Source organism: Bradyrhizobium paxllaeri, assembly GCF_001693515.2.
In the GTDB taxonomy this organism is placed as follows: Bacteria; Pseudomonadota; Alphaproteobacteria; order Rhizobiales; family Xanthobacteraceae; genus Bradyrhizobium; species Bradyrhizobium paxllaeri.
Genome location: NZ_CP042968.1, coordinates 6,530,150 through 6,976,559, shown reverse-complemented (window position 1 = coordinate 6,976,559; position 446,410 = coordinate 6,530,150). Strand labels below are relative to the sequence as shown.

At 63.5% G+C, this 446,410-nt stretch carries 444 protein-coding genes, 1 tRNA gene, 3 pseudogenes and 2 riboswitches (1 of these 450 only partly in view); of the genes and pseudogenes, 238 read left to right on the top strand and 210 right to left on the bottom strand.

What is annotated here, in order from left to right; all coding sequences use genetic code 11:
• The 4 genes from iaaH to LMTR21_RS33345 all read right to left on the bottom strand — a co-directional run.
• Positions 1-1,183 carry the 5' portion of an indoleacetamide hydrolase gene (gene iaaH, locus LMTR21_RS33360; protein WP_065753619.1) on the bottom strand. 245 nt of this gene lie to the left of the window's left edge, so only the first 1,183 of its 1,428 coding nucleotides appear in the window; it begins with the start codon at positions 1,181-1,183; its stop codon lies off the left edge, out of view.
• Between the two features lie 299 nt (positions 1,184-1,482).
• Entirely contained in the window at positions 1,483-2,268 is a 786-nt protein-coding gene (locus tag LMTR21_RS33355) for a fumarylacetoacetate hydrolase family protein (RefSeq protein ID WP_065753549.1), read from the bottom strand.
• 14 nt (positions 2,269-2,282) lie between these two features.
• Positions 2,283-3,650 (bottom strand): LLM class flavin-dependent oxidoreductase, encoded by a 1,368-nt coding sequence (locus LMTR21_RS33350; RefSeq protein WP_065753618.1) that lies wholly within the window; start codon positions 3,648-3,650, stop codon positions 2,283-2,285.
• A gap of 31 nt (positions 3,651-3,681) precedes the next feature.
• Positions 3,682-4,734, bottom strand: a complete 1,053-nt coding sequence (locus LMTR21_RS33345; RefSeq protein ID WP_065753548.1) for an Ldh family oxidoreductase — start codon at positions 4,732-4,734, stop codon at positions 3,682-3,684.
• A 351-nt stretch (positions 4,735-5,085) separates the two neighbouring features.
• Between LMTR21_RS33345 and LMTR21_RS33340 the strand changes: the two genes are divergently transcribed.
• Positions 5,086-9,174 (top strand): bifunctional diguanylate cyclase/phosphodiesterase, encoded by a 4,089-nt coding sequence (locus tag LMTR21_RS33340; protein ID WP_065753617.1) that lies wholly within the window; start codon positions 5,086-5,088, stop codon positions 9,172-9,174.
• On the opposite strand, the gene LMTR21_RS33335 is transcribed toward LMTR21_RS33340, so the two are convergent.
• The 3 genes from LMTR21_RS33335 to LMTR21_RS33325 all read right to left on the bottom strand — a co-directional run bounded on the left by LMTR21_RS33335 (position 9,148) and on the right by LMTR21_RS33325 (position 10,322).
• Positions 9,148-9,492, bottom strand: a complete 345-nt coding sequence (locus tag LMTR21_RS33335; protein ID WP_065753547.1) for a hypothetical protein — start codon at positions 9,490-9,492, stop codon at positions 9,148-9,150. The two genes, LMTR21_RS33340 and LMTR21_RS33335, sit on opposite strands and share 27 nt — an antisense overlap.
• A gap of 61 nt (positions 9,493-9,553) precedes the next feature.
• Positions 9,554-9,793 (bottom strand): DUF2171 domain-containing protein, encoded by a 240-nt coding sequence (locus LMTR21_RS33330; RefSeq protein WP_057838047.1) that lies wholly within the window; start codon positions 9,791-9,793, stop codon positions 9,554-9,556.
• 61 nt (positions 9,794-9,854) lie between these two features.
• Entirely contained in the window at positions 9,855-10,322 is a 468-nt protein-coding gene (locus tag LMTR21_RS33325) for a cupin domain-containing protein (RefSeq protein WP_065753546.1), read from the bottom strand.
• A gap of 207 nt (positions 10,323-10,529) precedes the next feature.
• Here LMTR21_RS33325 and LMTR21_RS33320 point away from each other — a divergent pair, with 207 nt between their 5' ends.
• On the top strand, positions 10,530-11,132 hold the full coding sequence (locus tag LMTR21_RS33320; RefSeq protein ID WP_065753545.1) for a 3-keto-disaccharide hydrolase: 603 nt from the start codon (positions 10,530-10,532) through the stop codon (positions 11,130-11,132).
• Positions 11,133-11,293: 161 nt separating this feature from the next.
• Here the strand turns inward: LMTR21_RS33320 and galE are convergent, their stop codons facing one another.
• From galE to LMTR21_RS33285, 7 genes are all read right to left on the bottom strand, one after another.
• Positions 11,294-12,292: a UDP-glucose 4-epimerase GalE gene (galE, locus tag LMTR21_RS33315; protein ID WP_065753544.1), complete on the bottom strand. Its 999-nt coding sequence runs from the start codon at positions 12,290-12,292 to the stop codon at positions 11,294-11,296.
• Positions 12,289-13,113 carry a WecB/TagA/CpsF family glycosyltransferase gene (locus tag LMTR21_RS33310; protein WP_065753543.1) on the bottom strand — a complete coding sequence of 275 codons (825 nt, stop codon included), beginning with the start codon at positions 13,111-13,113 and terminating at the stop codon, positions 12,289-12,291. Before LMTR21_RS33310 ends, galE begins: the two co-directional genes overlap by 4 nt.
• Positions 13,106-15,391 carry a GumC family protein gene (locus tag LMTR21_RS33305; protein ID WP_065753542.1) on the bottom strand — a complete coding sequence of 762 codons (2,286 nt, stop codon included), beginning with the start codon at positions 15,389-15,391 and terminating at the stop codon, positions 13,106-13,108. The genes LMTR21_RS33310 and LMTR21_RS33305 overlap by 8 nt, the downstream gene beginning before the upstream one ends.
• A gap of 156 nt (positions 15,392-15,547) precedes the next feature.
• Positions 15,548-16,291: a polysaccharide deacetylase family protein gene (locus tag LMTR21_RS33300; RefSeq protein WP_065753541.1), complete on the bottom strand. Its 744-nt coding sequence runs from the start codon at positions 16,289-16,291 to the stop codon at positions 15,548-15,550.
• Between the two features lie 13 nt (positions 16,292-16,304).
• Entirely contained in the window at positions 16,305-17,102 is a 798-nt protein-coding gene (locus LMTR21_RS33295; protein ID WP_065753616.1) for a class I SAM-dependent methyltransferase, read from the bottom strand.
• 40 nt (positions 17,103-17,142) lie between these two features.
• Positions 17,143-18,351, bottom strand: coding sequence for a hypothetical protein (locus LMTR21_RS33290; protein ID WP_148636036.1), 1,209 nt, complete (start codon positions 18,349-18,351; stop codon positions 17,143-17,145).
• Positions 18,351-19,868, bottom strand: a complete 1,518-nt coding sequence (locus LMTR21_RS33285; protein WP_065753539.1) for an oligosaccharide flippase family protein — start codon at positions 19,866-19,868, stop codon at positions 18,351-18,353. The genes LMTR21_RS33290 and LMTR21_RS33285 overlap by 1 nt, the downstream gene beginning before the upstream one ends.
• A 278-nt stretch (positions 19,869-20,146) precedes the next feature.
• On the opposite strand from LMTR21_RS33285, the gene LMTR21_RS33280 reads away from it, so the two are divergent.
• From LMTR21_RS33280 to LMTR21_RS33265, 4 genes are all read left to right on the top strand, one after another.
• The gene (locus LMTR21_RS33280; RefSeq protein WP_065753538.1) at positions 20,147-20,386 is read left to right on the top strand and encodes a hypothetical protein; all 240 of its coding nucleotides are present in this window, start codon (positions 20,147-20,149) and stop codon (positions 20,384-20,386) included.
• A 26-nt stretch (positions 20,387-20,412) separates the two neighbouring features.
• Positions 20,413-21,399: a glycoside hydrolase family 26 protein gene (locus tag LMTR21_RS33275; protein ID WP_065753537.1), complete on the top strand. Its 987-nt coding sequence runs from the start codon at positions 20,413-20,415 to the stop codon at positions 21,397-21,399.
• A 261-nt stretch (positions 21,400-21,660) separates the two neighbouring features.
• The gene (locus LMTR21_RS33270) at positions 21,661-22,662 is read left to right on the top strand and encodes a glycosyltransferase family 2 protein (RefSeq protein WP_246175944.1); all 1,002 of its coding nucleotides are present in this window, start codon (positions 21,661-21,663) and stop codon (positions 22,660-22,662) included.
• Positions 22,659-23,972, top strand: a complete 1,314-nt coding sequence (locus LMTR21_RS33265) for an O-antigen ligase family protein (RefSeq protein WP_065753536.1) — start codon at positions 22,659-22,661, stop codon at positions 23,970-23,972. The genes LMTR21_RS33270 and LMTR21_RS33265 overlap by 4 nt, the downstream gene beginning before the upstream one ends.
• On the opposite strand, the gene LMTR21_RS33260 is transcribed toward LMTR21_RS33265, so the two are convergent.
• Complete coding sequence (locus tag LMTR21_RS33260) at positions 23,911-25,140, bottom strand: glycosyltransferase family protein (protein WP_141688351.1); 1,230 nt, start codon at positions 25,138-25,140, stop codon at positions 23,911-23,913. The two genes, LMTR21_RS33265 and LMTR21_RS33260, sit on opposite strands and share 62 nt — an antisense overlap.
• Positions 25,141-25,373: 233 nt before the next feature.
• On the opposite strand from LMTR21_RS33260, the gene LMTR21_RS33255 reads away from it, so the two are divergent.
• The 3 genes from LMTR21_RS33255 to LMTR21_RS33245 all read left to right on the top strand — a co-directional run bounded on the left by LMTR21_RS33255 (position 25,374) and on the right by LMTR21_RS33245 (position 27,878).
• Positions 25,374-26,306 carry a cupin-like domain-containing protein gene (locus tag LMTR21_RS33255; protein ID WP_065753534.1) on the top strand — a complete coding sequence of 311 codons (933 nt, stop codon included), beginning with the start codon at positions 25,374-25,376 and terminating at the stop codon, positions 26,304-26,306.
• An 11-nt stretch (positions 26,307-26,317) separates the two neighbouring features.
• Positions 26,318-27,505: a GNAT family N-acetyltransferase gene (locus LMTR21_RS33250; protein WP_065753533.1), complete on the top strand. Its 1,188-nt coding sequence runs from the start codon at positions 26,318-26,320 to the stop codon at positions 27,503-27,505.
• 178 nt (positions 27,506-27,683) lie between these two features.
• Positions 27,684-27,878, top strand: a complete 195-nt coding sequence (locus tag LMTR21_RS33245; protein WP_065753532.1) for a hypothetical protein — start codon at positions 27,684-27,686, stop codon at positions 27,876-27,878.
• Positions 27,879-27,977: 99 nt separating this feature from the next.
• Here LMTR21_RS33245 and LMTR21_RS33240 read toward each other — a convergent pair whose 3' ends face one another.
• The 5 genes from LMTR21_RS33240 to LMTR21_RS33225 all read right to left on the bottom strand — a co-directional run bounded on the left by LMTR21_RS33240 (position 27,978) and on the right by LMTR21_RS33225 (position 31,477).
• Positions 27,978-28,925: a DUF5996 family protein gene (locus LMTR21_RS33240; protein ID WP_065753531.1), complete on the bottom strand. Its 948-nt coding sequence runs from the start codon at positions 28,923-28,925 to the stop codon at positions 27,978-27,980.
• 73 nt (positions 28,926-28,998) lie between these two features.
• The gene (locus LMTR21_RS41540; protein WP_283807275.1) at positions 28,999-29,130 is read right to left on the bottom strand and encodes a hypothetical protein; all 132 of its coding nucleotides are present in this window, start codon (positions 29,128-29,130) and stop codon (positions 28,999-29,001) included.
• Positions 29,131-29,198: 68 nt separating this feature from the next.
• On the bottom strand, positions 29,199-29,798 hold the full coding sequence (gene wrbA, locus LMTR21_RS33235; RefSeq protein ID WP_065753530.1) for an NAD(P)H:quinone oxidoreductase: 600 nt from the start codon (positions 29,796-29,798) through the stop codon (positions 29,199-29,201).
• A gap of 153 nt (positions 29,799-29,951) precedes the next feature.
• Positions 29,952-30,650 (bottom strand): pirin family protein, encoded by a 699-nt coding sequence (locus tag LMTR21_RS33230; RefSeq protein WP_065753529.1) that lies wholly within the window; start codon positions 30,648-30,650, stop codon positions 29,952-29,954.
• A 74-nt stretch (positions 30,651-30,724) separates the two neighbouring features.
• Positions 30,725-31,477: an SDR family NAD(P)-dependent oxidoreductase gene (locus tag LMTR21_RS33225; protein ID WP_065753528.1), complete on the bottom strand. Its 753-nt coding sequence runs from the start codon at positions 31,475-31,477 to the stop codon at positions 30,725-30,727.
• A gap of 116 nt (positions 31,478-31,593) precedes the next feature.
• Here LMTR21_RS33225 and LMTR21_RS33220 point away from each other — a divergent pair, with 116 nt between their 5' ends.
• The 3 genes from LMTR21_RS33220 to LMTR21_RS33210 all read left to right on the top strand — a co-directional run bounded on the left by LMTR21_RS33220 (position 31,594) and on the right by LMTR21_RS33210 (position 34,158).
• Complete coding sequence (locus LMTR21_RS33220; protein ID WP_065753614.1) at positions 31,594-32,505, top strand: LysR family transcriptional regulator; 912 nt, start codon at positions 31,594-31,596, stop codon at positions 32,503-32,505.
• Positions 32,506-32,682: 177 nt separating this feature from the next.
• Complete coding sequence (locus tag LMTR21_RS33215) at positions 32,683-33,672, top strand: tripartite tricarboxylate transporter substrate binding protein (RefSeq protein WP_065753527.1); 990 nt, start codon at positions 32,683-32,685, stop codon at positions 33,670-33,672.
• Between the two features lie 126 nt (positions 33,673-33,798).
• On the top strand, positions 33,799-34,158 hold the full coding sequence (locus LMTR21_RS33210; RefSeq protein ID WP_065753526.1) for a hypothetical protein: 360 nt from the start codon (positions 33,799-33,801) through the stop codon (positions 34,156-34,158).
• On the opposite strand, the gene LMTR21_RS33205 is transcribed toward LMTR21_RS33210, so the two are convergent.
• The 4 genes from LMTR21_RS33205 to LMTR21_RS33190 form a co-directional block, all read right to left on the bottom strand.
• Complete coding sequence (locus LMTR21_RS33205; protein WP_065753525.1) at positions 34,155-34,640, bottom strand: YbaK/EbsC family protein; 486 nt, start codon at positions 34,638-34,640, stop codon at positions 34,155-34,157. The two genes, LMTR21_RS33210 and LMTR21_RS33205, sit on opposite strands and share 4 nt — an antisense overlap.
• A 1-nt stretch (position 34,641) precedes the next feature.
• A complete protein-coding gene (locus LMTR21_RS33200) occupies positions 34,642-35,388 on the bottom strand; it encodes a haloacid dehalogenase type II (protein ID WP_065753524.1) in 747 nt (248 codons plus the stop codon).
• On the bottom strand, positions 35,385-35,888 hold the full coding sequence (locus LMTR21_RS41375; protein WP_246174633.1) for a dienelactone hydrolase family protein: 504 nt from the start codon (positions 35,886-35,888) through the stop codon (positions 35,385-35,387). Before LMTR21_RS41375 ends, LMTR21_RS33200 begins: the two co-directional genes overlap by 4 nt.
• A gap of 358 nt (positions 35,889-36,246) precedes the next feature.
• Positions 36,247-37,131, bottom strand: coding sequence for an amidohydrolase family protein (locus tag LMTR21_RS33190; protein ID WP_057838072.1), 885 nt, complete (start codon positions 37,129-37,131; stop codon positions 36,247-36,249).
• 107 nt (positions 37,132-37,238) lie between these two features.
• On the opposite strand from LMTR21_RS33190, the gene LMTR21_RS33185 reads away from it, so the two are divergent.
• The 5 genes from LMTR21_RS33185 (at position 37,239) to LMTR21_RS33165 (ending at position 39,670) form a co-directional block, all read left to right on the top strand.
• Entirely contained in the window at positions 37,239-37,715 is a 477-nt protein-coding gene (locus tag LMTR21_RS33185; RefSeq protein WP_065753523.1) for a MaoC family dehydratase, read from the top strand.
• A 13-nt stretch (positions 37,716-37,728) separates the two neighbouring features.
• Entirely contained in the window at positions 37,729-38,178 is a 450-nt protein-coding gene (locus tag LMTR21_RS33180; protein WP_065753522.1) for a MaoC family dehydratase, read from the top strand.
• A 225-nt stretch (positions 38,179-38,403) separates the two neighbouring features.
• Positions 38,404-38,529 carry a type B 50S ribosomal protein L36 gene (gene ykgO, locus LMTR21_RS33175; protein ID WP_002718645.1) on the top strand — a complete coding sequence of 42 codons (126 nt, stop codon included), beginning with the start codon at positions 38,404-38,406 and terminating at the stop codon, positions 38,527-38,529.
• Between the two features lie 159 nt (positions 38,530-38,688).
• Positions 38,689-39,288, top strand: a complete 600-nt coding sequence (locus LMTR21_RS33170; protein ID WP_246175940.1) for a tetratricopeptide repeat protein — start codon at positions 38,689-38,691, stop codon at positions 39,286-39,288.
• 100 nt (positions 39,289-39,388) lie between these two features.
• Positions 39,389-39,670 (top strand): hypothetical protein, encoded by a 282-nt coding sequence (locus LMTR21_RS33165; protein ID WP_065753520.1) that lies wholly within the window; start codon positions 39,389-39,391, stop codon positions 39,668-39,670.
• Positions 39,671-39,716: 46 nt separating this feature from the next.
• Here LMTR21_RS33165 and LMTR21_RS33160 read toward each other — a convergent pair whose 3' ends face one another.
• Complete coding sequence (locus LMTR21_RS33160) at positions 39,717-39,896, bottom strand: hypothetical protein (RefSeq protein WP_065753519.1); 180 nt, start codon at positions 39,894-39,896, stop codon at positions 39,717-39,719.
• 255 nt (positions 39,897-40,151) lie between these two features.
• On the opposite strand from LMTR21_RS33160, the gene LMTR21_RS33155 reads away from it, so the two are divergent.
• Both LMTR21_RS33155 and LMTR21_RS33150 read left to right on the top strand, forming a co-directional pair.
• Positions 40,152-41,114, top strand: coding sequence for an alpha/beta fold hydrolase (locus tag LMTR21_RS33155; RefSeq protein ID WP_065753518.1), 963 nt, complete (start codon positions 40,152-40,154; stop codon positions 41,112-41,114).
• A 297-nt stretch (positions 41,115-41,411) separates the two neighbouring features.
• Complete coding sequence (locus tag LMTR21_RS33150; RefSeq protein WP_065753517.1) at positions 41,412-41,705, top strand: antibiotic biosynthesis monooxygenase; 294 nt, start codon at positions 41,412-41,414, stop codon at positions 41,703-41,705.
• A gap of 187 nt (positions 41,706-41,892) precedes the next feature.
• Here the strand turns inward: LMTR21_RS33150 and cycA are convergent, their stop codons facing one another.
• Positions 41,893-42,285: a cytochrome c-550 CycA gene (gene cycA / locus LMTR21_RS33145; RefSeq protein ID WP_065753516.1), complete on the bottom strand. Its 393-nt coding sequence runs from the start codon at positions 42,283-42,285 to the stop codon at positions 41,893-41,895.
• A 228-nt stretch (positions 42,286-42,513) separates the two neighbouring features.
• Between cycA and LMTR21_RS33140 the strand changes: the two genes are divergently transcribed.
• The 3 genes from LMTR21_RS33140 to glcF all read left to right on the top strand — a co-directional run bounded on the left by LMTR21_RS33140 (position 42,514) and on the right by glcF (position 46,733).
• The gene (locus LMTR21_RS33140) at positions 42,514-44,007 is read left to right on the top strand and encodes an FAD-linked oxidase C-terminal domain-containing protein (protein WP_065753515.1); all 1,494 of its coding nucleotides are present in this window, start codon (positions 42,514-42,516) and stop codon (positions 44,005-44,007) included.
• Positions 44,008-44,172: 165 nt separating this feature from the next.
• Complete coding sequence (locus tag LMTR21_RS33135) at positions 44,173-45,411, top strand: FAD-binding protein (RefSeq protein ID WP_065753613.1); 1,239 nt, start codon at positions 44,173-44,175, stop codon at positions 45,409-45,411.
• The gene (gene glcF / locus LMTR21_RS33130; RefSeq protein ID WP_065753514.1) at positions 45,408-46,733 is read left to right on the top strand and encodes a glycolate oxidase subunit GlcF; all 1,326 of its coding nucleotides are present in this window, start codon (positions 45,408-45,410) and stop codon (positions 46,731-46,733) included. Before LMTR21_RS33135 ends, glcF begins: the two co-directional genes overlap by 4 nt.
• Before the next feature lie 235 nt (positions 46,734-46,968).
• On the opposite strand, the gene LMTR21_RS40430 is transcribed toward glcF, so the two are convergent.
• Complete coding sequence (locus LMTR21_RS40430) at positions 46,969-47,325, bottom strand: hypothetical protein (protein WP_065753513.1); 357 nt, start codon at positions 47,323-47,325, stop codon at positions 46,969-46,971.
• A gap of 422 nt (positions 47,326-47,747) precedes the next feature.
• On the opposite strand from LMTR21_RS40430, the gene LMTR21_RS33120 reads away from it, so the two are divergent.
• Both LMTR21_RS33120 and LMTR21_RS33115 read left to right on the top strand, forming a co-directional pair.
• On the top strand, positions 47,748-48,764 hold the full coding sequence (locus LMTR21_RS33120; RefSeq protein WP_065753512.1) for a TorF family putative porin: 1,017 nt from the start codon (positions 47,748-47,750) through the stop codon (positions 48,762-48,764).
• Positions 48,765-48,830: 66 nt separating this feature from the next.
• Positions 48,831-49,343 (top strand): HPP family protein, encoded by a 513-nt coding sequence (locus LMTR21_RS33115; protein WP_084030654.1) that lies wholly within the window; start codon positions 48,831-48,833, stop codon positions 49,341-49,343.
• Between the two features lie 11 nt (positions 49,344-49,354).
• Here the strand turns inward: LMTR21_RS33115 and LMTR21_RS33110 are convergent, their stop codons facing one another.
• Positions 49,355-51,097 carry an ABC transporter ATP-binding protein/permease gene (locus tag LMTR21_RS33110; protein WP_065753511.1) on the bottom strand — a complete coding sequence of 581 codons (1,743 nt, stop codon included), beginning with the start codon at positions 51,095-51,097 and terminating at the stop codon, positions 49,355-49,357.
• Positions 51,098-51,402: 305 nt separating this feature from the next.
• On the opposite strand from LMTR21_RS33110, the gene LMTR21_RS33105 reads away from it, so the two are divergent.
• Entirely contained in the window at positions 51,403-53,067 is a 1,665-nt protein-coding gene (locus LMTR21_RS33105; protein WP_065753510.1) for an L-lactate permease, read from the top strand.
• A gap of 163 nt (positions 53,068-53,230) precedes the next feature.
• Here the strand turns inward: LMTR21_RS33105 and LMTR21_RS33100 are convergent, their stop codons facing one another.
• A complete protein-coding gene (locus LMTR21_RS33100) occupies positions 53,231-54,685 on the bottom strand; it encodes an acetamidase/formamidase family protein (RefSeq protein WP_065753509.1) in 1,455 nt (484 codons plus the stop codon).
• 137 nt (positions 54,686-54,822) lie between these two features.
• Complete coding sequence (locus LMTR21_RS41370; RefSeq protein WP_141688350.1) at positions 54,823-55,200, bottom strand: hypothetical protein; 378 nt, start codon at positions 55,198-55,200, stop codon at positions 54,823-54,825.
• 94 nt (positions 55,201-55,294) lie between these two features.
• Here LMTR21_RS41370 and LMTR21_RS33090 point away from each other — a divergent pair, with 94 nt between their 5' ends.
• Positions 55,295-55,711: an META domain-containing protein gene (locus tag LMTR21_RS33090; protein WP_065753508.1), complete on the top strand. Its 417-nt coding sequence runs from the start codon at positions 55,295-55,297 to the stop codon at positions 55,709-55,711.
• A 90-nt stretch (positions 55,712-55,801) separates the two neighbouring features.
• Here the strand turns inward: LMTR21_RS33090 and LMTR21_RS33085 are convergent, their stop codons facing one another.
• Positions 55,802-56,440: a hypothetical protein gene (locus tag LMTR21_RS33085; protein ID WP_141688349.1), complete on the bottom strand. Its 639-nt coding sequence runs from the start codon at positions 56,438-56,440 to the stop codon at positions 55,802-55,804.
• Between the two features lie 508 nt (positions 56,441-56,948).
• Here LMTR21_RS33085 and LMTR21_RS33080 point away from each other — a divergent pair.
• Positions 56,949-57,419, top strand: coding sequence for an SgcJ/EcaC family oxidoreductase (locus LMTR21_RS33080; RefSeq protein WP_187399255.1), 471 nt, complete (start codon positions 56,949-56,951; stop codon positions 57,417-57,419).
• A 119-nt stretch (positions 57,420-57,538) separates the two neighbouring features.
• Here the strand turns inward: LMTR21_RS33080 and LMTR21_RS33075 are convergent, their stop codons facing one another.
• The 3 genes from LMTR21_RS33075 to LMTR21_RS33065 all read right to left on the bottom strand — a co-directional run bounded on the left by LMTR21_RS33075 (position 57,539) and on the right by LMTR21_RS33065 (position 61,046).
• The gene (locus tag LMTR21_RS33075; protein ID WP_065753506.1) at positions 57,539-58,738 is read right to left on the bottom strand and encodes a hypothetical protein; all 1,200 of its coding nucleotides are present in this window, start codon (positions 58,736-58,738) and stop codon (positions 57,539-57,541) included.
• 219 nt (positions 58,739-58,957) lie between these two features.
• Positions 58,958-60,604 carry a chaperonin GroEL gene (gene groL, locus LMTR21_RS33070; RefSeq protein ID WP_065753505.1) on the bottom strand — a complete coding sequence of 549 codons (1,647 nt, stop codon included), beginning with the start codon at positions 60,602-60,604 and terminating at the stop codon, positions 58,958-58,960.
• 145 nt (positions 60,605-60,749) lie between these two features.
• On the bottom strand, positions 60,750-61,046 hold the full coding sequence (locus LMTR21_RS33065; protein ID WP_065753504.1) for a co-chaperone GroES: 297 nt from the start codon (positions 61,044-61,046) through the stop codon (positions 60,750-60,752).
• Positions 61,047-61,381: 335 nt separating this feature from the next.
• On the opposite strand from LMTR21_RS33065, the gene LMTR21_RS33060 reads away from it, so the two are divergent.
• Positions 61,382-61,897 (top strand): hypothetical protein, encoded by a 516-nt coding sequence (locus LMTR21_RS33060; RefSeq protein ID WP_065753503.1) that lies wholly within the window; start codon positions 61,382-61,384, stop codon positions 61,895-61,897.
• Positions 61,898-62,066: 169 nt separating this feature from the next.
• Here the strand turns inward: LMTR21_RS33060 and LMTR21_RS33055 are convergent, their stop codons facing one another.
• On the bottom strand, positions 62,067-62,840 hold the full coding sequence (locus LMTR21_RS33055) for a protein phosphatase CheZ (protein ID WP_065753502.1): 774 nt from the start codon (positions 62,838-62,840) through the stop codon (positions 62,067-62,069).
• A 298-nt stretch (positions 62,841-63,138) separates the two neighbouring features.
• On the opposite strand from LMTR21_RS33055, the gene LMTR21_RS33050 reads away from it, so the two are divergent.
• Positions 63,139-63,927 carry a L,D-transpeptidase gene (locus LMTR21_RS33050; protein ID WP_065753501.1) on the top strand — a complete coding sequence of 263 codons (789 nt, stop codon included), beginning with the start codon at positions 63,139-63,141 and terminating at the stop codon, positions 63,925-63,927.
• A 153-nt stretch (positions 63,928-64,080) separates the two neighbouring features.
• On the opposite strand, the gene LMTR21_RS33045 is transcribed toward LMTR21_RS33050, so the two are convergent.
• From LMTR21_RS33045 to LMTR21_RS33025, 5 genes are all read right to left on the bottom strand, one after another.
• Positions 64,081-64,929 carry a DUF2076 domain-containing protein gene (locus LMTR21_RS33045; RefSeq protein WP_065753500.1) on the bottom strand — a complete coding sequence of 283 codons (849 nt, stop codon included), beginning with the start codon at positions 64,927-64,929 and terminating at the stop codon, positions 64,081-64,083.
• 133 nt (positions 64,930-65,062) lie between these two features.
• Entirely contained in the window at positions 65,063-65,908 is an 846-nt protein-coding gene (locus tag LMTR21_RS33040; RefSeq protein ID WP_065753499.1) for a ChbG/HpnK family deacetylase, read from the bottom strand.
• A complete protein-coding gene (locus LMTR21_RS33035) occupies positions 65,905-66,951 on the bottom strand; it encodes a glycosyltransferase family 2 protein (protein WP_065753498.1) in 1,047 nt (348 codons plus the stop codon). The genes LMTR21_RS33040 and LMTR21_RS33035 overlap by 4 nt, the downstream gene beginning before the upstream one ends.
• An 81-nt stretch (positions 66,952-67,032) precedes the next feature.
• Positions 67,033-68,010: an ATP phosphoribosyltransferase gene (gene hisG, locus LMTR21_RS33030; protein WP_065753497.1), complete on the bottom strand. Its 978-nt coding sequence runs from the start codon at positions 68,008-68,010 to the stop codon at positions 67,033-67,035.
• A complete protein-coding gene (locus tag LMTR21_RS33025; protein ID WP_065753496.1) occupies positions 68,007-69,173 on the bottom strand; it encodes an ATP phosphoribosyltransferase regulatory subunit in 1,167 nt (388 codons plus the stop codon). Before LMTR21_RS33025 ends, hisG begins: the two co-directional genes overlap by 4 nt.
• A gap of 242 nt (positions 69,174-69,415) precedes the next feature.
• Here LMTR21_RS33025 and LMTR21_RS33020 point away from each other — a divergent pair, with 242 nt between their 5' ends.
• Together LMTR21_RS33020 and LMTR21_RS33015 are read left to right on the top strand one after the other, a co-directional pair.
• Entirely contained in the window at positions 69,416-69,532 is a 117-nt protein-coding gene (locus LMTR21_RS33020) for a type II toxin-antitoxin system ParD family antitoxin (RefSeq protein ID WP_187399254.1), read from the top strand.
• Positions 69,533-69,668: 136 nt separating this feature from the next.
• Positions 69,669-69,872, top strand: a complete 204-nt coding sequence (locus tag LMTR21_RS33015) for a type II toxin-antitoxin system RelE/ParE family toxin (RefSeq protein ID WP_246174603.1) — start codon at positions 69,669-69,671, stop codon at positions 69,870-69,872.
• A gap of 110 nt (positions 69,873-69,982) precedes the next feature.
• Here the strand turns inward: LMTR21_RS33015 and LMTR21_RS33010 are convergent, their stop codons facing one another.
• Positions 69,983-70,735: a 16S rRNA (uracil(1498)-N(3))-methyltransferase gene (locus LMTR21_RS33010; RefSeq protein WP_065753495.1), complete on the bottom strand. Its 753-nt coding sequence runs from the start codon at positions 70,733-70,735 to the stop codon at positions 69,983-69,985.
• A 208-nt stretch (positions 70,736-70,943) separates the two neighbouring features.
• On the opposite strand from LMTR21_RS33010, the gene LMTR21_RS33005 reads away from it, so the two are divergent.
• Positions 70,944-71,597: a hypothetical protein gene (locus tag LMTR21_RS33005; protein WP_065753494.1), complete on the top strand. Its 654-nt coding sequence runs from the start codon at positions 70,944-70,946 to the stop codon at positions 71,595-71,597.
• 10 nt (positions 71,598-71,607) lie between these two features.
• Positions 71,608-72,537, top strand: a complete 930-nt coding sequence (gene ubiA / locus LMTR21_RS33000; protein WP_065753493.1) for a 4-hydroxybenzoate octaprenyltransferase — start codon at positions 71,608-71,610, stop codon at positions 72,535-72,537.
• 394 nt (positions 72,538-72,931) lie between these two features.
• Here ubiA and LMTR21_RS32995 read toward each other — a convergent pair whose 3' ends face one another.
• Positions 72,932-73,459 carry a DUF6101 family protein gene (locus tag LMTR21_RS32995; protein ID WP_065753609.1) on the bottom strand — a complete coding sequence of 176 codons (528 nt, stop codon included), beginning with the start codon at positions 73,457-73,459 and terminating at the stop codon, positions 72,932-72,934.
• Positions 73,460-73,745: 286 nt separating this feature from the next.
• Between LMTR21_RS32995 and LMTR21_RS32990 the strand changes: the two genes are divergently transcribed.
• The 6 genes from LMTR21_RS32990 (at position 73,746) to lpxK (ending at position 79,303) form a co-directional block, all read left to right on the top strand.
• Positions 73,746-75,146 (top strand): TldD/PmbA family protein, encoded by a 1,401-nt coding sequence (locus tag LMTR21_RS32990; RefSeq protein WP_065753608.1) that lies wholly within the window; start codon positions 73,746-73,748, stop codon positions 75,144-75,146.
• Positions 75,133-75,942: an inositol monophosphatase family protein gene (locus tag LMTR21_RS32985; RefSeq protein WP_065753492.1), complete on the top strand. Its 810-nt coding sequence runs from the start codon at positions 75,133-75,135 to the stop codon at positions 75,940-75,942. The genes LMTR21_RS32990 and LMTR21_RS32985 overlap by 14 nt, the downstream gene beginning before the upstream one ends.
• 93 nt (positions 75,943-76,035) lie before the next feature.
• Entirely contained in the window at positions 76,036-76,275 is a 240-nt protein-coding gene (locus tag LMTR21_RS32980; RefSeq protein WP_057835606.1) for a DUF4170 domain-containing protein, read from the top strand.
• Between the two features lie 5 nt (positions 76,276-76,280).
• Entirely contained in the window at positions 76,281-76,994 is a 714-nt protein-coding gene (locus tag LMTR21_RS32975; protein WP_065753491.1) for a lysophospholipid acyltransferase family protein, read from the top strand.
• A gap of 10 nt (positions 76,995-77,004) precedes the next feature.
• The gene (locus LMTR21_RS32970; RefSeq protein ID WP_065753490.1) at positions 77,005-78,291 is read left to right on the top strand and encodes a 3-deoxy-D-manno-octulosonic acid transferase; all 1,287 of its coding nucleotides are present in this window, start codon (positions 77,005-77,007) and stop codon (positions 78,289-78,291) included.
• Complete coding sequence (lpxK, locus tag LMTR21_RS32965) at positions 78,284-79,303, top strand: tetraacyldisaccharide 4'-kinase (protein WP_065753489.1); 1,020 nt, start codon at positions 78,284-78,286, stop codon at positions 79,301-79,303. The genes LMTR21_RS32970 and lpxK overlap by 8 nt, the downstream gene beginning before the upstream one ends.
• 85 nt (positions 79,304-79,388) lie before the next feature.
• Here lpxK and LMTR21_RS32960 read toward each other — a convergent pair whose 3' ends face one another.
• Entirely contained in the window at positions 79,389-79,616 is a 228-nt protein-coding gene (locus LMTR21_RS32960; RefSeq protein ID WP_057861041.1) for a DUF2093 domain-containing protein, read from the bottom strand.
• 191 nt (positions 79,617-79,807) lie between these two features.
• On the opposite strand from LMTR21_RS32960, the gene LMTR21_RS32955 reads away from it, so the two are divergent.
• Positions 79,808-80,644 (top strand): dienelactone hydrolase family protein, encoded by an 837-nt coding sequence (locus tag LMTR21_RS32955; RefSeq protein WP_065753488.1) that lies wholly within the window; start codon positions 79,808-79,810, stop codon positions 80,642-80,644.
• On the opposite strand, the gene xseA is transcribed toward LMTR21_RS32955, so the two are convergent.
• Positions 80,641-82,260, bottom strand: coding sequence for an exodeoxyribonuclease VII large subunit (xseA, locus tag LMTR21_RS32950; RefSeq protein WP_065753487.1), 1,620 nt, complete (start codon positions 82,258-82,260; stop codon positions 80,641-80,643). The genes LMTR21_RS32955 and xseA overlap by 4 nt on opposite strands.
• Positions 82,261-82,424: 164 nt before the next feature.
• On the opposite strand from xseA, the gene purD reads away from it, so the two are divergent.
• Entirely contained in the window at positions 82,425-83,702 is a 1,278-nt protein-coding gene (gene purD, locus LMTR21_RS32945) for a phosphoribosylamine--glycine ligase (RefSeq protein WP_065753486.1), read from the top strand.
• 125 nt (positions 83,703-83,827) lie between these two features.
• Here the strand turns inward: purD and LMTR21_RS32940 are convergent, their stop codons facing one another.
• Positions 83,828-85,060, bottom strand: coding sequence for an acyl-CoA dehydrogenase family protein (locus tag LMTR21_RS32940; RefSeq protein WP_057835894.1), 1,233 nt, complete (start codon positions 85,058-85,060; stop codon positions 83,828-83,830).
• A 124-nt stretch (positions 85,061-85,184) separates the two neighbouring features.
• Between LMTR21_RS32940 and LMTR21_RS32935 the strand changes: the two genes are divergently transcribed.
• On the top strand, positions 85,185-86,090 hold the full coding sequence (locus LMTR21_RS32935) for an alpha/beta fold hydrolase (RefSeq protein WP_065753607.1): 906 nt from the start codon (positions 85,185-85,187) through the stop codon (positions 86,088-86,090).
• Between the two features lie 90 nt (positions 86,091-86,180).
• Here the strand turns inward: LMTR21_RS32935 and LMTR21_RS32930 are convergent, their stop codons facing one another.
• Complete coding sequence (locus LMTR21_RS32930; RefSeq protein WP_246174588.1) at positions 86,181-86,627, bottom strand: nucleoside deaminase; 447 nt, start codon at positions 86,625-86,627, stop codon at positions 86,181-86,183.
• 165 nt (positions 86,628-86,792) lie between these two features.
• Here LMTR21_RS32930 and LMTR21_RS32925 point away from each other — a divergent pair, with 165 nt between their 5' ends.
• Positions 86,793-88,877: a pseudouridine synthase gene (locus LMTR21_RS32925; protein ID WP_065753484.1), complete on the top strand. Its 2,085-nt coding sequence runs from the start codon at positions 86,793-86,795 to the stop codon at positions 88,875-88,877.
• 7 nt (positions 88,878-88,884) lie between these two features.
• Positions 88,885-89,439 carry a 16S rRNA (guanine(966)-N(2))-methyltransferase RsmD gene (gene rsmD / locus LMTR21_RS32920; protein ID WP_065753483.1) on the top strand — a complete coding sequence of 185 codons (555 nt, stop codon included), beginning with the start codon at positions 88,885-88,887 and terminating at the stop codon, positions 89,437-89,439.
• 144 nt (positions 89,440-89,583) lie between these two features.
• Here the strand turns inward: rsmD and mutL are convergent, their stop codons facing one another.
• Positions 89,584-91,395, bottom strand: a complete 1,812-nt coding sequence (gene mutL / locus LMTR21_RS32915; protein WP_065753482.1) for a DNA mismatch repair endonuclease MutL — start codon at positions 91,393-91,395, stop codon at positions 89,584-89,586.
• A 243-nt stretch (positions 91,396-91,638) separates the two neighbouring features.
• Between mutL and LMTR21_RS32910 the strand changes: the two genes are divergently transcribed.
• Positions 91,639-91,956 (top strand): ribbon-helix-helix domain-containing protein, encoded by a 318-nt coding sequence (locus tag LMTR21_RS32910; protein WP_065753481.1) that lies wholly within the window; start codon positions 91,639-91,641, stop codon positions 91,954-91,956.
• A gap of 151 nt (positions 91,957-92,107) precedes the next feature.
• On the opposite strand, the gene LMTR21_RS32905 is transcribed toward LMTR21_RS32910, so the two are convergent.
• The 6 genes from LMTR21_RS32905 to LMTR21_RS32880 all read right to left on the bottom strand — a co-directional run bounded on the left by LMTR21_RS32905 (position 92,108) and on the right by LMTR21_RS32880 (position 98,488).
• On the bottom strand, positions 92,108-93,790 hold the full coding sequence (locus LMTR21_RS32905) for a flavin-containing monooxygenase (RefSeq protein ID WP_065753480.1): 1,683 nt from the start codon (positions 93,788-93,790) through the stop codon (positions 92,108-92,110).
• Between the two features lie 190 nt (positions 93,791-93,980).
• Positions 93,981-95,180, bottom strand: a complete 1,200-nt coding sequence (gene acmB / locus LMTR21_RS32900) for a methyl acetate hydrolase AcmB (protein ID WP_065753479.1) — start codon at positions 95,178-95,180, stop codon at positions 93,981-93,983.
• A 402-nt stretch (positions 95,181-95,582) separates the two neighbouring features.
• Positions 95,583-97,151 (bottom strand): GMC family oxidoreductase, encoded by a 1,569-nt coding sequence (locus tag LMTR21_RS32895; RefSeq protein WP_065753477.1) that lies wholly within the window; start codon positions 97,149-97,151, stop codon positions 95,583-95,585.
• Positions 97,152-97,189: 38 nt separating this feature from the next.
• Positions 97,190-97,738 carry a Twin-arginine translocation pathway signal gene (locus tag LMTR21_RS32890; protein ID WP_065753476.1) on the bottom strand — a complete coding sequence of 183 codons (549 nt, stop codon included), beginning with the start codon at positions 97,736-97,738 and terminating at the stop codon, positions 97,190-97,192.
• 33 nt (positions 97,739-97,771) lie between these two features.
• Positions 97,772-98,167 (bottom strand): VOC family protein, encoded by a 396-nt coding sequence (locus tag LMTR21_RS32885; protein ID WP_065753475.1) that lies wholly within the window; start codon positions 98,165-98,167, stop codon positions 97,772-97,774.
• On the bottom strand, positions 98,168-98,488 hold the full coding sequence (locus LMTR21_RS32880; RefSeq protein WP_065753606.1) for a c-type cytochrome: 321 nt from the start codon (positions 98,486-98,488) through the stop codon (positions 98,168-98,170).
• Positions 98,489-98,950: 462 nt separating this feature from the next.
• Between LMTR21_RS32880 and LMTR21_RS32875 the strand changes: the two genes are divergently transcribed.
• The 3 genes from LMTR21_RS32875 (at position 98,951) to LMTR21_RS32865 (ending at position 100,149) form a co-directional block, all read left to right on the top strand.
• Positions 98,951-99,241 carry a hypothetical protein gene (locus LMTR21_RS32875; protein ID WP_065753474.1) on the top strand — a complete coding sequence of 97 codons (291 nt, stop codon included), beginning with the start codon at positions 98,951-98,953 and terminating at the stop codon, positions 99,239-99,241.
• Positions 99,242-99,451: 210 nt separating this feature from the next.
• Positions 99,452-99,619, top strand: coding sequence for a YgaP-like transmembrane domain (locus LMTR21_RS32870; protein ID WP_246174586.1), 168 nt, complete (start codon positions 99,452-99,454; stop codon positions 99,617-99,619).
• On the top strand, positions 99,616-100,149 hold the full coding sequence (locus tag LMTR21_RS32865; protein ID WP_065753472.1) for an RNA polymerase sigma factor: 534 nt from the start codon (positions 99,616-99,618) through the stop codon (positions 100,147-100,149). Before LMTR21_RS32870 ends, LMTR21_RS32865 begins: the two co-directional genes overlap by 4 nt.
• A gap of 18 nt (positions 100,150-100,167) precedes the next feature.
• Here LMTR21_RS32865 and arfB read toward each other — a convergent pair whose 3' ends face one another.
• Both arfB and LMTR21_RS32855 read right to left on the bottom strand, forming a co-directional pair.
• Entirely contained in the window at positions 100,168-100,587 is a 420-nt protein-coding gene (gene arfB / locus LMTR21_RS32860) for an alternative ribosome rescue aminoacyl-tRNA hydrolase ArfB (RefSeq protein ID WP_057862026.1), read from the bottom strand.
• 125 nt (positions 100,588-100,712) lie between these two features.
• Positions 100,713-101,183 (bottom strand): MarR family winged helix-turn-helix transcriptional regulator, encoded by a 471-nt coding sequence (locus tag LMTR21_RS32855; protein ID WP_246174583.1) that lies wholly within the window; start codon positions 101,181-101,183, stop codon positions 100,713-100,715.
• A 158-nt stretch (positions 101,184-101,341) separates the two neighbouring features.
• On the opposite strand from LMTR21_RS32855, the gene LMTR21_RS32850 reads away from it, so the two are divergent.
• Positions 101,342-102,298, top strand: coding sequence for an alpha/beta fold hydrolase (locus LMTR21_RS32850; RefSeq protein ID WP_065753471.1), 957 nt, complete (start codon positions 101,342-101,344; stop codon positions 102,296-102,298).
• Positions 102,299-102,338: 40 nt separating this feature from the next.
• On the top strand, positions 102,339-103,553 hold the full coding sequence (locus LMTR21_RS32845; RefSeq protein WP_065753470.1) for an ABC transporter substrate-binding protein: 1,215 nt from the start codon (positions 102,339-102,341) through the stop codon (positions 103,551-103,553).
• Positions 103,554-103,569: 16 nt separating this feature from the next.
• Here the strand turns inward: LMTR21_RS32845 and LMTR21_RS32840 are convergent, their stop codons facing one another.
• Both LMTR21_RS32840 and LMTR21_RS32835 read right to left on the bottom strand, forming a co-directional pair.
• Positions 103,570-104,937, bottom strand: a complete 1,368-nt coding sequence (locus LMTR21_RS32840) for a M16 family metallopeptidase (RefSeq protein WP_430642493.1) — start codon at positions 104,935-104,937, stop codon at positions 103,570-103,572.
• Positions 104,934-106,325: a M16 family metallopeptidase gene (locus tag LMTR21_RS32835; protein WP_430642492.1), complete on the bottom strand. Its 1,392-nt coding sequence runs from the start codon at positions 106,323-106,325 to the stop codon at positions 104,934-104,936. The genes LMTR21_RS32840 and LMTR21_RS32835 overlap by 4 nt, the downstream gene beginning before the upstream one ends.
• Here LMTR21_RS32835 and LMTR21_RS40420 point away from each other — a divergent pair.
• Positions 106,324-106,488 carry a hypothetical protein gene (locus LMTR21_RS40420; protein ID WP_187399253.1) on the top strand — a complete coding sequence of 55 codons (165 nt, stop codon included), beginning with the start codon at positions 106,324-106,326 and terminating at the stop codon, positions 106,486-106,488. The genes LMTR21_RS32835 and LMTR21_RS40420 overlap by 2 nt on opposite strands.
• A 17-nt stretch (positions 106,489-106,505) precedes the next feature.
• Here LMTR21_RS40420 and LMTR21_RS32830 read toward each other — a convergent pair whose 3' ends face one another.
• The 5 genes and pseudogenes from LMTR21_RS32830 to LMTR21_RS32810 form a co-directional block, all read right to left on the bottom strand.
• Positions 106,506-107,219: a hypothetical protein gene (locus tag LMTR21_RS32830; protein ID WP_065753469.1), complete on the bottom strand. Its 714-nt coding sequence runs from the start codon at positions 107,217-107,219 to the stop codon at positions 106,506-106,508.
• 90 nt (positions 107,220-107,309) lie between these two features.
• Positions 107,310-107,828, bottom strand: a complete 519-nt coding sequence (lspA, locus tag LMTR21_RS32825) for a signal peptidase II (protein ID WP_065753468.1) — start codon at positions 107,826-107,828, stop codon at positions 107,310-107,312.
• Positions 107,829-108,347: 519 nt separating this feature from the next.
• Positions 108,348-111,344, bottom strand: a pseudogene (ileS, locus tag LMTR21_RS32820) (isoleucine--tRNA ligase); the annotation flags it as partial.
• A gap of 194 nt (positions 111,345-111,538) precedes the next feature.
• A complete protein-coding gene (locus LMTR21_RS32815; protein ID WP_065753467.1) occupies positions 111,539-112,093 on the bottom strand; it encodes a sugar O-acetyltransferase in 555 nt (184 codons plus the stop codon).
• A complete protein-coding gene (locus tag LMTR21_RS32810) occupies positions 112,090-113,058 on the bottom strand; it encodes a bifunctional riboflavin kinase/FAD synthetase (protein ID WP_065753466.1) in 969 nt (322 codons plus the stop codon). Before LMTR21_RS32810 ends, LMTR21_RS32815 begins: the two co-directional genes overlap by 4 nt.
• A 216-nt stretch (positions 113,059-113,274) precedes the next feature.
• Between LMTR21_RS32810 and LMTR21_RS32805 the strand changes: the two genes are divergently transcribed.
• A complete protein-coding gene (locus tag LMTR21_RS32805; protein ID WP_057835874.1) occupies positions 113,275-113,670 on the top strand; it encodes a response regulator in 396 nt (131 codons plus the stop codon).
• A 342-nt stretch (positions 113,671-114,012) separates the two neighbouring features.
• Here LMTR21_RS32805 and LMTR21_RS32800 read toward each other — a convergent pair whose 3' ends face one another.
• The 8 genes from LMTR21_RS32800 to uvrC all read right to left on the bottom strand — a co-directional run bounded on the left by LMTR21_RS32800 (position 114,013) and on the right by uvrC (position 122,561).
• Positions 114,013-114,867: a TIGR01459 family HAD-type hydrolase gene (locus LMTR21_RS32800; protein WP_065753465.1), complete on the bottom strand. Its 855-nt coding sequence runs from the start codon at positions 114,865-114,867 to the stop codon at positions 114,013-114,015.
• Positions 114,868-114,882: 15 nt separating this feature from the next.
• On the bottom strand, positions 114,883-116,337 hold the full coding sequence (locus LMTR21_RS32795; RefSeq protein WP_148636035.1) for an EAL domain-containing protein: 1,455 nt from the start codon (positions 116,335-116,337) through the stop codon (positions 114,883-114,885).
• 289 nt (positions 116,338-116,626) lie between these two features.
• The gene (gene aptA / locus LMTR21_RS32790) at positions 116,627-117,973 is read right to left on the bottom strand and encodes an omega-aminotransferase AptA (RefSeq protein ID WP_065753463.1); all 1,347 of its coding nucleotides are present in this window, start codon (positions 117,971-117,973) and stop codon (positions 116,627-116,629) included.
• 107 nt (positions 117,974-118,080) lie between these two features.
• Entirely contained in the window at positions 118,081-119,046 is a 966-nt protein-coding gene (gene prmB, locus LMTR21_RS32785) for a 50S ribosomal protein L3 N(5)-glutamine methyltransferase (RefSeq protein WP_065753462.1), read from the bottom strand.
• Positions 119,046-119,513 (bottom strand): molybdenum cofactor biosynthesis protein MoaE, encoded by a 468-nt coding sequence (locus LMTR21_RS32780; protein WP_065753461.1) that lies wholly within the window; start codon positions 119,511-119,513, stop codon positions 119,046-119,048. The genes prmB and LMTR21_RS32780 overlap by 1 nt, the downstream gene beginning before the upstream one ends.
• Before the next feature lie 9 nt (positions 119,514-119,522).
• Entirely contained in the window at positions 119,523-119,774 is a 252-nt protein-coding gene (gene moaD / locus LMTR21_RS32775) for a molybdopterin converting factor subunit 1 (RefSeq protein WP_065753460.1), read from the bottom strand.
• Positions 119,771-120,385 carry a CDP-diacylglycerol--glycerol-3-phosphate 3-phosphatidyltransferase gene (gene pgsA / locus LMTR21_RS32770; protein ID WP_057856576.1) on the bottom strand — a complete coding sequence of 205 codons (615 nt, stop codon included), beginning with the start codon at positions 120,383-120,385 and terminating at the stop codon, positions 119,771-119,773. Before pgsA ends, moaD begins: the two co-directional genes overlap by 4 nt.
• A 103-nt stretch (positions 120,386-120,488) precedes the next feature.
• Complete coding sequence (gene uvrC / locus LMTR21_RS32765) at positions 120,489-122,561, bottom strand: excinuclease ABC subunit UvrC (RefSeq protein ID WP_065753459.1); 2,073 nt, start codon at positions 122,559-122,561, stop codon at positions 120,489-120,491.
• A 222-nt stretch (positions 122,562-122,783) separates the two neighbouring features.
• Here uvrC and LMTR21_RS32760 point away from each other — a divergent pair, with 222 nt between their 5' ends.
• Positions 122,784-123,401, top strand: a complete 618-nt coding sequence (locus tag LMTR21_RS32760; RefSeq protein ID WP_065753458.1) for an outer membrane protein — start codon at positions 122,784-122,786, stop codon at positions 123,399-123,401.
• 171 nt (positions 123,402-123,572) lie between these two features.
• Here the strand turns inward: LMTR21_RS32760 and LMTR21_RS32755 are convergent, their stop codons facing one another.
• Together LMTR21_RS32755 and LMTR21_RS32750 are read right to left on the bottom strand one after the other, a co-directional pair.
• Positions 123,573-123,788 carry a cold-shock protein gene (locus LMTR21_RS32755; RefSeq protein WP_028350729.1) on the bottom strand — a complete coding sequence of 72 codons (216 nt, stop codon included), beginning with the start codon at positions 123,786-123,788 and terminating at the stop codon, positions 123,573-123,575.
• A 277-nt stretch (positions 123,789-124,065) separates the two neighbouring features.
• A complete protein-coding gene (locus tag LMTR21_RS32750) occupies positions 124,066-124,926 on the bottom strand; it encodes a 23S rRNA (adenine(2030)-N(6))-methyltransferase RlmJ (RefSeq protein WP_065753457.1) in 861 nt (286 codons plus the stop codon).
• A 92-nt stretch (positions 124,927-125,018) separates the two neighbouring features.
• Between LMTR21_RS32750 and LMTR21_RS32745 the strand changes: the two genes are divergently transcribed.
• Positions 125,019-125,243, top strand: a complete 225-nt coding sequence (locus LMTR21_RS32745) for a hypothetical protein (protein WP_065753456.1) — start codon at positions 125,019-125,021, stop codon at positions 125,241-125,243.
• Positions 125,244-125,331: 88 nt separating this feature from the next.
• Here LMTR21_RS32745 and LMTR21_RS32740 read toward each other — a convergent pair whose 3' ends face one another.
• Together LMTR21_RS32740 and LMTR21_RS32735 are read right to left on the bottom strand one after the other, a co-directional pair.
• Positions 125,332-126,012: a ribonuclease T2 family protein gene (locus tag LMTR21_RS32740; RefSeq protein WP_065753455.1), complete on the bottom strand. Its 681-nt coding sequence runs from the start codon at positions 126,010-126,012 to the stop codon at positions 125,332-125,334.
• A 113-nt stretch (positions 126,013-126,125) separates the two neighbouring features.
• Positions 126,126-126,587 carry a hypothetical protein gene (locus LMTR21_RS32735; protein ID WP_065753454.1) on the bottom strand — a complete coding sequence of 154 codons (462 nt, stop codon included), beginning with the start codon at positions 126,585-126,587 and terminating at the stop codon, positions 126,126-126,128.
• A 167-nt stretch (positions 126,588-126,754) separates the two neighbouring features.
• Here LMTR21_RS32735 and LMTR21_RS32730 point away from each other — a divergent pair, with 167 nt between their 5' ends.
• Entirely contained in the window at positions 126,755-127,075 is a 321-nt protein-coding gene (locus tag LMTR21_RS32730; RefSeq protein WP_065753602.1) for a hypothetical protein, read from the top strand.
• 104 nt (positions 127,076-127,179) lie between these two features.
• Positions 127,180-127,713, top strand: coding sequence for a DUF3617 domain-containing protein (locus LMTR21_RS32725; RefSeq protein WP_065753453.1), 534 nt, complete (start codon positions 127,180-127,182; stop codon positions 127,711-127,713).
• 141 nt (positions 127,714-127,854) lie between these two features.
• On the opposite strand, the gene LMTR21_RS32720 is transcribed toward LMTR21_RS32725, so the two are convergent.
• Genes LMTR21_RS32720 through LMTR21_RS32710 form a run of 3 tightly spaced genes read right to left on the bottom strand, consistent with a single transcriptional unit; the run spans position 127,855 to position 130,533 of the window.
• Complete coding sequence (locus LMTR21_RS32720) at positions 127,855-129,240, bottom strand: ATP-binding protein (protein WP_065753452.1); 1,386 nt, start codon at positions 129,238-129,240, stop codon at positions 127,855-127,857.
• A gap of 7 nt (positions 129,241-129,247) precedes the next feature.
• Complete coding sequence (locus tag LMTR21_RS32715) at positions 129,248-129,964, bottom strand: response regulator (RefSeq protein ID WP_065753601.1); 717 nt, start codon at positions 129,962-129,964, stop codon at positions 129,248-129,250.
• A 20-nt stretch (positions 129,965-129,984) separates the two neighbouring features.
• Entirely contained in the window at positions 129,985-130,533 is a 549-nt protein-coding gene (locus LMTR21_RS32710) for a MarR family winged helix-turn-helix transcriptional regulator (protein WP_065753451.1), read from the bottom strand.
• Positions 130,534-130,856: 323 nt separating this feature from the next.
• Here LMTR21_RS32710 and LMTR21_RS32705 point away from each other — a divergent pair, with 323 nt between their 5' ends.
• Positions 130,857-131,933 (top strand): branched-chain amino acid aminotransferase, encoded by a 1,077-nt coding sequence (locus tag LMTR21_RS32705; protein ID WP_065753450.1) that lies wholly within the window; start codon positions 130,857-130,859, stop codon positions 131,931-131,933.
• Between the two features lie 126 nt (positions 131,934-132,059).
• Positions 132,060-132,950, top strand: a complete 891-nt coding sequence (locus tag LMTR21_RS32700) for a branched-chain amino acid aminotransferase (RefSeq protein ID WP_065753449.1) — start codon at positions 132,060-132,062, stop codon at positions 132,948-132,950.
• Positions 132,951-132,989: 39 nt separating this feature from the next.
• On the opposite strand, the gene LMTR21_RS32695 is transcribed toward LMTR21_RS32700, so the two are convergent.
• A complete protein-coding gene (locus LMTR21_RS32695) occupies positions 132,990-133,208 on the bottom strand; it encodes a hypothetical protein (RefSeq protein ID WP_065753448.1) in 219 nt (72 codons plus the stop codon).
• Positions 133,209-133,354: 146 nt separating this feature from the next.
• Between LMTR21_RS32695 and LMTR21_RS32690 the strand changes: the two genes are divergently transcribed.
• From LMTR21_RS32690 to LMTR21_RS32675, 4 genes are all read left to right on the top strand, one after another.
• Positions 133,355-133,885: a YegJ family protein gene (locus tag LMTR21_RS32690; protein WP_065753447.1), complete on the top strand. Its 531-nt coding sequence runs from the start codon at positions 133,355-133,357 to the stop codon at positions 133,883-133,885.
• 81 nt (positions 133,886-133,966) lie between these two features.
• A complete protein-coding gene (gene hisS / locus LMTR21_RS32685) occupies positions 133,967-135,511 on the top strand; it encodes a histidine--tRNA ligase (RefSeq protein ID WP_065753446.1) in 1,545 nt (514 codons plus the stop codon).
• Between the two features lie 122 nt (positions 135,512-135,633).
• On the top strand, positions 135,634-135,846 hold the full coding sequence (locus LMTR21_RS32680; RefSeq protein ID WP_028350741.1) for a tautomerase family protein: 213 nt from the start codon (positions 135,634-135,636) through the stop codon (positions 135,844-135,846).
• Between the two features lie 102 nt (positions 135,847-135,948).
• Positions 135,949-136,344, top strand: coding sequence for a thioesterase family protein (locus LMTR21_RS32675; RefSeq protein WP_065753445.1), 396 nt, complete (start codon positions 135,949-135,951; stop codon positions 136,342-136,344).
• A 111-nt stretch (positions 136,345-136,455) separates the two neighbouring features.
• Here the strand turns inward: LMTR21_RS32675 and proC are convergent, their stop codons facing one another.
• The 4 genes from proC to LMTR21_RS32655 all read right to left on the bottom strand — a co-directional run bounded on the left by proC (position 136,456) and on the right by LMTR21_RS32655 (position 141,194).
• The gene (proC, locus tag LMTR21_RS32670) at positions 136,456-137,289 is read right to left on the bottom strand and encodes a pyrroline-5-carboxylate reductase (RefSeq protein ID WP_065753444.1); all 834 of its coding nucleotides are present in this window, start codon (positions 137,287-137,289) and stop codon (positions 136,456-136,458) included.
• A gap of 190 nt (positions 137,290-137,479) precedes the next feature.
• Entirely contained in the window at positions 137,480-137,980 is a 501-nt protein-coding gene (locus LMTR21_RS32665) for a type III secretion system chaperone family protein (protein ID WP_057835851.1), read from the bottom strand.
• A 439-nt stretch (positions 137,981-138,419) separates the two neighbouring features.
• Positions 138,420-140,039 (bottom strand): glycosyltransferase 87 family protein, encoded by a 1,620-nt coding sequence (locus tag LMTR21_RS32660; protein WP_084030642.1) that lies wholly within the window; start codon positions 140,037-140,039, stop codon positions 138,420-138,422.
• 177 nt (positions 140,040-140,216) lie between these two features.
• Positions 140,217-141,194, bottom strand: a complete 978-nt coding sequence (locus LMTR21_RS32655) for a Bug family tripartite tricarboxylate transporter substrate binding protein (RefSeq protein ID WP_148636034.1) — start codon at positions 141,192-141,194, stop codon at positions 140,217-140,219.
• A 188-nt stretch (positions 141,195-141,382) separates the two neighbouring features.
• Positions 141,383-141,535: riboswitch (FMN riboswitch) on the top strand.
• A 78-nt stretch (positions 141,536-141,613) separates the two neighbouring features.
• Between LMTR21_RS32655 and LMTR21_RS32650 the strand changes: the two genes are divergently transcribed.
• From LMTR21_RS32650 to LMTR21_RS32605, 10 genes are all read left to right on the top strand, one after another.
• Positions 141,614-142,195, top strand: coding sequence for a 6,7-dimethyl-8-ribityllumazine synthase (locus LMTR21_RS32650; protein WP_057856553.1), 582 nt, complete (start codon positions 141,614-141,616; stop codon positions 142,193-142,195).
• Positions 142,196-142,376: 181 nt separating this feature from the next.
• Positions 142,377-143,621 (top strand): MHYT domain-containing protein, encoded by a 1,245-nt coding sequence (locus tag LMTR21_RS32645; RefSeq protein ID WP_065753442.1) that lies wholly within the window; start codon positions 142,377-142,379, stop codon positions 143,619-143,621.
• Positions 143,622-143,791: 170 nt separating this feature from the next.
• On the top strand, positions 143,792-144,655 hold the full coding sequence (locus LMTR21_RS32640) for an FAD binding domain-containing protein (protein WP_065753441.1): 864 nt from the start codon (positions 143,792-143,794) through the stop codon (positions 144,653-144,655).
• Between the two features lie 14 nt (positions 144,656-144,669).
• Positions 144,670-145,170, top strand: coding sequence for a (2Fe-2S)-binding protein (locus tag LMTR21_RS32635; RefSeq protein WP_065753440.1), 501 nt, complete (start codon positions 144,670-144,672; stop codon positions 145,168-145,170).
• On the top strand, positions 145,167-147,587 hold the full coding sequence (locus tag LMTR21_RS32630) for an aerobic carbon-monoxide dehydrogenase large subunit (protein ID WP_065753439.1): 2,421 nt from the start codon (positions 145,167-145,169) through the stop codon (positions 147,585-147,587). Before LMTR21_RS32635 ends, LMTR21_RS32630 begins: the two co-directional genes overlap by 4 nt.
• 10 nt (positions 147,588-147,597) lie before the next feature.
• Positions 147,598-148,470, top strand: a complete 873-nt coding sequence (locus LMTR21_RS32625) for an AAA family ATPase (protein ID WP_065753438.1) — start codon at positions 147,598-147,600, stop codon at positions 148,468-148,470.
• Positions 148,467-149,678, top strand: a complete 1,212-nt coding sequence (locus LMTR21_RS32620) for a vWA domain-containing protein (protein ID WP_065753437.1) — start codon at positions 148,467-148,469, stop codon at positions 149,676-149,678. The genes LMTR21_RS32625 and LMTR21_RS32620 overlap by 4 nt, the downstream gene beginning before the upstream one ends.
• A gap of 13 nt (positions 149,679-149,691) precedes the next feature.
• Positions 149,692-150,531, top strand: coding sequence for an XdhC family protein (locus tag LMTR21_RS32615; RefSeq protein WP_065753436.1), 840 nt, complete (start codon positions 149,692-149,694; stop codon positions 150,529-150,531).
• A gap of 2 nt (positions 150,532-150,533) precedes the next feature.
• On the top strand, positions 150,534-150,995 hold the full coding sequence (locus tag LMTR21_RS32610) for an SRPBCC family protein (protein ID WP_065753435.1): 462 nt from the start codon (positions 150,534-150,536) through the stop codon (positions 150,993-150,995).
• Positions 150,996-151,077: 82 nt separating this feature from the next.
• Entirely contained in the window at positions 151,078-151,887 is an 810-nt protein-coding gene (locus tag LMTR21_RS32605; protein ID WP_065753434.1) for an SDR family NAD(P)-dependent oxidoreductase, read from the top strand.
• A gap of 109 nt (positions 151,888-151,996) precedes the next feature.
• Here the strand turns inward: LMTR21_RS32605 and LMTR21_RS32600 are convergent, their stop codons facing one another.
• From LMTR21_RS32600 to LMTR21_RS32575, 6 genes are all read right to left on the bottom strand, one after another.
• Entirely contained in the window at positions 151,997-152,950 is a 954-nt protein-coding gene (locus LMTR21_RS32600; protein ID WP_065753599.1) for a ribose-phosphate pyrophosphokinase, read from the bottom strand.
• A gap of 168 nt (positions 152,951-153,118) precedes the next feature.
• Positions 153,119-153,745, bottom strand: a complete 627-nt coding sequence (locus LMTR21_RS32595; RefSeq protein WP_065753433.1) for a hypothetical protein — start codon at positions 153,743-153,745, stop codon at positions 153,119-153,121.
• Positions 153,746-153,984: 239 nt separating this feature from the next.
• Positions 153,985-154,752 (bottom strand): peptidoglycan editing factor PgeF, encoded by a 768-nt coding sequence (pgeF, locus tag LMTR21_RS32590; protein WP_065753432.1) that lies wholly within the window; start codon positions 154,750-154,752, stop codon positions 153,985-153,987.
• Positions 154,749-155,876, bottom strand: a complete 1,128-nt coding sequence (locus LMTR21_RS32585) for a class I SAM-dependent methyltransferase (protein ID WP_065753431.1) — start codon at positions 155,874-155,876, stop codon at positions 154,749-154,751. Before LMTR21_RS32585 ends, pgeF begins: the two co-directional genes overlap by 4 nt.
• A gap of 8 nt (positions 155,877-155,884) precedes the next feature.
• Entirely contained in the window at positions 155,885-156,727 is an 843-nt protein-coding gene (gene lgt / locus LMTR21_RS32580; protein WP_065753430.1) for a prolipoprotein diacylglyceryl transferase, read from the bottom strand.
• Positions 156,728-156,739: 12 nt separating this feature from the next.
• The gene (locus LMTR21_RS32575; RefSeq protein ID WP_065753429.1) at positions 156,740-157,474 is read right to left on the bottom strand and encodes a dienelactone hydrolase family protein; all 735 of its coding nucleotides are present in this window, start codon (positions 157,472-157,474) and stop codon (positions 156,740-156,742) included.
• Between the two features lie 187 nt (positions 157,475-157,661).
• Between LMTR21_RS32575 and LMTR21_RS32570 the strand changes: the two genes are divergently transcribed.
• From LMTR21_RS32570 to ychF, 4 genes are all read left to right on the top strand, one after another.
• Positions 157,662-157,955, top strand: coding sequence for an accessory factor UbiK family protein (locus LMTR21_RS32570; protein ID WP_065753428.1), 294 nt, complete (start codon positions 157,662-157,664; stop codon positions 157,953-157,955).
• Between the two features lie 288 nt (positions 157,956-158,243).
• Complete coding sequence (locus LMTR21_RS32560) at positions 158,244-158,966, top strand: 50S ribosomal protein L25/general stress protein Ctc (protein ID WP_065753427.1); 723 nt, start codon at positions 158,244-158,246, stop codon at positions 158,964-158,966.
• 22 nt (positions 158,967-158,988) lie between these two features.
• Positions 158,989-159,597 (top strand): aminoacyl-tRNA hydrolase, encoded by a 609-nt coding sequence (pth, locus tag LMTR21_RS32555; protein ID WP_065753426.1) that lies wholly within the window; start codon positions 158,989-158,991, stop codon positions 159,595-159,597.
• Between the two features lie 159 nt (positions 159,598-159,756).
• Positions 159,757-160,854, top strand: coding sequence for a redox-regulated ATPase YchF (ychF, locus tag LMTR21_RS32545; RefSeq protein ID WP_065753425.1), 1,098 nt, complete (start codon positions 159,757-159,759; stop codon positions 160,852-160,854).
• 122 nt (positions 160,855-160,976) lie between these two features.
• On the opposite strand, the gene LMTR21_RS32540 is transcribed toward ychF, so the two are convergent.
• The gene (locus tag LMTR21_RS32540) at positions 160,977-161,270 is read right to left on the bottom strand and encodes a DUF4282 domain-containing protein (RefSeq protein ID WP_065753424.1); all 294 of its coding nucleotides are present in this window, start codon (positions 161,268-161,270) and stop codon (positions 160,977-160,979) included.
• Between the two features lie 203 nt (positions 161,271-161,473).
• Here LMTR21_RS32540 and LMTR21_RS32535 point away from each other — a divergent pair, with 203 nt between their 5' ends.
• The 3 genes from LMTR21_RS32535 to LMTR21_RS40415 all read left to right on the top strand — a co-directional run bounded on the left by LMTR21_RS32535 (position 161,474) and on the right by LMTR21_RS40415 (position 162,700).
• Positions 161,474-161,935, top strand: a complete 462-nt coding sequence (locus LMTR21_RS32535) for a MaoC family dehydratase (protein WP_065753423.1) — start codon at positions 161,474-161,476, stop codon at positions 161,933-161,935.
• A 2-nt stretch (positions 161,936-161,937) separates the two neighbouring features.
• A complete protein-coding gene (locus LMTR21_RS32530) occupies positions 161,938-162,417 on the top strand; it encodes a MaoC family dehydratase (RefSeq protein ID WP_065753422.1) in 480 nt (159 codons plus the stop codon).
• A 139-nt stretch (positions 162,418-162,556) separates the two neighbouring features.
• Positions 162,557-162,700 carry a hypothetical protein gene (locus LMTR21_RS40415; protein ID WP_187399252.1) on the top strand — a complete coding sequence of 48 codons (144 nt, stop codon included), beginning with the start codon at positions 162,557-162,559 and terminating at the stop codon, positions 162,698-162,700.
• A 35-nt stretch (positions 162,701-162,735) separates the two neighbouring features.
• Here LMTR21_RS40415 and LMTR21_RS40410 read toward each other — a convergent pair whose 3' ends face one another.
• The 7 genes from LMTR21_RS40410 to LMTR21_RS32500 all read right to left on the bottom strand — a co-directional run bounded on the left by LMTR21_RS40410 (position 162,736) and on the right by LMTR21_RS32500 (position 167,308).
• Positions 162,736-162,873, bottom strand: coding sequence for a hypothetical protein (locus tag LMTR21_RS40410; protein WP_187399251.1), 138 nt, complete (start codon positions 162,871-162,873; stop codon positions 162,736-162,738).
• A 156-nt stretch (positions 162,874-163,029) separates the two neighbouring features.
• Positions 163,030-163,446 carry a hypothetical protein gene (locus LMTR21_RS32525; protein WP_065753421.1) on the bottom strand — a complete coding sequence of 139 codons (417 nt, stop codon included), beginning with the start codon at positions 163,444-163,446 and terminating at the stop codon, positions 163,030-163,032.
• 185 nt (positions 163,447-163,631) lie between these two features.
• A complete protein-coding gene (locus LMTR21_RS32520) occupies positions 163,632-164,534 on the bottom strand; it encodes a hypothetical protein (protein ID WP_246174580.1) in 903 nt (300 codons plus the stop codon).
• A gap of 205 nt (positions 164,535-164,739) precedes the next feature.
• Positions 164,740-165,174 carry a nuclear transport factor 2 family protein gene (locus tag LMTR21_RS32515; RefSeq protein WP_065753419.1) on the bottom strand — a complete coding sequence of 145 codons (435 nt, stop codon included), beginning with the start codon at positions 165,172-165,174 and terminating at the stop codon, positions 164,740-164,742.
• A 173-nt stretch (positions 165,175-165,347) separates the two neighbouring features.
• A complete protein-coding gene (locus LMTR21_RS32510) occupies positions 165,348-165,614 on the bottom strand; it encodes a hypothetical protein (protein ID WP_065753418.1) in 267 nt (88 codons plus the stop codon).
• Positions 165,615-165,782: 168 nt separating this feature from the next.
• Positions 165,783-166,232, bottom strand: coding sequence for a nuclear transport factor 2 family protein (locus tag LMTR21_RS32505; RefSeq protein WP_065753417.1), 450 nt, complete (start codon positions 166,230-166,232; stop codon positions 165,783-165,785).
• Positions 166,233-166,486: 254 nt separating this feature from the next.
• On the bottom strand, positions 166,487-167,308 hold the full coding sequence (locus tag LMTR21_RS32500) for a hypothetical protein (RefSeq protein WP_141688340.1): 822 nt from the start codon (positions 167,306-167,308) through the stop codon (positions 166,487-166,489).
• A gap of 1,421 nt (positions 167,309-168,729) precedes the next feature.
• Here LMTR21_RS32500 and LMTR21_RS42110 point away from each other — a divergent pair.
• From LMTR21_RS42110 to LMTR21_RS41365, 5 genes are all read left to right on the top strand, one after another.
• Positions 168,730-168,975: an SEC-C metal-binding domain-containing protein gene (locus LMTR21_RS42110; protein WP_430642491.1), complete on the top strand. Its 246-nt coding sequence runs from the start codon at positions 168,730-168,732 to the stop codon at positions 168,973-168,975.
• Positions 168,976-169,707: 732 nt separating this feature from the next.
• A complete protein-coding gene (locus tag LMTR21_RS32475) occupies positions 169,708-169,890 on the top strand; it encodes a hypothetical protein (RefSeq protein WP_065753413.1) in 183 nt (60 codons plus the stop codon).
• An 11-nt stretch (positions 169,891-169,901) separates the two neighbouring features.
• Positions 169,902-170,201: a hypothetical protein gene (locus tag LMTR21_RS32470; RefSeq protein ID WP_141688339.1), complete on the top strand. Its 300-nt coding sequence runs from the start codon at positions 169,902-169,904 to the stop codon at positions 170,199-170,201.
• 250 nt (positions 170,202-170,451) lie between these two features.
• Entirely contained in the window at positions 170,452-170,880 is a 429-nt protein-coding gene (locus tag LMTR21_RS32465) for a hypothetical protein (protein WP_065753411.1), read from the top strand.
• A 364-nt stretch (positions 170,881-171,244) separates the two neighbouring features.
• Positions 171,245-173,026: an MASE1 domain-containing protein gene (locus tag LMTR21_RS41365; RefSeq protein WP_065753410.1), complete on the top strand. Its 1,782-nt coding sequence runs from the start codon at positions 171,245-171,247 to the stop codon at positions 173,024-173,026.
• Between the two features lie 63 nt (positions 173,027-173,089).
• Here the strand turns inward: LMTR21_RS41365 and uvrB are convergent, their stop codons facing one another.
• The 4 genes from uvrB to LMTR21_RS32435 form a co-directional block, all read right to left on the bottom strand.
• The gene (uvrB, locus tag LMTR21_RS32455; protein WP_084030640.1) at positions 173,090-176,026 is read right to left on the bottom strand and encodes an excinuclease ABC subunit UvrB; all 2,937 of its coding nucleotides are present in this window, start codon (positions 176,024-176,026) and stop codon (positions 173,090-173,092) included.
• A 108-nt stretch (positions 176,027-176,134) separates the two neighbouring features.
• Entirely contained in the window at positions 176,135-176,551 is a 417-nt protein-coding gene (locus tag LMTR21_RS42105; RefSeq protein ID WP_430642490.1) for a hypothetical protein, read from the bottom strand.
• Between the two features lie 171 nt (positions 176,552-176,722).
• Positions 176,723-177,940, bottom strand: a complete 1,218-nt coding sequence (locus tag LMTR21_RS32440) for an NAD(P)-binding domain-containing protein (RefSeq protein ID WP_065753596.1) — start codon at positions 177,938-177,940, stop codon at positions 176,723-176,725.
• Positions 177,930-178,835, bottom strand: a complete 906-nt coding sequence (locus tag LMTR21_RS32435) for a LysR substrate-binding domain-containing protein (protein ID WP_065753408.1) — start codon at positions 178,833-178,835, stop codon at positions 177,930-177,932. The genes LMTR21_RS32440 and LMTR21_RS32435 overlap by 11 nt, the downstream gene beginning before the upstream one ends.
• 200 nt (positions 178,836-179,035) lie before the next feature.
• Here LMTR21_RS32435 and LMTR21_RS32430 point away from each other — a divergent pair, with 200 nt between their 5' ends.
• The 6 genes from LMTR21_RS32430 (at position 179,036) to LMTR21_RS32405 (ending at position 185,087) form a co-directional block, all read left to right on the top strand.
• The gene (locus tag LMTR21_RS32430) at positions 179,036-179,797 is read left to right on the top strand and encodes a sulfite exporter TauE/SafE family protein (RefSeq protein ID WP_065753407.1); all 762 of its coding nucleotides are present in this window, start codon (positions 179,036-179,038) and stop codon (positions 179,795-179,797) included.
• Positions 179,798-179,825: 28 nt separating this feature from the next.
• A complete protein-coding gene (locus tag LMTR21_RS32425) occupies positions 179,826-180,062 on the top strand; it encodes a hypothetical protein (protein WP_148636033.1) in 237 nt (78 codons plus the stop codon).
• Between the two features lie 177 nt (positions 180,063-180,239).
• A complete protein-coding gene (locus LMTR21_RS32420) occupies positions 180,240-181,955 on the top strand; it encodes a hypothetical protein (RefSeq protein ID WP_065753405.1) in 1,716 nt (571 codons plus the stop codon).
• Between the two features lie 203 nt (positions 181,956-182,158).
• Positions 182,159-182,866 carry a glutathione binding-like protein gene (locus LMTR21_RS32415; protein WP_065753595.1) on the top strand — a complete coding sequence of 236 codons (708 nt, stop codon included), beginning with the start codon at positions 182,159-182,161 and terminating at the stop codon, positions 182,864-182,866.
• Between the two features lie 210 nt (positions 182,867-183,076).
• Entirely contained in the window at positions 183,077-183,355 is a 279-nt protein-coding gene (locus LMTR21_RS32410) for a hypothetical protein (RefSeq protein ID WP_065753404.1), read from the top strand.
• A gap of 187 nt (positions 183,356-183,542) precedes the next feature.
• Positions 183,543-185,087 (top strand): peroxidase family protein, encoded by a 1,545-nt coding sequence (locus LMTR21_RS32405; protein WP_065753403.1) that lies wholly within the window; start codon positions 183,543-183,545, stop codon positions 185,085-185,087.
• Between the two features lie 92 nt (positions 185,088-185,179).
• Here the strand turns inward: LMTR21_RS32405 and LMTR21_RS32400 are convergent, their stop codons facing one another.
• On the bottom strand, positions 185,180-185,971 hold the full coding sequence (locus tag LMTR21_RS32400; RefSeq protein ID WP_065753402.1) for a crotonase/enoyl-CoA hydratase family protein: 792 nt from the start codon (positions 185,969-185,971) through the stop codon (positions 185,180-185,182).
• 89 nt (positions 185,972-186,060) lie between these two features.
• Between LMTR21_RS32400 and LMTR21_RS32395 the strand changes: the two genes are divergently transcribed.
• The gene (locus tag LMTR21_RS32395) at positions 186,061-186,654 is read left to right on the top strand and encodes a TetR/AcrR family transcriptional regulator (RefSeq protein ID WP_065753401.1); all 594 of its coding nucleotides are present in this window, start codon (positions 186,061-186,063) and stop codon (positions 186,652-186,654) included.
• 25 nt (positions 186,655-186,679) lie between these two features.
• Positions 186,680-187,099 carry a VOC family protein gene (locus LMTR21_RS32390; RefSeq protein ID WP_065753400.1) on the top strand — a complete coding sequence of 140 codons (420 nt, stop codon included), beginning with the start codon at positions 186,680-186,682 and terminating at the stop codon, positions 187,097-187,099.
• Positions 187,100-187,183: 84 nt separating this feature from the next.
• Here LMTR21_RS32390 and LMTR21_RS32385 read toward each other — a convergent pair whose 3' ends face one another.
• Both LMTR21_RS32385 and LMTR21_RS32380 read right to left on the bottom strand, forming a co-directional pair.
• Complete coding sequence (locus LMTR21_RS32385) at positions 187,184-187,870, bottom strand: HAD family hydrolase (protein WP_065753399.1); 687 nt, start codon at positions 187,868-187,870, stop codon at positions 187,184-187,186.
• Positions 187,867-188,073 carry a cysteine-rich CWC family protein gene (locus tag LMTR21_RS32380; protein WP_065753398.1) on the bottom strand — a complete coding sequence of 69 codons (207 nt, stop codon included), beginning with the start codon at positions 188,071-188,073 and terminating at the stop codon, positions 187,867-187,869. The genes LMTR21_RS32385 and LMTR21_RS32380 overlap by 4 nt, the downstream gene beginning before the upstream one ends.
• Positions 188,074-188,172: 99 nt before the next feature.
• Here LMTR21_RS32380 and LMTR21_RS32375 point away from each other — a divergent pair, with 99 nt between their 5' ends.
• A complete protein-coding gene (locus LMTR21_RS32375; protein ID WP_065753397.1) occupies positions 188,173-189,741 on the top strand; it encodes a DUF1800 domain-containing protein in 1,569 nt (522 codons plus the stop codon).
• Complete coding sequence (locus tag LMTR21_RS32370; protein ID WP_084030650.1) at positions 189,741-190,982, top strand: DUF1501 domain-containing protein; 1,242 nt, start codon at positions 189,741-189,743, stop codon at positions 190,980-190,982. The genes LMTR21_RS32375 and LMTR21_RS32370 overlap by 1 nt, the downstream gene beginning before the upstream one ends.
• 152 nt (positions 190,983-191,134) lie before the next feature.
• On the opposite strand, the gene LMTR21_RS32365 is transcribed toward LMTR21_RS32370, so the two are convergent.
• The 3 genes from LMTR21_RS32365 to LMTR21_RS32355 all read right to left on the bottom strand — a co-directional run bounded on the left by LMTR21_RS32365 (position 191,135) and on the right by LMTR21_RS32355 (position 193,719).
• Positions 191,135-192,076, bottom strand: coding sequence for an aldo/keto reductase (locus LMTR21_RS32365; protein ID WP_065753396.1), 942 nt, complete (start codon positions 192,074-192,076; stop codon positions 191,135-191,137).
• A gap of 263 nt (positions 192,077-192,339) precedes the next feature.
• Positions 192,340-192,801 (bottom strand): GNAT family N-acetyltransferase, encoded by a 462-nt coding sequence (locus tag LMTR21_RS32360; RefSeq protein ID WP_065753395.1) that lies wholly within the window; start codon positions 192,799-192,801, stop codon positions 192,340-192,342.
• A 105-nt stretch (positions 192,802-192,906) separates the two neighbouring features.
• Positions 192,907-193,719, bottom strand: a complete 813-nt coding sequence (locus LMTR21_RS32355; RefSeq protein WP_065753394.1) for a PAS-domain containing protein — start codon at positions 193,717-193,719, stop codon at positions 192,907-192,909.
• A 201-nt stretch (positions 193,720-193,920) separates the two neighbouring features.
• Here LMTR21_RS32355 and LMTR21_RS32350 point away from each other — a divergent pair, with 201 nt between their 5' ends.
• Positions 193,921-194,274, top strand: coding sequence for a DMT family protein (locus LMTR21_RS32350; protein WP_057839829.1), 354 nt, complete (start codon positions 193,921-193,923; stop codon positions 194,272-194,274).
• A gap of 119 nt (positions 194,275-194,393) precedes the next feature.
• The gene (locus tag LMTR21_RS32345; RefSeq protein ID WP_065753593.1) at positions 194,394-195,680 is read left to right on the top strand and encodes a M20/M25/M40 family metallo-hydrolase; all 1,287 of its coding nucleotides are present in this window, start codon (positions 194,394-194,396) and stop codon (positions 195,678-195,680) included.
• Between the two features lie 49 nt (positions 195,681-195,729).
• Here LMTR21_RS32345 and LMTR21_RS32340 read toward each other — a convergent pair whose 3' ends face one another.
• From LMTR21_RS32340 to LMTR21_RS32330, 4 genes are all read right to left on the bottom strand, one after another.
• Positions 195,730-196,890, bottom strand: a complete 1,161-nt coding sequence (locus tag LMTR21_RS32340; protein WP_065753393.1) for a PQQ-dependent sugar dehydrogenase — start codon at positions 196,888-196,890, stop codon at positions 195,730-195,732.
• 86 nt (positions 196,891-196,976) lie between these two features.
• On the bottom strand, positions 196,977-197,150 hold the full coding sequence (locus LMTR21_RS40405) for a hypothetical protein (RefSeq protein ID WP_187399250.1): 174 nt from the start codon (positions 197,148-197,150) through the stop codon (positions 196,977-196,979).
• Between the two features lie 196 nt (positions 197,151-197,346).
• Positions 197,347-198,000 carry a glutathione S-transferase family protein gene (locus LMTR21_RS32335; RefSeq protein ID WP_065753392.1) on the bottom strand — a complete coding sequence of 218 codons (654 nt, stop codon included), beginning with the start codon at positions 197,998-198,000 and terminating at the stop codon, positions 197,347-197,349.
• A 198-nt stretch (positions 198,001-198,198) separates the two neighbouring features.
• Positions 198,199-199,461 carry a glycosyltransferase family 87 protein gene (locus LMTR21_RS32330; protein WP_065753391.1) on the bottom strand — a complete coding sequence of 421 codons (1,263 nt, stop codon included), beginning with the start codon at positions 199,459-199,461 and terminating at the stop codon, positions 198,199-198,201.
• Between the two features lie 190 nt (positions 199,462-199,651).
• Here LMTR21_RS32330 and LMTR21_RS32325 point away from each other — a divergent pair, with 190 nt between their 5' ends.
• Together LMTR21_RS32325 and LMTR21_RS32320 are read left to right on the top strand one after the other, a co-directional pair.
• Positions 199,652-200,854, top strand: a complete 1,203-nt coding sequence (locus LMTR21_RS32325; RefSeq protein ID WP_065753592.1) for a pyridoxal phosphate-dependent aminotransferase — start codon at positions 199,652-199,654, stop codon at positions 200,852-200,854.
• Between the two features lie 225 nt (positions 200,855-201,079).
• Complete coding sequence (locus LMTR21_RS32320) at positions 201,080-201,595, top strand: DUF992 domain-containing protein (protein ID WP_065753390.1); 516 nt, start codon at positions 201,080-201,082, stop codon at positions 201,593-201,595.
• A gap of 73 nt (positions 201,596-201,668) precedes the next feature.
• Here the strand turns inward: LMTR21_RS32320 and LMTR21_RS32315 are convergent, their stop codons facing one another.
• Together LMTR21_RS32315 and LMTR21_RS42100 are read right to left on the bottom strand one after the other, a co-directional pair.
• Positions 201,669-202,013, bottom strand: coding sequence for a helix-turn-helix domain-containing protein (locus LMTR21_RS32315; RefSeq protein ID WP_084030639.1), 345 nt, complete (start codon positions 202,011-202,013; stop codon positions 201,669-201,671).
• Complete coding sequence (locus LMTR21_RS42100) at positions 202,010-202,213, bottom strand: type II toxin-antitoxin system RelE/ParE family toxin (RefSeq protein WP_430642489.1); 204 nt, start codon at positions 202,211-202,213, stop codon at positions 202,010-202,012. Before LMTR21_RS42100 ends, LMTR21_RS32315 begins: the two co-directional genes overlap by 4 nt.
• A 404-nt stretch (positions 202,214-202,617) precedes the next feature.
• Between LMTR21_RS42100 and LMTR21_RS32305 the strand changes: the two genes are divergently transcribed.
• From LMTR21_RS32305 to LMTR21_RS32280, 6 genes are all read left to right on the top strand, one after another.
• Positions 202,618-203,100: a DUF992 domain-containing protein gene (locus tag LMTR21_RS32305; protein WP_065753389.1), complete on the top strand. Its 483-nt coding sequence runs from the start codon at positions 202,618-202,620 to the stop codon at positions 203,098-203,100.
• A 135-nt stretch (positions 203,101-203,235) separates the two neighbouring features.
• The gene (locus LMTR21_RS32300; protein WP_065753388.1) at positions 203,236-204,069 is read left to right on the top strand and encodes an alpha/beta fold hydrolase; all 834 of its coding nucleotides are present in this window, start codon (positions 203,236-203,238) and stop codon (positions 204,067-204,069) included.
• 277 nt (positions 204,070-204,346) lie between these two features.
• Positions 204,347-206,395, top strand: coding sequence for an elongation factor G (locus tag LMTR21_RS32295; RefSeq protein ID WP_065753387.1), 2,049 nt, complete (start codon positions 204,347-204,349; stop codon positions 206,393-206,395).
• Positions 206,396-206,528: 133 nt separating this feature from the next.
• A complete protein-coding gene (locus LMTR21_RS32290) occupies positions 206,529-207,362 on the top strand; it encodes a shikimate dehydrogenase (RefSeq protein WP_065753590.1) in 834 nt (277 codons plus the stop codon).
• 134 nt (positions 207,363-207,496) lie between these two features.
• Entirely contained in the window at positions 207,497-208,075 is a 579-nt protein-coding gene (locus LMTR21_RS32285; protein WP_430642606.1) for a hypothetical protein, read from the top strand.
• A 160-nt stretch (positions 208,076-208,235) separates the two neighbouring features.
• Entirely contained in the window at positions 208,236-208,862 is a 627-nt protein-coding gene (locus LMTR21_RS32280) for a hypothetical protein (RefSeq protein ID WP_065753386.1), read from the top strand.
• A gap of 337 nt (positions 208,863-209,199) precedes the next feature.
• Here the strand turns inward: LMTR21_RS32280 and LMTR21_RS32275 are convergent, their stop codons facing one another.
• Positions 209,200-210,336 (bottom strand): alpha-hydroxy acid oxidase, encoded by a 1,137-nt coding sequence (locus LMTR21_RS32275; RefSeq protein WP_065753385.1) that lies wholly within the window; start codon positions 210,334-210,336, stop codon positions 209,200-209,202.
• 110 nt (positions 210,337-210,446) lie between these two features.
• Between LMTR21_RS32275 and LMTR21_RS32270 the strand changes: the two genes are divergently transcribed.
• The 11 genes from LMTR21_RS32270 (at position 210,447) to LMTR21_RS32220 (ending at position 222,288) form a co-directional block, all read left to right on the top strand.
• Positions 210,447-210,650, top strand: a complete 204-nt coding sequence (locus LMTR21_RS32270; protein WP_065753384.1) for a hypothetical protein — start codon at positions 210,447-210,449, stop codon at positions 210,648-210,650.
• Positions 210,651-210,861: 211 nt separating this feature from the next.
• A complete protein-coding gene (gene glmM, locus LMTR21_RS32265; protein WP_065753383.1) occupies positions 210,862-212,208 on the top strand; it encodes a phosphoglucosamine mutase in 1,347 nt (448 codons plus the stop codon).
• 145 nt (positions 212,209-212,353) lie between these two features.
• Positions 212,354-213,613, top strand: a complete 1,260-nt coding sequence (locus LMTR21_RS32260; protein WP_065753382.1) for an MFS transporter — start codon at positions 212,354-212,356, stop codon at positions 213,611-213,613.
• Between the two features lie 342 nt (positions 213,614-213,955).
• The gene (locus tag LMTR21_RS32255; protein WP_065753381.1) at positions 213,956-214,783 is read left to right on the top strand and encodes an outer membrane protein; all 828 of its coding nucleotides are present in this window, start codon (positions 213,956-213,958) and stop codon (positions 214,781-214,783) included.
• A gap of 204 nt (positions 214,784-214,987) precedes the next feature.
• Positions 214,988-215,809 (top strand): outer membrane protein, encoded by an 822-nt coding sequence (locus LMTR21_RS32250; protein WP_065753588.1) that lies wholly within the window; start codon positions 214,988-214,990, stop codon positions 215,807-215,809.
• An 82-nt stretch (positions 215,810-215,891) separates the two neighbouring features.
• On the top strand, positions 215,892-216,482 hold the full coding sequence (locus LMTR21_RS32245) for a glutathione S-transferase family protein (RefSeq protein WP_065753380.1): 591 nt from the start codon (positions 215,892-215,894) through the stop codon (positions 216,480-216,482).
• A 17-nt stretch (positions 216,483-216,499) separates the two neighbouring features.
• Entirely contained in the window at positions 216,500-216,970 is a 471-nt protein-coding gene (locus LMTR21_RS32240; protein WP_065753379.1) for a GNAT family N-acetyltransferase, read from the top strand.
• 236 nt (positions 216,971-217,206) lie between these two features.
• Positions 217,207-217,401 carry a hypothetical protein gene (locus LMTR21_RS32235; protein ID WP_065753378.1) on the top strand — a complete coding sequence of 65 codons (195 nt, stop codon included), beginning with the start codon at positions 217,207-217,209 and terminating at the stop codon, positions 217,399-217,401.
• Positions 217,402-217,480: 79 nt separating this feature from the next.
• Positions 217,481-218,653, top strand: coding sequence for a phosphoserine transaminase (locus LMTR21_RS32230; protein ID WP_065753377.1), 1,173 nt, complete (start codon positions 217,481-217,483; stop codon positions 218,651-218,653).
• Positions 218,654-218,836: 183 nt separating this feature from the next.
• Positions 218,837-220,426, top strand: coding sequence for a phosphoglycerate dehydrogenase (serA, locus tag LMTR21_RS32225; RefSeq protein ID WP_065753376.1), 1,590 nt, complete (start codon positions 218,837-218,839; stop codon positions 220,424-220,426).
• 185 nt (positions 220,427-220,611) lie between these two features.
• Positions 220,612-222,288, top strand: a complete 1,677-nt coding sequence (locus LMTR21_RS32220; RefSeq protein WP_065753375.1) for a mucoidy inhibitor MuiA family protein — start codon at positions 220,612-220,614, stop codon at positions 222,286-222,288.
• Between the two features lie 123 nt (positions 222,289-222,411).
• Here the strand turns inward: LMTR21_RS32220 and LMTR21_RS32215 are convergent, their stop codons facing one another.
• The 5 genes from LMTR21_RS32215 to LMTR21_RS32195 all read right to left on the bottom strand — a co-directional run bounded on the left by LMTR21_RS32215 (position 222,412) and on the right by LMTR21_RS32195 (position 226,957).
• A complete protein-coding gene (locus LMTR21_RS32215; protein WP_065753374.1) occupies positions 222,412-223,764 on the bottom strand; it encodes an esterase-like activity of phytase family protein in 1,353 nt (450 codons plus the stop codon).
• A gap of 128 nt (positions 223,765-223,892) precedes the next feature.
• On the bottom strand, positions 223,893-224,693 hold the full coding sequence (locus tag LMTR21_RS32210; protein WP_065753373.1) for a heme ABC transporter ATP-binding protein: 801 nt from the start codon (positions 224,691-224,693) through the stop codon (positions 223,893-223,895).
• Positions 224,690-225,781, bottom strand: coding sequence for a FecCD family ABC transporter permease (locus LMTR21_RS32205; RefSeq protein WP_065753372.1), 1,092 nt, complete (start codon positions 225,779-225,781; stop codon positions 224,690-224,692). The genes LMTR21_RS32210 and LMTR21_RS32205 overlap by 4 nt, the downstream gene beginning before the upstream one ends.
• Positions 225,778-226,731, bottom strand: coding sequence for a heme/hemin ABC transporter substrate-binding protein (locus tag LMTR21_RS32200; protein ID WP_065753371.1), 954 nt, complete (start codon positions 226,729-226,731; stop codon positions 225,778-225,780). Before LMTR21_RS32200 ends, LMTR21_RS32205 begins: the two co-directional genes overlap by 4 nt.
• A gap of 19 nt (positions 226,732-226,750) precedes the next feature.
• Positions 226,751-226,957: a hemin uptake protein HemP gene (locus tag LMTR21_RS32195; protein WP_065753370.1), complete on the bottom strand. Its 207-nt coding sequence runs from the start codon at positions 226,955-226,957 to the stop codon at positions 226,751-226,753.
• A 325-nt stretch (positions 226,958-227,282) separates the two neighbouring features.
• On the opposite strand from LMTR21_RS32195, the gene LMTR21_RS32190 reads away from it, so the two are divergent.
• The 6 genes from LMTR21_RS32190 (at position 227,283) to LMTR21_RS32165 (ending at position 232,680) form a co-directional block, all read left to right on the top strand.
• Positions 227,283-229,571, top strand: coding sequence for a TonB-dependent hemoglobin/transferrin/lactoferrin family receptor (locus LMTR21_RS32190; protein WP_430642488.1), 2,289 nt, complete (start codon positions 227,283-227,285; stop codon positions 229,569-229,571).
• 138 nt (positions 229,572-229,709) lie between these two features.
• Entirely contained in the window at positions 229,710-230,045 is a 336-nt protein-coding gene (gene hmuQ, locus LMTR21_RS32185; RefSeq protein WP_065753368.1) for a heme-degrading protein HmuQ, read from the top strand.
• A 12-nt stretch (positions 230,046-230,057) separates the two neighbouring features.
• The gene (gene hutX, locus LMTR21_RS32180; protein WP_065753367.1) at positions 230,058-230,573 is read left to right on the top strand and encodes a heme utilization cystosolic carrier protein HutX; all 516 of its coding nucleotides are present in this window, start codon (positions 230,058-230,060) and stop codon (positions 230,571-230,573) included.
• 57 nt (positions 230,574-230,630) lie between these two features.
• Positions 230,631-231,392, top strand: coding sequence for a tonB-system energizer ExbB (gene exbB, locus LMTR21_RS32175; RefSeq protein WP_065753366.1), 762 nt, complete (start codon positions 230,631-230,633; stop codon positions 231,390-231,392).
• Between the two features lie 17 nt (positions 231,393-231,409).
• Positions 231,410-231,850, top strand: coding sequence for a TonB system transport protein ExbD (exbD, locus tag LMTR21_RS32170; protein ID WP_065753365.1), 441 nt, complete (start codon positions 231,410-231,412; stop codon positions 231,848-231,850).
• 5 nt (positions 231,851-231,855) lie between these two features.
• Positions 231,856-232,680, top strand: a complete 825-nt coding sequence (locus LMTR21_RS32165; protein WP_065753364.1) for an energy transducer TonB family protein — start codon at positions 231,856-231,858, stop codon at positions 232,678-232,680.
• A 29-nt stretch (positions 232,681-232,709) separates the two neighbouring features.
• Here the strand turns inward: LMTR21_RS32165 and LMTR21_RS32160 are convergent, their stop codons facing one another.
• The 4 genes from LMTR21_RS32160 to LMTR21_RS32145 form a co-directional block, all read right to left on the bottom strand.
• Entirely contained in the window at positions 232,710-233,552 is an 843-nt protein-coding gene (locus LMTR21_RS32160; RefSeq protein ID WP_371419443.1) for a carbohydrate ABC transporter permease, read from the bottom strand.
• Between the two features lie 52 nt (positions 233,553-233,604).
• Positions 233,605-234,561: a carbohydrate ABC transporter permease gene (locus LMTR21_RS32155; protein ID WP_065753587.1), complete on the bottom strand. Its 957-nt coding sequence runs from the start codon at positions 234,559-234,561 to the stop codon at positions 233,605-233,607.
• Positions 234,562-234,693: 132 nt separating this feature from the next.
• Complete coding sequence (locus LMTR21_RS32150; RefSeq protein ID WP_065753363.1) at positions 234,694-236,040, bottom strand: ABC transporter substrate-binding protein; 1,347 nt, start codon at positions 236,038-236,040, stop codon at positions 234,694-234,696.
• Between the two features lie 72 nt (positions 236,041-236,112).
• Positions 236,113-237,156 (bottom strand): C-terminal binding protein, encoded by a 1,044-nt coding sequence (locus LMTR21_RS32145; protein ID WP_065753362.1) that lies wholly within the window; start codon positions 237,154-237,156, stop codon positions 236,113-236,115.
• 264 nt (positions 237,157-237,420) lie between these two features.
• Between LMTR21_RS32145 and LMTR21_RS32140 the strand changes: the two genes are divergently transcribed.
• Entirely contained in the window at positions 237,421-239,106 is a 1,686-nt protein-coding gene (locus LMTR21_RS32140; protein WP_065753586.1) for a methyl-accepting chemotaxis protein, read from the top strand.
• 969 nt (positions 239,107-240,075) lie between these two features.
• Here LMTR21_RS32140 and LMTR21_RS32135 read toward each other — a convergent pair.
• Together LMTR21_RS32135 and LMTR21_RS32130 are read right to left on the bottom strand one after the other, a co-directional pair.
• Complete coding sequence (locus LMTR21_RS32135) at positions 240,076-241,053, bottom strand: Bug family tripartite tricarboxylate transporter substrate binding protein (protein WP_065753360.1); 978 nt, start codon at positions 241,051-241,053, stop codon at positions 240,076-240,078.
• A 99-nt stretch (positions 241,054-241,152) separates the two neighbouring features.
• On the bottom strand, positions 241,153-242,091 hold the full coding sequence (locus LMTR21_RS32130; RefSeq protein WP_065753359.1) for a DMT family transporter: 939 nt from the start codon (positions 242,089-242,091) through the stop codon (positions 241,153-241,155).
• Between the two features lie 101 nt (positions 242,092-242,192).
• Between LMTR21_RS32130 and LMTR21_RS32125 the strand changes: the two genes are divergently transcribed.
• A complete protein-coding gene (locus tag LMTR21_RS32125) occupies positions 242,193-242,594 on the top strand; it encodes a DUF1330 domain-containing protein (protein WP_065753358.1) in 402 nt (133 codons plus the stop codon).
• Positions 242,595-242,941: 347 nt separating this feature from the next.
• Positions 242,942-243,745, top strand: a complete 804-nt coding sequence (locus LMTR21_RS32120) for a hypothetical protein (RefSeq protein ID WP_187399249.1) — start codon at positions 242,942-242,944, stop codon at positions 243,743-243,745.
• A gap of 4 nt (positions 243,746-243,749) precedes the next feature.
• Here LMTR21_RS32120 and LMTR21_RS32115 read toward each other — a convergent pair whose 3' ends face one another.
• Together LMTR21_RS32115 and LMTR21_RS32110 are read right to left on the bottom strand one after the other, a co-directional pair.
• Positions 243,750-244,904 carry an alpha-hydroxy acid oxidase gene (locus LMTR21_RS32115; RefSeq protein ID WP_084030649.1) on the bottom strand — a complete coding sequence of 385 codons (1,155 nt, stop codon included), beginning with the start codon at positions 244,902-244,904 and terminating at the stop codon, positions 243,750-243,752.
• Positions 244,905-245,001: 97 nt separating this feature from the next.
• Entirely contained in the window at positions 245,002-245,820 is an 819-nt protein-coding gene (locus LMTR21_RS32110; RefSeq protein ID WP_065753585.1) for an MlaD family protein, read from the bottom strand.
• A 358-nt stretch (positions 245,821-246,178) separates the two neighbouring features.
• Here LMTR21_RS32110 and LMTR21_RS32105 point away from each other — a divergent pair, with 358 nt between their 5' ends.
• Entirely contained in the window at positions 246,179-246,589 is a 411-nt protein-coding gene (locus LMTR21_RS32105) for a hypothetical protein (protein WP_141688334.1), read from the top strand.
• A gap of 78 nt (positions 246,590-246,667) precedes the next feature.
• Here LMTR21_RS32105 and LMTR21_RS32100 read toward each other — a convergent pair whose 3' ends face one another.
• Positions 246,668-247,597 carry a DMT family transporter gene (locus LMTR21_RS32100; RefSeq protein ID WP_065753354.1) on the bottom strand — a complete coding sequence of 310 codons (930 nt, stop codon included), beginning with the start codon at positions 247,595-247,597 and terminating at the stop codon, positions 246,668-246,670.
• Between the two features lie 371 nt (positions 247,598-247,968).
• On the opposite strand from LMTR21_RS32100, the gene LMTR21_RS40400 reads away from it, so the two are divergent.
• On the top strand, positions 247,969-248,145 hold the full coding sequence (locus LMTR21_RS40400; protein ID WP_210250541.1) for a hypothetical protein: 177 nt from the start codon (positions 247,969-247,971) through the stop codon (positions 248,143-248,145).
• Positions 248,146-248,177: 32 nt separating this feature from the next.
• On the opposite strand, the gene ybaK is transcribed toward LMTR21_RS40400, so the two are convergent.
• Positions 248,178-248,651, bottom strand: a complete 474-nt coding sequence (gene ybaK, locus LMTR21_RS32095; RefSeq protein WP_065753584.1) for a Cys-tRNA(Pro) deacylase — start codon at positions 248,649-248,651, stop codon at positions 248,178-248,180.
• 328 nt (positions 248,652-248,979) lie between these two features.
• On the opposite strand from ybaK, the gene LMTR21_RS32090 reads away from it, so the two are divergent.
• Entirely contained in the window at positions 248,980-250,272 is a 1,293-nt protein-coding gene (locus LMTR21_RS32090) for an adenylosuccinate synthase (protein WP_065753352.1), read from the top strand.
• Between the two features lie 37 nt (positions 250,273-250,309).
• On the top strand, positions 250,310-251,938 hold the full coding sequence (locus LMTR21_RS32085) for a hypothetical protein (RefSeq protein WP_148636032.1): 1,629 nt from the start codon (positions 250,310-250,312) through the stop codon (positions 251,936-251,938).
• A 142-nt stretch (positions 251,939-252,080) separates the two neighbouring features.
• Here LMTR21_RS32085 and LMTR21_RS32080 read toward each other — a convergent pair whose 3' ends face one another.
• Complete coding sequence (locus LMTR21_RS32080; protein WP_065753350.1) at positions 252,081-252,350, bottom strand: hypothetical protein; 270 nt, start codon at positions 252,348-252,350, stop codon at positions 252,081-252,083.
• A gap of 800 nt (positions 252,351-253,150) precedes the next feature.
• Here LMTR21_RS32080 and LMTR21_RS32075 point away from each other — a divergent pair.
• The 4 genes from LMTR21_RS32075 (at position 253,151) to LMTR21_RS32060 (ending at position 257,811) form a co-directional block, all read left to right on the top strand.
• On the top strand, positions 253,151-254,200 hold the full coding sequence (locus tag LMTR21_RS32075; RefSeq protein ID WP_246174564.1) for a DUF2336 domain-containing protein: 1,050 nt from the start codon (positions 253,151-253,153) through the stop codon (positions 254,198-254,200).
• 276 nt (positions 254,201-254,476) lie between these two features.
• Positions 254,477-254,899: a DUF5413 family protein gene (locus tag LMTR21_RS32070; RefSeq protein ID WP_065753349.1), complete on the top strand. Its 423-nt coding sequence runs from the start codon at positions 254,477-254,479 to the stop codon at positions 254,897-254,899.
• 183 nt (positions 254,900-255,082) lie between these two features.
• Positions 255,083-257,161, top strand: a complete 2,079-nt coding sequence (locus tag LMTR21_RS32065; RefSeq protein WP_084030636.1) for a sensor histidine kinase — start codon at positions 255,083-255,085, stop codon at positions 257,159-257,161.
• On the top strand, positions 257,158-257,811 hold the full coding sequence (locus LMTR21_RS32060) for a response regulator (protein WP_065753348.1): 654 nt from the start codon (positions 257,158-257,160) through the stop codon (positions 257,809-257,811). Before LMTR21_RS32065 ends, LMTR21_RS32060 begins: the two co-directional genes overlap by 4 nt.
• A 458-nt stretch (positions 257,812-258,269) precedes the next feature.
• Here LMTR21_RS32060 and LMTR21_RS32055 read toward each other — a convergent pair whose 3' ends face one another.
• The 3 genes from LMTR21_RS32055 to LMTR21_RS32045 form a co-directional block, all read right to left on the bottom strand.
• A complete protein-coding gene (locus LMTR21_RS32055) occupies positions 258,270-258,674 on the bottom strand; it encodes a hypothetical protein (RefSeq protein WP_141688333.1) in 405 nt (134 codons plus the stop codon).
• Between the two features lie 71 nt (positions 258,675-258,745).
• Positions 258,746-258,985, bottom strand: coding sequence for a hypothetical protein (locus LMTR21_RS32050; RefSeq protein ID WP_065753346.1), 240 nt, complete (start codon positions 258,983-258,985; stop codon positions 258,746-258,748).
• Between the two features lie 365 nt (positions 258,986-259,350).
• Complete coding sequence (locus LMTR21_RS32045; protein WP_141688332.1) at positions 259,351-259,548, bottom strand: hypothetical protein; 198 nt, start codon at positions 259,546-259,548, stop codon at positions 259,351-259,353.
• A gap of 683 nt (positions 259,549-260,231) precedes the next feature.
• On the opposite strand from LMTR21_RS32045, the gene LMTR21_RS32040 reads away from it, so the two are divergent.
• Positions 260,232-260,771: a DUF4112 domain-containing protein gene (locus tag LMTR21_RS32040; protein ID WP_141688331.1), complete on the top strand. Its 540-nt coding sequence runs from the start codon at positions 260,232-260,234 to the stop codon at positions 260,769-260,771.
• A gap of 53 nt (positions 260,772-260,824) precedes the next feature.
• Here the strand turns inward: LMTR21_RS32040 and LMTR21_RS32035 are convergent, their stop codons facing one another.
• From LMTR21_RS32035 to msrA, 5 genes are all read right to left on the bottom strand, one after another.
• Positions 260,825-261,106: a hypothetical protein gene (locus LMTR21_RS32035; RefSeq protein ID WP_057836034.1), complete on the bottom strand. Its 282-nt coding sequence runs from the start codon at positions 261,104-261,106 to the stop codon at positions 260,825-260,827.
• 225 nt (positions 261,107-261,331) lie between these two features.
• Positions 261,332-261,496 (bottom strand): DUF3309 family protein, encoded by a 165-nt coding sequence (locus LMTR21_RS32030; protein WP_065753344.1) that lies wholly within the window; start codon positions 261,494-261,496, stop codon positions 261,332-261,334.
• A gap of 206 nt (positions 261,497-261,702) precedes the next feature.
• Complete coding sequence (locus tag LMTR21_RS32025) at positions 261,703-262,077, bottom strand: hypothetical protein (protein ID WP_065753343.1); 375 nt, start codon at positions 262,075-262,077, stop codon at positions 261,703-261,705.
• A 118-nt stretch (positions 262,078-262,195) separates the two neighbouring features.
• A complete protein-coding gene (msrB, locus tag LMTR21_RS32020) occupies positions 262,196-262,606 on the bottom strand; it encodes a peptide-methionine (R)-S-oxide reductase MsrB (protein ID WP_065753342.1) in 411 nt (136 codons plus the stop codon).
• 9 nt (positions 262,607-262,615) lie between these two features.
• On the bottom strand, positions 262,616-263,335 hold the full coding sequence (msrA, locus tag LMTR21_RS32015; protein WP_065753580.1) for a peptide-methionine (S)-S-oxide reductase MsrA: 720 nt from the start codon (positions 263,333-263,335) through the stop codon (positions 262,616-262,618).
• Positions 263,336-263,602: 267 nt separating this feature from the next.
• Between msrA and LMTR21_RS32010 the strand changes: the two genes are divergently transcribed.
• A complete protein-coding gene (locus tag LMTR21_RS32010) occupies positions 263,603-265,312 on the top strand; it encodes a caspase family protein (protein WP_065753341.1) in 1,710 nt (569 codons plus the stop codon).
• 105 nt (positions 265,313-265,417) lie between these two features.
• Here the strand turns inward: LMTR21_RS32010 and LMTR21_RS32005 are convergent, their stop codons facing one another.
• On the bottom strand, positions 265,418-266,533 hold the full coding sequence (locus tag LMTR21_RS32005) for an ATP-dependent DNA helicase (RefSeq protein WP_065753340.1): 1,116 nt from the start codon (positions 266,531-266,533) through the stop codon (positions 265,418-265,420).
• Positions 266,534-266,721: 188 nt separating this feature from the next.
• On the opposite strand from LMTR21_RS32005, the gene LMTR21_RS32000 reads away from it, so the two are divergent.
• The gene (locus LMTR21_RS32000; protein ID WP_065753339.1) at positions 266,722-267,930 is read left to right on the top strand and encodes an LLM class flavin-dependent oxidoreductase; all 1,209 of its coding nucleotides are present in this window, start codon (positions 266,722-266,724) and stop codon (positions 267,928-267,930) included.
• A gap of 51 nt (positions 267,931-267,981) precedes the next feature.
• Here LMTR21_RS32000 and LMTR21_RS31995 read toward each other — a convergent pair whose 3' ends face one another.
• On the bottom strand, positions 267,982-268,893 hold the full coding sequence (locus LMTR21_RS31995) for an ABC transporter substrate-binding protein (RefSeq protein WP_246175934.1): 912 nt from the start codon (positions 268,891-268,893) through the stop codon (positions 267,982-267,984).
• A gap of 601 nt (positions 268,894-269,494) precedes the next feature.
• Between LMTR21_RS31995 and LMTR21_RS31990 the strand changes: the two genes are divergently transcribed.
• The 7 genes and pseudogenes from LMTR21_RS31990 to LMTR21_RS31960 all read left to right on the top strand — a co-directional run bounded on the left by LMTR21_RS31990 (position 269,495) and on the right by LMTR21_RS31960 (position 275,090).
• A complete protein-coding gene (locus LMTR21_RS31990) occupies positions 269,495-270,445 on the top strand; it encodes a sulfonate ABC transporter substrate-binding protein (RefSeq protein WP_065753337.1) in 951 nt (316 codons plus the stop codon).
• 25 nt (positions 270,446-270,470) lie between these two features.
• Positions 270,471-271,424 carry a sulfonate ABC transporter substrate-binding protein gene (locus tag LMTR21_RS31985; protein ID WP_065753336.1) on the top strand — a complete coding sequence of 318 codons (954 nt, stop codon included), beginning with the start codon at positions 270,471-270,473 and terminating at the stop codon, positions 271,422-271,424.
• The gene (gene ssuD, locus LMTR21_RS31980) at positions 271,418-272,587 is read left to right on the top strand and encodes an FMNH2-dependent alkanesulfonate monooxygenase (protein WP_430642605.1); all 1,170 of its coding nucleotides are present in this window, start codon (positions 271,418-271,420) and stop codon (positions 272,585-272,587) included. The genes LMTR21_RS31985 and ssuD overlap by 7 nt, the downstream gene beginning before the upstream one ends.
• Complete coding sequence (ssuC, locus tag LMTR21_RS31975; protein WP_065753334.1) at positions 272,584-273,390, top strand: aliphatic sulfonate ABC transporter permease SsuC; 807 nt, start codon at positions 272,584-272,586, stop codon at positions 273,388-273,390. The genes ssuD and ssuC overlap by 4 nt, the downstream gene beginning before the upstream one ends.
• Before the next feature lie 208 nt (positions 273,391-273,598).
• A pseudogene (locus tag LMTR21_RS31970) lies at positions 273,599-274,243 on the top strand (ATP-binding cassette domain-containing protein); the annotation flags it as partial.
• Positions 274,244-274,250: 7 nt separating this feature from the next.
• Positions 274,251-274,841 carry a flavin reductase family protein gene (locus tag LMTR21_RS31965; protein WP_065753333.1) on the top strand — a complete coding sequence of 197 codons (591 nt, stop codon included), beginning with the start codon at positions 274,251-274,253 and terminating at the stop codon, positions 274,839-274,841.
• 69 nt (positions 274,842-274,910) lie between these two features.
• Positions 274,911-275,090: a hypothetical protein gene (locus LMTR21_RS31960; RefSeq protein WP_065753332.1), complete on the top strand. Its 180-nt coding sequence runs from the start codon at positions 274,911-274,913 to the stop codon at positions 275,088-275,090.
• Between the two features lie 75 nt (positions 275,091-275,165).
• On the opposite strand, the gene flbD is transcribed toward LMTR21_RS31960, so the two are convergent.
• The 8 genes from flbD to LMTR21_RS31920 form a co-directional block, all read right to left on the bottom strand.
• On the bottom strand, positions 275,166-276,545 hold the full coding sequence (flbD, locus tag LMTR21_RS31955) for a sigma-54-dependent transcriptional regulator FlbD (RefSeq protein ID WP_065753331.1): 1,380 nt from the start codon (positions 276,543-276,545) through the stop codon (positions 275,166-275,168).
• A 53-nt stretch (positions 276,546-276,598) separates the two neighbouring features.
• Entirely contained in the window at positions 276,599-276,949 is a 351-nt protein-coding gene (gene fliN, locus LMTR21_RS31950) for a flagellar motor switch protein FliN (protein WP_057836022.1), read from the bottom strand.
• A 19-nt stretch (positions 276,950-276,968) separates the two neighbouring features.
• Positions 276,969-277,595 carry a FliH/SctL family protein gene (locus LMTR21_RS31945; protein WP_065753330.1) on the bottom strand — a complete coding sequence of 209 codons (627 nt, stop codon included), beginning with the start codon at positions 277,593-277,595 and terminating at the stop codon, positions 276,969-276,971.
• The gene (gene fliG / locus LMTR21_RS31940) at positions 277,595-278,680 is read right to left on the bottom strand and encodes a flagellar motor switch protein FliG (protein WP_065753329.1); all 1,086 of its coding nucleotides are present in this window, start codon (positions 278,678-278,680) and stop codon (positions 277,595-277,597) included. The genes LMTR21_RS31945 and fliG overlap by 1 nt, the downstream gene beginning before the upstream one ends.
• Position 278,681: 1 nt before the next feature.
• Positions 278,682-280,310, bottom strand: coding sequence for a flagellar basal-body MS-ring/collar protein FliF (gene fliF, locus LMTR21_RS31935; protein WP_065753578.1), 1,629 nt, complete (start codon positions 280,308-280,310; stop codon positions 278,682-278,684).
• A gap of 189 nt (positions 280,311-280,499) precedes the next feature.
• Positions 280,500-280,775: a CtrA inhibitor SciP gene (sciP, locus tag LMTR21_RS31930; protein ID WP_002714638.1), complete on the bottom strand. Its 276-nt coding sequence runs from the start codon at positions 280,773-280,775 to the stop codon at positions 280,500-280,502.
• 193 nt (positions 280,776-280,968) lie between these two features.
• On the bottom strand, positions 280,969-281,667 hold the full coding sequence (locus tag LMTR21_RS31925) for a flagellar hook assembly protein FlgD (protein ID WP_065753328.1): 699 nt from the start codon (positions 281,665-281,667) through the stop codon (positions 280,969-280,971).
• 11 nt (positions 281,668-281,678) lie between these two features.
• On the bottom strand, positions 281,679-283,367 hold the full coding sequence (locus tag LMTR21_RS31920) for a flagellar hook-length control protein FliK (protein WP_065753327.1): 1,689 nt from the start codon (positions 283,365-283,367) through the stop codon (positions 281,679-281,681).
• Between the two features lie 346 nt (positions 283,368-283,713).
• Between LMTR21_RS31920 and mnmA the strand changes: the two genes are divergently transcribed.
• From mnmA to LMTR21_RS31900, 4 genes are all read left to right on the top strand, one after another.
• Positions 283,714-284,910, top strand: coding sequence for a tRNA 2-thiouridine(34) synthase MnmA (mnmA, locus tag LMTR21_RS31915; protein ID WP_065753326.1), 1,197 nt, complete (start codon positions 283,714-283,716; stop codon positions 284,908-284,910).
• A 22-nt stretch (positions 284,911-284,932) separates the two neighbouring features.
• The gene (locus LMTR21_RS31910; protein ID WP_057863005.1) at positions 284,933-285,571 is read left to right on the top strand and encodes a class I SAM-dependent methyltransferase; all 639 of its coding nucleotides are present in this window, start codon (positions 284,933-284,935) and stop codon (positions 285,569-285,571) included.
• A 54-nt stretch (positions 285,572-285,625) separates the two neighbouring features.
• Entirely contained in the window at positions 285,626-285,991 is a 366-nt protein-coding gene (locus LMTR21_RS31905) for a hypothetical protein (protein ID WP_065753325.1), read from the top strand.
• Between the two features lie 115 nt (positions 285,992-286,106).
• A tRNA-Met gene (locus LMTR21_RS31900) sits at positions 286,107-286,183 on the top strand.
• A 123-nt stretch (positions 286,184-286,306) separates the two neighbouring features.
• Here LMTR21_RS31900 and LMTR21_RS31895 read toward each other — a convergent pair.
• Positions 286,307-287,317 carry a LysR family transcriptional regulator gene (locus tag LMTR21_RS31895; RefSeq protein WP_065753324.1) on the bottom strand — a complete coding sequence of 337 codons (1,011 nt, stop codon included), beginning with the start codon at positions 287,315-287,317 and terminating at the stop codon, positions 286,307-286,309.
• Between the two features lie 334 nt (positions 287,318-287,651).
• Here LMTR21_RS31895 and LMTR21_RS31890 point away from each other — a divergent pair, with 334 nt between their 5' ends.
• The 9 genes and pseudogenes from LMTR21_RS31890 (at position 287,652) to LMTR21_RS31855 (ending at position 297,371) form a co-directional block, all read left to right on the top strand.
• Complete coding sequence (locus LMTR21_RS31890) at positions 287,652-288,626, top strand: tripartite tricarboxylate transporter substrate binding protein (protein WP_065753323.1); 975 nt, start codon at positions 287,652-287,654, stop codon at positions 288,624-288,626.
• Between the two features lie 25 nt (positions 288,627-288,651).
• Positions 288,652-289,176 (top strand): GlcG/HbpS family heme-binding protein, encoded by a 525-nt coding sequence (locus tag LMTR21_RS31885; protein WP_065753322.1) that lies wholly within the window; start codon positions 288,652-288,654, stop codon positions 289,174-289,176.
• 17 nt (positions 289,177-289,193) lie between these two features.
• On the top strand, positions 289,194-290,012 hold the full coding sequence (gene mhpD, locus LMTR21_RS31880; RefSeq protein ID WP_065753577.1) for a 2-keto-4-pentenoate hydratase: 819 nt from the start codon (positions 289,194-289,196) through the stop codon (positions 290,010-290,012).
• An 83-nt stretch (positions 290,013-290,095) separates the two neighbouring features.
• Positions 290,096-290,776 carry a 2-keto-4-pentenoate hydratase gene (locus LMTR21_RS31875; RefSeq protein ID WP_246174553.1) on the top strand — a complete coding sequence of 227 codons (681 nt, stop codon included), beginning with the start codon at positions 290,096-290,098 and terminating at the stop codon, positions 290,774-290,776.
• 3 nt (positions 290,777-290,779) lie between these two features.
• Positions 290,780-291,322: pseudogene (locus tag LMTR21_RS42095) on the top strand (acetylating acetaldehyde dehydrogenase); the annotation flags it as partial.
• A complete protein-coding gene (locus LMTR21_RS42090) occupies positions 291,300-291,785 on the top strand; it encodes a hypothetical protein (RefSeq protein WP_430642604.1) in 486 nt (161 codons plus the stop codon). The pseudogene LMTR21_RS42095 and the gene LMTR21_RS42090, both read left to right, overlap by 23 nt.
• On the top strand, positions 291,782-292,810 hold the full coding sequence (dmpG, locus tag LMTR21_RS31865; RefSeq protein WP_065753320.1) for a 4-hydroxy-2-oxovalerate aldolase: 1,029 nt from the start codon (positions 291,782-291,784) through the stop codon (positions 292,808-292,810). The genes LMTR21_RS42090 and dmpG overlap by 4 nt, the downstream gene beginning before the upstream one ends.
• A gap of 73 nt (positions 292,811-292,883) precedes the next feature.
• Entirely contained in the window at positions 292,884-293,939 is a 1,056-nt protein-coding gene (locus LMTR21_RS31860; RefSeq protein ID WP_065753319.1) for an alpha/beta fold hydrolase, read from the top strand.
• Between the two features lie 168 nt (positions 293,940-294,107).
• Positions 294,108-297,371, top strand: a complete 3,264-nt coding sequence (locus LMTR21_RS31855) for a CHAT domain-containing protein (protein WP_065753318.1) — start codon at positions 294,108-294,110, stop codon at positions 297,369-297,371.
• A 91-nt stretch (positions 297,372-297,462) separates the two neighbouring features.
• On the opposite strand, the gene LMTR21_RS31850 is transcribed toward LMTR21_RS31855, so the two are convergent.
• The 3 genes from LMTR21_RS31850 to mdcA all read right to left on the bottom strand — a co-directional run bounded on the left by LMTR21_RS31850 (position 297,463) and on the right by mdcA (position 301,264).
• Positions 297,463-298,239 (bottom strand): alpha/beta fold hydrolase, encoded by a 777-nt coding sequence (locus tag LMTR21_RS31850; RefSeq protein ID WP_065753317.1) that lies wholly within the window; start codon positions 298,237-298,239, stop codon positions 297,463-297,465.
• 68 nt (positions 298,240-298,307) lie between these two features.
• Positions 298,308-299,606, bottom strand: a complete 1,299-nt coding sequence (locus LMTR21_RS31845) for a malonyl-CoA decarboxylase (RefSeq protein ID WP_210250540.1) — start codon at positions 299,604-299,606, stop codon at positions 298,308-298,310.
• 11 nt (positions 299,607-299,617) lie between these two features.
• The gene (gene mdcA, locus LMTR21_RS31840) at positions 299,618-301,264 is read right to left on the bottom strand and encodes a malonate decarboxylase subunit alpha (protein WP_065753316.1); all 1,647 of its coding nucleotides are present in this window, start codon (positions 301,262-301,264) and stop codon (positions 299,618-299,620) included.
• Between the two features lie 107 nt (positions 301,265-301,371).
• On the opposite strand from mdcA, the gene LMTR21_RS31835 reads away from it, so the two are divergent.
• Positions 301,372-302,232: a LysR substrate-binding domain-containing protein gene (locus LMTR21_RS31835; protein WP_065753315.1), complete on the top strand. Its 861-nt coding sequence runs from the start codon at positions 301,372-301,374 to the stop codon at positions 302,230-302,232.
• A 55-nt stretch (positions 302,233-302,287) separates the two neighbouring features.
• Here the strand turns inward: LMTR21_RS31835 and LMTR21_RS31830 are convergent, their stop codons facing one another.
• Positions 302,288-302,785 (bottom strand): GntR family transcriptional regulator, encoded by a 498-nt coding sequence (locus LMTR21_RS31830; protein ID WP_084030633.1) that lies wholly within the window; start codon positions 302,783-302,785, stop codon positions 302,288-302,290.
• Between the two features lie 36 nt (positions 302,786-302,821).
• Here LMTR21_RS31830 and LMTR21_RS31825 point away from each other — a divergent pair, with 36 nt between their 5' ends.
• Complete coding sequence (locus tag LMTR21_RS31825) at positions 302,822-303,214, top strand: VOC family protein (protein WP_065753314.1); 393 nt, start codon at positions 302,822-302,824, stop codon at positions 303,212-303,214.
• Between the two features lie 110 nt (positions 303,215-303,324).
• Here the strand turns inward: LMTR21_RS31825 and LMTR21_RS31820 are convergent, their stop codons facing one another.
• Positions 303,325-305,370 carry a peroxidase family protein gene (locus tag LMTR21_RS31820; RefSeq protein WP_084030632.1) on the bottom strand — a complete coding sequence of 682 codons (2,046 nt, stop codon included), beginning with the start codon at positions 305,368-305,370 and terminating at the stop codon, positions 303,325-303,327.
• A gap of 490 nt (positions 305,371-305,860) precedes the next feature.
• On the opposite strand from LMTR21_RS31820, the gene LMTR21_RS31815 reads away from it, so the two are divergent.
• Positions 305,861-307,297, top strand: a complete 1,437-nt coding sequence (locus LMTR21_RS31815; protein WP_065753312.1) for an NAD-dependent succinate-semialdehyde dehydrogenase — start codon at positions 305,861-305,863, stop codon at positions 307,295-307,297.
• A 72-nt stretch (positions 307,298-307,369) separates the two neighbouring features.
• Here LMTR21_RS31815 and LMTR21_RS31810 read toward each other — a convergent pair whose 3' ends face one another.
• Together LMTR21_RS31810 and LMTR21_RS31805 are read right to left on the bottom strand one after the other, a co-directional pair.
• Positions 307,370-309,082: a bifunctional protein-serine/threonine kinase/phosphatase gene (locus LMTR21_RS31810; RefSeq protein WP_065753311.1), complete on the bottom strand. Its 1,713-nt coding sequence runs from the start codon at positions 309,080-309,082 to the stop codon at positions 307,370-307,372.
• Between the two features lie 92 nt (positions 309,083-309,174).
• A complete protein-coding gene (locus LMTR21_RS31805) occupies positions 309,175-310,434 on the bottom strand; it encodes a nitrate/nitrite transporter (protein WP_065753310.1) in 1,260 nt (419 codons plus the stop codon).
• A 648-nt stretch (positions 310,435-311,082) separates the two neighbouring features.
• Here LMTR21_RS31805 and nirB point away from each other — a divergent pair.
• The 3 genes from nirB to LMTR21_RS31790 are packed head-to-tail and all read left to right on the top strand — an operon-like array spanning position 311,083 to position 316,544.
• Entirely contained in the window at positions 311,083-313,542 is a 2,460-nt protein-coding gene (gene nirB, locus LMTR21_RS31800; RefSeq protein ID WP_065753309.1) for a nitrite reductase large subunit NirB, read from the top strand.
• Complete coding sequence (nirD, locus tag LMTR21_RS31795) at positions 313,539-313,874, top strand: nitrite reductase small subunit NirD (protein ID WP_057836001.1); 336 nt, start codon at positions 313,539-313,541, stop codon at positions 313,872-313,874. Before nirB ends, nirD begins: the two co-directional genes overlap by 4 nt.
• Positions 313,875-313,886: 12 nt before the next feature.
• A complete protein-coding gene (locus LMTR21_RS31790; RefSeq protein ID WP_065753308.1) occupies positions 313,887-316,544 on the top strand; it encodes a nitrate reductase in 2,658 nt (885 codons plus the stop codon).
• A 19-nt stretch (positions 316,545-316,563) separates the two neighbouring features.
• Here the strand turns inward: LMTR21_RS31790 and LMTR21_RS31785 are convergent, their stop codons facing one another.
• Both LMTR21_RS31785 and LMTR21_RS31780 read right to left on the bottom strand, forming a co-directional pair.
• On the bottom strand, positions 316,564-317,424 hold the full coding sequence (locus LMTR21_RS31785; protein WP_187399247.1) for a hypothetical protein: 861 nt from the start codon (positions 317,422-317,424) through the stop codon (positions 316,564-316,566).
• Between the two features lie 357 nt (positions 317,425-317,781).
• Entirely contained in the window at positions 317,782-318,420 is a 639-nt protein-coding gene (locus LMTR21_RS31780) for a TetR/AcrR family transcriptional regulator (protein WP_065753307.1), read from the bottom strand.
• Positions 318,421-318,569: 149 nt separating this feature from the next.
• On the opposite strand from LMTR21_RS31780, the gene LMTR21_RS31775 reads away from it, so the two are divergent.
• Positions 318,570-318,779 carry a ferredoxin gene (locus tag LMTR21_RS31775; RefSeq protein ID WP_065753306.1) on the top strand — a complete coding sequence of 70 codons (210 nt, stop codon included), beginning with the start codon at positions 318,570-318,572 and terminating at the stop codon, positions 318,777-318,779.
• Positions 318,780-318,840: 61 nt separating this feature from the next.
• Positions 318,841-320,061: a cytochrome P450 gene (locus tag LMTR21_RS31770; RefSeq protein WP_065753305.1), complete on the top strand. Its 1,221-nt coding sequence runs from the start codon at positions 318,841-318,843 to the stop codon at positions 320,059-320,061.
• Positions 320,062-320,122: 61 nt separating this feature from the next.
• Here the strand turns inward: LMTR21_RS31770 and LMTR21_RS31765 are convergent, their stop codons facing one another.
• A complete protein-coding gene (locus LMTR21_RS31765) occupies positions 320,123-321,091 on the bottom strand; it encodes a Bug family tripartite tricarboxylate transporter substrate binding protein (protein ID WP_065753304.1) in 969 nt (322 codons plus the stop codon).
• Between the two features lie 78 nt (positions 321,092-321,169).
• Positions 321,170-322,234 carry a LacI family DNA-binding transcriptional regulator gene (locus tag LMTR21_RS31760; RefSeq protein WP_065753303.1) on the bottom strand — a complete coding sequence of 355 codons (1,065 nt, stop codon included), beginning with the start codon at positions 322,232-322,234 and terminating at the stop codon, positions 321,170-321,172.
• A 225-nt stretch (positions 322,235-322,459) separates the two neighbouring features.
• Here LMTR21_RS31760 and LMTR21_RS31755 point away from each other — a divergent pair, with 225 nt between their 5' ends.
• The 9 genes from LMTR21_RS31755 (at position 322,460) to LMTR21_RS31715 (ending at position 328,371) form a co-directional block, all read left to right on the top strand.
• Entirely contained in the window at positions 322,460-323,257 is a 798-nt protein-coding gene (locus tag LMTR21_RS31755) for an SDR family NAD(P)-dependent oxidoreductase (protein ID WP_065753302.1), read from the top strand.
• A gap of 65 nt (positions 323,258-323,322) precedes the next feature.
• A complete protein-coding gene (locus LMTR21_RS31750; RefSeq protein WP_065753301.1) occupies positions 323,323-323,856 on the top strand; it encodes a VOC family protein in 534 nt (177 codons plus the stop codon).
• A 3-nt stretch (positions 323,857-323,859) separates the two neighbouring features.
• A complete protein-coding gene (locus LMTR21_RS31745) occupies positions 323,860-324,831 on the top strand; it encodes a zinc-binding dehydrogenase (protein ID WP_065753300.1) in 972 nt (323 codons plus the stop codon).
• Positions 324,832-324,876: 45 nt separating this feature from the next.
• Positions 324,877-325,437 (top strand): carboxymuconolactone decarboxylase family protein, encoded by a 561-nt coding sequence (locus LMTR21_RS31740; protein ID WP_065753299.1) that lies wholly within the window; start codon positions 324,877-324,879, stop codon positions 325,435-325,437.
• Between the two features lie 77 nt (positions 325,438-325,514).
• Entirely contained in the window at positions 325,515-325,940 is a 426-nt protein-coding gene (locus LMTR21_RS31735; protein ID WP_065753298.1) for a DOPA 4,5-dioxygenase family protein, read from the top strand.
• Between the two features lie 191 nt (positions 325,941-326,131).
• Entirely contained in the window at positions 326,132-327,124 is a 993-nt protein-coding gene (locus LMTR21_RS31730) for a DUF2778 domain-containing protein (protein ID WP_084030631.1), read from the top strand.
• Positions 327,121-327,390 carry a hypothetical protein gene (locus LMTR21_RS31725; RefSeq protein ID WP_065753297.1) on the top strand — a complete coding sequence of 90 codons (270 nt, stop codon included), beginning with the start codon at positions 327,121-327,123 and terminating at the stop codon, positions 327,388-327,390. Before LMTR21_RS31730 ends, LMTR21_RS31725 begins: the two co-directional genes overlap by 4 nt.
• A 60-nt stretch (positions 327,391-327,450) precedes the next feature.
• The gene (locus LMTR21_RS31720; protein WP_065753296.1) at positions 327,451-328,059 is read left to right on the top strand and encodes a nuclear transport factor 2 family protein; all 609 of its coding nucleotides are present in this window, start codon (positions 327,451-327,453) and stop codon (positions 328,057-328,059) included.
• Positions 328,060-328,161: 102 nt separating this feature from the next.
• A complete protein-coding gene (locus LMTR21_RS31715) occupies positions 328,162-328,371 on the top strand; it encodes a hypothetical protein (protein ID WP_141688329.1) in 210 nt (69 codons plus the stop codon).
• Here LMTR21_RS31715 and LMTR21_RS31710 read toward each other — a convergent pair.
• Genes LMTR21_RS31710 through LMTR21_RS31675 form a run of 8 tightly spaced genes read right to left on the bottom strand, consistent with a single transcriptional unit; the run spans position 328,364 to position 335,081 of the window.
• Positions 328,364-329,404 (bottom strand): uroporphyrinogen decarboxylase family protein, encoded by a 1,041-nt coding sequence (locus LMTR21_RS31710; protein WP_187399246.1) that lies wholly within the window; start codon positions 329,402-329,404, stop codon positions 328,364-328,366. The two genes, LMTR21_RS31715 and LMTR21_RS31710, sit on opposite strands and share 8 nt — an antisense overlap.
• 37 nt (positions 329,405-329,441) lie before the next feature.
• Positions 329,442-330,311: a fumarylacetoacetate hydrolase family protein gene (locus LMTR21_RS31705; protein WP_065753294.1), complete on the bottom strand. Its 870-nt coding sequence runs from the start codon at positions 330,309-330,311 to the stop codon at positions 329,442-329,444.
• Positions 330,308-330,973 carry a polysaccharide deacetylase family protein gene (locus LMTR21_RS31700; protein ID WP_065753293.1) on the bottom strand — a complete coding sequence of 222 codons (666 nt, stop codon included), beginning with the start codon at positions 330,971-330,973 and terminating at the stop codon, positions 330,308-330,310. Before LMTR21_RS31700 ends, LMTR21_RS31705 begins: the two co-directional genes overlap by 4 nt.
• 12 nt (positions 330,974-330,985) lie before the next feature.
• Positions 330,986-331,786, bottom strand: a complete 801-nt coding sequence (locus LMTR21_RS31695; RefSeq protein WP_065753292.1) for an ABC transporter permease — start codon at positions 331,784-331,786, stop codon at positions 330,986-330,988.
• A 7-nt stretch (positions 331,787-331,793) separates the two neighbouring features.
• Positions 331,794-332,591: an ABC transporter ATP-binding protein gene (locus tag LMTR21_RS31690; RefSeq protein ID WP_246174552.1), complete on the bottom strand. Its 798-nt coding sequence runs from the start codon at positions 332,589-332,591 to the stop codon at positions 331,794-331,796.
• Positions 332,570-333,325 (bottom strand): ABC transporter permease, encoded by a 756-nt coding sequence (locus tag LMTR21_RS31685; protein WP_065753290.1) that lies wholly within the window; start codon positions 333,323-333,325, stop codon positions 332,570-332,572. Before LMTR21_RS31685 ends, LMTR21_RS31690 begins: the two co-directional genes overlap by 22 nt.
• A gap of 10 nt (positions 333,326-333,335) precedes the next feature.
• The gene (locus tag LMTR21_RS31680) at positions 333,336-334,307 is read right to left on the bottom strand and encodes an ABC transporter substrate-binding protein (protein WP_065753289.1); all 972 of its coding nucleotides are present in this window, start codon (positions 334,305-334,307) and stop codon (positions 333,336-333,338) included.
• A 45-nt stretch (positions 334,308-334,352) separates the two neighbouring features.
• Positions 334,353-335,081 (bottom strand): GntR family transcriptional regulator, encoded by a 729-nt coding sequence (locus LMTR21_RS31675; RefSeq protein ID WP_065753288.1) that lies wholly within the window; start codon positions 335,079-335,081, stop codon positions 334,353-334,355.
• 198 nt (positions 335,082-335,279) lie between these two features.
• Between LMTR21_RS31675 and LMTR21_RS31670 the strand changes: the two genes are divergently transcribed.
• The 3 genes from LMTR21_RS31670 to LMTR21_RS31660 all read left to right on the top strand — a co-directional run bounded on the left by LMTR21_RS31670 (position 335,280) and on the right by LMTR21_RS31660 (position 338,318).
• Positions 335,280-335,720 carry a MarR family winged helix-turn-helix transcriptional regulator gene (locus LMTR21_RS31670; protein ID WP_065753287.1) on the top strand — a complete coding sequence of 147 codons (441 nt, stop codon included), beginning with the start codon at positions 335,280-335,282 and terminating at the stop codon, positions 335,718-335,720.
• Positions 335,717-336,493, top strand: coding sequence for an enoyl-CoA hydratase (locus LMTR21_RS31665; RefSeq protein ID WP_065753286.1), 777 nt, complete (start codon positions 335,717-335,719; stop codon positions 336,491-336,493). The genes LMTR21_RS31670 and LMTR21_RS31665 overlap by 4 nt, the downstream gene beginning before the upstream one ends.
• A 211-nt stretch (positions 336,494-336,704) precedes the next feature.
• Positions 336,705-338,318: a GMC family oxidoreductase gene (locus LMTR21_RS31660; RefSeq protein ID WP_065753285.1), complete on the top strand. Its 1,614-nt coding sequence runs from the start codon at positions 336,705-336,707 to the stop codon at positions 338,316-338,318.
• A 166-nt stretch (positions 338,319-338,484) separates the two neighbouring features.
• On the opposite strand, the gene hemE is transcribed toward LMTR21_RS31660, so the two are convergent.
• Positions 338,485-339,609, bottom strand: coding sequence for a uroporphyrinogen decarboxylase (hemE, locus tag LMTR21_RS31655; protein WP_084030630.1), 1,125 nt, complete (start codon positions 339,607-339,609; stop codon positions 338,485-338,487).
• 57 nt (positions 339,610-339,666) lie between these two features.
• Between hemE and LMTR21_RS31650 the strand changes: the two genes are divergently transcribed.
• On the top strand, positions 339,667-339,888 hold the full coding sequence (locus tag LMTR21_RS31650) for a hypothetical protein (RefSeq protein WP_057863048.1): 222 nt from the start codon (positions 339,667-339,669) through the stop codon (positions 339,886-339,888).
• Positions 339,889-339,973: 85 nt separating this feature from the next.
• On the opposite strand, the gene LMTR21_RS31645 is transcribed toward LMTR21_RS31650, so the two are convergent.
• Together LMTR21_RS31645 and trhO are read right to left on the bottom strand one after the other, a co-directional pair.
• Positions 339,974-340,210, bottom strand: coding sequence for a SlyX family protein (locus LMTR21_RS31645; RefSeq protein ID WP_430642487.1), 237 nt, complete (start codon positions 340,208-340,210; stop codon positions 339,974-339,976).
• Complete coding sequence (gene trhO / locus LMTR21_RS31640; protein WP_065753571.1) at positions 340,203-340,949, bottom strand: oxygen-dependent tRNA uridine(34) hydroxylase TrhO; 747 nt, start codon at positions 340,947-340,949, stop codon at positions 340,203-340,205. Before trhO ends, LMTR21_RS31645 begins: the two co-directional genes overlap by 8 nt.
• A gap of 263 nt (positions 340,950-341,212) precedes the next feature.
• On the opposite strand from trhO, the gene ggt reads away from it, so the two are divergent.
• The 6 genes from ggt (at position 341,213) to LMTR21_RS31610 (ending at position 346,359) form a co-directional block, all read left to right on the top strand.
• Positions 341,213-342,799 (top strand): gamma-glutamyltransferase, encoded by a 1,587-nt coding sequence (gene ggt / locus LMTR21_RS31635; RefSeq protein WP_065753283.1) that lies wholly within the window; start codon positions 341,213-341,215, stop codon positions 342,797-342,799.
• Positions 342,800-342,840: 41 nt separating this feature from the next.
• Positions 342,841-343,299, top strand: coding sequence for an FKBP-type peptidyl-prolyl cis-trans isomerase (locus LMTR21_RS31630; protein WP_246174547.1), 459 nt, complete (start codon positions 342,841-342,843; stop codon positions 343,297-343,299).
• 23 nt (positions 343,300-343,322) lie between these two features.
• Positions 343,323-344,312 carry a D-2-hydroxyacid dehydrogenase family protein gene (locus LMTR21_RS31625; protein WP_065753282.1) on the top strand — a complete coding sequence of 330 codons (990 nt, stop codon included), beginning with the start codon at positions 343,323-343,325 and terminating at the stop codon, positions 344,310-344,312.
• A gap of 187 nt (positions 344,313-344,499) precedes the next feature.
• Positions 344,500-345,024 (top strand): cupin domain-containing protein, encoded by a 525-nt coding sequence (locus LMTR21_RS31620; protein WP_065753281.1) that lies wholly within the window; start codon positions 344,500-344,502, stop codon positions 345,022-345,024.
• Positions 345,025-345,068: 44 nt separating this feature from the next.
• Positions 345,069-345,806 (top strand): enoyl-CoA hydratase/isomerase family protein, encoded by a 738-nt coding sequence (locus tag LMTR21_RS31615; protein ID WP_065753280.1) that lies wholly within the window; start codon positions 345,069-345,071, stop codon positions 345,804-345,806.
• 127 nt (positions 345,807-345,933) lie between these two features.
• A complete protein-coding gene (locus LMTR21_RS31610; protein ID WP_065753570.1) occupies positions 345,934-346,359 on the top strand; it encodes a VOC family protein in 426 nt (141 codons plus the stop codon).
• 114 nt (positions 346,360-346,473) lie between these two features.
• Here the strand turns inward: LMTR21_RS31610 and LMTR21_RS31605 are convergent, their stop codons facing one another.
• Together LMTR21_RS31605 and LMTR21_RS31600 are read right to left on the bottom strand one after the other, a co-directional pair.
• Positions 346,474-347,625, bottom strand: coding sequence for a hypothetical protein (locus LMTR21_RS31605; RefSeq protein ID WP_065753279.1), 1,152 nt, complete (start codon positions 347,623-347,625; stop codon positions 346,474-346,476).
• Positions 347,613-348,275, bottom strand: a complete 663-nt coding sequence (locus LMTR21_RS31600) for a FecR family protein (RefSeq protein WP_246174530.1) — start codon at positions 348,273-348,275, stop codon at positions 347,613-347,615. The genes LMTR21_RS31605 and LMTR21_RS31600 overlap by 13 nt, the downstream gene beginning before the upstream one ends.
• Before the next feature lie 311 nt (positions 348,276-348,586).
• Here LMTR21_RS31600 and LMTR21_RS31595 point away from each other — a divergent pair, with 311 nt between their 5' ends.
• From LMTR21_RS31595 to LMTR21_RS31580, 4 genes are all read left to right on the top strand, one after another.
• Entirely contained in the window at positions 348,587-349,846 is a 1,260-nt protein-coding gene (locus LMTR21_RS31595) for a phospholipid carrier-dependent glycosyltransferase (protein ID WP_430642486.1), read from the top strand.
• A gap of 127 nt (positions 349,847-349,973) precedes the next feature.
• Positions 349,974-350,960, top strand: a complete 987-nt coding sequence (locus tag LMTR21_RS41360; protein WP_246174523.1) for a hybrid sensor histidine kinase/response regulator — start codon at positions 349,974-349,976, stop codon at positions 350,958-350,960.
• Between the two features lie 5 nt (positions 350,961-350,965).
• On the top strand, positions 350,966-351,592 hold the full coding sequence (locus LMTR21_RS41355) for a response regulator (RefSeq protein WP_246174522.1): 627 nt from the start codon (positions 350,966-350,968) through the stop codon (positions 351,590-351,592).
• A gap of 234 nt (positions 351,593-351,826) precedes the next feature.
• The gene (locus LMTR21_RS31580) at positions 351,827-353,014 is read left to right on the top strand and encodes an IS481 family transposase (RefSeq protein WP_065750742.1); all 1,188 of its coding nucleotides are present in this window, start codon (positions 351,827-351,829) and stop codon (positions 353,012-353,014) included.
• A gap of 160 nt (positions 353,015-353,174) precedes the next feature.
• Here LMTR21_RS31580 and LMTR21_RS31575 read toward each other — a convergent pair whose 3' ends face one another.
• Positions 353,175-353,807 carry an OmpA family protein gene (locus LMTR21_RS31575; RefSeq protein WP_065755346.1) on the bottom strand — a complete coding sequence of 211 codons (633 nt, stop codon included), beginning with the start codon at positions 353,805-353,807 and terminating at the stop codon, positions 353,175-353,177.
• Positions 353,808-354,508: 701 nt separating this feature from the next.
• Between LMTR21_RS31575 and LMTR21_RS31570 the strand changes: the two genes are divergently transcribed.
• The 9 genes from LMTR21_RS31570 (at position 354,509) to LMTR21_RS31525 (ending at position 364,137) form a co-directional block, all read left to right on the top strand.
• Entirely contained in the window at positions 354,509-354,739 is a 231-nt protein-coding gene (locus LMTR21_RS31570) for a hypothetical protein (protein WP_065755345.1), read from the top strand.
• A 77-nt stretch (positions 354,740-354,816) separates the two neighbouring features.
• The gene (locus tag LMTR21_RS31565) at positions 354,817-355,989 is read left to right on the top strand and encodes a winged helix-turn-helix domain-containing protein (RefSeq protein ID WP_065755344.1); all 1,173 of its coding nucleotides are present in this window, start codon (positions 354,817-354,819) and stop codon (positions 355,987-355,989) included.
• Positions 355,990-356,058: 69 nt separating this feature from the next.
• Positions 356,059-356,394 carry a hypothetical protein gene (locus tag LMTR21_RS31560; RefSeq protein ID WP_065755343.1) on the top strand — a complete coding sequence of 112 codons (336 nt, stop codon included), beginning with the start codon at positions 356,059-356,061 and terminating at the stop codon, positions 356,392-356,394.
• Between the two features lie 93 nt (positions 356,395-356,487).
• Positions 356,488-357,594, top strand: coding sequence for an efflux RND transporter periplasmic adaptor subunit (locus LMTR21_RS31555; protein ID WP_065755352.1), 1,107 nt, complete (start codon positions 356,488-356,490; stop codon positions 357,592-357,594).
• 39 nt (positions 357,595-357,633) lie between these two features.
• Positions 357,634-360,786, top strand: coding sequence for an efflux RND transporter permease subunit (locus LMTR21_RS31550; RefSeq protein ID WP_065755342.1), 3,153 nt, complete (start codon positions 357,634-357,636; stop codon positions 360,784-360,786).
• 19 nt (positions 360,787-360,805) lie between these two features.
• On the top strand, positions 360,806-361,411 hold the full coding sequence (locus LMTR21_RS31545; RefSeq protein WP_057863067.1) for a TetR/AcrR family transcriptional regulator: 606 nt from the start codon (positions 360,806-360,808) through the stop codon (positions 361,409-361,411).
• 121 nt (positions 361,412-361,532) lie between these two features.
• A complete protein-coding gene (locus LMTR21_RS31535) occupies positions 361,533-362,156 on the top strand; it encodes a flavin reductase family protein (RefSeq protein ID WP_065755341.1) in 624 nt (207 codons plus the stop codon).
• Between the two features lie 151 nt (positions 362,157-362,307).
• Positions 362,308-363,300: a L,D-transpeptidase family protein gene (locus LMTR21_RS31530; protein ID WP_065755340.1), complete on the top strand. Its 993-nt coding sequence runs from the start codon at positions 362,308-362,310 to the stop codon at positions 363,298-363,300.
• Positions 363,301-363,360: 60 nt separating this feature from the next.
• Entirely contained in the window at positions 363,361-364,137 is a 777-nt protein-coding gene (locus tag LMTR21_RS31525; protein WP_065755339.1) for a potassium channel family protein, read from the top strand.
• 13 nt (positions 364,138-364,150) lie between these two features.
• On the opposite strand, the gene LMTR21_RS31520 is transcribed toward LMTR21_RS31525, so the two are convergent.
• The gene (locus LMTR21_RS31520; protein WP_084030871.1) at positions 364,151-365,461 is read right to left on the bottom strand and encodes a serine hydrolase domain-containing protein; all 1,311 of its coding nucleotides are present in this window, start codon (positions 365,459-365,461) and stop codon (positions 364,151-364,153) included.
• A gap of 271 nt (positions 365,462-365,732) precedes the next feature.
• On the opposite strand from LMTR21_RS31520, the gene LMTR21_RS31515 reads away from it, so the two are divergent.
• The gene (locus tag LMTR21_RS31515; protein ID WP_065755338.1) at positions 365,733-366,956 is read left to right on the top strand and encodes an SMP-30/gluconolactonase/LRE family protein; all 1,224 of its coding nucleotides are present in this window, start codon (positions 365,733-365,735) and stop codon (positions 366,954-366,956) included.
• Positions 366,957-367,023: 67 nt separating this feature from the next.
• Here LMTR21_RS31515 and LMTR21_RS31510 read toward each other — a convergent pair whose 3' ends face one another.
• Positions 367,024-368,085, bottom strand: coding sequence for a class I SAM-dependent methyltransferase (locus LMTR21_RS31510; protein WP_065755337.1), 1,062 nt, complete (start codon positions 368,083-368,085; stop codon positions 367,024-367,026).
• 303 nt (positions 368,086-368,388) lie between these two features.
• Between LMTR21_RS31510 and LMTR21_RS31505 the strand changes: the two genes are divergently transcribed.
• The 5 genes from LMTR21_RS31505 to LMTR21_RS31485 all read left to right on the top strand — a co-directional run bounded on the left by LMTR21_RS31505 (position 368,389) and on the right by LMTR21_RS31485 (position 374,977).
• On the top strand, positions 368,389-368,655 hold the full coding sequence (locus LMTR21_RS31505) for a hypothetical protein (protein WP_065755336.1): 267 nt from the start codon (positions 368,389-368,391) through the stop codon (positions 368,653-368,655).
• A gap of 247 nt (positions 368,656-368,902) precedes the next feature.
• A complete protein-coding gene (locus LMTR21_RS31500) occupies positions 368,903-371,170 on the top strand; it encodes an acyl-CoA dehydrogenase (RefSeq protein WP_065755350.1) in 2,268 nt (755 codons plus the stop codon).
• Positions 371,170-372,453, top strand: a complete 1,284-nt coding sequence (locus tag LMTR21_RS31495; protein ID WP_065755335.1) for an acetyl-CoA C-acetyltransferase — start codon at positions 371,170-371,172, stop codon at positions 372,451-372,453. Before LMTR21_RS31500 ends, LMTR21_RS31495 begins: the two co-directional genes overlap by 1 nt.
• 2 nt (positions 372,454-372,455) lie before the next feature.
• The gene (locus tag LMTR21_RS31490; RefSeq protein ID WP_065755334.1) at positions 372,456-374,549 is read left to right on the top strand and encodes a 3-hydroxyacyl-CoA dehydrogenase NAD-binding domain-containing protein; all 2,094 of its coding nucleotides are present in this window, start codon (positions 372,456-372,458) and stop codon (positions 374,547-374,549) included.
• Positions 374,546-374,977 (top strand): acyl-CoA thioesterase, encoded by a 432-nt coding sequence (locus LMTR21_RS31485; RefSeq protein WP_065755333.1) that lies wholly within the window; start codon positions 374,546-374,548, stop codon positions 374,975-374,977. The genes LMTR21_RS31490 and LMTR21_RS31485 overlap by 4 nt, the downstream gene beginning before the upstream one ends.
• A 3-nt stretch (positions 374,978-374,980) precedes the next feature.
• On the opposite strand, the gene LMTR21_RS31480 is transcribed toward LMTR21_RS31485, so the two are convergent.
• Positions 374,981-375,415 (bottom strand): YMGG-like glycine zipper-containing protein, encoded by a 435-nt coding sequence (locus tag LMTR21_RS31480; RefSeq protein WP_065755332.1) that lies wholly within the window; start codon positions 375,413-375,415, stop codon positions 374,981-374,983.
• A 143-nt stretch (positions 375,416-375,558) separates the two neighbouring features.
• On the opposite strand from LMTR21_RS31480, the gene LMTR21_RS31475 reads away from it, so the two are divergent.
• A complete protein-coding gene (locus LMTR21_RS31475; protein WP_065755331.1) occupies positions 375,559-375,747 on the top strand; it encodes a hypothetical protein in 189 nt (62 codons plus the stop codon).
• 26 nt (positions 375,748-375,773) lie between these two features.
• Here the strand turns inward: LMTR21_RS31475 and LMTR21_RS31470 are convergent, their stop codons facing one another.
• On the bottom strand, positions 375,774-376,229 hold the full coding sequence (locus LMTR21_RS31470) for a nuclear transport factor 2 family protein (RefSeq protein WP_065755349.1): 456 nt from the start codon (positions 376,227-376,229) through the stop codon (positions 375,774-375,776).
• A 225-nt stretch (positions 376,230-376,454) separates the two neighbouring features.
• Here LMTR21_RS31470 and LMTR21_RS31465 point away from each other — a divergent pair, with 225 nt between their 5' ends.
• Complete coding sequence (locus LMTR21_RS31465; protein WP_065755330.1) at positions 376,455-377,288, top strand: DeoR/GlpR family DNA-binding transcription regulator; 834 nt, start codon at positions 376,455-376,457, stop codon at positions 377,286-377,288.
• A gap of 10 nt (positions 377,289-377,298) precedes the next feature.
• Here LMTR21_RS31465 and LMTR21_RS31460 read toward each other — a convergent pair whose 3' ends face one another.
• The gene (locus LMTR21_RS31460) at positions 377,299-377,844 is read right to left on the bottom strand and encodes a CGNR zinc finger domain-containing protein (protein ID WP_187399245.1); all 546 of its coding nucleotides are present in this window, start codon (positions 377,842-377,844) and stop codon (positions 377,299-377,301) included.
• A gap of 126 nt (positions 377,845-377,970) precedes the next feature.
• On the opposite strand from LMTR21_RS31460, the gene LMTR21_RS31455 reads away from it, so the two are divergent.
• From LMTR21_RS31455 to LMTR21_RS31415, 9 genes are all read left to right on the top strand, one after another.
• Complete coding sequence (locus LMTR21_RS31455; protein WP_187399244.1) at positions 377,971-378,489, top strand: DMT family transporter; 519 nt, start codon at positions 377,971-377,973, stop codon at positions 378,487-378,489.
• Positions 378,490-378,507: 18 nt separating this feature from the next.
• Complete coding sequence (locus LMTR21_RS31450; protein ID WP_084030869.1) at positions 378,508-378,885, top strand: EamA family transporter; 378 nt, start codon at positions 378,508-378,510, stop codon at positions 378,883-378,885.
• A gap of 133 nt (positions 378,886-379,018) precedes the next feature.
• On the top strand, positions 379,019-380,563 hold the full coding sequence (gene glpD, locus LMTR21_RS31445) for a glycerol-3-phosphate dehydrogenase (RefSeq protein WP_065755328.1): 1,545 nt from the start codon (positions 379,019-379,021) through the stop codon (positions 380,561-380,563).
• Complete coding sequence (locus LMTR21_RS31440) at positions 380,560-381,699, top strand: ABC transporter ATP-binding protein (RefSeq protein ID WP_065755327.1); 1,140 nt, start codon at positions 380,560-380,562, stop codon at positions 381,697-381,699. Before glpD ends, LMTR21_RS31440 begins: the two co-directional genes overlap by 4 nt.
• Before the next feature lie 12 nt (positions 381,700-381,711).
• Positions 381,712-382,797 (top strand): ABC transporter ATP-binding protein, encoded by a 1,086-nt coding sequence (locus LMTR21_RS31435; RefSeq protein WP_065755326.1) that lies wholly within the window; start codon positions 381,712-381,714, stop codon positions 382,795-382,797.
• Positions 382,797-383,699, top strand: coding sequence for a carbohydrate ABC transporter permease (locus LMTR21_RS31430; protein WP_065755325.1), 903 nt, complete (start codon positions 382,797-382,799; stop codon positions 383,697-383,699). Before LMTR21_RS31435 ends, LMTR21_RS31430 begins: the two co-directional genes overlap by 1 nt.
• Positions 383,699-384,505, top strand: coding sequence for a carbohydrate ABC transporter permease (locus LMTR21_RS31425; RefSeq protein ID WP_065755324.1), 807 nt, complete (start codon positions 383,699-383,701; stop codon positions 384,503-384,505). Before LMTR21_RS31430 ends, LMTR21_RS31425 begins: the two co-directional genes overlap by 1 nt.
• 2 nt (positions 384,506-384,507) lie before the next feature.
• Complete coding sequence (locus tag LMTR21_RS31420) at positions 384,508-384,834, top strand: DUF2160 domain-containing protein (RefSeq protein ID WP_065755323.1); 327 nt, start codon at positions 384,508-384,510, stop codon at positions 384,832-384,834.
• Positions 384,835-384,908: 74 nt separating this feature from the next.
• Positions 384,909-386,705, top strand: a complete 1,797-nt coding sequence (locus LMTR21_RS31415) for an ABC transporter substrate-binding protein (RefSeq protein WP_084030868.1) — start codon at positions 384,909-384,911, stop codon at positions 386,703-386,705.
• Between the two features lie 235 nt (positions 386,706-386,940).
• On the opposite strand, the gene LMTR21_RS31410 is transcribed toward LMTR21_RS31415, so the two are convergent.
• Positions 386,941-387,648 carry a TetR/AcrR family transcriptional regulator gene (locus LMTR21_RS31410; protein ID WP_084030867.1) on the bottom strand — a complete coding sequence of 236 codons (708 nt, stop codon included), beginning with the start codon at positions 387,646-387,648 and terminating at the stop codon, positions 386,941-386,943.
• A 155-nt stretch (positions 387,649-387,803) separates the two neighbouring features.
• Between LMTR21_RS31410 and LMTR21_RS31405 the strand changes: the two genes are divergently transcribed.
• Entirely contained in the window at positions 387,804-389,006 is a 1,203-nt protein-coding gene (locus LMTR21_RS31405; protein ID WP_065755322.1) for an ABC transporter substrate-binding protein, read from the top strand.
• A gap of 18 nt (positions 389,007-389,024) precedes the next feature.
• Positions 389,025-390,068, top strand: a complete 1,044-nt coding sequence (locus tag LMTR21_RS31400) for an aromatic ring-hydroxylating dioxygenase subunit alpha (RefSeq protein WP_065755321.1) — start codon at positions 389,025-389,027, stop codon at positions 390,066-390,068.
• Positions 390,069-390,124: 56 nt separating this feature from the next.
• Here the strand turns inward: LMTR21_RS31400 and LMTR21_RS31395 are convergent, their stop codons facing one another.
• Both LMTR21_RS31395 and LMTR21_RS31390 read right to left on the bottom strand, forming a co-directional pair.
• The gene (locus LMTR21_RS31395; RefSeq protein WP_065755320.1) at positions 390,125-391,225 is read right to left on the bottom strand and encodes an alkene reductase; all 1,101 of its coding nucleotides are present in this window, start codon (positions 391,223-391,225) and stop codon (positions 390,125-390,127) included.
• A gap of 282 nt (positions 391,226-391,507) precedes the next feature.
• On the bottom strand, positions 391,508-392,053 hold the full coding sequence (locus LMTR21_RS31390; protein ID WP_187399243.1) for an SPFH domain-containing protein: 546 nt from the start codon (positions 392,051-392,053) through the stop codon (positions 391,508-391,510).
• A gap of 843 nt (positions 392,054-392,896) precedes the next feature.
• Between LMTR21_RS31390 and LMTR21_RS31385 the strand changes: the two genes are divergently transcribed.
• Positions 392,897-393,895 (top strand): IS110 family RNA-guided transposase, encoded by a 999-nt coding sequence (locus LMTR21_RS31385; RefSeq protein ID WP_084030388.1) that lies wholly within the window; start codon positions 392,897-392,899, stop codon positions 393,893-393,895.
• Positions 393,896-394,486: 591 nt separating this feature from the next.
• Here the strand turns inward: LMTR21_RS31385 and LMTR21_RS31380 are convergent.
• The 11 genes from LMTR21_RS31380 to LMTR21_RS31330 form a co-directional block, all read right to left on the bottom strand.
• Positions 394,487-394,768 carry a helix-turn-helix domain-containing protein gene (locus tag LMTR21_RS31380; protein ID WP_084031028.1) on the bottom strand — a complete coding sequence of 94 codons (282 nt, stop codon included), beginning with the start codon at positions 394,766-394,768 and terminating at the stop codon, positions 394,487-394,489.
• Positions 394,769-395,560: 792 nt separating this feature from the next.
• Positions 395,561-396,112 (bottom strand): DUF2846 domain-containing protein, encoded by a 552-nt coding sequence (locus tag LMTR21_RS31375; RefSeq protein WP_187399242.1) that lies wholly within the window; start codon positions 396,110-396,112, stop codon positions 395,561-395,563.
• A gap of 118 nt (positions 396,113-396,230) precedes the next feature.
• The gene (locus tag LMTR21_RS31370) at positions 396,231-396,623 is read right to left on the bottom strand and encodes a nuclear transport factor 2 family protein (protein ID WP_065756749.1); all 393 of its coding nucleotides are present in this window, start codon (positions 396,621-396,623) and stop codon (positions 396,231-396,233) included.
• A 112-nt stretch (positions 396,624-396,735) separates the two neighbouring features.
• Complete coding sequence (locus LMTR21_RS31365) at positions 396,736-397,134, bottom strand: hypothetical protein (RefSeq protein ID WP_065756748.1); 399 nt, start codon at positions 397,132-397,134, stop codon at positions 396,736-396,738.
• Between the two features lie 25 nt (positions 397,135-397,159).
• Entirely contained in the window at positions 397,160-399,058 is a 1,899-nt protein-coding gene (thiC, locus tag LMTR21_RS31360; protein WP_065756747.1) for a phosphomethylpyrimidine synthase ThiC, read from the bottom strand.
• Positions 399,055-399,327, bottom strand: a complete 273-nt coding sequence (locus LMTR21_RS31355) for a hypothetical protein (RefSeq protein WP_065756746.1) — start codon at positions 399,325-399,327, stop codon at positions 399,055-399,057. Before LMTR21_RS31355 ends, thiC begins: the two co-directional genes overlap by 4 nt.
• Complete coding sequence (locus LMTR21_RS31350; protein ID WP_065756745.1) at positions 399,327-399,935, bottom strand: thiamine phosphate synthase; 609 nt, start codon at positions 399,933-399,935, stop codon at positions 399,327-399,329. The genes LMTR21_RS31355 and LMTR21_RS31350 overlap by 1 nt, the downstream gene beginning before the upstream one ends.
• The gene (locus tag LMTR21_RS31345) at positions 399,922-400,704 is read right to left on the bottom strand and encodes a thiazole synthase (RefSeq protein WP_065756744.1); all 783 of its coding nucleotides are present in this window, start codon (positions 400,702-400,704) and stop codon (positions 399,922-399,924) included. Before LMTR21_RS31345 ends, LMTR21_RS31350 begins: the two co-directional genes overlap by 14 nt.
• 144 nt (positions 400,705-400,848) lie before the next feature.
• Positions 400,849-401,046, bottom strand: coding sequence for a sulfur carrier protein ThiS (gene thiS, locus LMTR21_RS31340; protein ID WP_065756743.1), 198 nt, complete (start codon positions 401,044-401,046; stop codon positions 400,849-400,851).
• On the bottom strand, positions 401,037-402,050 hold the full coding sequence (locus LMTR21_RS31335) for an FAD-dependent oxidoreductase (RefSeq protein WP_065756742.1): 1,014 nt from the start codon (positions 402,048-402,050) through the stop codon (positions 401,037-401,039). Before LMTR21_RS31335 ends, thiS begins: the two co-directional genes overlap by 10 nt.
• Positions 402,038-402,182: riboswitch (TPP riboswitch) on the bottom strand. It overlaps the preceding gene by 13 nt.
• Before the next feature lie 133 nt (positions 402,183-402,315).
• On the bottom strand, positions 402,316-402,846 hold the full coding sequence (locus LMTR21_RS31330; RefSeq protein WP_065756741.1) for a lytic transglycosylase domain-containing protein: 531 nt from the start codon (positions 402,844-402,846) through the stop codon (positions 402,316-402,318).
• Positions 402,847-403,224: 378 nt separating this feature from the next.
• Here LMTR21_RS31330 and LMTR21_RS31325 point away from each other — a divergent pair, with 378 nt between their 5' ends.
• A complete protein-coding gene (locus LMTR21_RS31325) occupies positions 403,225-403,419 on the top strand; it encodes a hypothetical protein (protein WP_065756740.1) in 195 nt (64 codons plus the stop codon).
• Positions 403,420-403,428: 9 nt separating this feature from the next.
• On the opposite strand, the gene LMTR21_RS31320 is transcribed toward LMTR21_RS31325, so the two are convergent.
• Together LMTR21_RS31320 and LMTR21_RS31315 are read right to left on the bottom strand one after the other, a co-directional pair.
• Complete coding sequence (locus tag LMTR21_RS31320; RefSeq protein ID WP_065756739.1) at positions 403,429-404,760, bottom strand: ATP-binding protein; 1,332 nt, start codon at positions 404,758-404,760, stop codon at positions 403,429-403,431.
• A gap of 2 nt (positions 404,761-404,762) precedes the next feature.
• Entirely contained in the window at positions 404,763-405,500 is a 738-nt protein-coding gene (locus LMTR21_RS31315; RefSeq protein WP_065756738.1) for a response regulator, read from the bottom strand.
• A gap of 198 nt (positions 405,501-405,698) precedes the next feature.
• Between LMTR21_RS31315 and LMTR21_RS31310 the strand changes: the two genes are divergently transcribed.
• The 5 genes from LMTR21_RS31310 (at position 405,699) to LMTR21_RS31290 (ending at position 409,049) form a co-directional block, all read left to right on the top strand.
• On the top strand, positions 405,699-406,271 hold the full coding sequence (locus LMTR21_RS31310) for a hypothetical protein (RefSeq protein ID WP_065756737.1): 573 nt from the start codon (positions 405,699-405,701) through the stop codon (positions 406,269-406,271).
• Between the two features lie 124 nt (positions 406,272-406,395).
• The gene (locus tag LMTR21_RS31305) at positions 406,396-406,773 is read left to right on the top strand and encodes a PRC-barrel domain-containing protein (protein ID WP_065756736.1); all 378 of its coding nucleotides are present in this window, start codon (positions 406,396-406,398) and stop codon (positions 406,771-406,773) included.
• A gap of 96 nt (positions 406,774-406,869) precedes the next feature.
• Positions 406,870-407,406: a PRC-barrel domain-containing protein gene (locus LMTR21_RS31300; protein WP_065756735.1), complete on the top strand. Its 537-nt coding sequence runs from the start codon at positions 406,870-406,872 to the stop codon at positions 407,404-407,406.
• Between the two features lie 182 nt (positions 407,407-407,588).
• Positions 407,589-407,801 carry a dodecin family protein gene (locus LMTR21_RS31295; RefSeq protein WP_065756734.1) on the top strand — a complete coding sequence of 71 codons (213 nt, stop codon included), beginning with the start codon at positions 407,589-407,591 and terminating at the stop codon, positions 407,799-407,801.
• Between the two features lie 87 nt (positions 407,802-407,888).
• Positions 407,889-409,049: an IS110 family RNA-guided transposase gene (locus LMTR21_RS31290; protein ID WP_148635921.1), complete on the top strand. Its 1,161-nt coding sequence runs from the start codon at positions 407,889-407,891 to the stop codon at positions 409,047-409,049.
• A 437-nt stretch (positions 409,050-409,486) separates the two neighbouring features.
• Here the strand turns inward: LMTR21_RS31290 and LMTR21_RS31280 are convergent, their stop codons facing one another.
• The gene (locus tag LMTR21_RS31280; protein ID WP_065756403.1) at positions 409,487-411,055 is read right to left on the bottom strand and encodes a DUF4403 family protein; all 1,569 of its coding nucleotides are present in this window, start codon (positions 411,053-411,055) and stop codon (positions 409,487-409,489) included.
• A 255-nt stretch (positions 411,056-411,310) separates the two neighbouring features.
• Here LMTR21_RS31280 and LMTR21_RS31275 point away from each other — a divergent pair, with 255 nt between their 5' ends.
• The 3 genes from LMTR21_RS31275 to LMTR21_RS31265 all read left to right on the top strand — a co-directional run bounded on the left by LMTR21_RS31275 (position 411,311) and on the right by LMTR21_RS31265 (position 412,813).
• On the top strand, positions 411,311-411,751 hold the full coding sequence (locus LMTR21_RS31275) for a hypothetical protein (protein WP_141688641.1): 441 nt from the start codon (positions 411,311-411,313) through the stop codon (positions 411,749-411,751).
• 24 nt (positions 411,752-411,775) lie between these two features.
• Complete coding sequence (locus tag LMTR21_RS31270; RefSeq protein WP_065756401.1) at positions 411,776-412,456, top strand: winged helix-turn-helix transcriptional regulator; 681 nt, start codon at positions 411,776-411,778, stop codon at positions 412,454-412,456.
• A gap of 69 nt (positions 412,457-412,525) precedes the next feature.
• On the top strand, positions 412,526-412,813 hold the full coding sequence (locus tag LMTR21_RS31265; protein ID WP_065756400.1) for a YciI family protein: 288 nt from the start codon (positions 412,526-412,528) through the stop codon (positions 412,811-412,813).
• Between the two features lie 106 nt (positions 412,814-412,919).
• Here LMTR21_RS31265 and LMTR21_RS31260 read toward each other — a convergent pair whose 3' ends face one another.
• Positions 412,920-413,603 (bottom strand): L,D-transpeptidase, encoded by a 684-nt coding sequence (locus LMTR21_RS31260; protein ID WP_065756399.1) that lies wholly within the window; start codon positions 413,601-413,603, stop codon positions 412,920-412,922.
• 255 nt (positions 413,604-413,858) lie between these two features.
• Here LMTR21_RS31260 and LMTR21_RS31255 point away from each other — a divergent pair, with 255 nt between their 5' ends.
• Positions 413,859-414,092 (top strand): hypothetical protein, encoded by a 234-nt coding sequence (locus tag LMTR21_RS31255; protein ID WP_141688640.1) that lies wholly within the window; start codon positions 413,859-413,861, stop codon positions 414,090-414,092.
• Between the two features lie 24 nt (positions 414,093-414,116).
• Here the strand turns inward: LMTR21_RS31255 and LMTR21_RS31250 are convergent, their stop codons facing one another.
• Positions 414,117-414,875, bottom strand: coding sequence for a sulfite exporter TauE/SafE family protein (locus LMTR21_RS31250; protein ID WP_084030992.1), 759 nt, complete (start codon positions 414,873-414,875; stop codon positions 414,117-414,119).
• A gap of 662 nt (positions 414,876-415,537) precedes the next feature.
• On the bottom strand, positions 415,538-416,932 hold the full coding sequence (locus tag LMTR21_RS31245) for a TAXI family TRAP transporter solute-binding subunit (RefSeq protein ID WP_065756405.1): 1,395 nt from the start codon (positions 416,930-416,932) through the stop codon (positions 415,538-415,540).
• A gap of 131 nt (positions 416,933-417,063) precedes the next feature.
• On the opposite strand from LMTR21_RS31245, the gene LMTR21_RS31240 reads away from it, so the two are divergent.
• The 3 genes from LMTR21_RS31240 (at position 417,064) to LMTR21_RS31230 (ending at position 419,607) form a co-directional block, all read left to right on the top strand.
• The gene (locus tag LMTR21_RS31240) at positions 417,064-418,119 is read left to right on the top strand and encodes a glycosyltransferase family 4 protein (RefSeq protein WP_065756397.1); all 1,056 of its coding nucleotides are present in this window, start codon (positions 417,064-417,066) and stop codon (positions 418,117-418,119) included.
• A 60-nt stretch (positions 418,120-418,179) separates the two neighbouring features.
• Complete coding sequence (locus tag LMTR21_RS31235) at positions 418,180-418,869, top strand: class I SAM-dependent methyltransferase (protein ID WP_057859489.1); 690 nt, start codon at positions 418,180-418,182, stop codon at positions 418,867-418,869.
• A gap of 120 nt (positions 418,870-418,989) precedes the next feature.
• The gene (locus LMTR21_RS31230) at positions 418,990-419,607 is read left to right on the top strand and encodes a hypothetical protein (protein WP_065756396.1); all 618 of its coding nucleotides are present in this window, start codon (positions 418,990-418,992) and stop codon (positions 419,605-419,607) included.
• 231 nt (positions 419,608-419,838) lie between these two features.
• On the opposite strand, the gene LMTR21_RS31225 is transcribed toward LMTR21_RS31230, so the two are convergent.
• Complete coding sequence (locus LMTR21_RS31225; protein ID WP_065756395.1) at positions 419,839-421,503, bottom strand: aminotransferase class III-fold pyridoxal phosphate-dependent enzyme; 1,665 nt, start codon at positions 421,501-421,503, stop codon at positions 419,839-419,841.
• A gap of 34 nt (positions 421,504-421,537) precedes the next feature.
• Here LMTR21_RS31225 and asd point away from each other — a divergent pair, with 34 nt between their 5' ends.
• Positions 421,538-422,401 (top strand): archaetidylserine decarboxylase, encoded by an 864-nt coding sequence (gene asd, locus LMTR21_RS31220; protein ID WP_065756394.1) that lies wholly within the window; start codon positions 421,538-421,540, stop codon positions 422,399-422,401.
• Positions 422,402-422,450: 49 nt separating this feature from the next.
• Positions 422,451-422,963, top strand: a complete 513-nt coding sequence (locus LMTR21_RS31215) for an NUDIX hydrolase (RefSeq protein ID WP_065756393.1) — start codon at positions 422,451-422,453, stop codon at positions 422,961-422,963.
• Positions 422,964-422,992: 29 nt separating this feature from the next.
• Here the strand turns inward: LMTR21_RS31215 and LMTR21_RS31210 are convergent, their stop codons facing one another.
• From LMTR21_RS31210 to LMTR21_RS31200, 3 genes are all read right to left on the bottom strand, one after another.
• Positions 422,993-424,480: a FecR family protein gene (locus tag LMTR21_RS31210; RefSeq protein ID WP_065756392.1), complete on the bottom strand. Its 1,488-nt coding sequence runs from the start codon at positions 424,478-424,480 to the stop codon at positions 422,993-422,995.
• A gap of 165 nt (positions 424,481-424,645) precedes the next feature.
• On the bottom strand, positions 424,646-424,969 hold the full coding sequence (locus tag LMTR21_RS40395) for a hypothetical protein (RefSeq protein ID WP_065756391.1): 324 nt from the start codon (positions 424,967-424,969) through the stop codon (positions 424,646-424,648).
• A 299-nt stretch (positions 424,970-425,268) separates the two neighbouring features.
• Entirely contained in the window at positions 425,269-425,994 is a 726-nt protein-coding gene (locus tag LMTR21_RS31200; RefSeq protein ID WP_065756390.1) for a DUF2147 domain-containing protein, read from the bottom strand.
• A 191-nt stretch (positions 425,995-426,185) separates the two neighbouring features.
• Between LMTR21_RS31200 and LMTR21_RS31195 the strand changes: the two genes are divergently transcribed.
• Positions 426,186-427,019: a DUF2147 domain-containing protein gene (locus tag LMTR21_RS31195; protein ID WP_065756389.1), complete on the top strand. Its 834-nt coding sequence runs from the start codon at positions 426,186-426,188 to the stop codon at positions 427,017-427,019.
• 416 nt (positions 427,020-427,435) lie between these two features.
• Positions 427,436-428,650, top strand: a complete 1,215-nt coding sequence (locus tag LMTR21_RS31190; RefSeq protein WP_065756404.1) for an extensin-like domain-containing protein — start codon at positions 427,436-427,438, stop codon at positions 428,648-428,650.
• 97 nt (positions 428,651-428,747) lie between these two features.
• Here the strand turns inward: LMTR21_RS31190 and LMTR21_RS31185 are convergent, their stop codons facing one another.
• From LMTR21_RS31185 to LMTR21_RS40390, 6 genes are all read right to left on the bottom strand, one after another.
• Entirely contained in the window at positions 428,748-429,227 is a 480-nt protein-coding gene (locus tag LMTR21_RS31185; RefSeq protein WP_065756388.1) for a hypothetical protein, read from the bottom strand.
• Between the two features lie 351 nt (positions 429,228-429,578).
• A complete protein-coding gene (locus LMTR21_RS31180; protein ID WP_148636029.1) occupies positions 429,579-430,853 on the bottom strand; it encodes an IS701 family transposase in 1,275 nt (424 codons plus the stop codon).
• A gap of 104 nt (positions 430,854-430,957) precedes the next feature.
• Positions 430,958-431,878 carry an FAD binding domain-containing protein gene (locus LMTR21_RS31175; RefSeq protein ID WP_065752736.1) on the bottom strand — a complete coding sequence of 307 codons (921 nt, stop codon included), beginning with the start codon at positions 431,876-431,878 and terminating at the stop codon, positions 430,958-430,960.
• Positions 431,875-434,565: a molybdopterin-dependent oxidoreductase gene (locus tag LMTR21_RS31170; RefSeq protein ID WP_065752735.1), complete on the bottom strand. Its 2,691-nt coding sequence runs from the start codon at positions 434,563-434,565 to the stop codon at positions 431,875-431,877. The genes LMTR21_RS31175 and LMTR21_RS31170 overlap by 4 nt, the downstream gene beginning before the upstream one ends.
• Positions 434,562-435,218: a TetR/AcrR family transcriptional regulator gene (locus tag LMTR21_RS31165; protein WP_065752734.1), complete on the bottom strand. Its 657-nt coding sequence runs from the start codon at positions 435,216-435,218 to the stop codon at positions 434,562-434,564. The genes LMTR21_RS31170 and LMTR21_RS31165 overlap by 4 nt, the downstream gene beginning before the upstream one ends.
• A 59-nt stretch (positions 435,219-435,277) precedes the next feature.
• Positions 435,278-435,628, bottom strand: coding sequence for a KTSC domain-containing protein (locus tag LMTR21_RS40390; RefSeq protein ID WP_187399241.1), 351 nt, complete (start codon positions 435,626-435,628; stop codon positions 435,278-435,280).
• Between the two features lie 208 nt (positions 435,629-435,836).
• Between LMTR21_RS40390 and LMTR21_RS31155 the strand changes: the two genes are divergently transcribed.
• Positions 435,837-436,970 (top strand): mandelate racemase/muconate lactonizing enzyme family protein, encoded by a 1,134-nt coding sequence (locus LMTR21_RS31155; RefSeq protein ID WP_065752732.1) that lies wholly within the window; start codon positions 435,837-435,839, stop codon positions 436,968-436,970.
• Between the two features lie 435 nt (positions 436,971-437,405).
• A complete protein-coding gene (locus tag LMTR21_RS31150) occupies positions 437,406-439,064 on the top strand; it encodes a TonB-dependent siderophore receptor (protein WP_246174512.1) in 1,659 nt (552 codons plus the stop codon).
• 24 nt (positions 439,065-439,088) lie between these two features.
• On the opposite strand, the gene LMTR21_RS31145 is transcribed toward LMTR21_RS31150, so the two are convergent.
• Entirely contained in the window at positions 439,089-439,730 is a 642-nt protein-coding gene (locus LMTR21_RS31145; RefSeq protein WP_065752731.1) for a TetR/AcrR family transcriptional regulator, read from the bottom strand.
• 179 nt (positions 439,731-439,909) lie between these two features.
• On the opposite strand from LMTR21_RS31145, the gene LMTR21_RS31140 reads away from it, so the two are divergent.
• The 4 genes from LMTR21_RS31140 (at position 439,910) to LMTR21_RS31125 (ending at position 445,424) form a co-directional block, all read left to right on the top strand.
• The gene (locus LMTR21_RS31140; protein WP_065752730.1) at positions 439,910-441,199 is read left to right on the top strand and encodes an HlyD family secretion protein; all 1,290 of its coding nucleotides are present in this window, start codon (positions 439,910-439,912) and stop codon (positions 441,197-441,199) included.
• A 46-nt stretch (positions 441,200-441,245) separates the two neighbouring features.
• Complete coding sequence (locus LMTR21_RS31135) at positions 441,246-442,829, top strand: DHA2 family efflux MFS transporter permease subunit (protein ID WP_065752729.1); 1,584 nt, start codon at positions 441,246-441,248, stop codon at positions 442,827-442,829.
• A gap of 333 nt (positions 442,830-443,162) precedes the next feature.
• A complete protein-coding gene (locus tag LMTR21_RS31130) occupies positions 443,163-444,965 on the top strand; it encodes an ABC transporter ATP-binding protein (RefSeq protein WP_065752728.1) in 1,803 nt (600 codons plus the stop codon).
• A 63-nt stretch (positions 444,966-445,028) separates the two neighbouring features.
• Complete coding sequence (locus LMTR21_RS31125) at positions 445,029-445,424, top strand: hypothetical protein (RefSeq protein WP_065752727.1); 396 nt, start codon at positions 445,029-445,031, stop codon at positions 445,422-445,424.
• Here the strand turns inward: LMTR21_RS31125 and LMTR21_RS31120 are convergent.
• Positions 445,406-446,338, bottom strand: a complete 933-nt coding sequence (locus LMTR21_RS31120; protein ID WP_065752726.1) for a DMT family transporter — start codon at positions 446,336-446,338, stop codon at positions 445,406-445,408. The genes LMTR21_RS31125 and LMTR21_RS31120 overlap by 19 nt on opposite strands.
• Positions 446,339-446,410 lie beyond the last annotated feature (72 nt).

Below are 446,410 nucleotides of genomic sequence, written 5' to 3'. Positions count from 1 at the left end.
TCGGTACGGTCGGAAAGGCGATGGCGTCGAGCTTGTTCTTCGCAAACGTATCGCGATAGAGCGCCTGCAGCGCCGGCCGGGCAATCTTCATCGCGGCGTCATAGGCGGGTTTGGCATCGGCGACCGTGTTGTTCGGTCCCGGCAGCTTGCGCGGAATCACCAACCCGTCATAGGTGCCTTTCACGTCGGGGCTGGCGATCTCCTTGGTGAGGTTCTCGATACTGACGCCGCTGCCGCTCTTCTTCAGATATGCGACCATGTCGTCGTACGCCTCGTAAAGCGCGAGCGGAAATCCGACCTGGCCGTTGAGTTCGGCAAGCTTCGGCATCTCGATATCGACCACCGTCACACCACTCGCCTTGAGTTTTTCCAGCGCAGCCTTGAATGCGGCCTCGGTATCGCCATCCAGATTGGTCAGCATCGATTTGTCGATGCCGATGCGCACCTGCTTCAGCTCGGCGGGCGCGATTGCGCCGCCGCCGGCGATGACGCGGTCGAGGATCGCCACGTCGGCCATCGTCGACGCCATCGGGCCGGCGGTGTCGCGGGTGTGGGAAATCGGCGCGATGCCGGCTTGCGGATAGCGGCCGACTGTCGGACGCAGCGCGGCGCAGCCGTTCAGCGCGCAGGGGACCCTGACCGATCCGCCGGTGTCGGTACCGAGGCCCGCGGTAACGATCCGCGCGCCGACCGCAGCGCCCGTCCCGGATGACGAGCCGCCGGCAATCTTTGTCGCGTCGTAGGCATTGCGCACGCCGGGCTCCGTGCCAGTCTTGAAGCCTCCATTATAGCCGGAGATGCCGAAGGCGAGTTCATGCATGTTGGTCTTGCCGATGATGACGGCGCCTGCCGCGCGCAGTTTTGCGGCCACTGGCGCATCTTTCTTCGGCACGAACTTTTTCAGCGCCGGCGTCCCGGCCGTACTGGGGAGGCCGGCCACCTCGATATTGTCTTTGATCACGATGGGGACGCCGCCGAGCGGCTTGCAGGAGCCCTTCTTGCGGCCGGCGTCAAAAGCCTCGGCGGTCTTCATCGCGCCCGCCTCGTCCAGCGTGATGAAGGCGTTGAGATCGGTCTTCGCCTTGGCCCGCGCCAGAGCCGCGGCGGTCAGCGCCTTGCTGGTGATCTTGCCGGCGCAGAGATCAGCAGCGGCTTGCGTTGCGGTGAGCTGGTCCAGATCGATTGCCGGTTGGGCCGCCGCTGGAGATGCCGCGGCAAGGGCGAGGCCGGCAAGGGCCGAGCCGAGCAGGATGGAGCTGCGAGCCATGATGATCCTCCGTGGAATTGATGCTCGTTCGGACGAATCTTAGCCGGTGCTGCTTCTGGCGCCTGTCCTCATTTCTGAGGACTCGGTCTCCCCGTCATTGCGAGCGAAGCGAAGCAATCCACGTCTCGGCCCGGGGATAGATGGATTGCTTCGCTGCGCTCGCAATGACGGGTGGACATAGCTTCACAGTCTCTCGGGATGGTGGTCGAAGCGCCTCAAACCTTCTCCTTCACAAACCTGTTTCGCAACGTGCCGATCCCGGTGATGTCGATCTCGACCAGATCGCCGGCTTTCAAATCGGGCGAGGCACCGTCGGTGCCCATCCAGATCACGTCGCCCGGCGACAGCGTGAAATATTTGGACAGTTCGACCAGGAACGGCACGATCCCAAAAATCATGTCGTTGGTGCGGAAGCGGCCGGTCTCCCTGCCATTGACGCGGATCGCCGTTTCCATCTTGTCGAGGTCGACATCGGTCTCGATCCACGGGCCCATCGGCTTGAAGGTGTCGGCGTTCTTGGAGCGCCACAGGCTGCGGTCGGCCTTCTGCCAGGTGCGCTCGCTGACATCGTTGCCGATGGTGTAGCCGAACACGCAATCCATCGCATTGGACTCGGTGAGGTGTTTTGCCTTCTTGCCGATGACGACGACGAGCTCGCCCTCATAGTGAATCTTCTCGGTCGCGCTTGCCGGGATCACCACGTCCTCGTCATGGGCGATCAGTGCGTTCTGCGCGCGATAGCCGATCTCGGGGCGCTCGGGCACGTTGGGCACCGTGCCGGCCTTGTCGGCGGCTTCCTTGAGATGCTTGAGATAGTTCAAGCCGACGCAATAGAAGGTGCACGGGATCAGCGGCAGCTCGATCTTCACGTCTTTCAGTGCATGCGATTGCGCGCCCCGCTGCCATTCGGCGAAGGGATCGCCGCTGACGGCGATTACCTTGTCGCCCTCGACGATACCCCAGGATGTCTTGCCGGCGGCGGTGAATTTCAACCAACGCATGATTCTTCCTTTTCTTATTCCGCCGCGGCCCGCGAACTGGTTTTCCAGGCGCCAGAAGCAGGGCGCTTCAGCCCGAGATTCTCGCGCAAGGTCTTGCCGGCGTAATCCCTGTGAAACAGCCCGCGGCGCTGCAGTTCCGGTACGACATGCCTGACGAAATCAGCATAGGAGCCCGGCACGATGGTGGCCGCGATGACAAAGCCGTCGCAGCCGCGCTCGACGAACATCTCCTCCAGCCTGTCCGCGATCTCCTTCGGGCCGCCGACGATGGCGTCCTGCACCTGGCCGCGGCCGGAGAAGGTGACGAAGTCGCGCGCGCTGGGATTGGTCTTGCCTGAGTTCTTGAGCACGCCGTCGCGGATGCCCAAAATACCCTGCATGCTCTTGAGCTCCTCCGTGGTCAGCGGCTCGTCGAGCGGTTTGGACGCAAAATCGTAGTTCAGCGCTTCCGCGAGCAGCGACAGCGCATCGATTTCCAGCGGCAGCTTGTTGATGACCGCCATCTTGTCCTCGGCCTCGGCCTTGGTCGCGCCGCAGACGGGCGTGGTGAGATTGCAGAGGAACATCTGGTCGGGATCGCGGCCGGCCTTCGCGGCTTCGTTGCGGACCGCTGCATAGCCCTCCTTGGCGGCAGTGACGTTGCGTGCTGCCGTGAAGATCACCTCGCCCCATCGCCCCGCAAAGCGCTGGCCGCGACCGGATGCGCCGGCCTGGATGATGACCGGGTGGCCCTGCGCCGAGCGCGGCACGGTGAACGGACCGCGTGACTTGAAGAACTGTCCGTTGTGATCGAGCCGCTTCACCTTGGCCGGATCGGCAAAGCGGCCGCTCTTTTTGTCCATGATCAAGGAGCCGTCTTCCCAGCTGTCCCAATGGCCGAGCACGACTTCCATGAATTCGTCGGCGCGGTCGTAGCGGAAGTCATGTTCGAGATGGGCATCCTTGCCCATGTTCTGCGCCTCGCCGTCATTGAGGGAGGTGACGACGTTCCAGCCCGCGCGTCCGCCCGACATCAGGTCGAGGGTGGCGAAGCGGCGCGCGACGTCGAACGGCTCGTAATAGGTGGTCGAGCAGGTCGATCCCAGCCCGAGCTTCTCGGTGACCATGCCCATGGTGGTCAGCACGATCAGCGGGTCCATCTTCACGCAGCGGATGCCGTATTCGACGGTGTGGGCATGGTCGTTGCCGTAGCGGTCCGGCATGGCGAGGCGGTCATCGAAGAACGCCATATGGAATTTGCCGGCTTCGAGAATCCGGGCGATCTCCTGATAGTAGTCCGCCGACATCGAATCGTCGCGCGATTCCGGATGCCGCCACGAACTCGGCAGGTTGGTGCAGTTCTGCGCCTGCAGGAATCCCACCAGCGCCATTTGCCGTGTCATGCCGTTCTCCTTGCGCACGCGGGATTGGATTTCATTTCAGGTCGAGTTCGGCGGCGAGCTTGTAGTCTGTGGCCAGCGCCTTCAGCCTGTCCCAGGTCGCGTCCTCGACCTCGATGCCGTCGCGCCTGCGCTGCTGCTCACGGATGTGTTCGATCTCGCCGGGGTAGAACACGCCGGGCGAGCCCTCCGACGGCGGGGTCGATTTGAGATAGCGCGCGAATTCGCCGACCTCTTTCTCGAAATCCTTCAGGGGGCGGAAGGCTGCGACGTTGAACACCGCCATGAAACATCCGTCGTTATGCCGGCCGGTCGGCTCGACGCCAAAGCCCAGGCCGGTGAGCAGGCCGCACAGCACTTCCACCATCGCTGCCAGCCCGCTTCCCTTGTAGCCCTCGCTGCCGCCGAGCGGCAGCAGCGCGCCACCCTTGCGATATTGCGAGGGATCGGTGGTGTGCCGTCCCTCAGCGTCGATGATCCAGCCTTGCGGGATTTGTTCGCCGCGCGCGAGCGACAGCGCGATCTTGCCGGCCGCGACCGCTGACGTCGCCATGTCCAGATAGAACGGCGCCTCGAGATCGGACGGCACCGCAATCGAGATCGGGTTGGTGCCGAGCCTTGCCTCACGGCCGCCGAACGGCGCGACGTGTTTTGGCGAGCGGCCGGAATCGGCGGCGGCTATACCGATCATGCCGGCCCGCATCGCCATCAGCGGATAGGCGGCGAGTCGCCCGACGTGGCTCTGGCGGAACACGGTGCACGCAGCGACATTGGCGGTCTTCGCTTTCTCGATCGTCAGCGCCATCGCCTTGGCGTTGACGTGAAAGCCGAAGCCCCAATGGCCGTCGATCACGGTCGTGGTCGGCGATTCCTGCACGATGGTCCATTTGGCGCCGGGGACGATGTGGCCCGCCTTGATGCGGTCGATATAGGTCGGGATCGCGATCACGCCGTGCGAGTCGTGGCCGGCGAGGTTGGCGTTGACGCAGCCGACAGAAACCGCGTCGGCTTCCTCCTGCGACGCGCCGGCAGCCCTGAGCAGCGCCGCGCCGATACGCGTGAGACGGTCGGCCTGGACCAGCGGCATGGCAATTTCCTTACCCTTTAACGCCCGCGCGGATGGCGGGTCTTGTTTGGTGCTGGCATGCTCTCAAAGCGGCGGCGGCAGGGCAAGCGTGGAAATATCCTGTTAGCCATGCTGCGGACACGGCTCTCGCGTGCCGGGGATTTCCATTCCAGGAAATTCGGCCCATGCCGGCCGGCGGTATGGCTTACAAATAGTGAAAGTACCGTAGTTCTCCCGAGCGGCGTCAATTGCCGTTGGTCTGACATTTACTCTGATTGGCAACGGCATGCCGCCAATAACGAGCACTTAGGCCTGTTACACGCATAAAATCCGCGGGGGCAGCCCGGCGCTGCCGGCAGGAGCTTGGGGACGGTGAATACCGATATCGCGCGTACGCTCGCGGCGTTGAATGCAACCAACGAAGCGATTCTGTATGCCAAATCGCCCGAAGAACTGTATGCGAAGGTCTGCGAAGCCGCGTTCTCGGTCGGCGACTTCCTGGCCGTTGCAATTTTCCTGCTGGAACAAGAAACCAATCTTCTGCGCTTCGCCTCCGGCTGCGGCGATGACGTTCCCCGCCTGCGCAGCATTGACATTTCCGTCGTGGCCGGTACGCCCCAGGGTTCCGGGGTTTCCGGGCACGCCTTCCGCAACCGGTGCGTATGCGTCAGCAATGATTTCCTGAACGACCAGCGCTCACTGGCCTGGCGCGAGGGCGCCAAGGCCAATCAGGTCGGCGCGGCCGCCGCGCTGCCGCTGCTTTGCAATGGCGAGAGCGTGGGCGTGCTGCTGGTTTCGCGGCGCGAGGCGCACTCGATCGACGACCAGCTCGTCGCAATGCTGGAGCGCGTGTCGGCCAACATTTCGTTCGCGCTCGACAATTTCGACCATGAGGCAGCGCGCAAAAACGGCGAACGCACCACGCGCCGCCTGAACCGGATGTTCGGCGCCATCAGCGCGACCAACGAAGCCATTCTTCGCGCCAAGACCGAACAGGACCTCTACCAGCGCGTTTGCGATGCCGCGGTTCACAGCGGAAAGTCCGCCGCCACGGTGGTCCTGCTGGCACAGCCCGACTCGATCTGGCTGAAGCCGGTCGCTGGCACGGGTGCCATTGTCGAACAGATCATGCGCGCGCCGTTCTCGATCGACGCGGGCAACCCGTATGGAACCGGCGTCTGCGGCAAGGCCTTCCGGACGCAGCAGCCATCGGTCAACAACGATATCCTTAAGTCGACGCAGGGACAGCCCTGGCACCAGGCCGCGCGCGAAACCGGCGTCACCGCCTGCGTCGCCGTTCCCCTGATCAAGGCCGACGAGAGCATCGGCGTTTTGCTGTTCTTTGTCGGAAAGTTGTGGGCGGAGGACGAAGAGATCGTCGCGCTGATGGCGCGGATCGCGGAAAACGTCTCGTTCGCGCTGGATAATCTCGAGCGGACCAACGCAAAGGCGTGGGCCGACGTGCAAAAGGAGCGGCTGGCGCGCATGCTGGCGGCGCTCAGCGCCACCAACGAAGCGATCGTTCGCGCAACGTCGCGGACGGAGCTGTTCGAGCTGGTATGCGAGGCTGCCGCGAAAGGCGGCCGGTTCAACTCGACCAGCATTCTTCTCGCCCGTTCGGACAGCGACTATACCGACATGGTTGCCGTGGCGGGGCCGACCGCCGCCAACATGCGCCGGGTGAGGGTTTCGACCAACGCGGATCATCCGGAAGGGCGTGGCCTGTGCGGCAACGCCTTCCGTTCCCGCCAGGCCTGCATCGCCAACGATTTGCGTGCCGATCCGCGCGGCTCGGCCTTTCACCAGTTCATTCACAGCGACGGCGCGATGTCGGGTGCGGCGTTCCCGCTGATGGTTTCCGGCCAGCCGGTCGGCGTGATGTTTTTCATTTCCTCCGAGAAGAATACGTTCACGCCCGAGTTTGCCGAACTGTTGCAACGGCTCACGGAGAATGTGTCGTTCGCGCTGGAGAATTTCGACCGTGCCGACGAGAAGGCGAGGACCGAAAGCCAGAAAGAGCGCCTGACGCGGATGTTTGCCTCGCTGAGTGCAACCAACGAAGCGATCATGCGGGCCAAATCCCGCGAGGAGCTGTTCGATCTGGTGTGCGAAGCCGCGGCGGGCGGCGGCAGGTTTACCTCGACCACCATTGCACTGGCCGAACCCGGCAGCGACCTTCTCAGAATCGTCGCTGCCTCGGGCCCGGCGGCCGAGACGACACGGCAAGTCAGGTTGTCGATCGATGAAAACCGTCCCGAGGGCCGTGGGCTCAGCGGAACGGCGTTCCGAACCCGGAGGCCATGCATCACCAATGATTATGTGACCGATCAGCGTGTCGCCGCCTTTCAGGCCATTGTCGGTACCTATGGCGCCCAGTCAGGCGCCGCCTTTCCCCTGCTGGTTCGCGGCGAGCCGGTCGGTGTCATGATTTACATGTCGCTGGACAAGGACACTTTCAGCCCCGAATTCGCCGAACTGCTGCAGCGACTGGCCGACAATGTGTCGTTCGCGCTGGAGAATTTCGACCGCGCCGACGACAAGGCGAGGACCGAAGTCCAGAAAGAGCGCCTGACGCGCATGCTGGCGGCACTGAGCGCAACCAACGAGGCGATCGTTCGCGCCTCGTCGCGGCCGGAACTGTTCGAACTGGTATGCGAAGCGGCGGCGAAGGGCGGCAAATTTACCTTGACCTCCATCGCGATGATAAAGCCCGCCAGCGAGTTTCTCGACGTCGTGGCTGCCGCCGGTCCGACCGCTTCCAGCGCGCGCCAGGCTTCGATATCGACCAGCGAGGCGCGCCCGGAGGGGCGCGGGCTCTGTGGTTCCGCGATACGTTCACGCCGGGCCTGCATTATCAACGACTACCTTGCTGACGCGCGCGCCGCGGCGTTTCACGGCACCGCGCGCAATGACGGCACGAATTCCGGCGCTTCATTCCCGCTGCTGGTGCAGGGGCAGGTCGTCGGCGTGATGTCCTTCATGTCGATGGAGAAGGATACGTTCACGCCTGAGTTTGCGGAGCTATTGCAGCGGCTCACCGACAATGTGTCATTCGCGCTGGAGAATTTCGACCGCGCAGATGAAAAGACCCGCGCCGACGAGCGGATCGAATATCTGGCCTCGCATGACAGCCTGACCAAACTGCCGAACCGGGAAATGTTCAACGGCACGCTCCGCCGCGCGATCGATGCGGCTTCGCGTTACCAGCGGCAGTTTGCGCTGCTGTTCATCGACCTCGACAGGTTCAAGGTCATCAACGATTCGCTGGGTCACGACGCCGGCGACATGCTGCTGGTGGAGATCGGTGGCCGGCTGCGCCGTGCGCTGCGTTCGAGCGATGTGGTAGCGCGGCTCGGCGGCGACGAGTTCGTGGTTATTCTGGAGGAGGCGGCCGAGCGAGACGAGGTGGAGCGCATTGCCGGCGAATTGCTTGCCGTGCTCAGCCAGCCGCTGCAGCTCAGCGGCCATGAATGCCATACCACCGCCTCGATCGGAATCGCGATGTTCCCGTCCGACGGCACCGACATCCAGACGCTGACCAAGAATGCCGACATGGCGATGTACCTTGCCAAGGAGGACGGCAAGAACGGCTTCCGCTTCTTCACCAAGGAGATCAAGACGCAGTCGATCGAGCGGCTGACGCTGGAAAGCGCGCTGCGCCGCGCGCTGGAGCGCGACCAGTTTTCGCTGCACTATCAGCCGAAGATCGACATGGCGAGCGGCCAGATCACCGGCGTCGAGGCGCTGTTGCGCTGGGTACATCCCGAGTTCGGCGCCGTCTCGCCGGGACAATTCATCCCGCTGGCCGAGGAAACCGGGCTGATCGTCCCGATCGGCCGCTGGGTGCTCGAGGAAGCCTGCGCGCAGAACATGGCCTGGCAGCGCCGCGGCCTGCGGCCGGTGACGATGGCCGTCAACCTGTCGCCGCGCCAGTTCGCCGATTCGAATCTGCTGCACGACGTCGACGAGGCGCTGCTCGCAAGCGGCATGTCGCCGGTGCTGCTGCAGCTCGAAGTCACCGAAAGCATGGTGATGCGGAACGTCTCGCGCGCCATCAAGATACTCGACGCGATCCAGAGCCGCGGCATTCGCTTGGCCATCGACGATTTCGGCACCGGCTATTCGTCGATGTCGCTGATGAAGCAGTTCCCGATCGATACGATCAAGATCGACCGCTCCTTTGTGCGCGACCTGCCGGTCGATTCCGAAGACCAGGCCATTACGCAGGCGATCATCAGCATGGGCAAGGCGCTCGGCATGACCGTCATTGCCGAGGGCGTCGAGACCGTGGAGCAGGAGACTTTCCTGCGCAATCACGCCTGTGACGAAATGCAGGGTTTTCTGTTCTCCAGACCGCTGCCCGCACAGCAGATGGCCGATCTGCTTCGCTCGGAGCCACGGCTCGCCTCGCCGCCGCTGCAGCCGGAAGCCGGCTCAGGGCTGGAAGGCGCTGTCGTCTGACGGCTGCGGGTGCAGCTCGCGTACGACCTTTGCGTCGGCAACTTCGGTCTTGCGGGGGAAGTCGTACGGCGAGGGCAGGGAGCTCTGTCCCGCGAACGCCCTTAGGAAGACTTCCGCCGCCGCAGCATACGTTGCCTGATCGGGCAAGCCGAGTTCGGCACACCATTCGGCCGGCAACGGCTGCTGAGCATTACGCAGCTCGATCGCGGGCCCCCACCACCACGCCGGGGCGGGCGACCGCTCCGCTTCGGGAACAGCCCGCCACCGTGCGTATTCGCCGATCATGCGTTCGAATTGCAGTCGCGGTGCCGGATGCATCCTGTCTCCTGACGCCGGATGATAGCCGTATCCTTACGTCGCGCAAATGCGTGTCAGCCGGTCACTGCCGGCCATGCTGCCAGTGCGAGGTCACGTCCGCACCCGACTTGTTGAGGTGGACGTGCTGATCAACATGGTCGACCCATGACACCGGAATGAAGTGGTGGTGCTGTCCGTCGGGTGAACTCTGCTTGGTCAGCTTGATCTTGTCGGTTCCTTCCATGTGGTCGACCTTGCCGACCGTCTTCTTGTCCGACGAGATGACGTCCATGTGTTCCTTGATCTGTTCGGTAACAGCCATGTTCATATCCGTAAGATGGTTGGGAGTATGAAACGCGCCGTCGTCCAAATGGTTGCTGCGGTTATTTCTCCTCCGCCGCCGTCGAGGTCGCCGGACCTTCGCCCATGATCAGCAGCACGGCGTCCTCATCCTTGGCGCCGTCCCAGTGCACCTGCTTGCCGAAATGCGTCACGAAACTGCCGGCCGGCATCGGCGTCGAGTTGGCCGGATCGAATTTCGGCCCCGAGCCGACCCACCACGTTCCCTGCAGCACCACGATGTATCGGTCGTTGGGATGGAAGTGCGGGCGGCTGAAATGATTGCCCTTGGTCCATTTGTTGTAGACCATGTAGAAGCCGGGCTTTGAGGGATCGCCGACCACGACGGCGCTCTGCGCGCCGGCCGGATTGACTGGACCCCAGGGAATTTGCTCCGGCAGCTTGTAGATGACGGCGGCCGGATTGAGTTCCGCAGCGGCGCCGATGCTCGTCATCGCGGTCAGCATCAGCAGTGTCGTGAGGTATCGCCAGCGCCACCTTGCCAGCTTCATGGATTCCTCCCTCGATCGACTCGATCAAAGCTGCCTCCCACGCTAGCCGGTCCTGCTCTTCGGACAAGGCGCGCATCTGCATGCGTGACCGGCGGTTGCGAAACGCGACGCGTATGACGCAACTGCAGCATGAAAAACGGATTTACGCCCGACATTGTGATGCTAGGTTGCCGCCCAACTAAAAGCAGCCAAGGGAGGGTTACGTTCATGAAGCGTTTGTCGATACTTGCGGCTGGTCTGCTGATGGGAGCAGCCGCCGTTCAATTTTCCAGCGTGGCGTCCGGCCAGAGCGGTGGCTGGGTGACACTCGTCGACGGCACCAAGATGGGTGACTGGACCGAGGTCGGTAAAGCCAATTGGGCGATGAAGGATGGCGCGCTGGTTGCGGACAAGATCACCGAGGGCAAGGATCCGTCCTACCTCGTCAGCAAGAACTCGTACAAGGACTTCGAGATGAAGGTCGAGTTCTGGGCCGACGACGACGCCAACAGCGGCATCTTCATTCGCTGCGACCAGTCGGGGAAGATCGACGCCAAGATCTGCTACGAGGTCAACATCTTCGATAAGCGACCGGATCCGACCTACGGAACCGGCGCCATCGTCGATGTCGCCAAGGTCGATCCGATGCCGAAGGCGGGCGGCAAATGGAACACCTACGAGATCACAGCCAAGGGACCACATCTCGTTGTCGTGTTCAACGGCCAGAAGACCGTCGATGTCCAGGACTCAAAACACGCCGGCGGCCCGTTCGCCCTGCAATACGGTTCCGGCGTGATCAAGTTCCGGAAGGTGCAGATCAAGTCGTTGTAAGGCCGCCGCTCGATCGCTTGCGCAACGCGAGTTTCCGCGTCGTCATGGCCGGGACAAGCCCGGGCATGACGAGTCTGTGGAAGCACATTGCGTTTGCCGCGGAGCGCCGGAAATGCCGCCGTCGGAATCGCTCGACATACGGCTTGGAAGGTGGCCTCGCCTCAAGCACCCGTCTTCAACGGATGCGCCTTCCTGTGCCATGTCCAGGCGGTGCGAATGATCGTCGCAAGATCCGAATGGACGGGATTGAAGTTCAGCGTCGTGCGTGCGGCGGAGGGATCGGCGACCAGATAGGTCGGGTCGCCGGCGCGGCGCGGTTTGACGACGTGCGGGACTTCGCGGCCGGTCTCCGCCGCAATCGCCGCGAGGATCTCGCGCACCGAGAATCCGTTGCCGGTGCCGAGATTGAAGGCGCCGCCGGAATGGCCTTCCAAGAGCAGCTTCAGCGCCAGCACATGGGCGGCCGCCAGATCGGTCACGTGGATGTAGTCGCGGATCGCCGTTCCGTCCGGCGTGTCGTAATCGTCGCCGAACACGGCGAAGTCAGGCACGTGGCCCTGCAGCGCCATCATGGCGCGGGGGATCAGATGTGTCTCCACGTCGCGCAACTCGCCGATCCCGCCGGCAGAATCGGCGCCCGCGGCGTTGAAGTAGCGCAGCGCGAACGAGCCGAGGCCATAGGCTGCGCGATAATCCGCCAGCACGCGCTCGATCATCCATTTCGAGGCGCCATAGGGGTTGATCGGCGCGCAGGGAAAATCCTCGCGCAGCGCCTTGCTGTCGGCATTGCCATAGACCGCGCCGGTCGATGAAAACACCAGACGATGGCAGCCGGCCTCGCGCATGGCCGCAAGCAGCGACAGCGTGCCGGCGAGGTTGTTGACGTAGTATTTCTGCGGATCGGCAACGGACTCGCCGACCAGGCTCGACGCGGCAAAATGCATGACGGCCACGATGTCATGCTCGGCAAAGGTCCTCGCCAGCGTGGCCTTGTCGGCGATGTCGCCGACGACGAGCGTGCCCGCGGCGAAGCTGCGATGGCCGGTCGAAAGATTGTCGTAGGTGACGGGCAGGTAGCCCGCCGCATCCAATGCCCTGCAGCAATGCGAGCCGATATAGCCGGCACCGCCGGTGACGAGAATGGCTGGACGGCTGCTCATCGGTTATGTGTTCCGTCGATGTCCGCCGATCGGCTCCTGTTCAGCAACAGGTAGAGCGCGCGCGGGTTGGTGGTCAGATAACGCCAGAAAAGGCGGCGCGGCTCAAGCCAGATCCGCCAGACCCATTCCAGGCCGGCATTCTGCATCCATAGCGGCGCGCGGACGCGGCTGCCCGACAGGAAATTGAACAACCCGCCCGACGTCTTGATGACGCCGACATTGGAGAGGGCCGACGTGAACTCCTCGACGAAGGCCTGTTCATAGGGAACACCGAGCGAAACCCAGAGATAGTCCGGCGCCAGTGCATTGATCTCGGCGACCTTGGCACGCAGCGCTTCGCCGCGAAGATAGCCGTGGCAGCGGCCGACGATCTTGAGATCGGGATATTGTTTGCGGACGCAGGCGACGGCGGCGGCATTCTCCGCCTCGTCCGCGCCGAGCAGGTAGAAGGTCAGGCCGGCCGCCTGCGCTTTGTGGGCGACGACGTGGAACAGGTCGGTGGTCGCGACGCGCTCGGGCAGCGGTGTCCTCGATTTGAACCGCGATATTGTCACCAGCGGTTGGCCGTCGGCATTGATCAGATCGGCGGCCCGGAATAGCTGGTCGGTCATCGGTTCGGTCGAACAGCGCGCCAGCACCTCGCCATTGGCCGAGGTCAGGTACAGCGGACGATTCGCGCGGCGCTGCGGGAACACCATGTCGATCATGAAGTTCGCGGTCTGCTCGAGATCCAGCACGGCAAGCCGCAGCCCGCCCAGCGTGATGCGGGGTATGCCGGCCGTGGCCGCCCGCCCGACGGGATTTATGCGGCGCTCAAGCATATTGCTTGTCTCGCTGCTGGCTGGCCGCCGGGTTGACCTCGCTGAGGACGACACCGACGAGCTTGCGCTCGGTCCCGCCGAGGGCCGCGATGATGTCTTCCATGCAATCGTTGATATCGAGCTGCACCGGCAGGATCGCGACCAGGCCCTCGGCCATGTCGAGCAGTTTGCGGTCGGCCGGGCTCCACGGCATCGCCGGGCCGTCGAGGATCACGAGGTCATGGCTACCGGCGGAGCGGGCCTGCACAATCGCCTTGCGAATAGCGTCGCCCGCTTTGGCGTCGGTGGCCTTGATGGCCGGCAGGATCGAAATTCCGTTGGCGGTCGCGATCGCACGGGGGGGCTTGGTGCCGATGTTAAGCCAGCCGAAGCGGCTGGGCTCGGCCTTGTCCAGATGGCTCACCTTGTTCGACAGCGCGTGTTCCCTGAGGTCGGCATCGATCAACAGAACCTTGGCGCCGTCGCGCGCGGCGGCGAGCGCGATGTTCAGCGAGGCGATGCTACGGGCCTGATCCGGGTTGGCGCCGATCACGGCCATGACGGGCGTTTTCCCGGCGCGTCTGGCCAGTGCCGCACGCATCTCGCGCAAGGCAGTGAGGACGGTCATTTGCGGAAAGCCCGCGCGCAGCGTCGGCCAGCCCAGGCGCGTGACATCAGTCGTGCCGCCGGTCGCCAGGATACCGCCGAGCGTGCGCATCACGTCGACTTCCTGCAGCCGCGCGATCGGCGGCTTTTCGATCAGGCTCACCGCAGGCTGCGGCGGGAGGTCGGCGGCGGGCGGCTCGCTCGCGACTTCGGCAGCAGCCGGCTCCTCCGAAGCTTCCGGCGGCGCTTTCTCCCGGGGCTGAAACGCGGTCGTGCCTGGCATCAACTGGTTGACGGCGACGATCCAGCCGGCGGCTGCGAGCCCGCCAAGGACGAAGCCGATCATCGCCAGCAGGCTCATCGCCGGCGGGAAGGTGCGCCGCTGCGGCACGGTGGCTTCGCCGATGATGCGGGCGTTCGAGGTGTTGAGGCTCTCCTGCTCCTCGGTCTCGCGCGAGCGCTTCAGGAACGACTGATAGACGTCGCGGCTGGCCTCGACGTCGCGTTCGAGCTCGCGCAGGCGAACCGAGGCCTGGCTCATCTGGACGCTCTGGCGCTTCTGGGTTTCCAGCGCCTTGTTGAGCGAGGCTTCATAGTCGCGGGCGCGGACCAGATCGTTCCTGGCGGCCTGTGCGAAGCGTTCGACTTCCTCGTTGATGGTGCGGCGGAGATCCTGCACTTGCTGCTCCACCTGGCGCAGCGCCGGGTGCCGCGGCCCGAGTTCGGCCTGCAATTCGGCCTGGCGCTTGCGCGCTTCGGCCTGTTGCGCGCGCAGATTGGCGATCGTGGGCGACTGCAGCACCTCCGGAATGGCGCCGACATCGGAGGATGCCTTGCGGCTGGCCTGGATCTGATCGAACTTGGCCTGCGCATCGAGCGTCAGCGCGCGCGCCGCGGCGAGCCGCTGGTTGCTGGCGGAAAGCTGCTGGTCGCTGATCAGCGTGTCCTGGGTGCCGACGAAATTGTTCTGCGCCTTGTAGACCGCGAGCGTGTTCTCGGCATTGCGAAGCCGCTCCTGCAACTCCTTCAGGCGGCCGGAGAGATCGCTGGTCGCGCGCCGCGCGGCGGCAGCCTGCGACTGCTTGGATTCGGCGAGATAGGCTTTCGAGATCGCGTTGGCGAGCATCGCCGCCTTGGCCGGCTCGTACGACCAGACGTCGATATCGACGATGAAGGTGCGGTCGGTCTTTTTGACGTTGATGTGGCGGTTGAGCGCTTCCAGCGCGCTCATCTCAATCTGCTTCTGCTGCTCGGCGGTCGGCCGCAGCTCGATCCCGACCAGACCGAGCAACGATCCAAGGAGACCCTTGGCGTCGCCGCCGCCGAACTCCGGATCCTTTTCCAGGTTGGTGTCGCGGATCACCTGCAGCAGCACGTTGTTCGAAGTGATGACGCGCGCTTGGCTTTCCACCACCATCGCAAGGCCGGAGAGGTCCTGGGCGCGGGGCGTCAATTCGCGATCGACGAGCTGCAGTTCGCGGGGATCGACGTAGAGCTGGGCGGAGGCGGTGTATTTCGGCGTCAGGCTCTTGCCGACTGTTATCGCGACGCAGGCCGAGATCAGCGCCGCCGATGCGATCGCGACCTTCCGCTGCCACAGGAGCTGGGCCAGATCGAGCACGCTGAAGCCGGCCGGCGCGGTTACCGCGGCGGGCCTGGCGTCAGGCTTTATCGGCTGGTCATAGATAAACATCGACCCCAGCTTTCATTCGAACTGCCGCACGCATCGGCTGAGGGGTTACTCTTCGGGCTACGCCGGGTGCGCTGGAAAAAGGCGCTGAACAAACGCAACAGGGAAAATTAACCATACTCACCAAGGGACTATTCACTGAATTGGCAAACAAAGCGTTTAACCGCGGGCGCATCGCATCGCCTCCGCCATGGTCAGGGCCGGAATGTTCCGCCGGGATGCCGCGTCAAGCGCATGCTCGAGCAAGGCGGGCGAGCAGCCATAGGGGCTCGGCCGTTCCGTGACGTCGTGGCCGTAGAAAATTAACCATCCGTTATTGCTTTGCGCTTCGTCGAATGCGCGCTCGATCCCGTCGCGATCCATCTCGCGATCGATCAGCGGCATGGCGCGCAGGAACTGCAGGTCGACGCCGCCGGAGTTGACGCCCTGGATGATGCTGCGGCAGGTCTGGAATGCTTTCCTGAGCTGATGCTTGCGGGAGTAGGAGCCGTAACCGAACGGATAGGCAAAGCTGCCGATCCGTATCGAGGGATCGAGCGCGTGAAGGTAATCGCGGTTGCGTGCGATCTCCTGCTGCATCCCGGCTTCGTCGAGGTCGCAGGCGCGCTGATGCGAGAAGGTGTGGCAGCCGATCTCGTGGCCCCGCCGGTGCAGCGAAACCACGTCGTCGGCGTCACCCGCGACCCAGCCCGGCCCGTCGGCGCTGACCAGGCTGCCGGAGACATAGAATGTCCCGCGCGCGCCGTGGGCTTCGAGCATCGCCGCGCCGGTCGTCACCGCGCTTTTTGGCAGATCGTCAAAGGTGAAGCTGACCATCGGCGTGCTGTTGCGCAAGCGGAACAGATCGACGCGCAGATGCATCGCCAGCCGGTGGCCGACTTTTGCCCTTGCTTCTGACAGCATTGCGTTCATCGTCTCAGCGCTTCCGCAGGATCACGTGGTAGTCGCCGTGCCGCACGTCGGTGCGGCCGGGCAGGAAGAAGTTCATCACGCGCGCGGCACCATCGACCAGGGCCGCGAAAGCGGGCATGCGCAGCCGCATCTCCGGATAGCGCGGGCTTTCATACTGCTTGCGATAGATCATCTGCAGCCCGTGTTGCTCGGCGAACGCTTCCAAATTGGGAAGCGTGACCAGCGGGTGAAATAGCGTCGGGAACGGTGCGTGGCCGGGCAGCCCGGCTTTCTTGTCGCCGCGGACATGGCGGTAGAACCAGACGTGGAACCAGTGCGGCGAGTATTTGGTGACGACGCCGGACAGCGAGCGCGGATTGGGCGCGCCGATCAGGATCATGCCGCTCGGCTTCAGCGCTTCGCAGAAGTTCAGCAGCGCCGCTTCGACGTCGGGCACGTGCTCGATCACGTTGTAGCAGATCACGAGATCGAAGCTGTTGGGCCTGAAGCGATAGGTCTGGATGTCGCCCAGGATCGCCTTGTGCGCATAGTCGTTGTTGCGGATCTGGTCCTCATCGATATCCACCACGGTGACGTGGGCGCGATGCAGCACCTTGAGCGGCAGGAAGCTGGTCGAGCCGCCGCCGGCTTCGTAGATCGCGAGTTCGCCTTCAGGCAGCGTCGCTTCGAGAATGCGGTGAACGGTCAACAGACTCTGCCGCGCCTCGCCATGCGCCAGCTCGAGCAGCGCCTGTGGATGCTGCACGGCTTCCGGATTGGCGGTCGCCGCCTGCGTGTGTCCGATCGTGACCGCTTCGTTCATCGACTTCGTCCATTCTGACGTGGAGGTTGCCTTGTTCATTTCAGTTTTCCCAATCGACGCGCTTGAACGCGTCCATCAATGCCTGGTCCGCCCTGTGAATCAACGGGTCGAACGGCACGCGGTTGGTGCGCTGATACTTCCAGTTACTGCCGATTTCGCGGAAGTGGCGGAACGAAAAATCCCCGGTGCAGAAATACGAAGCCCACCAGGAGAAGATCGAATGCACATGCCATTGCGCATGGGTGGGGCATCGGGCGGGAACCACTGTCCACTTCGGCAGGCACGCGTTGGCGTCGCGCCGGATCACGAACCTTGAACGTTCGTATTGCGGTGGCATGAAGATCGAGAAGTCGGTATGGCGCTGCGGAGTGCGCGCCTCGTCGTGGACGCCGTCGTCGATGCCGATGATCCATCGCCCGCGGTATCGGACGAGGCCGGTCCATGACTGTTCGGCGGCTTCGAACACCGATTGACCCGTCTCCGACAGCACCAGCTCGTCGATGTCGGAGTTCATGGCGCTTCGGGCATGCTGCAGGAAGCGCCATCTGGCGTGCTCCCAGGCGCCCAGCTGGCAGAAATCGGAATCCCAGTGATCCCAGCTATTGGCGCCCTGGGGGCCGTATTTGAAGGGCCACTCCATCACGACCGAGCAGCGGATGCCCGGCACCGATCGGAGCGCCGCGCTCAAGGTCGCGCTGTCGTAGGCGCTGGAGCCGTTATCGTAGATGAGAACGGCATCGGCACCGTGAATGTCGCGATTGAACCTCACCCAATCGAGAATCCATTCGATCGGGTTGTCCTTGGACATCGTGAAGATGACGCGCCGATCCCTGAATATCTCCGAACAGTTCGGCGACGCAGAGAACGCAAAACTCCCCAGGTCACCCAATGCCTGGATCGGACCGGTATTCTCAGGGATGTCCAGCCACAATTGGGCGTGGCGGTCGAGATGCCTGGTCCGCGCCTTGCGGGTCCCGGCGCCGCTGATGAAGGTCGTCGTCGCGACGTCGCGCGCCAGATTGAAGAACGGCGGCGCGAACAGGGTGATCTGCGATTTGCTCACTTGCACTGCGTCGTAGAACAGCGTGTTGCTGTCGAAGTCGCGGTCGAAATTCTCGCCCCGACACGTAAGCGGGCGCGTCGCCTCGCGGCGCTTGTCGGTGAAGTCCGACAGTGAGACCGAATTGGTCCGACAGATCAGATGTCGATTGTCGGCTGCAACGGCCGCATTTTTGTTGGCGAGCCGCATCATGGTTCTCTTGCCGACATGCTGGATCGTCCCGCGGACGGGACGGTGGCGGACGCGGCCGGGAGGACGTGTCGTTCGTGGCTTGACCGGCCGGCGGGGGGCCAGAGATTGCGTTGCGCGCCGTAGGCGAGCACGGCCTTGCGCAGGCCGGCGATGTCGAACACGAAAGCGGCGAGGGCGTATACGATGCAGCCGGTGGCGGCCAGCACGGCAAACGAGATCACGCCGATCGGGAGCAGCGGTTTCAGGAGTGTCAGCACCAGCGCCATGATCGCGGTCGCTGCGGCGATGCGCATGATGTGGGGCGCGTTAAAGGGCAGCGGAAACGCCCTCCGCGTCAGATACCAGCCGAAGGCTGCGCCGAAGGCTTCCACGATGACGAGGCTCGCCGCGGCGCCGACCAGGCCAAACCGGGCAAGCAGGACCGGCATGACGGCGAGGTTCGCGATCAGCATCGCGATGCTCTGCGTCGTCATCATGAACGGCGTCTTGGCGAGATGGAAGCTCGCGTGAATGTAGGACTGCGAGAATGACTGGAACAGCCAGGCAAAGGCCAGGATCGGCATGATCTGCGCTGCGGTGTCGCGGAATTCGCTGCCAAGGATTACGCCTGCGATATAGCTGCTGGTCAGCGCCACGCCGACGACCGCCGGGAGCACGGCGGCCAGCAGAATTTCGAGGCTGAATTCCAGATGCGGTCGCGCTTCGCGGTCGCCACCGTTGGCGTAGGCGCGCACCGCCAGCGGGATCGTGGCGGATGCGATGCTGACTGCCGGAATCAGGATGATCTGCCGGACGAGATCGGCGGAAGCGCCGTACTGGCCGGCCGCATGATCGCCCATGAAATGAAACACCAGCATCCGGTCGAGCGCGGCATGGATCGCGAAGACGATGCCGGACAGCGTGATCGGAATGCCAAAGGACGCAAACGTCCGCAGGTCCGAAATCTTCGGCCCGGCGACTGGCGATCGCAGGATCGTGCTGGCAAACAGCATCGTCGTGACGAAATAGGTCATGCCCACCATCGCGAGCTGGCACAGTCCGCCGCCGCCGAGCAGTGCCGCGGCCAGGCACAGCGTGAACGCCAGGCAGGCGCGGATGATTGACGCGGTCATGAAGGCAAGCGATTGCAGCCGCGCCTTCAACAGTTCCTGCCCGAGTTCGAACAGGCCAAGCCCGAGCGCGAAGAAGATGGCGGCGATGTTTCGCTCCAGCGATACCGACGTCGTCAGCGTGGCAACAAGGAGCGCGATCGGCGCGGCGAGCGCGGAGATGAGATAAGCGAGGAAAATCGTCTTCCTGACGTCGACGGCGCCGCCTTCCGACTGAAAACGCAGCGCGGCGACGCGAACCCAGGTGAACAGCAGCGCCGAGACGATCCCAGCGGTGCTGAGGCCTACGACATAAACGCCATATTCGTCCGGCGAGAGCAGGCGCGTGAATACGACCGCGCTCAGCAAGCCGATGGCGGCTGATACGATGCTTGCGACCGAGTAATGGAACGTCTGACTGAGCATTACTTCGGCAATGGGTCCAAGGTTAACAACACGTCACATCTCGACAAATCTGCGGGAGGCTCGCCTCTGTCAGGCGCAAACCTCCCGCGCTGCCCATTGGAGCAAGATCGGTGCCGAACCCGCGCTGAACGCTCTGCGGCGCGTCAGCGTGGTTAATCGATGAGTTTTCCGCCGTCTGCTGCGGATAGGCGACGAGACCGGGAACTTTCGGCACATCCGGTCTTCCCACGATGTCCGCATTTGCGACATGCGGGTACCGCTGCCGTTCCGCAGTAACCATGGCGGCGGTGCTGTTCGTGCGTCTGGTCCGCGCTGGACCGGATATTGCAAAGCTGGTTGCCGAGATCGCCGGCCTTGTCGGCAAATGGATTGCCGATGAGCTTTTGGTTGGATTTTTTTCGAGAATCTCTTTCTGCAAGCAGGGGTCGCGAGGCAGCTGTCCTTTTTGGGACAGCCGCCTTGTCCGGCCTGTCTCCTTTTGCGACGGCGCGGACTGCTCATCGCGCAAGGTGCGTTAACGCTGCGCGCAACGCGAGGGCAGCCGATGTTTCGCACTGATCCCAGGCGGCGCAAGGGGCATGGCCTGAGGCGGCTGCTGCTGTTGCTGGCGGTCTTCATTCTGACCGTGCTGCTGCTGGCCCGTGTCGACAGCAATGCCGCCTCGCGCAGCGTTTCCAACCCGGCGAAGTTCGCCGGCGCCTTCGTCAATTGGGGACCGGTCGGGCGCGAGCATACGCTGCAGGCGTGGGAAAAATGGCTGAGGCAAAAGCCGTCCTCGGTGCTCGGCGTCGACTTCTACGGCCAGATGACGTGGGAGGATTTCTCCAAGTTGAACTGGGTTCCCGGCGTCTGGAAGAAGCTCAATCCGGCGCGCAACGTGGTGTGGTCGATCCCGCTGACCATGAAAGGCACGCCGCTCGCCGACGTTGCCGAAGGGCTCTACGATGCCGAATTCGAAGCGGCGGCCCGGGCGATTTCGGAAGCGCATCCCAAAGCGATCATCCGGCTCGGTTGGGAAATGAACCTGGCTGAAATGGCGTGGTTCGCGAACGGGCATGAAGCCGATTACATCAAGGCGTTTCGCCGCGTCGTGGCAATATTCCGCCGCCACTCCGCAGGCTTCAAGTTTGACTGGTGCCCGGGATGGGGGCCGCAGGACATGCCGGCGGACGCGAGCTATCCCGGCGACGATGTGGTCGACTACATCGGCCTCGACGTCTACGACTTCAAGCATGAAGGCACGCCTGAGGAGCGCTGGAACAACTTCTACGTCAAGGCGCCGTTCGGCCTGGAATGGCACCGCGAGTTTGCGCGTCTGCACGGCAAGCGCATGAGTTACCCCGAGTGGGGCGTCGGCAATGCCGGCGACAACCCGTTCTTCATTCAGCAGATGCACGACTGGTTCATGAAGAACGAAGACCGAATTGCCTACGCTGCCTATTTCGATGTCGACGGGGCGTGGCCGACACAGATCGATAACGGCGCGTTTCCGAAGTCGCAGCTTCTGTTCCGAAAGCTGTTCAGCCGCTGATCGGCGGTCGGCGCTGTTGAGCGTGAATTAACTCCGTCCATTAACCGTCCCCGGAGTTCGGCACGTCGCACGGTGCCGGCGGATCGAAATTTGCAATATCGCCGGCGTTACGTTCGCAAGCACCGGATCATCCCGGAACGAACGGCCTTATCGAGACGGAAGTGTCCCGGAATTTAAGCCGGCGATCCCGTTTCGAGACGATGAGACATATTCGTGAACGACCTGAGTGTCATGACAGGGATATCGACCAGCGATCTCCGGATGGACGGACCCGATCCGTCGGCCAGGGCGCTGCGCGCGCTGGTGGCACTTTCGCCGCGCCTCGATCCCACGATCGAAACTGTCGTCTGCATTCCCTGTTTCCGCCGGCCGGATTACCTGCGACGCACGCTGGAATCGCTCGTCGGTCAGCGCACCCGCCGCCGCTTTGCCGTCGTCATGGTCGAGAACGATGTGTCGAAGAGCGAGAGCGTGCCGGTGGCCGCCGAGTTCCTTGCGTCGGGGAAATTGTCAGGCCTCTGCGTGATCGAGCCGCGGCAAGGCAATTGCCATGCGATCAATGCTGCCTTCGAGACCGCGTTGCGGATGTTCCCGAACGCCGCCAGCTTCCTGATGATTGACGACGACGAAATCGCTTCGCCGGACTGGCTGGAGCTGATGCTCAGGACCGCGGACGCGACCGGCGCCGAGATTATCGGCGGACCGGTATTTCCTGAATTCGATGACGAGCGGAAGCGTGGACTGCGGCGCCATCCGGCTTTTGCGCCGGCATATGAAGTCTCGGGTCCGGTGCCCGTGATCTATGGCTGCGGCAACTGCCTGATCCGGCGCTCGGTGTTCGACCGACTGGGCACGCCGGCGTTTGATCTCCGTTTCAATTTTCTCGGCGGCGGGGACACCGATTTCTTCTACCGGTGCAAAAGGCTCGGCATGCGCTTTCACTGGGTGGCCGAAGCCGCGATCAGCGAAACCGTGCCGCAAAGCCGGACCAGCCTGAAGTGGCTGGTGACGCGCGGCCTGCGGATCGGCGCGATCAACTATCACGTCCAGCGCAAGGCGACGCCGACGGCCTGGCTGCGGGCGAAGCTGACCATCAAGCTGCTCGCCGCCTTGCCGTTGTCGCTGGTCTATGCCGCCTACGCCATCCTGACCGAGCGTAAGGGCACCATTGCCATGCATCCGGTCACGGTAGCGATCGGCAGCGCGCTGGCCGCGTTCGGGCTCGAGCCGCAGCCCTACAAGGCGTCGAAGATCGCCTCATGAGCCAGCTCGTCGACGCATCCGAAATTCGCATCGTGGCCGCCGGCGTCGAGCGGCAGCAGGTGATGGATATCGTTCGCGGCGCGACCTTTGTCGGAACGCTGCTACTGGGGTGGATATCGCTGCATCCGTTTGAAAGCCTAGGCGATCTTCAGATCGGCGACGTCGGCACCGGCAACGAGCTGGCGACCTACGCGTTGTTCGGCGCCCTGAGCGTGCTGACCATCGCGCTGGCCATGCGAAATGGCGCGCGTGGATTGGCGACGTTGTTGACGCCGGCATTTGTCCTGTTCGGCACCTGGGTGCTGGTAACGGTCGTGCTGTCGTTCGATCCGGGCACGTCGGTCAAGCGTCTTTCGCTGACGGTCTGCGTCGTCGCGGTGACGGCGGCGCTGATGCTGCTGCCGAAATCGCAGCAGGAATTGATGCACTGGTTCACCATCGCGGCGCTCGCTCTGCTGGCCGTCTGCTATCTCGGAATATTGCTGGCCCCGGATCTTTCGATCCACCTGGCGAGCGATCCGCAGGAGCCGGGGCTCGCCGGCAACTGGCGCGGCGCATTCGGTCACAAGAATCAGGCCGCGGCCGTCATGGTGATGGTGCTGTTTCTCGGCGTTTACAGCGTTCGTTCCGGCCTCTGGCTTTCCGGCGCTGCCGTCGTCGCGCTCGCCTCGCTGTTCCTGTTCTATTCGGCGGGCAAGAGCTCGCTGACGCTGTGCTTTGCGGTGCTGCTGCTGACGTCGGTCACGTCCTTCATCCGCGCGTTCTGGCTTCGCACGATCATCCTGCTCACGCCGCTGCTGTTGCTGAATGTTTTGAGCATCGGCACGGTGATGCTGGAGAGCCTCGCCGGAGTTTCAAAACTGCTGCCGTTCGACTCGACGTTCACCGGCCGCACCGACATCTGGGCATTTGCGCTGCAGTCGCTGCATGCGCGAATGCTGACCGGCTATGGCTTTGCGTCTTTCTGGGGCTCCAGCGCCATCCAAAATCTTCCCGAAGGCAAGGAGTGGGCGGGCTTCGCCGCGCACAGCCACAATGGCTATCTCGACACCGCGCTGGGCATGGGCGTGCCCGGACTTGCGCTGCTCATCCTGGTGCTGGTGATCCTGCCGTTGCGGAATTTTCAGCGTGCCGACGAGGGCGGGAACAATGGTCCGCTGGCGATGGTGCTGCTGCGGATCTGGCTGTTCGGGCTCTATCTGTCGGCGATGGAAAGCTTCTTCCTCGACCGCTCGGATCCGCTGTGGTTCACGTTCCTGCTGGCGGTGTTCGGGCTGCACTATCTCGCCCGGTTTCGGGCGGCAAAATAGCATTCGTCATTCCGGGATGGTCCGAAGGACCAGACCCGGAATCTCGAGATTCCGGGTTCAATGCTTCGCATCGCCCCGGAATGACAGCCCGCACGGCGTCAGCCACATCCTTCCACCAGCCGTCGAAATCGAACGGCAGCGGTATCGGCGGCCGCTTGACCGCCGCGGCGATCCGGTCGGCAAAGGCTTCGTTGTCCGAACCGCGCGCGACCAGCACGATGGCGCCGCGGCTGATCAGTTCCTTGAAGCGCGGGTGATGGTCGAATTCGTCCGGCAGCACGGGACCCGCGACGATCAGCGGACGGCCTGACTGCACGCAGGTCAGAATGCTGGAGCGCCGTGCGGTCAGCCCTTCATCGAGCGGATAGCAGAAGACGTCGATCTCGCTGAACAGGCCGAACACCTCGTGATCGGAGGCGACGAAGCCGGAGACGATCACGTCCTCGGCGATATCGAGTTCTCTGGCGCGGGCATGGAACTCCTCCTCGACCTTGTCGACGCCGCGAATGAAGGAGCCGACATAGACGATCAGCGGCTTGAGCCCGCGTTGCTTCAGGATGGCGCCGATCTCGAGCAGCGCATTGGGCTGCTTGCCCGGATAGATCGATCCGAAATGACCGATCAGGAGTCGTCCGTCGCCCTTCGCGGCGATCAGGCGATGCCGCAATTTCGAATCCTCAATTCCTGCCGGCGCCTCGATGTTCGGCGGCAGCGGTGCCAGCACGCTCTTTTTCGTGGTCCAGCCGAGCAGGGGATCGTCTGCCAGTTCGCTTCGCACGAGCGGCGAGAACATGACGATGACATCGGCAAGGATCAGCGCGGGCATGTAGGTGATGCGGCGCAACCAGTGCAGCCCGCGCCACTCATGCTGAATCAGGACGACCTTGCGCCGGCGCAACCGCGCGATCGCCATCGCCGCGAGCGGCGCGAACATCACACGCTTCCAGGCCACGATCGGAAAGTTGCCGACCACGCTTTGCGCCGAACCGACCGCGCGCCAGATTTCGGCTAACGTGCCTTCCTTGCGCGTCAGGGTTAACGTCGCGCTGGTCCCAGGTTCGAGCTTTTCGATTGTCTCCTGCAGCAGCCGGGTGAACTGGCCGACGCCGCAATGCATCTGCGGTCCCGCGCCGAGAAACAGCGCCCGATATCGGGTTTCTCCAGTCATCGTGCGGCGGCGGGGGTTCCAGGAACGGTCGGCGTTAGCCATACAGCGCAGACATTAGCTTCAGGTAAGCGCGAGTGTCTGCCCGGCACCGTTCTTGCCAATCCAACCATGAAAATCGTCCGGCCGTCTCATAACGGGACATCGGGCGGCTACGGCAATGGCGGCAGGCGGCGATTTCGGGACACCCGGAATGGCGGCCACTGAGACAATGGAAGTCAGCAGGAGCGGCGGCGATGACGGGCAGGATCTTCAGCACATGGGATGAGACGCATTCCGAGCTTTGGAGCCATCAGCCGATCCGGCTGCAGCACGAGATGCACAAATCGCCGGCGTTCTCGATGGACGAACTCGCGCAACTGATCGAGAGCTATCCGCGCGAGCACTACAGCCTGGTCAAGACCGGCGCCAAGGGCTCCAGCCGCGTCTGGCGCGAAGGCGATATCGGTAACCTCTCGGGACGGCAGGTGATCGAAGCGATTTCGCGCGGTGGGCTCTGGCTCAACATGCGCGACGTCGGCGCGGTCGACAGTCGCTTTCGCAAGCTGATCGACCGGATGTTCGAGGAGATCGCCGCCAAGGTTCCTGGCTTCGTGGTACCGAACCATCAGGCCGGCATTCTGGTGTCTTCGCCAGACGCGCAGGTTTATTATCATGCCGATCTGCCGGGGCAGGGCCTGATCCAGATCGCCGGCCGCAAGCGGGTCTACGTCTATCCAAACACCGCGCCGTTCATCAAGGCGCAACACCTCGAGGACATCGCGCTGTTCGATGTCGAGGTCGATCTGCCTTACGCCCCCTGGTATGACGGGCATGCGCAGGTGTTCGACCTCGAACCCGGACAGATGCTGAACTGGCCGCTGAACGCGCCGCACCGCGTCGAGAATCTCGGCACCGTCAACATCTCCATGACGGTCTCCTACGGCAATGACGATATCCGCCGCGCCCAGATCGTCCACCTCGCCAACGGCCTGCTGCGTCATCGTTTCGGCTACACGCCGAAAACCAGCAATCTGCGCGGGCCATCGTTCTTCGGCAAGAAGGTGCTGCAGAAGCTCGTGCGCGACAGCAAGTGGGTCAAGCGCGAGCGGAAGGCTCGCCGCGCCATCGATTTCCGCCTCGATGCGAACGAGCCCGGCAAAATCGTCGATCTGCCGAAGGCGGCGTAATCGCAACGCCGATGACGGTGCTGACGACCAGTGCGGGGCAACCGGCGGCGCGCTCTACAAGCCGCGCGGCGCAGTTCCGCGTCGAATTGCTGCGTGACTGGCAGCAGGCCGTCGCGCGCTGGCACGACATCAGCCCGTCGACGCCGTTCCAGCATCCGCAATGGTATGACGCCTGGTACCGCGCTTTCGCCGGTGCGGAGGACGTGGCGCCGCTGATCGCTGTTGCTACGGATGCGTCGATTGGCGAACCGGCGATGCTGCTGCCGCTGATCCGCCGCCAGCAAGGCAGAATCGCAACGATCGAATTCGCCGATCTCAATCTGACCGACTACAACGCGCCGATCCTCGGAAGTGCCGCGCCGCGCGATGCCAGGGCGGCGCGCGTGTTGTGGCGTAGTCTGTTATCGGCGCTGCGCCGGATGCAAGATCCGGCCGATCTCGTCCGCCTCCGCAAGGTGCCCGTCGATCTCGATGGCAAACCCAACCCGCTCGTCTTGCTCGGCGATGGCGGCGCCTGCGCGCTCAACGGCAATCTCGTCACGACAGGCGAGGATTACGACGCCTGGCGGTACACGCTGGCAAAGGTCGTGCGCACGGAACTGCAGCGGAGTTGGCGCGTATTCACCCGCGATCCGGCAGCCTCCTTTGCGATCGTCACCGATGTTGATGAAGCGTTGCGGATTCTCTCCACCACCGAGGTCCAGCAGGACGCGCGGATGCGGAGCCTCGGGGTGAACTACTTTCTCAATGACGCGACTTGCGCAGCGTTCTACCGCAACCTGGTTCGCGATGGCGTCGGCAGCGGCTACGCGGTGGTCTCGGCGCTCACGGTCGGCGACGAGATCGTGGCGACGCTGGTCGGGATCAGGGCCGGCTCGCGCTATGTGATGGTCCGCATCAGCAATGCCGGCAAGAAATGGTCGAACTGTTCGCCGGGCCGGTTGATCATTGAGCGCACCATGGCCGCGCTGCACAGGGACGGCGTGCGCGAGTTCGATTTCTCCGTCGGCAATTACGCCTACAAGCGCCGCTTCGGCGTAAGGCAGTTGCCGCTGATCAATATCAGCGCCGCCTTGAGCTGGCGCGGATGGCCGCTTGCCTTGCGCGATCGCGCGGTGGGTATGCTGCGAAACCATCCGCAACTCGATGCGAGGCTGCGACGCGCGTTCGGTATGTCGTTGTCACACGAAGAGAAATGACGCGCGGGCTCGAGTTCCAATTGCGGTGCAAATCTGTCACACATGCCGGGATTGTGGGGATGTTCTCCCTGTGTTCGCGAGAGTTTAGGATCGCCTGCACGTCAGAGGCGTATGCTGCGCTGCGGGTCAGGGATCACTGGTAAATGCTTTCTTGGGCGTTTTCTTGGGGAGAGCCGACATGCCAGCCTATATCCATCAGCACGACGAATTCGAGCCGGGCTTCGTTATCTGCCCGAGTTGTGTGGGGCTCGAAATGTATGTGCGCGACGTCGAACCGCATTGGAGCATGGCGAAGATCGATTTCACCTATGAATGCGCCGATTGCGGCGCCGAGGTTCGCCAGACCATCGTGAAGCCGGAATTGCGGCATTAGCTTGGGGAATCGTAGGGGGCAAAGGGCGCGCCGTGCCTATCCTCCCATCATACTGTAGACGGGGATGGTGGGCACGCGCTGCCCACCCTGCAAAGTACTTCAAAGCTGACGCACCACACCGGGTTGGCCAGGATCGCACTCAAGTGCGGCGCGATCCCATTTCGCTGAAATCGCTGCGGCCTCATAGGTGCTTTGCAGGAAATCGAGCAGCGCCTTGTCGGGGTCAGCAGCTGTACGTACGGCGTCGTAAGGCAGGATGAATTCGCCAAGGGCTTCGCTGAAGAAGGCAGCATCCGGTCGCACCTTCGCTGCGCGGAAACCCGGCGGCTCGGGATAGGCATAGGAATAGAACGCAGGGTAATCGATCGCGCCGCCGCCTGGCCAGAAGCCGGCGCTGCTGACCTCATGTGAATAGGCTTCATGTGCGACTGCGTCGGGCAGATGCGGCACACCGCCGGGATGACGCGGCGCGCGGCGGCCGGAGAAACGCGTCACCGCAAGATCGAAACTGCCCCAGAAAAAATGCACCGGGCTCGCCTTGCCGAGAAAGCCGGTGCGGAATTGCTTGAAGACGCGATCGCTATTGACGAGGATTTGCAGGAAGCGTCTGACGGCGTCGGGATCGTAGGAAGCGTGCGCGGTATCCTCGGAGAATCTTGTCGGATCGGGCAGTTCGTTCGGCATCTCGTCGATGGCAACGGCAATGCCGAGTTCACCGAGTGCGGCAAGCGTGGCGGTGTAGAGGCTTGCGACGGAATGACCCGACAGCGCAAAGTCCCGGTGCGCGCCGTCACTGGTCGAGATCCGCAAGCAATGATCGATGAGATCGAAATCGATCTGGAACGTTCGCGCACCGTCGGGCACTGGTGATGTCGTCAATCCGCGCGGCGTGACATACAGCGCCACATGCCAGGAATGATTGAGCCACGGCGACTTGGTCAGGCGAATTTTGCCGACGATCTGGGTCCAGAGCTGCAGGGTCGCACAGGTTTCACGCCACGCCGTGGTCGGCAATTCCGGCCACGGGACTTGCGAATTGCTGCTCATGCCAGAACCTCCAGCGTGCCGACCGGGAGGTCGAACGCTATCAAGAATTCATCGGGCGTTTAGAAGCCGTGCGTCACGATTTCGTGCACTCCGGGCAGCGGCGTTGCCCGCGCGAAGCGCGGTAGAGGCTCCTGCACCACCAGCGCCGCACGACCGCCTGCAGCGGCCGCTGCGCCAGTTGAGCAATAAAGAGAATTTCGATCATGCCAAATCCATCGCCCCGATGGACCAGATAAGGCGGCACTCTCGAATGAGAATGCCGCCCTTGTCCCATCAGCCATGCAGTTTGCTGGCGGTCTCCGCGATCACGCGTCCCTGATAGCGCGCGCCGGCGAGCTCGTTCTCGCTCGGCTGACGGCTGCCGTCGCCGCCGGTGATGGTGGTCGCGCCATAGGGCGCACCGCCCGTGACTTCGTCGAGCTTCATCTGTCCGGCAAAGCCATAGTTCAGGCCGACCACCGTCATGCCGAAATGCAAGAGGTTGGTGATGATGGAGAACAGCGTGGTTTCCTGTCCGCCATGCTGGGTCGCCGTTGACGTAAAGGCGCCGCCGACCTTGCCGTGCAGCGCGCCCTTGGCCCAGAGGCCGCCGGCCTGATCGAGGAAGTTCGCCATCTGCGACGCCATCCGGCCAAAGCGCGTGCCGGTGCCGATGACGATCGCATCGTAATTGGCGAGGTCTGCGATCTCAGCGATCGGCGCGGCTTGATCGAGCTTGTAATGCGAGGCTTTTGCGACGGCTTCGGGCACCAGCTCCGGCACACGCTTGATATCGACGATGGCGCCGGCCTTGCGGGCGCCTTCGGCGACGGCATTCGCCATCGCCTCGATGTGACCGTAGGCGGAATAATAGAGCACGAGTACTTTGGCCATGGTGGCTCTCCTGTTGAGTTTGGATTGAGGTGTTTGAGACAAAGGGCGGCCGTCATGCCCGGGCTTGTCCCGGGCATCCACGTCTTGCTTTGCTGCCAAGGCGTGGATGGCCGGGACGACGCCCGGCCATGACGGGAGGAGTTGTGTTCGCAGCTACGCCGCGTCGACCAGCACCAGTTCGCTATCTTCCAGCGCGGTAATCGTCAGCTTCGCCTCGTCGCGGATCGCGGCGCCATCGCGGGCATTGACGCGCACGCCGTTGACTTCGACGCTGCCGGCCGCCGGCACGAGATAGAGGTGCCGCGCCTTCTCCGCCGAGTATTCCGCGCTCTCGCCGGCCTTCAGCGTGGTGGCGAGCACCCGCGCATCGGCGCGGATCGGCAGCGCGTCCTTGTCGCCTTCGATGCCGCTGGCGATGGTGACGAGCTTGCCGGGGCGATCCGACTTCGGAAACGGTTTGGCGCCCCAGGTCGGCTGGCCGCCGGTCGTCGTCGGCTCGATCCAGATCTGGAAGATCTTGGTCTTCGACGGCTCCAGATTGTACTCGGAGTGACGAATGCCGGAACCTGCGCTCATCACCTGCACGTCGCCCGCTTCAGTGCGGCCCTTGTTGCCGAGCGAGTCCTGATGCGTGATCGCGCCTTCGCGAACATAGGTGATGATTTCCATGTTGGCGTGGGGATGGGCGGGAAAGCCGGTGTTCGGCGCGATCTCGTCATCGTTCCACACCCGCAAGGACCCGTGGCCCATGTTGGCGGGATCATAGTGGCTGCCGAACGAGAAGTGATGCTTGGCCTTCAGCCAGCCGTGATCGGCGCTGCCGAGTTTTGCAAAGGGTCTGAGTTCGATCATTGGGATATTCCTTCGTTGAAAGTTTTTTGAATGAGGCGGCCGGGCGGCATGCGCCCGGCCGCGCTGGATTTGCATTACGCGCCGAAGCCGCCGTCGACGTTGAGCACCGTGCCGGTCACGAACGACGCTTCGGGGCTGGCGAGGAAAACGACGCCGGCGGCGATCTCTTCCGGCTTGCCGAAGCGCTGCAGCGCGTGCTGCTTGCGCTGCAGGTCGGCAAAATCGCGGTCGTCGTCCGGGTTCATGTCGGTGTCGATCGAGCCCGGCTGCAGCACGTTGACGGTGATGCCGCGCGGTCCGAGGTCGCGCGCCGCGCCCTTGGTGTAGCCGACGACGGCAGCCTTGGTGGCGGCGTAGTCGGCAAGGCCGGGGAACGAGGCGCGGGTCGCGATATCGGAGCCGATCGTGACGATGCGGCCGCCTTCGCCCATCAGCTTCGCCGCCGCGCGGATCGCGGTAATGACGCCGTCGACGTTCACCGCACTCTGCCGGGCCAAGGCCGCGGTATCGGCATTGGGATCATCGACTGCGCTGCCGACGGCAACGCCGGCATTGTTGACGAGGATGTCGAGCCGGCCGAAATCCTTGGCGACGTTCTTCACCAACTGATCGACGTCGACGGAGGAGGCCTGGTCAGCCTTGTAGGCGCGGGCGTTGACGCCCCTGGCCTTCAGCTCAGTGACGACGGCCTCCGCCTTGTCGGGAGAGGCGACGTAGCTGATGGCGACATTGGCGCCTTGTTCCGCAAGGGCGCGAGCGCTGGCTGCGCCGATGCCGCGCGAACCGCCGGTGACGAGGGCTACCTTGCCTGAGAGCTTCTTGGTCATTGGATTTCTCCATTGCTTGCATTCCGATGGCCATTGGATATGCCGTCCGCCGTGGTATATAAATAGAAACTATTGAAACTCATTGTTTCCAAAAATGAGTCTTGGAGGCGGTCGGCATGTCAAAACTCCCGGATTTCGAGGCGCTCGCGATTTTCGCCAAAGTCGTGGAATTGCGGTCATTTGCATCGGCAGCGACCGAGCTGGCGCTGTCCAAGGCCACGGTCTCCAAGGCGGTCAGCCGGCTGGAGCAGCGGCTCGGCGCGCGGCTGTTCAACCGCACCTCGCGCCGGCTGGCGCTGACCGATGCCGGGCAAAGGCTGTCCGAGCGCGCGGCGCGCCTCCTGGCCGACGGCGAGGACGCCGAGAACGAGGCTCTGTCGCAATCAATGGCGCCGCGCGGGCTGGTGCGGCTCGCCGTGCCGATGACGTTCGGGGTGAAGGCGGTAGCGCCGATGTTGCCGGAATTTCTCGCGGCCTATCCGGAGGTCTCGATCGATCTTCACCTGAGCGATGCAACCGTCGACCTGATCGGCGAAGGCTTTGACGCCGGCCTGCGCATCGCGCGGCTGCCGGATTCTTCGCTGATCGCGCGGCGGCTCTGCGCGATGCCGCGCTACACCGTGGCGGCGCCTTCCTACCTGAAGCGCCACGGCCGCCCGACGCATCCGATGCACCTGGCCCAGCACAGATGCTTCGGCTACGCCTATCTCTCGACCGCAAACGTCTGGCACTACACCAATGCTTCAGGCGAGGAGGCTAGCGTGCGCCCGGCAGGCCAGCTCCGCGTCAACAATGGCGAGGCACTGTTGCCGAGCGTCATCGCCGGCCTCGGCATCGCCGATCTTCCGGACTTCATCATCGGCGATGCCGTTGCCTCCGGCGAAGTCGAAGTGATCCTGAAAGGCTGGCACCAGCCCGAAGGCGCCGTGCATCTGGTAACGCCGCCCGGTGGCCCGAGGCCTGCGCGGGTGGAGGTGCTGGCGGATTTTCTCGCGAAGCATTTTGCGAAAGCGAAGAAGCGGAAGTGACGCGTAGGGTGGGCAAAGCGAAGCGTGCCCACCATTTCGCGCACTGCATGACGTCGGCTGGACATATGCGGCGTGCTCATCCACCGCAGGGTGGTGGGCACGCTTCGCTTTGCCCACCCTACGATTCGAGGCTAGGCTGCCTGCAACGAAAACAAAATCACCGGGGAGAAACTCACCATGAACCGCCGCGAACTTCTCAAGGCCGCCGCCGCGCTGCCGCTGGCATCAACCACGCTCACCAGCACCGCGTCAGCACAAACCCCATACCCCTCGCGCAACGTTACCATGATCGTGCCGTTTCCGCCCGGCGGCCAGGCCGATCTCGCCGCGCGGCCGGTGGCGCAGGCGCTGGAACGGATTCTCGGCAAGCCCGTGATCGTCGACAACCGCGCCGGCGGCGGCGGCGGATCGGTCGGCAATGCGGCGGCGGCACGCGCCGAGCCAGACGGGCATACGCTGTTGATGACGCTGTCCTCGCTCGCGGTGCTCCCCGAGGCCGACCGGCTGTTCGATCGCCCGGTAGCGTATGAAGTCTCGCAATTCGCGCCGATCGCGCGCGTGCTGGCGGACCCGACGCTGCTCGCTGTGCCGGCTTCCGCGCCGTGGAAGACGCTGCAGGAATTCGTCGACGACGCCAAGAAGCGTCCCGGGCAAATTCCCTATGGCTCGTCCGGGCCCTACGGCACCCTGCATGTGGCGATGGAAATGTTTGCGGCGAGCGCCGGCATCAAATTGCTGCACGTGCCGTTCCGCGGCGCAGGGCCAGCGCTGACCGCGCTCTTGAGCGGCACCATTCAGGCGGTGGCGTCGGCGCCGGGTACGCTGAAGCAGCAGGTCGATGACGGCAAGATGCGCGTGCTCGCCAATTGGGGCGCCGAGCGCATCAAGAGTTTTCCCGATCTGCCGACCTTCAAGGAACTCGGCTACAAGGACGTCGAGTTCTACATCTGGGCGGGACTGTTTGCGCAAAGCGCGTTGCCGGCGCCGATCATGACGCGGCTGCGCGAAGCGATGGCGGAAGCCGTGAAGGCGCCCGAGGTGGTCAAGACATACGAGACCGCCGGCAGCCCGGTCGCCTATCTCGATGCGCCGGAGTTTGCAAAGTTCGTCGCGGAAGACAGCGCGCGGCTGGTCGCGGCGGTGAAGAAAATCGGCAAGGTCGAGTAGGGGAACCCGCTTCACATTTTTTTGTTTGCACCAACGTCGCGTGGCCGCATTCATCCAGCAGGCTTGATGCCATCGCCGCGCGGGAACGTCCGCGCCTAAGTGAAAACACAAAGAAAGGACCCGTGCATGCGAACGCAGCGGATCGTCCTCGGTCTTGCCATTGCGATCGGCGGCATCGCACCAGCATTCTCGCAGGAATATCGCGGAACCTGGGAACAGCAGATGGCCTGCACACCCGATGTGTGGCGGCTCTGCGGCGACCAGATCCCGGATGTCAACCGGATCGTGGCTTGCTTGCGGCAGAACACGCCGCAGCTCTCCAGCGGTTGCCGTGCGGTGTTCGAAACGAGCGCCGAGCAGCAGCAGGCCAATCGCGCGCCAGGGCAGCGCGGTTCGCGAGAGATGCCGCGCGGCCGCCCGCCGCAGTACATGCAGCCGCGAGAAGCGCCGCCACCGCCGAGGCCGTACTTCGAGGAGTACGATTAGGCCGACGCAGCCTCAACTGGCCTGATCTCGCAGACGTCGACCCATTCGGCCGCCGTCAGGCCCGCCATGCGCTCCGGCGTGATCTTCACCGCGCTGTGGGTCGAGCCCGCGGCCGGCACCACGATGTCGAACGCCTTCAGCGACACATCGCAATAGATCGGCAGCGGTGTCTTCAGTCCGAACGGGCAGACGCCGCCGACCTCATGCCCGGTGATCTCGGCGACCTCGTCGAGCCCCAGCATCTTCGGCTTTCCGCCGAACAGCGCCTTCACCTTCTTGTTGTCCATCCGCGACGTGCCTGCCGCCACGATCAGGATCACGCGCTCGCCGATCCGCAAGGACAGTGTCTTGGCGATCCGTGCCGGCTCGACGCCGTAGGCCTCGGCGGCCAGCGTGACGGTCGCCGAACTCACCTCTGATTCGATCACGGCAATATCGGGCGCCTTCTCGGCGAAGAAGGCGCGAACGGATTCAAGACTCATTTCAGGACCTTTGGGCAGACACCAGGGCAGGCAGTTCGGAGAGGCTGCGGATGCGATGGTTGGGCATCACGCCGAGCTCGTCCATCTGGGTGCGCAGGATCTTGAACATTGTCAATGGCGGCAGCGTCTCGCTTTCGAGGCAGGCCAGCGCCATCGCCTCCGGCGTCACCCGCTCGATCCAGGCGACATTGAGCCCGAACGCCTTGGCGCCGCAGACGTCCCAGGGATTGGAGGAGATGAACAGCACTTCGGCAGGCCTCACGTGCAGCACTTCCTCGATCAATGCGTAAGCCTCGGGTGAGGGCTTGAAGATCTTCTTCGCGTCGACGCTGATGGTCGCATCGAGCACGCGGTCGAGCCCGCTGTTGCGCACCAGCGCGCCCAGCATATCGGGGCTGCCGTTGGACAGGATCGCGAGCTTGCAATCCTTCATCGCCGACAGCGCCGCAAGCGCATCCGGATAGAGATCGAGATGCAGATACTTCTCGACAATGCGTGCGAACGTATCGTCGTCATATTCCAGCCCGAGGCTGCGCAGCGTGTAGGCCAGCGAGTCGCGGGTGGCGACCGAGAAATCCTGGTAGCGCCGCATCAGCGAGCGCAGCCAGGTGTATTCGAGCTGCTTGATGCGCCAGACCTGGGTGATGATCTCGCCATAGCCCGGAAACGCGTCCTCGGTGACGTCGGCCACCGACTGGACGTCGTAGAGCGTGCCATAGGCATCGAAGACAACGGCTTTGATGGTCACGGTTGTTTCTCTTTTCCGCCGATGGTCGCATACAGGAATTTCCGCAAGGCGTCGACGGATTGATCCCGGGCTGCCTCGTTGAACTCGAGGTGATGACCGAGCACCTTCACGGGCGTAGCGAAATTCGGTACGTCGAAGCCATGATAGGCGTCAGGATAGACGATGATCTCGATCGGAAACCCTTTGTTCTTCTCGCGCGAGATGCCCCAATCGTCGCGGCCTTCGGCGAGATTGCGGCACTCCGTGGCTGGCGTCCAGTCGTCGAGTTCGCCGATCAGGATCAGGCTCGGCACCGTCATCTCGCCCTTGATGCCGCGGCACGGTGGATAGAAGCCGACCGCGGCACGGAATTTTTCCTTGGCGCTACGTTCGATCTCGCCGCGCTCGACCGAAAGCAGCGCCAGCATGGCGCCTTGCGAAAATCCCACGACGGCAACGCGGTTCGGGTCGACTGATGATTGTCCGACGAGGAAATTCAGCGCGCGATAGGCGTCCAGCAAGGTTGCTGGCAGTGCAAGCGCTCGTGATGCCGCGCGCTCCGAACCGGTCGATGGTCAGCGTGACATAGCCCCAATCCGCCAGCCGCTTGCCCCAACGCGCGTCGATGCCCCGCCAGGCACCGCCGCAGCCATGCAGCAGCACGACCGCGGGCGAGGGGCCCGCGCCATCGGGCAATCGCAGGTAACCCTGCAGCGCCTGCGGGCCCGCCAGCGGACTTTCAAATTCGACGAGGCGTGGCGGCCGCTCGGCCGCCAGCACAGCGCTGGCGCTTCCGAACAGGAATGCGGCAAGGAGAGCGGCAATTCTGGCGAAGTTCATCAGGGGGCACCTCGCAAGCTTGCCGCCAATGATACTCCTTTAGATGCCCAAAATCTTCCGCGCGTTGGCCTTCATCACCTTCGGCCGGATTTCCTCGCGGATCTCGAGTTTTGCGAAATCCGCCAGCCAGCGGTCCGGCGTGATCACCGGCCAGTCCGAGCCGAACAGCATCTTGTCCTGCAAAATCGAGTTGATGTAGCGCACCAGGATCGGCGGGAAATATTTCGGCGACCAGCCGGAGAGATCGATATAGACGTTCGGCTTGTGGGTCGCGACCGACAGCGCCTCTTCCTGCCAGGGGAAGGAGGGATGTGCAAGAATGATCTTCAGATCGGGGAAATCCGCGGCGACGTCGTCCATGTACATCGGGTTGGAATATTTCAGCCGCATGCCCATGCCGCCGGGCATGCCCGAGCCGACGCCGGTCTGCCCCGTGTGAAACAGCGCGATTGCGCCGCCGTCATTAATCGCTTCATAAAGCGGATAGGCCATGCGGTCGTTGGCGTAGAAGCCCTGCATGGTCGGATGGAATTTGAAACCGCGGACGCCGTATTCCTCGATCAGCTTGCGCGCCTCGCGCACGCCGAGCTTGCCCTTGTGCGGATCGATCGAGACGAAGGGGATCAGGACGTCGAGATGGTCGGAGGCGACCTCGAGCATCTCGTAATTGTTGTAGCGGCGGAAACCGGTCTCGCGCTCGGCATCGACCGGGAAGATCACGGCCGCGATGTTCTTCGAGCGGTAATAGGCCGCGGTCTCCGGCACGGTCGGCGGATGCTTGTGCGGCGATTTGAAGTATTCGGCCATGCGCTCCTGGAAGTCGTCATAGCCGTCGTCACCATGCAGGCCGCACGGTTCTTCCGCATGGGTATGGATGTCGATTGCGACAACCTTCTCGATATCGGGCAGCTTGAGCTTGGGCATATGGGTTTCCCGCCGGCTTGATTTTTGGGTCTGGAAAATTGATTATACTATATAACGAATTCCGCAAGACGGCAGAAATAAAAGACGGAAAATAAGGGGAGTGCGGCATGGCCGAAGCGCAGACTTTCGAGACGGATTTCTGGAAAGACGCCAATCTGCGCAAGGTCTGGGACGACATCGTTCCCGGCGAGCCGCGCAAGACCATTCCCTACACGCTGACCAAGGAAGCGATCGAGCTGTACTGCAAATCGGTCGGCGAAGATCATCCGATCTATTTCGACGAGGCCTATGCCACGACCACCCGCTATGGCGGACTGATCGCGCCGCCCTCGATCCACATCCTCCTGATGTTTTCCTGCACGCCGGCAGACGACTGGATGCGCTCGCCCGGAACCGTCAATGCCGGCCAGTCCTGGAGCTACAACATTCCGGCGCGCCCCAACGACGTGATTACGCTGCAGGCTCGCGCGCTCGACAAGTTCATCAAGCGCGAACGGCTGTTCGTGGTCCACGACAACGTCTTCTTCAACCAGCGTGGCGAGGTAATCTGCTCCGGCCGCGGCTGGACGATTCGGCCGATGTGAGAGGGAGCGATCAATGACTGCCACGTTCGACAATCTCTCCGCCGGCGACGTCATCGACGGCCCGAAATTAGCGGTCTCGCGCGAATCCATCCGCCTGTTCTGCGATGCCTCGCTCGACTACAACCCGCTGCATCTCGACGACGACTACATGAAGGGCAGTTTCGGCAAGACCAATTTCGGCGGCATCATCATGCACGGCATGAACAATTTCGGCCTGATCTCGCGGATGCTGACTGACTGGGCCTATCCCGCGGGCGCTATCCACCGCCGGCTGGAGACGCGCTGGGTCAAGCCGGTCCGGCCCGGCGACACCATCCAGCCCTCTGGAATCATCAAGGCCAAGCAGACCTCCGAAAAATCCCGCTGGGTATTGATCGACGTGGTGGTGAAGAACCAGGCGGGCGAGAAAGTCGCGACCGGCGAGGCCCTGGTCGAGTTCCCGCGCGATCTGTTTTGCCAGTGATTCCGGAGAGTTCTCCCGGGTCCCTAGCTGTCCGCCGTTAGGTCCGGAACGGGACGGACGGACCCGAAAACGGGCCCATTCGGATTGACATCCGGTGCCGCCTTCCTTAGAAACCGCCCCATCCCGGGCGGCGGGCCGCTTTTCGGGATAAATCCCATTTTGCCACTTTCGGGTAGCTCAGGTTCGGGCCTCCAGCACGGCCTTTCAAAGCATCAGGATTGTCCCATGAAGGTCCGTAACTCCTTGAAATCGCTGCGCGGCCGTCACCGCAACAACCGTCTGGTCCGCCGCAAGGGCCGGGTGTACGTGATCAACAAGGTGCAGCGCCGCTTCAAGGCCCGCCAAGGCTAAGCCCCCCTAAAAGGGCTAAGCCGCCTAGATGTTCGTCCGCTTCACAGGTCTTTGACGAAAACGCTGCTTTGCGGCGCGATTTTACGCGTCTAGACTTGCCTCATGGTTTTGAGATTCCCGGACGCCCGCAACTGCCGGATCGTCATCCTCGCCGCTGTCATGGCGGCCGTGCCCGCGGCCGCTTTTGCCCAGAGCAACACCCAGGTCGTTCCCCCGCCGAAAGCCCAGAAGAAGTTGCCGGAAGCGCCGAGCAAGCTTCCCAAGGTCGGCGCCGATCGCACCCGCGGGCTGGATTTCCTGTTCGGCGCGCTGAAGGCCGCGCCCGATGAGGCGAGCGCCAAGCACGTCGAGGCGCGGATCTGGGCGCTGTGGATGCAGACCCCGAGCGACACGGCGGCGCTGCTGATGCTGCGCGCCAAGGCCGCCATGGATGCGCAGAAGATCGACGTCGCGCTGAAACTGCTCGATTCCGTCGTCAAGCTCCGTCCTGATTATACCGAGGCCTGGAACCGGCGCGCGACGCTGTACTACCTGAAGAACGATTACACCCGTTCGCTGGATGACATCCGGCAGGTGCTGATCCGCGAGCCCCGGCATTTCGGTGCGCTGGCAGGCCTCGGCATGATCATGCAGGAAATCGGCGACGACCGGCGCGCGCTGGAAGCATTCCGCAAGGCGCTGGCCGTCAATCCGCATCTGGAGAAGGTGCCGGAACTGGTCAAGACGCTGACCGAAAAGGTCGAAGGCCGCGATATCTGAACTCTCGCGGTTAACCCTGATTTCCGAGGATTTATTTCAGGCAGGAACGCAGCGCCCGCCAAAGCGCTTTTGCTGGCTGACTGCGTGACAGGAGCGAGCCATGAAATCATTGCTGCTGGCCGGCGCGATAATCGTCGCGGCCGAAACCTGCGCTTTGGCACAAGGCGGCTATTGGGTGGTTGGCGACCAAGCCACCGGCAAATGCGAGATTGTGACGAGCAATCCCGTGATCAACGCCCAGGTCGGCGGGAACATCTGGTTCGGAACCGGACCCTACCAGTCGCGCAGCGACGCCAAGCTGGCCCGTTCGACCATCCCCCAATGTCCGGCGGTGCAAGAACCGCCCGCGAGCACGCAGGACGACGAGAAAGAATCCGACTAGCCATTTCCGGGCCGTTTCGCGTCAGGAAACGCGGCGGCCCAAAGCTCTAGTGTACGGCGTTGCTGCCGCGGGCGAGACTATCGAGGCCGACTGCCGCGTAGATTTGCGCCAATTCCGTCTCAAGCTGCTCGTTGACCCGCAACAGCGCCTTGAGTGCGCCGCGGATGTCGCCATTGCAACTCGCTACGATCTGATCGATGGCGGCTTCGCTTGCGTCGGAAATCATGGGCATTCCTCCGATGTACGCTGGAACAATTTGTAGTGAGCGGCCCTGTTCCTGTGGATGTTGGGTAAGGCGCCCGGCTACCCCCAATCAGGCACGCGCACACATGGCGAAAGTGGCAACGTCACTGTACAAATCTGTCGATGACGTCAGTATGACCCCGCTATCCACAGGATCGTCCTCCTGTGCACAACCTTCGAAACCTGCGCCGGCCCGAGTCGTAGCTCGCAGGTGCAAAAGATCAGTCGGAAATATCAGATGGTGGTGGTGATTGCAGTGGCTGCGCTGGCGGTGCTGGCGCTGGTCACGCAAATCGGCGTCTTTCTCGCACAGCGAGCCCACCCGCCCCAGGGCAGGATGGTCGAGGTGGCGGGCGGAGCCCTCCATATCCTCGATATCGGTCCGCGCGATGCGGCCGGTCCGCCGGTCGTGATGCTGCATGGCGCGAGTTCCAACCTCGAAGTGATGCGGCAGCCGGTCGGGGAACTGTTGGCCAGGAAGCACCGCGTGATCCTGATCGACCGCCCCGGTCATGGCTGGAGCACCCGCGCCCGGCTCGAGGACTCCACGCCCGAAATTCAGGCCCGCATGATCGCCGAGGCGCTGGCCAAACTCGGCGTCGGGGAGGCGATCTTTGTGGTGCATTCCTGGGCCGGTGCGCTGGGGGCGCGGATCGCGCTGGATTACCCACAAACCGTCGCCGGCCTTCTGATGCTGGCCCCGGTGGCCTATCCGTGGCCCGGCGGCGTCGGGCGCTACAACAGGCTGATTGCCACGCCTGTGATCGGCCCGCTGTTCGCCTACACCATCACGCTGCCGCTCGGCCTCCTGCTGGCGGAGCCGGGCGCGCGGGGCGTGTTCCTGCCGCAAACCATGCCGGACGGTTTTGTCAAAAACACCGCCACGCCGCTGTTGCTGCGCCCGCGCGAATTCATCGCCAATGCGCGCGATCTGGTGACGCTGAAAGCGGCGGTGGCCGAGCAGGCGCCGCGCTACGGCGCGATCGAGGCGCCCGTCACCATCATCACCGGCGATGCCGACAAGACGGTGTCGACCGACCGGCATTCACGGCCGTTCGCGGCAACTGTGCCGAACGTGAAACTGACGGTGCTGCCGGGTGTCGGCCACATGATCCAGCAAGCGGTTCCCGATCTCGTCATTGCCGAGGTCGAGGCGATGATATCTGCGGCGGTGCCGAGCGCGACAGCGGCGGCCCATTGAGCCGTCCGGGAATCCGATTTTTGCGCCATCGAGGACGATGAGACCGTGCGTGCCTGACGGCTTCGGATGAGCTACGATTGGTGCGCGCGGGATTCCGCTGCTCGTCCCGCCGCGGATGAAGCTTTGGAGCATGATCCGGAAAAGTGGGTACCGGTTTTCCCTCGCGACAAACGCGGAACGCGTTTGCGCGGAGATCATGCTCCAATCAAAGAGATAGAGCGGGATGACGATTCGAAGAAAAGTCATCACGCTCTAGGAGTTGCGATATCGGGCAGCCGACCTTCGAGGGAGAGCCCCATGTACGCCGCCATTCGTCAGGGCAAGGCCAAGGCCGGCAAGGCCGAAGAACTGACACGCCGGATCAAGGAGGGTGCGATCCCCGTCATCAGCGGGGTCGAGGGCTTCATGGGCTATTACGTGGTCTATGCGCCTGATGACACGGTGATCGCGATCAGCCTGTTCAATAACTTTGCAGCCGCCGAAGAATCCAACAAGCGCGCGCTGGCATGGATCGAGCACGATCTTGCGCCGCTGTTGACGGGGCCGGCCACTGCCATGGCGGGGCCGGTGATCGTGCATACGCTGGCTTGATGGGGCGAGTGCGGCCGCAAGGGCATGGTACATCCGCTCGTCATGCCCGGCCTTGTGCTGGGCATCCACGTCTTTGCTTCAGCAAGCAAGAAAGACGTGGATGGCCGGGACAAGCCCGGCCATGACGGAAAGTAGACGCGTCTGCGGACGATGCCGTGCATCGCCGGGAGAACCGTGAGGCCCGGCCTTATTTGGTCTTGCCGTCCTTGTCGAACGAGGAGACATAGGCCCAGAGGTCGCCGGCCTCTTTCTCGTTCTTGATGCCGGCGAAGATCATCTTGGTGCCGGGGATCTTTGCCTTGGGGTCCTTGATGTACTCGAGGAATACATCCTTGTTCCAGGTAATGCCGGAATTCTTGTTGGCTTCCGAATAGGAATAGCCTTCGACAGTGCCGGACTTGCGGCCGTCGAGCCCGTTCAGCACCGGGCCGACCTTGTTCTTGGCGCCGTCGCCGATGGCGTGGCAGGCCAGGCATTTGTTGAACGAGGTCTTGCCGGCGGCAGCGTCCTGCGCCAGCGCGCCCGGCGCCGCGGCCAATGAGGTAACGACAACCAGCGCGCTCAAAGTCGATGTTTTCATGTGGTGCTCTTCGTTTCTTCCCAGGGGGAGGCGGATTCCTTGTGGCAGGCCCGCTTGGATTGGACAAGCCACGAAACCTTGACAGGTTTCACCATTGCCGACTTGTCCCAGAGAGAACTGATGTTTGACGCGCCGCAATGCAACCTTCGGATAACCTACCCAAACCTTGGTAGACGTGCTTGATTTGCCATCATAAATCGTTGGTTCGCGAGGGTTGGAGGGACACGCATGGCCATCATGATGCCGGCTGCAGATCAGGCGGTTCTTGGCCGTCGCGCCGAAATCGTGGCGGCGTTGCGCGCGATCGTGCCAGGCGAGGGCGTGATCGACAGCGCAGCCGAAATGCAGGTCTATGAGTCCGACGGCCTCACCGCCTATCGGCAACCCCCGATGGTCGTGGTGCTGCCCGACACCACCGAGCAGGTCTCGCAGGTCCTGAAATACTGCTTCGAGCACGGCATCAAGGTGGTGCCGCGCGGCTCCGGCACCTCGCTGTCCGGCGGCGCGCTGCCGCTGGTGGACGGCGTGCTGCTGGGGCTTGGCAAGTTCAAGCGCATCCGCGAGATCGATTTCGACAACCGCGTGGTGGTGACCGAGCCCGGGGTCACCAACCTTGCCATCAGCCAGGCGGTGGCGCATGCCGGCTTCTACTACGCGCCCGATCCGTCGTCGCAGATTGCCTGCTCGATCGGCGGCAATGTCGCCGAAAATTCCGGCGGCGTGCATTGCCTGAAATACGGCATGACCACCAACAACGTGCTCGGCTGCGAGATCGTGCTGATGTCCGGCGAGATTTTGCGGATCGGCGGCAAGGCCGCGGAGAATTCAGGCTACGATTTGATGGGCATCATCACCGGCTCGGAAGGGCTGCTCGGCGTCATCACCGAAATCACGGTGCGCATCCTGCAGAAGCCGGAGACGGCGCGGGCATTGATGGTCGGCTTCGCCGAGGTCGAGGCCGCCGGCGAATGCGTGGCTGCCATCATCGGCGCCGGCATCATTCCCGGCGGGATGGAGATGATGGACAAGCCTGCGATCCACGCTGCTGAGGCTTTTGTCCATGCCGGCTATCCGCTCGATGTCGAGGCGCTCCTCATCATCGAACTCGACGGTCCGAAAATCGAGGTCGACGAGCTGATCACCCGGGTCGAGGCGATCGCCAAGGGCTGCGGTTCCGTCACCTTGCAGATCTCGACGTCGGAGGCCGAACGCAACCTGTTCTGGGCCGGCCGCAAGGCGGCATTCCCCGCGGTCGGCCGGATATCGCCCGACTATCTCTGCATGGACGGCACCATCCCGCGCGGCGCGCTGCCGAAGGCGCTGGCGCGCATTCGCGACCTCTCGGAGAAATACCAGCTCGGCGTCGCCAACGTGTTTCACGCCGGCGACGGCAACCTGCATCCGCTGATCCTCTACGACGCCAACAAGCCCGGCGAGATCGAGCGCGCCGAAGCCTTCGGCGCAGACATCCTGCGCGCCTGCGTCGAATTCGGCGGCGTGCTCACCGGCGAACATGGCGTCGGTATCGAGAAGCGCGACCTGATGCCGGAAATGTTTAGCGAGATCGACCTCAACCAGCAGCAGCGCCTGAAATGCGCCTTCGACGCGCAGGGCCTGCTCAACCCCGGCAAGGTCTTTCCGACGCTGCACCGCTGCGCCGAACTTGGCCGCATGCATGTGCATGCCGGCAAGCTGGCATTTCCCGATATTCCGAGATTTTAGTGATGAAGCTGACCAAGTTTCCCGTCGTCGTACCCCGCGAAGGCGGGGCATCCAGTACGCTGTGCCATCAAGGCTTAACTCGGCGGCAGAGGTTACTGGATCGTCCGCTCCAGTGCGCAATTGCGCACAAGGCGGACGATGACAGCAGAGATCGGGTTTGAAAGCGTGGACACCCTGAAAGTACGTGACGCCAAGGACGTCGAAGAGGTGGTGCGCGCGGCGATCGCCAGCGAGCAGCCGCTGGAGATCATCGGCCACGGCACCAGGCGCGCCATCGGTCATCCGATGGCGACCAACGCCGTGCTCGACGTCTCCGCGCTCAATGCGGTCATCTCCTACGAGCCGAACGAGCTGATCATCATGGTGCAATCGGGCGCGCCGCTCGCCGATGTGCAGTCGCTGATCGATTCCAAGAACCAGCAATTCGCCTTCGAGCCGATGGACACGTCGTCCCTGCTTGGTGCATCGGGCAGTGGGACCGTCGGCGGCATGATCGGCGCGGGGCTGGCCGGTCCTCGCCGCATCCGGGCCGGCGGCGCACGCGATCACCTCCTCGGCGCCCATGCGGTGTCCGGCTTCGGCGACAGTTTCAAGACCGGGGGCAGGGTGGTGAAGAACGTCACCGGCTACGATCTCTGCAAACTCTTGACGGGATCGTGGGGCACGCTGGCGGTGATGACGGAAGTCACGCTCAAGGTGATGCCGAAGCCTGAGACTGAGCGCACGCTGGTGCTCTCAGGGCTCGACGATGTCGCCGCGAACCGGGCGATGACCGCGGCACTCGGCTCGCCCTACGACGTCTCGGGCGCGGCGCATCTGCCCTATCAGGCGTTCCGGCCCGCGACGGGGGCACTTGCGGGGATTGCGGCGCAGGGGCGGGCGGTGACCCTGTTGCGGCTCGAAGGCATCGCGGCCTCGGTCGCGGATCGCGCCGCGTCACTGGCGAAGACGCTGACGCCGTTCGGGGCCGTGGACACGCTGCAGGATGCTGCCTCGGCGACGGTCTGGAGCGCCCTCCGCGATGTTGAGCCGTTTGCAGCCGGAGGCTCGCTCGGCGCCTGGCCGGTGTGGCGGATCGTCTGTCCGCCGGCTTCCGGCGGCGCGCTCGGCCAGGCACTGGCCCGCGAGACCGGGGGCGACGTGATCTATGATTGGGGTGGCGGCCTGATCTGGACGGCGCTGCCGCCCAAGCCGGATGCGCAGGCCGCGTTGGTGCGAGCACGCGTCGAGGCGGCCGGCGGCCACGCAGCGTTGATCCGGGCGTCCGAACAGGTCAGGCAGAAAGTCGACGTCTTCCATCCGCTGGCCCCCGGCATCGCCGCCCTGAGCGAGCGCGTGCGCCACAGCTTCGATCCCAAGATCATCCTCAACCGCGGCCGGATGCTGCTGACATCAGCGACATGAAAACCGAATTCTCACTCGCCCAACTCGCCGACCCCGATATCGCCGTAGCCGACAAGATCCTGCGCGCCTGCGTGCATTGCGGCTTCTGCACCGCGACCTGTCCGACCTATGTGCTGCTCGGCGACGAGCTCGATAGCCCGCGCGGGCGCATCTACCTGATCAAGGAGATGCTGGAAAAGGACAAGCCGCCGACGGCGGAGGTGGTCAAGCATATCGACCGCTGCCTCTCCTGCCTTGCCTGCATGACCACCTGTCCCTCAGGTGTGCACTACATGCACCTGGTCGATCAGGCGCGGGTGCGGATCGAGAAGGATTATTCGCGGCCGCTGCCTGAGCGGGCCCTGCGCGCGGTGCTGGCGCTGGTGCTGCCGCGGCCCAACCTGTTTCGCGCCAGCATGATCATGGCGCGGCTCGTCCGGCCGTTCGCAGCCTTGTTGCCTGCGCCAAAGGCGGCGGCGACGCCCGGCCTGTTGCGGCGGATCAAGGCGATGCTGGCGCTCGCGCCGAAAAGCCTGCCGGCGCCGGGGCCCTCGGGCGGCAGCGTGTTTCCGGCCGAGGGCGAGAAGCGCGGGCGGGTCGCGCTGCTGCAGGGCTGCGCCCAGCAGGTGCTGGCGCCGCGCATCAACCAGGCCGCCATCAATCTCCTGACCCGCCATGGCATCGAGGTCGTCCTGGTCCGGGACGAGCAATGCTGCGGCGCGCTAACCCATCACCTCGGGCAGGACGGTGACGCGCTGGCGCGGGCCCGCGCCAACATCAATGTGTGGAAAAAGGAAGCGGAACAAGGCGGCCTCGACGCCATCCTGATCACCACATCGGGCTGCGGCACGGTCATCAAGGACTATGGTTTCATGCTGCGCGAGGATCGCGAATACGCTGCTCCCGCAGCGCAAATCTCCGCGCTGGCAAAGGATATCACCGAGTTTCTCAGTGGCATCGCGCTCGTGCCAACGACGCAAAAAGGCGACGTCACAATCGCCTATCACTCGGCGTGTTCGCTACAGCATGGACAGAAAATCACAGGCCTTCCGAAAGAATTGCTTTCCAAGAATGGATTCGTGGTGAAAGATGTGCCCGAGAGCCATTTGTGTTGCGGTTCGGCGGGGACCTACAACATTCTCCAGCCTGACATTGCAAGCAGGTTGCGCGATCGAAAGGTCGCCAACATTGCGACAGTCAAACCGGACATGATCGCTGCAGGCAATATTGGATGCATGGTTCAGATTGCCGGCGGTACGTCAGTTCCTGTGGTGCACACGATTGAGCTTCTCGATTGGGCGACGGGAGGTCCAAAGCCTGGATCGTTAACAGGATTGAATTGATCGATCAGCCTACGGGCATGATCTGGAAGAGCCTGTCCTGCACCGGGGGCGCCGGTTGGGTCCGGTTCTTCACCAGGACAGACGCGAAAATGTCTGCCCGGAGATCGTGTCCTGATAGTGGGATGGAGCGGGAGGACACTTCAGAAGAAGTGTCGCCCCGGTCTGGCCCAGGACTGTCCGAACAGGAGACTGTCCGAACAGGACTATTCGAAGCGCTCGACAGACATGGACAGCGTCAACAGGAGGACCAGATGGCGAAGAAGAGTAAGAAGGCCAAGAAAGCTAAAAAGGCCAAGAAGGCCGTAGTGGCGAAGAAGAAATCCGCGAAGAAGGCCGCGAAGAAATCGGCGAAGAAGGCTGCGAAGAAGACCGCAAAGAAATCGGCCAAGAAGGCTGCGAAGAAATCAAAGGCTGCGCCGAAGAAGGCCGCCAAGAAGAGCCCGGCGAAGAAAAAGAAGGCAGCTGCCAGGAAGCCCGCTGCTCCCAAGCCGGAGCCGATGCCGGCTCCCGAGCCGGAACCCGCGCCCGCTCCGGCGGCGAGCTGGGCTAGCCCGGAACCGTCCAATCCCTCTTGGGCCGCCGGCTCATCCAACGGCGGCGATCACAACTAGACGGCCGCCTGTCAGGGGCTTGAATTTTCGTAAGGCCGCAGCGTCAGCGCTGCGGCCTTTTTCGTGGACTCGGCGAGGCGCCACAGACCGTACTTTCACGGGGAGGTTGATTCGGAAGAAGGCGCTCTGCGGTGTGTCGCCGGGCGTCGCCTTTTCCCGTTCCAAACATCGCGCTGACAAGCGCGAGACCCACAAAATTGTTGTGAGAATGCAACACACGCGGACAACGTTTATCGAAACGGCCAGAATGCCTAAAAAGGCGGCTGCTGCTTGACTTTTTTGCTTCACGACAATGGCCCCCTCAGCCCACTGTGTGACTGCGTTAAGACATTTGGCCGCAGTCGCTTATCGTTTGCCCCGGGGGGCCGGAGCGGGACTGTCTAGAAGGTGGATGGGGATCGTCATGAAGAAACTGGCTTTGTTGGCAACGGCGCTGGCAATGGTATCGGGCTCGGCTCTTGCTGCGGATCTGCGGGTGAAGGCCGTGAAGGCGCCGCCGCCGCCGGCATTCGATCCCTGGGATTTCGCCTTCGGCGCAGGCATCACCAACGACTACATCTTCCGCGGCATCACCCAGTCCAACCATAAGCCGTCGGTCAACGCTTATTTCGAGCCGCGCTACAACGTCACCAAGGACTTCCAGCTCTATGTCGGCCTCGGCGCCGCGAGCATCTCGTTCCCGAACCGCGCCGCGGCTGAAGTCGACGCCTACGGCGGCGCCCGCCTGACGGTTGGCCAGTTTGCCTTCGACGTCGGCGCCTGGGGCTATCTGTATCCGGGCGGCACCTGCCACTACGGCTTCGGCGCGACCACCGATTTTGCCGGCGTCCCGCTCAGCAACGAGTGCCAAATCAACCAGCTGGTCAACGGCAACGTCATCAAGAAGGACCTCAGCTTCTTCGAGGTCTATGGCAAGGTGAACTACACCTTCAACGACAACTTCTCGATGGGCGGCAACGTCTATTATACGCCGAGCTTCCTCAACAGCGGCGCTGAAGGTACCTACGCCTCGATCGTCGGCAAGGCGATCGCGCCGAGCGCCTGGTTCGGCGCCAGCGGCATCGGCATGTATGTGTCGGGTGAGTTCGGCCGCCAGTGGCTGGGCACCTCGGACTCGTTCTATGGCACCGCGATCTTCCCGAACGGCATCAACTACGCCGACTACAACACCTGGAATATCGGCATCGGCTTCACCTACAAGGTATTCACGCTGGACTTCCGTTACTCCGACACCAACCTGTCGAAGGGTGATTGCAACGCTTTCACCAGCGACTTCTCGGCTCGCGGCAACGTCAACGGAACCACCCTTGGTACCTTCGTGACGCCGATCAATCCGTCGGGCGTCGGCTCGAACTGGTGCGGCGCGGCCGGCATCGTCAAGCTCTCGGCTGACCTGACCGCGATGACCAACCTGAAGTAAGATCTTCCTGTCGAAGACAGGGGGGCGGCAGAGCAATCTGCCGCCCCTTTCTTTTGGATGGTGCGGATGAAACGGGATTGGCGTCGTGTGGTGCGGAAAGCGATTGCTCGCAACGATCACCGCAGCGTGGTGGCGGGCGCGGTCGCCGGTCTCGGCGGCGCGATCGCGATCGGCATCATGGAGCTGTTCTCGTTCGCCGCGCATTATCCGCTCGCGGTGATTCCGTTCGCGACCTCCATCGTGCTGGTGATCGGATCACCGAACGCCGAACCGGCGCAGCCGCGCGCCTTGATCGGGGGGCATCTGGTGTCGGCGCTGGTGGGCCTTGCCGTGCTGAAGCTGACGGGGCCACACGCCTGGGCCGCGGCCATGGCCGTCGGCCTCTCCATCCTGGCGATGTACGTGACCGGCACCTTTCACCCGCCCGCGGGCATCAACCCGCTGCTGGTGGTTTCAGGCAACCTGCCTTGGACATTCCTGCTGGCGCCGGTGCTGGCCGGCGCGCTGCTGTTGACCGCGTTCGCCTATGTCTGGCACCGCTGGGTGCGCCGCCAGCCCTGGCCGCAACGCTGGATGTGAAGCCGCTACGACTATGACGCGGCCGCACGCTTTCCATCCTGCAGCGCAAAGCGATCGCCGTCGCGGGTGAACACGACATTGCGCCCATGAAACGCGTCCAGCGTCGAGCGATGGCCGATCGAGACGATCGTGGTCTGCGGCAATTTCTGCTCGACCAGGCGATACAGCGCGGCCTCCGAAGGTTCGTCGAGCGAGGCGGTGGCCTCGTCGAGGAACAGATAGTTCGGCGCGTGCAACAGCGCGCGCGCGAGCCCGAGGCGCTGCTGCTCGCCGAGCGAGAGCGTGCTGTTCCAGTGCCGCTCTTCGCCGACCTGAGAGGCGAGCTTCGGTAGTCCCACCGCCTCGATCGCGCTGCTGATCTGGCTGTCGGTGAACATCCCTTCCTTGGCCGGGTATTCGACCGCGTTGCGCAGCGAGCCGGTCGGGAAATACGGCCGCTGCGGCAGCATCATCAATGTTGCTCCGGCAGGTATGGCGATCGTGCCGGTGCCGAACGGCCAGATGCCGGCAATGGCGCGGAACAGCGTCGATTTGCCGGAGCCGGACGGGCCGGTGATCAGCGTGCGCTCGCCCTTGCGCAAGCTGAAACCATCCGCGCTCACCAGCGGCGTTCCGTTCGGCAGACGCAGTGCCAGGCCCTTGAGGTCGATCGCGCCGGCGCCCGCCTCGACCACGCGAACCCGGTCATCGTGGGTCGCAAGTTTGCGCGCGGCCACGATGCCGGCCTCGAACCCGTCGAGGCGGTTGACCACCGCCTGCCATTCCGCCAACGAGCGATAGATGGTGATGAAGAACGAGAGCGCCCCTTGCACGGTCGAAAACGCCGATGCGGTCTGTGTCATGGCGCCGAGCTGAATTTTGCTCGCGAAATAGGCCGGCGCCACCAGGATGTAGGGAAAGATCACTGAAGCCTGATTATAGCTGGCCGTGAACGCCGTCACCTTCTTGGTCCGACTCATGATCGCGAGCCAGTTCTCCACCACGCGTCCGAACCGCACCAGCAGGCGCTCGCGCTCGGCGGCGTCGCCGCGCAGCAGCGCGATCTGCTCGGAATTTTCCCGCACGCGCACCAGGTTGAAGCGAAAATCCGCCTCATACTGCTGCTGCCGGAAATCGATGCCGACCAGCCGCCAGCCGATCAGATGGGTCAGGATGGTGCCGAGCACCGAATAGATCAAAGCGATCCAGAAGAGGTAGCCGGGAATTGAATATTCCTCACCAAACAAATGCAGCGGCGCCGCGTTCGAAAGCCCCCACAGGATGCCGGCAAAGGACGCCAGCGTGACGATCGAGCTCAACAAGCCGACGCCGATGTTGAGGGTGCGATCGACGAACAGCTTGACGTCGTCGGTCATGCGCTGGTCCGGGTTGTCGGCCGCATCGCCCTGAAGCTGCATCCGGTAATGGTTGGCATGGTCCAGCCATTCGCTGAGATAATGCGAGGTCATCCAGCGCCGCCAGCGGATCTGCAGCCACTGATTGAGATAGAGCTGGTAGACCGCCAGCACGATGAAGACGGTCGCGAGAACGCTGAAATAGGTGATCTCGCTGACGAAGTTGTCCCAGTTGCGCTCCTGCAGCGCGTTGTAGAAGCGGGCGTTCCACTGGTTTTGCAGGACCGTCAGATAGACGATCGCAAGCTCGATCGCGATCACCGCGGCCAGCAGCCCACGGCCGGCCCATTTGTCTTCGGAGCTGAAATACGGGGCAGCGATGCGCCACACGGTGGCGAGCGTCGAGCGGATATTGTTCACAGATCACCGTCTCCGGAGAATCGGGCCTAACGCCCTGAAAGGATGGAAGAATTACGGTCTACTACGAAGGTCTGAGCAATTCACCGCCTGCGACGGCTTGTCGCAGCCCTCGGCTAGACCCTAGCATGGCTGCAGCGGCGAGGGGCGGTGGCCATCGAACTTCGCGAGGTTGTGAGCGTTGGCGAGCCCAAGGGAAACTCAAGGCAGCCCAACCCCGCTTTTCCAAGGTTGTTCCCGCCGATCGATCTGCGCGTGACCGGACATCCACGCCGGGCGCGCCAACAACAATGTGGGGAGAACCTCAAATGTGGGACCAACACTATAATCCGCTTGGCAATGCCGCGCTGTCGACGATCGCCGCCGCCGTGCCCGTCGTCACCCTGTTGGTGCTGATTGCGAGTGGCAAGGTCAAGGCGCATCTCGCGGCCATCGTCGCACTTGTTGTCGCCAACATCATCACGATCGTCATCTTCACCATGCCCGCCGGCATGTCGATCCGCGCCTCGCTGCTCGGCGTCGTCATCGGCTTCTTCCCGATCGGCTGGATCGTGCTCAATGTCATCTTCCTCTACCGCATCACCGTCGAGACCGGCCGCTTCGGGCTGTTGCAGCGCGCGATCGGCGGCGTCACCACCGATCGAAGGCTGCAGCTCCTCCTGATCGCGTTCGCGTTCGGCGCCTTCTTCGAGGGCGCGTCCGGCTTCGGCACGCCGGTCGCGATCACCGGCGCGGTTCTGATCGGTCTCGGCTTCTCGCCGCTCGCGGCCTCCGGCCTGTCGCTGATCGCCAACACCGCGCCGGTCGCCTACGGCGCGCTCGGCACGCCGATCCAGGGACTGGCGTCGGTGACCGGCCTCGATCCCTACGTGCTCGGCGCGATGGTCGGCCGGCAATTGCCGTTCTTCTCGCTGATCGTGCCGTTCTGGCTGATCTGGGCGTTCGCCGGCTGGCGCGGCATGATTGCGATCTGGCCCGCCATTCTCGTCACCGGCGTTTCCTTCGCGGTCCCGCAATTCGTGATCTCGAACTTCATCAACCCGTGGATCGTCGATATCGGGGCGTCGCTGATCTCGATGGGCTGCCTGATCCTGTTCCTTAAGGTTTGGCAACCGCGCGAGCTCTGGCTGTCGCCGGCGCTGCGCAGCCACGATGAATCGGCTGCGACGATGAAGCCCGCCAAGCCATTGGATACGACCAAGCTCAGCCAGGCGCAGCTCTGGAGCGCGCTGCTGCCGTGGATCATCGTCTGCATCGTGATGCTGATCTGGGGCACCGGCGCGTTCAAGGGCTGGGCGAACGCGAACTTCGCCTGGAAATTCGAGGTGCCCGAGCTGCACAACATGATCAACAAGGTGCCGCCGGTGGCCGCCAAACCGACGCCGGAGGCGGCGCTGTTCGACTTCACCTATCTGTCCTTCACCGGAACGGGCATGCTGATCGCCGCCATCATCTCCGGCCTGCTGATGGGGTTTTCGCCGGCACGGATGATCGGCGAATACGGCCGCACCATCAGACTATGCGCGATATCGCTCATCACGATCTCGGCGATGCTCGCGATCGGCACGCTGACGCGGCTCTCCGGCGTCGACGCCACGCTCGGCCTCGCCTTCGCCGCCACCGGCGTGCTCTATCCCTTCTTCGGCACGCTGCTCGGCTGGCTCGGCGTGGCGCTGACGGGATCGGATACGTCGTCGAACGTTCTGTTCGGTAACCTGCAGAAGATCACCGCCGAACAGCTCGGCCTGTCGCCGGTGTTGATGGCCGCCGCCAATTCCTCCGGCGGCGTCATGGGCAAGATGATCGATGCGCAATCGATCGTCGTCGCCTCGACCGCCACCAACTGGTACGGCCATGAAGGCTCGATCCTGCGTTACGTCTTCCTGCACTCGATCGTGCTGGCCTGCCTCGTCGGCGTGCTGGTGACGTTGCAGGCCTATGTCTATCCGTTCACGATGATGGTGCTGAAGTAGGAAGGCAGATGGAGCGATCCACCAAGAATCCCCGCGGTCGACGCCGCGGGGATTTTTCATCGGTACGGGATTCGTGCTGAAGCCCAATTTTGCGCGTATGCTGCGCAAGGCCGACAGGAGTCAACCGCGGCCGAGTTCACGCCGGAACCGACCACCTTTTGGATCAGGTCTCGCCACCGGCGAAGATATCCTTCTTGATAACCGCATGGACGCCCCAATTTCCATCAACCACCTGAGTGATGCCGAAGTCGACGCCAACCGTAATTAAAGAGATTGCCTCATCTTCGGTCAGCTTCTTGGTCGTCATCAGGAACTTGCGCATCTTGCGGAACGCATCGCGCAGAGCGAGGTCAACCGACGATTTCGAGTAGATGTCTGACTGCGCCTTGTCTCCCAATTCGGTGAGATAATTGGCGAAGCTGAAACCGTGCACCAGCCACTCATCCCTGGTTTCCAGCATCGGATAGTCGAGGGCTTCGAGAGCCGTGCCGACGAGGTCGGCTTTCTTGTGCAGAATGATCTGGAAGGTGCCGTTCAGCGAGCTTTCGATGGCCGTGCCGCAAAGCTCGGAGTCTCCCTGCGAAGCGTGCGGGTCGCCAACAGACAGCAGGCCGCCTTCGACCGCGACCGGATAATACATCGTGGCGCCCTTGCCGATCCGCCAATTGTCGATGTTGCCTCCGGTATAGCTCGGCGGAATTGAATCGACGATATCGGCTTCCTTTGGCGCCAGGCCGATTACGCCGAAATGCGGACGTATCGGAATGCGCACATTCTTCAGGATGCCGTGGTTCTCCTTGATTGTGGAGTGATCGACCGGAACGCCGGGATAGTCGATGGTCTTGTGCACGACGCCCGAAGGATCGGTCTGTGGAGTCCATTGGAAATTGTACACGGCTTTCGCCCAGTTGCGTTCGCCTGACGCGTCGACCTCATAGATCGTGATCACTTCGCGCGGTTTGGGCTCGGTCAACAGATCCTTGTAGTGAAAACCCCACCATGCCGCCGCGTTGCTGCCGAAAGCCTTTCCACGATATTGCGGATTGGCGCATGGCCGGGGCGTGACGTCGATAATACGCAACTCGATCACGTCTCCCTCCTGAGCGCCGCGGACGTAGACCGGGCCTGTGCAGATGTGCACGCCAAGGCCCTCGCCGGCGCCCCGCCCGAATAGCGAGGCATCTATCGGACCGGCGCCGCGCCGGTTTACGCCCTTCTTTTCCTTGGTCCACAGGAACACGCTTTCGGCGCCGGGATCGCCCTTCACCATGCGTTCGGCGTCATCATTGGCATGGTGAGTTAGCGCCTCGATGGTAATGAAGTCGCCGGAATCGATCTCGACCTGCGGTTTCAGTTTCTTGCTGAAATAGCCCCAATGCACTGTTTCGGCACTTGCGGGCAAATGATGATAGGACCGCTTGGCGGGTTGGTTCTTTTCGGCGGCTGCCGCCATCTGCGGCGTCACCAGAGAAATGCCGCCCGCGGTCATCGCTGCGGCGCCTCCGGCCGCGGCAAAGCTGGACCTCAAGAACGATCGGCGTTCGCGATCAAGCGTTTCCTTGAACCTGCGATGGTGCAATTCAAATTCCGGACAGTTCTTGTCATCACCCGCGCACATCGTATCTCTCCCCGATTTGAACGCGCATTCAGGCGCACACCTGATCCCACCTCAGTTCATCGCAACAGTCAAAGCGTTGCTGCATCATGAAGTGAATGAAAAATAGCTCCTTTGCTTATTGCTTGAGCCTTGCGCGCTCAACTCTTGGGAAATGCGACATCATTTGCTGCGTCTATCCTTTCACGAGTGGCCGGAAATTCGTCCCTGCAATCGGTCATGTATTTTCCGCCGAAGATGCCGAGGCGCAGCATTTCCGGCGGCGTGAGGTCGGGGCGGAAGTCCGGGTCAAAGCTGCGGCCAACAGGTGCGACGAGCATGTAGCGGCAACCCCGCTGCATCCGATCGTTCACGACGATGGTTCGCTGCTTCGCCACGATGCGATCCTTCCTTGCGAACGGAAATCGTCCAATAAGTCCAGGCCGATACCAGCCAGATCGTTCCCGACCGTTGACGGCAGGCGTGGCAAGCAGATGCCCGGCCGCGACATGATCCCGGCTTTCGGTCTGGCTGTCCATGTAGCCTGCGATGGACTGAGCCAGAGCCCTAGCCAATCACGTCGTTGTTCAATAGAACGTCGCGCGGTGTTGTGTTCTGTATTCGAGAGGTTGCATGATTTCATTCGCGCGTATGACCCGGGCAGGCACTGCTTCACTCCTGCTGATCGCCGCTATCCTGCCATTCAGTCCGGCGCGCGCCGATGACGGCTTTCCGTTCGGAGCGGAAATGCAGCTCGATGTGGATCGTCAGCGCGGGTCGAAGCGGATTCCCAATCTCGAAATCGGCGATGCCGGCGAGGTGGCCCTCGAACTCTGGTGCAAGGGCGGCAAGGGCCAGTTTTCGGTGGCGGGCAACACCGTGATCTTCGTGCCCGGCGCGATGGAAAACCGGCCCTGTCCGCCGGACCGCGCCCAGCAGGACGACGAACTGATCGCAGCGCTCGCCGCTGCGGGCACCTGGAACCGGCAGGGCGATTTCGTATCGTTCATCGGCACGAAGACGCTGCGCTTCCGCATCAATACGAATTAGCTCGAGCACGAGCTAGCTGGAGCGCTTTCGAGCGAAGTGGGCACCGGTTCGCGCGAAGAAAACGCGTTAAAAAAAGAATCGGGCGCGCGGTTACTGCGTCGCAATCAAGCCGCTGGCGGTGGCAACGATCCAACGGCCGCCCCAGCGCACGATGGACTCCACGCGTCCGAGTCCGGGAATGGTGTCGCCGCGCGCGGCCATCCTGATACCGTCGGGACCTTCGAGAACGGCGGTGCCGTCGCGTACGTCGACAATCGTCCACCCGGGAATCGTTGCTGGTTTGGTTTCCGGCGCCGCCACCAGGGGCTGCCGCATCGCGATCGCAGCGGAAGGGCTGGCATTCGCTTGCGAGGCAATGTTCGCAGCCGGACGTGCGGCGGGCAATGGCGCGGACGGCTTGGGAATGCTTCCGACAATGGCGGGCGCATCAGATGCAAATGCCGTCTTCCGGGCGCTTTCGATCTTGCCCGGCCGTGCTTCGGCAATTCGGGGCGCGGGCGTTTCCGTCTGCGCAACCGTTTCAAGGCCGAGCGTGCCTGCGATTTCGGGCCAGCTCAGTCCGCCGGTCCATCCGAGCCCGAAGCTCGCCACCACAGCCGCGATGACCAGCGAGGCAGTGCGCGTCCGGTCGCGAGATGACTCCCGCACCACCAATACGTCGTCGCGATCGGCGTTGAGAAAATTCCGCAGGTTCGACGGCCCCAACCCGGCAGCCACATTCCCCGACAAGATGCTTTCAACGGTACTCGGCTCGCGGTCGTACATGGCGTAACCCAAATTTTTGGTCAGCCGATGATGTTCCCTTAAGCTGAATCGAGTCTTAACAACTTGGCGAACCAAGTGCTGCAGCGATGAGATATTCGTCTCGGGCTATTGGTACCGTCGAGCGACGCGAAGATCCCAAAGCGGACACCGACCTCTTGGCCACCTATTAAGTCAACATCTCTGACCTGTGGTTCGCCCGTCCCTGATGATGTAGTTTCGCTCGTGTGACGCACGCAACATTGTGGCGCGTGGCTTCACCCCAGCCCCCATACTGACCGCGCATCGCGATTTGCGTCTCTTGCTACATGTGGCTTGGGAGGACCGGAAGCGAGTTTCAAGTCCAATTTATCGGCCCCGGTGGAATCGATTACATCAATCCGGCTAACGATCCGCGCAAACAGTAGCCGCTTGCATGGCAAGAGGTCGTCTCAAGCGGACACATGTCTGTACATATTCGCAAAGGGAGGATGTCATGCAATCTTCTCCAAAATTCGCTGGTGCAGCACTTGCCTTGTGCATGGTGATGTTGTCGTTTGGCTCCAGCGCCCTGGTCGAGCCGAAAGCGGAAGTGGCGACGGCGACCTCGGGATGGGGGCAGGCTCTTGGCGAAGGCGATCCCGAAAAGTTGTTGCCGCTCTATTCGGACGATGCCGTGCTTTGGGGCACATTGTCGCCGACCGTACGCTCCGACCGGGCGGCGCTACGAGACTATTTTGTGGGCGCCTTCAAGGCTCTGCCCAGCCTCAAGGTAACCTTCGGCGATCAACTGATCCGCGTGTACGGGAATGCGGCGGTCAATACCGGCTACTACACATTCTCCTATGTGAAGGATGGTGAGACGAAGAGTTTGCCGGCGCGCTACAGCTTCACCTACGTCAAGAACGGCGAGCGTTGGCTGATCGTCGATCACCATTCCTCGGCCATGCCATCAACCCCGAGGTAGCTGGCCTCGATGTCTCGTCGCGCGAACGCGGACCCAACACGAGAGTCCGGTTCTGATAGAAGCAGAATCGGGCTCTCGATTGTTGTTTTGATACGTTTTTTCACACGCTGGAAACCGCGCTATTTCCACACGCTCTTGTCCGCGTCCCAACGCTGACCCTTGAACTCCTTGGCCAGCGCCTCGATCGAGCCATTGTCGTCCTTCGGTTCGCCGCCTTCCTCGTCGCCGGTGGAATCTTCCGATAGATGCAGTTTGGGACCCGCGCCTTCATCCGCGGTCGTGGTCACCGGGCTCGAAATCCACAGCATCAGCCGGTCGGAAGCGCCCGGCTTGTCCGGCGAGACCAGCGCAGTGATTTCGACAGTTTCGGTCAGCCCGAGCGCGGGATAGATCGGGCTCGGCCGCTTGAAGCTCAACCTCAGCTTTCCGGTATTGGCGTTCCAGTCGGCGCCCGCCGGCCTGGCGGCAAGCGTTTTCGCGAGCACGCCCGAAATGGCGGAGACGATCTTGTCGCGGTTAATCTTGTCGCCGTCGCGCCATTCGGCGGCGGCAAAGCGGATGGTGCGGTCCATCTCGACAGCGCCGCTGGTCCATCCGGCGGTGACCACGCCCTGCGTCGCCTTTACCTTCGCAATCAGCGCGGCGGCGCGCTCGGGATCGGCGGTGAGGTTGATGGTCTGCTCGCCGGCGCGCAGCGCGTCGCAGGAGACCGAAAGGCTGGATAGCCCGATCTCGACGGCCTCGCCTTTCAGGCCCTTTAGGAAATCCAGTGCGGCGTCGAGCTTGATCCGCACGCCGATCGCCTCGGGCGAAACGTCGGTAAATTCCTTTGGCGCCGGTGTAATGCCGTCATCGCTGGTCTGGTTGTCCAAAAATTCTTTCTCGCTGAGATCGGAATTATCAGTAGAAGCGACTTCCGTCACGTTCGAGCCAACGGTGATCTGGCCGCGGAATTCGAAGGTGTCGCCGACAGGCTTGCGCAACAGCTTGACTGTGACCGGCTGCTTGTCACCCATGCTCTGCGTGGTGCCGGTCAGGTTCTGGCCGCTGACGGTGAGGGTGGCGACGAAGCGGTCCTTGCGGTCGGAGCCTTTTGCGGCGGGATAGCAGACATCGAGGGTCGCCGCCGTGACGGTCTTGCCCTGGCGGGTTTCCTTCAGCACGACATCGGCATTGCCGTCCATGAGACCGTCGATGGCGGTGAAATAGCGCGTCTCGATAGCGCCCGGCGTCGTCTTGGAGGGAAGTTTCATCTGGGCGAAGGCGAGGTGAGGGGAAGCCATCATCAGACCGAGCAGGCAAGGCAAGAGCGCGCGCATATGGAAGTTCCTCAGACGGGATGGAATTGGCGTCGTCGTACCTAGCAAATCCCGCTAGCGTTTTCGAGCGAAGCGGATGTCGGTCGGCGTGAAGAAAATGCGTCAAAACAAAGAGAAGGTGTCGTTTCGGTTCTCCGTCTGAACCGATACGGCGCCTGTTCGTCAAAAAAGAAGGCCGCCCGGAGGCGGCCTTCGATCTGTCCGAGAGAAGGGCAGGGCTCAGAAGCCCATGCCGCCCATTCCACCCATGCCGCCGCCACCGCCGGGCATCGCCGGCGCCGGCTCCTTCGGCAGTTCGGCGACCATGGCTTCGGTGGTCACCAGCAGGCCAGCCACCGACGAAGCGTCCTGCAGCGCGGTGCGCACCACCTTGGCGGGGTCGATGATGCCCTTGTCGACCATGTCGACATATTCCTCGGTCTGGGCGTCGAAGCCGAACGTCTCCGACTTGTTCTCGAGGATCTTGCCGACCACGATCGAGCCCTCGACGCCGGCGTTCTCCGAGATCTGGCGAACCGGAGCTTCCAGCGCCTTCAGGACGATGTTGATACCGGCCTGGACGTCGGAATTGTCGTTGTTGATGCGGCCGACGGCCTTCTTGGCGCGGAGCAGCGCCACGCCACCGCCCGGCACGATGCCTTCCTGCACGGCCGCGCGGGTCGCGTTGAGGGCGTCCTCGACGCGATCCTTCTTCTCCTTGACCTCGACCTCGGTCGCGCCGCCGACCTTGATCACCGCGACGCCGCCGGCGAGTTTTGCAAGACGCTCCTGCAGCTTCTCGCGGTCGTAGTCCGAGGTGGTTTCCTCGATCTGCGCCTTGATCTGGGTGACGCGGGCTTCGATGTCCTTCTTCTTGCCGGCGCCCTTGACGATCGTGGTGTTCTCCTTGTCGATCACGACTTTGCCCGCGCGTCCCAGCATGTTGACGGTAACGCTTTCGAGCTTCATGCCGAGTTCATCGGAGATGAGCTGACCGCCTGTCAGGATCGCGATGTCTTCCAGCATGGCCTTGCGACGATCGCCGAAGCCCGGCGCCTTGACGGCGGCGACCTTCAACCCGCCGCGCAGGCGGTTGACCACCAGCGTCGCCAGCGCCTCGCCCTCGACGTCCTCGGCGATGATCAGCAGCGGACGGCCGGACTGCACCACGGCTTCCAGCACCGGCAGCATCGACTGCAGGCCGGAGAGCTTCTTCTCGTGCAGGAGCACGAAGACGTCTTCCAGCTCGGCGGTCATCTTCTCGGCGTTGGTGATGAAGTAGGGCGACAGGTAGCCGCGGTCGAACTTCATGCCCTCGACGATGTCGACCTCGGTCTCGAGCGACTTGTTCTCCTCGACCGTGATCACGCCCTCATTGCCGACCTTCTGCATCGCCTGTGCGATCATCTTGCCGATGGCGGTGTCGCCGTTGGCCGAGATGGTGCCGACCTGGGCAACTTCCGAAGAAGCCGCGACCGGCTTGGCGCGCTTCTCGATATCCTTGACCACGGCGTGGACGGCGATGTCGATGCCGCGCTTGAGGTCCATCGGGTTCATGCCGGCCGCGACCGCCTTGCCGCCTTCGCGCACGATCGCCTGCGCCAGCACGGTGGCGGTGGTGGTGCCGTCACCCGCGGTGTCGTTGGTCTTGGAGGCGACTTCGCGCAGCATCTGCGCGCCCATGTTTTCGAACTTGTCCTCGAGCTCGATTTCCTTGGCGACGGTGACGCCATCCTTGGTGATGCGGGGAGCGCCGAAGCTCTTCTCGATCACGACGTTGCGGCCCTTCGGACCGAGCGTCACCTTCACCGCGTTGGCGAGAACGTCGACACCGCGCAGCATGCGGTCGCGGGCGTCGCCGGAAAATTTAACGTCTTTGGCAGCCATGATTTGGACTCCTGAATGATTGGGTACGGTCGTGCGCCGCGCTAATGCGTCATTGCCGGGCTTGACCCGGCAATCCATCACCTTCGCGAGACTCTTCCGAAGGGGATGGATGCCCGGGTCAAGCCCGGGCATGACAAGGATTGCCTTACGTCAGCACGCCCATGATGTCGGACTCCTTCATGATCAGGAGTTCCTCACCGTCGAGCTTGACCTCGGTGCCCGACCATTTGCCGAACAGCACGCGGTCGCCGACCTTGAGGTCGATCGGAATCAGCTTGCCGGCCTCGTCGCGGCCGCCCGGGCCGACAGCGGTAACTTCGCCCTGCGAGGGCTTTTCCTTGGCGCTGTCGGGAATGATGATGCCGCCCTTGGTCTTCTCTTCGGCATCGATGCGCTTTACAACGACGCGGTCGTGCAGCGGGCGGAATTTGGTTTTGGCCATGACGTCTCCTCTTGAAGTTCCTCTGGGGAGGCTCGGTTTCAGGTCTGCGCCATTGAAAATGGCTGGAATGCCGGGTATTCGACGCCGCCCCGGGCGGGACAGCACACCCCTTAGCAATCTTCGTATTTGAGTGCTAAACGTGGGGCCGGGAAATATGGCTTGGCGCTGGTCCTGTCAAGCAAACAAGGGGGTTAAGGCCTTCTTGAGGCCAGTATAGGATGCTCAACGGAAACTGAATCGGTGCAGCGGCGTAAACTTAACCGACGTCATTGCTCCGGCAGGCTTTTTACGGTTGGCTGCTTGACGGGAGCGGCCAAATTGCTCGGGGGAATGCGATGATCAGCTCACGTAATGCGCGTACGGTCGCCAAACTGGCGATCGCGTCGGCGCTGACGATCTTGCTGGCGGCGTGCAGCAGCATGAGCCTGCCGTCGCTGTCGTCCGGCCCGGCACCCGATGCCGAACCCGCCGTTGCGCCGGAAATGCCGGCCACCATCCGGTCCGACGAGATCGTCGGCCGCTGGGGCCTCGCCTCGTTCCAGAATCCCAACGACCGCGCCCGCACCGAAGCTGCAGCACGCGGGCAGTGCAAGCAGCCCTATGTGATCGGCGCCGGCACCAGCGGCGGCGTCGTCATGCATCTGGCCGACCAGGCCACCCCGCAGGAGCTGCGCCTCAAGGGCAGCCCGAGCGGCAAGAATTACATCGGACCGGCCGGTCCCGCCGGCGGCGAACAGGACCGCGAGATCGTCTCGTTCGACGGCCGCGTGCTCGTGACCCGCTTCATCGAAAAGGATGCCGCGGTCCGCTACGGCAACATGGTGTACGTGCGCTGCGCTCCGCGGGCGTGAGGCCTCGGTATTCGACAAGCCGTCATTGCGAGGAGCGAAAGCGACGAAGCAATCCATCGCACCGCAAGCGGAGGAATCGATTGCTTCGCTTCGCTCGCAATGACGAGTCCTACAAGAAAAACGCCGGCATCTCTGCCGGCGTTTTGTTTGTTCCGCGTTAACCGTCCGATCAATCGAACAGCGCGTCGATGTCGTCCTGCGAGGCATGGCCGGCGTCGCCGTCCAGCTTCGGGCCGTTGAGCAGCTTGGCGTCGCCCTCGCGGGTGTCGACGATCGGCTGGGCGTGCGCCTTGATGGCGTCGACGCCGCCCCAGATGTCCATCATCGTGTAGATGTGCTGCTCGATGAACTTCATCGTGGTCATCACCTTGCTGATGCGCTGGCCGGTGAGGTCCTGGAAGTTGCAGGCTTCGAAGATCGAGACGACACGTTCCTGAATTTCCTCGCTGAGCAGCTTCTGCTGGTCGGGCGAGATGTTCTTCGACAGCGCGGTCGCCGCCTGGTCGATCGCCTCGGTGGCTTCGAGAATTTGCTGGGTGGCTTGTTCGGTGCCGCCGACGACGGCGCCGAGCTCGCCGTTGACCTTGGCCATTTCCTGGCCGTCAAAGCTCTTGCCGTGCAGGGTGGCGATTTCGCGCTTGGTGCGGTTGATGGCGTCGTGAATGAGGTCGAGCTCGACCTTCAGCTTCTCGCACTGCTCGATCTGCGCGCGATAGGTTTCCAGCAGCGCGTGGGATTCGGCAATCTCGCGCGCGACGTCGGCAACCTCGCTACCTGCGGCGCGGGCGTGACCGAAGCTCGCCATCTGTGCGCGGATCTGGCGCAGCTCGGCCATGATCTCGCGATGCATCGGGCCGATCTCGCCGCCCTCGGCCGGCATGACAATTGGCGCGTCGCCCAGAATGGCTTGTTCGATACGAAAACGCTTGCGATTGACCGACATGAGTTTTTCCCACCCCTTCATTTCACGTGTGTTTTTAGCGGATGCCCTTTAACGTCAGGTTCACGCCGGAACACGTCGTGCCGGCGGTTTGCCCGCGGCCGCACACCAACGATTAACCATGTGGCCTCGCGTTCACGCAAAATAAACGCTGTCCGGCAAATCCAGACGTGCTTGCCGAAATGGTGAATCCAAACGCGGTTTTCGTTTACCAAACCGATTAGGTTTTGATTTGTATTGATCGCGTGCAGCGGCGCTTCATTCGCGGTACCCGCAGTGACGAACAGTACAGAGTACGTCGATGTCCGGAAAAATCCCTTTTGCGCTCCTTGCGAGCGTGTCTTGCCTTTGCTTCGCCAGTGAGGCCGCAGCGATCGACGCCTCATCCTCAACCGAGCCCACCGTGATCTACGCCCGCCAGCCCGCGCAGCCGGCACCGGTGCGCACGGCCTCCAATATGGGCGGCGGCTTCATCGAATTCCTGTTCGGCGATACGCCGCAGGGTGGGCGCTACCAGCGGGAGCAGGCCTATCAGCCGCAGCCCGACTACGGCTATGGCGGGCGGCGCATGCTGCTGCCGCCGATGGATCCGCAGCAGTCGATGCGGCGCGAGGAGGAACTGGTCGATCCCGCGCAGCACCGGCTCGATCCGAAATATGAAAAGCAGGTGGTCGAGTATCACGGCAAGGAAAGCCCGGGCACCATCGTGATCGACACCCCGAACAAGTTCCTGTTCCTGGTGCAGGGCGACGGCAAGGCGCTGCGCTATGGCGTCGGCGTCGGCCGGCCCGGCTTCACCTGGTCGGGCGTGAAGACGATCTCGGCCAAGAAGGAATGGCCGGCCTGGACGCCGCCGCCGGAAATGCTGGCGCGCCGCCCCGATCTGCCGCGTTACATGGAGGGCGGGTCGGATAATCCGCTCGGCGCGCGCGCGATGTATCTGGGCTCGTCGCTCTATCGCATCCACGGCTCCAACGAGCCCTGGACCATCGGCACCAACGTTTCGTCCGGCTGCATCCGCATGCGCAACGAAGACGTGATCGATCTCTACGGCCGCGTCGGCGTCGGGGCGCGAGTGGTGGTGATCTGAGGTTCTGCGTAGCCCGGGTGAAGCGCAGCGTAACCCGGGGGCCGTAGAGCGCTTGGGCGCCGATTCCCGGATTGCGCTTCGCTCCATCCGGGCTACGAAACAAAAACGGCCGCCCAATCGGGCGGCCGTTTCCGATTTCAGATTTCGCGACGCTCACGCGTAATCGCTGTCGCCGCCATCATCGAAGCCACCATCATCGCCGTCGAAGTCGTCGGAGTCGTGATCCATGTCGTCATCGCCGTGCGGGTCCTGATCGAAGAATCCCTGTCGCGATCCTTGATCATTGTTGTCGGCGCGCCGGCTCGACGAGCCGATGTCGTTGATCCCGGCTTCGCGAGCAAGATCGCCGCCGGACTGGTCGCCCGAAGGCCTGCGGTCCTCGATGCCGCCGCGGTGGTTCGCCGTGTCGCCGAACGCCTGGTGGTTGCCGCCGCCCATCATCGAGCGGATGCTGCTGGCCAGCAGCGAACCGCCGACCACGCCGGCTGCGGCCGCTGCCGCGGTGCCGAGGAACGAGCCGCCGCCGCCGAATGCCGGCTGCGGCTGCTGCGCGCCGCCATAGGGCTGGCCATATCCCGGAGGCTGGCCATAGCCCGGCTGATTGTACTGCCCGGGCGCCTGGCTCTGCTGCAGCACCTGACCGCTGTTCCAGGTCGGGCGGCTGGCCATGTCGGGCGCGCGAACGTTCGGCACCGAACCTTGCGATGAGCCTTGCGGCTGCTGGTTCTGTCCGAAGATGGCGTCGCGCATCGAATCGAGGAAGCCGCCGGATTGAGCTTGCTGGCCCGACGTCGCCGCTTCCAATTCCTGGATGCGCATGTCGGCGCGCTTCAGCGCTTCGTCCTGCACCAGCGCGGTCTGCACCAGCGCATAGACTGCATTGGGCGCGTTGCGCAGGCCCTGCATGATCGCCGACATCGCCTCCGGATCGCGCTTGGCGCTCTCCAGCTTGGTCAGCCGGTCGAAAAGATCGTCAATCAGTTGGCGTTCTTGCGGTGTCATGGCCCTCTCCCTCGCGCCGGATCGTCGTCGACGCGCGGGCAAGATGTAGGGCGGGCTTTGCGTCGCAAGTAGTGGGCGGCCAAATTAAATTTTGGTATGCGACAATACGCCGGTCACATTCCGCGGATTTGCGTCAGCCCAATGTAACTTTATTCGCCGCCAGCAATGCCGCGAAAAGGTCGCTTGCGAGATACGCGTGTTCCGCCTCGCGCTGGGTGGTCAGGGGATCGAGGCTTCTAAGCGTTTCGTCGACAAAGCCGGGATGACACATCACGAGCCCGCCCTCCGGCAGCCCTTCGAGGAACTGCCCCATCAGCGCGCCGAAATCGGGAGCTGTCGAAAAATCATAGGCGCCGGCGAAGGCCGGGTTGAACGGGATTCTGGCGTTCGTGGCGCGCTTGCGAAATTGCGCACTGAGGACGTCGAGCACGAGTGCCTTCGGCGCGCCGAGCAGTTGGCCGAGCGGCTTGAGGCGTCCGCCCTGGCGGACCCAGGCGCCGGGCGCCGCCTCCTGCACGGCGCGCATGAACGCGTCGCGCACGCCGGGGAAGAGTTGCGCGTGCTGATGGCCGTCGACGAAGTCAGGCGCGCGGCCGAACAGCTCTTTGAAGGCCGCAAGCTGAGCCAACAATTCGTCCTCGATCAGGCCTGGATCGATCCGCCGCAACAGGCCGGCGCGCAGCAATTTTGGAAACGGCAGAAACAGGCCGCCGTCGACGGGGCGAAAGTGCATCGTCAGCGGACGAAACGGCGCGGTCAGCGTCGCGTGCAGCCCGATCGCACAGCGCGGGCTCTTCGCCGCGACCTCCTGCAACGCAGTGACTTCAGCGCGGCCGATCGCCGGTCCCACCACCATGACAGAGGTGGCATTGAGACGGCCCCGCGAGATCAGATCGCGGATGGCGCGGTTGACGCCTTCGGCCAGCCCGTAATCGTCGGCGCACAGCCAGATCCGGCGCGACGGCGCGGCATCGTTCATTCGGCCGCGGTCCGTTCGCTGGCACTGGCCGTCGTCTCGCCGTCGGCGCGCTTCTCTGAGTGCTCGGCGACGAAGTAGATCGGACGCGCCTTCAGTTCGGAGAGGATCTTGCCGATATATTCGCCGACGATGCCGATCATGATGAGCTGCACGCCGCCGATCGTCATCATGCCGATCATCAGCGAGGGATAGCCGGGGACCTGCTTGCCGGTGGTCCAGACCTCCCAGAGAATGGTCAGGCCGAACAGGAAGGCGCTGATGGCCAGCAGCACGCCGAGCAGGCTGGCAAAGCGCAGCGGCGCCACCGAGAACGATGTCAGCCCCTCGATCGACAGGCCGATCAGCCGGCCCGGGCTGAACGTGGTGACGCCATGCGCGCGCGGCGCCGGCTCGTAATCGACGCGGATCTGACGGAAGCCGATCCAGTTCGACAGGCCCTTGAAGAAGCGGTTGCGCTCAGGCAACTGCCGCAGCGCGGTCGCCGCGCGCGGCGACAGCAGGCGGAAGTCGCCGGCGTCTTCCGGGATCTTCTGCCGGGCGCCCCAATTGATCAGCGCGTAGAAGCCGTGCACCGCCTGGCGGCGCAGGAGCGATTCATTGTCGCGGTGCGCCTTTGCGGTATAGACGACGTCGTAGCCGTCATCGATCCAGTGCGAGACCAGCTTTTCGACCATATCAGGCGGATGCTGGCCGTCGCCGTCCATGAACAGAACCGCGCCGAGGCGGGCGTGGTCGAGGCCCGCCATCAGCGCGGCCTCCTTGCCGAAATTGCGCGACAGCGACACCACCTGGACGTCGAGCGCATCGGCCGCAAGCGTGCGCGCGATGACAAGCGTGTTGTCGGCGCTGCCGTCGTCGACATAGACGACCTCGCAGGCCAAGCCGTAGCGCGCCTTCAGCGTTCGGGCGAGGCCAGTCAGCCGCTCGTGCAGCAGAGCGAGCCCCGCCGCCTCGTTGTACAGCGGCACGACGATCGACAGCCCCTTGGCCGCCGCGCTGGAGGCGGTGGTCGTCAGGCGGGAAACGTCAGAGCCGAGCGTCATCGATCAGGTCCCAGATTGGTGCTCCAAAACAGCATATGTTACTTAGCCCCACCTGTCGCAACGATGAACGAAACGGCAGCCTTATTGCCGCAGGAACGCCTCGAGCTTGGCGAATAAGGGGTTTTCGCGGTCGAGCACGTAATCCAGCGAGGCGATCGACACCGTGTCGGCGCCGTGTTCGCGCAGAAAACTGCCGAGCGCGTAGAGATGCACCGGCGGGCAGTGCAGCGTGAGCATGCCCGACGAGGTCGGCCCGCCGAACGGCGCCACCACGCCGAACCGGTTATGCGCCTCGTTAAGCAGCGCCTCGTTGCAGCCGGCGAAACGGGTGCGGACTTCACGGTATTTGCTGGCCCGCGCCCGCGCGGCGATGTGGTCGAGGATGACTCGCGCCGTCTCGCGGGCATCACTCGACCAGTCAGCTTCGCGGGACGCCACGAGGTTGGCCTGGCTGCGCAGGATCACGCCGTCGTCGAGCAACTTCAGCCCGTTGGCGGCAAGCGTCGCGCCTGTTGTCGTGATATCGACGATCATCTCGGCGGTGCCGACGGCGGGCGCGCCTTCGGTGGCGCCCGCGCTTTCGACGATGCGGTAGTCGACCACGCCGTGAGAAGCAAAGAAGTTGCGCGTCAGGTTGATGTATTTGGTTGCGACCCGCATCCGCCGGTTATGCTGGGCGCGGAAGCCGGTGGTGACGTCGTCGAGATCGGCCATGGTGCGGACGTCGATCCAGGCCTGCGGCACCGCGACCACGACATTGGCGCTGCCGAAGCCGAGGCTGTCGATCAGCAGCACGCGCTTGTCGGCATCGGGAATGCTTTCGCGCAACAGATCCTCGCCGGTGACGCCGAGATGCACCATGCCGCGCGCCAGTTGGGAAGCGATTTCGCTCGCCGAGAGATAGGCGATTTCGACATTGTCGAGGCCCGCAATGGTGCCGCGATAGTCGCGCGCGCCGCGCGGCTTCGCCAGCGTGAGCCCTGCGCGGGTGAAAAACGCCTCGGCGTTTTCCTGCAGGCGGCCCTTCGAGGGCACGGCGAGAACGAAGGGGATGCTCATACGGCGCTCCCTTGCGAGGCGGGTTGGCCGTATTGCGTCAGGGCTTCGATCCAGACCGAGAAGCCGACTGCCGGGATCGGCGTCGGCGAGCCGAGCTGCGTCATCAGCCCGTCATAGCGTCCGCCTCCGACCAGCGGTTCGGCACCGTTGCCCTTCTTGTGCAGTTCGAATTCGAAGCCGGTGTAATAATCCAGCCCGCGGCCGAACGAGGTGGAGAAGCGCATCAGCTTGGTGTCGATGCCGCGTGCGGCCATGAAGCCGGCGCGGCTTTCGAGCTGGTCGATCGCCGCCGCCAGATCGAGCCTGGCGTCCGATGCCAGCGCACGCAGTTGCTTGACCGATTCATCGGGGTCGCCTGCAATCGCGAGGAAGCGCTTGATGATGTCGAGCGCGTCGCGCGGCAGCGCGCCGCCTTTCAAGGTCGATTGTTCGAGGAAGCGGTCGGCGATTTCGGCAACCGAGCGCCCGCCGACAATGGTAGTGCCGGCGATCGACATCAGGTCGGTCACCAGCGCCAGTGCCGCCTTGCGGTCGGAGCCGGCCAGCGCCGCCAGTACGCCCTCATATTCGTTGCGGCCGGGCGCGGTCGAAAGCGTCAGCCGCTCGATGTCCTCGGTGAGGCTGACCTTGCGGCTGAAATCCTTGATCAGCCGCCGCCGCCACACCGGATAGAGATCGAGCGCATCGATCAGCGCGTTGAACAGCGCGACGTCACCGGTGCGGATTTCGACATCCTTCAAGCCGAAGGCCGAGGTCGCCTCCAGCGCCAGCGCCAGCATTTCCGCATCCGCCGCGGCGCGGTCCTGCCGGCCGAAGGACTCGATGCCGGCCTGCAGGAACTCGCTCGGCTGGCCGCCGCGATAGCGGAACACCGGTCCAAGATAGCAAAAGCCCGCTGGCTGCCCGGCACGCCCGGAGGCCAGATAATCCCGCGCCACCGGAATGGTCAGGTCCGGCCGCAGGCAGAGTTCCTCGCCGGAGGCGTCGGTGGTGAGGTACAGGCTCTTGCGGATGTCCTCGCCGGAGAGGTCGAGAAACGGCTCGGCCGGCTGCAGGATGGCCGGATGCGCCTGGACGTAGCCGCCTTGTGCAAACGACAATAGCAGCGCGTCCGCCCAGGCGGCGGACCCGGCAGCACCTCTGACGGCAGCGGTCGCGGTCATTTTACGTCCAAATAGCCGGAAAAACCGGGTTCCAAGGTTGATCTAGGGCGCCCCCAGGTTCCGGGGTTTGCTGGCGCAGGCCTTAGCATGGCCCGGCCGGCGTTTCGACAGGGATTGGGCAACTGAATTAATGGCGGGTGGCTTGGCTAGCCAGGTGGGTGAGGGGACCGAACTCCCCCAGGTCGATGACAAACATTGCCAAAGATTGTGGTCGCGCCCATATTGGAAGGAGAGGTCCCGCAATGAACATGAATGTTTCGCTGACCGACGAGCTAAGCGAGTTCGTGAAAGCCAAGGTTTCGAGTGGCCGTTACACCTCGGCAAGCGAGGTTGTACGCGAAGCGCTGCGGATCATGTAGCAGACCGAAGAAGCTCGGTTGGCTTTCCTGCGAACCGCCTGGGCGGCGGGCCAAGCGAGCGGCGATGCCGGCCCTGCCGATTTTGCCAGCATCAAGACGCAAGGCCGAGCGCTGTTGAAGGCGGCGGGCAAGTAACTTGGCAGAGGTTCGCCTTTCGCAGCTCGCCGGGCGTGATCTTCTGGAAATTTGGTTTCACATTGCCGCCGAGAACGGTCCGGAGGCGGCTGACCGTTGGATTGATCGTATTGAAGCGCGCTGTCGCCAGCTCGCGGAATTTCCTGAGTCAGGACCGCCTCGCTCTGACATCGCTGACGGTGCGCGGATGCTTGTCATTGTGTGATGGCTGGCGCTTTATGAGATCACGAAGGGTGGTGTGCGGATCGTGAGTGTCGTCGATGCCGCGCGCAATCTGGGGGAACTGGATTTGTCCGGCGAGTGAGCGGCGCTGAGCTAGCCAGAATTCCGCCAGTCCCCCAGTGCCGCCTGTACCAGTGCCAGCGCCGCCACTCCGGCCGTATCAGCCCGCAGAATCCGCGGACCCAAGGAGAGTCTGAGGATACTCGGCTGCCGCAGCAACAGCCCACGTTCTTCCTCGGCAAAGCCGCCCTCAGGGCCGATCAATACGTCGATGCCGGAGGCTGCGGCCTGCGCCTCCTGCAGCGCTTGCACCGGACCGGCGACATCGCTGGCTTCGTCGCAGAACACCAGAAGCCGCGCCGGATCGCGCTTGTCGAGGTAACGGTCGAGCGTAATCGGCTCGGCGACCTCGGCCAGGCTGAGTATGCCGCATTGCTCGGCAGCCTCGATGACGTTGGCGCGCATCCGCTCGCCATTGACCCGCGAGACCTGGGTGTGTCGCGTCAGCACCGGCTGCAGACTCGCGACCCCCATCTCGACCGCCTTCTGCACCATGTAGTCGAGGCGGGCGTGTTTTAGCGGCGCGAAGACATAGGCGATGTCGGGCAGCCGATCCTGCGGCCGCGTCCGGGCTGCGATGATCAAACCATCCGGCCGCTTGCGGCCCTCGATCGCCGCCCGCCATTCGCCGTCGCGGCCGTTGAACACCAGGACGGTTTCGCCTGCAGAAAGCCTGAGCACGTTGCCCAGATAATTGCTCTGGTTGCGTTCCAGTCCGATTCGCGCGCCCTCTTTCAGAGGGGCGTCGACGAACAGGCGAGGGGCGCGAAAATCGAGTTCGGGCATCGGTAAATGTTCCGTTTCCGGGCGCTTTTAGCCTAAAGCGCTAGAATCCGGACGCTGTTTTTAACTTTTGGAGCGGCCTTGCGCCGCGCTGCTGCCCCAATCCACGGGTTGTTAAGCGGCGGCAGGAATCGTAAAAAGCTGTTTCGCAAATCTGCTTCGTTCGGGACACGTTGGGGACTTGCCTGACCTCGCCGGAGAACCACCCTTGATGATCCGCCGCCTGATTGTGCCGCTGACCGCTGCCGTCGTGACGTTCCACGCGGGCCACGTCTTTGCGCAGGGCGCCTTTCCGGCGCCGCTCCCGAACCAGAGCGCCGCGCCTGCGAATTCGCCGTTTCCACCGGTCAATGGCGCTGCGCCGTCGGCCACCGTCGGCGCACCCTCACCATTCCCCTCGCAAGGCGCCGCCCCGGTTTCCGGCGGGTTCAGCGGGCCGCCGCCGCAGGCCAGCGGTCCGGCGGACGCCTGCATGAAGGGCTTCGTTCCCCTGCGCGAGGAAGCCGAAAAGCGCGGCAAGATGATCAAGGCCGCAAGCGAGCGCAAGGCGCCGCCGGACGAGGCCTGCAAGCTGATCAAGAATTTCGGCCAGGCCGAAGTGAAGATGATCAAATATGTCGAGACCAATTCCGCCAAGTGCGGAATTCCGCCGCAGATCGCCGAGCAGCTCAAGAACGGCCACAAGAACACCGAGAAGATGCAGAATCAGGTCTGTGCCGTCGCGCAGCAGGCGGCTCAGCGCGGGCCAGCCGGCCCGAGCCTGAGCGAGGTGCTCGGCTCCTCGGCGGCGCTCCCCGAGGCGCAAGCCGTGAAGAAGGGCGGCAGCACCTTCGATACGCTGAACGGTAACGTTCTCCAGCGATGACCCCGATCAGATGAGCGCCGCGACCGCCCGAGTTGCCGATTCGACGGGCAACTGGGTCGATACGCACGCGCCGTCCTGGTCGCGGCCCTATTTGCGGCTTTCCCGTTTTGACCGTCCGATCGGCTCGTGGCTGTTGCTGATGCCGTGTTGGTGGTCGGCGGCGCTCGCCGCCGGCATCGCACGCGACGTCTCGTCATTGCCGCTCGTGATCGTGCTGTTTTTCATCGGCGCCTTTGTCATGCGCGGCGCCGGTTGTGCCTGGAACGACATCACCGACCGCGACCTCGACGCCAGCGTCGAGCGCACGCGCTCGCGGCCATTGCCCGCAGGGCAGATCAGCGTGACGCAGGCGTTTGCCTTCCTGGTGCTTCAGGCGCTGATCGGCTTGGCGGTGCTGCTCCAATTCAACCGCTTCGCGATCCTGACCGGTATCGCTTCGCTCGTCATCGTCGCGATCTATCCCTTCATGAAGCGCATCACCTGGTGGCCGCAGGTCGTGCTGGGGCTGGCGTTCTCCTGGGGCGCGCTGATGGGATTCGCTGTCACGCTCGGCCGGATCGATCTGACCGCGCTCATGCTCTATGCCGGCTCGATCAGCTGGGTGATCGGCTACGACACGATCTACGCGCATCAGGACGCCGAGGACGACGCACTGATCGGCATCAAGTCCACCGCGCGCCTGTTCGGCGAGCGCACCCATCTGGCGCTTTCGGTGTTCTACCCGCTCGCCGTGGCTCTGATCGGCATAGCGCTGGCGCTCGGCGGCGCGCGCTGGCCGGCCTGGATCGGGCTCGTCGCGTTCGCCGCGCATCTGGTTTGGCAGATCAGGCGATTGGACATCCGCGATGGCGCGCTGTGCCTGCGCCTCTTCAAATCCAACCGCGACGCGGGCCTGCTGCTGTTTGCGGGACTTTTGGTTGATGCAGTGATGCGCGCGTAATTCGGTGATCTCGTAGGGTGGGCAAAGGAGCGCCAGCGACGTGCCCACCATCCATCATCGCGCACGCTGCTCGATGGTGGGCACGCTTGCGCTTTGCCCACCCTACGAGACGACGGAATCCGAGCTGATTGCCGTGCACCAAGCGAAATTTCAATGCGCGGGTGCGGCAAGCACCCGGTCTTCCTTGCGCCCTCTGAATGGAGAGGAGCGAACGAAGATGCAAAGCTCGGACAGCTCATGTCGCGAGATCGCAAACGCATACTCAATTGTCATCGCCCGGCCTTGACCGGGCGACCCAGTATCCAGAGACGTCAATGATTGAACCGATAAGCCGCGGCGTACTGGATCCCCGCATGCGCGGGGATGACAGTCGAGTGTTGGCTCGCAATGACGGCTAATCCCGCGCGATGATCTCGCGTTCGTCGCGATGGACGGTCTCGGTATTGTCGAGATTGCCGAGCCGGCGGCGCACCAGGAATTTCGGGCGGCGGGCGCGGACCGCGTTGTGGCGGCGGCGGCGTGCGGCCGGTTCGCGATCGTCGTCTTCCGCGAGCAGCGGCAGCGCGAAGATGTCGCTCCACATCTGCCAGGCTGAGGCGATCTCCTCGGCATCGGAGCTCACGCACAAGGGAATGTTCAGCGAGGGGTCGCGATGCGCCAGCACCAGCACCTGCGCGTCGTCGTCGAGGCCGCGCAATGCGACGCCGAGAAAGTCGCTGACGCGGACGTTGATCGCCATCCGCATGCCCTTGACGGCACGGTGCAGCACGACGCGTTCGCGATGAAGTTCTACCCTCCGCACGCCGCCGTCCGCACGGGTGTCGTGCGCCTGGAAGCTCAGCGGCAGAGAAAGAGGGTCGAGCCGCATGACACGGCTCGACCCGGCGGGATTGATCCCGCTTGTTGCTGTTTGACGCCTCACGGCTCTCATCTCCCCGCCGGGATTATGTTCCCGGTCGATACGCGAGACCTTAGCCGAGGGATTTCCGTTTCGCCTTAAAAAGCCTGGTTAAGGAGATGTCACCTGCCCTGGATCTTCCCGCATGATTGACAAGACCTTGGCGCGCATGATTGACGAGACCTTGCGACAATGCCGAAAATGTTTGGTATTGGCGGCGCAAAATGCTTGAAATGCCCGTGATTCCGGCACATCTGAAGGCCTTGGCGATTTGCGCCCCAACGCCCCCTCCATGTCAGGGATTTTGTTTGTGAACTCTTCACCATCCAGCACTTCGCCGCTTTCCAAAGCCTCCGCAACCACCGACCTGTTCGATCAATCGGCGCTCTCGACGCTGGCGCAGCGCCTGGTCGAAGCCGCCAAGCGCGCCGGCGCGGACGCCGCGGACGCGGTTGCGGTGCGGGGCGTTTCGCAAGGCGTCGAAGTGCGCGATGGCCGGGTCGAGGAATCCGAGCGTTCCGAGGGTGACGATGTGGGTCTGCGCGTGCTGGTCGGCCAGCGTCAGGCCGTGGTCTCGACCAACGATGTTTCCGGCGATGGCGTCGCGAGGCTCGCCGAGCGGGCTGTCGCGATGGCCCGCGTCGCCCCTGACGACAAATATGTCGGCCTTGCCGATCCGTCGCTGCTGGCGCGCGAGTTCGCCGATCTCGATCTGCTCGACCGCACGGTTCCGACGACAAGCGAACTGGAACGTCGCGCCTGCGAAGCGGAAGCCGCGGGCCTTGCAGTCACAGGCGTGACCAAGTCGGGCGGCGCATCTGCCTCGAGCGGCATCGGCGGCATGGTGCTGGTGACCTCGACCGGCTTCCACGGCTCATATTTGCGCTCGAGCCACGGCATCTCGATGACCGCGATCTCGGGCGAAGGCACCGGCATGGAGCGCGACTACGATTTCACCTCGGCGCCGCACGCCTCCGACCTCGATTCTCCCGAAAGCGTCGGCCGCAGGGCAGGCGAGCGCACCGTCGCGCGCGCCAATCCGCGCAAGGTCGAGACCTGCAAGGTGCCAGTGGTGTACGATCCGCGCGTATCGGGATCGCTGGTCGGCCATCTCGTCGGCGCCATCAACGGCGCCTCGATCGCGCGCAAGACCAGTTTTTTGAAAGACCGGATGGGCGAGCAACTGTTCGCCGGCAACATCCGCATCATCGATGATCCCTTGCGCGTGCGCGGCCTGCGCTCGCAAACCTTCGACGCCGAGGGCGTAGCAGTGAAAAAGCACGCGCTCATCGACGAGGGCGTGCTGACGACGTGGCTGCTCGACTGCGCCACCGCGCGCGAACTCGGGCTGGTCACGACCGGGCATGCGCATCGCGGTGTCTCGTCGTCGCCGTCGCCGGGGTCGTACAATCTGCATCTCGAAGCCGGCACGATGACACCGAAGGAACTGATCTCCGACATCAAACAGGGCTTTTACGTCACCGACCTGATCGGCTCCGGCGTCAACGGCGTGACCGGCGATTACAGCCGCGGTGCCTCCGGATTCTGGATCGAGAATGGCGAGATCACCTATCCCGTCAGCGAGGTGACGATCGCGGGCCATCTCTTGGCGATGTTCAAGTCGCTGGTTCCCGCCAATGACCTGGAATTTCGCTACGGCGTCAACGCGCCGACGCTGCGCATCGAGGGCCTGACGCTTGGCGGACGCTGATACCGCCGACCGGATCTGGGCGCGCGATGCCGCGCTGTTGCGGGACACCGTGCGCGAAGCCGGTGCGCTGGCGCTATCGCTGTTCCGCACCGAATTGAAGAACTGGATCAAGGGCGCTTCGTCCCCGGTCTCCGAAGCCGACATCGCCGTCAACGACCTCGTCGAGCGGCGGCTGCGCGCGGCGACGCCGGATTATGGCTGGCTGTCGGAAGAGAGCGTCGATGACGACGAGCGTCTCGGCAAGGAACTGGTCTGGATCGTCGATCCGATCGACGGCACCCGCGCCTATCTCGCCGGTCGCGAGGACTGGTGCGTCAGCGTGGCGCTGGTGGCGGGAGCAGCACCCGTGCTCGCGGCGGTGTTCGCGCCCGTCAGCGACGAATTCTTTTTCGCGGTCCGCGGCCAGGGCACCACCCGTAACGACAGGCCGGTGCGTGCGACCGCGGGAACGGAGCTCGATTTTTCCCGCATGGCCGGCCCGAAGCCGCTGGTGCAGCGGCTAAGCACGTCACCGGACGAGATCACGCTGCATCCGCGAATCGGATCGCTGGCGCTGCGGCTGTGCCGGGTCGCGGACGGCAATCTGGATGCCGCCTTTGCCGGCGGTCAGAGCCGCGACTGGGATCTTGCTGCGGCGAATTTGATCGTGCAGGAAGCGAATGGTAGAATGACCGCGCTCTCGGGGGATGCGATTGAGTATAATCGCCGGGAAGTGGTGCACGGGGTGCTGGTGGCGGCGGGAAACGATCGGCATGCGCGCATTGTCGAGCATTTCCGGGATCATCGGTTGCCCTGAATCGGTCGAAATCCGTGTCACACATCATTCCATTCATGCCGCGATTCAGAGTATCGCTCCTGTTTGCCGGGCACCTCGTTAGGAAAGTCCATCATGCCAGATAGTGCCCCGCAGCAATTGCTGCATCTTGTCATCGGCGGCGAGTTGACCGATCTCGAACACGTCACGTTCAAGGACCTCGACCAGGTCGACATCGTCGGCGTGTATCCCAATTATGCATCCGCTCTCGCGGCCTGGAAGGCGAAGGCGCAGCAGACGGTGGACAACGCCCACATGCGCTATTTCGTGGTTCACCTCCACCGGCTGCTCGATCCAGGTCAAGACACGAAGTAATCCAGTTGAAACGTCTCATTCGCGATTTGCTGCGCAGCACCTTCGTTCAGCGCGCGCTGGGTGTGCTTGCGGCCGAGTATTTGCGGCTGGTCTGGCTGACCAATCGCTTCAGCTATGAGCCGGCCGACATCTATGAGCGGGTCGAGCCTGAGATGCCGGCGATCTTCGCGTTCTGGCACGGCCAACATTTCATGACGCCGTTCATCAAGACCAAGGAGAGCCACCGCGCCAAGGTCCTGATCTCGCGGCACCGCGACGGCGAATTCAACGCCATCGCCGCCGAGCGGCTCGGCATCGGAACTATCAGGGGTTCCGGCGATCATGGCGGCGCCTTTCACCGCAAGGGCGGCGTCGGCGCTTTCAGGGAGATGGTGCAGGCGCTGGAGGACAAGTGGAACGTCGCCACCACCGCCGACGTGCCGAAGCGCGCGCGGGTGGTCGGGCTCGGCATCATCATGCTGGCGCGCGAGTCTGGCCGGCCGATCATGCCCTTTGCGATGGTGACGAGCCGCTTCATCCGGTTGAAGAACTGGGACTCTACCACCATCAATTTGCCATTCGGGCGCGGTGCGGTGGTAGGCATTGAACATGTATACGTGCCACCGGACGCCGACGCCGAGACTATGGAAAAGCTGCGCCTTCAGGTAGAAGCTTTACTGAACGAAGCGACTCGTCGCGCTTACAAGGCGGTCGGGCGTCCGGAGGCTTCTCTTGGCTAATTCGCTGCCGATGACGTTGCGCGTCTACCGGAGCCTTTCGTCCGCCATGGTGCCGTTGTCGCCTGCGTTGGTCAGCCGGCGGTTGAGGCTTGGCAAGGAAGACCCGGCGCGGGTCGGCGAGCGCCGCGGCATGAGCGCCGATGTTCGCCCGGCAGGGCCGCTGGTGTGGATTCATGGCGCCAGCGTCGGCGAAGTGCTGGCGGCGGCAGCGCTGATCGAGCGGCTGCGGGCCTTGAACCTGCGCATCCTGCTGACCTCGGGCACGGTGACATCGGCTGCGATCGTCGCCAAGCGGTTCCCGTCCGACGTCATTCATCAATATGTTCCCTACGATTCGCCGCGCTACGTCGCCCGGTTTCTCGATCACTGGCGGCCCTCGCTGGCGCTGTTCGTCGAGTCCGACCTGTGGCCGAACCTGATCCTGTCGAGCGCCGCGCGGCGGCTGCCGATGGTGCTGATCAATGGGCGAATGTCGCAGCGCTCGTTTCCGCGCTGGCAGCGGGTCCAGGGCACCATTTCGGCGCTGCTCGATAAATTCGACATCTGCCTGGCGCAGTCGAAGACCGATGCGGATCGATTCACCGCGCTCGGAAGCCACAACGTCATCGTCACGGGAAACCTCAAGCTCGACGTTCCCGCACCGCCGGCCGACGGCAACAAGCTGGATATGCTGATGTCGATGACGCGCGGCCGGCCGGTCGTGGTCGCGGCCTCCACGCATCCCGGCGAAGAAGAGATCCTCACCGAAACCCACCGGACGCTGGCCGGATATTTTCCAGGGCTATTGACCGTGATCGTGCCGCGCCATCCCGATCGCGGCGAGGCGATCGCGCGCATGATCGAAGCTTCAGGCCTCAATCCGACCCTGCGTTCGCACGAGGATTTGCCGACCGCCACGACCGACATCTATGTCGCCGACACCATGGGCGAACTGGGGTTGTTCTACCGGCTGGCGCCGATCGTGTTCATGGGCGGATCGCTGGTCGAACATGGCGGGCAGAATCCGATCGAGGCGATCAAGCTCGGTGCTTCGGTCGTCCACGGTCCTCACGTCTTCAATTTCACCGACGTCTATGAGGCTCTCGATTCCGCCGGCGGCGCGCGGCGTGCCGATACGCAGGAAGCGCTGGTGAAGCAGTTCGGACAGATGCTGGCCGATCACAAGGCACGCGAAGCCGTGCTCACCGCGTCCGAGCGCGTGGTCGGGCAGCTCGGCGGCGCGCTGGAGCGGACGCTCTCCGCGCTCGAGCCGTATCTCCTGCAACTGCGGATCGAGATGGGAGCCGCCAATGCGTGAGCCGGCCTTCTGGCACGGCCCGGCTTCGCTCAACTCGCATCTATTGAAACCGCTCGGCGCGCTCTATGGCGCCATCGCCGCACAGCGCCTGCAGCGCAAGGGATTGAACGCCGGCATTCCGGTGCTTTGCGTCGGCAATTATCACGTCGGCGGTGCCGGCAAGACGCCGACCGTGCTGGCGCTGGCGAAACTGCTGGGTGAACTCGGCGAAACGCCGGTCGTGCTCAGCCGCGGCTATGGCGGCAAGTTGCGCGGGCCGGTCAGGGTCGATCCCGCCAGGCATGCAGCTTCCGATGTCGGCGACGAACCCTTGATGCTGGCAAGCCATCTGCCGGTGGTGGTGTCGCGCAACCGCGCGGAAGGCGTGCCATTGGCGCGGTCGCAAGGCGCGACCGTGATCCTGATGGATGACGGCTTCCAGAGTCCGGCGGTCGTCAAGGACGCTTCGCTGATCGTGATCGACAGCGGCCGCGGCATCGGCAATGGTCAGGTATTTCCCGCCGGTCCCCTGCGTGCGCCGCTGCGGCCGCAACTGGCGCGCACCGACGCGCTCATTGTCGTCGGCGACGGCAATGCCGCGTCCTCGGTGGCGGCCGCGATCGCAGCCCAGGGCAAACCGGTATTATCAGCGCATCTGAAGCCGGATGCAGCGGTGGTGGCCGAGCTTCGCGGTCGGCGCGTGCTGGCGTTCGCCGGCATCGGCGATCCCGCGCGATTCTTCAACACGCTGCGCGCCAGCGGCGTCGATGTCGTTCAGTCGCGCGCCTTCGCCGATCATCACCCGTATTCGCAGGGCGAGATCGAAGGCCTGATCGTCGAGGCCAAACGCGATGGGCTAACGCTGGTGACAACGGAAAAGGATCTGGCGCGGCTGCGGCGCGGCGGAGTTCTGCCGGACTGGGCGAGAGAGATCGTGCCGTTCGCGGTGACGCTCGAATTCGACGACGCGGCGCTGTTGCGGAAATTCGTCGCCGACCGGCTGTTCAAGGCGCGGGAGAGGAAAGAACCGTAGCCCGGATGGAGCGACGCGAAATCCGGGAGATCGCGCGGCACTGATCCCGGATTGCGCTTCGCTCCATCCGGGCTACCAGGCGATCCTAACCCTGCGACTTCAGCGCGCCGGGAAAATGCCGCTGCAGCACCGCGCTCGGCACCGAATAGGCCTCCTGCAGATCGACGCTCCAGTATTTCAATTCATCGAGCGGAATCCGCACGTCGGTGATGGCGCAGCGCACATAGGTTCCGGGCGAGATGACACGGAAATCGCCATCGAGATACTGCACCTGTGCTTCGCCATGACCCGAGGGGCCGAATTTATTGAGCACCGTCAAACTCTCCGATGGGCCGATCCGGGAGGAGGACTGGCCTTAAGTGTAATTTCCAAAATTCGATCTATCATAGATAGGTCGTACTGTCCGCCCCCGAAACCCACCCACTTGTGATGATTTTGTGTCCGGGCGCATGATAGCGTGAATTTTACCGTGCTCGCAGCGTCATACCGATACGACAGAGACAGATGCGCCTGTTGTCAGCAACGCTATTCCTGACGCTCCTCGCTGCGGCCTGCACGGCAAATGCCGCTCCCTTGCCGGCGCCGCAGCAGGTCGATATCCCGGCGGCGGCCAGCCTGACGCTGCACGCACAGCTCTACAAGCCCGCCGGGGAAGGGCCCTTTCCCACCGTGATTGCGCTGCACGGCTGTGGCGGATTGGGCGGGCAATCGGAGCCGGTGCAGCCGCGCTACCGCGACTGGGCAGAGCAGTTGCTGAAGACCGGCCACGCGGTGCTGCTGCCGGACAGCTATGGTTCGCGCGAACTCGGCCCGCAGTGCCAAGTCAAGGAGCGCCGCGTGCTGGCTCGCCGCGAGCGGGTCGCCGATATCAATGCGACGCGGCAATGGCTGTTGCGGCAATCCTGGGCCGCGCGTGACCGCATCAGCCTGATGGGATGGGCGAACGGCGCCAGCGCGGTGCTGTGGGCGGTGCGCCCGCAATCATTGTCGCGCAGTGCCGAGCCGGACTTCCGCTCGGCCATCGCATTCTATCCGGATTGCCGGATCTCCTCCGGCCTCGGCTGGAGTACGCGCGTGCCGACGCTGTTGTTGATCGGCGCCAAGGACGACGTCAGTTCGCCATCGGCCTGCCGCCAGGTGGTGGAGGGCGCCCGCGGCCGCAGCGCGCTGGCGCGGATCGTGGTCTATCCGGGGGCGGCTCACGACTTCGACCGCGCCAACCTTCCGCTGCGCGCGATCACGGGGTCCGACGCCACATTGCCCGAACGAGGCCATATCGGCACCGATGCCGACGCGCGAAAGGACTCGCAGCAGCAGGTCACGGAGTGGCTGGCGCGCTAGAACAGGCTTCCCTGATCGACCGGCTTGACCACGCGCTTCGGCGCCGCCGGCTTCACCTCGCGCGGTGCGGCCTTCGGCTCGCTCGCGGGCGCAGGTGTCGCCTGGGGCCGGTCCATATCCGCGGTGGCGCCGACGCGGCCGTCGGCGAACTCGATGGAGAGGCGTGCGCTCGGTCCGACCGAGGTGGCGGCATGGACGGCGTGGCCATGTTCGTCGCGCACCAGGGCAAAGCCGCGGGCGAGCACGCCGCGATAGGACAGCGCCGACAGCAACTGCCCGCTATGGGCGACGCGTGCGTCGAGACGCTGCATGACGGTTTCGAGCGCGCGGCGGGCGCGCTCGGCCAACCGGTGGGTGCGTTCGCGCTCGCGCGCGATGGTATTGCGCTGCGCCTGGGCGTTGGAGAGCTTTGAGGCCTTCAGCCGGACCTCCAGCCCCGCGAAGCGATCGCGCCGGTTGCGCAGCAGCGCACGGGCGGACAAGCGGATGCGTTCGCCCGATACCGTGAGGCGATGGTTGGCCTGCGCGACCTGTCCACGCAAAACCTTCAGCGTCAGGCCGGCGCTGAGTTGCGAGAAGCGGCGGTGATGGGCGTGCGTGTTGGCCTTCAACCCACGGGGCAGGGCGGCGCCGAGATGGTCCAGCCGCTGCCTGGGGATCGCGAGCAGTTCGCTCAGGCTGGGCAGGGCGCGGGCGGCGGCGCGCAATTCATTGCGGCGGCTCTCCTGGCCGCGCTGCCAGCACACCATGGTGCGGCGTGCCAGGCTTTCGACCTCGGCGAACAATTCACTGCGGACAGGAACGGCCATTTCGGCGGCCGCGGTCGGCGTCGGCGCGCGCTTGTCGGCGGCGAAATCGATCAGCGTGATATCGGTCTCGTGACCGACAGCGGAGATCAGCGGGATCATGCTGTCGGCGGCGGCGCGAACCACGATCTCCTCGTTGAACGACCACAGATCCTCCAGCGAGCCGCCGCCGCGCGCGACGATCAACAGATCCGGGCGCGGGATTTTGCCGCCTTCCGGCAGCGCGTTGAAGCCGCGGATGGCGGCGGCAACCTGCTCAGCTGAGCCTTCGCCCTGCACCTTGACCGGCCACACCAGCACGCGGCGGGGGAAGCGGTCTTCCAATCGGTGCAGGATGTCGCGGATGACGGCGCCGGTCGGCGAGGTGACGACGCCGATCACCTCGGGCAGCCAGGGCAGCAACTGCTTGCGCGCCTCGTCGAACAGGCCCTCGGCGGCGAGCTTCCGCTTGCGCTCCTCCATCAGCGCCATCAGCGCCCCGATGCCGGCGGGCTCGAGCGACTCGATGACGATCTGGTATTTCGAGGAGTTCGGATAGGTCGTGAGCTTGCCGGTCGCGATGACCTCGAGCCCCTCCTGCGGCTTGAACCGCATCCGGGCGTGAGCGAATTTCCAGATCACCGCCTCGATCTTGGCACTCTCGTCCTTCAGCGCGAAATAGCAATGGCCCGAGGAGTGCGGGCCGCGGAAGCCGGAGATTTCGCCGCGGACGCGGACATGGCCAAACCGGTCCTCCACCGTCCGCTTCAGGGCGGAGGAGAGTTCCGAGACGGTGAATTCAGGCGCGTTGATGAGGTTCTCAGCAGGCATATGCCCAGAATCGGCCTTTTCTAGCGCTTCCGCAAGGTACGGAGGCCATCACAGGAGCGTCACGGCACATATCCACACAGGAATAGACACGTTGTTGCGGCCGGCCGCTGTCGTGCTAAACCGTCGCGCAATTGCCGGCAACCCTCCATTTGGCTGCACTCCTCATGAACATTCTCCTGCTCGGTTCCGGCGGCCGCGAACACGCATTGGCGTGGAAGATTGCCGCTTCCCCGCTGCTCACCAAGCTGTGGTGCGCGCCCGGCAATGCCGGCGTCGCGCGGGAAGCCGAGTGCGTGGCGCTCGACGTTGCGAATCACCCCGCCGTGGTCGAGTTCTGCAAGCGCAACGCGGTCGACCTTGTCGTGGTCGGCCCGGAAACGCCGCTGGCGGCCGGCATCGTCGACGATCTCGCCGCCGCCGGCATCAAGGCGTTCGGTCCGAGCAAGCAGGCCGCCCAACTCGAGGGCTCCAAGGGGTTCACCAAGGCGCTCTGCACCGAGTTCAACATTCCAACCGGCGCCTATGGCCGCTTCACCAGGGCTGACGACGCGCTGGCCTATGTGCGCAAGCAGGGCGCGCCGATCGTCGTGAAGGCCGACGGGCTGGCCGCCGGCAAGGGTGTCGTCGTCGCGAAAACCCTTGATGAGGCGGAAGCCGCCATCGCCATGATGTTCGACGGTGCGTTTGGTTCGGCCGGTACTGAAGTCGTCATCGAGGAATTCCTCGCCGGCCGGGAGATCAGCTTTTTCGCGCTGTGCGATGGCGAGACCGCGATCCCGCTCGCCACGGCGCAGGACCACAAGCGCGTGTTCGATCACGACGAGGGCCCGAACACCGGCGGCATGGGGGCCTATTCGCCGACGCCGTTCGTGACGCCGGAAATTCACGACCAGATCATGGCGCGGATCATCCTGCCGACGGTGGCCGGCATGAAGAAGCGCGGCACGCCGTTTCGCGGCGTGCTCTACGCCGGCGTGATGCTGACGGAGCAGGGGCCAAAACTGTTCGAATACAATGTCCGGTTCGGCGACCCTGAATGCCAGGTGCTGATGCTGCGGATGATGTCCGACATCGTGCCGGCGTTCCTGGCGTCCTGCGACGGGGAGTTGAAGCACTTTGACCTGCGCTGGTTTCCCGATCCGGCGCTGACGGTGGTGATGGCGGCGAAGGGCTATCCCGGCGACTACAGGAAGGGCACGCGGATCGAGGGGCTCGATGATGCCGGCAAGATCGAGGGCGTCGAGATATTCCATGCCGGCACGGTGGCGAAGGAGGGCGCTATTCTTGCTAATGGCGGGCGCGTGCTGAACGTGTGCGCGATGGGGAAGAGCGTTACTGAAGCGAGAGAGCGCGCGTATCAAGCTGTCGACCGTATCCAATGGCCGGACGGCTTCTGCCGCCGGGACATTGCCTGGCAGGCGATGGAAGTGGAGCGGAACTAGCACGTCATTCCGGACGACGCGCATCGCGCGTCGATCCGGAATCTAGATGTGATGAGCACTGGTGGGCCTCATCTCGGGATTCCGGGTTCGGCGCTTCGCGCCACCCCGGAATGACGGATGTGGGTCTACAGCAAATCCCCGCCGGCCGCACTCGCCGTGGTGCCGTGCTCACGGAACGCCTTGATGACGTTCTTGCCGATCTTCCATTTGTGCACCTCGTCGGGACCGTCGACCAGCCGCTGCGAGCGCACCTGCGTGTACCACTTCGCCAGCGGTGTATCCTGGCTGAAGCCGAGCGCGCCGTGGAGCTGGATCGCAGTGTCGATCACCTTGTGCACCATGTGCGCATGGAAGATTTTGGCGATCGAGTTTTCCTGCCGGATGTCGAGGCCCTTTTCCGCCTTGTAGGCGATGTGCAGCAGCATCAGCCGGCCGATATAGAGTTCGCTGGCGCAGTCGGCGAGCATGAACTGCACCGCCTGCCGGTCGGCCAGCAATTGGCCGAACGTCGAGCGCTTGGTGACATGGGCTACCGCCATGTCGAGCGCGCGCTGCGCCTTGGCGACGTTGTGCATGCCATGGCGCAGGCGGCCATAGGCGAGGCGGTGCTGGCCCATCGCAAAACCGTTGCCTTCGCCGCCGACGAGATTGTCCGCCGGCACCACCAGATCCTTGATCTCGATCTCGGAGTGGCCGCCGTGCAGGACATCGTCATGCGGCCCTTCGATCGCCATGTTGGCGACGTTGCGCTTGATCTTGTAGCCGGGGTTCGGCAGCTCGACGAGGAAGGTCGAATACTGCTTGTGGCGAGGCGCGTTCGGATCGGTCTTGGCCATCACGAGCGCCATGTCGGCGACGCTGGCGGAGGAGGAAAACCACTTCTCGCCGTTCAGGATGTAATTCTCGTTGCCGTCCTTCACCGCCGTGGTCTGCATGCCGGTGGCATCGGCGCCGGCGGCTTTCTCGGTCATCGAGAAGCAGATGCGCTTGTCGCCGTTGAGCAGGGGCTTGAGGAACTTCTCCTTCTGATATTCCGTGCCGTGGGCGAGGATCGTCATCATCGAGGCGTCGTCGGGGCCCTGCGTATTCATCGACAGCGCGCCCAGCATGCTCTCGCCGAGCTCCATCTGCACCAGCGCATTGGCCAGCGGACCGAGGCCCATGCCGCCATATTCCTTGGGCACCCACGGGCACCACAGACCGCGCGCGCGGGCCTTGGCGCGGAGCGGTCCCAGCACTTCGGCGAGCGGCTTGGTATCCAATTCCTTCTCCGCGGGGATGCATTCCTCATGCACCCATTTGCGGACTTTTTCGCGGATCGCCTTGGCCTCGGCCGGAATTTCGAAATCGATCGACATCGCTGGTTTCCTCGCGTCTTGTTGCTCTTGGTCGGACGTGAGGGATGGCATAAACCTGCGGTCTGAACGCGGCAACGACAAACAAAGTTTGAAGCAAGCGCCGCAGCCCATGGAAGGAGCGCCCATGACCGATCTTGCCGATCTGTTTCCCGGCTACGCGTCCGAATGGATCAACACCTCGTCGGGCCGCATCTTCGCCCGCGTCGGCGGCAAGGGGCCGCCGCTGTTGCTGCTGCACGGATTCTCATCGACACACGTGATGTGGCATCCGGTTGCTCCGCAACTAGCCGACAAGTTCACGCTGATCATTGCCGACCTGCCGGGTTATGGCTGGTCGGACATGCCGCGCAGCGACGACAACCATACGCCGTACACCAAGCGCGCGATGGCGAAGGCGATGGTGGAGGCGATGGAGCAACTCGGCCATGTGCATTTCGCGCTTGCCGGGCACGATCGCGGCGGGCGCGTGTCGTACCGTCTGGCGCTCGATCATCCGGGCCGGCTGTCGAAGCTCGCCGTGCTCGATATCGCGCCGACCTATGATTACTGGGAGAGGATGAACCGGCTCTCGGCGCTGAAGATTTATCATTGGGCGTTTCTGGCGCAGCCCCATCCGTTGCCGGAGACACTGGTCTCAAGCAACGGCGAGTTTTTCCTCCAATACAAGATGGCGAGCCAGACCAAATCGAAGACGCTCGACGCCATCGACCCGCGCGCGCTGGAACATTACCTCGCGCCGTTCCGCGATCCCGCCCGCGTGCATGCGATGTGCGAAGACTACCGCGCCGGCGCCTATGCCGATTATGAAATCGACAAGGCGGATTTCGATGCCGGCAAGAAGATCACCGTCCCGATGTTGGCGTTGTGGGGCGATGCCGGTGTCGCGAGCGCTGCAACGACGCCGCTCGATACATGGAAGAAGTGGGCGACGAAGGTGGAGGGCGCGCCGGTGGATTCCGGGCATTTTCTGACGGAGGAGAATCCGGAAGCGACGGCGAAGTTGTTGCGGGAGTTTTTCTTGGCGGGGTGATTTCGTAGCCCGGATGGAGCGCAGCGAAATCCGGGGTGCCGCGGGCACCGGCCCCGGATTGCGCTTCGCTCCATCCGGGCTACAAGCTCATCACCGCCGCTCCCTGAAAAATTCCCGCAGCAGCGTCGCGGCCCGATTCTCGCCGACCGCCGAATAGACCTCCGGCACGTGATGGCAGGTCGGTTGCGCAAAGAACCGCACCCCGGAATCCACCGCGCCGCCCTTGGGGTCCGCCGCGCCATAATAGAGCCGCCGGATTCGCGCGAACGAGATCGCACCGGCGCACATGGTGCAGGGCTCGAGCGTGACGTAGAGGTCGCAATCGACCAGCCGCTCAGTCCCGATGGCCTCGGCCGCCTGCCGGATCGCGAGAATCTCGGCATGCGCGGTCGGATCGCGGTCGGTCAGGGTCCGGTTGCCGGCGGTGGCGATCACCTCGTAATCCCGGACGATGACGCAGCCGATCGGAACTTCGCCGGCTTTTCCGGCGTTTTCGGCCGTTTTCAGCGCCAAATCCATGAAAGAAGGGGCCGTCATGCCTCGTATCATCGGCAGAAACCTGCTACTAGCTGCGCCTTCAGCAAACGTGGATGCCGGTTTTGCGTGAGAATGCGCCTTGAACGAAGCGCGCGCGCGTTACCGCTATGACAGCCCATCCGCATCCGCCTGATAGCCATTTCATCCGTATCCGAGAGACCATTCATGCCCCGCGATAACGACAAAAACAACGATTCCCGCGGCCGGCGTGACCTGCCGGGCGACGGCAAGGGCCGCGCTGGCGGTGACCGGGGCCGTGCCGGCGGAGCCAAAGGCCGCTCGGGGGCGGCGAGGGGGCCTGAGAAGAAGTTCGCCAAGCGCGGCTTTGGCGCCAGGGACGATGACCGCGGCGGCGGTGAACGGCGGCCCTATGCCGGGAAATCCGACGGCGCAAAATCGTTCGGCAAGAAGCCCTACGCCGGCAAGCGGGAAGGTGGTTCGTTCCGCCGCGACGATGACCGTCCGCCGCGCCGGGATTTTGGCGACCGGCCGCGGGCACGATTTGACCGGGACGATCGGCCACGCGGCGATCGTTCAGACCGTGGTGGGCGGAAGGATTTTCGCCCGCGCGAGGATCGTGATGGCGAGAAGCGTTCGTTCAAGCCGCGCGGCGAGCGGGCAAACTTTGATCGCGACGATCGCCCGCCGCGCCGCAACCGCGACGACGCGCGTCCGGCCGGGCGCTTCCAGGACAAGAAGTTCGGCGACAAGCGGCCTTACGCGCCGCGCGGCGAAGGTTTCCTAAAGGACAGTGACCGTCCGCGGGGAGAGCGTTCCTTCGGTGACCGCCCGTCGCGCGATGGCGAAAAGCGTTTTTCGCGCGGCCCGCGCAAGGATTTTGGCGATCGTCCTGAACGGGGCGAGGACAAGCCGTGGCAGAAGCGGGAGGACCGCGGCGGACGCGATTCCCGTTCCTCGCGCGACGGTGCGCGCAATTTTGACAAACCACGTTTCGATAGATCGCGTGACGATCGCGGTGGCGACGAGCGCCCACGCTTTTCCCGCTCGCGCGAGGATCGTCCGAAGTTCGACCGGCCCCGCGAGCGCCGCGACCGGGATGGTGACCGTGGGCGACCCGCAGGCCGCACCGAGTGGCAGGAGCACCCGCGCAGCGAGGGGCGTTTCAGCGACCGGCCGCGCCGCGACAATGAAGACGACAGCAGGATCTTTGCAAAGCGTCCGGCCTTCGGCGGCCGCGGCGCCTATCGCGAGCGCCCCACCGATTTCGACAAGCGCGCGCCGCGCGCGGAGCCGAAGCCGAAAAAGGCCGGCGAGCGCATCGCCAAGGTGCTGGCGCGCGCCGGCCTGGCCTCGCGCCGCGATGCCGAGGAAATGGTCACGCAGGGCCGCGTCACCGTCAACGGCCGCGTGATCAATTCGCCGGCGCTCGACGTCACCGCCAATGACGTGATCGCGCTCGATGGGAAAGTGTTGCCGCCGCGCGAGCGCACGCGGCTGTTCATGTATCACAAGCCGCGCGGCCTGATGACCACGCATGCCGACCCCGAGGGGCGGCCGACCGTGTTCGACAACCTGCCGGAAGGATTACCGCGGCTGATCTCGATCGGCCGGCTCGATTTCAACACCGAAGGCTTGCTGCTGCTGACCAATGACGGCGGGCTCGCGCGCGCGCTCGAGCTGCCCGATACCGGCTGGCTACGGCGCTATCGCGTGCGCGCCCATGGCGAGGTCACGCAGGCGCAGCTCGATGAGCTGAAGAAAGGCGTCGAGGTCGAAGGCGTTAAATACGGGCCGATCGATGCGACGCTGGAGCGTGACCAGGGCGCCAATGTCTGGCTGGTGTTCGCGATCCGCGAGGGCAAGAACCGCGAGGTGCGCAATGTCATGGCCCATCTCGGCCTCGAGGTGAACCGGCTGATCCGCGTGTCCTACGGACCATTCCAGCTCGGCGAACTGGAGGAAGGGCAGGTGGAAGAGGTCAAGACGCGGGTGCTGCGCGAACAGCTCGGCGAGAAGATCGCCGCGCTTGCGGGCGCCGATTTCAACCGGCCGATGCCGGGCGAGAAATCCGACGACGAGGACGACGCGCCGCGCGGCAAGAAGCCGTTCAAGCCGGCGGGCAAGAGCGCGCTGATCGCCGACAGCAAGGGCCGCCGCGTGCTGGTGCAGCGCACCGGCAGCGAGGAAGCCCGCGCGCGCAACGAGGACGAAGCCAACGGCTACGGCCCGCCGCGCCGCCCGAAGCGCGGCTATCACGGCAAGCGCGATCTTAAGCCGCGGGACGAGTAGCTCGCTCATGCGCGTCGTCGGCGGAAGACTGAAGGGCCGCAATCTGGCCTCGCCGTCCTCGCGGGAGATTCGCCCAACGGCGGATCGCTTGCGCGAGTCCGTGTTCAACATCCTGATCCACGCCTATGACGATCCGATCGAAGGCGCGCGCGTGCTCGACCTGTTCGCCGGCACCGGCGCGCTCGGCATCGAGGCGGTGTCGCGTGGCGCCAGCTTCACGCTGTTCGTCGACAATGGCGCGGAGGCACGCGCGCTGTTGCGCAACAATGTCGAGTCGCTCGGCCTTGGCGGCGTGACAAAAGTCTATCGCCGCGACGCCACCAATCTGGGACCTGCGCATCCGGTCGAGCCGTTCTCGCTGGTGTTCCTCGATCCGCCCTACGGCAAGGGTCTCGCGGAGAAGGCGCTGGCCTCGCTGCGCGACGGCGGCTGGCTGACGCCGGGGGCGCTGTTGGTGGTGGAGGAGGCGAAGGCGACGGCGTTCGCTGCGCCTGAGGGATTCGAGGAGCTGGAGCGGCGCGCGTACGACGATACGGAGTTTGTGTTTTTGCGGAGCATATGACCACGCTGCTCCGCAACCACAATTGTCGTCGCCCGGCTTGACCGGGCGATCCAGTACGCCGCGGCCGATCCGTTCAAACGCCAATGTCTCTGGAATACTGGATCACCCGCATTCGCGGGTGATGACAGGAGTGCAGGGAATCGACTACCGCCGCCCGAACAGCTTCTCGATATCGGCGAGTTTCAATTCCACATAGGTCGGGCGGCCGTGGTTGCACTGGCCGGAATTCGGCGTGTCTTCCATCTCGCGCAGCAGCGCGTTCATCTCTTCCGGCTTGAGGCGGCGGCCGGCGCGGACCGAGCCGTGGCAGGCCATGGTGGCGGCGACATGCATCAGGCGGCGCTCCAGCGGCAGCGCCTCGTCCCATTCGGCCATGTGCTCGGCAAGATCGCGCAATAATCCGGCGGCGTTCGCCTTGCCGAGCAGCGAAGGCGTCTCGCGCACGGCCACCGCACCGGGACCGAAGGATTCGATTGCTAGCCCAAACGATGCCAGCTCTTCGGCGCGATCGAGCAGCTTCTCGACGGTTGCCTCGTCGAGTTCGACGATCTCCGGGATCAGCAAGATCTGCCGCTGCACGCCGTTCTTCGCCAGCGAGGCCTTCAGTTTTTCGTAGACGATGCGCTCATGCGCGGCGTGCTGGTCCACGACGATCAACCCGTCGCGGGTCTGCGAGACGATGTAGGTCTCATGGATCTGCGTGCGCGCGGCGCCCAGCGGACGGTCGAGCAGGTCGGGCGCGACCTGCGCCTCGAAGCGCACGTCGGCGGTCGGCGTGCCGACATCGAAGGCAGCCTGTCCCGCTTCGGCGAATGCCGTCGCAGCAGCGCCCTCGAACGAAGGCGCGGGCCGCACCGGATAGGCCGGTGAACTGCGCCAGTCCCAGTTGGTCGGGCGCGGCGCAAATGACGGACGGAACGCCGACAGCGCCGCGCCATCGGTATTCGCCGCGGTGCGCCGGCCTTCGCGGGCAAGGCCGTCCTTCAGCGCATGCACGATCAGCGCGCGGACGAGGCCGGCATTGCGAAACCGCACCTCGGTCTTGGCCGGATGCACGTTGGCGTCGACCTCCTGCGGCGCCAGCGTCACGAACAGCGCCACCACGGGATGGCGGTCGCGCGGCAGGTAATCCGAATAGGCCGCGCGCACCGCGCCCAAAATGAGCTTGTCGCGTACCGGGCGGCCGTTGACGAACAGATATTGCCCGAGCGCGTTGGCCCGCGTCAGTGAGGGCGCGGCGGCAAAACCCTCGACCACGACGCCTTCGCGCTCGGCGCGCACTTCGATGGCGCAAGAGCGAAAATCGCTGCCGAGGATGTCGCCGAGCCGCGTCAGCCGGCCCGCAGCGCCCGGCAGCGCCGCGGCCCATGTCACCGGCGCGCGCTCCTCGCCGGCCAATGTGAAGGCGATATCGGGCCGCGCCATCGCGAGCCGCCGCACCACTTCGCGGATCGCTTCGGCCTCGGTGCGGTCGGTCTTGAGGAATTTCAGCCGCGCAGGTGTCGCGTAAAAGAGATCGCTGACCTCGACGCGGGTGCCTTGCGACAGTGCCGCCGGCATGATTTGCGATTTCACCCCGCCTTCGACCGACAGCGACCAGGCATGCGGCTCGCTGGCGTGGCGCGTGGTGATGCCGAGCTTTGCCACCGCGCCGATCGAGGGCAGGGCCTCGCCGCGAAACCCCAGCGTGCGAATGCGAAGGAGATCCTCGTCGTCGAGCTTGGAGGTGGCGTGGCGATCGACCGCAAGCGCGAGGTCGGCTGACGTCATGCCGCTGCCGTCGTCGGTGATGCCGATCCGCCGCCGGCCGCCGCCATCGGTGAAGATATCGACGCGGCTGGCGCCGGCGTCGATGGCGTTCTCGACCAGTTCCTTCACAACGCTCGCGGGTCGTTCGACCACCTCGCCGGCGGCGATGCGGTTGACGACCTGTTCGGGGAGCTGGCGGACGGGCATGGGGCTTAAGCGTCGATTCGAGGTTGAACCGCCATTTTAGGCGTCCGCGGCGGCAATTGCATGGGAAGGGGCCGAAACAATGCCCGGCTGGGGATGAGGGTGGACTATCGCCTTGAAGATACTGAGGTTCGTTCGCGGCGGGTCGATATGACTTGAGATTGGACTTGAGATAGGGCCTGGGATTGTGAGGTCGTGTGGTCAGGTATATCGTTTAGAAAAATTATAATCTAGCTGGAGGAACCCATGTGCCACCTGTTCGCGCACCAGCCCCAACGCGACTATGAATCGCAGACCCGATCGCTGCGGATGGGCGGCCATAGCACCTCGATCCGGCTGGAAATGTCGTTCTGGGACACGCTGGAGGAGATCGCGGCGAAGGAGGGGATGAGCCTTGCCAAGTTCCTCACCACGCTGCATGACGAGGTCCTCGACCACCATGGCGAGGTCAAGAATTTCGCCTCGCTGTTGCGCTGCTCCTGCCTGATCTATCGCGCCAAGAGTGCGGTCGTCGTGTCGGAATTTCGCGGCAACGCCGCTGCCATTCTGGACGCGGCCGAATAGGTTCCATCGATCTGAAACGAAAAAGCGGCTCGGTCCTTACAGAACCGAGCCGCTTCCGTTTGCAGGAATAGGGTCGTACAGCGCGCTCGGTATCACCATGCCGGGAGCCGTGACATTGAACGCAGCCCCCGATCAAGGCTCATCGAGCTCATTAGGCCGCAATCGTGTGCGCGGTCCCGCTTTGGCCTTGGCTCGTGAACACGAAGCCCTCATAGCCCTTCTCTGCGACCTCGGCGCACTTTCTGCGGTATCCGCCAACGCCCTCAGGCCCGAGATAAGGCATGAACCGGCGCGGCTTGCCTTCTATGTTGGCCCCCATGTACCAGGAATTGGTGCCGGGCATCAGGGTCGAATTCACGACCTCGGCGACGTGGGCGCCCCATGCGTCCTGCGCCTCCGGGCTCGCCTCGATCGTTGTGAGCTTGTTTCTTCGCATGTGGGCGATGCATTCGGTGATCCACTCGACATGCTGCTCGATCGAGACCGGCATGTTCGACAGCACCGAGGGGCTCTGCGGACCGGTGATTGTGAACAGGTTGGGGTAACCGACGATCGCCAGGCCGAGATAGGTCTGCGGACCGTCCTCCCATTCCTGCGCCAGCGGCCTGCCGCCGCGCCCCTTGATACCGAGGTTCTTCAAGGGGCCGGTCATTGCGTCGAAGCCGGTGGCGATGACGATGATGTCGAGCGGATACTCCTTGCCACCCGCGCGAATGCCATTCGGCGCGATCTCCTCGATTGGTCCATCGGTGCTCGCATCCACCAGTGCCACGTTCTTCTTGTTGAAGGTCTCAAAATAGTTGGTGTCGAGCGGTTGGCGCTTGGTGCCGTAGGGATAAGTCCTGGGCGTCAACTTCTCCGCGGTCACCGGGTCGTTGACGATCGAGTGGATCTTGCGCTTGAGGTAGTCGGCGATGACATCGTTCGCCTCCTTGGAGAAGAACATGTCCTGATAGTTCGCGAGCCAGAAGGCGAAGCCACCGGCGTCCCACATCCTGTCGAACTCCTGCTCGCGTTCCTCGGGTGTTGTTTCGAGCACCGCCTTCGGTAAGAAATTCAGTTCGAACCCGAAGAAGGAATCCTTGATGCGCTGGCGGATACCGTCGTAATCGGCCTTGCGTGCCCTGGTCACTTCGGGATCGACACGGCCATTGCGTGCAGGCACGCAGAAGTTTGGCGTGCGCTGGAACACCGTCAGGTGCTTGGCCTGCTGCGCAATCTCCGGGATCGCCTGCACCGCCGTGGCCCCGGTACCGATGACGCCGACACGCTTGGCGGTGAAGTCGACGCCATCATGCGGCCATTGGCTGGTGTGGTAACACTTGCCGGCAAAAGAGCTCAGCCCCCTGATCGGCGGCATGTTGGCGGTCGACAGGGCACCGACGGCCGGAATGACGAAGCGGGCCTTGACGGCATCGCCCTTGTTGGTGCGCACGGTCCACAGCTCGGTGTCGTCATCGAAGACGACTTCGACGACGCGCTTGCCGAACTGGATGTCGGGCTTCAGGTCGAAGCGCTCGGCGCAGTGCTCGAGGTAGCGCAGGATCTCGTCCTGCTCCGGATAGCGCTCGGACCAGTTCCATTCCTGCAACAGGTTCTTGTCGAACGTGTAACAGTAGATGTAGCTGTCGGAATCGCAGCGTGCGCCGGGATAGCGATTCCAATACCAGGTACCGCCGACGCCGTCGCCGGCCTCGAACACCGTGACGTTCAGGTCGAGCTTGTCGCGTAGCGAATGCAGCATGTACATGCCGGAGAATCCAGCGCCGATGATGACGGCATCGAAGTCGGCTTTCGCGCCAGCCGCCTGAGGCTGGCCTTGCACATTCGTCATGACTTTCCTCCCGTTGTGAGCACGCATTTCTGGTTCAGTCGTCTTCTTGCCATGCATAGGCGTCGACCTGCGCGGGCAGCAGGCATGCTGGTGGGACCATCGCAAAGCACGCGCTCACGACGCCGTCGCTCTCTCCAGGGTTTCGAACGCGTCGCGCGCCGTGGCGCGGTCAGGTCGCGCTCGCCCGGCACTATGCCGCGGCGCGCGCCTCGCCGGTCGCATAGGCGGCCGTCTCGAAATCCAGGTAGCCGACGAACGAAGTCGGATCGCCAAACGGCAGGATCTGCGTCGCCCAATATCCGCCGAACCCGTTCTTTCGATCGATCCAGAAAAACAGGTTGGCGAGCCCGGCCCAGCCGATCGCTCCGGCTGGCCGGCCGGTCGGCGCGTCCTCGTCGTTCACCATGAAGGTGAGGCACCAGGATTTCTTCAGGCCGGGGAAGAACTCGGCATCGTTCGACAAGGTCGGAATGACGCCGGGCAGCACCGTGACGGTCTGGTGCGCCTGCAGGCCGTTGCGGACGGCGGACTCGACCGTCTCCTTCTTGAGCACGCGGCCCTGCGGTCCCGCGCCGTCGTTGAGCCACATGCGGATGAACTTCATGTACTCGCCGATCGAGCCGTAGAGTCCATGGCCTCCCATGTCGACTTCCGGCTCGGCGGGCAATTGCAGGTCGGGAAGGGGAGTAAGCGAACCGTCGGCCTCGCGCTGGTGAATGGCAGCGAGACGCCCGCGCATCGAGGGCGTCATCGAAAAGGCGATGTCCTGCATGCCCAGCGGCGCAAAGATTCGTTCCTTCATCACCTCGCCGAGGCGCTTGCCGCGGATGCTCTCGACGACCTGGCCGCACCAATCGATGTTGCTGCCATATTCCCATTTGTCGTCGGGATCGAACAGCAGCGGCGTCATCAGCGACGCCTTCGAGCAGGTAATCACGCTTGGCTGGCCGTGCTCCTGCGCCAAACGCAGGTAATTGGCGTTGAAGAAGTCGTAGCCAAGGCCGGCGGTGTGCAGCATCAGCATGCGGGTGGTGATGTCGCGCTTCGGCGCCCGCAGCCTTGGCTTGCCGTCAGCGCCGAACCCGTCGAGCACCTCGAGCTTGCCGATGTCGGGAACGTAGGTTTTGGCCGGGGCGTCCAGGTCGAGCTTGCCTTCCTCGACGCATTGCAGGATCGCTGTCCCGGTGATCGCTTTTGTGGTCGAGAAGATCGCGAAGACGGTATCTGTCGTCATTGCCTGGCCGGCGCCAAGGATACGCTCGCCGGCGGCGCCTTCGTAGATGTTGGCCGAGCGGTTCGTGATCATCGCCACGACGCCGGGAACGCGGTCCTTGCCAGTCACGACTCTTTGCAAGATCCCGTCACATGCGCTTTTCAAGTTGTTACCCATCGACGTTTCTCCCGTTGCCAAGTTTTATCGCGCGCTTCGCGCCGAATGACGTAAGCCGTTGCAACGTATTGAAGTTGGGTTCCAATCTGATGGTCTCAACGCCAGTCGCGCGAACGAAAATCCGCCGCGGCCGTAACAGCAATAGCGACTGGAGTTTGGAGAATGAGTTGGGCTCCAGGTCAGCATCACATTCGACCGGGCGTCTCGAAGCGTAGGCCGATTTCCTGCGATCGGCCATGCATTTCCATCGGGTATTTTTTGCAGAGGCGGGTCAGCGGTGCTGACACGTGGTCTGCACTGAAACGTTTCATTGGCGCTTTTGCGCCGTCTCTCTCGCTGCACTTGGCTGGAGCCCGGGTTCTGACAGAATCATAACCGGGCTCCAGCTATTTGTTTGACGCCCTAAATTTCCTTGCGCTGCATCGCGCCGGCGATGTGGTCCGCCTGCCGGATCGCAAGCGAGACGATCGTCAGCGTCGGATTGCAGGCGGCGCCGCTGGTGAACTGGCTGCCGTCGGAGATGAACAGGTTCTTGACGTCGTGGGTCTGGCCGAACTTGTTCACCACGCCGTCTTTCGGCTTCTCGCTCATCCTGTTGGTGCCGAGATTATGCGTGCTCGGGTAGGGCGGCGTCGGATAGGTCACGGTGGCGCCGACGGCCTCGTAGACGGCGGCACCCTGCTTGTAGGCGTGATTGCGCATCGCGACGTCGTTCGGATGATCGTCGAAATGCACGCTCGCTACCGGCATGCCGAACTTGTCCTTGGCCTTCGGATCCAGCGTGATGCGGTTGGTTTCCTGCGGCATGTCCTCGCCGACCAGCCACATGCCGGCCATGCGCGGATAGGACTCCATCGCCGACGTGAAGGAGCGTCCCCACGCGCCGGGATTCAGGAACGCCGCCATGAAGGGCACGCCGATCGACAGCGTCTCCATCTCATAGCCGCCGACAAAGCCGCGCTTGGGGTCGTTCTTCGATTCGTCCTTGATGATGCCGGCCATGGTGGTGCCGCGATACATGTGCACCGACTTCTCGAAAGCGGCGTACACGCTGCCGGTCATGTGCCGCATGTAGTTGCGGCCGACCTGCCCGGACGAATTGGCGAGGCCGTTCGGGAACATGTTCGAGGCGCTGTTGAGCAACAGCCGCGGGCTCTCGATCGAGTTACCCGCGACCGCCACCACCCGCGCCTTCTGGCGCTGCATCGTGCCGCTCGCGTCGGCATAGACCACGCCCGTCACCTTGCCTGATGCGTCGTGCTCGATCTTGATCACCATGCTGTTGGGGCGCACTTCGAGATTTCCGGTCGCCTCGCCCCTGGGGATTTCGGTATAGAGCGTGGACCATTTCGCACCCGACTTGCAGCCCTGGAAGCAGAAGCCGATCTGCTGGCACGCGCCGCGCCCGTCGCGTGGGTCGCTGTTGATCGCCATGTTGCCGGTGTGCACGGATTTGTAGCCGAGCTTCTTTGCGCCGGCTTCCATCACCTTGAAGTTGTTGTTGCCGGGTAACCCTGCAATGCCGTTGGTGCGGGTGACGCCCATCTTGTCCTCGGCCTTGGCGTACCAAGGCTCCATCTCGGCGAGCGTGATCGGCCAATCCAGCAAATTGGCGCCGGCGATGTCGCCATAGGTGCTCTTGACCTTGAATTCATGCTCGTCGAAGCGCAGCGAGGCGCCGGCCCAGTGCGTTGTCGAGCCGCCGACCGCCTTCACGATCCATGCCGGAAGGTTCGGGAAATCCTTGGCCACACGCCAGCTTCCCGATGTGGTGCGCATGTCGGACCAGGCGAGCTGGGTAAAGCTCTCCCATTCATCGTTGACGAAGTCCTGCATCTCGATGCGCGACCCGGCTTCGAGGATCACGACCTTGACGCCCTTTTGCGCAAGCTCATTGCCGAGCGTTCCACCGCCCGCGCCGGAGCCAACGATCACGACCACGCCACCGTCATTCAGATTGAATTTTGCCATGTTGAATTCCTCCCTGACTGTTCGTTGCCCGCGGCGCTCTAAGCCTTCGGGAGCCAGTCGATGTCGGCAAAGCCGCGCTTGATGTAGCCGCCATGCTCGGCGGAGGAGCCCTCGTAGCCGAACTTCGGCCAGACCTCTTTCTGATTGTAGAGGGAGACGACGAGGTCGCCGCGGATCTTCTGGAAGAATGGGGTCTGCTCGATGCGTTGCAGCAGCGCCACGCGGTCGGTCTCCCAGGAGACCTGAGCATAGGGAACCTTGTGACGCTCGTTCGCTGCCTGATCGAGTTGCGCGACACCGTCATTGATCAAGGACCTTACGGCGGGATCCTTCGCCGCCTTGCCGTCCCACGGCTTGACTGCGGTAATGTAGTAGCTGTCGCCGAGGAAGTCGTGCGGATAGATATCGCGCGCCATCTTCACCAGCGTCTTCAACGTCGCCGGCGTCAGGGTGCTTGCATCGTCGGCCCAGGCGTCGCTGACACCGAGCCCGGTACTGGTAGCGATCGCAACCGCCGGCACCGCGGTGGCCGCGCCCTTCAGGAACACGCGGCGGTCATACTTGCTGCGACGATCGACTTCTCTCATGGATGTCCTCCATTAAATGCTTGTTGATTGCGATTAACCGAAGCGTCCACCCCGCTGAATCACCTCGATTTTGTAGCCGTCGGGGTCGGCGACGAAGAAGAAGCGCGCCAGCGTCTTGCCGTCATGTTTGAAGTCGCGCAGCGGCCCAGGCGACAATCTCTCGCGCTCGAACCTCAAATGTTCGGCCACGACATCATCGACCACGACAGCGAGATGCCCATAGCCGTCGCCCAGCACGTAGGGCTCCTTGCGATCGAAATTGACGGTCAGTTCGACTTCGAACGGCGAAGAGGGATGACGCAGATAGATCAGCGCGAAATCCGCAAACTTGAGATGGTCGGCGACCTCTAGCCCGAAGGCGCGCGCGTAAAAGTTCAGCGATTTCGCCTCGTCGAGCACGCGGATCATCGAGTGAACGGGCTTTGCCATTCAGTTCAGCTCCTTCAGATAGGCGATGATGGCGGCGCGAGTCTCCGCCTTGGGCTGGCGGTAGGCCATGATGGAGCCTGGGATCGTCGCCTGCGGGTTGGCGAGATAGGCGTCAAGTTTCGCTTCGTCCCAGACGAAGTCGGCCTTGGCGAAGCCGGTGGAATAGCGAAAGCCGTCCGCCTTGCCCGCCGACTTGCCGACGATTTTGAACAGCGACGGTCCCTGGCGGACCGCGTCGAATAGGGTGGTGGTATGGCAGGTCGCGCATTGCTGTTTGAACAGCGTCGCGCCGTCCGGTGGCTTTGCCTCGGGTAATGGCATCTGTGCGCCGGCCGTCGTCACGACAAGCAGCGCGGCGCAAAGTCCCAGCCCGATTGCCCGTGTCGTGCGCAGCCTTTTCATATGCATCACCGTTGGCGTGCGCAGACTGTAGGTCGCGGAAAATAGGCGGTGGTAGTAGCGGGCTGTTTCAGGACAGAACAAAAGCGGCCGCGCTTCAGCCGGGACGGGCCGCCTGACCGCCCGCGTTGACCGGCGGGATGTGTTCAACACATTTTTACGGAACTTTTCTGTAGCTGCAGAGGCGCCGCATATGCGGTTAGGCAGTGGCCAAGGATTCGCAAAATGACCCTGAAATCCCTGCACGATCACCACATCGCGCGGCTTGCATGGCGCCCGCGTCGTTCGCCACGCGACTGATCTGGCGACGAGCATGTTCGGCTTAGGAACGGCGCCTTGAAGTAACCGGACTGTTTGCCGCCAAATCAAACCTGGGAGAAATGGATGAAGCTAGTGAAAACCTCGGCGATCGCGGTTGCAATCTCGGCCCTGCTTGCCGGCCCCGTACTGGCGCAAGGCGCCTCATCCGACACGCAGATCCGCGGCGGTGCAAAGGGCACGACCCAGATGCAGGGCGGCGCGTCAGGCAGCATCGACGAGGATACGGCGGGCGCCACCAGCCAGAAGGCCGGCGCGAAGACAGGCAAGGGCACCGTCGGAGCCGGCAGCGGCGCGCCTCACGCAGCGCCGAAGGCCTCGGGCGGGGCGGCTACCCCTCCTGTGACCAGCCGGTAAAAGTCATCTGGAGGAAACCCGTCTCCTCCGTCGGGTTGCTCTCCAAACAGAACTCCGGTCGCCATCGGCGGCCGGAGTTTTTTGTGTCCGCCGCGAACCGAAAAGGCGGCCCGGCGGCTCTAGGGGGAGAGAACGGTTTGAGGTTCTCGCGCACAATCAATGGGAGCTGCTATGTTCTATCGCAAGAATTTACCGGGTTGGGAGCGGGCGATGCGGACGATCGGGGGCATTGTGATGATCGCCTACGGGCTTTTCGGCATGCCCGGCACGACGGGCGGCTATCTGGTCGCTGGCGCCGGGGCGGTCGCCATCGCGACTGGATTTTTCGGCTTTTGTCCGATGTGCGCCATGGTCGGCCGCAGGCTGCCATCGCCATGACCGCGCTGGCCGGAGCAGGGCGCTGCGATCCATCGCTGGTCGAGGCCGCCCGCCGCGGCGACGCCGAGGCGCTGGTGTCGCTGATCGGCGCAGCGCAGCCGGACGTCCGCCGCTATGCCGCGCGCAATTGCCGCGCGGCCGATATCGACGACGCGGTTCAGGAAACGCTGTTGCTGCTGTACCGGCGGGTCGGCACGTTGCGCGCGGTGACGTCGCTTTCGGCGTGGCTGTTTGCGGTGGCGCGCCGCGCCTGCCTTCGCCTGCTGCGCCGGGCAACGGGGACATCCCAGACGCCGGCCGACGAGGCGGAGGCGCGGCTCGCGCTTCTCGCGCCCGAAGACATCAGGATCGATCTGTCGCGCGCCATCCAGTCGCTGCCCGAGCACTACCGCGAGGTGATCCTGCTGCGCGATATCGAGGAATTGTCGATCGACGAGATTGCAGGCGCTCTCGGCCTGACACGCGAAAGCGTCAAGGCGCGCATTCACCGTGCGCGGCTGATGATCCGGGAATATCTGATCCGCGACTGAGACGTCACGACAGGAGATTCAATCGTCGAAGCGCGATGGACCGCGCCGCGCCTTGATGTCGCTACGCCGCTTCTTGCCTTCCAGGCGGCGCTGCTTGGAGCCGAAGGTCGGCTTGGTCGCGCGCCGCGGCACCGGGCGGATCAAGGCTTCGCGCAGCATTTCGAGCAGGCGATCGATGGCGTCGGCGCGATTGCGCTCCTGGGTGCGGAAGCGCTGGGCGTGGATCACGATCACGCCTTCCTTGGTCATGCGCTGGCCGGCAATCCGGTTCAGCCGCAGCGCGGCATCCTCCGGCAGCGTGATCTTGCGCGTGTCGAAGCGGAGCTGGGCCGCGGTCGAAAGCTTGTTGACGTTCTGCCCGCCGGGGCCGGAGGCGCGGACAAAACCGATCTCGATGTCGTTTTCGTCGATCGTGAGGGAGCGGGAAACCCGCAGCATGGCGTTCACCGGCGAGGTTAGAGAATCGGCGAACGCAAGATAGCGGTTTCAAATGGCGGGCCAAAGCCCGCCGACCCGGTCGAAAATGACTTCCCGGGCGGTCCTCCGGCCTGAAAGGCCGGGTATCACAGTTCGTCGAGAGCCGCCCAGTGCGGCACATGATCTGCAAGTTTGTCCAGGAGGCGTTCGAACTCCTTGCGCTCGGTGCGCGTCAGGCAAGCCAGCATCGCCTGTTCTCGCTCGCGGAGCGCCGGGATGTATTTCGCGTAAAGCGCCCGGCCGGCAGGTGTCATGAACAATTGCTGCCGGCGATTGTCGGTACTGTCCGTATCGCGGCGCAACAGCTTCTTCTTCTCCAGTGCAATGATCCCGCGGCTGATATTGGCCTTGAGGTGGCCCGAGAACTCGCAGATGTCGCTGGCGGTCACGCCCTCGCGGAAATTCAGGAAGATCAGGGTGACGATCTCCGGCCGCGTCAGGCCGAGCTCCATTTCGATCTTCCGAAACGACGGCTCCCGGTAGAAGTTCAGCACATAGCCCATCTTGTAGGCGATCTTGATCTCGGTGCCGCCGCGCACGGCGGCGATCCCGTTCACCTCCCGTTCCTGCGTCATTCGCGCGGATGCGCCCTTCCTGGCTTTCCCAGATGGTCTCATATGTGACTTTATTGGTCTCATATGTGACTTTCTAATTGCCTTTCCGATTCGGGTCATCTTAAATCGCGACCAACCCACAGGGAGGGCCGACGCTGGCCATGGCAGATCGGATAGACAGGGCGCAGGCTTGGAAGGTCATGGACGCGTTGCACGAACACGAATCCCGGTGCTTCTACTCGGGTACGCAGACGCATCCGATCTATGTCGACCACGTGCGCCCGCCTCATGGTGCGTCGGGCAAAATTCCGATCGTGGCGGTGCACGGCGCCGGTCATACAGGTAGCTGTTATCTGGCAACGCCTGATCTGAGGGCCGGATGGGCGGTACGCTTCGCAGCCGCGGGCCGGAACGTGTTCGTGCCGGACTGGCCCGGCCACGGCCGCTCGCCGCAGCAACCGGACTTTCCACGGCTTGGAACCGCCGATGTCGCCACATCGCTCCTTGCGCTCCTTGAGGAGATCGGCCCGGCCGTGCTCGTCGTGCATTCCGCGAGTGGCCCCATGGCTTGGTGGATGACGGAGCGGCGGCCCGATCTTGTCATCGCGGTTGTCGGTATCGCGCCCGGTCCGCCGGCTAATCTGCTGAAGGATCTGCCCGAGGATCCGGCCGCCATCCTGGCGCTGCACGAGGATGCCAGCGTCGGCCGACCGGTCTATGCGGCGGAGGACACGCCGGTATGGTTGAGCGCCGAGTTTGCAGCCGCGTCATGGGCCAACGCGCCGCGTTTTCCAAGCGCTGCGTTCGAACGCTATTGTTGTTCGATCGTGCCGGAGAGCCCACGCATCCTGAACGAGCGCTTCAATATCGGAGGTCGCGGGCTCAGGATTGACGATCCGAACAACCTGCGCGGCAAGCCCATCCTGATCGTGACCGGCGAATGCGATCCGCGCCATCCGCGTGAGGTCGACGCGAGAACCGCCGCCTATCTCGGTGCCGAATTCGTCTGGCTTCCGGACCACGGCGTCAACGGCAACGGTCACATGATGATGATCGAAGACAACAGTGATGATCTCGCCGCGATGATCCTTGGCTGGCTCGACGTGGTCGACGGCTGACGCCGCCGAGCGGCAGGCAACCAATTGGAGGAAACAAGGAATGAGACTGAATATCCTCGGCGGTGCTTTTCTAGCCCTGATGCTGCCGGTCGCGGCCGAGGCCCAGATCAGTGGCGATGTCGTCAAGATCGGCGTCCTGACCGACATGGCGGGCGTTACCGCTGATATCACCGGCAAAGGGTCGCTGGTCGCCGCCGAGATGGCCGTACGGGAGATCGGTGGCACGGTCCTCGGCAAGCCGGTAGAGGTCATTTCGGCGGATCACCAGCACAAGGCAGATGTCGGCTCGGCGATCGCCCGCCGCTGGTTCGACGTCGAAGGCGTCGATACGATCGTGGACGTGCCGAATTCGGGCGTCGCGCTCGCGATCCAGGGCCTTGCGCGCGAGAAGAAGCGGATCGCTCTCTATTCCGGCGCCGGCACGACCGCATTGACCAACGAGCAGTGCTCTCCTTTCGGCTTCCACTGGACCTACGACACCTACGCGGTGTCGCACGGGACAGCCTCCGCAGTCGTCAAGGCCGGGGGCACGTCCTGGTTTTTTCTGGCTTCGGACTACGCATTCGGGCATCAGCTCCAGAACGATGCAACGGGGGTGATCACCGCGAGCGGTGGCAAGGTGCTGGGCGCCGCGCGTCATCCGCTCAACACGTCGGACTTCTCGTCCTTCCTGCTGAGTGCGCAGTCCTCGGGCGCCAAGGTGGTCGGCCTTGCCAACGCCGGCAACGACACCGTCAACGCGATGCGGCAAGCGGGCGAATTTGGGCTCGTGCAGGGTGGGCAGAGCCTCGCTGCACTGATCCTGTTTCTTCAGGACGTGCACGCGCTCGGGCTCAAGGATGCGCAAGGCACATACCTGACGACGTCATCCTACTGGGACATGAATGACGCGACGCGCGCGTGGTCGAAGCAGTTCGTGGCCAGGACCGGCATGATGCCTTCGATGCTGCACGCCGGCGTTTACGGAGCGGTACGCCACTATCTCAAGGCCATCGCGCGCGCCGGCACCGACGATGCCGACCGGGTGGCGGCGGCGATGCGGAGCATTCCGATTGAGGACGTTTTCTCCGAAAACGCGCGCATCCGCGAGGACGGCCGCGTCACGCGCACCATGTATCTCGTCCGGGTCAAGAAGCCTTCCGACTCGAAATATCCCTGGGACTACTTCGAGATCCTGCGCAGCATCCCTCCTGAAGAGACCGTGTGGCCCCTCTCAGCGAGCAAATGCCCCTTGGTCAGCGGCGCGACCCGCTGACCTCCTGGTCCACGGCCTAGTTCGCCTTTGGCGGTGCGACGACCGGCTGGGCGGCGGCTTGCGGGGTGCGGCCGACGATGACGGTGAGCAGGCCCTGGCCCCACAGCTTCTTCGCGGCCTTTTTTGCGTCGTCGAGCGTGACGGCGTCGACGAGGGCATTGCGCTTTTCGATGTAGTCGATCGGCAGCTTGTCGAGCTGGTATTGCAGCAGCGCCTGCGCGAGCTTCGAGGAGGTATCGAGCGCCAGCATCTGCGAGCCCTTTAGATAGGACTTGGCCTCGTCCAGTTCCTTCTCGGTCGGGCCTTCCTCGGCAATGCGGCGGATTTCGTTCTCGATCGCGTCCACCGTCTCGCTGGCGCGGTCGGCGCGAGTGCCGGTATTGCCGATGAACAGCGCGGAGCGGTCCATCCAGATCAGGGATTCATAGACCGAATAGGCCAGGCCGCGCTTTTCGCGCACCTCCTTGTAGAGCCGCGACGACGAGCCACCACCCAGGATGTGGTTCACGACATAGGCGGCCATGAAATTCGGATCGTGGCGGCGAATGCCGGGGCCGCCGAACGTCACCACGGTCTGCGGCACGTCGAGCGGCACGAACGCGCGCTGCGGCGGCTTGGTGGCCTCGACCTCGGCCACCGGCGTCAGGCTGGCCTTGGCCGGCAACCCGCCGAACGTCCTGTCCAGGAGCTTGCCGAGCGTGTCGGCATCGACATCGCCGACCACGGCGATCCGAAGCGTATCCTTGGCGATCACGCGGCGGACGTAATCCTTCATGTCGGCGACATCGATCTTCGGCACGCTGTCGAGCGTGCCGTTGCTCTGCCGGCCGTAGGGATGATCGCCGAAGGCGACTTCCAGGAACTTGCGGCTCGCCAGCGAGGTCGGGTTGGTGGTGTCCCGGCGCAGCCCGGAGAGGACCTGTGCGCGAATGCGCTCGACGTCGCTGCTGTCGAAACGCGGCGAGGTCAGCGCCAGATGCAGAAGGTCGAAAGCCTCGTCCTTGTTGTCCTTGAGCATGCGCAGCGAACCGCGGAAATAATCCCGGGTCGACGAGAAGCTCAGTTCGATGGCGCGGCGCTCGAGGCGCTCATGGAAGGTTTTGGAATCGAGATCGCCGGAGCCTTCATCGAGCAGCCCGGCGACCAAATTGCCGACGCCGGACTTGCCGGCAGGATCCTGGGCGGCGCCGCCGCTGAAGGCATATTCCATCGCGATCAGGGGCACGGTGGCGTCCTGCACGAACCAGGCCTCGATGCCGCCGGGCGAGACCAGCCGCTGGATCTTGGCCGCGGCGTGCGACGGGCTCGCCGCCAGCGCCAGCAGCACGGCGCCGGCGATCAGGGTGGATGCGAGGCGCTGCGCGCCAATCGAAAACCGGATCACGAGCGCTTCTCCTCGCGTTTCGGCGCGGCATCCTTGATCAGATAGCCGGTCACCGAGCGTTTCTTGTCGAGCCATTTCTGGGCCGCGTCGCGGACCTGTTCGGCAGTGACGGCACGAATCCGCTCCGGCCAGCTCCTGATATCGTCAATGGAAAGTCCCGTGGTCAGCGCGCCGCCATACCAGCGCGCCAGCGTGGTCTGGTTGTCCTGCGCGTAGATCGCTTCCGCAATCAACTGGGTCTTGACCCGCTCGAGGTCTTCGGCGCGGGCAGGATTCTGGATGACCTCCGCGATCACGCCGTCGATCGCCTGCTCTATTTGTGAAAACTCGACGCCGGGCTTCGGCGAAACCGAGATCGAGAACTGCGTGGGATCGAGTGCCGTGCCCTGATAGCCGGCGCCGGCGCTGATCGCGAGCTGACGGTCGATCACCAGCGCGCGATAGAGATAGGAATTGGAACCGCCGCCCATCAATTGCGCCAGCACGTCGAGCGCCGGGCCTTCGCCGGCCGCTGCGGTCGTGGAGGAGGGGACGAGGTAATAGCGCCGCAGGCTGGTCTGTTCGACGCGCGGATCTGACAGCGTCACCGTGCGCGGCGCCGCGGGGACCGGCTCCTGCGGACGGACGCGATGCGCTGATATCGCCGGCTGGGCGGGAATGCCGCCATAGGCCTTCTCCACCATCACACGGATTTCCTTGGCGTCGACATCGCCTGCGATCACCAGGATGGCGTTGTTCGGCGCGTAGAAGCGCTTGTAGAACGCCAGCGCATCCTCGCGGTCGAGTTTCTCGATCTCCTGGCGCCAGCCGATCACCGGGCGGCCATAGGGGTGGTTGAGATACAGCGCCGCCATGATCTGCTCGGTCAGCCGCGCGTCCGGATTGTTGGCGACGCGCATGTTGAACTCTTCGAGTACGACGTCGCGCTCGGGCAGCACGTTCTCGTCCTTGAGGATCAGGCCGGTCATGCGGTCGGCCTCGAACTCCATCATCTTCGCCAGTTGCTCGCGCGGTACGCGCTGGAAATAGCCGGTGTAGTCGAGCGAGGTGAAGGCGTTCTCGTTGCCGCCGATCCGCAGCACGGTCTTTGAGAATTCACCGGCGGGATGTTTGGCGGTGCCCTTGAACATCAAATGTTCGAGGAAGTGCGCCAGTCCCGATTTGCCGGGCGTCTCGTCGGCAGAGCCGACCTTGTACCAGATCATCTGCGTGACGACGGGCGTGCGGTGATCGGGGATCACCACCACTTGCAGGCCGTTATCGAGGGTGAAGCTGGCGGGACGTTCAGACGTGACCGTGGTCTGGGCAGTCGCGCTGCCGGCGGAGAAAGCAAACGTGGAGATGAAGACTGCAACGAGCGAGGCGGCAAAACGGTGCGATGACATCATGACCTATCTGGCGCGTATTCCGCAAAAGGCGTTACCGGTCCTGCGACTGGAATTCGCGCAAATGTTAATAGCGAAACCCGAACAAGATGGTTCGGAACGAAGCCGCGGCATCGTACACCGCGGCGGCGCCGGCAATCGTCACGAAGGCGAGAGAAGAGCTTAACTCTTCGCCATGCTTAACTAATCGCCATACTTGCCCTTGGCCGGATTGTATTCCTTGTTCAGCGATTCCTTCGGCCCGGTGCCGTAAGCAAAGTTCGGCGACGGCGTCTGGTAGCCGGGCGGCGGCTGGGTCAGCGAGTCGCGCGTCGGTTCGCTCTTGAATTCGGCCGTCTCGGACTTGTTGCCGCCGAACAGCCCGCTGAAGCCGCCGCTATAGCCGAGCTGCGACGGGCTCAGGATCGGATTGGTGTTCGAGGTGCCGGGCTGCACCGGATCGTTGTCCTTGCGCGAGGGCGCCGCGGTCTTGCCCACCGCGAGTTCGGCCGGGGTCAGGATGCGGGCCGCTTCACGCGGGTCCTTGTTCTCTTTCTTGCGTGCGGCAATCGCAGCCTTGCGGCGCTGCTCGTCGGGATCCTTGGGCCAGTTCGGCGCCTTTGCTTCGGCTGCGGCCGTTGCCGGCGGCGGCAGATCGAGCTTGGGCGGAACCACCAGCGGCGAGCGCTCGCGGTATTCGATGCCGCGGTTTTCCATGTTGGTGCCGCCGATGCCGCGCATGATGCCTTCGATGATCTTTTCCTCGAAGGTCTTGTCGTCTTCGTCCTCGTCGTCGGCCGCGCGCACGGGGCCGGCGGCCATCACGAGGCCGATGCCGAGGGCAATGGCAGCCAGGCGCAGCGCCCGGCTCAACGAGGGGATCTGAATCATCCAGAAGCGGGCTTCGGTCTCGCGCATCGCGCTGTTCCCATTCACAATTTCTGCAACCCAAGGGGCCGGCCTGAGGGCCGTACTGGCTTCATACCCTAAGGGTCCTTTCGGCCGGGATCAGGGCGCTTTTGCGGCGGGTACCCCTAGGAACGAGTCATACAATAGGCCCGCTACCCCGGCAACAATGGCTACATCCGCGAGGTTAAACACGTACCAATTGAAGGTTTTTCCCCCGATCTCGATGTGGAAAAGGGCGAAATCGACCACCGCGCCGTGCAGGAAGCGGTCGATGCCGTTGCCGACCGCCCCGCCGATGATCAGGCCCAGCGCCAGCGTCGCTAGAAGCGTGCTGGAGCGCGCCATCCAGATCCCCAGCACGATCACCGCGACCGCCTTGATCGCCATCAGCGCGAGTTGGGCGAGCTGGTTATCGGTCTGGAACCAGCCAAAGCTGATGCCGACATTCCAGGCCAGCACCAGGTCGAAGAACGGCGTGACCCTGACCGCACCGCGATTGGCGAGGTCGAACACGTAGAGCAGCCAGAGTTTCGAAGCCTGGTCCAACACCAGCGTCAGGGCCGCGGCAATGACCCCGGCGCGCAGGTGAGGGGTGCGTGCGTGTTCGAGGCCAGACACTTATCTGGCCTTCTTTTTCTTCTTCTTTGCCTTGGCCGCCGGCGGCTTCTTTCCAGCCTTCTTGGCGGTCTTTTTGCTGGCCTTCCTTACCGCCTTCTTGGCCGCTTTCGTTGCCGAGGGAGCTTTTCTGGATTTGGCAGCCTTCTTGGCTTTCGCTTTCTCGGCCTTGGTTTTCTTCACCTTGGCCTTCTTGGCGCTAGCTGGCTTGGCAGTGGTTTTCTTGGCAGTGGTTTTCTTGGCCGTAGTTTTCTTGCTCTTGGCTTTCTTGGCAGGGGCCTTCACGGCTTCTACGATCTCAGGCTTGGCTACGGCAGCCTTGTCGGCTGCGGCGGCGGCTGTCTCCGTTGCCGGGGCTTTTGCAGGCTTCCTGACTCTGACCTTCTTGCCGGCCTTGTCCGCGATCACCTCTGTTGAAACGGCCGGCTCCGGCACTTCCTCCGTTTGCAGCACCGGTTCGATAGCCGGCTGTTCGACCAACGCGACGGGCCTGGCGCGCGCTTCGACCGCTTCAACCGGCTTCACGCCCTCGGCAAGCGCCTTCCATTCCCGCAAGGCCTGCGCGTCGCGCGGGGAGACGTCGGGATATTCGGCGTCTTCGCCAACGGTCGGCAGGATCTTCCAGGAGCGCGCGCATTTGGTGCCGACGGCCTTCTCGACGACGACGGCGACGCCAGGCACGTCGGCGAGGGTGAATGCACTGGCCGGCGCGTCGTCATTGGTTACCATGGCGTTCGAGGTGATGCAGACTTCCGCCAGGTCGATGTCGATCAGCGTATTGAAGATGTTCTGATCCGACACGTAGACCAAAGGCGACGCCTCCAGCGAGGAGCCGATGTTCTTGGCCGCGCGCTCGAGCTCGAGTGCGCCGGTGACGACACGACGGACGTTACGGATGGTTTCCCACCTGCCGGCAAGCGCATCGTCACGGAACTGGTCAAATCCCTCCGGGAAGAGCGTCAGGTGCACCGACGGTGCGGCGTCCGGCTCGTACATCCGCCACGCCTCTTCGCAGGTGAAGCTGAGCACCGGCGCCAGCCAGCGCAGGATCGCGTCGCAGATGATGTCGATCGCAGTCAGCGCCGCCTTGCGCGCCACCGATGACGGCGGATCGCAATAGAGCGTGTCCTTGCGGATGTCGAAATAGAACGCCGACAATTCGGTGTTCATGAACGCCGCAAGCGTCGCGACAACCGTCTTGTAATCGAACTCGGCATAGGCTTGGCGCACGATCGAAGCGCGTTTGGCAAGCTCATGCAGCATCAGGCGTTCCAGCTCGGGCATGTCGCCATGGGCGACCGCATCGGCCGGATTGAAATGATGCAGCGTGCCGAGCATCCAGCGGATCGAGTTGCGCAGCTTGCGGTAGGTCTCGATGGTGTTCTTGAGGATCTCGGGGCCGATGCGCTGGTCATCGGCATAGTCGGTGGCGCAGACCCAGAGGCGCAGGATATCGGCGCCCGAATCTTTCATCACCTTCTGCGGCTCGACGGTGTTGCCGAGCGATTTCGACATCTTGCGGCCGTTCTCGTCCAGCGTGAAGCCGTGGGTGAGCACGACATCATAGGGCGCACGGCCACGCGTGCCGGCGCTTTCCAGGAGCGAGGAATGAAACCAGCCGCGATGCTGGTCGGAGCCTTCCAGATACATCACGGTGTCGTCGCCGCCGTCGATCTTGCGGACGATGTTGCCGAGGGTTGGGAAGTTCTGGCGGTCTTCCAGCACGAAGGCGTGGGTCGAGCCGGAATCGAACCAGACGTCGCAGATGTCGTCGACCTTCTTCCAGTCCTCAGCCGCGCGTTCCCCGAGGAAACGCTCGCGGGCGCCTTCCATGTACCAGGCATCGGCGCCTTCTTCCGCGAAGGCTTCGCAGATGCGCTGGTTGACGAATTCGTCCTGCAGAATTTCAGCGGAGCCGTCGCCCTTCTCGCGCACGAACACGGCGATCGGCACGCCCCAGGCGCGCTGGCGCGAGATCACCCAGTCCGGTCGGCCCGCGATCATGCCGTTGATGCGGTTCTGGCCGGCAGGCGGCACCCACTGCGTCACCGAGATCGCGTGCAGCGCGCGGGCGCGCAATGTGTCGCCGGGCCTGGTGTTGCCGTCCACCGCAATGTCCTTGTCCATCGCGATGAACCATTGCGGCGTGTTGCGGAAGATCACCGGCTTCTTCGAGCGCCAGGAATGCGGATATTGATGCTTGAGCCGGCCGCGCGCGAGCAGCTTGCCGGCCTCGACCAGCGCCTTGATGACGGCCTCGTTGGCGTCGCCCTTCTCGCCCTTGTCGTTGATGACGCGCTTGCCCTCAAAGCCCGGCGCATGATCGGTGTAGGCGCCGTTCTCGTCGACAGTGTAGGGGATCACGGGGTGGATGCCGCGGGCCTCCAGCTCGCGCACGTTCGCGATCCAGGCATCGAAGTCTTCGCGGCCGTGACCGGGTGCGGTATGGACGAAGCCGGTGCCGGTGTCGTCGGTGACGTGGTCACCGGCGATCAGCGGCACGGTGAATTCGTACCCGCCGGCGAAGCCTCGCAGCGGGTGAGCGCATTCCACCGCGTCGAGCGTGTCACCCGGCAGGTCGCGCACCTTCTCGTAGGCGGTGACGCGAGCCTGCTTGAATACCTCCTCCGCGAGCGCGTCGGCGAGGATCAGGAGATCGCCGGTCTTTGCCCAATTGTCAGCGGGCGCATCGGTGACCTTATAGAGACCATAGGCGATCTTCGGCGAGAAAGAGATGGCGCGGTTACCGGGCAGCGTCCACGGCGTCGTGGTCCAGATCACTACGGACGCTTCCGAAAGCACGCCATGCGCCGGAGAGGTGACCGGAAACTTCACCCACACCATGTCGGAGGTGTAATCCTCGTACTCGACCTCGGCCTCGGCCAGCGCGGTCTTTTCCACCACGCTCCACATGACAGGCTTGGAGCCGCGATAGAGCGTGCCGTTGGCGGCGAACTTCATCAGTTCGCGCGCGATCTGGGCTTCAGCGGGATAGCTCATCGTCTCGTAGGGATGGTCCCAGTCGCCGATGATGCCGAGCCGCTTGAACTCCTCGCGCTGCACGTTGATCCAGTGCGTCGCATAGGCACGGCACTCTTTCCGGAACGCCACCATCGCGGTGGAGTCGCGGAAGTCCGGCTTCGGCTTGCCCTTGGAACGGTAGTTCTCTTCCTCGATCTTCCATTCGATCGGCAGGCCGTGACAGTCCCAGCCGGGCACATAGTTGGAATCGAAGCCGAGCATCTGCTGGCTCTTGGTGACGACGTCCTTGAGGATCTTGTTCAGGGCGTGGCCGATGTGGATGTTGCCGTTGGCGTAGGGCGGCCCGTCATGCAGCACGAACTTCGCGCGGCCCTCGGCGCTCTCGCGCAGCTTTCCGTAAAGGTCGATTTCGTTCCAGTATTTGAGGATCTCCGGCTCGCGCTGCGGCAGGCCGGCGCGCATCGGGAATTCCGTCTGCGGCAGGAACAGGGTTTTCGAATAGTCGGCGACTTCGGACTTTTGCGGCTGTTGGGACATGAATGCTCTGGTTGGCTCGAAAGCGGCGCTGAAAAGCGGATATTGCGGGGTGAACAGGACAATCCCGGTCTTGCGCCGAGCCAAAGCTCAGGCGGAAGCCGGGCCGCTAATGCTGATGATGCGCCGCGAAAACATGGGGCTTTCCATAGCAGCCAACCGGGGAATCTCAAAGCCCGGCGGCAGCCGAGGCCGGATCACTTTGTGCGCGGCCGGGCCGGGTTTCCGGCGACTGTGACGCCCGCGGCGACATCCCGCGTTACCACGCTGCCGGCGCCGATCACCGCGCCGTCGCCGATCGTGACGCCGGGCAGGATGATCGCGCCGCCGCCGATCCAGACGTCGCTGCCGATCCGCACTGGACGGCCGAATTCGAGGCCGGTGCGGCGCGTTTCGGCGTCGCGCGGGTGGTCGGCGGCGTAGATTTGCGTCGCCGGTCCGATCTGGGTGCGGTCGCCGATCACGACTTCGACCACGTCGAGGATGACGCAGTTGAAATTGAGAAACACCTCGTCGCCGAGCCGGATGTTGTAGCCATAATCGCAAAAGAACGGCGGACGGATCACGGCACTGGCGCCGACATGGCCGAAATGGGACGAGAGCAGCGCATGCCGCTCAGCCACAGGTGCCGCGAGCGCCGCGTTGTAGCGCGCCAGCCAGGCCTTGTTGGCGGCGGCATCGGCCTGAAGTTCGGGATCGCCGGGGCGATAGAACTCGCCGGCCAGCATTTTTTGTTTTTCCGTCTTGTTCAACCGATCGTTCCGAGCCTGGGAAATGCGTCCGGCGCTGCGGCAAGGGCCGCGCGCGCCCTGGCGCTGTCATCGTCCATCCGACGTATCAACGCTTCGATGTTGTCGAATTTCAGTTCGTCGCGGATGAAACCGATGAAGGCGACGTCGAGCACGGTGTCATAGAGGTCGCCCGTGAAGTCGAACAGGAACACTTCCAGCAGCGGGGCGCCATTGTCGAAGGTCGGGCGGCGGCCGAAGCTGGCGACCGCATCGAACCGCTCGGCACCGCGGCCGATCCTAACAGCATAGATGCCGTGCTTCAGGCTGCAATTCTTGTCGAGGCGGATATTGGCAGTGGGGTAGCCGAGATCGCGGCCGCGCTTCTCGCCATGGATCACCTCGCCGCTGACGAACCACGGCCCGCCCAGCATGGCGGTGGCCTCGTCGATCTGGCCCTCCGCCAGCGCCATGCGGATCGCGCTGGAGGACACCGGCCGCTCCTCGATATCGACATGGGCCTGGACGTCGACCTCGATGCCGAGCCGCGGCGCCTCGCTGACCAAAAGGCTCGGCGAGCCGGCCCGGCCCTTGCCAAAATGGAAGTCGTAGCCGACCGCGATGCCGCTGACGCCGAGGCGCTCGATCAGGTCATGGTGAATGAAATCTTGCGCCGAGGTTCCGGCGCGGGTCTTGTCGAAGGTCATCACGACGGCGCCGTTGAGCCCGGTGCCGGCCAGCAGGCGCAGCTTGTTGGGCTCGTCCGAGAGGCGGAACTGCGGGCTGTTCGGGCTGAAAAAGGTGCGCGGATGCGGCTCGAAGGTGAGGGCGAAAGCCGGCTTGCCGTGGGCGCGGCCCATCCGCAAGGCGGCGTCAATCACGGCCCGGTGGCCCAGGTGGACGCCGTCAAAATTGCCCATGGCGACCACCGACCCTCGGGGGATATCGGCGGCAGGGGTGGTGTCTCGGATAACGGTAAAACCAGTCATTTCAGGAATTCTTTGGCAATTTCGGCTCGGTGAACGCGGCCGGACCGTGATCGGGGGACCCGCTGAAGTCAAGCGGGCAGGCTGGGGCCAAAACGGATGCAATCCGGCTCCGGCCGTTTACGCGCTGTTTAAGGGCTGATGCTAGAGGTTGGCGGAGGACTGCGGGTCGCGCAGGCCTGCGGATAGTTTGTGGCGTAAGCATTGAGTGGGGGAAAGATGGCGGTTGATTTATCCATGCCGGTTCTGGTGGTCGATGACTACAGCACCATGATCCGCATCATCCGAAATCTTTTGAAGCAGCTCGGCTTCGACAACATCGACGACGCCAGCGATGGCTCGGCCGCACTGAACAAGATGCGCGGCAAGAAATACGGGCTGGTGATTTCCGACTGGAACATGGAGCCGATGACCGGCTACGACCTGCTCAAGGAAGTCCGCGCCGACCCCAACTTGGCCACCACGCCCTTCATCATGATCACGGCGGAATCCAAGACCGAGAACGTAATCGCCGCCAAGAAGGCCGGCGTGAACAATTACATCGTCAAGCCGTTCAACGCGGCGACGCTGAAGACCAAGATCGAGGCGGTCTTCCCGGATATGGCGACGGCGTAAGGCGCCGCGAAAACAGTCCACGTCATCAGCAACAATTTCCCTCATGCCCGGGCAAAAGCGCGAAGCGCGTCTTCGCGCTAGATGTCCCGGGCATCGACGTTTTTGGAGCCGCCCGACCAGCAAGACGTGGATGGCCGGGCGTAGGCGAGCGGAAGCGACGCCGTCCTTCGGACGGCTATGCCCGGCCATGACGACACAGTGCTAGAGCAGGATGAGATTAGGTTGGGCCGTGACGACGGACCATCTCATGCCCCGGACGCAAGCGGCGTGAGTGCGAGCCGGGGCCTATTCTACTTTGCATGGGGTTGTTTTCGCAATTTTGAGTCCGGTGCAGCGATGCACCTACCACCGCAGCTCCCGCATCAGCGCGCGGGGCGGGTGACCGAACAGCTCCTTCACCGAGGCCGCATCGAGCTGGTCGATGCCTTCGAATTCCTCGGAATGAATGCCGCGGGTCAGGAAAAGACAATCGATTCCGAAGCCCAAGGCACCCGTGAGATCGGTCCGCACCGAGTCCCCGATCGCCAGCACGCGGTCGAGCGAGGTCGGCTGGCCGCGGCGTTCGGCGGCGAGCGCCATGGCGCGGTCATAGATCGGCCGGTGCGGCTTGCCGTAGAAGATCGATTCGCCGCCCAACTCGCGATAGAGCTCGGCGACGGCGCCCGCGCAATAGATCAGGCGGTCGCCGCGTTCGACCACGATGTCGGGGTTGGCGCAAACCAGCGGCAGCTTGTGCTCGCGCGCCTGCAGCAGCATCGCGCGATAGTCTTCCGCCGATTCGGTTTCATCGTCGAACAGGCCGGTGCAGATGATGTAATCGGCCTGCTCCAGCGGCGTCATCACGGCGTCGAGCCCGCGATGGATCGACGAGTCCCGCTCCGGACCGATCCAGAATATTTTCTTTCCGGGATGGTCGGCGACGAAGTTCCGGGTCAGGTCGCCGGAAGAGACGATGGCGTCGTAGGTTTCATCGGCGACGCCGAGCTTGCGCAATTGCCGCTGCACGGAATCGGCCGGCCGCGGCGCGTTGGTGATCAGGATGACGGTGCCGCCGCGCTGGCGATAGGTGTGCAGCGCCTCGCAAGCTTCAGGAAAGGATTCGAGCCCGTTATGCACCACACCCCAGATGTCGGAGAGGATGACCTCCACGCCGTTCACGAGGTCGCTCAGCCGCTCCACGAAGCGCAATGAAGTCATGATGTCGGAAGCCTGTTAGCCCGGCCCTGCGGCACGGCGCGCCAGTGCGGCATTGCCGGTTGCCCGCATTGGAGGCTCTGCGGCCGGGCCGGCCATAGGGACGGTGTTGCTGGAGCCATTGGGATTGGCGGAGTCCTTGTTTGCTGTCGCCCCGCCGGTAGCAGATGCCCCCTCGGGCCGCAACGGCCGCGGCGGCGCAAACAGGAACCCCTGTCCAAACCGCACGTCATAGTCGAGCAGGTCCACCACCGCGCGCTCGCCTTCGATCTTCTCGGCGATCAGGTCGATGCCGAAGCGGCCGAGCAGGTCGGAAAGGTCGGACGGGTGAATGTCCGAGGTCGAGCTCTGCTTGGGATCGAGCAGCAATGCCGCCGGCACCTTGATGAAGCGGACGCCGCGATCGGCAAGGTCGCGCGGCTCGATCCGCAAGTCGGTGACATGATCGATCGAGAAGCGGTAGCCACGCTGCGACAGCGCGGCGAGATTTTCGATCTCGGTCGGGCGGAGATGGCGGAACGCCGCCTGCTTGAATTCGAGCACGAAGGACGGCGCCAGCGCCCGATTGGCCTCGAGGAAGTCGAGGCACTGCGCGAAGTTGGCGGGATTGCCGAGCGTCGCCGCCGAGACGTTGCAGAACACGCCGACGTCCTTGTTGCGCACCATCAGGCGGCGCAACACCTGGACACAGCGCAGCATCACCATGTGATCGATCTTGCCGATCAGCCCACCGGCTTCGGCGGTGGGGATGAAATCGTCGGCGGCGAGGATCTGATCCCTGTCGTCGCGCAGCCGCGTCACCGCCTCGTAGAAGCGCACCTTGCGCTGCGGCAGCGTCACCATCGGCTGCAGGTAGATGTCGAGCCGGCTTTCCTCGACGGCGTTCTTCACCGCAGCAAGCAGTTGCGGCTGGTTGCGCGAGGGCGAAGCGGCTTCAACCGGTGCCGGCTTTGCGGCTGCAGCCGGCGTGGGCCTGGCGGCGGGCGCCGCCTGCTCGGCGGCGACCGCCGGTTCGTGCTGGGGTTCGGGATCCGGCCGGGCCGGGGCGGAGGCTGCGGCCGCCGCACCCGAGGCCAGGAGGTCCTCATGGCTCGCCACCGAGACGGCCAGTTGCTTGACCAGCACGCCGAGTTCGCTGATCTCGCCGACCACGGCCTGGATGCGGTCAGAGCTTGCGGAGTTCGCCGACACCAGCCGGCCCTCGACGGCGGCGAGCCGGCGGCCGAACTCGGCGACCTGACGCGCAAGGTCGGCGGTGCCGCGCGACAAATCGGCGATCTGGCCGCCGACGTCGGAGCGGTCGCGCAGCCGCATCGACACGGCGTTGTAGAGGATCAGGAAGGTAAGCGCGGTAAGCGCCACGATCGCGGATTCGGTGCCGCTAAAACCCGCCACCGCATGCAGGACGAGGCCGAGGGAGGCTGCAACCAGCACCATGCAGATGGCGATGAAAATCGTCGAAATGCGAATCATGTCGCGCGCTACGCCCTCAGGTCCGAACTGGTCTTACCCGGGAAAACACGGAAGTTTCAGGCACCGTCCAACTTGCGCTGTCCCAAGCGCTGCAACCTTAGCACCAATGTTGATTCGCAGAGCTAGTGTTCTTTGGACACGGCCGGAACTGGGCCGACGAGGGCCAATTGCGCGTCCCGGACGCGGCGCAGCGTGCAACACTGCGTCGCAGAGCCGGGACCCATGTCGCGGGATCCGACGTGCGGTAAGATTGGTCCGGGCTCAAGGCCGGGACACGAGCGGGTCTGCCTTACGCCGTCGCGCGGATCACCTTGGCGACCTTGTCGATGATCTCGCCGATCTGATCTTCGGTGATGATCAGGGGCGGGGTCAGCACCAGGGTGTCGCCGGCCACCCGCACCATCAGATCGTTGTCGTGGAAGGCGCTGTTGAGCCCGGCGAAGCCGCGCTTGCCCGGCGCATCCGCCAACGGCGCGAGGTCGATGCCGGCGGTCAGACCCACGGTACGGATATCCACGACATCAGCTTCCTTGCGCAGCGACATTACGGCGTCGGCGAATTTTGGCTCGAGCTCGCGTGCGCGCTCGAACAGCTTCTCGTCGCGGTAGATGTCGAGGGTGGCGAGGCCCGCGGCGCAGGCCAGCGGATGCGCGGAATAAGTGTAGCCATGGGTCAGTTCCACGGCATATTCCGGCCCGCTCATGAAGGCGTCATGGATGGTGTCGCGCACCAGCACGCCGCCCATCGGAGCGGCGCCGTTGGTGACGCCCTTGGCGAAGGTCAGCATGTCAGGCACCACGCCGTAGCGTTCGGCGGCAAAGGCAAAGCCGAGCCGGCCATAGCCGGTGATGACCTCGTCGAAGATCAGGAGGATGCCATGCTTCTGGGTGATCTCGCGCAGCCGCTTGAGGTAATCCTTCGGCGCCGGCAGCACGCCGGTCGATCCCGCCATCGGCTCGACGATCACGGCGGCGATGGTGTTGGCGCCGTGCAGATTGACGAGGCGTTCGAGCTCATCGGCGAAATGCGCGCCATATTCCGGCTCGCCCTTGCTGAAGGCCTGCTTCTCGCGGTCGTAGGTCGCCGGCAGATGGTCGACGCCGGTCAAGAGCGAGCCGAACAGCTTTCGGTTGCCGACGATGCCGCCGACGGAGGTGCCGCCGAAGCCGACGCCATGATAGCCGCGCTCGCGGCCGATCAGGCGGATGCGGCTGCCCTGGCCGTTGATCTGGTGATAGGCCAGCGCGATCTTGAGCGCGGTGTCGGCGGCTTCCGAGCCGGAATTACAGAAGAACACGTGGTCGAGGCCGGCGGGCGCCAGTTCGGCAATTCGGCTGGCGAGTTCGAATGCCTGCGGAATGCCGAACTGGAACGGCGGTGCATAGTCCAGCGCCTCGGCCTGCTTGGCGATCGCCGATGAAATCTCGGTGCGGCCGTGGCCGGCATTGGTGCACCACATGCCCGAGGCGCCGTCGATGATCTTGCGGCCGTCGACGGTGAAATAGTGCATGTCTTTCGCGCCGGCGAGCAGCCGCGGGTTCTTTTTGAACGCCCGGTTCGCGGTGAACGGCATCCAGTGCGCGGCGAGATCGTTCGGAACGTTGACGGGGGTGGGGCGGGCGCTCTTGTCCAGCATGGGCGGCCTCTTGACGTTTGGGGCGTTGGGCTAGTCCCAAACTATCATTTTCGTCCCTGAACGGGAACGCCGGCGAGCCGTGATATTTGCGCGCAACTGCGGCGGATTCAGAGATCCGCGGCGGCGATCCAGAATACTTCGCCCTCGGAATCCTCGGTATCGAGCCAGAGCAGCGGCAGGTGCGGATAGGCGGCTTCGAGCTGCGGACGGCAGCGGCCGATCTCGCATAACAGCCCGCCCTGAGGCGTGAGGTGCGCGGACGCCTCGTCGAGGATGCGGCGGACGATGTCGATCCCGTCCGCGCCGCCGTCGAAAGCGAGTTTCGGTTCGGCGCGGCATTCGCGCGGCAGGTCAGCCATGCCTTGCGCATCGACATAGGGCGGATTGGAAATGATGAGGTCGTAGCGCTTGCCGCTTAGCGGCTTGAACAGGTCGCCGCGGTACAGCGTGAGTCTGTCCTCCAGCCCGTAGTCCCCGACATTGCGCGCGGCGACTTCGAGCGCGTCCTTTGAAATATCCACCGCATCGACCGCGGCATTCGGAAAATTCCGGCTGGCCAGAATGGCGAGGCAGCCCGAGCCGGTGCAGAGGTCGAGCACACTTTCCACCGCGCCTGCGTCCGCGAGCAGCGAACCGGCCTCGTCGTCGCCATCGCCGCCGAAATGCTGGTCCAGCAGTTCGCCGATGAAGGAGCGCGGCACGATGGTGCGCTCGTCGACATAGAAGGGCAGGCCGCGCATGTAGATCTTGTTGACGAGATAGGCGGCGGGCTTTCGCGTCGTGACGCGGCGCGCGATCAGATCGAGGATCTTTTTGCCTTCAGCCGACGTGACACGCGCGGTCGCGAAACTCTCGAATTGATCGGGGTGCAGATGCAGCGCCTCGCAGACGATAAAGGCGGCTTCTGCCACCGGATCGGTGGTGCCGTGTGCGAATACCAGCCTGGCTTCGACGAAGCGGCTGACGGCATAGCGGACGAAATCGAGCAGCGTCAGCAGTTCGCCCGCACCGACCTTGGGCAGTTTCGTCTGACTGACGCTGCGCTTCGCCGCCGGTTTCGCACGCCTTGCCATCAGGATTTGGTCCAGCGCGCCGCGGCGGCGTCATCATGGTCACGTGCTTCAATCCAGCTCGTGCCTGTTTCGCTTTCCTCGCGCTTCCAGAACGGCGCGTTGGTCTTGAGGTAGTCCATCAGGAATTCCGCTGCTTCGAAGGCTGCCTGGCGATGCGGTGAGGCCGTCACCACCAGCACGATGTTCTCGCCCGGCGCGATGCGGCCGAACCGGTGAATGATGGTGAGGCCCTGCAGCGGCCAGCGCGACAGCGCTTCATCGGCATGGCGCCCGATCTCGGCTTCCGCCATGCCGGGATAATGCTCGAGCGTCAGCGCCGCGATCGGTTCGCCGTTCTCGCTGCCGCGGCAGATGCCGCTGAAGGTGACGACGGCGCCGATATCGGTGCGGCCCTTGGTAAGCGCCGCGATCTCCTGCGCAGCGTCGAAATCGGCTTCCTGGATGCGAATGGTCGCGGTGACAGACATGGGTAAAGTTCAACCGCCGGTCATCGGCGGGAAGAATGCAATCTCGCGCGCGCCTGATATCGCGGCGTCCGGCCTGACATGGGCGTGGTCGATCGCGGCGCGGATCACCTTCGGCTTTTCGAAGGCATGGGCATAAGTTTCGCCACGGCTGGAGAGCCAGCCGATCAAATCGCTCACCGTGCGCACGTCGGCCGGCGGCTCGACGGTTTCCTCCGCCATGCCGACCCGCTCGCGTACCCAGGCGAAATATTTGACTTTCATCCCTCATCCTCCTTGATGAGGTGATGGATGCCGGCGCGGAAATAGTCCCAGCCAGTGTAGATGGTGAAGATCGCCGACATCCACAGCAGGACGATGCCGATCAGGGTGGTCGCAGGCAGGATCTGCTCACCCGCCTCGCCCGCGATCAGGAAGCCGATCGCGACGAGCTGGATTGTGGTCTTCCATTTCGCCAGCTTGGTTACGGGCACGCTGACCCGCAATGCCGCGAGATATTCCCGCAAGCCCGAGACCAGGATCTCGCGGCACAGGATCACGATGGCAGCCCAAAGCGTCCAGCCATGGATGCTGCTGTCGGCTGCCAGCATCAAGAGGCAGGACGCTACCAGGAGCTTGTCGGCGATCGGGTCGAGCATCCGGCCGAAAGCGGATTGCTGATCCCAGATTCGCGCATAGTAGCCGTCGAGGTAGTCCGTCACCGCAGCGGCAATGAAGACGGCCAGGGCCACCCAGCGCAGCCACAGCGGGCCGTCCAGGATGGACTGGGCGAAAACGCAGCCGACCACCACCGGAATGGCGGCAATACGGGCGTAGGTCAGGATATTCGGCAGGGACAGGGTCTTGGTCTGCCCTTTGGCTGTTGCGATGTTCATCCGTCTTACCAATACCGCTGGAACGTGAAGGTCAACCGTGCGGGTCTAGATCATCTGTCGCAGGCGACGCCCAAATGACAATGCCTTTCGACCGGAGGTCCCCTTAACCCGCCTGTGCATGGAAAAATTCAAAGATCTTGCGGGCGCTTTCGGCGCTAACGCCCGGAACCTTGCCGAGGTCCGCAATCGAGGCGCGCTCGATCTCCTTCAGTGTTCCGAAGTGATGCAGCAAGGCACGTTTGCGTGACGGGCCGATGCCCGGGATTTCCTGCAAACCGGCTTCCCTGATGTCCTTTTTCCGCAGTTTACGGTGCGAGCCGATCACGAAGCGATGCGCCTCGTCGCGCAGCCGCTGGATGAAATACAGCACAGGGTCGCGCGGTTCGAGCTTGATGGCTTCGCGGTCGGGCATGAACAGGGTCTCCCGCCCGGCGTCGCGGTCCGGGCCTTTTGCCACCGCCATCAGCGAGACCTGGGTCAGTCCCAGGCCCCCAAAAATCTCCCTGACGGCGTTGAGCTGGCCGCGGCCGCCGTCGATGATGACGAGATCGGGCCATTGCGGGAACGAATCATCGTCGGCTTTCGCTCCAGTTTTTCCTTGGGGCGCGTCGCCCTCCGGCGGCTTCAACAGCCGCTTGAAACGCCGCTCCAGCACCTCGCGCATCATCGCGTAGTCGTCGCCGGGCGTCAGTCCCTCGGACTTGATGTTGAACTTGCGGTACTGGTTCTTGATAAAGCCATCCGGTCCCGCCACGATCATTGCGCCGACGGCGTTGGTGCCCTGGATGTGGCTGTTGTCGTAGACCTCGATGCGCTTCGGCACCTGCGGCAGTCCGAGCGTGGCGGCTATCGATTCCAGGAGGCGGCTCTGCGTCGCCGTATCGGCGAGCTTGCGGCCAAGCGCCTCGCGCGCATTGGTCAGCGCATGCGTGACCAATTCCTTTTTCTCGCCGCGCTTCGGCACCGAGACTTCGACCTTGTAGCCAGCCTTCACGCAAAGGGCGTCGGCAAGCAGTGCCGATTCCTCGATCTCATGCGAGAGCAGGATGAGTTTCGGCGGCGGCTTATCGTCGTAGAATTGCGCGAGGAACGAGGCCAGCACTTCCTCCGGCGTGAACGACTTCTCCGCGCGCGGGAAATAGGCGCGGTTGCCCCAGTTCTGGCCGGTGCGGAAGAAGAACACTTCCACGCAGGAATAGCCGCCTTCCTGATGGATGGCGAATACGTCGGCCTCTTCCACGGTGCGCGGATTGATGCCCTGCTGCGACTGGATCGCCGACAGCGCGGCGAGGCGGTCGCGATACAGCGCCGCGGTCTCGAATTCGAGCTCGGTGGATGCCTTCTCCATCTCGGCGGCGAGCAGCTGCTTCACGGCGTGGCTGCGGCCGGAGAGGAAATCGTTCGCCTCGCGCACCAGCTCGCTATAGCCGGGAAAGTCGATCTCGCGCGTGCAGGGTCCCGAGCAGCGGCGGATCTGGTAGAGCAGGCAGGGCCGGGTGCGGCTTTCGAAGAAGCCGTCGGTGCAGGAGCGGATCAGAAACGCGCGCTGCAGCGCCGTGATGGTGCGGTTGACGGCGCCGGCCGATGCGAACGGCCCGAAATATCGTCCAGGCCTCGTTTGCGCGCCGCGATGCTTGAGGATCTGCGGCGCCCAATGGTCGCCGGTGATCAGGATATAGGGAAACGACTTGTCGTCGCGCAGTTGCACGTTGAAGCGCGGCCGTAGCTGCTTGATCAGGTTGGCTTCCAGCAGCAGCGCTTCGGTCTCGGTCGTGGTGGAGACGATCTCGACGGTCACCGTCGCCGCGATCATGCGCAGGATGCGCGCGGGCAAGGGCGCATTGACACGGGCATAGGACGACAGCCGCTTGCGGACGTTCTTGGCCTTGCCGACATAAAGCACGTCGCTTGCGCCATTGAGCATGCGGTAGACGCCGGGCGAGGTCGGCGCCAGCCGCACTGCGTTTTCGATGGCCGTGTGGCCGACCGCCAGCGGGCCTTCGGCAATCGCCTCGGCAGGCTCCTCGGGCGCTTCCGGCAAGCGCGCCTCGTCGTCCTCCTCGGCGGCTGACGTCGCGGGATCGACATCGGCGGCGGTCAGGTCCTGTGGCGGCAAATCCGGCTGGGAACCCCGCCGCGCCTTGCGCTTCGGATGGTCGGTAGAATCGTGATCCATGGGCCTAAATTAAGCGCTGCAGGGCAGCATCGCCAGCGCGGGCGGCCGCTCTCCCGTGGACAGGTGCCGGTAACGCTTTCTTAAGACTGATGAGGGGCCGGTAACCCGGCTTAACAACCCTTTAACTTAAAACTCTCGATAAATCTTAGCGAAAAAAGTGGAGTTCCGTAACCAGGCCGGTCTCTTCGACTGGCGGGTCGCGGTGTTGCGTGGAGTTGCGTGATGAGCAAGGTGGTGTCGGGCGCGCTGGCGCTGATCGCTGCAGGCTGGACCATGTCTGCAGGGGCGGCCGACCTCAATTACGGACGCACGTATACCGGCAACCAGCGCTACGACGCCTATAGCTGGGCCGGTCCCTATCTCGGCGGCAATCTCGGCTATGCCTGGGGAGCGGTCGCAAACAATCCGACCAAGCCGTCCGGCTTCGTGGGCGGCGTCCAGGCCGGCTATAATTGGCAGAACGGACCTTGGGTGTTCGGCCTCGAGGGCGACATTCAGGCGACCGGCGCCGAAGAAACCTTCGCGCCGTGGAAGTTTTCCAATCCCTGGTTCGGCACGGTTCGCGGCCGCGCCGGCTATGCATTCAACAACGTGCTGTTCTTTGGTACCGGCGGTCTCGCCTTCGGCGAACTGCGCGCCGCCACGTTCGGCCTGACGGAATCCCATACCAATGCCGGCTGGACGCTCGGCGCCGGCGCCGAGGTGGGCCTGGACAGGAACTGGAGCGCCAAGATCGAATATCTCTATGTCGATCTGGCCAACAGCAACTTCGTCGTTACAGGCGCGTCGAACGGTTACCGGTTCGGCTTGATACGGGCCGGCGTGAACTATCGCTTCTGAGAACAAGAAACTGACGGCTACCATCTCCCGGCGGCAGCAAGTCGCCGGGATTTTTTGCCTTCAAGCAGGGTGCGTCACGTCGCGAGTCTCAACGCCCTGGGCGGCGGCGGTGTCGTGCCCAGCGTCGTCGTCGCAGCAGGACTTCAGTCCGCGTTCCGCGCGAGCATCAGCTCACGATGAAATCACCAGGTTGACCGCCTTGGGGCCTTTGCCCTTCTTGTCCGGTTCGACCTCGAACGTAATGCGCTGCCCTTCAGTCAAATCCTTCAATCCGGCCCGTTCGACGGCGGTGATGTGAACGAACACATCGCGGCCGCCATCATCGGGCTTGATGAAGCCGTAGCCGCGTTCTCCGTTGAAGAACTTGACTGTTCCAGTCATGGCCATCGGGAAACTCCTCCCCCGTATTGCTCTGCCCCTACGCGCACCTCGCGTATTGGCCGACCGGACATTCACTGCCGGAAGCTTGGCCACCTAGGTTGATCGGGATCAATGACACCGATCGGCCTGGATTTTTGTTCGGCCTTGATCACTCCGCCGCAACCATTCGCGGAAGCGGAACGTAAAGCCAGTCCCAACGGCTTGAGCATAATACGGTTTCGCGCAAATTGCCTACGGTCCATTCGCACTTTTCGCTCTAGGCTGGGCGCTTTAGGCGTAACTCTTAAGGCTTGGGCGTCTCCAGCCTGAACCGGCCGGCACCGCCCTGGCCGAGCGGTTTTTCGAGTTCGGGTAGAATTGTCTTCAACTCACCCGCAAGCGTCCACGGCGGATTGACGATCAAAAGCCCGGTGGAGGCGAGGGGGCCACCAGCCTCCTGCGGAGCGACACTGAATTCGAGCCGCAGACATTTCCCGGCCGGCTTGCTGGCAACGGCGACGCCTGCGACCAACCGCGCCAGCGTATCGGTGGCGCGACGGCTCTTCACCGGATACCAGATCAGATAGCTGCCGGTCGGCCATTTCGCGTAGGCCTCGGCGAATGCGCGGCCCAGCCTTTCGAACTCGTCCTTTTGCTCGAACGCGGGATCGATCAGCACCAGACCGCGCCGCTCGTTGGGAGGCACGAACGCCGGTAGCGCAGTCCAGCCGTCGAGATCGACCACCCGCGCCTGGCTGTCGCGGCGCAACGCATCGATCAGTTGCTTGCGGGCGCCGGGCTCGAGTTCGCAGGCTGTCAGCCGGTCCTGCGGCCGCAGCAGCGCGCGGACGATCAAGGGCGATCCCGGATAGGCCTCAAGCTTGCCCGGCGCGTTGAATGCCCTGACGATATCGAGGTAGGGGGTCATCAGCGGCAGCGCGGTTTGTGAGAACCGTGCCTGCATCACCCGCGCAATGCCGGTCAGCCACTCGCCGCCGCGGCGCGCTTCCTCGCCAGTGAGATCGTAGCGCCCGGCGCCGGCGTGGGTGTCGATGACGCGAAACGGCGCCTGCTTTTCCTGCAGATAGGTCAGCATGCGCACCAGCACGATGTGCTTGATGACGTCGGCAAAGCCGCCGGCGTGAAAGGCGTGTCGGTAGTTCATGAGGAGAGGGACTACGACATTGGGGCGAGGAAAGTAACCCATGTCGTCACAGCTGCGAGCGGCGGGGTGACATCTCCAATCGAGTTGCTGCGATGCTGGTGACGGGCGGCGCCGGTGACGATTGCCTCAGCGGAACGGGTGATAATTCCGCGATCAATTTTGCCAAAGGTGACGGCAACGATGTCGTTCGGGTCGACAACGGCAGCGGCAGCGTCGATTTCTCGATCAGTGGTTATTCGCTGGATGATGTTATCGTCACCCGCAACTTTGGCCGAGAAAAGGGCCCGGCCATCCACGTACCTTGCAGACGACAATAAAAGCCGTGGATGACCGGGACGCAGACAGGTGTAGCCAGTCTGCGCAGGGCGGATTGCTATGCTTGGGCAGGCGTGATGGAAGCGGGGTTCAGCCGCCCCGCACCGGCGGCATCACCACCTCGTCACGCCGGCAGGCGCGACGGTCGATTTCGTCGCAAGCGCGGAATTGCATGTCCTTGCTCAGGCAGATCCGCACCTCGCTCAGGCGCCGGCTCGAGCAGACCACCGAAATCGCCGAACTGCTCAGGCCCGGGTTGATCTTGATGAAGGCGGTCTCGATATCGCCGGGGGCGATGGTCTTCTGCTCGGACAGATCGAGGAATTCCTCGGGGATTTTTACCGCGGCGCGCGCCTTGCGGACGCTTTCGAAATAGGCGCGGGCGCCGAGGCCGGAGCATGTGCCATGCTTGTCCCACTCGTTGAAGATCAGGCCGGGTGCCGGCATCAGGTCCAGCATCGAGGTCATGACGTTGCGGTCGAGCCGCGGCGACGGCCGCTGGCAGTATTCGGGAAAGCCGCGCTCATATTGCGGCCACAGGCCGTGAACCACGAACGAATAGGGGCGGCTGCACTGGACTTGTGAACGCCCGCTATTGCCGCGCTCCGCGGCCGCCTCGCAGAACGAAGGCGACCATGACAGGGCCAGGACATAAAAATCGAACTCGCCCGGGGCGTTCTGCCGGCGGTCCTGGGCGGACGCCAAGCCGGCGGTGACGGCGACAAGCGCCAACGAAATCAGAAGTCGCGAAATAATAACAGACCGGTGCATCGAACGCCCCTCTACCCGACTACCGGGAGCCTAGCAGGGAGCCGGAACATTTCAAGAACAAAATTCGAGAATCTCGAATCCGGGCAGGCCGGTTGGACCGATGAACGCCGGGATCAGGGGCGGGCGGCCCTGCAGGCCGGGCTATAGGCCCAGTTTCGGTCAAGCCCGGTCACGCACCATTCGACGCCCTGGCCGAAGCCGGCAAAGCCGCCATCCTCGATGATCGAGTAATGCACGCTGCGCATCTTGCCGTCGCTCAGCATCACGTCGCCGCTGCAGTAGCGGCGCGGAATGTTGTCGGACTGCCAGGGCCGAAACGCGGTCTCATGGATCCGGCCGAAGCCGGTGATCACGAGCGCCGAATTCCAGAACTTGCCTTCCTTCTCCTGGAATTGAGAGGCGATGGTCGACAGCGCCCGCTCGCATTCGGCGACTCGGCCGTCATATTTCGGGCCGAACAGGCCGAAATTCAGCTCCAACGGATTGGCGGCCTGGGCGGCGTGACCGGAGACCAGCAGGGCGAGCGCCGCAGCCGTCGGGCCGAGGGCTCTCAAGGATGTGAACAGGTTGCGCATGGGGAATCCGCCGGTAAACCAACGCAGGAGACGGTGCCGCGAAGCCCCGACAAGGTCAAGTGCAGCGCGGCAACACCTGACAGCCAAGTCTGCCCCCGTGCTGCAACCATTCTTTTCACGGCCATCGGCGCACACTATGGTGGCAGTCGAGCGAAATGGAGTCTGCGATGCGAAGAATTCTGGCCGCGAGCCTGATTGCCATGTGCCTGGTAGTCATGGGCGGGATGCTGGCGGGGGCGCCGGCGCAGGCGCAGTGGTTCGACATCGACACGGTGCCGCCGTTCAAGGGCAATGACACCGGCGGCATCATCGCCTATCCGCTCGCGAGGCAGGCCGATGCCCGTCAGCTCGCCGTCGATCACTGCGCCCGTTACGGCAAGGTGGTGAAATTCCTCGGCGTGCAGCCCAATTACGGCGGCTATGTTTCGTTTGCCTGCCGCTGGGTGCCCTATGGCGCCGCCGAGCGGCCGCTGCGTACGCTTTACTGAGCGCGACCTCCAAGCTTTCCCTGGCTGGACATGTTTTCGCCACGCGAAGCGTGTGTCACTTCGCGCGCGCACGATAACGTTGAAGAATTCAGGGGAGCCCACGTATGAGACGACTGCTTCTTGTATCCTGTTCAGCCGTCGGTTTGTTGTCCCTGTTGCCGGCGAGCGGCGCCGTCGCCGTGGAATTGCCGATGCGCAAGGCCGGATTGTGGGAGATGAAGGTGCTGAGCGGCGGCACGGTGCCCGAGATGACCATGCAGCAGTGCACCGACGAGACCACCGACAAGGCTATGAGCACCGCCATGGCGCCGATGGCCAAGGAGATTTGCTCCAAGCAGGATATCCAGAGGACCGCAACCGGCTATGTCACCGATTCGGTCTGCGGTATTGGCGGCATCACGGTCAAGTCACGCGCCGAAATCATCGGCGACTTCAATTCCGCCTACACCGTGAAGACGAGCTCGCAGAGCGAGGGTGGTCTGGCCGGCGCCGCGCGCGACAGCAACAGCACGATCGAAGCCAAATGGGTTGGCGCCTGCAAGGCCGATCAGAAGCCCGGCGACATCATCATGCCCGGCGGCATGAAGATGAACGTCAAGGACATGGAAAAGATGAAGGCGCTGATCCCGAAGAAGTAAAGCGTCGCAGCCCGGATGGAGCTAACGGGTCGCGCGAATGCGCGCCCGATGACAGGCTCCGCGCAATCCGGGACAAGTCGATGATGGCTGCACGGTCCCCGGATTGCGCTTCGCTCCATCCGGGCTACAGAGTTCGATTTCTTACACCGGCACCCTTACCGCCGCGCGCAAGCCGCCCATCGGGCTTTCGCCGAGCGTGATGTCGCCGCCATGCGAGCGGGCGATGTCGCGGGCGATGGCGAGCCCGAGGCCCGTGCCGCCTTCGTCCTGGTTGCGGGCATCGTCGAGCCGCAGGAACGGCTTGAACACTTCCTCGCGCATATTGACGGGAATGCCCGGCCCGTCGTCATCAACCGTCACGGTCAGATAGCGGTGATCGCGGTGGCCGGTAATGGCGACCGTGTTGGCATGGCGCGCCGCGTTGGAGACGAGGTTGGCGATGCAGCGCTTGAACGAGGCCGGCTTCACCGTCACCACAGGCAGGCCGTGGAATGACACGGTTGCTATGTGGCCGTGGCGTTCGGCATCGCTGCGCAGTTCTTCCAGCGCCATCGTCATGTCGGTCGGCTGCGCGATCTCGCCGCTGTCGCCGCGCGCGAAGGCGAGATAGGCCTCCAGCATGCCGGCCATTTCGTCGACATCCTTGCGCATGCCGTCCACTTCGGGACTGTCGCCGATCAGCGCGAGCTCGAGCTTGAAGCGGGTCAGGATGGTGCGCAGATCGTGGCTGACGCCGGCCAGCATCGCGGTGCGCTGCTCGATCGAGCGCTCGACGCGTGCCTTCATCTGAATAAACGCCTGCGCCGCCTGCCGCACCTCGCGTGCACCGCGCGCGCGGAAGTTCGGCACCTCGCGTCCCTTGCCAAAACTTTCGGCGGCCTCCGCCAGCCGCAGGATCGGCCTGATCTGGTTGCGCAGGAACAGCACCGCGACGATCAAGAGGATCGAGGAGGTGCCCAGCATCCAGAAGATGAAGATCTCCGAATTGGAGGCGTAGGCCGCGTTTCGCTCCGCGAACACGCGCATCACGGCGTCATCGAGCTGGATGCGTATTTCAACCAGATTGGACCTGCCGACGGTATCGATCCAGAACGGGCGGCGGATCTGGCGGCCGATCTGCGACGACAGGGTCTGGTCGAGCAGCGAGAAGAACGGCTTCGGCCCCGGCTGCGGCATGTCGCCGACCGGGAGAAAATCGACCACGAGCTGCAGCCGCTGCCCGACGAGGCGCAATTGCGCGCGCTCCTTGTCCTGCGGATAGAACTTGTAGACGTCGATCAGGCTGGCGATGTCCCGCACCACGGATGCCGACAGGCGCCGCGTCACCGTGTTCCAGTGCCGCTCCATGAACACGAACGCCACGACCGTTTGCAGGATCACCATCGGCACGATCATGATCAGGAGCGCGCGGGCGTAGAGGCCGGTCGGCATCCAGCTCTTGAACGCGTTGCCCATCCAGCCATTGGCCCTGGAGACGCGTTGCGACGCATTGCGGATGAGCGTCAGGCCGGTGTCGAGCGTGCTCATGGTTGGCTCAGGGCGACGCAACCAGGCGATAGCCGATGCCACGCACCGCCTGCAGGAACAGCGGATTGGCGGGATCGCGCTCGATCTTGCGCCGCAGGCGGTTGATCTGCACATCGACCGCGCGTTCATTCACCGTGCCGCCGCTGGTCAGCGCCGCGCGCGGCACCGTTTCGCCGGGGCTATTGGCCAGAATGCGCAGCATTTCGCGCTCGCGGTCGGTCAGGTGAATGATCTCCTCGCCCTCGCGCAGCTCGCCGCGATCGAGATGGAAAACGTAAGGGCCGAACGCGATCTGCTCCAGCGCTTCCACCGGCGGCGGCGCGGAGCGCTTGAGGATATTGCCGATCCGCAGGATCAGCTCGCGCGGCTCGAACGGCTTGGCGACATAATCGTCGGCGCCGATCTGCAGGCCCTCGATCCGCGCCTCCGCCTCGTGGCGGGCCGTCAGCATGATGATCGGCACCGACGACGAGGTGCGAATGAACCGCGCCAGGTCGAATCCGGTTTCGCCGGGCATCATGACGTCGAGAATCAAGAGATCGAAATGCAGGCCAAGCAGCTTGGAGCGCGCGTCGGTCGCGCTCGACGCGGTCGTGACGCGATAGCCCTCGCCGGACAGAAACCGCGACAGCAGATCGCGGATACGGCGGTCGTCGTCGACCAGGAGCAAATGCGGGGCGTCGTCGGCCAGTTGCCGCGGCGCGCGGGCGGCGGCTGTAGCCATGGTTGCTCCTTGCGCCACGATCACTCCCTTGGCTTCTTGCTGCCGGTCCCGAAGATCGCCTCCAACACCTTGTCGGGGTCATCGCGATCGATCATCGCGCGCAGGAACTGGCCGATCGCCGCAACGCCTTCGGGGTTGATCTCCCGGAGCGCGCGGGTGATGCGATCGGTCTGCAACCCTGCGAGCTTTGCCACCAACGCTTCGCCCTTCGGGGTGGCGTAAAGAAGGCGCTGCCGGCGGTCGTTGTTGCCGGTCTTCTGGATGATGTAGCCCTCATCAAGCAATTGCTTGAGCACGCGGCCAAGCGACTGCTTGGTGATGCGCAGGACATCCAGGAGGTCGGCGACCTTGAGCCCGGGATAGCGGTAGACGAAGTGCATCACCCGGTGATGGGCACGGCCGAAGCCGAAAGCCTCGAGCTCATGGTCGGCATCGCCTACGAAGTCGCGATAGGCGAAGAACAACAGCTCGATGATGTCCCAGCGCAGCTCGGCAAGCCGTGGGGCAGGGCTGGTGGCGCCCTGCGAATCGGGGTTGGTTGGGCCCCTTGAGAAATTTATGTCAGTCATGTTGACATATCTTGGGTTCAATGTTACAAAACTACCAGCCACGACGAAACTTTAAGTCGTTTCGAACTTGGTGACGTGTCAGGCAGCCGGAAAAAGCCAACGATGGCGGCAACGGCCGCAAATTGAACTACCGTGCGATTGTCGAGCGGCATTTCGGCAAACATACTGGACTTCGGCATCCCGCAAAAGCATGTCCTCACGGACATGACGGCGCAGGAACCGGCCGCGTGGTGGTGAAGGTCCAGACCTTATCAGGCCAGCAGGCCCACAGAGGCAGGCCGGCGCCAAATCGCGCCGATTTCGACAGCGGGAAGCAAAGGGAAATGAGCTTAAAATTCGAAATCCAGCCGGCGGCGAACCCGACCTCCGAGAAGGAGCGCACGGCGCGGCTCGCAGATCCGGGCTTCGGCCGGGTTTTCACCGATCACATGGCGATCGTCCGATACAACCAGGCCAAGGGCTGGCATGACGCGCGCGTCGAATCCCGCGCCAATTTCCAGCTCGATCCGGCGGTGGCCGTCCTCCACTACGCGCAGGAGATTTTCGAAGGCCTGAAGGCCTACAAGCGTGACAACGGCGTGAACCTGTTCCGCCCCGACGCCAATGCAAGGCGCTTCAGGAATTCGGCCGAGCGCATGGCGATGGCGCCGCTGCCGGAAGCCATATTCATCGAAGCGGTCGAACAGCTCGTGCGCATCGACAGCGCCTGGATACCGGGCGGCGAGGGCAGCCTATATTTGCGGCCCTTCATGATCGCGAGCGAGGTCTTCCTCGGCGTGAAGCCGTCGGCGGAATACATCTTCGCCGTTATCGCTTCGCCGGTCGGCTCCTATTTCAAGGGCGGACCCGCGCCGGTGTCGATCTGGGTGTCGGAGAACTATACCCGCGCCGCGATCGGCGGCACCGGCGCCGTCAAGTGCGGCGGCAATTACGCCGCGAGCCTGCGTGCGCAGGCCGAGGCCATCGAGCACGGCTGCGATCAGGTGGTCTTCCTCGATGCGGTCGAGCGCCGCTATATCGAGGAGCTCGGCGGCATGAACGTCTTCTTCGTGTTCGATGACGGCTCGCTCTCGACGCCGCCGCTCGGCACGATCCTGCCCGGCATCACCCGTGATTCGATCATCGCGCTCGCAAAGGATTCCGGCACGGTCGTGCGGGAGGAGCCTTACACGATCGAGCAGTGGCGCGCGGATGCCGCCAGCGGCAAGCTGAAGGAGGCGTTCGCCTGCGGCACGGCGGCCGTGATCTCGCCGATCGGCAAGGTGTGTTCGGCGAGCGGCGATTTCCAGATCAGCGGCGGTGTCGCCGGCCCTGTCGCCATGGGGCTGCGCAAGAAGCTCGTCGACATCCAGTACGGCCGTGCGGCGGACCCGCACGACTGGGTCAGAAAGGTCCTGTGACCGGCGGCGGAATTCTTCCGCCGCTCAAGCGATAGATCACTTCAAGCGTTCGGTAGCGCGCGTCTCGTCGAGCCGCGCGAGGCTGGCGTGCGGCCAATCGAAACAACGTCAATCCGGGAGGAAACCATGGGAGTTTCGTTCGACAAGATCGACGGCGTCATCTGGTACGATGGCAGGCTGGTGCCGTGGGCCGACGCCAACGTCCACATCCTGACCCATGGCCTGCATTATGCGAGTTGCGTGTTCGAAGGCGAGCGCGCCTATGGCGGCAGGGTCTTCAAGAGCACCGCGCATTCCGAGCGGCTGAAGGCCTCGGCCAATATCCTTGACTTCGAGATTCCCTGGTCGGTCGCCGAGATCGACGCCGCCAAGCAACTCGTGCTCGACACGAACAATCTGCCGGACGCCTATCTGCGCCCGATCGCCTGGCGCGGCTCGGAGATGATGGGCGTGTCGGCGCCATCAAACACCATTCACCTCGCCATCGCCGCCTGGGACTGGCCGAGCTATTTCGATCCGGCCGAAAAGCTGAAGGGCGTTCGCATGTGCATGGCCGAATACCGCCGGCCCGATCCGGCGACGATCCCCGCGATGGCCAAGGCCTCGGGCCTCTACATGATCTGCACCATCTCTAAGCACAAGGCGGAGCGCGCCGGCTATGCCGACGCGATGATGCTGGACTGGCAGGGGCGGGTGGCCGAATGCACCGGCGCCAACATCTTCTTCATCAAGGACGGCAAGATTCACACGCCGATCGCCGATTGCTTCCTCGCCGGCATCACCCGCGCCACCGCGATCGACCTTGCCAGGCGCCGCGGCATCGAGGTGATCGAGCGCCGCATCATGCCGGAAGAACTCGACGGCTTCACCGAGTGTTTCATCACCGGCACCGCCGCCGAAGTGACGCCGGTCTCGGGAATCGCGAACTGGAAGTTCACGCCCGGCAAGATCTCCGAGCGGTTGATGGCGGACTACACCGCCGAAGTGCAGCCCAAAGAAAAGGCCGCGGCTGCCTGAGGCCCGGCTTTTGATGCGCTCGGCGAGTTAGCGAACGGCTTACTTCTTCTCGTCCTTCGGGGCCGGTGCGCCGTCCTTTTCCCTTTTGATATTGCCCTTGGTTGCGCTCATGCCGGTGGTGTCCATCGAACCATCCGGCTTGGCGCCGCTCGTCGTTCCGGGCTTCTCCATGCCGGTCTGCGGCGCGGGGCCGGTGTTCTGGGCAAAGGCCGAGCCGCAGAGGAGGATAAGGGCGGCGACGGTGATGAGCTTCTTCATAGATCCCTCCTTTGGAGACCTACAAATAATTCGGCGCGCAAAGTGTGGTTCCTGGATTGGTATGCGTGGGGTCGTGAACGCTTCAGCGGCTTTGTGCGACCAACTCCCCGGATTGTGGATAGAATTCGGTTCATGAAATGGTGACAATGACCTCAGCCCTCTCAACATGCTCCAAATGCGTCGTGGCGGCTGCCTTCGCAGCGGCCCTCGCGGTTCTCGGCTCTCCTACGGGGAGCGTCTGGGCCCAGGATCGCTCCCAGGACCGCTCCCCGGTGATCGACGTCAACTCCGGCAATCCCGAAATGAATGCTGCGATCGCAAAGGCGCGGGCCACGCTGCCGGCGTTCTGGGCCTCCTACGATGCTCCAAAATCGTCGGAGACCGGTCACTCCCTCAAGGCGCGTTTTCCCAAGGCGGGAAGCGGTAACGAGCACATTTGGATGGCCGATGTGAAGAAGATCGGAGACGGTCGCTATTCGGGAAAGTTCGCCAATGTCCCGCGTGATCTGCCTGGCAAGAAGGCCGGCGACATGGCTGAGTTCAAGGAAGCTGACATCTCGGACTGGATGTTCACGCGGAACGGCAAGATCGTCGGCGGCGAGACCATCAAACCGCTCCTGAAATCAATGCCGAAGGCGGACGCTGATGCGCTTCGGGCGAGGATGGAATCCCCTTAAGCTGGAGGCAGGAAGACGGCGGCGCTTCCCGGTGCATCGGCCCGGGTTGCCCTGCCGCGCCTCGGCTGGTACCTAGCCGCCATGGCCGAGAAACCGAAAAAACCGCAGAAATTGAAGGCGCGCCTGCCGCGCGGACTTGAGGACCGTGGCCCGGCCGCGATTGCAGCCACGCGCCAGATGGTCGAGAAAATCCGCGAAGTCTACGAGCGCTATGGCTTTGAGCCGGTGGAAACCCCGGCGATGGAGTTCACCGACGCGCTCGGCAAATTCCTGCCTGACCAGGACCGGCCGAACGAGGGCGTGTTCTCGTTCCAGGACGACGACGAGCAGTGGATCTCGCTGCGCTACGATCTGACCGCGCCGCTGGCGCGTTACGTGGCGGAGAATTTTGACGCGTTGCCAAAGCCGTATCGCAGCTATCGCGCCGGCTATGTCTACCGCAATGAGAAGCCGGGCCCCGGCCGCTTCCGCCAGTTCATGCAGTTCGATGCCGACACGGTGGGCTCCGCTTCGCCGGCCGCGGACGCCGAGATGTGCATGATGGCGGCGGACACGATGGAAGCGCTCGGCATTCCGCGCGGGTCCTATGTGGTGAAGGTCAATAATCGCAAGGTGCTCGATGGCGTGATGGAGAGCATCGGCCTTGGCGGTGACGAACACGCCGGGCGCAGGCTGACAGTGCTGAGGGCCATCGACAAGCTGGACAAATTTCCAGTCGAGGAAGTCGAGAAGCTTCTTGGAGCCGGTAGATGGGATGGCGGCGAAGAAGGAAAAGGTGATTTTACCAAAGGTGCGGAACTCGACGGCATTGGAATTTCGCGCGTCATAAATTTCACCGGTTGGAAGGGTGACCCCTCCGGTGCAAGAAGCAAGACGGGATCGAACGAGGTGACGATCGCGAATTTTGAAGATGTGGTCGAAGAAAATGCTTTGGGCCAAGAAGGTGTTGCTGAACTAAGAACCATTAAAGAACTCGTTGCGGCAGCAGGTTATGACGATGGCCGCATCGTCATCGATCCTTCCGTCGTGCGCGGCCTCGAATATTACACCGGCCCCGTCTACGAGGTCGAACTCACGCTCGAAACCAAGGACGAAAAAGGCCGCCCCGTGCGCTTCGGCTCGGTCGGCGGCGGAGGTCGCTATGACGGCCTCGTTTCGCGCTTCCGCGGCGAGCCGGTGCCGGCGACCGGATTTTCCATCGGTGTATCACGGCTGCAGGCGGCGCTGACGATGATCGGCAAGCTCGACACGCGCCCCGATTTCGGTCCCGTCGTCGTCACCGTCTTCGACCGCGACCGTGTCGCCGATTACCAGAAAATGGTCGCAGAGCTGCGCAACGCGAACATCCGCGCCGAGCTCTATCTCGGCAATCCCAAGAACATGGGCAACCAGCTCAAATATGCCGACCGTCGTAATTCGCCTTGCGTGATCATCCAGGGCTCGGATGAGAAGGCGCGCGGCGAAATCCAGATCAAGGATTTGATCGAGGGCGCGAAGGCCGCGGCCGCGATTGCTTCCAATCAGGAGTGGCGCGAGACCCGCCCGGCGCAGTTTTCCTGCGGCGAGGGCGAGATCGTCGCGAAAGTGCGCGAAGTCTTGGCGCGCCATGACGTGAAGTGGGGATAGCCATTCATTCCAGGCGTCATGCCCGGGCTTGTCCCGGGCATCCACGTCCTGTTTGATAGAAGAGGCGTGAACGGCCGGGACAAGCTCGGCCACACGAAAAGAAAAACAACGAGGAGACGAGAATGCCTGAGATTACCGTGAGCATGGCCGCCGGCCGTACCGACGAGCAGAAGGCCGGCATGATGCGCGACATCACCCAGGCGCTGGTGAAGAACCTCGGCGTCGATGCCGATGCGGTGGTGATCCAGATCAACGAGGCGCCGCTGGCCCACAAGATGAAGGGCGGCAAGACCTTCGTGGAGCGCGCGGCGGCCGCTGCCGCGGCGAAGAAGTAGCGCGGCCAAGACAAGTCTCGTCATTCCGGGGCGCGCGAAGCGCGAACCCGGAATCTCGAGATTCCGGGTTCGCTTCGCGCCCCGGAATGACAGAGGCATCCCATGGACGCACGCGATTTCATCAAGGTTGGCATGAGCGCGGAACGGACGCTGGTCGTGCCGCCCGAGCGCACCGTCGGGCATTTCGTGCCTGATATGCCGATGGTCTATGCGACGCCGATGATGATCCTGGAAATGGAGATGGCGTCCAGCGACGCCATCAGGTCCTGTCTCCAGCCGGGCTGGATCACGGTCGGCACCGAGGTCGACATCCGCCATCTCGGCGCCTCTCTGGTCGGCGCCACGGTGCGTGTCACGGGAAAGGTCGTAGCCGTCGAGCGCCGCGTGATCCGCTTCGAGGTCGAAGCCTTCGAGGGCGAGCGCAAGATCGGTGATGGCCGCCACGCCCGCGGGCTCGTTAATACAGAGATGTTTACGAAACGGTTTGCGGGGAGGTAGCGAAGACTCGGTGTGTAGGGTGGGCAAAGGCGCATTCGCGCCGTGCTCACTATCCCGCACCGTGCTCGCGATGGTGGGCACGCTTGCGCTTTGCCCACCCTACGATTTCTCTTACTTCGCCAATTCCTTTGATCGCTTCGTCGCCGCGGCGATCGCGCGGATCATCAGCGGCTGCATTCCATCCTTGGCCATCAGCACTTCCAGCGCGGCGGCGGTGGTGCCGCCGGGCGAGGTGACGTTCTGGCGCAGCGTGGCCGAAGCAAGTTCCGAACGATGCAGCAATTCGCCGGAGCCCGCGACGGTTTCGCGCGCGAGCCTGGTCGCGAGCTCCGCCGGCAGTCCGGCCTCGACGCCGGCGCGCGCGAGTTCTTCGGCGAGCAGGAACACGTAAGCAGGGCCGGAGCCGGAGACGGCGGTCACCGCATCCATCAGGCCTTCATCGTCGACCCATTCGACCGAGCCGGTAGCGCGCAAGAGCGCATCGGCCGTGTCGCGCTGGGCTGCGCTGACCTTCGCCGCGGGCACCGCAACCGTGATGCCGCGGCCGATCGCAGCCGGCGTGTTCGGCATGGCGCGAACCACCATGCCGCCGCAGACTTTTTCAAGCGCTGCAATCGGCGTGCCGGCCATGATCGAGACGACGAGCGTGTTCGAGCCGACGAGGGGTTTCAATGCCGGACCCGCTTCGGGAAACGTCTGCGGCTTCACCGCTACCACCAGCGTATCGACCGTGCCGGCGTCCTTCGGATTGAGACGGACGCCCTTCGCCGCGAGCGCCTTGATCTCGTCGGACGGGTGGGGCTCGACCACCACCACGCGCTTGGCGTCGAGGCCGCCGGCCAGCCATCCTGTCAGCATCGCGCCGCCCATCTTGCCAGCGCCGGCCAGCGCGATGGTGCCGTGGAGGTTGGTGAGGAGACTAGCTGCGGTGACTAACGACGACATGCGACATACTCCCTCGTCGTCCCCGCCGAGTGCGCGGTTGCGCACGGAGCGGGGACCCATAACCACAGGCGGTTCTAGTAAAGGGAGAGAGAGGCCACAAGCAGTTTGCTTGAGACCAGAGGTCACGGAGTATGGGTCCCTGCGTTCGCAGGGACGACGCTGATTGTGTGGAAGCGCCGCAGCGAACTAACTACGCCTCGCCCTCGGTATCGAACATCGCCGCGCTCATGGCCTCGGCCGCGCTCTTTCCGGCCCAGACCACGAATTGGAACGCCGGATAGTAGCGCTCGCAGGCGTGGATGGCGCCGGCCAGCATGACCTCGCATTGCGAGGTCGAGGCGGTCAGCCCGCCCGGCAGGACCAGCGCCTGCCGGTACATGATCATGCCGGTATGGGTCCAGATGTCGAAATGGCCAACCCATAGCTGCTCGTTGACGGCGGCAATCAGGCGCTGCACCTCGGCGCGGCGCGCCGGCGGAATCTTCATGTCGAAGGAGCAGGCCAGGTGCAGCGCCTCGATCTCGGGCATCCAGGTGAAGGAGAGATGGTAGTCGGTCCAGCTGCCCTTGGAGACGATCGTGACTTCGTCTTCGCCGGAACGCTCGAACGCCCAGTTGTTCTCGGCGGCAATGTCCTCGACTGCCGCGAGCGGGTTGTTCCGGGAATCAAAAATGCTTTCGAGGAGGGACATGCCGTCTCGACCCTGTTTCTTGAATTCTTGTGATACGCACGCGGAGCACGGTGCGCGCTGAACTGATGCGCCGCCGCCGGCTGCAATCCCCTGATCGCTCATCGCCTTGGGGCCTGCCGAAGCTCAAGTGATGTGATTTGCGGAATCTGCGCAACCGACCCCTGAGTCCATCCACAGGCCAAAGCGGCGTCGTCCACAGGGTGTTCGGGGCCACGGTTATTAATTTGAGAACAAACCGGAATCGGATTCGCGCGCCGCGGAGTCCATCGCGCCGAAAATAGGGCGAGACTGCCACATTGGTTAATATGTGGTTAACTTTTTCGTCCCCGATGCAGGAACGTCGCGCGCTGGGACAGGGCTCGTGCCCAAGAGAAAATTCCCTGCCTGAGCGGCTGCAAGCTGGCAAGAGCCAGCTTGACGCGTCCACGACCTCGCTGAGCTACTCGCGCGCAGCCAGCGGGCACGCGTCGATTGCAGTCCCGAGCCACGCGCCTTCGATTTCGACGCACGGCCGGGAAGCATCGACGCGCAAACCATAGCGCACCAGCAACGGCTCACGGATCGGCTTGCCGCGCGTGTGCAAGGCCCATGCGCCACCCGGCAACGGATCTTTCAGCGCGGTGCGGATGCGGCGGTCGAACTGGCCGTCAGGCATGATGGGAAGCGCGATGTCGGCGATCTGAAAGAACCGCGACTGCGGTGGCAGCAGCGGCGCGACATAGGCCAGCGGCTTGTCGACCAGAAAATAGAAGGCGGGCTGCTCGAGGGATTTCGAGATGGTCGGATTATACGGATTGGACCAGGGACGGCGGAACCAATCCGCCGGTTGCGTCCACAGCGCGATGGCGACGGCTAAGACGAGCATCGCCGAATTCGTCGGCATCGAAGCTGCGCGCGGCGAGGCAGTTCCGGACATCGCTGCGATGCTGCGGTGGATCAGCAGGACGATCAAGGGCGCGCACAGCAGCTCCAGCACGATCGCGTAGCGATGAATCGCAAACAAGGCGAGCCACGTGGCGTACGAGACAACGAAAAACGCCAGGAACTGAACGTCGCGGCGCGTGAAGATCACAGTGTTGGTGATGAGGCTTCGGCCGATGCCGAGCGCGAGCAGCACCGTTGCGACCGCAAATCGCGCATCGCGGAACGGATATTCAGAGCTCCTGTTGTCGCCGACCAGCCAGTAGAACGGATACGCCAGGGCATCGAGCAGGCCCCGGGGCATGAACTGCCAGTCCATGATGTTCATCGGGACCAGTTCGGGTGACTGGAACACGGCGTTGAAGAGCGGGAAGATCGGATTGCCCATCTCGCGCCAGAGCATCAGCCCCCACGCGCCGCCCGTCGCCACCGCGCCGATCGCGCCGCCAACACCGAGGCAGAACGTCGCCAGCAGCGGCCGCGTCACAACGAGTACGGCGGCGGCCGCGCCGAGCGCAAAGGCAACATTGGTCAGCTTCAGTCCGACGGCCGCGCCGATCAGGAGACCCGCGAGCACGTAACGCCCGGGACGCGATCCATCAGCCGACAGGATCAGGATGCAGCCGCCAACAACCGGAAGCGCGGTGAGAATGTCGGAGAAGCTCGTGCCGACTTCCGAAAGCGTCATCGGCCCGGTTGCGGCGATCAGGATCGCTGCCGCGATCGCGCTTGCGGTCGCTGCTTCCCGCAACAGGACGCGCACCAGAAAATAGATCAGCAGCAGATTGAGGCCGTGCACCGCGCCGATGATCATCAGGCCATAGGGCGCTGGCAGCAGGTGGCGAAGATAGTAGACCGGGAAATAGACGGTCGGGTTGAAATAGGTCTGGAAGCCGGCCGGCAGGGCGTCGATGCCATAGCGGCCGGTGATGACAGCCCAGACATTGTACTCGTGGTAATTCAGCCAGTCCCAGTTGACGTCCTCGCCGGCAAACCAGGTGTAGATCGCGCCGGCCAGCAGCGAGCCGAGCGTAATCGCCATCGGCACCAGGACCTTGGTCTGAAGGATTGGCGTCTGCCAGGCCCGATCCGCGGGCCTTGCTGCCTCCGCATCGGCAACGTCAGCGGCGTGTGTCACGCTTGCTCCATGTGCGTCGCCCGGGCGATCTGGAGTTGGGCACGACAGACACCTCTAGGATGCCGGCTTTAAGGATTCGTGAATGTTTCGCCCGGCATCGATGCGTCGGTGGCTGTTTGCAAATCGCGCGTTAACGGCGCGCGATACGTCGCCTTCGCGCAAGATCCAGCCGGCGCATCACTCCGGCTTGAGCCCGCCGGCGCGAACCACCTTGCCCCACTTCTCGGTTTCGTCCGCAATCAACCTGCCGAAATCGGCTGACGAGCCCGGCATCGGCGCGCCGCCGATGGCGGCAAGCCGGGCCTTCATGCCGGGGTCGGCGATGGCCGCGTTGATTTCCTTGTTGAGCTTGTCGACGATCTCGGCCGGCGTGTTTTTCGGCGCGGCGAAGCCGTACCACTGGCTGGCTTCATAGCCCGCCACGACATCGCCCACCGTCGGCACCTCCGGCAGCTCGGCCATGCGCGCCGCCGTCGTCACCGCGAGCGCGCGCAGCTTGCCGGTCTTGATGTGGTCGGCGGTGCCGGGCGCAGCGGCAAACAGGATCTGCACCTGGCCGCCGATCAGATCCGTCATCGCCGGGCCCTGGCCGCGATAGGGGACGTGGACCATGTCGACGCCGGTCATCATCTTGAACAATTCGCCCGCCATATGCGGGGCGCTGCCGCTGCCGGCCGAGGCCATGTTGACCTTTCCGGGATTGGCTTTGGCGTAAGCGATGAACTCGGCCAGCGTCTGTGCCGGCACCGAGGGGTGGACCAGCACCACCATCGGCACGCGGATGACGCCGGCGACCGGCGCGATATCGCGGACGAAATTGAAACTGAGTTTTTCGTAGAGCGACGCGTTCACCGCATTCGGTACGGTTGCCAGCAGCAGCGTGTAGCCGTCGGGCGCCGCGTTCACGACCGTCTCGGTGCCGATATTGCCGCCGGCGCCGGTCCGGTTCTCGACCACGAAGGGTTGTCCGAGCCGGTCGGCCAGCCACTGGCCGATCAGCCGCGCGGTGATGTCGACGCCGCCGCCGGCGGCGAAGCCCGCGACGATTTTCGTCGGCCGTGTCGGATAATCCAGCGCGGATGCCAGGCGCGGCAAGGCGGGCGCGGCGATCAGCGCGCCGGCAAGTTTGAGGAAATTCCGGCGTGGAAGTTTCATGTCGAGCGTCCCCCCTTTTTGAGCACAACCCTATCCCAACTGCGGCGGCCTGAGTAAAGGCCGTCAACCGTCCCTGCAGCGCCCTGTCCGGGCGGCATGGGGACATGCCGATTCCCCATGTCAAAGGCGCTTGCTGCCGCCCCGGCCTTGGTCATATTCTTCCAGCCAGGTCGTCCATTCCGGGCGGCCGATGTTCTCAGGGCGGGGTGAAAATCCCCACCGGCGGTAAGGGTGACGTAGCCCAAGCCCGCGAGCGCCTTCTTCTCGCCTGAGAAGAAGGGTCAGCAGATTCGGTGTGAATCCGAAGCCGACGGTTACAGTCCGGATGAAAGAGAACGGTTTGCGGCGGCTTGCGCACGTTTGCGCGTGGGCCGACGTCGTTCCGTATGCCCTGATTCTGGTCCTGAAAGAGGAAAGCCATGAATCAGACCTTGCTAGAGCCTGAAGTCCAATCCCCACCCCAGACAGCCGAAGCCAGTCACGTTCCTGACGTGCCCGAGCGACCGCCGGCGCCGGTGCATCCGCGCTTCGTCAAGCCGCAGCGCATCGCCTTCGTGCAGTCGTCCTGGCACCGCGACGTGGTCGAGGAATGCCGCATCGCCTTCCTCGAAGAGATCGAGGCGCGCCACATCACGCGCGCGCAGGTCGATCTGTTCGAGGTGCCGGGCTCGTTCGAGATCCCCCTGCATGCGCAACTGCTCGCCAAGACGCGGCGCTACACCGCGATCGTGGCCGCGGGTCTCGTGGTCGATGGCGGCATCTATCGCCATGAATTCGTCGCCGACACCGTGATCAAGGCGCTGATGGATGTGCAATTGCGCACCGAGGTGCCGGTGTTCTCCGCGGTGCTGACGCCGCAGCAATTCCACGACAGCGCCGTGCACCACGATTTCTTCCGCAAGCACTTTGTCATCAAGGGCATCGAGGTCGCGGAGGCCTGCGCCAACACGCTGCACAGCCTGGAACGGCTGCGCGGCCAGGTGGCGGCGGGAATTGTGTAGAACTCAAGGCATTGCAAGCGAAAGCTCGCCCCGCATTTGTTGTTGCGGGGTGGGCCCGTCGCCGGGAAAACACATCTAGCGACAAGACCCGGCAATCGACCGATTGTCATTTCCGATGCCAGACCTGTAAACTCGGCAGCGGGAGGAGGCACGTCCGTGGAGACGGGCGGCCGAGACGATCATGTTCGAAGGACACGATCCCTATCTCGTCGCGCTCTCGGTGGTGATCGCGATTCTGGGTGGATATACCGGTTTCGGTCTTACTGCGCGCATCCGCGGGACGCCGGACGCCAGTCATCGCGTGCTGCTCGCGGGCGCGGCATTCTTCCTCGCCATCGGCATCTGGACCATGCATTTCGTCGGAATGCTGGCGGCGCCGCTGCCGGCGGGCACGGTCTATCTGGTGTTGCCGACCATCATCTCGTTCCTGATCTGCGCGCTGGTCGTCGGCATTTCCGTGTTTCTTGTCAGCGTCGGCGAGCCGCCGGTTTTCCGGGTGGTGTCCTCGGCGGTGCTGCTCGGGGTCGGCATCGCCAGCATGCATTATGTCGGCATGCATGGATTGTCCGGCAATTTCGCCATGACGCATGACGTGACGATGGTCGCGCTGTCGGTCCTGATTGCGATCGCCACCGCTTATGGCGGCCTTCGTGCATTTCTGGCGCGGCAGGGGGGCGTGCAACTCGCACTGAGTGCAGTCGCCTACGGCTTCGCGGTGGCGGGCATGCACTACACCGCGATGGCCGGCATGCATCTGGTTCCTTCATCGCAAGGAGGGCATCACCACGTCGACGGATTGGCCGCATCGTCGCAAATGCTGTCGCTGGTGGTGGCCTTGCTCTGCTTCGTGATCGCCGCGGGCTTCCTGCTGTCGCTGGTGCCGGACCCGCGCAACAAGGTTGCGGCGACGACCGATGAGGTTGCCGCCATCCCCGTGGCGGCCGCCCATGAGGCCGCCGCCCTCGTGGCAACCATTCCGCCGGCGGACTCCAGCGCCGCCTCGACCAGTCCACGGCTGCGGCCGACGCCGCTCGGCGGCATCGGGCAGCCGCCCCGCGCCGCACCGGCACCGCGGTTGCCGGTCGAAGGCGCTGACGGCACCCATTTCATCGATACCGCCGACGTCAGAAGCGTCCGGGCCGACGCTCACTATACCAAGGTGCATGACGGCACCCGGGAGCGGATGTGCCCGTGGTCGATCTCGGAGGCCGAAGCCCAGCTCGACCCCGGACTGTTCGTCCGGGTGCACCGCAGCCACATCGTGGCGATGGCCCACGTCACCTTCGTCCGCAAGGAAGGCGATGGCGCCATCATCGAACTCGACGGCCCATCGCCGCATCGGGTGCCGGTCAGCCGGGCCAAGATCGCCGAGGTGAAAGCGCGGCTTGGGCTGGCGCGGCGTCACGCTTCCGCATTGCGCCATTAGATCGCCAATAGGTAGACGAGGCTGACGCATTTCGTGCGCGGATATCCGCGCTTCGTGCGATTTTCCCGTCCTTGTGCCCTCGCGATTGCGTTTTAGAACCGCTCCAATCAGCCTCCCGCCAGTGTCCGCGCGCCAAACAGAAGCGCCCAAAGGACGAATGGAGGAGAGCCATGATCCCTGGTCCATTCAGCTATTACCGGCCGGCGACGGTGGCCGACGCGGTCAAACTGTTCTCGACGCTGGGCGATGAGGCCCGGCCGCTGGCTGGCGGCCACAGCCTGGTTCCAATGATGAAGCTCAGGCTCGCCACGCCGGAGCATCTGGTCGATCTGCATGGCATCGCAGGCCTCAAGGGCATCCGGCGCGACGGCAACACGATCGTGATCGGCGCGATGACCACCCAGCACGAATTGCTGGCGTCCGACGAGATCGGCAGATCCTTGCCCATTCTGGACGAAACCGCATTGCTGATCGCCGACCCCCAGGTGCGCTATCGCGGCACCATCGGCGGCAACGTCGCCAATGGCGATCCCGGCAACGACATGCCGGCGTTGATGATGACCTTGGGCGCAAGCTATCGCCTCGAAGGGACGTCCGGCGCACGCGAGGTCGCCGCCAGCGAGTTCTACCAAGGCGCCTATTTCACCGCGCTCGAACCCGGCGAACTCCTGACCTCGATCTCCATCCCCGTACCATCAGCCGGTCACGGCTACGCCTATGAAAAGCTGAAGCGCAAGGTGGGCGATTACGCCACCGCCGCTGCCGCAGTCGTGCTGACGATGGCGGGCGGCAAGGTGGCCACTTGCAAGATTGGGCTAACGAACCTTTCGGAAACGCCGCTGCTTGCCGAAGACGCCGCCAAGGCGGTGATCGGCACCGGCCTCGATCCGGCCACGCTGAAAAAGGCTGCTGCCGCCGCGGAAGCCATCATGTCACCGGCCGCGGACGCCCGCGGGCCGGTCGAATACCGCAAGCATGTCGGCGGCATCATGGTGATGCGCGCGCTGCAGCGTGCCGCCGGCCGCGCAAGTTGAGAGGGGATCACAAAATGGCAAAAACCCACATCACCATGAAGGTGAACGGCGCCGAGGTCGAAGGCCTCGCCGAACCGCGCACGCTGCTGGTGCACTTCATCCGCGAAAACCTGGCGATGACCGGCACCCACATCGGCTGCGAAACCACCCATTGCGGCGCCTGCACCGTCGATATCGACGGCATGTCGGTGAAGTCCTGCACCATGTTCGCGGTGCAGGCCCAGGGTTCCGACATCACCACCATCGAAGGCATGGCTAATGCCGACGGCTCGCTGTCGGCGCTGCAGGAAGGGTTTCGGATGATGCACGGGCTGCAATGCGGCTTCTGCACGCCCGGCATGATCATGCGCGCGCACCGCCTGCTCAAGGAGAATCCGTCACCGACGGAAACGGAAATCCGCATGGGTATCTCCGGCAACATCTGTCGCTGCACCGGCTACCAGAACATCGTCAAGGCGATCCAGTACGCCGCCGCCAAGATCAATGGCGTTGAATTCAGGGAGGCTGCGGAATGAACGACATGACTCCCACGCGGGAACAACGCGAAGCCAAACTCGAAGGCATGGGCTGCAAGCGCAAGCGGGTGGAGGACATCCGCTTCACTCAAGGCAAGGGCAACTATGTCGACGACGTCAAATTGCCGGGCATGCTGCACGGCGATTTTGTCCGCTCGCCGCATGCGCATGCACGCGTCAAGAAGATCGACGACACCGAGGCGCTGAAGGTGCCCGGCGTGCTGGCGGTCATCACCGCCGAGACGCTGAAGACCGTGAACCTCGCCTGGATGCCGACGCTGGCCGGCGACGTGCAGATGGTGCTGGCCGACGGCAAGGTGCTATTTCAGAACCAGGAAGTCGCCTTCGTCGTCGCCACCGACCGCTATGCGGCTGATGACGGCATCAACAAGGTCGTGGTCGAATATGAACCGCTGCCGCCTTTGATTGATCCGTTCAAGGCGATGGACAAGGATGCGCCGGTGCTGCGCGAGGACCTCGCCGGCAAGACCACGGGCGCGCATGGGCCGCGCAAGCACCACAACCACATCTTCGAGTGGACCGTCGGCGACAAGGATCTGACCGACGCCGCCTTCCGCAAGGCGGAGGTGACGATCAAGGAGATGATCTCCTACCATCGCACCCATCCATCGCCGCTGGAAACCTGCCAGTGCGTCTGCTCGTTTGACAAGATCAAGGGTGAGCTGACGATCTGGGGCACCTTCCAGGCTCCGCATGTGATCCGGACCGTGGTGGCGCTGATCGCCAAGCTGCCGGAGCAGAAGATCCATGTGATCTCGCCGGATATCGGCGGCGGCTTCGGCAACAAGGTCGGCGCTTATCCCGGCTATATCTGCGCAGCGGTAGCTTCGATCGTCACCGGCAAGCCGGTGAAATGGGTCGAGGATCGTATCGAGAACCTGACCGCGACGTCATTCGCGCGCGACTATCACATGACCACGGAGATCGCCTCGACCAAGGAAGGCAAGGTCACGGGCCTCCGCGTCCATGTGCTGGCCGATCACGGCGCGTTCGACGCCTGTGCCGATCCGTCGAAATGGCCGGCCGGCTTCTTCAACATCGTCACGGGATCGTATGATTTCCCGACGGCGCATTTGTCGGTCGACGGCATCTACACCAACAAGGCGCCGGGCGGCGTCGCCTACCGCTGCTCGTTCCGCGTCACCGAGGCGGCGTACTGCATCGAGCGCGCGATGGATATTCTGGCGCAGAAGCTCCGAATGGATCCGGCGGAACTGCGGCTGAAGAATTTCATCAGGCCGGAGCAGTTCCCGTATCACTCCGCGCTCGGCTGGGAATATGATTCCGGCGACTACGCCACCGCCATGAAGAAGGCGATGGAGACGGTGAAATATGCCGAACTCCGGAAAGAACAGGCGGCGCTGCGCGAAGCGTTCAAGCGCGGCGAGACGCGCGAGATCATGGGTGTCGGCGTGTCTTTCTTTACTGAGATCGTCGGCGCCGGCCCCTCGAAGAATTGCGACATTCTTGGCATCGCGATGTTCGACTCCTGCGAAATCCGCCTGCATCCGACGGGAGCGGGCATCGCGCGGATGGGCACCAAGAGCCAGGGCCAGGGTCACGAAACGACCTGGGCGCAGATCATCGCCACCGAAATCGGCATTCCCGCCGATGACATCATGGTCGAGGAGGGCAATACCGACACCGCGCCCTACGGGCTCGGCACCTACGGCTCGCGCTCGACACCGGTCGCCGGTGCTGCGATTGCGATGGCGGCACGCAAGATCAAGGCCAAGGCGCAGATGATCGCGGCCTACAAGCTCGAGGTGCATGAGGACGATCTCGAATGGGATATCGACGGCTTCCGCGTCAAGGGCCTGCCGGAGAAGACGCTTTCGATGAAGGACATCTGCTGGGCGGCTTACAATTCGGTTCCTCCCGGCATGGAGCCGGGGCTGGAGGCGGTGAGCTATTACGACCCGCCCAACATGACGTATCCGTTCGGCGCTTATATCTGCGTGATGAACATCGACGTCGATACCGGCGTTTACAAGGTCAGGCGCTTCTATGCGCTGGACGATTGCGGCACCCGCATCAATCCGATGATCATCGAGGGCCAGGTCCATGGCGGCCTTACCGAGGCCTTCGCGATCGCGATGGGGCAGGAAATCCGCTACGATGCCGACGGCAACGTGGTCACCGGCTCGTTCATGGATTTCTTCATGCCGACCGCGGTCGAGACCCCGCATTGGGAAACCGACTTCACCGTCACGCCGTCGCCGCATCACCCGATCGGCGCCAAGGGCGTTGGTGAAAGTCCGAATGTCGGCGGCGTGCCGGCGTTCTCCAATGCGGTCAACGACGCCTTCTCGTTCCTTGGAAGCACGCACATCCAGATGCCGCATGACTACTGGCGCAACTGGAAGGCCGCGAAGGATCTGGGGGCTGTTGCCTAGAGACGCCGAAATGAAGGATCGCAAAGAGATCGCGGAACGACTGGCCGCATCGGGCTATATCGCCGATGCGGAACTTGCGACCGCAATCTCGTTGATGCTTATGCTGAAGCGCCCGCTGTTGCTGGAAGGCGAGGCAGGCGTCGGCAAGACCGAGGTGGCGAAGGCGCTGGCATCGGTGCACACGACCGAGCTGATCCGCCTGCAATGCTACGAGGGGCTGGATCAGTCGGCTGCGCTCTATGAGTGGAACTACCAGCGGCAACTGCTGTCGATCCAGGCGCACCGCGGCGATGACCCCGATGATGTCGAACATCAGATTTTTTCGGAAAAGTACCTGCTGGAGCGGCCGCTGCTGGCCGCTATCCGGCGCGACACGCCGCCCGTGCTGCTGATCGACGAGATCGATCGCGCCGACGACGAGTTCGAGGCGTTCCTGCTCGAACTGCTGTCGGACTTCCAGGTTTCGATCCCCGAGCTAGGCACGATCAAGGCAACCGCGATCCCGCATGTGGTGCTGACCTCGAACGGCACGCGCGAACTCTCGGACGCGCTGCGCCGCCGCTGCCTCTATCATTATGTCGATTACCCCGATGTCGACCGCGAAGCACGCATCATCATGGCGCGGATCGAGGGCGCCGGCGCCTCGCTGGCGTTGCAGATCGCGCGCATGGTGGAGGGCGTCCGCAAGGAAGAGCTGCGCAAGGTCCCGGGGGTCGCGGAGACGCTGGATTGGGCGGCGGCACTGGTCGGCCTCGACGTCCGCGATCTCCATGAAGCGCCCGAGACGGTGCACGAGACGTTGATGTGCTTGCTCAAGACGCAGGAGGACACGTCGCGGGTGACACGCGAAGTGACCGAACGCCTGCTGGGGAGGGTCGCATGAGCTGCTGCGGCACCAATCCCGGATATGAAGAGATCGATCAGGTCTCGCGCCTCGTCTCCGCGAGGCTGGCGGCCTTTCTTCGGACGTTGCGCGACAACGGGTTCGCCGTCGGTCTCCACGAAGGTCAGGACGCCGCTTCGCTGATGGCGGCAGGTTATGCGAAGACCCCCTCGATGTTGCGTTCGGCATTCAAACATCTGTTCTCGGCACGGAAATCCGACTGGGAAAGATTCGATGGCCTGTTCGACGCGTTCTGGCTCGGCAAGCGCGCGCGGTCGCGATCCCTGACGATGGGGTCGGCAAGGGCGGCCAACAATCCATCGCTGAAGAGTCTACCCGGCCAGCGGTCCGAGCCGCGCGCCGCTGATGACGGCGCGATGGATCAGATCCCGTCCGCTGACGGCGCCGATGATAATCGTAGCGGCGAGGGACGAATGGAAGGCGCCTCGCGCGCCGACAATCTTGCCGAAGTGGACTTTCGAAAGATCGCCGATCCCGCACAGATCGAGGAAGCCCATGCCGCCGCCGCCCGGCTGGCGCGGGCCATGCGCACCCGGCTGACCCGTCGCGACCTGGCACGGAGACGCGGCTACCGGCTCGATCTGCGACGCACCATTCACGGCAACATCAGCCATGGTGGCGTGCCGATCGACCTTGTCAGGCGCCAGCGCAAGACAAAGCCGCTGCGGCTCGTCATGCTGCTCGATGCCTCGGGTTCGATGAGCATGTACACGGGCGTATTCCTGCGCTTCATCCATGGCGTACTGGACCAGTTTCGCGAGGCCGAGGCGTTCCTGTTCCACACGCGACTGGCGCATGTCTCCGACGCGATGAAGGAAAAGGACGCTGCGCGCGCTCTCGATCGGCTCTCGATCCTGGCGCAGGGTGCAGGCGGCGGCACCAAAATCGGCGAGAGCCTGCAGACGTTCAATCGCTGGCACGCGGCGCGCGTGATCCATTCGCGCACCGTCGTGATGATCGTGTCCGACGGCTACGAGACCGGCGATGCCGCGCTATTGGGCCGCGAGATGGCCGCGCTCGGCCGCCGCTGCCGCCGTATCGTCTGGCTCAATCCGATGATGGCGTGGGAGGGCTATGCGCCCGAGGCGGCAGGCATCAAGGCGGCGCTGCCGCATGTCGATCTCTACGCGCCGGCCAATACGCTGAACAGCCTGGCATCGCTCGAGCCTTATTTGGCGAAACTATAGGTGGAGCCGACCGATGAGCGCGCATGTCGAAGTGATGGATCTCGTCGCGCAAATGAAGTCCGCCGAGCAGCCGTTCGTCCTGGCGACCGTGGTGCGCACGGTGTCGGTGACGGCGGCGAAAGCGGGTGCGAAGGCGATCATTCGCCCGGATGGCACCATTGTCGCCGGCTGGATCGGCGGCGGCTGCGCGCGGGGTGCGGTGCTGAAAGCCGCACGCGAAGCGCTGCTGGACGGGGAGCCGCGCATGGTGTCGGTGCAGCCCGAAAATCTCCTAGCCGAGCTCGGCGTCAAGCCGGGCGATCATCGCGAGGGCATCCGCTTCGCCAGCAACATGTGTCCGAGCAAGGGGACCATGGATATTTTCGTCGAGCCGGTGCTGCCGCATCCTTCGCTGGTGATCTTCGGCGCAAGCCCGGTTGCGATGTCGCTGGCTGCCCAAGCCCGCCAGCTCGGCTATCACGTCACGCTGGCTGCACCAGCCGCGGATATCGCCGCTGAGCCCGACGCCCATGTCATCATCGACGGCTTCGCGCCTCGCTATCTGAACGAAGCCCGGCGTTTCGTCGTGGTCTCGACCCAGGGCAAGGGCGATGAGGCCGCCTTGCGCGCCGCGCTCGCCATCAAGGCCGAGTATCACGCCTTCGTCGGCAGCCGCCGCAAGATGGCGGCGCTGCGCCAAAAGCTCGTGGCCGGTGGATCGGAGGCGGCCGCGATCGACTGCGTCAAGGCGCCGGCCGGGCTCGATCTCGGCGCGATCACGCCGGAGGAGATCGCGATGTCGATCCTCGCTGAAATCACCGTCGAACGCCGGCGCGGCCAGCGCACGGCCAATCCCTCGGGGAGTAAGGACTGACCATGCAGATGAACGACAGCCAGCGCATCCCGGCCTCGAAGCAAGACGTCTGGGCGGCGCTCAACGATCCCGAGATTCTGAAGCAATGCATCCCCGGCTGTCAGTCCCTCGACATGTCGTCGCCCACCGAGATGACCGCGACCGTCGTCTTCAAGGTCGGGCCCGTGAAGGCGACCTTTGGCGGCAAGGTGACGCTGTCCGATCTCGATCCACCCAACAGCTACCGCATTTTGGGCGAGGGCTCCGGTGGGGTGGCCGGATTCGCCAAGGGCGGCGCGCTTGTGCGCCTCGAATCTGAGGGGGATGACCTCACGGTGCTGCACTACGAGGTCGACGCGCAGATCGGCGGCAAGCTCGCCCAGCTCGGCGCACGCCTGATTGATTCCACCGCAAGGAAGCTTGCGGCGGAATTCTTCAAGTCGTTCGGCGAAGTGGTCGGAAAGAGCGTCGCCGCCGGCGCCTAGCGCCGGAATCATCTCTCGATCCGAACAGGCTTTCAGCTATGCTGCCGTCAGTCGTGTTACTGGATGGGAGCGCACGGACGTCATGGCCGAACAGAAATCTTCCGATTGGCTCGGCCTCTCAGGCCGCGTCTGCGTGGTGACGGGCGGGGGCGGCGGCATCGGCCGCGCCGTCGCGTTAAGTTTTGCGCAGGCCGGCGCCCGCGTTGCCGCCATCGATCTCGATGAACGCGGTCTCGAGGTGACGCACGCCGAGCTCGACAAACTCGGTGCTGGCCATACCATTGCCCGCTGCGACACGTCTGATGTCGCGAGCGTCGCTGCGGCATCCGCGACGATCGAGAAATCGCTGGGGCCATGTGATGTGCTGGTCAACACCGCCGCCGTGCTGCGTCCCGGCGCGCTCGACACCCTGACGCTTGCCGCGTGGAACGCCGTTCTCTCCGTCAACCTGACCGGCTACTTCCTTTGCGCGCAGGTGTTCGGCCGGCAGATGCGCGCGCATGGCCGCGGCAGCCTCGTTCACGTCTCGTCGATTGCCGGCAGCAATGCGCAGGGGCAGAGCGGCGCCTACAGCGTCAGCAAGGCCGGCGTGATCATGCTGTCGCGGCAACTCGCCAATGAATGGGGACCGCACGGCATCCGCAGCAACGTCGTCAGTCCCGGCATGGTGATCACGCCGATGAGCCAGGCATTTTACGATACGCCGGGCGTGACCGAGCGCCGCTCTGCGGTGGTGCCGCTCCGGCGGGTCGGCATGCCGCAGGACATGGCCGACGTGATTCTGTTCCTCGCCAGCGACCGCGCGTCCTACGTCAATGGCGAGGAGATCATGGTCGATGGCGGCTACGCCAATATGCTGATGAACCTGGTGCCGCGGCCGGGATTTGAGTGAGGCGCCGTAGGGTGGGCAAAGCGAAGCGTGCCCACCAATCAAGACCTTGCTCGTGGAGAGATGGTGGGCACGGCGCTATCGCGCCTTTGCCCACCCTACGGACCTTGTTCTAATCGAACAGGCTGGACACCGATTCTTCGGCCGCGGTGCGGCTGATCGCTTCCGCGATCAGTGGCGCGATCGATAGCGTGCGGATGTTGGGCGCCTTGGTGACGGCCTCGGTCGGCAGGATCGAATCGGTGATGACGAGTTCCTTCAACCGCGAACCGGCGATGCGCGCAGCTGCGCCGCCGGACAGCACGCCGTGGGAGATGTAGGCGTAGACGTCCTTGGCGCCATTGGCGAGCAGCGCATCGGCGGCGTTCACCAGCGTGCCGCCGGAATCGACGATGTCGTCGATCAGGATGCATGTGAATCCGGCGACGTCGCCGATCACGTTCATGACCTCGGATTCGCCGGCGCGCTCGCGGCGCTTGTCGATGATGGCGAGCGAAGTGTTGATGCGCTTGGCAAGCCCGCGGGCGCGCACCACGCCGCCGACGTCAGGCGACACCACCATCACGTTGGCGAGGTCGAAGCGCTCCTTGATGTCGCGCACCATCACCGGCGAGGCGAAGAGGTTGTCGGTCGGAATGTCGAAGAAGCCCTGGATCTGGGCGGCATGCAGGTCGAGCGTCATGACGCGGTCGACGCCGGCATGGGTGATCAGGTTTGCCACCAGCTTGGCCGAAATCGGCGCGCGTGAGCCGACCTTGCGGTCCTGCCGGGCGTAGCCGAAATAGGGGATCACCGCGGTGATGCGGCGCGCGGAAGCCCGGCGCAGCGCATCGGTGATGATCAGGAGTTCCATCAGATGGTCGTTGGCGGGAAACGACGTCGACTGGATGATATAGACGTCGGAGCCGCGGACGTTTTCCTGAATTTCGACGAAGATTTCCATGTCCGCAAACCGGCGGACCGTCGCCTTGGTCAGCGGCATATGCAGCCAGTTGGAGATTTCCTGGGCCAGCGCGGGGTTGGAATTGCCGGCGACCAGCTTGATCGAGCCGTTCTTGGCCGCCATTGACGCTTCTCCTCGCGCCTTGCTGGATACGACGTTCAGCATAGAAATCCTCGGGAACCGGCGCGTTTTGGTGAGCGAGGAGATATCAGGCAGGTGGCTCGGCTGGCAACCCGTCGCCCCGGTTTTCCCGGCGAAAAATAGGCCGTTACCGGACTATTCCGGGGCCAATTATTGGGCGCTGTAGCCCAGCGCCATCACGCTCACGGCACCCTGGACGGGTACGGTCTCTTCCACACTCGCGACTGCGGGACCGCGGCGCTCGGGGGCCGGCGCAGGCGCCGGATCGGGAGTTCCGTTAACCATGCCGGCGAGACCGCTGAAGCCGGCCTGCGCGATTTTGCGCAAGACCAGGTCGTCGGCCGCCGCCCAGGCATCGCGGTTGGCCTTGCCGGTGGCTTCTTCGCCGGAAAGCCGCAGCGCACGCTGCTGGTTGTTGTCGTAGACGTCCCAGACCCAGGCGATCACGGTCTTGCCGCGAACCACCTGCGCCGAGAGATAGCTGCGCACGCGATAGGACGCGCCGCCTTCGCGCGAGACGATCGACAGGTTGCGCAGCTTCGATTCGCTGTCGAGCACGCTGACCATGCGGTCGAACACCTGCGGCGGCGGACCGTCGATCGATTCGAACGCCACGGTGGGCCCGCCGCCCGCGCTCGTTGCCATCGCGTACGAGCCGCTGCCTGTCGCGCCGCCGCCTGCGCAGCCCCCGAGCGCGCAGGAAAAAACGGCAAGCAGCGCCGCGGCGATCATGGCGCGCGGGACTTGCAGGCACGACGCGGGCAGGGTGTTCCTCATGGTTCCCTGCGATATCGTTAAAATGCGTTAAGGTCTAGGGCAGCGGACGCATCGGCTCACCAAAAAGATTAAGTCGTGCTCGTCCCCGTTCACCTTGTTGTTGCCAGAATTGTTCAGCCCCGCAGGATTGGTCAATGCGATCCTTCGTTCTCGAAGGTTATGGCGCGATCGCCGACCATGTGCGCATTGCCGATGCCGGCCGCGTGCGGGGCAGGGTGGCGTTGCAGTGAACTAGGGAATTACTCTGCGGCCAGCGCGATCGCGTGGACGTGGCGGCCGTAGTCCGGCTCTTTCCGGTGCACCGAGCGACGGTAGCTGTAGAAGCGCTCGTCGGAATAGGTGTCGACGCCGATATCGTCGATCATCAGGATGCCGGCATTCTCCAGCCGCGTGCGGATGAAGCCGGCGAGGTCGAACATCGCATGGCCCGATCGAACCGAGGGGATGAAGAACACGCCATTCTCCGCGTCGGCATTCATGAAGCGCTCGACGAATTCGCTGCCGACTTCATAGGATTGCTGGCGGATCAAGGGGCCGATGGCGGCGACGATGCCGAAGCGGTCGGCGCCGAGCTTTTCCATCGCCTCGATGGTGGATTCCAGCACGCCGGTCAGCGCGCCCTTCCAGCCGGCATGGGCCGCGCCGATCACGCGTGCGCCGGCGTCGGCAAACAGGATCGGTCCGCAATCCGCGGCGGTAACGCCGATCGCGATGCCTTCGGTGCGCGTGACGAGGGCGTCGGCGCGGGGCTTGTCGCCCTGCCATGGTCCGGTCACCACCACGACATCGGGCGAGTGGATCTGGTGCGCGCTGAGCAAGTGCTCGGGCGCAACGCCCATCTGCTCGGCCATCCGGCGGCGATTTTCGGCGACATGAGCCGGATCATCGTTCGAGCCGAGGCCGCCATTGAGGCCTTCATAAATTCCACTGGATACCCCGCCCTCGCGGGTGAAGAAGGCGTGGCGCAGGCCGGGAATGGCCGCGAGCAGCGATGATCTGAACGTCATTCCGTCTCGTCTCCCGCGGCCTGCGGTTCGTCGCTGAGACCTGCGACCGAGGTGAGATTGGGCTCGGTGACCGCAATCACCTTGAACATCGATCCCATGCCGCCGCGACCGCTGTCGGTCAGGCGCTTCAGCGCGGCGGAAATATCGGCGGAAACTTCCGGCGTGGTTTTTCCCATCAGCGTGACGGCGCGCGTCTCGATGCCGAGCCGCTTGAGGAATTCACCCTGCGTCACCGGCCCGTGAACGCGTGCGCCGACGTCTTCTGCCGCGCGCGCCAGCGCCTGGAAATCGACATGGGCGGTGACGTCGGCCTGTCCTGGGTTTTTCAGCGGATCGGCAAAGCTGTGGCGGGCAATCGCCTGGAAAGTATCGCCGGCGTCGCTGCGCACATGGCCGTAATCGATGATCAGCGCCGCGCCGTCCTGGTGGCGAACCCGCGTTGCGATCTTCATCATCTCGTTGTCCGGCCGCCATTCGAACACGGCACCGACCGGAGCCGCGCGCACCAGCGGCGGCAGCAGCACCTCAAAGCGCGGTATCGGGTCGTCTGCGGCTGCGAATACCAGCTTGCCATCGGCGTCGAGGTTGACGACGCGCTCGTGCCAGCCGGTCTCGCGCTTCACCACCTGATGGATCGGCAGCACGTCGAAATATTCGTTGGCGAGGATGACCGCGGGACCCTCGGGCACGTCGTCGATGTTGTCGTGCCAGGTAATGTTGCGCACGCCGGATAGCGTCGCCCGCTGCTTCTCGCGCAGCACCGGATTGACCTCGACGAGGTCGACATGGAGCGATTGATAGAGCGGTGGCAGCACGCGGACCGCGCGCAGCACGTCCGCCATCATGGTGCCGCGGCCGGGACCGAGTTCGACCAGGCGCAGCGCAGGCGGCGAGCCGATCGCCTTCCAGACCGAGGCCGCCCACAGGCCGAGCAGTTCGCCGAACATCTGGCTGACCTCGGGCGCGGTGGTGAAATCGCCTTCGCGGCCGAGCGGATCGCGCGACACGTAATAGCCGTGCTCGGGATGCATCAGGCACAGCTCCATGTACCGCCAGACCGGCATCGGTCCTGACGATCTGATCAGCTTGTGGATCTCCGCCTGCAACGGTGAAAATTCGGTCACGGCCTGCCTTAAATCGACTTCTCTATATGCTGCGGCGTTCCGCGGCGCCATGCCATCATGATCAGGATGCCCCCGGCAATGATCATCGGCACCGATAACAGCATACCCATGGTCAGCCCGCCCCACAAAAATCCGAGCTGGGGATCGGGTTCGCGGAAAAACTCGCTGGCGATGCGCGCGAGCGCGTAGATCGCAATGAAGCTGCCGAGGATCAGGCCGGGCCGCTTCAGCGCGCCCATCCGGATCATGACAGCCAACACCGCAAACAGCAGGAGGCCCTCGAGCCCGGCCTCGTAGAGCTGGCTGGGGTGACGCGGCAGCGGCCCGCCATCCGGAAACACCATGGCCCAGGGCACGCTGGCATCCGCCGTTCGTCCCCACAACTCGCCCTTGATGAAGTTGGCGAGCCGACCGAGGAAAATTCCGATCGGAGCGACGGCAGTCGTGATGTCGCCAAGCGAAAGGATGGAGATATTGTTCTTGTGCGCAAACAGCATCACCGCCGCGACGCAGCCGAGAAACCCGCCATGGAAGGACATGCCGCCTTCCCATAGTTTGAGAATGGCGGCGGGATTCTGGATGAAGAAGGCCGGGTTATAGAACAGCACGTAGCCGGTACGGCCGCCGATGATGATGCCGAGCGTGACCCAGAGAATGAAGTCGTCGAGTTGCACCGGCGCGATCGGCGCCGGCCCGCCCCACAATTTCTCGCTCCTGATCAGCACGCGCGCATACATCCATCCGAGCACGATGCCGCAGATATAGGCCAGCGCATACCATCGGATCGCGAGCGGTCCGATCGAAATGGCGACCGGGTCGATTTCCGGAAAGGTAATGGTGAGGAAGGGCATCGTGCGGGATGTCTACTGCGCGAGGTTGCGGCGATAGAGCGCCAACAGCCGCTCCCAGTGCCGCTCGGCGGCGTCGCGGTTATAGACCGGCCGTTTCGGGAAGGCGAAGCCGTGATGGGTGTCGGGAAAGATCTCGACCTCGTTCTTCGTTCCCTGCATCGCCTGCTTCAACTTGTCGATGATTTCCTGCGGCGCGTAGATGTCGGTCTCGGCGCAGGCGAAATACAATTCGGCCTTGGTCTTCGATGCAGCCAGATGCGGGCTGTCTGCCTGGTCGGTCGCAAGATGCGTGCCGTAGATGGAAGCCGCCGCCTTCACGCGATCCGGGAACTGCGTGGCCGCGTTGACGGCGTAGCGGCCGCTCATGCAGTAGCCGACGGTGCCGACGATTTTCGTGTTTGCCGCTTCTTGCGTCTCGGCGAAGGCGATCAGGGCCTTGGTGTCATCCATCACCATGGGAATGTTGATCGAGTTCATGAAGCCGAACATCCGCTTGCGCTCGGGCGCCTCCGGATCCGGTGGAATTGGCCCGAGCTCCATGACGCCCGAACGGTAATAAAGGTTGGGCAGCATCACGTAATAGCCCGACGTGCCGAGGCGGCGCGCCATGTCACGCAGTTCCTCGCGGATTGCCGGAGCATCCATGTAGAAGATGATGACCGGGAAGGGCCCGCCGCGCTCGGGATGGGTGATGAAGGTCGTGGTCTTGCCGTCCTTGGTCGCAATATCGATCTGCTGGTCGATCATGGGCGTTTCTTTTTGCTTCGTGATTCCGGGGGCTGGCTTAAGTGTTCGATACGATTGCAAGGAAACCGCAGCATGACAAGGCGAACGGCCGTCACGTCGAGCCTTGAACCGCGCTCTTGAACGTTTCTCCCGGGATTGCCATTGTCTTGTCGTAGCGATCAATTTGCAGCGACCGGAGCGTTTTGAGATGACCCAGACCAGCAATCGGTTTTTCGACGAGATCGGCCGTTTGATGAACGACGCCGCCGGCGCCGCGCAGGGCGTCAAGCGCGAGGTCGATACGGTCATGCGCAACCAGGCCGAACGCATCCTGCGCGACCTCGATCTCGTCAAGCGCGAGGAGTTCGACGCGGTCAAGGACATGGCCCGCCTGGCGCGCGAGGAAAACGAGGCGCTCAAGAGCCGGATCGCGGCCCTGGAAGCCAAGCTCGGCATTTCGCCGGCTGCCCCGGATGCCGGCAGCCTGAAGGCGGACGGGTAGGAGTTTTTCTTCACCAATCGTCATGGCCGGGCTTGTCCCGGCCATCCACGTCCTTCGTCGCGGCGGCAAGGGCGTGGATGCCCGGTCCAAGACCGGGCATGACGGCTTGAGGGGAGGGGCACTAGCCCTTAAACCCGCAGAAAAATCCCTTCATTTCCTTGTCATTTCGCCCCTTTGGGGCTAAAAGCCCGCCACGTCCGCAGCCCCCGCACCCCTGGAGGCTTGCTGTGGGACGCCAACGGGCCGCGATGCGGCCTTTAACTTTTTAGAAAACAAGGACTTAGCACGATGGCGACCGTCAAGGAATTGAAGGCGACCGCACGTCCGCAGAGCGGCAAGGGGGCCGCCCGGGCAGAGCGTCGCGCCGGGAGAGTGCCCGGAGTGATCTATGGCAACAACCAGCCCCCCGTGACCATTTCGGTCGACGACAAGGAACTGCGCCAGCGCATCCTGGCCGGCCGGTTCCTGACCACGCTGTTCGACATCGACCTCGAAGGCAAGAAGCACCGCGTGATTCCGCGCGACTTCCACCTCGATCCGGTGAAGGACTTCCCGCTGCATGTCGACTTCCTGCGGCTGGGCGAAGGCGCGACCATCCGCGTTAGCGTTCCCCTGCATGTCGTCAACGGCGAAACCTCGCCCGGCGTCAAGCGCGGCGGCACCGTCAACATCGTCACCCACACCATCGATCTTGAGTGCTCGGTCGAGAACATTCCGCAGTACATCGATGCCGACGTCGGCGCGCTGGAAATCAGCCACTCGCTGCATCTGTCCGAGATCAAGCTGCCGGCCGGCGTGAAGGCGCTGTCGCGTGAGGACGCGACGCTCGTCACCATCGTGCCGCCGTCCGGCTACGCCGAAGAACAGAAGGCTGCGGCGGCTGCCGCGGCTGCCGGCACGGCTGCTCCGGCGGCGGGTGCCGCTCCGGCCGCTGCTGCCGCGCCTGCGGCAGGTGCTGCAGCTCCGGCGGCGGCCGCCAAGGCGCCGGCGGGCGGCGACAAGAAGAAGTAAGCAGCGGCAGGGATGCCGCGCCATGCGCCTGTTTGTCGGTCTCGGTAACCCCGGTTCGAAATACGCGAACAACCGGCACAACATCGGCTTCATGGCCGTCGATGAAATTGCGCGGCGTCACGGTTTCGCACCGTGGCGCCGCCGTTTTCAGGGCGAGACTTCCGAAGGCACGCTCGATCGCGAGAAGGTCGTTCTGCTGCGGCCGACCACCTACATGAACGAGTCCGGGCGCGCGGTTCAGGAAGCTGCGAACTTCTTCAAGCTCGGCGCTTCCGACGTCACCGTGTTTCAGGACGAACTCGAACTGCCGCCGGCAAAAGTGCGCGTCAAGGTCGGCGGCGGTATCGCCGGCCACAATGGGCTGCGCTCGATCACCTCGCATATCGGCAACGACTATCGCCGGGTGCGGCTCGGGATCGGTCATCCCGGCATCAAGGAAATGGTTCACAGCCACGTGTTGTCGGACTTTGCGAAGAGCGACCGGGCCTGGGTGGAAGCCTTGTGCGCGGCGGTTGCCGACAATGCCGGCTTGCTGGCGGCGGGGCACGACTCTTCGTTTGCGAACAAGGTGCATCTGGCGCTGCAGGCCAAGGGAATTTTTGACAAGGCAGACGACGGGAAGCAGGGCTGACTTTTCGCGTCACTGCCCCGACGTGATGCCCGGCCTAAAGCGCGAAGCGCGTCTTCGCGCAGATGTGCCGGGCATCCACGTCTTCCTTGCCAGCACGAGACAAGACGTGGATGGCCGGGACGAGCCCGGCCATGACGAAGAGAAATAGTTGAGGACACGATGGGATTCAAATGCGGTATCGTCGGCCTGCCCAATGTCGGCAAGTCGACGCTGTTCAACGCGCTGACCGAGACGGCCGCGGCGCAGGCGGCGAATTATCCGTTCTGCACCATCGAGCCGAATGTCGGCGAGGTCGCGGTGCCCGATCCCCGGCTCGACAAGCTATCGGCGATCGCGGGCTCGGCGCAGATTATCCCGACGCGGCTGACCTTCGTCGATATCGCCGGCCTCGTCCGCGGGGCCTCCAAGGGCGAAGGCCTCGGCAACCAGTTCCTCGCCACCATCCGCGAGGTCGATGCGGTCGCGCATGTGGTGCGGTGTTTCGAAGATTCCGACATCACCCATGTCGAAGGCAAGATCGCACCGCTGGCCGATATCGAAACCATCGAAACCGAGCTGATGCTCGCCGACCTCGACAGTCTGGAAAAGCGGGTCGATAACCTCGCCAAGAAGGCCAAGGGTAACGACAAGGATGCCAAGGAAGCGCTCGATCTCGTCAATCGCGCCCTGGTGCTTTTGCGTGACGGCAAGCCCGCGCGCTTTCTCGAGCGCAAGCCTGAGGAAGAGCGCGCCTTCGGCATGCTCGGTCTGCTGACCTCCAAGCCGGTGCTCTACGTCTGCAACGTCGAGGAAGGCTCGGCCAAGGAAGGCAACAGCTTTTCGCAGCAGGTGTTCGAGCACGCCAGGAAGGAAGGCGCGGTTGCAGTCGTGATCTCGGCCAAGATCGAATCCGAGATCGCAACCCTGTCACGCGAGGAACGCGCCGAGTTTCTCGATACGCTCGGCCTGGAAGAGGCCGGCCTCGACCGCCTGATCCGCGCCGGCTACCAGTTGCTCGACCTCATCACCTATTTCACCGTCGGCCCGAAGGAAGCCCGCGCCTGGACCATCCACCGCGGCACCAAGGCGCCCGCGGCGGCCGGCGTCATCCATACCGATTTCGAAAAGGGCTTTATCCGGGCCGAGACCATCGCCTATCCCGACTACGTCGCGCTGAGCGGCGAAGCCGGCGCCCGCGACGCCGGCAAGCTCCGGCTGGAAGGCAAGGAATATGTCGTCGCCGACGGCGACGTGATGCATTTCAGGTTCAATAACTGAAATATTACCGTGGATGCGGACCCGTAGGGTGGGCAAAGGCGCACCGCGCCGTGCCTACCATCTTTCCATCAGCGCGAATGGTAGGCACGCTACGCTTTGCCCACCTTACGATTCCAGCGTGATTACCGCATCCCGCCCTGGTCACGGATTGCGCCGAGATGTTCGTTGATACGGAAGACGATCAGGATGAATTCCGCGGCGATGCGCGAAAACACCACGCCGACCACGACGCCGGCGATTGCGGACAACAGCATAATGAATCCGCCGAACGGGCTGATCGCCATCATGGCAAGTGCCGAAAAGATCCCGGACAGGCCGAACAGCACGATCAAGCCGATGACCAGCCAATAAAAAGTCTTGATGATCGTGGGCGTAATGAAACGATCCCACTGAAACAGGTCCTGAAAATCGAACATCGGTGGCCCTCCCCGGCGAGTCAAATAACCTGGTCCCCAGATAACACAGGGCTAACCCCGAAAACTGCTTCGGGCAAGCCGAGGTCGAGCACCGCGGGCGGCACTCTCTCCCGGCGAACGAGCCATGCGAGTGGGCGGGTTGAGATTGCCGCAAATAACGGCCACATTCGGGCTTGCCCACAGCCAATCCTCAATTCCCAGACATGACCACGCTGACTTTCGAAGACTTCAAGCCCGGCCATTTCGGCACGTTCGGACCACGCCATGTCACGCGCGAGGAGATCTTGGCCTTCGCCGCCGAGTACGACCCGCAGCCGATGCATCTGGACGAGGTTGCCGCCAACGCGTCGATGCTCAAGGGGCTGTCCGGTTCGGGCTGGCATCTCGGCTCGCTGATGATGCGAATGCTGTTCGACGGCTTTATCGGCCGCACTGCCTCGCTCGGCTCGCCCGGTGTCAATGAAATGCGCTGGCTGGCGCCGCTGCGTCCGGGCGACGACCTGACGCTGGATGTCGACGTCGCGGAGGCCAGGATTTCGAAGAGCCGGCCCGAGACCGGAATCGTGACCTTCAAGGGCACGATCCGCAATGCGGCGGGGGTCGTGCTGTGCGAGATGGAGTCGCCGATCATGGTGCGCCGGCGCTTCGAGGGGGGAGCGGAGTAGCAATGCGTTTCTTCGAGGATATCGAGATCGGCGCCCGGCGCGAGTTCGGTTCGTTTACTTTTACCGCCGACGACATCAAGCGGTTTGCTGCGCAGTTCGATCCGCAGCGCTTTCACCTCGACGAGGAGGAGGGACGCAAATCCCTGTTCGGAGGGCTGGCCGCGTCGGGCTGGCACGTCGCGGCGGTGTGCATGAAGCTGCTGGTCGCCGACGGCAAGCGCCTGTCGGCGGAAGCCGCCGCGCGCGGCGAGAAGGTCGCGGTATGGGGGCCGTCGCCCGGTTTTCGCGAATTGCGCTGGATCAGGCCGGTGCTGGCGGGCGATACCATCAGCTTTTCCAATCAGGTGGAGACCAAGCGGACCTCGGAGAAGCGTCCCGAATGGGGCATCCTCCAGGCCCGCAATACCGGCATCAACCAGCGCGGCGAAGCCGTGTTCTCGTTCCTCGCCACCGCCTTCGTGCCGCGGCGGGGTGGTGGTTAATGGTAGCCCGGCGCATGGTTAGCGAAATGTTCCGTTAGGGCTTCGTAATCCATGACTCCGCGCAACTGATTTTTTGCTAACGCATTTTGAACTTTCTGCCTGCCATAAGCGTCTCAGGGGAAGTACCGAGGGGATGAACATGGCAGATCGCAGCAGCCTGAAATTCGTCGGCTTTGTCTTCGCAACCGTCACAATGGCGGTAATGCTCACCGCCACCATGGTGGTGAAGTCCTACGCCGACGGCGTCTACACGATCGAGGAAACCTCGTTCGTGCGGCAGTAATTGCGGATTGGATAGTTACGAGCGCTGAAGAAAGTTCAGCGGCTCCAGAGCAGCGTCATTGCCACGACCGCGAACGTCAGCAGTCCGACGAAGCGGATCACGAGCGTGCCCATGCTACGGGACGACTGCCGCATCGGCATTGAATCGATGTTGTCTGGCTGAACGTTTTGCATCGCCGCTGTGTCCTTAAAAAGGTGCCTGTCGCCACGTGACGACGTCCGTCCTTGGACGCGACCGTGCTTATAAAGTTCAGATCGAACACAGCCAAACAAAACCGCCGCGCTCCGTTACGGAACGCGGCGGAGTGTTAGATTTTTGCAACGATCAGATCAGGCGTTACGCAGGCCGTCGGCAGCGCGCTTCCACTGCGTGACGTTGTCGGCGATCATGCGCGTCGACTTCATCGCCGCCTGGCTGAGCTGGGCGTAGCCCGAGATCTCGCGCTGAACGCGCTGGCCTTCGGCGTGCAGCAGGTCGCGGAGGCTTTCGAGTTCGGAAATCAGCTTCTCGATTTCCGCAAGCGAAGTGCCGGCGACGCGCTGGATCAGCGAATTGACGTTGTTGACGGTGGCTTCCGCATTGGCGTCGAGCGGCGCGGTGTCCGGAGCAACTGCGGGGCGGCGCAGATAGGCGATATCGTTGCGAACGAAATCACGGATGCCAGCCTCGACTTCGGAGACGGCGGCGAGATCGTTGTCGACCTCCGTGGTTGCATCAGTCTGTTCGGGACGAATGGTAGCGTTCATCGGCTATTCCTCTGTTTCGCTTTCAGGCGAGCGCGGACAGTCCCCCGCACGACGAAGTGGAGCGGGCCTCATCTGTCCCGCCGATTTTGACCGCATCTTGGCCAATCTGCGGCAATGGTCGTTCATTCTCGCGCGTTAACCTTAAACGGCTGAAAACCCCCGCCAAATCGGGCGATTTCGCCCTTTTACCAGCTCCGTTTGAAGCCCGCGCTGAGGCTCTTGCTGGCGACGCCCGAGGGCGTTTCGCCGATCGAGCCGGAGATGGTGACGCCGTCGAACAGCTTCTGCTCGGCGCTGACCTTGCGCAGCCACTTGTCGTCGGAGGTCGACAGCGTCTGGCCGGCGGTGAAGCTGGTGCCGGTATCGGCAATGCTGAGCCGTGCCGACTGGTCGGTCTCGTGGCTGCGGGTGGGATGGCTGACGATGCCGGGCACCGGCACGATGCCCTGCTGGATCAGGTTGTAGTCGTTTCGCAGCGTCAGCGAATATTGCTCGCTGATCGGCAGCGACTTGCTCAGGGAGGTGCCGAGCTTGCTCTGCTCGGATCCGGGATCGACGCGGGCTTCGACCGCGGTCTGGTCCCAGATCGAGGCCACGCCGGGAGCGGTGATCGCAGCCCAGGCGGTGCCGGACGATTGCGGCAGGCTGCCGCCATTGGCCAGCTGTTCCGAGAGCAGTTCTGATGTCGTTGCCGTGCCTTGCCGGGCGACGGTCATGTCGGCGCCGATGCGCGTATCCCAGAACGGCGAGATCGATTGCTTGACCGACACCGCGGAGGTGCCGTTCGCTCTCTCATTGGCGGACCATGACGCGTCCGCACTGGCAGCGCCCTTCGACGAACTGCCTCCCTTCGTCATCAGGTCGGTCAGCGTCGATGCGTCGACATTGAGCTGACTCCAGTCGAGCTTGTCGACGTCGATGTCCTTCATGATGTCGACGTCGTTGACGCTGGGAGCCGCCTCGGTCTCTTCGGCCTCCTGCGTCTCCGGTTCGTCATCCGCCGGCGGCGTTTGCGCCGCTGCCGTCAGCATCGTAGCCAAACTTACGCCGGCCACCAGCAATGGCAGCCGCGCCCAGCCAAATCGCATTTTCGGAATCATTGCCCGCCCGCATTCCAAGTCGCGCCCAGAATGCGTTCGCTCTGTTGCTAAATTATGGCGGGTGTGAGTGAACGCGGTCAAAAGTCCTCGTCATGCCCGGCCTTGTGCCGGGCATCCACGTCTTCGGACTCTGCGCACTCAAGACGTGGATGGCCGGGACAAGCCCGGCCATGACGGAGAGACAATCGACGGATTACACCGCCATTCGCGGCAGGTTGATCGGATAGCCCACGGTCTGCTCGACCAAATCGAACGTATCGACCAGCACGCGGAAGTTGGTCAGGCGGCCGGCCTTGAACTGCGCGAAATGGGCGATGCGCAGGCTGATCGGCTTGTTCGAATCCAGCGCCGTCAGCGAATAGCGCATCATCGAGGAAGCCGAGTCCACGCCCAGCATGATCGATTCGCGGTCGAAGCGGTGGACGCGAAAATTATCTGCGATCTGCCTGATGACATCGATCACGGCAGCCTTGCCGCGGCGCGAGCCGAAGAACGGATACATGTCGATCGGTCCATAGATCGCCCAGTCGACGTCCTCGTCGAGTACGGCTTCAAGATCGGCGGGCTGGCGTTCATTGATCGCGCGATGCAACGCGCGCGAAAAACGCCAGAGACTATGCTCTGTCATTTTGATCTGGTCCTTGGAACTGGAATTTAAAAAACGGCAAGCGCGCCCAACAGGGCGTCTTCATCGACGCCGGGCCGACATGCCGAACTACTGTTGCAGCCAGAAATAGGGCAGTTCGGCCAAAACACAATTGCCGTTTCTGCATTGCACAAATGCGGCGGTTTCGGCCACTTTTAGCGGTCGTGGCGGCGCACCGGCTCGCGTTCGATGGCGATTTCGGCATCGCGGATGGCGATGATGCCGAACAGCAAGGCGCCGCCGATACCGCCGATCGCGGCCCCCAGCGGCATGAAGGTGAAGAATACCAGCATCCCGCTATAGCCTTCAAAACTCGTGGTTTTAAAGACTTCGATCCAGACCAGCCCGGCCCCGATGCCAAGCGCGGCGCCTCCCAGAATGCCCAGCGCCAAACCAAGCAAAGCCAGCAACGCGATCTTCATTAGGTTCTACATGCCCGCAAACAGCCTTGTGGTGTGTCACGGCCGCCGCGATCAGGTTCAATGGTGCCGGGAAAATGAGCGCTGGGGATGCGCTGCCTGTTGATGCGTCATTGCGCAATGATGCATGGCCGCTGTCGTGTCAAGCGCAGGCCCGGATTGACGACCGCGCTAGATCGGGTCGGGCCGCCGGCCGGTCAGGATCGCGGCGATGTCGCGCTCGAGCAATTGTTGCACCAGGTCGAAGGTGTCGATGATTTCCCTGATGTGGCTGATCTTGCCGTCGCGCAGCGTGTAGAAGCCGGCGATGTCGAACTGCACCATGCGTTGGTTGATGTTCTTGCGGAAGAACACGCGGATGAAGGCGGCCGCCTTGTCGCCCTCGGTGACCAGCATCGGCACCTCGCAGCGCAGCTCGGAATAGCGGGCGCGCACCGCATTCCACATCTCGCGCAGCTCGGCCTTGCCGCGGCGATGGCCCATATGCGGAAGGATGTCGATCGGGGCGTTGGCGAGGGATTCGCAATCGTCGGTGCAGCGCTCCAGCGCGGCTTCGACGTCGCCGGAATACAGGACGTTGAGGAAATCCAGCACGCGCTGGCGATTTGATCCCTCGGTCATTCGCCCACCTACCTGTGTTCGAGCCGGCTTTTGCGGGCCGTATCCATTGTGAACGGAACGGCACAACTAACAATCGGCAAAAGGGCTTAAAGTATTCTGAAAGGACTTTGACGCGCTTGCCCGGCGGAAGGTTCAGCAGCGGCCGGACGGCCCGGGCCTGCGGTAGGCCATCACCGTTCCCGAGGCGGTGCGGCTTCCGCAGCGCCGCTCGCAACGCCGGCCACGCTATTTTCGGGTAACCATAGCGGCGCATGTTACCGCTTGCCGAACTCCGCTTCCGGCGCGGCCTTGCTGGTGGTGAGATCGATCACGAACCTTGCCTTCTTCTCGTGGCCGGGCGGGACATAGGCTTCGCTGGGTCCCAACTCGCCAAACAGCTGCTTCGGCTTCGGAAAGCCCTTGGTGCATGCGGTCTCGATCGTTGCCTTGTCGGCATGGGCGATTTCGACGGCGACCGTATCGGGTCCCGGTCCGGCGCCGAGCCTGGCGAAGCCGAAATATTTCGATGTCTCCTTGCAATCGACGACGTTGGACCCGTAGGCGCCGACGGCATCCTCTCCGGTCACGAAATAGTTCAGGGACATATCGATTGTCTTGGAGAAGTCGCGGGTGAACACCATTTCGGCGACGCCGGACTCGAGGTGGCCTTGCCCGATATGGCCGGTGATGCAGATCAGGCGGTCCTGCTTGTCGTTCCGCACAAGCGTGATGCAATCGTTCACCTGAAGTCCCGGCTGATATCCGTTGAAGATGGCGCCGCCGTCCTTCTGCTCGAAGATAACTGAGCCGCCGAAATCATTGGCATGGGCTTCGCAGCCGCTCTCATAGCTGACGACGAGAAGCGTGCTGCCGTCGGCGAGGAATTTGCCGCTGTAACGATCCGGCCGCAGCTTGACGTCGCAGCGCTTGCGGCCGGGATAGGCCTTGGCCCGCCTGCAGGACGATCCCTTGATGTCGGCGGCATCGCAGAACGTTGCGAGCAATGGGCGGTCGGGGTTCGGCGCCTTGTCTTTGGCTTGCGCGAAGGCCGGTGGACTCACGAGTGCGAACAGGATCGCCGCGCCGATTGTTTTCAAGAGAGTCTCCATGGTGGCCGCAGGTGAAGCACTAAACCGGTTTTCGCGGTTGGCGACAATGCGCGGATTCAAATGTCAAACAGCTCTCGCCTGTCGTCACCCGCGGAGGCGGGTGACCCGGCATTCCAGAGACGCCAGTGCTTGAACCGAGACGCCGCGGCGTACTGGATGCCCCGCCTGCGCGGGGCATGACAATGGAGTAGACGCGTTCTCGCATTCTCGCGGCACATTGCGCCCGAGCTTTGCGATCTTCGTTGCCCTCGAAATCGAAGAGGGCGCAGGGAAGGCCGGGTGCCCATGACACCCGCAGTCGTGCGCACAGGGGGGCACACGGCGGACTGCAGGTGCGCCGGAACACCCGGCCTTCCCTGCGCAATGGTTTTAACGGCTTATGGCGCGCTCTTCCCGGAGCCGAATTCCTTTGGTCTCCGTCGCTGACGGATTGACGATCGATCGAAGCCCGGTCGGGCCCGACAGATCTCCGCCAGCTTGACACCAGCCACGGGTGCCAGAACCACACGCCTTTGCCGTACGCGGCTTCCTCGACCAGAACTTTCCAATCGGCCCGCATGCTGCCAGACCAGAATTCTGGTTGAAGCGTTTAAGCGCCGTTCGTCGCGCACCGTTCGATCGCTCACAGGACAAAGCCCGCCCTGCAACCACCTGCGCGCCCGACGCTGCCGCGTCCACCGCATCCCGCGCCCAACGTCCGTGACGATCGCGATACGCCCCTCCAGCGGGTGCGGGATGGCCGGAGTTGTAGGGGTGATTTGGGGTAATCGCGAAGCAGATTATTTTCGTTGGCAGCACTGGACCAAGCCATGCCTGATTTGCCCGGCAAGCCACGCAATCTCTAGTAGTTCTTTCGCGGGGCTGCCCGGGCTCACCACGCGTTCGATGCTTGAGGCAGCGTGACGCCGGTCACGGCAGAGCGGCGGCGCGCAGGCGGCCGTCGCGGTGGCGAGGTAGAGCGTGAATCCGCGTCCGACTCGGGACGCATTCAGCCCAGGCTTTGGCAGCAATCGCTCTACAGGTACGGCAATCGCTCTGGCGCAGCCGCAGCTCCGATCCGTTAAATCATCAGGGTGCCCACATCCAACCGGACGGAGAAAAAGATGATCGGGAAAAGCATCGTCAGCCCCCGTGCGATCGCACCTGTTTCCGCGCGCTGGACCGCCATATCCGGCTTCGCTCGCAGGACAGCCGAGACAGTCTCCGATTTCGCCAGCGTCGTTCACAACCTGGTTCTGGATGTACGCGATAGCTATCGGCCCGAGCTGCACTACATGCGTGGCCCCGGCCCGAAATGGTGCGCCAAGCATCAGCCTTGGCCAAGATCCTGATGATAGGCCGGCCACGCGCGCCAAAGCTGTTGGCGGCTTTCGGAACGACCAGCGTCGTGGTAGCTACGCCGCGCGGCGATGGGCCGCGTTTCAACCAACGGGGGCATGCCATGTGCAAGCATCGCGATCTCGAAAACCTCCCCAGCTTTCAGCATCACGCGTAAGCGGCGGAAGTCCTTCCCTTCGGAAACCCATGTCAAACGCGGGCGGCGTGTCGTCCACGGCGATGTCGAGCTGATCGAAAAGCTCGGCCGCAATGACCTGTGTCCGTGCGGCTCCGGACGCAGGTTTCAAGGCCTGCTGCATGCAGTCCGGTGCATATGACGGGTCGAACCGGGATTATTACTTTTAGGGAGTAGCCGCAGATCGCGGTGATCCAACCACGCGTCATTCCGGGGCGCTGCGAAAGCGGTGAGCCCGGGATGGCTTTCCGCAAATCGTGCTTACCCTCAAAACGGGAGCCGTACGGTTTGTTTCCGTTCGGCTATGCCCGAATGCAATCTTCCGCAAGGAAACTCATGATCCGATCGAGGTTGATTGAGAAGCGAACCTTAGCCGTCCAACTCACGACGCTCGTCTGCAGCGGTATTTCCAACCAAACGTTTGACGCCGAGCTGTTGCGCTTTTGCCACCTCATTTCAAGCGCGCCGTGCCTATAACGTCCCTGGGGGCAATCGGCATGTTCGACATATACGTTCGTGGAAAAGGCGAGCTTCTGGTTATCCGACGAGGAGCGCCACTGCCTGCGGGATTAGCAGGCGGCTGGAGGAAGAAGCGGGCGGCGCGCGCTGTTAGCGCCGAGATAAGCGGCGTGGTTATGCGGGAGGGCTTCTACACACGCCCACAGATGTCGCTGATCCATGCTCCCATGGACGTCCGAGCCAGTTAGAGACGGAACGCCTTGGGTTGGAAATCGATGAAGGGGGGCGCGCTTATCGCGCTCGGCGAATTTGGGCGGGTCACCAGCGGCATCTCCCAACTCCGATCTAACATTTGTTAGTTCAGCTCCCTGTTCTCCGTGCCACCGTCACGGAAAATTAAGACAGGCAGGGGACGATGAAGGATTATCAAATCCATCTGGAGAAGCTGCGTAAAGACGCGGCCGAATGCGCGCTTGTCAGGGACCTGGCTGCCGACAAAGCGAAGCGTGAAATGTTCGACCGGCTTGCGCGGCATCTGGAGCAATTAGCCGACGAGGTTGAGCGTGTGATGAATGCTCGAAAGACCGGCTCAATGTAGCGGATGCGAGTATGCGGGCAAAGGCGCTACTCGTTCTGCTGGGTGCCACCGCGTTCGCGGCTTACACTGCAGGCCGCCACAGCAGTTCCGTTAATACGCCAGTCGCAGCGGCCGCGCCGCCACGGCCCCCCGTCGCCAAGTCCGTCGCCTTCACGGCGTCTGTATCGCCACCTGTTGCAGCGGCCGCGACCTCAAGCGTTACCAACAATCCGGCCCACACCATCAAGGCGCCAGCCGAGAAGGCGACGGCCAGCCATGCCCCGGAGAAGGCTGCACCGCCGGAGATCAAGCGCAAGCTGAGGTCGCACTGACTGCCGCGGCGATCGCCGCCAATCCTCATCAGGGCGAGCCGTTGTCCTGACGACATGCGCAACGGGAACAGCTTGCGGCTCGCGGAATGCCTGTTCCCCCGGTGGCTCAGTTTTTCACGAGTTCCAGCCGGGGAACCGAAGTTGCCGAGCTTTGCGCCCAGACAATGCCATGAACCTGACCAAGCCTGTCGCAAGCTTCGCGCATCACGCAAAGCGATCCAGATCGATTTGCTCGAACCCAGGGGTGGACATGAAGTATGTGACGGGATTCCTAGTGGCAATTCTGCTAATTCTGAATGTGCCGGAGGCAAGTTCTGCAGTACGCATCACGAATGACCGGGGCGGTCAGATCGGGACTTACATCATCAAATATCAGCGCCTCGCCTCATCGGGCGAATCCGTGATTATCGATGGCCTCTGTGCGTCGGCATGCACCATGGTTCTCAGCGCGCTCCCTCCCGACAGAATCTGCGTAACTCCGCGCGCGACGCTCGGCTTCCATGCGGCCTGGAATTTCGGCGCCAATGGCCGCACCTTCACTGATCCCGAAGCAACCTTGATGCTGTACTCGACCTATCCAACGCCGGTGCGCCGCTGGATCGCTCGCAGGGGCGGTCTCACGCCTCACACGATCTTTTTGAGCGGGAGGTCGCTGCAGGGGATGTATCGATCGTGCTGATCGGGCACGCGGTACCAGCGAGCTTCAATGCACGTGTCTGTTTTTCTTGCTGAGCGGACATCGTCGAACTGACTGAGAAGCTCGCAGCAATGGCCTATGCTCGTGCGGCTCCGGACGCAGGGTTCAAGGCCTGCTGCAGGAGGCCCGGTGTCGAGGCAACTCGTAACGTCGGTGTCCTTTCCCCTCAGGACGCAGGGATAAAGTACAACTGGTTCAACGTCGTGTTGTCGTTTTTTTGCGATGGGGCTTACCCTGGATCTGGTCTTGTTCGTTCAGCCTTGATGGGGCGATCCTTCATCGCGTGCGATAGCGGCAGGTTATGCGATTCTTGTGCTAAATTGGCCCAGGCGGGGAGGAGCACCCGGTGTGGCAGAATCTACGAAGGCAGGTTCAGCATGAGCTATCCACCGGCATCGACCTGACGCGGTGGGTTGGCCCGATTGGGCTCGCTGTCGCGGTCGGCATCGTATATTTCGTGGCGGCGCGGCTTAGCCTTGCTCTGCTGACCAAACCAGAGGGTGTTGCCGTTTTCTGGCCAGCCGCAGGTGTGTCCGCCGGCGTCCTGATCGCGCTCGGGTCCAGGGCGCGATGGCCGGTCGTTGTCGGCACCATGGCTGCAACCATCGCGGCGAATCTCTTTGGCGACCGGAATCTCGCGAGCGCCGTTCTCTTTGCCTTATGCAATGCAGGGGAAGCGGTGCTCGCGGCGTGGCTCATTGAGCGTTACTTCGGTTCGGATTTCAGACTGGACAAGCCGCTCAACGTGCTGGGATTGGCAGCGGCAGCGATCGTTGGGGCCGCTGTCTCGGGCATCGGCGGGGCCATAGCCTACAAACTGTTTCACAGCACGACGACGTCGATGTTGACGACATGGCAGCACTGGTTCGCATCGGACGGACTGGGAATAATCACGGTTGCACCGTTACTGATAGAGCTTGCCGCAGCCTCGCGCGACCGGCCGTCGCTGAGTGAACTCGCCGAAGGCGCTTTGGCGGTCGCCACGCTTGCCCTGGCCAGTGGACTTGCGATTTTCCTGCATTCGGAGCTGTTGGCGACCATTGGGCCGGTTGCCGTGTTGCTCGCGCCGCTGCTGTGGCTTGCGGCTCGTTGCCAGCCGGTTTTTGCCGCGGCAGCCGCCTTCATTGTCAGCCTTTCAATCGTTTGGACGACCACCTTTGGCATTGGCTATTTCGGTAATCCGGCTCTTTCAGTGGCCGAGCGCGTCATGGCGGCCCAGGTCAGCATTCTGCTTGTGACGGTCAGCGCATCGATTCTTGCCGCGCTGTTTGCTGAAATCCGGGAGAAGAGGAGGTTGGCCGAAGCAGCTCTGCTCGCCAGCGAAACGCAACGCTATCTCATCGAAACCCAGAGGCTAGCCGCACTCGGCCGTCTCGTCGCGGGGGTTGCACACGAGATCAATACCCCGGTCGGCATCAGCCTCACGGTGGCCTCGACGCTCGCGCACCGCTCCGCGAGCTTCGCCAACCAGATCGTCTCGGGCCCGGTGCGCCGTTCCCTGCTTGCAGACTTCACTGACTCTTGTCGCGATGCTGCAAACCAGCTCGTCGCGAATCTCCAGCGCGCCGGAGAACTGATTCAATCATTCAAACAAGTCGCCGCCGATCGCAGCCACGCTGATCGGCGCACCTTTGACCTCAAGCTTGCGACCGAGCAGATCGTGGCCAGTGTGCGGCCGGGCCTGCCGAAATCTCGAGCTTCGCTTGCGCTCGAGATACCCTCCGACATCACCCTCGACAGCTATCCGGGCGCTTACGGGCAGGTGCTGACCAACCTCATCTTCAACGCCGTCACTCACGGCTTCACCGATGGACCTGGCGGACACATGCTGATCAAGGCGCGTCGCCTTGGCATGGAACAGGTCGAGATCATTTTCTCGGATGACGGTAGCGGCATTCCGGAGGAAGTTCAGCGTCACGTCTTCGATCCGTTCTTCACCACCCGACGTGCGCAGGGCCGTACCGGGCTCGGCCTGTACATCGTCCATAATCTTGTGACGCAACAGCTCGGCGGTCGAATCACCCTCGTCTCCGCTTTGGGCAAGGGCACGACCATTTACATGACACTTCCCGTGCTCGCCTCCGGTCAGGCAGAGCCAACCAACACGGCCGGGCACCTCAAGACATAGTCGATGGCGCTGCCGTCGCGGGTGGCGCGGTACGGCGACTGCAAGACAGCGATCGCCGATCGACTATCTCTTCTTCCACCCACCCCGATGCCCTGGTGCACCTCCGCTCGATCGCGGCGCCGGCCCGAACTCCTGGCCTGACTGGCGCGAGTCCGTTGGCTGGAAGATCTTGCTGCCGCTGGCGATCTCCGGCTTGCGCGGCTTGGCGCCGCCGGGGCGGTACGGCAGGGATTCCGGGCCGTGCATTTCGTCGAGGTGGGGTTTGTGGACCTTGGAGCTGGAGGGACTCGGGGAGGAGGGCGCGCCGCTGCGGCTGGATTTCAGGGCGGCCTGCACACCCTTCTTCTTCATGGCGCTCACCGGCAGGTTGGCGGCGTCCCCGTACTTCTTCGTGCCGGCATAGGCGCCGGCCTGCTTCTGCACATTCCGCTGCTTCGCCGTGGGGTCGTCGACCACAGCCATTTCCGTCGCGCGCAGGCGTTTGACCTCGTCGCGCAGTCTGGCGGCTTCCTCGAAATTCAGGTCGGCGGCGGCTTCGCGCATGCGGGTTTCTAGGTCGGAGAGAACCGCTTCGAAGTTGTGGCCGATGCTGATGACGTCATCCGCCATGCCGCCGTCGCCGATTTCGACCAGCACGTGATCGCGCTCGTAGACGGAGTTGAGGATGTCGCCGATCGATTTCTTCACGCTCTCCGGCGTGATGCCGTTGGCGGTGTTGTATTCGACCTGCTTTTCGCGGCGGCGGTTGGTTTCGGCGATGGCGCGCTCCATTGAGCCGGTCATCTGGTCGGCGTAAAGGATTACCTTGCCGTCGACGTTGCGCGCGGCGCGGCCGATGGTCTGGATCAGCGAGGTCTCGCTGCGCAAAAAGCCTTCCTTGTCGGCGTCGAGGATCGCGACCAGCGCGCATTCGGGAATGTCGAGGCCCTCGCGCAGAAGGTTGATGCCGACCAGCGCGTCGAAGGCGCCGAGGCGAAGGTCTCTGATAATCTCGATGCGTTCGATGGTGTCGATATCGCTGTGCATGTAGCGGACGCGGATGCCCTGCTCGTGCAGGTATTCGGTGAGGTCTTCCGCCATGCGCTTGGTCAGCACCGTGATCAGCGAGCGGTAGCCGGCCGCGGCCGTAGCACGGACTTCGCCGACGAGGTCGTCGACCTGGGTGCGGGCCGGACGAATATCTACAGGGGGATCAATGAGTCCGGTGGGGCGGATCACCTGTTCGACGAACACGCCGCCACTTTCGTTCAGCTCCCAGCCGCTCGGCGTCGCCGACACCGCGACCGATTGCGGGCGCATCATGTCCCATTCCTCGAACCGCAGCGGACGGTTGTCCATGCAGGAGGGCAGGCGGAAGCCGTATTCGGCGAGCGTCGCCTTGCGGCGGAAGTCGCCGCGGAACATGCCGCCGATCTGCGGCACGGTGACGTGGCTCTCGTCGGCGAACACCAGCGCGTTGTCGGGCACGTATTCGAACAGCGTCGGCGGTGGCTCGCCGGGGCGGCGTCCCGTGAGGTAGCGCGAATAGTTCTCGATGCCGGCGCAGCTTCCGGTCGCCTCCATCATTTCGAGGTCGAAGGTGGTGCGCTGCTCCAGCCGCTGCGCTTCCAGCAGGCGGCCCTGGTTGTTGAGCTCGTCGAGCCGCTGCTTCAGCTCCGACTTGATTGACTTGATCGCCTGCACCAGCGTGGGACGGGGCGTCACATAGTGCGAGTTGGCGTAGATCTTGATGAATTCGAGATCGTCCTGCTTGTGGCCGGTGAGCGGATCGAATTCTTCTATGTTTTCCACGGTATCGCCGAACAAATTCACGCGCCAGGCACGGTCCTCATAGTGCGCCGGGAAGATGTCGATGACATCGCCGCGAACACGGAAGGTGCCGCGGGCAAAATCGGCTTGGGTGCGCTTGTATTGCAGTGCGACGAGGTCGGCGATCAACTGCCGCTGGTCGATGCGCTCGCCCTTCTTCAGCGCGAACGTCATCGCGGTGTAGGTCTCGACCGAGCCGATACCGTAGATGCAGGAGACCGAGGCGACGATGATGACGTCGTCGCGCTCAAGCAGCGCGCGCGTCGCCGAGTGGCGCATGCGGTCGATCTGCTCGTTGATGGACGAGTCTTTTTCGATGTAGGTATCCGTACGCGGCACGTAAGCTTCGGGCTGGTAGTAGTCGTAATAACTGACGAAATACTCCACCGCGTTGTCGGGAAAGAAGTTCTTGAACTCGCCGTAAAGCTGGGCGGCCAGCGTCTTGTTCGGCGCCAGGATGATGGCAGGGCGCTGCGTCGCCTCGATCACCTTGGCCATGGTGTAGGTTTTCCCGGAGCCGGTGACGCCGAGCAGCACCTGGGTGCGGTCGTTGCGCTCGATGCCCTCGACCAGTTCGGCAATCGCGGTCGGCTGGTCGCCCTTCGGCTGGTATTCGGACTTGATCTCGAAGCGCACGCCGCCTTCGGATTTTTCCGGGCGCGGCGGCCGGTGCGGCGTCCACACCTTCATCGAGCCGTCGTCCTTGCGGAATTCCGGACGGCCGTCGCGGATCAGGTTTTCCAGCGCGTCGGCGGTGGCCTTAACGCCGAGCGCTTCCATCTTGTTGCGCGGCGGGCGGGCGAGGGCTTCGTCGTCGTCTTCCGCCGTGGGCAGGCCGAGCTGGCGCGCGATTTCAGGATCGAGCGTGGGGATGGTCGCCGAGGTGCCGTAGTTGGCTTGCGGGGCTTCTTCGAGGCCCTGCGCAGCATCGCGTTTGGCGACGTCATCGCTCGTCCCTCTGGTCGAGGCCCGCGCGCGATGCGCGGCGGCTTCGCCGCCGGCGCGGCGGTCCCAGGAATTGTCGGGCGGCGGCTGCAGGCCGGTACCCGAGCCCATGCCGGCATCGCCGCGGTTGAGCGCGGGATTGAGCAGTTCCGCCAGCGCAGGCCCGATCGGCTGAACATCCGGCCGGTGCGCCTTGGATTTCGGGGTTTTGCCTGATTTTTTGGGGGTGTCGGGTTTCTTCGCCATGCGGCGAATATGGGACGAGTCAGCCAGCGAGAAAAGGGCAAACGGCCGCGCAAAACCGTGCGCTTCCGCCTGTCAGCAGATGTCAGCAAGAGCAGGAACCACGCAATCTCAGACCAGCAGGTCCCCGGTATCTTTTCCGGCCGACGCCGCCTTGACGATGCTCAGATGAATCCCGCCACAGCGTGTGCAGCGCATGGTCCAGTATTCGGCGCCGGCGCGGCCGAGGATGATGCGCAGCACGGAGAGCGGGGCGCTGCAATCCGGACAGGTGGAGAGCACCGGCGTCGCCTGCAGGGTCTGCTCGGCGGTGGGGATGGCTGGTTTGCCGACCAGGGCTAGGTCGGGCTTTCCGCCGGCCTTGCCGGGCTCGCGGCGAACCGCGGGCCGAAGCGGTCGATGTGAGCCTTCGCATCCGCGATCGCCGCTTCCGGATCCGACCACGCGAAACCGACTTCGAGGGTCGGAAAGGCCATGCCATCGATCACCACCGGTTCCTGATCGGCCCGTTGAATCCTGGCGTGCCATAACCCTCTCCCTGCCTCGAACGACTGAATTTCAAAGCCACCATAGATCATGGCGCGACCCCCGGAATTGCCCATGGCGCGAGGAGAGCATGGCGCGGGGGGAGGGAGGTGTGAAGGAGTTCACATGTGGTGGAGTTTTTCGGTGAGTTCCCTAGACGTGCGCCGTGCACCGTCACCGGTGTCCTAAAATATGATCCGCCAGCACCACGGCGTCGTCACCGACGCCTGACAGGAACGAGGAGTTCATCTTCGACAACCATTGCAGCCCGAGGAAATACAGGCCGGGCACCGCCGAGATGCCGTTGCGGTGAACAGCGTCGCCGCGTGCGTCCGTTATCGGGATATCGATCCAACTGAAATCGACGCCGTAGCCGGTGGCCCAGATCACCGATGCGATGCCTTCGGCGGCAAGGTCGAGACGCGTGAGCGGCGTGGTGACGCTGGGCGGGTCAGGAAGCGTCGCGCGGGCGCCGGGTTCTTCCGGCAAGTCGAGGTGACGGCGTTTGACATATTCATCGACGGTGTCGAGGAAGGTGGTGTAGGCGATGTCGCCGTCGTGCAGCGACTTCTCGAGGCCCGGCGCGATCTCGATCACGCTGCCATTCGCGGTATCGAGATGGCCGACGAGGATCATGCCGCGGGCGGCGAAGTCGCGGAAATCGATGCTGCGGCCGCCATAGGCGCCGGAAATGACAGGGCCGAGGCGCGCGGGCCCGCGCTCCTCCGGCGTGATCTGGTCGAACTGCATTTCCGCGAGCCACCAGATCAGGTCGCGGCCGCGGTAGCGGCGCGGCAGGCGGCGGTGCCGTCCGATCGAGAGATAGACACCGCGGCCTGCCTCGAGCAGCTCTTCGGCGATCTGCGCGCCGGACGCACCGGCGCCGGCCACCAGCACTGCGCCGGGCGGAAGCTGCCCGGGATTCTTGTAGGCGGAGGCATGCACCTGAAACACCGGCAGATCGGCCAGCAGGTCCGGGATGACGTTGCGCTGATAGGGACCGGTGGCGACGACGACATTGCGCGCCTCGATCGTGCCGTCCGTGGTCTCGGCGATAAAGCGCCCCTCGCGCTGCGACAGCCGCGTCACCTCGACGCCGCAGCGGATCGGCGGCGCGATGAAAGCGGCGTACGCCTCGATGAATTTGATGATGTCGGCTGTGTCGGAAAACCCGTCGGGATCGCTGTGCGGGAACGGAAACTCCGGTAGCCGCACCGACCAGTTGGGAAACTGGAATTTCAAACCGTCCCAGCGTTCGCTGCGCCAGCGCTCGGCGATGCGGTGGCGCTCGACCACCAGATGCGGCAGCCCGCGCTGCTTGAGGCGATGGCTCATCACCAGCCCGGCCTGGCCGCCGCCGATGATGAGCGTCTTTATGGTTTCAACCGGCATGTCTCTGGCCCCTGCGCCGCGCGGCGGGTTCTGCCGCCGCGCGAACAATCCAGCGCCGGAACGCGGCGAAATCGCGCTGCCCTGTGCTGAACCCCCGATACACCAGATACCAGCGCATGCCTTTCGGCACACTTAACGCAAACGGGGCGACCAGCCGGCCGGCGGCCAGGTCGTCGTCGATATAGGGCCGGATGCCCATGGCGACGCCGAGGCCGTCGACCGCGGCCTGCAGCGCCTGGCCGTAAAACTCGAATTCCGGCCCGCGGGCGGTGATGCGCCCGGTGCCGGCGGCCTCCAGCCATGCCGGCCAGTCGTCGGGCGAATGGGCCACCCGCAGCAGGGTCGGCCCCTTCAGGTCGGAAGGCCGTTTCAGCGTGTTGGCCAGACGCGGCGCGCAGACCGGCAGCAGGTCGGCGGCGAACAGCGGCTCGGCGATCAGGCCGGGCCATTCGCCGCCGCCGAGCTTGATGCCGCAGCTCCAGTCCTCGCCGAACGGCACCGCGGCGCCGCCGGTGGTGATGCGGACGTCGATATCGGGTTCTTCCTTGCGGAAGTCCGCCAGCCGCGGGATCAGCCATCTCATCGCAAAGGTCGGCCCGACGCCGATGGTCAGGACGCGCACGCTTGAGGGCGCCGTCACCTGCGCGGTTAGGCTCGCCAGCGCATCGAAGATCGGAGTCAGCCCGCTCTGATAGGCGCGCCCGGCCGCTGTCGTGACGAGGCGGTTGGCCTTGCGCTCGAACAGCGCCACCCCGAGCCGCTCTTCCAAGAGGTGCACCATCCGGCTGACCGCGGCGGCTGAAACGTTGAGCTCGGCGCCGGCGGCGGCGAAGCTGCCGCTGCGCGCCGCCGCTTCGAACGCCTTGATGCCGTTGAGAAAGAGCAGCCGCCGCACATAACCCTCAGGAAAACTGATGCCAGAGCAAGATAACTCAGTTTGCGTGCGCGCGACAAGCGAGGCACAAGAATGGACGTAAGAGCCTGGGTTGAATCGGCGCGGTTCTTTTCAACCTCTCCCCGCAAGAGCGGGGAGAGGGAGCAGAAAGACCGCGCGCACCGCGTCTCAACCTGAATGGCCTGCGCAGGAGACTTCGCGTGACGCCGCTGATGATTGCAGCCCTTGGTGCCCTGATGGTCGCGACAGCGTTTCTGTCGGGGCTGTTCGGCATGGCCGGCGGGATGATCCTGATCGGCGTGCTGCTGATGCTGATGCCGCTGCCGACGGCGATGGTGCTGCATGCGATCACGCAGATGGCGTCCAACGGCTGGCGCGCGTTCCTGTGGCGGGCGCATATCCGCTGGCGGCCGGTGTTCGTCTATCTGATCGGCTGCGCGCTCGCGCTTGGCGTCTGGTCGCTCACCCGCTATGTGCCGGACAAGCCGATTGCGCTGTTGCTGCTCGGTGTGACGCCGTTCATGGCGCGGCTGATGCCGAAGAACCTCAAGCCCAACCCTGATAGCATTGCGCAGGGGTCGTTCTATGGCTTCATCTGCATGGGCCTGATGCTGATGACCGGCGTCTCCGGTCCCTTGATGGACACGTTCTTTCTCGGCGGCAACTTCGGCCGCCGCGAGGTGGTCGCGACGAAGGCGACCTGCCAGGTCGCGAGCCATCTCACCAAGCTGATCTATTTCGGCGGCATCATCGATCAGGCCGCTACCCTCGATCCGGTGCTCGCCGGCGTCGCGATCGTAGCCTCGATGCTCGGCACCACGCTGGCGCGGCGCATCCTGGAAGCGATGAGCGATGCGCAGTTTCGCACCTGGGCGAACCGGCTGATCACGACGGTGGCCGGCTATTACATCCTGTACGGCGGCTGGCTGCTGTTCACGCGCAACAGCGCGCTGGCGTTCTGAATGCACCGCTTCTGACGCGGAGGCGCTGATGAGCGAGACGACGGATCCCCTGGTGCTCGATCTCGTCGAATGGATCGCGCGCGAGCCGAGGCTTTATTCCGAGGTGATCGAAACCTGGCGCACCTCATGCCCGCGGCTGACGATCTGGGAGGATGCCGTCGATCGCGGCTATGTCGTGCGCCAGCCGGTGGCAGGCGAGGGCGTGCGGATTGCGATCACTGCGCGCGGGGAGCAGTTTTTGCGCGACAACCAGCGCGGCCGCTGATCGGACGAGTACCTCCAGTCACACAAGTTTTCGTGAATGTGGCGGCGACAACACTCGGCCGCCCTCCGATCGCCTATTCGTTTTGACATCGTAAGGTTGCGGGAGCCGATGCGATCTTTGCGATCAGTAATTGCACCTGACCAAATATTACGCCGGCGCGAGGCAGGGGAGTTTGTCATGCCGAACATTGCGGATATAAAATGGTTCAAGGAGAATTTTCACGCTGAAGTCGAACGTGCGATCGCGGGTATGCCGTTCACGCTGGATCTGTTGGTCGCGCTGGCCTGTCAGGAGACGGGCGACGTCTGGCCGATCCTGCGCAAGAAGCCGCAACTGACGCTGGACCGCATCCTCGCGCTATGTGTCGGTGACACCATCGATTTCAAACCGCCCAACAAGGGCCGCAAGGCATTCCCGAGGAACGAGGCCCACCTGCTGTCGGTCCCGAGAGGCGACAGGATGTTCGCCATCGCCCGCCAGGCGCTGGTGGAGATGGGACAACACATTCCGGGATTCCCGGTGTCGAACCCAAGCAAGTTCTGCCGCGGCTTCGGCATGTTCCAGCTCGATCTGCAATTCTTCAAGGAAGATCCGGACTACTTTCTCGAGAAGCGCTACGAGAAGTTCAGCGAAACGCTTGGCAAGTGCATCGGCGAACTGACCGACAAGGCGAAGAAGATCGGCCTGCTCAACAAGCCATCGCTGTCGGACATGCAACTGACGGCGGTCGCGATCGCCTACAACACCGGCAACTTCATTCCGAGCAAGGGCCTGAAGCAGGGCCATTTCGACGGCCATAAATTCTATGGCGAGCACATTTTCGACTTCATCCGTATGGCGCACACCGTGCCGGTGCCGGGCGGCTCGTCGGTGTTGCCGCCACCACCGCCTAATGGCGCCATCGTGCCGCCGCCGACGCCGGTCGAGGCCACCGGGCCGCTTCTCGTGGTCAAGACAGAGCTCACCCCATTACGCGTGCGCAGCGAGCCAAAGGTCAGCTCGCCGGCGACCAGGAACGTGATCGCGCAACTGCCGGACGGTCATCCGGTGCGCGCCGTTACGGGCACCCCGGTGAAGAAGTTCATGGAAATCGAAACCAGCCTGGTCGGCGCACATATCCGCGGCTTCGCCTCCGCAGATTTCCTTGTTCCGGCGCCGGCCGACGTGACCGAAATCCCGGCGGTGGCGTTGATGATGGACGCGCCGACGAGCGGCATCGTCGAAGTCATCATGCCGCGCCGGCGCGGCCTGGTCACCAGGCGGACGGAGATCGCGGGCGCCCATTCGCTCAACGAGTCCGACATGCCGACCCGCAAGGGCCTAACTCCCGAGGAACTGCGGAGCAGCCTCAACGCAATTATCGACTATCTCGCTTCCGACAAGGCGGCGCACAGGCGCTACAAGCCGCGCAACGGCCTGACCTTCTGCAACATCTACGCGCACGACTACTGTATCCTGGCCGGCGTGTACCTGCCGCGGGTGTGGTGGACGCCCGGCGCCATCGAGCGCCTGGCGCGGGGTGAAAAGGTCGAGCCGCTGATCGACAACACCATCATGGAGATGCGCGCCAATGCGCTGTTCCGCTGGCTGCGCGACTTCGGGCCGCGCTTCGGCTGGCGTCAGACCAGCACGCTGACCAAGCTGCAGCAGGAGGCGAACATCGGCGCGGTCGGGCTGATCGTGGCGCGCCGGAAGCAGGACGGCAAGTCGGGCCATATCGTCGCCGTGGTGCCGGAAACCAATGACCACCGTGCGGCGCGTAACGCTGCGGGCGAAGTCACCAGGCCGCTGCAAAGCCAGGCCGGCGCCAGGAATTTCCGCCGCGGCACCGGCACCCTCAACTGGTGGAAAGGCGATCAGTTCGCCGAAAGTGCATTCTGGCTGCACGCCTGAGCCGGACGCATGACGCCTCGTCCCGCGATTGAAGCGAGGCGAGGCGGAGTTCCTCTTCTGCATCATGCTCCCATCGCAGATCAACTCGCCTTGAGGCGCGGGCGCCGGCCATTGACTCGATGGCCGTTCTGCGATGAATTTCATGCAATCGCATGTTCTTTGCGATAAGCGTGAAGCGCAGCAAGCAGAAATGGGATCGCCGCATGATCGACCTTCATTATTGGACCACGCCGAACGGCCACAAGATCACGATGTTCCTCGAGGAGACCGGGCTTCCGTACAAGATCTTTCCGGTCAACATCGGCAAGGGCGAGCAGTTCAAGCCGGAGTTTCTGGCGATCGCGCCGAACAACCGCATTCCAGCGATGGTCGATCACGCGCCGAAGGGCGGCGGCAAGCCGGTCTCGATTTTCGAATCGGGCGCGATGCTGCTGTATCTTGCCGAGAAGACCGGAAAGTTTTTGCCCGCCGATCTCTACGGCCGCTATGACGCGATCCAGTGGACGTTCTGGCAAATGGGCGGGCTCGGGCCGATGGCCGGACAGAACCATCACTTCAGAAATTATGCGGTCGAAAAAATCAAATACGCCATCGACCGCTATGTGAACGAGACCAACCGGCTCTACGGCGTGCTGAACAAGCGCCTGTCGGACCGCGAATTCATCGCCGGCGATTATTCGATCGCTGACATGGCGAGCTATCCCTGGGTCGTGCCGTACAAGAACCAGGACCAGAACATCGACGATTTTCCGCATCTGAAGCGCTGGCTGGAAACCATCCGCGCGCGGCCCGCGACCGAGCGCGCCTACGCCAAGGCGAAAGAGGTCAATCCGAATTTCGGCCAGCCGGTGAACCGCACCGAGGAGGAGCGCAGGATCCTGTTCGGCCAGACCGCGGCGGTGGTGCGCTAGGCAGGGTTGCGCTGCGAACGCCGCCTGGACATGCGGAGCCCAGGTCCGCATGTCCTTATCCCGGCGCGACAGACCGGGGATTCACCGGATATCCATCCCAAAGACGCATAGGCAATATCGACGACGGGGCGAGAATTGCCCCATGAACGCCCAACTTTTGCCGGGCCCGGGCGTTGTCAAACTGCAGGAACCATTGTTTCGGAGACGATTGTGGACACCACACTGAAGCTGAAGCCGCGCCCGAGCAACGTGGCGTTGATCGCCTGGCAGTTCACCGGACAGCCCCTGCACGAATGGCCGAGCTGGGTGCAATCCACTTGCTCGCTACAGCGAAGCGAGGACGGGTACCTCGAGCTTCGACATGAAAGGCAAAGCGGGACGCAGATCGTGTATCTGGAAGAGTGGCTGGTGCGCGATCTCGATGGCGGTGTGTGCTCCTATACCGAAGCCGAGTTGCGCAAGGAATTCGACATCGCGCCACGTCAGTGAAGTTGCTCACACAAATCGAAAAATAAACCGCTGGCACCACGCTCCGATTGGTCACAGTCTGGAGTTGGGTTTTGCTGACTGAACCCTCTTGAGGGGTATCGCTCGAATTTTACCTGAACCTTTACTGACCTGACAGCGCGACGCACCGGTACCCCTCTTCTTTCAACATTTGCGATTGGAGGAAGTGATGGCAACTCAAGTGAATGTCCAGCCCGGCCATGGCACGGCCGGCCGCCACCCGACCCGGCAGTTTCTTGATTCACTTTCCGGGCATGACGATCCCGGCATGTTCGGGCGGATGTTTCCGAATCTCGAACCGCTCGCGGTCGACGATGCTCCGCTGAAGGAGCTTGCCGACGCGATGAAGGACGCCAATCCGGGTGACACCGCCGGCAACAACACCAAGGTGCCGGCCGGGTTCACCTATCTCGGCCAGTTTGTCGATCACGACATCACGCTCGATCTCACCTCGCTCGGCGACAAGATGGCCGATCCGCTGGCGACCGAGAACTTCCGCACGCCGGCGCTCGATCTCGACAGCGTCTATGGTCTTGGTCCGGACGGCAGCCGGCAGCTTTACGCGCGCAATCCCGGCGAGGCCAACGGCAAGAATCCGGGACCGAAGCTGTTGCTCGGCAAGACCATCAGCGTTGACGATATAGCCATCACGCCGCGCAACGACCTGCCGCGCAACCCCGAAGGCTTTGCGTTGATCGGCGACCATCGCAATGACGAAAATCTCGTGGTTGCGCAGACGCACCTGGCGATGCTGAAGTTTCACAACAAGGTGTGCGACCATCTTGCTGCGTCCGGGGTGCCGGCCGACGAGCTGTTCGCCCAGGCGCGCCAGACGGTGACCTGGCATTACCAGTGGATGGTGCTGCATGATTTCGTGGAGCGCATCACCGAGAAGGGAATCGTCGCCAAGATCCTCGATCAGGGGCGCCGCTTCTACCGCTTCAGGAAGTGGCCCTACATGCCGATCGAGTTCTCCGCGGCGGCGTACCGGTTCGGCCACAGCATGGTGCGCGAGATCTATAGCCACAATCGCAAGTTCACGCCGGGCGGCGTCGCCCCAGCCTCGCTCGATCTGCTGTTCAGGTTCACCGGCCTGTCGGGCGGAATCATCGGCGATCTCGCGCCCGATCCGGTGCAGCCGCCGCTGCCTATACCTGTGCTCTCCAGCAACTGGATCATCGACTGGCGTCGCTATCATGAAGTGCTGGCGGCCAATCCTCCCGATGTGCGGCTCAATCCCTCGCGGAAGATCGACCCGTTCCTGATACCCAAGCTGCACGATCTGCCGGGCGGCGGTGGCAGCCTGCCGTTCCGCAACCTCAAACGCGGCGTCATGCTCGGACTGCCGTCGGGACAGGATGTCGCCAGGGCGATGAAGATCAAGCATCCGCTCACCCCCGCCGAGATCGCAAAGGGCCCGGACGGCGCTGTCGCGAAGAAGCACGGCCTGCACGAGCACACACCGCTCTGGTACTACATCCTCAAGGAGGCGCAGCAGCGCGGCGGCGGCGAAAGGCTCGGACCGGTCGGCGCGACGATCGTGGCGGAAGTGTTCGTCGGCCTCGTCAACGGCGACCATCAGTCGTATCTCTGGCTGAAGGGCAAGAACTGGAAGCCGACGCTGCCGTCCAAGACTCCCGGCGAGTTCACGATGGCCGACCTGCTGCGGTTCGTCGGCGACATCAGCCCGATCGACGGCATTTCGACGGTCTAAACTAGGCGTTTGGCGCCTACCATCGTCTGAGGAACTCCTGCGATTGCGTGACGCCAAGGCTCCCGCAATCGCAATGATGTTCCTGCCGCGGCTCAGCGGCCGGCATAGTTTGGCGATCGGCGCGCGATCCAAGCGGCGATGCCTTCGCCGAGATCGTGGCTCGGTACCAGCGCGGCGAACTGCTCGCTTTCGACCTGCAGCCCCTCGGCGATGCCCATGTTCAATCCGCGCGTGACCGCGGTGATGATGCCGCCGACGGCGAGCGGCGAGTGCCTGATGATACGGCTTGCGAGCTCGCGTGCCGCGGGCAGCAATTCATCATGCGGCACGATCCTGTTGACGAGGCCGATCTCGAGCGCCCGCTGCGGCGAGAAGGGATCGCCCGTCAGCAATAATTCCAGTGCGCGCTTGCGCCCGGCAAGCCGCGGCAGACGCTGCGTGCCGCCAAAGGTCGGCGGCATGCCGAGATTGATTTCCGGCTTGGCGAAACTTGCCGCTTCGCTGGCGACGGCGAGATGCACGGCTTCGGTGATCTCGCAACCGCCACCGAACGCCAGCCCGTTGACGGCAGCGATCACCGGTTTCCTGAACGCTTCGAGCCGCGCGGTCATGGCCTGGCCGCGCCGGACGAAGCTTTGCACGGCAGCGTTTGGGCCTCGGCGAACGCTGTTGGAGAATTCGTGAATATCCGCGCCGGCGGAAAAGGCGCGTTCACCCGCACCGGTCAGGATCACCGTGCGCACGTTGGCGTCGGTCTCGATTGCGTCCAGCGCCGTCATCAGGCGGTCGATCAATGCATAGTTCAATGCGTTGAGCTTGTCCGGCCGGTTCAGCGTGACCAGCGCGACGCCGTCGTCGATTTCGAGCAGGATGGGATCGGGCATTTTGAGTCTCCGGAAGAGATGGTGTGTTGCGGTGACCCTAGAAGACCATCCGGATTGTGTATATTCACTGGTTAGTATACATAGCCGGCATGGCACGATCCGCAGTCCCGACCCGCGACCGCATCGTCTCGGCGGCGAACGCGCTGTTCTATAATGACGGCATCCGCGGCGTCAGCGTCGACGCCGTGGCCGAAAAGGCCGGCGTCACCAAGCGCACGCTGTACTATCATTTCAAAAGCAAGGACGATCTCGTCGCAGCCTATCTCGCCGGCCGCGATCAGCCCAATCTGGCGCTGTTCCGGCAGTGGTTTTCGGAAGCCCGCGGCGGCCTGCCCGCCAAGGTCGAAGCGATCTTTCGCAACCTTGCGCGCTCGGCGCGGCATCCGAAGTGGAAGGGATGCGGCTTCCTGCGTACCTCCGCCGAGCTTGCCAACATGCCCGGCCATCCCGCGATCAGGATTGGCGCCGCGCACAAGAAGAAGTTCGAGGGCTGGCTGCACGCGACCTTCGAGGCGGAAGGCATTGCCGAGCCCTTGCTGCTGGCGCGGCAAATCCTGCTGCTGCTCGATGGCTCGTTCGCTGTCGTCCTCTTGCATCGCGATCCCAGCTACATGGAAACCGCGGGCGAGGCGGCGGCTTCCCTGACGGCAGCGGCAATGGCGCGGCGGCGCAGCCGGCGCTAACATGTCACGAGACGGGGGATCGACCATGCCTGACCATGCAGACACGACTTCCACCGCAGCCTTCATCACGGCCGCCGAGCCTCAGCTCTTCGTCGCCGATATCAAGGCGTCCTGCGATTTCTTCACCGGCAAGCTCGGCTTCAGCGTCGCCTTCACCTATGGCGAGCCGCCATTCTATGCGCAGGTCGCGCGCGACGGCGCGCGGATCAACCTGCGCTGCGTCGCCGCCCCGCTGATCGATCCGGAGCTGCGCGATCGCGAGCAGTTGCTTGCTGCGTCGCTCACGGTCGCGGGTGCGGAGGAGATCAAGAACCTCTTTCTTGCGTTTCAGTCGGCGGGCGTAACGTTCCTCCAGACGTTGCGGCGCGAACCCTGGGGCGCTCGCAATTTCACCGTGAAGGATCCGGACGGCAATCTGCTGCTATTTGCGGGACCGGCGGAATAAGTTTCGTAGGGTGGGCAAAGCGCAGCGTGCCCACCATCATCACGAGCGCGGTGATAATGGTGGGCACGCTTCGCTTTGCCCACCCTACAAGCGTCGTCCAAATTCACCGCGCTCGCGCAGCATTGCCAGCACCGCATTCAGATCCGGCAGCACGGCCGCGCATTTCGCGCGGGTCTCTTCCGTCGGCGCCGCCATGTCCGGCACCATGATGGTAATCGCGCCGGCGGCGTGGGAGGCAGCGACGCCGTGATTGGAATCTTCCACGGCGATGCAAGCTTGCGGTGCGAGGCCCAGACGTGCCGCAGCGAGGAGATACAAATCCGGACTCGGCTTGCCGTGCGCGACATCGTCGAGCGTCAGCACGGTGTCGAAGCGCGCGCGGATGCCGCCGAGCGACAAGTTGCGTTCGGCGGAGCGCCGCGACGACGAGGTCACGATCGCCATCGGGCAATCGGCGGCGGCAAGCGCGTCGAGCAGTTCCAGCGTGCCGGATTTAAGCGGCAGGCCGGCTTCCATCAACCGGTCGCGGTTGACGAGGAAGGCGCGGTTGATATCGGCGAGCGGAAAGTCCGCGCCGTAGCGATCGAGCAGCATGGCCTCGCAGGCCGGGCCGGGAAGGCCGACCATGGCGTGGCACAGCGTGACCGCGTCATCGGCGAAGCCGCCGGCCGTGAGCGCTGCGACGAGGCTCTCGAAATAGACTTTCTCGGTGTCGAGCAGCGTGCCGTCCATGTCGAGCAGGACAGCGCCGACATTCCATTTCGCGTTCATGCCGCACCCGCGGTCGTGCGCTGCTTGGCGAGTGTGCGCAGGCAGTCCGGGCAGAAGCAATCGCCGCCGTCGACCGGCATCGGCATGCGGAACGCCTCGTCGCTGCACCAGCAGGGCCCGGACGGGTTGCAGCCGAATTCGGTGCCGCAGCCTGCGCAGGCGAGGCGACGCGACGATGGCAGTTGTTCCATGCGCTTTGTCATCAATGAGGCTGCATCCTGACGCGGAATTAATCCCGGGTTCACGCCGAAGCACGTTATATTGCGCCACTATACGTCCGGGAAGAATTTTAGGGAAATTCGATGGCCCGCGATTCGCAAGCCGCCCTCGTTGCCCTCAATCGCTTCGGCTTCGGTGCGCGCGGCGGAGCCTCGGGCGATTTTCTCAACGCGGCGTCCGATCCGCGCGGCTTCGTCAAGGCAGAACTCAGCCGGCCCAATGGCGCGCTGCTCGAAGTGCCGGGCTTGCAGTCGACGTCCGCGCTCGGCAAGGCGGCGTTCGATTATCAGTTCGAGGTTCAACGGGCGCGCGATGCCGCCGCCAAATCGGCAACGCCGCCAGCGGCGGGCGAGGGCGCATCGCAGCAACCGCCGCCGGACGCCAAGGGCCAGCGGCGAAACCTTTCGCTCAACAGCATCGCGATGGAGATGGCGCCGAAGGAGCCGCCGGCGAAGCCGCCGGAAAATGCGACGATGTCGGGCGCCGAGATGATGCAGCCTGCTCCGCCAAAACCGTCGCCGCCGCGCACGGCCGAACTCAACATCATCCAGAAGACCTTTCGCGCCGAGGCGTTGGCGCGGCTGCAGCGCGCCGTCATTGCCGACGGCGGATTTGCCGAGCGGCTGGTCGTGTTCTGGTCGAATCATTTCTGCATTTCCGCCGCCAAGGGCGGGCTGGCGCAGATGTGGGCCGGTTCGTTCGAGCGCGAGGCAATCCGGCCGCATGTGCTGGGGCGCTTTGCTGACATGCTGAAGGCGGTCGAGCAGCATCCGGCGATGCTGTTCTTTCTCGACAACCAGCAATCACTGGGCCCGGATTCGCGTGCCGGCAAGAATCGCAATCGCGGGCTGAACGAAAACCTCGCCCGCGAAATTCTGGAACTGCATACGCTCGGCGTCGGCGGCGGCTATTCGCAGGAGGACGTCACCGCGCTTGCAAACATCATCACCGGCTGGACCTTTGCCGGCAGGCTGGGCCAGCTCGGTGCACCCGGCACCTTCGTGTTCAACGCCAATGCGCACCAGCCGGGCGCGCAGCGGGTAATGGGAAAGATCTACGATGCCGAAGGTTTCGCGCAGGGCGAGGCGGTGCTTAGGGATATCGCGCGCCATCCTTCGACCGCGAAATTCATCGCGGGGAAATTCGCGCGCCATTTTGTATCCGACGATCCGCCGCCGGTGCTGGTGGCGCGGCTGGCGGATGTCTTCACCAAAACCGACGGCGATCTGAAGGCGTTGGCGCTCGCGCTGGTCGATTCCGACGAAGCCTGGAAAGCGCCGCTCGCCAAGATCCGCTCGCCTTACGAATTCCTGATCGCGGCGGGCCGGCTGCTGGCGCAGATTCCGAACAATCCGAATCTCTATCTTGGCGGCCTGAGGACACTGGGCCAGCCCCTATGGTCGCCTTCCGGGCCGAACGGTTTTGCCGACAGCAACGCCGCCTGGCTGGCGCCGGAGGGCATGAAGCTCAGGCTCGATATCTCGACGCAGATTGCATCGCGGATCGCCGAGGGCGTCGATCCGCGCGACCTGCTCGAACTCGCCGCCGCCGACATGGCGTCGGTGGAGACGCGGCGCACCATCGAGCGCGCGGAATCGCGGCAGCAGGCGCTGGCGCTGTTGTTGATGTCGCCGGAATTCCAGAGGAGATGATGTCGATGGAAACGGGCATGGATTGCTGCGAGGACATGCGGTCATCGGCGACATCGCGGCGTGCCGTGCTGCTCGGCGGCGCGTCCTTTGCGGCATGGGCTTACTTGCCGAAATTCGCGCGCGCCGCCGATGGTCGCGATCCACGGCTCGTGGTCATCATCCTGCGCGGCGCGCTGGACGGGCTTGCGACCGTGGCGCCGATCGGCGACCCTGATTACGCCGGCCTGCACGGCGCGATCGCGCTGTCATCGAGTGGGCCGAACGCGGCGCTGCCGCTCGACAATTTCTTTTCGCTGCATCCGGCGATGCCGGAGTTTGCGCGGATGTATCGCGACAAGAAGGCCGCGGTGATCCATGCGGTGGCAACGCCCTATCGCGACCGTTCGCATTTCGACGGGCAGGACGTGCTCGAAAGCGGCTTTGCGGGCCCCGGCCGGGTGCAATCCGGCTGGCTCAACCGCGCGCTCGAAGGCTTACCGAAGGGCGAACGTGTGAGCAGCGCGCTCGCGGTCGGGCCGACCACGCCGCTGGTGTTGCGCGGCGCGGCGCCGACCGTCGGCTGGGCGCCGCTCGCGGTGCCGCAGGCCAGCGAGGACACCGCGATGCGGCTGCTCGACCTCTATCAGCACCGCGATGCTGCGTTGAGCGCGGCGCTGAAGCAGGGCCTCGCGCTCGACAAGGCCGCGCAGGGCGACGACATGAAACCGAAACCCGGCGCGGGCGGCGTCGCCGCGATGCGGCTGGCGGCGCGCGGCGCGGCGCGGCTGATGGGGGCCGACAACGGCCCGCGGATCGGCGCGCTCGCCTTCGACGGCTGGGACACCCATGCCAATGAAGGCGGGCCGGTGGGGCGGCTGGCGCAACTGCTCGGCGGCCTCGATGGCGCACTCGCCGAATTCGAAACCGGGATGGGACCGCGCTGGCGCGATACCGTGATCGTCGTCGCCACCGAGTTCGGCCGCACCGCGCGCATCAACGGCACGCAAGGAACGGATCACGGCACCGGCACGGTGGCGCTGCTCGCCGGCGGCGCGGTGAAAGGCGGCCGGGTAATCGCGGACTGGCCGGGACTGAAGCCGGCGAGCCTCTATCAGGGCCGCGATCTCGCGCCGACAACGGATCTCCGCGCGGTGATGAAGGGCGTGCTGAAGGATCAGTTCGGGCTGGCGGAAAAGGTGCTGGCGGAGGCGGTGTTTCCGGATAGCAGTGCCGTGAAGCCGATGCAGGGATTGGTGGTTTAATTTGGTCGATACTGCCGTCATGCCCGGCCTTGTGCCGGGCATCCACGTCTTTGGAGCTTGCGGAAAGTTAGACGTGGATGGCCGGGACAAGCCCGGCCATCACGAATAGCTGTACAAGGGACGGGGAGAGGGAGCGAGAGAGCGGTCGTGCCTTACGACCTCGTAATCTCGTCCACCTCCGCCATCTCCTCCGCGCTCAGCGTCCAGCCGATCGCTTTCACGTTCTGCTCGACCTGTTCGACGCGGGTGGCGCCGGCGATGACGCTGGCGACTTGCGGGCGCTGGGCGAGCCAGGAGAAGGCGAGTTCGAGCATGGTGTGGCCGCGTGCTTGCGCGAACGCCTGCAGCTTTTCGACGATGTCCTCGTTGCGCGCGGTGACGTAGCGGTCCTTCAGCGCGGGTGCCTTGGCGAAGCGGGTATCGGCGGGAGCAGCCGCGCCGCGCTTGTACTTGCCGGTCAAAAGTCCGCTTGCCAGCGGGAAGAACGGCAGCAGGCCGAGCTTGTATTCCTGCGCTGCCGGCAGCAGATCCTTTTCGATACCGCGCACCACGAGGCTGTATTCATCCTGGCAGGAGACGAAACGGTTGACGTTCATCTGCCGCGCCAGCATTTCCGCTTCCGCAATGCGCCAGGCCGGAAAGTTCGAATTGCCGATGTAGCGCACCTTGCCCTGGCGCACGAGATCGTCGAGCGCGCGTAGCGTCTCTTCCATCGGCGTCAGGGGATCGTAATCGTGCTGCTGGTAGAGATCGATGTAGTCGGTCTTCAGCCGCGTCAGGCTGGCCTCGACCGCGGACATGATGTAGCGGCGCGAGGCGCCCTGCTTGGTGCCGTCGGTCGCCATCGGCTTTGCGTATTTCGTCGCCAGCACGATGTCCTTGCGGCGGTCGCCCAGCACCGTGCCGAGCACCGTCTCGGAGCCGCCCATGCCGGCATAGATGTCAGCGGTGTCGAACAGGGTGATGCCGAGGTCGATCGCCTTGTGGATCACCTTGCGCGAGGTCTCCAGATCGGTGCGCTGGCCGAAATTGTTGCAGCCGAGGCCGACGGCGGAAACGCGCAGGCCGGAGCCGCCGAGATTGCGAATTTGCATGGATCGATCCTGTGGGAAGGGCGGAGAGGGCGCATTGTGGCCCGCACGGCTTTCACCCGCAAGCAGCGGGGTGACCTGCGCCGACGCGTGGCAGGTATGCGGCACAAAAAGAGGCGGCCCCGGTCAGACGCGGCGACTGACGGGGACCGCTTGGGGCGCGTGATCTGAGACGGGGGCCTGATCAGACGCAGGCGCAACTTATCCGTGCTTTGTTACGCGCACGTGACAGCCAACTTATCCACAGGCGGGCCGAAGGCCGTGCCTCAGAGCATCTTGCGATAGACGACGAAGCCGGAGCGGTCCGCGATCTTGTCGTAGAGCTGCATCGCGGTGTGGTTGGTTTCGTGCGTCTGCCAATAGACGCGCGATGCGCCGGCGAGCCGGGCCTGTTCGTAGACGCCGTTGATGAGCGCGCGGCCGATGCCCTTGACGCGCGATTCCGGACTGGTGAACAGGTCTTGCAGATAGCAGTTCGGCTCGATCATGGTCGTGGAGCGGTGAAACAGATAGTGCGTCAGCCCGAGCAGTTTGCCGCCGCTCTCGGCGACCAGCGCGTGCACCGGCTCGTAGGCATCGAAGAAGCGCGCCCACGTCATCGCCGTGATCTCGGGCGCCAGCGCGGTCGGTCCCGAGCGGTCGTAGAAGGCGTTGTAGCCGTCCCATAGCGGCAGCCATTGCGCATAGTCCTGACGGGTGACGAAGCGGATGATGAGGTCGCCGGACATGCACGATTCCGTTTTGTTGGGAGGTGACGCGCTGGAGGAGTGTCTGCCATTACTACAGACACGAGAGCCGGCGATCAATGTCGCGAGGGGATTGCGTTGCCGCTGCTATTCCGCCGCGCCGAGGTGCCGGGCGAGGCTGCGGTTGCTGCCGCGCAAGGCGCGATAGTAGTCCGCGCTGCCGGGATCGTCGGTGTGGCGAACGAGGTCGGTGATCGGCGTGTAGCTCAGCATGCGTCCGCCATCGGGCAGCGCCGTGCAGGTGAAGCGCAACACCTCGCCGTCCACGAGTTCGATGTTGATCGGCGTGGAATCGCCGGTGCGGATCATCTCGGTGCGCTTGGCGATGAAGGCGCTCAGTTCATCCTCGGGCAGTTGCCAGGCGCCGGTGTCGCGGCCGTGATACATCAGCGCGATGAAGGGCGGCTTGCTGTCGGCCTGCGCGTCGGACAGCTTGAAGTAGTCGCGGAAGGCGCGGTTGATGAATTCGGCGCGGGTGTCGGAATCGAGCAGCACGATGCCGATATCGACCTGGTCGAGCGCGGCCGACAGGCGGTCCGCGGTGGCATGATGCTTCTTCTCCCACGCGAAGGCATCGACCCATTTCTGCCTGAGGAGCCCGGTGATCAGCGCGGTGCCGCCGGCGGTCGCCGCGAGCAGCAGCATGCGCGCCAGGTCCGACATGTCGTAGCCGGGGGTGGCGCGGTGGTTGAGGAAGAACAGCGCGGAAGACGCTACCGCGATGACGGCGCTGGCCATGCCGGAGGCAATGCCGCTGATGGAAGCGGAAAAGGCGACGATGCAGACGAACAGCGGCGCGGGATTGGGGACCGAAACGAAGTGCCGGTCGACGAGGAAGGCGATCAACGCCGTCGCCGTTGTCAGAGCCGGACCGGAGATTGCGCGCCAGTTTAACTGCATGCCGTTCTCGTCACTTGCCGGGAATAAGACGCCAGCATGCCTGATTGTTTCGATTGTGCCCGCCTTTCTGCCGCCAGTCCTAAGAGAGCGTTGCGCCGATACGTCAGGCTTTCGTATTTTTGAAATCAAATGATATCGAGTTACGGAACGGGGTATCGTACCCGACGATTAGCGCACGACATTTTTTCAAGAGGGAAATCTATGCCGACTGTTTCGCCGACGCTGCTGCCGATCCTGATGCTGTTCGCTTCCAACGTCTTCATGACCTTCGCCTGGTATGGCCATCTGAAGTTCAAGGAAAGCGCGCTGCCGACGGTGGTGCTGGTGAGCTGGGGGATCGCCTTCGTCGAATATTGGCTGGCGGTGCCGGCCAATCGCTGGGGCAGCGCGGTATATTCGGCTGCCCAGCTCAAGACCATCCAGGAGGTGATCACGCTGGTGGTGTTCGCGGCCTTCTCGGTGCTCTACCTGAAAGAGCCGCTGGGATGGAATCACGCACTCGGCTTTCTCTTCATCGCCATCGGCGCGTTTCTGATTTTTCACAAGTGGGCGTGAGGGCTCTTGTATTGAGTATACGGAACAAGGCTGTCGAACCGAGGTTGTAGCCTGCCCGCCACGATGCTTCAGTGCTGCATTATCAACTTCCTGCTTCCAACCTCACGGACCGCCGCGCCATGCCCCGACCGCACGCTGCCTTGTCCCTTGTTCGTCCATTGATCGCATCGCTCGCGCTGGCATTTGCCGCCGTGGCGCACGCCGCGCCGGTGGCCGATGTCCACGCGTTGGCGCAGAAGGAGCAGCAGCCGCTGCTCGATACGCTGCGCGACCTCGTGCAGATCGAATCCGGCAGCGGGGACATTGAAGGCCTGAACCGGCTCGCCGAGCGCATTGCCGGCCAGCTCAAGCAGCTTGGCGGCGCGGTGGAAGTCCTGCAGCCCAGCGACATCTACCGTCTCGACGACACGCCCGAGAAGGTAGGCCCGGCTGTGCATGCCGTCTTCAAGGGCACGGGCCGCGCGAAGGTCATGCTGATCGCGCACATGGATACAGTATACCTCAAGGGGATGCTGAAGGATCAGCCGTTCCGCATCGATGGCGACAAGGCCTATGGCCTCGGCATAGCCGACGACAAGCAGGGCATCGCCCTCATCATCCACGCCGTGGCCATGCTGCAGAAGCTGAGCTTCAAGGAGTATGGCGAGCTCACGGTGCTGATCAATGGCGATGAAGAGATCTCTTCGCCCGGCTGGCGCAGCACGATCACGCGGCTCGCCGCCGAGCAGGATGCCGTGTTCTCGTTCGAAGGCGGCGGCACCGATGGCGCGCTGCGGCTTGCCACCAGCGGCATCGGCTCGGCCTATCTCACGGTGCACGGCAAGGCGTCGCATGCGGGCGCCCGGCCCGAAGGCGGCGTCAACGCGCTGTACGAGCTGTCGCATCAGCTCTTGCAGATGAAGGACCTGTCCAGGCCGGAGCAGGGCCTGAAGCTGAACTGGACCGTCGCCAAGGCCGGCACCAACCGCAACGTGATCCCGGCCGAAGCCACGGCGCAGGCCGATGCGCGCGCGCTCAAGGTGGCGGATTTCGACGGGCTCGAGCAGGCGCTGCGGGACAGGATCAAGACGAAGCTGCTGCCCGATTCCAGGGTGGAGCTGAAATTCGAGGTGCGCCGGCCGCCGCTCGAAGCCACCGACGCCTCGCGCCGCGTGGCGGATTACGGCAAGACGATCTATCGGGAAATCGGCATGTCGCTCAACGTGGCCGAGAAAGCCACCGGCGGCGGCACCGACGCGGCGTTCGCCGGCCGCAAGGCGAAGGGGGCGGTACTGGAAGGCATGGGCCTGTCGAGCTTCGGCGCGCACTCCAACGATGCCGAATACGTGAAGGTCGACACCATCGTGCCGCGCCTCTATCTCACGACGCGCATGATCATGGACGTGTCGAGCGGCAAGCTGAAGTAAGCGGTATCCACTTGGGCAATGACGTGAAGAGAGCCCACGGGCGCAAAAATCATTTCGCGGCCGGTGCTACCCGCAATACCCGTCCGTTCGAACTATCTGTCAGCAGCCACAGCGCGCCGTCCGGTCCCTGGCGGACGTCGCGGATGCGCTCGTGCAGGTTCTGCAGCAGGCGTTCCTCCGAGATCACCGTGTTGCCGTTCAGCGTCAGCCGCACCAGCATCGCGCCGCGCAGCGCGCCCAAAAACAGGCTGCCGTTCCATTTCGGAAACAGCTTTCCGGTGTAGAAGGCCACGCCCGACGGCGCGATCGATGGCACCCAGTATTTGAGCGGCTGCTCCATGCCGTCCTTGGCGGTGCTGTTGTGGATCTTCGCACCTGAGTAATCGATGCCGTAGCCGATCACCGGCCAGCCGTAGTTCTTGCCCTTGCCGGCGACATTGACCTCGTCGCCGCCGCGCGGGCCATGCTCGATTTCCCAGGGCTCGCCGGTCGCCGGATTGATCGCAAGCGCCTGCACGTTGCGGTGCCCGTAACTCCAGATTTCCGGCTTGGCACCGGCGCGGCCGGCAAACGGATTGGCCGCCGGCACCGACCCATCGGGCGCGATCCGGACCACCTTGCCGAGATGATTGCCGAGATTCTGCGCTTCGTCGCGATAGGTGAAGTGATCGCCGAGCGCCACGAACAGATTGCCGTCATCGGCCTGCGCGATGCGGCAACCATAGTGATTGCCTGACGACAGCGGCCCCTGCTGGCGGAAGATGATCTTGACCTCGTCAAGGCGGCCATTGCTGTCGTTCAGTTTCGCGCGCGCGACCGTGGTGCGTCCGCCGCCCTCGGTCCGTTCGGCGTAACAGAAATAGATGGTCTTGTTCTGCGCAAAGGATTTGTCGGTGACGACATCGAGCAGGCCGCCCTGACCGGAGGCCCACACCTCGGGCACGCCCTTGAGCGGCGGCGAGATCTGCCCTTCGGCGGTGACGAGGCGCATGCGGCCGGGGCGCTCGGTGACCAGCATCTTGCCGTCCGGCAGAAACGCCAGCGCCCAGGGATTGACGAGGCCCCTTGCGACGGTCCGCACCTCGAGCTCGCCGGCCGAGGAACCGAACGCCTGCTCCTGGCCGCGCGTGCCGGTGGCGATCAGGAACGAGACCGCCAGCAGGATCGCTACCGCCAGGGCGACGGTGACAAGGCCGACAGGTGTCTTCATGCGAGTCCAATCGCGATGCCAATCACCGCGCGTTCGCCAATGTCATCGCGCGTTCGCTAATGATGCAAACAAAAAGCCGCAAACCATTAAGGAAAGGGCATCGCGACGGTGGCCTTGATCGACAGCACCGTCAGCGTGACCATGAGACAAAGCGATAGCGTGCCGATCGCGAGCGAGGTGGCGATCGCTCCAAGCAATCGGGAAGAAGCAACGGGCGCACGGCGGCTTTCGAAGCCGACCGTGCAGGGCGACCGAACCATGGTCAAAATCCTTGCAGTGCGGGGCGAATCACCCACGATGTCAGGAAAACCTTGCAACGATCACCGGCAACAATACGGCCGATCAGCCGTTGAAAATGGCAGAATAGCGGCAAAGGTTAATGTTGTGCCCGCTATTGTTAACTTTTGGCGGTCCCCTCGCGCGAAAGTGAGGAGCCTGCCGCTGGCCTGACGGCGGTCAGGCGCCAGCGACGATGCCCGCCTGGTCGTCGACCTCGCTCTCGGGCCGCCAGTCCATGGTGACGAAACCGGGGGTCTGCTCGACCCGCCGCAGCCAGGCACGGATGGCGGGGAAGGTGGCGAGGTCGTAGTCGCAGCGGTCGGCGACATGAGTGTAGCCGTACAGCGCGATATCGGCGACCGTGAGCTGCCCGGCGGCGAAATAGGCGCGGGTCTTGAGGTGGTTTTCCATCACCTGCAGCGCGGCATAGCCGCGCTCCATCCAGTCCTCCAGCGCATGCGTCTGCAGGTCGCGGCCACCCTTGACCAGCGACAGCCAGAAATAGGCGGCGCCGATATTGGGCTCCAGCGCGTGCTGCTCGAAGAACATCCATTGCAGGGCTTCGGCGCGCTCGACCCGCGACTCCGGCGCCAGCGAGGTGCCGCCGCAGACATACCAGAGGATGGCGTTGGACTCGGCGAGGTAGCGGCCGTCGGCGACTTCCAGCAGCGGCACCTGTCCGCTCGGGTTCTTCTCCAGAAAATCCGGCGTGCGGCTTTCGCCCCGGAGAATGTCGACTTCGATCGCCTCGTACGGTGCATTGAGCAGCGCCAGCGCAAGACGGACCTTGTAGCTGTTGCCGGAGCGCTGCATCGAATAGAGCTTGTACATCGTCCTGGATTTCACTCCGATCGAGAAAGCACGCACGCAGCAGTTGCGCCGCGCCATCAGCGGTTCACACCGCAACGCGGCCAAACAATGATGCCGATATCACTGCGTCGCAAGTCCTGCGGAATGGAAAAAGTCGAAAACCTCTACTGCACTGCACGCGCGCAGCATGTTTTCATCAACACGGCGGAACAACAAAGATCACGCTTGCGCGACGCGGGGCGCGCCAAGCGCATGGCTGGCGCGATCGAGGGCCGCGCGCCGCAATACAAGTGCACAGAAGGCCAGCTCCGCGAACAGGCCCAGGGGTATGTAGCTGACGCCGGCGATGCTGCGCGACAGCAGCGGCGCGATCCAGACAAATGCGAGCAGGCTGATCTCATAGTCGCCGAAGCGCGCATCCGGTCTCGCCGCGACGAACGCGACGAAGAAGGCAAGCGCGGGCGCAAGCAGCATCAGGTCGTAGTCGAGGACGTGCGGGGAGGCGAGCGCGGTGGCGGCGATCAGAAGCGCCGCCTTGACGGCGTGATCGCGGCTTGCATGCCAGACCCACGCTGTGGCGGCGACCGTGAGGACGGACACCGCTGTTTGCGCCATGTAGGCAGGAGTCACGCCGCCGCCCCACAGCCTGATCGCGGCAAACGCGCTCTGCAGTTTCTCGAAGCCGACATTGCCTTCTTCCAGCAGCACCTTGCGCGAGATCTCGGTGGAGGCGAAGAACGCGGTCCATGCATCGACGCCGAACAAGGCTGCGGATGCGCCGACGAGAACGATCACGGTCAGCCCTGCGGAAAAAAACGTGCGCCATTGTCCGGCGGCCACCAGCGCCAGGGGAAGCACGAGCGCGAACTGCGGCTTGTAGGACAGAAGGCCAAACAATACGCCAGCGACAAGCGGTCGTCGCGGCAGCACGACCAGCGCCGCACCCAGCAACGCGGCGCTCAAAAAGCCGTTCTGCCCGTGGCCGAGATTGATGAAGACGGCGGGGAAAGCGACGGCCACCGGCAGCCACAGCCGGCCGATCGCGCCGTGCTGCTGCCGCGCCGGCCGCAGGATCGCGCCGACCACCGCGAGATAGAACGCGAACGTAAGACCCTGCCATGCGGCGAGCGCCAGCGCGTATGGCAACAGCGCCAGCGGCGCGGCCACGAGGAAAAAGCTCGGCGGATAGAGCCAGCTATAGAACGGCGTGTCGGGCCCGAACAATTGCCGTTCGCGGGCATGATGCAGGGCCATGTTGTAGGCGTCCGCCGCTCGTCCTTCCAGCGCCAGCGCGCCGGCCGCGTAGAAGCTGGAAAAGTCGGTCCCGATCGGCTTGCCGTTGCGGTCGACCAGGTCATGCGACAGGGCTATCCAGCCGACGACGGCCAGGCCGGCGAGGGCCAGCAAGATCAGGCAATAGGCACGGACGCGCGAAGCCGTCAGCCATTCGCCGGACCGCAGCGCTTGCCAGATATGAGCCATTTTACCGCGGAACTTTACGAATATTGCGCCGTATTGCTCCGACCGTACCGAGCCCGCTTTAACGTTTCCTAAAGTTTGGCCGTTTCCGGCCAAGCTTCTTGCGATGCAGCGCCGAGCGCCGTAGGGTGCGTCGTTCCCATCAAAAAGAGTCGTGAATTACAGAGCTCACGACGTTTGCCAGGAGATCATGATGCCCTTCCTGTCCGCCTCGCTCGCCCGTGTGAAGCCGTCCGCGACGATCGCGGTCACGGATAAAGCACGGGCGCTGAAAGCGGCGGGCCGCAACGTCATCGGCCTTGGCGCCGGCGAGCCGGATTTCGACACGCCCGCCAACATCAAGCTGGCGGCGATCCGCGCCATCGAGGCCGGCAAGACCAAGTACACCGATGTCGGCGGCATTCCCGAGCTGAAGGAAGCCATCATCAACAAGTTCCAGCGCGAGAATGGCCTGACCTACAAGCCGAACCAGGTCATCGTCGGCACCGGCGGCAAGCAGGTGCTCTACAACGCGCTGATGGCGACGCTGAACCCCGGCGACGAGGTCATCATCCCCGCGCCGTACTGGGTCAGCTATCCCGAGATGGTGGCGCTGGCCGGCGGCGAGTCGGTGCCGGTGGTGTGCCCGGCCTCCAGCGGCTTCAAGCTGCGGCCGGAAGATCTGGAAAAGGCGATCACGCCGAAGACCAAATGGATCATCCTGTGCTCGCCGTCGAACCCGACCGGCGCGGCCTACACGCGCGCCGAGTTGAAGGCGATCACCGACGTGCTGGTGAAGCATCCGCATGTCTGGGTGATGACCGACGACATGTACGAGCACCTGGTCTATGACGACTTCCAGTTCGCTACGCCCGCGCAGGTCGAGCCGAAACTGTATGAGCGCACGCTGACGGTGAACGGCGTCTCGAAGGCCTATTGCATGACCGGCTGGCGCATTGGCTATGCCGGCGGTCCCGCCGACCTGATCAAGGCGATGGCGACGATCCAGTCGCAGTCGACCTCGAACCCGTCGTCTATCGCGCAGTGGGCGTCGGTGGAGGCGCTGAACGGTCCGCAGGACTTCATCCCCGTGCACAACAAGGTGTTCAAGGAGCGCCGCGATCTCGTGGTGTCGATGCTTAACCAGGCCAACGGCATCGAATGCCCGCGGCCGGAAGGCGCGTTCTACGTCTATCCGTCCTGCGCCGGCACCATCGGCAAGACCTCGCCCTCGGGCAAGGTGATCGCCAATGACGAAGACTTCGTCACGGAGCTTCTGGAGAGCGAAGGCGTCGCCGTCGTGCAGGGGTCCGCGTTCGGCCTCGGCCCGGCGTTCCGTATCTCCTACGCGACCAAAACCTCCGACCTCGAAGACGCCTGCAAGCGCATCCAGCGCTTCTGCGGCAATCTGCGATAACAAGCGTTTTTTCGCCAAACAAACCCGTTCCGCATGTGATGCGGGACGGGTTTTTGTTCGGATAAGCAATCGCGTCAAAAACACGGTCGTCAAATCACATCACGCGTGAATCGAAGCGCAATGTTTTGACGGCTTCTTGAGCACGCGCCATGTTTCCGCCACGGCGCTTCCATCCTGTCCGCTCCGCTAAATTTGTTCATCATCATGATGCGGAGACTGGGACACATGCGACTGCTGACACTAACTATCGCCACGCTGGGATTGATCGCGCCGATCGCAAGCGCCAACGCGGCGCCGCCGGTTCGCGCCGGCATCCTGCAATGCCAGGGCGGCCAGAATGTCGGCTTCGTCGTCGGCTCGGTGACCAGCCTCGAATGCGTGTTCCGCAGCGAAGGCCGCCGACCCGAGCCCTATATCGCCAAGGTGCAGCGCATCGGTCTCGATCTCGGCGTCACCGAGCAGACGCAGTTGCAATGGGCCGTCACTGCGCCCAGCAGCCGGCTCGGCCGCGGCGAACTCGCCGGCTCTTACGGCGGCGTCGGCGCCAACGCATCGATCGGCATCGGCGGCGGCGGCAACTTCCTGGTGGGCGGTCCCGCCAACGCCTACGCGCTGCAGCCGATCAGCCTGCAGGGACAGACCGGGCTCAACGTCACCGCAGGGATCGCCGGCCTCGAACTGCAGCCGTTCTACGGCAACGGCCCGCGCCGGCACGCCCGGCGCCATCACCGTCGCGGTTGAGGGATGGCACGTTAAGGAAAAGGCCCGCGCGAGCGGGCCTTTTTTTGTTGTTTGTTGCGTTCGGCTTCGTGGGCTACGCGGCCCGAATGAAGGTGATCCGGCCAGCCGTGCCGCGTTTGCGATGCGGCTTCAGGGTAATCTCCACATCTTGATTGAAGGCGGTGAGCATCCGCATCAGTTTTTCCACCGAAACCAACCGGAACTGGCCACGCAGCAACTTCGACAAATCGGGCTGTTTCATCTCGATCAGCGTGGCGGCCGCGACCTGAGTCAAGCCACGTTCGGCGATCAGCCGTTTCAACTGCACCACCAGTGCCGCCTTAAGCTGGTGCTCCTCTGCATTGGGCAGGCCAAGGTCGGCGAAGATATTGCCGCTTCCGACTTCATGGGCGGGCAACTTTTTCTTGGCGCTCATCATCGAGTTCCCTTGGTTGCTTTATGGATCGCTTCGGCATCGCGCAGGCGCTGCCGGACGAGATCCATGTGACGCTGCGGTGTGGCTATCCCGCTGGTGGATTTCTTCTGGAACGCATGCAGGACGTACAAGACGCCCTCAAGACGCACCGTGTAGACGGCGCGATAGGTGTCACCGTCAAAGTTGTCGCGAATCTCCAACACACTCCGCTCAAGCCCTTCAGCGGCTTTGCGCCATGCGGATGCTCCCCGACCTGAGCTTCAAAAAGGGCTTGCCCAATCCCGCTGCGAACCGCCGCTGGAAATCCTTTCAGGTCCTTTCGGCTCGACCCCACGAAAACCGCAGGTTTGATAGCGCGGAGCAGATCTTTCACACTATTATAGATATATACCTATAGCGCGCCGGTCAAGTGCTTCCATCGGCGATGTGTTTTTGCACACCATAGTTCGTCGCTTCACGGAATGACGATCGGATGGAGACGGCTCGCTTCAGCCTCCGCCATTCTGGCACGACCTGTGATGTTATGGCATAGAACGGCGAACGCCGCGGGCACGGCCTTGCTCTTGATTCTCTGCTCGCATCAACGTTTTTCAGCCGGAGATACTTCATGCGTCGTTCTCTAATCCTTGCCGCGGCCGCGCTCGCCTCGCTCGCATCCTCGATCGGCGGCGCGGCTGCGCAGCAGGTGCAGCGCGTACAGGTCGGCGTGCTGGAGTGCCGCGGCGGCGCCAGCGTTGGATTCGTCGTCGGCTCGGTCACCAATCTCGGCTGCGTGCTGCGCGCCGAAGGGATGCCGGAGGACCGCTATATCGCGACCATCCGTAAAGTGGGGCTCGACCTCGGCATCACCCAGGAATCGGCGCTGGCGTGGGGCGTGTTCGCGCCGGTAGCGCAGCTCGGCCCCGGTGGCCTCTCCGGTGACTATGTCGGCGCGCAGGGCAGCGCGACGCTCGGTGTCGGCGTCGGCGGCAACGTCCTGGTCGGAGGCTCCGCCAATTCGATCGCGCTGCAGCCGCTGAGCGTGCAAGGCCAGGTTGGCGTCAGCATTGCTGCCGGATTGCAAAGTCTGGAACTCCGGCCGGGGCGTTAGCTAAACGCTGCTTCACCAGAAGCCGGATGAACTCAGCGACATCCGGGTCTCTGGCCTGGTCCTTTTCCGCGCATATCGGTGCGTGCACGCGGGCAGCTTGCTAGCCGGTTCCTCCGGCGCGGGCTAGCATGCCTCATGAGTTCGAATTTTCAGATTACGTCCGGCCAAGCCAGGCTGGCGGCGACAATCGTCGGTCAGGGCGACCCTGTTGTCTTTCTCCACGCCGCGGTTTGCGACAGTCGCATGTGGCGTGCGCAACTGGATGCAGCAGGGATGAGCCATAAGGCGATCGCGTACGATCGGCGGGGCTTTGGCGAGACCCGCGCGGAAAAGGAGGACTTTTCGGCAGTCGCGGATTTGTTGGCGGTGATTGACGCCGCTGCGAACGACGCGCCGGCAATCCTTGTTGGATGCTCGCAAGGCGGACGGGTCGCGCTCGACGCCGCTGTTCTGCATCCATCCCATGTCCGCGCCCTCGTTCTCATTGCGCCCGGCGTGAATGGCGCGCCGGAGCCGATCCATCCACCCGGCATCGAGCACCTGATGGCGAAGCTCAGGGAAGCGCAGGAAGCCGGCGATCTGGATCAGGTGAACGCAATCAAGGCCTATCATTGGCTGGACGGCCCCCTGCAGCCCGAGGGCCGTGTTACGGGCGAGGCGCGCCGGCTGTTCCTCGACATGAACGCGATCGCGCTCCGGTCGCCGCCGATCGGGTCGAACCTCGATGTCGTGCCCACCTTCCATCGTCTGGGCGAGATATCGGCACCATCGCTTGTAATCTGGGGTGATTTCGATTTCCCGCACATTCAGGAACGAAGCCGTCACATGGCAACGACAATGTCGAACGCGTCGGGCCATGTCTTGACCGGTACCGCCCATCTGCCGAGCCTGGAACGGCCAACCGAGATCGCGGACCTGCTGACGGCGTTCATCGATCGTTGCTCCGGCGTCGCGCATAAGCAAGTGTAAGTCGGATAAGCGAAACTTACTGGAACTGGGGCCGGGAAGGTGGCCCACGTCTGTCACCATCTATTCTTTCCCCGGCTAGGAAGATGGATTGCTTCCGCCTTCGCCAAGGCTACGGCGGACAAGTCGCGTGCCAAACTCGCAATGACGGCCAATCTCCGTCTGTCCCTTCACATCGCACCGCAGCGAATTTTTCCCGCTTGCCAAATCGTCGCGACAGGCGGAGCATTGGAGGTCGCCGACCCAATCAAGGGCCGAGCTCCAAAATGAGGAGGCGGCAATGGGACAAGACGTCAGAAGTCCCCGAGGTCCACGGTGCATAGCGCTGGTGGGCCCTTTCCAAAGCGGTAAAACCACACTTTTGGAGGCGATATTGGCGCGAACGGGCGCCATTAAAAATGCCGGCAGCGTCGATGCCGGAACTTCCTTCGGCGATGCCAGCCCTGAGGCGCGCCATCACAAGATGGGTGTGGGCCTCTCCGCCGCCACCACTACCTTCATGGGCGACAGTTACACCTTTATCGATTGTCCCGGCTCGATCGAGTTCGCGCAAGATATGCGCGCCGCGTTGCCCGCGGTCGATGCCGCGGTCGTGGTCTGCGAGGCGGACGAGAAGAAGCTGCCGCAACTGCAGATCATCCTGCGCGAGCTGGAAGATTTCGGCATTCCCCGTTTTCTGTTTTTGAACAAGATCGATCGCGCCAACAAGCGCATCCGCGAAACGCTGGCGACGTTGCAGCCGGCCTCGCGCGTGCCGCTGGTGCTGCGGCAGATTCCGATCTGGAAGGGCGAATTGATCGAAGGGTTCGTCGACCTCGCGCTGGAGCGCGCCTTCGTCTACCGCGAGCACAAGGCCTCCGAAGTCATTGCGCTGGAAGGCGGCGATCTCGACCGCGAGAAGGAAGCGCGCTTCTCGATGCTGGAGAAGCTCGCCGACCATGACGACGCGCTGATGGAGCAGTTGCTGGAAGACATCCAGCCGCCACGCGACGCCGTGTTCGACGATCTCGCCCGCGAACTGCGCGAAGGCCTGATCTGCCCGGTGCTGCTCGGCGCCGCCGCGCGCGAAAACGGCGTGCTGCGGCTGATGAAGGCGCTCCGTCATGAATCGCCCGGCGTCGCCGAAACGGCGAAACGCCTCGGCGCATCCGCGCAAAAGGAAGCGCTGGGCTTTGTGTTCAAGACCGTGCATCTGCAGCACGGCGGCAAGCTGTCGTTGACGCGGCTGCTTGCCGGCCGCCTCGAGGACGGCGCGACGCTGCAATCCTCCTCCGGCGAGGCCGGGCGGGTTTCCGGCATCCTCGCCGTCAACGGCGCGCACGACACCAAGCGCCCCGCGGCGGAAGCCGGAGAGACGGTCGCGCTCGGCAAGCTCGACGCGGTCAAGACCGGCGACACGCTGTCCGGCGGCAAGACCGCGCCATCAGCGCTGGTGCAGGTCGCGCCGACGCCGCCCGTGCTGGCGATGTCGCTGGCGGCGACCGACCGCAAGGACGACGTCAAGCTCGGGCAGGCGCTGCTGCGGCTGAACGAGGAAGATCAGTCGCTGACGATGATCCAGAATCCGCGCACCCACGACATCGTGCTGTGGGGGCAGGGCGAGATGCATCTGCGCGTCGCGCTGGAACGCCTGCGGGATCGCTTCGGCGTCAACGTCAAATCGCAGCCGCCCGCGATCGGCTATCAGGAGACCATCCGCAAATCGATCACCCAGCGCGGCCGCCACAAGAAGCAGTCTGGCGGTCACGGCCAGTTCGGCGACGTGGTGCTGGAGATCAAGCCGATGCCGCGCGGCTCGGGCTTCGAATTCCACGAAAAGGTGGTCGGCGGCGCGGTGCCACGCAACTATATCGGCGCGGTGGAAGAGGGCGTGGTCGACGGCCTTGCCAAGGGCCCGCTCGGCTTCCCCGTCATCGACGTCGATGTGACGCTGACCGACGGCTCCTATCACAGCGTCGACTCCTCCGATCTCGCCTTCCGCACGGCGGCGCGGATCGGCATGAGCGAGGCGCTGCCGCAGTGCCAGCCGGTGCTGCTGGAGCCGATCCACATGGTGGAGATCGTCTGCCCGACGGAAGCGACGGCGAAGATCAACGCCATCCTGTCGGCGCGGCGCGGCCAGATCCTCGGCTTCGACACCCGCGAGGGTTGGGCGGGCTGGGATTGCGTCCGCGCCACCATGCCGGAGGCGGAGATCGGCGACCTGATCGTGGAGCTGCGGTCAGCCACCGCCGGCGCCGGCGGCTTCACCCGCCAGTTCGACCGCATGGCCGAGGTCACCGGCCGCGCCGCCGACCAGATCATCGCTGCGCATCGCGTCGCGGCTTAGCTCCCGACAGGATTACCGCGGCCTGATAGGCCGCGGTAATCCGTGTTCGGCTTGACACGCCCCCACGGAAGATAAATTGATCGTCATGGCCGGGTCTATCCCGGCCATCGACGTCTTTGAGGAGGTTGTTGTCGTGTCCAAGCCCCCCGCCGCATGCCTGATCGGATGGCCGGCCGCGCATTCGCGTTCGCCGTTGATCCATCATTACTGGCTGCGGACGCTGGGCATCGAAGGCGGCTACGTCATCGAGGCGGTGCCGCCCGACGAGTTCAAGGATTTCATCTTCCGCCTGTCGCTGCGCGGCTTCGTCGGCGCCAACGTCACCCTTCCGCACAAGGAGCGCGCGCTTGCGCTGTCGAAGCCGGACGAGCGTGCCCGCGCGGTTGGCGCGGCCAACACGCTGTGGTTCGCGGATGGCGAACTCTGTTCGACCAATACCGACGTCGAAGGCTTCATCAACAATCTCGACGCCAGCGCGCCCGGCTGGGACAACGCTGAGGATGCGCTGGTGCTCGGCGCCGGCGGCTCGTCGCGCGCGGTGGTGTTCGGCTTGCGCGAGCGCGGCATCAAGCGCATTCATCTCGCCAACCGCACCGTGGCGCGCGCGAGCGCGCTGGCTGATCAGTTCGGCGCGAGCGTCCTGCCGATGGCGTGGCATGCGCTCGGCGATATCCTGCCGCGCGCCGGTCTTGTGGTGAATACGACCTCGCTCGGCATGAAGGGCCAGCCGCCGCTCGAAATCGATGTCGGGCTGCTACCGCCGCGCGCCGTCGTCGCCGATAACGTCTACGTCCCGCTGGAAACCCCGTTGCTTGCGGCCGCACGTGCGGGCGGGCTGAAGACCGCCGATGGGCTCGGCATGCTCCTGCACCAGGCGGTGCGCGGCTTCGAATTGTGGTTCGGGCAACGGCCCGAGGTGACGGCGGAGCTGCGCGCGCTGGTCGAGGCCGATCTCACGAATACATGATCGGCCGATCGCGAACTATTGAGCCGGAATTTTTTTGAATGGCCGGGGTCAATGGCTACGTCAGTGCCGCCACCGGAGATACCAACATGCCCGCCCGTCGCTTTCAATTCGTTCGTCCGCTCGTCGCTGTCGCAATGGTGGCGGGCTCCACGCTTTACGCGATCGCCCAGCAGCCGCCGACGCCGACGCGCGTTCGCGGAACCATCGAAGCCGTCGATGGCGACGTGCTGGCGGTCAAGTCGCGCGGCGGCGATGACGTCAGGCTGAACATGACCCGCGACCTCAACGTCGTCGGTATCAGCAAGATCGCGCTGTCCGACATCAAGGTCGGCTCCTTCATCGGCACCACCACGGTGCCGGGACCCAACGGCAGCCAGAACGCGGTCGAGGTGCATGTGTTTCCGGAAAACATGCGCGGCACCGGCGAGGGCTCGCGGCCCTATGACCTGCGCCCCAACTCCACGATGACCAACGCCACGGTGGCGGATTCGGTGGTCGGCAATGACGGTCACACCCTGACGATCAAGTACCGGGGCGGCGAGAAGAAGGTCGTGGTCGGCCCCGAGACGCCGGTCGTGACCTACGTTCCCGCCGACAAGTCCGATCTCAAGCCGGGCGCCAAGGTGATCGCCTTCATGAAGAAGCTGCCGGACGGCTCGCTCGAGACCAGCCGCGTCAGCGTCGGCCGCGACGGCCTGACCCCGCCGATGTGACGCGAAGCGTCATTCCGGGGCGATGCGCAGCATCGAACCCGGAATCTCGAGATTCCGGGTCTGGTCCTTCGGACCATCCCGGAATGACAAGCCTTGGAATAGGCACTCCCATCAGGTGTTTGCGTTCTCGGACCGCCGATACATTCCTGGGAGGACTACCATGCTGAAAGCTTCTTCATGGCCGCGGCTGCTCGCGGCCTCGCTGACCCTTGTCACCTTGCTCGGATCGGCGGCGTGGGCGCAACAGCCGCCGACGGTGCGCATTCGCGGTACCATTGAAGCGATTGATGGACCGATACTGTCGATCAAGTCGCGCGAGGGCACCGACATGAAGGTGAAGATGACCGACAATGTCGCCGTGTTCGGCGTCGCCAAGACCGAACTGTCCGAGATCAAGGAAGGCTCCTATATCGGCGTCACCGCCATGCCGGAGCCGGACGGCACCCAGAAGGCGGTCGCGGTGCATATCTTCCCCGAAAACCAGCGCGGCGCCGCCGAAGGCTTCCGGCCCTGGGACGCACGGCCGAATTCAACGATGACCAATGCCACCGTCGCCCAGACAGTGAAGGGCACCGACGGCCAGAACATCCTGGTCAAGTACAAGGACGGCGAAAAGAAAGTCGTGGTGCCGCCGGATACGCCTGTTGTCACCTTCGTCGCCGGCGACAAGTCCGAGCTGAAGCCGGGCGCCAAGATCATCATCTTCGGCGCGGTGAAGAAGGACGACGACACGCTGGAAACCGCGCGCGTCAATGTCGGCCGCGACGGGATCACGCCGCCGATGTGAGGCAACGCCTTCCTACTTCCCTTCTCCCCTTTTGTGGGAGAAAGGTGCCTTCGCGGTAGGAAACAGTTGGGAATAGTTTCCGTGGGGTTTTGCCCGCGTCCATCGAGGACGGGAACCGGCCCGGAGTTCTTGGGGAGGCTCCGGGCCGAGTGTTTCCTATGGACACCTCGTGCGGCGAGGAGGCCCCTGCTTCCAAGGAAACACCTCGTGCAGCAACCGCAGAACGCCCGCCGCCGCAATTATCTTTCCGGTAAGGCAGATTAATTCGCCGCAAGACCGAACGGGTCTTGGAAAAGAATGGTCCGGGTGTGGCCCCATCAAGGGAGGAAGGCTGCCTCTAAACCGCCAGCAAATTGTCGTCGATCTCCGCGATCGTGTTGACGCCGCACAATCCCATCGTCGTCAGCATTTCCTTGGCCAGGATATCGATCGCCTTGGCGACGCCGGCTTCACCGCCGGCCCCCAGGCCATAGGCATAGGCGCGGCCGATCATGCAGGATTTGGCGCCGAGCGCGAGCGCGCGGACGACGTCCATGCCGGTGCGGATGCCGCCGTCGAACATGATCTCCATCTTCGAGCCGACGGTATCGACGATCTCCGGCAGCACCTCGATCGAGGACGGCGCGCCGTCGAGCTGCCGGCCACCATGGTTGGAGACGACGATCGCCTGCGCGCCGGTTTTCGCCGCGAGTTCGGCGTCCTCGACGTCGAGGATGCCTTTGAGGATCAGCTTGCCCGGCCAGATCGAGCGGATCCAGTCGAGGTCCTTCCAGTTCAGCGAGGTATCGAACTGCGACGCGGTCCATTCCGCCAGCTTGGTGAGATCCTCGGTGCCTTTGACGTGGCCGACAATGTTGCCGAAGCTGCGGCGCTTGCCGCGCAAGACGCCCGCGACCCACGAAGGCTTGCTCGCAAAATCGATCAGCTTCGCCAGCGACCACTCCGGCGGCACCGTCATGCCGTTCTTGATGTCCTGATGGCGCTGGCCGATCACCTGCAGATCGACGGTCAATACCAGCGCCGAGCATTTGGCCGCGATGGCACGCTCGATCAGCGCCTTGATGAAGCCGCGGTCCTTCATCACGTAGAGCTGGAACCAGAACGGCTTGTCGACGGCGGCGGCAATATCCTCGATCGAGCAGATCGACATCGTGCTCTGGGTGAAGGGAATGCCGGCGGCCTGCGCCGCGCGGCAGGCGTGAATTTCGCCGTCGCCATGCTGCATGCCGAGCAGGCCCACCGGCGCAAGGATCAACGGCATCGCGGCCGGCTCGCCGAGGATCGTGGTGGAGAGATTGCGCTTGGAAACGTCGACCAGGATGCGCTGGCGGAACTTGATCTGGTGCAGATCCTCGGAATTGGCGCGCAGCGTGTCCTCGGTGTAGGAGCCGCGGTCGGCATAGTCGAAAAACGCCTTGGGAACCCGGCGCTTATGCAACTGGCGCAGATCCTCAATGCAGGTGATGTGCTTCATGGGTGTCCCGGCCCTTCTTGAATTTCGTAGTCGTGTCGTCATCTAGCATGGTTGGATGGCGAGCCAAATCGCATCTCGCGCCCGCCACTCTGCAAACGGGAGGACATCCCATGACCGGACCGCGCGTCACCACCCCGCTCGAGACCGGCCCGGCAAACCGAGAAGAAAAGCGCTGGCTCGACGCCGCCTTGAAAGCTGCCTTGGACGCTGCCCTGGAGGAGGGGTTGCAAGAGACCTTTCCGGCCTCCGACCCCGTCAGTGTCACCCAGCCGCCGCCCTCAAAGGGCGACCGCCACATCAAACGGCGTAGGTAACAGTTCGCCGGCCGGGCCCGCCGGATTGCCAAAAATATAGCAATGTCAATGCCATATGTATGAAACTGGCGCGCCCGGCGGTAATGATTCATCATATTTTTTGAAGCCATTTTAGCGGCTGAGGGATTATAACCCGTACACGCTTCGATCGAGGCGTTCGGGGATTCGAGGGCCATAAGCGGTCCACGTCCCGAAATGGCTTGGGGGTTATATGAGCCGCAAATATTTCGGTACCGATGGAATTCGGGGCCGCGCCAATGGTTTGATTACGCCGGAGCTCGCGCTCAAGGTGGGGCAGGCGGCTGGCCTGGTGTTTCAGCGTGGCGAGCACCGCCACCGCGTCGTCATCGGCAAGGATACGCGGCTCTCCGGCTACATGATCGAATACGCCATGGTGGCCGGCTTTACTTCGGTCGGCATGGATGTGCTGTTGCTCGGCCCGATGCCGACGCCGGCGGTCGCGATGCTGACCAAGTCGATGCGCGCCGATCTCGGCGTCATGATCTCGGCTTCGCACAACCTGTTCGAGGACAACGGCATCAAGCTGTTCGGTCCGCAGGGGTTCAAACTCTCCGACGACGTCGAGAAGCAGATCGAGCAACTGCTGGACGAACCGATCGACCGCCGCCTGGCGCAGAGCGCCAGCCTCGGGCGCGCCCGCCGTATCGACGGCGTGCATGACCGCTACATCGAATTCGCCAAGCGTACGCTGCCGCGCGAGCTCTCGCTCGAGGGCCTGCGGGTCGTGATCGATTGCGCGCACGGCGCGGCCTACAAGGTGGTGCCGGAAGCGCTGTGGGAACTGGGCGCCGACGTCATCGCGATCGGCGTCGAACCCGATGGCTTCAACATCAACAAGGAATGCGGCTCGACCTCGCCGGAGACGCTCGCCAAGAAGGTGCGCGAGATGCGCGCCGATATCGGCATCGCGCTCGATGGCGACGCGGATCGCGTCATTCTGGTCGACGAACGCGGCCATGTCGTCGACGGCGATCAGTTGCTCGCGGTGATCGCGCAAAGCTGGAAGGAAGACGGCCGGCTCGCCAAGCCAGGCATCGTCGCCACCGTGATGTCCAATCTCGGGCTCGAGCGTTTTCTCGAAGGGCAGGGCCTCGGCATGATACGCACGCCGGTCGGCGACCGCTATGTGCTCGAGCAGATGCTCAGCCAGGGCTACAATCTCGGCGGCGAGCCGTCGGGCCATATCATCCTCTCCGACTATGCCACGACCGGCGACGGCTTCGTTGCCGCGCTGCAGGTGCTGGCCGTGGTGCAGAAGCTGCGCCGCCCGGTGTCGGAAGTCTGCCATCGCTTCGATCCGCTGCCGCAGATCTTGAAGAACGTGCGCTACCGCTCCGGCAAGCCGCTCGACAATGCCGAGGTGAAATCGGCGATCATGGACGGCGAGAATCGTCTCAACGGCCACGGCCGGCTCCTGGTCCGCTCGTCCGGCACCGAGCCCGTGATCCGCGTGATGGGCGAGGGCGACGACCGCGATCTGGTCGAGGACGTCGTCGACCAGATCGTCAACGCGCTCGGCCACGCCGCGGCGGCATAAGCGCGTTTTATCCAGCGCATGCGTGAAGCGTGATCGGCGGTGCGCAGCGGCGCATCGCAGCTATCGGCTATTGCGGATGGTCGCAGCCGAGTGTGCGGCGTAAAAGACGGCATTGCCTCCAGCGAATCCTCCTCGGAATGCGCCGTTGAACAAGCCCGTCATCGTTACAGAGGAAACCGCGGCCGCGCCGGTCGTCGTGGCGGATGCGGCACCTGGCCTCGCGGCGAAAGCGGCAGCGGCGGGGCCAGCCTACATCGTGCTCGCCGGCATCAGCTTCTCGCATTTCCTCAACGACACCATGCAGTCGTTGATTGCTTCGGTCTATCCGATCCTGAAAGACGCCTACGCGCTCGACTATTCGCAGATCGGCATGATTACGCTGGCGTTCCAGTTCACCGCGTCGCTGCTGCAGCCTCTGGTCGGGCATTTCACCGACAAGAAGGCGCAGCCGTTCTCGCTTGCGATCGGCATGGGCTTTACCTTTTTCGGCTTGCTGCTGCTGAGCGTCGCGCATCTCTATCCCATCATCCTGATCGCAGCCGCGCTGGTCGGGCTCGGCTCGGCGGTATTTCATCCGGAGTCGGCGCGGATCGCGCGGCTTGCTTCCGGTGGACGCTATGGCTTCGCGCAATCGGTGTTTCAGCTCGGCGGCAGTTTCGGTACCTCGATGGGGCCGGTACTGGCGGCGCTGATCGTGGTGCCGTTCGGCCAGCCGTCGATCGCCTGGTTCTCGTCGATCGCGTTTCTGGCGATCGTGATCCTTTGGCGGATCGGCGCGTGGTACAAGCCGCAGATCGCGACCAAGAAATCGGCCGCGGTGGAACGTCATCCGGACCATCCGGATTCCCGGCGGGTCAAAATCGCGCTCGCGGTGCTGGTCGCGCTGCTGTTCTCGAAGCAGCTCTACGTGTCGAGCCTGTCGAGCTATTACATCTTCTATCTGATCGACAAATTTGGGGTGTCGACGCAGGCCGCCCAGCTCTACCTCTTCCTCTTTCTTGCTTCCAACGCCGCGGGCGCGTTCTTCGGCGGGCCGCTCGGCGATCGCTTCGGGCGCAAATACGTCATCTGGTTCTCAATCCTCGGCGCGCTGCCGTTCACGCTGGCACTGCCCTATGCCGGGCTCTATGCAAGCGCCGTGCTCACCATCTTCATCGGCTTGATCCTCTCCTCAGCGACGGCGTCGATCATCGTGTTCGCACAGGAACTGATGCCGCATCGCTTCGGCATGATCTCGGGCGTGTTCTTCGGTGTCGCCTTCGGTATCGGTGGACTAGGCGCGGCGGCGCTCGGCAAGCTTGCCGATCACACCGGCATCGCCTTCGTCTATCACCTCTGCGCCTTCCTGCCCGCGCTCGGCCTGCTTGCGGTGTTCCTCCCGAAAATGCCCAAACACATGCATTGAGCGGATCCGGTGAGTGCGTACGCTGCGCACGTAATGCCAGATGCGCTTGCCGTCATATCGCAGGCGAGGGCGCTGCCGCTCCCATAAACAAAATCTTAACGCCGCGACAGCGCGCGGATTTTCGTCAACACATCGTTAGGGTGTTGGCGATCTCGTCATTTTTCACTGTTGTAAATGCATCGTGACCCGCGTCGCAAATCGCGCTGCGAAAAATAGTGAGAGATTGTCAACCTTAAAAATTAGGGTTAAGCGCCGCTTAAGCATTTAATGCCATCGTCCGTCCGTGAGTTTTTGAAGTGAGGATTTTCGCAGTCAACCTCACCGGACAAAAGGACTAAGACAATGCGTAGCGTTAAGTCATTCATTGCCGCCGGTGCGGCGACTCTATTGTCCTCGGCGGCGTTCGCTGCCGACATGCCCATCGCGCCTCCTCCATATGCGGCCCCGGTGGTCGAGGATTTCGGCGGCTGGTATCTGCGCGGCGACATCGGCTTCAGCAACCAGCGCGTCGATCGTTTGAATAACGCTAACGACGTCACCCTGACCTCGTCGGTGCAGACGAACAATTTCAACAGTGCCGGCATCTTCGGCCTCGGCGTCGGTTACAAGGTCAACAACTGGTTCCGCGCTGACGTTACCGGTGAGTACCGCGGCAATTCGCAGTTTCATGGCACCGACCGCATCACCTATCCGGGCGGCGTCGGCATCGACACCTACCACGGCACCAAGAACGAATGGGTCGTTCTCGCCAACGCCTATGTCGATCTCGGCACCTGGTGGTGCATCACCCCGTTCATCGGCGCCGGCGTCGGCGGCGCGCGGGTTGCGATCAACGGCTTCACCGACGCGGGCATTGCCAACAACGGCGGCGGCGCGCTGCCGGGCCTCGCCTACGCGGACAACGTGTCGAAGTGGAATCTGGCCTGGGCGGTCCATGCCGGTCTCGCCTACAAGGTCACGCCGAACTTCACCGTCGAACTCGCCTATCGCTACCTCGACATGGGCGACGGCCTGACCGGCGACTTGCGGACCTTCGACGGCAGCGGTGTCAACACCATCAACCCGATGACCTTCAAGAACATCACTTCGCACGATCTGAAGCTCGGCGTGCGCTGGGATCTGACCAGCCCGGCTGTCTACGCGCCGCCGCCGCTGATCCGCAAAGGTTAATCGCGACCTTCATTCGTTAACGATTGTCGAACGGCGCGGGACATTTCCCGCGCCGTTTTCTTTGGCGCATGGCGAAGCGGCGGGTGAAAAATCTTCGACCGCTTTTCGGCAAGAATGCGCCAATCGCAGGGCGCAACAACGATTGGTTAAGGTTAACAGGCGATGATCAGCACCAAGTTCAGAGTTTGGGAATGGAGCGTTGCGATGCGTCGATTGTTGCTGATGGCTATGATGTGTGGGGCAGTAAGCGGCGCGCAGGCGGCCGATATGCCGGATCTTCCTTTTCTTCGCGGCAGCTTTACCGAGGGGTTGAGCAGAAGCACCGTCAACTGGAGCGGCGCCTATGTCGGCGCCCACGCTTCTCACGGCGCGGCGGACATGGACTTCACCAATTCCGGCCAGGACCTGCTCGCCAAGCTCATGAATAATCTCGATATCGAAGCGGAGTTCGACATCTCGAAGTGGCCGTTGCTCGGCAAGGCCCATATGCAGAACAGCGGCTATGGCGGGTTCATCGGCTATAACTGGCAGTGGACCGAAGCCGTCGTCGCCATCGAGCTGAACTACACCCATGGCAATTTCTTTGGGTCCAACATGGGCTCGCAAGCCCGCTCGTTTCAGTTTCCGACCGATTACGTGACCACCGCTGCCGTCGCCTCGGCCGCCACGATGAGGGTCACCGATTACGGCTCGCTGCGGGTGCGCGGCGGATACGCGATCGACAACTTCCTGCCCTATGGATTTGCCGGCATTGCAATGGGGCGGGCGAATATCAATCGTTGGGCCGCTTATTCCGCTTACTATCGATATGTCGGCACGGGCGGGCTTCCCGACCTCTCGGGAAGCGATAGCCTGACTGACAACGCCAACGCTCATTTCGTCACCGGCTTCGCCGGCGGTGTTGGCGTTGACGTAATGCTGTATGCGGGTCTCTTCCTTCGCGCCGAGTGGGAATATCTCCGGTTCACCTCGACCGTCGATACCACCATCAACACGGTCCGCGCCGGCCTCGGCTACAAGTTCTGATTGCGTCACGGCGCCGCCGCTCCGGCGCCGTTGACAGAATTGCCGCCGCCTGTTGCACTGCCGCCGTAACCAGGGGCGGCGCATGAAGGTCTACGGCGACACCAATTCCGGAAACTGCCTGAAGGTGAAGTGGGTGTGCGATCATCTCGCGCTGCCCTACACCTGGGTCGCGGTCGATACGCTCAAGGGCGAGACGCGGACCGCGGAATTTCTCAAGCTCAACGGCGCCGGGCAGGTGCCGACGGTCGAACTCGACGACGGCCGCACGCTGGCGCAGTCCAACGCCATCATCCGTTATCTCGCCCGCGGCTCCGGCCTGATCCCCTCGGATGCGTTCGCGCAAGGGAAGATGGACGAGTGGCTGTTCTGGGAACAGTACAGCCACGAGCCCTATGTCGCGGTGTGTCGCTTCCAGATGTTCTATCTGAAGAAGCCGGTCTCCGATCTCGATCCCGAAAAGGTCAAGCGCGGCTACGCGGCGCTGGCGCGGATGGAGCATCAACTCGCCATCACGCCGTTTCTGGTCGGCGACGCCGTCACGCTCGCCGACATATCGCTGCTGGCCTATACGCGCGTGGCGCATGAGGGCGGTTTCCATCTTGACGGCTACGCCGCGGTGCGCCGCTGGATCGGCGAGACCGAAAAATTCCTCAACCTGCCGCCGGTGCGCTGACTTCACTGGAAATTACCATGTCTGCCATCTCAGAGATCACCATCCGCGCTGCGCGCCGCGAGGACGTCGGCGTCATTGTCGCCATGCTGGCGGACGATCCGCTCGGGGGACCGCGCGAGCGGATCGAAAACCCGCTGCCGCAATCCTATTTCACGGCATTTGAGAAACTGCAGCGCGACCCGAACATCCTCCTCGTCGTGGCCGTGGACGGCGAGGGCGCCGTGGTCGGCTGCCTGCAGCTATGCATTCTGCCGGGCCTGAGTTCGCAGGGCGCCTCGCGCGGCCTGATCGAGGACGTCCGCGTCGCCAGCCACTGCCGCAGCCGCGGCATCGGCGAGCAGATGGTGCAGTGGGCGGTGGTGGAAGCGCGCGCGAGGGAATGCAAGCTGGTCGAACTATTGACGCATCACACCCGCGTCGATGCGCAGCGATTCTACGAGCGATTGGGCTTCGCACGCAGCCATGTCGGCATGACCTTGCGATTCTGATTTCCATAGCGTTTTCGAGCGAAGCGGAATCCGGTTCACGTAAAGAAAACACGTCAGAGCAAAGGTCAGCCAACTGCAGTTGAAGTGCGTTCACGACGAATGCCTGAGGTAGTCTTCGCTCTACGATCCGGTTAACAACCGATAAACTACGCGTGCGTCCGTGATTTTACGGATTGGAACGTCTCCGCTACGCCGACGTCTCCCATGGGGCTTTGGGCAGCTTTGGGGATTTTCCGATGAAAAAATATTCGATTGTACGGATTGGAAGCGAGTACGTCGTACAGGCCGGAGAGAGAAGTATTTTGAAGGTTTCAAGCAGGCGGGAGGCCGCCAAACTGGTCACTGATGCCGCTGAACTTTTGCAGCACGAGCCGGCCCCCGGCGCGGACGAACTCGCATCAATCGCGCGTGAGGTGCCCGAAGTTCCTTGACCATCGGGCCCGATTCCCCTAATGACCGCGGCGGGACACCTCCCCCCAACGGGAGGCTTACTATCTGGAAGGATAGATCATGACCGTAGCGAAGCCCGCTTCGCGGCCGAACGTGCCGCATTTTTCCTCCGGCCCCTGCGCCAAGCGCCCCGGCTGGAACCCCCAAAATCTCAAGGACGCAGCCCTCGGCCGCTCGCATCGCGCGAAGATCGGCAAGAACAAGCTCAAGCTCGCGATCGAACTGACGCGCGAAGTGCTTGAGGTGCCGGCCGATTACAAGATCGGTATCGTGCCGGCGTCCGATACCGGCGCGGTCGAAATGGCGCTGTGGTCGCTGCTCGGCGCGCGCCCCGTCACCACCATCGCCTGGGAATCCTTCGGCGAAGGCTGGGTCAGCGACATCGTCAAGGAATTGAAGCTGAAGGACGTCACCAAGCTGCATGCCGGCTATGGCGATCTTCCCGACCTCAGCAAGGTCGATCAGGCTTCCGACGTCGTCTTCACCTGGAACGGCACCACCTCGGGCGTGCGTGTGCCGAACGCTGACTGGATCAGCGCTGATCGCGAAGGCCTCACGATCTGCGACGCGACCTCGGCCGCTTTCGCGCAGCCGCTCGACTTTGCAAAACTCGATGTGGTGACCTTCTCCTGGCAGAAGGCGCTGGGTGGCGAAGCCGCGCATGGCATGCTGATCCTCTCGCCGCGCGCGGTGGAGCGGCTCGAGACCTACAAGCCGGCCTGGCCGCTGCCGAAGATTTTCCGCCTCACCAAGGGCGGCAAGCTCAACCAGGGCATCTTCGAAGGCGAGACCATCAACACGCCGTCGATGCTGTGCGTCGAGGATTATCTCGATGCGCTGAACTGGGCGAAATCGATCGGCGGCCTCAAGGCCCTGATCGCACGCGCCGATGCCAACACCAAGGTGCTGTCGGACTGGAAGGCGAAGACGCCGTGGATCGATTTCCTGGCGCAGGATCCTGCGATCCGCTCCAACACATCGGTGTGCCTGAAGTTCATCGATCCCGCGATCACCTCGCTCAATGCGGACGCGCAGGCGGACTTTTCGAAGAAGCTCGTCGCGCTGGTCGAGAAGGAAGCTGCCGGCTACGACTTCGCTTACTACCGCGACGCGCCGGCGGGCCTGCGGATCTGGTGCGGCGCCACCGTTGAAGCCTCCGACGTCGCGCTGCTGACGCAGTGGATCGACTGGGCCTTCGCCGAGACCAAGGCCGCGCTGCCCAAGGCAGCTTGATCGTCACCCTCCCCTGGAGGGGGCCGTGACGAGCAAAGCTCGCTCGTGGGTCGACGCACCCGAAGGGGGCGTTGGGGTGGGGTGATCTCTCCGCACCCGACGCACGCAGAGTTCGCAGTTCACCCCATCCCGGCGCTGCGCGCCGACCCTCCCTCTGCAGGGGAGGATGAAGGAAACATTCCAATGACCAAACCCAAAGTTCTCATTTCCGACGCGCTTTCCCCCGCCGCCGTGCAGATCTTTAGGGATCGCGGCGTCGAGGTCGACTTCCAGCCCAATCTCGGCAAGGACAAGGACAAGCTCGCCGAGATCATCGGCAACTATGACGGGTTAGCGATCCGCTCGGCGACCAAGGCGACCGCGAAGATCATCGAGAAAGCAACGAAGCTGAAGGTGATCGGCCGCGCCGGCATCGGCGTCGACAATGTCGAGATACCCGCGGCCACCGCCAAGGGCATCATCGTGATGAACACGCCGTTCGGCAATTCGATCACGACCGCCGAACATGCCATCACGCTGATGCTGGCGCTGGCGCGTGAAATTCCGCAGGCCGACGCCTCGACCCAGGCCGGCAAGTGGGAGAAGAACCGCTTCATGGGCGTCGAAATTACCGGCAAGACGCTGGGCGTGATCGGCTGCGGCAATATCGGCACGATCGCCGCCGACCGCGCGCTCGGCCTGCGCATGAAGGTGGTCGCGTTCGATCCGTTCCTGTCGCCGGAGCGCGCCAAGGACATCGGTGTCGAGAAGGTCGAGCTCGATGAACTGCTCAAGCGCGCCGATTTCATCACGCTGCATACGCCGCTGACCGAAAAGACGAAAAACATCATCGACGCGGCGGCGATTGCGAAAATGAAGAAGGGCGTGCGCATCATCAATTGCGCCCGCGGCGGCCTGGTCGATGAGCAGGCGCTGCTCGACGCGCTGAATTCCAAACATGTCGCGGGCGCGGCCTTCGACGTGTTCGTCGAGGAGCCCGCCACCAAGAACGTGCTGTTCGGCCATCCCAACGTGATCTGCACGCCGCATCTCGGCGCCTCCACCACGGAAGCGCAGGAGAACGTGGCCCTGCAGGTCGCCGAGCAGATGTCGGATTATCTCTTGACCGGCGCGATCTCGAACGCGGTGAATTTTCCCTCGATTACGGCGGAGGAAGCGCCGAAACTGAAGCCGTTCATCGAACTCGCCGAAAAGCTCGGCTCGTTCGCCGGCCAGCTCACCGAGAGCGGCATCCTGAAGACAGAGATTACCTATGAGGGCCACGTCGCCGAGATGAAGATCAAGGCGATCACCTCGGCGGTGCTGTCGGGCCTGCTGCGGCCGATGCTGGGCGAGGTCAATGTGGTCTCTGCGCCGGTGGTCGCGAAAGAGCGCGGCATGGTGGTGGACGAGATCGTACGCGCGGCGCAGAGCGACTATGAAAGCCTGATCACGGTGACCGTCACCACCGAACGGCAGGAACGCTCGGTGTCCGGCACCGTCTATCACGACGGCAAGCCGCGGCTGGTCGACATCAAGGGCATCCGCGTCGATGCCGAGTTCGGCAAGTCGATGATCTATGTCACCAATGAGGACAAGCCCGGCTTCATCGGCAGTTTCGCCAGCTTGCTCGGCGACGCCAAGATCAACATCGCTACCTTCCATCTCGGCCGCGTCAAGCAGGGCGGCGACGCCATCGCGCTGGTCGAGATCGACGGGCCGGTGCCTGCCGACGTGCTGGCCAAGGTGCAGAAGCTGCCGCAGGTGAAGCAGGCCAAGGCGCTGGCGTTCTAAAGACGCGTCAGTTTTTCTCTCCCCGAAGAGGGTGTTTCTGGTTCGCCGCGGTCCTGCCGCGGCGAAGCTGCATGGAAGCCTCAAATCTCGATCGAACCGGTTTCCTGCTCCCTGCGTCTCATGACCGGGGGTGATGGGCAGTTGTTTGCGCGTCGCCATCGGGCGACCGGTTCAGGAGAGAATCCATGAGATTGAAAGCGAACGGTTTTTTCACGGCGAGCATCGCCGTGCTGGCGGCGTTTGCCGCCGGCGGGGCCCGCGCGGCTGACGTGGCCGCCAGTTCGGTGGTGGACGCGGTGACCGTCTATCCCGACGGCGCCAGCGTGACGCGCCTGGTCACGGTCGACCTGCCGGCCGGCGAGAATTCCGCTGTTCTGAAGGATTTTCCGCTGACGCTGGATCCAACGTCACTGCGGGTCGAGGGTGAGGCCGGTGCAAAGCTCACGATCGGCGCGATCGACGCCAAGCCGCCGCGCGCGGCGCTGCCGGTGAACCTGCCCGAACTTGACAAGCGCATCGAGGCGCTGAAGGACGAGCGTGGCAATCTGCAAGGCGCGATCGATGCGGCGAACGCACGGCGCAAATTCGCTGAGCGTTTTGCCGATGTTTCGCCCGCCGGTATCGGCGAGAAGGGTGAGGCACGACCGATTTCCGAATGGCGTACGGCCTTTGCCGCGGTCGGCGACGAAATCGCCAGCGCCGACGCCGCCATTCGCGACGCCCAGCGCAAGCAGCGCGAACTCGACCGCGAGATCGCCCGGCTCGAACAGGACAAGGCGAAGAAGCCGCCGAACAAGCTTGAGGTGCGGATCGAACTCGCGGCCGCGGCCGCCACCAAGGCGACGCTGCGGGTGACCTATGCGGTCCGCAACGCGCGCTGGACCCCGCTTTACGACGCGCGTCTCGACTCCGGCGCCAGGGATCGCAAGCCGGCGCTCGAACTGGTGCGCCGTGCCGAAATCACGCAGAACACCGGCGAGGACTGGTCGAATGTCGCGCTCGCCGTTTCCACCGTGCGAACTGCCCGCGGCGGCAGCGCGCCCGACCTGAAGTCGCTGGTCGTGCAATACCCGCAAGTACCGCGTCCGATGGCGGCAGCGTCCGCCTCGGATTCTGCGGCGGCACCAGCCATGGAGAGGATGAGGCAGTTCCGCCTTGGCGCGGGGAAGAGCGATGAACTCGTGATGGAGAGGGCGGCCGAGCAACAGGCCGTGGCTGATGTCAGCGGCTTCCAGGTGGTGTTCAAGATTCCGGGGCGCGTCAGCCTCGGCGCCAGCGAAGGCGCAAAAAGCCTGCGCGTCTCCAGCGCGACCATCGCGCCCGATCTGGCGGTGCGTGCGGCGCCGGTGCTGGACCCGACGGCGTTCCTCGAGGCGAGCTTCAAGCAGAACGAGGATGCGCCATTGCTGCCCGGCCGGGTTTCGATCTATCGCGACGGCGTCTTCGTCGGTCGCGGCCAGATGGCTGCCGCGGCCAAGGACGAGACCGTGCGGCTCGGCTTCGGCGCCGACGACAAGATCAAGATCGAGCGCAACGTCCTCAAGCGCAACGAGGGTTCGGCCGGCCTGATCATGACGACCTCGAAGACCGACGAGCGGGCGTTCAAGACCACGGTGCGCAACGGTCATGATTTCCCGATCCGGATCGCGATCGAGGACCAACTGCCGGTCAGCGAGAACGAGGAGATCCAGGTCGAGATGCTGTCCTCCACGACGCCGCCGTCCGCGACCAATGCGCGCGACCGGCGCGGCGTGCTGGAGTGGGCGTTTGAGGCCAAGGCAGGCGAGGTGAGGGACATCAACTTCGCGTGGCGGATTCGCTGGCCCAAGGACAAGGGCGTCGTGATGGTGCCGGCGGGGTAGGGCGGCGTCGTTCGGTCACGGAAGGAGCCGTCATTGCGAGCGCAGCGAAGCAATCCACATTCCCGCGCGGGGATAGATGGATGGCTTCGTCGCTTTGCTCCTCGCAATGACGGCGAGAGACCCTCACTTCGCCTTCAAAAACTCAGCCACTTCCAGCAGCACGAATTCATTGTCGTCGGCCTTGTTGGGATCGCGGCTCGACGAGAACGGCAGGTTGTTGTCGTTGCCGACGATGATGTGCGTGTCGTCGACGCGATCGACGTTCTCGATGGTGAAGAACGGGAAGGTCAGCACGCCGTCGTTGAGCGGCTTGCGCGCCTTCTTCTCGGGATCCCTGATCTTCATCAGGTCGATATAGGCGATCTTGCGCACGGGCTTGCCGGCATTGGCGTCGGAAAGCTCGACCTTGTAGACGCGCTTGAACTTGGCGAGATCGGGAAAGCAGTTCTCGCCGCGCTGGCCGGCCGGGCAGGCCTTGTCGGCGGTGCCTTCGCCATTGTCGCGCTCGATGATCAGGCCGGTTGATCCGTCGATCATGTTGAAGTCGCCGATGGCGTTGCCATTCTGCTCAAACACGTAAGTCCAATAGCGGCCGGTGAATTTTTCGGCGGCGACGTCGAATTCGAGGATGCGCGACGCTTCCTTGCCGTCGACCTTTTCAACGTCCTTTTTCTCGGCGTCCCAGAGCGGGCCTTCGAGCAGGCCGTAGAGGAATTTGCCGTCCTTCGAGGCGGCAAAGCCTTCATAGCCCTTGGAGCGGCGCAGGTTGACGGTGGTGTAGCTCGCGCCCGGCGTCGCCGGCGACTGCACCGACCAGTGATCCGGCGAGCGCACCGGCTTGCCGTCGGCAGTGGTCTCGAACACGGCCAGGACCTTGCCGGTCTTGTCGGCCTTCAGCACATAGGGGCCGAACTCGTCGCCGATCCAGAAGGTGTCACCAATGATCTGAAAGCCTTCGGTGTCGAAATCGGCGCCGGTGAGATAGCGCTTTGCAGTGTCCTCATGCACGATGCGGAACGGCACCTTCTTGTCGGGATCGTGCAGGAAGATGGTTTCCTGCCGCTCGATCTTGCCGCTGGCCCAGTGGATCTTGTGGCGGTTGAGGTACAACATCGAGTCGGCCGAGTTGTAGCGCGAGCCCATGCCGTTGTCGGTGAGCACCCAGAACGAGCCGTCCGACATCACCTTGATGCCGGAATGGCCCTGCAGCGGTTGCCCCTTGAACGGCAGCGAGACGCCAGTCGGCCGCTCATAGGACTTGCCCATCACGGTGCCCACGGCATCGGTGCGCTTGCCGGTGGTGTATTTGCCCGCGGTCTTGAGATCATCGGGCGCGTCAGTGGGCGCGTCGATGAAGCTCTGCGCCGGCAGCACGGCGTGGCCCTTCAGTGTGGCGGGAAACTCGCCTTCGCCTTGCGCGAAGGCGGCACTGACCAGAAAGACTGACGCAACGGAGCAGAGCAATGACACGCGCATGGCGGATCTCCTTGTGATGACGATGCGCCGTGTCTTGCGGAGCGGCTGTTACAGCCGGCTGACAGTTTCATGAACGGCGTGTGACGCCGTTGGATAAGGCTGCGGCCTTATGCCGTCAGAGCCGGTTTCTAGGGCGATGCTGCCGGCCGCATGGTCTGCGGCAGCAGGAACGGCACGCCCTGCTCGGTGTAGTCGATCGTCACATCGACCTCGAAAATCCGGCGGATGGTCTCGGCCGTGATCGCTTCGCTGCGCCCGCCGTCGACGGCGAGCCGGCCTCGGTGCAAGAGCACGATGCGGTCGGCGAAGCGCATGGCGAGATTGAGATCATGCAGCACGGCGATCACGGCGGTGCCGTTCTGCGCGCGCTGTTTCGCCGTTTCCACCAGATCGATCTGATGGCGCATGTCGAGGCTGGAAGTCGGCTCGTCGAGCAAGAGAAGGCCGGGACCATGCTGCGCCTCGCCGCAGGCGAGCTGCACCAGCACGCGGGCGAAATGCGCGCGCTGCTGCTCGCCGCCGGAGAGCGTCGGCAATTGCCGCTGGCTGAAATGCGAAAGGCCGACCTCGCCGAGCGCCGCGTCGACCAGCGGCTGGGCGGTGGCGCGACCGGCATCGCCCGCGCCCATATGGACGATTTCCTCGACCGTGAACGGGAAGGTGACGTTGACGTGCTGCGACAGCATCGCACGGTGAAACGCGAGTTGGCGCGGCGGATAGAGGCGGATGTCGCGCTGCTTCAGCCTGACCTCTCCCCGTGTCGGGCGAAGATCGCCGGACAGCATCCGCAGCAGCGTCGATTTACCGGCGCCGTTGGGGCCGACGATGGCGACCATCTCGCCCGCCTTGATCTGCAGATCGATGCCGTCGACCAGCGTGGCGCCGCCGACCACCATCGAGACGGACTGTGCTTCGAGAAGGGCGGTCACAGCGAGACCAGCCCGCGCTGGCGCAGCAGCATGCCCAGGAAGAACGGCGCGCCGATCGCGGCGGTGAGAATCCCGATCGGCATTTCCGCGGGCGCCACGATGGTGCGGGCCAATGTATCCGCGCCCGTCATCAGCACCGCGCCAAACAGCATCGAGGCCGGCAACAACAGACGGTGCGCCGGTCCAATCACCAGCCGTAGCAGATGCGGCACCACGATGCCGACGAAGCCAACGACGCCGCAGACGGAGACGGCAACGCCGGTCATTGCCGACACCAGCACGATTGAAATCCGCTTCAGCCGTTCGACGTCGACGCCGCTGTGGAACGCCTCGGCTTCGCCCAGCACGAGCACGTCGAGCCCGCGCGCGATCGAGAAGCAGGCGGCCAGCGCTATTCCCAGCACCGGCGCCAACGCGGCGAGCTTCGGCCAGGTCGCGCCGCTGAGCGAGCCCAACAGCCAGAAGGTGATGTCGCGCAACTGGCGGTCGTCGGCGATGAAGACCAGAAGCCCGATGCCGGCATTGGCGATGGCGGCGATCGCAAGGCCGGCCAACAGGAAGATCGCAATCGAGGTACGTCCGGAGCGGCTCGCGATCGAGTAGAGGATGATCGTTGTCGCCAGCGAGCCAACGAAAGCCGCGACCGGCAGCAACTGGTTCTGCATGAAGTGCAGGCTCGCGCCGAACCGGCTGTCGGTGATGACGATAGCGGCCGCGGCTGCGAACGCGCCTCCAGAGGAAACGCCAACCAGCGCGGGATCGGCGAGCGGGTTTCGAAACAGCCCCTGCATGATTGCACCGGAGGCCGCGAGCAGCGCGCCGATCATAGCCGCCGCGGCGATCCGCGGAATCCGGATCGACCACACGACGAGCTGGTCGCGCGCCAGCGTCGGCGACGGCACGGCGTCCGGCCACAGGCCCAGGGCGGCGGGCAGCCGTGCAAGCGGAATTCCGGCTGCTCCTACGGTGAGGGCGATCACGGCCGTGCCGGCAAGTGTTGCGAGCAGACAGACGATGGCGAGGGAAGCGGACGGGCGAAACGCATATCCGGCACGACGCCGCGAGCCGGCTCCGGTCAACGCCGTCATGACCGGCAGTTGGCCGTCAGCGCCGCCGGCGCAAACTTCTCCGCCTGCGGCGCCAGCGCCGGATAGAGCTTGACCGAGAGATCGCGCGCGGCTGCCGCCGTGCGCGGCCCGAAGCCGAGCAGATAGAGGCCTTCCATCGAGATGAAGGCCTTGTTGGCCGCAGCCGGCGTCAGCGCGAAGGCGGGATGGACGTAGACGGCTTCGGCGTCCAGCGAGTCCTTGCCACGCTGGATCGAGAGAACGACGTCCGGTTTGGCCGCGACGATCGCCTCGTCGTTGATGGGCTTGTAGCCCTCATAGCCGTCGATGGCGTTGACGCCGCCGGCTAGCGCGATGATCTCGTTTGCCGCGGTGTTCTTTCCGGCGGCCATGGCGCGACCGTTCAACAGCGACATCACGAACATCACGCGGACGGGTTTGGTCACCTTGGCGCGCAGCTCGCGCAGTTGCGCCAGGTCGCCGGAGACAGCCGCGGTCAGACATGCGGCGCGGCTGTCCGCGCCCATGGCGTGGCCGACCAGCTTGATCTTCTCGATCAGGCCCTGTTCGGAGAAGGTCTCGGGCACCAGCACCAGCGGCACCTTGGCCGCGTCGAGCACATCCATGGTTTCCTTCGGCCCGGACCCCTGCACGGCGAGCACCAGCGAAGGATTGAGACCCAGCACGCCCTCGGCGGAAAGCTGGCGCATGTAGCCGACATTCGGCTTGTCGCGCAGCGCCGCAGCCGGATAGAGGCTCGTCGAATCGACGCCAGCGAGACGGTCCTCGAAACCGAGCGCATAGAGAATCTCGGTGATGGCACCGCCGATCGAGACGATCCGCCCAACGTCGCCGATCGTGACGTCGCGGTCGCGGGCATCGTGCACCGTGATGCCGGCAGCGAGCGCGACGCTGCCGAGCAGGAAGCAGCCCGCAGCGGCCGTCAACGCGAGCGTGCGACAAATTGTCATTGCGGGTTTACCTGGTCGGTCACTTGGTCAGGATCAGTTTGTTCTGCGATGTCAGCCGCAGGCGATAATTCTCCTCGCCATGCGCGATGATGATCTCGCGCTCGCTGGCGAACAGTTCGCGGCTGTCGATCCGGTTGCCGTTTACAACGAGAGATCTCGTCGCGGCAGCGGAATTTGCCGATTGTGTTCGGGCCTCTCCGAGCTTGCTTCCCCCTGCTGTAGACATTTCGCGTCTTGGTGCCCCGAAAAATTCAATCGATCTAAGCTTGTACCGTTGGGCAGGGCTGCAATCCAACCACTGCACTTTACAATCGATATAAAGTGCCCGATGGCATTATTGACCGTTCCCGGAACGCGGCGTAACGAAGATGAATGCGACACGTGCGGGGGTGCCCGGTCGCGACAATTGGTAGCCAGCAAGCAGCCGTTCATCACCACGGCGCCCGCCAGCCAGACCCAAGAGACAGATAACAGGTTGGGGCAGTATGGCTTTCGGGGCTAGGTATTCGCGCGCCTTGGTTTTGGGCGCGTCGGCATTTTCGTTCGCAGTGATGTCGTCAAGCGCAGCGTTCACGCAGGCGCTCGAAGCGGAGGCCGTCACGCGGTCTGCCGAGCAAAAGAAGCAGAAGCAGGCCAAGCGCCAGCAAGCCAAGCCGCAGCAGGATACTCAATCGGCGGCGATGAATGCGCACGCGCAGGCTGGCGTTGCGCCGGTGCAATCGCTCGATACGATTACGGCAGTCGCGACCAAGACCAACGAGCGCGCGATCGATTCGCTGGCGCCGGTGAGTTCTGTGTCGATGGAGCAGATCCAGGGCCTGCAGCCGAACCGGCTGTCCGACGTCTTCTATAGCGTGCCCGGCGTGTCCTTCCAGGAGCGCGGCGACGATCCCTCGACCGTGATCAACATCCGCGGCCTGCAGGATTTCGGCCGCGTCGCGGTCGTCGTCGACGGCGCGCGGCAAAACTACCAGCGTACCGGACACAACGCCAACGGCTCGTTCTTCCTCGATCCCGAACTGGTCGGCGGTGTCGACGTGGTGCGCGGTCCGACCGCGAACATCTACGGCTCCGGCGCGATCGGCGGCGTGGTTTCGTTCCGCACCAAGGACATCAACGACGTCGTGCGCCCGGGCGAGCGCTGGGGCGTCGACATGACCGGCTCCGGCGGCACCAACAATGCTCGCGGCCTCGGCTCGATCTTCGGCGGCGTGCGCGCTACCCCCGATGTCGATGTCTTCGGTGGCGCGGTGTACCGCACGCAGGGCAATTACAAGGACGGCAACGGCACCGAGATCGGCAATACCGGCAACGAGATCGCTGCCGGGTTGATGAAGGTCACGGTGCGTCCTGCCGAAGGCCATGAGATCAAGCTCGGCGGCGTATTTCAGGATTACCAATACAGCATCGGCCAGTTCAATCGCGGACCGGTGCTGACGGCGGCGCAACGCGCGCTGTTCCAGGGCTCGTCGGTCTACGCGTCGGACGCGAAGAACTACATGGGTACACTGACCTGGAAATACAGCAGGCCAGACGACAATCTCTGGGACTGGAGCATGTCGCTGTACGGCAACCGCACCGACAACGACCAGGTCAAGACACATCATAACAGCGCAAGTGGCGCGGCCTTTTGCGGTCCCGGCAACGTCGGCAACAACATCTCCGGCTGTGTCGGTGACAAGCGCGGCTACGTGCTCGACACGCTCGGGATCGATGTCAACAACACCACCCGGTTCAATGTCGGCGACTGGCGCAACGCGGTCACGCTCGGAGTCGACGCGTTTCAGGATGACGTGAAAACCTTCGATAGCCGCGGTAATTCCAACATCACCACGCCGAGCGGTCTGCGCACCGTTTCCGGGGGATTTGCGCAGCTGAAGCAGAACTACTCAACCTGGCTCGAGGTCATCAGCGCGATCCGCTACGATCGCTATGACCTGCATTCGCCGTTCGTGGCGACCACCGGCGGCGGCGACCGCTTCTCGCCAAAGATGACCATCGGCGTGACGCCGGTGGCGGGCCTTACGCCCTATGTCAGCTACGCCGAAGGCTACCGCGCGCCCTCGATCACGGAGACGCTGATCTCCGGTGCGCACGCTACCGGCGGCGGCCCGGCGTTCTTCAACTGCCCGGACGGCACTGTCGGTCTTTTCTGCTTCCTGCCGAATGCGGCCCTGCGGCCGGAGGTCGGCAAGAACAAGGAACTCGGCCTCAACGTGAAATATGACGGCATCTTTGCCGCGAACGACAGCTTCCGTGGCAAGTTCAACCTGTTCCGGAACGACGTCAGCAACTATATCGATCTCGTCCCGTTCGGATTCACGGCGGTGCCGCCGTTCGGCACGTTCCCGCGATTCTACCAGTACCAGAACATCGCACAGGCCCGGATCGAAGGCTTCGAGGCCGAGACGATGTATGACGCAGGCCTGTGGTATTTCGGCGTCGCCGGCCACCTGATCCGCGGCAAGAACGTCGCGACCAATATCGGGCTTTCGACCATCACGCCGCGCAAGATCACCACGACCGGCGGCGTGCGGTTGCTCGACCGCAGGCTGATCCTGGCCGCACAATGGTCCTCGTTCGGCGCCAACAACGATGTGCCCGCCGGCTATCTACCCTCTACCGGATATGAACTGGTCAATTTGTACCTGACCTGGCATGCGACCAAGGACGTCATGTTCACGGCCTCGATCGACAATCTGTTGAACCAGTACTACCGGCCTTACGCCATCCCCGGCAGTTCAACCGATGGCACCAACCAAAACGACGTGTTGTGGTCGAGCCCCGGACCGGGCAGGGTCTACAAGGCCGGATTGAAGATCCACTTTGGCGGAGTGTAGTTCGACGAGCTGACAAGCCAACAAAGTTGCACCGGGCCGCGCTGATGTTCCAGCGCGGCTTCGGTGCATCCATGTTTCCAACCAACTCAAACGGTACGCCAGGCGCACCCCAGCAACTAAGCCAAGGAGATTTTGAAAATGTTTATCGCAATGAACCGGTTCCAGGTGAAGATCGGCTCCGAAGCCGCCTTCGAGACTGTCTGGCGCACGCGCGAGTCCTATCTCAGCAGCATGGCCGGCTTCGTCGAGTTTCATCTGCTCAAGGGCCCCGTCGCCGAGGATCACACACTGTACTCGTCGCACACGGTCTGGGTCGACAAGGCCGCGTTCGAAGCCTGGACCAAGTCGGACGAGTTCCGCCGGGCGCACGCCCGCGCCGACAACAAGACCGGCGAGAGCCTCTATCTCGGCCATCCCAAGTTCGAAGGGTTCGAGGTGATCCTGAGCGAGCGCAAGTCCAGCGCCGCCGCGTAAGGGGAGGGTGCGATGTTGAGCACGGAGCTTGCCGACCTCAAGGCGTATATGGCGGAGAATCCGGGCGCGGTGATCGAGGATGTGGCGCGGGAGCGGAAGGTCACTCCGCGCGCCGTCCTGGAGGCGATGCCGGAAACGATGGTGCGCATCGGCAGCGGCAGTGAGTTTGGCGCTGCGATGAACGATGTCGCGCAATGGGGTGAGGTGACGCTGATCGTCCACACCGACGACGCGATTTTCGAGTTCACTGGCTCGATCCCGGCAGGAGAGGTCGGCCGCGGCTATTTCAACCTGATGCAGCCCAAGGGATTGCACGGACATCTGCGGCACGAGCGTTGCGCGGCTGTTGCCTTTGTCGAGCGGCCCTTCATGGGCAAGTCGTCGGCCTTTGTCGCGTTCATCAATGTGGACGGCGGCATCATGTTCAAGGTGTTCGTCGGCCGAGACGAAGCGCGGGCGCTGCGCGGCGACCAGTTGCAGCGCTTTCACGCGCTTGTAGAAAGGATTGCGCCCGCCCGCGCGGCGTAGCCGATTCCCACATCGTCAACCCGGGAGGCGATCATGCAGCGAGCAGTGCTGGAAATTATGATCCGTTTGTGTGGTGTGGCCGGCGTGGCCGCTTTGCCGGGCACGGCGCTCGCCGCTACCGACGTTGCGTTGCTGCCGCGCAACCTGTCGCCCTGGAACATGTTCGTGAATGCGGACATCGTGGTGCAGGCGGTCATGGTCGGGCTTGCCTTCGCCTCGCTGGTGACGTGGACGGTCTGGCTGGCGAAAACCATCGAGATCCGCCGCAAGACGGCGACCGCCAGGCGGCGGCTGAGCATGCTGGAAAGCGATACCGTGCTCGCCAAGGCCGAGCAGGAAAGCCGCGGTGGCAATGATGCCGTGGCGCAGATCATCCTGTCAGCCGCGCGCGAGGCCAGCCTTTCCGGCGGCCATTTCGACGACGGCCTCAAGGAACGGGTGGCGCTGCGGCTGGAGCGGGTCGAGGCGGCGATGTCCAGGCAGATCGCGCGCGGCACCGGCGTGCTCGCCACCATCGGCGCCACCGCGCCTTTCGTCGGCCTGTTCGGCACGGTCTGGGGCATCATGAATTCGTTCATCGGCATTTCCGAAGCCAAGACCACCAACCTTGCCGTGGTCGCGCCCGGCATCGCGGAAGCGTTGCTCGCGACCGCGCTCGGCCTCGTCGCCGCGATCCCGGCCGTCGTGATCTATAATCATCTCACCCGCACGATCACGGCCCATCGTGCGCTGCTCGGCGATGCCTCGGCGATGGTGCTGCTCCTGATCAGCCGCGAGGGCGACCGCCGCTCGTTTCCTCTCGCGCGCGCTGCCGAGTGAGCGAGGGAGTGTGAACGATGGGTGCCAAACTGGGTAGCGTGGTTGGCGGCCGGGCGCGCGGCGGCGATGATCTCGTCGAGAATCACGAGATCAACGTCACGCCGTTCATCGATGTGATGCTGGTGCTCCTGATCATCTTCATGGTCGCCGCCCCGCTCGCCACCGTCGATCTCGGCGTCGATCTCCCGGCCAGCGCGGTCGAGCCGTCGCCGCGCCCGGATCAGCCGGTGTTCGTCACCGTCAAGCCGGACCTGTCAGTCGCGGTCGGCGAGGACGTGATCGCGCGCGAAGCGCTGACCTCCAGGCTCGATAGCGCTACGCAGGGCAAGAAGGACGAGCGTATCTTTCTGCGCGCCGACAAGACCGTCAGCTATGGCGATCTGATGGAGGTGATGAACCTTCTGCGTAATGCCGGCTATCTCAAGATCGCATTGGTCGGCCTCGACGGCCGCACTTGACTGTCATGAACGCGTTCGCCCTGCATGATGTCTCCGATGAGGCCGTCGCCCGGCGCTGGGGAGTTTCGGCGGCGGCGATCGTTGCCGCGCATGCTGCGCTGGTCGCATTGACAATGAACTGGCACACCGAGCGACCGGCGCCCGGAGTGGCGATGCCTGCCATCATGGTCGATCTGGCACCCATCACGTCGTCGCCAGAGACGGCACCAGTGGACATGATGCCGGGACCTGAGATGCAGCAGGCTGACGCATCGCCGCCCGAGCCTGTGGCCGCGGAGGCTGTGCCGGAGCAGATCGCGCCGACCCCGCCGCAGGAGAAGCCGGAGGTCATTGCGCCGCCGGAGCAGAAGCTGCAGCCCACGCCACAAAAGCCGGATCCGGCGCAGGTCGTTCCGGACCCGAAGCCGGTGCCGGTAAAGCCGAAAGTCGTCCGGCCGGATGCCAAGAAGCCTTCGGACGCGCCACCGGCGCCGCGAACCAGTGCGCCGCCACGCGCCGAGCGGCAGGCGCCTGCCGCATCAGCGATTAGCGCGGGTGCCTCCGCCTCAGCGATGGCGAGCTACACTCAGCGGGTCCGCGCACATTTGTTGCGCTTCCACAAATATCCGTCCGGCGGCAACGGTCAGCGCGGCGTCGTCAGGCTGTCCTTCACGCTGGGCCGCGGCGGTCAGGTACTATCGAGCCGCGTCGGTGGCTCTTCGGGAGTTCCTGCGTTCGATGCGCTGGCCATGGCATTGGTTCGCCAGGCCCAGCCATTCCCTGCCTTTCCGCCCGAAATCGCGTACGGGTCGATGCCCATTAACGTCCCGGTGGAGTTCAAGCCCAATTAATTTGGGACTTGAACGCACGCGGCGGTGCATCACTCCTTCACCGCGCCCGTCAGCGACGAGACGTAGTAATCCACGAACAGCGAATAGAACAGCGCGACCGGCAGCGACCCGAGCAGCGAGCCTGCCATCAGCGCGCCCCATTGGTAGACGTCGCCGGTGACAAGCTCGGTCAGGATCGCGACCGGCACCGTCTTGTTGGCGCCGCTCTGGATGAAGGCGAGCGCGTAGATGAACTCGTTCCACGACAGCGTGAAGGAGAAGATGCCGGCCGAGATCAGGCCGGGCACCGCAAGCGGCAGCGTGATCCGCCGCAATATCTGCAGACGCGTCGCACCGTCGACGAGGGCGCATTCCTCGAGCTCGTAGGGGATCGACTTGAAATAGCCGATCAGGAGCCAGGTGCAGAACGGTACCAGGAAGGTCGGATACACCAGGATCAGCGCCATCGGGCTATCGAACAGGCCGAACTGCACGATCACGGTCGCCAGCGGAATGAACAGGATCGAGGGCGGCACCAGATAGGCGAGGTAGATGCCAAGGCCCACGTAAGGACTACCGCGGAACCGCAGGCGCTCGATCGCGTAGGCCGCGAGCGTGCTCGCGAACAGCGACAGGAAGGTCGAGCCGATCGCCACGAACATCGTGGTCTTCAGCCAGGTCGGATACGCCGTGTTGAACAGCAGGTGCTTGATATGTGCCAGCGTCGGCGAGGAGATCCAGAACGGGTTGTGCTCCTTGTAATTCAGAAGCTCCGCGTTCGGTTTGAACGAGGTGATGGCCATCCAGTAGAACGGGAAGAGCAGGATCAGCACGAAACAGGCCAGCGGCAAATAGATCATCATCACCCGCCGCGCGCGGGAATCCCACGCCATGGTGTCGGGCGTGGCGCTGGCGACGTTGGTGTTGCCGGGTGAGGCGGCTACGTCAGTCATTGGCTTCTCCCTGCTGCCATTTGCGGCGCGCGAGGCCGAAGTAGCTGAACAACGTCGCGAACACGAGGAACGGGATCATCGACACCGCGATTGCCGCGCCCTCGCCAAGCTCGCCGCCGGCGATGCCGCGCTGGAAGGCGAGGGTGGCGAGCAGATGCGTGGAGTTAACGGGACCGCCGCGGGTGATGGCGTAGACGAGCTGGAAATCGGTGAAGGTGAAGATGATCGAGAACGTCATCACGATGGCCAGAATCGGCATCATCATCGGGAAGGTGATGTAGCGGAAGCGCTGCCAGGCACTGGCGCCGTCCAGCATCGCGGCTTCATAGAGCGAGGGTGAGATGGTCTGCAGGCCCGCCAGCAGCGAGATCGCGACGAAGGGAATGCCGCGCCAGATGTTGGCGGCGATCAGCGAGAACCGCGCCGGCCAGGGCGTACCGAGGAAGTCGATGTTGGTCGAGCGCACACCCAGCACGTCGACCAGCAAATAGGAAATGATCGAGAATTGCGGATCGTAGATCCACCAGAACGCGAGTGCGGAGAGCACCGTCGGCACGATCCACGGCAGCAGCACGATGGCGCGCAAGAGGCTCTTGAGCGGGAAGTGATTGTTGAGCAGGAGCGCCAGCCAGAAGCCGAGCGCGAATTTTCCGATGGTGGCGACGCCGGTGTAGAAGATGCTGTAGAACACCGCGTTCCACCACAGCGGATCCTTGAGCAGGTACTGGAAATTCTCAAGTCCGATGTAGATGCCGCGCTGGCCGATCGTGGTGTCGGTGAAGGCAAGCCAGACGCCGAGGCCGAGCGGGTAGGTGAGGAACACCGTCAACAGCCCGATCGCCGGCGCAAGGCACATCACGATCAGGAACGGCTTGTAGTCGAGCAGGCGCGCGATCCAGCCGGGTTGCCGGACCGCGATGCCGCGCGAGGGGAGAGTCGTCACAGACATCAACATTATCCCGATGCGAGCTACGTGGGACCGTCATTGCGAGCGAAGCGAAGCAATCCATGTCTCCATGAAAAGAAAGAATGGATTGCTTCGTCGCTACGCTCCTCGCAATGACGGCCGCGCTGTTCGGCCCTACCGCCCCTGCCGCCGGAAATACCGCTTCGCGCGCTGCTCGGCTTCCGCGGCCGCGGCCTCCGGCGTCGATGCGCCGGTTGCCACCGCCGCGCACATCTGGATCAGCACGTAATCGGCGCTGACGGCGCCCGTGGCCGTCGAGATCGGGCCCTTGTAGCCGTCGTAATAGGTGCTGTTCATGGTGTCCTTGAAGATCTTGACCTTGGGATCTCCGGACCAGACCTTGGCCTCGGCATAGGCGGCAAGCGGCTGCGACCAATAGCCGGAGTTGGCGTTGAGCCATGGCTCGTACTGGTCCTTTTCCATCATGAATTGCAGGAATGCTTTGGCGGCGTTGGGATACTGGCTGTGCTTGAACAGCATCGCGTTCAGCGTCAGTCCGGCCATCGGTGAAACCTTGGCGAGGCCCTTCGGCAGCAATTGATGCTCGCTGTCATCGGCAATCGCCTTGGTCGCCGGATCGTTCTTCAGCGAGAAATACAGCGAGACGCCGTTGGCGGTCAGCGAGATTTCCTGCGAGGAGTAGGCACGGTTGTTGCTGACGTCGTTCCACGACGGCGTTCCGGCGATGAAGGTCGGATACAGCTCCTTGACCCAGTTCAGCGCCGCAATGGTCTCCTTGCTGTTGATGACGATGTTGCCTTCTTCGTCGAGCAGGGAAGCGTTGTGCGACCACAGCACCCAGTTGGCAAAGCCGTTGCCGTCGCCCTTGGCGTTGCCGAGCGCGAAGCCGGCCGGCTTGCCGGCCTTCTGCAGCTTGCGGCACAACTCGAGGATTCCGGCATGATCTTCCGGGATCTTGTCGTAGCCGACCGATTGCAGCACCGATTTGCGGTAGATCAGCGGGCCGGCGGTGGCGCCGAACGGCAATCCGATCCAGGCATCGCTCTTGTTGCGCTTGCCGTATTTCTGCGCCAGCGGCTGCCAGCCGCCATAGCGCTTGCCGAGATAGTCGGCGACATCGGTCAGCTCGACCAGCTTGTCGATGTAGATGTGCGGCGCGTCTGAGAAGCCGATGATAATGTCGGGGCCGGCGCCGGAATTCGAGGTCACCGCGGTCTGCTGGTTGATGTCTTCCCAGCCGACGAAGTTGACCTTGACCTCGACACCGGTCGCCTTGCTGAACTTGTCCGCGTTGGCGCGGAACACGTCCTCGTCGGCCTGCACGAAGCGCACCGGGCGCAGCATGCGCAAGGATGCGCCTTTTTCGATTGCCAACTTGGGCGCCGGAACATCGGCGGCCTTGATGGTGGATGCGGTCTGCGCGGATGCACCGGTCGCGGCGAGCGCAGCGGCGGAAACGCCCAAAGCCAATGCTTCACGACGGGTGATGTCGCTCTTCATGGAGTCTCTCCCTATTCTGGTTCCCAGCGTTGAATCGCCGATGAACGTCGTCCGGAACGTTTTTCGCCGTCTTTAGCTGTTTGGACCGCGATCCATGCTGACGGGTTGCCAGCGACGGAGCGAGGTCGTTTGCAGCACCGACGGATTGACGCAGCTTACCGGCCACATCCCCTGCAGGACCAGTGACAATTCGTAGCCCACGCGGCGCTTGCGCGCCTCGTCAAAACGTGCCGAGGCCGACGCTACATGGGCGGTCAGGGTGACGTTTTCCATCGAAAGCATCGGGTTGTCGTGCGACGGCGGCTCCTTTTCCAGCACGTCGAGGGCGGCGTGGGCGATCCAGCCCTCCTGCAGCGCCTTGATCAGCGCTTCCTCGTCCACGGTGGCGCCGCGGCCGGTATTGATGAAGATCGCAGAATTTTTCATCTGGCGGAAATGCTTCTCGCTGAGCATGTGGTGCACCTCGGGGCGTGCCGGCGCATGCATCGAGACGAAATCCGACTGCGACAGCACCTCCGACAGGGTCGAGGGGATCACACCGTGGTCGTACATCAGCGTTTCCTGAATGAAGGGGTCATATGCCATCATGCGCAAGCCAAAGGGCGCAGCGCGCTTGGCGACGGCGCGGGCCACCCGGCCGAACGAGATGAAGCCGAGCGTCTGGCCCATCAGCCGCGGAATCTTCAGAAGCGCAGGACGGCCCTCGGACCAGCGGCCGGTGCGCACCATCTTGTCCTGCTCGACCAGCCGTCGGAACCCTGCCAGCAGCAGCATCATGGCGTGGTCGGCGACTTCCTCGATGAAGGTGTCGGGAATGTTGGTGACGGGAATGCCGCGTGCGGTGGCGGCCTTGACGTCGACGGAATCGACGCCGACGCTGCCGAGCGTGATCACCTTGCAGTTTTGCAAACTATCGATGATCGTTTTCGTGATCGGCATGCCCTTGGCGTAGATCGCATCCGCAGTCTTGGCGGCGGCGATGAATTCGGCCTCGTTGGCCGGCGCCTCGATGATTTCGGCCCCGATCGGATCGAGCGCTTCCTTCTCATAGTCGTAGCCGCCGCCGGCGACCGTGAAGCTTGCGCCCTTCGGCGTGACCACCCTGAATTTCGGCATTTCCTGCTCTCCCGATTTTATTCTTCGGTGTTGGTTTGAGGCGGCGGGCGCCGCCACGTTCTTCATTGACGCAACTGACGCAACTTCACCTTTTACGCGACTTGACCCGCTCAGGCTACAATCGTCGGTTGCTCTTGCATTGGAAACTCCGCCTACCGCCGGATTTCCGCTGACCTTCGTAACAAAGCGCTAAAGGGTCTCACGATAGTGTGCGCCAAATCAATCGACCAATCGCGTGCCGTGCGCCTATTTCCGGAGATCCCCGTGAAGCTGACCAATCTCAAGATCACCCCCAAGCTCGGTATTCTCGTGGGCGTGACCCTGCTCGGTCTCTCCGCCGCGGGCGTGCTCGCAGGCTATCTGATGCAGCGTGAGATGCTCAATGCGCGGGTCGAGCAGACAAAAGCGATCGTCGACATGGCGCGCAACATGGCGCTTGGCCTGCAGAAGCAGGTTGCCGCGGGCCAGATGACCAAGGAGGCGGCGATCGCCGAGTTCAGCAGGCGTGGCAATACGCTGACCTTCGACAATGGCAATGGCTACGTGTTCGCCTACACGATGGATGGCGTCGCCGTGCTGGCACCGGTTCCCAGCCAGATCGGCCAGAACCGCATGGATATCGACACCGGTGGCCGCAAGCTGGTGCGCGAACTGCGCGACGGCGTCGCGGCGAAGGGCGAATTCATGCTGCGCTACGAATTCCGCAAACCCGGAGAGGAAGCGCTGATCCGCAAATTCTCCTACGTGGTTCCGATCCCCGGCTGGAACATGTTCGTCGGCACCGGCGCCTATCTCGACGACCTCGACAGCAAGATGAAGCCGATCGCGCTCGTACTCGGGCTTGCCATTCTCGGCATCGCGCTGGTGGCGGGCAGCATCGCCTGGATGATCGGCCGCAGCATTTCGAAGCCGCTGGCCCAGCTCGGTGCCCGCATGCAGGATCTCGCCGAGGGTCGGCTCGACGGCGAAATTCCCGGCATCGGCCGCGGCGACGAGATCGGCGCGATGGCCGCGACCGTGCAGATCTTCAAGGACAACGCGGTGCGCATCCGCGGGCTCGAACAGAAGGAAGCCGAGGTGCAGGCGCGCGCCGAAGCCGAGCGTCGCGCGGCAATGGCGAATATCGCCAGCGATTTCGAGCGCAGCGTCACCGGCATCGTCCGCTCGGTTTCGACGGCCGCGGCAGGCATGCAGTCTACCGCGCAGTCGATGACGGCGACCGCCAGTGACGCCAGTGCGCGGGCCGCGACCGTCGACGCCGCCTCGCAACGTTCATCCGACAATGTCGGCACGGTTGCATCCGCTGCGGAAGAGCTCTCCAGCTCGGTCACGGAAATTTCGCGTCAGGTGGCGCGCTCCAGCGAGATCGCCACCAAGGCGGTCAACGATGCCCAGCGCACCAACGCTACCGTCGGCGCGCTCTCGACCGGCGCCGAGAAGATCGGCGAGGTGGTCAAGCTGATCCACTCGATCGCGGCGCAAACCAACCTGCTCGCGCTGAATGCCACCATCGAAGCGGCGCGCGCCGGCGATTCCGGCCGCGGCTTTGCGGTGGTCGCATCGGAAGTGAAGGCGCTGGCGAACCAGACCGCGAAGGCGACGGAAGAAATCTCCTCCCAGGTTGCGGCGATGCAGGCGTCCACCAGCGAAGCGGTGGCCTCGATCGGCGGCATCTCGGAGACCATCGCGCAGATGAGCGAGATCACGGTCTCGATCTCGACCGCGGTGGAGCAGCAGGGCGGCGCTACGCGTGAAATCGCCCGCAACATTCAGTCGGTGGCGGCCGGATCGAACGAGATCTCGGCCCATATCGGCGGCGTCACAACCGCCGCCGCCGCAACCGGCAAGGCGGCGTCCGAAGTGCTGGCGAGCGCCCGCGAGCTCGACGCCCAGTCCGGCATGCTGCGCAGCGCGGTCGACGAGTTCCTCGGCAAGGTGCGGGCGGCATAAAGGCAGAATTGTACGGTGGGCAAAGGCGCACTCGCGCCGTGCCCACCATCCATCAACGAGTCATGGCGCGAATGCGGGCACGCTTCCGCCTTCGCTCGTTGAGCTACGGCGGACGAGTCGCTTTGCCCGCCTAGCGACGCCCGCTGAACTCGCGGCAGTTGACGCGCGGAAATTCGTGGAAAGCGATTACGACCGCTTGCGGGCACATGAGCCGCACGAGAGTACGAAGATGTTCGCGCTTCTCCCGGCTGTTCACAGGTGTAATCAGGCAACACAAGGCCCTTCCACATCAAATCACAATCCAACAATCTGACTTCGTGAGGGATTTTATTTTTTTGTGGCAGTTTTGCATTCCGATTGACAATGCGACCAAAGAAGGTTCGCTCGCATCGGCGAACTTCAGGTAGAGCAGCGCCGTCGTGATAATCAGGCAGCGCCGCTGTCGCAAATCGTGCATCTGACCTTGCGCTGCGCGTTTGAACCGGACGCTAATTTTGACAAGCAGCGCCGGCTGATCGCCTGCGCACCGATCCCCTAACCCGTGAGTACGATGACCCGCACGGCTCCGTGTTTTTCGCCAGCCCCAACGGGACCGTGCAGCGTCTCTCGGTTCGGATGATCGTCGCGAAGTGCGTTGCGTAACGGAATGGGAATGAGGCGATGAAGTACAAAGATCGTATTAGCGAGCGCGAATATCAGGACCGTCTCGAGAGTTTGATGAAGAGCGTCCTCAACATGAAGCTGCAGCCGCTGCGGTCACTCGAGACCGCAACCAAAAAGCGGAGAGCGCAGAAGAAGCCAGCAATCGATTCCGGATTCACGAAATCAACGAAGGTGACTTCCGGCTAACGGTAAGCCAAGCGATCAACGATCTACCCCAACAGATGCGGCGCATCCCATCGTCCCGCCCCAGCGCGCAATTGCGCACAAGGCGGACGATGGGGGGCCGTTGGCCGGGGCCCGCTCCCTTTACTGCTTCTCGATCCCGGCTTCGGTGATCAGCTTCTCCCACACCTTGAGCTGCTCCTTCACGAAGGCGTCAAATTCTTCCGGCGTGCCGGAGAATGCCTCCATGCCGCGTTCGGCAAGCTGGCCCTTGATGTCGGGCCGTTCGACGACCTTGCGGATCTCCGCGTTCAGCTTCGTGACAATATCCTTCGGCATATTGGCCGGTCCGAAATAGCCCTGCCACGAGGTGATGTCGAAACCCTTCACCGTATCGTCCATGGTCGGAAGATCGGGCAGCAGTGCTGAGCGCTTCTTGGTGGTGACGGCGAGCGACTTCAGCGCCTTGGCGTTGACGTGGGGCAGGCCGGTCGGCACGTCGATGAACATCATGGAGACGCGGCCGGCGATCAGGTCGGTCAGCGCGGGCGGCGAGCTCTTGTAGGGAACGTGCAACAAGTCGATGCCGGCGAGGCGGGCAAAGGTCGCTCCCGCGACGATCGCCGCCGAGCTGCCGCTGGCATAGGTGTATTTGCCCGGCTCCTTCTTGGCGAGCGCGATCAGTTCGGCGACGGAGTTCGCGGGAATGTCCGGGTGGATCACCAGCATGAAGGGCAGGTCGCCGGTGCGCGCGATCGGCGTGAAATCCTTGACCGGATCGTAGGTCATGTTCTTCAGCAGATATGGATTGGCCGAATGCGAGGTGTTGGTGGTGACGAACAGCGTGTAGCCGTCCGGCGTCGAGCGCGCGACAAAGCTCGCCGCGATCGAACCGTTGGCGCCCGCCTTGTTCTCGATCACCATGCCGGTGCCGAGCGCGGTGCCCAGCTCCTTCGAGATGATGCGCGTCGTAGTGTCGGTGCCGCTGCCGGCGGCGAACGGCAGCACCAGCGTGATGTTGCGGTTCGGATAGGGCGCCTGCGCGGCAGCCGTGGCGATCATCGCCAGCATCAGGGGAGCCACTGCGGCGACGTGCCGGTACCGTTTCAATAACGCAAACATAAAGTCGTTTCCTCATTTGTTCTTATGTTGAATTGGCCGGCAAGCTAGCCTGCCGTGTGGCAAAGTGGAAGCCGGTAAGACGCCAGGCCGCAGGGGCTGCTAGGCTTTCTTCGCCGAAGCGCGCCGTGAGGCGATCACGACGCCGGCCAGCACCAGCGCATAGCCCACCAGGTGGAATAACCGCAACTGCTCGCCGAGGAGGAGGATCGCCATTGCCGAGCCGAACACCGGCACCAGGTGGAAGAACGGTGCGGCGCGGTTGGGGCCGATCAGCGCCAGCCCGCGGTTGAAGAACAGGTAGGCCAGCGTCGAGGGAAAGATCACGGCGTAGCCCAGCGTCGCCATCGAGATCATGTCGAACTTGAGCTTCGCTCCGGTGGAAAATTCCCAGATCGAGAACGGCACCAGCATCAGCGCGCCGCAGCAGGTGGTGAACGAGATCAGCGACAGCGCATGCGTCACCGGCCGGCGCGGGATCAGTGCCGAATACAGCCCGAACGATACCAGCGAGCTCGCAAACATCAGGTCGCCGCGGTTGAAGCTGATATTGGCGAGCGCGCCGAAATCGCCGCGCAGGATGATGGTCAGCACGCCCGCGAGCGAGATGGTGATGCCGGCAAGCTGTGCTCCCGTCAGGCGGACGCCGAACAGCGCCAGCGACCACAGCGCGACGAACAGCGGCCCGGCCGATTGGATCAGCAGCGCGTTCAGCGCCTCGGTATATTGCAGGGCCCAGTAGGAGATCGCATTGTTGTAGGCGAATCCGACCAGCGACAGAAACAGCATCATCGGCAGATGCGCCCGCAGCACCGGCCAGTCCTGCTTCAAATGCGGCCAGGCAAACGGCAGCAGGATCAGAAACGTGCCGATCCAGCGGACGCACGACAGCGTCAGTGGCGGCACGTGGCCGGCGACATGGCGCGCGAGCACGATGTTGCCGGCCCAGAACAGCGAGGTCAGGGTCAGCAGCAGATAAGGCTGGTTGGTCAGCCACCGGACGGGACGAAAGGACGGCGGCGCTGGTGCGGGCTTGGTCATGGTCGCAAGCCGGGATAGGGCCGGATTTTCTGCCACGCGACAAGTCCCGCGCATGCAATGCTACAATGTCCTGAACTGCCTGATGCCGCGAGGTGCCGTCGATGAGTGTGGATTTGTTGAACGTGAAGAGCCTGCGGGAGTTCGATCAGAACGCGCCGGTCGTGATGGTGAACCTGATGCGCTTCCGCGAACGCTCGCTTGACGGCGACGGTTCGGGCTGGGACGCTTACTTGCGGTACAGCGCGCTCACCGTTCCCATGATCAAGGCGCGCGGCGGCACGCTGCTCTGGACCGGAGACGCCAAGGCGGTCGCGCTAGGGGCGGAGGCTGGCAACCAATGGGATTATCTGGCGCTGGTGTACTATCCGACCGTTGCCGCCTTCATCGACATGATGACGTCGGCGGACTACGAGACACGCTGCGACCCGCATCGGACCAACGGCTGCGCCGAGCACGTGATCATCGCGACCAAGGAGGCGTACAGCAAGTTCTGGATTGGCTAGGAGTATCCGTCATCGCGAGCCAACGGGTCGCGCGAATGCGCGCCCGATGACAGGCTCCGCGAAGCAATCCATCGTGCGGCATGACGGATAGATGGATAGCTTCGTCGCTTTGCTCCTCGCGATGACACGGCAGGACTTTGCAAACCCTTCAAATGCGCGGAATGTCGGCGTCGTTCATGACCTTCATCCATTTGCCGGTTCCCGAAACCAAGCACCGACAGCAAATCGTTTTGAGTTCCACCGACAATGCGGGTTCCCCGGCCCGAGTGAAGTCAAGATTCCTCCGCGTTTTGGACTTCGACAGAGGGTACTTGCTAACCAGGACATCAAGAGGGGGGCATCAGCCAATGCCGACGAAAGACGGTTTTAGTCCGGGTCAGCCTTTGCCTGTCTTTCTCGCCGATGAACTTGAGGCGCAGCGTATCGTGAAAGCCTGGGACACCGCTGCTGTCTCGTCGCTGGTCCTCAAGGCGAGTATCTGGGTTGCAGCGGCGACAGCTATCGGTATCGCAGTTCTATCGGTGGGAAATCCAGTGACGCTCTTTGAAGACGTCACGGCTTCTTTTGCAGGCGTTACGGCTTCGCTGATCGACAAGCCGGCGCTCAAGCCTGACACCGATCAGTCGACGCCAACAATTCAATCGACCGCCGACACTCAAGCTTTGCCGCCGACCGCACCGGACGCGCCAACCCGCGACGAAATGGCTGTCGCCTCTGAACCCGCCGGTCAGAGTCAGGCAGAAACCGGTCAGAGTCGGGCAGAAAATAGTGAGCCGGTATCTGAAGCCCTGTTTAGGCAATTCCAGGCTTGGGCGGACGAGAGGGATGCGCAGGCACAGGCCGAACTTGCCCCGACACAGGCTGTGCAAAACTCCCTGGCACAGGTTACGGATAGTCCCCGGACAGCTTCCCGGCCTGTGCAAAGGCGCCGAAACGCCCGCGCCGTCCATAATGCGCGAGCAGAGATACGGGCCGTGCACAATTCCCGAAAAAAGCTTCGGCGAGAGCGAAGTGCACGGGTACAGGACCCCCCCGTACAAGACGCCCGAGCACAGCTACAGGGTCAGGTCGTGCAAAATGCCCAGGCGCCGGCGTTCCAGGCACCGCCCTCGCAGGGACCGTCGTTCCTGCAAACATTCGGTTTGCGTTAGGGCCCTAAAACTTCCGCACCAGATCCGGCGTGATCTCGCTGAGCTTGCGGATGCCAAGCAGCGCGAGGTCGCGGTCGATCTCGGCTTTCAGTAGCGCGATCGCGCGCTGCACGCCGGCTTCGCCGCCGGCGATCGCGGCATAGAGAAAGGGACGGCCGATCCAGACGAAATGCGCGCCGAGCGCGAGCGCCTTGATCACGTCGGTGCCGCGGCGGATGCCGCCGTCGACCATGATCGTCATGCCCTTCGCCTCAGTGGCGATCTCCGGCAGTGTGCGCAGGCCGGACATCGTGTAGTCGAGCTGGCGGCCGCCATGATTGGACAGCATCAGGCCGTCGACGCCGCTCTCGCGCGCGATCTTCGCATCGGCCGGCGAGACCAGGCCCTTGACTACGAGCTTGCCCTTCCATCGCTTGCGGATCAGCTCGACATGCTTCCAGGCAAGCTGGTCGCGGGCGCCGATATTGCGCATCAGGTTCTTGGCCAGCACCGGCGGGCCGCGCTGCGCGTCCATGTTCTCGAAATGCGGCATGCCGTGATTCATCAGCGTGCGCGCCCAGGTGCCGAACAGCCAGTGCGGATGCGTAACCGTGTCCCAGAACACGCGCGGCGTGATCGCGAGCGGCACCTGAAAGCCGTTGCGGATGTTGTTCTCGCGGTTCGGCGGCACCGGCACGTCGGCGGTGACGACGAAGGTGTCGTAGCCGGCCGCCGCCACGCGATCGACCAGCGGCTCGATCCGCTCGGGGAGCCCTGCAAGATAGGCCTGGTACCACGCCGCCTGGTTGGCGGCGCGCACATCCTCCAGCGTGATCAGCGACGAGGCGCTCAGGATCATCGGCACGTTCTCAGACTTGGCCGCCTGTGTCAGCACGATGTCGCCGCGATAGGCTGCTAGCGCCGAAGAGCCCATCGGCGGAATGCCGAACGGCGAGGCATAGGTCTTGCCGAACAGCGTGGTGGTTTGGTCGCGTCCCGAGACGTCGTTGAGCACGCGCGGCACAAAGCCGTATTCGTCGAAGGCTTTCCGGTTGTCGCGCATCGCGGCGTCGGTCTCGGCGCCACCGGAAATATAGCCGTAAAGGAATTTCGGAATCCGCCGCTGCGCGGTCCGCTCGAAATCGTCGAGCGCGAGATATTTCTGCAAAGCGCGCGGCACCGTGCTCTCGGCGCGGGTCACGGTTGCGGGCGGGGTGGTCATAGCTGTGGATTTGTCGAGCACGTCGGACGTTCCGTTGTTTTTCGTTCTTGTTTTATCATCTCGCGGGCGAGGCGGGGGGCCTGCTGCCGAACTTGCTGTTGTTGATGGACTGGCTGACCTCGCCGAGCATTTTTCGCGTGTCGGTGATCAGCGTCATGGACTTCTTGTCAAAACTTTCGATCAATTCGCGCATCGAGATCACGGTCGGCAGCAATTCGCCGCCATACTTGTCGCTGGCGAGGCCGCCGAGGAAATCCTTGGTTTTTGTCAGTGCGCCGTCGACCGCGTTGACGCCGGATTCGGCGGTCGCGATGATGGACGTGATCTTCGCGCCATCGCCTGACAGCGAGGCAGTGAACGTCTCGAAATTCCGTAAGGTATCCTTTATCGACACCTCGTTGTCGGCGATCACACGGTCGACGTTGCGCAGCGCGACGCGGATCTTTTCCTGGGTATTGAGCGTGCCTTCGCGATCGGCGGTCAGTTCGGGAATGCCGTCCGCGCCCTTGGGGGGCGGCGCGGCCTCGTCGGAGCCGCCGGTGAACGAGATTGCCGCGATTCCGGTGAGGCCCTGGAATTCGAGGCCGACCTGCGTGTCGCTCTTCACCGGCGTGTTGCCGTCGATCATGGCGAGCGCGACCACGCGGCGCGGATGGTCGAGCTTCAGCGACACCACTTCGCCGACCCGGATGCCGGCGAAATTCACGCTGCCGCCGTTGCGCAGGCCGGAAGCCGACCCTTCAAAGACGACGCGGAATGGCACCTTCTGCTTGGCGCCGGCGAGCTTCTGATAGCCGAGCCATGCGCCAAGCGACCCGCCGATCAGGGCCAGGGTCAGGGTGCCGATCATCAGGTTGCTGGCGCGTACGCGCATCGAAATGCCCAAGTGAAGCGGTCCGAGTGATATCGGATTTATGACGCCAAGTCACCGCGCCCGACCACACGGAACAAGGACGTATGCTCATGGGTCGGTTGTACCGAGCCGGGGGCGATTCCGCCGTTCCCTGAGAAACAGACAACGTGACGGTCTGCCGGCATCTGGATTGGGCCAAAACCCGACCTCGCCACGCAACCAGGGCCAGGCCGCTCTGTCGTCGCGCGCGTGAGGAAATTGTGCTGTTCAGACGGTTTCCTGAAGCGTCGCACGAGCTGGACGATATTTAATGAAACCTCTGCGTATCGCCGCGATTGGTCCCGTGGGCGACTCCGGTTTCACGGCCGCGGAGGCATGTATGAGCAGAGAACTTATCGCCCACAACAAGCCTGTGTTCGACCAGCTTCATCCCGGAATCTACGGCGCGGCGGTCGGCCTGATCGCGTGGTTCGCACTGATGGCTTGGGTCTTGTTCGATCGCTCGAGCGACGTCAGTCTATCGTTGATGTTCGTGACCGTGTTGTTCGTCGTCGCGATCGCTCTGCCTTGGACGCTGTCCCTTGTTTGGAGGAAGTTTCAGATGCCCTATGAGGGGCACCCGAAGCCGGCCTCGTTCCGCGACTGGACCGAAGGCGATCTTGCGGTCTGGGACGCGCGGCTCCGCGCCAGGGATGCGGCCATTGACGTGCTGTTGCCGCTGGTTGCGGTTTCGCTTGGCCTCACCGCGATCGGAGTTGTCTTCGTGATCGTGCGGGCGTTTGCCGCCTAGCTTCAGGGCGATGGCCGCCCATTTGCAGGCGTCCACCTGAGCTTGGAAATCGGAGATCAGCCGTTTCCGGTACGCGCTTTAAGCGTCTTGAGGCTTCCGCGACGCCACGAACACCCCGGTCAGCACCAGCGCAAAGCCGATGAAGTGGAATGCCTGCGGGTGCTCGCCGAGGAAGATAATCGACATGATGGTGCCGAACACCGGCACCACGTGGAAGAAGGGTGCTGCGCGGTTGGCGCCGATCAGTTGCACACCGCGATTGAAGCAGAGATAGGCGATCGTCGAGGGAAACAGCGCGACATAGGCGAGGGTGAGCAGGTTCGCGGTGTTGAACTGCATCAGCGGCCGCGCGAACAATTCCCAGATGAACAGCGGGATCAGGCACGCCGCGCCGGCGCCGAAGGTGAAGGCGACGAACGACAGCCCATGTATCGCCGGCCGCTTCAGCGACAGCACCGAATAAAGTCCGAAAATCGCCAGCGCCACTAGGAAGATCAGGTCGCCGCGGTTGAACTCGATATTGGAAAGCTTGGTGAGGTCGCCATGCATCAGGATGATGACCACGCCGGCCATCGACAACAGAACGCCGGCGGCTTGCGCCAGCGTCAGCCGCACCCCAAGCAGCATGAGCGACCACACCGCCACCACCAGCGGCCCGGCCGATTGCAACAGCAGCGTGTTCAGCGCCTGGGTATGTTCGAGCGCCCAGTATTGCAGCGTGTTGAACGCCCCGATGCCGGTGATCGAGAGCACGATCATGATGCCGAGCCGGCCGCGAATCGCGTTCCAGTCGCGCACCAGATGTTTCCAGGCAAAGGGCAGGATAATCAGGAACGCGAACGACCAGCGCAGGAATGAAAGCGTCACCGGCGGGATGTGGCCGGCAGCCAGCCGCCCGACGATGGCGTTGCCGGCCCAGCACAGCGCGGTGATGCTCAGCAGGAGGTATGGCTGGTTGGCGAGCCAGTTTGTTGAAGGCGCTGACGAGCTATGTTCGGTAGCCGACATTCGAGAATAGTGCCCCGGTCATGGTGCCGCGGCCCGCCCGGCTGGCGTCGCCGGGCCGGAAATGTGGCCCGGCTCTTGTCACAGACACGGATTTGTGGCGCTCATCAACGGTGCAGGATGCATCGCGACCATGCAGGGCGGTTTGCCCATTGTTTGGGGTTGCCAGCAGGCGGGTGAATATGCAATCAAAGGACGATTGATTCATACAGCCCAACCTGTGTTTGTTTTCCGGGTCGCATGCACTGAGTTATTTGGCGTTATTTGTATTGAGCGTTCGTTTCGATCGTTGGGACCACGGCTTTTGAAGGCGACTGCGACGTCGGCAGCTTCCTCTATCCGTGAGGTCGAATTTCTAGATGATGGGTCATTCCTTGAACAAGCCGATGCCGGCCGAAGAAGCCGAAGCCGAAACGCGCCACAAGTTTGCCGTACGCGCCAACTCCATTCTTGCCTTCATCGAATGCGATGAGGAGCAGCGCCCGAAACTGCGCGCGGCCATCATCGAGGCGATGCTATGGGCACAGGCGCAGCCGAAGCTCACCCAATAGGCCGGCGCGCAATGGGCCAGCGCGGAGGCCGCTCACGCCACGAGCACCCGCGCGATCGCGCCCGCAGCCTTCACGGCGTCGTTGGGATCGAGCTCGACCTGCAAGCCGCGCTGGCCGCCGTTGAGAAACACGCTTGGATGGCCGAGCGCGGCCTCTTCGATAGCGACCGGCACGCGCTTCTTCTGCCCGAACGGCGAGATGCCGCCGACATGATAGCCGGTCAGCCGTTCGGCATCCGCCGGCCGCATCATCTTCGCCGCCTTGGCGCCAAAGGCGCTCGCGAGTTTCTTCATGCTGACCTCGCAATCCGACGGCACCACCGCGCAGACCGGCTTGCCGTCGACCTCGGCCATTAGCGTCTTGAGCACGCGCGCCGCGTCGACGCCGAGCGCCTCGGCCGCCTGTAGGCCAATGCTCGCCGCGTCCGGATCGTAGTCGTAGGCATGGAGGGTGAATTTGACGCCGAGCTTTTCCAAAGCCTGCGTTGCACGGGTGGTTTTCGACATGGCCTTTCCGTCATTGCCCAATGTTAATGCGTTCGCCGCCGGGCAGTCACAAATTTTCCGGGGATATCAATGGGTTGGAGCCGTTCTAAGGGCCCCCTAAAACCGCCTTCTTGCTTGCCTAGAGCACCCGCTTCCTTTATCCGGTGGGTGCCCCGCGTGCGAACGGCCCCGGCCGTGATTTTGGCTGGGCAAGCTATAGCGTTTTCGAGCGAAGTGGATACCGGTTCGCGTGAAGAAAACGCGTCAAGACTAAAGGGCGCATGATCCGATACCGGTTTTCCGGAGAGATCATGCTGGGACCACCAGAATTGCAGGGAACACCTTAGAAATGGCCAATGTTGTCGTCGTCGGCGCCCAGTGGGGCGACGAAGGGAAGGGCAAGATCGTCGACTGGTTGTCGGAGCAGGCCGATATCGTCGTGCGCTTCCAGGGCGGCCACAATGCCGGCCATACGCTCGTCATCAACGGCGAGACCTACAAGCTGGCGCTGCTGCCCTCCGGCGTGCTGCGGCCAAGCAAGCTCGCGGTGATCGGCAATGGCGTGGTGTTCGATCCCCAGGCCTTCCTCGATGAGGTCACCAAACTGAAGGGGCAGGGCGTCGCCATCAGCCCGGACAATCTGCGCATCGCCGAGAACGTCACGCTGATCCTGCCGCTGCATCGCGAACTCGATGCCTTGCGCGAATCGTCCAACACGGGAACTGCGATCGGCACCACCCGCCGTGGCATCGGCCCGGCCTATGAGGACAAGGTCGGCCGCCGTGCGATTCGCCTGATGGACCTCGCCGATCTCGATGCGTTGCCGCACAAGATCGATCGGCTGCTGGCGCATCACAACGCGCTGCGCCGCGGCCTCAATCTCCAGGAGTTCGACGGCGCCGGCATTCTCAAAGATCTGACCGAGATGGCGCCGAAACTGCTGCCCTATGCTGAAACGGTGTGGCGGCTGCTGGATATCAAGCGCCGCGAAGGCAAACGCATCCTGTTCGAGGGCGCGCAGGGCGCGCTGCTCGACGTCGACCACGGCACCTATCCCTACGTCACCTCGTCCAACACGGTGGCGGCGCAGGCGGCGACCGGCACCGGCATGGGCCCGGGCGCGGTCGGCTATGTGCTCGGCATCTGCAAGGCCTATACGACCCGCGTCGGTCAGGGGCCGTTCCCGACCGAATTGAACAATGAGATCGGCGAGGAGATCGGCCGTCGCGGCAAGGAATTCGGCGTCAACACCGGGCGCAAGCGCCGCTGCGGCTGGTTCGATGCCGCGCTGGTGCGACAGACTGTCCGCACCTGCGGCATCACCGGTCTGGCGCTGACCAAGCTCGATATCCTCGACGGCTTCGACACCATCGAGGTCTGCACCGGCTACATGCTGGACGGCAAGGAAATCGACCACCTGCCGGCGGGCGAGGGCGCCCAGGCCCGGGTGGTGCCGGTCTACGAGACCATCGAGGGCTGGAAGGAGCCGACCGCCAATGCACGTTCTTGGGCGGATCTGCCAGCCCAGGCCATCAAATATGTTCGCCGGGTCGAGGAACTCGTGGGTTGTCCCATTGCGTTGCTTTCCACGAGCCCCGAACGCGAGGATACTATCTTGGTACAGAACCCGTTCGAGGCTTAACGGGATGTTACTTCCGGGTCTGCAGTATTGAAGAGAAATGGCTGATTATTACCCGCTGATCGCACGCGCTATTGCCGGCCTGGATCCGAATGCTCCAGGCGAGAGCCGCCGTGCGCTCTATGAGCGGGCCCGCACCGCGCTGATCGCGCAGTTGCGCAGCGTTCAGCCGCCGCTCTCCGAATCCGAAATCACGCGCGAGCGGCTGTCGCTGGAAGAGGCCGTGCGCAAGGTCGAATCGGAAGCCGCCCAGCGCGCCCGCGAGGCCTCGCGGCCGGCCGGTGGCGGTGCTGTGCGCGGCGGCGATGCCTTCCGCCGCGCCAATGCCCGCCCGCCGGAAGCAGGGGCGCCTTCTTCTCCGCCGCCGCCGGGTACGCCGCGTCCGCGGCCGCCGGGGCCCGCCCGCGAGGCCCGTCCGCCGCTTGGTCAGGACGAGCAGCGCCCGCCGCGCAATCTGCGCGCCGATGTGCCGCCGCCCGGCGCACCGCGTCCGCAGCCCCCGCAGATTCCGATGCAGGATACCGGCCTGCCGCCTCCGCCACCTCGCGAGCGCAACGGCGGTCCCCGCCGCGGCCCAGATAATGGCAGCCCGCCGCCGATGCCGCCGCAGCCGCCGGGCATGCGCGGTTTCCGCGACATCGCAGCGGACGCCGATGATCTCGGCCGCGCCGCGGCGCAAGCCAACCGCAACGCGCGGAAAACCTATGCCAACGTGCCGTCGCCCTCGCCCGAATTCGACCGGCTTGAGCCGAGCATGGAAAACCGCGGCGCCGATCCCGATGCGCCCTATTCGTACGACGAATCGCAGCAGGAGGCCGACCGCTACGCGCCGCCGCCGCAGATGCCGCCGTCGCGCGAACGCCCGCGGCTCTCGCAGGATCGCGAGCCCCCCAAGAAGCCCGCCCGCACCGGCGCGGCGTTTCCGTTCAAGAGTGCGATTGCGGTCGGCATCGTGCTCATTCTGGTCGGCGCCGGCATCCTGTGGGGCAAACAGGTCGTCTCGACCGTCAGCGGCCTGTTCAAGTCCACGACCGTTGTGGAAGCGCCGAAGGATCCGGCCGCGCCTCAGTCGCGCCCGAAGATTCCCGATCGCGTCGGCCAGCCGTCGTCGAGCGAGAACGTAGCGCCGGTGGCGCAGCGCGTCGTGCTCTATGACGAGGACCCCTCCGATCCCAAGGGCAAGCAGTATGTCGGCTCGGTGATCTGGCGCACCGAACCGATCAAGGCGTCGGGCAACCAGAAGCCTGATATCGCTGTGCGCGCCGACATCGAAATCCCGGACCGCAAGTTCAAGATGACGATGTCGTTCCGCCGCAACACCGATTCCTCGCTGCCGGCGAGCCACACCGCGGAACTGACCTTCATCCTGCCGCAGGATTTTACAGGCGGCGGCGTCGGCAACGTGCCGGGCATTCTGATGAAGTCCAACGAGCAGGCGCGCGGCACGCCGCTCGCAGGCCTCGCCGTGAAGGTCACGGACGGCTTCTTCCTAGTCGGCCTCTCCAACGTCGATTCCGACCGCGCCCGCAATCTGCAGCTCCTGAAGGAGCGCTCCTGGTTCGACGTGCCGCTGGTCTACGTCAACCAGCGCCGCGCCATCATCGCGATCGAAAAGGGTGCTCCCGGCGAGCGTGCGTTCAACGACGCGTTCGCGACGTGGGGGGAGTAACCTGGGGGAGTGAGAGGCGCTCTCAAGCCTGGGCTGATCGAAATCGGCCGCCGCGCGACTTGACGTAATGGTCCAACAAAAAACGGCCTCAGCATTGCTCTGCCGAGGCCGTTTGCATTCGGGATCGAGCGCAGCGACCGTCTCAGTCGGAGGCGGCGGCGCGTCTGCGGGCGACGGCTTCACGGTCCATCACGGCGCGGCAGCCTGGGCTGACATGCGCGCGATTCCTGGCCATGCAGGCGGTGATTCTCGGGACGTTGGGGACTTCATGGCCGCATAGCCGCATGGCGTCGCCGGTGCACATCTGCTGCGCCTCCGATGAGAAGGCGAGGCTTGGGCCTGCGGAAAGCGCCGTCGCCGCGCAGGCGATGGCGAAGAGAAGTGCGATTCTGATTGTACGATAGGTCGTCATTGAGCCGTTCCCCAAGGGTTGCACCAGCGGTGCTGGCCGCTGTTCATTGGGGGCGCGGCACACGGCTTGCGCTGCCGCATGCGTCGTCCATCACGCGGGAAGTCCCCGGTGTGGTTGCTCGATTTCTGCCGATGTCCGAATCGAAAAGTGCTGCGCCGCCCCGCTGTGAATTATGCGCCAATGCGGCAAAGCTGCAATGCTTGCGTCAACACTTCTCTGGACTGTTGCGAGCGCGCCACGTCGAGCGATGCGCAGAGATGAGTCGAGGAGGCGTTTTGACGCCGCGCCTTTGCCGGGTCGATGAGTTCCGAGGACGGAACGGGTGCGCGGCCTCGCCGTCCTCAATTGCAATCGAACGGCACTTCAGGCGGACATCGGCACGATCCCTTATCTTCGGAAGCGGGCATTGGCCGGCCCGGCTGCCGCAGCCGACCGGGCCATTCCTTCCGCGCAGCAAAACTCCGTACAAATGCGGAAAAACCGACCCCCGAAACAACCACCCGTTAGGGAAGCCTGGAGTACGATGAGAGGCTATTGCTCGCGCGCCGCATTGCTTTCGTTGGGGTTAAAGGGCTGCCGAAATCAGCCTTTCGGGTGGCATCACATGCTTGTTCGTTCCGCTGCCGATGCATCCATCAAGCCGCCGGCCATCCGCGCGGCGGAATGGCCGCTGCGGCAGGCGTTGCGCTGCGCTGAGACGATCCGGGTGGAGCGGACATAGCCATGCCTGCCGCATCGTCTGACCTGCGCGCGGAATTGAACGGCGCCGAAAAGGTGGACCCGAGCACGACGCCCAAATGATGGAGGAGGTCACCGACCTCTTTCTCTCCAGTGTCGATCGGCTGAGTGAATCCCAGATCGGGGCCGTCGATGGCGTCCTCGCTCAACTGGTCGGGCGGGTGGAAGCCGCGACTTTGCAACAGCTCAGTGAAGCTCTCTGCGCCATCGAGCAGGCGCCGCGCCAGACGATCCGCAACCTGGCCTTTCATGACAACGCGCTGGTCGCCGGGCACGTTCTGAGACATTCCGTCTGTCTGTCGGAAAAGGATCTCCTCGAGATCATCCAGACCCGCAGCCAGCAGCATTTGTTGGCGATCTCTGACCGGAAGACCCTCAACGAGGCGCTGACGGACGCCTTGATGCGATTTGGCGACGTCAACGTCTCCAACGCGCTGGCGCGGAACGCCGGTGCGCGCTTTTCCGAATGCGGTTATGCGACGCTGGTCGGACGGGCGGAGAAGGACGAACACCTCGCGGAGAAGCTCGGCGTTCGCCTGGACATTCCAGGCAACCTGCTGCGGGAGCTGCTCGACAAGGTCGCCGACGTGGTCCGCGCCCGGTTCCTGACGGCGTCGCGGCCTGTCGCGCGGAAAGGCTCTGCTACGGCGACCGCCGGACAGGCCGCATCGGCCCGCAAGGCGATCGATTATACAAAGGCGCAGAACGAGGTCGTCGCGCTCAACCGCACCGGCAAACTGAACGATTCCATCGTGAACCGGTTTGCGGTGAGGGGGGAATACACCCATGTGGTCGCAGCGCTGGCGCTGAAGGCCGACGTCAAGGTCGAGGCCATCGAGCCCATGCTCGAGCCCGACCGGGTGTACGGCCTGATCGTCGCCTGCAAGGCGGCCCGGCTGAGCTGGTCGACAACGACGATGATCGTCCGCAACCGGCCCAACTGTCCGCCATCCACGGACAGGGAACTCGAACAATGTGTAGCGGTGTATGAGACCCTGCTACTGTCGGTGGCGCAATGGACGATCCGGTTCGGCTCGGATCGGATCCTTGGAAAGAGCAGCGAGGCTGCCGCGGCCCCGGCCGCCAAGGGCAAAGTGAAGCAACCAGCCTAGCGATCCGTTCATCCTGCGAGCACGGGGTTCCAGATTTCGCGGAGCCTGTCATCGGGCGCGCATTCGCTCGGACCCGGAGGCTCCATCCGGCTGCGATCGCGCAGGCTGACGGCCTCTTGACTCTCCCCTGACCGGATTTGAAATTGCTCGCGGCCAAAGCGCGTGGTGAGACATCGGATCCTGTCCGGTTTTCGAACGTGCGCGGCTGGTCCGATGGAGGGCCTTGCTTCTTCGACAGCTTGTTTCCCACTGCATGGAATCGACGCAGAGGTCGCCATGAAACGCTATCTGATCTTCGGGGCTATCGGTCCGCTCGTCGGCGGGTTCTTGATGCTGGTCGCGACCACGGTCGCTTCGGGCTACTGGACCGACACCAGCTGGTCGGAGATCGCCAAGTTTCTCGGCGCCTTCGTCAAGACGCTGCAGTACAGCTATCTGTTCGGCCTCGTGCCGGCGCTGATGGTCGGCGCCATCGACGACATTCTCTATCACGTCAGGCGCATTTCTCCCGTGGTGCGGCTGCTGTTCGTCGCCGCCATCGGCTTTGCCGCATCGTCGCTGCTCTATGGGTCGCGCGGGCCGGATACCGGCGTCATGCAGTTCTTGCTCTATGGCCTCGTCGGCATGGTGCCGGCGGCACTGTCGTCCTGGTTGGCGCACAAATACGCGGACGCGCCGCAGCCGGTACATTCGACGTGATGGCCCGCCCCTGCTACTCGACTCTCCTGCGGCCTGCATTTCGACTGATGGCTGCCGGCGTCAGGAATTTCCTGACCGGTACCCATCGATATGATGCTTGGCAGAACAAGAGCGAACTGATCCGATCCGGGAATTCAACGTAAAGGAGCGCATGGCGTTGTCCGTTATTGTCGGCAAGAAGATATGCGCGCGACTGTGATCGCGGAGTTGGGCAGCAGGCTTTACTCTGGTTCAGGCCGGCCGAAGGAAGGCGTCTGGCTTTTCGCGGCGCTCGTTCTCACGGCAGCCATCCCGGTCCTGCTTCTCGGGGGATGGATGGCCTACATCACCGCCGATCAGGAACGGAGCTACGCTCGCGAGGCCGCTACGGAGGCGCTGACGCAAGTCGCCCACCGGATTGAGGGCGAGATCTCCCGGGAAATGCAGGTGGCTGAAACGCTTGCAAGCTCGGCTGCGCTCGATCGGGGCAATTTGCAGGATTTTTATCTCGAGGCAACGCGGATCGTAGCTGCCCGTCCGCTATGGGAGACTGCGGCGCTGACGAAGCCGGATAAGGAGCAGGTCCTGAATGTGCTGCGGCCTCTCGGCACCCCGCTCGGGCCGGTAACCGACACCGAAAGCTTCAACGCCGTTGTTCGCACACGAAAGCCGGTGCTCGGCGGCCTCGGGCCCTATCAAGCTGCCATCGGCAAGCAACTCGTGTCGCTGCGCATCCCTGTTATCAGGGATGGTGAGCTCCGCTACGTCCTGACGATCGGCCTGTTGCCCGACCAGATTGGCACCATTCTCGCGCAGGCAGGATTGCCGGTCGGATGGGCCGGCACGGTTGCTGACGCCCGGGAGAAGATCGTTGCGCGCACGCCCGACACGAAAGTCGGCAAGGCGGGCGCGACGACACCCGCCGTACAGGAAGCCATGGCGCGCGGCGGCGCGAACTCGCCCCGGACCCAGACGCGCGAAGGCGTCGATGTTGAAACCGTCCACCGCGTGCTCGCCGGCACGGATGGGTGGTCGGTCCATGTCGGCGTGCCGGTGTCGGAATTGAATGCGCCCGTATTCCGCTCGTTGAACCTCTTGTTCGGTGGCACGGCAGCGAGCGTCGGCCTTGCCATTGCCCTCGGTCTGGTGATCGCCCGGGAAATTGCTCAGCGGCGGCGCATGGAGGCGCTTCAGTCGGCGGCGGCGCTGCTGGACAGCGAAAAGCGCGGGGCGCTTGCGATCGATGCGGCCGAACTCGGGACATGGCGCTGGGATCTATCCGCAAACGAATTCAGCGGCTGCACTCGCTTCCGCACGCTTCTGGGCCTCGCGGGCGCGCGATCGGGAGAAACCCGATGGTCGGCAGACCGCATCTTCGCGCTGGTCGAGCCACCGCATCGCGCTGCCCTGGTTTCGTTCGCCACCGACTGCATCGAGAGCGGCAGATCAAGCAGCGTCGAGTTTCCGATCCAGTCGGACGATCGGGGAGAATATTGGCTGCGTGCGGCCGGGAGGGCGGAGGGGCCACCCAACCGGCGTCACGTGATTCACGGCGTGCTGGCCGACATCGACATCCTCAAGCGCGCCGAGGCCGAACGGTCTCACTTGCTTCGACGCCTGGCTTCGGCGCAGGAAGAGGAGCAGCGCCGGATTTCACGGGAACTGCACGATCAGATCGGGCAGACGGTGACCGGGTTATCTCTCGGACTGAAAGCCCTCGAGCAGGGATTGACCAAAGCCAGCAACGGCCAGGCCGCGACCGAGCAAGTGCGGTGGCTGGAACAGCTCGCTGCGCAGATCGGCCGCGACATCCATCGCACGGCCTCGGACCTGCGGCCGACGGCCATCGATGATCTCGGCATCTTCAAGGCGATCGAAGCCTACGTTGCGGAGTGGCAGGAGCGCTACGGCGTTCGTGTCGATATCCAGACTGTCGGGCGTGACAATTCGCTGCCTGCCGACGTGGCGGCTGTCCTGTACCGATTGGTTCAGGAGGGATTGACCAACGTGCTGAAGCACGCCAGCGCCAGCAAGGTGAGCATCGTGCTTGAGAAGAAGTCCGAAGGGCTGGCGCTTGTTATTGAGGATGATGGGATTGGCTTCGACCCCGAGAACGTCGGCCGGCTTGCATCAGACAGCGGCCGGACGTCGGGATTGGGTCTTTCCGGCATGAAGGAACGGGTTGCGCTGCTCGACGGCACCATCGCGGTCGAATCTGCGCCAGGAAAGGGAAGTACGATTTTTGTTCAGATTCCCCTGGAAGAGGCGGAGATCGCCCAATGACGCCCGTTCGCATTGCACTTGTTGACGATCATCCTGTCGTACTTGCCGGCATCCGCGCGCTGCTGCAGGGCGTGCCCGAAGTCGAGCTTGTCGGCGAAGCCAGCACGGGAGCCACAGGCCTGAAGGCGATTTGTGATTCCTCGCCGGATATTGCGGTCATCGATCTTTCGCTGCCTGACATCAGCGGGATGGAGCTGGCGCGTCAGGTCGGCAGGCAGTGCCCCGACGTAAAGATCATTGCGCTGACGGTCCACGAAGATCGGGCGTATGTGCACCCGGTGCTCGAAGCGGGGGCCAAAGGGTATTTGTTGAAGCGATCGGCTGGAGACGAATTGCTTCGTGCCATTCGCGCGGTCAACCAAGGTGATATCTACCTCGATCCCGCGATCGCCGAGAAGGTGGCAATGAATGTGCCCGCACTGGCGCTGCCGGGCGAGAGCGATGGCGGTGAACTGTCGCGGCGCGAGGAGGATGTGCTCAAGCTCGTGGCTCAGGGCTTCAGCAACAAGCAGATCGCCGGACAGCTCGAGGTGAGCGTCAAGAGCGTCGAGACTTATAAGGCGCGAGCCTCCGAAAAGAAGGGACTTCACAGCCGCGCGGATATCGTTCGCTTTGGCATCAAGCAGGGCTGGCTAGCCGCCCCAAACTGAGACGCCTCGCGCTGACGCCCGGAGAGCGCTAAAGCGTGATGACTTTTCTTCGAATCTTCATCCCGCTTTAGCTTTTTGTTTGAGCATGATCTTTTCGGAAAACCGCTACACACTTTTCCGGATCATGCTTTAGCCGCCGTGCGGATCTCGGCTACTTGGCGGAGCCGGGGTGCTGAACGGCCTGTAGATCGCTCATCGGCACGCAGCTCTTCTTCCGGCGCTGATTCCGAGGGGCACCTTGCACGCGCAGGACCTTGCCTGCCGAACACGAGCCATCGTTGACATAGATGGTCGAGTAGGGGTCCATCATCAGAGGTTCGTAGGGGTATAGCTTCTGGGCGAAGGACGGCTGCGCCACGAACAAGGCTGCCAGAAGCGCCGCGAGGCCGACTGCCTCGCGAACAGCCGCAGCGCCAGAGATGTGCCCAGGGCCCGGGCTTGACTTGATCGCTCGCACTTCATCGATCCCTTCGAAGCAAGCGCGTCTCTGCCGTTGGGCGAGGTCCTCGCGATTTGCCGTGGATGACATCTGTCACCGGGATGAGGTGGCGCGCGTAGGCTTCCTTCAGTCTTCCAATCATTTCGGTGTTTTCTTCCGATGCGCTCAGGCCAAAAGCATCGTCCTTGCGGGACAGTAAGCCGTTGGCACAAAGTCCCTCGAGCGCTTTCGCGGTTTCGGTTTCGCCGGCATAGATGCGCGCCGCGATCTGCGACACGCGCCAGCGCTTCTCCGGATTCGACCAGATAAGAAGAAGTGCTTCAATCTGGGGTACCGAAGCAATGTGCTTCAATATGAAGTCCCTGATATCATCGGGGACGTGTTGCGTTGCCATGCCGTTGGCTGATGTTGTGGGTTCAAGCAATGCCGGATACCTGAAGCCGCGATCGTCGGGGTCGTAGAGACGACGGAACTATGCGCCTGCCGGGGAAATCCTCAACCGGTGCGATGCTCCGCTGTGCCGTCGGTATAGGCAGGCTCTTGCGCTGCTGCGGGCTGCTCTATTTCGAGCTTTGCTCGCGCGGCCTCGCTTTCATACTCGTCGACCAAGGCCTGAAGCTTGGCTGAAAATTTCGGATCGGCTGCACCAATCGCCAGGCGCTTGAAGAAAGACGCACGTTCATACAGTTGCTTGCTCCGGTGCTGCTGGAGAGACTTGTCATTCGTTCGGTCCACCGCCCGCTCCCTGGAAGTTACACACCTCGCTCGAATCGCCATCCTAAGGCTCAATCCTGCGACGGCGCGTCAGGAAAAACCTGTCAACTGTCACCCCGAAATTCGACGCACCGGACAGCGTCCACGTTGCTTATGGAGATGAGTCGGCTGTTTTTTGGCGCGCTAAGCCTTCACGCGAGTCGTTGTTGCAGACCAGGCAGATGGCTCTGGATGTAAGCTGGCCATTGACGCCGAGCCGCTCGTAACGGTGCGGCGTCCGTTCCAGACACGGTACGCAGTAGGCCAGAGGTGGTTTGCTGACCGTTTTGCTGGTGAACATTTCGAGCCCCCGTCCTGCACCAGATTTGTCGATAAAAGTTCGTCCGCTAATCTTCGCTATTGATCCTTATCGTCGTCATCAGAAGCACAAGGCTGACGAGGCCCGCGGAAACAAGGGCGTCGAGCCTCAGTACCGCAGGAGGAACTCCCAGCCCGTAGTGGATGAAAGCCGCCATCAGGAAGGCGGCCACGCCGGCGCTCGCGACGAAGAAAATGAGCGCGACAACCAGATCGATGATCCTCATTGCCGGCTCACCTCCGCTCACTCCTTGCTTACGAGAAATTCGATCGTGACGAGGCCAAAGATAAGAGCCGCGCAAATCAGGGCCTGCTCGCGAAGGGCAGAGCCGGGCACTCCCAGATTGTAGTGCGCGACGTGGGCCAACGAATACGCCACGAAAGTCGCGCTCGCCATGGCTAGAAAGAATGTAACTGCAAGATGGGCTAGTCTTCTCACCTGTCATCACCTCGTGCTTTCGACCGTTGTGGTGACCGTGAACCGGTCGGTTTGCGCCCCCATGCCTCGCGCAAACGGTGCGACATATTAGGATGGTGCCTGAGCTGGAAACGTCAGGAAAATCCTGTCAGGGGCGGCCGACGGGATTTCGGAGATTTCTCCCGCCAAGCTCGGGCAATTCGTGTCGCGGGATCGCGAAGCTGTATCCACCGTCATTGCGAGGAGCCGCAGCAATCCGCATTTTGGCGTGTGACGCTATGGATTGCTTCGCTTCGCTCGCAATGATGGTGAGAGAGTGGGGCTGAGGTGCATCCTCCGAGGCGGCGCTTGCGCACCTCCTTCAGGATGACGGCCGAGACCAGGTGAGGGGTGCGGCAATGCCGTGCATCTCGAACCATGCGACCGTCGGTGCCGACAGGTCACAAGCGATAATTTGACGCAACTTGCACCTCGTATTCGCGTTACCATCTGATGACCATGTCAAACGACGATATCTATACGCCACCGCGGTCACGCTCCGGGCCATCCTCCCGGACGCGCGCGGCCGGGCGCGGCCCGGTCATCGACCAGGAAGGGCGCGAACTTCCCGAAGCGAACCTGCACACGCAGTTCGAGGGCTTGCGGTTCGATTTCGGCCATTCCGCCGCCAATCCGTTCGGTGAGCTGACGCGCGAGCAGCGGATCGCGCGGCTCGACGCCATCGCAAAGCTTCTGGACGTCGCCTTCATCGTGCCCGGCACCAATTTCCGCTACGGCATCGACGGGCTGATCGGCCTGATCCCGGTGATCGGCGATATCATCACGACGGCGATTTCGCTGTGGATCGTCCGCGAGGCGCGGGCGCTCGGGGCGCCCTGGCACATCACGGCGCGGATGCTCGCCAATGTCGCGGTCGACGGCGCAGTCGGCCTGGTGCCAGTGGCGGGCGACGCCTTCGACGTCATGTTCCGTGCCAACGTCCGCAACGTGCGGATGCTCAGGCGCTGGCTCGACAAGCAGCCACGGCAATAAAAAACGCCCCCGGAAATGATTTCCAGGGGCGCGCTGTTTGAATTTCCAAAAACTCAGGCCGCGTCGGCCTTGTCCTCGGTGGCGGCCGGGCGCGGGCGGCGCGGTAGCGGGAAGGCTTCGCTTTCATAGAGCGAGCGGATGCCGCTCTGGTCGAAGCGGGCTTCCTCGACCTGCAGGTAGGCGCCATTCAGCGAATCCGCCGGCAACTCCTCGATCGCGAAGCGAACCGCTTCCGCCGCGGTGCCGAAACGCCGATAGGCAAACCCGGCGCGCTTCTTCTTGCGGATCGCGGCGGGAAAGAGTTCGGCGGCGGTGTTGTAGCTGAAGGGACGCATGGACGGTGACCTCAATCTTTTTCGGCTCTCGCGTGTGAGCAATGGGGATTGGATGACGGTGGGGCCACAGTGGCGGGCCGCGCCGTGCACGTCATTTCAGAGCCCAATATAAGCTTCTTTGACGGAAATGCGACCCCCGAAGCCCGACATCGGGGGTGATGATGAATCCACGCATGGCTGCAGGGAACAAAAATTTAATCAAGTTATTTCAATGACTTAATTGGCCTAGATTTTGCCGAGTAGCAGCAGGATCAGGAGCACGATCAAAATCACGCCAACGAGCCCCATGCCGGAATGGCCATAACCGTAGCCATAGCCCCTGACGCGGCCGGAAAAGCCGCCCAGGAGGATGATGATCAGGATGATGACGAGGATCGTGCCAAGCGTCATGACGCGCGCTCCGAAGGCCCGCGGGTAGCGAGAAAAACGCTCCCGCAGCCCGGATCAAAGCATATTCCGGGCCGCGAGTCGTTGGTCGATCCGCCGGAAAAGGTTAGTAGGACACCGTCATTCCGGGGCGATGCGAAGCATCGAGCCCGGAATCCCGAGATTCCGGGTCTGGTCCTTCGGACCATCCCGGAATGACGACTACGTCGTCATTTCTTGCTCTCGTCGATCGGCAGCACCTTCAGCGGCGTCGCATAAGGCTCGACGCGGAGGCTATCGCTGGCGATCAGGCCGATCTTGTGCAGCGGCGACTGTTCGAGATCGCCGCCGGCGTTCTTGCGCACCGCGTATTGCCACACGCTCATCGAGCCCTTGGCGACCAGCATCTTGGCAACGCCGCCGGCATTCTGGCCCTCGATCTGGGCGAGATCGCCTTCGCTGATCCCGATCACGATCTCGTCCCTGGTGGTGATGACCTTGAACAGGGAGACCTTGTCGGCGGCGAGGGCAGGCTGAATCACAACGCTCTCCATGATGAAGGTGGCAAGCCCGAGACCGAGCAGCAGGCGTTTGGAAATCGGCATTTTCAAATTTTTCCTCGTTTGCGCCGGGACAACCGGGGAAACTTCCCACCAAACAAAAGCCCCGTGCGACCAGCCCTTGGTCGCACGGGGATTGGAACACGTTCGAGTGTTACTGAAACTATTTCGGCTGCAGCTTCAACGCCGCCGAATTGATGCAGTAGCGCAGGCCGGTCGGGCCGGGGCCATCGGGGAAGACGTGGCCGAGATGACCGTCGCATTTCGAGCACAACACCTCGGTGCGGATCATGCCGTGGCTGACATCGCGCTCCTCGTCGACATGGCTGTCTACGGCGGGCGCGGTGAAACTCGGCCAGCCGCAGCCGGAATCGAACTTGGCGTCGGATTCGAACAACGTCTGGCCGCAGCCGGCGCAGGTATAGGTGCCCTTGCGATGCTCGTGCTCATATTCGCCCGAGAACGGCCGCTCGGTCGCCTTCTCGCGCAGCACGGCGTACTGCATCGGCGTCAATTCCTTGCGCCACTCGGCCTCGCTCTTGACGACCTTGCCGGAAGTTTTGGTGTCGGACATGGAGTCTCCTTAGTTGGTAGCCTTCGCACTGCTCACCAGCGTCGGCTTCTCGATGTAGCTGTCCGCAAAGATCTTCTTCAGGTTCTCGATCTTCGGGATGTCGTTGAAGACAATATAGGGCTGGGTGGGGTGCAGCGTCAGGTAGTCCTGGTGATAGTCTTCCGCCGCATAGAACGCCTGCAGCGGGCCGACCTTGGTCACGATCGGCTTCTTGTAGACCTTGGCGGCGTTGAGCTGGGCGATATAGGCTTCGGCCACCTTCTTCTGCTCGTCATTGGCGGTGAAGATCGCCGAGCGATATTGCGTGCCGACATCCGGCCCCTGGCGGTTCAACTGGGTCGGATCGTGCACGACGGAGAAAAAGATCTGCAGGATCTTGCCATAGCTGATCTTCTTCGGATCGTACTTGATCTCGACGGCCTCGGCGTGGCCGGTCGTGCCGGTGCCGATCATGGTGTAGTTCGCGGTCATCTTGCTGCCGCCGGAATAGCCGGACACCGCGTTGAGCACGCCGGCGGTGTGCTGATACACGCCCTGCACACCCCAGAAGCAGCCGCCGGCGATGACCGCGGTCTGGATGCCGTCGGCCGGCTGAACGTCGACGGCGGGGGGCGGAATGACGACGGCTTCCTCGGCGGCGCGCGAAGGCCCGACGGAGAACGCTGCGACAGCCAGCGCGCCGATGGCGGCTGCGCACAGCGAGAGGCGGCTGAAATGGCGAGGGGACATGGTTTCCTCTTTCGGCATTGGTTGGGGGCAGTCTAGAGCGGGACCGGCATTTCGCAAATCGGCTCAGATTCTCGCCGACGCCCAAGATACGGCGCCGGGCCGATATTGTTACGGCGCGCGTCACACGAGTTCGTGAATAAAGCGATGCCAGCGCAAGGCCTTAAGGCAGGGCGATTGGCCGCGCTTGACCGATGCGGTCCGCCCTTTTCACTATGAACCGATGGTCGCGCGCTGCGACCAAAATCCATGTGCGGGAGCGTTTTGCCGATGTCGCGGGCCTTGTTGATGGGTCTTGTCATGCTGGCCGCCGCCGGCCCCGCGCGGGCCGCAGGCGATATCGACACCTGCCGGAATTCCACGGCGGAACCGGTGGCGCGCCTCGCCGCCTGCGAGAGCGTGATCGCCGACGACAAAATCACCGGCCCCTCCCGGGGAGCCGCCTTCTGGTACCGTGGCGACTCCCTGATGAAGAAACGCGATTACGATGGCGCGATCGTGGCGTTCAGCGCAGCCCACGAGATCGCGCCCCAGAATATCAACGTCATCAACGCCCGCGGCATTGCCTACAGCTACAAGGGTGACGACGAACGTGCGCTCGCCGACTACGACCTGTGCCTGCAACTGCGTCCGACCTACGGCAGCGCTTACAACAACCGCGGCCTGATCTTCATGCGCAGGGGAGAGCTGCAGCGCGCCCTCGACGAGTTCAACCTGGCGGTCAAGCATATCTTCAACGATCAGAGCCGCTATCTGCATCATTACAACCGGGGCCGCCTGCAAGGGTTGATGAAGCAGTACGACGCCTCGCTCGCCGACTTCGCCGAAGCGCAGAAGGTCAATCCCGACGGCCCGCAGGTTCCGGCCTACCGGTGCATTACCTACATCGGCATGGGCCGGTTCGATGACGCGCTCGCCGACTGCAACACCGCGCTGGCGAATTCACCGAACAACGTCTATGCGCTGACCAGCCGCGGCAACGCCTATCTCGGCAAGGGCAATCTCGACGCTGCGCTCAACGATTACAACCAGGTGCTCAAGATCAATCCGAACTATGTCCGCGCCTATGTCGGCCGCGGCCAGCTGTTCGAGAAACGCCGAAACCTCGGCGCCGCACGCGCCGACTATCGCTACGCCGCCACTGCCGTAGCCGCGAAGCGCGAGGACATCGACACCACGTTTGCGCGCGCGGTCGCCAAGGAGCGGCTGGAAGCCTTGTTGGGCGCGGTCGCACCGTCGCCCGCGGGCAAGGCGGCACCGTTACCGGCCGGGCCGCGCAAGGTCGCGCTGATCGTCGGCAACGGCGCCTACAAGAACGTGCCGCCGCTGGATAACCCGTCGCGCGACGCCAAGCTGATCGCCTCGACCTTTCGCGAACTCGGCTTTGCCACGGTGACGCTGGCGTCCGATCTCGGCCGGGACAAATTCTTCGCCTCGCTGCACGAATTCGGCCAGGAGGCCGAAAAGGCGGATTGGGCCGTGGTCTATTATGCCGGCCACGGCATGGAAATCGGCGGCGTGAATTACCTGATCCCGGTCGATGCGAGGCTCAAGGCCGATAGTGACGCGGAGACGCAGGCGGTTGCGCTCGAACAGGTGATTGCGGCGGTTGCGGGTGCGAAAAAGTTGCGGCTGGTGATGCTCGACGCCTGCCGCGACAATCCCTTTGAAAAGACCATGCAGCGCACGATCGCGCTAAAGCTGGTCAATCGCGGCTTTTCCAACATCGAACCGGAAGCCGGCTTCATGGTGGTCTACGCCGCCAAGCACGGCGAGACCGCGCTCGACGGCGATTCCGCCAACAGCCCGTTCGCCACGGTGCTCGCCCGCGTCATCAAGGAACCGAGGATCGAAGTACGAAAACTGTTCGACATCGTCCGCGATGACGTCTGGAAGGCCACCAACCGCACGCAACAGCCGTTCACCTACGGCTCACTGCCGGGGCGCGAGGATTTCTACTTCGTGGCGGAGAAGAAATAGGCATAGCGCCGTCATTGCGAGGAGCGCTAGCGACGAAGCAATCCATGCCTCCACAAGCGGGCTATGGATTGCTTCGCTTCGCTCGCAATGACGGAGGAGGCTCCGTCACACCACCACGCTCAGCCTTTTCGCCGCGCGCGTAATCCCCGTGTAGAGCCACCGTGCCCGGCTGTCCTGGAACGCAAAGCTCTCGTCGAACAGCACGACATCGTCCCATTGCGAGCCCTGCGACTTGTGCACCGTCAGCACATAGCCGTAGTCGAACTCGTCATAGGGCTTGCGCTGCTCCCACGGGATCGCCTCGATGCCGCCTTCGAAGCAATCCTGGCGCACCGAGACCTTGGTGACCTTGTGGCCGAACTCTTCGTCGGGCGAAAGCCGCATGCTCAATATCTGTGATTTCGCGCGCGGCTGGGTGCGCGATTTCACCCGCCACAGCCCGCCATTGAACAGACCCTTCTTGCGGTTGTTGCGCAGGCAGACCAGCTTGTCGCCCGCGACCGGCAGTGGATCCTCGATATGCTGCTTCTGGCGCACCCGCATGTTGTAGGCGCGGCGGGTGTTGTTGCGGCCGACCAGAACCTGATCGGCGCTCATCACGCGGTCCGGATCGAGCTCGCTGCGCGGCACCACCTCGCTCTCGCCATGGCGGCCGATTTCGAGCTCGCGGCCCTCGCGGATGTCCATCGACATCCGCACGATCGGGTCGTCCTGCGCCTGGCGATGCACTTCCGTCAGCATCGCGTCGGGCTCGCAATTGGTGAAGAAACCGCCGCCCTGGATCGGCGGCAACTGCGCGGGATCGCCGAGCACGAGCAGCGGGCAGTCGAACGACATCAGGTCGCGGCCGAGTTCGGCGTCGACCATCGAACATTCGTCGATCACGATCAGTTTTGCCTTCGAAGCTGGCGCGTCGTCCCACAATTCGAAGCTCGGCTGCTCGACGCCGGATTCCTTGGCGCGGTAGATCAGCGAGTGGATCGTGGAGGCGTTGTCGCAACCCTTGTTGCGCATCACCAGCGCCGCCTTGCCGGTGAAGGCCGCATACTTCACTCCGCCGTCGACGCCTTCGGCGATGTGGCGCGCCAGCGTGGTCTTGCCGGTGCCGGCATAGCCGAACAGGCGGAAGACAGGCGGCGTGCCGTTGCGGCCGGGCTTTGCCTTCAACCAGTCGGCAACGGCCTTCAGCGCGGAATCCTGATGCGGCGTGAACGTGCTCATGGGGTCCGGATGGAGCGAAGAGCGGGCGGAAGGCCGCGACTCAACATACGCGTAAGCTAACCATTCGCGCGTTCCATGCAAGACAACTTCCGTGGCGCGGAATTGCCATTTCTCTACCAAGGCTGGACTTGCGATTTGCGGAGAATACACTGTCTGAAAACAACAAAGCAGTCCTTGGGAGCGGCGTCATGAAATTCGGAATCTTCTACGAGCTGCAACTGCCGCGCCCCTGGCAGGAGGACGACGAGCTCCGGCTCTACCAGAATGCGCTGACACAGCTCGAGACCGCGGACCGGCTCGGTTATGACTACGCCTGGGTTGTGGAACATCATTTCCTCGAAGAATACTCGCATTCGCCCGCGCCGGAATCCTTCCTCGCCGCGGCCAGCCAGCGAACCAAGAACATCCGGCTCGGCCACGGCATTTTCCAGCTCACGACAAATCATCCCGCGCGCGTCGCCGAGCGCGTCGCAGTGCTCGATCTCCTCAGCAACGGCCGTTGCGAATTCGGGATGGGCGAGAGCGCCTCCATCACCGAACTGACGCCGTTCGGCCGCGACATGGAAACCAAGCGCGAGGTGTTCGAGGAGGCTGTTGCAGCGATCTTCCCGATGTTCACGAAAGTGGGCACCGAGCATCACGGCAAATATTTCGACATCCCCTTGCGCAACGTGGTGCCGAAACCGGTGCAAAAGCCGCATCCGCCGTTGTGGATGGCGTGCTCGCAACTTCCGACCATCGAACGCGCGGGCGAGAACGGCTTTGGCGCGCTCGGCTTCCAGTTCGTCAGCGCGGACGCGGCGCATGCCTGGGTACATGCCTATTACAACGCAATCACCAAGCGGCTGAAGAAGCTAGCCGACTACGAGATCAATCCGAACATGGCGCTGGTGTCGTTCTTCATGTGCGCCGAGACCGATGAGGAGGCACGCCGCCGCGCCGACGGCGCCACCTTCTTCCAGTTCGCGCTGCGCTATTACGGACAGTCGCAGAACCGCCAGCGCCCCGATCCCGGCACGGTCAACATGTGGGACGAGTACAACAAGTGGAAGCGGGACAACCCGGAAGCGCAGGAGGCGGCGCTACGTGGCGGCCTGATCGGATCGCCGCAGACGATCCGCAAAAAGCTGCGGCGCTTCCGCACCTCCCATATCGATCAGGTGATCCTGCTCAACCAGGCCGGCAAAAACACTCACGAGCATATCTGCGAGTCGCTTGAACTGTTCGCCAAGGAAGTGATGCCGGAATTCGAACACGATCCCGAACATGAGGCGTGGAAGAAGGGCGTGCTGAGCGGCGCGATCCAGCTCGAGGAGATCGACACCGAGGCATTCAGGGATCGCTACGGCAAGCTGGCGGTCAACGTTGCGCCGGCGGCGAAGGTGGCTGCGGGCTAGAGGTCCTGATGGAACGAGGCGACGCGATCACGCCGCCTCGCTCTGTCAGTGCTAGTTGGAATTTGCTGCCGCGGTGAAACTCCGATCCACGGCCTTGTTGATGTCGAGCTTCTTCGAGAGAATCCCGTAGCGCGTGGCGCGGTCGGATGCTTCCTGAACTTCCTTGATGTTTTCGTCGATCGCGATCGGGCTGGTGCGTTGCGCCTTGTAGGCGCTGAGCAGCACGTCTTCGGGCAGTTTCGTGAGCTCGGCAGTGTTCTTCGCATATTCGGGCAGATGATCGAGCGACCACAGCCGCGCCTTGTTGAGCCGTTGCACGAGATCCTGTACGGCCGCGCGCTTGGTAGCGATGGCGCTGTCTGATGCCACGATGAAGGTGACGGTGGGCGTGAGGCCTTCGCCGTTGGCAACGATCCGCGCATTGTCCTTCAGTGTCGCGTAAGACACGTAGGGCTCCCACACCGCCCATGCGTCGATCGAGCCCGCGACCAGCGCGATCTTCGCGTCCACCGGTCCGAGCGGCGCAAAGGTCGCGTCGTCGATCTTGTATCCGGCCTTCTCCAGCGTCGCATCGATCAGGAACTGGCCCCAGCCCCCACGCGTTCCGGCCAGCCGCTTGCCCTTGAGGTCGGCGATGGCTTTGATCGGCGAGTCCTGACGGACGAGGATCGCTTGCGTCCTGGCATCAGAGCGGGTACCGCCGATGGCCTTGATCGGCGCGCCGGCGGCATACACGGTCAGGAACGACAGGTCGCCAGTATAGCCGACATCGAGCGCGCCTGCGTTGAGCGCTTCGAGAATCGGCGCGGCGGCAGGAAATTCCGACCATTCGATCTTGTAGGGCAAATCCTTCGCGTAGCCTGAAATCTCCAGCAGCGATCGGTTGCCGCCCTTCTGGTCGCCGACGCGAAGCACGACCGTATCGGCCGCCAGCGCCGATGCTCCGATCGCTGCGCTGATCATCGCGACGAACAATGCTGTACCGAAGCTGCGAAGGCGTGCGCGAGCGCTCGATTCAAGTTTGGTTGCATTCATATTGTTGCTCTTTCCATGTCATCTGTCGTGTTGCTTGACGCAATCAGCGATGCACGAAGTGTACGAGCAACAGTGCTGCTTTCAATGAAATGGTTGACTGAAGATTCCGCTAGGCGTGCAATGAACGTCTCGGCTTTGGAGTTGCGGCGAATGTGGTCTGCTGAATGCCGCGCGAGGAAGAGTTCGCGCCAACAGAGTCGCAATTCGATGTCAGCGCGCTACGAATGTACCGTTCTACGCCGAGCTCAAATCGCAGATGAAATATTTCCAGGCGTTTACCAATCAATACTCATCGTTGTCTCGATCACGGCGCTGTGCGAACTGGAAGGCGTGTGACTAGAAGATGTGCATCGCCTGGCAACAAGGAAGATTGCATCACGCCACATCGTGATCCGGCAATAATCCTGTCGTCGCACGCCAACCGCGTAGTGCTGTCATTGCTATTTTTGCAGGGCACTCGACACTCGTTCGAAGCGTCATCATCATTCCAGTATCGCATCGCAGGAAGGCGATCGTTCAGGAGATTGTGATGAAGCGTCGTGAGTTCCTTAAAGTGTCGCTTGGTGCAACGGCGGCTGCATCGCTGTCGTCCGCGGCGCGTGCGCAAGCGCCTCTCAAGGAAATCCGGATCGGCTACCAGAAGACCGGCGTGCTGGTGATCGCGCGGCAGCAGGCCGTGCTCGAAAAGCGGTTTGCTGGCAAGCAGATCGGGATCAGGTGGATCGAGTTCACCTCGGGGCCGCCTCTGCTCGAAGCCATGAGCACCGGCAGCGTCGATCTCGGCGCGGTCGGCGATACGCCGCCGATCTTCGCGCAGGCTGCGAACGCCAATGTCGTTTATGTCGCGGGATCGCAGATTACTAACGGGCAGGGCATTCTGGTCCCCGCCAATTCCAGCATTCGCAGCATTGCCGATCTGAAGGGTAAGCGTATCGGATTTACCAAGGGCAGCAGTGCGCACAACGTGATGATCGCCACGCTGGAGAAAGCCGGGCTGACCTATGACGACATCACGCCGGTCTATCTGACGCCGCCCGACGCGGGGCCGGCATTCGCCAATGGCAGCATCGAGGCGTGGGCCGTGTGGGATCCGTATTTTGCGATCGGCGAGAAGCGCCAGAGCGGCCGGATCCTCGTCAACGCCCACGAAGTCGCCAAGACCAATTCGTTCTATCTGGCCAATCGCGATTTCGCGAACACCCACGTTTGGGAAACCCGCGAGGTGATCGACGGACTGGCGGAGGCCGCGCGTTGGGCCGAGGCTAATCGTGCCGACGTCGCCAGCGCGCTCGCGGCGATCACCGGCGTGCCGCTGGAGGTCCAGACAGTCGCCGCCAATCGCGCCTCTTTCCTGATCGGCCCCGTGACCGACGAAATCGTCACGACGCAGCAGGCGGTGGCCGATCGCTTTCATAAGCTCGGCCTGATCCCGAAGCCGATCGCCGTGCGCGACATCGTCTGGCGCCATACCCAGAGCTGAAATTTCAAACAAGGGGACTTAACTCATGAGGCGTTTCATTCAACGCTGGATCGCCAGCGCCGTGCTGTCGATCAGCATGGTTGCGGCTACCGTCGGCGCTTCCTACGGCCAGGAAAGGGTGGTCCGCATCGGCTTCCAGAAATACGGCAAGCTGGTGCTGCTCAAGAGCAAGGGCACGCTGGAGGAGAAGCTGAAGTCCGCCGGCTACAAGGTGGTGTGGACGGAGTTTCCATCCGGTCCGCCGCTGCTCGAGGCGCTCAATGTCGGCGCGATCGATTTCGGCAACACCGGCGAAGCACCGCCGATCTTCGCGCAGGCCGCGGGCGCGCCGATCCAGTACGTCGCCTATGAGCCGCCGGCGCCGAAAGGCGAGGCCATCCTGGTGCCGAAGAATAGCAAGCTCAATTCCGTTGCCGACCTGAAAGGCAAGAAGGTCGCGCTGAACAAGGGCTCCAATGTTCACTATCTGCTGGTGAAGGCGCTGGAGAAGGCCGGCGTCAAATATTCCGAGATCGAGCCGGTGTTTCTGGCGCCGGCCGACGCCCGCGCGGCGTTCGAGCGTGGCGCGGTCGATGCCTGGGTGATCTGGGACCCGTTCCAGGCTGCCGCCGAAGCGGCCACCGGCGCGCGTACGCTTGCCGACGGCACCGGCATCGTCTCGAACTATCAGTTCTATTTCTCCTCGAAGAAGTTTTTGGAGAGCGACCCCAGGATCGTCGATGTGGTGCTGGCGCAGCTCAGCGAAGTCGACGACTGGGCCAAGGGCGATAGCCACGCCGTCGCCGAGCAGCTTGCGCCGGCGATCGGGCTTTCGGTCCCTGTCGTCGAGGTCGCGCTGAAGCGGCAGTCCTACGGCATCAAGCCGATCACCGACAGCGTGGTCGCCGATCAGCAACAGGTCGCCGACACGTTCTTCGCGCTCGGGCTGATCCCGAAACAAATCAAGATTTCTGACGTGGCCCGGAGGTCCGGATCGTGAGCACGCAACAAAGCGCCAACATTCTCTGGTTTCTGCCGACCCATGGTGACGGCCGTTATCTCGGCACCACCACCGGCGGACGCGAGGTGAACTTCAATTATTTGCGCCAGATCGCGCAGGCTGCCGACCAGCTCGGCTATTTTGGCGTCCTGCTGCCGACGGGGAGAAGCTGCGAGGACTCCTGGGTGGTTGCTTCGGCGGTCGCGCCGTGGACAGAGCAGCTGCGTTATCTCGTGGCGGTGCGGCCGGGCCTGCAGTCGCCCAGCGTCGCGGCGCGCATGACCGCAACGCTCGACCGGGTCTCTAACGGACGGTTGCTGATCAACGTCGTCACCGGCGGCGATCCCATTGAGAACAAGGGCGACGGCATTTTCCTGTCCCACGACGAGCGCTACGCGGTCACGCGCAAGTTCCTCAACGTCTATAGCGACCTGCTGGCGGGCAAGACCGTCAATGTCGAAGGCAAGCACATCCGCATCGAGGACGGACGCCTGCTGTTCCAGCCGGTGCAGTCGCCGCGGCCGCCGCTCTATTTCGGCGGATCGTCGGATGCCGGCATCGACGTCGCAGTCGATACCGTCGACAAGTACTTGACCTGGGGCGAGCCGCCGGCGCAGGTCGCCGAAAAGGTCAATCGCGTGAAGGCCGCCGCTGCCGCGCGCGGGCGAAAGCTCTCGTTCGGCATTCGCCTGCATGTGATCGTGCGCGAGACCAATGCGGAAGCGTGGAAGGCGGCCGATGAACTGATCCAGCACGTCACCGACGAGACGATCACCTCGGCGCAAAAAATCTTCTCGCGGATGGATTCGGTCGGCCAGCAGCGCATGGCGCAGCTTCATGGCGGCCGCCGCGACAAGCTCGAGATCAGCCCGAACCTGTGGGCCGGCGTCGGTCTGGTGCGCGGCGGCGCGGGCACCGCGCTGGTCGGCGATCCCCAGACGGTCGCCGCGCGGATCAGGGAGTATCAGGATGTCGGCATCGATACCTTCATCATGTCGGGGTACCCGCATCTGGAGGAAGCCTATCGCTTTGCGGAGCTGGTGTTCCCGCTGCTCTCGCTGGCGCAGCCTAACAACGTCACGCCGCTCCGCCTCAACACCGGGCCGTTCGGCGAAACCATCGGCAATGAATACCGGCCGCAGAAACAGGCATCGCAATCATGAGTCTCATCGATAGTCTTCCGCGCGTTGGCGCGCCCAAATTGCCGCGCGTCGACGGCTTGATCCCGTGGATCGTGCCGCTGGCCATCATCCTGATCTGGCAGGCCGCCTGCGTCACCGGCTTTGTCTCGGCGCGGGTACTGCCGGCGCCGAGCGACGTCGCGCTGGCAGGGTGGAAGCTCCTGCTGTCCGGCGAGCTTGCGCGCAACATCTGGGTCAGCTTCTGGCGCGCCAGTGTCGGCTTCCTGATCGGCGGCAGCATCGGCTTCTCCTTCGGCCTCGCCAACGGCCTGTCGCAAACCTCCAGCAAGCTGACCGACACGACGCTGCAGATGGTGCGCAACATCCCGCATCTGGCGCTGATTCCGCTGGTGATCCTGTGGTTCGGCATCGACGAATCCGCCAAGCTGTTTCTGGTCGCACTCGGCGTTTTCTTCCCGATCTATCTCAACACGCTGCACGGCATCCGTACCGTCGATCCGCAACTGATCGAGATGGGACGGATCTACGGCATGAGCGACGGCGAGCTGTTCCGCCGGGTGATTTTCCCGGGCGCGCTGCCGTCGATCTTCGTCGGCCTGCGCTTCGCGCTTGGCATCATGTGGCTGACCCTGATCGTGGCGGAGACCATCGCGGCTTCCTCCGGCCTCGGTTACATGGCGATGCAGGCACGCGAGTTCATGCTGATCGACGTCGTGGTGCTCTCCATCCTGATCTACGCATTGCTCGGAAAACTCGCCGACAGCGCCTCGCGCGCGCTCGAACGGCTGACGCTGTCCTGGCACCCGGCCTTCCAGAAACATTGAGGATATGATGCTAGAAGCCCTTCACTTGCTCTCTCCCGGCGCCGAGCCGGTCGACCGTGCCGACTTCGTCGAGCAGGCCCGCCAGCTCCGGCGCGGTTCGGACGGCTCCTCACGTGGGCTGGCGCTGACCATCCGCGGTCTTCGCAAATCCTTCGGCGACAACGAGGTCCTGCGCGGCATCGATCTGCACATTCCGGCGGGCCAGTTCGTCGCCATCGTCGGCCGCAGCGGCTGCGGCAAGAGCACGCTGCTGCGGCTGATCGCCGGCCTCGAAACCATTACGGCTGGCAGCATCGGCTTCAGCGAGGAGACGCGCCCCGAGGACGTGCGTGTCATGTTCCAGGAGCCGCGCCTGCTGCCCTGGGCCCGCGTGCTGTCGAATGTCGAAGTCGGACTGGGACACGAGCGCCATCTGCCGGATGCGCAGGCGCGGGCGGAAAGCGCACTCGTCGAGGTCGGTCTTGACGAAAAGCGTGAGCAGTGGCCGGCGGTGCTGTCCGGCGGGCAGAAACAGCGTGTGGCACTGGCCCGCGCACTGGTCAGCCAGCCGCGCGTGCTGGCCTTCGACGAGCCGCTGGGTGCGCTGGACGCGTTGACGCGCATCTCGATGCAGCGGTTGCTGGAGCGGGTCTGGCACGATCAGGGTTTTACGGCGATCCTGGTGACGCATGACGTGTCGGAAGCGGTCGCGCTGGCTGACCGCGTGCTGGTCATCGAGGATGGCGGTATCGCGCACGATATCGAGGTCGATATCCCGCGTCCGAGGCGGCGCGGCTCGGCGCAGCTTGCCGAGTTGGAAGGCTCGATCCTGAAGAACCTGCTGCAGGGCACCGAAGACACGTCCGACCTGTGAGGCGACCATGAACTCTCTCGTCCGCAATGTTTCGATCGACCGCGAAGTCTCTTCGGGTGAGTTTCGCAATGCCATGCGTCGCTTGACCGGCGGCGTCAGCGTCATCACGGCCGGGCGGGGCAGGGACATTTCGGGGATGACGGTCACCTCGGTGTCGTCGCTATCGGTCGATCCGCCCGCCTTGGTCGTCAGCATCAACCGCGAAGCGTCGTCCTGGCCGCTGGTGAAGCGCTATGGCTTCTTCGGCGTCAATATCCTGACGTCGGAGCAAACAGATATCGCCGAACGATTTACCGGCAAGAGCGGACTGAAGGGCGCAGATCGCTTTGCCGGAGTCGAGTGGATCACGCGCGTCTCCGGCGTGCCTTTGCTGGCAGGCGCGCTCGCGGCGATCGACTGTGAAGTCGAGGATATCGTTGAGCGGCATTCCCACGCGATCGTCATCGGCCGCGTGCTGGATGTGACGGTCTCGCCGCGCACGGCCGCGTTGGCCTATTGGCAGGGCCAGTATGTCGCGATCGATCGGGACGAGGACGCGCTCCGCCTGGCGGAAGTCAGCGTGCCCAAGCCGCACGCCACGCGAAAGATCGGACGATAGGCGCTGAAGTTCCGCGTTTGGCCGCCCGGCGGGCTGGCCATTTGCAGCTTGGCGTTCTAGATATCCGCTATGAAGCGGATCGGAGTTTGGGCATTTTACGCCGTGGGTGCGATAGCGATCGCCTATCTCGCGCTATATGCCTACGCCGTCTTCACCGGGCGCGACCTGCAGCCCGGCGATCCCATTCATATTTTCCGCAAGCCGGATGCGCCGAGCTATTCGGCTGCTTCAACGTCATTGCGAGCGTAGCGAAGCAATCCATCGTTCGGCATAACGGATGGATTGCTTCGTCGCTTCGCTCCTCGCAATGACGGCGCGAGCGTTCTACCCCGCCGCCATAAACCGCTGACTGTCACCGGATCCCGCCGGCGTGATCGGGATGCCGCCGTCGGCATATTCGTTCAGCTTGTTGCGCAGCGTGCGGATCGAGATGCCGAGGATGTTGGCGGCATGGGTCCGGTTGCCGAGGCAGTGTTTCAGCGTCTCCAGGATCAGATCGCGCTCGACGTCGGCGACGGTGCGGCCGACAAGGGCTCGGGTGACCTGTTCGGCAGCAAGGGTAGCGTGCGCGACCGCGGGCGCGGTCTTGGCGAGGTCGAGGCGGTCGCCATCGGGCGTAACGATCGCATCGGGACCGATCTCGTCGCCCTGCGCCATCAGTACCGAGCGATGGATGGTGTTCTCCAGTTCGCGGACGTTGCCTTGCCAGCGGTTCGAGGTCAGCACCCGCCGCGCATCGGCGGAGATCGGGCGCAGCGGCACGCCGTTGGCGTCGGCATATTTCTTGGCAAAATGCTGCGCCAGTTCCAGGATGTCGGCCGGGCGGTCGCGCAAAGGAGGGATCTTAAGGTTGACGACGTTGAGGCGGAACAGCAGATCTTCGCGGAAGGTGCCCTCGCGCACCGCTTCGGAGAGGTTGCGGTTCGAGGTCGCGATGATGCGGATATCGACCGGCACCGGCTTGGTGCCGCCGACGCGGTCGATCACGCGCTCCTGGATCGCGCGCAGCAGTTTGGATTGCAGGCGGACGTCCATCTCGGAGATTTCGTCGAGCAGCAGCGTGCCGCCGCTAGCCTCTTCGAACTTGCCGATGCGGCGGGCAACCGCACCGGTGAAGGCGCCCTTTTCGTGGCCGAACAGTTCGGATTCCAGCAGGTGTTCGGGGATCGCGGCGCAATTGATCGAGATGAAGGGACGCTTGGCGCGGTTCGAGCGGGAGTGGACATAGCGCGCCAGCACTTCCTTGCCGGTGCCGGATTCGCCAGTGATCATCACGGAAGCATCCGAGCCCGCGATCTGCTGCGCCAGCTTGATCACCTTGCCCATGGCTTCGTCGCGATAGACCAGATCGCGTGAATCATTGGCGACCGCGGCGAGCACGGCGGCGATCAGTTCGGGATCGGGCGGCAGCGGGATATATTCTTTCGCGCCGGCGTGGATCGCGGCGACCGCGGCGCGGGCGTCGTTGGAAATGCCGCAGGCCACGATCGGCACGTGGATGTGCTCGGCTTCCAGCCGCATCACGAGGTCGCGGATGTCGAGGGCGACGTCGACCAGCAGCAGGTCGGCACCCTTGCCGCCGCGCAGCACCGCCATCGCCTGTTCGGTCGCTTCGGCATGGGTCACGGAAGCCCCGTTCTCCATCGCGATCTTGGTGGCGGTCGTGAGCTGGCCCTTCAATGTGCCAACGATGAGAAGCCGCATATCTGTCTCCTGTCCGTCTGTTCGCGCCTTCGGAGCGCGTATCGCCAAAATTGTTAGCTGCGTTCGGCCTTGATGATTTCCGTCATGGTCACGCCGAGCTTGTCTTCCACCAGCACGACTTCGCCACGCGCCACCAGGCGGTTGTTGACGTAGATGTCGATGGCTTCGCCGACGCGGCGGTCGAGTTCGAGCACGGTGCCGGGGCCGAGCTTCAACAGCTCGCCGACATCCATCTTGGAGCGGCCGAGCACGGCCGAGACCTGCACCGGCACGTCGAACACGGCCTCGAGGTCGGCTGCGATGCGCGACGCATTTTCGTCCTCGTTGTAGGCGAGGTCGTCGACCGGCGGCGCGTCCGCGGCGTTGAGGTCGGGTAGCGGTACCTGTGCGTCGGTGTCACTCATGATTCAGTCCTCATCGCCTTCACGTTCCGGCCTGATCGCGGGACGCCAGATAGCGCCCGACGAGTTCGCTGATCTTCGCTTCGATGGTCGCGCGCTCCAGCACCACGCCGCCGTCGGCCCATTCGATCCGGCAGTCGCCGGTGGCGATGCTGGGCTCGGCCAGGATCACCAGCCGGCCTTCGAAGCCGCTTTGGGATGCCTGCCGCTCGATCTTCTCGCGGGCGGCCTCGTAAAGCTGGTCGCTGATGCGAACGACGAGATGCGGGGTCGCAACCAGATGCGAGAAACAGTCGCTGACCAGCGCCATGATTTCGCCGAGCGGTTCGCGGGCGACCAGTTCGCTGCACAGCTTGCGCGCCACTGCGACCGCGACATCGACGGCCTCGGTTTCCATCCTGGCCTCGATGCCGGAGAAGCGCGTGGCAATGCCCCTGATGGCGATCCCGATCTCTTCCAGCGCCAGCGCCGAGCGCCGGTCGCTCTCCACTTTGGCCTCGTGCTGGGCCGCCTCGTAGCCGGCGCGGTAGGCACGCGCCTCGGCCTCGGCAACTTTCTGGGCGATTTCGGCAGCGGTAGCGGCACGTTCGCGCGTCCGGTCGGGCGCTGCGAAATCGGTGTCGAACAGAAATTTTGCGGGCGCGGCCATCAGTACACCAACTCGTCGTCGGCACGGTTCTTGGTCAGGGTGATCTCGCCCCTGGCGGCCATGTCCTTGGCGAGGTTGACGAGCAGCGCCTGCGCCTCGTCGACGTCGCGCAGCCGCACCGGTCCCATCGCGGCCATGTCGTCCATCAGCATCTTGCCGGCGCGCGAGGACATGTTGCCGAGGAAGAAGGCGCGCACCTCCTCGTTGGCGCTCTTCAGCGCGATGCCGAGCTTGTCCTTGTCGACGTTGCGCATCAGCGTCTGGGCCGAGGCGGAGTCGAGCTTGATCAGGTCGTCGAAGGTGAACATCAGCGCCTTGATGCGCTCGGCGGATTCGCGGTTTTCCTCTTCCAGCGAGGTGATGAAGCGGGTCTCGGTCTGGCGGTCGAAATTGTTGAAGATTTCAGCCATCACCTCATGCGCGTCGCGGCGGCGGGTCTGCGACAGGTTGGACATGAATTCGGTGCGCAGCGTCTGCTCGACGCGCTCGATGACTTCCTTTTGCACCGCCTCCATCTTCAGCATGCGGCCGACCACGTCGAGCGCGAGGTCCTCGGGCAGGATCGCCAGCACGCGCGCGGCGTGCTCCGGCTTCAGCTTCGACAGCACCACCGCAATGGTCTGCGGGTATTCGTTCTTGAGGTAGTTGGCGAGCACCTCTTCCTGCACGTTGGAGAGCTTCTCCCACATGTTGCGGCCGGCGGGGCCGCGAATTTCGTCCATGATGCCGCTGACCCGTTCGCTCGGCAGGTATTGCTGCAACAGCCGTTCGGTGGCGTCGAAAGTGCCCATCAGCGCGCCGGACGCCGACATCCGCGACACGAATTCGAGCAGCAGGTCTTCCACCACGTCGGCCTCGACGGTGCCGAGCGTCGACATGTGGATCGAAAGCTCGCGCACCTCGTCGTCGTCGAGCAGCGACCACACCTTGCCGCCATACTGCTCGCCCAGCGCCAGCATCAGGATAGCGGCGCGCTTTGGGCCGCTCAGCGGCTGGCCCTTGGGCCGGTTGCTCTGACGGCTCGCCAGCGCCGAGATGACGGTGGTGATGTCGTTTGCGTTTGAGGTTTGCGGTACTGCGGCCATGTCAGCTCTCGGCGGGTTCGCTCAGCCATTGGCGAACGATGGAAGCGGTTTCGTTCGGATTGCGTTCGGCCAGTTCGCCGACCCGGTGCACGGCCTGGGCGTGGACCTGGCCCTGGACCTGGGCGACGTCGATCAGCTGGGCGGTGCCGCTGGTGCCGGCAATCAGGGCCTGATTGGGCCCGAGCTCTCCGTTCGGCCCGTTGCCTTCGATCAGGGCGGGCGTCGGTTCGGCGAGGGCCGGGATGACTTCGGCAGCGAGGATGCGCTTGACCAGCGGGCGGATCACCAGAAACAGCACCACGAGGCCGAGCAGCATCATGACGCCGAGCTCGATGACGTACATGACGTCATCCTTGGTGAACTGCAGCATGCCGAGCAGGCCGGTGGGCTCGACAACCGGCGGAACGGTGGGAGCTTCGGCAAAGCGGAGGTTAACGACCTCGACCTGGTCGCCGCGCTTCTGGTCGAAGCCGATCGCCGAACGCACCAGGGTGGCGATACGGTCGAGCTGCTCCTTGCTGCGGTCCTGATAGACCATCTCGCCTTTTTCGTTCTTGGTGTAGGCGCCATCGACCAGCACCGCTACCGAGATCCGGTTGACCCGTCCGGCTTCGGTGACCTCGGTCTTGGTGGTGCGGGAAATCTCGTAATTGTTGGTCTCTTCGCTCTTCTTGCTCTGGTCGCGGGCGGTAGCCGCGCCGCTGTTGGCCTGGTTGCCGGGCAATTCGTTGTTGACGGTCACCTGGCCGCCATCGCCGGCGCTGGCGGAAGATTCCTCGCGGGTCTGGGTGGAGCGCAGCACGCGGCCCTCGGGATCGAACTTGTCCGAGGTCTGGGTGACCTTGTTGTAGTCGAAATCGGCGGTGAGCTGGACGCGGGCGCGGCCCTGGCCGACCACCGAGGAGACGATCGCCTCGACTTCGTTGCGCATGCGCTTCTCGAAGGCGGTGCGGCGCTCGTCACCGACGGCGATGTCGGGATCCTTGGTGGCGCCATCGGCCAGCAGCCGGCCGCCTTCGTCGACGATCGAGACCCGCTGCGGCTTCAATCCGTTGACGGCGGAGGCGACGACATGGCGGATGGCGCGGATCTGCTGGGGTTCGAGGCTGCCGCGCACGCGCACCACGATCGAGGCCGACGGCTCCGGCGCCTCGCGCGCGAACAACGGCCGTTCCGGCAGCACCAGATGGACGCGGGCGGCCTGGATGCGGTCGATGGCGCGGATGGTGCGGGCGAGTTCACCCTCCAGCGCGCGCAGATGATTGATGTTCTGGACGAAGCTCGTGGTGCCGAGCGCGTCGGACTTGTCGAATATCTCGTAGCCGACGCCGCCGCCCTTGGGCAGGTTGGCTTCGGCGAGCTTCATCCGCAGGCGCGTGACCTTGTCCTTCGGCACCATGATGACCGCGCCTTCATTGCGCAGCTCGAAGGGAATCGCCTGACGTTCCAGATCCTTGATGATGCTGGAGGAATCTTCAAAGGAGAGGTCGGTGAACAGGGTGGTCATCTGCGGCGTCGTGACGCGCATGATGACGAACGCGAAGAAGCCGATCAGCGCGGTCGTGACCGCAACCATGGCCATCAGCCGTGCCGCGCCCAGGCCCTTCAAGAAAGCAACGAGACTTTGCACCAACTGCCCCCAGGGATTCGGCCCCAGGGACCGACTGGGCAATTATTGCCTAGGGGATGGTTTCCATATGGTTAACGTCAGTTAAGCCGCCGCTAATAGTTCCGGCATGAAAAAAACCGGCTTCGCAAAACAAAAACCGGCTTCGCAAAACGAAGCCGGTTTTCATCAAATCTTTTGGTTCAGGAGAGCTTACTGGCGATATTGCTGGATTCGGGTTGTCCGCAAGCCAGCCAGACCATGCTGGTCGATGGAAAACTGCCAGGAAAGGAATTCGTCGACCGTCAGGGTATAGCGGCTACAGGCCTCTTCGAGGGAAAGCAGGCCACCGCGGACCGCGGCAACGACTTCAGCCTTGCGGCGGATCACCCACCGTTTGGTTCCGGGCGCTGGCAGGTCAGCAATTGTTAACGGACTGCCGTCAGGCCCGATGACGTATTTTACCCTCGGGCGATGGGGTTCTGTCATGGCGTACTCACAAACTCTCAACCACTGAACTCACGGTAGTAAATCTACGCCCTTCGGCTTAAAATTTGCCTAAGCATACGGCTCCAATACGAATCTCCTTGAAAATGAACGAAAATGGCTGCGACCCGGGCCTCCGGGAGCGCAATTGCGTTCACTCGGAGGCTGCCGGGCCGGGAAGGCCGGGTGCGGGGGGCTAGCTGGTGGAGGTGCTCGGGCGGACCACCCGCTTGACCTTGTCGGTGGTGTAGCTTTGGCCGCCAATCGACAGCAGGGGCGGAGACGCGCTGAGATCGACTGAATCGACGATGCCCTGGACTTCGGTGGAAATCGCCACGTTGTTGCCCGAACCGTCCGTGCCGGTTGCCGTCATGGTGTAGGTGCCGGCCGGCCACTGCACGCCGTCATTGCCCTTGCCATCCCAGACGAAACTGTTGCCGCCCTTCTTCAGCGCAAAGTTGCCAGTATAGGCCGTCTGGCCCGTCGAGTTCGTGATCGTGATCTTGGCGGTCGTGTCTTTGTCGCTCTGGAAATTCCAGGTCGCCGATTTGTCGAACGCCGCCTTGCTGCCATCGACGGAAACGGTATTGCCGACATAAATCAGCGCGTTCGTCGCCTGCATGCTCTTTTCGATCTCAACCAGCGACTTCAACTGTTCGTTCGACTTGAGCTGCTGCTCGATGCCGGCAAACTGCACGAGTTGCTGGGTGAACTGGTTGGTGTCGAGCGGATCCATCGGGTTCTGATGCTGAAGCTGCGTGGTCAGCAGCGTCAGGAAGGTCTGGAAATTATCCGCGATCCCGGTCGTCGCCGTCGACGCGGTGTTGTTGCTCGTTGCCGTGCCGGTCCCGGGCGCCGAGACAACCGTCGTCGGCATGGTTGCATCAATTGCCATGGCGATCTCCTTTAAACCCTGATGTCGACGCCGCCGCTCGCACCGAGCATGCGGCCATATCCGCGGCCAGCGACGACGGCCGGCACGCTGTCTTCCTCGCTGACGACGAGGCGATGCGCGTTGGGATTGGACTGGTTGCCGTCGTTCTGGCCCTGCGAGGACTGATCGCGCAGGCTGAACTGCAGGCCGCCATTGCCGGTCGAGAGGCCGGCGTTATCCAGCGCACGCTGCAACTGGTTGGCGTCCTGGCGCAGCATCGACAGCGTTTCCGGCCGCTCGACGGTCAGATGCGAGGTCACCTGGCCATGGCGGTCGACATCGATGCGAACGTCGATGCGGCCGAGTTCGGCGGGATCGAGCCGGATTTCGAAGCGGGTCTTGCCGCTGTTGGCGGAAGCGGCGATTTCCATCGCAAGCCCGCTCATCGGCACCGCGGCGCTTGTCGCTGCCGTGGCGGTGAGTTGGCTGGCGGCAGCCGCCGTGGTCGTGGTGATGGCTGCCTGCTGCGTCTGGATCGCACCGGGAGCCTGCAGGCCGTTGCCGGACGCGTGAAGTGGCGTCTGGCCGACGATATCAGGGGCAGCGAAATGCGTGTTGGCGTTGACGTTCGCGGCCGTTGTCGCAACGGAATTGCCTGACGCATCGGCCTTCACGGCGTCGGCGATGCCATTCTCGGACTTCGGCTTGCCTGCGGCTTCGGTGGCCGGCGTGACGGTGGGCACGACAGTATCAGCGGCAGGTGCTGCGGGTGCGGCGGTGTCGGTGGTTTTGGTCTGATCGACGACCGTCGTCGCGCCTTTCCTGGCGAGATCGGGGTTCTTGAGCTGCGCGGAAGGTTTGGTGCCAGCGGCGGGAGTCGCGGCGACCGCCGAGGCAGCCTGAGCGATGCCGGCTGTGATGGTCGGATCGGTGGTAGCAGTCTGGGCGCTGATGGCTTGGCCAACGCCGCCCTGCGCGGCGGTCTTGGCGCCGTCAGCTTGCGTGGTGTTTGCGGTGGTCGGCGCGGTGGTGGTGGCTTCGGTGCCCTCAGCGGTGGTAGCCGCTGGCGCGGTCTCGGCGGCGAGCGAAGCGGAGGCGGCGATCGCAGCCGCTGCGATCGCAAGCGGCGCGGTCGCCTTGTCGGTTGTGGCTGTCGTCGAAGCCGTCGCCGCCGGCGTTGCAGCGGTGGAGATGGTAACGGCCACCGCGTCGGCTGTCACCGCGGCCGTCGCATCCTGCGTCGTCCCGGTCTGATCGGTGGCCGCGGAAGCGTCGCCGGAAGAGGCCTGCGTCGTCTCGTCCGATTTCGCCTTGTCGGACTTCGGCGCGTCGGATTTCGATTTGGCGCGGCCGTTCCTTACGGTGTTGGTCTCGGCCTCGCCTTTGGTATCGGCGTCGAGCTTGTCGTCGTAGCGGGCCTTGTCGTTTTGTGCCTTGGCCGCTGCGTCGCGAGCATTCGAATCATTGCGCGCGGCCTTGTCGGGAGCGGCAGCATTGTCGCGCGAGCGGTTGTCGGAGGCGGCTGGCGTGTCGTCGGAGCGGCGCGGGGCAGGCGCTGTATCAGGTGCGCGATGGTCGTCGCGGCTCGCGGCCGTATTGCTGTCGACCAGCGCCGCAAAGCTGTCGTTTCCGGCGGAAGGCTCGGCATCCGGCCGGGCGGACCGCGCCGCCGCGGTCTGGAAAGATGCGTTTGCCGATACTTCTGACGTGACACTAACCACGGGCAACCCTCGCGCTGAGCTCTCGGCTATCCTTCAGCAAGGACCGGGCCACCGGCCGTGGCAAAAAATATCCTGTTGTTTCAAATGCTTGCGAGGGCGTCGGGCGGAACCTGGCGCGGAAAGGCGCCCCCCTTTTCTGCCCGGCGGCAAGATTTGCCGTCTTGTATCAGCTCCAAAATGGGGATCGGCTGATTGCTTCACGGGAATACGGCCTATATTAAAGAGCGGCGCCCGATCCGGCCCGGTATGGCCGAATGATGCCCTAAGGCCTTATAATGAAAAGGCTTTTTAACCCTGACCCGCGAACCGTCCGGCGCGCTCGCGATTGAAGTCGATGACCCCTGGCATGCGAAACAGTCTGGATCTCGAAGGCCGCCCGCAGGACACGCGGGTCGTGGTCGCCATGTCCGGCGGCGTCGACTCGTCGGTGACCGCTGCCTTGCTGAAGTCCGAGGGTTACGACGTGGTTGGGATCACGCTGCAGCTTTACGACCATGGCGCGGCCACCCATCGTAAGGGCGCCTGCTGTGCCGGGCGCGACATCCACGACGCCCGCAACGTTGCGGAGCGGATCGGCATCCCGCATTACGTGCTCGACTATGAGAGCCGCTTCCGCGAATCCGTGATCGACAATTTTGCCGACAGCTACGCGCTCGGCGAGACGCCGGTGCCCTGCATCGAGTGCAACCGCTCGGTCAAGTTTCGCGATCTCTTGGCGACCGCACGCGAGCTCGGCGCGCAGGCGCTCGCGACCGGGCATTACGTCGCCTCGCGTGGCCGTGGCGACGGATCGCGCGCGCTGGTGTGCGCGGCGGACGCCGATCGCGACCAGAGCTATTTTCTGTTCGCGACCACGCAAGAGCAACTGGACTATTTGCGCTTTCCGCTCGGCGACATGACCAAGCCGCAGGCGCGCGAACTGGCGCGGCGCTTCGGCCTCGAAGTCGCCGACAAGCAGGACAGCCAGGACATCTGCTTCGTGCCGACCGGGCGGTATACCGACATCATCGGCCGCCTCAAGCCTGGCGCGATCGAGCCCGGCGATATCGTCGATCTCGAGGGCCGCGTCATCGGCCAGCATCAGGGCATCGTTCATTTCACCGTCGGTCAGCGCAAGGGACTGGGCATCGCCTCCGGCGCGCCGCTCTATGTCGTCAAGCTCGATGCGGCCAGCCGCCGCGTCGTGGTGGGACCGCGCGAGGCGCTGCGGATGGATCGCATCTTGTTGCGTGACGTCAACTGGATCGGCGATGGCGCGCTCGACCGCGTCATCGGCGGCGGCATTGAGATGTTCGTGCGGGTGCGATCGACGCGCGCGCCGCAGCCGGCCTGCTTGCGCGCGGTCGATGGCGGTTATGAGGTCGAACTCGTTGCCGGGGAAGAGGGCGTATCGCCCGGCCAGGCTTGCGTGTTCTACGATGCGCCTGCGGGACAGGCGCGCGTGCTCGGCGGCGGATTCATCAAGAGCGCGACCGCACGCCATGTGGCGGCGAGGGCAGGGGCGCAGGAAAACGCGCCGCTCGCCGAGGTGATGCGCACTTAAAGAAAAAATCGGGGCAGAGGAAATGGCTGGGGACATCGACCGCGAAGGGGTCGAAAAGGCTTATGGGCGCTGGGCGCCGGTCTACGATCTGGTTTTCGGCAAGGTGTTCGACGAGGGCCGCCGGTCGACCATTGCGGAGGCCGACAAGATCGGCGGCCGCGTTCTCGATGTCGGCGTCGGCACCGGGCTGTCGCTGTCGGAATATTCGCGCAACACCAAATTATGTGGCGTCGACATTTCCGAGCCGATGCTGCGGCGCGCGCTCAAGCGCGTGCGCGAGTTCGGCTTGACCAATGTCGAGACGCTCGCGGTGATGGACGCCAAGAACCTGGCGTTTCCGGATGCGTTTTTCGACGCCGTGGTGGCGCAATATGTCATCACGGCGGTGCCGGATCCGGAACGCACGCTGGATGATTTCATCCGCGTGCTGAAACCGGGCGGCGAGCTGATCCTGGTCAATCACATCGGCGCGGAAAGCGGGCCGCGCCGCATGTTCGAACTGGCATTCGCGCCATTGGCGCGGCGCCTTGGCTGGCGGCCGGAATTTCCGTGGGAACGCCTGACCAACTGGGCCGCCAAGCATGGCGGCGTCACCTTGACCGAACGGCGGCCGATGCCGCCGATGGGACATTTTTCGCTGATCCGTTTTCGGAAATCGTGAAGGGCGCAACGATCTGATCGCGGAACCTCCGCGAATGCAGGCCGTTTTCCCTTCATGGCATTGAAACGCGCACTTCTTCTTGCGTCCGTGTTGATGGTGGCCGCTGATGTGGCAGCCGCGCAGGCGCCGCCCGGCCCGACGACACCGCCGGCCCAGACCGCGCCCCCGTCGCCGCAGCGCGCCGCCAATTGCGCGCCGATGCAGCCATTGCCGAACTCCGGCGAGAAGGTTCCGGAGGGAACGACCACCGGCCAGCGGGCCGAGCCGCTCGGCGACAGATTGGCCCGTTCGGATGGCGTTCTGTGCCCGCCTGCCGGCGTCGATCCCGAAATGCACGCGCCGGCCCCTGACGCCGGCAAGACGCCGGTGATTCCGCCGCCCGGCAGCCCCGGCGGCGACCAGACAATCCGGCCGAAATAGCGTTATTTTGCAGGCGCCTGCCAGACGGGTTCACTTTGCTTGACAGCGGCTTGACCCACTCCTTATATGCCGCGCGTTCGCAAATGCGGTACAGTGTGCCGTGACGGTGAACTGTGGCGAGGTAGCTCAGCTGGTTAGAGCACGGGAATCATAATCCTGGGGTCGGGGGTTCGAGTCCCTCTCTCGCTACCACTCGTACGATTGTACGCCAGACGACGATCTTCTGCGATTCCCCCTTGGCTGTTTTGGCGCCCGCCCGGCTTCATCCCGGCGCGTTTACCGAGTTCGGGCGAACTGCCCCCTATTTCACGCGCATCAGTCCGGGGAGCGGCCTGACCGTCTCTTGGCACGAGCATCAGAAATCGTGTCACGGGAAGGTCGGCCTCGCGCCGCGCGGCGCGAACTGCGTCGTTGAGGCTGCGGCGCCGCCAGATCGGCTGGCAGCTTCACAGACTTGCGCAAGATGTCGACGAACGCCTCGGCGGCGGGGGAGAGGGATCGGCCGTTTCGTGTGATCACCGCGACAGAGCGCAGAATCTGGGGGCTTTCGAGCGGCCGGAGGGCGATTGTCGGATCGATCAGGATTCCGACGCATTGAGGCAAGATGGCTATGCCCAGGCCAGCCCGAACAAGGGCCAGCGCCGTCCCCGCATAGGCGACCTCGTAGGCCGGTACCAAAGTCAGGCCTGCCTGGGAAAAGCCATCCTCGGTCAGGTCGCGAAAAAGGCTGTCGCGGTTGAGCGAGATCACCGGCAGACCGGCAAGATCACTCCAGTTGAGCTGCGGTAGTTTTCCGATCGGGTGGCCACGCGGATAGACGGCCACCAATGGCTCCTGAAACAGGGGATTCCATTGCAGCTCCGGCTCCCGTTCGCGGAAGCTGCCGACGCCAAGATCGGCTCCGCCGCTGCGGATCTGCATCAAGACCTGTTCGGGCAACGAATCCTTCAGGTGCACCGAGATCGTCGGGTAGCGCGCCCTGAACTCGGCAATCACTTCGACGAGGAAAGTGGTGGCGAGGATATAGGGCGCGGCAACGACGACCTTGCCGCGCTGTTTCGCTCCCAGCTCCGCGACGTTGGCAAGGGTCGCGTCGAGATCGTCCAACAATCGTTCGGCGCTGCCCAAGAGCTCCAGCCCGGCGGCAGTCAACTCGACCTTGCGGGTGGAACGTTCGATCAACTGGACTTGCAAGTGATCCTCCAGCTGACGAATGAGCAGACTTAGAGCGGACTGCGTCAGGTACAGGCGCTCCGCCGCTTTCGTGAAGCTCTTGAGCTGAGCAACGAAGACGAAGGCGCGCAACTGACGGACGGTCACATTCATTGATAGAACTCATAGATCTGGCAGATGGACCTAGTTGCATCATAAGTCCAATGTTCTCCGCAGACAACGTTGGCACGCTCGGCCTCGCGTTCTTTCTGTTCAGCGATGCAACAGGCATCGACAGCCGCACAAAACTGGGAGCTTGGAGCCCGCTGTCCTCAGCTGCTGATGCTCGCGGTATTTTGGTCACGGCGACTTCCGACACATCAGCATTGTCAGATCCTCCCCATTCATGAGTTTCTCCAATCAATTGATTGGAAATATTCGTTTGAATCATGCGTCGCGTGCGCCTCTAGTGAGCGCAACGATGCAACAATCAGAACGAGGAAACGACATGGACCGACGTCAGTGCCTTGGGGCGATGTTGCTTGCAGCGGCGACGATCATATCGCCGGCATGCTGGGCGCAGGATGCCTATCCCTCCCGTGTGGTGAAGGTGGTGGTCGGGTTTCCGGCGGGAAGTGCCGCCGATGTTGCGGCCCGTGCGGTAGCGGAAGCGCTGGCGCAACGGCTGGGCCAGCCCTTCATTGTCGACAACCGGCCGGGCGCCGCGAGCAGCATCGCCGCCAAGGCGGTAGCGACATCTGCCTCGGACGGATACACGATCTTCGTTGGAACCGTCGCGAACGCGATCAACAAGGCGTTTCAGGATCCTGCCTCTCCCGATCCGGCGAAGGATTTCTCCGCGGTCACGATGATCGGCAGCGTGCCGAACATACTGGTGGTGAATCCCTCGCTCGGCATTGCATCGGTCGACCAGCTGATCAATGCGGCGAAAGCGAAGCCAGGCCAGATCGCTTATGCCTCCTCCGGCTACGGCACGTCGCCGCATTTGTCCGGCGAGCTCTTCTCCGCGATGGCCGGCATCAAGATGCTGCACGTGCCGTACCGCGGCAGCACGCCGGCCGTGACCGACCTGCTCGGCGGTCAGGTAGGGGTCATGTTCTCGCCGGCCTCCACCGTATTGCCGCATATCGCAGCCGGCACGTTGAAGGCGCTGGGGACGACTGGCGTGAAGCGAACCGAGCTGGCACCTGAGGTGCCGACAATCCAGGAGCTCGGCTTCAAGGACTTCGAAAGCTCAGTGTGGTTCGGCTTGCTCCTGCCCGCTGGCGCACCATCGAGCGTAGTCGCGAAGCTTCAGGCCGCCACGCATGCTGTGCTTGACCAGCCGGACATTCAAAAGCTGTTTCGCGCTCAGGGCATCGAGGTCGTCAAGTCGACCCCGGACGAGTTTGCTCACTTCATCCGCAGCGAAACGGACAAATGGGCCAAGGTTATCCAGTCCGCCGGCATCAAGCGCGAATAGCTGTTCAACATAAGGGAGATTGCACATGGCCAAGCTTCGAGCCACGGAGTGCCGCGCGTTCATCCAGGCCGTCACCGAAAAGGCAGCGGAGATGGGCGTTCCCATCTCCGTCGCGATCGTCGGACCCGAAGGACATCTGATTGCGCTGGAGCGCATGGACGACGCCGGATTCATCACACCCGATACGGCGCGCGCCAAGGCATTCACCGTCGCTGCATTCCGATCGATGAGCCCGCGCTTCCCGGACGGGCTGGTGATCCAGCAGTGGTTCAGGGAACGCAATCCTCAAATGCTCATGAACGCGGCGGTACTCACCAATGGCCAGATCGCCGCCTCGGGCGGTTGTGCACCGGTTTTTAAAGGCTCAGAGATGGTCGGTGCCTACGGGATCAGCGGCGCCACCAGCGATCAGGACGAAGAGATCGGTCAGTACGCACGTGCGAAGGTGGGCTGGGCCCATATGGCAGAGCACGACACCACACCTGAAAGCGTCAAGCGGCATGTCAACGAGATCTACGCCAAGGTGGGTCTCGGCGACCAATCCTTGTGACGATGCAGGCCAACGCCATGGCGACCTTTTCCATCGATACGGCCGGTGCCGCCCGTTCTCTGCGGGAGGCAGCCCGCACCGGGAACTTCATCGCACCGCTCCGCGAAACGTTCCCCCTGATAACGGCGGCTGATGCCTACGCGATCCAGCGCACGAACACGGAGCATCGCGTGCACGAGGAAGGTCGACGCATCGTCGGCTGCAAGATCGGCCTGACGGCGAAGGCGGTGCAGGCGCAGCTCGGTGTCAACCAGCCCGACTTTGGCATGCTGTTTGATGACATGGGATTCGGCGATAGCGAACCGGTTTCCATGGAAGGGCTGCAGCAGCCGAAGATCGAGGCGGAGGTGGCGTTCGTTCTCGGACGCGATCTGGACATGGAGAAGCCGGAACACGCCGACGTCATCCAGGCGATTGATCATTTGCTGCCCGCGCTCGAGATCGTCGGCAGCCGTATCGCGGACTGGAACATCCGCTTCGTCGACACAGTCGCGGACAACGCCTCTTCCGGCGCCTACGTGCTCGGAAGCACGCCGAAAAGGTTGTCCGACGTCGACCTCCGGCTCTGCGGCATGGTGATGACGCGGCGCGGTGAACCCGTATCCGTCGGCGCCGGTGCCGCATGCCTCGGCAATCCGCTCAACGCGGTGGTCTGGCTTGCCCGCACGATGGCCGCCGTCGGGCAGCCGCTCCGCGCAGGCCATTTGGTGCTCTCCGGTGCGCTTGGACCCATGGTCGCTGTGAGTTCAGGCGACATCTTCGAGACCCGCATCAACGGCCTGGGCAGCGTCAAAGCCGTATTCGAAACTGACCCGACAGGAAGACAACTCACATGAACCGTGTCGAGGAATTGGCAGAGCAACTCGACGCCGCGGCGTGCGGCGCCTGCGAAGTCTCGCAGATCGATCCTGAGGGGACCTTGTCGCTGCAGGATGCATACGCGATCCAGCGTGAGTCCATCATGCGGCGCGTGTCCCGCGGCGCGCGGCGCATCGGCGTGAAGATGGGATTCACGAGCCGCGCCAAGATGATTCAGATGGGCCTTAGCGACGTCATCTGGGGGCGTTTGACCGACGATATGCTGATCGAGGAGGGCATGGCCGCATCGTTCGCACGCTTCGTGCATCCGCGTGCCGAACCGGAAATCGCCTTCCTGCTGAAGAAGCCGTTGTCAGGCCATGTCACCGCCGCGGAGGCCCTTGCCGGCGTGGAGGCGGTCGCGCCCGCGCTGGAAGTTATCGATTCCCGTTATCGCGACTTCAAGTTCACACTGCCCGAGGTGATCGCCGACAACGCGTCATCCAGCGGGATCGTGGTCGGGCCGTGGACCGACCCGCGCGAGGACTTCAGCAATCTCGGCCTCACCATGAGCATCGATGGCCGCGTCGTGCAAGTGGGATCGACCGCTGCGATCCTCGGTCACCCGCTTCGGTCGCTGGTCGCCGCCGCGCGCCTTTCCGATGCGGCGGGCGAACCGTTGGAGGCGGGCTGGGTGGTGATGGCGGGCGGCGCCACGCCCGCAGAATGGGTCAAGCCCGGCCAGTATGTCTCCGTCGAAATGGAACGGCTGGGCGGCGCCGGCTTCCACATGGAGCGCTGATCGATGCGCAAGACAACGATCCCCAGGGTCAAGGCTGCGATCATCGGCTCCGGCAATATCGGCACCGATCTCATGATCAAGGTGATGCGCCAGGCCCGACACGTCGAAATGGGTGCGATGGTAGGCGTCGATCCTCATTCGGATGGCCTCGCGCGCGCAAACCGCCTCAACGTCGCGACGTCAGCCGAAGGCATCGACGGACTGCTCAAGCTGGACGTATTCCCCGAAATCGACCTCGTCTTCGACGCCACGTCGGCGAGCGCTCACCGACATCACAACAAGGTGCTGCAGAGCCATGGCATTCAGGTGATCGATCTCACCCCCGCGGCTGTCGGCCCCTACGTGATTCCGGCGATCAATCTGGAGGCTGAAAACGCCGCGAACATGAACATGGTGACGTGCGGTGGGCAGGCCACGATCCCGATCGTCGCTGCCGTGTCTCGTGTCGCGAAAGTTCACTACGCGGAGATTGTGGCGTCCATCTCGAGCAAGTCGGCAGGGCCGGGCACGCGGGCCAACATCGATGAGTTCACCGAGACCACGCGTGCGGCGATCGAAAAAACTCGGCGGCGCCGAGCGGGGCAAGGCTGTCATCGTGCTGAACCCGGCCGAGCCGCCGTTGATCATGCGCGACACCGTGTACGTGCTGTCCGAACTTGCAGAGCAAGCTGCGATCGAGGCCAGCATCTCGGAGATGGTCGCGCGTGTGCGGGCTTATGTGCCGGGCTACCGGCTCAAGCAGCGGGTGCAATTCGACGTCATTCCACCGGCCGCGCCGCTCAACGTGCCCAAGCTTGGGCCCCGGCATGGTCTGAAGACTTCGGTCTTCCTCGAGGTCGAGGGCGCGGCGCACTACCTGCCGTCCTACGCCGGCAATCTGGACATCATGACCTCGGCGGCTCTGGCTTGCGGCGACATGATGGCCCGTCGGCGTATCGAGGCGGGCTTCGCACGCGGTCTGAAGCCGCCGGTGGAAGCTTCGCCGAATTGTCAGGGAGTATCGGCATGAGCAGGAAGCTCTACATCTCGGACGTGACGCTGCGCGATGGCAGCCACGCGGTTCGCCATCAATACAGCATCGCCGCGGTGAAGGCGATCTCCGCTGCGCTGGATGTGGCCGGCGTCGACAGTATCGAAGTAGCGCATGGCGATGGTCTCGAAGGGTCCAGTTTCAACTACGGATTCGGCGCGCACACCGATTTGGAGTGGATATCGGCCGTCGCCGAGACGGTAAAAAGGGCGAAGGTCGCCACGCTGCTGCTGCCCGGCATCGGCACCACGCACGATCTGCGCCAGGCCTACGACGCAGGCGCTCGTGTCGTGCGCGTGGCGACGCACTGCACCGAAGCGGATGTCTCGCGCCAGCACCTGGAGTATGCGCGCGAGCTGGGCATGGACCCGGTTGGCTTCCTGATGATGAGCCACATAGCGACGCCTCGGAAGCTCGCTGAGCAAGCGAAGCTGATGGAGAGCTATGGCGCAACTTGCGTCTACGTCGTCGACTCGGGCGGATCGCTCACGATGAACGACGTGCGGGAGCGCTTCCGGGCCTTCAAGGACGTGCTGAAACCCGAGACGCAGACGGGCATGCACGCCCATCATAATCTCAGCCTGGGCGTCGCGAACTCGATCGTTGCCGTGGAGGAGGGCTGTGATCGCATCGACGCCAGCCTGGCCGGCATGGGCGCCGGTGCGGGCAACGCCCCGCTGGAGGTGTTCATCGCCACGGCCGATCGCATGGGCTGGAGTCACGGCACCGACCTGTACGCACTAATGGATGCGGCGGACGACCTTGTGCGACCTCTGCAGGACCGGCCGGTGCGCGTTGATCGAGAGACCCTGGCCCTCGGTTACGCCGGCGTGTACTCGAGCTTCCTGCGGCACGCGGAGGCTGCGGCGCACAAGTACGGGCTGAAGAGTGTCGACATCCTGGTCGAACTGGGCAGGCGCAAGATGGTCGGAGGACAAGAGGACATGATCATCGACGTGGCACTGGATCTGCTCAGGGATGGCCCGCACGAGCGCCGTGCCTGAGCCGGTGATGAGCTAGGCGGCGTGATCGCGTCGTCTCACGTCCAAAAAATTGTACCCAAGAGGAGACAGTTTCATGCACCGGCTATCGCGCGTTTTGGTCCTTGTTGGCATCGTTCTCCTGGCAGGTTCTGCGGTGAGCCAGCGGGCGGCGGCGAAATCGCTGGGAGGGCCGCTGAACCTGGCAGATGAAGGCATGTTCTTCGTGAACGGAACGTCCTTGCTGTCCACGCATCCGGGTGCCTCTCCTGCGGGTCCTTCGCGGCCCGGCACGGTAACGGTCAACCAGATGTACGTGCACTATCGGATCCCGGCTCAGCTCGTTAGTCCGACGCCGATCGTGCTCGTCCATGGCGGCGGGTTGACCGGCGCCAGCTACGAGACCACGCCAGACGGCCGTGAGGGCTGGGCGACCTATCTGGCGCGCAAAGGGTATGCGGTCTATGTCGTGGACACGCCCGGCCGTGGCCGCTCGGGATTCAATGCGACGGCGATCAACCAGGCGAAGGCTGAGTCCGGCGTGGCCGCCTTGCCGGGCAACGTGCTCATGGTGACCGCCGAGCTGGCGTGGCCCCTGTTTCGTTTCGGGCCGACATCCGGAACCGCGTTTCCGGATACTCAATTCCCGACCGAGGCATTCGCCGCCTTCGGATCGCAAGGTGTGCCGTTCGGAGAAGCGACGCTCGAAGGTGGCGCGATGGCAACAGCCCCTCGCGCCCTTGCAGCGTTGCTTGACAGGATCGGTCCGGCCGTGGTCGTCGTGCATTCGCTCGCCGGCCCGTTTGCCGATGCGCTCGTGGAGGCGCGACCGCGTCTGGTGAAGGCGGTGGTCAACATCGAAGGCGCGCAAGCCATCATTCCGACCGACGCCCAGATCGAATCTTACCGCGGCATCCCGGTGCTCGAACTGTTCGGCGACCACCTGGACTCTCCCGTCTTCACCGGCCGCCCGCGCTACGAAGGACGAAAGACCGTTGTGGAGCGCATCACCAAGCAGGGAGGAGGAAAGGCTACCCTCGTTCGGCTTCCCGATGTGGGGATGAAAGGTAACTCCCACATGATGATGCAGGACAGGAACAACCTTCAGGTGGCGGATTTCGTGCTTGATTGGATCGCGAGCAATGTCAAGTGATGCTTAGTCCTAACGCCTTCATCGTCGACGCTATGACTGGTGCGCGGTTCTGAACTGTCTATCAGGCTCGCATTGCTGCCCCCGGAAAAGGCATAGCGCGGTCACACAGCCTCCATCTTGCTGTGTCCTACCAAATGGCAGGTTCGGGGAATTGGGAGCAATCGCAGCATGCGGACGGGGTGGCTGGGCTTTGCCGGGCGGCTTTTCGGTGTCCTGTTTCTTGTGAGCGTCGTGGTGTCGCCCTGCGGCGCGGGCCCGCAGGAAATGCTGACGCTGATGCAGCGCATCACGGCGCTTGCAAAGGAAGGCCGCTACAGCGAAGCGGTCAGTCTTGCAAGGAAGCTGCAGAGCGAGGCTGAAAGAACGTCCGGGCGGCAGTCGCCTTTGACGGCAACGACACTGGTCGTGCTGGGCCAGGTACTGCAGACGCAAGGCGAAACCGCCGAAGCCGAAAGTGTCCTGAAAAGAGCGCTCGCCATCCGTGAGAAGAGCCTCGGTCCAAGTCATCCCGATGTTGCGGCCGTGCTCGTCACGCTGGGCCAGATCGAGCTGGGCCAGAACCGGCTGAATGACGCCGAGCGCGATATCTTGCGTGCGATCGGCATCAATGAGCGCGTGCTGGGCCCTGACCATCTCACGACGGCGCTGACGCGCATGCAGCTCGGCAATCTCCGTCACCGTCAAATGAAGGAGACGGAGGCGCTCGATATTTTCGAGCGGGCGCTGGAAGTTTTCAGGAAGTCTCCGGGGCAGGCGGACATCATGATTCCGGTTACCCTGAGCAATATCGCCGAGGTCTATCGGGCGCAAGGCCGGCTGCAACTGGCGGAGGCGCGCTTTGCCGAAGCGCTCGAGCTCCAGAAAAAAAAGCACGGCGTCGACAGCATCTATCTGGCGGCCACGCTCAATAATCTCGGCGAGCTCCGTCGCGCCCAGGGGCGGCTTCAGGAGGCCGAGCAATTGGCCCGCCGGACGTTGACCATCCGGGAAAAAGCGCTGGGCCCGGAGCATCCCGACGTCGCCGCGAGCCTCAACAATCTGGCGCTGGTGTTCTCGCGGGAGGGCAGGGAGGCCGAAGCCGAGGGCCTGCTTGCCCGCGCGCTTGCGATTCAGGAAAAGGCATTTGGAGCGGCGCATCCGACCGTGGCGACGGCGCTGAACAATCTTGCCGAAGCGTGGATGCGTCTGGGGCGTACGCAGGAAGCCGAGCAGCTGTTGCGAAAATCGCTGGCCATTCGCGAGAAGAGTCTCGGTCCGACCCATCTGGATGTTGCCGTTTCTCTCGACAATCTCGTGGCTCTGCTTGGCAACGGCGATCGTTACGCAGAGGCGGACCCGCTCGCGCGCCGATCGTTTGCCATCCGCGAAGCCGCGCTCGGCAGTTCTCACCCGCTCCTCGCAAGCAGCCTCAACAATCTGGCTGTGGTTCTCGACAGTACCGGACGGCCGCAGGAGGCGGAGCCGCTGTTGAAACGGGCGCTGAACATGCGCCTGCAGGCGCTCGGTGACGCGCATCCGGATGTCGCCAACAGCTTCGTCAATCTCGGCGCACACTATCTCGATGTGAAGGATTGGCGGCAGGCCTACGAAGCGTATGCCCGGGCGGCGGCCATCCAGAACAGCCGTCGCGCCACGGAGTTTGGCGAGGAAAACGGCCGGGGCGATCTGAAAGCCCATGACGATACCAACTCTTTCCCGGGATTGATCGTCGCCGCCTACAATCTCGCGAGCGCCTCCGATGGCGGGCAGGCCAGCGTGCTGCGATCGCAGGCGTTCGAGGCGGCGCAATGGATCGGCGACGAAAAGGCTGCGCGCGCGATTGCCGGAATGTCGGCCCGCATCGCAAAAGGCAGCGGCGATCTGGCGGCGCGCGTTCGCGAGCGGCAGGACCTCGACGAGCAGGCAATCGCAACCGACAGGATGCTGGTCGCGACCCACTCGCAGTCTGATGGTGCGCGCAACAAAGCGGCGGAGCAGGCGCTTCGCGCCCGGGCATCAAGCATCGCCGGCAAGATCCGGCAACTGGACGACGCGATCCGCACTCAATTTCCGGACTATTCGGCGCTGGCCACCAAGGCTCCGATTTCGATCGAGGACGTTCAGAAGCAGCTTCGTCCAAACGAGGCCGTGCTGCTGTTCACGACGACCTTGCGCTTCACCTTTGTCTGGACGGTGACGCGTTCGGATGTGCGGTGGCATGCTGCCGATATCGGCGAGAAGCAGCTCGCCGATACGGTTGGCGCCTTGCGCTGTGGTCTCGATGCGGAGGCATGGCTGGACAAGGCATCGACTTGCGTGGAGAAGCTCGGCCTGAAACGCCCGCTGGCATCGGGCGAGCCATTGCCGTTCGATCGGGAGCGATCCTTTGCGCTCTATCAGGCGCTGCTTGGCCCGGTCGCCCGCGACATCGACGGCAAGGAACTGATTCTGGTGCCATCAGGTCCGCTGGCCATGCTGCCGTTCGGGGTGCTGCTGACCGACAAGCCTGCGCCGGACGCCGGCAATGACCGCGCGAACGCGGACCTTTCGAAAGCGCCCTGGCTGGTCAAGCGATTTGCGACGACCGTCCTGCCCTCCGTCTCCAGCCTCAGGGCGCAGCGCCAGATCGCGCAGAAGAGCCGTGCATCGAAGCCATTCCTCGGCTTCGGCAATCCCTTGCTCGACGGAGATGGCCGCAGCGATCTTGCGGTTTCGCGCGCCAGGCTGACGCGCCAGATCCAGAATTGTTCAGCCATTCCGGCGCAAGCAAGCCAGGTCGCGCAAAGAGCTTTGCGCACGGTCTCCGCGCTGTCCGGCGGCACCGCCGACATCGAGCAGCTCAGGCGTCAGATGCCGTTGCCGGAAACCGCGTTCGAATTGTGCTCGGTGGCAAGCAGCTTCGCGCCCGTGAAGGGTGACGTCTATCTCGGCAATAGTGCTACCGAGACGAAGATAAGGGCGCTCAGCGAAAGCGGCGACCTCGCAAAATATCGTATCCTGCATTTTGCGACCCATGGCGCGTTAGCCGGGCAGGTGAATGGCTCGATCGAGCCGGGACTGATCCTGAGTCCGCCGCCAACCGCTACGCCCGCCGATGACGGCTATCTTTCGTCGTCGGAGATTTCGAGCCTCAAGCTGGATGCCGATTGGGTGGTTCTGGCGGCCTGCAATACGGCTGGCGGCCAGGCTTCCAATTCGGAGGCCTTCTCCGGTCTTGCGCGGGCATTTTTCTATGCGGGCTCGCGCGCTTTGCTGGTCTCGCACTGGGCGGTCAGCTCTGACGCAGCAGTCGCCATCACCACCGGCACCATCGATGCCATGAAGGCGGGTCCCGATGTCGGCCGCGCCGAGGCGCTTCGCCGCTCGCTCGCCGCCTTGATCGGCAAGGGTGGTCAGAATGCGCAACCCGCGATATGGGCGCCCTTTGTGCTCGTGGGGACCGGCAGCCTCTGACGGTCCCTCGATCCGCGACTTTCCGCTTTCGCGCCCACTGAAAGGACGACGGCTCCAGTCGCGGATCACGATCGTTCCGTGATTTTCTTCGTCAACCTTGCTGCCCCGCGGCTTCGAGGATGAGCCGCGTGATTTCCTCGGGATGGGAGATCAGGGAGACGTGACTGGCCTTTACTTCAATTGTCCTAGCGCCCATCCGCTTGGCCATGAAGCGCTCAAGGTCGGGATTGATGGTGTGATCTTCCGTCGAAACGGCGTAGTAGCTCGGCTTGGTCCGCCATGCCGCATGCGTGGTCCTGCCTGATAGCAGCGCCTTGTGGAATGGCTGCTGCACGGCATAGAGTACCTTTGCTTTCTCCTTCGGCAGGTCGCCCGCGAAATCACGCAGGAAAGCCTCCTCGGAAAGACGGCCTTCATCGCCGTCGAACACGATTCCGGCGCTTGCCGGCGGCGTCGGGAATGTCTTGGCCAAAGCGGTATAGTCTTCGCCTGCATCAGGCGCGCGCGCCGCCACGTAGACCAGCGCGGAAACGTTTGGATGCACGCCGGCCTCCGTGACGATCATGCCGGAGAAGGAGTGACCGACCAGAACCGTCGGGCCGTCCTGCCGCGCCAGCACGCGCTCCGCGGAGGCGACCGCATCGGGCAACGTACTCAAGGGATTTTGAACGGAAGTGGTGTTGAGGCCCTTCGCCTGCAATCGTGCAATCACTTCGGACCAGCACGAGCCGTCGGTGAACAAGCCGTGCACGAGCACGACATTGCGTGCCTTGACCGGCGTTGTGGTTGCGGCCGTGCCGCGTGTGGAAAGCAGCGAGGCTGCCGCGCCGGCAAGCAGGGCAGTCGAAAATGCGCGTCGGCTCATCATGGTGTCGTCTCCTTCGTTTGAGGTGTCAGTCGAAGTACGATTAGATAGGGCTCGTCGTTACGTCTGTCTCAGGCGGAGCAGCCTCGCGCGGCTGCCGTATTTGCAAGCAGCGTATCCACATCAGGCGAGCGCACGATTGGCGCACCACGGACAAAATGCTCGTGGTTGTCCGCGATGCTGTCATGGTCGTAGAGATAGTTGACCATGATGCCGCAGGATTCCGCCATCGCGCGCGACGCGGTGTCGCCGAGCCAGTTGATCCCCTCGAGCCGCGCGCCATTGCCGAGATGGAAGCGCGCCACGGGATCGATGCGGCTTCCGGGCAGGAACGGCCGCGTCAGATAGCGGGCGCAAAGCCGCATCAGGCCGGGGCGCAGCTTTTCGCTCTGCACCGGATCATGCCACCAGCCGTCGGCCTCGACGTTCCGCAACAGGGTTGCATCGCGATCGCCGGCATCCGCGAGTTCCTGGTCAAGCCAGCGGCGGAAGCCCGGCACCGGCGACAGGGTGGAGAAGCGCCTCAGTTGCGGAAATTCCGCCTGTAACTCTTCGACCACCTGCTTGATCAGGAAATTGCCGAACGAGACGCCGCGCAGGCCATCCTGGCAGTTGGAGATCGAGTAGAAGATCGCAGTGTCGGAGCGCTCGGCCTGCGCCCGCCTGGCATGCTCGTCGGTGTCGCGTGACAACAGCGGCTGCACGGCGGTGGCCAGCCCCTCGACCAGCGCGACCTCGACAAAGATCAAAGGCTCATCGGGGAGCGCGGGATGGAAGAAGGCGAAGCAGCGGCGGTCGGGCGCAAGCCGGCGCCGCAGATCGTCCCAGCCCTTGATCTCGTGCACCGCCTCGTAGGCGATCAGCTTCTCCAGTACCGCGGCCGGCGACTGCCAGTCGATACGCCGCAATTCAAGAAAGCCGCGATTGAACCAGGAAGCCAACAGATGTTTGAGGTCGGCGTCGAGCAGCTTCAGTTCGGGTTCGCCGCGCAGCCGCGGTCCGATTTCGCTGCGCATAGCGATCAGCGCACTCGTGCCCCCGGGCGCCATGTTCATTCGCCGCAGCAATTCCTGCCGCGGCGGATCGGCGGCCTGTGCGAGAGCGGCGGCAGCTTCCGCCGTGCTGTCGGCGAGATAGTGCTCCGCCACCGCGCGCAGCACCGCCTTGTCGGGTCGAAGCTCCGCCGCGAGGTAGCGCTGAAAACCGTGCCGATCGCTTGCGTCGAGCGCGTGCAGCACGTCGTGCAGTTGGCGTGCGATCAGCGCGCCGGATGCTTCTCCGCGCTCGGAGAGCAGCGCCGCTGCAAGTTGCTTGGCGCGGTCAAGCTTGGCAATGGACGCGTTGGCTGAGGTTTGACTGGCTGGACTCATCGTTGCCTCCATCAAGCAGCGGCGCTGGGGGTTCGGCGGAATTTGGCCGGCGGCACGTAGAGTTCGCCGGAGGCCGTCACGAGTTCGTCGATCGATTTGGCTGCGAGCCAGTCGCGTGTTGCCGTCTTACCGTCGATGCCGAGGTCGGAGGGGAACATCACGATGCTGCGGCGGCGCAGATCGTCGGTTGCTTCAGGCGACTGCCGCCTGCCGAAATCGGTGTCGCCTGCGACGGCGCGCAAGGCGGCTTCGCGTTCCCCAGGTGACCGGCAACGCAGCAGGTTGGCCACGCCCCGTTCGGTGATGACATGGCTGACGTCGTCGCCATGGATCATCACCGGCGGCAGTGCGAAACCCGCGGAAGCTGCGAGGTCGAACGCGTCCAGCCGTTCGACAAAGCTCGGTGCGCCGTTTGGCTGACGCGTCTGCACCATCTGCCCCACGAGCTTGCGTCCGCGCAGGCTCTCTCCAGCTTCCTGGCCGGCGCGCAGCCAGGCAGGCGTGTCGTGGCGCCGGCCGCGGGCATCCGCGCCCATGTTCGGCGCGCCGCCAAAACCTGTGATCCGGTCCTTTGTGGCCGTCGAGCTGTTGCCCGCGGCATCGATCTGCAACGTGCCGCCGATGAAGAGGTCACAGGCATATTGGCCGGCGACCTGAGCCAGCGCACGGTTCGAGCGGAGATTGCCGTCGGCGCCGACCGGAAACACGTCCGCACGGCTTGAGACGTAGCGTTCCATGCCGAGCTCGGAGCCGAAGCAATAGACGTTGTCGACGAAGCCGGCTTCGATCGCAGGGATCAGCGTGGGATGCGGGTTGAGTACGAAGTGCCGGGCGACCTTGCCCTTCAGTCCACGCTGTGCGGCGAAGGTCGGCAGGATCAGTTCGATCGCGGCGGTGGCATAGCCGATGCCGTGATTGAGGCGCTGCACCTGGTAAGGTTCGTATACCGCTGATATCGCCATCATCGCCATCAGCACGTTCTCGTTCCTGATTTTGGCAGGGTCGCGCGTGAACAGCGGATCGATCAGATAAGGCTTTGGGCTCGGCACCACGAAATCGATCCAGTCAGAGGGAATGTCGACACGGGGCAGGCGATCGACGATCTCGTTGACCTGCGCCACCACAATGCCGCCGCGGAATGCCGCTGCTTCGGCGATGGTGGGCGTGTCCTCGGTGTTCGGACCAGTATAGAGGTTGCCGTCGCGGTCGGCCTTGTCCGCAACGATAAGCGCGACGCGCGGCGTCAGGTCCACCAGCATGCGCGCGTACAGTTCGAGATAGGTATGGATCGCGCCGATCCTGAGCGCCTTCGTTGCGACGAGTTCGGCGAGCTTGCGGCTTTGCGGTCCGGCAAAGGCGAAGTCCAGGCGGTTTGCGACGCCGCGCTCGAACACGGCCAGATGTTCGGGCAGTGCGATGACCGATTGCACCATGTGCAGATCATGGACTCGCGCGGGATCGAGCTTCGCCAGTGCGGAAGCGAGAAAGTCCGCCTGCTTCTGGTTGTCGCCTTCGATCGCTATGCGGTCGCCGGGCTCGATGATGGCTTCCAGCAACTGCGTCGTGCGGTCCGCCGGGCAGAGTTTTGTGCTTGTGCCGCAGAGCGCGGCGGCCCGCGCCAGGCGCGCGGTGCGGTTGTTCGGAGACCGGTCCGTCATGATGAAGCTCCTTGGCTGCTGCCCGTTGCAACCAAAAGTAGGGAGCCGCTATTGATTACAAAAGCGATATTTTATAATATGATTGATCGAGAAAATGGATCAATTGCATGCTGGATTTCGAGCTGCTCCGTGCCTTCGTTGCCGTGGCCGATTTCGGCGGTTTTCATCGCGCCGCCGAACAGCTCAACCTGACGCAGTCGACGGTGAGCCAGCAGATCAAGCGCCTGGAGTCCGAGACCCAGCGCCCGTTGTTTCGCCGCACGACACGGAGCGTCGCGCTGACCGACGATGGCGAAATGCTGCTGGGCGATGCCCGCCGCCTGCTGCAGCTGGAGGAAGCGGCGCGTCATCGTCTTGCGGCGCCGCGCCTGTCCGGCTCGGTGCGCCTCGGCGTGGTCGAGGAGGTCGCCGGTGGCTCGCTGCCTTCGGCGCTCGGCCGCTTTGCAGCACTGCATCCGGGGGTGAAGCTCGAGGTGCAGATCGGCGTCAGCGCGCCCTTGATCGAACAGCTCAATGCAGGACGGCTCGACGTGGTGTTTGCCAAGCGTCCGCTCGGCACCTCGAAAGGGCGTCTGGTATGGCGCGAATCCCTGGTCTGGGTCGCAGCCGACACATTCGATCTCGTTCCCGGCGCGACGCTGCCGCTGGCGCTCTATCGCGAGCGGTCCGTGTCGCGTGAGGCGGCGCTCAACGCGCTCCAGGACAGCGACCTCACCTGGGAGATCATGTACACCAGCCCCAGCCTGACCGGGCTGCGCGCGGCGGCGCTGGCGGGCCTTGCGATTACGCCCCTTCCTGCAAGCGCCGTCATCGCGGGCTTGCGTATTCTCGGGGCCGCGGAGGGCCTGCCGCGGCTTCCGGACCTCGAGTTCGCGCTTTACGAAAAGACACGGCCCGACAAGGCCGCCGCGGCACTCGCTGCGGCTCTGCTGACGCTTGCACATGGGCCATCGCGACCGACGATTTGAGGTGAGGCGTTCGCCGCTCGGCTCGATCGCGTTGACACCAACGATCGTTGCGCCGCTATGCGGCGTGCCCGTCACCCCAGACCTGTCGCGACCTTTCCAGATGGCGCCGCATCACTGCGACGGCTCCGGCTTCGTCCTGCTGCGACAGGAAATCGAGCAACTCAAAATGCTCTGCTGCCGACTGCGCGATGTAGTCGCGGCCCGAGGCGTTCCTGAAGCCGCGAAGCCGGACGCGATCGCACAACGTCTCCACCAGCTCGGTGAGCGGCTTGTTGCCGAGCGTTTCGATCAGCCCGACGTGAAACATGCGGTCGGTCTCGAGAAACTCGATCAGATTGCCGGCATCGGCGGCGCGTTTGGTCGCCGCTGCAAGCTCGCGCAACTCTGCAAGCTGTGCCGGCGCAAGACCGGCGCGCGCGATGTCGGCGACGCAGGGGATCTCAAGCAGCACGCGGATGGCGAAGATGTCGTTGAGTTCCTTTGACGAGAGCGCAACCACGCGAAACCCGCGATTTCGCACCGGCTCGAGCAGACCCTCGGAAGCGGGAACCATCCTTTCACGAAGGACTTGGTGCGGCGGAGGTCCGACATGGCCATCGACTTCAACCACACCATTCTTTCGGCTCGCGACAGCAAGGCCTCGGCTGGGTTCCTCGCGGAGATGTTGGGGTTGCCGGCGCCGCGGCGCTGGGGGCCGTTCTACATGGTCACGACCAACAACGACGCCAATCTCGACTATATGAATACCGAAAGCGAGATTGCTCGCCAGCACTACGCCTTCCTGGTCGGCGACGCCGAATTCGACGCGATATTCAATCGCATTCGCGAGCGGAACCTGCCTTACTGGGCTGATCCTGGCCAGCGAAAGCCGGGGGAGGTCAACGACCACGATGATGGACGCGGTCTCTATTTCGAGGACCTGAACGGTCATCTGCTCGAAATCATCACGCGTCCGTATTGCAGCGGCGGCTGGAACCCGTAGGACGTAGCTATCCAACCGGCTCGAACGTGCCGAAGTCCGACACCACGGCACGCCACCTGAACCCGGCTATCTCAGGGTATGCCGGGTTCGTTTCGAAATCCACCACGCCTTCAGACGTCGAAGATGAAATCAGATTTGTGAAGCGCATAGGCACGAATGCCAACCAGTTCGATGCTGTCATCGCCGACCGACACGACGGCATTGCCGTGCGCGGATGAGATGCGGACATCATGCCAGTCGAGATTTCCGGCATGCTTGAACTCGAGCTTGTCGATGCCGGGCTGGAAGTCGGTGATGACAGCCTTGGTCGCGCCCTTGTCGAAGACGAAATGGTCGGCGCCGCTCAATCCCGTGAGCGTCTGTTTTCCGGTGCCGGCAAACAGGAAATCCCCCTGCGGGCCGCCGATCAGCGTGTCCTTGCCGTCCGAGCCGATGACGAGCTGGCGCGCCTCGGGATCTTCCGATTCGACGCCGCCCTTTAGTCCGGTGTGCCGTGTGTACGAGATGAAGACATCGTCCTGAATATGTTGGGTATCGGTGTTGCGGAGGATGATGTCGGCAAGCGTCGTCTGCTTGATCTGCTGCAGTGTTCTGGTGTCGAAGCCCTGATTTTCGAACCAGAACCGGTCGCCATCGCGCAAGGCCTCGAACTGTATGGCGATGACGGTCTGGAAAGTTTCCCCGATGAGCGCGCCGGGCGCATGATTCTCGGCCAGGCCGCCGGTCCAGAGGTCGATCAGATCGACGTTGTTCGAGAACGCTATCTTCAACGCCGCCCGCGTTCCCGGATCGCTAGTGATTTGGTCGATATCCGTATACCGGGCGAGGCCGAGCGATTCTCGCGCGTCGTTGAGCGATCCGACACCGAAATCGCGTTCACGCTGGATGTTGATCGCCGCGAGATCCATGCTCACGGGCGGGTCGAACAGGAAATTGCGCAGATCCTCGACGATGCGAACGTCCATTGCCTGCGACGGGTCGCCTGCCAGATGGCGCAACTGCCCATCGGCGCCGCCGGATGCGACAAAATCCGACGGCGGCGCGAAGAAGATATCCCTGAGTTCGCGCTCCGATCCTTCGACGATCTCGCCGCTCTCGGTCAGACCCTCGGTTTCCGCCGAGACGATCGAATGCCCGAAGCGGAAGGCGATGTTGAACTCGAGCGAGAGGCGCGGATCGACGCTGGAATTGTAACCGTGGTAAGCCCCGATCGTGCCACTGCCGATCAGGTTCGGCAGAAACTCATTGTACGTGATGTTGGCGATTTCCGCCGTGACGATGGCGCGTGCGTAGTTATAGAGCTGGTCGCCGCTCCAGTTCGGATGCGCCTTGTGCAGCTTGTCGACCTGATAGTTGTGCTCGCGCACGAACAGCGCGTGCAGTGAGGTAAGCGCAAAGTTCTCCGCGGCACGCGGATCGCCGGCGGCGAACAGGCCGTTAACGATCGGCAGATTGCCGCCCTCCGAGGTCTTCATGTGCCCGTCGGGCAGGCGCAGGCTCGCCGCCGTCGCCGCGTCGGAGCCATAGACCATGGAGGCGTCGAGCCAGCCGCTGCTGAAATTGAGGGGAGTGGCCGGATTGTCCGGACCCGTTCCGCTCGACGGATCAATGATCGCGCGGGTCATGGGCATGATCGAGCCGTCGCCGAACACCGGGTCGCCATCCGGCACCGAGATGCTGATGTCATTGACGCCGTCGCTGCGTGTCAGCGTCAGATCGTGATCGATGAACTGGCCCCAGGCGTACATGAATGCCGACACGCCTTGCTCGTTCGGGACGTTCGCGTCGCCCTCGCCAACGACGACATTGCTGATGGTGCGCGGATTGGGGCCGTCGAGCGGATCGGAAACACCGTCCGCAAAATGCGCGGGACCAATACGGTCAACCGCGGTACCGGCGGCATTGAGGCCGGGGCTGGAGAGATTGTTTCCCGAACCGTCAAAGCTGCGGAACTGGATCGTGACCGGCGCCGGCGGTTGCGGGCACCAGTTCGGAATCTGATGGTGACCGTGGATCGACCAGGGCAACCCGCTTGATTGACCCCCGCCGGACCAGTGGAAGCCAAACGGGAAGGGGCCGTCGAAGCCGTTGTCGAATTCGAATTGACCATGCTGCGAGCCAGATTTGCTCGGCCAAGCCGCACGTAATGCGTGCACGAAAACCTCCCCATTTTTTGCAAATGCGAATTACTTGTATCTATATTGCAAATGCGAACTAATTGCAACAACGCAATAGGCGCCGACGAACGCTGAAGATGTCAGCCACCGTCCGGAGTTGCGGCATCAGGCGTTCGGTGTCTTCGCTTCGAACGATCCCTGCAAACTCTCCATTCACGCCGCCCAGCGCTGTCGCCCATCGACGCGCAGCTCCTGGCCTGAGACGAACACTTCCAGGACCTGCGAACGCCTCGAGGACGCGCGCGACTAGTCGACGGCGACGATGTAATTCACGGGTGATGTCGTGGGATCGGAGCTGATCGGTGAGACAGGGAAGGATGTAGACCGCAGCAGTGCTTTGCGCTGGTCATGCGGTCGTACGCAACTGAATCCATTTTGCAATCCGTCCGGGCTTCCATCATAAAGGCGCCTGAAATTTGCCGGATCGCTCGCCGTTCGGCGGCCCACAATAAGACAGGGAGAAAGTCTCGTGGCATATTCGAATACCCAGCTCTTCATCAACGGCAAGTGGCGTCCGAGCCAGTCGGGCAGGACCATCGCCGTTCTCAACCCGGCGACAGAGGAAACCATCGGCACCGTCGCGCATGCCGACCGCGCCGATCTCGACGAAGCGCTGGAAGCGGCCGCCAAGGGTTTCAAGGCCTGGCGGGCGGTGGCGCCGTTCGACCGCTGCCGGATCATGCGCAAGGCGGCCGCGATCATGCGCGAGCGCAACGAGGAAATCGCGCCGCTGTTGACGATGGAGCAGGGCAAGACGCTGGCGGAAGCGAAGATCGAAGCGATGCTGTCGGCCGACATCATCGAGTGGTTCGCCGAGGAAGCCAAGCGCGCCTATGGAAGAGTGATCCCGGCCCGCGGCCCCGGCGTCTACCAGATCGCGGTCAAGGAGCCGGTCGGCCCGGTTGCCGCCTTCACGCCGTGGAATTTCCCGATCAACCAGGTCGTCCGCAAACTCTCCGCGGGTCTCGCGGCCGGCTGCTCGATCATCGTGAAGGCGCCCGAGGAAACCCCGGCGGCTCCGGCGCAACTGATCAAGGCGTTCGTCGATGCGGGCGTGCCTGATGGTGTGGTCAACCTGGTCTACGGCGTGCCGTCGGAGATTTCGGAATATCTCATTCCGCATCCGGTGATCCGCAAGATCTCCTTCACCGGGTCGACCGTCATCGGCAAACAACTCTCCGCACTGGCGGGCCTGCACATGAAGCGCGCTACCATGGAGCTCGGCGGCCATGCGCCGGCGATCGTGTTCAAGGACGCGGACGTCTCGTCGGCGGCGAAGATTCTCGCGGCGGCGAAGTACCGCAACGCCGGCCAGGTCTGCATCTCGCCGACCCGCATGCTGGTGCAGGACGATGTGTTCCGTGAATTCGTCGACAAGTTCGTCGAAGGCGCCAAGTCGATGAAGGTCGGCAACGGCCTCGATCCCGACTCGAAGATGGGCTCGCTAGCCAATCCGCGCCGCGTCACCGCCATCGAGGGCATGGTGCAGGATGCCGTCGGCAAGGGTGCCAAGCTCGAGACCGGCGGTCACCGCGTCGGCAACAAGGGCTACTTCTTCGAGCCGACGGTGGTCAGCGACGTGCCGAAGGATGCGCGCGCCATGAACGAGGAGCCGTTCGGGCCGCTGGCCTTGATCTCCCGCTTCTCGACCTTCGACGAGGTGGCCGAGGAAGCCAACCGTCTGCCGTTCGGTCTGGCGTCCTACGCCTTCACCAGCTCGACCAAGACGGCGACCGCGATCGGTGCGGCTATCGAAGCCGGCATGGTTTCGATCAACAGCTTTGGCCTCGCGCTGCCCGAAGTGCCGTTCGGCGGCGTCAAGGATTCCGGCTATGGCTCGGAAGGCGGCACCGAGGCGATGGAAGGCTATTTCAACACCAAGTTCATCACCCAGACCGGGGTGTGAACCGAAACGCGAAGCGAGCCTGGCTTGCGTCGCTCACGTGATATAGCCCGACATTCCCCAGGGAATGTCGGGCTAGTTTTTTACGATCCATGCGAGAAGCAGGATGACGAGCACGACCAGTCCTGCGGACAGGCTCTTCCAGAACATCAGCGGATCGCGCTCGTAGAGTGAGCGCCGCGACGTGGCGGCGGGCTTTGCCCACATCGCGCCGTTTTCGAGCTCATGCGAGAATTCGATGACGTCGCCATAGCGCTGCACCGGATCGACGTTGAGCGCCTTGCCGACCACAGCATCCAGCCAGGCCGGCAGATCGGGACGATAGCGCGAGAGGGAGGAGGGCTTGCCGAAGCGGGGCCGCGAGAATGGTTCGATCTCGCCATACGGGTAAGCCGCGGTGAACATCCGGTACACGGTGACGCCGAGTGCATACAGATCGGAAAACTCGTCGCCGGGCCGGCCGCCGAACAGCTCCGGGGCCATGTAGCTTGCCGTGCCCGGAATATCCTCGGCCGGAAAATCCTCCAGCAGCGGCACGCGTGCAACGCCGAGATCGACCAGCCGCAATCCGCCGGCCTTCAGCAGGATCACGTTGTCGGGCTTGATGTCGCGGTGGATGATGCCGGCCCGATGCAGGGTCGCCACCGCGCGCGCCAGCTTGGTCGCGATGCCGATGCCTTCGGCCAGCGAAAGCTGCGGCGAGCGGTTGAGCCGCTGTTCCAGCGTCTCGCCTTCGTAAAGCGGCATCACCGAATAGAGACGGGTCTGCCGCTCGGCGGGCAGTTCGATGATCTCGCCGATCCACAGGCTGCGCACGCGCGCCGCGACCCACGCCTCGCGGACGAAAGCGAGGCGATAGGAGCCCTCACTCGCTACGCGCGGATGCGGAAACTTCAGCACGAGTTCGCGGCCCTGCCGCTTGTCGATCGCCTTGAACAGCCGGCTGTAGCGTCCGTCAGACAATATTTCGCCGAGCGTGAAATCGTCGACGACGTCACCGGTTTCGGGCAGATCCAGAATTGGCAGCGTCGCGATCGAATGGGTGAGCTCGTCGCGGTCGGCAGGCGGCAGGTCGACGACGTCGAGCACCAGCGCGGTCATGTTGTCGGTCGAGCCGGCATCGAGCGCGGCATCGACCAGTGCGCGGGCGGATTCCTCCGGCGAGGTGCGCTCGCTCAACAATACTTGCAGGCGGTGATCGGCCAGCACGCCATGAACACCGTCGCTGCAGATCAAGAGCCGGTCGTGCTGGCGCAGCCCGACGGTGGCGTAGTCGAAGCGGGCAAAATCCTCGAAGCCGATGGCGCGGTTGAGCAGGTGCGCGAGATCGCCGCGTCCGGCGATGTGGTCCGTGGTCAGCCGCTCCAGGCGTCCCTCGCTCAGGCGGTAGGCGCGGGTGTCGCCGATGTGAATGATGTGGCAAAGCCGCCGCGACAGGATGATTGAGGAGAAGGCGCAACTCATGCCGCTGAGCTGGGGATCGGTGCGGCCTTGCGTGTAGATCCAGCTATTGGCGGCTTCCAGCGAACGCGACGCCCGGCGGCGCACGCCGAGTGTTTCCGGGAGCGAATAATAAGCGTCGATGAAACAACGCACCGCGAGCTCGGCAGCTTCGCGCCCGCCCTTGTGTCCGCCGACGCCGTCGGCAACCGCGGCGACGATGTCGCGATTGCTTACGCCGGACCGGCCGAGACACGTCCCGACGTAATCCTCATTGGCGGACCGCTTGCCGGTCTCGCTGACGAAGCCGACGCGAACCCCGAGATTTCGTTGCGAACCGATCGTCACCCGCGCGGCCTGTCAAGCCTTTACTATCGACGCGTTTTCTTCACGCGAACCGGTAAGCACTTCGCTCGAAAACGCTATGGTAGCGCGCGTGGTCAGACCCGCGCTCCCGATGCGGCGCCCCATGTGGTGCGCCAGCGGACCTTGACCATGGCAAGTCCGAGGAAACCAAGCAATGCCAGCAGGCCGAAAAACAGGAAGCCCGCGCCGAATCCGCCGGTCATTCCCTTGGCGATGCCGAGCGCCTTGGCCAGGAAGAAGCCGCCGATGCCGCCGGCGCAGCCGACCAGGCCGGTCATCAGGCCGATCTCGTGACGGAAGCGAAGCGGAATGAGCTGGAACACCGCGCCATTTCCCATGCCGAGCGCAAGGACACCGATGGAGAACAGCAGCACGGAGATCCAGGCAATGCGCGGCATCTGCGTGAAGGCCCAGCCGGTCGACGTCGGTGCGGCCGGCCCCTCCGGCATGAAGGCGATGATGAGATACGCGGCGACGACGACGCCAAACAGGATCGACAAGGAGCGAATGCCGCCGATGCGATCGGCGATCAGTCCGCCGACGGGACGGAAACCTGAGCCGAAAGCGACGATCAAGCCCACCAGCAGGCCCGCCGCAACGCCGGACACATGATACTGCACGGTGAAGTACAGCGGCAGCGCGTTGGCCAGCCCGACGAAACCGCCGAAGGTGATGAAGTAGAAGAACATGAACCAGCGGCTGTCGGGATCGCGCAGCAGGGCGCCATAGGCCTTCAGCGAAATTGGCTTGCGCTCGCCAGGCGCATCCTTGGCGGCGAAGACGTAATAGGCGAGGATCAGCAGCATCGGAACCAGCAGCACGCCGAACACGGCCTGCCAGCCCCAATGTTCGGCGATCGACGGCGCGAACAGCGTGTCGAGCACGACGCCCATATTGCCGGCGCCGGCGATTCCCATCACCACGCCCTGATATTGCGGCGGATACCAGCGGCTCGCCTGCGGCAGCGCCACTGCGAATGACGCGCCGCCGATGCCGAGCGCGAGACCGAACACCTCGATCGCGAGTTTGCTGTTAAGGCCGAAATACCAAACCCAGGCCGTTGCAAGGATGACGACGATCTGCGCGATGATTCCGGTTCGCTTGGCTCCGATGAGATCGGCGAGCAAGCCCATCGGAACCCGCAGCAGCGCACCGGCCAGCACCGGGATAGCGACGAGGGTGAACTTCTCGTCGACGGCAAGGTTCATGTCGTGCGCGATGTAGACGATCAATGGACCAAGCGCGACCCAAGCCATGAAGCTTATGTCGAAATAGAGGAAGGCGGCGAGCAGCGTGGGCCAATGGCCGGCCTTCTTGAATTCAGCAAACTTCATCGAGCAGCCTCGAACATTGGCGCGCGACACCGCGCGGCGCGGTGGTCTCGGCACAAGGGACGGAATGTTGGGAAGCGAGTCGTCTCGTCGTTGAGGCGCACTCTCGCTTCTATCGTCAGCAATTCGTGTGCCAGAAAAACCGGCGCGTCAGTTTGCGTGTATTTGCAGAGCCTTGCCGGGCGCGGACAAACTGCCGGGAATGCGGCCGCTGCTACGTTTGTCGGCAAAACCAGCCGCCCGAACGTGCAGAGTGGTGTTTTATTATGCTGTGCGAAATATTAACGGAAAAGCGTCTCCAAAAACCGGCTTGCCCGTGTCGTGCCGTCTCCGCGGCCACCTTGCCGCTCCTTCGCAGCGGCGCATTCGCGTTGTGCACAATGGATAGCCCGGGTGGGTGATTTTTTGGGCATTTGTGCACCCTAAAAGGCGTTCAATTACCGTTTCATCGGCTGAAGCCACGCGTTGTGCCCGAAAAGCTACGGGTTCGGCGTTGGCACGTCTCTTGAATACGTGAGATTTCGATCGTCATAGTCGACGATCGCTCTGCCCGCCGATGGGCGCTCCTCAATCATCAATAATTTCGCCGATCGACGATGCAGAGTTGCGCAGTCGAGCGAGGCCGTCGGAACCTGGATCAGAAGGCAGAGCATGCTCAATAAAGTGAACAAGCCAAAGTTGGTGGTGATCGGCAACGGCATGGCCGGCATCCGCACGGTGGAATTGCTGCTGGACCGCGCGCCCGATCTCTATGACATCACCGTGTTCGGCTCCGAACCATACGGCAACTACAACCGCATTCTGCTGTCGCCCGTGCTTGCCGGCGAGAAGACCGTCGACGACATCATGCTCAACACGGAGCAGTGGTACGACGATAACGGCATCACGCTGCGCAAGGGCGAAATGATCGAGATGATCGATCGGCGCACCTGCGAGGTCGTGACGAAAGAGGGCGCGCGGGTGCCTTACGACCGCCTGCTGATCGCTACGGGCTCAAACCCGATCATGCTGCCGCTTCCCGGCAAGGATCTTCCTGGTGTCATCGGCTTTCGCGACATCCAGGACGTCGAGCATATGGTGCAGGCGTCGACGAGCTACAAGAATGCGGTGGTGATCGGCGGTGGCTTGCTCGGCCTTGAAGCGGCCAACGGCCTGATGAAGCGCGGCATGACCGTCACCGTCGTGCATCTGCTCGACACGTTGATGGAACGTCAGCTCGATCAGGTCGCCGGCGGATTGCTGCGCAAGTCGCTCGAAGAGCGCGGCATGGTGTTCAAGATGCCGGCGCAGACCGAGGCGATCCTCGGCACCGATCGCGTGACCGGCGTGCGCTTTGCCGACGGCGAGGAGCTCCCGGCCGACCTGGTCGTGATGGCGGTCGGCATCCGCCCCAATTTCGAGCTGGCGCGCAAGGCGGGCCTGCATTGCGAGCGCGGCATCGTCGTCTCCGACACCATGCAGACCTATGACGGGCGAATCTATGCTGTCGGCGAATGTGTCCAGCATCGGCGCCAGACCTACGGTCTCGTCGCTCCCTTGTTCGACCAGGCCAAGGTCTGCGCCAACCATCTCGCCATGAAGGGTTTTGCCACGTATGACGGTTCGGTGGTTTCGACCAAGCTGAAGGTAACCGGAATCGACCTGTTCTCCGCCGGCGACTTCGCACCGGGCGCGGACAAGGAAGAGATCGTGATGCAGGACGCCTCCCGCGGCGTCTACAAGCGGATCATCCTGCGCGACAAGAAGATCGTCGGCGCCGTGCTCTACGGCGATACCATCGACGGCCCCTGGTACTTCCAGCACTTGCGCGACGGTACCGACGTTTCGCACATGCGCGAGCGGCTGGTGTTCGGCGCCGCCAATCTCGGCGACGGCGGCCACAGCGGCAACAACTCGGTCGCCGCCATGAGCGACGACACGGAAATCTGCGGATGCAACGGCGTCTGCAAGGGCACCATCGTCAAGGCGATCAGCGAAAAGAAGCTGTTCACGATCGACGACGTGCGGGCCCACACCAAGGCATCGTCGTCGTGCGGCTCGTGCACCGGTCTTGTCGAGCAGGTTCTGGCTTTCACGCTCGGCGGCGACTATTCGGCGGCGCCGAAGGTCAAGCCGATGTGTGCCTGCACCGATCACAGCCATGACGACGCGCGCCGCGTCATCGTCGAGAATGGATTGAAGACCATTCCCGACGTCATGAAGTTCATGGACTGGAAGACGGCGAACGGATGCCACTCCTGCCGGCCGGCGCTGAACTATTATCTGCTCGCGACCTGGCCCGGCGAATATCGCGACGATCAGCAGTCGCGCTACATCAACGAGCGCGTTCACGCCAACATCCAGAAGGATGGAACCTATTCGGTCGTGCCGCGGATGTGGGGCGGCGTCACGACGCCGGACGAACTGCGCGCCATCGCCGACGTTGCGGACAAGTTCAATATTCCGACCGTCAAGGTGACCGGCGGGCAGCGCATCGATCTCCTCGGCGTCAAGAAGGAGGATCTGCCTGCGGTCTGGGCCGACCTCAATGCTGCCGGCATGGTGTCGGGTCACGCCTATGCCAAGGGATTGCGCACGGTGAAGACCTGCGTCGGTTCGGAATGGTGCCGGTTCGGCACGCAGGATTCGACCGGCCTCGGCGTCAAGCTCGAAAAGTTCATGTGGGGCTCGTGGACGCCGGCCAAGGTGAAGCTTGCGGTATCAGGTTGTCCGCGCAACTGCGCGGAGGCGACCTGCAAGGACGTCGGCGTCGTCTGCGTCGATTCCGGCTACGAGATTCACTTCGCCGGTGCTGCCGGCCTGCACATCAAGGGCACCGAGTTCCTGACCAAGGTCGCGACGGAGGAAGAGACGCTCGAGATCATCGCTGCCCTGACGCAGCTCTATCGCGAGCAGGGCTGGTATCTGGAGCGCATGTACAAGTGGTGCGACCGGATCGGTCTCGACGCGATCCGCAAGCAGGTGGTCGACGACGTCGCCAATCGCAAGGCGCTGTTCAGCCGCTTCGCCCATTCGCAGCAATTCTCGCAGAGCGATCCCTGGGCGGCGCGCGCCCAGCGCGGCGTCGATCGTAACGAATTCACCCCGCTGGCGGAGCTGGAACTCGCATGACCAAATGGATCGAAATCGGGACGCTGAACGATATTCCCGTTCTCGGCTCGCGTGTGGTGCGGACGGCCTCCGGAGACATCGCGGTATTCCGGACCAGCGATGACGAGGTGTTTGCGCTCGACGACCGCTGTCCGCACAAGGGCGGACCGTTGTCGCAGGGCATCGTCCATAACAAGCGCGTCACCTGTCCGCTGCACAATTTCGTCATCGAACTGAAGAGCGGCACGGCGGTCGCGCCCGATGAAGGATGCACGCGCGCGCATCCGACCAAGGTGGAGAATGGCGTCGTCTGGCTTAGCGTCCAGACGGCGGTGGCCGTGCCTGCCGAGTGAGGGTGATCGCCCGTGCCGGTGAAGACAACCTGTCCGTATTGCGGGGTCGGCTGCGGCGTTGTCGCTGACAGGGATGCCGCGGGTGGCGTGACTGTCCGTGGCGATCCGCTTCATCCCGCCAATTTCGGCCGGCTGTGCGGGAAAGGCTCGGCGCTCGCCGAGACCATCAGCCTTGAGGGCCGGCTGCTCTCGCCCATGGTCAAGGGGCAGGAGACGGACTGGGACACGGCGCTCGATCACGTCGCGGACGGATTTGGCAGAATCGTCCGCGAGCATGGACCTGATGCGGTGGCCTTCTACGTCTCCGGCCAGATCCTCACCGAGGACTATTACGTCGTCAACAAGCTCGCCAAGGGCTTTATCGGCACCGCCAATATCGACACCAATTCGCGGCTATGCATGGCCTCGAGCGTGGTGGGTCACAAGCGCGCGTTCGGCAGCGACACCGTCCCGGGCTGCTACGAGGATCTCGAAGCCGCCGATCTCCTGGTCCTCGTCGGCTCCAACGCCGCCTGGTGCCATCCGATCCTCTACCAGCGCATGGTCGCCGCGAAGGCGGCTAATCCCGCTTGCCGCATCGTTGTCATCGACCCGCGCCGGACCGCCACATGCGACGGCGCCGATCTGCACCTGCCGCTTCGCTCGGGCAGCGATTCGGTGCTGTTCAACGGATTGCTCGCGCATCTTGCGTCGCGCGGTGCCATCGACGGCGCGTTCGTGGAGGGATTCACCACCGGCGCTGAAGCCGCGCTGCGGCAGGTTGCGGGACAGACGGTCGCGCAAACCGCCGACATCTGCGGCCTCTCCGAAGGCGCCGTGGCGCTGTTCTTCGACTGGTTCGCCAAGACCGAACGGGTCGTCACGCTCTATTCGCAGGGCATCAACCAGTCGAGCAGCGGCGTCGACAAGGTCAATGCGATCATCAACTGCCATTTATTGACCGGCCGCATCGGGCGTCCCGGCATGGGCCCGTTCTCGCTGACCGGACAGCCCAATGCGATGGGCGGCCGGGAAGTCGGTGGGCTGGCCAATCAGCTTGCCGCCCATATGGAGATCGAGAACGCGACGCATCGCGACCTCGTTCAGCGATTCTGGCAGTCGCCTGTGATCGCGGACAAGCAGGGCCTCAAGGCGATCGACATGTTCGAGGCGATCGTCGAGCGTCGCATCAAGGCGGTCTGGATCATGTCGACCAATCCGCTGGTCAGCCTGCCGGATGCCGATCGCGCGCGCCGCGCGCTCGACGCATGCGAACTCGTCGTCGTTTCCGATTGCATGCGGCACACCGACACCACGCGTCATGCCCATGTGTTGCTGCCCGCGCTGACCTGGGGCGAAAAGGACGGCACCGTCACCAACTCCGAACGCCGCATCTCGCGGCAGCGGCCGTTCCTGCCGGCGCCCGGCGCCGCACGGGCGGATTGGCGGACCGTCTGCGACGTTGCGCGGCGCATGGGTTTTTCGGGATTCGACTATTCAAGCGTCGCCGAGATCTTCCGCGAGCACGCAAGACTTTCCAGTTTCGAGAATGACGGGACACGCGATTTTGACCTGTCCGCATTGAATACGCTCGACGATCGGGCCTACGATGCGCTGACCCCGATCCAGTGGCCGGTGACGCGGGAATATCCGACCGGCACGCCGCGAATGTTCGAGACGCGCGAATTCTTCACCGCCGATCGCAAGGCCCGTTTCGTGCCGGTAACGCCGCGCGCTGCCGTCAACGCGACCAGCCGCGACTATCCGCTGGTGCTCAATACCGGGCGGGTCCGCGATCAGTGGCACACCATGACGCGAACCGCGAAATCGCCGCGGTTGCTGGCGCATATTTTCGAGCCCTATGCCGAATTCCATCCCGACGATGCGCGCGCGGCCGGCGTCGAGAACGGCGGGCTCGCGCGGCTGGCGAGTCCGTGGGGCGAGATGGTGGCGCGCGTCGTTGTCACCGCCGAGCAGCGGCGCGGCTGCGTGTTCGTGCCGATGCACTGGAATGGCGAGTATGCCGGCGAAGGCCGGGTCAACGCGCTGGTCAATCCCGCGACCGACCCGATCTCCGGGCAGCCTGAATCCAAGCACACGCCGATGAAGGCGGCGGCTTACTTGCCGAAATGGCATGTCTTCATCCTCAGCCGCCGGGAGATCGAGCGTCCGGCCGCGGGTTACTGGGTCGGCGGCCTCTCAGGGACGTGCTGGCGGATGGAGCTTGCCTTCGACGAGCGGCCGGAAAGCTGGCGCGACTGGGCGCGGGCGCAGCTCCGTGTCGGACACGACATCGAATGGATCGCCTATCGCGATCCGAAGGCCGGACGCTTCCGCTACGCCGCCGTTCGCGACGGCCGGCTGGAGGGTTGCGTGTTCATCGCACCCGATCACAGACTGGTCTCGCGGTCGTGGCTGACCGGCCTGTTTGCGGAACAGGCATTGTCAGCGAGTGCGCGGATGTCGCTGCTGACGGGACAGCCGCTGGACGCCGGTCAGGACGTCGGTCCGATCGTCTGCTCATGTTTCGGCGTGGGGCAGCATCAGATCTCGGCCGAGATCCAGAAAGGCGCGGCCAGCGTCGACGACGTCGGCCGGCGTCTGAAGGCCGGCACCAATTGCGGCGCCTGCAAGCCGGAGATTGGGAAGTTGCTGCGCGGTGCGGCCGTGCGCGACCCGCATCCGGCCTAGGGTCAGCTCCCAGGCGCCACTAGTTCTTGATCGCATAAAGCGGCGTTCGCAGTGTTAGCTGATAGGAGGGCTTCGGCGTCCATGCGATCTGCGCGGTGATGCCGAACAACCTGTTATCGTCGTCGTCCATGCGGTCGAGGTCGAGCCGCAGAATCGGCTGCGTGAACGCGGGAAACGGCGTCAGGTTCAGAAGCTGCGCGCCGCCGAAGGATTGCACGCCGACGCGGCCGGTGAATTTCCAGTTGTTGTCCCACTGATAGTAGCCGCCGACATAGCCCATGATATCGGGACTGACGCGGGCGAGCGGGGTATCGACCAGAACCCGGGTGTATTGCGCGCCGGCGAGCAGCCCGCGCGTTTCGTCCGCATCCAGCGCGTAGTTCGCCTCGAGGATGGTGTTGTAGGCCGTCGTCGCCAGCGGCGTCGTCGAAGTCGACCGCGTGGCATTGGATTGGATGGTGATTGTCGGAAACATGCCACCGTTCTGCTGATAGATGTCAGCCTGAAATCCGACGGTAAAGGCGTAGATCGAAAATTTCGTCCAGGGATCGGTACCCGCCTGCGAAGTGGCTCCGCTGATGCCGCCATAGACCGAGAGCCGCTCGTTGACATCGACCGTCAACGGCAGATCGACCGAAAGGCTTTGGCTCGACGGGAAGGTGGCTGTGCGAAGCGAGGAAAGATTGGCCAGCGTCGACAGCAATGGTGGCGCGCTGAATCCGATCGAGAGCGTGCCGGCAGGCAGCGTCGAGTAGATCGTTCTCATATCGAGATAGACGTTCGGCAGGGTCGGCTTTGCCTTGGCCGCATCCTCTTCATCGTCGTCGTCGTCCTTTCCAAATGCCGCGCCGAAAAAGCATAGCGAAGCCAAGAGGCCCAACGCGACGCTTCTCGCGGACCAGGGCCGTGCAAGCTCCAGACGGAGATCCGCAGCGGATTTGGCAGGATTCGTGTTCAACCGGCGATGCCCATGACCGGAAAAGCTGATCATCTGCCGGCCCGGAATTCAAGCAGCCCCCACGACGCAGGCGGCAATCTCGTTGCCAGTGTGACACGTTTGCGCCGCGACCGTCATGGCCTCGCCGGACGCTTCATCGCTCGGGGGAGGGCTTGCTTGACTTGCGAATGACCGAAAACATCGCCGCCGCCACGATCCCGGACAGCAGGGATGCCGCGAGGACGGCGTCGCCATGGAGACCCGTGTTGTCGGGCCCCTCGGATGCCGGAGCCTTGGCTGTCATTGGTCGGTCTTGCCGCAGGCCTCTATCGCAACCGACAGCGCGAGCTTGGTTTCCTGCACGATGTCCTCGACCAACTCTTCCCGGCTGACGTGAGCGAGCTGGCCGGTGAGCAACCCCTGTTCCGCGAGCATGACCACGCCATGCAGCGAGGCCCAGAGCTTGAGCGCGCTGCGCTCGCGCAACAGACCCACGGCGGGTGCCTCCAGCGCTTCCACCAGCAGTTCGAACGTCTCCATCGCGGCACTGTGCAGCTCGCTGCCTTTCGGCGCGCAGGCCATGGTTCGCGAAGCGAACATCAGGCGATAGATGCCGTTGCGGCGCAGGCCGAAATCGAGCGTGAGTTGGGCAAAGCGGGACAGCTTCGACTGCTTCGACGGCTTTTCGATCGCCGCGCGCATCATGGCCGAGAACTGACGGAATGCCTCGGCCGTGACGGCTGTCAGCAGCGTCTCGCGATCGGCAAAATGCTTGTAGGGCGCCGGCTGCGAGACGCCGAGTTTCTTGGCAAGCGCGCTGATGCTGATCGCTTCGGGACCGCCGAGTTCGACCTCATGCAATGCGGCCTGAACCAGGGCATCACGGAGATCCCCATGGTGATAGGCATTCTGTGCTTTGCGTGCAGGACGAGGCGACATTCAATGTCATGATCTATAACTTTTGACTTGACAGCACAACGGTGTCGCGAATGTAATACGATATAACTTCGCGGTGCGCCGGCGGGTCTGTGCCGTCGCGCCGAAAGCGGCGCGAGTCAAATGCGCCTCACAAAGAGGGGAACGCTGCGATGGCCGGAAAGCTGAAAATCCGCGTCGACCAGGACAAATGTCAGGGACACGCGCGTTGCAAATCACTGGCACCCGAACTGTTCGACCTCGACGAATTCGGCAATGCGCACGAAGTCGGCGACGGCTCCGTGCCCGAGGGCCTGGAGGACAAGGCCTGGCTCGCCCAGAGCAACTGTCCGGAAATTGCCATCGAGGTGACCGAAGAATAATCCGGTCGCGAGATCTTTCATCCACCACGATCTGAACGAACCAAACAGAGGAATTGCTCCGATGTCCGATTCCGCCAGCATCATGCCCGAACATCCGCCGGTCACCGACTGGGTCAACGATTTCGATCACACCGATCCGACCTGGACGGAAAATCCGTTTCCGATCTGGGAACAACTGCGTGCGGCTTCGCCGGTCGTTCACACCGAGCGCTTCCTCGGCTGCTACATGCCGACCACCTACCAGGCGGTGAAGGAAATCGCCTACGATACCGAGCACTTCTCGTCGCGTCGCGTCATCGTGCGCGACATACGGCCGGAGATCACCGCGCGGGCGCCGCCGATCACGTCCGATCCGCCCGAGCACAAGCCGGCCAAGCAATTGTTGCTGCCGCCGTTCACGCCGGACGCGATGAAGAAGCTGGAGCCGCGGGTGCGCGCGATCTGCAACGAGCTGATCGACGAGTTCATTGCCGACGGCAAATGCGACGCCGCCGCGCGCTACACCAAGCATGTTCCGGTTCGCGCGATCGCGCATATGCTCGGCATTCCGGAGAAGGACGGCGATCTCTTCATCAAGTGGATTCACGGAATCCTCGAACTCGGCATCAAGGACGACAACGCGCTGATGGAGGCGGTGAGGGAGATGACCGGTTATTTCGCCGCCCATCTCGAGCAGCGCAAGCAGAATCCAACCGACGACCTGATCTCGACGCTGATGAAGGCGAGGGACAAGGATGGCAATCCGCTGGCGGACGAACACGTGCTGGGTTCGCTGCGGCTGTTGTTGATCGCGGGCATTGACACGACCTGGAGCGCGATCGGCTCCTCGCTGTGGCATCTGGCGAAAACGCCCGCGGATCGCGAGCGCCTCGTCAAGGAGCCGGAACTGATGCCGCTCGCGGTCGAGGAACTGCTGCGGGCCTATTCGCCGGTGACGATGGCGCGCGAGGTGATGAAGGAGACGACGGTGAGCGGCTGCCCGGTCAAGTCCGGCAACATGGTGCTGCTGTCGTTCCCGGCCGCCAACCGCGATCCCGCGATGTTCCCCGATGCCGACAAGGTGATGATCGACCGCAAGGAAAATCGCCACGCCGCGTTCGGCCTCGGCATTCACCGCTGCGTCGGCTCCAACCTCGCGCGCATGGAGATGACGGTGGCGATCGAGGAATGGCTGAAGCGGATTCCGGATTTCCGGCTCGATCCGGCCGGCAAGGTCACGTGGTCGGAAGGGACCGTGCGCGGCCCGCGTCAGTTGCCGCTGCTGTTCGGGAAGACGAACTGAGCGATTTATAGATGAGGCGAGGAGGGTCGATTGTTTCGGCCCTCCTTTTTTCGATTTGCCGCTACTTGACTTCGATCTTCGCGTCGCTGGCGACTTTCTTCCAGGCTTCGATGTCGCGCGCATTGATGTCGCGCTGCTGATCTCCGGCGATGAAATCCGCGGAGATGCCGAGCGCCAGCAGCTTCTCGGCGATGTCGGCCTCGGCCAGCGACTCCTTCAGCGAGGCCGAGATCTTCTGCGCGATCGGAACGGGAAGACCCGCCGGCGCATACATCACCCAGGACAGGCTCCGTTCGAAATCGACGCCTTGCTCCTTGTAGCTCGCAACGTCCGGCAGGCTCGGCGATCGTCCGCCGCATACCGCCAGCGCCTTCAGCTTGCCGTCCTTCACCAGCGGCTTTCCGGTTGCCATGTCGACCAGCCCGACCGAGATGTGCCCGCCCATCAGGTCGTTCGCGAGCTTGGCGGCGCCGCTGAACGGGACGTGCTGCAGGCGGACGCCGGCCTTCTGGGAGAGGATTTCGCCGCAGAAATGTCCGGTCGAGCCGACGCCCCAGCTTCCGTACTGGATCGGTTCGCCCCTCTTCGACAGCTCGGTCAGCCCGCGCAGATCGCTTGCGGGAAAATCCTTTGCCGCGATGAGCAGGATCGATGACGTTCCGATCCGGCCGATGGTAGTGAAATCCTTGATCGGATCATAGGGCAGGTTGGGGTAGACCGCCGGTGCCAGCACGTGGGTGGTCATGCCACCGATCGTAATGGTGTAACCGTCGGGCGGAGAGGTCGCCGCCTGCTGCGCGCCGATGGTGCCGGCGGCGCCGGTGCGGTTTTCGACGTAGATGGTCTGGCCGAGGCGTTTGCCCATCCGGTCGGCGAGCAGCCGTCCGAGCACGTCGCCGCCGCCACCGGCCCCGAACGGCAACAGCATCTTGATCTTCTTGGAGGGATAGTTGGCCGTGTCATCTGCGTGGGCCGAACAGGCCACTGACGCGAGCGCAAGCAGCGACAACATCATCGCGCGTAACTTCATTTACTCACTCCCTGGGTTTTGTTTTTTTTGGTCGTTCGTCGCCAGCGTTTTTCGCCTGATGTAGAGATCGTCGCGCCGTCAGGGCGCGCGAGGCGTGGCACCGGAGTGCCGCAGGATGAACCGTGTCGGCAGGTAAACCGGCCGAATCTTTTTGGCCTCGTCGCCGCCCCTGATACGGTCGAGCAGGATGTTGGCGGCGACCCGGCCCATCTGGTCCAGATCCCAGGTCAGTGCAGAAATCCCCGGCGTCGCATGCCGGGCGAGATCGGTGTCGCCGATGCACACCAGTGAAACGTCGTCGGGATAGCGCAGGCCGCTACTGGCGAGTGCGTCCATCACGCCGGCCAGCATGTGCGTGCCCAGCGTGATGATCGCGGTCGGACGGTTCGGGCCACGCAGCAACTGGCAGACGTCACTGAACGCAATGCTGGAGCCCTGCGTCTGCGGCCGGATCAAATCGGGATCGACCTCGAGCCTGGCTTCGGCGTGCGCCTGGCGATAGCCGGCGAGGCGCTCCGAACTCGGAAGCAGCGCTGCGCGTCCGGTGAGAAGGGCGATGCGGCGATGGCCGAGGCCGATCAGATAGCGCGTGATTTCGAGGCCGCCGCCGCGATGGTCCGCACGCACCGAGGGGACGCCGGGCACTTCGCGATCGATCGCCACGCAGGGCAGGTCCAGATTTGCAAGCGCGCCGGTGAAATCCGTATGGGCGTTGTCGCCGGCGAACAGCAGCAATCCGTCCATCCGCCGCCGGCGCACCGCTGATACGAACGCGGTCTCGCGGTCTTCCTCGTGGCGGGTCGCTGCGAGCATCAGCACATAGCCAGCGCGCTGCAGTTCTTCCTCCGCGCCGTTGATCATTTCGCTGTAGAGCGGGTTGGAGAGGTCGGCGACCATGCAGCCGATCGTCTTGCTCTCGCGCGAGCGCAGCGCCTGCGCCGCCGAATGCGGCTCGAAGCGCAGCCGGTTCACCGCCCGCATGATCCGCGCGTGCAATTCCGGGCTGGTATGCGGCTCGCCGTTCATGACCCGGCTGACGCTGCTGACGGATACGCCGGCTTGGGCTGCGACATCGCGAATGGTTGCGCGTGCGGGCCGCGTTCGCCGGCTCTTTGCTACTGGTCCTTCTTGCACCCTGTTCATCGCGACATCTCGGTCATCCGGAGATCTGAGGCGCTAGGCGCGCAACGCCGAAATCTAACGTAATCTGAGAACGATATACAAGGTACTATGGCTTTAAATAAGTATATTGCGCGACGATAACGGATAAAGTATGGAAACGTTTCCAGGACGGGGCGGCGAGATGGCCGTTGCCCCGCACGGCAACAACGCGGCCGAACGGCCTGAAAACGGGAGACGGACCCAGCCATGACGCGGCGTGTCGAAGGGAAAGTCGTTCTGGTCACCGGCGCTGCCAATGGCATCGGACGGGCCGCCGTGCTGGTGCTGGCCCGCGAGGGCGCGAGGATCGCCGCGACGGATTTGCAGGATGAGAAAGGCGAAGGCCTGCTGCGCGAATTGCGCGCCGGCGGCTGCGAATGCGAATACTACCACCATGACGTGACGCGCGAGGAAGACTGGCAGTCGGTCGTCGCCCGGACCAAGGCGCGGTTCGGCAGGCTCGATGTCCTCGTCAACAATGCCGGGATCGGCCTCTCGGGCCCCGTCGTCGACATGGCGTTCGCCGACTGGAAGCGGCAGGTGGCCGTCAATCTCGATGGCGTCTTCCTCGGCGTAAAGCATTCGCTGCCGCTGATGCGGGCGAGCGGCGGCGGCAGCATCATCAACGTTTCCTCGATTGCCGGGATCAAGGCGTCGCCGAACGTCTCGGGTTATTGCGCGACCAAGGGCGGCGTGCGGCTGTTTACGAAATCCATCGCGCTGGAATGCGCGGCAGCCAAGGACGGTGTGCGCGTCAACTCGCTGCATCCCGGCATCACCGAAACCGCAATCTGGGACACGCTGATCGGTACCGTCGAGGACGGCTCGAATGGCGGGCGGGAGCGCGGCCCGACGCTGGACAAGTTCACCGAACGCGCCGTGCCGCTCGGGTACAAGGCGGCGCCTGCGGATATTGCCAATGGCATTTTGTGGCTCGCCAGCGACGAGAGCCGCTACGTCACTGGCACCGAACTCGTCATCGACGGAGGCAGGTCGATCGGCTGAACGGCGGGATCAAGAAGAACCAAGAGGCGGAAACGATGTACCGCCGGACAAAACGGGAGGTTTCAATGAGCCGTATCTTCGGCGCGGTCTGCCAGAACGGATACATCGTGCGGGATATCCGCGCCGCCATGGATCACTGGGTCAATGTGATGGGCGTCGGGCCCTGGTATTACATCGACAAGGTCAAGACCGACTACTTCCGCCACCGGGGGCAGGACTCCGCCATGGAGATGAGCGTGGCGCTCGCCAATTCCGGCGATCTGCAGATCGAGCTGATCCAGCAGCGCAACGACGCACCCTCGATGTACAAGGAGTTTCTCGACTCCGGCCGCGAAGGCTTGCAGCACATGTCGTATTGGACGCGGGACTATCAGGCCCTCTACGACCGCGCGCTGTCGCTTGGCTATAAAGTCGGACATGAAGGCCAGATTGGCGGCGAAAAGGGCCGCTTCGCCTATTTCGATACGCAGGCCCATCCCGGCACCGTGGTGGAAATCTCAGACATCAGCGGCAGCAAGGGCAGCTTCTTCGAGCATATCCGCAAGGTCGCCGCCGGTTGGGACGGATCCGATCCCATCCGCGAAGTCGGCGGCCGCTGAGCAATGCGCGCCATCGTATCGAGTGCCGACGGTCCCGTACTGAAGGACATTCCTCGGCCGTCGCCGGGGCCGGAGGAGGTGCTGGTTCAGGTCAGGGCCGGCTCGCTCAACCGTGCCGATCTCGCGATGCTCCGCGGTGCGGCCCACGGTCGGGTCGGCGGCCTGGGCATGACCCTCGGCCTCGAATCGGCCGGCGAGGTGGTCGAAACCGGCGGCAAGGTAAAGCGCTGGCGCATCGGCGATCGCGTGATGTCGTCCGGCGGCGGCGCCTTCGCCGAATATGCGATCGGGCATGCCCGGCGGATCTATCCCGTGCCGGATGCTCTGCCGTTCGAGCAGGCCGCCGCCCTGCCGGTCGCGTTGCAGACCATGCATGACGCGATCGCGACCAATGGCATGCTGGAAGCGGGGCAGAGCGTCCTGATACAGGGCGCGAGTTCAGGTGTCGGCCTGATGGGCCTGCAGATCGCTAAATATCTGAGGGCCGGGCTTGTCATCGGCACCTCCACATCGCCGCAGCGGCGCGAGCGGCTCAAGGAATTCGGCGCCGATCTCGCCATCGATACGCGCGCACCGGACTGGGTAGCTCAGGTGCTGGAGGCGACGGATGGCAAAGGGGTGGACCTCTTGATCGACCTCCTCGCCGGGCCGCTGACCAACGGAAATCTCGCAGCGACGCGGATTGGCGGCCGCATCGTCAATGTCGGCCGCATGGCCGGTGAAACCGGCGAGTTCAATTTCGACCTGCATTCGATGCGCCGCATCACCTATGTCGGCGTCACCTTTCGCACCCGTAGCGCGGCGCAGGTGGAGGCGATCAATGAAAAGGTGACCCGCGCTCTCTTGCCGGCGCTGTCGCAAGGCGCGCTGCGGCTGCCGATCGACAAGGTGTTGCCCCTGGAGAATGCGTCCGAGGCGTTCGAGCGCATGGCGCACAACCAGCATTTCGGCAAGATCGTGCTGGCTAGCGCTTGAGCGGCGGCAGTAAGCAAGAAAACAGCAACATAAGGAAATAAGCGGATGGCAAGACTTCCCCTGATCGACCCGGCGGCAACCAGCGGCGACATACGGACGTCCTTTGACAGGATGCCGGTTGTCCTGAACATCTTCCGGATGATGGCGCATGCCGAGGCCAATTTCATTCCGGCGATGCGGTTCGCCAATTCGATCCTGCACCGCCAAAAGCTCAGCCACGTCAATCGCGAGTTGCTGATCCTTCAAGTCGCGCAGTGGGAGCATGGCGAATATGAGTGGCGGCAGCATGTTCCGATCGCGCTCGGTGTCGGCGTCACGCAACGGCAGATCGACTGCATCGAGCAGGGAAAATACGGGGACGCCGCCTTTAATGACGCCGAAAAGGCGCTATTGGCGTTCGGCCGTGAGGTGATCGAGAACGTGCGCGTTGCAGCACCGGTCTTTGCTGCGATGCGCCAGCACTTCAGCGAGCAGGAGATCGTCGAATCGATCCTCGCGATCGGCTTCTACATGACGATGGCCCGCCTGACCGAAGCAACCGAGGTCGACCTCGACGCCGCCGCCGGCATGACCGTCTACGAGAGCAGCAAGAAGCGGTCGGGCTGACACCTGCACATTGACCGCGGCCCCGGTTGCAGCGATCATCGGCCGGTCCAAAGCAGCGATGGCGTGGAGCAAAGGCCATGACGGGTGAGCCGGGAGCGGGCGGGCCGCGACCACTGGGCGAGATCGCCAGCTATCACGCCCATATCTATTACGATCCGGCGGCCACACGGGCCGAAGCCGAGCAACTGCGCAGCTGGATCGGCGAGCGGTTCTCGGTCACGCTCGGGCGCTGGCATGACGTCAAGGTCGGGCCGCACGACCAGGCGATGTACCAGGTCGCCTTTGCCCGCGAGATATTTCCCGAACTGGTGCCCTGGCTGATGCTCAACCATGGCAAATTGAGCGTTCTGGTCCATCCAAACACAACCAATCCGCGCCGGGACCATCTGGCCGATCCGATCTGGATCGGGCCAGCGCTCGCGGTGCATGCCGACAAGCTGTCGGAGCACGCTGAAATGGAGCAGGCGCCAGTGCCGAATACCAATCCGGTCCTGAGGCCCTGAGCATGGCTCGCGGGTTGGTTTATGCTGGCCGATTTGTCATTCCGAGGCTTGAACCTGCGGATCGCGCCGGCCATGATGGCGGCAAACACTTGTCTCGAATATGCCTTACTTTGGTTTGCATTATGGTGGGACTTATTCGGTGAATCCTTTAGGAATCAGACGTGATTCCGAAAGTGCCGAGCCGGGGGTAGATGGGTAAACGTACGACCAGCGCAGCCGGGCCTGCTTCGCGCCCGCGTACCCGATTGTACCGTGAAGCGGCGCTCGGCGTCGCGGCGCTCGCTATGGCTTTGGGGCTGGCCGCCTGGGTGACCGATATTGATTGGGCCCGCTGGATCGATCCCGCATCCGCGAATGTCCCCAGCACAACCTCGTTCGACGAACGGTTCGGTCCATCCTCGGTGCGCCGTTCGCTGGCCATCAACTACCCCTCGCGTCCTGCCGTACGCCCGCAACGCTCCGACTTCGATGCGGAGTTCGGGCATATCGAAAACCAGTTGGGCGGACCATTGCGGGAGCAGGTTGTCGAGCCCGAGCCCGAGCAGCCTGCGCCAACAGTTGAAGCCGCGATTCCCTTGCCGAGATCCCGGCCGGTCCTGGCCAATCTTCAATCCATGAGAAACGATCCGCCGACGGTCTCGGCTGATAACCGCACCATGTTCGAGAAGCTCGCCGACCTGGTGCCGATGCGCTTCTCGCTGGCATCGCTGACGCCGGGAGACGGGCTGCTCAGCGAGCGCAAGGATCTGGCCGCGCTTGGCTACGACGGTCAGACCGCCGTCTACGATATTTCGGCTCGCACAGTGTATCTGCCAAATGGCGTCAAACTCGAGGCTCATTCCGGGCTCGGCAGCCTGATGGACAATCCGGCGCATGTCGACCAGCGCATGGTCGGCGCGACGCCGCCGAACGTCTACGATCTGAAGCCGCGCGAGAAACTGTTTCATGGCGTCGCCGCGCTGCGCATGACGCCGGTGGGCGAAAACGAAATGCATGGGCGAAACGGCCTGCTCGTACACAGCTACCTGCTCGGGCCCAACGGCGATTCCAACGGCTGCGTCTCGATCAAGGATTATGACAGGTTCCTGCAGGCCTACCGGAACGGCGAGGTGAAGCGGCTCGTCGTCGTGCCGAGCCTTCGCGAAGGCCTGACCGCGTCGCGGCGTTCACCATCCCCGTCATGACTTCGGTCGCCGGCGATGTCGCCGATTCCGATACGCCCTTGCGAGCGGTCTTCAAGATCAATCTGAACGGCAAGACGGTGTCGATCGCCACGGTCGGTCAGGCCTATCGCTTCATCACCAATCTCTCTTCGATCGAATGGATCGAATTCCGTGCCCTGCACGCCGATGCTGTCAGTGCACTGCAACGCGCCGCCGACAATGCGATGCTGACCGTGCAGGCGACCAACGCCCTGCGGGCGCTGTTCGTCCGCGCCAGGCTGTTGTGACGGCGCCGGGCGATCAGTTGATACTCATTTGAAAACTATGTCCTAAAGGGAAACCTCCGCATGCCCGGAAATCACGCCGAGATTGAAGACGATCGCCTGATCCGCGAATTGTTGCAGAACTGGGCGATCTGGCGCGATGCCGGAGACTGGGAACGTTTCCGCACCGTCTGGCATCCGGACGGCCGCATGATGGCGACCTGGACGCAGGGCACCGGCGACGAGTTCATCGAAATCAGCAAGCAGGCCTGGGCCAAGGGCGTCAGCATCCTGCACTTCCTCGGCGGCATTTCGGTCGATCTCGCCGGAAACCGGGCGATCTCGCAGACCAAGATGACGATCTCGCAGCGCGCCGAGGTCGAAGGCGTGCTGTGCGATGTGCTCTGCACCGGACGGTTCTACGACTTCCTCGAAAAGCGGGAAGGGCGGTGGGGCATCGTGCTGCGCCAGCCGATCTATGAGAAGGACCGCATGGACCCCGTTACCCCCGGCGCCGCGCCTGTTCTGGATAGGGCGTTGCTTGAGCGGTTTCCAGAGGGCTACCGGCACCTCGCTTATCTGCAGACCCGCATCGGCTATACCGTCAAGCGCGACATGCCCGGCCTCAAGGGGCCGGAAGTCGAAGCCTTGTATGCACGGGGCGCGGCGTGGCTGAAAGGTAATCCGATCTAGTTTATCTCGCTGAGCGGCATCGTCACGACACTTGACGTGGATCAAAGAACCCATCCAGGCCCTCGGGGCAGCATGAAGCATCACCTATGGCAGGGGATGCGTATGGCGAGTCACCTGGAGCTGAGTTCGCGGGCGGCACTTTGCAGGCTGCTTGCGCAGCGCGAACCGGATAGCAAGGTCTATTGGCTGGCTGAGGCTGAAAACTGGTTGCGTCTTTCCCGTGAACCCATCGAGTTGCAACGAACGGGTCGTGAGGACGACCCGCTCGAACAGTTTCTGGCTCGGATCGGCAGCCGCCTGGGTCTTAGCTGATCTCCCTGCGCACGGTCGCCGCCGCATCGCACATCGCCTTCAGCTTTCCGAACGCGACATGACGCGGCATGTATTTCATGCCGCAATCTGGCGCGACGACAAGGCGATCCGCGGCGACGTGCTTCAGCCCGTTGCGGATCCGGCCCGCCACGACTTCAGCGGTTTCGATCTCGGGATTGCCGAGGTCGAGCACGCCGAGCATGATCTTCTTCGACGACAGGTCCTTGAGCACGCCGAGATCGAGTTTTGGCTGCGCCGCCTCGATCGAAATCTGTTCGGCGCTGGTGTCGGCGAGTTCGGCGAGGAAGGAATAGCCGGCCGGCTTGGTCGAGCCGGGAACGACCGCGGCATAGCCGAAACACAGATGCACGACCGTCGGCACGGTAATGCCCTGAAGCGCGCGATTGATGGCTTTCACTGCATAGCGCCGGGCGAGGTCAGGATTGTTGCGCACCCATGGCTCGTCAAGCTGGATCACGTCGGCGCCGGCCTTTTGCAGGTCGAGCGCTTCGGCGTTGACGGCTTCGGCGAAAGCCATCGCCAGCTCTTCGTCGTTCTTGTAGAACTCGTTCTTCGCCTGCTGGCTCATGGTGAACGGGCCGGGCAGGGTGATCTTGGCCGCGCGATCGGTATTTTTGCGCAGGAATTCCATATCGTGCCGCTCGACCGGGCCGCGGCGCTTCACCGGGCCGACCACACGCGGCACCGGCGTCTCGTGGCCGCTGCGCGAGGTGATCATCGCGGGCTTCTCGTCGTCGATGCCCTCAAGCGCGGTGGCAAACCGGTTCGAATAGCTTTCGCGGCGGATTTCACCGTCGGTCACGATATCGATGCCGGCCCGCTCCATGTCCCTGATAGCCACGACGGTGGCGTCGTCCTGCGCTTCTTCCAGATGCTCCGCCGGCAGCCGCCACATCGCATGGAGGCGGGTGCGCGGCACCACCTTGGACAGCATTGCGCGATCGACCAGCCATTCCGGCTGCGGATAGCTGCCGACAACGGTGGTCGGCAGCAGGTGCTTTGGCAGGTTCATGATTACCTCCTTGCTCTTGTTATTGTGACTACGCCCATCAGGCCGCGCGCGTTGCAGCCGCCGCAACCTCGTCCTTGACCGGATTGCGCAGCACGCCGATGCCGGACACCTCGACCTCGACCACGTCGCCATCCTTCATCCAGAGCGGCGGCGTGCGATAGGCGCCGACGCCGCCGGTGGTGCCGGTGACGATGACGTCGCCGGGGGCGAGTTCAGTGAAGGTCGAGCAGTAGGCGATCAGGGCGGGAACGTCGAACACGAGGTCCGAGATCGGCGCGGCCTGCACCTCGACACCGTTGAGGCGGGTGGCGATGGTCTGCTTGCTGATATCGGGGATTTCATCCGTCGTGACCATCCACGGACCGAACGCGCCGGTGCCGACGAAATTCTTGCCCGGCGCGAATTGCGAGGTGTGGCGCTGCCAGTCGCGAATGCTGCCGTCATTGTAGCAGGCATAGCCCGCGACATGCGCGAGTGCCGCTTCGCGCGAAATCCGCCGGCCGGCCTTGCCGATGATGACAGCCATCTCTCCTTCAAAATCGAAGCGTTCGGACTCCAGCGGCCGGATCATCGGCTGGCCGCCGCCGACCTGGCTGTTGGCGAAGCGGGTGAAGATCATCGGATGCGGCGGGGTTGGGTGACCGCTTTCCGCCAGATGCGTGGCGTAGTTGACGCCGATGCAGAAGATCTTGTCCGGATCGGGCACGGTCGGCAGCAATTCGATTTCGGCCAGCGCGTAGTCCGGACGCTCGCTTTGCAGGGCTTTCAGTTCGTCGAGCGATCCCTTTGCAAGCAGCGACTTCAGCGTCGGATACGCCTTCAGCCGCTTCCCGGCATCGATGATACCGGTATTCGTGATCAGGCCGTAGGTTGCGGTCGGGCCGGCCTTGAAACTCGCGATCTTCATGGTGTGACACTCTCTTCGATGTTGGAAACATAGGGCTGGATGGGCAGCGCGATCTCGCCTGACCGGATCGGGACGCAATCGGGCGGAAAATCCTGGTGGAAACGTGCGCCGGCTTTCGCGGCGCGGTCGATAAAGCGTTCGAGATGATTCATCGCGCCGCTGGGCAGATCGTGCAGCACCATCAGGCTCCACGGCTGCGCTCGGCATTGCGCGATGGCCCGGTCGGCCCAGCCGTCCGGATCGTCCCAGTCGCGCGGAATGGCGTTCCAGAGCACGACGCTCAGCTTGTTGCGGATGAGGTAGTCCACGACGGAAGGTTTTAATAGCCGGTCGTCGAGATTGCCGCCGCCGCCGAACGGCCGGAACCAGCGATGCGCGTGGGCGAGGTCGCCGATTGCATCTTGCGTCCGGCCAATCTCGTTGCGTGCCGCTTCCGGATCGCGTTGTTGCCCGAGCGGCACCGTATGCGTAAAGGTATGATTGCCGATCCAGTGATCCTCATCGTGCGCGCGCGCCGCCAGCCGGCGGCGTTCGGGGTCGCCAAGCTTTTCGCCGATCACGAAGAACGTCGTCTTGATGCCGCGTTCCCGCAAGGTATCGAGCACGCGCGGCGTGACGCCGGGCTCGGGACCATTGTCGAATGTCAGCGTCAGGTCGAACACGCAAGCCCTCCGTCAGGTGGCAGGCTGCAGGGCAGTCGGCGCGATTTCTTCGGCCGCAGTTTGTCCGGCACGGGTGCCGGTCTGCCAGATCGCGGCCTTGCGCTCGATCCATTTGATCGCGGCGTTGAAGGCGATCGCCATCGCCAGCACCAGCAGCACGCCGGCGAACACATGCGGGCTGTCGAGAATGGTGCGGTAGCGCGAGATCAGATAGCCGATGCCCGCGGACGAAATCAGCATTTCCGATACGACCACGCCGACGATCACGAGTGCGCCACCGACGCGCAGCCCTGACAGCACGGTCGGGATCGCGGCCGGGATGATGACACGAACCAGCCGCTGGCTCAGCGTTGCGCCCATGCTGCGGGCGGCGAGCAATAGCTGCGGATCGATGGTTTGGATGCCGGCGGCGGTCGCCAGCATCGTCGGGAGGAAGCCATAGATCGAGGCAAAGGCGATCTTGGATTCCGAGCCGATGCCGAGCCACACCGTGAAGACGGGATAGAAGATGACGAGCGGCACCGCATAGAGGCTCGAGACCATCGGCATGATCAGGATGCGCGGCCGCGGCAGGCTGCCGACGATGGCGCCGAGCAGGATGCCGCCGCCGCAGGCGAACGCCATCGAGATCGCGACCTCATAGAGCGTCACGGCAAGGGCATGGCCGTACTCGCCGGCCTCGTTCCATCCGGCCGCGAGCGTCGAGGACAGCGAGGGCAGGAACAGTTCCGGAATGAGGCCTGCGCGCGGCAGGAATTCCCACAGCGCGATCAGGGCTACGACGGTTAATCTGCGAAGCGTTGCCGCGCTCATGCTCGCCTCATGCCGATTTGCGGATATGACGCCAGATGCGGTCGCGCAGGCTACCGAAGGCGTCGCCGCTCAGCATCTCATAGGTGCGCGGGCGGGGCAGGGAGACCTGCAGATGATCGACGATCCGGCCGGGCCGCGGCGACATTACGATCACCTCGTCGGCGAGATAGACCGCTTCCGTCAGGCTGTGGGTGACGAACACCACCGTCTTGCCGGTCGCGGCCCAAATGCGTAGCAACTCGTCGCCCATGGTCATGCGGGTCTGCTCGTCGAGCGCCGCGAACGGTTCATCCATCAGCAGCACCGGCGGGTCCTGCACCAGGCCGCGCGCGATCGAGACACGCTGCTTCATACCGCCGGACAGTTCGTGCGGATGGCGCTTGCCGAAGCCGTCGAGGCCCACGAGTTTGAGGGCATCTTGCGCCTTGGCGCGGCGTTCGTCTTTTTTGACGCGGCGCAGCGCCAGCGGAAATTCGACGTTCTCTTCCGCTGTCAGCGAGGGAAACAGGCTGGCTTCCTGAAACACCACGCCGACCCGGTTAGGATCGGGCTCGGGGATCGGCGCGCCTGAGATGGTGATGGTGCCCGAGGTCTGCTGGCGCAGGCCGGCCATCATCATCAGGAGCGTGGACTTGCCGCAGCCGCTCGGGCCGACCAGCACGACGAAGCGGCCGGGTTTGACGTCCAGCGAAACATCCTCCAGCGCGACAACATCCTGCGTCGTGGTCTTGAAGATCTGCCCGACATTGCGGACCTCGATCGCGCCGGCCGGCTTCAGCGGAGTTATGTTCGCCAATGGCTGCATCGTGTTTCCACCCATCTGACCAGTTCGTTGAAGGCAATTGCGATGGTCGCAATCATCACCACGCCGGCCAGCAATTGCTTCATCTGGAAGTTTTCGCCCCAGGTCGCGATCTGATGGCCGATGCCGTCGCGCGAGGCGTACATTTCGGCGAGAATGACGCCGGTGAGATTGAAGATCATCGAAATCCGCAGCGCTTCGAGCAAAACCGGGAGCATGCTCGGCAGGTAGACGCGAAATGCGGTCTGAACAGGCGTGGCGCCATAGGAGCGTGCGACGGTCAGATGCTCGACCTTGACCGACTCCACCGCCGTCGTGGTCGACATGATCACAATGAAGATGGTCGAGAAAAAACCGAACCCGACCTTCTGTGAAAAGCCGACGCCGAACACCAGGATGAACATCGGCAGGAAGATCGATTTCGGGATGCTGAAGGCGAAGAACAGCAGCGGTTTTGCCACCTCGGCAAAATAGCGGTTCTCCGCGATCAGGAAGCCGATCAGCGCGCCGACGGGAACGGCGAGCGCGAAGGCGGTCGCCACCTCGCTGGCGGTGACCACGAGATCCTTCCGCACACTCGCCCGCTGCAGCAGGTCGCCCAGCGTTGCGAGCGTGTCGGAGGCGGAGGGGAGCAGGCGCGGGTTGACGATGCCGGTGCGCGACAGGATCTCCCATATCGCAAACAGCGCCACCACAATGGCGACCCGCGCCGCCTTTACGCCTAGCCCGCTTTGCATCGCGGTTGCCTCAGAATTTGGTCGGAACCGGCTTGAACTGCGTCGAGATGATCTCTGCCGCTGGCCCGAGATCCTTCATGCCGCCGGCCTTGGCCATGTCGAGCGCGAGCTGAAGCTGCTCCGTGATCTTCGGCCCATCCATGCTGCCGTCGGTTTCAAGCTTCAGAATCGTGTTTTCATATTCCAGCGCCGCGATCTCGGCGGGGATTTCATAGAGCTCGGTGATCAGCTTGACGGAGGCGTCCTTGTTGGCTCGCATGAACATCAGCGCGCCATAGAGCGCGTTCAGCGTCTTCTGCACCAGCTGCGGCTTGTCCTGCACATATTTGTCGAGCGCGATCCAGCCCGCGGCGAGGTTCGGCGGCACCTCCTTGGAGAAGTCGAGGATGGTGCGTGCTTCGCCCGATTTGGAGATCTGGAAGCTCAGCGGCGAATAAACCACGGCTGCGTCGACATTGCCGGCAAGCAGGTTCGGCACCAGGCCACCGCCGCCGACGGGAACGCGGGTGAATTCGATCTTCTTGTCCTGCTGGGTCCACAGCGCCAGCAGGTCGGAGCCGGAGCCCGCGGAGGTTATTGCGACCTTCTTGCCTTTCAGATCGTTGACGGCAAGCGTCGATTTCGAAAGCGTCATCAACTGCCAGCCGTAATAGCCCATGGCGGCATTCGCGAGCACCTTGGAGTTCACGCCCTTCTTGCGCCCGGCCGAGACCAGCGAGGTGGCGTCGAGAATGACGTCGGCGGCGCCCGCCGCCATCGCCTCGAACGTCTCGGCGCCGCCGCGATAGATCGTCAGCTCTGCCTTGATGCCTTCCTTCTCGAACAGCTTCTGGCGCACCGCGGTTTCCGCGATCGTGGTCGGCCAGTAGGTTTTTGTCGGAAGCCCGATGCGAACGGCATCGGCGGCCTGCGCCATCGCTGATGTAACAAGCACGGTGGCGGCTGATATCGTTGCCAGTATGTGGCGTCGTGTGATCTTCATTGTGACGTTTCCCTTTTGCTTTTCTTGATTTGGTCTTCGAGCGAGTCAGGTGGTGTCGCCACCTCCTGAAATTTTCGGGGCTGCGAGCTCGACGAGATGCATGGTTGTCATGAAATGCTTCGAGAGCGCCGCAACGGCGGCATCGGCATCGCGCGTGAGGGTGGCCCGCACGATGGCGGCGTGTTCGGCCTCGACGTCGCGGGTTTTCTCGCTGTTGCGCCGGATCGCGAGCCGTCGATAGCGCTCGCTCTGCTCGTGCAGCACATCACGAAAGCCCAGCAGCCATTGCGAGCCGCAGGCATTCACCAGCGTACGGTGGAAGATACGGTGCCGCACCACCCATTCCTCATAGTGATGCGTCGGATCATCGGGATAGGTGTGGGGAACGACGCAGAGCGCCGCGAACGATTTCTCCACTGATGCCAGCCAGGCCGCGTCGCCGCGCTCGATCGAGCGGCGCAACGCCAGTCCCTCGATGTCGACACGGGTTTGCGTCACGTCGCGCAGATCCGCCGGCGATACCGGGCTGACGCGAAAGCCGCGCTGGTCGGACGCCTGCACCAGCCCGTCCGCGACCAGCCGCGACAGCGCTTCGCGCACCGCGGCGAGGCTGACCGAAAACTGCTTGGCGAGACCGGCGATATGCAGCTTCTGGCCAGGCAAGAGCCGGGTCGAGAGAATGTCCGCGCGCAGCCGCTCCTGAACGGCAGACGTCAGGCTTCGCGGCCGTTCGTCGGCAAGGCGCTCGCCAAAACTCAACCCGATACTGCTCATGGCGGCGCAGATTGGCGAGGAGCGGTGAGATCGTCAATCGAAAATCGATTTTTTCGATAAAGTGCTGTTTGATCTGTATTTTCTTCCCAGCTAGCCCGCTTCAGCTCCGAAATCTCACGGCGCCGCTCAAAATCATCGTGACAACTTTCGAACATTTACCTAGATAGTTCGCGTGCGAAATAAATCGATATCATCGACATGAGCCCCCGTCGCGAGCATCGGCTGGTGTTCCTGCTCACCGTCGCGCAGCGCCGCCTGCAGCGCTGGATGGCGGCGCAGCGGCAGAACAGCGCCGTGACCGCCACGCAGGCCGGTCTGCTGTTCATTCTGGGCCAGCGCGACGGCGTGCTGATGGGCGAGGCCGGCGCGGCGCTCGATCTCGGACCGCCCGGCATCAGCGGCCTGGTGGACCGGATGACGGCGGCAAACCTGATCAAGCGGCGCGCCGATCCGGATGACGGGCGCGCGTGGCGTCTGTGGCTGACACCGGCCGGCCGCGCGGCGATGGCGCAGTCGAAAGCCGGACTTGTGGAGGTCAATGCGCGCCTCACGGATGGATTTACCGACGCTGAGATCGACGTCGTCGCGCGCTGGCTGACCACGATGCAAACCAGATTTCCCAGAGGAGAAGACGAATGACCGAGCATATCAAGATCGAGAACAGCGACGGGGTCCTGACGCTGACGATGGCCCGTCCCGACAAAAAGAACGCGCTGACCAATGCGATGTATGGCGCGCTGGCCGATGCGATCCAGGCCGCCGAGACGGATTCGTCTGTTCGCGTGCTGCTGATCCGCGGCGAGGGCGACATGTTCACCGCCGGCAACGATGTCGGCGAGTTCGCTGCGATTGCGACCGGCGCCGTCCAGGGCGAGCGGCATGTTGGCCGTTTCCTGCAGTCGCTCGCCCATTCGAGCCGACCGCTGGTCGCGGCCGTTCAGGGCCGCGCCGTTGGTATCGGCACCACCATGCTGCTGCATTGCGATCTGGTCGTGCTGGCCGAGAATGCGTTGCTGTCGACGCCGTTCGTCAATCTGGCGTTGGTGCCGGAAGCCTCTTCCAGCATCTTGATGCCGCTTCGCATCGGTTATGCCCGTGCATTCGAGATGTTCGCGCTCGGCGAACCCGTCGACGCCAAATCCGCCTTCGCCTGGGGCCTCGCCAACCGCGTGGTGCCGCTCGACAAGCTCGACGCAGAGGCGAAGGCGTTCGCATCGCGGCTGGCGAAACAGCCGGCCGGCGCCGTCAGCACCACCAAGCGGCTGATGCGCAATCCGGAAGTTCTGATGGCGCAGATCAAGGTGGAGAGCGAGCAGTTCGCGGCTCGCCTGAAGACCGCCGAAGCGCGAGAGGCCTTTATGGCATTCGCCGAGCGCCGGCCGCCGGACTTTCTGAAGCTCGCCGCCAGCTAGTTGGAGCAAGTTCGAGCAATCCTCCGCAGTTCGAAAATGCGTTCCGGGATGACGAAGTGAGCGCGTCGTCATTCCGGGATGCGGCAGATTGTCCGATGAAGGAGCCGCCACGACGATCGGAAGTCGTCTATTTCCACGCCTGCGACCGGGAGGGAATTGACCCGCTGTGGCAGCCCCGCTACCTCTTCTGTCCGCCTGCGGGGGAAACAAAATGAACAAGAACAATGAAGCTTCCGAATTCGATTACGTCATCGTCGGCGCCGGCTCGGCCGGATGCGTGCTTGCCAATCGCCTGAGCGCCGACGGCAAATATTCCGTTTTGCTGCTCGAGGCTGGACCGAAGGATACCAATCTCTGGATCCACGTCCCGCTCGGCTACGGCAAGCTGTTCAAGGAAAAATCCGTCAACTGGATGTACCAGACCGAGCCGGAACCGGGCTTGAACGGCCGTCAGGTGTTCCAGCCGCGCGGAAAAGTGCTTGGCGGCTCCAGTTCGATCAACGGCCTGCTCTATGTGCGCGGCCAGCACGAGGATTATGATCGCTGGCGCCAGCGCGGCAATGCCGGCTGGGGCTATGACGACGTGCTGCCCTATTTCAAGAAAGCCGAGAACCAGCAGCGCGGCGCGGACAAATATCACGGCACCGATGGTCCGCTGCCCGTGTCCGACTGGCGCCATCATGATCCGTTGTCGGAAGCGTTTGTCGTTGCCGCCGCGGAGACCGGCATTCCGACCAATCCCGATTTCAACGGCGCCACGCAGGAGGGCGCGGGATTTTTTCAGACCACGACCCGGCGCGGGCGACGCGCCAGTTCCGCATTCTCCTATCTCCGTCCTGCCAGGACGCGGCCCAACCTCCACGTCGAAACGTCAGCACTGGCGCAGCGAATCCTGTTCGAAGGACGGCGCGCGAAGGCGATCGAGTACAAGCAGGATGGCCGCGTCCGCACGGCGCGGGCGCGCAAGGAGATTCTTGTTTCCAGCGGCGCCTATAATTCGCCGCAACTGCTGCAGCTCTCCGGCGTCGGACCGGCGGATCTGTTGAAGCAGCACGGCATCGAGATCGTGCTTGATGCACCCGGCGTCGGCAATGATCTGCAGGACCACATGCAGGTGCGCCTGATCACGCGCTGTGCGCAAAAAGTGACGCTGAACGATGTCGTCAATCATCCGATCCGCAAGATGATGGCGGGCCTTCAGTATGCAGCCTTGCGCAAGGGGCCGCTGACGATTGCGGCCGGTACGTCAGGGGCGTTCTTCAAGACCAGTCCGCGGCTGGCTTCGCCCGATATCCAGATCCACTTCCTGCCATTCTCGACCGACAAGATGGGCGAGAAGCTGCACGCGCTTTCCGGCTTCACTGCGTCGGTCTGCCAGTTGCGTCCCGAGAGCCGCGGGTCGCTCCGCATCAAAAGTGCCGATCCCGCCGTGCCGCCGGAAATCCGCATCAATTATCTCGCGACCGAAACCGACCGCCGCGCCTTCATCGACGGCATCCGCATTCTGCGCAAGATCCTCGCGGCCCCCGCACTGAAGCCTTATGCGGTTGGCGAAGTCGATCCCGGCCCGAAGGTGCAGAGCGATGACGAGTTGCTCGATTTCTGCCGCCGCACCGGCAGCACGGTCTATCATCCGACCTCGACCTGCCGCATGGGCAGCGATGCGCTCGCGGTCGTCGACCAGCGGCTGCGCGTGCGCGGCATCGAAGGGTTGCGCGTGGTCGATGCGTCGATCATGCCGGATTTGATGTCGGGCAATACCAACGCACCGGCCATCATGATCGCCGAGAAGGCGTCCGACATGATTTTGGAGGATGCGCGGTAGGCTCTAAACCTCGTCCCGCTTGCGGGGAGAGGTCGGCGCGAAGCGCCGGGTGAGGGGTACCGGACTATCAACTCGCACCACCTCGTGGAGAGAGCCCCTCACCCCAACCCTCTAAGAGCGAGCTTCGCTCGTCTCGACCCCGCAAGAGCGGGGCGAGGGAGCTGCTTCAGCCTCTATACTCCCTTACCCGCTTCAGCATCTGCTCGACATGAGCGATCGGGGTTTCCGGCTGGATGCCGTGGCCGAGGTTGAAGATCAGTCGTCCCTGCGCGTAGTTCGCCAGCACGTCGTCGACGGCACGGTCGAGCGCGGCGCCGCCTGCGATCAGCACCAGCGGATCGAGATTGCCCTGCACGGCGACGCGGTTCTGCACGCGTTCGCGGATCATGGAAGGCTCCGCTGCCCAGTCGATGCTGACGGCGTTGACGCCGGTCGCCTCGACATAGGCCGGCAACAGCGCGCCGGCGCCGCGGGGAAAGCCGATGATCTTCGTATCGGGCGCTTGCGCGCGCACGCCGGCGACAATGCGTTTCACCGGTTCGATCGACCAGCGCTCAAACTCGCGCGGCGGTAACACACCGGCCCAGGTGTCAAAGATCTGCAGGCAATCGGCACCGGCCTTGAGCTGGCCGAGCAGGTACTGGACCGAATTCTCCACCAGCACGTCGATGATTTCAGCGAACGCTTCGCGATGGCGATAGGCCATCATGCGCGCGGGCGCTTGGTCCGACGTGCCTTGTCCTGCGACCATGTAGGTTGCAACGGTCCACGGCGCGCCGCAGAAGCCGATCAGCGCGATGTCGGGTGCGAGCTCGCGCCGCACGCGGCGCAGCGCTTCATAGACCGGCTCGAGTTTTCCGAAATCGGCATGGCGCGCGAGCGTTGTCACCTGCTCCGGCGTATCCAGCGGGTCGAGCCGCGGGCCTTCGCCGGCCTCGAAGCGCACCGAGCGGCCGAGCGCGTAGGGGATCACGAGAATGTCGGAGAAGATGATCGCGGCGTCGAAGTTGAAGCGGCGGATCGGCTGCAGCGTCACTTCGGCGGCATATTCGGGCGTGAAGCACAGGTCGAGGAAGCCGCCCGCCTTCGCGCGCAGCTCACGGTATTCCGGCAGATAGCGGCCGGCCTGCCGCATCATCCAGACCGGCGGCACATTCTGCCTGCGGCCGGACAGCACTTCGAGAAAAGGTTTCACGGCGGGTTTCTGGGACAAAACGAAAGGTTCCTGCGGCAGGGCTGCTATGGCGCCTCTGATACACGCAGGTTCCCGATTGGCCAAGAAGCGATGCATGGCGCGCGCGAGGAACCTGCGCAAAACCGGGCCGTTATCTCAGCCATGGAGGTACCTATGGCTGAGAAATTCAATCCTGCGGCGCATGACAAGCACGCCGAAGATCCCCGCGAAGCGCAGAAGGCCGATCGGGAAACCCACGAAAAGCTAGAGGCCGGTTTGGTCGACACGTTCCCGGCATCCGACCCTGTGAGTGCGGCGCAGCCGGCGCCGTCGAAAGCCGATCGCGAACATGAGAACCCATCGCTGTGGAACAAGGTCCTCGCGGTCTTCCGTTAGTGCGGCCCACATTTCACCCGCGCATGGTCGCGCGGCAGGAGCGGCTCCTTCCCTAAGGGGCCGCTTTTGTTTGGCCGAGCGAGCCTTAGTAATGCGGCGGCCGTTCGTTTGTTGGGCCTGGCAAGTTGTTCTCGGCTTCTTGCAGGCGCTCTTTCAGTTCTGCGACCTTCCGCGTCAGCCTGTCGATCTCGGTCCACTGCGTCGTGACCGTTTGGTTCAATGTTTCGATGGTCACGTCTTGATAGGTCAGCCGCATCTCCAGCGAATCGATGCGATCGTTCAAGCTGTCGATGCGATCGCTCAATCTATCGACTTCACTCATGCGAGCCATCGCCGCGCTCCCGCAGGCCGTGGCCCAGCGCCACGCGTTCGTCGAACACGAAACATTCACCGCGCCAGCGGCTCTCTTGTTCCGGCACCCCTTCGAGGTAGCGGAGAATGCCGCCCTTGAGGTGATAGACCTCGGAAAACCCGCGCGCCAGGAGATAGGCGCTGGCCTTTTCGCAACGGATGCCCCCGGTGCAGAACATCGCGATCTTCTTGTGCTTCGCCGGATCGAGTTTCTCCGCGGCGAACGCCTTGAACTGCCCAAAGCTCTTGATGCCGGGATCGACGGCGCCCTCGAACGTGCCCATCGCCACCTCGAAGGCGTTGCGGGTATCGATCACCAGTGTGTCGGGGGCTGTGATCAGTTCGTTCCACTCCGACGGTTCGACATAGGTGCCGACCTGCCGTGTCGGGTCGATCGTCGTGTCTCCCAGCGTAACGATTTCCTTCTTCAGCCGGATCTTCAGCCGCTGGAACGGCATCTCGGAAGCGCCCGAAAACTTGAGTTCGAGATTGCCGAGCCGGCCGCCGAACAGGGCGCCGTGCTGCAACTCCTGGACGAGCGCGTCGATGCCCTCGTCGCTGCCCGCAACCGTGCCGTTGATGCCCTCATTGGCGAGCAGCACGCTGCCCTTGATCCCGAGGCTTGCGGCTATAGCGCGCAGCGGCTCGCGCAACTCCCGGAAGTCCGGCAGCGCGGCGAATTGATAGAAGGCGGCGACCGTGAGCGGCATGGCGACCATTTATCAGGCAGGCCGGGCAGGGGGAACCCCGCTGTCGTCCCTGCGAAAGCAGGGACCCATAACCACCGGACGTCGTGATTGTGGGAAGGTTCTACCGCCCTGCCTCTTCCATAGGTCGCGGTGTATGCAGAGCATGGCTCCTCTGGCATGCCAACCATTGCCCTGCCGGGGATGAATATGCCAAAGAACCGTCTGTAAACCCGCCCCACAGCTCCCGCGGGATGCTCAAGAAACGCTGAAAGAAAGCACTCGCGATGAGGAATTTCCATTTCGCCGGCCGCTCGACGGTCCATGCCCAGAACGCGATGGTGGCGACGTCGCATCCGGACGCCGCGCTGGTCGCCATCGACGTGATGCGCGCCGGCGGCACGGCTGCGGATGCCGCGGTGGCGGCCTGCGCGCTGCTCGGCGTCATCGAACCGCAATCGACCGGCATCGGGGGCGATTGTTTCGCCCTGATCCAGCCAAGGGGCGAGGGCAAGATCGTCGCCTATAACGGCTCCGGCCGCGCGCCGATGGCGGCGACGGCCGAATGGTACCTCGAGCGCAAGATCCATTCGGTGCCGCTGACCTCGGCCCATGCGGTCAGCATTCCCGGCGCGATCGACGCCTGGGACACGATCCTGCGCGACCACGGCAAGATGGGGCTCGACACCCTGCTGCAGCCCGCCATCAAGGCCGCCGAGGAAGGCTATGTCGTTGCACCCCGCATCGCCTTCGACTGGAAGAACCAGTTCGAGAAGCTGAAGAACGGCACCAACACCGAACGCTATCTGCTGCCGCACGGCAAGCCTGCGGTCGCCGGCGACGTGATCCATCAGCCCGAACTGGGCAAGACGCTGCGCGCGATCGCCAAGAACGGCCGCGACGCGTTCTATAGCGGCGAGATCGCCGCCGACATGGTGGAAACCCTGCGCGGCATCGGCGGCCTGCATACGCTGGAAGATTTCGCCGCGCATTCGACCGAAACCACGTCGCCGATCGGCACGATGTATAAAGGCCACGACGTCTGGCAGTGCCCGCCGAACGGTCCTGGCATCACCATGCTGGTGATGCTGAACATCCTCTCGCGCTTCGACCTGACCAAGTTCAAGCCGCTCAGCATCGAGCGCTTCCATCTGGAGGCGGAAGCCGCGCGCATCGCCTACATGATGCGTGAGCAGTATATCGGCGATCCCCAGCAGGTTCACGTCGACGTCGCCGGCATCCTCGCCAAGGAGTTCGCCGAGGAGCACATCAAGAACATCAAGATGGACCGGCTGCTCGAGCTGCCGAACGTCGCGCCGCCGATGAATCCGTCGACTGTCTACATCACCGTGGTCGACAAGGACCGCAACGTCTGCTCGTTCATCAACTCGATCGCGCATTCGTTCGGCTCGGCGATCGTGTCCAACAAGACCGGCATCCTCTTGCAGAACCGCGCCGGCGGATTCCGCATTCAGCCCGGCCACCCCAATTGCATCGCGCCGGGCAAGCGGCCGCTGCACACCATCATTCCCTCGCTCGCTACCAAGAACGGCCGCGCGGTGATGCCGTTCGGCGTGATGGGCGGGCAGTACCAGCCGGTCGGGCAGACCCATGTGCTGACCAACATCCTCGACTATGGCTGCGACGTGCAGGAAGCCATCGATATGCCGCGCGGCCTGCATTACGAGGGCGTCTACCAGCTCGAAGACAGCGTGCCGGCCGAGATCGTCGAAGGCCTGAAGAAGATCGGCCACAAGACCACCAGCGTGGTCGGGCCGCTCGGCGGTGGCCAGGCGATCTGGATCGACTGGGAGAAGGGCACGCTGACCGGCGGCTCCGATCCCCGCAAGGATGGTTGCGCGCTGGGCTATTGAGCGTCTAGAGACAGCCATCTTTAAGAGAGAGGGTTCACAGGATGCGCTTCTCCCGACGCACGATTATCCAGACCGCATGTGCCGCCGTGGCGGCGGCGGTTTCCACACCCGTTGCCAGCAGGATGGCATCGGCCCAGACCGCAGGAAAACCCATGACCACAGCTTCAGGTTTGCAGATCATCGACAGCAAGGAAGGCACCGGCGCCACGCCGAAGACCGGCCAGACCTGCGTCATGCACTACACCGGCTGGCTTTACGAGAACGGCCAGAAGGGCAAGAAGTTCGACTCTTCGGTCGACCGTAACGAGCCGTTCGAGTTCAAGATTGGCCAGCGCCAGGTGATCGGTGGCTGGGATGAGGGCGTCGCCTCGATGAAGGTCGGCGGCAAGCGCACGCTGATCATTCCGCCCGCGCTGGGCTACGGCGCGCGCGGCGCCGGCGGCGTCATTCCGCCGAACGCGACGCTGATGTTCGACGTCGAATTGCTGGCGGTGAAATGACTGCGCACTGATGGAGGCGCATCGTGAAGATCTCGATCCTCGACGATTATTTCGACACGGTGCGCACCCTCGACTGCTTTCGTAAGCTTGCCGGGCACGACGTCACCATCTGGAACGATCACGTCCAGGATGTCGACACACTGGTGGACCGCCTGAAGGATACCGAAGCGCTGGTCCTGATCCGCGAGCGGACACAGATCCGCACGCCGTTGCTGGAGCGCTTGCCGAAACTGAAGCTGATCAGCCAGCGCAGCGTCTATCCGCATATCGACATCGATACCTGCACCCGGCTCGGCATCATTTTGTCGTCGAGCCAGCATGCGGATACACCGTCCTATGCCACCTCCGAATTCACCTGGGGCCTGATCCTGGCGGCGATGCGCGCTATTCCGCAGCAGATGGCGGCGCTGAAGGCCGGCAAATGGCAGATCGGCGTCGGCCATACGCTGCGCGGCAAGACGCTCGGTATCTATGGTTACGGGCGGATCGGCGCCGTCGTTGCCGGCTACGGTAAGGCGTTCGGGATGAACGTGCTGGTATGGGCGCGCGAGCCGGCGATGGCGAAGGCCCGCGCCGATGGATACGCGACCGCCGCCAGCAAGGCTGATTTCTTTGAGCGATGCGACGTGCTGTCGCTGCACATGCGCCTCGTCGACGCCACGCGCGGCATCGTGAAAGCAGAAGATCTCGCGCGCATGAAGCCCACGGCGCTTCTCGTCAACACCAGCCGCGCGCCGCTGATCGAGCCGGACGCGCTGGTCAACGCGCTGCGCGCCGGGCGTCCCGGGATGGCGGCGATCGATGTCTACGAGAAGGAACCGCTGCGCGACGTCAACGATCCCCTGCTGACCATGGATAATGTGGTCTGCACGCCGCATCTCGGCTACGTCTCGCGCGACGAATACGAACTCCAGTTCACGGATATTTTTGATCAGATCGTGTCCTATGCCGCGGGAACGCCGACGAACGTCGTCAATCCGGATGTGATGGGCAAGGAAAGGGCGAGGCAGTAGCTCTCGTGTCGTCATGCCCGGGCTTGTCCCGGGCATCCACGTCTTTCATGCCGCGAGTTCGCTAAGACGTGGATGGCCGGGACAAGCCCGGCCATGACGGAAGAGATGCGACAGCTCCTCGATTTGACTGGTTTGCCATCGGGGTTTTATGTACCCTTCGGAACCAGAATTGTCAGAAAGCAACAAGATGAGCGGCACTCACGATCACACCCATTCCCACGATCATGATCATTCGCATGGCGACGCCGAGCGCTGGAAGCATGACGGCGTCCGCGTCATCCCAGGCAATCAGCTCGATCCCAACGTGCCCTCGACCGCCGGCATGGACCGCAAGGCCGCGATCAATTTCGCCCGCGTCGGCGCGCAGAAATTATGGGCGGGCACCGTGACGATCCGGCCCGACGCCAAGACCGGCGCGCATCATCACGGCCATCTCGAAAGCATCATCTATGTCGTGAAGGGCAAGGCGCGGATGCGCTGGGGCGAGCACCTGCAATTCACCGCGGAAGCCGGCCCCGGCGATTTCATCTTCGTGCCGCCTTACGTGCCGCATCAGGAGATCAACGCCAGCCGCGACGAGGTGCTGGAATGCGTGCTGGTGCGCTCTGACGGCGAGGCTGTCGCCATCAACCTCGACATCGAGCCGGTGGAAAAGCCGGAGACCGTGCTGTGGGTCGATCTGGTGCACCGCGATCCCGCCGAGAAGAAGTAAAAACAACAAAAGCCGCCGTGGTGCGGATGTCGCGGGGAAATCCCATGAAGCTTGTTCGCTACGAGAGCGCGGGCCACGTCGCCACAATCACCATGGATCGCGCCTCGGCGCACAATGCGCTCAATAATGCGTTGTGCGACGAACTGCGCGAAGCCTGGTTCCGCTTTCACGAAAGCGACGACCGCGTTGCCGTGCTGGCGTCGTCCGAAGAGAAATATTTTTCGGTCGGCGCCGACGTCAGGGATCTCCCCGTCAACATGTGGCACGCCGTGCCCGGATTGGGCGTCGAACTCGACAAGCCCGTCATTGCCGCGACATCCGGCTGGGTCGTGGGCGGCGCCTTTGTGCTGGTGCAGATGGCGGACATGTGCGTGGCATCGGAGACGACGCGCTTCATCTATCCGGAGGGCAAGATCGGCACCACCGCCGGCGGCGTCTCCTCGGTGATGGCGCGCATGCCGCACAAGATCGCGATGGAGTTTTTGCTGGTCGGCGAGGAAATGTCGGCGGAGCGCGCTTACCAGATCGGCTTCATCAACAAGGTGGCTCCGAAGGGACAGCACGTCGCGCTCGCACAGGAGATGGCTGCAAAGATCGCCGCCAATGCGCCCCTGGTGGTGCGGGCGCTGAAAAAACTCGCCCGCGAGTCCATGCCGAAAGGGCCGCTGGAAACTGTCGCCGACGTGCGCCGGCTGCTCGATGTCGTCAGAGACAGCGATGACCTCAAGGAAGGCGTCAAGGCGTTCGCCGAAAAGCGCAAGCCCGACTTCAACGGCAGGTAGCGGCCATTCGCTGCCAGATTACGCTGTCCGCGCGCTGTTTCGCCGCCCGAAAAATAATCTGAAAGCGATGTCGGACCCGCTTCCGCCCGTTCGTCCTTGGGCCGAAGCCAACGAAAAGGAGCCCATTATGGCCAAAATGATCTTCGTCAATCTGCCGGTCAGCGATCTCGCCCGATCGACCGCCTTCTATCAGGCGATCGGCGGCGAAAAGAACCCGCAATTCTCCGATGATACGGGATCCTGCATGGTGTTTTCCGAAACCATCTACGTGATGCTGTTGACGCACGACAAATACCGGCAGTTCACCTCGAAGAAGATCGCCGACGCGAAGACCACCAGCCAGGTGTTGATCTGCCTTTCCGCCGACAGCCGCGATGCGGTCGACGACATGGTCGGCAAGGCGCAGGGCGCGGGCGGCGGCGCCGATCCGGGCCCGAAGCAGGACTACGGCTTCATGTACGGTCGCAGTTTTGAGGATCCGGACGGTCACCACTGGGAAGTGATGTGGATGGATGTGGCGGCTGCCACCCAATCCACGACAGCCGCTGCCTGATCGATCGGCAGATTGTAGGGTGGGCAAAGCGTAGCGTGCCTACCATTCACGATCACAGTCTGCGGAGAGATGGTGGGCACGGCGCAAATGCGCCTTTGCCCACCCTACACACCTCTAATAACTGATCCTCAGCCCCACGCCGCCGTGAAGCGTGTTGCCGATTGGCTGCGGGCCGGCGGTGCCGTTGAGGAAGAGGTCGGCGACCCAGCCCTTGGTGATGCGGAAGCCGAGCCGGCCGCCATATTCGAACCAGCCCTGGTTGCCGATCGTCGGCACGATGGTGCCGTCGCCGGTCACGCTGGCGACGATGCCGGATCGATTCCCGAAGGATTGCACCCATCCGCCGTTGATATTGGCCTCGACACTCGAGCCGAACAGGTGCGTCCATTGTCCGCCGATCTTGACGAGGCTGGTGCGGTCAGTGCCGGTGGCGATCGAGGCGTCGAACGGATTAAACGTGGCCGCAGGGTCGGTATAGCCCTTCACCCGCTGCCACAACTGCCAGACCTCGACGTAAGCTGCGGCTTCATCGCGCGGCGAAAATCGCCTCATCCAGCCGGCGCGGCCATAGACGGCGTAGTTCTCGCTCGATGTCGAGCTTTCCAGCGACACCGCGCCGAGGCTTGTCGCGTAGCTGCGCGAGTAGCGGACCTTCTGGAACGGCGACAGGATGGTGCCGATATCGAAGAACGGCCGCGATGATCCCCAGTCGACGAAATCGTAGCGCAGCGCGAACGCGCCGATCGGCGCGCTGGTGACGTGATAGCCACTCTCATTGAATTGGGCGTAGGCGATACCGGCCAGCAGCGACAAATTGGGCGTCAGGTTCTTGCGGCCGTGAATGCCGGCCGAGAACGAACCGGCCGAACCGAACGCGCTGATGCAGTCGTTGCAATTGACTTGCTCGTTGATCCCGAGCAGCACGTTGCCGAGCACGCGGTTGGTGATCATCTGGTTGAAGCGCTGCCCTGCAAGATCGTTGATCGATCCGGCGCTCGAGCCGGGCGTGGCTAACGGCGGCGCGTTGGTGCCTGGCGTTGGCGACGGGCTTGGCGTCGGTGTAGGCGAGGGCGAAGGGCTTGGCGAGGGAGTAGGGTTCGGCGTTGGCGTCGGCGGGTAACACTCGGTACATTCCTCTACCGGAGTTGGTGAAGGCGAAGGCGACTGTGCCCGCGCAGGCGTTGATTGCGCCGCGAGCAGCGACAGAAACAGCGCTGCGGACAGCAGCAGGCTGCGCGAGAAATTTTTCACGGTCAGCGCCCGCACAGCATGCCGGTGGGATCGCTGCCGTCATCGACGATGACGGGGGCGGCATCCGCATATTGCGTGGTGCTGCAGAGCCCTGCCGCCGCGCCGCAGGTCGCAGCAAACGTCCATGGCGGAGTGTTGGTCTTCTTGATCGTCGACCGACCGCCTGCACCGCTCGATGTGATGATGGCGGTGTCGCCGGGCCGGGTAAGCTGGATGCATTCGAAGCTGACCGTGCAGACCGAAGCCGCGCCGTCCCGCAGGTTGACGATGGTCCGGCCGCGCTGCGACAGGATATCGAGCGTGGTGCCGCGCACGCCGATGGTCGCCAGCGGCGTCGTGATCTTGTAGGCGGCCTTGTCCGATTGGCCGGTGACGAAGCGAAACGCGCCCGAGGTCATGCGTATCGCGACCTCGCGATAGTGATGCTCGTCGTCGAAAACGGTGCGATCCAGCTTGAGCGTCGCATTGGCGCCGAGCGAGAGGTTGGTGCTGTCGGCCATCACCAGCCGCGTTGCGCTGTCGATCCCGGTGCGCACCGTCTCGTCGCGCAGCACTCCATCGCCAACCTTGATCTGGGTGGTCGAAGGGCCGGCCACGCGGAGCACTTCATTCTTGACGACGGCTGCTTCGCCGACGCGCGTTTGCGCGCACGCGGGCGCAACCATCAACGCAGTTACCAGGCCAATTGCAGATAGCGAACCAAAGCAGTTACAGAAATTCATTTCAGAAAACCGATCGATTTATCCCGACATCGTACCGGATCGCGGGCGCATGCGATGTGGCAGAATTATCACTCGCGCGGCTTACTCGCCGATCGGTTAGTGATTGCGAAATTGAAATGCGTTCAATGCAATGGACATAAAAATCTGGAGTCGCCACACTCAATTTTGCCGCAATTTCTTATGGTCCCTGATTCCCAGTCAGATCGCCCGTGAAGCAAGCAACTCAATCACATTCCATTCCACCGGGTTCGATGATGCGCACGGGCATCATCGCCGGCGTCCTTTTTATTCTCGCGCATTTCGCCATGCTGATCGGCGTCACCACGCCGGAAAAATTCTATTTCGACGAAGTGCATTACGTTCCGGCGGCGCGGCAGATGCTCGAGCCGGTCATGCGGGAGCCGATGCTCAATCCGATGCATCCGCCGCTCGCCAAGCAGTTCATCGCGTTGTCGATCCATACGTTCGGCGACGGGCCGCTGGGCTGGCGCTATCCGGGCGTGCTGTTCGGATCGCTCGCCATCGTCGCGGTGTATCTGTGCGGCCTGGCGCTGTTCGCGGCGCAGGGGCCGGCCATTGCAGCAAGCCTGCTCGCGTTCTTCAACCAGATGCTGTTCGTGCAATCGCGGATCGCGATGCTGGATATTTTCGCGCTCACCTTCAGCCTGTTCGCGATCGTCGCGTTCATGCATGGCTTTCGAAGAGAGCGGCCGCATCTGTGGTTCGCGCTTGCTGGCATCGGCTTCGGCCTGGCGGCCGGCTGCAAATGGAGCGGGCTGTTCATGCTCGCGGTTTGCATCGTCATCGTTGCCGTGATCCGCCTGATGCAGAGTTGGCGCACTCAGTTCGTCGATGCCCGGCCAGATGACTGGTATCGGCCCGATCTATGGCCCGATTTCAGGTGGTGGCATTTCGTCGCCTGCTTCGTGTTGATTCCGGCGGCTGTCTATCTCGCGACTTTCATTCCGCTCTACGGATTATCGGTTGCGAACATCCTGGAAGCGCAACGGCGGATCTTCAGCGACAACACAACGACCGCGATCGCGGGGCACACCTATATGAGTTCGTGGCCCTCCTGGCCGTTCCTGGTGCGCCCGGTCTGGTATCTCTTCGACAAAGTCGGCGATGACCGGATCGCCGCCGTGGTCTTCCTCGGCAATCCGCTGATCCTGTGGCCGGCGCTGATCGCGCTTCTGATCTGCTTGCGCGACTGGATCGTGACACGGCGGGTCGATGCGTTTCTGATATTGGCATTCTATTTCGGCTCGTACCTCGCATGGGCACTGCTGCCGCGAACGCTCGGCTTCATCTATTACTATCTTCCGGCGGCGACCATCGCGAGCCTTGCGCTGGTCTATGCCTTGAAACGCGGCAGCACGCCGGCGTGGCTGCTATGGGCCTATGTCGGAATCGGTTTTGTTGGATTCTCCGCAATGTTGCCGATATCGGCCGCGTTCATAGGCACGTCGATGGCGACATTCAGCCGCCTGATGATCTTCCAGAATTGGATTTGAGACTGTCGTTCGGAGCAGAACGCTTAACGATTGGTTACCCGAGTAGTCCACTTGTACGGGTCATGGGCTCGCCGTAGATTCGTCGCTGTATGAGTCGCTCGAATCCCCGTTTTAAGGAACGAACGGCATGTGGGCCTTCTTTGAACGTCTGCTCGATTCATCGATGTTTGCGCCGCATGGAATATGCCTGCTGTGGGAACCCCAGCTGATCTGGCTCCATGTCGCCTCTGACGTCATCATCGCCGCTGCGTATTTCTCGATCCCGATCGCGCTGTCGATCTTCGTCTCGAAGCGCCGCGATGTCGACTTCGGGTGGGTCTTCTGGGCATTCGCGCTCTTCATCATGGCGTGCGGCGTCGGCCATGTGATGTCGATCATCACGCTCTGGTATCCGGTCTATGGCCTCGAAGGTATCGTCAAGGCGATGACCGCCGCGGCCTCGATCGTGACGGCGGCGATGCTGTGGCCGTTGTTGCCGAAGGTGCTCGCGTTGCCGTCGCCGTCGCAGTTGCGGGCGGCTGAAATCGCCCTGGCGCAGGAAGGCATGTACCGGCGCGAGGCCGAGGACATGCTTCGGCAGTCGCAGAAGATGGAGGCGATCGGACACCTGACCGGCGGTGTGGCGCACGATTTCAACAATCTGCTCACGATCATCAGCGGCAATCTCGAGATCGCCGATCGCTGCCTGCATTCGTGGAATGATGCCACCCGCGAACGGCTGACACGGGTGATCGCCAACGCCGCGAACGGCGCGCAGCGCGCGGCGATGTTGACGCAGCGGTTGCTCGCATTCGCGCGCCGGCAGCCGCTCGATCCGAAACGGACCAACGTCAACCAGCTGATCGCCGGCATGTCGGATTTCTTCAGGCGGACATTGGGTGAGACGATCGACCTTGAAGTCGCAGGCGGCGCCGACCTCTGGCAGGTCGAGGTCGATCCCAGCCAGCTGGAAGCGGCGATTCTCAATCTCGTCGTGAATGCCAAGGACGCCATGAACGCCGAGATCTCGGGCGCGATGGCGGGAAGCGGCAAGCTGACGATTGAGACCAGGAACATCTCTGTCGACGAGGGCCTGCAGCGGAACGCAGGCGTGCCGGCGGGGAGTATGTACTGATCGCGGTGAGCGATACCGGCGCGGGAATGCCGCGGGAAGTCCAGGAGAAGGCGTTCGATCCGTTCTTCACGACCAAGCAACCGGGGCAGGGCACCGGCCTCGGATTGAGTCAGGTCTACGGCTTCGTCAAGCAATCCGGCGGAGAGATCAAGATCTACAGCGAGGTCGGACATGGAACGGCAATCAAGATCTACTTGCCCCGTGCCGCCGCCGCACCCGAGATCGCCGGACAGGGCGAGGGCCCGCTCGTCGGAAGCTCGGGAAGCGAAACCGTCCTGGTGGTCGAGGACGAGTGCGATGTCAGATCGTATCTGGTCGAGACGCTGAAAGACCTGAACTACCGGGTTCGCGAGGCGGCGAACGGCGCGGCCGCGCTAGCTCTGTTCGATGCCAATCCGTTCCGGATCGATCTGTTGCTGACCGACATCGTGATGCCCGGCCTCAACGGCCGCGAACTGGCCGACCAACTGCATCACCGGCAGGCGGGCTTAAGGGTCCTGTTCATGACCGGTTACTCGCGGGATGCGATCGTGCATCAGGGGCGGCTGGATCCCGGCGTGTCGCTGCTGCAGAAGCCGGTCACCCAGGCCTTGCTGGCGGCACGGATCAGGGAAATCCTCGACAAGTCGTAGAGCATGATGATTTTTGGTTAGATGAGTTTAGCCGCAACGCGCTTTACCTCTCCCGCTTGCGGGGGAGGTCGGCGCGAAGCGCCGGGTGGGGGCTCTCTCCACTCGGGCAGTATCGCCTGCGGAGACACCCCCACCCCAACCCTCTCCCGCAAGCGTGTTCAGACCGGAGACAAGGTGGACGGGTGTTCGGAGACATCGTGGACACTTTCGACAGCGAATCAAGGAGGCTGTCGGATGCCGTTCCGCGAGGTGTGCCGGATGGACACGAGATTGGAATTTGTGATGTTGGCCTCGGTGGAGGGAGCCAATGTTCGGCAGCTGTGCCGGCGCTTCGGCGTGAGCCCGACGACTGGCTACAAATGGCTGGAACGTTGGCGGCTGCAAGGAACGGCGGGGCTTCACGAGCTGTCACGTCGGCCGCAGAATTCGCCGTCGCGCAGCGCCGCAGCGACGGAGAAAGCTGTCCTTTCGGTCCGCGCGGAGCATCCGGCCTGGGGCGGTCGCAAGATCGCCAGGCGGCTGAAGGATCTGGGACGGGAAGCCATTCCGGCGCCCTCGACCGTGACGGCGATCTTGAAGCGGCACGGGGTCGAACTGGGCGCACATGGCGGCGGTCAGTCCGCCTTCACCCGGTTCGAGCGGTCGCGGCCGAACGAGTTGTGGCAGATGGACTTCAAGGGCCACGTGGCCCTGCATGCCGGCCGGCTTCATCCGCTGACCGTGCTCGACGATCATTCCCGCTTCTCCGTGCTGCTTGCGGCCTGCGCCAACGAGCGGACCGAGACGGTCCGCCAGCAGCTCATCATCGCCTTCCGCCGCTACGGCCTGCCGGAGCGGCTGATCACCGACAACGGTTCGCCCTGGGGCGACGGACCGGGCAACCCGTTCACTCCGCTCGGGGTCTGGCTGATCGAGCATGGCGTCAAGATCAGCCATTCGCGGCCCTATCATCCACAGACCATGGGCAAGGACGAACGCTTCCATCGCAGCCTCAAGGCCGAGGTGCTGTCCGGTCCGCCGTTCGCCGATCTCGCCGCGGCCGAGCGCGCCCTCGATCGCTGGCGCAACGTCTACAACACACAACGGCCGCACGAGGCGCTCGAGCTTGCTGTCCCGGCCAGCCGCTATCAGCCGAGCCCGCGCGACTATGTCGAGATCGTCGCGCCCTTCGAATATGCCTCGGACGACGTCGTGCGCCGTGTTCAGCAAGGCGGTCACGTCAGCCTCCTCGGCCGCGCCGTCAAAGTTCCCAAAGCCTTCCGCGGAAGGGCTGTGGCGTTCCGACCCACTACACACGATGGCGTCTTCGACGTTGTCTTCAGAACCCAGATGATTGCAACCATCGACATCCGGCCCCTCGACCGCGAGCCCGAAAGTGTCCACGATGTCTCCGAACACCCGTCCACCTTGTCTCCGGTCTGAACAAAGCGGGAGAGGGAGCGCACCTTCTTCGTGGCCGCAATCAAATCTAGTTTCATCATGCTTTAGGTCGACGGGCCGGAGTGTCGTGCCTTGGCGATCCGCATCCGCCAATAGAAAATCCGCCTGCCGCAGGCGGCAGGCGGATCGATCTTGCAAGACCTCACTTCGCGGCGGTCTTGGTGTCCATATTGACGACCTGAACGCGGCGGTTGGTCGGGTCCATCGGCGCATGGGCATCCTTCGGCCTGGTCTTGCCGTAGCCGACGGTTACGAGATTGGCGCCGGCAATGCCGTACTTCTCGGTCAGGTACCGCTTGATCGTATCGGCGCGGCGCTCGGAAAGATCCTGGTTATACGCCTCGCCGCCGATCGCATCGGTATGACCGGCGACCACGAAGGTCGAACCCTTCAGGGTCGAATCGGACAGCGCCTTGCCGAGTTCCTGCACGGCGGAGACCGAATTCTTGCTGATGTCGGCCGAGTTGTAGTCGAACTGAATTTCGAGATCGATCTTCGGCTTGCTCGCGGCAAGTTCCGCGATTTCCTGACGCTCGCCGAGCGACAGTGACCGGGTCTTGCGGTTGCGAAGTGAGTCGACGAAGTTGTTTTCCTTGGCCTTTGCGGCGATGTCTCCCGGCTGCTGCGGGCCGGTCGAGAGGCCGCGGGTCACGCCGGCCTTCGGCTTCAGGGCGTCCAGAATCTTGTCGGCCGAGACGGTGTCGCCGGCGACGGCGAGGCCCGCCGTCATCGACAGCGCGGCGCCGATAGTCATGATCGAAAGAAAGCGGGTCATTGTCGTATTCCTCAGTTGTTAACGCCTGCAAACTGGCGTGCATGACGTTTTGATGCTGCGAGGATAGGACGGGTTCAAAGCGGGTAATGTGACTCAGATCACATTGGTTAAGGCCGGCCTTCTGTAGGGAGCGGACTTTTCAGTAGGCGCCGCAAGGCGTTGAAGGCCGCGCAAGGTCGTCTTGCCTGCCGCTGTGTTGTCTGCGGATCGATTCCATCCGACGTTGCTTGAGTGATTTGAATCACGCGTTCGATCGGATGGTCACTGACCTTCCCAAAGATTCAGCGCGACGTATCAACGTCGGCCGTCGCGGTGTTCCCACGTCGAACGCCGCAGTGCCGACTCAGGCATCAAAGCTTCCGGCAAGTCGATCGAGACCGTGCGCTGGACGGCTATCCGAAGCATAGTGATCCCAACGCGCTGCAGCACGTAGTTTTACGGTGCGCGGCGTGTCATCCGGTTGAGTCAGTTCGCGCTGTCGATTTCAGAAAAGAAAAAAGTTGTATCGTCGCGTCAGCGCCGATCTGTGGACAACAAATCGGCAAGATGCGCTTCTAGCAAAACGACTCACAAAAAATCCGATTACAAAATCGTTCGGCGCAACCAAACGGGCGGGGCGGGTGTTACAGTCAGTCAAGCGTCAGCGCGAGTATCTGGGTTATCGCACCAGTGCATCGGAGCCTGCCGGTTCCGGAAGTTCAATGCCAACACTGATCGGCGCGGCGATGATCGCCGCTGCAATTTTGCTGTCGACGCTGGTCAACGCGCTCGGCAGCCGCTACGTCGGGTTCGAAAGTCCGACGGAGGAGAGCGCGTGGCTGGTCGATCGTCTCACCGGCCAGGTCTATAAATGCCATGCGCCCCAGCCGGGCCGCGCCTCATGCGAGGCCGAGATCGCAACCGGCAGCGTGGGAGAGCGGCAGAAGCGGTGAGGTGAGTTCGCACCGCGAGACGACGACCCGGGAACCCGGACTCCCAAGGCCTGCGAATCCCGATACATTGCCGCGCGATGCTCCGCGCAACTGAACCCCGTTCCCTGACCAAGCTTGAAGCCCGGCGAATCTGGCTGCAGGCCCAGCGGCTCGACACCAACGAGCCGTTCGGCGCCGGACCGCCAGCCGTTGCGGCGGCGGTGGATCATCTCGGCTACGTGCAGATCGACACCATCCACGTCATCGAGCGCTGTCATCATCACATTCTCTATAGCCGCATCCCGGCCTACACCCGCGCCGACCTGCGCCAGGCGCAGAGCGTTGATAAAAGCGTGTTCGAGTACTGGACGCATGCTCTGTCCTACGTGCCGGCGAAGGATTTTCGCTTTTTTGTTCCGTCCATGAGGGAACACCGGCGCAACGGCCACAAATGGTTTGCGTCCGTCAAGCCGGAGGACACCCGCAAGGTGATGCGCCTGTTGCGGCGCGACGGCGCGCTCACCATCCGCGACATCGAGGACGACGTTCTGACCGAGAAGGAACATCTGTGGCAGAGCCGCAAACCCTCGAAGCGGGCGCTGCAGCTTGCCTTTTATACCGGCGAGGTGACGATCTCCGAACGCACCGGCATGCTCAAGACCTATGAGCTGATGGCGCGGCACTTCGGCTGGGACAAGCGGCCGAAGCCGGCGAGGTCGATGGAAATCACCGCCTATCTGCTCGACCGCGCGTTGCGCTCCCAAGGCGTCGTCAGCCTGGATTCCATCTGCCATCTCGACGCGCCGAGCAAGCCCGCGGTGCGGCGCCTGGTCGGGGCGCGGGTGCGGCGCGGGGAATTGGTACCGGTCGCGCTCGAAGGCGCCGGCAAGCAGGAGCACTGGGTCCGGCCGGAAGTGCTGGAGGCGAACCTGTCAGTAGAGGCCGGCAGCGGCCTGGTGCACATTCTCTCGCCGTTCGATCCCCTGATCATTCAGCGCAAGCGCACCGAATTATTCTTCGGCTACGGCCACCGCTTCGAGGCCTATGTGCCGAAAGAGAAGCGCCTGTTCGGCTATTTCGCGCTTCCCGTCCTGGTCGGCGAAGACATTGTCGCTGCGATCGATATCAAGACGGACCGCCAGAACAAGAAACTGCTGATGCAGAAATGGAGCTGGGTCGGCAAAGGCGCGGCGAGGGCGGCGCGCAAGGAATACAAGCGCCGCATCGAGGAAGAGCTGCACCGTTTCCAGCGGTTTCAACTGGCGGACTAGGGTTTCCGTTCAGGAACCCGCCGCTGCCGGGTTTGTTAGTTCCATGCTGCACAGCCGCCGGGAGGCGGCATGGGCAGGGATAGATCGATCCTGGAAAAGTTCACCGACACGGTGAAGGAAATTGCCGGTACCGCGACGGAAGCCGCAAGCCACGCGTTGAAGACGGATGAGCCGGGCTTGAAGGCCGACGAACGCGCAGCGGTCTATGTGCCGCTCGCCGCCGATGGCCTCGTTTCCGATCCGCTGATGACGCCGCCGGTTGCGGCCGCGCCCGAACGGCGGAAGCGCACAGCGAAGAAGCGGTGCAGTGCGTCGGCAGCCAAGGCGAGGAAAGCCGGGGAGGGCCACGTGCCGAGCCGTTCGGAAGGGGCGGCTCCCCTTGGAAAGCAATTATTTCTTAACTAAATTTTCCTTCACGAATTCATGATCACTGACGAATGTTGACAATCGTCAGTGAGCATTCGATACTCTTCATCAGATCCTGCGATGGAGAGTCCGATGTTCGCCCGTTCCATTTTCTCTAGCTATTACAGGCTCTTGACTGGAGCTTCGCTGGCGTTTGCAGTGTTCGCGCTGGCCGGTTGCAATGAGAAGGCGGCTGAAACGGCAGCTCCCGGGCGTCCGGTTCTGGTCGCCACCGTGAAATACGCGGCCGAAACCCCGGAGCGCAGCTTCGTCGGTACCATCCGTCCCCGGATCGAAACCGACATGGGTTTCCGCGTCCCCGGCAAGGTCGCCCGGCGCCTGGTTGAGGTCGGCCAGACGGTGGATGTCGGCCAGCCGCTCGCCACCCTCGATGAAGTCGATCTGAAGCTGCAGGCCGAGCAGGCTGAGGCCGAATTCCGCGCCGCCACCGGCGTGCTGGCGCAAGCGTCCGCCTCCGAACAGCGCGCCAAGGATCTGCGCGCCAAGGGTTGGACCACCGATGCGCAGATGGACCAGAGCCGCGCCGCCGCCGACGAGGCGAGGGCGCGCTATAACCGCGCCGAGCGCCAGGTCGAACTCACCAAGAACTCACTTTCTTATGCGACGCTCCACGCCGACAGCCGGGGCGTCGTCACCGCGACCCTGATCGATCCCGGCCAGGTCGTGGCCTCCGGCCAGACCGCGATCCGCGTCGCCCGCTTTGCCGAGAAGGAAGCCGTCGTCGCGATCCCCGAAACGCTGGTCGGCCGCGCCAAGTCCGGTACTGCCAGCGTGACGCTGTGGTCGGATGCGGAGAAGAAATACACCGCGAAGCTGCGCGAGATCGCGCCGTCGGCCGATCCGGCAACCCGGACCTATCTTGCCAAGTTCTCGCTGCCGGAAGCCGACGACAAGGTCTCGCTCGGCATGACCGCGACGCTGACGATGGCTGATGCCGCCACCGAACGCGTGGCAAAGCTGCCGCTGTCGGCGCTGTTCAGCCAGGGCAGCAATCCCTCGCTTTATATCGTCGACGATGCCGGTGCGGTGAAGCTGCAGCCGGTGATCGTGAAGTCCTATGAGAGCAATTCGGTCGTGATCTCCGGCGGCGTCAACGACGGTGCCAAGGTGGTCGCGCTCGGCGTGCAGAAGCTCGATCCGGCCCAGAAGGTCCGGGTGGTGTCGTCGCTGTCGTTCTAGTCCCGTTAGCGGAAGCAGATTTCGAAGCTGGAGAGTGATATGAAGCGCTTCAATCTCTCGGGCTGGGCGGTGAGCCATCCGACCCTGGTCCTGTTCCTGATGATTGTGCTCGGCGTCGCCGGTTTCTTCTCCTACGAGCGGCTCGGTCGCGCCGAGGATCCGTTCTTTACGGTGAAGGTGGTCAACGTCTCGGCGATCTGGCCGGGCGCCACCGCGCAGGAGATGCAGACCCAGGTCGCGGACCCCATCGAGAAGAAGCTGCAGGAACTGCCGTTCTTCGAGAAGGTGCAGACCTACTCCAAGCCGTCGTTCACGGCGATGCAGGTCACGTTCAAGGATTCGACCCCGCCGAAGGACGTCCCCTATCTGTTCTATCTGCTGCGCAAGAAGCTCGCCGACGTGCAGGGCCAGTTGCCCGCCGGCCTGCTTGGCCCGAACGTCAACGACGAATTCTCCGACGTCGATTCCATTCTCTATATGATGACCGGCGACGGCGCCGACTATGCACAGTTGAAGAAGACGGCTGAGGGCATGCGCCAGCGGCTGTTGAAGGTCACCGGCGTCACCAAGGTCAATCTCTACGGCACGCAGGACGAGCGCATCTTCGTCGAGTTCTCGCATGCCAAGCTGGCGACGCTGGGCATCACGCCGCAGGCGCTGTTCGATTCGCTCGCCAAGCAGAACAACGTCACGCCCGCCGGCACGGTGGAAACCTCTTCCCAGCGCGTGCCGCTGCGCGTCACCGGCGCGCTCGACGGCGCCAAGGCGGTCGCGGAAACCCCGGTCGAAAGCAACGGCCGCGTGTTCCGGCTCGGCGATATCGCCACCGTCACCCATGGCTTCGTCGATCCGCCGACCTTCGTCGCGCGCCAGGAAGGCAAGCCCGCGATCGGCATCGGTGTCGTCACCGCCAAGGGCGCCAATATTCTGGAACTCGGCAAGGACGTCGAGAAGGCGACCAACGAATTCATGAAGGCCGTGCCGCAGGGCATCGAGGTCGAGCAGATCGCCGACCAGCCGAAGGTGGTCGAGCGCGCGGTCGGCGAGTTCGTGCATTCTTTCATCGAGGCGCTGGCGATCGTGCTGTTCGTCTCCTTCGTCGCGCTCGGCTGGCGCACCGGCATCGTGGTCGCGATGTCGGTGCCGCTGGTGCTGGCCATCGTCTTCATCGTCATGAACGCGATGTCGATCGACCTGCACCGCATCACGCTCGGCGCGCTGATCATCGCGCTCGGCCTTCTGGTCGACGACGCCATCATCGCGGTCGAGATGATGGTGGTGAAAATGGAACAGGGCTGGGACCGCGTCCGTGCGGCGTCCTTTGCCTGGGAATCAACTGCGTTTCCGATGCTCACGGGGACGCTGGTCACGGCCGCTGGCTTCCTCCCCATCGGCTTTGCCAATTCGGCGGTCGGCGAATATGCCGGCGGCATCTTCTGGATCGTGGCGATCTCGCTGGTCGCCTCCTGGTTCGTCGCGGTGATCTTCACGCCCTATATCGGCGTCAAGCTCTTGCCCAACATCAAGGTCCACCACAACCACGATCCGCATGCGATCTACGAGACGCGGATGTATCGCGGCTTGCGCGCCGTGGTGCAGTGGTGCGTCGACCACCGGGTCAAGGTCGTGGTGGCCACCGTCGGCGTGTTCGCGCTCTCGATCGTCGGCTTCGGCCACGTGCAGCAGCAGTTCTTCCCGCTGTCGGAGCGGCCCGAGCTGTTCCTGCAGCTCCGCCTGCCCGAGGGCACGGCCTTCAATGTCACGGAGAAGTCCGTGAAGAAGGCCGAGACGCTGCTCAAGGACGACAAGGATATCGCGACCTACACCTCCTATGTTGGCCAGGGTTCGCCGCGCTTCTGGCTCGGCCTCAATCCGCAACTTCCGAACGAGGCCTTTGCCGAGATCGTCATCGTCTCCAAGGACGTCGACGCCCGCGAGCGCATCAAGGCGCGGCTGGAGAAGGCGGTTTCCGAGGGTGAATTGAGCGAAGCGCGCGTGCGCATCGATCGCTTTAATTTCGGCCCGCCGGTCGGCTTCCCCGTGCAGTTCCGCGTCATCGGCCCCGACGCCAATACCGTTCGCGACATCGCCTACAAGGTGCGCGACGTCATGAAGCAGAATCCCAACGTCGTGGAGCCGCAACTCGACTGGAACGAGCAGTCGCCCTACCTCAAGCTCGTGGTGGATCAGGACCGCGCCCGCGCGCTCGGCCTCACCCCGCAGGACGTCTCGCAGGCGCTTGCCATGCTGATCTCGGGTGCGCAGGTCACGACCATCCGTGACGGCATCGAGAAGGTCGGCGTGGTCGCCCGCGCGATCCCGTCCGAACGGCTCGATCTCAAGAGCGTCGGCGACCTCACCGTGACCTCACGCAACGGCGTCGCCGTGCCGCTGCAGCAGATCGCCAAGATCGAATATTCCCACGAGGAGCCGATCATGTGGCGGCGTAACCGCGATATGGCGATCACGGTGCGGACCGACGTCGTCGACGGCGTGCAGGCACCCGACGTTACCAACCAGATCTGGCCGAAGCTGAAGGAAATCCGCGACCATCTCGAGCCGGCCTACCGGATCGAGCCGGGCGGCGCGTTCGAGGAATCCGCCAAGGGCAACGCCTCGATCTTCGTGCTGTTTCCGCTGATGGTCATGGTGATGCTGACGCTCTTGATGATCCAGCTTCACAGCTTCTCGCGGCTGTTCCTGGTCTTCCTCACCGCGCCGCTCGGCATCGTCGGCGCCTCGCTCGGCCTCAATGTTGCCAATCAGCCGTTCGGCTTCGTGGCGCTGCTCGGCCTGATCGCGCTCGCCGGTATGATCATGCGCAACGCGGTGATCCTGGTCGATCAGATCGAAGCCGACGTCGCGCAGGGCCTGACGCGCCGGGAAGCCATCGTCGAAGCCACCGTCCGCCGCGCCCGCCCGGTGGTGCTGACCGCGCTGGCGGCGATTCTGGCCATGATCCCGCTGTCCCGCTCCGCTTTCTGGGGGCCGATGGCTATCACCATCATGGGTGGTTTGTTTGTTGCAACCTTCCTGACCTTGCTGTACCTGCCGGGTCTTTACGCCCTCTGGTTCAGGAAGAGCCTGGACGAAAGCGGCCAGGCCGAGCAACCTGATCTTGCGGCGCAGCATGAGGCCAAGTTGCATCCGAAAGGACCACACGCGATTCCGCTTGCCGACGCCGCGGAATAATTGAACATTGAGAGCTGACATGACGCTGATTTCTGAACACGTCGAGACGGACACGCGGGAGAAGATTCTCGTGGTGGCGGAGCGTCTGTTCAGGCAGATGGGCTACCAGAAGACGACGGTCGCCGACATCGCCAAGGAACTGCGGATGAGCCCCGCCAACGTCTATCGCTTCTTCGATTCGAAGAAGTCGATCCACGAGGGCGTGGCTCGCACGCTGATGGGCGAGGTCGAGGTCGAGGCGCGGCGGATCGCAGCCGCGCCCGGTCCGGCGAAACCTCGCTTGCGCGAGCTGCTCACGACCATCAATCGGATGAACACCGAGCGCTATGTCGGTGATTCCAAGCTGCACGAGATGGTCGAGATCGCGATGGAGGAGGATTGGGACGTCTGCGTCGTCCATATCGAATGCGTTACCGGTATCATCGGCCAGGTGATCGCACAGGGCGTGGCGTCCGGCGAGTTCGAGGCGCCTGACCTTCCTTTGGCGGCGCTCTGCACCTGTACCGGCATGATCCGCTTCTTCCACCCGCAGATGATCGCGCAGGCCGTCAACAAGCCCAGCGCAACGATCGACCAGATGATCGATTTCCTTTTCCGGGCGCTTGAGCCGCGCAAGGCGAATTGATTCGTTCACTACTTGACATAGCCGTCATTGCGAGCGAAGCGAAGCAATCCATTGGCTCCGCGCGACGTGGCCTGGATTGCTTCGTCGCTTTCGCTCCTCGCAATGACGGAAGAGTCCCGGCGTGACCACCAAAGACCTGCATTACTACGAGCCGAAGAACGGCCACGGCCTCAAGCACGACCCCTTCAACGCCATCATCGCCCCGCGCCCGATCGGCTGGATCTCCTCGCGCGACGGCAGCGGCAACGTCAACCTGGCGCCTTACAGCTTCTTCAACGCCTTCTGCTACGTGCCGCCGATCATCGGCTTCTCCTCCACCAACTGGAAGGACAGCGCGGGCAATATCCAGGACACCGGCGAGTTCGTCTGGAATCTCGCCACCATGGATCTGGCGAAGCAGATGAACGCGACCGCGGCCCACGTGGCCCGTGACGTCGATGAGTTCAAGATCGCGGGGCTTACGGCCGCGCCCTGCAAGCTCGTCAACGTGCCGCGGGTGGCGGAAAGCCCCGTGGCCTTCGAGTGCAAGCTGACGCAGATCCTGCAGTTGCAGGGCAAGGATGGCGAGAAGGCGCAGGCCTGGGTGACGTTCGGCGAAGTCGTCGCTGTCCACATCGACAAGGCCTTCATCAAGGACGGCGTCTACCAGACCGGGCTCGCCCATCCGATCGTCCGCGCCGGCCGGAAGGGCGATTATTTCGAGATCAAGCCGGAAAACATGTTCGAGATGATCCGGCCGGATTGATCTTCTCAATGTAGCGGGGTGAAGCGAAACCCGGGATCGTTCTCCGGCCCCCGGGTTACGCTTCGCTACACCGGGCTGCGCGCCTGAACCGACGGCAGTACGGAACTCCGGCCCGTCGAAATCTTTATCGTCAGTATTTGGGAGATTGCCGATGATCCGCTGGTTCGCCGGGCTGTTTCTGCTCGCCTGCTTCGCCGCGCCGGCCGTTGCCGGCCCCGATGCGGCAGCCATCAACAACGCGGAATTTAAAGGCAAGCCGCCGGGCGACGACAAGATCAATCCCGTCATCGTCAAGGCGCAGGTGCTGCTCGATCGCGCCAATTTCTCGCCGGGCGAGATCGATGGCAAGCTTGGCGAGAATGCCGAGAAAGCCCTGAAGGCATTTGCCGAATCCAAAGGCCTTGCCGTCAGCAAGCAACCCCTGACTTCCGAGATCTGGGGCGCTCTGCTTGCCACCGGCTCGGATCCGGTCGTCGTCGACTACAAGATCACGGACAAGGACGTCAAAGGCCCGTTCCTGAAGAAGCTTCCTGCGAAGATGGAAGACCTGAAAGACCTTAAGTCACTGGACTACACCAGCCCGCGGGAAGCCCTTGCCGAAAAGTTTCACATGAGCGAAGCGCTGCTCGCGGCGCTCAATCCCGGCAAGAAATTCGACGGGGCCGGTCAAACGATCGCGGTGATGAACGTCCCCGTCAAGGAGGGCAAGCCGGCCGTGACGCGTGTCGAGGTCGACAAGGCGTCTCAAACCGTCAAGGCCTTCGTGAATTCCGAACTGGTCGCGTTCTTTCCCGCGACCGTGGGCAGCGAGGAGAAACCGAGTCCCGGCGGCGTTCTCAAGGTGATCTCGATCGATGCAAATCCGTATTACCGCTACAACCCGGATTACAGGTTCAAGGGGGTCAAATCCAAGCGCGCCTTCAAGATCAGACCCGGCCCCAATAATCCCGTAGGCTCCCAATGGATCGGACTCTCGGAGGAAGGATACGGCATTCACGGGACGCCCAACCCGTCGAAAGTCAGCAAGTCGGAGTCCAATGGCTGCGTGCGCCTCACCAACTGGGACGCCGACAGGCTGGCGAAACTCCTGAAGAAGGGCACCGAGGTGGCGTTCATCGAGCGCGAGGCGGCCAACAGGAAGTGATGTCTCCGTCGCCGCCAACCATCATTTGCAATAGCACGTGCGAATGGTGAAGATGCCGCCATGTCGTTCGCTTCCATCAGACGGAGCACTCGCAGCCTCTACGAGGGCGCAACGCCGGAGGGCGTCCGCTTTCGCTACGGGCTGCTGGTGTTCGATATCGTAACCGTCCTGTTCATCATCGCGACGTCATTCCTGCCTTCGAATGAAATCACCGAAGCGCTCGACGTTCTGTTCGGGGTCGTTATTCTGGCGGATTTTTCCGCGCGATTGCTCGTCAGCCGGCACCGGCTGCGCGAATTCACCCGCTTCTCGACCTGGACGGACATTGTCGCGATCATATCATTCCTGGCGCCGCTGGCGGGAGAAGCCGGCGGCTTTCTCCGCGTTCTCAGGACGCTGCGACTGTTGCGCGACTACCAGATGCTGGCGCGTCTGCGCGAAGACAGCAATTTCTTCCGGCGTAATGAGGAAGTGATCTTTGCCGTCACCAACCTCGCGGTGTTCATCTTCGTGATGACCGCGATCGTTTACGAAACGCAGAAGTTTCGCAATCCACAGATCGCGAATTATGCGGACGCGCTGTATTTCACGGTGACCGCGCTGACGACGACCGGCTTTGGCGACATTACCCTGTCGGGAACGACCGGCCGCATGATCACGGTCGTCATCATGATTTTCGGGGTGACGCTGTTTTTCAATCTCGCCCGCGCGCTGCTGACCCCGCACAAGGTGCGGTTCTCATGCCCCACCTGCGGATTGCAGCGCCATGACAGCGATGCGGTCCACTGCAAGGCATGCGGCAACGTGCTGAATATTCCCGACGAAGGTTTGACGTAGCGCAGCGATCGGATCATTTTTCCGTGGCGAACGCGTCGTAAACCAGCTTCTTGAAGGCGGGCGTGATGCGGCCCCGTTCGTTCTGGGTCTGCTCCAGCATGATGTAGATCATGTTCAGGCTGGGATCGACGCCGAAGTAAGTGCCGCTGCCGCTATCCCATTTGAGTTCGCCGATCGAACCCGGCGGCGGCGGTTTGGCGTTTCCCGGATCGGTGCGCACCGCAAGGCCAAAACCGTAGCCGAAGCCATCCCCGGGAAAGTAGTAATAATCCCGCCCAACGCCGGAGCCCGGCCCAATGTGGTCTGTCGTCATCGCTTTGAATGCCGCCGGGCTGAGGTAGCGTTTGCCGTCGAACTCCCCGCCGTTGAGGATCATCTGGGCAAAGCGCGCATAGTCGTTCATGGTCGAGACCAGCCCGCCGCCGCCGGATTCCCATTCGGGGTGGGCGCGCCGTTCACGCTCAGAGTCCAGCAGGATGGTGTCGCTCGGCAGCGACTCCGCCATCCGCGCGCGTTCGCCGGCGGTTTCGAGAACGTATTTGGTGCTGGTCATACCGAGCGGATCGAAGATGTGCTGCTTCTCGAATTGATAGAGCGTCTGTCCGGAGACGATCTCGATGATGCGGCCGAGCACGTCGGTCGAATGGCCGTAGCGCCAGAGCGTGCCGGGCTGTCTCGCCAGCGGCAATCTGGCGATGCGTTCTGCAAACCTCCTGTTGTCGAACTTGCCGTCGAAAAGGCCGGAGTCCTTATACGCCTTGTCGATCAGCTTGCCGCCGATGTAATCGTAGGTGATGCCCGACGTATGGCGCAGCAAATCTTCAATTGTCACCGGCCGGTCCGGCGGGACAAGCTTCAGAAAGGGGGTCCCGTCAGCCGCAACGGACGCTACTCCCACTTTGACGTCGGCAAATGCCGGAATGAACCTGGCGGCCGGATCAGTAAGCGAGAGCTTGCCTGCGTCGATCAACATCATCGCCGCGACACTGGTGATAGGCTTGGTCATCGAATGAAGCGCGAAGATCGTGTCCGGCGTCATCGGGGCGTTGGTCGCAACGTCCTGCACGCCGAAGCACTTCAGAAAGACCGGCTTGCCGTGTTGCTGGATCAATACGACGGCGCCTGGCAACCTCCCGGTGGCAACCTCATTGTTGAAGAATTCGGTGACGTGCTCGAGTTTCTGCGGTGAGGGGGCGGGGATGCTCTCCGCCTGATTGGCCGCGGCCGCGTTGGTCCAAATCGCCAATAACAACGCCGCAGCAAGAAGTTCTCCGGCGTACGATCCGGCACTGCGATGCAATATCTGTTGAGCCGGCGCCTTCATTTTTGGTTTGCTCCGCGGACTGATTGATTTGCCGGAGAATTTTGACGACCAGGTTGACAACTAGCATGTCTCCCACCTGGTCGCCATGTGGGCAATCGCCCCAATGTGGAAGCCTTCCGACGCACATGCGTTCGACGAGGTAATGCCATTTTCGGCTGCAAGCTTGAAACCGGGGCTGGACTGAAAGCAGCTCTCGCAACCGGATGGCGTCCGGATTAACCTTGAGTTGCCAGGCCGGATCAACGGCCGGTGAACACATTGGGAGGATGCGATGACGAGCCAAGAGGGGCGCGATCCAGAACTCGCGATTTCACGACGAACCCTTGTCCACGGTCTTGCCGTAGCTGCTGGCGCAACCGTGGCGGGGGTCAGCGGCGCGCTGGCCCAGACCGGCCCCGTGGCGCCGCCGTCCACGGTGACCAGCCCGCCGCGCGATTTCAGCCCGCGTGGCGCCCCGACCACCTACTTCTGGGATCCCGATATCATCGCGGCCGATCCGTCCTTCAACGATCTCGCCCAGCCCAACACCGCAATCAAGCGTCTCCACACTGGACTGTTATGGGCGGAAGGCCCGGCCTGGAGCTCGCAAGGCCGCTATCTCCTGTGGAGCGACATCCCCAACAACCGGCAGATGCGATGGTCGGAGGATGACGGTCACGTCAGCGTCTTCCGCACGCCCTCCAACAATTCGAACGGCAACTCGTTCGACTTCCAGGGACGACAGCTCTCCTGCGAACATCTCACCCGCCGCGTGGTGCGCTACGAGCACGACGGCACCGCGACCGTGCTGGCCGACTCCTACAACGGCAAGAAGCTGAACTCGCCGAACGATGTCGTCGCCCATCCTGACGGCAGCTACTGGTTCACCGATCCGCCCTATGGCGGCCAGCTCTATGAAGGCGAGCCCGACGTCGCCGGAGGCCCGAGCAATTCCGGCGGCAAGCTCAATCCGCGGATCGGCCAGCACGCGGGCTTTGTTCCGGGCAAGCGCGAACTGCCGACCAACTGCTATCGCATCGATCCCTCCGGCCGCATCGATCTCGTGGTGACTGAAGAGCAGGTGCCAGACCCCAACGGCCTCTGCTTCTCGCCGGACTACAAGAAGCTGTACGTCGCGAGCACCGGCAAGGGCCCGGGCGACACCGGTCCGGGCGGCAAGGGCGACATGTTCGTGTTCGATGTCGGCACCGACAACAAGCTCTCGAACCAGAAACGTTTCAGCGATTTCATGGTCGACGGCGTGAAATGCGGGCCCGACGGCATGCGCTGCGACGTCAATGGCAATGTGTGGTGCGCGAGTAATGCCGGCCGAGCCGTCGGCTATAGCGGCGTCACGGTGTGGTCGCCGGAGGGCAAGCTGCTCGGCCGCATCCGCCTGCCCGAGGTATGCGGCAACGTCACCTTCGGCGGCCCCAAGCGCAACCGCCTGTTCATGGCCGCGAGCCAGTCGCTCTACGCCGTGTACACGGCTACGCAGGGTGCGGGGCCGGGCTGAGCCCGGTCTGCGAGATATGGCGACCAAGCGCCGGCGATCCGCCGGCGCTTGACGTTTGAACGCTGGGTCAGGAACGCACTTCGAAGATCATGTTGAACGGTGTCTCGGTTGCGCGGCGGAAGCGCCTGAAGCCCGCTTCGGTCGCGACCTGACGCAATCTGCTTTCACCCGCCTGGGCGCCGAGCCCCAGGCCCACTTCCTGAGCAAGTGATGCCGGCGTACAAATGAATGTCGAGGCGTGATAGTAGACGCATCCGACCGGGTTGAGATTATCCTTGAGATTGTCATGGGCAAACGGCTCGACGATCATCCACGACCCATCCTTGGCCAGCGTTTCCTTGACATGCTTGCCTGCACCCACGGGGTCGCCCATGTCATGCAGGCAATCGAAGAACGCCACCAGGTCATAGTCTTTCGCCGGAAAATCCTTGGCGCTGGCCTGCGAGAAGGTGATGCGGTCTCCAACCCCCGCTTCCTGCGCCAGCACCTTTGCGCGTTCAATCGAAGGCTTGTGGTAATCGAACCCGAAGAATTCTGAATTGGGGTAGGCTTGCGCCATCACGATCGTAGAAGCGCCGTGGCCGCATCCGACATCCGCCACCCTGGCGCCGGCCTTCAGTTTCGCTTCGACGCCTTCGAGCGTCGGAATCCAGTTCGAGACCAGATTGGCGTTATAGCCCGGCCTGAAGAAGCGTTCGGTCCCCGAGAAAAGACACTTCGAATGCTCGTGCCAGCCAACGCCTTTCCCGGTTCGAAACGCTTCGGCGACCTTGGGTTCGTCGAGATAGGTGGCTTGCACGACATCGAATGCACCGGCAAAGAAGGCTGGCGACCCTTCCTCGGCGAACGCCATGGCTTGCTCGGCCGAGAGTGAGAACGCATTTTTATCGGGGTGGTAGTCGATGTATCCAGAGGCGGCCTGTCCGGACAGCCATTCGCGCACATAACGCTCACGCAGACCGGTCTTCTTGGCAAGCTCGGACGGAGTGATCACAGCGCCATCCGCCATCGCCTTGTAGAGCCCGAGGCGATCGCCGAGCAGAATGCTTGCGCCGCCAAGCGAGATGCCGAGGTCGCCGACCAGCTTCCCTACGAGCGCGTTCAACTTTTCAAGGTTTGGTTCACGCATTGCAGCCTTCTCCACTCTTTGAGAACAGCCCCAGCGTTAATCAAGCGAGCGTAGGACGACTGGTGGGTTCCAAGTGTGAAGGAGTTCACGTTTCGACGAACAGCCGTGCGCCGCCCGATGTCAGATTTTGGTCAGAAGGTGAAAGATCCTGGGATGTCCCGCCCCCTAGCGCCTTAGTTAAAATTCGTCGCAAATGGGCAACTTGCAGCCAACCGTTCGGGCAAAAGCTGGGCGCTCTTAAACCTCGCTTTGATGACGCGCGATGCACCTTCCCGCACAAGAAAGGGGAAGGCTCGTATACCAATGCCCATATTCAAATATTTTACCGTTGTCGGATCGACACTGCTCGTATTCCTGTTTGTTTCGAACGCTTACCTCACTGACGACGAAAGCAATTTGCGGTTCGACGGATCGCTCTATGGCAGCGCCCTTTATGCGCCGCGCGTCGAAGAAACCCGGACGACCGCGGAGCTTCGCTTTACCCGCGACGTGACGCCGGCCGTTCGCGTCAAGGAAGTGTTTGCCGTGTTCGTCCCCAACGAGCGACGACGCCACAAACGCGACTCCTAAGGCAAGTCCGCCCGCTGGCCTGATACGGCGGGTGCCGTAAGACCATCCTGCAACGTCCGTCTTCAACCGCCGGATAATGCAAGTCCTGCTGGAACGGGTCGGGGACCTCTGCCGTTATATCCCGGTTTATCAATTTCGCTTCATTCCGGGCGCTAACGGCCCCGAATTCCGAGCTTTTCAGCTAGAATGCACCAACGTTTGGCCCAGGTGAGGCGCGGTGTCGCGCCCCGATCATGAGGAGGTCGCCATGAGCTTCCGCCGCGATTTCATCAGCAAGCCGATCTTCGCTTTCGCGCGCGGCGCCATGCCCGCGATGTCCGACACCGAACGCGAGGCGCTGGAGGCGGGCGATGTCTGGTGGGACGCCGACCTCTTCACCGGCAATCCCGACTGGTCGAAATTGCTGGCGGTCGCGCCGGCGGCCTTGACCGAAGAGGAGCGGGCGTTCCTGAACGGCCCCGTCGACGAGCTCTGCGCCATGCTCGACGAGTGGAAAATCAATTGGGAATGGCGCGATCTGCCGCCGCAGGCGTGGGCCTTCATCAAGCGCCACAAATTCTTCGGCATGATCATTCCGAAGGAATTCGGCGGGCTCGGATTCTCGCCCTATGCGCATTCGGAAGTGGTTCGAAAACTTTCCTCGCGCTCGCTGACCGCGGCCGTCACCGTGATGGTGCCGAACTCGCTCGGGCCCGGCGAACTCCTGATGCGCTTCGGCACCAGGGAGCAGCAGGACAAATGGCTGCCGCGTCTGGCCGACGGCCGCGACATTCCCTGCTTCGGCCTGACCAGCCCGGAGGCTGGCTCCGATGCGGCCTCGATGGTCGATACCGGCATCATCTGCAAGGGCAATTTCGAAGGGCGCGAAGTGCTCGGCTTGAGGTTGAACTGGCACAAGCGCTACATCACGCTGGGTCCGGTCGCGACGCTGCTCGGTCTCGCCTTCAAGGCCTATGACCCCGATCATCTCGTAGGCACCGAGGAAGAACTCGGCATTACCGTGGCGCTGATCCCGACCGATCGGCCGGGCGTCGACATCGGCCGCCGGCATCTGCCGGCGATGCAGGTGTTCCAGAACGGCCCGAACTGGGGCCGCGACGTCTTTATCCCGATGGATTACATCATTGGCGGGCAGGAGCGGTTGGGGCAGGGCTGGAAGATGCTGATGACGGCGCTTGCTGCCGGCCGCGGCATCTCGCTGCCGTCACTGTCGGCTGCGGGCGCAGCCTATGCGGCGCGCACTACCGGCGCCTATGCCCGCATCCGCGAGCAGTTCGGCATTTCCATCGGCAAGTTCGAAGGCATCGAGGAGCCGCTCGCCCGCATCGCCGGTACCGCCTACCTGCTCGACGCCGCGCGCCGGCTGACCTGCGCCGCGCTCAACCAGGGGCACCATCCCGCCGTCATTTCCGGCATCATGAAGTTGCATGCCACCGATCGGATGCGGATCGTGATCGACGACGCCATGGACATCCATGGCGGCAAGGCCGTGATCGACGGCCCGCAGAACTACATGGGCAGCCTCTATCGCGCGGTGCCGGTCGGCATCACCGTCGAGGGCGCCAACATCCTCACGCGAAATCTCATCGTGTTTGGCCAGGGCGCGATCCGTGCGCATCCGTTCCTGCTTGAGGAAATGAATGCACTGGGTGAAGCCGACCGCGCCAAGGGCCTGGAAGCGTTCGACAAGGCGTTCTGGAGCCATGTCGGCCACAGCTTCAAGACCATGTTCCGCGCCTGGGGCCGGAGCTGGACCGGTGGTTTGTTTGCACCGGCACCCGACGCCGGCGAGGCGACGCGGTTCTATCGCCAGCTCTCGCGCTATTCGTCGGCGTTCGCGCTGTGCGCCGATATGGCGCTGCTGACACTGGGCGGCGCGCTCAAGCGCAAGGAGATGCTCTCGGCCCGGTTCGGCGATATCCTCTCCGAACTCTATCTCCTGTCGGCCGCGCTGAAGCGGTGGCAGGACGAGGGGCGGCAAAGGGAAGATTTCGCGGCGCTTGAATGGTGCATGGCAAGTGGTTTCCGTATCATCGAAAATCGTTTTGCCGAGATCCTCGCCAACCTGCCGAACCGGCTCGTCGCGGTGATCCTGAAATTCCTGATCCAGCCGTTCGGCGCCAAGGTGACCGGTCCGTCCGACCGGGTCGTGCATGCGTGCGCGCAGCTCGTGCTGGAGCCGTCGGCGGCGCGCGACCGGCTCACCGCGGATCTCTCGGCCGTCGATGATGACGGCGGCATCGCGCGGCTGGAAAAGGCGTTCCGTCTGGTGACGGCTGCGGAGGATGCCGCAAAGCAGATGCGCGCGGCGCGCCTGCATGACTGGAAGGAAGCCGTGAAGAAGGGCGTCATCACCCAGGCGCAGGGCGAGAAGTTGGCCGCCGCGCATGAGGCCGTTGCCAAAGTGATCGAAGTTGATGATTTCGCACCTGAGGCATTGTCGCCGATTTACAGGAAGGGTGCCGACGTGCATCAGTTCTTCCAGGAATTGGGTGAACAGAGGGCGGCAAGCTGATGGCGAGACCGGTTTTTATCGTCGACGGCAGCCGGACGCCGTTCCTGAAAGCGCGCTCCGGCCCGGGCCCGTTCACCCCGGTCGATCTCGCGGTGCAGTGCGGCCGGCCGCTATTGGCGCGGCAGCCGTTTGCACCTGACGCCTTCGATCAGGTCATTCTCGGCTGCGTCAACGTCATCGCGGACGAGATGAATCCGGCGCGCGTTGCTGCGCTGCGGCTCGGCATGGGTGAGAAGATGGTCGCCTTCACCGTGCAGATCAATTGCGGTTCGGGCATGCAGTCGATCGACACCGCCTACCGCTATATCCGCGAGGGCGTCTCGGACCTCATTCTTGCCGGCGGCGCCGAAGCGCTGAGCCATGCTCCGCTGGTGTGGCCGCAGCAGGGCGTGCGCTGGTTCGCAGGCCTTGCCGGCGCCAAGGGCATCGGCGCCAGGATCATGGCCGCGCTCAAGGTGAAGCCGAGTTATTTCAAGCCGATCATCGGGCTGGAGCGGGGGCTTACCGATCCCATCACCGAACTCAATATGGGGCAGACCGCCGAAGTGGTCGGGCATCTCTTCGGCGTCACCCGCGCGCAGTCGGACGCCTATGCCGCCCAAAGCCACCGGCGGCTGGCGAAAGCGCAGTCGGAAGGCTGGCTCAAGGGCGAGGTCGAAACCGCATTCGCGCGCGACGGCAAATTCTACGATCATGACGACGGCGTGCGGCCGGACTCGACGCCGGAGTCGCTGGCAAAACTCAGGCCGGTGTTCGAACGCCCCTGGGGCAAGGTCACGGCCGGCAATTCCTCGCAGATTACCGACGGCGCGTCCTGGGTGATCCTGGCCTCGGAAGAGGCGGTGGCAAAACACGGACTGACGCCGAAAGCGGTCATTCTCGATAGCCAGTGGTCGGCGCTCGATCCCGGTATCATGGGCCTCGGCCCGGTGTTGTCGGCTACGGAGCTGTTGAAGCGCAACGAATTGACGCTCTCTGATATCGAGACCTGGGAACTGAACGAAGCGTTTGCGACGCAGGTGCTGGGCTGTCTCGCCGCCTGGAACGACGAGAAGTTCTGCAAGGAGATTCTTGGCCTCGACGGCGCGGCGGGCGAACTCGACCAGAGCAAACTGAACGTTGATGGCGGTGCGATCAGCCTCGGCCATCCCGTGGGCTGCAGCGGCAACCGCATCGTGCTGCATCTCGTCAATGCCATGAAACGGTTGGGCACGCGACGCGGCATCGCCACCGAATGTATCGGCGGCGGGCAGGGCGGCGCGATGCTGATAGAGACGGTGTGAGCATGGATAGCCAGATCATGAACGTTCTCGGCGATCGCGTGCTCGAACTCGGGCCGAAACCGAGCGGTGACAGCCCGTACAAGAACTTCAAGCTGACGCGCGATGCCGACGGCGTCGCCTGGCTGTTGTTCGATCGCGAGGGCACCAGCGCCAATACGCTGTCGGCAGACCTGATCGAGGAGCTCGACAAGATCTTGTCCGAGCTGGAAGGCCAGCGGCCGACCGGTCTCGTCATCCGCTCCGCCAAGAAATCCGGCTTCATCGCCGGTGCCGACGTCAACGCCTTTCGCGGTGCGACTGATGTCGCCGCCGTCGAGGCCGAGATCGGCCGCGCGCATGCGGTGATCGACCGGCTCGAAGCCCTTCGGGTTCCGAGCGTGGCCGTAATCCACGGCTTCTGCCTCGGCGGCGGCCTGGAGGTGGCGCTGGCCTGCCAGATGCGGATTGCGATCGAGGACGCACGGTTCGGTTTTCCCGAGGTGATGCTCGGCCTGCACCCCGGCCTCGGCGGCACCGTGCGCTTCACGCAGCTCGTCAATCCGATGCAGGCGATGCCGCTGATGCTGACCGGCAAGACCATCGATGCGCGCCGGGCAAAGTCGCTCGGGCTGGTCGACGCCGTGACGCAGGAGCGGCATGTCCTGAATGCGGTGAAGGACGCCGTGTCCGGCCGCCTGAAGCGCGCGCAGCCCAGGCTGCTCAACAATATTCTGAGCCTCGGCCCGGTCAGAGGATTCCTCGCCGGGCGGATGCGGAGCGAGGCCGCCAAGGCGGCGCCGGAAGCAAACTATCCCGCGCCCTACGCGCTGATCGATCTCTGGGAAAAGCACGGCGGCGACCGGCGGGCGATGTTGAGCGCGGAGAAGGCGTCGTTCGCAAGATTGATGGTGACGCCAACCGCGCAGAATTTGATCCGCGTGTTCTTTCTGCGCGAGCAGATGAAGAAGCTTGCCGGATCCGGCAACAAGATCGAGCACGTCCACGTCATCGGCGCCGGTGCCATGGGCGGCGACATCGCCGCCTGGTGCGCCGGGCAGGATTTGCGGGTGACGCTCGCCGACATGAAGCCGGAGCCGATCGCGGGCGCGATCAAGCGTGCTGCCGAACTCTACGGCAAGATCCTGCGCAAGCGCACGGCCGTGCGTGATGCGCTGGACCGGCTGATGCCGGACATGCAGGCCGAGGGCGTCCGCAACGCCGATCTCATCATCGAGGCGGTGCCGGAGAAGCTGGAGCTGAAGCAGAAGGTCTATGCCGGCATCGAGCCGAAAATGAAGCCCGGCGCGATCCTCGCCACCAACACCTCGAGCATTCCGCTGCAGGATCTGCGCACCACGCTGCAAAAGCCGGAGCGGCTCTTGGGGCTGCACTTCTTCAATCCTGTTTCGCGGCTGCAGCTCGTCGAGGTCGTCAGCCATGACGGCACCGACGCGCAGCTCCTGAAGGAGGCGCTGGCGTTTGTCGGCGCCATCGACCGGCTGCCGCTGCCGGTCAAATCCTCGCCCGGCTTCCTCGTCAACCGTGCGCTGACGCCGTACATGCTGGAAGCGATGGTGATGCTGGACGAGAAGATCGACAAGACAGTCATCGACGCCGCCGCGAAAAAGTTCGGCATGCCGATGGGGCCGATCGAACTCGCCGATCAGGTCGGCCTCGACATCTGCCTCGATGTCGGCGACATGCTGCGGTCGAAATTCGGCGACATGCTGCCGCCGACGCCGGCATGGCTGCGCGAAAAGGTCGCCAAGGGCGAACTCGGCCGCAAGGCCGGCAAGGGCTTTTATATCTGGAAGGACGGAAAGGCCGACACCGGCGGCATGTCCGCAATCTCGGAGCCATCGGCGGAAATGATCGACCGGCTGATCCTGCCGATGTCGAATGTCTGCGTCGCCTGCCTGCGCGAGGGCATCGTCGATAATGCGGATGTTGTCGACGGCGCCGTCATCTTCGGCACCGGCTACGCGCCGTTCCGCGGTGGTCCCCTGAACTATGCGCGAACCCGAGGCGTGGAGAACGTGGTCTCGACGCTGGAGACGCTGACCGACAAATTCGGCGGCCGGTTTACGCCCGATGCCGGCTGGGAGACTTTCAAGTGACGGCGACACATGTGCACGCACCGCCCTCGACCGAAACCGAGCCGCGCGGCGAGCTCTGCATCCGCACGCTGGCGATGCCGGCCGACACCAACGCCAATGGCGATATCTTTGGCGGCTGGCTGCTCAGCCAGATGGACATCGGCGGCGGCGTAGCTGCTTCCAAGATCGCCAAATCCCGCACCGTGACGGTGGCGATCGAGGCGATGAATTTCAGAAAAGCCGTCTATGTCGGCGATCTCGTTTCGGTCTACGCCAATCTGGTGCGGGTCGGACGCACCTCGCTCACAGTCCATCTCGAAGCATGGGTCGTGCGCCGCCAGGAGATGCAGCAGATCCTGGTGACCGACGGCAACTTCACCTACGTCTCGATCGACGACGAGGGCCACCCGCAGGCCATCAAGCGTGAGGGTGCCCCAATCGCGACCTGAGTGTTACGGGCAGGGACGCTCGTAGCCGTCACGGCCGATGAACGTGCCGCGGCGCGGATCGTAGGTCTGCGAGCGCATGCAGCGCGGCGTGTCGTCGTAATAGCGGGGCGGTGGCGGCGCGTATTGTGCCTGGACACCGCAATAGCGCGGCGAAACTGCCTGCCAGCCGCCGGGCTGCTCCAGGTAGCAACCGCCCTGATACCAGCGATAGCCGCCGGGCCGCGGCTCGCCCTGGGCGCCGATGGCTGCACCGGTGCCTGCGCCGACGATGGCGCCGATCGCGGCCCCGCGGCCGCCACCCAGCGCGCCGCCGACAATGGCGCCCGCGGCGCCGCCGAACAGCGCACCGCCGAGCGTGCTTTCCTGCGCCGCAGCCTCCTGGAGCGGCGCGCAAACCGCAAGAGCGACCAGCATCGAGAGCGCGAATTTCGGCATCATGTCAGTTCTCCGGCCATTTTGGCGATTCGCTGGGGTATTCCATGCCCAGCTTTGACATAAACTGGCCTCACGACGCAACGATGAAGCGGGAACAATCCGCCCTGCAACCCGTTGTAAGCCCGGAAGAAATCAGAGGCCGGATCATGTCGGACACCTATATCATCGAAGTCGGCTCGCAGCCCGCAGGGATCATCGTGCGCGGGCCGGAGGGCTACCGGTTCTTTGCCGCCTCGCACCGCTTCAACCAGTTGGAAGGTCAGATATTTCGCAACGCGCGGGAGGCCGAGCGCGCCGCCTGCCGTCTCGCCAGCGGAATGATGCTGGCGGCATAGCCGCCAGCGCCGGTCGTGTGCAGCGGTCAGAGCTTGGTGGCCGCCCGCGACAGCAGCTTCCAGTCGTTGCCCTGCTTCTGCCAGTTCATCAGGATGTGAAGGTTCTGCGGCGTCTTCTTGCCGTCGGTGAACTCCTGTTCGCCGACGAAGGTGAAGCGCACGATAGCGGTCGGGCCGACGACGCGGATCGTGGGATTCTTGTATTCGAGCGACGTCCATTTGTAGTTGGCCTTGGTGATGCCGTCGAGAAGCGACGCCTTGGTGTCGACCTTGGCGTTCGAGTGGCTGTAACTAAGGTCGTCGGCGCAGAGCGAGGCGATCGCCTCGGCATTGCCGGCCGCCTGTCCCGCGCGGAAGGTTTCGACGTTCTTCGCGACGGCATCTTCGTCCGCACCGGCAAAAGCGGGGACGGCGCTCATGAGCCCAAGTGTCAGTCCAAGTGCGAGCACGGGCAGGGCGAGCTGGCGTCGATCGATGTTCATGGTTTCCTCCATTTTTTTGAGTTGTGCGGCACTCTTTCAGCCATCTGTCGTTTTGTCGAGCGCGGCGTATTGCCTTGCTTGCCTTAACCAGTTTCCTTGTTTCGGCCCGCTGGCGGCCGGTGCGGCCGATCTCCCTCGTTGACCGCGGCCCCAATCAGCCGCACCATGACGGCAACTTTGTGCCTCAAACTGTCCTTGTGCCCCAAGTATCTCAAGGGTGCCGCCATGGCCGGACTGTCCCATCGCCAGACTGAAATCCTCAACATCGCGCGCGCCTTTGGCCGGGTGATGGTGGAAGACCTCGCCAAGCGTTTCGAGGTCTCGGCGCAGACCATCCGCAAGGACCTCAACGATCTCTGCGACCAGCGCTCGCTGACCCGCATCCACGGCGGCGCCATCATTGCCTCCGGCGTCGAGAATCTCGCCTATGAGGCGCGGCGCTTCGTGGCGGCGGAGGAAAAGCGGGCGATCGGCATAGCCGCAGCGTCGCGGATTCCGAACGGCTGCTCGCTGTTCATCAACATCGGCACCACGACCGAAGAAGTCGCCAGCGCGCTGACCTCGCACGAGGACCTGCTCGTCATCACCAACAACCTCAATGTCGCGATGCTTTTGTATCGCCATCCGCGCATCGAGGTGATCGTGGCGGGCGGCGCGGTGCGCCGCGCCGACGGCGCGGTGATCGGTTCGACCGCGATCAGCCTGATCGGCCAGTTCAAGGTCGATTACGCCATCATCGGCGCATCCGCGATCGACGAGGAGGGCGCGCTGCTCGACTTCGACTATCGCGAAGTGCAGGCAGCCCAGGCCATCATCGCCAATGCGCGCAGCGTCATGCTGGTCGCGGACTCCACAAAGCTCCGCCGCAGTGCGCCGGTGCGCATCGCCCATCTCAGCCAGATCCAGACGTTTGTGACCGACGCGCCGTTGCCCGCAAGCCTTGCCAATATCTGCCACCACCGCGGCATCGAGGTGGTCGAGGCGATGGAGAAGCCGGCGGCGGATATCGACGACTCCAGCGAGTCGCTTCCTCCTCCCGCCGCCGTTCGATTGCGATAGCGCTTCGCCTCTATCGCGTCGCGGAACGCCATCTCCGTTGCTTTTCGCGGTTTCCGCAACCTTTCATGCTGCACCACTGCCGGCGCCGACCCTTGCTGGTGTCGAGATAATAGACGTCGCAGTCAGCGGCTCCGCATTTTCGAATTCTTTTGCGTTCCTCGTCAACGAGCAGACATTCGATCGCCAACGAGCAGGCATGCAGGGGAATTTCGTGCGCCCGCGCTGGCGACCAACGGCGATTGGCCAGTCCGGGCGAGGGCGAGGTGACCAGTGTCTGCGCCGCATGTGCCGCCCGGATTGCGGCGGATAGCGTGTCGAGATCGCTTCGGCGCGGCAACCGCCCCGCATTTGCAGTAGCCAGCACGTTGTGAAGACGTTCGCGAAGTTCGCGCGCGCGTTTCACGACAAGCGAGCCGGAGCGGTTGTCGAGCCGCTGCAGACGCGCGGCGGTTCGACGATCAATCAGTCCGGCCAGCGCCGCGAACCGCACCAGGTCGGAATACGTTGCCAGATTCTCGATCGGTGCAGACGAGGGCCGCTCATCCAGACTGTTCACCAGGTCCAGCGCCGGATGTCCGCCGCTCCATTCGAACGGATCGGAGTGTTGTCCTTGCTCACGGAGTTGCATAACCTGTAAAATATATTAAAAGGGTTATGTCGTCCATCCTGTAGGGAGGCGATGATGACGGATTTTGCCGTCGCTGGACGCACCACTGCGGAATATGTCCGTGGCGCACTCTATGGCCTCGCCGCCGTCAGCATCTGGTCCGGATGGATCGTTGTGGCTCGCGTCGGCCTCAAGACCAGCCTCACGCCATGGGATATCGCGGCGCTTCGTTTTGGCGTGGCCGGCCTGCTGTTGCTGCCGTACGTGCTGAATAAAGGTCTCGTTCTCGAGCGCCTCGGCTGGGTTGGGCTGGCGGCGATCGTGCTCGGCGCGGGCGCGCCGGTTCTGCTCGCGAACGCGGGCCTCCTATTCGCACCTGCGGCGCATGCGGGAGCGCTGTTTCCCGGCGTGATGCCGCTAGCCGTCGCGCTGCTTGCAACGGTTATCCTGCATGAGCCATTCACCGACGCGAAAAAGATTGGCTTTGCGCTGATCCTGCTCGGCGTTCTCGGTGTCGCGTGGGGCGCCGGCGACGCGATCGGATCCGGGCAGACCATCGGACACGCATTGTTCCTCGGCTCAGCCCTGGCGTAGGCCTGCTACACGATCGCGATGCGTCGCGCGCGGCTCGATGGGTTGCATGCCGCGGGCATTGCTGCCGTCGGCGCCTTGTTTCTTTACATGCCTGTATATGTGTTCGTGGAGGGCTTGAGCCTTGGGAAAGCGCCATGGAGCGACCTGGCGCTTCAAGCGTTGGTGCAGGGGCTTCTGACTGCTGTCGTTTCACTCGTTTTCTATGGGCGTGCGGTCAGTATCCTCGGCGCCTCAAGCGGTGCCGCGTTCGCAGCGCTGTCGCCCGCGATGACAGCCGTCATGGCAATCCCGGTTCTCGGTGAATGGCCAACGATGATCGACTGGATGGCGATATCAAGCATTTCCGCCGGCGTTTACGTCGTGAGCGGCGGTCCGCTGCGAAGGCGGGGACGCTGACCGCGCCGATCAAGGCCGCCCCTGGTTCCACTTTCACTTCGCTTTCGTCTTGCTTTCGTTTTTGGTTGTGATTAACTCCATATCCGAAAGTAAAATCGCCGAAGTGAAGAGGCGATCGCCGGGGAAGCGTCTGTTGGATCGGGTATTCGACCTCGCCATTATCGGAGGCGGTATTAATGGCTGCGGCATCGCGCGCGACGCGGTGGGCCGAGGCAATTCCGTTTTCCTTTGCGAAATGAATGACTTGGCGAGTGGGACGTCATCCTGGTCGACCAAACTCGTGCATGGCGGCTTGCGCTATCTCGAGTATTACGAGTTCCGCCTGGTCCGTGAGGCGCTGATCGAGCGCGAAATTCTCTGGCAGATCGCTCCCCACATTATCAGGCCCTTGCGTTTCGTTTTGCCGCACCATTCCGGCTTGCGGCCTGCCTGGCTGCTCAGGCTAGGGTTGTTCCTGTACGACCATATTGGCGGCCGCCATCTGCTGCCGCCGACACGCTCGGTCGATCTCGTCCACGATGAAGTGGGCAAACCCTTGATCGCCAACCGCTACAAGCGCGGTTTCGAATATTCCGACTGTTTCGTCGATGACGCGCGTCTTGTCGTGCTGACCGCGCGCGACGCGGCCGATCGCGGCGCGGAAATCCACACCCGCTCGCGCGCGGTCGAGATCCGGCAAATCGACGGCATCTGGCACCTCACCGTCGAGAACACGATCAGCGGTACGCGCACCACCATCCAGGCGCGCGCGCTGGTCAATGCCGGCGGCCCGTGGGTCGAGCAGGTGCTGTCGACAGGCTCGGGCGTCAACGCGCGCGCAAAAGTGCGGCTGGTGCAAGGCTCCCACATCGTGGTGCGCAAGCTATACGATCACGATCGCGCTTACATGTTCCAGAATGCCGACGGCCGCATCATCTTCGTCATTCCCTACCAGGACGACTTTACGCTGATCGGCACCACCGATCGCGACTACGACGGCGATCCGGCCAAGGTGAAGGCCAGCCCCGAGGAGATCCAATATCTCTGTGCGTCGGCCAGCGAGTATCTGAAAAAGCCGGTACTGCCCGCCGATGTCGTGTGGACTTATTCCGGCGTCCGTCCGCTCTATGACGACGGTGCCAGCGAAGCCAAGGCCGCGACCCGCGACTACGTGTTCGAACTCGATACGCCCGGTGGCGCGCCGCTGCTATCGATCTATGGCGGCAAGATCACGACCTATCGGCGCCTGGCGGAAGAGGCGTTGGAGCGGCTCGCGCCCTACCTGCACAGTGCGAAAGAGAAAGATGGGTGGACCGGCAAGGCGCCGCTGCCCGGCGGCGACATGGACGTTTCGGCGGTCGCGGCGCTGACGGCGGAGCTGACGCGAAAATATCCGTTCCTCGAACCGGCGCATGCCAATCGGCTCGCGCATGCCTATGGCACGCGTGCGACAAAATTGCTCGGCAATGCGAAATCATTGGCCGACCTCGGCCAGTCGTTTGGCGCTACGCTGACCGAAAGCGAGGTCCGCTATCTGATTTCGAACGAATGGGCCTGCAGCGCCGAAGACGTGGTGTGGCGAAGGTCCAAGCTTGGCTTGCGGCTGTCATCAGATGAAATCGCTGTGCTCGACGAATGGATGAAGGCCAATAGTGGCTCCGGCGAACGCCCCTTGCGTGAGGTGGGAGGGCGGCCATGAGCGTCACGCTTGAACATGTCACGCGAACCGTGGATGGCATGGCGACCATTCGCGACGTCTCGCTGACGCTGGAACGCGGCACGCTGAGCGTGCTGCTTGGACCGACGCTGTCAGGCAAGACGTCGATCATGCGGCTGCTCGCCGGCCTCGATAAGCCTGCGACCGGCCGCGTGCTGGTCGACGGCAAGGACGTCACCGGTGCGGATGTGCGGCAACGTTCGGTCGCGATGGTCTATCAGCAGTTCATCAACTATCCCTCGCTGACGGTCTACGAGAACATCGCCTCGCCCCTGCGGGTGCAGGGCAGGCCGCGTGAGGAGATCGACCGGCGGGTCCAGCAGGCCGCGAAACTGCTGCGGCTCGAGCCCTATCTGAAGCGTACGCCGTTGCAGCTTTCCGGCGGCCAGCAGCAGCGCACCGCGATTGCGCGCGCGCTGGTCAAGGGCGCCGACCTCGTGCTGCTCGACGAGCCGCTGGCCAACCTCGATTACAAGCTGCGCGAGGAATTGCGCGCCGAACTGCCGCGTATCTTCGAGGCCTCGGGCTCGATCTTCGTCTATGCGACGACCGAACCGTCAGAGGCACTCCTGCTCGGCGGCAATACCGTCTGCATGTGGGAAGGCAAGGTTCTGCAGGCCGGCGATACCTCAAAAGTCTATCGTCAGCCGGATACGCTGCGGGTGGCGCAGGTGTTCTCCGATCCGCCGCTCAACATCGTTGGCATCGAGAAGAAGAACGGTTCGGTGCAATATGCCGGCGGCGTCCAGGCGCCGGCCACCGGGCTCTACGCGCAGCTTGCCGACGGACCCTATCGCGTCGGCTTCCGGGCTCATCAGCTCGAGGTGGCCAACGGCATCGCCGGCCGTCACGCATTTCACGCCACCGTCACGGTGACCGAGATCACCGGTTCGGAAAGCTTCGTGCATCTCAACCGCGATGCCTCCAACTGGGTCGCGGTGCTGCCGGGCGTGCATGAATACGAGCCCGGTCATGTGCTCGATGCCGTGCTCGATCCCGACAATGTTTTCGTGTTCGACGCTGCCGACCGTCTGGTCGCCGCGCCGGGCAAAGCGTTTTCAAGCGAAGTGCCTGGCGGTTCGCGTGAAGAAAACGCGTCAAAGAATAGAAGCGCGTGAGGGAGATGCGACATGGCACGCATTGACCTCGTTGATCTCGCGCACTCCTACGGCGGCAATGATGCGCCGCCGGAATCGTTTGCGTTGAAACCGGTGACGATGACTTGGCGGCAGGGCGGGGCCTATGCGCTGCTCGGCCCGTCCGGCTGCGGCAAGACCACGCTGCTCAACCTGATTTCCGGCATCGTCACGCCCTCGCGCGGAAAAATCCTGTTCGACGGCACCGACATCACACCTCTGTCAACCCAGAAGCGCAACATTGCCCAGGTGTTCCAGTTTCCGGTGATCTACGACACCATGACGGTCGGGCAGAATCTCGCATTCCCACTGCAGAACCGTGGCGTGCCGAAGGCCGAGGTCGAGGCGCGGGTGAGGCAGATCGCCGATCTCCTGGACCTCACGTTCTATCTCGATCGCAAGGCCACGCGCCTGACCGCCGACGCCAAGCAAAAGATTTCGCTCGGCCGCGGCCTTGTCCGCTCCGACGTCGCGGCTGTTCTGTTCGACGAGCCGCTGACGGTGATCGATCCCGAGCTGAAATGGCAGTTGCGCTCGAAGCTGAAAGCGCTGCACCGCGAGCTCGATCTCACGATGATCTACGTCACCCACGACCAGACCGAGGCGCTGACCTTCGCCGACACGGTCGTCGTCATGCATGATGGCCGGGTGGTGCAGAGCGGCACGCCGGCCGAGCTGTTCGACAAGCCCGCGCACACCTTCGTCGGCTATTTCATCGGCTCGCCCGGCATGAACATCGTGCCGGCTGTCGTGAGCGGGCACGAGGCGCGCATCGACGGCCATGTCATCGGCCTGCACCGGAATTACGGCGTGCTGCCCGCAGGTGCGAAGATCGAGATCGGCGTGCGGCCGGAATTCGTCAACATCGCGGCTCCAGCATCGGGCCTGCTGTCGGCCACGATCGAGCGCATCGACGATCTCGGCCGCGCGCGATTCGCCCGGGTGCGGATCGGCGATGCCAAGTTCGCCGCGCGCGTGCCGCCGGGATTCTCCGTGTCCGACAACGCGGTCGGGCTCGTGTTCGATCCCGCCCATGTTCACGTCTATGCCGACAGCCGTCTGGTCGAGGGGGTTGCCTGATGGACAAGACCATCAATCAGAAAGCCTGGTTCCTGGTGCTGCCGGTGTTCGCGGTGGTCGCGTTCTCCGCGATCCTGCCGCTGATGACGGTCGTGAACTATTCGATGCAGGACACGTTCGGCAACAACCAGTTCTTCTGGAACGGCGTCGGCTGGTTCAAGGAGCTGCTCGATCCCTCGACCGATCTCGGCGGGCGCTTCCTGGCTTCGCTCGGCCGTAACCTGCTGTTCTCCGCCATCATCCTGGCGATCGAGGTGCCGCTCGGCATCGTCGTGGCACTGTCGATGCCGCGCGAGGGCTGGACCGTCGCCGTATGCCTCGTGATTCTGGCGCTGCCGCTGCTGATTCCGTGGAACGTGGTCGGAACGATCTGGCAGATTTTCGGCCGGCCCGATATCGGTCTGCTCGGCTATACGCTCAACGGCCTCGGCATCGACTACAATTACGTCTCAAACGAGTTCGATGCCTGGGCCACCGTCATCGTGATGGACGTCTGGCACTGGACCAGCCTCGTCGCGCTGCTCTGCTACGCCGGCCTGAAGTCGATCCCGGACGCCTATTATCAGGCTGCGCAGATCGACGGCGCCTCGCGCTGGGCGGTCTTCAAGGCGATCCAACTGCCGAAGATGAACCGCGTGCTGCTGATCGCGGTGCTGCTGCGCTTCATGGACAGCTTCATGATCTACACCGAGCCGTTCGTGGTGACCGGTGGCGGCCCCGGCAATTCGACCACCTTCGTCTCGATCGAGCTGGTCAAGATCGCGCTCGGGCAGTTCGACCTCGGCAAGGCCGCGGCACTTTCGCTGGTCTACAATCTGATCATCCTGATCGTGTGCTGGGTGTTCTACACCGTGATGACAAACGCCGGGACCGAGCGTCCCGAGAAAAAGGGAGCCGCGTGATGAACTCGATTCCCGGCCGCCGCATCATCATGGTGGTGTTCCTGATCTTCCTGCTGCTGCCGATCTACTGGCTCGTCAATATGAGCTTCAAGACCAATACCGAGATCGTCACGACGATGACGCTATGGCCGCACCAGCCGACACTGGAAAACTACAAGCGCATCTTCACCGACGAGAGCTGGTATTCCGGCTACATCAACTCGCTGACTTATGTTCTGATCAATACCGTGATCTCGATCGCGGTGGCGTTGCCGGCGGCCTACGCCTTCTCGCGCTACCGCTTCCTCGGCGACAAGCATCTGTTCTTCTGGCTGTTGTCGAACCGCATGGCGCCGGCAGCCGTGTTCGCGCTGCCGTTCTTCAACCTCTACTCGGCGATCAATTTGTTCGATACGCCCTGGGCGGTCGCGCTCGCGCACTGCATCTTTAATGTGCCGCTCGCAGTGTGGATTCTCGAAGGCTTCGTCTCGGGCGTGCCGCGCGAGATCGACGAGACCGCGTTCCTCGACGGCTATTCGTTCCCGCGCTTCTTCGCCAAGATCCTGGTGCCCTTGATCGCGAGCGGCATCGGCGTCGCCGCGTTCTTCTGCTTCATGTTCTCCTGGGTCGAATTGCTGCTGGCGCGAACGCTGACATCGGTCAACGCCAAGCCGATCTCGGCGATCATGACGCGCACGGTCTCGGCCGCCGGCATGGATTGGGGCCTGCTCGCCGCCGCAGGCGTGCTCACCATCATCCCCGGCGCGCTGGTGATCTGGTTCGTTCGCAACTACATCGCGCGCGGCTTCGCGCTGGGACGGGTGTAGCCATGGAACACATCGCATGGATGGCCTGGACGCTGCCGACCGCGATCTTCTTCGTGATGCTGGCGCTGACGCTCGGCGTCATGACCTGGCTTGCGGTCGCCTATCCCGAAGCCGAGCGTGTCGGCGTGCTGCGTATTCCGACCACGCGCGGCGATCGCCTGTTCATTTCGCTGGTGCTCGCTGCCGTCATTCATTTGCTGTGGATTGCCTTTATCGGCACCGACCCGATCGCAACTCTGCCGATCGGGGAGGGCGTTGAGATTTCGAGCCTGTGGCTCGCAACCGTGATTTCGCTTCTATCGGCCGTTGCGATTTTCCGCACCGTCTAGGAAGCGAGAAAGAGCAGATCCGGGATCAACCCGGGCCTGAGTTTGTGTTTGTCGCTGCAACCGGAGGATCCAACATGCGACGCTTGAGAGGAAGGAATGGTCCGTTGACCAAGGAGAGCTTTCTGACGATGACCAGCGCGGTTGCGCTGATCGCGGCTTCCGTGACCATTGCCGCACCCGCGCGTGCGGACGACGCCACTAACCAGAGGTGGATCGACAGCGAATTCCAGCCCTCGACGCTGTCGAAGGCCGACCAGTTGAAAGAGCTGCAGTGGTTCGAAAAGGCGGCTGCGCCTTTCAAGGGCATGGAAATCAACGTCGTCTCGGAAACGATCACGACGCATGAATATGAATCGCGGACGCTGGCGAAGGCCTTCACCGAAATCACCGGCATCAAGGTCAAGCACGACCTGATCCAGGAAGGCGACGTCGTTGAAAAGCTGCAGACCCAGATGCAGTCCGGCAAGAACGTCTATGACGGATGGATCAACGATTCCGACCTGATCGGCACCCACTTCCGCTACGGCCAGACCGTGATCCTGTCGGATTACATGACCGGCGAAGGCAAGGACGTCACCAATCCGCAGCTCGACGTCAACGACTTCATCGGCAAATCCTTCACCACGGGCCCGGACGGCAAGCTCTATCAGCTTCCCGACCAGCAGTTCGCGAACCTCTACTGGTTCCGCTACGACTGGTTCTCCAATCCGGAGTACAAGGCCAAGTTCAAGGCCAAGTATGGCTACGAGCTCGGCGTTCCCGTGAACTGGTCGGCGTATGAGGACATCGCCGAGTTCTTCACCAACGACATCAAGGAGATCAACGGCGTCAAGGTCTATGGTCACATGGACTATGGCAAGAAGGATCCCTCGCTCGGCTGGCGGTTCACCGATGCGTGGCTGTCGATGGCCGGCAATGGCGACAAGGGCATCCCGAACGGCAAGCCGGTCGATGAATGGGGTATCCGCATGGAAGGCTGCCGTCCGGTCGGCTCGTCGGTCGAGCGCGGCGGTGACACCAATGGCCCGGCGGCGGTCTATTCGATCGTCAAGTACCTCGACTGGATGAAGAAGTATGCCCCGCCGCAGGCGCAAGGCATGACCTTCTCCGAAGCAGGTCCAGTGCCGGCGCAGGGCAACATCGCCCAGCAGATCTTCTGGTACACCGCTTTCACCGCCGACATGGTGAAGCCGGGCATTGCAGTCGTGAACGCGGACGGCACGCCGAAGTGGCGCATGGCGCCGTCGCCGCACGGCTCGTACTGGAAAGAGGGCATGAAGCTCGGCTACCAGGACGCGGGCTCCGCCACGCTGCTGAAGTCGACCCCGCCCGATCGCCGCAAGGCGGCCTGGCTCTATCTCCAGTTCATCAACTCCAAGACGGTGAGCTTGAAGAAGAGCCATGTCGGTCTCACCTTCGTGCGTGAATCCGACATCTGGGATAAGTCCTTTACTGAGCGCGCGCCGAAGCTCGGCGGCCTGATCGAGTTCTACCGTTCGCCCGCGCGCGTGCAGTGGACCCCGACCGGCAACAACGTGCCCGACTATCCGAAGCTTGCGCAATTGTGGTGGCAGAACATCGGCGATGCGTCGTCCGGTGCCAAGACGCCGCAACAGGCGATGGACGCGCTGGCCGCAGCCCAGGACTCGGTGCTCGAACGTCTCGAGAAGTCCGGCGTGCAGAAGGAGTGCGGGCCGAAGCTGAACAAGAAGGAGACCGCCGAATTCTGGTTCGCCAAGTCCGCGAAGGACGGCAACGTCGCTCCCCAGCGCAAGCTGGCGAACGAAAAGCCGAAGGGTGAAACCGTCGACTACGACACGCTGGTGAAGTCGTGGCCGGCCACCCCGCCCAAGCGGGCGGAGGCGAAGTAATCCCCCGGCGTCATCGTCCTCGGACGGTCCGGTACGCCGCGGCCTTTCGCTTCTGACGGTCGCGGTGACTGGATGCCCCGCATAACGCGGGCGTGACGAGCGGAGAAACGGAAGGCCGGGAGCGATCCCGGCCTTTTTTCTTCGTCATTGCGAGGAGCGTTGGCGACGAAGCAATCCATACTTCAGCAAGCGGTGAGATGGATTACTTCGCTCCGCTCGCAATGACGGACGCCACTCAATCCCTGCGCCGCACCAGATCGTCGATCATCGCCTGCACATGTGCCAGCCAGGCGTTCCGCCGGCCATCCTCGGCAAGGTCGATCTGCATGTAACTCGACAGCGTGTAGAGATTGGCGCGGTAGAAATAGGTCAGCGACAGGATCGAGAGGTAGATGTGGAAGCTGTCGCAATCCGGCTTGAACAGCCCAAGCTTGATCCCGCTCTCGATTACCCGGTTGAGCATGCCGAGCTGCGTGTTGGCGAAGCTGCGGCGGATGTTGTTCTTGACATGGCGTCCCTTGAACAGGTTCTCGGAGGCGAGAATGCTTAGCAGCTCCGGGTGCTCCCAATAGTAACTCCAGTTGAACGCGACCAGCGCGGCAAGCGCCTCGCGCGGCCGGGCGAGATCGAGATCAAGCGCCTCCTCGCGTGAGACGAGATCGGCATAGCAATGCTCGATCACATGGTGGAACAGCTTCTCCTTGCTCTTGAAATAATAATAGAGCATGCGGTCGTTGCTCTTGGCCGCCTTGCTGATGCGGTCGACGCGAGCGCCGCCATAGCCTTCGCGCGCGAATTCTGCGACCGCCGCGCGCAATAATGCCTCACGCGTCTGGTCCGGCGCCCTGATGCGCCGGCGGGGCGTCGCCGCCCTCTTGCGCGGGGCTGCCGTTCGCGCGCGAGCAGGGGGCTCGCGTCCGGAAGCTTCTGTCTCGTTCGCCATGGCGCACCTTCGTAAATCACCGCCAGCAGGATGGGGCCTGCCTGCTTTTTGGCAAGCCCTGCCGATTTTTGGCCGTTGACAATCTCTCTAACCGGGTATTCGATATGAAGTAAGTACTACATACATAGGCTGGTCCCCAATGGCGGGAGGGTGGCATGCGGTTGTCAGGTGTCTTGCAACTGGTCGTACTTGCTTGGGTCGCAGCGGGCGGCGGTGCGCTGGCGGCTGATCCGCCGCCGATCAAGATCGGCGAAATCTCCAGCTATTCGGCGCTCCCGATCGGCACCCGCGGCTATCGCCAGGGCTGGGAACTCGCCCGCGACGAGATCAACGGCAAGGGCGGCGTGCTCGGCCGCAAGCTCGAGATCATTTCCCGCGATGATGCCGGCAAGCCCGACGTTGCCATCACCGCGGCAGCCCAACTCGTCGATGCGGAGCAGGTCGATCTCCTGACCGGCACCATCCTTTCCCATGTGGGCCTCGCCGTCGCCGACTTCGCCAAGCAGAAGCAAATGTTCTTCATGGCGTCGCAGCCGCTGACGGATGCGCTGATCTGGGAGAAGGGCAACCGCTATACGTTCCGGCTGCGGCCGAGCACCTACACGCAGGCCTCCATTTTGGCGAAGGAGGCCGCCAAATTCCCGGCGCGGCGCTGGGCGACGATCGCGCCGAACTACGAGTTCGGCCAGGCGGCGGTGGCCAGCTTCAAGCGCGAGTTGACGCGGCTGCGGCCGGATGTCGAGTTCGTCTCCGGGCAATGGCCGCCGCTCGGCAAGGTCGATGCCGGCGCGATCGTGCAGGCGATGTCGGCGGCCAATCCAGAAGCGGTGTTCAACGCGACCTTCGGTTCCGATCTCGCCAAGCTGGTGCGTGAGGGCACGACCCGCAACGCCTTTGCCAACCGCGCCGTCGTCAGCCTCCTCGCCGGCGAGCCCGAATATCTGGCGCCGCTCAAGGACGAGGCGCCGGTCGGATGGCTGGTCACCGGCTATCCCCCAGGCGAGATCAAGACGCCGGCGCATGACGCATTCCTCAAGGCCTATGTCGGCCGCTTCAAGGAGACGCCGAACATCGGCGCGCTGATCGGCTACATCAACACGATCATGCTGGCGAAGGCGATCGAGAGCGCCGGCTCGACCAAGGCCGACGATCTGATCAAGGCCACCGAGCAACTGAAGGCCGAGACGCCCGTCGGCAACATCGCCTTCCGTGCGATCGACCATCAGTCGACCATGGGCGTCTATATCGGCAAGCTCGCGGTGCGGGACGGGCAGGGCGTGATGACCGACTGGCGCTATGTCGACGGCGCCGACTACCAGCCCGCCGATGCCGAAGTGCTGGCCAAACTGAAAAACTGACGATTTGGATTTCATGCCATGAATCTGCTCGCTCCCCGCAATACCTGGTATCCGCTCACCTGGTCGCGCAACGTGACGCGCGCTTTGTCGCGCCATCGCATTCTCGGCGCGGATCTTGTCGTCTATCGCAGCGAGGCCGGCGAGCCGGTCGCGCTGGATGACATGTGCCCGCATCGGTTCGCGCCGCTCTCGATGGGCAAGCTGAAGGGCGACGCCATCGAATGCGGCTATCACGGCATGACATTCGGCCGCGACGGACGCTGCGTCCGCATTCCCGGGCAGCCGACGATTCCGCCGAACGCGCGCGTGCCGTCCTATCCGCTGTATGAGAAAATGGGGCTGGTGTGGATCTGGCCCGGCGATCCCGCGCTGGCCGATCCGTCGCTGATCTACGATCTCCCGCAGTTCGGCCAGGCCGGCTGGCACGCCGCCGAGGGCGATGCGCTGCGGATCGACACCAACTACCTCAACCTCGCCGATAATCTCTGCGATCCCGCCCATGTCAGCTTCGTGCATCTGTCGACGCTGGGCAACGCGGCGAGCGAGGAGATTCCGGTCGAGCATACCTTTGGCGAGCGCGGCGTGCTGGTGTGGCGCTGGATCAGGGACGCGCCGGCGATTCCGCTGTTCGCCAAATACGGCAATTTCAGCGGCAATGTGGATCGCTGGCACTATTACGACTATGTCGCGCCCTGCATTGCGGTGATCGATTTCGGCAGCGCGGACGCGGGTGCGATTGTCGAGCCGGAGGACCGCGGCGCGGGACTGCGGATCTTTGCCTGCCACTTCATCACGCCGGTGGACGAGCATGTCTGCCTCGACCACTGGCTCCATGTCCGCAATTTCGCGCTCGACGACACCGAGACCGATCAGCGCCTGCATGCCGATTTCCGCATCGCCTTCAACGAGGACAAGGAGATTCTGGAGCGTATCGAGGAGGTCGCGCAGGCGCGGCCCAACGCCAAATCGATCCGGCTTGCGATCGATGCGGCGCCCCAGCGCATGCGGCGCATTGTCGAGCGGATGGTGGCGAGCGAGGCGGGTACGCGCGCGTCGGCGTGAGGTTGGCGCGGGGAGGGCCGCTCCTCGCAATGACGGGGGAGAGAGCCTCGTGCCCTTTACTCCGCCGCTTGCGCAGCTCCCAACGTCGGATAATCCGTGTAGCCCTTCGCGCCGCCGCCGTAGAACGTTGCCTTGTCCCACTCGTTCAGCGGTGCGCCCTTCTTCAGACGCTCGACCAGATCGGGGTTCGAGATGAACGGCTTTCCGAACGCGATCAGATCGGCGGCGCCGGCCTCCAGCACCTTTGTCGCGAGGTCGAAATCGTAGCCGTTATTGGCGACATAGGATCCGCCAAAGCGCTTGCGCAAGCTTGCGTAGTCGAACGGCGCGATGTCGCGCGGGCCGCCGGTGGCGCCTTCGATGACATGAATATAAGTGAGCTTCAGCGCGCTGAGTCCATCGACGATGTGATCGAACAGCGGCTGCGGATTGCTGTCGGAAACATCGTTGGCCGGCGTCACCGGCGAGATGCGGATGCCGGTGCGCTCGGGGCCGGCGATTGCGGCGACTGCCTTCGACACTTCCAGCATCAGTTTGGCGCGGTTCTCGATTGAGCCGCCGTAAGCGTCGGTGCGCTTGTTGGTGCCATCCTTGGCGAATTGGTCGAGCAGATAGCCGTTTGCGCCGTGGATCTCGACGCCGTCGAAGCCGGCGGCCAGCGCATTCTCGGTGCCGCGCTTGAAGTCGTCGATGATGCCGGGAATTTCCGACAGCTCCAGCGCGCGCGGCTCGGAGATTTCAGTGAAGATGCCGTTGACGAACGTCTTGCCCTTGGCGCGGATCGCGCTTGGGCCCACCGGCTTGCCGCCACCGGGCTGCAGCGTGGTGTGCGAGATGCGGCCGACATGCCAGATCTGGATGAAGATGCGGCCGCCTTTTTCATGCACGCTGTCGGTGACCTTGCGCCAGCCGTCGACCTGATCCTTCGAATAGATGCCGGGCGTATCCTGATAACCCTGGCCCTGTTGCGAGACTTGGCTGGCTTCGGTGATGAGCAATCCGGCCGAGGCGCGCTGGCCGTAATAGTCGACTGCGAGCGGGCTCGGCACCATGCCGGGGGGCACCGCGCGGTTGCGGGTCAGCGGCGCCATCACAAGGCGGTTGGGCAGCGTAATCGGGCCAAGCTTGAGGGGCTCGAACAGTTTGGTCTGGCTCATGTCAGGGGTGTCCGGGTGAATGACGATAGGGAACAGTTGGGCATTGCGGCTATTTGCGCAATCCCGAAAGCTATTCGGCTTGCGCAGACGAGCTGCGCGGGCCCTCAAGCCTGTAACGGCATCGCGTTACGGTCCGGGGCGCCAGCGTAGAATGATCCATTCGAAATCGGGAGCGGCGCAGCGTGGGCCGCCTCCTGTCCGGTGCCGAAATGGCCCAACGGCACTCCGGGCGCCCGGCCGGCAGTAGCATACCCGATCGATCGGCCGCCGGACCCGGCGCGGTCACATTGCAGCGAACGCGCCTTTCTCACCCACGGCCACAGGCGCATGCACCGCTACGCCCGCTCGCCTGTTGTCCAGCTCGACGGCGAGCCCGGCGACATCGACCTGCATCAGCTCGAAGGTCAGGCACTCGCAACCGATCGAGCGAAACACCTGGCTGGCTGCCTTCTGGACGCTGTTGCTGAAGGTCTGGTGGTCCATCTGAATTTCGAGGCGGGATTTGCGGTTGCATACCGCCTTCACCACCGATTGCAGGCGCATGCAGACCTCGTCCCGGTAGTTCTGCGTGCTTTCGAGCGAGACCCGGGGGTCGATGATCTGGGTTCGCACGACATAGATGAGGTTGAGGGCAAAGCGGTCGGCGGAGACGGTGCCTTGCTTGAACCGGAACACCTCCGGGCGCAGATCGATCCGCGCCAGCTGGCGGCTTCCGGTGCGGATGCGGTGCGGGCCGGGGTTGAGGGCTTTTTCAAAACGCCCGTTCCGGTAGAGCAGCACTGTCTCGAATTGCTGGACGCAGATCCGATCGAAGCCGAGCAGCGCCATCATCCCTTTCCTGAACAGCGTCGAGATCCAGGCCCATCCGCCGGCGATCAGCGCGATGACAATCAGAGAAAATGCTAACGAGCCCAGGAGTTCACCCACGTTTTCCCTTTCCCCGCCACGGACTTTATCTTCTATTGCGACTCCGCGATCTCAACTCTTGTCTTGGCGTTCCGTGCGTCGAAAATAAGTCATCGTCATTTCAATCTCGACGGGTAAACAAAAAAATAATTGAAGTGTGGCTTTGGCCATTTGATTTTCAAATAGACGAATGGTTCCGGCCGATTAAGCGTAGAGCATAGTCATCGCCTATGGTGGGAGGTCGCGTCGCAACGCACCGCCGTCATCCTCCCCGCGCATGCGGGGATCCAGTACGCCGCGGTTCCTTGCTTCAATCACCGGCGTCTCTGGAATACTTGGTCCCCCGCCTTCGCGGGTGATGACAGCGGAGTATGACTTCACGATCTCGCGACATGTTCTGCCCGAGGTTTGCATCTTTGTTGCCCTCCGAGATTAGAGGGCGCAGGGAAGACCGGGTGCGCGCCGCACCCGCGGTCTCGCGTGCAGGTGCACACGAAGAGCACGCACACGAGCATACAGGTACAGCGGGAGCATCCCGGCCTTCCCTGCGCAATGGCTTTACGGCTTATAACGAGCTCTTGTGTCCGCAAAATCTGCCAGAATGTGCGAACGGGCGGTTCTGACCAACCGCCCGTCGCTGGATCTGATCCCGTTCGTGCTCAAAGGCCGAGAGCCTGTCGGGGAGCGAGGGACAGATCCGGTGGTCTTCCTCAACCCGAACAGTTGCACGGGCTTCGAGCCCGAACCGAGCAAGGAAGGGAGTGGATGATGGCACAAGATGAGGTCGTTGTCGTCGGTATTGATGTGGCCAAGGACAAGGTGGATGCGTGCATTCGCTCGCTGTCTCAATGGCAGACGTTCCCAAGTACCGCGGAGGGGCAGCGCGCCCTGATCCGCTGGCTTCGCAAACACAGGGGCGGCAAGGCAGCCATGGAGGCTTCCGGCGGTTATGAGCAGGACTGGGCCAAGGCGCTGCGCGAGGCCCGCATCGAAGTCCGGATCGTCGACCCGAAGCGGGTGCGCAGCTTCGCCCGCTCGGCCGGACGCCTCGCCAAGAACGATCCGATCGATGCGGAGATGATCGCCTGGTTCGCCGAGACCTTCACCGAAGCACCGGGCCAAGCCTACGACGCGGCACGCGAGAGGTTGGTCAAGATCGTCAATGCACGCCAAGGACTGCTCGATCTACAGACTAGCTTGAAAAACAGTGGCGAGCATTCCGTGCCGGACGTCGTGCAGAAAATGCAGGCGCGGCTCTTGAAGAAGATTGCCGTCGAAGTCGCCAAGCTCGATACTGCGATCGCAGCCCAGGTCAAAGCGACACCGCATTTTGCCGAGCTCGCCGAGATCATCGAGAGCGTGCCGGGACTTGGCAAGATCACTTCCGCCGGACTGATCGCGACGATGCCGGAACTGGGCCAGGTGAACGACAATATCGTCGCGGCCTTGTTGGGGGTAGCACCTTACGATGACGATAGTGGCCAACGGCGGGGCAACCGCCACATCAAGGGCGGACGCCGAAAGGCCCGCAACCTCTTCTACATGCCTTGCATGGGAGCTGCGACCCAGCACAACCCCGTGCTCAAGGCGTTCTATGACCGCCTGATCGCCAAGGGAAAGGAGCCGAAGGTTGCGCTCACCGCCTGTATGCGCAAGCTCATCGTCATCCTCAACACCATGATCGCGCGACGCCAAAAATGGGACGCCAACCGCTACAAAGTGAGCGACCCCGCTCGGCTTCCGCCGAGCGCATGCCCAGCCTAAAGACCGGTGAGCGGATGGGGTCAAGGCCGTCAGCCGCCGGAGGCGGTGGCGCGTAGCGCCAGCCTTGAGGCCAGCCGATCACAGGGCTACATCAACACAGTTGCTCCCCGGAGAACGGCTTTATTGCCTCCGTCGCCGGCGGGACACTTCCCGCCAGCTTAACGCCAGCACCGCGACGCCAGGACCACACGACTTCGCCGTACGTGTCAGGCGCCTACGTCGTGTGCGCCATTCACGTCCATCGCATCTCACCGCACGTTCGTGACGATCGCGAAGCGCCCCTCATCTGCCGTGAGACGAGCGGAGTTATGCGGCTGATTTGGGTGAGAACGAAAGCGGAATATTTTTGATTCCCGGGCTTGACACGATTTCGGAAAATCCGAAGTGATTTGCCCTCGTGCCATGCTCGTCGCGCGCGCCGGCGAAATGCGCTCGCGCGAACGGCAATCAGTACGCACTCCGTAGCCGTAGGGTGGCAGAGGCGCGGAGCGCCGTGCCCACCAGTTCACGCCGCGCTCATGATGGTGGGCACGCTTCCGCCTTCGCTCCCCAGGCCACGGCGGGACAAGGTCGCTTTGCTCAGCAAGCGCTCTAATTGTGCGCGGGTATGTCGACCCCATCGGTCGCGTACTGCCGGATCTTGTTGCGCATCGTGCGCACCGAAAGCCCGAGCAGGCGCGCGGCGTGGGTGCGGTTGCCGTGGCAGCGCGCCAGCGTTTGCAGCACGAGCTCGCGCTCGATCGCCTCGACCGTCGAGCCGATCAGCATCGGCACGATCTCATGGGGTGGGCGGATTTGCGAATCCGATAACGGAACTTCGGTCACCGGAACGCAGTCCGTGCCGAGATAAACGTCAAAATACTCCCGGGGCATCAACACCTCCCGATCGACGCTTGCTCCGAAACGCGGAGCAGAAACATCAGGAATCACAAGCCCTCCAGCCGCAGGGAAGCGTGGGCGCGAATGGTTAATGAAAGATTAATGAGCACGGAAAAGTTTTGCCAATGAGTCAATACACCCTGAAGTATATGACCGGTAGCAGGCAGACAACCGCGATTGCCGCTACGCTCGCGGACGTGCGAGCGCCTTTGTGAGTTCGGGGAAGGGGGAAAGATCGGAGCAACTTTCGATCCCCATTGCGACCGGTTTGATCTGTCGATCTTCAAATCTGACGACCCAATTGTCGCGAACGACGATCCCGAACGGATTGTCGCGGAATACGGCAATGCATATCGCCGTAAATGTTCCGCCCCTGAGCAGACCTCCCCACCGTTCATAGGGTTTGGAAATCTTCGCGTCGCGCACCACGTAGCGATTCCGCGTCCGGATATATTCGGCGATCAATTGCCGGTAATTGGCCGGCAGCGCAGCGGCCGGCGATGCGCTCTGCTTTAGCGCACCAGCTTTTCCGTTTTGCGCGAGAACGTCGCGAGCACCGAGAAGCGTTGTGAGGGAGAGGGCTAGCGCGGCAAGCGCGGCAGTTGTTCGCATGATTGATCATTCGTCAGGTTGACGGAGAGCATGTATAGATCGTGTTTATCGCAGGCGTAATCCACCTCGACAGCGAGACGGTCGCCAAATGGTGGATTATCCTTCGCAGAGCCTCGCTGCACGGCGTCGAGTATTCCTGCACGTCGCTTCGCTCATCCTGGCTATGCCGCTCCGCTATTGAGCCTTGGCGGAATTGAGTTGCCTGAATTCGGGTGGCGGCGCGTCGTTCGCTGCAGCGGCCTGTACTGAAAACGTACTGTGAGCGACCGCGGTCCTCTGCGGGACGACGACCGACCCGACCATCGTGTAGCTGTAACCGGCATCCTCGCCCCAGCGCTTGGGCAGCAGGTAGTAGGACTTCCCTGCCTCCACAACGAATTCGGCGGGATGCGGCACTCCCGAGATGACGCGTGTCCAATACTCGTTTGGCGAACCAACGCTGTGCCGGCCGGGTGGCAGTTCGACGGTCGCATACTGCCCGGGAGGAAGCGACGTCAGCCGCTTGCCATCGACCTCGATAGGAAGCGCAAATACGCTGGTGTGAAAGGTAAAGGGGCGTCCGATGTACACGGTTGCGTAGCCGGCCCTGGGCGTAACAGGGACAAAAGTTGCCGCAGCCCCAACTGTTTGATTGTGAACTGTCGAGCAGGCGGTAAGGAGATTGAGCGCCAGCCCGGCAGCAAGCAAACGCGCGGATCGAGCCGACGCGACATTCAGAAATTTCACAACGCCCCTCGTCCCCAGAGCTGAGCGGGAAGTGCAGCTCTACGAACATTTTTGGCCGGGCTTGCGTGCAAGTCAAGGTAATCAATTGGCTTGAGTACACGCGTTGTATCGGCGGCAACTATCGGGCATAGGCTTTCGCGATCGCGGCCGTATCCGTATATTCGCGAAACCGGATGATCTGTCCGTCGCGAACCTCGTGCACCTGTACCCACTCGACCGCCCATTCCTTGCCGGTCGCCTTCACCAGAAAACGCTCGCTGCCGAACACCGCAACCGTGTCGCCATCGGCGATCATGCGCATCACCCTGAATTCCCTGACCTCGATCGTCGAGCGTATCCGCTCGAAAAATTCCCGCGCGCCACGGCGGCCGCGCCATCGCCCCGCGAACGGAATAGTGTCGGGGCCGGAAAATTCCCACACCGCATCGTCGCCGATGACGTCAAGCGCAGCATCGAGATCGCGCCGCGCCAGCGCGTCGTAGTGTGCTTTCACAGTGTCGATGGCCAGCATGGTCTTTCCTTGGGAAAGCTTCAGCCCTGGAGCCGTAGCCCGCATGAGCGCAGCGATATGCGGGATGGCTTATCCCGGATGTCGCTGCGCTCATCCGGGCTATGCCTGCTCGTTACCGCGCCGGCTCCTTCGCCCGCTCTTCCGTTGCGACCGCCTCCGCAGGCTTGCTCGACCGCACCATCAGAAACGTTCCGGAAGCCGCCGTGCCCGGCAGCTTCCAGCGCCCGTCGATTTCCGTGGCCTCGGCATTGACCGTGCCCTCATAGGAGACGGTGGCGTAGCCGTGGCCGGGCGGCTCGTAGCGTTTGACGAACGAGACGGTGCTGCCGGATCGATGGCCCGCAATCGAGGCGTTGTGAGTGCTGATCGGGCAGCCGGGCACGGTGCAGGGTTCGGTCACGTTTCCTGTGAGCGCGCCACCGGTTTCGATGAGCGTCGCCAGAAACGTGACCATTCCTACCTGCTGCTGAACAAAGGTGCCGTCCCAGACACCGGTCAGGCTGTCGGTCATTGCGGTCTGGATGCGTGCGCCGTTCTCATAGCACGCGGTTGCTCTCCTTCACCTTGTCCGCGTCCAGATACACGCTTGATCCCATCTCCTTGAACTTCTGGCTCATCGCCGCCATACCGTCCTCGATGGTGCCGCTTATGTGCATCCCGACACTCTCCGGATCGTTCAGCGTTGCCGCATAGTCCCGCACGTCCTGCGTGATCTTCATCGAGCAGAATTTTGGGCCGCACATCGAGCAGAAATGCGCGACCTTGTGGGCTTCCTTCGGCAGCGTCTCGTCGTGGAAGTTCTTGGCCGTATCCGGATCGAGGCCGAGGTTGAACTGGTCGGTCCAGCGGAAGTCGAACCGCGCACGCGAGAGGGCGTCGTCGCGCAGTTGCGCGGCGGGGTGGCCTTTGGCGAGATCGGAGGCGTGGGCGGCGATCTTGTAGGTGATGACGCCGACCTTGACGTCGTTGCGGTCGGGCAGGCCGAGATGCTCCTTCGGCGTGACGTAGCAGAGCATGGCGCAGCCGAACCAGCCGATCATGGCGGCGCCAATGCCCGACGTGATGTGGTCGTAGCCCGGTGCGATGTCTGTCGTCAGCGGCCCAAGCGTGTAGAACGGGGCTTCGCCGCATTCCTTGAGCTGCTTGTCCATGTTGATCTTGATCTTGTGCATCGGCACGTGGCCGGGACCTTCGATCATCACCTGGCAGCCCTTGTCCCACGCGATCTTGGTCAGCTCGCCGAGCGTCTCCAGCTCCGCGAACTGCGCGCGGTCGTTGGCATCCGCGATCGAGCCGGGGCGCAGGCCGTCGCCGAGCGAGAACGAGACGTCATACTTGCGCATGAGGTCGCAGATCTCGTCGAAATGGGTGTAGAGGAAGCTCTCCTTGTGATGCGCGAGGCACCACTTCGCCATGATCGAGCCGCCGCGCGACACGATGCCGGTGACGCGGTTGGCCGTGAGGTGGATGTAGGGCAGGCGCACGCCGGCGTGGATCGTAAAATAATCGACGCCCTGTTCGCACTGCTCGATCAGCGTGTCCTTGTAGAGCTCCCAGGTCAGTTTCACCGGATCGCCTTCGCACTTTTCCAGCGCCTGGTAGATCGGCACGGTACCGATCGGCACCGGCGAGTTGCGCAGGATCCATTCGCGGGTGGTGTGGATGTTGCGGCCCGTCGAGAGGTCCATCACGGTGTCGGCGCCCCAGCGGATCGCCCACACCATCTTGTCGACTTCCTCTTCCACCGACGAGGTGACGGCGGAGTTGCCGATATTGGCGTTGATCTTGGTGAGGAAGTTGCGGCCGATGATCATCGGCTCGAGTTCGGCGTGGTTGATGTTGGAGGGAATGATCGCCCGGCCGCGCGCGATCTCGCTGCGGACGAATTCCGGGGTGATGAAGGCCGGCACCGAGGCGCCGAAGCTTTCTCCATCAGCCAATGCGGCTTCGGCGCGCTCGAGCTGCGCCTTGCGACCGAGGTTTTCGCGCTCGGCGACGTAGATCATCTCCTTGGTGATGATGCCGGCGCGGGCGAATTCAAGTTGCGTGATCTTGTGGCCGTCGAGGCCGCGGATCGGCTTGTGATGCGCGGTGAAGGCCTTTGCGGCGTGCGAGGCACCGACATTGCCGTTGTCTTCCGGCTTGATGGCGCGGCCCTCATACTCCTCGATACCGCCGCGCTCCTTGACCCAGGCGAGACGGTTGCGGGAGAGGCCGGCGTTGACGTCGATGGTGACGGAGGGATCGGTGTAGGGGCCCGAGGTGTCGTAGACGGGCAGGTTCGGCTCGCCCGCGGCTTCCGAGAGGATGATCTCACGCAAGGGCACGCGCAGGTCAGGCGCGGCGTCGGGGGTCGCGAAGATTTTTCGCGACGAGGCGAGCGGGCCGGTGGTGACGGCGGGAAGCGTGGTGCCGGGGTTGGAGCGAATGTTCATGGAATCCTCCGTTTTTTATGGGCGTCGTTCCGGACGGGCCGCGACGCGGACCGATCCGGAACCTCGAGGTTGTTGAGCGAGATTCCGGGTTCGCGCTGCGCGCGCCCCGGAATGACGCCGGTGGAAATTTCTTCCGTCATTGCGAGCGCAGGGAAGCAATCCATCGCGCCGCAAGCGGAGAGATGGATTGCTTCGTCGCTTGCGCTCCCGTGCGCAAACGCTTCGCGTTTGTCGCAGGCAATGACGGTGGTGAGGTCTTGCACATCCATCACGCGGCCTCCGCGCTTTGCCCCAGCCACTGCCGCACCCGTGCATCCGGGTCGGCGTTCTGGGTGACGTCGCTGACGACGGCGATGGAGTCGGCGCCGGCGGCGTAGATGTCGGCGGACTGTTCGAACTTGATGCCGCCGATCGCGACCAGCGGGATGTCGCCGATGCGTTTCTTCCATTCGGTGATTTTTGGAATGCCCTGCGGCGCGAAGCGCATCGATTTCAGCGTGGTCGGGAAGATCGGACCCAACGCGATGTAATCGGGCTTGGCGGCGAGCGCCGTCGCCAGTTCCTCGTCGTCATGGGTGGAGATGCCGAGCGTCAGTCCCGCTTTTCGGATTTCGTTGAGGTCCGCGTCGACCAGATCTTCCTGGCCGAGATGCAGATGCTGGGCGCCAGCGACGATCGCCGCGCGCCAGTAATCGTTGACCACGAGCTTGGCGTCGGAGCCCTTGATGGCCCCGAGCGCGTCGGTGACGATCTGCAGCGCTTCCGACTCATTGAGGTCCTTGGCGCGCAGTTGGATGGTGCCGACGCCGAGCCGCGCCAGCCGGCCTACCCAGGCGACGCTGTCGACCACGGGATAAAATCTGTCAGGATACGGCATGCCAGAACGGGGTCCCGATCACAGGGGTTGAGGGGGAGGCGAAGTCGCGGGCTTCCATCAGGCCGGCCTCGTAAGCCGCGCGGCCGGCTTCGACCCCGAGGCGGAACGCATTCGCCATCGCGACCGGATCGGCGGCTTTTGCGATCGCGGTGTTGAGCAGCACGGCGTCGTAGCCGAGTTCGAGGGCGTGGGCGGCATGCGAGGGCGCGCCGAGACCGGCGTCGACCACCAGCGTCACGTCAGGCAGGCGCTCGCGCATCAACCTCAAGGCATCGCGGTTGGTGATGCCTTTGGCGCTTCCGATCGGCGCGGCCCACGGCATCACCACCTTGCACCCGGCGTCAACCAGCCGCATCGCGACCGAAAGGTCTTCGGTGCAGTAGGGGAACACTTCAAAGCCGTCCTTGATCAGAATGCCGGCGGCTTCGACCAGACCCACCACATCGGGCTGCAGCGTGTCGTTGTCGGCGATCACTTCGAGCTTGATCCAGGGCGTTCCGAACAGTTCGCGCGCGAGTTTGGCGGTGGTCACCGCCTCGCGCACGCTGCGGCAGCCGGCGGTGTTCGGGAGTACCGCAACATCGAGCTCGCGGATCAGCGACCAGAACGCATCCCCGCTCTTGCCGCCGGCGGCCTCGCGCCGCAGCGACACCGTGACGATGTTGGCGCCGGAAGCGCGGATCGCGTCCTGCATGATCGCGGGCGAGGGATAGAGCGCCGTGCCGATCAGCAGGCGGGAGGAAAAGGTCTTGCCGTAGAAGTTCAGCATCAGGATTCTCCGTCATTCCGGACGGTCCGCGAAGCGGACCGATCCGGAATCTCGAAGTGAAGTGCGAGTGTGTATCCTCCGGATTCCGGGTTCGCGCTGACGCGCGCCCCGGAATGACGTGCAAGCCAATCACGCATCATCATCTCACCCTCCCTGCCGCGGCGTGATGATTTCGATTTCGTCGCCGGCTTTCAACGCGGTCTCGGCCCAGCGGCTTTTCGGCAGCACGTCGTAATTCAGCGCGATGGCGAAATGTGTGCCTTCGTATTCGAGTTCGCTGAGCAGCGCGTCGACGCGCGTCGAGGCGATCTCGCGCAGCTCCCCGTTAACGGTTACACGCATCGCATCACCTCATTGTCGATGGCGCCGCGCTGCACATAGGCGAGCGTTGCTTCCGCGAGCGCGGGCGCCAGCAGGAAACCGTGGCGGTAGAGCCCGTTCACGGCGATCTTGTTCTTGCCGGCCGTGATCCGCGGCAGGTTGTCGGGGTAGGCGGGACGCAAGCCGGAGCCGAACTCGACGATGCGGGCTTCGGCAAAGGCCGGGTGCACGGCATAGGCGGCGCCCAAAAGCTCCAGCGCCGAACGGACGCTGACGCCGGTGTCCTCGGCTTCGATCGAGGTCGCGCCCAGCATGAACTTGCCGTCGCCGCGCGGGATCACATAGAGCGGCCAGCGCGGATGGATCAGCCGCACCGGACGCGAGAGTTCGACCTCGCTGGTTTCGACGATGATCATCTCGCCCTTGACGCCGCGCAGCTCCAGCTGCTCGTCGCGCGCGGAGAGGCCGCGGCAATCGATGACGATGCCGTCGAGATTTTCCGCTTTTGTCTCGCTGTCGAATTTGATGGTGCCGCCGGCGGCCGTGATGCGGGCGTGCAACTCGGGCAGCACGCGGCGCGGCTCGACATGGCCTTCACCGGCGTAGAACAGGCCATTGCGAAAGCGGCCATCGAGCGACGGTTCGAGCTCGCTCAGCGCCTGCGCGTCGAGCCTGACATGGCCGGTGGTGAGTTTGGCAAAGCGTTCGAAATCGGCGCGGTCGCGGGCATGCGCCACGACGAGCGAGCCGTTGAACGGGGTGTCGGGAAAATGCTCGCGCCACAGGTAGAGCGAGCGGATGCCGAGCCGGCCGATCACGGGCTCGGAGGTCTCGGCTTCGCACCAGGGCGCCAGCATGCCGCCGGCCCAGTGGCTGGTGGAAAGGGTCATATCGGCGTCACTGCGCTCGTACAGGGTCACGGCATGGCCGGCCTGGGCGAACAGCAACGCCTGCCATGCGCCGGCAATGCCCGCGCCGATGATGGATACGGGGGAATCCCCCCTCGAATCTGACTTCTGGTACATCCCTGTCCCTTCGCCGGCATGACCCGGATCAGGTTCAAAGGGTCACCGCGGTCTTAGGACTTCACCTCTTTGAGGTAATTGCCCAAGCTTGCGGTATCTCAGCTCCTCGTCGGAGCACCCCTCGGAACAGGGCTAATGTAGGCGCTTGGGCCTGCGTGTCAACAACGCGCCCCCTCGTCATGCCCGGGCTTGACCCGGGCATCCCTGTCTTTGGCACTGCAAACAGCGGGACGCGTCGAAGGCCGGCAAGCCCGGCCAGTGACGACTATTGGGCGGGAACCTGCAGCGCGTTGGCGTCGGCGGGCGTTCTGGCCGCTCGAACCGGCGCAGCGACGATTTTCGGCGGTGCATCACTCGCCAGCACCGGCGCAATCTGCAGCGGCTTTTCCTGCCGCTGGCGCTTTGCAGCATAGTAATAGCCGCTCGCATAATAACGCACGGCTCGGTTGTGATCGCCGCCCGCAGCGCGGTAGGCGCCGGCGAGATATTTGATGCCCCAGGCGAGGTTGGTAGAGGGATCGCGCAGGCCCGCGGCGTCGCCGGTGTAGCCGAGCCCGCGCGCGGTCGGCAGTTTGATCTGCATCAACCCGATGGTGCCGCCGCGCCCGACCAGGTTCGGATGATATTTGCTCTCGCGCACGATCACGCGGTGCACCAGCGCTTCCGGCACGTTGTTGGCAGCCGCGTGGGTTGCGACCATGCTTTCATATTGCGCGCGGCTCTGCGCGCTTGCACTTGATGAAACGAACAGTGCGGCGGTGGCGGCGAGCCAGACGAATTTCGGAAAACTTTTCATAAAAACGATCTCGGCGGATGGAACGCGGGAACGATTGACGCTTCCCGGTTAGTTCCATCTGCGGGCCAAGATGTGGCGAAAAGCGGACGACATCGCGGCGAGATTCTCCACGCCGAGGCATGTGTTCGAGGCATGTGTCAACGAGCGTATCTCGCGTGACGCCAACGTTGTGCGTGCAATGCATCGCATCGCGCGACGCGAATCCGAATCTGCGTCATGCGGACGCGCGAAGAATGTCGTGCAAAAGTCGCAGTCAAGGTGTAAAGAAGACGCCGCGGCAAAAATTCCAATTCATTCCGACAGCAGACCTGTCCCATTCAACGAAATTTCAAAAAGCGAGACGTCATTTACGACGTCCGAAGTCTAGGGAGATGCGCCATGGCTCGACTTGACAGCAGCTATTTGCCTCGCGGAAATCCCTGCGCCCAGTGCGGCAAGCCGATCCCGAGACCCGATTGGGTCGAGAGCAGTCAGGGCCGCACCTCCTTCCTCTGGTTCTGCCGCGCCTGCGACTATCGCTTCGAGGCGATCGCCATCTACGAGGAAGCCGATCCCGACGCGCTCGCAGCCTGACGCGCTGATCTAGGCAGCGGAGCTGCCGCCGTTCTGGTGTGTCGGCAATTGCATGCGCACCACGAGCCCATGCGGCGGCCGGTCATGCAGCGACAGCGTCCCGCCATGCGCCAGCACAATGGCGTTCGTTATCGACAGGCCAAGGCCGAAGCCCGCCGCCTCATCCATGTTGCGGGCCTCGTCGCCGCGCACGAACGGCTCCAGCATGTTCTGCTTCTGCGCATCCGAAATGCCGGGGCCGTCATCCTCGACATCGATGGTGAAGTGATCCGGTGAGATGCGAAGCCGGATCACCGCCTCGGCGCCGAACCGCACCGCATTCTCCACCAGATTGGTGACGGCGCGATGCAGGTCGTCCGGCCGGACGGTCGCCATCGCATGCGCGGGACCGTCATAGGCGACCTTGCGTCCGAGGTCGCTGAACTGGTCGGTGACGAGCTGCAGCGAACTTGCGATGTCGACCAGCGTCATCGCCTCCAGCCTGCGGTCGTTGCGCAGGAACGACAGCACCGATTCCAGCATCGCGCGCATCTGGTCGAGATCGGCGAGCATGCGGTTGCGATGGGTCTCGTCCTCGATGAATTCCGAGCGCAGCCGCATCCGCGTGATCGGCGTGCGCAGATCGTGGCTGATGGCGGCGAGCATTTTGGTGCGGTCGTCGATCAGGCCGGTGATGCGCTCGCGCATCCGGTTGAGCGCCTTGGCCAGGAAACGGATTTCTTCCGGCCCGCGTTCCGGCAGCGGCGCCGTCGTCCCGTCGAGGCTGAAGCTTTCGGCAGCCTTCGCAAATGACGACAACGGCGCGGTCAGGGCGCGCGCCGCCCACAAGCCTAGCAGGGTAACGCTGATGACGGCGAACAATAACGTCATCATCGTGGGGCCGCCCATGAAGGGCGGCCGGCGGTCGGCCGGCACGTTGACGGCGATCATCGCGCCATCCGGCAGCGCAATGCCGAGCTTTTTCGTCTCGCCGCCCGGCGAGAGCGCGAACAGGCGGTAGCTGTTGCCGAGGCGGCGATGCAGACCGTGCAGGCCGGGGCCCTCCGGCTCGCGCGCCGCCGGCGGCGTGTCCGTGGCCAGCATCTCGATGCCGAGCTGCGGAAACGTCCGCGCGATATCGGCCGACAGCCGCGGCCGTTCGGTTGCCGGCGCCGCGCCGAGTAACTGCACGGCGGTTGCGAGTTGGCCATGCCCGCGGTCATGTGCGGGATCCGGCGGCTCCGGCCGGTTGATCAGAAAGCTCGCCGTGATGACGGCATGCAGGGCGACGATCGAGACGATCACGAGCGCTGCGATCTGGCCGCTGATGCGTCGAAGGCTCAGGAAGCCGAACAGCTTCATGATCAGGTGCCGGCGGCGGATGCGATTTCCACCCTTGGGGTGAACATGTAGCCGCCGGAGCGCACCGTCTTGATCATGGTGGCTTCCTGCGGATCGGGCTCGATCTTGCGGCGGATGCGGCTGACCAGCACGTCGATCGAGCGTTCGAACGAGCCGGCGTTGCGCCCTTGCGTGAGGTCGAGCAGGCTGTCGCGCGACAGCACGCGGCCGGGCCGCTCGCAGAAGGTGCGCAACAGGTCGAATTCGGCGCTGGTCATGGCGACGCGCGCGCCTTCGGGATTGCGCAATTCCCGCATCCGGAAATCGATCCGCCAGCCGGCAAAGCACAGCGCGGTGGCGCCTTCGGTGGCGCTGGCGGTGCGCCCCGCCGCCTGCCGGCGCAGCACCGCGTTGATGCGCGCCAGCAATTCGCGCGGATTGAACGGTTTTGCGAGATAGTCGTCGGCACCCATCTCGAGCCCGAGAATGCGATCGACGTCCTCGCCGCGCGCGGTCAGCATGATGATCGGCGTCTGCGACTCCGCGCGCACCTTGCGGCAGAGGGTGAGGCCGTCCTCACCGGGCAGCATGACGTCGAGGATCAACAGATCGACACGGCGGTCGGTCATGGCGCGAACCATTTCGCGGCCGTCGACGGCCGTCGTCACGTTGCAGGCGTTGTTGCGCAGGTATTTTGCGATCAGCGTCCGCGTCTCGCGGTCGTCCTCGACGACGAGGATGTTGGGGATTGCCTGGGCCATGCCGACCTTTTGTCCGTGATTCGGGCGTGTGGGCGAAGGATTTTTGTTTCCGGATGTTTCTGGATGGCCCCTGTTAACACCGGGCAACAGACGAGGGGAGCGCTGAAAAGACCTCGTTAAGACCGCCAATCCTACGTTCGCGAACGTCCGATGCGTTCCCGCGAGTAACCGAATCACCTGACCATCCCTGGAGCTATCATGACCTCGATCTCGGCGGCCTCCATCAATACCCGTCAGTCGCCTCTGCAGATGTTGCAGAACGAGTTGTTGTCCGAAGTGAAATCCGGCGCCATCAGTTCGTCCGATCAGGACGCGTTGTCGGCGGCGCTGACCGATATCGATTCCGCCATGCAGGCGAGCCGCGCCAGCGACCAGACCAGCGGCACGCGGCCCTCGCCCGACGAACTCAAGTCCAAGATCGACGATCTGATTGCGGGCCAGGTCTCCTCGGGCAAGCTGACCAGCGACCAGGCCACCGAGCTGCAGGGCATCTTCAAGGCCGCCTTCGCCAACGGTCCCGGCGGCGCAGGCGGTCCTGGTGGAGCAGGCGGCCCGCCTCCGGGTGGGCCCGGCGGTCCGCCGCCTTCTGACGGTACCTCGTCGAGCGGTGATACATCGTCGTCATCATCATCGACGTCGGTGGAAGACGTCCTGAAGCAGTTCCTGGAATTGCTGAAGGAGTCGCAGTCGTCATCGACGTCCTACGGCTCGACCGGCACGACATCGAGCAGCGCCTCCTTCTCGGCGCTGTTGATCGACTTCCAGAGCTGACGTCCTTCCCGCGTCGGCCTGTTGCAACCATCCTTTCCGAAAGGGAAGGATGGTTGTCTCATTTCGGCGGCGGAACCGCTCACACAGTGCAACGTTGGTTCCCACACGATGTGTGGAGGGTGCAATGACAAGCGACGTCATGGCCAAGCCGCATCCGTTAATCGCGAGCGACCGTGTCGAGGGGACCGCGGTGCGACGGCCGAACGGGGATACGATTGGCCACATCGAACGGCTGATGATCGACAAGGTCACCGGCAAAGTATCCTATGCCATCCTGAGTTTTGGCGGCTTTCTCGGCATCGGAGCCAATCTGATTCCGTTGCCGTGGGGACGGCTGCGCTACAGCACCAGGTTCGAAGCCTACGAACTCGATATCGATGATGAAGAGCTAAAGCGCGCGCCGTCATTCCGCGCGGACAAGGATTTCGACTGGGGTGATCGCGCCAAGGAAGCAGAGCTGCATCGCTACTACGGCATGCCGCCTTACTGGGGCGGCTTCTGACCGCACGCAAAGCGAGTGTTCCCGCCGAATATGTATGGAACACTTGTTAATGTGCCGGGTTTTCCTCGAAGGGTTTCTGAACTGAGGAGAACCGATATGTTGACCAAATATGCCGTTGCCGGCATCGCGGCCTCCGCGCTGCTGGCGAGTGTCGCGTTTGCGCAAACTCCGTCGGCGACGACGGATAAGGCCACCACCGCCGCACCTGCGGCGGCGTCCGATACCTCGTCGTTCAAGGGCAACTGGCGGACCTCGAAGCTGGTTGGCCTGAACGTGTACAACGACAGCAACGAAAGCCTCGGATCGATCAACGATCTCCTGGCTGACAAGAACGGCGATATCAAAGCCGTGGTGATCGGCGTGGGCGGATTCCTCGGCGTTGGTGAGCATCTCGTCGTGGTGCCGATCGACAAGGTGAAGTTCGTCGATGAGCCGATTGCCTATACCAGCACCTCGAGTGCGCCGGCCACCGGTGGCGCACGGCCTGGGGCCGGTTCGGGCACGACGACGGGTGCTGCGACCGCGCCTGCGCCGGCCGTCAAGAAGAATCCGTGGTATCCGGATCACGCCGTGTTCAGCGCGACCAAGGATCAGCTGAAGGCGATGCCGGAGTTCAAGTATTCGACCGATTAAAGCTGCGGGCCCAAACCGCAGGCTTCCTCAAATGGCCGGACGCGTGATGCCGCCCGGCCATTTTGATTTTGGCAGTGCCCATTTCGTGCATGGTGCGGCGCATCCTATCGGCGTTCGCCTCCCGATGTTAGGTTGCAACCGGCAGGAGCACCTGCCTCCTGCTGACAGCAAGGGAGGACGACATGGCGGAGAGCGTCTACAAGGTCATCGAGCTGATCGGCACCAGCAAGGAATCCTGGGAGAAGGCCGCCGCGGCGGCGGTCGGACGCGCGGGAAAATCGTTACGCGATCTCAGGGTAGCCGAGATCGTGAAGCTCGATCTGCAACTGGACGCCAAAGGCGAGATCGAAGCCTATCGCGCCAAGGTGAACGTCTCGTTCAAGTTCGAGGAATAGAAGTTGATGCGTAGATTCCATGAGGCGGTGAGCGTGGCCTTTCCGATAAGGTTTGGGTTTCCACACTCGAACCCCTCGGAGAGTCAGATGCAAGCATCCACCGTAGCCACGCCCACCGCCGGCCATATTGGCACAATTTTCGTTGCAATCGAACTGAGCCAGCGGAGCTGGCGGGTCGCGCTGCACAGCCCGGACAAGGACAAGATATCGCACCACAAGCTGGAGGGTGGCGATCATGCCGAGCTGTTGGCGTTGGTGGGTCGGGTTCGGGAGCGGGCGGCTCGAGCGCTGGGAGGCGTTCCGGCGGTGGCGAGCTGCTACGAGGCGGGCTACGACGGGTTCTGGCTGCACCGGCTGCTGCTGGCGGCCGGCATCACGAACTACGTGTTTGATCCCGCCAGCATTGCGGTGGACCAGCGGGCGCGGCGGGTGAAGACCGACCGGATCGATGGCGAGCGGATGCTGCGCACGCTGATGGCGTATCTGCGCGGCGAGCCGCGGGTGGTGCGGATCGTCCGGGTGCCTGCAGCCGAACAGGAGGACGCGCGCCGCGGCAGCCGCGAACGCGACCGGCTGATCAAGGAGCAAACCGCTCACACCAACCGGATCAAGGCACTGCTGCGGCTGCGGGGCATGGCGGTCGGGAACCCGCGGCGGCGCGACTGGCTGAGCTGGCTGGCAACGCAGCGGGATTGGCAAGGCCAGGCGGTGCCGCCGCGGATGCTGAGCGAGATCCGACACGAGCACGCGCGGCTGATGCTGGTGCGCGATCGGCTCGATGCGCTCGCGCAGGAGGCGGCCGCAGCGGAGCCAATGCCTGCGGAAGCCGAGATGACCCGGCGCAGCGAACTGCTGCGCCGGCTCAAATGTCTCGGCCCGGCGTTCGCGACGACGCTGACCAGCGAGGTGTTCTACAAGGACTTCCGCAATCGCCGCGAGGTCGGGAGCTATTTCGGGCTGACGCCCAGTCCGTGGCGGAGCGGCGGCATCGACCGCGACCAGGGCATCAGCAAGGCGGGCAATCCGCGCGCCCGCTGTGCCGCGATCGAACTGGCCTGGCTGTGGCTGCGGCATCAGCCGGACAGCAAGCTGACCCTGGAGTACCGCAAGCGCACGCTCGATGCCGGCAAGCGCATCAAGCGCGTCGCCATCGTCGCCCTGGCGCGCAAGCTGATGGTGGCGCTCTGGCGCTATCTCACGACCGGCCTCGTGCCCGAGGGCGCGGCGCTCAAGGCTGTAAAGATCTAACCACTTCAACGAATGCGTCAGCGTCGCGGCATCTGCCGCGGTCAGCGCGGGATGGATGATGACCGTGCCACCCTTGGGCCAGCAAACAGGCTGTTTCGTAGATGGGTCTCATCCTCGTGGCTTCCTCGCCGCATGCATGCGGAATGTGGGTACGGACAACGGTCCGACCGGATATGAGGTGATGCAGTGAGCAACTGCATAAATCGCCGGAAGCCAGTCCCAGAGCGCACCGACCGCGGCGGCACGCTGCGCTACGCATGGCTCCGCGCGCCGCCGCTCCACCGAACGTAAAAATCACATCCAAGCCCCGCCGGGATGCTTGACTCAAAAGGCCTCATATGAGGGTGGGCAAAGGCGCGCTTGCGCCGTGCCCACCACCGCCTTCAGGTGAGATGGTGGGCACGCTTCGCTTTGCCCACCCTACGATTGCAGCTTCGTCACAGCGCCGGCAGCGCGCTCACATAGACGTTGATCGCGCCTTCGGCTTCCGCGATCACACGCAGCGTTTTGGAATCGAACGCGATGTCGGCAAGCCGCAGCTTGCTGATCTCGGCCGAGACGCGCAGGCCGTCCTCGTTCTTCTGGAAGTCGGCAATCACGGCGGCAATCTTCTTCTGCGCATTGCTCGCGAACGGCTTGAGGTCGACGACGGCCTTTTCCGCCAGCGTCTTCTGCAGATGCGGGATCGCCGCGCGCGCCGCGGCGCCGAGCAGCCCGAAGGCGGCTTCGGATTCGACGGCGAGCTCGATATCGGCGAGCCGCAGCGTCTGCTCGGCCTGGTCGAGCACCGGTTTTCCCCAGATGTGCACGTTGGCTTCGCCGGCGAGGCCGAGGAAGCTCTTTTTCTCCCTGGCGTTCACCAATAGCGAAATCAGCAGGCGGTTGCCGGATGCGGCCACGCTGGCGCGCTTGACGGTGACGTCGACCGCGCCCGAACCATCTTCCGGAAACGTCCTTCCGGCGAACTGCGCCTCCACGATCTTGTTGATCTCGGTAAACGGCATGTCCATGGGCACGCCGATGGCGACGCGTCCCGGCGTCGGCGGCACGATGACGATGTTGGCGGGGAACGGACAGGACGGCTTGGTCTCGGCAGGCGTGATGCGGGTCTCGGCCTCGATGCCGAGCGTCAGCGTCAGGTTCGCCGCATCGATGCGCGGTTGCGCGGCGATTGCCCGTGTGGGGCGCAATTCCAGCCACAGCGTCGGCATGGTCGATCCGGCCGTCGTGCCTTGCAGCGGGATCGAGCGGCAGGCCTTGGCCCATTGCGCCCGCGCGTTCCGTTCGAAGGTCGGATCGTTGCGCATGCGCGCCTGCACCAGCGCGATCTGCTCGGCGACGTTCTGGTCGATCAACGGCTTCACCTGCGCCGGCACGTTGATGCGTGCGCCGGCCACCGCGAGGCTGGTGTCGCCGAGATTGACCTGCGCCGCCAGGTTAGGCTCGATGCGCCAGTTCGCGGCGATCTTCGGCCGCGAGGTGATGACAACATTGCCCTTGATCTCGGCGCTGGCGTTGAGGTTCTTGATGTTCACGCTGCCGATCTGCTTGGCGACGTTGCCGCCGAGCAGGCCGCCAAGCGCCTCGCCGACCGCCCCGGTCGCCTTGGCCGACAGCGATCCCGTGACGTTCAGCGTGCCGGTCAGCGGTGTTGCCAGCGACAGCGCGTCTTGCGCGCCGGTCGCGCTGATCGGCCCGCGCGAGGCGGTCCAGCCGATATCGGCGTTCTGCAGGATCTGCGAGATCGGATTGTCGGCCTTGCCGGCGAAGGAGCGCGGCGCGCCGCGGTCGGCGGCGTCACGGATCGCCGCGAGCGTCACCGCAATCGGCGCCATCACGGTGGACGCACGCGGCGCCGGCGGCAGCGGCGGCAATTCGGCAAGCGGCGGCGGGCGGTTCGTCGCGCGCGGCACGACGACGTCCATGAGCTTCAGACTCGCGGTAAACGAGACGACGACGACCACAAGCGCGATCGCAATCGTCTTCAGACGCATCGGCAGACGCATCGTCCCCCCCGAGCCCTCAATGAATCGCCCCACAACATTTTACAGGGAAGGCGAGAGACGCGCCAGTGCAGCGGGTTCCCATGGGCCTGCCCGTTTGACGGACATTCCCGAGACTTCAATTCGACGCCCCTCCTTTGGCTCGGCGTGCTGGATTGGATCATCTGGCCGAGTTGGCTGATTCACGCGGCCATCCCCTCCGATCTGTTGACTCCAGATTTTATAGTAATTACTATAAAAAATGTAGTATGATCGGAGTTGCCGATGTCAGCAGTATCTTACGTTGCCCGTCCGGCCGGCGCCCGCAGCTTCTGGCTCGGCTTTGCCGCCTACCTTCTTCCGTCCTTTCCGATCGCCTTCATCTGGCATCTCGTCGTGTTCGAGCAGAAGTATCATGCGTTGCAGATCTATCGCGACGAGCCGGTGATCGCCCTTGGCCTGGGTTCAATGATCATCCAGGCCGCGGCCTTCTCGTGGTTGTTCCCGCGCGTATTCGTGCAAGGTAGCGGGTCGGTCCTGAAGGACGGGCTGTTGTATGGTCTTGGCGCGGGTCTGTTGTCGTGGTCGTTCACCACGCTTGCCGTTGCAGCCAAGAATGTGATGGTTTCCGTGCCGGACTATGTGTTGCTTGAAACCGCGTTCACGATTCTACAGTTTGCCATTGTCGGTCCGTTGATCGCTCTCGCTTACCGAAGATGATGCGGAGGAACTAATCCCGGCGGCATGACCAATCTTCACTATCCGCAATTCTGCGCACTTGCCCGCGCGGCGGAAATCATCGGCGAGCGTTGGACTCTCCTGATTATCCGGGAGCTCCTTCTTGGGCCGAAGCGATTTGGCGATCTGCTGGATCACCTTGACGGTATGAGTCCCACCTTGCTGACAGCGCGCCTTGCCACCCTGATCGAGTGCAACGTCGTGCGGCGAACTGTTTTGCCGCGGCCGATCAATGCGCAGGTGTACGAGCTGACGGAGATCGGCCGGGAAATTCAGCCCGCGATTCGGGAGTTGATCCGCTGGGGCGGCCGCTTCCTGTTCCCGCCGGTGCCGGGCGACACGTTCGAGCCAGACTGGGTGATGCTTGGCCTCGATGCCATTGCGAAGCGTTCACCCGTGCCGGCAATCAACGTCGGTCTCATGGTTACCCATGGCAAGAAATCAGCAGGCTTTACCGTCGCGGGCGGCGGCTCAGGCACGTCGATTCAGAGAGGCATCACGGATTGCAAGGGAACATTGGAAGCCCCGTTTGACGCGGTGCTGCAGATTGTTGGAACGAGCGTCTCCCTTCAAGACGCAATCGAAGCGAAGCGCGCCAAAGTCATCGGCTCCATGGCACTGGTTCGCAAGCTTCCGCTGCTGTTCGACCTGGCCGAACGTCGGCGCATCGCGCCCGCTGCGCACTGATAGGAGTAATCGGAAAGCGGAGTCCGCAAAGAGAAGGCACTTACCTCAACTGGTGAACAGGAGTCGCGTATGAAGAAGTTTGTGCTGCTGCATTACGGATTTGAAAAACCCACCCCGGAAATCATGGCCGCCTGGGGCAAATGGTTTGAGGCAGCCAAGCCGCATATGGTCGACATGGGCGGCTTCGGCCATGGTCGAGAAATCTCGAAGGGCGGAACAAAGGACCTTCCGCTCGGCCCCGACTCCATCACCGGCTTCACGATCGTCAACGCGGCAAATCTCGACGATGCAGAGAAGTTGGCGCAAGGCAACCCATTCATTTCGAGCATTCGAGTCTACGAAGTAAGGTCGGGCTGATACGGAAGAACCGCACTGCGAAAGGGCTGGCGAGCGATTACGTGCTGAATGCGACAAGCGGCTCCGGCAATGCCGGGCCGCTTTCAGCATGGGAATTTATTTGCGCTTAGCGGATGGCGCGACCGAGATCGGCGCGGCGGTCCGTCATCGGCAGTACGATCACCTTGGTTCCGACGCTGACCCGCGAATAGAGGTCTTTGACGTCTTCATTGGTGAGGCGGAGGCAGCCGGAGGAAACGCGGGTTCCGATCGTCTCCGGCGCGTTGGTGCCGTGGATGCGATAGATGGTGCCGCCGAGATACATCGCGCGGGCGCCGAGCGGGTTGCCGGGGCCGCCGGCCATGTGGCGCGGCAGATAGGGCTGGCGGGCGATCATTTCCGGGGGCGGAGTCCAGGCCGGCCACTCCGCCTTGCGGGTGATCGTCTGGGTGCCCGACCAAGTGAAGCCGTCGCGGCCGATGCCGATGCCGTAGCGCATCGCCTGGCCGTTGCCGAGCACGAGATAGAGATAGGTGTTGGGGGTATCGATGATGATCGTGCCCGGCGCCTCGCGGGTATAGTAGTTCACGACCTGGCGGCGCAGGCGGGCCGGCAACTCGACCGAACGGTCTTCCTCTTCCCGGGGCGCAGCCGCAACCGGTGGCGGGGCCGCTTCGATCTGCGGCAGGAAGAACGGAAACAGCGGCAACGGAGCAGCAGTGGCGGGTGCGGAAAATGCGGTCGCGCCAATCGCCAGCGCGCCCAAGGCGGCGGTAGCAAAGCGGGTGTTCAGCCTGAATGAATTAAACATTGGTCGCCCCTGTTTTAAAATTTGCTGCGCCGTTTCTCGGCGCGTCGTTGGGGAAACCTGTACCGATGAACCGTTTCAGGACATTTGCACGAAATCGCCAAAATGGTTTCGTCGCGTTAGGGAATTGTTTCGTTAAGGTTTCGTTGCCGGCGGGGCGTGCCAGGCATGCGCCTGGTCCTAGCTTCAATGGGTTCGAAAGGAACCCTTGAAGCCCTGCGCTGTTGGAATAGCAGTCCAGAGACAAGCGAGACCGCCATGATGAGAACAATGATTTTGCTTGGTGCCGTTGCCATGCTGCTCCTGTTCGCTCCTGCCAATCCGGCATCGGCGCAGCACGTTATTACCAATCCAGGCAAGTGCGCCCAGTTCTATCCGAACGCAAATTGCCAGAATTATGGGCGGGGCAATCCCTACACCGCCTATGGCTGGCAACGATCGGGATATCGTCACTACGGGGGCCATCGTTATCACCGTCGCCATTGGCGCTGACGTCAATCAGGGTGAGGGGCAGTTCTAGGGCCGGACGTATCCGGCCAGCCCGTCCCACAACAGCTTGGCCGCGGTGACGACCAGAATGGCATAGCAGGCGCGGTAGAGCGCGCGCTGGTCGAGGCGCTTATGTAGCCGCCATCCGGCCCACACGCCCGCGGGCACGGCCGGCGCACAGAGCGCCATCAGCATCCACAGGCTCTTCGAGGGCGTGGCGAGCACAAGCCACGGGCCGGCCTTCAGCAGATTGCCGACCGTGAAGAACAGGCTGGTGGTGCCGGCATAGAGCGCCTTCGACATGCCGAGCGGCAGCAGGTACATCGCCAGCGGCGGTCCGCCCGAATGGGCGACCATCGTGGTCACGCCGGAGGAGAGGCCGGCGAGTATGGCCTTCGGTGTCGAACGCGGGCACGGCCTGATTTCGCCGCCGCCGAGAAACCAGATCGCGGCGAACACCAGCGTCACCAGGCCCATGACGACCTCGATGGCGTGGCGGTCGAGATCGCGCAGCGCGAAGTAACCGAGCCCGATGCCTGCAACCAGCGCCGGCAGCAGCATCGCAAGGTCGGCGCGCGACCAGGTGTTCGGCCGCCAATAGCGCAGCGCCGTGATATCCATCACCACGAACAGCGGCGCCAGCAGCGCGCCGGCCGCGATCGGATCCATCGCCAGCGAAAGCAAGGGGATGCCGACGATAGCGAAGCCGCCGCCGAATGCACCCTTCATGAAGGCGATCAGGAAGACGCCGGAGAGTGCGATCGCGAGCGTGAGAGGTGCAGGCATGTCTGATACGGCGGATACGATCACGGGTGCACCCGCGTCGACGCTGTCGCAGCCGCTCGCCGCAAGCGCAGTTGCTCACTCTCTCCCGTGAAGCGGAAAGGCATGGATATCCGATGGCAATGTTGTGCGAAGCGTCGTGATCGCGCGCAACATGGCACTGCGCCGATGCAGGGCGCAACATCAACATTGCTCTCGGTGCATATTGCTCTCGGTGCAATGCGCATGAGCGCGACGCTCGCGGTCTGGCTGGCGCGCATTCGCGGCACGTCGGTGGCGACGTCGCGTCGGCCGCAACGGTCGTCCGCACGCGTGAGGAATAGACAGGCCAGTACCGGCATGGCCGCGGGATGATTGATTTATGTCAAAGGCCGATTCACGTCGGCACGCAACCGTAACGACGCTGAATTTTCCGCGAGACCGAATCAATGCGAAGAGTGCCGATCAATTGGGAAATGGTGTTTTGGCTTCTATGCGGGGTTGGCCTGGTGCTGGCTTTTTGGCACTACGGCACCATGATCAGCGACTACACAGATTGATGCATGCCAGGCGCAGATCTGGTCGGGCAGGTCGAGCTTAAATAGGAAACGTTTTCGGTCAGGCTCCGTTGGAGTCGTCGCGGACGCCTACGATCAAATGCGGTAACGGCGAATAAGGATGCAGTTCTAGCCGGCGCGCATGCGCGGCATGTCGGCCGAGCCCGCGCCGAGCACCACGCGGCGGTCGGTGACGGCATGATGGAACTGTTCGAGCGCAAGAGCGATCACCGACAGGTCGCTTTCCTCGACGGTGCCGTCGTCATAGCAATCCAGCGTTTCGCGCAACATGCCGTCGGCCGCATTTTGCATATCCGCGAGCTCTTCCGGCGTCTCGGCTTTTCTCACCTTGGCAATCAGCTCCAGCAGATGATCGCGATGCGCGATGTATTGCTCGCGCTCGTCCTTGTTCCAGTAATGCTTGAACCATGCGCCGACCGAGCCCAGGCCTGAGAGGATCAGGACGGCGAACCAGATGTAGTCGGTGTATTTTTCGAGGAACGTTCGCTCGTTGCCGTCGATATAGGCGGCGGCGCCCGCATGGGCCGGTAGCGCGGCGTCCTTGTCGGTATCCGGCTTCTCGATCTGCGAGGCGGTCGGCAGTTCGCGCGCGAGCTGCTGGCGGTTGGTGAAGAGCTGGCGGGCGAAGGCAGCAACCGCCGTGTCAGACAGCGATTTCGGCGCGATGATCAGATGGTTGATGGCGACCGTATCGACCTTGTCTTCCGGCCGCTGCGGCGAAGAGCCGAAGATGCTCGCTGGAATTTCCTCGGATTCATAGACCGGGTTTTTCTTGGCGATGGCGTCGGAAACGTCGATCGGCAGGAATTTCGGCTCGCCGCGGGCTGCAGCCGTTGCCGCGATCGCGTCGACCGTGATCTTGCTCTTGAGCGGGCCGACGGCCATGAAGGCATCGATCGACTGATCTTTCGCCATTTCGTTGATCTGGCTGGTGGCGAACTGGCTGATCGTGACCTTGTCCGGATTGATGCCGGACTCTTTCAGGATCACGCGCAACAGCGTGACATTGGCCTGCGTACGTCCGATCACGCCGACGCGGTGACCGGCGAGGTCCTCGAGACTCTTGACCTTCGGTGTCGGCTGCTTCCTGGAGCCCTTGGCGGGCAGGCCGGAAGGCGCCCACAGCACGACGACATTCTTGCGCAGGATGGCAACCGACTCGGCGTTCTCCGGCAGGTTCAGGTCGCCGCGCGCCACCGCGAGGTCGGCCTTACCGGCGGTGAACAACGCGATGCTCTCCTGCGTCCCTTCCGTCGTGATCGGCGCCAGACGTACCGAGCTGCCTTCACGCGCAAAGGTCTGCGCCATGAGTTGGACCAGCTTCTGGTCCTCGCTGCCGGCGGGGCCCACCGCAATCCGCAGCGTGGTCGGCCGCAGCACGTAATACAGCGTGCCGGCGGCGACGCCGAATGCGAGCATGCCCGCAGCAAGGATCAGAAGCGCGTAGCTCTTCTGCTTTCGCCGGCGGCGGGATCGTGCCGAATTGTCGTTCGGGTCTGACATCATTCTGTCACGTTACCTGAAATCCGTGGAGATGGGTTTAAAAAACAACCTTACAGAACGATGACGTCATACGCCTGAAATATCCATGTCCCAACGTCGAATTCGAGAATCGTTAATCTCGGATTCGAGCCATGAAGATCTTGATTGCGACGGATGCGTGGCATCCACAGGTGAACGGCGTCGTCCGCACGTTGACGTCGCTGGCGCGCAGCGCCAGAGCGCTCGATGCCGACATCAGCTTCCTCACGCCGGACGGGTTTCGTTCGATGGCGCTGCCGACCTATCCGGGGTTGCGCATCGCGCTGCCGAACCGGCGCGAGATCGCGCGCCGCATCGAGGAGGCCGCGCCGGACGCGATTCACATCGCGACTGAAGGGCCGATCGGCTGGATGGTGCGCGCGTATTGCCGCCGCCGCAAGCTCGCGTTTACCACGTCCTACACGACGCGCTTTCCGGAATATATCGCCGTCCGCATCGGGCTTCCGGTCGCCGTCGGATATACGGTGTTGCAGCGGTTTCATGCGGCGGCCTCCACGACCATGGTCGCAACGGATTCGTTGCGGCAGGAGCTTTCCGCGCGGGGTTTCCGCAAGCTCGGCTTCTGGACGCGCGGCGTCGACACCGAGCTGTTCAATCCGCACAGCCCGGCTGTGCTCGACCTGCCGCGGCCGATCTTCATGACCATGGGCCGCGTCGCGGTGGAAAAGAATCTCGAGGCGTTCCTGTCGCTCGACCTGCCGGGATCGAAGGTGGTCGTCGGCGACGGGCCGCAGAAGGCGCAGCTCGCAAGGCAATTCCCCGACGCGATCTTCCTCGGCGAGAAGAAGGGCGCGGACCTGACCGCGCATCTCGCTGCCGCCGACGTCTTCGTGTTTCCGAGCCTCACCGATACCTTTGGCGTCGTGCAGCTCGAGGCCTTGGCGTGCGGCACGCCGGTTGCTGCATTCCCCGTTACCGGCCCGAAGGATGTCATTGCCGATCATCCGATCGGCGCCATCGACACTGATCTGCGCAGCGCGTGCCTGCGCGCGCTGACGATGTCGCGCGAGGCCTGCCGGAATTTTGCGCTGGCGCGTTCCTGGGAAAACAGCGCGCGGCAGTTCCTCGGCAATCTGACCGCGCTGCAGCCGAGCCGCGCGCTGCGGCCGGCGCGCCGGGCGCCCACGACCAGCGCCGTGCAGGGCTAGGCTTGCGAACGTTCGACCATCAAACCAGTCATATGCGTAAGACGAGAAGGCAGGACAATCATGGCAGACATCATCAAGCTTGACGGCACGAGGCCGCTCGATTTCGACCGCGAAACGGTCGAGCAGGCCTATGACCGCTGGGCGCCGGTTTACGATCTGGTGTTCGGCGGCGTGTTCTCAAAGGGCCGCAAGGCGGCGATCGCGGCGACCAACAAGATCGGCGGCCGGGTGCTCGAGGTCGGCGTCGGCACCGGCATTTCGTTGCCGCTATACGCGCCGCATCTGCGTATCTTCGGCACCGACATTTCCGAGTTGATGCTGGAGAAGGCGAAGAAGCGCGTCGACGAACTCGGCCTGAAGAATGTCGAGGGCCTTGCGGTGATGGACGCCGAAAACCTCGAATTCCCGGACGATTCCTTCGACGTGGTAATGGCGCAATATGTCGTCACCGCGGTGCCTAATCCCGAAAAGGCGCTCGACGAATTCGCTCGCGTGCTGCGGCCGGGCGGCGAACTCATCATCCTCACCCGGGTCAGCGCCGATGCCGGCATGCGCCGCTTCATCGAGCAGCGGCTGCAGCCGGTGGTGCGTCCGCTCGGTTTCCGCACCGCCGAGTTCGCCTGGTCGCGCTACGCGCAATGGCTGGCCGGCGCGCGCGGCATGGAATTGGCGGAGCGCCGTTTGGTGCCGCCGCTCGGGCATTTCTCGCTGGTGCGTTTCCGCAAAATCGACGTCGCCGCGGCGGCCTGACGCGAGCCTTGCTGCTTGCGTCATCGCGTCGCTCTGCGGCGTCACATGTCAACTTCATGATGTCACATGCCGGACATCGAATCTCGATAGACCCGATCCCATCGGAATTTGGGGGAGAACATGATCAAGAATTTCCTGCAGGAACTGCGAACCCAGCGCTGGGATGACCATCGCTACTATCACCACAGCCGCATCAACCAGTCGCTGCACTTCGTCAGCGCCGCGAGCTTCCTGTTCGCTTATGTCATGCTGTTCTTCGACCCCGTGGTGTCGGCGCTGGTCGGCTGGCTGGTGTCGATGACGACGCGCCAGGCCGGTCACTTCTTCTTCGAGCCCAAGGGCTACGACCACGTCAACCAGGCGACCCATGAGCACAAGGAAGAGATCAAGGTCGGCTACAACCTGCAGCGCAAGGTGGTGCTGATGACGATCTGGGCGCTCTCGCCGCTGGTGCTGTATTTCAGCCCGACGCTGTTTGGCCTGGTCCAGCCCTGGACCTCGAACGCCGACTTCATGCGGCAGGTGGCCAAAGTGTGGCTGGCCGTCGGCATCGGCGGTTTGCTGTTCCGCACCGTGCACCTGTTCTTCATCCGCGACGTCGAGACCGGCCTGGTCTGGATGACCAAGATCCTCACCGACCCCTTCAGCGATCTCAAGCTGTACTACAAGGCGCCGCTGGCGCTGATGAAGGGCGAACTGATCGATCCGGGCCTGGAGAAGCACGTCAAGCACGCGTGAGCTTTCGCTTTGATGCGTGTAACGAACGTCATGCCCGGGCTTGTCCCGGGCATCCACGTCTTGAGGGTGTCCCGGCCACGACGATGGAGAGCGGTGAACTCTCAGCCGTCATTGCGAGCGAAGCGAAGCAATCCACCTTCTCCATGCGGGGATAGATGGATTGCTTCGTCGCTTCGCTCCTCGCAATGACGGAGAACCAGCCGGGCTATGACCGTAAATAAAAGAACGCCGTTAGCGCCCCAGCCGCTTCCGCAGCATCTCCCGCAGAATCCGCCGCTTGATATCCTTGTTGGTCAGCGAAGCCTCATGCCACCACCAGCCATCGCGCTTCATCTTGTCGGCCGCCGCGACAAAGCGGTCGGCCACCTCGGTGAAATCCGCATCGGTGTAGTTGAGGCTGAAGATCAGCCGGCCGGTGCCGACCCAGCTCAAGGCCAGCCCCTCGGCGCGCAGATAATATTGAAGCATCCAGTTGTAGCGGGACGGCTCGGTGTATTGCACCGTCCAGATCGAGGAGAGATTGCTGACGCGGACCGGGAGCTCCTGCTCGGCCAACCGCTCATTCAACGCCTTGGCGCGGCCGTTCCAGGTTTCGTCGAGTCCCTGATAGACCGCGTTGAAGTTCGGGCTGGCGAGGCGGCTCAGGAATTCGTCCATCGCCGTCATCACGTAGGGGTGCGAATTGAAGGTGCCGCGGGCGAAGCAGACGTCGGCGGGGCGATCGTCGCGGAAGCGGCGCATCAAGTCCTTGCGGCCGCAGACCACGCCCACCGGAAGTCCGCCGGCGAGGCTCTTGCCGTAGGTCACCATGTCGGCGCGAACGCCGAAATATTCCTGGGCACCGCCGGCGGCGAGGCGGAAGCCGACGAAGACTTCGTCGAAGATCAGAACGATGCCGCGCTCGGTGCAGACCTCGCGCAATTTCTTCAGCCACTCGGTGTAAGCCGCGCGATCGAACGCGCCCTTGCGCGAGCTATCGACCAGCGCGGAATCGCCGGGGGCGTTGGCATTCGGGTGGAGCGCCTGCAGCGGATTGACCAGCACGCAAGCGATGTCGCGGCGCGTCTGCAGCACATGCAGCGTCCGCTCCGACATCTCGGCCAGCGTGTAGGTCTCGTGCGGCGAAACAGGATTGCCGACGCCGGGCTGCACGTCGCCCCACCAGCCGTGATAGGCGCCGGCGAAACGAACCAGATGTGTGCGCCGGGTGTGGTAGCGCGCCAGCCGCACCGCCTGCATGACCGCTTCGGTGCCGGACATGTGGAACGAGACTTCGTCGAGGCCGGAAATCTCGCAGAGACGGCGGACGTTGTCGGTGATGACGGGGTGATAGGGACCGAGCACGGGTCCGAGCGCATGGGCGCGCTTTTCGGCTTCTGTGATGCATTCCTTGTAGAAGTCGTTGCCGAAGATATTGACGCCGTAGGAGCCGGTCAGGTCGTAGAAGGCATTGCCGTCGACGTCGGTCACGGTGACGCCGGCGGAGGATTCCATGAACGCGCCGGTGCCGAGATTTTCGCGCACCAGCCGGCTGTACTGAAACGGCACGCGGTAGCTTTCCGTGAACTGCAAGTCGGAGATGTGTTCGGCCGCTTCGGATGTCATCCGGCGGCCCCTGGCGTAGCGCTCCTCGAAGAGGCTGGCGAGCCGGAAGAAGGCGTCCTGGCGCTGCATCGCGATGTCGGCGGGCGCGCCGTCGGAGGCGAAGAAATCGCCGATATCGAACTCGTAATGCGGCACCAGCCGCGCGACCATTTTGGACATTTTTGAATGTCCTGATAGCGAGCGGTGCTTGGCGCGCGATAGCGCCAGCCGGGCCTGCAATTTGGGGAAGACTGCCGCGGCGCTTACGGCCGCAGCGGCGGACAGGGAAAGAATCGGAAGGGATGTGTCCATGCCACCAGCGCTAGCCAATGCCTCTAACAGATTGATGACAATCCGGGGCCTGATCGCGTCCCTGACGCAGCAGGAAGATCTCAATTTTCTATTGACCAACCGTATTCCGCGGGCGGCGCTGACGCGCTTCATGGGCTGGTTCAGCAAGATCGAGAATCCGCTGGTGCGCGATGCCTCGATTGCGTGCTGGCGGCTGTTTTCCGACCTCGATCTGTCGGAAGCCAGGAAGACCGAATTCAGAAGCCTGCATGATTGCTTTACCCGCGAGCTTCGTCCCGGGCTGCGACCGGTGGATCCGGACCCGAGCGTGGTGGCCAGTCCATCCGACGGCATCATCGGCGCGCACGGCCGGATCGCCGACACCGAGCTGTTCCAGATCAAGGGCGCGCCTTATTCGCTGCTCGACCTGCTCGGCGATCCTGCGCTGGTGGATCAGCACCGCAACGGCCGCTTCCTCACGCTGCGGCTGACGTCGAGCATGTATCATCGCTTCCACGCGCCCTATGACGCCACGATCAAGAGGGTGACGTTCATCCACGGCGATGTCTGGAACGTCAATCCGATCGCGCTGAAGCGCGTGGAGCGCCTGTTCTGCAAGAACGAGCGCGCGGTACTGCGCACGCGGCTTTCGACCGGCGAGGCGCTGACGCTGGTGCCGGTCGCCGCCATTCTGGTCGCCAGCATCCGCCTGCATTTCCTCGATGTCACGCTCAACGCGCAGAGCAGGGGACCGGTGGACTTCGCCTGCTTTGCGCGGGTCAAGAAAGGCGACGAACTCGGCTGGTTCGAGCACGGCTCGACCATCATCGTGCTGGCGCCGGAGAGTTTCGAATTCGCCGACGGTGTCGCGGAGGGAGCGCGCATCCGCGCCGGCGAAGCGCTGTTGCGCAAACCTTGATCGCATCTCTATATGGTCGCAAGATCTGAAATCCGATGCGGGAAGAAAGATGGCGCGAACGCCTGTTCTGGCGGCGGGAGGCATTGTGCTGCGGCAGGCGGAGCCGCCGCTGGTCGCGGTGGTGCGCCTGCGCAAGCGCAATGAATGGGTCCTGCCGAAAGGCAAGCTCGACGACGGCGAGACGCCGCGCGCCGCCGCCGAACGCGAGGTGATGGAAGAAACCGGGTACGACGTTGCCGTGCACGAATTTCTGGGGACGCTGGCCTACGAGTCCCGGGGCGGCGCCAAGGTGGTGCATTACTGGCGCATGGCCGCGGGCGAGACGCCGGCGCGCCAATTGATGCGCGACGTGAAGGCGGTGGACTGGCTGTCGCTGGAAGAAGCCATTAAACGGCTGTCGCGCGGCTATGAGCGCGCGTTTCTGGAACAGGTGGGGCCGATCGCGCTGGCGGCGGCGAACGGCGTGGCAGGCGCGGCGTTGCCGATGGCGGTACAGCCCATCGTGCGAGAGAAAGCCGCGCCCGTTGGCTTTCTTCGAAACCTGCTTCGACTATTTCGCTAATCCGTGTCCCGGGCAGCGCTGAGAAACTTCTAGCGCAATTCCTTCGGCGGCTTGCCGCGTTGCTGCGCGGGTGCAGGGCGCCGCGGCGCTGCAGGCAATCCCGGCCGCTGCAGGGCGGGCGGGGCTTGCACGCCGGGCGGCCGCTGCAGACCGGGAGCGCCGAAACGGTTCGGCAGCGGCCGTCCCTGCAGTACGCCGGGCTGCGCATAGGGTTGTTGCGGCTGTCCGACGCGTGGCGGCACGCCGGGTTGATTGGGCGAAGCCGGCTGTTGCTGGCCCGCGCGTGGCGGCAGGGAGGGCTGTCTCGGCGAGCCCGGTTGCTGCTGTCCCTGACGGCTCGGCACGCCCGGCTGTTGCTGCTGACCGGGCCGGTTCAGTTGCCCCGGTTGTTGCGGCTGACCGGGGCGATTGAGTTGGCCGGGCGGCTGCTGTCCCTGCTGCTGCCCCGGGTTCTGACCCTGGCGGTTCGGCACCGCCGGCAGCGGCGGCTGACCGGGTTGTCCGGGCAGGCCGTTCTGCCGCTGACCGGGTTGTTGCTGCCCCGGCCGGTTCAACTGACCGGGCTGCTGCTGCCCGGGCCTGACCTGTCCAGGCAGACCGTTCTGTCGCTGCTGGCCGGGTTGCAACTGCCGGATCGGGCGGTTCGGATTGAGGAAGCCGGGATTGGCGCGGCGGAATTCGCGCTGCTGGAACACGACCTGCCGGCCGAGATTTTGCGTCGAATGAAGCTGACGCACAAAGCCCTGGTCGCGCAGGACAGCTGCTTGCGGAATCACCAGCGGCACCGCCGCGAAGCGCGCGCCGCCGGCGCCGGGGCGGATGGTGAAGCCGCTGGCGCCCTGCGTCAGAAAGCCGAGCCGCGAGCCGGCGCGGTCATTGACCTCGATCCGGCCGACCCGCCCGTCGGCGTCGGGATAAAGCTTGACCGCGACATTGTTCGGACTGTTGGCGGCGGCGCCTTCCGGCACCTCGACAAGGCCGGTGGTGCCGCGAATGCCGAGGGTGGCGGTCGGCGTCGTGATCTTCATGTCGCCGGTTTTTGCCACCGACGCGGCGACGAAGGCCGCGGTGCCCTTGGCGACGTCGAAGATCGCGGCGTTGCTCTTGCCGCCGTCCTCATAGACGTAATTGTCGATGGTGATCTTGGTGTTGGCCCTGAGATTGAAGGTGGTGTTGTCGATGAAGGTGATGCCAAGCGCCGCATTGGCGCCGGTCTGCACGATATCGTTGAGGTAGATGTCGTCCTTGACCTTGAGCGGCGTGGTGGTGTCGTTGCGGATCACGCTGGCGCTGCCGGTCACGGTGGCGACGTTGCCGATCGGCTCCTCCGGCGCCTGCGCGTCCGCGGCCGGCGCGGACGCATCGGGCGCCGGTGTCGCCGGCGTGGCGGACTGCGAAGGATCGGTCTGCGCCTGCGCCAGCTGCATCGGCTCGGAAGTCGTCGCGAAAACGTCCGTCGCGCCGATCATCGTGCTGCCGGCCAGCAGCACAAGCGCGAAGCATAGATGGCGCGGCATCGGGATATTTCCGTGGGCGGGGAGAAGGCAGGCGGCGGGAGCGCGATTTCAGCGCGGCCAGGCTGAATGCGGGATGAACATGGCCGCTTGTTGTCGGCCACAAACGATCAGCGCCACACCCGGGGTGTCCGGGCGTGGCGCTGTGGCATTATGTAGGAAAATGGCTCAGCCGCGCTTGACCGGAGTCAGGTTCAGCGGCTTGGAGGGCTTCGCCGTCGGCGCGCAGTTCACGGGCGTCGCGGTGGCCGGCGGCACGTAACGGAAGACAGCCTTGCAGCCGTTGCTGAGCTGCGCACGCTTCTGCACCATGCAGGCGGTGACGCGCTCGACATCGGGGATTTCCGACGAGCACAACCGCATCGCATCGCCGGTGCACATTTGCTCCTGCTCTTGCGTGTAGGCGTGGGCGGTCGTGGTCAGCAGGCCAAGCGCAAGCGTTGTTGCGATCAGCATCGTGCAATTGCGCATGGTCGAACCGGTGAAAGCCATCGAATGTCCCCCTTGTGGATGGTGCCAGCGCGGATCGCGCTACCGAGTTGCGCGCCGAAGTGGCGCCTCGTTGGCGAGGACAACTACGCGGCCCCGGTTTCGGGATTTTTTCGTCGCAAGGGAAAAAGTGTTTCGTCGCGGAGGAGATTTGCTTCGTCGTGCAAGGTCTTAACGAACGCTCAACTATCCGCGACAGCGCAAAAAAGAGACCCCGTGAAATCTCACGGGGTCCAAGTCTCAGGGAGAAGGAGTCTCAGGGAGAAGAAGTCTTAGCGAGAAGAAGTCTTGGGAAGAAATCGTCAGCTCACGCGCTTCCAGGTCTGGCCGCCGCAGAACATGCCGCCGAAGGCGCAGCCCTGAACCTTGAGCGTATTGGTGCCCTTCAGCGCGATCGTCGAGTCGTAGTTGCGTCCGCTGTTGGGATCGTGAATCCGGCCGGCCCACTTGCCGCCCTGCGGCTTCATGTTGATCAGGATCCGCTCGCCGGTGTTGACGGAATAGCCGCACAGATTGGCGCCGCATTCTTCGATGCGCACGTTGCCCTTGTTCTCTTCCGTCGACCAGACGCCGAGCGGCGAGTTCGGATCGGACGCAGCGGCAACGGGAGCTGGCTGCGGCGCGGGTGCGGCAGCGACCGGTGCGGCGGGCGGAGGCGGAGCGGGTGGTACGACTTCGGTCCGCGTCGGTGGTGCGGCCGCGACGGTCGTTTGCGCCGGCGCCGGCGCAGCAACGGGGGCCGCGGGCTGCGGCGCAGTCGCCTGGACCGGGGCCGGAGCTGCCGGCTTTGCCGGCGCGGTCGCGACGACGTCATCGTCGTCCTTGCGCTTCGAGCCCATGCCCTTGAGGTCGATATTGCCGAGCGTGCCGGTGTAGCCGGGCGAGGTGATCTTGATGCAGGAAAGGCCGTTGCAGTTGCGCGGCGCTTCGACACGAACGCGCTCGCCGTTGATCTGCAGGGTGATTCCGCCGGCCTGTGCCGAGGTGGTGGCCATCAACAATGCGGTGAGGATATAGAGCTTCTTCATGAGGGCCTCCCTGAGCGGCCTTGTGAGCGTTTTGCGTTGAACGTGCGCAGACCCTACGCGGGGGCGAGGAGATGTTCTGTGATGCACATCACGTGACATCAGAAAGCGGCAGGGCCGGCTCGGTGATTCAAATCACATCCCGTTGAAGTTCCCCGCGGCTAGTTTTCCGCGATCACCTGCGGGAGGCTTCGATGAAATGGTTTTGTTTTCTCGCCGTGCTGATGCTGCTCAGTTCTTCGGCCCATGCCGGCCGGTCGATTTCATTCAGCATCGGCGGTCACCGGGTGTACATCGAATCCTCCAGGCATTGCCGCTCGGCGTCGTGCGCCTCGACCTCGATTTCCCGAAGCCGCAACTGGCGTCACAGGCGCGACCGCTATGGCGACGATCGCGATGTGGGCGTGGTGCCGGCCAAGCCGCTGCCGCCTGTACCGCAGACGGTTTTGCCACCTGCGCCGCCACCGATCACGCCGCCGGCCAAGACCATCGTCACGGCACCACCGCCGGCCGTCTACACCACGGCGGCATCGACGGCTGAGGTCGTTGAAGCGCCGCCATCTCCACCGCCAGTTGAACAGACTTCGATTCCCCTGCCGCCGCTTCCGCCGGCTGCGAAGCCGGTCGAGGCCGCGCAGCCGGCCCCGCAAGTTGAACGCATCACGCATCAGCCGGAGGAGGAGCCATCGGATTCGCCGATCGGCGACTGGCAGACCGAAAGCAAGGGAACGGTGCGGATCGCAAAATGCGGCAATGCGCTGTGTGGCTATGTGCTCAGTGCATCGTCCGAGAAAGGCGAGGCGATCCTGGTCAACATGAAACCGAAGACCGAGCGGCAATGGACCGGCAGCGTCTACAGCCAGGACAGCCGCGAGACCTACTACGGCACGATGTCGATGAAGGGGACCAACACGCTTCGCGTCGAAGCCTGCGCGCTGCTCCGCTTCTACTGCACCGGCAACAATTGGAGCCGCGTCATGCGCCGCGCCGATAGTCTGGTGTTGGTGTCCGCCAAGCCGCGTTCATAAGGTTCTTCGCGCGCCACCCATCGGATCAAGTCCGAGGGCCTGCTTCCCTCGAAAAGCGGTGTGAACGAAAACGCCCGGTGACAGCGTCACCGGGCGTTCGGGTCCATTTGTCTGGACGGGTAGTTTCTAGAACACGCCAAGCACAATCGCGGCGACGAAGGCGAATGCGACATACGCTGTTACAACGCCAAGTCTGCTAACGAGAGGACTTACGAAATCCATTGGGAAAGCTCCCTGGGTTCACGTCGTGCCCGCACATAACACCTAAGGTTAGCAAAGCGTTCCCGGCCTAAAAAAGTCAGTGCTGCTGTCCATCCATGGCTCTCCACAGCCGAGCGCCCCGGTAAACATGGTAAAAAATTCGTAAAAACAACATGTTGAAGAGTCTTTAAATAAATTAGTTGAACGTGCGCGCGATGACGCGCGGAGTTCGTTTGTATCTCGTCGGCTCCTTCGTCCTCGTCTCGCTAGCGGGTTGTGGCCGCGGATTTTTTCAGTCCGCCGAGCGCGAACCGTGGCGTACCGAGGCTGAAGTCGCTTGTCTGAAGTCCGGCGCGGTCAAGGAGAGCGCGGAAGTCGTCCGGATCGACCCGATTTCCGGTCCCGGCGTGTGCGGTGCGGAATACCCGCTGAAAGTGGCGGCGCTCGGCGAAAACATCACCTCGTTCGGCTTTGCCGACGAAAGCCTGCGGCCTCCCGGCAATATCGGCAATCAGCCGCGCTGGCCGATCAACCGTGCGCCGGCGGCAGCGCCGCCCCAGCAGAACTATTCGGGAAATTATTCGGGCAGCTATCCGGAACCGGCACCGCGGCAGCCGAGCTATGCTGCGCCGTCGAACGGGCCGATCTCGCTCTCCGCGCCGGGCGTTGCCTCGCAGCAGGATGACATCGATCTGCCGCCGGAAGGCGCGCCGTCATCGCGCGGCGGCTATGCGGCGCCTTCCTATCCGCCGCAGGGCCGCTACACCGCGCCTTCGTCTGCGCCGTATACGCAGCCATCCTATCCGCCATCACCGGCCGCGCAGGGCAATCCGGTCAGCGCCTTCGGGCAGGTCTCGATGAAGCCGACGGCGACGCTGGCGTGCCCGATTGTCTCGGCGCTCGACCGCTGGCTCTCCGATTCCGTGCAGCCGGCGTCGATGCGCTGGTTCGGCGTGCGCGTCGTCGAGATCAAGCAGATCTCCGCCTATTCCTGCCGCGGCATGAACGGCAATCCGCATGCGCATATTTCCGAGCACGCGTTCGGCAACGCGCTCGACATCGCGGCCTTCACGCTCGCCGACGGCCGCCGCATCACGGTCAAGGGCGGCTGGCGCGGCATGCCGGAAGAGCAGGGGTTTCTGCGCGACGTGCAGGCGACCGCCTGCCAGCAGTTCAACACCGTGCTGGCGCCGGGCTCCAACTCCCACCATGAGGATCACATCCACGTCGACCTGATGCGCCGCGCGTCCCGCCGCACCATCTGTCAGCCGGCCGCGGTATCGGGCGAACAGGTCGCCGCGCGCGCCCAGCGTAACCCCTACGCGTCACGCGATCCCTATTCGACGGGCTCGCTCAAAAAATCGGTGTCGCGCTGGTTCGGGGGCCGCAGCAGCAAGGTCAACGAGGAAGACGAGTTCGAGGATCATTAGCGTTCGGTCGGATTCGTAGGACGGGTGGAGCGAAGACGACACCTATCGCTCGGGCGTTGACGGAGATCGCTGTGCGCCACCCATCCTACAAACTGACTCAATGGCGCTTGCCCCATGCACCAATCGCGTCAGTCCATGTTCGTTGCCACTGTTCCGCGAATTGCATCCACACCTGGATGGGATTCGCGGGTGCCTGGGTTGAGCCAAGGCCCGGCAAGGAATTTAGCTTTGACAACATCGCCGATGGTGAAGCGGACATGGGATTGGGCAGTTTGATCTGCTCCTCCCAGGCGTCCATCAGTTGATCCATCGTCTTGATTTGAATTTCGGCGATGCTTAGCAACTGTGTGCGAGCGGCATCAACCACCTGTTCTGGCCATCCGAGTGCCGAGGCAGCCGCAGCCATCTGTTCGAGGACACGTTTGCCGTTCTTTGTGTTGGTGTCGGCAAGCTCGTTGCGCCAGTCCGACAAAGACTTCAAGGCCGCGTTAACACCGTCGCGCGCCTCTTTCGTAAGCCCGGAAACCGACGTGGGACTAAAGTCGCGAGGCTTGGTTTCCAAGAACTCCGTGGCCATGGCTGTGCTCCTGTTGTTGATGCCTCCAATTGCCGCAGGCTCCTACAGGGTGTCCGGAAATCACATTGATGTAAGTCAATGGGGAGGGCACCGCGCGGGTTGGCCTTGACCGCAACGGCGGAAATCCGCCCGGGGGCAAAAGCTGGTCTTTAACATGGAGACCGCCCCGTTGGTTCCGGCCTCCATCTCCGTGGTTCCAGCTTGTAGGGCGGATTAGTCTTACTGCGTCATAGGCGTCCGCGACTTATCGATGCTGCGTGGCCGCCACAGCACGGACATCTCAGCAAGTTTTTTATAAGTGCGCGGGTCAATCGCACGCGCATAGTTGCGATCGAGTTCGGGACATGGCGTTCAGGCCGCGCGGGCGGAGCCTCTGGGTCGATAATTGTCGGGTAACGGAGGGACTTCGACTGGCGCGGTGGAACGAGGTCCTGAGGGGGGAATCATCGCCTGCTCGGCGAGAAGGAAGCCGTAGGCTGCGATGCACAGCGTTGCGTGATGGTGGAAGCCACGCCAGCCGCGCCCTTCGTAGTGGCCGAGCCCGACCTCCTGCTTGAGTTCCTGGTAGTCGCGCTCGATGCGCCAGCGCAGCCTGGCCAGATCGACGAGTTGCGTGAAGCTGACGTCCTCCGGCAGCGTGGAGAGCCAGTATTTGGTCGGCTCTGCCTCGCCCTCCGGCCATTCGATCAACAGCCACTCAGGTGATAGCGTCTCGGGGATCAGCTTGTTGTAGCTGACGCGGACAGGTACACGCGCGAAGCGCGAGGACAATTGCTCGGCCGAGCCTTCGCGCCACGTCACCGTGCGCCACGCCCGCTTCGGTAGACCGAGCGCCACTTTTTGGGCCGAGATCAGTGCGGGCTCGTCACGACGGCCGGTGTTGTTCATCGGCTTGTCCATCCGCCGTGGGGCGCTGCCAGGGGCCCACATCAGGATGGTCGGCACGATGCCGACCACGTAAGGCACGCCAAGTTCCGTCATGCCTGCACGCAGCCGCGCGTCCCTGCCATATGCTGCATCCATCAACGCAACGCCGCGTGGCAGGCCGCTTTCGCAGGCCCAGCCGATTTGCTCCAACGCGATCTGTAGCTTGGTCCTGAACTTGAGTTGCTTGGGAACGCCTGCCTTCTTCCGCCGTGCACGATCCTTTGACCAGGCTTCCGGCAAGTACAAGCGATAGGCCACCGGCAGGCTGGCGGCATGATTGGCGATCGACAGCGACACCGCCACCTGGCAGTTGGCCTGCTTGCCGAGCTGACCGCAATATTGGTGGTGCACGCCGACCGAATGCTTGCCCTGCTTAGGGAACGAGGTGTCGTCGATGATCCACGCCTCGATCGGTCCACTCTTCTCGATCGCCGGCAGCACCATCTCGCGTACCTTGGCCAGCACGGTCTCGTCCGACCAATCGGCGTTGGCGACAAAGTGCAGCAGCGACTGGTGCTGTGCCGCTGTCCTCGCCGGAGCCGTCCGCGCTGCCATCGGCTCAACGCTCTTGCGGTCACCGGGCAACATCAGTCCCGTACAATAGTCGCGCAGCGGCCGCGTCCGCTCCGCGTGACCGATCACGCTTCCAAGTCCCGCAATGTAAGACGCGAACCGTGCTTCGCTTTGATCAAGATCCATCCGGCCCTCCCGCGTGCCAAAGATCGAATCCCATCAAATACTTGATTCACGGCCTCAAGGACTGCGACCGCTTGACTCAGTAGTGCTATTCCGCCCTGCGCTTCTCATGGCACCAACCGCTCCAGCAAATCGTGTACGACGCCCTTCAGCAGATCGAGCTTGTAGCCGGTCATCGGCAGCGGCTTTGCGCCTGCTGTCGCTTGCTCGGCGGCATTGGCGAGCGCAGCCGCAGTGGCTTTCCTGTCCTGCAAGGCCGCTTCCACCGCATGCAGCCGCAGTGGCACCGGGGCGACGCCTCCGACGGCGAGGCGAATGAACTGGAACGTGCCGTCCTTCACCACTGCGCGGGCGCAGATCTCGACCAGCGGCCATTCGGCATGGGTGCGGCTGATCGCGCGCTTGTAGAGCGCGCGTTCGCCCTGCAGCGGGGAGGGGAGCTCGATGCTCCTGATCATCTCGCCCGGATGCAGTGCGTTGTCGGCGGCGCCGTTGGAGCCATCGCCGAGGAGGTCGCCGATCGTCAGCGAACTTCTCTGGTTCGTCGTCACTGTTGCCTCATAGGCCAGCAGCGCTGCCGCCATGGTCGAGGGATGCGGCGCTACGCAGGGGCCGAGGTCGAATGCGACGTGGTAGAGATGATTGCCCGATCGCGCCGGACAATCCGAACCGCCTTTCTTGAGGCAGGCGATGTGCGGATTTCGAAAGTACCAGCAGCGCGAACGTTGCGCGAGGTTGCCGCCGAGGGTGGCGAGGTGACGGATCTGCGGCGTCGCCAGGCCTTGCGCGGAAGCCGCTATGCCTGGATAGGCCGCGGCGAGGCGCACGTCGGAAGCGATCGCGGCAATGGTGGTGAAAGCACCGAGGCGCGCCCTGCCGTCGGCGTCCCAATGCATTCCGATCGTGTCGGGCGCTGCCGATATGTCGATCAAGGGTCCGGTCGAGACGCCGCTGCGGCGCCGTTCGGATAGGTCAGTGCCGGCGGCGCGGAATTCGCCTGCTGTGGTGGTCATGGCTGTCGGTGTCATGCGGCGGCCCTCCCTCTGAGTGCGGCGACCAGACGGTCGGGACGGAGCGGCAGCTCGGTCAGCCGAACGCCGGTGGCGTTGCAAATCGCGTTGGCGACGGCGGGCGAGGTCGGTACGGTCGCGACTTCGCCGATACCGACGCTGCCGCCGAGCACATGATCGAATCCGCCCTGGTCGAAATGCACGTCGATCATGGGCGTGTCCGCGATTCCGGGAATGCGATAGTCCTCCATGCCGCCGCTGAGCACGTCGCCGGTGCGGGAATCGACTTCGCGCGCCTCATAGAGCGCGTAGCCGACGCCCTGAATGATCGCGCCGGCCGCCTGGCTGTGCGCCAGCGCGGGCGCTGCGATTCTGCCGACCGCAATGCCGGTGTGAACGTTGAGGACGCGGACATGGCCGAGCCAGGTGTCGACTTCGACCTCGATGACCTGCACCGAACTCGGCACGCCGGCGCCGATCGCAAGGTTAGAGAAGCGCCGCATCATCCAGCCGAAGATCCAGCCCAGCAAGCCGACCTGCTTGAGCGGCGACTCAATTCCCGGCGCCATCTGCCTGGAGTCTTCCGGCCGAACGCCGGAGGCGGAGAGATCGGGTGAGGCCGCGAGCATTTCGCGCCAGGGCGCGTTGGAACCGGGGACGGGCTGTCGCTTTGTGCTTTGCTGGATCGCGGTCTTCAACTGCCCGATGGCGAGCAGCATCGGCGGGATCACCGACGCCGTGACGCGGCTGCCGCCGGAGCCCGGCCCTTCCGGCAATCTTGAATCGCCGATCCGGACCTCGACCTCATGCGGCTCCAGCCCGAATTCGCGCGCCAGCGTATTGGCGATCACGGTACGGGTGCCGGTGCCGATATCCTGCGTCGCGGTGCTGGCGACGAGGCGTCCGCCCTTCACCGCTACCTCGACCTTTGAGCCGGGCTGCCACAGATAAAGCCAATAACCGGTGGCGACGCCGACGCCGCGGCGATAGCGGCCGCTCTGCGCGGCGATCGGTTTGCGGTTGCGCCAGACGTCAAGGCTCGAGGCCCAATCATAGAGTCGCTGGCGATTGGGATCGGGATCCCAGCGCTTGCGCAGCGCGATCGGATCGAGCTTCACGCGCTGCGCCGCTTCGTCGATCGCCTGTTCCAGCGCAAACGCCATCGGCGGCCCGCCGGGGCCGCGGAAGGGCGCGCCTGCCGGCAAATTGCTGATGACGTCGAAATCGGCGAGTTCCTTTGCTTCCGCCGGATAGATCAGGCGCGCCAGCGCGGCGATGGTCGAATTGGTCGCGGCTCCCGTATCGGCGTAGGCGGTCAGCGACAGCGCTTTCAGTTCGCCTTGCTCGGACGGCAGCAGCGCAATCTTCATCTCGGTCGCCGGCCGATAGCCGGTGACCGAGAGCTCCTCGTGCCGGTCATAGGCGACGCGCACCGGCGCCTTCGCTTCGCGCGCCAGTTCGATCGCGGTGGTCGTTTCCACGCCGAGCGCAGCCTTCGACCCAAAGCCGCCGCCGACATGGTCGGCAATCACGCGCACCTTGTCGTGGCCGAGCTTGTAGCGTTTGGCGATCATCTCCATCACGTGAAATACCGCCTGCGTCGACGCATGCACGGTGAGCTGGTCGCCGTCGAAGCGCGCCACCGCCGCATGCGGCTCGAGGCAGGCATGCTGTTGCGTGCCGGTGCGGAAGGTGCCCTCCACCAGCAGCGGATTTTTTGCGGCGCGCGCGCCGTCGACCCAGTTCCGCACCTTCTTCGGCTTCTTGGAGAAGGCCGCAGACGGCCCGCGGATGTTGCCTTTCCACGCCGCCGGCGCACCGCCGCCTTCGGAGACGTTGCCGGCCTTTTTGCGCGCGGATTTTTCGAACACGACGGGCGCATTGGCCTTGCGCGCTTCATCGAGCCCGACCGCAGATGGCAGGCGCTCGCTGACGACCTTGATCGCAGCGATGGCCGCGAGCGCGGTTCTGCGATCCCTGGCGGCGACGGCGGCGATGGGGTCGCCGACATAGCGGACGATGCGGTCGTCGCCGAGCAGCGGGATCACGGCGCCCACGCCCGGCATGGCGCGCGCGGCAGCGAGATCGAGTTCGCCGATCCGCGCATGCGCGAACGGCGAGCGCAGGATCACGCCTTCGAGCTGGCCGTCATGATGGATGTCGACGGTGTACTTCGCCGATCCCGTCACCTTGTCGCGCGCCTCCATGCGCGGCGGCAGGATGTCGCTGCCGTCGAAGCGGCCGGCGCAGGCATCCGCCACTGCACGGAAGATGCCGTCATAGGCGCCGCAGCGGCAGAGATGGCCCGACAGCGCCGCGCCGATTTCCTCGCGCGAGGGCACCGCCGTGCCCTTGGCAGCGCGCCAGGAATCATGAAAGGCCACTGCTTCGACGATGAAACCCGGCGTGCAGAAGCCGCATTGCAGGGCGTCGTGCGCCATAAAAGCCTTCTGCACCGGATGCAGTTTTGCCGCGCCGATGCCTTCGACCGTCGTCACGTTTGTGTTCGCGGCTGATCGAGCCGGCATCAGGCAGCTCACGGCGGGCGCGCCATCGACCAGCACCGTGCAGGCGCCGCAGACGCCGGCCCCGCAGACGAGCTTGGTGCCGGTGAGGTCGAGCGCGTCGCGCACGACGTCGACCAGCAGTGCATCGGGATCGTCGGGGAGGGGAGCGAGCTTGCCGTTGATCGTCATGGTGCTCATCTGCGATCTCCAGGTTTGCGGGCGGATTTCTTGGCTGGCTTCGATTGAACCGCGCGCGGTTTTGCCGGGCTGAGGGCGCCGGCGATCAGCGTGCGCAGCATGATTTCCAGATCCTTCAGGAGGGCGCCGGCCGGCTGCAGCGCCGGATAGGCGGCTTTGGTGCCATTGACCGCCATCTCGACACAGCGCGCCAGATCGCGCGGCGTCATGCCGGGGCTGAGGGTGAGCCCCTGCTTGCGGCAGACGCGCGCAATCGTCGCGGCAAGCTGTTCTGCATAGAGGGCGGTGTATTTCTGATAGAGGTCGCGGGCCTGCACGAGATGTTCGGAGAACAGCTCCTCGACATGGGGCGAGCCGTCGAGCGAGGCGGCGAGTTGTCCGAGCTTGGCGGTGACGGAGGCGACGAGAATATCGGCGAGGCTGCCGCCGGCTTTTTCCGCCGCACTTGTCGCTGCGATCTCGGCGGCAAACGCCTCCTCATGCAGCCGTTCGATCACGGCGCGGAACAGCGCTTCCTTGGATTTGAAATGATGGTAGAGCGCCTGCCGCGTCAGGCCGGCGGCTTCGGCTGCCTGCTCGATCGACGAGCGACGGAAACCGTGCCGGCGAAACACCAGCATCGCGGCGTCGAGAATGCGGGTACGCGGGCTCATTTGACGATTTTGACAAAAGAAGACGAAATGTCAAATCACGCCGGCGCGAGGATGCGATGTCACTGATATGACGGCGCTTTGGGTGTCCGGCAGCCGTAAGGTACGTTGCCGTCATGGCCGGCTGCCGTGATGTTGGCGTTGAAGTACCGACCCATCGAGGGCGCGTTCAGCAGCGCATCGATCATGTCCTTTGGCACATCGCAATATTGCTGGTAGGCCGCGTAGCGCTGGACCAGCATGCGCCGGCTCTCAGTGTCGTAGCATACCCGGCTGATGACGCTGCTGCGGGTGACGTCCTGACAGGTGAACGGCGCGAGATCGACCGGGCCACGGTCCTTGACGTCAACGATCTCCGCTTCCTCCCACTGGGCGGTGAAAAGCAGCGCAAGCATGAAAGCGAGACGGGTCACTTCGTTTCCTGCACCGGCATCAGGGACGCAGAAGTCTGCACCCTGAGCGGCGAGGCGACAAGCGCCAGCTGATGGCGCTGTCGCGATCCCGCCGGCGCATATGTGAAAGCGAGACCGTTGCGTAACCGGGGGTTTTCGTCTTCGGCCGGGCCGCCTATCGTTGCGTCCAAGCGGGCAGCATCCGAAGTCCCGCGGGGAGAGCCAGGTCATGAAAATCAGGAGCGTTCGGGCCCACGTCCTCGAAGCAGCCCTCTCGCAGCCCTTTGCCTACTCGCGCGCCTGGTACGACGCACGCGCCGCCATGGTGGTCGAAGTCGAGACCGAGGACGGCCTCACTGGCTGGGGTGAATGCTACGGGCCGGCGCGGATCACCGCGGCCGCGGTCGAAAGCGTGGCGCCTCTGCTGGTTGACGAGGACCCGCTGCGGATCGATTTCCTCTGGCGGAAAGTCTATTCCGCGCTGCGCGATCACGGCCAGAAGGGCGTCGTCATCGAGGCGCTGAGCGGCATCGATATCGCGCTCTGGGATATCAAGGGAAAATTTTTCGACGCTCCCGTCCATCAATTGCTCGGCGGTGCGAGCCGGAACGAGGTGCAGGCCTATGCGACCGGACTCTACCGGCGCAAGTCCGGCGATCCGCTGCGCCATCTGCCGGATGAGGCCGCAGGCTACGTGGCAGAGGGCTTCAAGGTGGTGAAGCTGAAAGTTGGTTTCGGCATCGAAGAAGATGCCGCGGTGACGCGCGCCGTGCGCGATGCGATCGGACCCGACGTCGCGCTGATGGTCGATGCCAACCATGCCTATGATGCGACGGCAGCGATTCGTCTCGGCCGGATGATCGAGCGCTACGACATCGGATGGTTCGAGGAGCCGGTGCTGCCGGAGGACCTCGCGGGATACCGCGAGGTGAAGGCCGCGATCTCGATTCCGGTCGCGGGCGGCGAGTGCGAGTTCACGCGGTTCGGCTTTCGCGATGTGCTGGTGTCACGCGCGATGGACATCATCCAGCCCGATACCTGCGCGGCGGGCGGACTTTCCGAATGCAAGAAGATCGCCGACATGGCCGAGGCGTTCGGCGTCAGATACAACCCGCACGTCTGGGGGACGGGGATTGCGATCGCCGCATCGCTGCAGCTCCTTGCGGTCCTGCCGTCGCACACGCCGCGCTCGCTGGCGCCGCTCGAGCCGATCCTGGAGTTCGACCGCACCGAGCATCCGATTCGCCAGGCGATCCTCACCCGGCCGATCGAACATTCGGGCGGCCTCGTTGCCGTGCCGGATGGTCCCGGGCTCGGTATAGAGATCGACCGCGACGCGCTGACGCGATTTGCGGCGAGGTGAGGGCTGTTTGCCCGTTAACGGGCATATGGCGCCGTGCGGGAAGCCCCGGCATGCGACGCGGTTGCAAACGAACGCGTCAGCCGGGATGCAGGAAGAGTGCGAGCAAGAGAATGATCGATAGCGGAACGCCCGTCAGCCAGAAAATTACGCTCTTTGCAGACATATCCCTGCCCTCCCGAGGGCCGAGATAACTGTCGATCTGAACTTTGGTTCCTGGGCCGCCAGACTGGATTGATAAAAAAAAGCCGGACGCGGGGTGACATGATTCCTGGAGCGTTGACCGGTTTCCTGCGGGCCGCTGCTGCGCCATGGCACGATGGGCGGCGACTCGCGCGTTGCTTCAACAGGTGACGGCGACAACAACTATGCTCAGCGCACTCGCGCAAAGGTCACGTCTCGCTCATTCATCACATCCGCTGCGTTGGCCCCGCCTCGGTGCTCTACGGCGACACGTCGACGGCCGGCCTATTGAACCTGATCTCGAAGCGGCCGCAGGCGGAAAGCATCAATGAGATCGGCGTGCAATTTGGTAGCTTCAACCGCAAGCAGGTGCAACTCGACAGTACCGGCAAGCTGACCAAGAACGGCGAGTGGCTGTATCGCTTCATCGGCGTGTTCCGCGGTAGCGGCACGCAGACCGATTACGTTCCGGACGACCGCGTCGTGCTGGCGCCGTCGCTGACCTGGCGGCCGACCAACAACACCAACTGGACCGTGCTCGGCACCTATCAAAAAGACAACACGGGCTCCTCCACCGCGTTCCTGCCGCACGAGGGCACGCTGTACCCCGGACCCAACGGCCTTATTCCAGTGCGGCGGTTCGCCGGTGAGCCGGGCTTCGACAAATACCAGACCGAGACCGGTGCGATCTCCAGCCTGTTCGAACACAGCTTTGGCGATGCGCTGAAAATTCGCCAGAACATGCGCTATACCCATGTCGAAGGCATCTACCGGACGATGTATCCGGATTTGAATATCGATCCGGCAGTTTATCCGGATGCCCCGTTTGTCGATTCAAGCAGACGCTCCGTGGCGCGCAGCATCTGGAGTCGCGAGACAACCAAAGATAGCGTGACCTCCGACAGCAATGCCGAACTCAAGGTGCTGACGGGGCCGGTTGCGCACAAGCTGTTGTTCGGCATCGATTACCGCGAGCTCCGGGAACGCGCGAAATCGGCCTTCGAAAGCGACCCCAGGCCATTCGATCTTTACGCGCCGGTTTACACCGGGGTGACGGCGCCGGCGCTTTCACCCGAACCGGATCTGCGGCAAACCCAGCTCGGCCTCTATGTTCAAGACCAGATGCGGCTGGGGCCATGGATCGCGGTTCTCGGCCTGCGCCAGGACTACGTCACCAATGACGTCGTGGGATCGCCAGTGGAAAATACCAAGGCAACCACCGGCCGCGCCGGGCTGATGTATGAACTGCCGTTCGGCCTGACGCCTTACGTCTCCTACGCAACATCGTTCACGCCTGTCTTCGGTTCCGGTGTCTGCCTCGATGGCATCTGCAAGTCGCAGCAGGGCGAAATGGTGGAGTTGGGCTTCAAGTACAATCCGTTTGCGGGCACGGCGATCAACGGCGCGGTCTTCGACACCACCGAGAAGAACCGGCTGGCGAACGATCCGGGCGGCTCTCAGTTCTACGTCCAGACCGGGCAGGTGCGGATTCGCGGCGCCGAACTCGAGGTGATCAGCCGCGTGACGCCGGATCTCGATCTGATCGGCGCGTATTCCTACCTCGATGCCCGGGTGGAGAGCGGCGACAATATCGGCAAGCGCGTCGAGACCGTTCCCGATCATCAGGCCTCGCTATGGGCGAAGTACCGTCTCACCGCGCTCGGGCTGAACGGCGTCACCGTTGGCGGCGGCGTGCGCTATATCGGCGAGTCCTGGGACGGCGAGGACAAAATCCGCACACCCGACTACACGCTGTTCGACGCGATGATCCGTTACGAAACCGGGCCGTGGCGCTTTCAGGTCAACGCCAGCAACCTTGCCGACAAGCGCCATGTCACGACCTGCCTCGCGCGCGGCGACTGCTTCTTCGGCATCGGCCGCACCGTGCTGGGCAGCGCGACGTACCGGTTCTGAGTGAGCGGGAAGGGGCGGGCGGTCTTACGCCCGCTTCGTCCGATACATCTGCAGGAACATCCGCGTCGCGCTGTCGACGACGCGCGCGATGCGCTCCGCCGATGGCGCAGGCTCGGCCTGGAACACGAACGGCAGAAACAGCGTCGCCTGGCACATCTGCAGGAACTGCGCCGCCGCAAGCTGGCAGTCGTCGATCGCCAGATCGTTCGGCCGGACATGCGCCTGCAGATACTCGGCGAGACGGTTGATCGTCTTCGCCAGCACGTTCGCATAGAACTGGCGCCCGACATCCGGCATCCGCTCGGCGATCGCCATCACCGTGCGGATCGACGATCCGCCGCCCGGGCGGCATATCGAACCGATATAGGTCTGGCCGAATTCCCGCAGGGTGGTTTCGACATCGCGCCTGGGGTCGAGGTTGTAGGCGATTTTGCCTTTTTCGAGCGCTTCGTCCTCGACGATGGCTTCGAACAGCCGGCTCTTGTCGGCAAAGTAGACGTAAAGCGTGCCCTTGGAGACGCCCGCGGCGCGGGCGATCTCGTTCATGCTGGCGCCATCAAAGCCCAAATCCATGAACACCTTTCGCGCACCGTCCAAAATCTGGCGGCGCTTGGCGCTGTCCTCCTCGCCCAAGGGGTGAATGGGGTTTGATGTGGATGCAACCATTGGTTTATCTTCTCGCGAAAGAATTCAACCCGTGATGCAGGCCGGCCGGTGTCTTCGCTTTATGGTCTACAATATCGATTAGTTATGTTGACCGAACCGTTCGGTCAATGCTACATTTTGTCTCGATGGCCGTCGCGAGAACTCGCCGGCGCCGCGTCATGAGTATGGGGAGGCCGGTGATGGCCGGTGCGAGAGATCAGGCCGCGCGCGTTGTTCGCACCGGACCTGAAACAGCGGAGGACGACGCCGACGTTGCGGCCCAGCTGCGCGCCTTTGCTGCGGAAGAGGCAAGGCGCCGCTCTGCGGAGGCGCCCGGTGCGCCGGCAGCCGAACAGCCCGTTGTATCGCCTGCCGGCACCGCCGCGGCACCAGCAGCAAAACCGGCCAGGCGCAAATTCGTCATGATGGGCGTGCTCGGCATGCTCGCGCTCGCGGCCGCCGGTTACGGCGTCTACTACGTTCTCGTCGGCCGCTTCTATATCTCGACCGACGATGCCTATGTTCGTGCCAACAACACCACGCTCGGCGCCCGGGTATCGGGTCATGTCGCGGCGATCCTGTCGCGCGACAATTCGCTGGTTCGCGCCGGGGACGTGATTTTCAGGATCGATGACGGCGACTATCGCATCGCGGTGGAAGCTGCGCGCAGCAGGATCGCGACCCAAGAGGCCGCCATCGACCGCATCGGCCGTCAGGTCACCGCGCTCGAAAGCGCCGTCGAGCAGACCAAGGCGCAGCTCGCTTCCGCGGAAGCCGCGATGAAGCGCGCCGGTCTCGACTTCGACCGCCAGCAGACGCTGAGCACCAAGGGTTTTGCATCGCGTGCGGCCTTCGAAGTCTCCGAGGCCAGTCGCGACCAGGGTGCGGCTGCAGTGCGGTCGGCGCAGGCGGCCCATGAGGCCGCGCGCGACAACGTCGAGGTGACGAAGGCGCAGCAGGCCGAGGCCCGCGCGCAGCTTGCGGAATTGCAGACCCAGCTTGCCAAGGCCGAGCGCGATCTCGCCTTCACCGCGGTGCGCGCGCCGGTCGACGGCACTTTCTCCAATCGCCTCGTCAATGCCGGCGACTTCATCCAGGCCGGACAGCGGCTCGCCAATATCGTGCCGCTCAACGACGTCTTCATCGACGCCAACTACAAGGAAACCCAGCTCAAGCGCATCCGTCCGGGCCAACCGGTGAAGATCTCGGTCGACGCCTATGGGCACCGCAAGTTCGCCGGCGTTGTCGACAGCATTTCGCCGGCGGCGGGCTCGGTGTTCACGCTGCTGCCGCCGGACAATGCCACCGGCAATTTCACCAAGATCGTGCAGCGGTTGCCGGTTCGCATTCGCGTGCCGAAGGAAGTCGCGAAACAGAACCTGCTGCGCGCCGGCATGTCGGTCTACACCACCGTCGATACCCGCGAGGGCGCGGCCGATGCCGACAGCGAGGCGGACCTCGACGCGCCCGGGACGGTTCAACCGAAGTAATTCTAAAGGCCCCGGGTGAAGCGCCCGGCGTGTTTCCGAGTTGACCATGGCTGACGCCAGCACCGCATCGCCTTCGATGATGAACGCAGCCGCCGACGAGCGCATCCCGCCGCGGCGGCTGTTTGCGTTTCTCATCATGGTGTTCGGGATGTTCATGTCGATCCTGGACATCCAGATCGTCTCGGCGTCGCTGCAACAGATCCAGGCCGGCCTTTCCGCCAGTTCCAGCGAAGTCTCGTGGGTGCAGACCTCCTATTTGATCGCCGAGGTGATCGCGATCCCGCTCTCCGGCTTCTTGTCGCGCGCCTTCGGCACGCGTCTGTTGTTTGCGATTTCCGCTTCCGGTTTCACTGTCGCAAGCTTTTTCTGCGGTCTTGCGTCGACGATCGAGCAGATGATCCTGTGGCGCGCGATCCAGGGATTTTTGGGCGCGGGCATGATCCCCACCGTGTTCGCATCCGCCTACACGGTGTTTCCGCGTTCCAAGTTTCACATCGTCGGCCCGATCATCGGGCTGGTCGCCACGCTGGCGCCGACCATCGGCCCGACGGTCGGTGGAATAATTACCGACATGATGTCGTGGCATTGGCTGTTCTTCATCAACATCGTTCCCGGCATCGGCATCACCATCGGCGTGTGGATGCTGTGTGATTTCGACCGGCCCAATTTTGCACTGCTCGACCACTTCGACTGGTGGGGCTTGCTGTTCATGGCGGGCTTCCTCGGCACGCTCGAATATGTGCTGGAGGAGGGGCCGCAGTCGCAATGGCTGGAAGATACGTCCGTCGCGGTGTGCGCGGCGATCTGCGTGGTCTCGGCCATCGCCTTTTTCTGGCGCGTGCTGACGGCGCGCGAGCCGATCGTCGACATCAGGACCTTCACCGATCGCAATTTCGGCGTCGGCTGCCTGATCTCGTTCTGCGTCGGCATCGGGCTTTACGGCCTCACCTACATGTATCCGCGCTATCTCGCCGAAGTGCGCGGCTACAGCCCGCTGATGATCGGCGAGACCATGTTCGTCTCCGGCGTCGCCATGTTCGTCACCGCGCCGATCGTCGGGCGGCTGATGGCGAAATACGACATGCGCTATCTGATCGCGATCGGCCTCGTGCTGTTCGCGCTCGGCTCCTATCAGATGACGGGGATCACCAAGGAATATGATTTCTACGAATTGCTGCTGCCGCAGATTTTGCGCGGTGTCGGCATCATGCTGGCGATGGTGCCGACCAATACGATCGCGCTCGGCACGCTGGCGCCGGAGCGGGTGAAGAACGCCTCCGGCCTGTTCAACCTGACGCGCAACCTCGGCGGCGCGGTGGGGCTCGCCGTCATCAACCAGGTGCTGAACCAACGCACCGACCTGCACATTGCCCGCCTGCACGACCGCGTCACCTGGGGCAACGCCGCCGCGGTCGAGACGCTCAACACGTTCACACAGCGCCTGCAGGGGATGGGCGATGCCGCGCTGATGGCGCTGAAGCAATTGTCGCAGATCGTGCACCGCCAGGCCGTGGTGATGGGCTATGGCGACGCCTTCTTCATGCTGACCGTGTTCTATTTCGGCTTGAGCGTGCTCGTCCTCACACTCAAGCGGCCCTCCGCCACGGTGATCGGCGGCGACGCGCATTGAGCGAAGATGCAACCACGCGCGATCACGCGCTTGTCATGTTGCAAATCACCCGTGATGCATTTATAAGCAGCGCATTGTCGCTCGAACCGGGGAGATTTGCATGATTTCGATGTACTCGCAGATCGCACCCTCGCGTCCGATGCTCGTGCTGGTTTTTCGGTCGCGTTGCTGAGCGCGATCTCCGCCGGCGCTGATCGGGACTGACGCCCGATCTTTCCAAGCTTCCCAACGACTTAACGACAGTTTTCAACGACGCATGCGTGTCGCCTCTGGCTGGCGCGCCGTCATTTCAGATGGAGCCGGCGTGTGCCTTGCACGCAGCCGGATGACGCCATGACCGTTCATCAAGACAAGCGTCCCGCCGCGATACGCGTGGTGATCCCGTTCGTGTTCCGCCACTGGCTGCAGCAGCCCGGCCGCGCCGCAATGGTCTCGGGCGGCCTGCTCGGCGCAACCGCGGCGGACCTGTTCATGCCGATCTTCTCCGGCCGCCTGGTCGATGCGCTGACCTTGGGTACTTCGGACCCGGCGGCGCGGCATGCTGCCTTTGTCGCCTTCGGCGGCATCGTCGCGCTGGGCCTGATGTCGATGATCCTGCGCCTGACCGGCCTGCAGGCAATCGTGCCGTTCACGCTGAAGACGATGTCGGACGTGTCGCGCGACGCGTTCGCGCGCGTGCAGCGCTTCTCGACCGACTGGCACGCCAACTCATTTGCCGGCTCGACCGTGCGCAAGATCACGCGCGGCATGTGGGCGCTCGATCTGCTGAACGACACGCTTTTGATGGCGCTGCTGCCGTCGCTGCTGGTGCTGGTTGGCTCGATGATCCTGCTCGGGCTGCACTGGCCGGTGCTGGGCGCGGTGATTGCGGTCGGCACCGTGATCTATGTCTCGATGACGATGGCGTTCTCGGTGAACTACATCGCGCCGGCCGCGCGCGTCTCCAATGCATGGGACACCAAGGTCGGCGGCACGCTGGCGGACGCCTTGACCTGCAATGCGGTGGTAAAGTCCTTCGGTGCGGAAGCGCGCGAGGACGCGCGGCTGGCCGGCGTCATCAGCCGGTGGCGCACGCGCGTGCGCAGGACATGGTACCGCTATAACTACACCTCGACGGCGCAGCTCGCGGTGCTGCTGTGCTTCCGTGCCTCCGTGATCGGCGGGGCGATCCTGTTGTGGATCGCCGGCCGCGCCACGCCAGGCGACGTCACCTATGTGCTGACCAGCTACTACATCATCCACGCCTATCTGCGTGACGTCGGCATGCACATCAACAATCTGCAGCGTTCGGTCAACGACATGGAGGAGCTGGTTGCGATCCATGACGAGCCGATCGGCATTGCCGATGCGCCGGATGCCAAGCCGATCGATATCCAGAGCGGACGCATCGTGTTCGACGACGTGACGTTCCACTACGGCGGCCATCGCGCGCCGCTGTATGACGGCCTGTCGGTCGAGATCCGCGCCGGCGAGCGGGTCGGCCTGGTCGGCCGTTCCGGCTCCGGCAAGACCACCTTCGTCAAGCTGGTGCAGCGGCTCTACGACGTCAGTGGCGGCAAGATCCTGATCGACGGCCAGGATATTGCACTGGCCACGCAGCATTCGCTGCGCAGCCAGATCGCGATCGTGCAGCAGGAGCCGATCCTGTTTCACCGCACGCTGGCGGAAAACATCGCCTATGGCCGGCCGGGCGCCAGCATGGCAGCGATCGAGCAGGCGGCACGGCTCGCCAATGCGCATGAGTTCATCCTGCGGCTGCCGAAGGGGTATGGCACGCTGGTCGGCGAACGCGGCGTCAAGCTGTCGGGCGGCGAGCGGCAGCGCGTGGCGCTGGCGCGCGCGTTCCTGGCGGATGCACCGGTCCTGATCCTGGACGAGGCGACCTCGAGCCTGGATTCGGAATCGGAAGGCTTGATCCAGCAGGCGATGGAGCGGCTGATGAAGGGCCGCACCTCGATCGTGATCGCGCACCGCCTGTCAACGGTGCGCAGCCTCGACCGCATCCTGGTGTTCGACCGCGGCGAGATCGTCGAGCAGGGCACCCATGCCGTGCTGACGACGCGCCCCGGCGGCATCTATCGCGGCCTGTTCGAGCTGCAGGCCACCGAGTTCGGCCGCATCACGGCGGCTGAATAAGAGGGCATATTGTTGCGGACCCTCTCGATGCCGGAATATATTTCGGCATCGAGAGGGCTCGCGATGAGCTGGTTTCGAAAAGATCCGCATCCGGATGTCTGGGAAATTGCCGGCGACGAGCCGCTCGGCGATATCGATGCGGCCCACAGGATCCGCGACATCTGCGCTGCCGCCGATGCCATCGCCGAGAAGATGGCGGCAGCCAGTGGCCGCTATGCCGAGAAGGCTGTCGACGCCGCACGATATGAAGCAGCAATCAAATGCGTGCTCGAAGTCGCCATGAAGATCTCCGATGATGCCATGCGTGACGCCTCGCTTCGCCAGATCATCGGACTATGCGTCAAGGTCGAGCATCTGAAGACCGCGCACGTGCTGCTTCGGGCCATCCGTTCGGAAAGGACTCGGGCCGAGTTGATGGCCGATCATCCGGTGCTCAGGGATCAGGACGCCGCGAGCTGAGGCGGTTCGCGGCCCCGCTGCGGCGCTGCGGGCGCGGGCCTGGCGCGCGTGCGCGTCGAGATCGCGACCGTCACCACCACGGCGGCGGCGAACAGCAGGATCTGCAGCGTGATGGTCTCGTCGTTGAAGAATGCCGCCAGCGCAAAGGTGACGAAGGGCTGCAGCAACTGGATCTGCGACACCCGCGCGATGCCGCCCATCGCAAGGCCGGCGTTCCACGCGAAGAAGCCGATCCATTGCGAGAACAGCGCGACATAGAGCAAGCCGAGCCACGGCTTCAGCGCGATGTGGCTGACATCGACAGGCATGGTCAGTATGGCAGAGGGGATCGACAGCGGCAGCGCGATGACCAGAATCCAGCTTATGACCTCCCAGCCCGGCATCTGGGCGGTGAGCCGGCCGGAAAACGCGTAGCCCACCGCAGCAACCGCGACGGAAGCGAACAGGAACAGATCACCCGCGACGAGGGCGCCGCCGCCTTGCCGCAGCGCAAACGCGATGACCAGTGCCGCGCCGGCCACGGAAGCGATCCAGAACAGCGGCCGCGGCCGCTCATGGGTGATGGCGACGGCGACCAGCGCGGTGGCGATCGGCAACACGCCGAGCACCACGCCGCCATGCGAGGCGTCGACCCGCTGCATTCCCATCGACATCAGAAGCGGAAACAGGACGGCGACGCAGAGCATCGCAATGACCAGTTGCCCCCACAGCGCGCGGGCCGGCAGCGGGCGGCGCAACACCAGGAGGAGCACCAGCGAGCACAGGCCGGCGATTGCGGTGCGCAGCGAGGTCAGTGCAATCGGATCAATTTCCGCAACGGCAATCCGCGTCGCCGGCAGCGTGCCGCCGAAGATCGCCATGCCGATGAAGCCCAGCACCAGGCCGAGACGCTCGCGCGAAGCAGGGGAGCTCATGATGCGACTGGTTAGCCGCTTTGCAGGTGAGCGTACAGCAATCTACTCGGAGCACATGGCGGCTATGCGCCC

Excerpts from the sequence above, each read along its gene's own strand:
- LMTR21_RS32680 (WP_028350741.1), top strand. The coding sequence starts at position 135,634 with ATGCCTGAGATTACCGTGAGCATGGCCGCCGGCCGTACCGACGAGCAG.
- LMTR21_RS32745 (WP_065753456.1), top strand. The coding sequence starts at position 125,019 with ATGCTGGTGACGGGCGGCGCCGGTGACGATTGCCTCAGCGGAACGGGT.
- LMTR21_RS32850 (WP_065753471.1), top strand. The coding sequence starts at position 101,342 with ATGGCAGATCGGATAGACAGGGCGCAGGCTTGGAAGGTCATGGACGCG.
- LMTR21_RS32320 (WP_065753390.1), top strand. The coding sequence starts at position 201,080 with ATGCGACTGCTGACACTAACTATCGCCACGCTGGGATTGATCGCGCCG.
- LMTR21_RS31505 (WP_065755336.1), top strand. The coding sequence starts at position 368,389 with ATGCCCATATTCAAATATTTTACCGTTGTCGGATCGACACTGCTCGTA.
- serA (WP_065753376.1), top strand. The coding sequence starts at position 218,837 with ATGACCAAACCCAAAGTTCTCATTTCCGACGCGCTTTCCCCCGCCGCC.
- hisG (WP_065753497.1), bottom strand. The coding sequence starts at position 68,010 with ATGAGCATCCCCTTCGTTCTCGCCGTGCCCTCGAAGGGCCGCCTGCAG.
- LMTR21_RS32080 (WP_065753350.1), bottom strand. The coding sequence starts at position 252,350 with ATGACGACCTATCGTACAATCAGAATCGCACTTCTCTTCGCCATCGCC.
- LMTR21_RS33345 (WP_065753548.1), bottom strand. The coding sequence starts at position 4,734 with ATGCCGCTGGTCCAGGCCGACCGTCTCACGCGTATCGGCGCGGCGCTG.
- LMTR21_RS31565 (WP_065755344.1), top strand. The coding sequence starts at position 354,817 with ATGCTCCGCGCAACTGAACCCCGTTCCCTGACCAAGCTTGAAGCCCGG.
- LMTR21_RS31720 (WP_065753296.1), top strand. The coding sequence starts at position 327,451 with ATGCCCGGAAATCACGCCGAGATTGAAGACGATCGCCTGATCCGCGAA.
- LMTR21_RS32090 (WP_065753352.1), top strand. The coding sequence starts at position 248,980 with ATGGCCAATGTTGTCGTCGTCGGCGCCCAGTGGGGCGACGAAGGGAAG.
- LMTR21_RS31370 (WP_065756749.1), bottom strand. The coding sequence starts at position 396,623 with ATGCTGGCCATCGACACTGTGAAAGCACACTACGACGCGCTGGCGCGG.
- LMTR21_RS33320 (WP_065753545.1), top strand. The coding sequence starts at position 10,530 with ATGAAGCGTTTGTCGATACTTGCGGCTGGTCTGCTGATGGGAGCAGCC.
- LMTR21_RS32540 (WP_065753424.1), bottom strand. The coding sequence starts at position 161,270 with ATGTTCGATTTTCAGGACCTGTTTCAGTGGGATCGTTTCATTACGCCC.
- LMTR21_RS31765 (WP_065753304.1), bottom strand. The coding sequence starts at position 321,091 with ATGAAGTTACGCGCGATGATGTTGTCGCTGCTTGCGCTCGCGTCAGTG.
- LMTR21_RS32160 (WP_371419443.1), bottom strand. The coding sequence starts at position 233,552 with ATGGCGTGGGATTCCCGCGCGCGGCGGGTGATGATGATCTATTTGCCG.
- LMTR21_RS32230 (WP_065753377.1), top strand. The coding sequence starts at position 217,481 with ATGACCGTAGCGAAGCCCGCTTCGCGGCCGAACGTGCCGCATTTTTCC.
- aptA (WP_065753463.1), bottom strand. The coding sequence starts at position 117,973 with ATGCTGGACAAGAGCGCCCGCCCCACCCCCGTCAACGTTCCGAACGAT.
- LMTR21_RS33330 (WP_057838047.1), bottom strand. The coding sequence starts at position 9,793 with ATGGCTGTTACCGAACAGATCAAGGAACACATGGACGTCATCTCGTCG.
- LMTR21_RS31615 (WP_065753280.1), top strand. The coding sequence starts at position 345,069 with ATGAAGCTTGTTCGCTACGAGAGCGCGGGCCACGTCGCCACAATCACC.
- LMTR21_RS32385 (WP_065753399.1), bottom strand. The coding sequence starts at position 187,870 with ATGAACGCGAAATGGAATGTCGGCGCTGTCCTGCTCGACATGGACGGC.
- LMTR21_RS32130 (WP_065753359.1), bottom strand. The coding sequence starts at position 242,091 with ATGACCAAGCCCGCACCAGCGCCGCCGTCCTTTCGTCCCGTCCGGTGG.
- xseA (WP_065753487.1), bottom strand. The coding sequence starts at position 82,260 with ATGCCTGCTGAGAACCTCATCAACGCGCCTGAATTCACCGTCTCGGAA.
- ykgO (WP_002718645.1), top strand. The coding sequence starts at position 38,404 with ATGAAGGTCCGTAACTCCTTGAAATCGCTGCGCGGCCGTCACCGCAAC.
- LMTR21_RS32925 (WP_065753484.1), top strand. The coding sequence starts at position 86,793 with ATGCCCCGCGATAACGACAAAAACAACGATTCCCGCGGCCGGCGTGAC.
- LMTR21_RS31745 (WP_065753300.1), top strand. The coding sequence starts at position 323,860 with ATGCGCGCCATCGTATCGAGTGCCGACGGTCCCGTACTGAAGGACATT.
- LMTR21_RS31245 (WP_065756405.1), bottom strand. The coding sequence starts at position 416,932 with ATGTCAGACCCGAACGACAATTCGGCACGATCCCGCCGCCGGCGAAAG.
- LMTR21_RS33075 (WP_065753506.1), bottom strand. The coding sequence starts at position 58,738 with ATGCGCGCGCTCTTGCCTTGCCTGCTCGGTCTGATGATGGCTTCCCCT.
- LMTR21_RS32595 (WP_065753433.1), bottom strand. The coding sequence starts at position 153,745 with ATGAGGAACACCCTGCCCGCGTCGTGCCTGCAAGTCCCGCGCGCCATG.
- trhO (WP_065753571.1), bottom strand. The coding sequence starts at position 340,949 with ATGCCGCTCACGGTCGCCGCCTTCTATCAATTCGCCGCGCTGCCGGAC.
- purD (WP_065753486.1), top strand. The coding sequence starts at position 82,425 with ATGAACATTCTCCTGCTCGGTTCCGGCGGCCGCGAACACGCATTGGCG.
- LMTR21_RS31170 (WP_065752735.1), bottom strand. The coding sequence starts at position 434,565 with ATGAGCACCATGACGATCAACGGCAAGCTCGCTCCCCTCCCCGACGAT.
- LMTR21_RS32325 (WP_065753592.1), top strand. The coding sequence starts at position 199,652 with ATGCCCTTCCTGTCCGCCTCGCTCGCCCGTGTGAAGCCGTCCGCGACG.
- LMTR21_RS41540 (WP_283807275.1), bottom strand. The coding sequence starts at position 29,130 with ATGATCGAAATTCTCTTTATTGCTCAACTGGCGCAGCGGCCGCTGCAG.
- LMTR21_RS31135 (WP_065752729.1), top strand. The coding sequence starts at position 441,246 with ATGGCTGACGCCAGCACCGCATCGCCTTCGATGATGAACGCAGCCGCC.
- LMTR21_RS32395 (WP_065753401.1), top strand. The coding sequence starts at position 186,061 with ATGGCACGATCCGCAGTCCCGACCCGCGACCGCATCGTCTCGGCGGCG.
- LMTR21_RS31455 (WP_187399244.1), top strand. The coding sequence starts at position 377,971 with ATGACGGATTTTGCCGTCGCTGGACGCACCACTGCGGAATATGTCCGT.
- LMTR21_RS32715 (WP_065753601.1), bottom strand. The coding sequence starts at position 129,964 with ATGGCTACAGCCGCCGCCCGCGCGCCGCGGCAACTGGCCGACGACGCC.
- LMTR21_RS32470 (WP_141688339.1), top strand. The coding sequence starts at position 169,902 with ATGCGGGCAAAGGCGCTACTCGTTCTGCTGGGTGCCACCGCGTTCGCG.
- LMTR21_RS31735 (WP_065753298.1), top strand. The coding sequence starts at position 325,515 with ATGACGGGTGAGCCGGGAGCGGGCGGGCCGCGACCACTGGGCGAGATC.
- LMTR21_RS33285 (WP_065753539.1), bottom strand. The coding sequence starts at position 19,868 with ATGCTCAGTCAGACGTTCCATTACTCGGTCGCAAGCATCGTATCAGCC.
- cycA (WP_065753516.1), bottom strand. The coding sequence starts at position 42,285 with ATGAAAACATCGACTTTGAGCGCGCTGGTTGTCGTTACCTCATTGGCC.
- LMTR21_RS31555 (WP_065755352.1), top strand. The coding sequence starts at position 356,488 with ATGTTCGCCCGTTCCATTTTCTCTAGCTATTACAGGCTCTTGACTGGA.
- LMTR21_RS32000 (WP_065753339.1), top strand. The coding sequence starts at position 266,722 with ATGAAATTCGGAATCTTCTACGAGCTGCAACTGCCGCGCCCCTGGCAG.
- mutL (WP_065753482.1), bottom strand. The coding sequence starts at position 91,395 with ATGCCCGTCCGCCAGCTCCCCGAACAGGTCGTCAACCGCATCGCCGCC.
- LMTR21_RS32250 (WP_065753588.1), top strand. The coding sequence starts at position 214,988 with ATGCGTCGATTGTTGCTGATGGCTATGATGTGTGGGGCAGTAAGCGGC.
- LMTR21_RS31165 (WP_065752734.1), bottom strand. The coding sequence starts at position 435,218 with ATGAGCCCGCGTACCCGCATTCTCGACGCCGCGATGCTGGTGTTTCGC.
- LMTR21_RS33260 (WP_141688351.1), bottom strand. The coding sequence starts at position 25,140 with ATGACTGGAGAAACCCGATATCGGGCGCTGTTTCTCGGCGCGGGACCG.
- LMTR21_RS32040 (WP_141688331.1), top strand. The coding sequence starts at position 260,232 with ATGACCATGTCAAACGACGATATCTATACGCCACCGCGGTCACGCTCC.
- LMTR21_RS32805 (WP_057835874.1), top strand. The coding sequence starts at position 113,275 with ATGGCGGTTGATTTATCCATGCCGGTTCTGGTGGTCGATGACTACAGC.
- LMTR21_RS31805 (WP_065753310.1), bottom strand. The coding sequence starts at position 310,434 with ATGAAGTTTGCTGAATTCAAGAAGGCCGGCCATTGGCCCACGCTGCTC.
- LMTR21_RS31575 (WP_065755346.1), bottom strand. The coding sequence starts at position 353,807 with ATGACCCGCTTTCTTTCGATCATGACTATCGGCGCCGCGCTGTCGATG.
- LMTR21_RS32110 (WP_065753585.1), bottom strand. The coding sequence starts at position 245,820 with ATGCGCGTACGCGCCAGCAACCTGATGATCGGCACCCTGACCCTGGCC.
- LMTR21_RS31770 (WP_065753305.1), top strand. The coding sequence starts at position 318,841 with ATGTCCGATTCCGCCAGCATCATGCCCGAACATCCGCCGGTCACCGAC.
- LMTR21_RS33100 (WP_065753509.1), bottom strand. The coding sequence starts at position 54,685 with ATGTGCGCGGGTGATGACAAGAACTGTCCGGAATTTGAATTGCACCAT.
- LMTR21_RS31570 (WP_065755345.1), top strand. The coding sequence starts at position 354,509 with ATGCCAACACTGATCGGCGCGGCGATGATCGCCGCTGCAATTTTGCTG.
- glmM (WP_065753383.1), top strand. The coding sequence starts at position 210,862 with ATGAGCCGCAAATATTTCGGTACCGATGGAATTCGGGGCCGCGCCAAT.
- asd (WP_065756394.1), top strand. The coding sequence starts at position 421,538 with ATGACAATCCGGGGCCTGATCGCGTCCCTGACGCAGCAGGAAGATCTC.
- LMTR21_RS31905 (WP_065753325.1), top strand. The coding sequence starts at position 285,626 with ATGGCATTGAAACGCGCACTTCTTCTTGCGTCCGTGTTGATGGTGGCC.
- LMTR21_RS32300 (WP_065753388.1), top strand. The coding sequence starts at position 203,236 with ATGAGTTCGAATTTTCAGATTACGTCCGGCCAAGCCAGGCTGGCGGCG.
- LMTR21_RS31130 (WP_065752728.1), top strand. The coding sequence starts at position 443,163 with ATGACCGTTCATCAAGACAAGCGTCCCGCCGCGATACGCGTGGTGATC.
- LMTR21_RS31515 (WP_065755338.1), top strand. The coding sequence starts at position 365,733 with ATGACGAGCCAAGAGGGGCGCGATCCAGAACTCGCGATTTCACGACGA.
- LMTR21_RS32600 (WP_065753599.1), bottom strand. The coding sequence starts at position 152,950 with ATGGCGGCCAAGAACGGCTCGATCAAGCTGGTCGCCGGCAATTCCAAC.
- LMTR21_RS32650 (WP_057856553.1), top strand. The coding sequence starts at position 141,614 with ATGAATCAGACCTTGCTAGAGCCTGAAGTCCAATCCCCACCCCAGACA.
- exbB (WP_065753366.1), top strand. The coding sequence starts at position 230,631 with ATGATCCGTTTGTGTGGTGTGGCCGGCGTGGCCGCTTTGCCGGGCACG.
- LMTR21_RS33230 (WP_065753529.1), bottom strand. The coding sequence starts at position 30,650 with ATGATCGAACTCAGACCCTTTGCAAAACTCGGCAGCGCCGATCACGGC.
- LMTR21_RS31855 (WP_065753318.1), top strand. The coding sequence starts at position 294,108 with ATGCGGACGGGGTGGCTGGGCTTTGCCGGGCGGCTTTTCGGTGTCCTG.
- LMTR21_RS31825 (WP_065753314.1), top strand. The coding sequence starts at position 302,822 with ATGGCCATCGACTTCAACCACACCATTCTTTCGGCTCGCGACAGCAAG.
- LMTR21_RS32725 (WP_065753453.1), top strand. The coding sequence starts at position 127,180 with ATGAGACGACTGCTTCTTGTATCCTGTTCAGCCGTCGGTTTGTTGTCC.
- LMTR21_RS32880 (WP_065753606.1), bottom strand. The coding sequence starts at position 98,488 with ATGCCATTACCCGAGGCAAAGCCACCGGACGGCGCGACGCTGTTCAAA.
- LMTR21_RS33310 (WP_065753543.1), bottom strand. The coding sequence starts at position 13,113 with ATGCTTGAGCGCCGCATAAATCCCGTCGGGCGGGCGGCCACGGCCGGC.
- groL (WP_065753505.1), bottom strand. The coding sequence starts at position 60,604 with ATGGCTGCCAAAGACGTTAAATTTTCCGGCGACGCCCGCGACCGCATG.
- LMTR21_RS31780 (WP_065753307.1), bottom strand. The coding sequence starts at position 318,420 with ATGTCGCCTCGTCCTGCACGCAAAGCACAGAATGCCTATCACCATGGG.
- LMTR21_RS31405 (WP_065755322.1), top strand. The coding sequence starts at position 387,804 with ATGCGGTTGTCAGGTGTCTTGCAACTGGTCGTACTTGCTTGGGTCGCA.
- LMTR21_RS32655 (WP_148636034.1), bottom strand. The coding sequence starts at position 141,194 with ATGAAACTTCCACGCCGGAATTTCCTCAAACTTGCCGGCGCGCTGATC.
- LMTR21_RS31315 (WP_065756738.1), bottom strand. The coding sequence starts at position 405,500 with ATGGCCCAGGCAATCCCCAACATCCTCGTCGTCGAGGACGACCGCGAG.
- LMTR21_RS32675 (WP_065753445.1), top strand. The coding sequence starts at position 135,949 with ATGGACGCACGCGATTTCATCAAGGTTGGCATGAGCGCGGAACGGACG.
- LMTR21_RS32710 (WP_065753451.1), bottom strand. The coding sequence starts at position 130,533 with ATGACTGACATAAATTTCTCAAGGGGCCCAACCAACCCCGATTCGCAG.
- hisS (WP_065753446.1), top strand. The coding sequence starts at position 133,967 with ATGGCCGAGAAACCGAAAAAACCGCAGAAATTGAAGGCGCGCCTGCCG.
- LMTR21_RS31385 (WP_084030388.1), top strand. The coding sequence starts at position 392,897 with ATGATGGCACAAGATGAGGTCGTTGTCGTCGGTATTGATGTGGCCAAG.
- LMTR21_RS31310 (WP_065756737.1), top strand. The coding sequence starts at position 405,699 with ATGACCTCGATCTCGGCGGCCTCCATCAATACCCGTCAGTCGCCTCTG.
- LMTR21_RS32755 (WP_028350729.1), bottom strand. The coding sequence starts at position 123,788 with ATGGCCATGACTGGAACAGTCAAGTTCTTCAACGGAGAACGCGGCTAC.
- hutX (WP_065753367.1), top strand. The coding sequence starts at position 230,058 with ATGTTGAGCACGGAGCTTGCCGACCTCAAGGCGTATATGGCGGAGAAT.
- LMTR21_RS32295 (WP_065753387.1), top strand. The coding sequence starts at position 204,347 with ATGGGACAAGACGTCAGAAGTCCCCGAGGTCCACGGTGCATAGCGCTG.
- LMTR21_RS32525 (WP_065753421.1), bottom strand. The coding sequence starts at position 163,446 with ATGAACGCTACCATTCGTCCCGAACAGACTGATGCAACCACGGAGGTC.
- LMTR21_RS32085 (WP_148636032.1), top strand. The coding sequence starts at position 250,310 with ATGGCTGATTATTACCCGCTGATCGCACGCGCTATTGCCGGCCTGGAT.
- LMTR21_RS32390 (WP_065753400.1), top strand. The coding sequence starts at position 186,680 with ATGCCTGACCATGCAGACACGACTTCCACCGCAGCCTTCATCACGGCC.
- LMTR21_RS33155 (WP_065753518.1), top strand. The coding sequence starts at position 40,152 with ATGGTGGTGGTGATTGCAGTGGCTGCGCTGGCGGTGCTGGCGCTGGTC.
- LMTR21_RS33165 (WP_065753520.1), top strand. The coding sequence starts at position 39,389 with ATGAAATCATTGCTGCTGGCCGGCGCGATAATCGTCGCGGCCGAAACC.
- LMTR21_RS32780 (WP_065753461.1), bottom strand. The coding sequence starts at position 119,513 with ATGTCTGTCACCGCGACCATTCGCATCCAGGAAGCCGATTTCGACGCT.
- LMTR21_RS33005 (WP_065753494.1), top strand. The coding sequence starts at position 70,944 with ATGATCCGCCGCCTGATTGTGCCGCTGACCGCTGCCGTCGTGACGTTC.
- LMTR21_RS32905 (WP_065753480.1), bottom strand. The coding sequence starts at position 93,790 with ATGACGAATGTGCAAGGCCAGCCTCAGGCGGCTGGCGCGAAAGCCGAC.
- LMTR21_RS32530 (WP_065753422.1), top strand. The coding sequence starts at position 161,938 with ATGCGTTTCTTCGAGGATATCGAGATCGGCGCCCGGCGCGAGTTCGGT.
- LMTR21_RS32830 (WP_065753469.1), bottom strand. The coding sequence starts at position 107,219 with ATGCGCGAGACCGAAGCCCGCTTCTGGATGATTCAGATCCCCTCGTTG.
- LMTR21_RS32360 (WP_065753395.1), bottom strand. The coding sequence starts at position 192,801 with ATGTCCGGCGACCTCATCATCCGCTTCGTCACCCGTCAGGACTATGCG.
- LMTR21_RS31215 (WP_065756393.1), top strand. The coding sequence starts at position 422,451 with ATGGCGCGAACGCCTGTTCTGGCGGCGGGAGGCATTGTGCTGCGGCAG.
- LMTR21_RS31490 (WP_065755334.1), top strand. The coding sequence starts at position 372,456 with ATGGATAGCCAGATCATGAACGTTCTCGGCGATCGCGTGCTCGAACTC.
- exbD (WP_065753365.1), top strand. The coding sequence starts at position 231,410 with ATGGGTGCCAAACTGGGTAGCGTGGTTGGCGGCCGGGCGCGCGGCGGC.
- LMTR21_RS42110 (WP_430642491.1), top strand. The coding sequence starts at position 168,730 with ATGGGCCGCGTTTCAACCAACGGGGGCATGCCATGTGCAAGCATCGCG.
- LMTR21_RS31695 (WP_065753292.1), bottom strand. The coding sequence starts at position 331,786 with ATGAGCGCGGCAACGCTTCGCAGATTAACCGTCGTAGCCCTGATCGCG.
- LMTR21_RS31885 (WP_065753322.1), top strand. The coding sequence starts at position 288,652 with ATGGCCAAGCTTCGAGCCACGGAGTGCCGCGCGTTCATCCAGGCCGTC.
- ggt (WP_065753283.1), top strand. The coding sequence starts at position 341,213 with ATGAGGAATTTCCATTTCGCCGGCCGCTCGACGGTCCATGCCCAGAAC.
- LMTR21_RS31670 (WP_065753287.1), top strand. The coding sequence starts at position 335,280 with ATGAGCCCCCGTCGCGAGCATCGGCTGGTGTTCCTGCTCACCGTCGCG.
- LMTR21_RS32285 (WP_430642606.1), top strand. The coding sequence starts at position 207,497 with ATGGTGGCGGGCTCCACGCTTTACGCGATCGCCCAGCAGCCGCCGACG.
- LMTR21_RS33355 (WP_065753549.1), bottom strand. The coding sequence starts at position 2,268 with ATGCGTTGGTTGAAATTCACCGCCGCCGGCAAGACATCCTGGGGTATC.
- LMTR21_RS32795 (WP_148636035.1), bottom strand. The coding sequence starts at position 116,337 with ATGATTCGCATTTCGACGATTTTCATCGCCATCTGCATGGTGCTGGTT.
- LMTR21_RS32730 (WP_065753602.1), top strand. The coding sequence starts at position 126,755 with ATGCGAAGAATTCTGGCCGCGAGCCTGATTGCCATGTGCCTGGTAGTC.
- LMTR21_RS31925 (WP_065753328.1), bottom strand. The coding sequence starts at position 281,667 with ATGGCAATTGATGCAACCATGCCGACGACGGTTGTCTCGGCGCCCGGG.
- LMTR21_RS33275 (WP_065753537.1), top strand. The coding sequence starts at position 20,413 with ATGTTTCGCACTGATCCCAGGCGGCGCAAGGGGCATGGCCTGAGGCGG.
- LMTR21_RS31830 (WP_084030633.1), bottom strand. The coding sequence starts at position 302,785 with ATGGTTCCCGCTTCCGAGGGTCTGCTCGAGCCGGTGCGAAATCGCGGG.
- LMTR21_RS33020 (WP_187399254.1), top strand. The coding sequence starts at position 69,416 with ATGAACATGAATGTTTCGCTGACCGACGAGCTAAGCGAGTTCGTGAAA.
- LMTR21_RS32255 (WP_065753381.1), top strand. The coding sequence starts at position 213,956 with ATGCGTAGCGTTAAGTCATTCATTGCCGCCGGTGCGGCGACTCTATTG.
- LMTR21_RS31230 (WP_065756396.1), top strand. The coding sequence starts at position 418,990 with ATGATCAAGAATTTCCTGCAGGAACTGCGAACCCAGCGCTGGGATGAC.
- LMTR21_RS31600 (WP_246174530.1), bottom strand. The coding sequence starts at position 348,275 with ATGGTTGCGCCCGCGTGCGCGCAAACGCGCGTCGGCGAAGCAGCCGTC.
- LMTR21_RS33350 (WP_065753618.1), bottom strand. The coding sequence starts at position 3,650 with ATGACACGGCAAATGGCGCTGGTGGGATTCCTGCAGGCGCAGAACTGC.
- LMTR21_RS32425 (WP_148636033.1), top strand. The coding sequence starts at position 179,826 with ATGAGCGAGACGACGGATCCCCTGGTGCTCGATCTCGTCGAATGGATC.
- LMTR21_RS31345 (WP_065756744.1), bottom strand. The coding sequence starts at position 400,704 with ATGCTGAACTTCTACGGCAAGACCTTTTCCTCCCGCCTGCTGATCGGC.
- LMTR21_RS33170 (WP_246175940.1), top strand. The coding sequence starts at position 38,689 with ATGGCGGCCGTGCCCGCGGCCGCTTTTGCCCAGAGCAACACCCAGGTC.
- LMTR21_RS33060 (WP_065753503.1), top strand. The coding sequence starts at position 61,382 with ATGATCAGCTCACGTAATGCGCGTACGGTCGCCAAACTGGCGATCGCG.
- LMTR21_RS32100 (WP_065753354.1), bottom strand. The coding sequence starts at position 247,597 with ATGTCGGCTACCGAACATAGCTCGTCAGCGCCTTCAACAAACTGGCTC.
- LMTR21_RS31690 (WP_246174552.1), bottom strand. The coding sequence starts at position 332,591 with ATGCAGCCATTGGCGAACATAACTCCGCTGAAGCCGGCCGGCGCGATC.
- LMTR21_RS33305 (WP_065753542.1), bottom strand. The coding sequence starts at position 15,391 with ATGTTTATCTATGACCAGCCGATAAAGCCTGACGCCAGGCCCGCCGCG.
- LMTR21_RS31480 (WP_065755332.1), bottom strand. The coding sequence starts at position 375,415 with ATGATGCCGAAATTCGCGCTCTCGATGCTGGTCGCTCTTGCGGTTTGC.
- rsmD (WP_065753483.1), top strand. The coding sequence starts at position 88,885 with ATGCGCGTCGTCGGCGGAAGACTGAAGGGCCGCAATCTGGCCTCGCCG.
- LMTR21_RS32970 (WP_065753490.1), top strand. The coding sequence starts at position 77,005 with ATGACGTTGCGCGTCTACCGGAGCCTTTCGTCCGCCATGGTGCCGTTG.
- LMTR21_RS32895 (WP_065753477.1), bottom strand. The coding sequence starts at position 97,151 with ATGGCAAAATTCAATCTGAATGACGGTGGCGTGGTCGTGATCGTTGGC.
- LMTR21_RS33035 (WP_065753498.1), bottom strand. The coding sequence starts at position 66,951 with ATGACGCTCGGCTCTGACGTTTCCCGCCTGACGACCACCGCCTCCAGC.
- LMTR21_RS33220 (WP_065753614.1), top strand. The coding sequence starts at position 31,594 with ATGTCAAAACTCCCGGATTTCGAGGCGCTCGCGATTTTCGCCAAAGTC.
- LMTR21_RS33290 (WP_148636036.1), bottom strand. The coding sequence starts at position 18,351 with ATGCGGCTCGCCAACAAAAATGCGGCCGTTGCAGCCGACAATCGACAT.
- LMTR21_RS32575 (WP_065753429.1), bottom strand. The coding sequence starts at position 157,474 with ATGATCGACCAGCAGATCGATATTGCGACCAAGGACGGCAAGACCACG.
- ychF (WP_065753425.1), top strand. The coding sequence starts at position 159,757 with ATGGGATTCAAATGCGGTATCGTCGGCCTGCCCAATGTCGGCAAGTCG.
- flbD (WP_065753331.1), bottom strand. The coding sequence starts at position 276,545 with ATGCGGCTTCTCATCGTTGGCACATTGAAGGGCCAGCTCACGACCGCC.
- LMTR21_RS32630 (WP_065753439.1), top strand. The coding sequence starts at position 145,167 with ATGAACGACATGACTCCCACGCGGGAACAACGCGAAGCCAAACTCGAA.
- LMTR21_RS31190 (WP_065756404.1), top strand. The coding sequence starts at position 427,436 with ATGACGCGCGGAGTTCGTTTGTATCTCGTCGGCTCCTTCGTCCTCGTC.
- LMTR21_RS32125 (WP_065753358.1), top strand. The coding sequence starts at position 242,193 with ATGAGTGTGGATTTGTTGAACGTGAAGAGCCTGCGGGAGTTCGATCAG.
- fliG (WP_065753329.1), bottom strand. The coding sequence starts at position 278,680 with ATGGCCGCAGTACCGCAAACCTCAAACGCAAACGACATCACCACCGTC.
- LMTR21_RS32070 (WP_065753349.1), top strand. The coding sequence starts at position 254,477 with ATGAAACGCTATCTGATCTTCGGGGCTATCGGTCCGCTCGTCGGCGGG.
- LMTR21_RS32305 (WP_065753389.1), top strand. The coding sequence starts at position 202,618 with ATGCGTCGTTCTCTAATCCTTGCCGCGGCCGCGCTCGCCTCGCTCGCA.
- LMTR21_RS32380 (WP_065753398.1), bottom strand. The coding sequence starts at position 188,073 with ATGACAAAGCGCATGGAACAACTGCCATCGTCGCGTCGCCTCGCCTGC.
- LMTR21_RS32910 (WP_065753481.1), top strand. The coding sequence starts at position 91,639 with ATGTGCCACCTGTTCGCGCACCAGCCCCAACGCGACTATGAATCGCAG.
- LMTR21_RS32690 (WP_065753447.1), top strand. The coding sequence starts at position 133,355 with ATGACCTCAGCCCTCTCAACATGCTCCAAATGCGTCGTGGCGGCTGCC.
- LMTR21_RS32605 (WP_065753434.1), top strand. The coding sequence starts at position 151,078 with ATGGCCGAACAGAAATCTTCCGATTGGCTCGGCCTCTCAGGCCGCGTC.
- LMTR21_RS31610 (WP_065753570.1), top strand. The coding sequence starts at position 345,934 with ATGGCCAAAATGATCTTCGTCAATCTGCCGGTCAGCGATCTCGCCCGA.
- LMTR21_RS32750 (WP_065753457.1), bottom strand. The coding sequence starts at position 124,926 with ATGAACTACCGACACGCCTTTCACGCCGGCGGCTTTGCCGACGTCATC.
- LMTR21_RS31960 (WP_065753332.1), top strand. The coding sequence starts at position 274,911 with ATGAAGCGGATCGGAGTTTGGGCATTTTACGCCGTGGGTGCGATAGCG.
- LMTR21_RS31730 (WP_084030631.1), top strand. The coding sequence starts at position 326,132 with ATGGGTAAACGTACGACCAGCGCAGCCGGGCCTGCTTCGCGCCCGCGT.
- LMTR21_RS32415 (WP_065753595.1), top strand. The coding sequence starts at position 182,159 with ATGATCGACCTTCATTATTGGACCACGCCGAACGGCCACAAGATCACG.
- LMTR21_RS31740 (WP_065753299.1), top strand. The coding sequence starts at position 324,877 with ATGGCAAGACTTCCCCTGATCGACCCGGCGGCAACCAGCGGCGACATA.
- ssuC (WP_065753334.1), top strand. The coding sequence starts at position 272,584 with ATGAGTCTCATCGATAGTCTTCCGCGCGTTGGCGCGCCCAAATTGCCG.
- LMTR21_RS32835 (WP_430642492.1), bottom strand. The coding sequence starts at position 106,325 with ATGATGTCATCGCACCGTTTTGCCGCCTCGCTCGTTGCAGTCTTCATC.
- LMTR21_RS32205 (WP_065753372.1), bottom strand. The coding sequence starts at position 225,781 with ATGACGGCGTTGACCGGAGCCGGCTCGCGGCGTCGTGCCGGATATGCG.
- mdcA (WP_065753316.1), bottom strand. The coding sequence starts at position 301,264 with ATGACGGACCGGTCTCCGAACAACCGCACCGCGCGCCTGGCGCGGGCC.
- LMTR21_RS31425 (WP_065755324.1), top strand. The coding sequence starts at position 383,699 with ATGAACTCGATTCCCGGCCGCCGCATCATCATGGTGGTGTTCCTGATC.
- pgeF (WP_065753432.1), bottom strand. The coding sequence starts at position 154,752 with ATGACGTTCAGATCATCGCTGCTCGCGGCCATTCCCGGCCTGCGCCAC.
- LMTR21_RS31305 (WP_065756736.1), top strand. The coding sequence starts at position 406,396 with ATGACAAGCGACGTCATGGCCAAGCCGCATCCGTTAATCGCGAGCGAC.
- LMTR21_RS31545 (WP_057863067.1), top strand. The coding sequence starts at position 360,806 with ATGACGCTGATTTCTGAACACGTCGAGACGGACACGCGGGAGAAGATT.
- LMTR21_RS31395 (WP_065755320.1), bottom strand. The coding sequence starts at position 391,225 with ATGAGCCAGACCAAACTGTTCGAGCCCCTCAAGCTTGGCCCGATTACG.
- LMTR21_RS31630 (WP_246174547.1), top strand. The coding sequence starts at position 342,841 with ATGCGCTTCTCCCGACGCACGATTATCCAGACCGCATGTGCCGCCGTG.
- LMTR21_RS31750 (WP_065753301.1), top strand. The coding sequence starts at position 323,323 with ATGAGCCGTATCTTCGGCGCGGTCTGCCAGAACGGATACATCGTGCGG.
- LMTR21_RS31845 (WP_210250540.1), bottom strand. The coding sequence starts at position 299,606 with ATGAGTCCAGCCAGTCAAACCTCAGCCAACGCGTCCATTGCCAAGCTT.
- prmB (WP_065753462.1), bottom strand. The coding sequence starts at position 119,046 with ATGGCAAGGCGTGCGAAACCGGCGGCGAAGCGCAGCGTCAGTCAGACG.
- LMTR21_RS31500 (WP_065755350.1), top strand. The coding sequence starts at position 368,903 with ATGAGCTTCCGCCGCGATTTCATCAGCAAGCCGATCTTCGCTTTCGCG.
- LMTR21_RS31250 (WP_084030992.1), bottom strand. The coding sequence starts at position 414,875 with ATGCCTGCACCTCTCACGCTCGCGATCGCACTCTCCGGCGTCTTCCTG.
- LMTR21_RS31595 (WP_430642486.1), top strand. The coding sequence starts at position 348,587 with ATGCGCACGGGCATCATCGCCGGCGTCCTTTTTATTCTCGCGCATTTC.
- LMTR21_RS33180 (WP_065753522.1), top strand. The coding sequence starts at position 37,729 with ATGACTGCCACGTTCGACAATCTCTCCGCCGGCGACGTCATCGACGGC.
- LMTR21_RS33210 (WP_065753526.1), top strand. The coding sequence starts at position 33,799 with ATGCGAACGCAGCGGATCGTCCTCGGTCTTGCCATTGCGATCGGCGGC.
- LMTR21_RS32200 (WP_065753371.1), bottom strand. The coding sequence starts at position 226,731 with ATGACAATTTGTCGCACGCTCGCGTTGACGGCCGCTGCGGGCTGCTTC.
- LMTR21_RS40405 (WP_187399250.1), bottom strand. The coding sequence starts at position 197,150 with ATGGTTCGGTCGCCCTGCACGGTCGGCTTCGAAAGCCGCCGTGCGCCC.
- LMTR21_RS32145 (WP_065753362.1), bottom strand. The coding sequence starts at position 237,156 with ATGCCGAAATTCAGGGTGGTCACGCCGAAGGGCGCAAGCTTCACGGTC.
- LMTR21_RS31210 (WP_065756392.1), bottom strand. The coding sequence starts at position 424,480 with ATGCCGCGCCATCTATGCTTCGCGCTTGTGCTGCTGGCCGGCAGCACG.
- LMTR21_RS32625 (WP_065753438.1), top strand. The coding sequence starts at position 147,598 with ATGAAGGATCGCAAAGAGATCGCGGAACGACTGGCCGCATCGGGCTAT.
- LMTR21_RS32060 (WP_065753348.1), top strand. The coding sequence starts at position 257,158 with ATGACGCCCGTTCGCATTGCACTTGTTGACGATCATCCTGTCGTACTT.
- LMTR21_RS33325 (WP_065753546.1), bottom strand. The coding sequence starts at position 10,322 with ATGAAGCTGGCAAGGTGGCGCTGGCGATACCTCACGACACTGCTGATG.
- LMTR21_RS40410 (WP_187399251.1), bottom strand. The coding sequence starts at position 162,873 with ATGCAAAACGTTCAGCCAGACAACATCGATTCAATGCCGATGCGGCAG.
- LMTR21_RS32845 (WP_065753470.1), top strand. The coding sequence starts at position 102,339 with ATGAGACTGAATATCCTCGGCGGTGCTTTTCTAGCCCTGATGCTGCCG.
- LMTR21_RS33225 (WP_065753528.1), bottom strand. The coding sequence starts at position 31,477 with ATGACCAAGAAGCTCTCAGGCAAGGTAGCCCTCGTCACCGGCGGTTCG.
- LMTR21_RS33255 (WP_065753534.1), top strand. The coding sequence starts at position 25,374 with ATGACGGGCAGGATCTTCAGCACATGGGATGAGACGCATTCCGAGCTT.
- LMTR21_RS33280 (WP_065753538.1), top strand. The coding sequence starts at position 20,147 with ATGGCGGCGGTGCTGTTCGTGCGTCTGGTCCGCGCTGGACCGGATATT.
- LMTR21_RS33010 (WP_065753495.1), bottom strand. The coding sequence starts at position 70,735 with ATGCCCGAACTCGATTTTCGCGCCCCTCGCCTGTTCGTCGACGCCCCT.
- LMTR21_RS31760 (WP_065753303.1), bottom strand. The coding sequence starts at position 322,234 with ATGAACAGGGTGCAAGAAGGACCAGTAGCAAAGAGCCGGCGAACGCGG.
- glcF (WP_065753514.1), top strand. The coding sequence starts at position 45,408 with ATGAAAACCGAATTCTCACTCGCCCAACTCGCCGACCCCGATATCGCC.
- LMTR21_RS31400 (WP_065755321.1), top strand. The coding sequence starts at position 389,025 with ATGAATCTGCTCGCTCCCCGCAATACCTGGTATCCGCTCACCTGGTCG.
- LMTR21_RS32700 (WP_065753449.1), top strand. The coding sequence starts at position 132,060 with ATGGGAGTTTCGTTCGACAAGATCGACGGCGTCATCTGGTACGATGGC.
- LMTR21_RS31180 (WP_148636029.1), bottom strand. The coding sequence starts at position 430,853 with ATGGATCTTGATCAAAGCGAAGCACGGTTCGCGTCTTACATTGCGGGA.
- LMTR21_RS31430 (WP_065755325.1), top strand. The coding sequence starts at position 382,797 with ATGGACAAGACCATCAATCAGAAAGCCTGGTTCCTGGTGCTGCCGGTG.
- LMTR21_RS33120 (WP_065753512.1), top strand. The coding sequence starts at position 47,748 with ATGAAGAAACTGGCTTTGTTGGCAACGGCGCTGGCAATGGTATCGGGC.
- LMTR21_RS31320 (WP_065756739.1), bottom strand. The coding sequence starts at position 404,760 with ATGAAGCTGTTCGGCTTCCTGAGCCTTCGACGCATCAGCGGCCAGATC.
- LMTR21_RS31860 (WP_065753319.1), top strand. The coding sequence starts at position 292,884 with ATGCACCGGCTATCGCGCGTTTTGGTCCTTGTTGGCATCGTTCTCCTG.
- LMTR21_RS32370 (WP_084030650.1), top strand. The coding sequence starts at position 189,741 with ATGTCGATGGAAACGGGCATGGATTGCTGCGAGGACATGCGGTCATCG.
- LMTR21_RS32955 (WP_065753488.1), top strand. The coding sequence starts at position 79,808 with ATGCGCCTGTTGTCAGCAACGCTATTCCTGACGCTCCTCGCTGCGGCC.
- LMTR21_RS31620 (WP_065753281.1), top strand. The coding sequence starts at position 344,500 with ATGAGCGGCACTCACGATCACACCCATTCCCACGATCATGATCATTCG.
- LMTR21_RS31995 (WP_246175934.1), bottom strand. The coding sequence starts at position 268,893 with ATGATCAGCGCAGCGATCGGAGCATCGGCGCTGGCGGCCGATACGGTC.
- LMTR21_RS31350 (WP_065756745.1), bottom strand. The coding sequence starts at position 399,935 with ATGCCGTATCCTGACAGATTTTATCCCGTGGTCGACAGCGTCGCCTGG.
- uvrC (WP_065753459.1), bottom strand. The coding sequence starts at position 122,561 with ATGGATCACGATTCTACCGACCATCCGAAGCGCAAGGCGCGGCGGGGT.
- ybaK (WP_065753584.1), bottom strand. The coding sequence starts at position 248,651 with ATGTCGAAAACCACCCGTGCAACGCAGGCTTTGGAAAAGCTCGGCGTC.
- LMTR21_RS33065 (WP_065753504.1), bottom strand. The coding sequence starts at position 61,046 with ATGGCCAAAACCAAATTCCGCCCGCTGCACGACCGCGTCGTTGTAAAG.
- LMTR21_RS32215 (WP_065753374.1), bottom strand. The coding sequence starts at position 223,764 with ATGCGCGTGTCATTGCTCTGCTCCGTTGCGTCAGTCTTTCTGGTCAGT.
- LMTR21_RS33245 (WP_065753532.1), top strand. The coding sequence starts at position 27,684 with ATGCCAGCCTATATCCATCAGCACGACGAATTCGAGCCGGGCTTCGTT.
- LMTR21_RS32505 (WP_065753417.1), bottom strand. The coding sequence starts at position 166,232 with ATGACCGAGGGATCAAATCGCCAGCGCGTGCTGGATTTCCTCAACGTC.
- LMTR21_RS32405 (WP_065753403.1), top strand. The coding sequence starts at position 183,543 with ATGGCAACTCAAGTGAATGTCCAGCCCGGCCATGGCACGGCCGGCCGC.
- LMTR21_RS32025 (WP_065753343.1), bottom strand. The coding sequence starts at position 262,077 with ATGCCGATTTCCAAACGCCTGCTGCTCGGTCTCGGGCTTGCCACCTTC.
- acmB (WP_065753479.1), bottom strand. The coding sequence starts at position 95,180 with ATGGGTAACAACTTGAAAAGCGCATGTGACGGGATCTTGCAAAGAGTC.
- LMTR21_RS41370 (WP_141688350.1), bottom strand. The coding sequence starts at position 55,200 with ATGGACAGCCAGACCGAAAGCCGGGATCATGTCGCGGCCGGGCATCTG.
- LMTR21_RS31265 (WP_065756400.1), top strand. The coding sequence starts at position 412,526 with ATGAAGAAGTTTGTGCTGCTGCATTACGGATTTGAAAAACCCACCCCG.
- LMTR21_RS32885 (WP_065753475.1), bottom strand. The coding sequence starts at position 98,167 with ATGGCAAAGCCCGTTCACTCGATGATCCGCGTGCTCGACGAGGCGAAA.
- LMTR21_RS33240 (WP_065753531.1), bottom strand. The coding sequence starts at position 28,925 with ATGAGCAGCAATTCGCAAGTCCCGTGGCCGGAATTGCCGACCACGGCG.
- LMTR21_RS31280 (WP_065756403.1), bottom strand. The coding sequence starts at position 411,055 with ATGCGTCTGCCGATGCGTCTGAAGACGATTGCGATCGCGCTTGTGGTC.
- LMTR21_RS32865 (WP_065753472.1), top strand. The coding sequence starts at position 99,616 with ATGACCGCGCTGGCCGGAGCAGGGCGCTGCGATCCATCGCTGGTCGAG.
- LMTR21_RS31440 (WP_065755327.1), top strand. The coding sequence starts at position 380,560 with ATGAGCGTCACGCTTGAACATGTCACGCGAACCGTGGATGGCATGGCG.
- wrbA (WP_065753530.1), bottom strand. The coding sequence starts at position 29,798 with ATGGCCAAAGTACTCGTGCTCTATTATTCCGCCTACGGTCACATCGAG.
- LMTR21_RS31355 (WP_065756746.1), bottom strand. The coding sequence starts at position 399,327 with ATGGATGTGCAAGACCTCACCACCGTCATTGCCTGCGACAAACGCGAA.
- proC (WP_065753444.1), bottom strand. The coding sequence starts at position 137,289 with ATGTCGTCGTTAGTCACCGCAGCTAGTCTCCTCACCAACCTCCACGGC.
- LMTR21_RS31680 (WP_065753289.1), bottom strand. The coding sequence starts at position 334,307 with ATGAAGATCACACGACGCCACATACTGGCAACGATATCAGCCGCCACC.
- LMTR21_RS32120 (WP_187399249.1), top strand. The coding sequence starts at position 242,942 with ATGCCGACGAAAGACGGTTTTAGTCCGGGTCAGCCTTTGCCTGTCTTT.
- LMTR21_RS31475 (WP_065755331.1), top strand. The coding sequence starts at position 375,559 with ATGTCGGACACCTATATCATCGAAGTCGGCTCGCAGCCCGCAGGGATC.
- moaD (WP_065753460.1), bottom strand. The coding sequence starts at position 119,774 with ATGAAAGTCAAATATTTCGCCTGGGTACGCGAGCGGGTCGGCATGGCG.
- LMTR21_RS32665 (WP_057835851.1), bottom strand. The coding sequence starts at position 137,980 with ATGTCCCTCCTCGAAAGCATTTTTGATTCCCGGAACAACCCGCTCGCG.
- LMTR21_RS31325 (WP_065756740.1), top strand. The coding sequence starts at position 403,225 with ATGGCTCGACTTGACAGCAGCTATTTGCCTCGCGGAAATCCCTGCGCC.
- thiS (WP_065756743.1), bottom strand. The coding sequence starts at position 401,046 with ATGCGTGTAACCGTTAACGGGGAGCTGCGCGAGATCGCCTCGACGCGC.
- LMTR21_RS31235 (WP_057859489.1), top strand. The coding sequence starts at position 418,180 with ATGGCAGACATCATCAAGCTTGACGGCACGAGGCCGCTCGATTTCGAC.
- LMTR21_RS32280 (WP_065753386.1), top strand. The coding sequence starts at position 208,236 with ATGCTGAAAGCTTCTTCATGGCCGCGGCTGCTCGCGGCCTCGCTGACC.
- mhpD (WP_065753577.1), top strand. The coding sequence starts at position 289,194 with ATGGCGACCTTTTCCATCGATACGGCCGGTGCCGCCCGTTCTCTGCGG.
- LMTR21_RS32610 (WP_065753435.1), top strand. The coding sequence starts at position 150,534 with ATGCAGATGAACGACAGCCAGCGCATCCCGGCCTCGAAGCAAGACGTC.
- msrA (WP_065753580.1), bottom strand. The coding sequence starts at position 263,335 with ATGTCCCCTCGCCATTTCAGCCGCCTCTCGCTGTGCGCAGCCGCCATC.
- LMTR21_RS32030 (WP_065753344.1), bottom strand. The coding sequence starts at position 261,496 with ATGACGCTTGGCACGATCCTCGTCATCATCCTGATCATCATCCTCCTG.
- LMTR21_RS32135 (WP_065753360.1), bottom strand. The coding sequence starts at position 241,053 with ATGTTTGCGTTATTGAAACGGTACCGGCACGTCGCCGCAGTGGCTCCC.
- lgt (WP_065753430.1), bottom strand. The coding sequence starts at position 156,727 with ATGCCCTTCCTCACCATTACCTTTCCGGAAATCGACCCGGTCGCCATT.
- LMTR21_RS32935 (WP_065753607.1), top strand. The coding sequence starts at position 85,185 with ATGACCGATCTTGCCGATCTGTTTCCCGGCTACGCGTCCGAATGGATC.
- LMTR21_RS31530 (WP_065755340.1), top strand. The coding sequence starts at position 362,308 with ATGATCCGCTGGTTCGCCGGGCTGTTTCTGCTCGCCTGCTTCGCCGCG.
- LMTR21_RS33040 (WP_065753499.1), bottom strand. The coding sequence starts at position 65,908 with ATGAACGATGCCGCGCCGTCGCGCCGGATCTGGCTGTGCGCCGACGAT.
- LMTR21_RS32810 (WP_065753466.1), bottom strand. The coding sequence starts at position 113,058 with ATGACTGGTTTTACCGTTATCCGAGACACCACCCCTGCCGCCGATATC.
- LMTR21_RS31665 (WP_065753286.1), top strand. The coding sequence starts at position 335,717 with ATGACCGAGCATATCAAGATCGAGAACAGCGACGGGGTCCTGACGCTG.
- LMTR21_RS32720 (WP_065753452.1), bottom strand. The coding sequence starts at position 129,240 with ATGAGCACGCTCGACACCGGCCTGACGCTCATCCGCAATGCGTCGCAA.
- LMTR21_RS32005 (WP_065753340.1), bottom strand. The coding sequence starts at position 266,533 with ATGAGCACGTTCACGCCGCATCAGGATTCCGCGCTGAAGGCCGTTGCC.
- LMTR21_RS42105 (WP_430642490.1), bottom strand. The coding sequence starts at position 176,551 with ATGGCACGCCAGGATTCAACGGGCCGATCAGGAACCGGTGGTGATCGA.
- LMTR21_RS32875 (WP_065753474.1), top strand. The coding sequence starts at position 98,951 with ATGAAGCTAGTGAAAACCTCGGCGATCGCGGTTGCAATCTCGGCCCTG.
- LMTR21_RS32065 (WP_084030636.1), top strand. The coding sequence starts at position 255,083 with ATGCGCGCGACTGTGATCGCGGAGTTGGGCAGCAGGCTTTACTCTGGT.
- msrB (WP_065753342.1), bottom strand. The coding sequence starts at position 262,606 with ATGTCCGACACCAAAACTTCCGGCAAGGTCGTCAAGAGCGAGGCCGAG.
- LMTR21_RS33050 (WP_065753501.1), top strand. The coding sequence starts at position 63,139 with ATGTCCGGAAAAATCCCTTTTGCGCTCCTTGCGAGCGTGTCTTGCCTT.
- LMTR21_RS31645 (WP_430642487.1), bottom strand. The coding sequence starts at position 340,210 with ATGAGTGAAGTCGATAGATTGAGCGATCGCATCGACAGCTTGAACGAT.
- LMTR21_RS31145 (WP_065752731.1), bottom strand. The coding sequence starts at position 439,730 with ATGGTTGCATCCACATCAAACCCCATTCACCCCTTGGGCGAGGAGGAC.
- LMTR21_RS32940 (WP_057835894.1), bottom strand. The coding sequence starts at position 85,060 with ATGTCGATCGATTTCGAAATTCCGGCCGAGGCCAAGGCGATCCGCGAA.
- LMTR21_RS33250 (WP_065753533.1), top strand. The coding sequence starts at position 26,318 with ATGACGGTGCTGACGACCAGTGCGGGGCAACCGGCGGCGCGCTCTACA.
- LMTR21_RS31380 (WP_084031028.1), bottom strand. The coding sequence starts at position 394,768 with ATGCCCCGGGAGTATTTTGACGTTTATCTCGGCACGGACTGCGTTCCG.
- LMTR21_RS31300 (WP_065756735.1), top strand. The coding sequence starts at position 406,870 with ATGTTGACCAAATATGCCGTTGCCGGCATCGCGGCCTCCGCGCTGCTG.
- LMTR21_RS32275 (WP_065753385.1), bottom strand. The coding sequence starts at position 210,336 with ATGAAGCACATCACCTGCATTGAGGATCTGCGCCAGTTGCATAAGCGC.
- LMTR21_RS32155 (WP_065753587.1), bottom strand. The coding sequence starts at position 234,561 with ATGTCTGTGACGACTCTCCCCTCGCGCGGCATCGCGGTCCGGCAACCC.
- LMTR21_RS32570 (WP_065753428.1), top strand. The coding sequence starts at position 157,662 with ATGACCCAGACCAGCAATCGGTTTTTCGACGAGATCGGCCGTTTGATG.
- LMTR21_RS33045 (WP_065753500.1), bottom strand. The coding sequence starts at position 64,929 with ATGACACCGCAAGAACGCCAACTGATTGACGATCTTTTCGACCGGCTG.
- LMTR21_RS32930 (WP_246174588.1), bottom strand. The coding sequence starts at position 86,627 with ATGACGGCCCCTTCTTTCATGGATTTGGCGCTGAAAACGGCCGAAAAC.
- LMTR21_RS33140 (WP_065753515.1), top strand. The coding sequence starts at position 42,514 with ATGGCCATCATGATGCCGGCTGCAGATCAGGCGGTTCTTGGCCGTCGC.
- dmpG (WP_065753320.1), top strand. The coding sequence starts at position 291,782 with ATGAGCAGGAAGCTCTACATCTCGGACGTGACGCTGCGCGATGGCAGC.
- LMTR21_RS32350 (WP_057839829.1), top strand. The coding sequence starts at position 193,921 with ATGCCGACTGTTTCGCCGACGCTGCTGCCGATCCTGATGCTGTTCGCT.
- LMTR21_RS31580 (WP_065750742.1), top strand. The coding sequence starts at position 351,827 with ATGCCGTTCCGCGAGGTGTGCCGGATGGACACGAGATTGGAATTTGTG.
- LMTR21_RS33115 (WP_084030654.1), top strand. The coding sequence starts at position 48,831 with ATGAAACGGGATTGGCGTCGTGTGGTGCGGAAAGCGATTGCTCGCAAC.
- LMTR21_RS31910 (WP_057863005.1), top strand. The coding sequence starts at position 284,933 with ATGGCTGGGGACATCGACCGCGAAGGGGTCGAAAAGGCTTATGGGCGC.
- LMTR21_RS31450 (WP_084030869.1), top strand. The coding sequence starts at position 378,508 with ATGCGTCGCGCGCGGCTCGATGGGTTGCATGCCGCGGGCATTGCTGCC.
- lpxK (WP_065753489.1), top strand. The coding sequence starts at position 78,284 with ATGCGTGAGCCGGCCTTCTGGCACGGCCCGGCTTCGCTCAACTCGCAT.
- LMTR21_RS40420 (WP_187399253.1), top strand. The coding sequence starts at position 106,324 with ATGACCTATCTGGCGCGTATTCCGCAAAAGGCGTTACCGGTCCTGCGA.
- LMTR21_RS32245 (WP_065753380.1), top strand. The coding sequence starts at position 215,892 with ATGAAGGTCTACGGCGACACCAATTCCGGAAACTGCCTGAAGGTGAAG.
- LMTR21_RS32010 (WP_065753341.1), top strand. The coding sequence starts at position 263,603 with ATGTCGCGGGCCTTGTTGATGGGTCTTGTCATGCTGGCCGCCGCCGGC.
- nirB (WP_065753309.1), top strand. The coding sequence starts at position 311,083 with ATGCTCAATAAAGTGAACAAGCCAAAGTTGGTGGTGATCGGCAACGGC.
- LMTR21_RS32355 (WP_065753394.1), bottom strand. The coding sequence starts at position 193,719 with ATGCAGTTAAACTGGCGCGCAATCTCCGGTCCGGCTCTGACAACGGCG.
- LMTR21_RS31335 (WP_065756742.1), bottom strand. The coding sequence starts at position 402,050 with ATGTACCAGAAGTCAGATTCGAGGGGGGATTCCCCCGTATCCATCATC.
- LMTR21_RS33150 (WP_065753517.1), top strand. The coding sequence starts at position 41,412 with ATGTACGCCGCCATTCGTCAGGGCAAGGCCAAGGCCGGCAAGGCCGAA.
- LMTR21_RS31270 (WP_065756401.1), top strand. The coding sequence starts at position 411,776 with ATGACCAATCTTCACTATCCGCAATTCTGCGCACTTGCCCGCGCGGCG.
- LMTR21_RS33335 (WP_065753547.1), bottom strand. The coding sequence starts at position 9,492 with ATGCATCCGGCACCGCGACTGCAATTCGAACGCATGATCGGCGAATAC.
- LMTR21_RS33295 (WP_065753616.1), bottom strand. The coding sequence starts at position 17,102 with ATGAACGAAGCGGTCACGATCGGACACACGCAGGCGGCGACCGCCAAT.
- LMTR21_RS32635 (WP_065753440.1), top strand. The coding sequence starts at position 144,670 with ATGGCAAAAACCCACATCACCATGAAGGTGAACGGCGCCGAGGTCGAA.
- LMTR21_RS33300 (WP_065753541.1), bottom strand. The coding sequence starts at position 16,291 with ATGCTGTCAGAAGCAAGGGCAAAAGTCGGCCACCGGCTGGCGATGCAT.
- LMTR21_RS32465 (WP_065753411.1), top strand. The coding sequence starts at position 170,452 with ATGAAGTATGTGACGGGATTCCTAGTGGCAATTCTGCTAATTCTGAAT.
- LMTR21_RS33205 (WP_065753525.1), bottom strand. The coding sequence starts at position 34,640 with ATGAGTCTTGAATCCGTTCGCGCCTTCTTCGCCGAGAAGGCGCCCGAT.
- fliN (WP_057836022.1), bottom strand. The coding sequence starts at position 276,949 with ATGAGTGACACCGACGCACAGGTACCGCTACCCGACCTCAACGCCGCG.
- LMTR21_RS31850 (WP_065753317.1), bottom strand. The coding sequence starts at position 298,239 with ATGATGAGCCGACGCGCATTTTCGACTGCCCTGCTTGCCGGCGCGGCA.
- LMTR21_RS32375 (WP_065753397.1), top strand. The coding sequence starts at position 188,173 with ATGGCCCGCGATTCGCAAGCCGCCCTCGTTGCCCTCAATCGCTTCGGC.
- LMTR21_RS31290 (WP_148635921.1), top strand. The coding sequence starts at position 407,889 with ATGCAAGCATCCACCGTAGCCACGCCCACCGCCGGCCATATTGGCACA.
- LMTR21_RS33265 (WP_065753536.1), top strand. The coding sequence starts at position 22,659 with ATGAGCCAGCTCGTCGACGCATCCGAAATTCGCATCGTGGCCGCCGGC.
- LMTR21_RS32645 (WP_065753442.1), top strand. The coding sequence starts at position 142,377 with ATGTTCGAAGGACACGATCCCTATCTCGTCGCGCTCTCGGTGGTGATC.
- LMTR21_RS32035 (WP_057836034.1), bottom strand. The coding sequence starts at position 261,106 with ATGCGTCCCTTCAGCTACAACACCGCCGCCGAACTCTTTCCCGCCGCG.
- LMTR21_RS33080 (WP_187399255.1), top strand. The coding sequence starts at position 56,949 with ATGCAATCTTCTCCAAAATTCGCTGGTGCAGCACTTGCCTTGTGCATG.
- LMTR21_RS32190 (WP_430642488.1), top strand. The coding sequence starts at position 227,283 with ATGTCGTCAAGCGCAGCGTTCACGCAGGCGCTCGAAGCGGAGGCCGTC.
- LMTR21_RS32515 (WP_065753419.1), bottom strand. The coding sequence starts at position 165,174 with ATGACAGAGCATAGTCTCTGGCGTTTTTCGCGCGCGTTGCATCGCGCG.
- LMTR21_RS31435 (WP_065755326.1), top strand. The coding sequence starts at position 381,712 with ATGGCACGCATTGACCTCGTTGATCTCGCGCACTCCTACGGCGGCAAT.
- LMTR21_RS32345 (WP_065753593.1), top strand. The coding sequence starts at position 194,394 with ATGCCCCGACCGCACGCTGCCTTGTCCCTTGTTCGTCCATTGATCGCA.
- LMTR21_RS32420 (WP_065753405.1), top strand. The coding sequence starts at position 180,240 with ATGCCGAACATTGCGGATATAAAATGGTTCAAGGAGAATTTTCACGCT.
- LMTR21_RS32220 (WP_065753375.1), top strand. The coding sequence starts at position 220,612 with ATGAGATTGAAAGCGAACGGTTTTTTCACGGCGAGCATCGCCGTGCTG.
- LMTR21_RS31390 (WP_187399243.1), bottom strand. The coding sequence starts at position 392,053 with ATGGCGCTGCTCGGCTTCGATCGGATCTGCGTCCAGCAATTCGAGACA.
- LMTR21_RS32980 (WP_057835606.1), top strand. The coding sequence starts at position 76,036 with ATGCCAGATAGTGCCCCGCAGCAATTGCTGCATCTTGTCATCGGCGGC.
- LMTR21_RS31260 (WP_065756399.1), bottom strand. The coding sequence starts at position 413,603 with ATGTTTAATTCATTCAGGCTGAACACCCGCTTTGCTACCGCCGCCTTG.
- LMTR21_RS31420 (WP_065755323.1), top strand. The coding sequence starts at position 384,508 with ATGGAACACATCGCATGGATGGCCTGGACGCTGCCGACCGCGATCTTC.
- LMTR21_RS32615 (WP_065753436.1), top strand. The coding sequence starts at position 149,692 with ATGAGCGCGCATGTCGAAGTGATGGATCTCGTCGCGCAAATGAAGTCC.
- LMTR21_RS33190 (WP_057838072.1), bottom strand. The coding sequence starts at position 37,131 with ATGCCCAAGCTCAAGCTGCCCGATATCGAGAAGGTTGTCGCAATCGAC.
- LMTR21_RS31755 (WP_065753302.1), top strand. The coding sequence starts at position 322,460 with ATGACGCGGCGTGTCGAAGGGAAAGTCGTTCTGGTCACCGGCGCTGCC.
- LMTR21_RS32475 (WP_065753413.1), top strand. The coding sequence starts at position 169,708 with ATGAAGGATTATCAAATCCATCTGGAGAAGCTGCGTAAAGACGCGGCC.
- LMTR21_RS31470 (WP_065755349.1), bottom strand. The coding sequence starts at position 376,229 with ATGAACATCGATCGACGCCAGCTCGCCCTGCCCGTGCTCGCACTTGGA.
- LMTR21_RS32235 (WP_065753378.1), top strand. The coding sequence starts at position 217,207 with ATGAAAAAATATTCGATTGTACGGATTGGAAGCGAGTACGTCGTACAG.
- LMTR21_RS32520 (WP_246174580.1), bottom strand. The coding sequence starts at position 164,534 with ATGCGATTTGGCTGGGCGCGGCTGCCATTGCTGGTGGCCGGCGTAAGT.
- LMTR21_RS31155 (WP_065752732.1), top strand. The coding sequence starts at position 435,837 with ATGAAAATCAGGAGCGTTCGGGCCCACGTCCTCGAAGCAGCCCTCTCG.
- LMTR21_RS32365 (WP_065753396.1), bottom strand. The coding sequence starts at position 192,076 with ATGCAAATTCGCAATCTCGGCGGCTCCGGCCTGCGCGTTTCCGCCGTC.
- LMTR21_RS33025 (WP_065753496.1), bottom strand. The coding sequence starts at position 69,173 with ATGACCGCGACCGCTGCCGTCAGAGGTGCTGCCGGGTCCGCCGCCTGG.
- LMTR21_RS31225 (WP_065756395.1), bottom strand. The coding sequence starts at position 421,503 with ATGGACACATCCCTTCCGATTCTTTCCCTGTCCGCCGCTGCGGCCGTA.
- LMTR21_RS31985 (WP_065753336.1), top strand. The coding sequence starts at position 270,471 with ATGAGGCGTTTCATTCAACGCTGGATCGCCAGCGCCGTGCTGTCGATC.
- LMTR21_RS41360 (WP_246174523.1), top strand. The coding sequence starts at position 349,974 with ATGTGGGCCTTCTTTGAACGTCTGCTCGATTCATCGATGTTTGCGCCG.
- LMTR21_RS31175 (WP_065752736.1), bottom strand. The coding sequence starts at position 431,878 with ATGACACCGACAGCCATGACCACCACAGCAGGCGAATTCCGCGCCGCC.
- LMTR21_RS32335 (WP_065753392.1), bottom strand. The coding sequence starts at position 198,000 with ATGTACAAGCTCTATTCGATGCAGCGCTCCGGCAACAGCTACAAGGTC.
- LMTR21_RS31835 (WP_065753315.1), top strand. The coding sequence starts at position 301,372 with ATGCTGGATTTCGAGCTGCTCCGTGCCTTCGTTGCCGTGGCCGATTTC.
- LMTR21_RS40395 (WP_065756391.1), bottom strand. The coding sequence starts at position 424,969 with ATGGCTTTCACCGGTTCGACCATGCGCAATTGCACGATGCTGATCGCA.
- LMTR21_RS31410 (WP_084030867.1), bottom strand. The coding sequence starts at position 387,648 with ATGGCGAACGAGACAGAAGCTTCCGGACGCGAGCCCCCTGCTCGCGCG.
- LMTR21_RS32800 (WP_065753465.1), bottom strand. The coding sequence starts at position 114,867 with ATGACTTCATTGCGCTTCGTGGAGCGGCTGAGCGACCTCGTGAACGGC.
- LMTR21_RS33160 (WP_065753519.1), bottom strand. The coding sequence starts at position 39,896 with ATGATTTCCGACGCAAGCGAAGCCGCCATCGATCAGATCGTAGCGAGT.
- thiC (WP_065756747.1), bottom strand. The coding sequence starts at position 399,058 with ATGAACATTCGCTCCAACCCCGGCACCACGCTTCCCGCCGTCACCACC.
- LMTR21_RS32105 (WP_141688334.1), top strand. The coding sequence starts at position 246,179 with ATGAGCAGAGAACTTATCGCCCACAACAAGCCTGTGTTCGACCAGCTT.
- LMTR21_RS31525 (WP_065755339.1), top strand. The coding sequence starts at position 363,361 with ATGTCGTTCGCTTCCATCAGACGGAGCACTCGCAGCCTCTACGAGGGC.
- LMTR21_RS32400 (WP_065753402.1), bottom strand. The coding sequence starts at position 185,971 with ATGCCCGATCCCATCCTGCTCGAAATCGACGACGGCGTCGCGCTGGTC.
- LMTR21_RS31185 (WP_065756388.1), bottom strand. The coding sequence starts at position 429,227 with ATGGCCACGGAGTTCTTGGAAACCAAGCCTCGCGACTTTAGTCCCACG.
- pth (WP_065753426.1), top strand. The coding sequence starts at position 158,989 with ATGCGCCTGTTTGTCGGTCTCGGTAACCCCGGTTCGAAATACGCGAAC.
- LMTR21_RS31660 (WP_065753285.1), top strand. The coding sequence starts at position 336,705 with ATGAACAAGAACAATGAAGCTTCCGAATTCGATTACGTCATCGTCGGC.
- LMTR21_RS32620 (WP_065753437.1), top strand. The coding sequence starts at position 148,467 with ATGAGCTGCTGCGGCACCAATCCCGGATATGAAGAGATCGATCAGGTC.
- LMTR21_RS31895 (WP_065753324.1), bottom strand. The coding sequence starts at position 287,317 with ATGAATGTGACCGTCCGTCAGTTGCGCGCCTTCGTCTTCGTTGCTCAG.
- LMTR21_RS32695 (WP_065753448.1), bottom strand. The coding sequence starts at position 133,208 with ATGAAGAAGCTCATCACCGTCGCCGCCCTTATCCTCCTCTGCGGCTCG.
- LMTR21_RS31945 (WP_065753330.1), bottom strand. The coding sequence starts at position 277,595 with ATGGCCGCGCCCGCAAAATTTCTGTTCGACACCGATTTCGCAGCGCCC.
- LMTR21_RS31330 (WP_065756741.1), bottom strand. The coding sequence starts at position 402,846 with ATGAAAAGTTTTCCGAAATTCGTCTGGCTCGCCGCCACCGCCGCACTG.
- LMTR21_RS33185 (WP_065753523.1), top strand. The coding sequence starts at position 37,239 with ATGGCCGAAGCGCAGACTTTCGAGACGGATTTCTGGAAAGACGCCAAT.
- uvrB (WP_084030640.1), bottom strand. The coding sequence starts at position 176,026 with ATGGCGAAGAAACCCGACACCCCCAAAAAATCAGGCAAAACCCCGAAA.
- LMTR21_RS31990 (WP_065753337.1), top strand. The coding sequence starts at position 269,495 with ATGAAGCGTCGTGAGTTCCTTAAAGTGTCGCTTGGTGCAACGGCGGCT.
- LMTR21_RS31705 (WP_065753294.1), bottom strand. The coding sequence starts at position 330,311 with ATGAAGATCGCGAGTTTCAAGGCCGGCCCGACCGCAACCTACGGCCTG.
- LMTR21_RS42090 (WP_430642604.1), top strand. The coding sequence starts at position 291,300 with ATGAGTTCACCGAGACCACGCGTGCGGCGATCGAAAAAACTCGGCGGC.
- LMTR21_RS31255 (WP_141688640.1), top strand. The coding sequence starts at position 413,859 with ATGATGAGAACAATGATTTTGCTTGGTGCCGTTGCCATGCTGCTCCTG.
- LMTR21_RS31675 (WP_065753288.1), bottom strand. The coding sequence starts at position 335,081 with ATGAGCAGTATCGGGTTGAGTTTTGGCGAGCGCCTTGCCGACGAACGG.
- hemE (WP_084030630.1), bottom strand. The coding sequence starts at position 339,609 with ATGCATCGCTTCTTGGCCAATCGGGAACCTGCGTGTATCAGAGGCGCC.
- LMTR21_RS31125 (WP_065752727.1), top strand. The coding sequence starts at position 445,029 with ATGAGCTGGTTTCGAAAAGATCCGCATCCGGATGTCTGGGAAATTGCC.
- LMTR21_RS32340 (WP_065753393.1), bottom strand. The coding sequence starts at position 196,890 with ATGAAGACACCTGTCGGCCTTGTCACCGTCGCCCTGGCGGTAGCGATC.
- LMTR21_RS32890 (WP_065753476.1), bottom strand. The coding sequence starts at position 97,738 with ATGAGAGAAGTCGATCGTCGCAGCAAGTATGACCGCCGCGTGTTCCTG.
- LMTR21_RS33270 (WP_246175944.1), top strand. The coding sequence starts at position 21,661 with ATGGACGGACCCGATCCGTCGGCCAGGGCGCTGCGCGCGCTGGTGGCA.
- LMTR21_RS32075 (WP_246174564.1), top strand. The coding sequence starts at position 253,151 with ATGGAGGAGGTCACCGACCTCTTTCTCTCCAGTGTCGATCGGCTGAGT.
- nirD (WP_057836001.1), top strand. The coding sequence starts at position 313,539 with ATGACCAAATGGATCGAAATCGGGACGCTGAACGATATTCCCGTTCTC.
- LMTR21_RS31200 (WP_065756390.1), bottom strand. The coding sequence starts at position 425,994 with ATGAAGAAGCTCTATATCCTCACCGCATTGTTGATGGCCACCACCTCG.
- LMTR21_RS33055 (WP_065753502.1), bottom strand. The coding sequence starts at position 62,840 with ATGTCGGTCAATCGCAAGCGTTTTCGTATCGAACAAGCCATTCTGGGC.
- LMTR21_RS32760 (WP_065753458.1), top strand. The coding sequence starts at position 122,784 with ATGAGCAAGGTGGTGTCGGGCGCGCTGGCGCTGATCGCTGCAGGCTGG.
- LMTR21_RS32640 (WP_065753441.1), top strand. The coding sequence starts at position 143,792 with ATGATCCCTGGTCCATTCAGCTATTACCGGCCGGCGACGGTGGCCGAC.
- LMTR21_RS32270 (WP_065753384.1), top strand. The coding sequence starts at position 210,447 with ATGACCGGACCGCGCGTCACCACCCCGCTCGAGACCGGCCCGGCAAAC.
- LMTR21_RS31560 (WP_065755343.1), top strand. The coding sequence starts at position 356,059 with ATGGGCAGGGATAGATCGATCCTGGAAAAGTTCACCGACACGGTGAAG.
- sciP (WP_002714638.1), bottom strand. The coding sequence starts at position 280,775 with ATGACAGAACCCCATCGCCCGAGGGTAAAATACGTCATCGGGCCTGAC.
- LMTR21_RS32150 (WP_065753363.1), bottom strand. The coding sequence starts at position 236,040 with ATGAAGAGCGACATCACCCGTCGTGAAGCATTGGCTTTGGGCGTTTCC.
- LMTR21_RS31520 (WP_084030871.1), bottom strand. The coding sequence starts at position 365,461 with ATGAAGGCGCCGGCTCAACAGATATTGCATCGCAGTGCCGGATCGTAC.
- LMTR21_RS32560 (WP_065753427.1), top strand. The coding sequence starts at position 158,244 with ATGGCGACCGTCAAGGAATTGAAGGCGACCGCACGTCCGCAGAGCGGC.
- LMTR21_RS32045 (WP_141688332.1), bottom strand. The coding sequence starts at position 259,548 with ATGAGGATCATCGATCTGGTTGTCGCGCTCATTTTCTTCGTCGCGAGC.
- LMTR21_RS32735 (WP_065753454.1), bottom strand. The coding sequence starts at position 126,587 with ATGCGCAACCTGTTCACATCCTTGAGAGCCCTCGGCCCGACGGCTGCG.
- LMTR21_RS32315 (WP_084030639.1), bottom strand. The coding sequence starts at position 202,013 with ATGATGAGCGCCAAGAAAAAGTTGCCCGCCCATGAAGTCGGAAGCGGC.
- LMTR21_RS31965 (WP_065753333.1), top strand. The coding sequence starts at position 274,251 with ATGAACTCTCTCGTCCGCAATGTTTCGATCGACCGCGAAGTCTCTTCG.
- LMTR21_RS31650 (WP_057863048.1), top strand. The coding sequence starts at position 339,667 with ATGGCTGAGAAATTCAATCCTGCGGCGCATGACAAGCACGCCGAAGAT.
- LMTR21_RS31195 (WP_065756389.1), top strand. The coding sequence starts at position 426,186 with ATGAAATGGTTTTGTTTTCTCGCCGTGCTGATGCTGCTCAGTTCTTCG.
- ubiA (WP_065753493.1), top strand. The coding sequence starts at position 71,608 with ATGAGCGCCGCGACCGCCCGAGTTGCCGATTCGACGGGCAACTGGGTC.
- LMTR21_RS33215 (WP_065753527.1), top strand. The coding sequence starts at position 32,683 with ATGAACCGCCGCGAACTTCTCAAGGCCGCCGCCGCGCTGCCGCTGGCA.
- LMTR21_RS32535 (WP_065753423.1), top strand. The coding sequence starts at position 161,474 with ATGACCACGCTGACTTTCGAAGACTTCAAGCCCGGCCATTTCGGCACG.
- LMTR21_RS31550 (WP_065755342.1), top strand. The coding sequence starts at position 357,634 with ATGAAGCGCTTCAATCTCTCGGGCTGGGCGGTGAGCCATCCGACCCTG.
- LMTR21_RS31715 (WP_141688329.1), top strand. The coding sequence starts at position 328,162 with ATGGCGAGTCACCTGGAGCTGAGTTCGCGGGCGGCACTTTGCAGGCTG.
- mnmA (WP_065753326.1), top strand. The coding sequence starts at position 283,714 with ATGCGAAACAGTCTGGATCTCGAAGGCCGCCCGCAGGACACGCGGGTC.
- LMTR21_RS31775 (WP_065753306.1), top strand. The coding sequence starts at position 318,570 with ATGGCCGGAAAGCTGAAAATCCGCGTCGACCAGGACAAATGTCAGGGA.
- LMTR21_RS31685 (WP_065753290.1), bottom strand. The coding sequence starts at position 333,325 with ATGCAAAGCGGGCTAGGCGTAAAGGCGGCGCGGGTCGCCATTGTGGTG.
- LMTR21_RS32165 (WP_065753364.1), top strand. The coding sequence starts at position 231,856 with ATGAACGCGTTCGCCCTGCATGATGTCTCCGATGAGGCCGTCGCCCGG.
- LMTR21_RS32870 (WP_246174586.1), top strand. The coding sequence starts at position 99,452 with ATGCGGACGATCGGGGGCATTGTGATGATCGCCTACGGGCTTTTCGGC.
- pgsA (WP_057856576.1), bottom strand. The coding sequence starts at position 120,385 with ATGAACATCGCAACAGCCAAAGGGCAGACCAAGACCCTGTCCCTGCCG.
- LMTR21_RS40415 (WP_187399252.1), top strand. The coding sequence starts at position 162,557 with ATGGCAGATCGCAGCAGCCTGAAATTCGTCGGCTTTGTCTTCGCAACC.
- LMTR21_RS33105 (WP_065753510.1), top strand. The coding sequence starts at position 51,403 with ATGTGGGACCAACACTATAATCCGCTTGGCAATGCCGCGCTGTCGACG.
- hmuQ (WP_065753368.1), top strand. The coding sequence starts at position 229,710 with ATGTTTATCGCAATGAACCGGTTCCAGGTGAAGATCGGCTCCGAAGCC.
- LMTR21_RS31140 (WP_065752730.1), top strand. The coding sequence starts at position 439,910 with ATGGCCGGTGCGAGAGATCAGGCCGCGCGCGTTGTTCGCACCGGACCT.
- LMTR21_RS31710 (WP_187399246.1), bottom strand. The coding sequence starts at position 329,404 with ATGAACCTGCCAAAGCACCTGCTGCCGACCACCGTTGTCGGCAGCTAT.
- LMTR21_RS31465 (WP_065755330.1), top strand. The coding sequence starts at position 376,455 with ATGGCCGGACTGTCCCATCGCCAGACTGAAATCCTCAACATCGCGCGC.
- LMTR21_RS31365 (WP_065756748.1), bottom strand. The coding sequence starts at position 397,134 with ATGACCGACAGCCTGACCGGTGTCTGGGACGGCACCTTTGTTCAGCAG.
- arfB (WP_057862026.1), bottom strand. The coding sequence starts at position 100,587 with ATGCTGCGGGTTTCCCGCTCCCTCACGATCGACGAAAACGACATCGAG.
- LMTR21_RS32510 (WP_065753418.1), bottom strand. The coding sequence starts at position 165,614 with ATGAAGATCGCGTTGCTGGCTTTGCTTGGTTTGGCGCTGGGCATTCTG.
- LMTR21_RS31890 (WP_065753323.1), top strand. The coding sequence starts at position 287,652 with ATGGACCGACGTCAGTGCCTTGGGGCGATGTTGCTTGCAGCGGCGACG.
- LMTR21_RS31295 (WP_065756734.1), top strand. The coding sequence starts at position 407,589 with ATGGCGGAGAGCGTCTACAAGGTCATCGAGCTGATCGGCACCAGCAAG.
- LMTR21_RS32330 (WP_065753391.1), bottom strand. The coding sequence starts at position 199,461 with ATGGCTCATATCTGGCAAGCGCTGCGGTCCGGCGAATGGCTGACGGCT.
- LMTR21_RS32195 (WP_065753370.1), bottom strand. The coding sequence starts at position 226,957 with ATGTCTACAGCAGGGGGAAGCAAGCTCGGAGAGGCCCGAACACAATCG.
- galE (WP_065753544.1), bottom strand. The coding sequence starts at position 12,292 with ATGAGCAGCCGTCCAGCCATTCTCGTCACCGGCGGTGCCGGCTATATC.
- LMTR21_RS31495 (WP_065755335.1), top strand. The coding sequence starts at position 371,170 with ATGGCGAGACCGGTTTTTATCGTCGACGGCAGCCGGACGCCGTTCCTG.
- LMTR21_RS31725 (WP_065753297.1), top strand. The coding sequence starts at position 327,121 with ATGACTTCGGTCGCCGGCGATGTCGCCGATTCCGATACGCCCTTGCGA.
- LMTR21_RS31415 (WP_084030868.1), top strand. The coding sequence starts at position 384,909 with ATGCGACGCTTGAGAGGAAGGAATGGTCCGTTGACCAAGGAGAGCTTT.
- LMTR21_RS31240 (WP_065756397.1), top strand. The coding sequence starts at position 417,064 with ATGAAGATCTTGATTGCGACGGATGCGTGGCATCCACAGGTGAACGGC.
- LMTR21_RS33090 (WP_065753508.1), top strand. The coding sequence starts at position 55,295 with ATGATTTCATTCGCGCGTATGACCCGGGCAGGCACTGCTTCACTCCTG.
- LMTR21_RS32440 (WP_065753596.1), bottom strand. The coding sequence starts at position 177,940 with ATGCCGGTTGAAACCATAAAGACGCTCATCATCGGCGGCGGCCAGGCC.
- LMTR21_RS32705 (WP_065753450.1), top strand. The coding sequence starts at position 130,857 with ATGAGCTTAAAATTCGAAATCCAGCCGGCGGCGAACCCGACCTCCGAG.
- LMTR21_RS32740 (WP_065753455.1), bottom strand. The coding sequence starts at position 126,012 with ATGCACCGGTCTGTTATTATTTCGCGACTTCTGATTTCGTTGGCGCTT.
- LMTR21_RS32240 (WP_065753379.1), top strand. The coding sequence starts at position 216,500 with ATGTCTGCCATCTCAGAGATCACCATCCGCGCTGCGCGCCGCGAGGAC.
- LMTR21_RS31510 (WP_065755337.1), bottom strand. The coding sequence starts at position 368,085 with ATGCGTGAACCAAACCTTGAAAAGTTGAACGCGCTCGTAGGGAAGCTG.
- LMTR21_RS31120 (WP_065752726.1), bottom strand. The coding sequence starts at position 446,338 with ATGAGCTCCCCTGCTTCGCGCGAGCGTCTCGGCCTGGTGCTGGGCTTC.